The sequence below is a fragment of the Sulfuricella sp. genome (assembly GCA_041651995.1).
Classification (GTDB): domain Bacteria; phylum Pseudomonadota; class Gammaproteobacteria; order Burkholderiales; family Sulfuricellaceae; genus Sulfurimicrobium.
The window spans coordinates 571,619-967,705 of record JBAZID010000001.1 but is presented as its reverse complement, the minus strand read 5'-3'; the positions used below and the strand labels follow the sequence as shown (position 1 = coordinate 967,705).

General features: G+C 58.1%; 379 protein-coding genes, 2 tRNA genes, 1 other RNA gene, 1 pseudogene and 3 riboswitches (1 of these 386 running past the window's edge). Of the genes and pseudogenes, 219 read left to right on the top strand and 164 right to left on the bottom strand.

The genetic code is table 11. The annotated features are described in order from the left end of the window. Nucleotides 1-365: prohead protease (locus WC392_04675; protein MFA5241657.1), on the bottom strand; the 365-nt coding region annotated here is incomplete at its 3' end. Nucleotides 366-503: 138 nt separating this feature from the next. Here WC392_04675 and WC392_04670 point away from each other — a divergent pair. Continuing rightward, nucleotides 504-577: transfer RNA gene (locus tag WC392_04670), tRNA-Gly, on the top strand. Between the two features lie 9 nt (nt 578-586). Here WC392_04670 and glmS read toward each other — a convergent pair. The 20 genes from glmS to rpmH form a co-directional block, all read right to left on the bottom strand. Then, nucleotides 587-2,416 carry a glutamine--fructose-6-phosphate transaminase (isomerizing) gene (gene glmS / locus WC392_04665; GenBank protein ID MFA5241656.1) on the bottom strand — a complete coding sequence of 610 codons (1,830 nt, stop codon included), beginning with the start codon at nt 2,414-2,416 and terminating at the stop codon, nt 587-589. A gap of 3 nt (nt 2,417-2,419) precedes the next feature. Further along, complete coding sequence (glmU, locus tag WC392_04660) at nt 2,420-3,793, bottom strand: bifunctional UDP-N-acetylglucosamine diphosphorylase/glucosamine-1-phosphate N-acetyltransferase GlmU (protein MFA5241655.1); 1,374 nt, start codon at nt 3,791-3,793, stop codon at nt 2,420-2,422. Nucleotides 3,794-3,874: 81 nt separating this feature from the next. Next, on the bottom strand, nt 3,875-4,303 hold the full coding sequence (locus WC392_04655) for a F0F1 ATP synthase subunit epsilon (GenBank protein ID MFA5241654.1): 429 nt from the start codon (nt 4,301-4,303) through the stop codon (nt 3,875-3,877). A gap of 12 nt (nt 4,304-4,315) precedes the next feature. Further along, a complete protein-coding gene (atpD, locus tag WC392_04650) occupies nt 4,316-5,695 on the bottom strand; it encodes a F0F1 ATP synthase subunit beta (protein MFA5241653.1) in 1,380 nt (459 codons plus the stop codon). Nucleotides 5,696-5,748: 53 nt separating this feature from the next. Continuing rightward, nucleotides 5,749-6,612, bottom strand: coding sequence for a F0F1 ATP synthase subunit gamma (gene atpG / locus WC392_04645; protein ID MFA5241652.1), 864 nt, complete (start codon nt 6,610-6,612; stop codon nt 5,749-5,751). A gap of 32 nt (nt 6,613-6,644) precedes the next feature. Beyond that, nucleotides 6,645-8,186, bottom strand: a complete 1,542-nt coding sequence (gene atpA, locus WC392_04640) for a F0F1 ATP synthase subunit alpha (protein ID MFA5241651.1) — start codon at nt 8,184-8,186, stop codon at nt 6,645-6,647. 11 nt (nt 8,187-8,197) lie between these two features. Beyond that, on the bottom strand, nt 8,198-8,731 hold the full coding sequence (locus WC392_04635; GenBank protein MFA5241650.1) for a F0F1 ATP synthase subunit delta: 534 nt from the start codon (nt 8,729-8,731) through the stop codon (nt 8,198-8,200). 11 nt (nt 8,732-8,742) lie between these two features. Continuing rightward, entirely contained in the window at nt 8,743-9,213 is a 471-nt protein-coding gene (locus WC392_04630) for a F0F1 ATP synthase subunit B (GenBank protein ID MFA5241649.1), read from the bottom strand. Nucleotides 9,214-9,249: 36 nt separating this feature from the next. Beyond that, nucleotides 9,250-9,483 carry a F0F1 ATP synthase subunit C gene (gene atpE, locus WC392_04625; GenBank protein MFA5241648.1) on the bottom strand — a complete coding sequence of 78 codons (234 nt, stop codon included), beginning with the start codon at nt 9,481-9,483 and terminating at the stop codon, nt 9,250-9,252. Between the two features lie 47 nt (nt 9,484-9,530). After that, nucleotides 9,531-10,394, bottom strand: a complete 864-nt coding sequence (gene atpB / locus WC392_04620; GenBank protein ID MFA5241647.1) for a F0F1 ATP synthase subunit A — start codon at nt 10,392-10,394, stop codon at nt 9,531-9,533. Next, complete coding sequence (locus tag WC392_04615; protein ID MFA5241646.1) at nt 10,395-10,742, bottom strand: ATP synthase subunit I; 348 nt, start codon at nt 10,740-10,742, stop codon at nt 10,395-10,397. It lies immediately after the preceding gene. Nucleotides 10,743-10,876: 134 nt separating this feature from the next. Beyond that, nucleotides 10,877-11,710, bottom strand: coding sequence for a ParB/RepB/Spo0J family partition protein (locus WC392_04610; GenBank protein MFA5241645.1), 834 nt, complete (start codon nt 11,708-11,710; stop codon nt 10,877-10,879). Nucleotides 11,711-11,712: 2 nt separating this feature from the next. After that, nucleotides 11,713-12,519: an AAA family ATPase gene (locus tag WC392_04605; protein MFA5241644.1), complete on the bottom strand. Its 807-nt coding sequence runs from the start codon at nt 12,517-12,519 to the stop codon at nt 11,713-11,715. A gap of 2 nt (nt 12,520-12,521) precedes the next feature. Beyond that, nucleotides 12,522-13,142, bottom strand: a complete 621-nt coding sequence (gene rsmG / locus WC392_04600) for a 16S rRNA (guanine(527)-N(7))-methyltransferase RsmG (protein MFA5241643.1) — start codon at nt 13,140-13,142, stop codon at nt 12,522-12,524. Further along, nucleotides 13,139-15,034 (bottom strand): tRNA uridine-5-carboxymethylaminomethyl(34) synthesis enzyme MnmG, encoded by a 1,896-nt coding sequence (gene mnmG, locus WC392_04595; GenBank protein MFA5241642.1) that lies wholly within the window; start codon nt 15,032-15,034, stop codon nt 13,139-13,141. The genes rsmG and mnmG overlap by 4 nt, the downstream gene beginning before the upstream one ends. A 109-nt stretch (nt 15,035-15,143) precedes the next feature. Continuing rightward, complete coding sequence (gene mnmE, locus WC392_04590) at nt 15,144-16,484, bottom strand: tRNA uridine-5-carboxymethylaminomethyl(34) synthesis GTPase MnmE (protein ID MFA5241641.1); 1,341 nt, start codon at nt 16,482-16,484, stop codon at nt 15,144-15,146. Continuing rightward, nucleotides 16,471-18,123 carry a membrane protein insertase YidC gene (gene yidC / locus WC392_04585; protein MFA5241640.1) on the bottom strand — a complete coding sequence of 551 codons (1,653 nt, stop codon included), beginning with the start codon at nt 18,121-18,123 and terminating at the stop codon, nt 16,471-16,473. The genes mnmE and yidC overlap by 14 nt, the downstream gene beginning before the upstream one ends. Before the next feature lie 7 nt (nt 18,124-18,130). After that, the gene (yidD, locus tag WC392_04580; protein MFA5241639.1) at nt 18,131-18,340 is read right to left on the bottom strand and encodes a membrane protein insertion efficiency factor YidD; all 210 of its coding nucleotides are present in this window, start codon (nt 18,338-18,340) and stop codon (nt 18,131-18,133) included. Continuing rightward, entirely contained in the window at nt 18,337-18,735 is a 399-nt protein-coding gene (gene rnpA, locus WC392_04575) for a ribonuclease P protein component (protein ID MFA5241638.1), read from the bottom strand. Before rnpA ends, yidD begins: the two co-directional genes overlap by 4 nt. After that, the gene (gene rpmH / locus WC392_04570; protein MFA5241637.1) at nt 18,732-18,866 is read right to left on the bottom strand and encodes a 50S ribosomal protein L34; all 135 of its coding nucleotides are present in this window, start codon (nt 18,864-18,866) and stop codon (nt 18,732-18,734) included. Before rpmH ends, rnpA begins: the two co-directional genes overlap by 4 nt. Nucleotides 18,867-19,059: 193 nt before the next feature. Here rpmH and dnaA point away from each other — a divergent pair, with 193 nt between their 5' ends. The 3 genes from dnaA (at nt 19,060) to gyrB (ending at nt 24,138) form a co-directional block, all read left to right on the top strand. Next, a complete protein-coding gene (gene dnaA / locus WC392_04565) occupies nt 19,060-20,397 on the top strand; it encodes a chromosomal replication initiator protein DnaA (protein ID MFA5241636.1) in 1,338 nt (445 codons plus the stop codon). Nucleotides 20,398-20,586: 189 nt separating this feature from the next. Continuing rightward, nucleotides 20,587-21,693 (top strand): DNA polymerase III subunit beta, encoded by a 1,107-nt coding sequence (gene dnaN, locus WC392_04560; protein MFA5241635.1) that lies wholly within the window; start codon nt 20,587-20,589, stop codon nt 21,691-21,693. Between the two features lie 54 nt (nt 21,694-21,747). Next, nucleotides 21,748-24,138: a DNA topoisomerase (ATP-hydrolyzing) subunit B gene (gene gyrB, locus WC392_04555; protein ID MFA5241634.1), complete on the top strand. Its 2,391-nt coding sequence runs from the start codon at nt 21,748-21,750 to the stop codon at nt 24,136-24,138. Between the two features lie 60 nt (nt 24,139-24,198). Here gyrB and topA read toward each other — a convergent pair whose 3' ends face one another. From topA to WC392_04535, 4 genes are read right to left on the bottom strand one after another with little or no spacing between them, the layout of a single operon-like run. After that, nucleotides 24,199-26,475, bottom strand: a complete 2,277-nt coding sequence (topA, locus tag WC392_04550) for a type I DNA topoisomerase (GenBank protein ID MFA5241633.1) — start codon at nt 26,473-26,475, stop codon at nt 24,199-24,201. A 54-nt stretch (nt 26,476-26,529) separates the two neighbouring features. Next, nucleotides 26,530-26,988: a DUF494 domain-containing protein gene (locus tag WC392_04545; GenBank protein ID MFA5241632.1), complete on the bottom strand. Its 459-nt coding sequence runs from the start codon at nt 26,986-26,988 to the stop codon at nt 26,530-26,532. An 11-nt stretch (nt 26,989-26,999) separates the two neighbouring features. Then, complete coding sequence (gene dprA, locus WC392_04540; protein ID MFA5241631.1) at nt 27,000-28,109, bottom strand: DNA-processing protein DprA; 1,110 nt, start codon at nt 28,107-28,109, stop codon at nt 27,000-27,002. After that, nucleotides 28,106-29,392 carry a LysM peptidoglycan-binding domain-containing protein gene (locus WC392_04535; protein ID MFA5241630.1) on the bottom strand — a complete coding sequence of 429 codons (1,287 nt, stop codon included), beginning with the start codon at nt 29,390-29,392 and terminating at the stop codon, nt 28,106-28,108. The genes dprA and WC392_04535 overlap by 4 nt, the downstream gene beginning before the upstream one ends. A gap of 134 nt (nt 29,393-29,526) precedes the next feature. On the opposite strand from WC392_04535, the gene def reads away from it, so the two are divergent. From def to WC392_04490, 9 genes are all read left to right on the top strand, one after another. Further along, complete coding sequence (gene def / locus WC392_04530; protein ID MFA5241629.1) at nt 29,527-30,030, top strand: peptide deformylase; 504 nt, start codon at nt 29,527-29,529, stop codon at nt 30,028-30,030. Continuing rightward, nucleotides 30,030-30,956 carry a methionyl-tRNA formyltransferase gene (fmt, locus tag WC392_04525; GenBank protein MFA5241628.1) on the top strand — a complete coding sequence of 309 codons (927 nt, stop codon included), beginning with the start codon at nt 30,030-30,032 and terminating at the stop codon, nt 30,954-30,956. The genes def and fmt overlap by 1 nt, the downstream gene beginning before the upstream one ends. A gap of 59 nt (nt 30,957-31,015) precedes the next feature. Continuing rightward, complete coding sequence (locus WC392_04520) at nt 31,016-31,138, top strand: hypothetical protein (GenBank protein MFA5241627.1); 123 nt, start codon at nt 31,016-31,018, stop codon at nt 31,136-31,138. Further along, entirely contained in the window at nt 31,131-32,402 is a 1,272-nt protein-coding gene (gene rsmB, locus WC392_04515; protein MFA5241626.1) for a 16S rRNA (cytosine(967)-C(5))-methyltransferase RsmB, read from the top strand. Before WC392_04520 ends, rsmB begins: the two co-directional genes overlap by 8 nt. A gap of 34 nt (nt 32,403-32,436) precedes the next feature. After that, nucleotides 32,437-32,943 (top strand): DUF4390 domain-containing protein, encoded by a 507-nt coding sequence (locus tag WC392_04510; protein ID MFA5241625.1) that lies wholly within the window; start codon nt 32,437-32,439, stop codon nt 32,941-32,943. Between the two features lie 7 nt (nt 32,944-32,950). Continuing rightward, a complete protein-coding gene (locus WC392_04505) occupies nt 32,951-35,080 on the top strand; it encodes an ATP-binding protein (GenBank protein MFA5241624.1) in 2,130 nt (709 codons plus the stop codon). After that, nucleotides 35,080-36,342, top strand: coding sequence for a sigma-54 dependent transcriptional regulator (locus WC392_04500; protein MFA5241623.1), 1,263 nt, complete (start codon nt 35,080-35,082; stop codon nt 36,340-36,342). The genes WC392_04505 and WC392_04500 overlap by 1 nt, the downstream gene beginning before the upstream one ends. A gap of 70 nt (nt 36,343-36,412) precedes the next feature. Continuing rightward, the gene (gene trkA / locus WC392_04495; protein MFA5241622.1) at nt 36,413-37,798 is read left to right on the top strand and encodes a Trk system potassium transporter TrkA; all 1,386 of its coding nucleotides are present in this window, start codon (nt 36,413-36,415) and stop codon (nt 37,796-37,798) included. Then, entirely contained in the window at nt 37,798-39,255 is a 1,458-nt protein-coding gene (locus WC392_04490) for a potassium transporter TrkG (GenBank protein ID MFA5241621.1), read from the top strand. Before trkA ends, WC392_04490 begins: the two co-directional genes overlap by 1 nt. A gap of 5 nt (nt 39,256-39,260) precedes the next feature. On the opposite strand, the gene polA is transcribed toward WC392_04490, so the two are convergent. Continuing rightward, nucleotides 39,261-41,948 carry a DNA polymerase I gene (gene polA, locus WC392_04485; GenBank protein ID MFA5241620.1) on the bottom strand — a complete coding sequence of 896 codons (2,688 nt, stop codon included), beginning with the start codon at nt 41,946-41,948 and terminating at the stop codon, nt 39,261-39,263. Nucleotides 41,949-41,968: 20 nt separating this feature from the next. Here polA and WC392_04480 point away from each other — a divergent pair, with 20 nt between their 5' ends. The 4 genes from WC392_04480 (at nt 41,969) to WC392_04465 (ending at nt 44,893) form a co-directional block, all read left to right on the top strand. Beyond that, complete coding sequence (locus WC392_04480; GenBank protein MFA5241619.1) at nt 41,969-42,697, top strand: TIGR00730 family Rossman fold protein; 729 nt, start codon at nt 41,969-41,971, stop codon at nt 42,695-42,697. Nucleotides 42,698-42,786: 89 nt separating this feature from the next. Continuing rightward, the gene (locus WC392_04475) at nt 42,787-43,125 is read left to right on the top strand and encodes a DUF2782 domain-containing protein (protein ID MFA5241618.1); all 339 of its coding nucleotides are present in this window, start codon (nt 42,787-42,789) and stop codon (nt 43,123-43,125) included. Nucleotides 43,126-43,154: 29 nt separating this feature from the next. Beyond that, on the top strand, nt 43,155-44,108 hold the full coding sequence (locus tag WC392_04470; GenBank protein MFA5241617.1) for a homoserine kinase: 954 nt from the start codon (nt 43,155-43,157) through the stop codon (nt 44,106-44,108). A 2-nt stretch (nt 44,109-44,110) separates the two neighbouring features. After that, nucleotides 44,111-44,893 (top strand): BPSS1780 family membrane protein, encoded by a 783-nt coding sequence (locus WC392_04465; protein ID MFA5241616.1) that lies wholly within the window; start codon nt 44,111-44,113, stop codon nt 44,891-44,893. Nucleotides 44,894-44,960: 67 nt separating this feature from the next. Here WC392_04465 and uvrD read toward each other — a convergent pair whose 3' ends face one another. Continuing rightward, the gene (gene uvrD / locus WC392_04460; GenBank protein ID MFA5241615.1) at nt 44,961-47,114 is read right to left on the bottom strand and encodes a DNA helicase II; all 2,154 of its coding nucleotides are present in this window, start codon (nt 47,112-47,114) and stop codon (nt 44,961-44,963) included. A 70-nt stretch (nt 47,115-47,184) separates the two neighbouring features. After that, nucleotides 47,185-48,075 (bottom strand): phosphoribulokinase, encoded by an 891-nt coding sequence (locus tag WC392_04455; protein ID MFA5241614.1) that lies wholly within the window; start codon nt 48,073-48,075, stop codon nt 47,185-47,187. 142 nt (nt 48,076-48,217) lie between these two features. On the opposite strand from WC392_04455, the gene leuS reads away from it, so the two are divergent. From leuS to rng, 9 genes are all read left to right on the top strand, one after another. Beyond that, nucleotides 48,218-50,956: a leucine--tRNA ligase gene (leuS, locus tag WC392_04450; GenBank protein ID MFA5241613.1), complete on the top strand. Its 2,739-nt coding sequence runs from the start codon at nt 48,218-48,220 to the stop codon at nt 50,954-50,956. 3 nt (nt 50,957-50,959) lie between these two features. Then, nucleotides 50,960-51,436, top strand: a complete 477-nt coding sequence (gene lptE / locus WC392_04445; GenBank protein MFA5241612.1) for an LPS assembly lipoprotein LptE — start codon at nt 50,960-50,962, stop codon at nt 51,434-51,436. A 13-nt stretch (nt 51,437-51,449) separates the two neighbouring features. After that, on the top strand, nt 51,450-52,454 hold the full coding sequence (holA, locus tag WC392_04440; GenBank protein ID MFA5241611.1) for a DNA polymerase III subunit delta: 1,005 nt from the start codon (nt 51,450-51,452) through the stop codon (nt 52,452-52,454). A 128-nt stretch (nt 52,455-52,582) separates the two neighbouring features. Beyond that, nucleotides 52,583-53,839: a glutamate-5-semialdehyde dehydrogenase gene (locus WC392_04435; GenBank protein MFA5241610.1), complete on the top strand. Its 1,257-nt coding sequence runs from the start codon at nt 52,583-52,585 to the stop codon at nt 53,837-53,839. Nucleotides 53,840-53,864: 25 nt separating this feature from the next. After that, nucleotides 53,865-54,530: a nicotinate-nucleotide adenylyltransferase gene (gene nadD, locus WC392_04430; protein MFA5241609.1), complete on the top strand. Its 666-nt coding sequence runs from the start codon at nt 53,865-53,867 to the stop codon at nt 54,528-54,530. 7 nt (nt 54,531-54,537) lie between these two features. Continuing rightward, nucleotides 54,538-54,888: a ribosome silencing factor gene (gene rsfS, locus WC392_04425; GenBank protein MFA5241608.1), complete on the top strand. Its 351-nt coding sequence runs from the start codon at nt 54,538-54,540 to the stop codon at nt 54,886-54,888. 77 nt (nt 54,889-54,965) lie between these two features. After that, the gene (gene rlmH, locus WC392_04420) at nt 54,966-55,436 is read left to right on the top strand and encodes a 23S rRNA (pseudouridine(1915)-N(3))-methyltransferase RlmH (protein MFA5241607.1); all 471 of its coding nucleotides are present in this window, start codon (nt 54,966-54,968) and stop codon (nt 55,434-55,436) included. A 1-nt stretch (nt 55,437) separates the two neighbouring features. Then, complete coding sequence (locus tag WC392_04415) at nt 55,438-56,055, top strand: Maf family protein (GenBank protein ID MFA5241606.1); 618 nt, start codon at nt 55,438-55,440, stop codon at nt 56,053-56,055. Further along, entirely contained in the window at nt 56,052-57,500 is a 1,449-nt protein-coding gene (gene rng, locus WC392_04410; protein MFA5241605.1) for a ribonuclease G, read from the top strand. Before WC392_04415 ends, rng begins: the two co-directional genes overlap by 4 nt. Before the next feature lie 54 nt (nt 57,501-57,554). Here the strand turns inward: rng and WC392_04405 are convergent, their stop codons facing one another. The 3 genes from WC392_04405 to proC are packed head-to-tail and all read right to left on the bottom strand — an operon-like array spanning nt 57,555 to nt 59,250. Next, complete coding sequence (locus WC392_04405; GenBank protein MFA5241604.1) at nt 57,555-57,857, bottom strand: DUF167 family protein; 303 nt, start codon at nt 57,855-57,857, stop codon at nt 57,555-57,557. Then, nucleotides 57,857-58,435, bottom strand: a complete 579-nt coding sequence (locus tag WC392_04400; protein ID MFA5241603.1) for a YggT family protein — start codon at nt 58,433-58,435, stop codon at nt 57,857-57,859. The genes WC392_04405 and WC392_04400 overlap by 1 nt, the downstream gene beginning before the upstream one ends. A 2-nt stretch (nt 58,436-58,437) precedes the next feature. Next, the gene (proC, locus tag WC392_04395; protein MFA5241602.1) at nt 58,438-59,250 is read right to left on the bottom strand and encodes a pyrroline-5-carboxylate reductase; all 813 of its coding nucleotides are present in this window, start codon (nt 59,248-59,250) and stop codon (nt 58,438-58,440) included. Between the two features lie 194 nt (nt 59,251-59,444). On the opposite strand from proC, the gene pbpG reads away from it, so the two are divergent. The 9 genes from pbpG (at nt 59,445) to WC392_04350 (ending at nt 67,123) form a co-directional block, all read left to right on the top strand. Continuing rightward, nucleotides 59,445-60,371 (top strand): D-alanyl-D-alanine endopeptidase, encoded by a 927-nt coding sequence (gene pbpG / locus WC392_04390; GenBank protein MFA5241601.1) that lies wholly within the window; start codon nt 59,445-59,447, stop codon nt 60,369-60,371. Nucleotides 60,372-60,433: 62 nt separating this feature from the next. After that, nucleotides 60,434-61,702, top strand: coding sequence for an MFS transporter (locus WC392_04385; protein ID MFA5241600.1), 1,269 nt, complete (start codon nt 60,434-60,436; stop codon nt 61,700-61,702). A gap of 56 nt (nt 61,703-61,758) precedes the next feature. Then, a complete protein-coding gene (gene mscL, locus WC392_04380; GenBank protein MFA5241599.1) occupies nt 61,759-62,163 on the top strand; it encodes a large-conductance mechanosensitive channel protein MscL in 405 nt (134 codons plus the stop codon). 86 nt (nt 62,164-62,249) lie between these two features. After that, complete coding sequence (locus WC392_04375) at nt 62,250-62,660, top strand: DUF1924 domain-containing protein (protein MFA5241598.1); 411 nt, start codon at nt 62,250-62,252, stop codon at nt 62,658-62,660. 9 nt (nt 62,661-62,669) lie between these two features. Next, complete coding sequence (locus tag WC392_04370; GenBank protein ID MFA5241597.1) at nt 62,670-63,158, top strand: diheme cytochrome c; 489 nt, start codon at nt 62,670-62,672, stop codon at nt 63,156-63,158. A 9-nt stretch (nt 63,159-63,167) separates the two neighbouring features. Then, entirely contained in the window at nt 63,168-64,040 is an 873-nt protein-coding gene (locus WC392_04365) for a cytochrome b/b6 domain-containing protein (GenBank protein ID MFA5241596.1), read from the top strand. A 50-nt stretch (nt 64,041-64,090) separates the two neighbouring features. Continuing rightward, the gene (locus tag WC392_04360) at nt 64,091-64,750 is read left to right on the top strand and encodes a response regulator (protein ID MFA5241595.1); all 660 of its coding nucleotides are present in this window, start codon (nt 64,091-64,093) and stop codon (nt 64,748-64,750) included. Next, entirely contained in the window at nt 64,747-66,105 is a 1,359-nt protein-coding gene (locus tag WC392_04355) for an ATP-binding protein (protein ID MFA5241594.1), read from the top strand. Before WC392_04360 ends, WC392_04355 begins: the two co-directional genes overlap by 4 nt. 280 nt (nt 66,106-66,385) lie before the next feature. Next, the gene (locus WC392_04350; GenBank protein MFA5241593.1) at nt 66,386-67,123 is read left to right on the top strand and encodes a hypothetical protein; all 738 of its coding nucleotides are present in this window, start codon (nt 66,386-66,388) and stop codon (nt 67,121-67,123) included. 24 nt (nt 67,124-67,147) lie between these two features. Here WC392_04350 and WC392_04345 read toward each other — a convergent pair whose 3' ends face one another. The 3 genes from WC392_04345 to WC392_04335 form a co-directional block, all read right to left on the bottom strand. Continuing rightward, nucleotides 67,148-67,735, bottom strand: coding sequence for a protein-methionine-sulfoxide reductase heme-binding subunit MsrQ (locus WC392_04345; protein ID MFA5241592.1), 588 nt, complete (start codon nt 67,733-67,735; stop codon nt 67,148-67,150). Nucleotides 67,736-67,824: 89 nt separating this feature from the next. After that, on the bottom strand, nt 67,825-68,769 hold the full coding sequence (msrP, locus tag WC392_04340) for a protein-methionine-sulfoxide reductase catalytic subunit MsrP (GenBank protein ID MFA5241591.1): 945 nt from the start codon (nt 68,767-68,769) through the stop codon (nt 67,825-67,827). 356 nt (nt 68,770-69,125) lie between these two features. Beyond that, nucleotides 69,126-72,746: an EAL domain-containing protein gene (locus WC392_04335; protein MFA5241590.1), complete on the bottom strand. Its 3,621-nt coding sequence runs from the start codon at nt 72,744-72,746 to the stop codon at nt 69,126-69,128. A gap of 116 nt (nt 72,747-72,862) precedes the next feature. Between WC392_04335 and WC392_04330 the strand changes: the two genes are divergently transcribed. The 3 genes from WC392_04330 (at nt 72,863) to WC392_04320 (ending at nt 77,490) form a co-directional block, all read left to right on the top strand. Then, a complete protein-coding gene (locus WC392_04330; GenBank protein ID MFA5241589.1) occupies nt 72,863-74,470 on the top strand; it encodes an ABC-F family ATPase in 1,608 nt (535 codons plus the stop codon). Further along, the gene (locus WC392_04325; GenBank protein ID MFA5241588.1) at nt 74,470-75,225 is read left to right on the top strand and encodes a hypothetical protein; all 756 of its coding nucleotides are present in this window, start codon (nt 74,470-74,472) and stop codon (nt 75,223-75,225) included. The genes WC392_04330 and WC392_04325 overlap by 1 nt, the downstream gene beginning before the upstream one ends. 408 nt (nt 75,226-75,633) lie before the next feature. Then, complete coding sequence (locus tag WC392_04320) at nt 75,634-77,490, top strand: Ser-Thr-rich GPI-anchored membrane family protein (protein ID MFA5241587.1); 1,857 nt, start codon at nt 75,634-75,636, stop codon at nt 77,488-77,490. 97 nt (nt 77,491-77,587) lie between these two features. On the opposite strand, the gene WC392_04315 is transcribed toward WC392_04320, so the two are convergent. From WC392_04315 to WC392_04300, 4 genes are read right to left on the bottom strand one after another with little or no spacing between them, the layout of a single operon-like run. Continuing rightward, nucleotides 77,588-78,262 carry a hypothetical protein gene (locus tag WC392_04315; protein MFA5241586.1) on the bottom strand — a complete coding sequence of 225 codons (675 nt, stop codon included), beginning with the start codon at nt 78,260-78,262 and terminating at the stop codon, nt 77,588-77,590. Nucleotides 78,263-78,270: 8 nt separating this feature from the next. Beyond that, the gene (locus WC392_04310; GenBank protein ID MFA5241585.1) at nt 78,271-78,588 is read right to left on the bottom strand and encodes a DUF2322 family protein; all 318 of its coding nucleotides are present in this window, start codon (nt 78,586-78,588) and stop codon (nt 78,271-78,273) included. A gap of 2 nt (nt 78,589-78,590) precedes the next feature. Continuing rightward, complete coding sequence (gene coq7 / locus WC392_04305) at nt 78,591-79,217, bottom strand: 2-polyprenyl-3-methyl-6-methoxy-1,4-benzoquinone monooxygenase (protein MFA5241584.1); 627 nt, start codon at nt 79,215-79,217, stop codon at nt 78,591-78,593. Then, complete coding sequence (locus tag WC392_04300) at nt 79,210-80,478, bottom strand: (Fe-S)-binding protein (GenBank protein MFA5241583.1); 1,269 nt, start codon at nt 80,476-80,478, stop codon at nt 79,210-79,212. The genes coq7 and WC392_04300 overlap by 8 nt, the downstream gene beginning before the upstream one ends. 169 nt (nt 80,479-80,647) lie before the next feature. On the opposite strand from WC392_04300, the gene WC392_04295 reads away from it, so the two are divergent. Together WC392_04295 and WC392_04290 are read left to right on the top strand one after the other, a co-directional pair. Further along, a complete protein-coding gene (locus WC392_04295) occupies nt 80,648-82,144 on the top strand; it encodes a 2Fe-2S iron-sulfur cluster-binding protein (GenBank protein MFA5241582.1) in 1,497 nt (498 codons plus the stop codon). 43 nt (nt 82,145-82,187) lie between these two features. After that, nucleotides 82,188-82,430 (top strand): CDGSH iron-sulfur domain-containing protein, encoded by a 243-nt coding sequence (locus tag WC392_04290; GenBank protein MFA5241581.1) that lies wholly within the window; start codon nt 82,188-82,190, stop codon nt 82,428-82,430. 23 nt (nt 82,431-82,453) lie between these two features. Here the strand turns inward: WC392_04290 and WC392_04285 are convergent, their stop codons facing one another. The 15 genes from WC392_04285 to cutA form a co-directional block, all read right to left on the bottom strand. After that, entirely contained in the window at nt 82,454-82,831 is a 378-nt protein-coding gene (locus WC392_04285) for an SPOR domain-containing protein (protein ID MFA5241580.1), read from the bottom strand. 128 nt (nt 82,832-82,959) lie between these two features. Beyond that, entirely contained in the window at nt 82,960-83,109 is a 150-nt protein-coding gene (locus WC392_04280; protein ID MFA5241579.1) for a hypothetical protein, read from the bottom strand. A 126-nt stretch (nt 83,110-83,235) separates the two neighbouring features. Next, nucleotides 83,236-84,681, bottom strand: a complete 1,446-nt coding sequence (gene gcvPB / locus WC392_04275) for an aminomethyl-transferring glycine dehydrogenase subunit GcvPB (protein MFA5241578.1) — start codon at nt 84,679-84,681, stop codon at nt 83,236-83,238. Nucleotides 84,682-84,805: 124 nt separating this feature from the next. After that, nucleotides 84,806-85,309 carry a thiol peroxidase gene (gene tpx, locus WC392_04270; GenBank protein MFA5241577.1) on the bottom strand — a complete coding sequence of 168 codons (504 nt, stop codon included), beginning with the start codon at nt 85,307-85,309 and terminating at the stop codon, nt 84,806-84,808. Between the two features lie 16 nt (nt 85,310-85,325). Continuing rightward, nucleotides 85,326-86,720, bottom strand: coding sequence for an aminomethyl-transferring glycine dehydrogenase subunit GcvPA (gene gcvPA, locus WC392_04265; protein MFA5241576.1), 1,395 nt, complete (start codon nt 86,718-86,720; stop codon nt 85,326-85,328). Between the two features lie 89 nt (nt 86,721-86,809). Beyond that, nucleotides 86,810-87,199, bottom strand: coding sequence for a glycine cleavage system protein GcvH (gene gcvH / locus WC392_04260; GenBank protein MFA5241575.1), 390 nt, complete (start codon nt 87,197-87,199; stop codon nt 86,810-86,812). A 36-nt stretch (nt 87,200-87,235) separates the two neighbouring features. Then, the gene (gene gcvT / locus WC392_04255) at nt 87,236-88,318 is read right to left on the bottom strand and encodes a glycine cleavage system aminomethyltransferase GcvT (GenBank protein MFA5241574.1); all 1,083 of its coding nucleotides are present in this window, start codon (nt 88,316-88,318) and stop codon (nt 87,236-87,238) included. 14 nt (nt 88,319-88,332) lie between these two features. Next, nucleotides 88,333-89,469, bottom strand: a complete 1,137-nt coding sequence (locus WC392_04250) for a DUF3426 domain-containing protein (GenBank protein ID MFA5241573.1) — start codon at nt 89,467-89,469, stop codon at nt 88,333-88,335. After that, nucleotides 89,466-90,359, bottom strand: coding sequence for a 50S ribosomal protein L11 methyltransferase (gene prmA, locus WC392_04245; GenBank protein ID MFA5241572.1), 894 nt, complete (start codon nt 90,357-90,359; stop codon nt 89,466-89,468). The genes WC392_04250 and prmA overlap by 4 nt, the downstream gene beginning before the upstream one ends. Nucleotides 90,360-90,388: 29 nt before the next feature. Next, nucleotides 90,389-91,741 carry an acetyl-CoA carboxylase biotin carboxylase subunit gene (accC, locus tag WC392_04240; protein ID MFA5241571.1) on the bottom strand — a complete coding sequence of 451 codons (1,353 nt, stop codon included), beginning with the start codon at nt 91,739-91,741 and terminating at the stop codon, nt 90,389-90,391. 79 nt (nt 91,742-91,820) lie between these two features. Continuing rightward, nucleotides 91,821-92,267, bottom strand: a complete 447-nt coding sequence (gene accB / locus WC392_04235; protein MFA5241570.1) for an acetyl-CoA carboxylase biotin carboxyl carrier protein — start codon at nt 92,265-92,267, stop codon at nt 91,821-91,823. Between the two features lie 14 nt (nt 92,268-92,281). Continuing rightward, on the bottom strand, nt 92,282-92,728 hold the full coding sequence (gene aroQ / locus WC392_04230; GenBank protein MFA5241569.1) for a type II 3-dehydroquinate dehydratase: 447 nt from the start codon (nt 92,726-92,728) through the stop codon (nt 92,282-92,284). 129 nt (nt 92,729-92,857) lie between these two features. Beyond that, a complete protein-coding gene (locus WC392_04225) occupies nt 92,858-93,388 on the bottom strand; it encodes a TlpA disulfide reductase family protein (protein ID MFA5241568.1) in 531 nt (176 codons plus the stop codon). Then, nucleotides 93,385-95,631, bottom strand: a complete 2,247-nt coding sequence (gene dsbD / locus WC392_04220) for a protein-disulfide reductase DsbD (GenBank protein MFA5241567.1) — start codon at nt 95,629-95,631, stop codon at nt 93,385-93,387. Before dsbD ends, WC392_04225 begins: the two co-directional genes overlap by 4 nt. Then, a complete protein-coding gene (gene cutA / locus WC392_04215) occupies nt 95,632-95,964 on the bottom strand; it encodes a divalent-cation tolerance protein CutA (protein MFA5241566.1) in 333 nt (110 codons plus the stop codon). 6 nt (nt 95,965-95,970) lie between these two features. On the opposite strand from cutA, the gene WC392_04210 reads away from it, so the two are divergent. From WC392_04210 to WC392_04200, 3 genes are read left to right on the top strand one after another with little or no spacing between them, the layout of a single operon-like run. Then, nucleotides 95,971-96,375, top strand: coding sequence for an FxsA family protein (locus WC392_04210; GenBank protein MFA5241565.1), 405 nt, complete (start codon nt 95,971-95,973; stop codon nt 96,373-96,375). Between the two features lie 49 nt (nt 96,376-96,424). Beyond that, the gene (locus WC392_04205; protein ID MFA5241564.1) at nt 96,425-97,393 is read left to right on the top strand and encodes a PDC sensor domain-containing protein; all 969 of its coding nucleotides are present in this window, start codon (nt 96,425-96,427) and stop codon (nt 97,391-97,393) included. Continuing rightward, nucleotides 97,393-97,761, top strand: a complete 369-nt coding sequence (locus tag WC392_04200) for a hypothetical protein (protein MFA5241563.1) — start codon at nt 97,393-97,395, stop codon at nt 97,759-97,761. Before WC392_04205 ends, WC392_04200 begins: the two co-directional genes overlap by 1 nt. Before the next feature lie 28 nt (nt 97,762-97,789). Here WC392_04200 and WC392_04195 read toward each other — a convergent pair whose 3' ends face one another. The 5 genes from WC392_04195 to WC392_04175 all read right to left on the bottom strand — a co-directional run bounded on the left by WC392_04195 (nt 97,790) and on the right by WC392_04175 (nt 100,843). Further along, a complete protein-coding gene (locus WC392_04195) occupies nt 97,790-98,182 on the bottom strand; it encodes a YbaN family protein (GenBank protein MFA5241562.1) in 393 nt (130 codons plus the stop codon). Continuing rightward, complete coding sequence (locus WC392_04190) at nt 98,179-98,301, bottom strand: hypothetical protein (GenBank protein ID MFA5241561.1); 123 nt, start codon at nt 98,299-98,301, stop codon at nt 98,179-98,181. The genes WC392_04195 and WC392_04190 overlap by 4 nt, the downstream gene beginning before the upstream one ends. Before the next feature lie 292 nt (nt 98,302-98,593). Further along, nucleotides 98,594-98,998 (bottom strand): rhodanese-like domain-containing protein, encoded by a 405-nt coding sequence (locus WC392_04185; GenBank protein ID MFA5241560.1) that lies wholly within the window; start codon nt 98,996-98,998, stop codon nt 98,594-98,596. Nucleotides 98,999-99,113: 115 nt separating this feature from the next. Beyond that, the gene (locus tag WC392_04180; GenBank protein MFA5241559.1) at nt 99,114-100,079 is read right to left on the bottom strand and encodes a TerC family protein; all 966 of its coding nucleotides are present in this window, start codon (nt 100,077-100,079) and stop codon (nt 99,114-99,116) included. Nucleotides 100,080-100,297: 218 nt separating this feature from the next. Next, a complete protein-coding gene (locus WC392_04175; protein ID MFA5241558.1) occupies nt 100,298-100,843 on the bottom strand; it encodes a phosphohydrolase in 546 nt (181 codons plus the stop codon). Nucleotides 100,844-100,928: 85 nt separating this feature from the next. Here WC392_04175 and WC392_04170 point away from each other — a divergent pair, with 85 nt between their 5' ends. The 4 genes from WC392_04170 to WC392_04155 all read left to right on the top strand — a co-directional run bounded on the left by WC392_04170 (nt 100,929) and on the right by WC392_04155 (nt 104,287). Then, the gene (locus WC392_04170) at nt 100,929-101,903 is read left to right on the top strand and encodes a YafY family protein (protein ID MFA5241557.1); all 975 of its coding nucleotides are present in this window, start codon (nt 100,929-100,931) and stop codon (nt 101,901-101,903) included. A gap of 85 nt (nt 101,904-101,988) precedes the next feature. Further along, entirely contained in the window at nt 101,989-102,252 is a 264-nt protein-coding gene (locus WC392_04165; GenBank protein ID MFA5241556.1) for a hypothetical protein, read from the top strand. A 146-nt stretch (nt 102,253-102,398) separates the two neighbouring features. Then, entirely contained in the window at nt 102,399-103,832 is a 1,434-nt protein-coding gene (locus WC392_04160) for an exonuclease domain-containing protein (protein ID MFA5241555.1), read from the top strand. Between the two features lie 116 nt (nt 103,833-103,948). Further along, complete coding sequence (locus WC392_04155; GenBank protein MFA5241554.1) at nt 103,949-104,287, top strand: hypothetical protein; 339 nt, start codon at nt 103,949-103,951, stop codon at nt 104,285-104,287. 14 nt (nt 104,288-104,301) lie between these two features. On the opposite strand, the gene WC392_04150 is transcribed toward WC392_04155, so the two are convergent. After that, nucleotides 104,302-104,475, bottom strand: coding sequence for a hypothetical protein (locus WC392_04150; GenBank protein MFA5241553.1), 174 nt, complete (start codon nt 104,473-104,475; stop codon nt 104,302-104,304). A 402-nt stretch (nt 104,476-104,877) separates the two neighbouring features. Next, nucleotides 104,878-106,230: a TrpB-like pyridoxal phosphate-dependent enzyme gene (locus tag WC392_04145; GenBank protein MFA5241552.1), complete on the bottom strand. Its 1,353-nt coding sequence runs from the start codon at nt 106,228-106,230 to the stop codon at nt 104,878-104,880. Between the two features lie 124 nt (nt 106,231-106,354). On the opposite strand from WC392_04145, the gene WC392_04140 reads away from it, so the two are divergent. The 6 genes from WC392_04140 (at nt 106,355) to WC392_04115 (ending at nt 111,317) form a co-directional block, all read left to right on the top strand. After that, nucleotides 106,355-107,359 (top strand): class 1 fructose-bisphosphatase, encoded by a 1,005-nt coding sequence (locus WC392_04140; GenBank protein MFA5241551.1) that lies wholly within the window; start codon nt 106,355-106,357, stop codon nt 107,357-107,359. Between the two features lie 126 nt (nt 107,360-107,485). After that, a complete protein-coding gene (locus WC392_04135; GenBank protein MFA5241550.1) occupies nt 107,486-108,046 on the top strand; it encodes a YqgE/AlgH family protein in 561 nt (186 codons plus the stop codon). Nucleotides 108,047-108,092: 46 nt separating this feature from the next. Then, nucleotides 108,093-108,563, top strand: coding sequence for a Holliday junction resolvase RuvX (gene ruvX / locus WC392_04130; protein MFA5241549.1), 471 nt, complete (start codon nt 108,093-108,095; stop codon nt 108,561-108,563). Next, nucleotides 108,550-109,050 (top strand): bifunctional pyr operon transcriptional regulator/uracil phosphoribosyltransferase PyrR, encoded by a 501-nt coding sequence (pyrR, locus tag WC392_04125; GenBank protein MFA5241548.1) that lies wholly within the window; start codon nt 108,550-108,552, stop codon nt 109,048-109,050. The genes ruvX and pyrR overlap by 14 nt, the downstream gene beginning before the upstream one ends. A 12-nt stretch (nt 109,051-109,062) precedes the next feature. Then, nucleotides 109,063-110,028 carry an aspartate carbamoyltransferase catalytic subunit gene (locus tag WC392_04120; GenBank protein MFA5241547.1) on the top strand — a complete coding sequence of 322 codons (966 nt, stop codon included), beginning with the start codon at nt 109,063-109,065 and terminating at the stop codon, nt 110,026-110,028. Continuing rightward, nucleotides 110,025-111,317, top strand: a complete 1,293-nt coding sequence (locus WC392_04115) for a dihydroorotase (GenBank protein MFA5241546.1) — start codon at nt 110,025-110,027, stop codon at nt 111,315-111,317. The genes WC392_04120 and WC392_04115 overlap by 4 nt, the downstream gene beginning before the upstream one ends. Before the next feature lie 63 nt (nt 111,318-111,380). On the opposite strand, the gene WC392_04110 is transcribed toward WC392_04115, so the two are convergent. After that, nucleotides 111,381-112,460 (bottom strand): alkene reductase, encoded by a 1,080-nt coding sequence (locus tag WC392_04110; GenBank protein MFA5241545.1) that lies wholly within the window; start codon nt 112,458-112,460, stop codon nt 111,381-111,383. A 248-nt stretch (nt 112,461-112,708) separates the two neighbouring features. Next, the gene (locus WC392_04105; GenBank protein ID MFA5241544.1) at nt 112,709-113,566 is read right to left on the bottom strand and encodes a pirin family protein; all 858 of its coding nucleotides are present in this window, start codon (nt 113,564-113,566) and stop codon (nt 112,709-112,711) included. A 205-nt stretch (nt 113,567-113,771) separates the two neighbouring features. Here WC392_04105 and argB point away from each other — a divergent pair, with 205 nt between their 5' ends. Genes argB through slmA form a run of 3 tightly spaced genes read left to right on the top strand, consistent with a single transcriptional unit; the run spans nt 113,772 to nt 115,904 of the window. Further along, the gene (gene argB, locus WC392_04100; protein ID MFA5241543.1) at nt 113,772-114,662 is read left to right on the top strand and encodes an acetylglutamate kinase; all 891 of its coding nucleotides are present in this window, start codon (nt 113,772-113,774) and stop codon (nt 114,660-114,662) included. After that, entirely contained in the window at nt 114,659-115,339 is a 681-nt protein-coding gene (locus WC392_04095; GenBank protein MFA5241542.1) for a pyrimidine 5'-nucleotidase, read from the top strand. Before argB ends, WC392_04095 begins: the two co-directional genes overlap by 4 nt. Beyond that, nucleotides 115,329-115,904, top strand: coding sequence for a nucleoid occlusion factor SlmA (gene slmA, locus WC392_04090; GenBank protein MFA5241541.1), 576 nt, complete (start codon nt 115,329-115,331; stop codon nt 115,902-115,904). Before WC392_04095 ends, slmA begins: the two co-directional genes overlap by 11 nt. Nucleotides 115,905-116,052: 148 nt before the next feature. Here slmA and moeB read toward each other — a convergent pair whose 3' ends face one another. The 4 genes from moeB to gpmI all read right to left on the bottom strand — a co-directional run bounded on the left by moeB (nt 116,053) and on the right by gpmI (nt 121,105). Beyond that, on the bottom strand, nt 116,053-116,802 hold the full coding sequence (gene moeB, locus WC392_04085; GenBank protein MFA5241540.1) for a molybdopterin-synthase adenylyltransferase MoeB: 750 nt from the start codon (nt 116,800-116,802) through the stop codon (nt 116,053-116,055). Nucleotides 116,803-116,925: 123 nt separating this feature from the next. After that, the gene (locus WC392_04080) at nt 116,926-118,338 is read right to left on the bottom strand and encodes a S41 family peptidase (protein MFA5241539.1); all 1,413 of its coding nucleotides are present in this window, start codon (nt 118,336-118,338) and stop codon (nt 116,926-116,928) included. Between the two features lie 50 nt (nt 118,339-118,388). Further along, complete coding sequence (locus WC392_04075) at nt 118,389-119,582, bottom strand: peptidoglycan DD-metalloendopeptidase family protein (GenBank protein ID MFA5241538.1); 1,194 nt, start codon at nt 119,580-119,582, stop codon at nt 118,389-118,391. Further along, nucleotides 119,579-121,105, bottom strand: coding sequence for a 2,3-bisphosphoglycerate-independent phosphoglycerate mutase (gene gpmI, locus WC392_04070; GenBank protein MFA5241537.1), 1,527 nt, complete (start codon nt 121,103-121,105; stop codon nt 119,579-119,581). Before gpmI ends, WC392_04075 begins: the two co-directional genes overlap by 4 nt. A 122-nt stretch (nt 121,106-121,227) precedes the next feature. On the opposite strand from gpmI, the gene WC392_04065 reads away from it, so the two are divergent. The 9 genes from WC392_04065 (at nt 121,228) to WC392_04025 (ending at nt 129,340) form a co-directional block, all read left to right on the top strand. Further along, nucleotides 121,228-121,548, top strand: a complete 321-nt coding sequence (locus WC392_04065) for a metalloregulator ArsR/SmtB family transcription factor (protein MFA5241536.1) — start codon at nt 121,228-121,230, stop codon at nt 121,546-121,548. Nucleotides 121,549-121,652: 104 nt separating this feature from the next. Then, nucleotides 121,653-122,690 (top strand): efflux RND transporter periplasmic adaptor subunit, encoded by a 1,038-nt coding sequence (locus tag WC392_04060; GenBank protein MFA5241535.1) that lies wholly within the window; start codon nt 121,653-121,655, stop codon nt 122,688-122,690. Nucleotides 122,691-122,737: 47 nt separating this feature from the next. Beyond that, on the top strand, nt 122,738-125,959 hold the full coding sequence (locus tag WC392_04055; GenBank protein ID MFA5241534.1) for an efflux RND transporter permease subunit: 3,222 nt from the start codon (nt 122,738-122,740) through the stop codon (nt 125,957-125,959). 102 nt (nt 125,960-126,061) lie between these two features. Further along, nucleotides 126,062-126,475 carry a rhodanese-like domain-containing protein gene (locus WC392_04050; GenBank protein MFA5241533.1) on the top strand — a complete coding sequence of 138 codons (414 nt, stop codon included), beginning with the start codon at nt 126,062-126,064 and terminating at the stop codon, nt 126,473-126,475. Nucleotides 126,476-126,550: 75 nt separating this feature from the next. Next, a complete protein-coding gene (gene grxC, locus WC392_04045; GenBank protein MFA5241532.1) occupies nt 126,551-126,808 on the top strand; it encodes a glutaredoxin 3 in 258 nt (85 codons plus the stop codon). Nucleotides 126,809-126,910: 102 nt separating this feature from the next. Then, complete coding sequence (gene trxC / locus WC392_04040; GenBank protein MFA5241531.1) at nt 126,911-127,342, top strand: thioredoxin TrxC; 432 nt, start codon at nt 126,911-126,913, stop codon at nt 127,340-127,342. A 79-nt stretch (nt 127,343-127,421) separates the two neighbouring features. Beyond that, nucleotides 127,422-127,889 (top strand): protein-export chaperone SecB, encoded by a 468-nt coding sequence (gene secB, locus WC392_04035; GenBank protein ID MFA5241530.1) that lies wholly within the window; start codon nt 127,422-127,424, stop codon nt 127,887-127,889. Between the two features lie 15 nt (nt 127,890-127,904). Beyond that, nucleotides 127,905-128,351: an SH3 domain-containing protein gene (locus WC392_04030; GenBank protein MFA5241529.1), complete on the top strand. Its 447-nt coding sequence runs from the start codon at nt 127,905-127,907 to the stop codon at nt 128,349-128,351. Further along, nucleotides 128,348-129,340: an NAD(P)H-dependent glycerol-3-phosphate dehydrogenase gene (locus WC392_04025; GenBank protein ID MFA5241528.1), complete on the top strand. Its 993-nt coding sequence runs from the start codon at nt 128,348-128,350 to the stop codon at nt 129,338-129,340. The genes WC392_04030 and WC392_04025 overlap by 4 nt, the downstream gene beginning before the upstream one ends. An 82-nt stretch (nt 129,341-129,422) precedes the next feature. On the opposite strand, the gene trmL is transcribed toward WC392_04025, so the two are convergent. Continuing rightward, nucleotides 129,423-129,887, bottom strand: coding sequence for a tRNA (uridine(34)/cytosine(34)/5-carboxymethylaminomethyluridine(34)-2'-O)-methyltransferase TrmL (gene trmL, locus WC392_04020; GenBank protein ID MFA5241527.1), 465 nt, complete (start codon nt 129,885-129,887; stop codon nt 129,423-129,425). 92 nt (nt 129,888-129,979) lie between these two features. On the opposite strand from trmL, the gene WC392_04015 reads away from it, so the two are divergent. The 17 genes from WC392_04015 to WC392_03935 all read left to right on the top strand — a co-directional run bounded on the left by WC392_04015 (nt 129,980) and on the right by WC392_03935 (nt 147,364). After that, on the top strand, nt 129,980-131,683 hold the full coding sequence (locus WC392_04015) for a GspE/PulE family protein (GenBank protein MFA5241526.1): 1,704 nt from the start codon (nt 129,980-129,982) through the stop codon (nt 131,681-131,683). Between the two features lie 10 nt (nt 131,684-131,693). Further along, nucleotides 131,694-132,104, top strand: a complete 411-nt coding sequence (locus WC392_04010; protein MFA5241525.1) for a GxxExxY protein — start codon at nt 131,694-131,696, stop codon at nt 132,102-132,104. Between the two features lie 50 nt (nt 132,105-132,154). Continuing rightward, nucleotides 132,155-133,384 (top strand): type II secretion system F family protein, encoded by a 1,230-nt coding sequence (locus WC392_04005; GenBank protein MFA5241524.1) that lies wholly within the window; start codon nt 132,155-132,157, stop codon nt 133,382-133,384. A 57-nt stretch (nt 133,385-133,441) separates the two neighbouring features. Then, nucleotides 133,442-133,957: a type II secretion system protein gene (locus tag WC392_04000; GenBank protein MFA5241523.1), complete on the top strand. Its 516-nt coding sequence runs from the start codon at nt 133,442-133,444 to the stop codon at nt 133,955-133,957. A 76-nt stretch (nt 133,958-134,033) separates the two neighbouring features. Next, a complete protein-coding gene (locus WC392_03995; protein MFA5241522.1) occupies nt 134,034-134,498 on the top strand; it encodes a type II secretion system protein in 465 nt (154 codons plus the stop codon). 138 nt (nt 134,499-134,636) lie between these two features. Then, entirely contained in the window at nt 134,637-138,524 is a 3,888-nt protein-coding gene (locus tag WC392_03990) for a LamG domain-containing protein (protein MFA5241521.1), read from the top strand. Continuing rightward, complete coding sequence (locus WC392_03985; protein ID MFA5241520.1) at nt 138,524-139,000, top strand: type II secretion system protein; 477 nt, start codon at nt 138,524-138,526, stop codon at nt 138,998-139,000. Before WC392_03990 ends, WC392_03985 begins: the two co-directional genes overlap by 1 nt. A 10-nt stretch (nt 139,001-139,010) precedes the next feature. Further along, nucleotides 139,011-139,439, top strand: coding sequence for a hypothetical protein (locus WC392_03980; GenBank protein MFA5241519.1), 429 nt, complete (start codon nt 139,011-139,013; stop codon nt 139,437-139,439). Further along, a complete protein-coding gene (locus WC392_03975; protein MFA5241518.1) occupies nt 139,436-140,284 on the top strand; it encodes a prepilin-type N-terminal cleavage/methylation domain-containing protein in 849 nt (282 codons plus the stop codon). The genes WC392_03980 and WC392_03975 overlap by 4 nt, the downstream gene beginning before the upstream one ends. Then, nucleotides 140,281-140,745 carry a hypothetical protein gene (locus WC392_03970; protein MFA5241517.1) on the top strand — a complete coding sequence of 155 codons (465 nt, stop codon included), beginning with the start codon at nt 140,281-140,283 and terminating at the stop codon, nt 140,743-140,745. The genes WC392_03975 and WC392_03970 overlap by 4 nt, the downstream gene beginning before the upstream one ends. 218 nt (nt 140,746-140,963) lie before the next feature. Continuing rightward, a complete protein-coding gene (gene pilM / locus WC392_03965) occupies nt 140,964-141,860 on the top strand; it encodes a pilus assembly protein PilM (GenBank protein ID MFA5241516.1) in 897 nt (298 codons plus the stop codon). Continuing rightward, nucleotides 141,857-142,495 carry a fimbrial assembly protein gene (locus tag WC392_03960; GenBank protein MFA5241515.1) on the top strand — a complete coding sequence of 213 codons (639 nt, stop codon included), beginning with the start codon at nt 141,857-141,859 and terminating at the stop codon, nt 142,493-142,495. Before pilM ends, WC392_03960 begins: the two co-directional genes overlap by 4 nt. Continuing rightward, nucleotides 142,492-143,172 carry a type II secretion system protein GspM gene (gene gspM / locus WC392_03955; protein MFA5241514.1) on the top strand — a complete coding sequence of 227 codons (681 nt, stop codon included), beginning with the start codon at nt 142,492-142,494 and terminating at the stop codon, nt 143,170-143,172. Before WC392_03960 ends, gspM begins: the two co-directional genes overlap by 4 nt. Then, the gene (locus tag WC392_03950) at nt 143,157-143,567 is read left to right on the top strand and encodes a hypothetical protein (protein ID MFA5241513.1); all 411 of its coding nucleotides are present in this window, start codon (nt 143,157-143,159) and stop codon (nt 143,565-143,567) included. The genes gspM and WC392_03950 overlap by 16 nt, the downstream gene beginning before the upstream one ends. Next, complete coding sequence (gene mshL / locus WC392_03945; protein MFA5241512.1) at nt 143,567-145,405, top strand: pilus (MSHA type) biogenesis protein MshL; 1,839 nt, start codon at nt 143,567-143,569, stop codon at nt 145,403-145,405. Before WC392_03950 ends, mshL begins: the two co-directional genes overlap by 1 nt. A gap of 21 nt (nt 145,406-145,426) precedes the next feature. Further along, complete coding sequence (locus tag WC392_03940) at nt 145,427-146,284, top strand: AAA family ATPase (protein ID MFA5241511.1); 858 nt, start codon at nt 145,427-145,429, stop codon at nt 146,282-146,284. A gap of 9 nt (nt 146,285-146,293) precedes the next feature. Continuing rightward, on the top strand, nt 146,294-147,364 hold the full coding sequence (locus WC392_03935; protein ID MFA5241510.1) for a tetratricopeptide repeat protein: 1,071 nt from the start codon (nt 146,294-146,296) through the stop codon (nt 147,362-147,364). Between the two features lie 172 nt (nt 147,365-147,536). Here the strand turns inward: WC392_03935 and WC392_03930 are convergent, their stop codons facing one another. Beyond that, nucleotides 147,537-148,202, bottom strand: coding sequence for a ComF family protein (locus tag WC392_03930; protein ID MFA5241509.1), 666 nt, complete (start codon nt 148,200-148,202; stop codon nt 147,537-147,539). Between the two features lie 100 nt (nt 148,203-148,302). Here WC392_03930 and WC392_03925 point away from each other — a divergent pair, with 100 nt between their 5' ends. The 16 genes from WC392_03925 to ccoS all read left to right on the top strand — a co-directional run bounded on the left by WC392_03925 (nt 148,303) and on the right by ccoS (nt 163,172). Then, a complete protein-coding gene (locus WC392_03925) occupies nt 148,303-148,692 on the top strand; it encodes a hypothetical protein (protein MFA5241508.1) in 390 nt (129 codons plus the stop codon). After that, nucleotides 148,685-149,656: a biotin synthase BioB gene (gene bioB, locus WC392_03920; GenBank protein MFA5241507.1), complete on the top strand. Its 972-nt coding sequence runs from the start codon at nt 148,685-148,687 to the stop codon at nt 149,654-149,656. The genes WC392_03925 and bioB overlap by 8 nt, the downstream gene beginning before the upstream one ends. A 114-nt stretch (nt 149,657-149,770) precedes the next feature. Further along, nucleotides 149,771-150,940: an 8-amino-7-oxononanoate synthase gene (gene bioF, locus WC392_03915; GenBank protein MFA5241506.1), complete on the top strand. Its 1,170-nt coding sequence runs from the start codon at nt 149,771-149,773 to the stop codon at nt 150,938-150,940. Continuing rightward, a complete protein-coding gene (gene bioH / locus WC392_03910) occupies nt 150,937-151,698 on the top strand; it encodes a pimeloyl-ACP methyl ester esterase BioH (protein ID MFA5241505.1) in 762 nt (253 codons plus the stop codon). The genes bioF and bioH overlap by 4 nt, the downstream gene beginning before the upstream one ends. Beyond that, nucleotides 151,695-152,579, top strand: coding sequence for a malonyl-ACP O-methyltransferase BioC (bioC, locus tag WC392_03905; protein MFA5241504.1), 885 nt, complete (start codon nt 151,695-151,697; stop codon nt 152,577-152,579). Before bioH ends, bioC begins: the two co-directional genes overlap by 4 nt. After that, the gene (bioD, locus tag WC392_03900; protein MFA5241503.1) at nt 152,576-153,268 is read left to right on the top strand and encodes a dethiobiotin synthase; all 693 of its coding nucleotides are present in this window, start codon (nt 152,576-152,578) and stop codon (nt 153,266-153,268) included. The genes bioC and bioD overlap by 4 nt, the downstream gene beginning before the upstream one ends. A gap of 69 nt (nt 153,269-153,337) precedes the next feature. Beyond that, the gene (locus WC392_03895) at nt 153,338-153,793 is read left to right on the top strand and encodes an Rrf2 family transcriptional regulator (protein MFA5241502.1); all 456 of its coding nucleotides are present in this window, start codon (nt 153,338-153,340) and stop codon (nt 153,791-153,793) included. A gap of 6 nt (nt 153,794-153,799) precedes the next feature. Then, entirely contained in the window at nt 153,800-154,564 is a 765-nt protein-coding gene (gene fnr, locus WC392_03890) for a fumarate/nitrate reduction transcriptional regulator Fnr (protein MFA5241501.1), read from the top strand. A gap of 305 nt (nt 154,565-154,869) precedes the next feature. After that, nucleotides 154,870-156,318, top strand: a complete 1,449-nt coding sequence (ccoN, locus tag WC392_03885) for a cytochrome-c oxidase, cbb3-type subunit I (protein ID MFA5241500.1) — start codon at nt 154,870-154,872, stop codon at nt 156,316-156,318. 68 nt (nt 156,319-156,386) lie between these two features. Beyond that, entirely contained in the window at nt 156,387-157,130 is a 744-nt protein-coding gene (gene ccoO, locus WC392_03880) for a cytochrome-c oxidase, cbb3-type subunit II (GenBank protein MFA5241499.1), read from the top strand. 13 nt (nt 157,131-157,143) lie between these two features. Continuing rightward, complete coding sequence (locus WC392_03875) at nt 157,144-157,329, top strand: CcoQ/FixQ family Cbb3-type cytochrome c oxidase assembly chaperone (GenBank protein MFA5241498.1); 186 nt, start codon at nt 157,144-157,146, stop codon at nt 157,327-157,329. Beyond that, nucleotides 157,329-158,246 carry a cytochrome-c oxidase, cbb3-type subunit III gene (gene ccoP / locus WC392_03870; protein ID MFA5241497.1) on the top strand — a complete coding sequence of 306 codons (918 nt, stop codon included), beginning with the start codon at nt 157,329-157,331 and terminating at the stop codon, nt 158,244-158,246. The genes WC392_03875 and ccoP overlap by 1 nt, the downstream gene beginning before the upstream one ends. Nucleotides 158,247-158,318: 72 nt before the next feature. After that, nucleotides 158,319-159,746, top strand: a complete 1,428-nt coding sequence (gene ccoG, locus WC392_03865) for a cytochrome c oxidase accessory protein CcoG (protein ID MFA5241496.1) — start codon at nt 158,319-158,321, stop codon at nt 159,744-159,746. A 21-nt stretch (nt 159,747-159,767) separates the two neighbouring features. After that, nucleotides 159,768-160,559, top strand: coding sequence for a FixH family protein (locus WC392_03860; GenBank protein MFA5241495.1), 792 nt, complete (start codon nt 159,768-159,770; stop codon nt 160,557-160,559). Further along, nucleotides 160,556-162,973: a heavy metal translocating P-type ATPase gene (locus tag WC392_03855; protein MFA5241494.1), complete on the top strand. Its 2,418-nt coding sequence runs from the start codon at nt 160,556-160,558 to the stop codon at nt 162,971-162,973. The genes WC392_03860 and WC392_03855 overlap by 4 nt, the downstream gene beginning before the upstream one ends. A 13-nt stretch (nt 162,974-162,986) precedes the next feature. After that, a complete protein-coding gene (ccoS, locus tag WC392_03850; protein ID MFA5241493.1) occupies nt 162,987-163,172 on the top strand; it encodes a cbb3-type cytochrome oxidase assembly protein CcoS in 186 nt (61 codons plus the stop codon). A 219-nt stretch (nt 163,173-163,391) separates the two neighbouring features. On the opposite strand, the gene rpoH is transcribed toward ccoS, so the two are convergent. From rpoH to WC392_03780, 14 genes and pseudogenes are all read right to left on the bottom strand, one after another. Beyond that, the gene (rpoH, locus tag WC392_03845; GenBank protein ID MFA5241492.1) at nt 163,392-164,243 is read right to left on the bottom strand and encodes an RNA polymerase sigma factor RpoH; all 852 of its coding nucleotides are present in this window, start codon (nt 164,241-164,243) and stop codon (nt 163,392-163,394) included. Between the two features lie 160 nt (nt 164,244-164,403). Further along, complete coding sequence (locus WC392_03840) at nt 164,404-164,718, bottom strand: CcdB family protein (protein MFA5241491.1); 315 nt, start codon at nt 164,716-164,718, stop codon at nt 164,404-164,406. After that, entirely contained in the window at nt 164,718-164,966 is a 249-nt protein-coding gene (locus WC392_03835) for a type II toxin-antitoxin system CcdA family antitoxin (protein ID MFA5241490.1), read from the bottom strand. Before WC392_03835 ends, WC392_03840 begins: the two co-directional genes overlap by 1 nt. 131 nt (nt 164,967-165,097) lie before the next feature. Next, the gene (locus tag WC392_03830) at nt 165,098-166,180 is read right to left on the bottom strand and encodes a porin (protein ID MFA5241489.1); all 1,083 of its coding nucleotides are present in this window, start codon (nt 166,178-166,180) and stop codon (nt 165,098-165,100) included. Between the two features lie 438 nt (nt 166,181-166,618). After that, entirely contained in the window at nt 166,619-166,984 is a 366-nt protein-coding gene (locus tag WC392_03825; protein ID MFA5241488.1) for a type II toxin-antitoxin system VapC family toxin, read from the bottom strand. After that, entirely contained in the window at nt 166,978-167,190 is a 213-nt protein-coding gene (locus WC392_03820; protein MFA5241487.1) for a ribbon-helix-helix domain-containing protein, read from the bottom strand. Before WC392_03820 ends, WC392_03825 begins: the two co-directional genes overlap by 7 nt. Before the next feature lie 147 nt (nt 167,191-167,337). After that, nucleotides 167,338-167,622: a type II toxin-antitoxin system RelE/ParE family toxin gene (locus WC392_03815; GenBank protein MFA5241486.1), complete on the bottom strand. Its 285-nt coding sequence runs from the start codon at nt 167,620-167,622 to the stop codon at nt 167,338-167,340. Then, complete coding sequence (locus WC392_03810; protein ID MFA5241485.1) at nt 167,610-167,900, bottom strand: CopG family ribbon-helix-helix protein; 291 nt, start codon at nt 167,898-167,900, stop codon at nt 167,610-167,612. Before WC392_03810 ends, WC392_03815 begins: the two co-directional genes overlap by 13 nt. A 101-nt stretch (nt 167,901-168,001) precedes the next feature. Next, on the bottom strand, nt 168,002-168,874 hold the full coding sequence (gene metF / locus WC392_03805; GenBank protein MFA5241484.1) for a methylenetetrahydrofolate reductase [NAD(P)H]: 873 nt from the start codon (nt 168,872-168,874) through the stop codon (nt 168,002-168,004). Next, nucleotides 168,867-169,232 carry a four helix bundle protein gene (locus WC392_03800; protein ID MFA5241483.1) on the bottom strand — a complete coding sequence of 122 codons (366 nt, stop codon included), beginning with the start codon at nt 169,230-169,232 and terminating at the stop codon, nt 168,867-168,869. Before WC392_03800 ends, metF begins: the two co-directional genes overlap by 8 nt. A 106-nt stretch (nt 169,233-169,338) precedes the next feature. Further along, nucleotides 169,339-170,750, bottom strand: a pseudogene (gene ahcY, locus WC392_03795) (adenosylhomocysteinase). A gap of 7 nt (nt 170,751-170,757) precedes the next feature. Next, nucleotides 170,758-170,833, bottom strand: a riboswitch (S-adenosyl-L-homocysteine riboswitch). 126 nt (nt 170,834-170,959) lie between these two features. Beyond that, nucleotides 170,960-172,123: a methionine adenosyltransferase gene (metK, locus tag WC392_03790; GenBank protein MFA5241482.1), complete on the bottom strand. Its 1,164-nt coding sequence runs from the start codon at nt 172,121-172,123 to the stop codon at nt 170,960-170,962. Between the two features lie 45 nt (nt 172,124-172,168). Beyond that, a riboswitch (SAM riboswitch) is annotated at nt 172,169-172,240 on the bottom strand. Nucleotides 172,241-172,244: 4 nt separating this feature from the next. Beyond that, the gene (locus WC392_03785; GenBank protein ID MFA5241481.1) at nt 172,245-172,931 is read right to left on the bottom strand and encodes a TonB family protein; all 687 of its coding nucleotides are present in this window, start codon (nt 172,929-172,931) and stop codon (nt 172,245-172,247) included. A 150-nt stretch (nt 172,932-173,081) separates the two neighbouring features. After that, a complete protein-coding gene (locus tag WC392_03780; GenBank protein MFA5241480.1) occupies nt 173,082-173,609 on the bottom strand; it encodes a gamma carbonic anhydrase family protein in 528 nt (175 codons plus the stop codon). A 70-nt stretch (nt 173,610-173,679) separates the two neighbouring features. Between WC392_03780 and WC392_03775 the strand changes: the two genes are divergently transcribed. The 19 genes from WC392_03775 to hypD all read left to right on the top strand — a co-directional run bounded on the left by WC392_03775 (nt 173,680) and on the right by hypD (nt 192,744). Continuing rightward, nucleotides 173,680-175,779, top strand: a complete 2,100-nt coding sequence (locus WC392_03775) for a M3 family metallopeptidase (GenBank protein MFA5241479.1) — start codon at nt 173,680-173,682, stop codon at nt 175,777-175,779. 85 nt (nt 175,780-175,864) lie between these two features. Then, a complete protein-coding gene (locus WC392_03770) occupies nt 175,865-176,152 on the top strand; it encodes a PepSY domain-containing protein (protein MFA5241478.1) in 288 nt (95 codons plus the stop codon). Continuing rightward, nucleotides 176,152-176,823, top strand: coding sequence for a response regulator transcription factor (locus tag WC392_03765; protein MFA5241477.1), 672 nt, complete (start codon nt 176,152-176,154; stop codon nt 176,821-176,823). Before WC392_03770 ends, WC392_03765 begins: the two co-directional genes overlap by 1 nt. A gap of 165 nt (nt 176,824-176,988) precedes the next feature. Beyond that, nucleotides 176,989-178,356 (top strand): ATP-binding protein, encoded by a 1,368-nt coding sequence (locus tag WC392_03760; GenBank protein ID MFA5241476.1) that lies wholly within the window; start codon nt 176,989-176,991, stop codon nt 178,354-178,356. Nucleotides 178,357-178,804: 448 nt separating this feature from the next. Continuing rightward, nucleotides 178,805-179,311 (top strand): hydrogenase maturation protease, encoded by a 507-nt coding sequence (locus tag WC392_03755; protein MFA5241475.1) that lies wholly within the window; start codon nt 178,805-178,807, stop codon nt 179,309-179,311. Beyond that, the gene (locus WC392_03750; protein ID MFA5241474.1) at nt 179,298-180,407 is read left to right on the top strand and encodes a hydrogenase small subunit; all 1,110 of its coding nucleotides are present in this window, start codon (nt 179,298-179,300) and stop codon (nt 180,405-180,407) included. The genes WC392_03755 and WC392_03750 overlap by 14 nt, the downstream gene beginning before the upstream one ends. Continuing rightward, nucleotides 180,404-181,063 carry a hypothetical protein gene (locus WC392_03745; GenBank protein ID MFA5241473.1) on the top strand — a complete coding sequence of 220 codons (660 nt, stop codon included), beginning with the start codon at nt 180,404-180,406 and terminating at the stop codon, nt 181,061-181,063. Before WC392_03750 ends, WC392_03745 begins: the two co-directional genes overlap by 4 nt. Before the next feature lie 106 nt (nt 181,064-181,169). Beyond that, the gene (locus WC392_03740; GenBank protein ID MFA5241472.1) at nt 181,170-182,435 is read left to right on the top strand and encodes a (Fe-S)-binding protein; all 1,266 of its coding nucleotides are present in this window, start codon (nt 181,170-181,172) and stop codon (nt 182,433-182,435) included. Nucleotides 182,436-182,612: 177 nt separating this feature from the next. Next, a complete protein-coding gene (locus WC392_03735) occupies nt 182,613-184,382 on the top strand; it encodes a nickel-dependent hydrogenase large subunit (protein MFA5241471.1) in 1,770 nt (589 codons plus the stop codon). Nucleotides 184,383-184,552: 170 nt separating this feature from the next. Then, on the top strand, nt 184,553-185,692 hold the full coding sequence (locus WC392_03730) for a PIN domain-containing protein (GenBank protein ID MFA5241470.1): 1,140 nt from the start codon (nt 184,553-184,555) through the stop codon (nt 185,690-185,692). A 206-nt stretch (nt 185,693-185,898) separates the two neighbouring features. Further along, nucleotides 185,899-186,711 (top strand): nickel transporter, encoded by an 813-nt coding sequence (locus WC392_03725; GenBank protein ID MFA5241469.1) that lies wholly within the window; start codon nt 185,899-185,901, stop codon nt 186,709-186,711. Beyond that, the gene (gene hypA / locus WC392_03720) at nt 186,711-187,049 is read left to right on the top strand and encodes a hydrogenase maturation nickel metallochaperone HypA (GenBank protein MFA5241468.1); all 339 of its coding nucleotides are present in this window, start codon (nt 186,711-186,713) and stop codon (nt 187,047-187,049) included. Before WC392_03725 ends, hypA begins: the two co-directional genes overlap by 1 nt. Nucleotides 187,050-187,130: 81 nt before the next feature. Continuing rightward, entirely contained in the window at nt 187,131-187,922 is a 792-nt protein-coding gene (gene hypB / locus WC392_03715) for a hydrogenase nickel incorporation protein HypB (protein ID MFA5241467.1), read from the top strand. A gap of 42 nt (nt 187,923-187,964) precedes the next feature. Further along, nucleotides 187,965-188,297 (top strand): DUF4124 domain-containing protein, encoded by a 333-nt coding sequence (locus WC392_03710; protein MFA5241466.1) that lies wholly within the window; start codon nt 187,965-187,967, stop codon nt 188,295-188,297. Further along, a complete protein-coding gene (gene hypF / locus WC392_03705; GenBank protein ID MFA5241465.1) occupies nt 188,272-190,641 on the top strand; it encodes a carbamoyltransferase HypF in 2,370 nt (789 codons plus the stop codon). The genes WC392_03710 and hypF overlap by 26 nt, the downstream gene beginning before the upstream one ends. A 58-nt stretch (nt 190,642-190,699) precedes the next feature. Then, the gene (locus tag WC392_03700) at nt 190,700-190,951 is read left to right on the top strand and encodes a type II toxin-antitoxin system Phd/YefM family antitoxin (protein MFA5241464.1); all 252 of its coding nucleotides are present in this window, start codon (nt 190,700-190,702) and stop codon (nt 190,949-190,951) included. Then, on the top strand, nt 190,944-191,381 hold the full coding sequence (locus WC392_03695) for a putative toxin-antitoxin system toxin component, PIN family (protein ID MFA5241463.1): 438 nt from the start codon (nt 190,944-190,946) through the stop codon (nt 191,379-191,381). The genes WC392_03700 and WC392_03695 overlap by 8 nt, the downstream gene beginning before the upstream one ends. Then, nucleotides 191,381-191,638, top strand: a complete 258-nt coding sequence (locus WC392_03690) for a HypC/HybG/HupF family hydrogenase formation chaperone (protein ID MFA5241462.1) — start codon at nt 191,381-191,383, stop codon at nt 191,636-191,638. The genes WC392_03695 and WC392_03690 overlap by 1 nt, the downstream gene beginning before the upstream one ends. Beyond that, nucleotides 191,635-192,744: a hydrogenase formation protein HypD gene (gene hypD, locus WC392_03685; GenBank protein MFA5241461.1), complete on the top strand. Its 1,110-nt coding sequence runs from the start codon at nt 191,635-191,637 to the stop codon at nt 192,742-192,744. Before WC392_03690 ends, hypD begins: the two co-directional genes overlap by 4 nt. Nucleotides 192,745-192,893: 149 nt before the next feature. On the opposite strand, the gene WC392_03680 is transcribed toward hypD, so the two are convergent. After that, nucleotides 192,894-193,301, bottom strand: coding sequence for a hypothetical protein (locus WC392_03680; GenBank protein MFA5241460.1), 408 nt, complete (start codon nt 193,299-193,301; stop codon nt 192,894-192,896). Nucleotides 193,302-193,623: 322 nt separating this feature from the next. Between WC392_03680 and WC392_03675 the strand changes: the two genes are divergently transcribed. Together WC392_03675 and hypE are read left to right on the top strand one after the other, a co-directional pair. Next, nucleotides 193,624-194,811: an ATP-binding protein gene (locus WC392_03675; protein ID MFA5241459.1), complete on the top strand. Its 1,188-nt coding sequence runs from the start codon at nt 193,624-193,626 to the stop codon at nt 194,809-194,811. 45 nt (nt 194,812-194,856) lie between these two features. Then, nucleotides 194,857-195,906 (top strand): hydrogenase expression/formation protein HypE, encoded by a 1,050-nt coding sequence (gene hypE / locus WC392_03670; protein ID MFA5241458.1) that lies wholly within the window; start codon nt 194,857-194,859, stop codon nt 195,904-195,906. A gap of 31 nt (nt 195,907-195,937) precedes the next feature. Here the strand turns inward: hypE and ftsX are convergent, their stop codons facing one another. The 7 genes from ftsX to yihA all read right to left on the bottom strand — a co-directional run bounded on the left by ftsX (nt 195,938) and on the right by yihA (nt 201,521). Beyond that, nucleotides 195,938-196,840, bottom strand: a complete 903-nt coding sequence (gene ftsX, locus WC392_03665; protein MFA5241457.1) for a permease-like cell division protein FtsX — start codon at nt 196,838-196,840, stop codon at nt 195,938-195,940. Continuing rightward, the gene (gene ftsE, locus WC392_03660; protein ID MFA5241456.1) at nt 196,837-197,490 is read right to left on the bottom strand and encodes a cell division ATP-binding protein FtsE; all 654 of its coding nucleotides are present in this window, start codon (nt 197,488-197,490) and stop codon (nt 196,837-196,839) included. Before ftsE ends, ftsX begins: the two co-directional genes overlap by 4 nt. Then, nucleotides 197,487-198,962 carry an anthranilate synthase component I gene (trpE, locus tag WC392_03655; protein ID MFA5241455.1) on the bottom strand — a complete coding sequence of 492 codons (1,476 nt, stop codon included), beginning with the start codon at nt 198,960-198,962 and terminating at the stop codon, nt 197,487-197,489. The genes ftsE and trpE overlap by 4 nt, the downstream gene beginning before the upstream one ends. A 117-nt stretch (nt 198,963-199,079) precedes the next feature. Beyond that, a complete protein-coding gene (locus tag WC392_03650; protein ID MFA5241454.1) occupies nt 199,080-199,769 on the bottom strand; it encodes a phosphoglycolate phosphatase in 690 nt (229 codons plus the stop codon). Nucleotides 199,770-199,775: 6 nt separating this feature from the next. Beyond that, nucleotides 199,776-200,108 carry a hypothetical protein gene (locus tag WC392_03645; protein ID MFA5241453.1) on the bottom strand — a complete coding sequence of 111 codons (333 nt, stop codon included), beginning with the start codon at nt 200,106-200,108 and terminating at the stop codon, nt 199,776-199,778. 8 nt (nt 200,109-200,116) lie between these two features. After that, nucleotides 200,117-200,803: a ribulose-phosphate 3-epimerase gene (rpe, locus tag WC392_03640; GenBank protein ID MFA5241452.1), complete on the bottom strand. Its 687-nt coding sequence runs from the start codon at nt 200,801-200,803 to the stop codon at nt 200,117-200,119. A 106-nt stretch (nt 200,804-200,909) separates the two neighbouring features. After that, nucleotides 200,910-201,521 carry a ribosome biogenesis GTP-binding protein YihA/YsxC gene (gene yihA / locus WC392_03635; protein MFA5241451.1) on the bottom strand — a complete coding sequence of 204 codons (612 nt, stop codon included), beginning with the start codon at nt 201,519-201,521 and terminating at the stop codon, nt 200,910-200,912. 94 nt (nt 201,522-201,615) lie between these two features. Between yihA and WC392_03630 the strand changes: the two genes are divergently transcribed. From WC392_03630 to WC392_03610, 5 genes are all read left to right on the top strand, one after another. Then, nucleotides 201,616-202,236 carry a c-type cytochrome gene (locus WC392_03630; protein ID MFA5241450.1) on the top strand — a complete coding sequence of 207 codons (621 nt, stop codon included), beginning with the start codon at nt 201,616-201,618 and terminating at the stop codon, nt 202,234-202,236. Nucleotides 202,237-202,312: 76 nt separating this feature from the next. Further along, on the top strand, nt 202,313-204,358 hold the full coding sequence (locus WC392_03625) for a cytochrome c biogenesis protein ResB (GenBank protein MFA5241449.1): 2,046 nt from the start codon (nt 202,313-202,315) through the stop codon (nt 204,356-204,358). A gap of 3 nt (nt 204,359-204,361) precedes the next feature. After that, the gene (gene ccsB / locus WC392_03620) at nt 204,362-205,516 is read left to right on the top strand and encodes a c-type cytochrome biogenesis protein CcsB (protein ID MFA5241448.1); all 1,155 of its coding nucleotides are present in this window, start codon (nt 204,362-204,364) and stop codon (nt 205,514-205,516) included. Nucleotides 205,517-205,530: 14 nt separating this feature from the next. Further along, nucleotides 205,531-206,151 (top strand): c-type cytochrome, encoded by a 621-nt coding sequence (locus WC392_03615; GenBank protein MFA5241447.1) that lies wholly within the window; start codon nt 205,531-205,533, stop codon nt 206,149-206,151. 23 nt (nt 206,152-206,174) lie between these two features. Then, on the top strand, nt 206,175-206,888 hold the full coding sequence (locus WC392_03610; GenBank protein ID MFA5241446.1) for a c-type cytochrome: 714 nt from the start codon (nt 206,175-206,177) through the stop codon (nt 206,886-206,888). A gap of 18 nt (nt 206,889-206,906) precedes the next feature. Here the strand turns inward: WC392_03610 and WC392_03605 are convergent, their stop codons facing one another. From WC392_03605 to WC392_03575, 7 genes are all read right to left on the bottom strand, one after another. Continuing rightward, on the bottom strand, nt 206,907-208,025 hold the full coding sequence (locus WC392_03605) for a hypothetical protein (protein MFA5241445.1): 1,119 nt from the start codon (nt 208,023-208,025) through the stop codon (nt 206,907-206,909). After that, on the bottom strand, nt 208,025-209,278 hold the full coding sequence (locus tag WC392_03600) for a VWA-like domain-containing protein (GenBank protein ID MFA5241444.1): 1,254 nt from the start codon (nt 209,276-209,278) through the stop codon (nt 208,025-208,027). The genes WC392_03605 and WC392_03600 overlap by 1 nt, the downstream gene beginning before the upstream one ends. A gap of 117 nt (nt 209,279-209,395) precedes the next feature. After that, nucleotides 209,396-210,442, bottom strand: coding sequence for an AAA family ATPase (locus WC392_03595; GenBank protein ID MFA5241443.1), 1,047 nt, complete (start codon nt 210,440-210,442; stop codon nt 209,396-209,398). A gap of 12 nt (nt 210,443-210,454) precedes the next feature. Continuing rightward, the gene (hemL, locus tag WC392_03590; GenBank protein ID MFA5241442.1) at nt 210,455-211,738 is read right to left on the bottom strand and encodes a glutamate-1-semialdehyde 2,1-aminomutase; all 1,284 of its coding nucleotides are present in this window, start codon (nt 211,736-211,738) and stop codon (nt 210,455-210,457) included. 9 nt (nt 211,739-211,747) lie between these two features. Next, on the bottom strand, nt 211,748-212,392 hold the full coding sequence (thiE, locus tag WC392_03585; GenBank protein ID MFA5241441.1) for a thiamine phosphate synthase: 645 nt from the start codon (nt 212,390-212,392) through the stop codon (nt 211,748-211,750). Then, entirely contained in the window at nt 212,382-213,200 is an 819-nt protein-coding gene (gene thiD, locus WC392_03580) for a bifunctional hydroxymethylpyrimidine kinase/phosphomethylpyrimidine kinase (protein ID MFA5241440.1), read from the bottom strand. Before thiD ends, thiE begins: the two co-directional genes overlap by 11 nt. 63 nt (nt 213,201-213,263) lie before the next feature. After that, nucleotides 213,264-214,169, bottom strand: coding sequence for a PstS family phosphate ABC transporter substrate-binding protein (locus tag WC392_03575; protein MFA5241439.1), 906 nt, complete (start codon nt 214,167-214,169; stop codon nt 213,264-213,266). Between the two features lie 264 nt (nt 214,170-214,433). On the opposite strand from WC392_03575, the gene WC392_03570 reads away from it, so the two are divergent. The 5 genes from WC392_03570 to WC392_03550 all read left to right on the top strand — a co-directional run bounded on the left by WC392_03570 (nt 214,434) and on the right by WC392_03550 (nt 223,942). Further along, complete coding sequence (locus tag WC392_03570; GenBank protein MFA5241438.1) at nt 214,434-214,799, top strand: response regulator; 366 nt, start codon at nt 214,434-214,436, stop codon at nt 214,797-214,799. Between the two features lie 23 nt (nt 214,800-214,822). Continuing rightward, the gene (locus tag WC392_03565) at nt 214,823-215,188 is read left to right on the top strand and encodes a response regulator (GenBank protein ID MFA5241437.1); all 366 of its coding nucleotides are present in this window, start codon (nt 214,823-214,825) and stop codon (nt 215,186-215,188) included. Between the two features lie 22 nt (nt 215,189-215,210). Further along, complete coding sequence (locus WC392_03560; GenBank protein MFA5241436.1) at nt 215,211-215,732, top strand: chemotaxis protein CheW; 522 nt, start codon at nt 215,211-215,213, stop codon at nt 215,730-215,732. Nucleotides 215,733-215,768: 36 nt separating this feature from the next. Next, nucleotides 215,769-217,904, top strand: coding sequence for a methyl-accepting chemotaxis protein (locus WC392_03555; protein ID MFA5241435.1), 2,136 nt, complete (start codon nt 215,769-215,771; stop codon nt 217,902-217,904). Between the two features lie 173 nt (nt 217,905-218,077). Then, nucleotides 218,078-223,942 (top strand): Hpt domain-containing protein, encoded by a 5,865-nt coding sequence (locus WC392_03550; protein ID MFA5241434.1) that lies wholly within the window; start codon nt 218,078-218,080, stop codon nt 223,940-223,942. Nucleotides 223,943-223,984: 42 nt separating this feature from the next. On the opposite strand, the gene WC392_03545 is transcribed toward WC392_03550, so the two are convergent. Continuing rightward, nucleotides 223,985-224,809, bottom strand: coding sequence for an undecaprenyl-diphosphate phosphatase (locus WC392_03545; protein ID MFA5241433.1), 825 nt, complete (start codon nt 224,807-224,809; stop codon nt 223,985-223,987). 161 nt (nt 224,810-224,970) lie between these two features. On the opposite strand from WC392_03545, the gene WC392_03540 reads away from it, so the two are divergent. Beyond that, on the top strand, nt 224,971-226,383 hold the full coding sequence (locus tag WC392_03540; protein MFA5241432.1) for a Fic family protein: 1,413 nt from the start codon (nt 224,971-224,973) through the stop codon (nt 226,381-226,383). A gap of 386 nt (nt 226,384-226,769) precedes the next feature. On the opposite strand, the gene WC392_03535 is transcribed toward WC392_03540, so the two are convergent. Continuing rightward, a complete protein-coding gene (locus tag WC392_03535; protein ID MFA5241431.1) occupies nt 226,770-226,937 on the bottom strand; it encodes a hypothetical protein in 168 nt (55 codons plus the stop codon). 162 nt (nt 226,938-227,099) lie between these two features. Then, complete coding sequence (gene thiC, locus WC392_03530) at nt 227,100-228,971, bottom strand: phosphomethylpyrimidine synthase ThiC (protein MFA5241430.1); 1,872 nt, start codon at nt 228,969-228,971, stop codon at nt 227,100-227,102. A gap of 32 nt (nt 228,972-229,003) precedes the next feature. Continuing rightward, nucleotides 229,004-229,103, bottom strand: a riboswitch (TPP riboswitch). A gap of 60 nt (nt 229,104-229,163) precedes the next feature. Between thiC and WC392_03525 the strand changes: the two genes are divergently transcribed. The 3 genes from WC392_03525 to WC392_03515 are packed head-to-tail and all read left to right on the top strand — an operon-like array spanning nt 229,164 to nt 231,468. Then, on the top strand, nt 229,164-229,817 hold the full coding sequence (locus tag WC392_03525; protein ID MFA5241429.1) for a protein-L-isoaspartate O-methyltransferase: 654 nt from the start codon (nt 229,164-229,166) through the stop codon (nt 229,815-229,817). A 3-nt stretch (nt 229,818-229,820) separates the two neighbouring features. Next, entirely contained in the window at nt 229,821-230,144 is a 324-nt protein-coding gene (locus WC392_03520) for a rhodanese-like domain-containing protein (GenBank protein MFA5241428.1), read from the top strand. Between the two features lie 10 nt (nt 230,145-230,154). Next, nucleotides 230,155-231,468: a TolC family outer membrane protein gene (locus WC392_03515; GenBank protein ID MFA5241427.1), complete on the top strand. Its 1,314-nt coding sequence runs from the start codon at nt 230,155-230,157 to the stop codon at nt 231,466-231,468. Between the two features lie 170 nt (nt 231,469-231,638). Here the strand turns inward: WC392_03515 and waaA are convergent, their stop codons facing one another. Then, complete coding sequence (gene waaA, locus WC392_03510) at nt 231,639-232,934, bottom strand: lipid IV(A) 3-deoxy-D-manno-octulosonic acid transferase (GenBank protein MFA5241426.1); 1,296 nt, start codon at nt 232,932-232,934, stop codon at nt 231,639-231,641. After that, a complete protein-coding gene (waaC, locus tag WC392_03505) occupies nt 232,931-233,890 on the bottom strand; it encodes a lipopolysaccharide heptosyltransferase I (GenBank protein MFA5241425.1) in 960 nt (319 codons plus the stop codon). The genes waaA and waaC overlap by 4 nt, the downstream gene beginning before the upstream one ends. 44 nt (nt 233,891-233,934) lie before the next feature. Between waaC and WC392_03500 the strand changes: the two genes are divergently transcribed. After that, nucleotides 233,935-234,687 carry a glycosyltransferase family 2 protein gene (locus WC392_03500; protein MFA5241424.1) on the top strand — a complete coding sequence of 251 codons (753 nt, stop codon included), beginning with the start codon at nt 233,935-233,937 and terminating at the stop codon, nt 234,685-234,687. Beyond that, nucleotides 234,688-235,698 (top strand): NAD-dependent epimerase, encoded by a 1,011-nt coding sequence (locus WC392_03495; protein ID MFA5241423.1) that lies wholly within the window; start codon nt 234,688-234,690, stop codon nt 235,696-235,698. 54 nt (nt 235,699-235,752) lie between these two features. Here the strand turns inward: WC392_03495 and WC392_03490 are convergent, their stop codons facing one another. From WC392_03490 to WC392_03475, 4 genes are read right to left on the bottom strand one after another with little or no spacing between them, the layout of a single operon-like run. Further along, nucleotides 235,753-236,244 (bottom strand): DUF2938 family protein, encoded by a 492-nt coding sequence (locus WC392_03490; GenBank protein ID MFA5241422.1) that lies wholly within the window; start codon nt 236,242-236,244, stop codon nt 235,753-235,755. Nucleotides 236,245-236,277: 33 nt separating this feature from the next. Then, the gene (locus WC392_03485; GenBank protein ID MFA5241421.1) at nt 236,278-236,679 is read right to left on the bottom strand and encodes a GNAT family N-acetyltransferase; all 402 of its coding nucleotides are present in this window, start codon (nt 236,677-236,679) and stop codon (nt 236,278-236,280) included. 17 nt (nt 236,680-236,696) lie between these two features. Beyond that, nucleotides 236,697-237,176 carry a GNAT family N-acetyltransferase gene (locus tag WC392_03480; protein MFA5241420.1) on the bottom strand — a complete coding sequence of 160 codons (480 nt, stop codon included), beginning with the start codon at nt 237,174-237,176 and terminating at the stop codon, nt 236,697-236,699. Continuing rightward, the gene (locus WC392_03475) at nt 237,173-237,526 is read right to left on the bottom strand and encodes an antibiotic biosynthesis monooxygenase (protein MFA5241419.1); all 354 of its coding nucleotides are present in this window, start codon (nt 237,524-237,526) and stop codon (nt 237,173-237,175) included. The genes WC392_03480 and WC392_03475 overlap by 4 nt, the downstream gene beginning before the upstream one ends. A gap of 388 nt (nt 237,527-237,914) precedes the next feature. Here WC392_03475 and WC392_03470 point away from each other — a divergent pair, with 388 nt between their 5' ends. After that, nucleotides 237,915-238,949, top strand: coding sequence for a hypothetical protein (locus tag WC392_03470; GenBank protein ID MFA5241418.1), 1,035 nt, complete (start codon nt 237,915-237,917; stop codon nt 238,947-238,949). A gap of 16 nt (nt 238,950-238,965) precedes the next feature. Here the strand turns inward: WC392_03470 and WC392_03465 are convergent, their stop codons facing one another. Beyond that, nucleotides 238,966-241,962: an EAL domain-containing protein gene (locus WC392_03465; GenBank protein MFA5241417.1), complete on the bottom strand. Its 2,997-nt coding sequence runs from the start codon at nt 241,960-241,962 to the stop codon at nt 238,966-238,968. Between the two features lie 210 nt (nt 241,963-242,172). Here WC392_03465 and gshB point away from each other — a divergent pair, with 210 nt between their 5' ends. From gshB to metW, 7 genes are all read left to right on the top strand, one after another. After that, nucleotides 242,173-243,123, top strand: a complete 951-nt coding sequence (gene gshB / locus WC392_03460) for a glutathione synthase (GenBank protein MFA5241416.1) — start codon at nt 242,173-242,175, stop codon at nt 243,121-243,123. Continuing rightward, entirely contained in the window at nt 243,120-244,217 is a 1,098-nt protein-coding gene (locus WC392_03455; protein ID MFA5241415.1) for an FAD:protein FMN transferase, read from the top strand. The genes gshB and WC392_03455 overlap by 4 nt, the downstream gene beginning before the upstream one ends. 134 nt (nt 244,218-244,351) lie before the next feature. Then, entirely contained in the window at nt 244,352-244,759 is a 408-nt protein-coding gene (locus WC392_03450) for a PTS fructose transporter subunit IIA (protein MFA5241414.1), read from the top strand. Then, the gene (locus tag WC392_03445) at nt 244,746-245,015 is read left to right on the top strand and encodes an HPr family phosphocarrier protein (GenBank protein MFA5241413.1); all 270 of its coding nucleotides are present in this window, start codon (nt 244,746-244,748) and stop codon (nt 245,013-245,015) included. The genes WC392_03450 and WC392_03445 overlap by 14 nt, the downstream gene beginning before the upstream one ends. A gap of 53 nt (nt 245,016-245,068) precedes the next feature. Further along, nucleotides 245,069-246,796, top strand: a complete 1,728-nt coding sequence (ptsP, locus tag WC392_03440) for a phosphoenolpyruvate--protein phosphotransferase (protein ID MFA5241412.1) — start codon at nt 245,069-245,071, stop codon at nt 246,794-246,796. Between the two features lie 112 nt (nt 246,797-246,908). Beyond that, a complete protein-coding gene (locus WC392_03435; protein MFA5241411.1) occupies nt 246,909-248,033 on the top strand; it encodes a homoserine O-acetyltransferase in 1,125 nt (374 codons plus the stop codon). Nucleotides 248,034-248,035: 2 nt separating this feature from the next. Continuing rightward, nucleotides 248,036-248,629, top strand: coding sequence for a methionine biosynthesis protein MetW (gene metW, locus WC392_03430; GenBank protein ID MFA5241410.1), 594 nt, complete (start codon nt 248,036-248,038; stop codon nt 248,627-248,629). Between the two features lie 87 nt (nt 248,630-248,716). On the opposite strand, the gene WC392_03425 is transcribed toward metW, so the two are convergent. Further along, nucleotides 248,717-249,385, bottom strand: coding sequence for a sulfite exporter TauE/SafE family protein (locus tag WC392_03425; GenBank protein MFA5241409.1), 669 nt, complete (start codon nt 249,383-249,385; stop codon nt 248,717-248,719). A 222-nt stretch (nt 249,386-249,607) separates the two neighbouring features. Here WC392_03425 and WC392_03420 point away from each other — a divergent pair, with 222 nt between their 5' ends. Continuing rightward, entirely contained in the window at nt 249,608-250,846 is a 1,239-nt protein-coding gene (locus WC392_03420; GenBank protein ID MFA5241408.1) for an AmpG family muropeptide MFS transporter, read from the top strand. On the opposite strand, the gene WC392_03415 is transcribed toward WC392_03420, so the two are convergent. After that, nucleotides 250,828-251,607: an exodeoxyribonuclease III gene (locus tag WC392_03415; protein MFA5241407.1), complete on the bottom strand. Its 780-nt coding sequence runs from the start codon at nt 251,605-251,607 to the stop codon at nt 250,828-250,830. The genes WC392_03420 and WC392_03415 overlap by 19 nt on opposite strands. A gap of 26 nt (nt 251,608-251,633) precedes the next feature. Here WC392_03415 and pyrE point away from each other — a divergent pair, with 26 nt between their 5' ends. Continuing rightward, a complete protein-coding gene (gene pyrE, locus WC392_03410; GenBank protein ID MFA5241406.1) occupies nt 251,634-252,275 on the top strand; it encodes an orotate phosphoribosyltransferase in 642 nt (213 codons plus the stop codon). Between the two features lie 10 nt (nt 252,276-252,285). Further along, nucleotides 252,286-252,939 (top strand): hypothetical protein, encoded by a 654-nt coding sequence (locus WC392_03405; protein MFA5241405.1) that lies wholly within the window; start codon nt 252,286-252,288, stop codon nt 252,937-252,939. A gap of 270 nt (nt 252,940-253,209) precedes the next feature. Here the strand turns inward: WC392_03405 and gatB are convergent, their stop codons facing one another. The 3 genes from gatB to gatC all read right to left on the bottom strand — a co-directional run bounded on the left by gatB (nt 253,210) and on the right by gatC (nt 256,559). Beyond that, nucleotides 253,210-254,646: an Asp-tRNA(Asn)/Glu-tRNA(Gln) amidotransferase subunit GatB gene (gatB, locus tag WC392_03400; protein ID MFA5241404.1), complete on the bottom strand. Its 1,437-nt coding sequence runs from the start codon at nt 254,644-254,646 to the stop codon at nt 253,210-253,212. 63 nt (nt 254,647-254,709) lie between these two features. Further along, complete coding sequence (gatA, locus tag WC392_03395; GenBank protein ID MFA5241403.1) at nt 254,710-256,185, bottom strand: Asp-tRNA(Asn)/Glu-tRNA(Gln) amidotransferase subunit GatA; 1,476 nt, start codon at nt 256,183-256,185, stop codon at nt 254,710-254,712. A gap of 86 nt (nt 256,186-256,271) precedes the next feature. Next, the gene (gatC, locus tag WC392_03390) at nt 256,272-256,559 is read right to left on the bottom strand and encodes an Asp-tRNA(Asn)/Glu-tRNA(Gln) amidotransferase subunit GatC (protein MFA5241402.1); all 288 of its coding nucleotides are present in this window, start codon (nt 256,557-256,559) and stop codon (nt 256,272-256,274) included. Nucleotides 256,560-256,663: 104 nt separating this feature from the next. Between gatC and WC392_03385 the strand changes: the two genes are divergently transcribed. The 8 genes from WC392_03385 (at nt 256,664) to WC392_03350 (ending at nt 268,303) form a co-directional block, all read left to right on the top strand. Next, a complete protein-coding gene (locus WC392_03385) occupies nt 256,664-257,707 on the top strand; it encodes a rod shape-determining protein (protein ID MFA5241401.1) in 1,044 nt (347 codons plus the stop codon). A 109-nt stretch (nt 257,708-257,816) separates the two neighbouring features. Further along, complete coding sequence (mreC, locus tag WC392_03380; protein ID MFA5241400.1) at nt 257,817-258,695, top strand: rod shape-determining protein MreC; 879 nt, start codon at nt 257,817-257,819, stop codon at nt 258,693-258,695. Nucleotide 258,696: 1 nt separating this feature from the next. Continuing rightward, nucleotides 258,697-259,233 (top strand): rod shape-determining protein MreD, encoded by a 537-nt coding sequence (gene mreD, locus WC392_03375; protein ID MFA5241399.1) that lies wholly within the window; start codon nt 258,697-258,699, stop codon nt 259,231-259,233. A 46-nt stretch (nt 259,234-259,279) separates the two neighbouring features. Further along, complete coding sequence (gene mrdA, locus WC392_03370) at nt 259,280-261,184, top strand: penicillin-binding protein 2 (protein ID MFA5241398.1); 1,905 nt, start codon at nt 259,280-259,282, stop codon at nt 261,182-261,184. Beyond that, complete coding sequence (gene rodA / locus WC392_03365) at nt 261,177-262,271, top strand: rod shape-determining protein RodA (protein ID MFA5241397.1); 1,095 nt, start codon at nt 261,177-261,179, stop codon at nt 262,269-262,271. Before mrdA ends, rodA begins: the two co-directional genes overlap by 8 nt. A 10-nt stretch (nt 262,272-262,281) precedes the next feature. Further along, on the top strand, nt 262,282-262,701 hold the full coding sequence (locus WC392_03360; GenBank protein MFA5241396.1) for a YqaA family protein: 420 nt from the start codon (nt 262,282-262,284) through the stop codon (nt 262,699-262,701). Nucleotides 262,702-262,768: 67 nt separating this feature from the next. After that, entirely contained in the window at nt 262,769-266,581 is a 3,813-nt protein-coding gene (locus WC392_03355; protein ID MFA5241395.1) for an FAD/FMN-binding oxidoreductase, read from the top strand. A gap of 90 nt (nt 266,582-266,671) precedes the next feature. Then, nucleotides 266,672-268,303, top strand: coding sequence for a hypothetical protein (locus WC392_03350; protein ID MFA5241394.1), 1,632 nt, complete (start codon nt 266,672-266,674; stop codon nt 268,301-268,303). 70 nt (nt 268,304-268,373) lie between these two features. On the opposite strand, the gene phoR is transcribed toward WC392_03350, so the two are convergent. From phoR to WC392_03280, 14 genes are all read right to left on the bottom strand, one after another. Then, the gene (phoR, locus tag WC392_03345) at nt 268,374-269,696 is read right to left on the bottom strand and encodes a phosphate regulon sensor histidine kinase PhoR (GenBank protein MFA5241393.1); all 1,323 of its coding nucleotides are present in this window, start codon (nt 269,694-269,696) and stop codon (nt 268,374-268,376) included. A gap of 34 nt (nt 269,697-269,730) precedes the next feature. Next, the gene (gene phoB, locus WC392_03340) at nt 269,731-270,420 is read right to left on the bottom strand and encodes a phosphate regulon transcriptional regulator PhoB (protein MFA5241392.1); all 690 of its coding nucleotides are present in this window, start codon (nt 270,418-270,420) and stop codon (nt 269,731-269,733) included. 145 nt (nt 270,421-270,565) lie between these two features. Continuing rightward, nucleotides 270,566-271,141, bottom strand: a complete 576-nt coding sequence (locus tag WC392_03335) for a Sua5/YciO/YrdC/YwlC family protein (protein MFA5241391.1) — start codon at nt 271,139-271,141, stop codon at nt 270,566-270,568. Nucleotides 271,142-271,151: 10 nt separating this feature from the next. Beyond that, a complete protein-coding gene (purD, locus tag WC392_03330) occupies nt 271,152-272,429 on the bottom strand; it encodes a phosphoribosylamine--glycine ligase (GenBank protein MFA5241390.1) in 1,278 nt (425 codons plus the stop codon). A 74-nt stretch (nt 272,430-272,503) separates the two neighbouring features. Continuing rightward, entirely contained in the window at nt 272,504-274,075 is a 1,572-nt protein-coding gene (purH, locus tag WC392_03325; GenBank protein MFA5241389.1) for a bifunctional phosphoribosylaminoimidazolecarboxamide formyltransferase/IMP cyclohydrolase, read from the bottom strand. A gap of 91 nt (nt 274,076-274,166) precedes the next feature. Next, nucleotides 274,167-274,403 carry a Fis family transcriptional regulator gene (locus WC392_03320; GenBank protein MFA5241388.1) on the bottom strand — a complete coding sequence of 79 codons (237 nt, stop codon included), beginning with the start codon at nt 274,401-274,403 and terminating at the stop codon, nt 274,167-274,169. A gap of 28 nt (nt 274,404-274,431) precedes the next feature. Continuing rightward, nucleotides 274,432-275,445 (bottom strand): tRNA dihydrouridine synthase DusB, encoded by a 1,014-nt coding sequence (gene dusB, locus WC392_03315; protein ID MFA5241387.1) that lies wholly within the window; start codon nt 275,443-275,445, stop codon nt 274,432-274,434. A 153-nt stretch (nt 275,446-275,598) separates the two neighbouring features. After that, complete coding sequence (gene fba / locus WC392_03310) at nt 275,599-276,663, bottom strand: class II fructose-bisphosphate aldolase (protein ID MFA5241386.1); 1,065 nt, start codon at nt 276,661-276,663, stop codon at nt 275,599-275,601. A gap of 121 nt (nt 276,664-276,784) precedes the next feature. Further along, nucleotides 276,785-278,221 (bottom strand): pyruvate kinase, encoded by a 1,437-nt coding sequence (pyk, locus tag WC392_03305; GenBank protein MFA5241385.1) that lies wholly within the window; start codon nt 278,219-278,221, stop codon nt 276,785-276,787. Between the two features lie 75 nt (nt 278,222-278,296). Further along, nucleotides 278,297-279,496, bottom strand: coding sequence for a phosphoglycerate kinase (locus tag WC392_03300; protein ID MFA5241384.1), 1,200 nt, complete (start codon nt 279,494-279,496; stop codon nt 278,297-278,299). Between the two features lie 145 nt (nt 279,497-279,641). Beyond that, nucleotides 279,642-280,640 carry a type I glyceraldehyde-3-phosphate dehydrogenase gene (gene gap / locus WC392_03295; GenBank protein ID MFA5241383.1) on the bottom strand — a complete coding sequence of 333 codons (999 nt, stop codon included), beginning with the start codon at nt 280,638-280,640 and terminating at the stop codon, nt 279,642-279,644. A gap of 109 nt (nt 280,641-280,749) precedes the next feature. Then, entirely contained in the window at nt 280,750-282,735 is a 1,986-nt protein-coding gene (tkt, locus tag WC392_03290; protein MFA5241382.1) for a transketolase, read from the bottom strand. A 305-nt stretch (nt 282,736-283,040) separates the two neighbouring features. After that, nucleotides 283,041-283,823: an inositol monophosphatase family protein gene (locus tag WC392_03285; protein ID MFA5241381.1), complete on the bottom strand. Its 783-nt coding sequence runs from the start codon at nt 283,821-283,823 to the stop codon at nt 283,041-283,043. 85 nt (nt 283,824-283,908) lie between these two features. Continuing rightward, nucleotides 283,909-284,466, bottom strand: coding sequence for a thioredoxin family protein (locus tag WC392_03280; protein ID MFA5241380.1), 558 nt, complete (start codon nt 284,464-284,466; stop codon nt 283,909-283,911). 62 nt (nt 284,467-284,528) lie between these two features. Here WC392_03280 and WC392_03275 point away from each other — a divergent pair, with 62 nt between their 5' ends. The 7 genes from WC392_03275 (at nt 284,529) to trpC (ending at nt 291,301) form a co-directional block, all read left to right on the top strand. Then, complete coding sequence (locus tag WC392_03275; protein ID MFA5241379.1) at nt 284,529-285,260, top strand: 16S rRNA (uracil(1498)-N(3))-methyltransferase; 732 nt, start codon at nt 284,529-284,531, stop codon at nt 285,258-285,260. Nucleotides 285,261-285,339: 79 nt separating this feature from the next. Next, nucleotides 285,340-286,698 (top strand): amino-acid N-acetyltransferase, encoded by a 1,359-nt coding sequence (gene argA / locus WC392_03270; GenBank protein MFA5241378.1) that lies wholly within the window; start codon nt 285,340-285,342, stop codon nt 286,696-286,698. Nucleotides 286,699-286,737: 39 nt separating this feature from the next. Next, nucleotides 286,738-287,568 (top strand): Tim44-like domain-containing protein, encoded by an 831-nt coding sequence (locus tag WC392_03265; protein ID MFA5241377.1) that lies wholly within the window; start codon nt 286,738-286,740, stop codon nt 287,566-287,568. 54 nt (nt 287,569-287,622) lie between these two features. Beyond that, the gene (locus tag WC392_03260; protein ID MFA5241376.1) at nt 287,623-288,759 is read left to right on the top strand and encodes a glycosyltransferase family 4 protein; all 1,137 of its coding nucleotides are present in this window, start codon (nt 287,623-287,625) and stop codon (nt 288,757-288,759) included. A 149-nt stretch (nt 288,760-288,908) separates the two neighbouring features. After that, complete coding sequence (locus tag WC392_03255) at nt 288,909-289,481, top strand: aminodeoxychorismate/anthranilate synthase component II (GenBank protein ID MFA5241375.1); 573 nt, start codon at nt 288,909-288,911, stop codon at nt 289,479-289,481. Further along, on the top strand, nt 289,478-290,509 hold the full coding sequence (trpD, locus tag WC392_03250; protein MFA5241374.1) for an anthranilate phosphoribosyltransferase: 1,032 nt from the start codon (nt 289,478-289,480) through the stop codon (nt 290,507-290,509). Before WC392_03255 ends, trpD begins: the two co-directional genes overlap by 4 nt. Before the next feature lie 3 nt (nt 290,510-290,512). Beyond that, a complete protein-coding gene (gene trpC, locus WC392_03245; GenBank protein ID MFA5241373.1) occupies nt 290,513-291,301 on the top strand; it encodes an indole-3-glycerol phosphate synthase TrpC in 789 nt (262 codons plus the stop codon). On the opposite strand, the gene mtgA is transcribed toward trpC, so the two are convergent. After that, complete coding sequence (gene mtgA, locus WC392_03240) at nt 291,298-291,996, bottom strand: monofunctional biosynthetic peptidoglycan transglycosylase (GenBank protein MFA5241372.1); 699 nt, start codon at nt 291,994-291,996, stop codon at nt 291,298-291,300. The two genes, trpC and mtgA, sit on opposite strands and share 4 nt — an antisense overlap. After that, a complete protein-coding gene (aroE, locus tag WC392_03235) occupies nt 291,993-292,805 on the bottom strand; it encodes a shikimate dehydrogenase (protein ID MFA5241371.1) in 813 nt (270 codons plus the stop codon). The genes mtgA and aroE overlap by 4 nt, the downstream gene beginning before the upstream one ends. 160 nt (nt 292,806-292,965) lie before the next feature. Here aroE and WC392_03230 point away from each other — a divergent pair, with 160 nt between their 5' ends. The 3 genes from WC392_03230 to glnA all read left to right on the top strand — a co-directional run bounded on the left by WC392_03230 (nt 292,966) and on the right by glnA (nt 296,872). Then, on the top strand, nt 292,966-294,114 hold the full coding sequence (locus tag WC392_03230; protein MFA5241370.1) for a PhnD/SsuA/transferrin family substrate-binding protein: 1,149 nt from the start codon (nt 292,966-292,968) through the stop codon (nt 294,112-294,114). 26 nt (nt 294,115-294,140) lie between these two features. Continuing rightward, the gene (locus WC392_03225) at nt 294,141-295,295 is read left to right on the top strand and encodes a cation diffusion facilitator family transporter (GenBank protein ID MFA5241369.1); all 1,155 of its coding nucleotides are present in this window, start codon (nt 294,141-294,143) and stop codon (nt 295,293-295,295) included. A gap of 167 nt (nt 295,296-295,462) precedes the next feature. Beyond that, nucleotides 295,463-296,872 (top strand): glutamate--ammonia ligase, encoded by a 1,410-nt coding sequence (gene glnA, locus WC392_03220; GenBank protein ID MFA5241368.1) that lies wholly within the window; start codon nt 295,463-295,465, stop codon nt 296,870-296,872. Between the two features lie 53 nt (nt 296,873-296,925). Here the strand turns inward: glnA and rnpB are convergent. Further along, nucleotides 296,926-297,377: RNase P RNA component class A (gene rnpB / locus WC392_03215), an RNA gene on the bottom strand. A gap of 67 nt (nt 297,378-297,444) precedes the next feature. Between rnpB and WC392_03210 the strand changes: the two genes are divergently transcribed. After that, complete coding sequence (locus WC392_03210; protein ID MFA5241367.1) at nt 297,445-298,473, top strand: Sfum_1244 family protein; 1,029 nt, start codon at nt 297,445-297,447, stop codon at nt 298,471-298,473. Nucleotides 298,474-298,476: 3 nt separating this feature from the next. Here WC392_03210 and pyrC read toward each other — a convergent pair whose 3' ends face one another. Both pyrC and rsmI read right to left on the bottom strand, forming a co-directional pair. After that, nucleotides 298,477-299,520 (bottom strand): dihydroorotase, encoded by a 1,044-nt coding sequence (gene pyrC / locus WC392_03205; GenBank protein ID MFA5241366.1) that lies wholly within the window; start codon nt 299,518-299,520, stop codon nt 298,477-298,479. 184 nt (nt 299,521-299,704) lie between these two features. Continuing rightward, nucleotides 299,705-300,544, bottom strand: a complete 840-nt coding sequence (gene rsmI / locus WC392_03200; protein MFA5241365.1) for a 16S rRNA (cytidine(1402)-2'-O)-methyltransferase — start codon at nt 300,542-300,544, stop codon at nt 299,705-299,707. Between the two features lie 15 nt (nt 300,545-300,559). Here rsmI and WC392_03195 point away from each other — a divergent pair, with 15 nt between their 5' ends. The 7 genes from WC392_03195 to WC392_03165 all read left to right on the top strand — a co-directional run bounded on the left by WC392_03195 (nt 300,560) and on the right by WC392_03165 (nt 306,320). After that, nucleotides 300,560-301,762, top strand: a complete 1,203-nt coding sequence (locus WC392_03195; protein ID MFA5241364.1) for a penicillin-binding protein activator — start codon at nt 300,560-300,562, stop codon at nt 301,760-301,762. Then, nucleotides 301,762-302,094 (top strand): YraN family protein, encoded by a 333-nt coding sequence (locus WC392_03190; GenBank protein ID MFA5241363.1) that lies wholly within the window; start codon nt 301,762-301,764, stop codon nt 302,092-302,094. The genes WC392_03195 and WC392_03190 overlap by 1 nt, the downstream gene beginning before the upstream one ends. Before the next feature lie 40 nt (nt 302,095-302,134). After that, the gene (locus WC392_03185) at nt 302,135-302,725 is read left to right on the top strand and encodes a phosphoheptose isomerase (protein ID MFA5241362.1); all 591 of its coding nucleotides are present in this window, start codon (nt 302,135-302,137) and stop codon (nt 302,723-302,725) included. Next, nucleotides 302,726-303,292: a BON domain-containing protein gene (locus WC392_03180; GenBank protein MFA5241361.1), complete on the top strand. Its 567-nt coding sequence runs from the start codon at nt 302,726-302,728 to the stop codon at nt 303,290-303,292. A 2-nt stretch (nt 303,293-303,294) separates the two neighbouring features. Then, nucleotides 303,295-303,783, top strand: coding sequence for a D-glycero-beta-D-manno-heptose 1-phosphate adenylyltransferase (rfaE2, locus tag WC392_03175; GenBank protein MFA5241360.1), 489 nt, complete (start codon nt 303,295-303,297; stop codon nt 303,781-303,783). 155 nt (nt 303,784-303,938) lie between these two features. After that, nucleotides 303,939-305,381 carry an FAD-linked oxidase C-terminal domain-containing protein gene (locus WC392_03170; protein ID MFA5241359.1) on the top strand — a complete coding sequence of 481 codons (1,443 nt, stop codon included), beginning with the start codon at nt 303,939-303,941 and terminating at the stop codon, nt 305,379-305,381. Between the two features lie 33 nt (nt 305,382-305,414). Beyond that, on the top strand, nt 305,415-306,320 hold the full coding sequence (locus tag WC392_03165) for a D-hexose-6-phosphate mutarotase (protein ID MFA5241358.1): 906 nt from the start codon (nt 305,415-305,417) through the stop codon (nt 306,318-306,320). A 41-nt stretch (nt 306,321-306,361) separates the two neighbouring features. Here WC392_03165 and WC392_03160 read toward each other — a convergent pair whose 3' ends face one another. The 3 genes from WC392_03160 to ychF form a co-directional block, all read right to left on the bottom strand. After that, complete coding sequence (locus tag WC392_03160; GenBank protein ID MFA5241357.1) at nt 306,362-306,781, bottom strand: hypothetical protein; 420 nt, start codon at nt 306,779-306,781, stop codon at nt 306,362-306,364. A 160-nt stretch (nt 306,782-306,941) separates the two neighbouring features. Further along, entirely contained in the window at nt 306,942-307,259 is a 318-nt protein-coding gene (locus WC392_03155; GenBank protein MFA5241356.1) for a PsiF family protein, read from the bottom strand. 57 nt (nt 307,260-307,316) lie between these two features. Beyond that, the gene (gene ychF, locus WC392_03150) at nt 307,317-308,408 is read right to left on the bottom strand and encodes a redox-regulated ATPase YchF (GenBank protein ID MFA5241355.1); all 1,092 of its coding nucleotides are present in this window, start codon (nt 308,406-308,408) and stop codon (nt 307,317-307,319) included. Nucleotides 308,409-308,605: 197 nt separating this feature from the next. Here ychF and WC392_03145 point away from each other — a divergent pair, with 197 nt between their 5' ends. From WC392_03145 to WC392_03110, 8 genes are all read left to right on the top strand, one after another. Beyond that, nucleotides 308,606-308,776: a hypothetical protein gene (locus tag WC392_03145; protein MFA5241354.1), complete on the top strand. Its 171-nt coding sequence runs from the start codon at nt 308,606-308,608 to the stop codon at nt 308,774-308,776. After that, complete coding sequence (locus WC392_03140) at nt 308,763-309,572, top strand: ABC transporter permease (GenBank protein MFA5241353.1); 810 nt, start codon at nt 308,763-308,765, stop codon at nt 309,570-309,572. The genes WC392_03145 and WC392_03140 overlap by 14 nt, the downstream gene beginning before the upstream one ends. Nucleotides 309,573-310,022: 450 nt before the next feature. Next, entirely contained in the window at nt 310,023-310,415 is a 393-nt protein-coding gene (locus tag WC392_03135) for a nucleotidyltransferase domain-containing protein (GenBank protein ID MFA5241352.1), read from the top strand. Next, nucleotides 310,400-310,816, top strand: a complete 417-nt coding sequence (locus WC392_03130) for a DUF86 domain-containing protein (GenBank protein ID MFA5241351.1) — start codon at nt 310,400-310,402, stop codon at nt 310,814-310,816. The genes WC392_03135 and WC392_03130 overlap by 16 nt, the downstream gene beginning before the upstream one ends. 21 nt (nt 310,817-310,837) lie before the next feature. Next, entirely contained in the window at nt 310,838-312,112 is a 1,275-nt protein-coding gene (locus WC392_03125; protein ID MFA5241350.1) for an ABC transporter ATP-binding protein, read from the top strand. A gap of 50 nt (nt 312,113-312,162) precedes the next feature. Continuing rightward, on the top strand, nt 312,163-313,860 hold the full coding sequence (locus WC392_03120) for a methyltransferase domain-containing protein (GenBank protein MFA5241349.1): 1,698 nt from the start codon (nt 312,163-312,165) through the stop codon (nt 313,858-313,860). A 114-nt stretch (nt 313,861-313,974) separates the two neighbouring features. Then, the gene (locus WC392_03115) at nt 313,975-315,873 is read left to right on the top strand and encodes a glycosyltransferase family 2 protein (GenBank protein ID MFA5241348.1); all 1,899 of its coding nucleotides are present in this window, start codon (nt 313,975-313,977) and stop codon (nt 315,871-315,873) included. Then, nucleotides 315,870-316,814 (top strand): glycosyltransferase, encoded by a 945-nt coding sequence (locus WC392_03110; protein ID MFA5241347.1) that lies wholly within the window; start codon nt 315,870-315,872, stop codon nt 316,812-316,814. The genes WC392_03115 and WC392_03110 overlap by 4 nt, the downstream gene beginning before the upstream one ends. On the opposite strand, the gene WC392_03105 is transcribed toward WC392_03110, so the two are convergent. The 12 genes from WC392_03105 to hrcA form a co-directional block, all read right to left on the bottom strand. Then, nucleotides 316,807-317,865, bottom strand: a complete 1,059-nt coding sequence (locus WC392_03105) for a glycosyltransferase family 2 protein (protein MFA5241346.1) — start codon at nt 317,863-317,865, stop codon at nt 316,807-316,809. The two genes, WC392_03110 and WC392_03105, sit on opposite strands and share 8 nt — an antisense overlap. Further along, a complete protein-coding gene (locus WC392_03100) occupies nt 317,847-318,707 on the bottom strand; it encodes an NAD-dependent epimerase/dehydratase family protein (GenBank protein MFA5241345.1) in 861 nt (286 codons plus the stop codon). Before WC392_03100 ends, WC392_03105 begins: the two co-directional genes overlap by 19 nt. Next, complete coding sequence (locus tag WC392_03095; GenBank protein MFA5241344.1) at nt 318,704-319,819, bottom strand: glycosyltransferase family 4 protein; 1,116 nt, start codon at nt 319,817-319,819, stop codon at nt 318,704-318,706. The genes WC392_03100 and WC392_03095 overlap by 4 nt, the downstream gene beginning before the upstream one ends. Next, on the bottom strand, nt 319,812-320,690 hold the full coding sequence (locus tag WC392_03090; GenBank protein ID MFA5241343.1) for a glycosyltransferase family 2 protein: 879 nt from the start codon (nt 320,688-320,690) through the stop codon (nt 319,812-319,814). The genes WC392_03095 and WC392_03090 overlap by 8 nt, the downstream gene beginning before the upstream one ends. After that, nucleotides 320,687-322,417 (bottom strand): pilus assembly protein PilF, encoded by a 1,731-nt coding sequence (locus WC392_03085; protein MFA5241342.1) that lies wholly within the window; start codon nt 322,415-322,417, stop codon nt 320,687-320,689. Before WC392_03085 ends, WC392_03090 begins: the two co-directional genes overlap by 4 nt. Before the next feature lie 59 nt (nt 322,418-322,476). Continuing rightward, the gene (locus tag WC392_03080) at nt 322,477-322,905 is read right to left on the bottom strand and encodes a prepilin-type N-terminal cleavage/methylation domain-containing protein (GenBank protein MFA5241341.1); all 429 of its coding nucleotides are present in this window, start codon (nt 322,903-322,905) and stop codon (nt 322,477-322,479) included. A 386-nt stretch (nt 322,906-323,291) separates the two neighbouring features. Continuing rightward, entirely contained in the window at nt 323,292-324,428 is a 1,137-nt protein-coding gene (dnaJ, locus tag WC392_03075; GenBank protein ID MFA5241340.1) for a molecular chaperone DnaJ, read from the bottom strand. 116 nt (nt 324,429-324,544) lie between these two features. After that, nucleotides 324,545-326,455, bottom strand: coding sequence for a molecular chaperone DnaK (gene dnaK, locus WC392_03070; GenBank protein MFA5241339.1), 1,911 nt, complete (start codon nt 326,453-326,455; stop codon nt 324,545-324,547). A gap of 197 nt (nt 326,456-326,652) precedes the next feature. Continuing rightward, complete coding sequence (grpE, locus tag WC392_03065) at nt 326,653-327,174, bottom strand: nucleotide exchange factor GrpE (GenBank protein MFA5241338.1); 522 nt, start codon at nt 327,172-327,174, stop codon at nt 326,653-326,655. Nucleotides 327,175-327,272: 98 nt separating this feature from the next. After that, nucleotides 327,273-328,337, bottom strand: coding sequence for a hypothetical protein (locus tag WC392_03060; GenBank protein MFA5241337.1), 1,065 nt, complete (start codon nt 328,335-328,337; stop codon nt 327,273-327,275). A gap of 325 nt (nt 328,338-328,662) precedes the next feature. Continuing rightward, nucleotides 328,663-329,754 (bottom strand): ferrochelatase, encoded by a 1,092-nt coding sequence (hemH, locus tag WC392_03055; protein MFA5241336.1) that lies wholly within the window; start codon nt 329,752-329,754, stop codon nt 328,663-328,665. A 6-nt stretch (nt 329,755-329,760) separates the two neighbouring features. Next, nucleotides 329,761-330,777, bottom strand: coding sequence for a heat-inducible transcriptional repressor HrcA (gene hrcA / locus WC392_03050; protein ID MFA5241335.1), 1,017 nt, complete (start codon nt 330,775-330,777; stop codon nt 329,761-329,763). Between the two features lie 60 nt (nt 330,778-330,837). Between hrcA and WC392_03045 the strand changes: the two genes are divergently transcribed. Both WC392_03045 and recN read left to right on the top strand, forming a co-directional pair. Beyond that, the gene (locus WC392_03045) at nt 330,838-331,710 is read left to right on the top strand and encodes an NAD kinase (protein ID MFA5241334.1); all 873 of its coding nucleotides are present in this window, start codon (nt 330,838-330,840) and stop codon (nt 331,708-331,710) included. Further along, the gene (gene recN / locus WC392_03040; protein MFA5241333.1) at nt 331,711-333,369 is read left to right on the top strand and encodes a DNA repair protein RecN; all 1,659 of its coding nucleotides are present in this window, start codon (nt 331,711-331,713) and stop codon (nt 333,367-333,369) included. A gap of 24 nt (nt 333,370-333,393) precedes the next feature. On the opposite strand, the gene fur is transcribed toward recN, so the two are convergent. Next, nucleotides 333,394-333,819 (bottom strand): ferric iron uptake transcriptional regulator, encoded by a 426-nt coding sequence (gene fur / locus WC392_03035; GenBank protein MFA5241332.1) that lies wholly within the window; start codon nt 333,817-333,819, stop codon nt 333,394-333,396. Between the two features lie 102 nt (nt 333,820-333,921). Between fur and WC392_03030 the strand changes: the two genes are divergently transcribed. From WC392_03030 to WC392_03005, 6 genes are all read left to right on the top strand, one after another. Next, entirely contained in the window at nt 333,922-334,329 is a 408-nt protein-coding gene (locus WC392_03030) for an outer membrane protein assembly factor BamE (protein ID MFA5241331.1), read from the top strand. Further along, nucleotides 334,326-335,132 carry a 4-hydroxy-tetrahydrodipicolinate reductase gene (dapB, locus tag WC392_03025; protein ID MFA5241330.1) on the top strand — a complete coding sequence of 269 codons (807 nt, stop codon included), beginning with the start codon at nt 334,326-334,328 and terminating at the stop codon, nt 335,130-335,132. Before WC392_03030 ends, dapB begins: the two co-directional genes overlap by 4 nt. 124 nt (nt 335,133-335,256) lie before the next feature. Beyond that, complete coding sequence (gene carA, locus WC392_03020; protein ID MFA5241329.1) at nt 335,257-336,387, top strand: glutamine-hydrolyzing carbamoyl-phosphate synthase small subunit; 1,131 nt, start codon at nt 335,257-335,259, stop codon at nt 336,385-336,387. Nucleotides 336,388-336,465: 78 nt separating this feature from the next. Next, complete coding sequence (carB, locus tag WC392_03015) at nt 336,466-339,669, top strand: carbamoyl-phosphate synthase large subunit (protein ID MFA5241328.1); 3,204 nt, start codon at nt 336,466-336,468, stop codon at nt 339,667-339,669. A gap of 162 nt (nt 339,670-339,831) precedes the next feature. After that, a complete protein-coding gene (gene greA, locus WC392_03010; GenBank protein ID MFA5241327.1) occupies nt 339,832-340,308 on the top strand; it encodes a transcription elongation factor GreA in 477 nt (158 codons plus the stop codon). Continuing rightward, complete coding sequence (locus WC392_03005; protein ID MFA5241326.1) at nt 340,308-340,763, top strand: DUF4149 domain-containing protein; 456 nt, start codon at nt 340,308-340,310, stop codon at nt 340,761-340,763. Before greA ends, WC392_03005 begins: the two co-directional genes overlap by 1 nt. Here WC392_03005 and yhbY read toward each other — a convergent pair. After that, nucleotides 340,760-341,059: a ribosome assembly RNA-binding protein YhbY gene (yhbY, locus tag WC392_03000; protein MFA5241325.1), complete on the bottom strand. Its 300-nt coding sequence runs from the start codon at nt 341,057-341,059 to the stop codon at nt 340,760-340,762. The two genes, WC392_03005 and yhbY, sit on opposite strands and share 4 nt — an antisense overlap. 36 nt (nt 341,060-341,095) lie before the next feature. Between yhbY and rlmE the strand changes: the two genes are divergently transcribed. From rlmE to glmM, 4 genes are all read left to right on the top strand, one after another. Then, nucleotides 341,096-341,725: a 23S rRNA (uridine(2552)-2'-O)-methyltransferase RlmE gene (gene rlmE, locus WC392_02995; GenBank protein MFA5241324.1), complete on the top strand. Its 630-nt coding sequence runs from the start codon at nt 341,096-341,098 to the stop codon at nt 341,723-341,725. A gap of 67 nt (nt 341,726-341,792) precedes the next feature. After that, nucleotides 341,793-343,688, top strand: a complete 1,896-nt coding sequence (gene ftsH / locus WC392_02990; protein ID MFA5241323.1) for an ATP-dependent zinc metalloprotease FtsH — start codon at nt 341,793-341,795, stop codon at nt 343,686-343,688. 83 nt (nt 343,689-343,771) lie between these two features. After that, nucleotides 343,772-344,590: a dihydropteroate synthase gene (gene folP / locus WC392_02985; protein MFA5241322.1), complete on the top strand. Its 819-nt coding sequence runs from the start codon at nt 343,772-343,774 to the stop codon at nt 344,588-344,590. Nucleotide 344,591: 1 nt separating this feature from the next. Continuing rightward, complete coding sequence (gene glmM / locus WC392_02980; protein ID MFA5241321.1) at nt 344,592-345,941, top strand: phosphoglucosamine mutase; 1,350 nt, start codon at nt 344,592-344,594, stop codon at nt 345,939-345,941. Nucleotides 345,942-346,277: 336 nt separating this feature from the next. Here glmM and pstB read toward each other — a convergent pair whose 3' ends face one another. The 7 genes from pstB to WC392_02945 form a co-directional block, all read right to left on the bottom strand. Beyond that, complete coding sequence (gene pstB, locus WC392_02975; GenBank protein ID MFA5241320.1) at nt 346,278-347,051, bottom strand: phosphate ABC transporter ATP-binding protein PstB; 774 nt, start codon at nt 347,049-347,051, stop codon at nt 346,278-346,280. Nucleotides 347,052-347,065: 14 nt separating this feature from the next. After that, complete coding sequence (gene pstA, locus WC392_02970; GenBank protein ID MFA5241319.1) at nt 347,066-347,911, bottom strand: phosphate ABC transporter permease PstA; 846 nt, start codon at nt 347,909-347,911, stop codon at nt 347,066-347,068. A gap of 8 nt (nt 347,912-347,919) precedes the next feature. Further along, a complete protein-coding gene (gene pstC / locus WC392_02965; GenBank protein ID MFA5241318.1) occupies nt 347,920-348,882 on the bottom strand; it encodes a phosphate ABC transporter permease subunit PstC in 963 nt (320 codons plus the stop codon). Nucleotides 348,883-349,118: 236 nt separating this feature from the next. Further along, complete coding sequence (pstS, locus tag WC392_02960; protein ID MFA5241317.1) at nt 349,119-350,156, bottom strand: phosphate ABC transporter substrate-binding protein PstS; 1,038 nt, start codon at nt 350,154-350,156, stop codon at nt 349,119-349,121. 152 nt (nt 350,157-350,308) lie between these two features. Next, entirely contained in the window at nt 350,309-351,646 is a 1,338-nt protein-coding gene (gene tilS, locus WC392_02955; GenBank protein MFA5241316.1) for a tRNA lysidine(34) synthetase TilS, read from the bottom strand. After that, entirely contained in the window at nt 351,621-352,586 is a 966-nt protein-coding gene (locus WC392_02950; protein MFA5241315.1) for an acetyl-CoA carboxylase carboxyltransferase subunit alpha, read from the bottom strand. The genes tilS and WC392_02950 overlap by 26 nt, the downstream gene beginning before the upstream one ends. A 92-nt stretch (nt 352,587-352,678) precedes the next feature. Then, complete coding sequence (locus tag WC392_02945) at nt 352,679-353,920, bottom strand: aspartate kinase (GenBank protein MFA5241314.1); 1,242 nt, start codon at nt 353,918-353,920, stop codon at nt 352,679-352,681. 227 nt (nt 353,921-354,147) lie between these two features. Here WC392_02945 and WC392_02940 point away from each other — a divergent pair, with 227 nt between their 5' ends. Continuing rightward, nucleotides 354,148-354,453, top strand: a complete 306-nt coding sequence (locus WC392_02940; GenBank protein MFA5241313.1) for a helix-turn-helix domain-containing protein — start codon at nt 354,148-354,150, stop codon at nt 354,451-354,453. On the opposite strand, the gene WC392_02935 is transcribed toward WC392_02940, so the two are convergent. Beyond that, nucleotides 354,450-355,310, bottom strand: coding sequence for a radical SAM protein (locus WC392_02935; protein MFA5241312.1), 861 nt, complete (start codon nt 355,308-355,310; stop codon nt 354,450-354,452). The two genes, WC392_02940 and WC392_02935, sit on opposite strands and share 4 nt — an antisense overlap. 75 nt (nt 355,311-355,385) lie before the next feature. Between WC392_02935 and queD the strand changes: the two genes are divergently transcribed. The 5 genes from queD (at nt 355,386) to hemB (ending at nt 361,364) form a co-directional block, all read left to right on the top strand. Then, nucleotides 355,386-355,832, top strand: coding sequence for a 6-carboxytetrahydropterin synthase QueD (gene queD / locus WC392_02930; protein ID MFA5241311.1), 447 nt, complete (start codon nt 355,386-355,388; stop codon nt 355,830-355,832). A gap of 118 nt (nt 355,833-355,950) precedes the next feature. Next, nucleotides 355,951-357,912 (top strand): transglycosylase SLT domain-containing protein, encoded by a 1,962-nt coding sequence (locus WC392_02925; protein ID MFA5241310.1) that lies wholly within the window; start codon nt 355,951-355,953, stop codon nt 357,910-357,912. Between the two features lie 118 nt (nt 357,913-358,030). Further along, complete coding sequence (locus tag WC392_02920) at nt 358,031-359,059, top strand: complex I NDUFA9 subunit family protein (GenBank protein ID MFA5241309.1); 1,029 nt, start codon at nt 358,031-358,033, stop codon at nt 359,057-359,059. A gap of 6 nt (nt 359,060-359,065) precedes the next feature. Next, complete coding sequence (locus tag WC392_02915; GenBank protein ID MFA5241308.1) at nt 359,066-360,298, top strand: multifunctional CCA addition/repair protein; 1,233 nt, start codon at nt 359,066-359,068, stop codon at nt 360,296-360,298. 61 nt (nt 360,299-360,359) lie between these two features. Beyond that, entirely contained in the window at nt 360,360-361,364 is a 1,005-nt protein-coding gene (gene hemB, locus WC392_02910; protein MFA5241307.1) for a porphobilinogen synthase, read from the top strand. A 19-nt stretch (nt 361,365-361,383) separates the two neighbouring features. On the opposite strand, the gene WC392_02905 is transcribed toward hemB, so the two are convergent. The 3 genes from WC392_02905 to WC392_02895 form a co-directional block, all read right to left on the bottom strand. Next, entirely contained in the window at nt 361,384-362,136 is a 753-nt protein-coding gene (locus WC392_02905; GenBank protein MFA5241306.1) for a flagellar brake protein, read from the bottom strand. Between the two features lie 120 nt (nt 362,137-362,256). Then, nucleotides 362,257-362,847, bottom strand: coding sequence for a hypothetical protein (locus tag WC392_02900; GenBank protein ID MFA5241305.1), 591 nt, complete (start codon nt 362,845-362,847; stop codon nt 362,257-362,259). A gap of 79 nt (nt 362,848-362,926) precedes the next feature. Continuing rightward, entirely contained in the window at nt 362,927-365,260 is a 2,334-nt protein-coding gene (locus WC392_02895) for a penicillin-binding protein 1A (protein ID MFA5241304.1), read from the bottom strand. Between the two features lie 175 nt (nt 365,261-365,435). On the opposite strand from WC392_02895, the gene WC392_02890 reads away from it, so the two are divergent. From WC392_02890 to pilQ, 5 genes are read left to right on the top strand one after another with little or no spacing between them, the layout of a single operon-like run. Next, nucleotides 365,436-366,509 carry a pilus assembly protein PilM gene (locus WC392_02890; GenBank protein MFA5241303.1) on the top strand — a complete coding sequence of 358 codons (1,074 nt, stop codon included), beginning with the start codon at nt 365,436-365,438 and terminating at the stop codon, nt 366,507-366,509. Further along, nucleotides 366,506-367,114 (top strand): PilN domain-containing protein, encoded by a 609-nt coding sequence (locus tag WC392_02885; protein ID MFA5241302.1) that lies wholly within the window; start codon nt 366,506-366,508, stop codon nt 367,112-367,114. The genes WC392_02890 and WC392_02885 overlap by 4 nt, the downstream gene beginning before the upstream one ends. Beyond that, nucleotides 367,111-367,752, top strand: coding sequence for a type 4a pilus biogenesis protein PilO (locus WC392_02880; GenBank protein MFA5241301.1), 642 nt, complete (start codon nt 367,111-367,113; stop codon nt 367,750-367,752). The genes WC392_02885 and WC392_02880 overlap by 4 nt, the downstream gene beginning before the upstream one ends. 8 nt (nt 367,753-367,760) lie before the next feature. Further along, the gene (locus WC392_02875) at nt 367,761-368,285 is read left to right on the top strand and encodes a pilus assembly protein PilP (protein MFA5241300.1); all 525 of its coding nucleotides are present in this window, start codon (nt 367,761-367,763) and stop codon (nt 368,283-368,285) included. A gap of 8 nt (nt 368,286-368,293) precedes the next feature. After that, the gene (gene pilQ / locus WC392_02870) at nt 368,294-370,618 is read left to right on the top strand and encodes a type IV pilus secretin PilQ (GenBank protein MFA5241299.1); all 2,325 of its coding nucleotides are present in this window, start codon (nt 368,294-368,296) and stop codon (nt 370,616-370,618) included. 81 nt (nt 370,619-370,699) lie between these two features. Here pilQ and cysG read toward each other — a convergent pair whose 3' ends face one another. From cysG to WC392_02855, 3 genes are read right to left on the bottom strand one after another with little or no spacing between them, the layout of a single operon-like run. Continuing rightward, entirely contained in the window at nt 370,700-372,127 is a 1,428-nt protein-coding gene (gene cysG, locus WC392_02865) for a siroheme synthase CysG (protein ID MFA5241298.1), read from the bottom strand. A gap of 35 nt (nt 372,128-372,162) precedes the next feature. Next, nucleotides 372,163-372,831 (bottom strand): response regulator, encoded by a 669-nt coding sequence (locus tag WC392_02860; protein MFA5241297.1) that lies wholly within the window; start codon nt 372,829-372,831, stop codon nt 372,163-372,165. Further along, nucleotides 372,828-374,024 carry a histidine kinase gene (locus tag WC392_02855; protein ID MFA5241296.1) on the bottom strand — a complete coding sequence of 399 codons (1,197 nt, stop codon included), beginning with the start codon at nt 374,022-374,024 and terminating at the stop codon, nt 372,828-372,830. Before WC392_02855 ends, WC392_02860 begins: the two co-directional genes overlap by 4 nt. A 330-nt stretch (nt 374,025-374,354) precedes the next feature. Here WC392_02855 and WC392_02850 point away from each other — a divergent pair. After that, a tRNA-Phe gene (locus WC392_02850) sits at nt 374,355-374,430 on the top strand. Between the two features lie 490 nt (nt 374,431-374,920). Here the strand turns inward: WC392_02850 and WC392_02845 are convergent. Then, on the bottom strand, nt 374,921-375,208 hold the full coding sequence (locus tag WC392_02845) for a helix-turn-helix transcriptional regulator (protein ID MFA5241295.1): 288 nt from the start codon (nt 375,206-375,208) through the stop codon (nt 374,921-374,923). Nucleotides 375,209-375,368: 160 nt separating this feature from the next. Here WC392_02845 and WC392_02840 point away from each other — a divergent pair, with 160 nt between their 5' ends. The 15 genes from WC392_02840 to WC392_02770 all read left to right on the top strand — a co-directional run bounded on the left by WC392_02840 (nt 375,369) and on the right by WC392_02770 (nt 395,476). After that, nucleotides 375,369-376,493, top strand: a complete 1,125-nt coding sequence (locus WC392_02840) for a hypothetical protein (GenBank protein MFA5241294.1) — start codon at nt 375,369-375,371, stop codon at nt 376,491-376,493. 86 nt (nt 376,494-376,579) lie between these two features. Then, on the top strand, nt 376,580-376,987 hold the full coding sequence (locus WC392_02835; protein MFA5241293.1) for a hypothetical protein: 408 nt from the start codon (nt 376,580-376,582) through the stop codon (nt 376,985-376,987). An 872-nt stretch (nt 376,988-377,859) separates the two neighbouring features. Beyond that, complete coding sequence (locus tag WC392_02830) at nt 377,860-379,428, top strand: recombinase family protein (GenBank protein ID MFA5241292.1); 1,569 nt, start codon at nt 377,860-377,862, stop codon at nt 379,426-379,428. After that, complete coding sequence (locus tag WC392_02825; GenBank protein ID MFA5241291.1) at nt 379,425-380,327, top strand: plasmid partitioning protein RepB C-terminal domain-containing protein; 903 nt, start codon at nt 379,425-379,427, stop codon at nt 380,325-380,327. Before WC392_02830 ends, WC392_02825 begins: the two co-directional genes overlap by 4 nt. Next, entirely contained in the window at nt 380,324-381,202 is an 879-nt protein-coding gene (locus WC392_02820; GenBank protein ID MFA5241290.1) for a plasmid partitioning protein RepB C-terminal domain-containing protein, read from the top strand. The genes WC392_02825 and WC392_02820 overlap by 4 nt, the downstream gene beginning before the upstream one ends. Nucleotides 381,203-381,336: 134 nt before the next feature. Further along, nucleotides 381,337-382,833, top strand: a complete 1,497-nt coding sequence (locus WC392_02815) for a class I SAM-dependent DNA methyltransferase (GenBank protein MFA5241289.1) — start codon at nt 381,337-381,339, stop codon at nt 382,831-382,833. A gap of 23 nt (nt 382,834-382,856) precedes the next feature. Continuing rightward, nucleotides 382,857-384,338: a class I SAM-dependent DNA methyltransferase gene (locus WC392_02810; GenBank protein MFA5241288.1), complete on the top strand. Its 1,482-nt coding sequence runs from the start codon at nt 382,857-382,859 to the stop codon at nt 384,336-384,338. 67 nt (nt 384,339-384,405) lie between these two features. Beyond that, nucleotides 384,406-384,735: a type II toxin-antitoxin system RelE/ParE family toxin gene (locus WC392_02805; GenBank protein ID MFA5241287.1), complete on the top strand. Its 330-nt coding sequence runs from the start codon at nt 384,406-384,408 to the stop codon at nt 384,733-384,735. Next, nucleotides 384,728-385,837: an ImmA/IrrE family metallo-endopeptidase gene (locus WC392_02800; GenBank protein ID MFA5241286.1), complete on the top strand. Its 1,110-nt coding sequence runs from the start codon at nt 384,728-384,730 to the stop codon at nt 385,835-385,837. The genes WC392_02805 and WC392_02800 overlap by 8 nt, the downstream gene beginning before the upstream one ends. A gap of 1 nt (nt 385,838) precedes the next feature. Beyond that, nucleotides 385,839-386,114, top strand: coding sequence for a hypothetical protein (locus WC392_02795; protein ID MFA5241285.1), 276 nt, complete (start codon nt 385,839-385,841; stop codon nt 386,112-386,114). Further along, nucleotides 386,111-388,054, top strand: coding sequence for an AAA family ATPase (locus WC392_02790; protein ID MFA5241284.1), 1,944 nt, complete (start codon nt 386,111-386,113; stop codon nt 388,052-388,054). Before WC392_02795 ends, WC392_02790 begins: the two co-directional genes overlap by 4 nt. After that, a complete protein-coding gene (locus tag WC392_02785) occupies nt 388,051-389,721 on the top strand; it encodes an ATP-dependent helicase (GenBank protein MFA5241283.1) in 1,671 nt (556 codons plus the stop codon). Before WC392_02790 ends, WC392_02785 begins: the two co-directional genes overlap by 4 nt. Then, nucleotides 389,718-390,881, top strand: a complete 1,164-nt coding sequence (locus WC392_02780) for a restriction endonuclease subunit S (protein ID MFA5241282.1) — start codon at nt 389,718-389,720, stop codon at nt 390,879-390,881. Before WC392_02785 ends, WC392_02780 begins: the two co-directional genes overlap by 4 nt. Further along, complete coding sequence (locus tag WC392_02775) at nt 390,878-393,859, top strand: HsdR family type I site-specific deoxyribonuclease (GenBank protein MFA5241281.1); 2,982 nt, start codon at nt 390,878-390,880, stop codon at nt 393,857-393,859. The genes WC392_02780 and WC392_02775 overlap by 4 nt, the downstream gene beginning before the upstream one ends. Nucleotides 393,860-394,024: 165 nt before the next feature. Next, nucleotides 394,025-395,476, top strand: coding sequence for a hypothetical protein (locus tag WC392_02770; GenBank protein MFA5241280.1), 1,452 nt, complete (start codon nt 394,025-394,027; stop codon nt 395,474-395,476). 47 nt (nt 395,477-395,523) lie between these two features. On the opposite strand, the gene WC392_02765 is transcribed toward WC392_02770, so the two are convergent. Further along, nucleotides 395,524-396,087: the 3' portion of a recombinase family protein gene (locus WC392_02765; protein ID MFA5241279.1), read on the bottom strand. It continues 57 nt past the right edge of the window; 564 of the gene's 621 nt are visible here — the last part of the coding sequence; its start codon lies off the right edge, out of view; its stop codon occupies nt 395,524-395,526.

The following is a 396,087-nucleotide window of genomic DNA, read 5'->3' as shown; positions in this document are numbered from 1 at the left end:
TCGGCCGCGCTGAGTTGGTAGCAGAAGAGGTCGTAGCGGGCACGGTAGGTGCTGGTGACGGGGCGCTTCGATAGCAATGCGCCGAGCGGGAAGCATTCGCCTTCGTGCAGTTCGAGCCAGGCGCTGTCGTCCTGGGCCTGGACGACGCCTTGTTCGCCTTGTACGACGCCTTGTTTGATGATGTAGAAGGTGGGGGCTTCGCCCTGGTCGGGTGAGAGCACGACTTCGCCTTTGCCGTAGTAGCCGATCGATAGCCGCTCGGAAAGCCATTCCAGTTCCGAACACTCCATCCGGTCGAACGGGGCGAAGCGGCGCAGGTGGTCGGTTGTGGCAGTCAGGGTCAGGGGATTGCGGTCTTGAGCCATGGTTTATAGCGGTCCGGCGTAGTCAATCGTCTTTTCATCCGGCAAGGGGAAAGTGCTCCCGCCTGCCCGTTGCTGCATATTCGATCTGCTCCGGCTGTTGAGTAAAGGCAGGAAGCCACGTAGAATTCGGCTATGCCTGCGGGTGTAGCTCAATGGTAGAGCAGAAGCTTCCCAAGCTTACGACGAGGGTTCGATTCCCTTCACCCGCTCCACTTTCCTTCCTATTCCACCGTAACCGATTTCGCCAGATTGCGTGGCTTGTCTACGTCCGTCCCCTTGCATAGGGCCGCATGGTAGGCCAGGATTTGCATCGGTACGGTATGGATAATCGGGCTCAAGGGTCCGGCATGCGTAGGCAGGCGCAGCAGGCGCAAACCCTCCTGTGGCGTGAAGTTGCTTTCCAGATCGGCGAATACATAGAGTTCGCCGCCGCGCGCACGTACTTCCTGCAGGTTGGATTTGAGCTTCTCCAGCAGGCTGTCGTTCGGCGCCACCGCCACTACCGGCATATCCTTGTCGACCAGGGCTAGCGGGCCGTGTTTCAACTCGCCGGCGGGATAGGCTTCGGCATGTATGTAGGAGATTTCCTTGAGCTTCAGCGCGCCTTCCATGGCAATGGGATAATGCACTCCACGCCCCAGAAACAGCGCATGCTGTTTGTCCGCAAAATGCTCCGCCCACGCCGCGATTTCAGGTTCCAGATTAAGCACCTTCTGCACCAGCCCAGGAAGCTCGCGCAACTGCGTCGTCCAAGCTTTTTCCTGTATTTCGCTTATTTTTCCGCGCAGGCGGCCAAGCACCAAAGTCAGGAGAAACAAGGCAACCAATTGGGTAGTAAACGCCTTGGTTGAAGCCACACCAATTTCAGGTCCGGCACGAGTCAGAAAAACAAGGTCCGAGCTTCGCACCAGCGCGCTTTCCGGAACGTTGCATATTGCCAGCGAATGTTTGTGGCCAAGCGATTTTGCTTGCACCAGCGCATCTATGGTGTCGCGCGTTTCGCCGGACTGGGAGAGGGTGACAATCAGTGTGTCCGGGTCGGCCACGCTGGCGCGATAACGGTATTCGCTGGCAATTTCCGCACGGCATGGCAGGCCGGCCAGGGATTCGATCCAGTATTCCGCCACCTTGGCGGCATGATAGCTGGTACCACAGGCAAGTATGCGAACTCCGTTTACCGTCCCTAATATGGCTTCCGCATCCGGGCCAAAAACGCTTGGCAACACGTGCTCTGCCGTCATCGCAGCCTGCAAGGTGTTGGCAATGGCCCGCGGCTGCTCGTGGATTTCTTTTTGCATGAAGTGGCGATAGTTGCCGAGTTCGACCATATCAGCGGAGAGCTCCGAGATATGCACACTGCGTTCAACCAGCCTGCCGTCAGAATCACTTATCTTCACTTCGAGCAGACCGATGTCGGCGATGTCGCCTTCTTCAAGATAGATAACTTTCTGCGTTACGGGCAGCAAGGCGGACACATCTGATGCGATAAAGTTTTCCTCGATGCCCAGACCAATCAGCAAGGGACTACCGCGGCGTGCTGCCACGAGCTGATGCGGCGATTCTGTGCATACCACCCCGATGGCATATGCGCCATGCAGCTCGGATGTGGCGGTACGTACTGCATACAGAAGATCACGGCTGGCATGATAGTGATGGTGAATCAGATGGACGATAACTTCGGTGTCGGTTTGCGAGGTGAATATATAACCCAAAGCCTTCAATTTCTCGCGCAGGGCCTCGTGGTTCTCGATGATGCCATTGTGAACCACCGCCAGCGTGTCCTGGCTGACATGCGGGTGGGCATTGTCCTCTGTCGGCGCGCCATGCGTTGCCCAGCGCGTATGAGCGATACCGAGGTGGCCATGGGTTTGCTGCTGGCCAACCTGTGCCGTCAGCTCCGCCACGCGGCCTATACTGCGTACGCGTTGCAGGCCTTTGTTCAGGACCACCAGCCCTGCCGAATCATATCCCCGGTATTCGAGCCTGCGCAGTCCTTCCAGCAGAATGGGTACGACATTACGTTGCGCGACGGCACCGACGATTCCGCACATGACTTAGTCCTTGGCTTTCTTCAACGGGCGCTGCCACCCGCTGATAGAGATTTGTTTTGCGCGGGAAAGGGTTAATTCTCCCGCAGGAGTGTCCTTGGTAATAGTGGAGCCAGCGCCAATCGTTGCGCCCTTTCCCACTTTCACTGGTGCAACCAGTTGCGTATCTGAACCGATAAAAGCACCATCCTCAATGACCGTTCTATGCTTATTCGCACCATCGTAGTTGCAGGTAATCGTTCCCGCTCCCACGTTGACCCTGGAACCAACCGTGGCATCGCCAACATAACTGAGATGATTGATCTTGCTATTGAATCCGACTTGACTGTTTTTTACCTCTACAAAATTTCCAATATGCACTTCATCCGCCAACTGGGTTCCGGGCCGAATTCTCGCAAAGGGTCCGATGCGGCAACCCGCGCCCATTGACGCTTTCTCCAGCAGGCTGAATGGCTCGATGTTGCATTCGCGCCCTATATTGACATCACGCAGAACGCAGTTAGCGCCCACTTTCACGCCATCACCAAGTATTACGCTTCCCTCGAAGAGGCAATTGACATCAATAACGACATCCCGGCCACAGACAAGCTCACCACGAATGTCAATCCGTTGTGGGTCGAGCAGGGTGACGCCACTGTCGAGCAACCTGGCGGCATGCTCTTGCTGGTACATGCGCTCCAGTTGGGCCAGCTGACCCTTACTGTTCACACCCAGCACCTCCCTGTGGTGAGCGGGATGCGCCGTTACCACTTCGACGCCCGCGCTGGCGGCAAGAGAAATAACGTCTGTCAGGTAATACTCTCCCTGCGCATTGCTATTCTTCAGGGCCGCCAGCCAAGCGGGGAGAAACCGGTTCGGCAGCACCATGATCCCGGTATTGACCTCTGTAACCCTTCGTTCTTCCGGCGAGGCATCTTTCTCCTCGACGATGCGCTTGACCTTGCCGCCCTCGCGGATGATCCGGCCGTAGCCTTGAGGGTTTTCCATTTCAATGGTGAGCAACGATACTTTGTTGTCCTGTGCAACCCTGATCAGTGGCCGCAGGGTTTCACGGTTAATCAGCGGTACATCGCCGTATAACACCAGGGTAACGTGCTTCTCGCTCAGATGCGGCAGCACCTGCTGAACGGCATGCCCCGTCCCCAGTTGCGGCTCTTGCTTCACCATTTTAATGCTCGAATCAGCTATCGCCTGCGGTACGGCTTCGCCGCCATAACCGTAAACAACACAGATTAGCGCCGGGTCGAGTGCCTTTGCCGTGTCCAGCACGTGCTGCAATAATGCCTTCCCTGCGAGTTCATGCAGCACCTTGGGGCGCTCGGAAAGCATACGAGTCCCCTTGCCGGCAGCCAGAATAATGATATCGAGAGCTTGAGCCATGTCGTTACTGGAGATTAAAACCTGATTATAAATAGAAAAGGCAGCCAAAGCTGCCTTTTCAAAATAACTTCATAACCGTGCTTAGTGGCGTGAAATCTTCCTAAGCTGGTCAATTGCGCGGATCTGCGCTACGGCTTCCGCCAGTTCGGCTTCAGCCTTGGCGTAGTCCATTAACGCAGAACGATCCTTCAGCGCCTCTTCCGCCATGCGTTTGGCTTCGAGCGCCTTGGCTTCGTCCAGATCCTTACCACGCAAGGCGGTGTCCGCCAGAATGGTTACGACCTGTGGCTGAACTTCCAGAATTCCACCCGAAACAAAAAATAGCTCCTCTTCGTCACGGTCCGGTACTTTTACCCGGACCGTTCCCGGCTTCATCCGCGAAATCAGCGGAGCGTGGCGCGGGTAAATGCCGACCTCGCCGCCCTCTGCCGGAGCGGCAACGAACTCTGCCACACCGGAATAAATGGACTGCTCAGCGCTTACTACGTCTACGTGGATCGTCATTGCCATGGCTGGCGTCCTTTACTGGATGGTTTTCGCTTTTTCTACAGCTTCTTCGATGCCGCCCACCATGTAGAACGCTTGTTCCGGCAGGTGATCATATTCGCCGTTTACAATGCCTTTGAAGCCGGCAAGCGTGTCCTTGAGCGAAACGAATTTGCCCGGGCTGCCAGTGAAAACCTCGGCCACGAAGAAGGGCTGGGAAAGAAAGCGCTGGATTTTACGCGCACGGGCCACAGCCAGCTTGTCTTCCGGAGAAAGCTCATCCATACCCAGAATCGCAATAATATCGCGCAGTTCCTTGTAGCGCTGCAGCGTGGACTGAACAGCGCGCGCCACGGTGTAGTGCTCTTCACCCACGACAAGCGGGTCAAGCTGGCGAGAAGTAGAGTCCAGCGGATCGACCGCAGGGTAAATACCCAGCTCGGCCACTTGGCGTGACAGCACCACGGTTGCATCCAGGTGGGCAAAAGTGGTCGCTGGAGAGGGGTCGGTCAAATCGTCCGCAGGTACATATACGGCCTGGATGGAAGTAATGGAACCCTTCTTGGTGGAGGTGATGCGCTCCTGCAGACGGCCCATTTCTTCTGCCAGGGTTGGCTGGTAACCCACGGCGGAGGGCATACGGCCCAGCAGTGCCGAAACTTCGGTTCCGGCCAGGGTATAGCGGTAAATATTGTCAACGAACAGCAGCACGTCGCGGCCTTCGTCGCGGAAGTACTCGGCCATGGTCAAACCGGTCAGCGCCACGCGCAGACGGTTGCCCGGCGGCTCGTTCATCTGGCCGTAAACCAGGGAAACCTTGTCCAGCACGCCACCTTCCTTCATTTCGTGGTAGAAGTCGTTACCTTCACGGGTACGCTCACCCACACCGGCAAACACCGAGTAGCCGCTGTGCTCCACCGCGATGTTGCGGATCAATTCCATCATGTTCACGGTCTTGCCCACGCCGGCGCCACCGAACAAGCCAACTTTACCGCCCTTGGCGAACGGGCAGATCAGATCGATCACCTTGATGCCCGTTTCCAGTAGTTCATTGGAAGCGGCAAGTTCGTCGAAGGCCGGCGCATTGCGGTGAATGCCCCAGCTGGTTTCGTGACCAATTGGACCCATTTCGTCAATTGGGTTCCCCAGCACATCCATGATACGGCCCAAAGTCTTGATGCCGACAGGAACCGAAATTGCAGCACCGGTGCCCGTCACCAGCATGCCACGACTCAAACCGTCCGTGGTGCCCATCGCAATCGAGCGTACAACGCCGTCACCCAACTGCTGCTGAACTTCAAGGGTGAGTCCCGCCTCTTCCATTTTTAAGGCGTCATACACCTTGGGCATGGCATCGCGCGGAAACTGCACGTCGACTACCGGCCCAATAATTTGTACCACTTTACCTTGGCTCATTTTCTATCCTCGATACTATTGATTCTGTGATCCGCTTGATAATTCAAGATCGTTTAAACGGCAGCTGCGCCGGCAACGATTTCGGACAGCTCTTTGGTAATTGCCGCCTGACGGGTTTTGTTGTAGATCAGCTTGAGCTCGTCAATGACGTTGCCGGCATTGTCGGATGCGGCCTTCATCGCCACCATGCGTGAGCTCTGCTCGGATGCCATGTTTTCAGCTACGGCCTGATAAACCAGCGCTTCAATATAGCGGCTCATCAATTCGTCGATAACTGATTTAGCTTCCGGCTCGTAGATGTAATCCCAGTGCCCCTTCGCCGAGCCAAGATCTTCCCCGGACAATGGCAACAGCCTCTCCATCGTCGGTTCCTGTTTCATGGTATTGATGAAGCGGGTGTAGCACAGGTGCAGCTCGTCAATTTTGCCTTCCATGTAGGCGTCAAGCATGACCTTGATGGGACCGATCAACTTTTCCAGGTGAGGAGTATCACCCAGGCCAGTGACATGGGACAGCACGTTGCCGCCCATGCGCTGCAGAAAACCAAAACCCTTGCCACCCAGCGCACAGGAATCCACTTGTTTGCCCGCCGCTTCCCATTCTTTCATCTGTCCCAGCACCATTCGAATTACATTGGTATTGAGACCGCCGCACAAACCTTTATCGGATGTCACCATGATCACGCCGACACGTTTCACAACATCTCGCGTAATCAGGAAGGAATGCTTGTATTCAGTATGGGCATGGCTTAGGTGAGCAGCCACGTTGCGAATTTTTTCGCCGTAGGGCCGGGCAGCACGCATCCTCTCCTGCGCCTTGCGCATTTTGGATGCGGCCACCATTTCCATGGCGCGAGTAATTTTCTGTGTATTCTGGACACTTTTGATCTTGGTCCGAATCTCTTTTCCGCTCGCCATTATTGAGTCCTAAGTCTATGTTTCACGAGGCTTTAGTAAACCGAGCTGGCCTTGAACTCGTCAATTGCGCCCATCAGGGTTTTCTCGCTGTCGGCACTTACATCACGTTCGCTCTCGATGGTGTTCATCAGAGCGCCGTGCTTGCTCTTCATAAACGCCTGCAGGGCTGCTTCAAAAGCCAAAACTTTCTTCACGTCCACATCGTCCATGTAGCCCTTGTTCACGGCGTACAGGGTGATCGCCATTTCAGAGATCGACATCGGGGAGTACTGGTTTTGCTTCATTAATTCCGTTACCAGCTTGCCGCGCTCCAGCTGCTTGCGTGTTGCTTCGTCGAGGTCGGATGCGAATTGTGCAAATGCTGCCAGTTCACGATACTGCGCAAGCGCCAGACGGATACCACCGCCCAGTTTCTTGATTGCCTTGGTCTGCGCTGCGCCACCAACGCGGGACACAGATAAGCCGGCATTGATCGCAGGGCGGATACCAGCATTGAACAGATCGCTTTCCAGAAAGATCTGGCCGTCAGTAATCGAAATCACGTTGGTTGGAACAAAGGCAGACACGTCGCCCGCCTGGGTTTCGATCACGGGCAATGCGGTAAGAGAGCCGGTCTTGCCTTTGACAGCGCCGTTGGTAATCTTTTCAATATGGTCCGCATTAACACGCGCAGCGCGCTCAAGCAGACGAGAGTGCAGGTAGAACACATCGCCCGGATAAGCCTCACGGCCTGGCGGGCGGCGCAGCAGGAGAGAAATTTGACGGTAGGCCCAGGCCTGCTTGGTCAGATCATCGTAAACAATCAACGCATCCTCACCGCGATCACGGAAGTACTCGCCCATGGTGCAACCCGCGTAAGGAGCAATGTATTGCATGGCGGCCGGATCAGATGCCGTAGCGGCAACAATAATCGTATGGCCCATTGCCCCGTGCTCTTCCAGCTTGCGCACTACGTTGGCAACAGAAGAAGCCTTCTGGCCGATAGCGACATAAATACAAATTACGCCGGTACCTTTCTGATTGATGATGGCGTCCACGGCTACAGCGGTCTTGCCCGTCTGGCGATCGCCAATGATCAGCTCACGCTGACCACGGCCAATCGGCACCATTGCGTCAACCGACTTGAGGCCAGTTTGCAGCGGCTGCGATACTGACTGACGGGAAATCACACCCGGCGCCACTTTTTCGATCGGTGAGGTTTCGCTTGTTGCGATTGGACCCTTGCCATCAATCGGCTGGCCCAGTGAGTTCACCACACGACCGATGAGCGCCTCGCCAACGGGCACTTCCAGAATCTTGCCCGTGCACTTGACGGTATCGCCTTCGCTGATGTGCTCATATTCACCCAGAACCACGGCACCGACAGAATCGCGCTCAAGATTGAGCGCCAGGCCAAAGGTGTTCCCCGGGAATTCGAGCATTTCGCCCTGCATCACACCGGAAAGACCGTGAATACGTACGATACCGTCCGTTACAGAAACGACCGTACCCTGATTGCGCGCTTCTGCCGCAGTAGCAAAATTTTCGATCTTGCTCTTGATCAGATCGCTGATTTCTGATGGGTTTAACTGCATTCTTTTCTCTCCTAGCGCTTGAGCGCAAAGGTCATGTTATTGAGCTGGCCGCGCACGGATGCGTCGATCACCACGTCACCGGCATTAATTTTCACGCCGCCAATAAGTTCAGGGTCTACGCTTACCTGAACCGTCACTTTTCGTGAAAAGCGTTTTTCAAGCATGCCAACCATTTCTTTCACCTGCTCATCGGACAGCGGGAAGGCGCTGGCGATATCGGCTTCAATCTGGCCACTCTGCTCCGCCATCAACTTCTCGAACTCTTTAGTGATGACGGGCAACAGTGCAAGTCGACCGTTTTCGATCAACAAACAAATCAGATTTTTGCCTTCCTCGTTCAGCTCCTTGCCCATTACCGAAAGGAAAATCTGTTCCAGATTTGCCCTGGTGAACCTGGGGTTGGAAATGGCATCGCCCATCGTGGCATCGCTCACCACCGCGGATGCGGCCTCGAGCATGCGCGACCATTCAGCCTGTGCGGCTTTCTGGCTTGCCAGGCGATACAGAGCTTCAGCGTAGGGCCTTGCAATCGTAACGATTTCCATAGTTTTGCCGCCTAGATTTCGTTCTTGAGCGCGGTCAGCAACTCGGCGTGGGCCTTGGCATCAACTTCGCGGCGCAGGATTTTCTCGGCACCAGCAACGGCCAGCTCGGCCACCTGCTGCCGCAGAGATTCACGCGCACGATTGACCTCCTGGTCAATTTCCGCTTTCGCTCTAGCCACCAGACGATCGCCCTCTTCCCTGGCGGTATTTTTTGCTTCCTCAACAATCTGGGATGCGCGTTTTTCTGCCTGGGTAATCACTTCCGCTGCTTTTTGCTTGGCGTCATGCATGGACTCGGTCGCCCGGCGCGAAGCCAGCTCCAGTTCATGCTTGCCGCGTTCACCGGCGGCCAGGCCATCGGCGATCAACTTCTTGCGCTCGGTCAGCGCCTGCATGATGGGCGGCCAAACAAATTTCATGCAGAACCAGACGAACATGATGAACATGATCGTTTGTGCGAGAAGGGTTGCATTGATATTCATGCACGAACCTTTTTTGAGTTATTGATTACAGGCAGCTTAGCCGGCCACAGCAAAGAGGACGTACATGGCGATACCAACAGCAATCATCGGCACCGCATCTACCAGACCCATCACCACGAAGAACTGGGTACGCAACATAGGGATCAACTCAGGCTGGCGTGCAGCACCCTCAAGGAAGCGGCCGCCCAGAATACCAATACCCACAGCCGCACCCAGTGCGCCCAAGCCCATCATGATCGCGCCAGCGATAAAAAGCAGTGCATGTTCCATTTGTTTCTCCTGTTAATTTAAAAGTTAAGTTGCTAATTAAAAAATCTTTAATGATGTTCCTGATGCGCCATATCCATGTAAACGATGGTTAGCGTCATGAAAATGAAGGCCTGAAGCGTAACAATCAGAATGTGGAAAATCGCCCAGCCGAGAGAAAGGACAACCTGCGAACCAAACAGCAGCGAGCTGCCGAAAGTTGCGCCAGCCCAGGAAGCGCCCATCAGCGCGATCAGGATGAAGATCATTTCGCCCGCATACATGTTGCCGAACAAGCGCAGCGCCAGCGAAACCGGCTTGGCAATCAGGTTCACACCTTCGAGGAAAATGTTGGCAGGCAAACCGAATTTGCCGAAAGGCTGCAGCGTGAGTTCGCCGACAAAACCACCCAGGCCCTTCATCTTGATGCTGTAGTACACGACCAGCACAAAAACAGCGATGGACATGCCAAATGTGGCATTGGGATCGGTTGTGGGCACAACCTTAAGGAAAGGCAATCCGGCAGCGTGGGCAATTAATGGCAGATAATCAATGGGCATCAGATCCATCAGATTCATCAACAGTACCCAGGCGAAAATAGTGAGTGCGAGCGGAGCCACCATATCGTTTCTGGCAGTAAACGAACCACGCACGCTGTTGTCGACAAAATCGACAACCCACTCGACAAAATTCTGCAGCCCTGTCGGCACCCCGGCAGAGGCCTTCTGCGCCGCCCTGGCGAAGAAAAACAGGAAAATCGATCCCAGCAAAAAAGCGATAATCGTCGTGTCCAGATTGATCGCCCAGAAGCCCATTTCCTTGGCCTGTTCAGCACTATGCGCCAAACCCCAGCTTCCGTCCGGATGTTGTCCATAGGTCAGGTTTTGCAGGTGGTGTTTGATGTATTCTGCGGAGGTTTGTGTTTCGCCAGACATTTATTGTTTCTCTATTCCACTGATTATTGTTGAAACCACCAAGGCTAACTGCCCCAGGGCGAAGCCGGCCAGCAAGGGCAGCGGCATCAATTTCATCCATCCCAGCCCCACCGCCATAAGCAGAGAGACCATAAAAAATCGCTCCATACTGGAACGAACAAGCCCGGCCAACTCGCGGCGCGGATCCTGCGCCGCCTTAGTGGCGCTGCAACGCATACGCCATGCCAGCAACATCGTATTCGAGAGTGCCACAACACCGCCAAACCACGCTGCCCCGGCCGCAGCCTCCCCCAAATAAACGTATGCCAGGGATGCGCCAACCGCTGCTGCTGCAGCCTGATACATCATGATACGATTTGCGTACAAGATGCTTCAGCACCGCGAAAAATCAAGGAATTTTATTATACCCCCGTGAAATCGTCAAATCTTTCTTTATGCTTGAATAAGTTAAGGTTATACATTGGCGGCCTGGGCTGAATGGTTCAGAACCTGGCGATGATGCTGTCAAGCTGCTCCAGGTTGTCGTAGTCAATGACGAGGCGGCCCTTGCCCCCCTTGCGCGCAGACAGGGTCACACGCGCTCCAATCTTTTCTGCAAGCGTTTCCTGCAACTGCATCACGTCACGGTCTGGCTTGTATCTGTGCTCATCAACGGGCTTAAGCAGGCGCTTGGCCAAATTTTCCGCCTCTCGCACCGAAAGCCCCTTGTTGATGATTTCGTGAGCGGCATCGATCTGTTTGACCTGGGTTAGCCCTAACAGCGCCCGTGCGTGCCCCATGTCGAGCAAATTCTGCATCATCATTTCCTGCACGCGCGGGGCAAGATTCAGCAGGCGCAACAAATTGGTCACAGCACTGCGCGAACGGCTTACCGCTTCTGCTGCCGCCTGGTGAGTCAGATTGAATTCGTTGATCAGGCGCTGGATGCCCAGCGCCTCTTCCAGAGGATTAAGGTTTTCCCGCTGGATATTCTCTATCAGAGCCATTGCCAGCGCCGCCTCGTCCGGAATCTCGCGGATCAGTGCGGGAATCTCGCTCAAGCCCGCTAACTGGGAAGCGCGCCAGCGCCGCTCTCCGGCAATAATTTCATAACGTCCGCCCACGATGGGCCGCACCAATACCGGTTGTATCACGCCCTGCGCCCTGATTGAATCCGCCAGTTGCTGCAATGACTCGGGGTCCATGTGGGTGCGCGGCTGGTATTTTCCCGGCTGCAAAGCCGTTACTGCCAATTGTTGCAGGGTTTCCCCCTCCACACCGTCGTCACCCGCAAGTAACGCATCAAGCCCGCGGCCCAATCCTTTGAATTTAACCATCCCTAAATCACCCCTTTAAGTTTGCTGCCGCTCGCTTGTTCTACCGCCTTGTGCTTGCCAATCATTTCACCGGCCAGCGCCAGATATGCCTGGGCACCTTTTGAACCCCGATCGTGATACAGAACAGGCACGCCATAGCTGGGCGCTTCCGCCAAGCGAATGTTGCGCGGAATTATCGTACGGTAGACCTTATCTCCAAAATGTTGCAGAAGCTGGGCAGAAACCTGCTGCGCCAGAGTATTGCGCGGGTCAAACATGGTTCGCAGCAAGCCTTCGATTTCCAGTTGCGGGTTCAGATGTGCGCGCACACGCTTGATGGTTTTAACCAGATCGCTGAGGCCCTCGAGCGCGTAATATTCGCACTGCATCGGAATCATCACGGCACTCGCGGCACACAAGCCATTGACTGTCAGCAGATTAAGTGCTGGCGGACAATCGAGCAGGATGAAGTCATACTCGGAGACCACGCTTTCAAGGGCTTTCTTTAGCCGCCACTCCCGCGCGAGCTCCTGCACCAACTCCACTTCCGCGCCTGCCAGATTACGATTGGCAGGGATCAAGTCATATTTTCCGCTGGTCGACTGTACTCGCACCTCGGCCACACTATTCTGCTCTAGCAGTACATGATAAACCGTGCGCTCCAACCCATCCTTCTCAACCCCGCTGCCCATGGTGGCATTTCCCTGCGGATCGAGGTCCACCAACAATACCTTGCGTTTGGTTGCGGCAAGACTGGCAGCAAGATTGACGGTAGTCGTCGTTTTTCCCACTCCACCCTTTTGATTGGTTACTGCAATTATTCTGGCCATAGTCAAACCTTAAGGATTACCAAATGCCGCTGCGCATCGAGCCCAGGTACACTGAGCGGGACAACTTCATGCCGAAGAAACTGGGTTGGCAATTGAGCCAACTCATCGTGGGGATAGACGCCCTTCATCGCCAGTAATATTCCACCTGGGCGACACAAGCGAGCCGATAGCCGGACAAACTCGCCAAGCTCGGAAAAGGCGCGTGAAATTACCATGTCAAATGCAGGAGCTGGCTGATAGTCATCCACGCGCAGACACTCCACCTTTACATTTTTAAGCCCGAGCTCTATGCAGGCCTGACGCAGAAACGTGGTTTTTTTCTGATTGCTGTCGAGCAAAGTAATGTCCAGTTCCGGTCTTGCGATTGCCAGCACGATGCCGGGCACCCCCCCGCCCGTACCAACATCCAGCAGCCGTCCCGCACCGATATGTGGCAGCACCGCAAGGCTGTCGAGCAGATGCTGATAAAGCATGTTTTCCGGCTCGCGCACGGCGGTCAGGTTGTAGACCTTGTTCCACTTCTGTAATAAAGCAATGTAATCCAGCAACAGGCGCTGCTGCACATCGGTCAGCGCTAGCCCAAGCCGCGTGAGCCCATCGGAAAGATTTCCCGCCAAACTCATGTATTTTTACTCCCCGGCCGGCCTTGCGAGCGCTTGAGGTAGACAAGCAGGAGAGAAATGGCTGCCGGCGTGACGCCGGAAATACGCGCCGCCTGTCCCAGCGTTTCCGGCTTGTATTGCGCCAGCTTCTGCTTCACCTCGATGGAAAGGCCGTGTACCTTGTTGTAATCCATGTCAGGCAACAAACGCAGCGCTTCGTAATGATGGTGCCGCTCGATTTCTTCCTGCTGGCGTTCGATATAGCCTTGATATTTGGCCTGAATTTCTACCTGCGCAGCCACCTCTGGGTCGCTGACTCCCTCACCCGAACCAGGCAGGGTTAACAGGGATTGGTACGTGACCTGGGGGCGACGCAACAGATCCAGCAGCGAATACTCACGCTCCATCGCCTGTCCGAGCACGCGTTCCGCGCTAGCGATATCGACCACACGTGGGTTGACCCAGGTACTCTTGAGCCTTTCCTTTTCCTGCGCAACCGCTTCGCGTTTGGCCGTAAAGCTCCGCCAGCGCTCATCATCAACCACACCGAGTTCGCGCCCGATTTCAGTCAGGCGCAAATCGGCGTTGTCTTCCCTGAGCAGCAACCGGTATTCCGCGCGGCTGGTAAACATGCGGTAGGGCTCCGATACCCCGCGCGTAATCAGATCATCGACCATCACGCCAAGATAGGCCTGATCGCGGCCAGGGCTCCATGCCTCCTTTTCTGCAGCGAACAGGCCGGCATTGATGCCCGCCAGCAGGCCCTGCGCGGCCGCTTCCTCGTACCCGGTGGTCCCGTTTATCTGTCCGGCAAAAAACAATCCCTTGATAGCCTTGGTTTCGAGTGAGCTTTTAAGGCCGCGTGGATCGAAATAATCGTACTCGATCGCATATCCAGGCCGGGTAATGTGAGCATTCTCGAAGCCACGCATCGAACGCACCAGCGCATATTGCACATCAAATGGCAGGCTTGTGGATATACCGTTGGGATAGATTTCATGCGTGGAAAGGCCTTCCGGCTCGACAAAAATCTGGTGTGCGTCCTTGTCGGCAAAACGCGTGATCTTGTCCTCAATGGATGGGCAATAGCGCGGCCCCACGCCTTCGATTACACCTGTATATAGCGGCGAGCGGTCGAGGCCATTGCGAATGATGTCGTGCGTGCGTTCGTTGGTGTAACTGATCCAGCACGAAACCTGCTGCGGATGCCGGCTTGCCGACCCAAGGAATGAAAACAAGGGGGCCGGATCATCCCCCGGCTGCTCCGTCATCACCGAGTAATCCAGGGACCGTCCATCGATACGTGGCGGGGTACCTGTTTTAAGCCGTCCAACCGGTAATTTCAATTCACGCAGGCGATGTGCGAGGCTGATAGAGGGCGGATCGCCTGCGCGTCCAGCTTGATAGCTGGACTGGCCAACATGCACCAGCCCGGCGAGAAAGGTGCCTGCCGTTAGCACCACAGCACGAGCCTCGAAGCGCAAGCCAAGCTGCGTAACCACCCCGGTAATCTGATCGCCGGCAAGCGTAAAATCATCAACCGCCTGCTGGAACAGCCACAGGTTGGGCTGGTTTTCCAGGCGTCCCCTGATGGACTGCTTGTACAACAAACGATCGGCCTGAGCACGCGTTGCCCGCACCGCTGGCCCCTTGCTTGAATTCAAGATGCGAAACTGGATTCCGCCCTCGTCAGTGGCCGCCGCCATGGCGCCGCCCAGAGCATCGACTTCCTTCACCAGATGACCCTTGCCGATCCCGCCGATAGCCGGATTACATGACATTTGCCCAAGTGTTTCGATATTATGGCTAAGCAGCAGGGTTTTGCGTCCCATACGCGCCGCGGCGAGCGCGGCCTCAGTGCCGGCATGGCCGCCACCAACAACAATTACATCAAATTGCGTGGGAAAAATCATGGGGGTCTGGGTGCGGTTTGTGGAGCGGGAATGATACGATAAAACACGGCAGTGCGTCAGCCCACCGGCGTGGTTTCACGTGAAACAAATAATCTGCTTTTAAATACAGCTACTTACCAATACAGAAACGACTGAAGATTTCCCCCAGCAAATCATCCGCACCGAATTCTCCGGTAATGCTGTTTAATGCGTTCTGGGCCAGCTTGAGTTCTTCGGCAAAAAACTCGAGCTGTCGCCAGTTTTCCGCTGCTTTTTCCAGGCAGGCGCGTGCCAGCTCCAGGGCTCGCAAATGTCGCTCCCGCGCCATGAAGGCCCCCTCCCCGGTCTGTTCCCAGCCAGCCATTTGCAACAGGCTTTGGCGAAGCAAATCCAGTCCGTCGCCTCTTTTGGCGGAAACATAAATGCGGCGTACCCCGGCATCCTGCTCGATCCCGGCATCGCGCGGCAGCAGATCGATCTTGTTGAAGACTTGCACCACGGGCAGATTGCGCGGCAAACGCGCAAGGATCGCTTCATCCTGTGGCGTAATAGCTTCCCGGCTATCGATCAAGAGCAGGGCCAGGGTGGCTTTTCCCACTGCGGCCCAGGTTCGCGCGATGCCGATTTGTTCAACTTCACAGGTAGTTTCTCTCAAACCGGCGGTGTCGATGATATGAAAAGGGACCCCCTGGATTTCAATTTCTTCACGCACAGTGTCACGCGTGGTTCCCGCTACGGCAGTAACAATAGCAACCTCGTCTCCAGCAAGCTGGTTGAGCAGGCTGGATTTTCCAACATTGGGCTGGCCCACCAACACCACGTGCGCCCCTTCACGCAGCAAGCTGCCCTGCCTGGCTTTGGCTAGCAGGCACTGTAGTTGCCCCTGAACACTGGTTAGCTTTCCAAGCGCATCCGCAGCCTGAAGGAAGTCAATATCCTCATCGGGAAAGTCAATGCAGGCCTCAACCAGCATGCGCAACGCAATCAGGCGAGCCACAACCTCATGCACCGCATGTGAAAACTCCCCCTGAAGTGAACGCAACGCGCTTTTTGCAGCCTCTTCGCTGGCGGCGTCGATCAGATCGGCAACACTTTCAGCCTGAGCAAGATCGAGTTTATCGTTGAGGAATGCGCGTTTGGTGAATTCGCCTGGCTCGGCCAGGCGCGCGCCCAGCGTGATACAACGTTTCAGAACGCGCTGCATCACCGCGTTTCCGCCGTGGCCTTGCAGTTCTAGCACGTCCTCGCCAGTAAACGAGTTCGGCGCAGGAAAATATAACGCTATGCCTTGATCGATGCTCGACCCATCGTGATCAAGAAAGTTACCCAGCAAAGCAAATCGCGGCCGGGGAAGGTGCCCCAGCAAGGCCACGGCAAAAGCCTCGAGACTATCCCCGGATAGCCGGACAATGCCGATACCTCCACGCCCGGCGGCAGTCGCGACAGCGGCGATGGTATCAGTTTTTGCCATGCCCTTTCGCGGCATGCATCTGTTCCATGCTGCGGGTGATTTGCCATTGCTGGGCAATCGAGAGTACGTTATTTACAACCCAGTAAAGAACCAGGCCCGCGGGAAAGAAGAAAAAGAAGATGCTGAATGCGAATGGCATCACCATCATCACCTTGGCCTGAATCGGGTCGGGTGGCGTTGGGTTAAGCCTGGTCTGGATAATCATGGTGATACCCATAATAATGGGCAACACGTAATATGGGTCTGCCGCAGACAGATCCTGAATCCACAAGCCAAAAGGAGCGTGGCGTATTTCTACACTGGCGAGCAGCACCCAGTAGAGGGCGATGAAGACCGGGATTTGTACCAGCACCGGTAAACACCCCCCCAAAGGATTTACCTTCTCGGTCTTGTATAGATCCATCATTGCCTGGTGCATGCGCTGCCGGTCGTCGCCGTAGAGCTCTTTTAGCTTCTGGAGCTTGGGGCCCAATACCCGCATGTGAGCCATGGAACGATAGCTCTTTGCCGCCAGCGGATAAAACGCCAACTTGATCAACACAGTAAGCAGAATAATGGCGATGCCCCAATTGTTTACCATGCCATGAATTTTGGACAGCACCCAGAACAAGGGTGCAGCAATGATAGTCAGCCAGCCATAATCTACCGCCAAATCCAGGCCCGGGGCCAGTTTGCTCAGGTTTTCCTGCTCCTGAGGGCCCGCATAGAGTGGAACGGATATCTTTCCACTAGCGCCGGGAGCAATAGATCCAATGGGCAAAATGACGCCTGCCGCATAAAGGTTTCCACCCATTGCTTTGGTGTAAAACTCGCGAGCCAAGCCGTTCGAGGGCAACCAGGCCGAAACGAAATAGTGCTGTAGCATGGCTACCCAACCATCGTTACTCTGCTTCTGATGAGTTGTTTTACCTTTTTCAATATCCGAAAAACTTATTTTCTGAAATTTTTGCTGATCAGTATAAATTGCGGGGCCGGCATACGTGCTGATGAACATCGAGTCCCCCTTGGAGGCCGAATCATCCCGAACTAGCTGGTAATAGGCATGCGGGCTGATCGCACTTTCACCACCGTTTCTGATCTGATATTCCACATCGACTACATAACTATCACGATGGAAAGTAAATATTTTATCAACCTGGACCCCGGCGGAAGCGGGTGCGGTTAGTCTGACCTGCAAATCCTGAGCGCCGGATGCGAGAGTAAATTCAGTACCCTGTGCAGAAAACAAGGTCTTGTGCGACGGCAGAATATTGCCAATCAGTCCCGATTGCGCAATATATGTGCTTGATTTTTGGTCGCTGAAAAGGACCAAATCCTTGCTTTTGTCCTCGTCTCCCTTGTGTTTGCGCAAATCAAGGCGGCGAATATCCCCGCCGATCGTATCTATTTCAACATACAGCGCGTCCGTGCGGATCTTGATACGCTCACCGCGCGGCAAAATCTGTGGCATTTCTGGCGTTGCCGCTTGAAGCGAATCTGGTGTGCCAGCACCCACTACCGGGACGCTGTTCTGAGATGCGGTAACTGTTGCAGGTACCGTCTGGGCTGGCTGCGGGTTTTGTTCCTTCTGCCAGGCATCCCATAACATCAGGACCGAGAAGGAAAACACGACAAACATTATGAGTCTTTGAGTATCCATGGACTACCTAAGGTAAAGGATCATAGCCACCATCATGCCAGGGGTGACATCGGCCAACGCGTTTCGTGCTTAACCAGAATCCCTTGATGGCACCATATTTTTTCAGTGCTTGAACTGCATACTCGGAACAGGTGGGAGTAAATCGGCACGAGGGTCCAAGCATTGGGCTAATCAAGTACTGGTAGCTTTTTACCAGAAACAGCAGGATTCGGGTCATAAAGTATTCTGCTTTTCTGGCAGGGTAAATTTCTGACGTACCCTATCGAATTGGGTTTTCAGTTCCTGCTCGATCACGGCATACTCGGCAGGAGAAAAGCTCTTGCGTATGCGAATAACCATATCCAGGCCGTCAAGCCGGGGCTGTTGCAAACGAAACACTTCGCGCGACACGCGCTTGATATAGTTTCTCACAGTTGCATGACGGGCCGTTTTTTTGCTGACGATTACAGCCATGCGGGCAAATTCATATATTCCGGGTTTTGCCAGAACCTGAAAATGCTCGCTGGAAAAACGGCTGTTGAAACTAAAAACGGATGATATTTCATCCGTTTTTACTAATTGCTTGGCCTTTGAAAAGCCAAAACCTACCACTTCGTCTTGGGCCTGATTCAAACGGCCAGACGTACCCTGCCACTGGCGCGACGAGAGTTAATGATAGCGCGGCCTGCGGGTGTTTTCATCCGGGCGCGAAAACCGTGTGTGCGCTTGCGCTTGACCACGGAAGGCTGATATGTGCGTTTCATGATAATTCCTCTTGCTATAACACAGACTGTGAACCCGTAATTAGACTACCTTCATCTATATGCTGTCAACTTAAATTAATATCCCTGCCTGTGGATAAGTCACCACAATCGGGCTACAATGAACGGCTCAATTCACCTGTTCATTCTGCGTTTCATCTTTCAAGGTAATCGGTTGTACATCCTTAGGTAATCAATGGAAACTTTCTGGCAAGCTTGTTTGAGCCGTTTCGAACAAGAGCTTACCCCGCAACAATTCAATAATTGGATTAAACCCTTGCGTTTCGAAGGGGGTACAGACGCTTTGCGCATTGTGGCGCCCAATCGTTTTATCATGCAGTGGGTGCGTGACAAATTTCTCAGTCGTTTCGAGCAGATCGGGCAAGACCATTTTTCTCGCCCGGTTCAGTTGATTCTTTCCGTTGCCGAAAATTTGGAGCAGAAAGAAAGAAAGTTACCGCCAGCAAATCCAATCATCGCTCCCGTTCCGGTTGCCCGGCAAGGTAGAAACGAAAAAAACGGCCTGAACCCCTCTTTTACCTTCGCTAATTTTGTAACTGGCAAGGCCAACCAGTTGGCACGCGCAGCTGCACTACAAGTGGCCGACAATCCTGGTACTGCATATAATCCCCTGTTTGTTTATGGTGGCGTCGGTTTGGGTAAAACCCATCTCATTCAGGCTATTGGCAATTATGTCCTGGAACAAAACAGCAATGCCAAAATCAGCTATCTTCACGCTGAAAGGTACGTTTCGGATGTAGTAAGGGCATACCAACATAAGGCGTTTGATGATTTCAAACGCTATTACCACTCACTTGATCTTTTGTTGATCGACGATATTCAGTTTTTTAGTGGCAAAGCCCGTACACAGGAAGAATTTTTCTATGCTTTCAATGCCTTAATTGAAAGCAAGAAGCAAGTCATTATTACCTGTGATACTTACCCCAAACAAATATCCGGGATGGAAGATCGATTGATTTCTCGCTTTGGCTGGGGTCTGACGGTTGCTATTGAACCTCCAGAACTTGAAATGCGTGTCGCCATCCTGATAAAAAAGGCCGAGGCTGAAAATCTTGAACTGGAAAGCGATGTTGCTTTCTTCATTGCAAAACAAATCCGCTCCAATGTTCGTGAACTGGAAGGCGCATTAAAGAAAGTCATTGCTTATTCTCGTTTTACTGGGCACTCAATCAACCTGGATTTAGCCAAGGAAGCGCTAAAGGATTTACTGGCTGTACAGAACCGGCAGATATCTATTGAAAATATACAAAAGACTGTTGCCGATTACTACAAGATTAAAGTTGCAGAAATGTATTCAAAGAAACGTACCCGTAATGTAGCGCGTCCGCGACAAGTAGCCATGTCTCTAGCCAAGGAATTAACCCATTTGAGTTTTCCTGAAATTGGTGATGCGTTCGGTGGACGCGATCACACCACGGTTATGCACGCGTGCCGTAAAATCGAAGAATTGAAAGTCAGCGAACCTTCCATGACTCGCGACATCAGTGTTTTATTACAGGTATTAAGAAGTTGAACAAAATATGTATGAATTGGGGATAAAGCGGAAAATTGCCTAAGTTTAAAATTCATCCACAAATCATCCACAAGCCATGCAATGAATTATACAGACACTGACATGTAGATTATCTTATTGAAAATTATAGTATTTATTTAGTTATACAAAATTCACGCGCACATTATCTATTAGTATCAAGGTATATATATGTTATTAATGAAAATCAACAAGGAAGAGTTTCTCAGGCCATTGCAGTCCGTAGCGGGCATCGTTGAACGACGTCATACGCTTCCAATATTGTCTAATGTACTGATTCAAATTGGAAATCAGGATATTGCCTTTATCGCTACTGATCTGGAAATTCAAATTACTGCGATGCTCGAAAATAAGCACGAGAATAACGATTCTGCAATTACGGTTTCTGCAAAAAAATTACAGGATATCGTGAGGGCGCTTCCTGAAAATTCTGAAATATCGTTTACCAGCAAAGAAAGCCGGTTGCAATTAAGAGCGGGCAAAAGTCAGTTCAACCTGCAAACTTTACCTGCAGAAGATTTTCCTCACTTAGCCTTGTCGGACGAGTTTGTTTCAGAAATTTCAATATCCCAGTCCATGCTCAAGCAGTTGTTGAATCAGGTGCAATATGCCATGGCACAACAAGATATTCGTTATTACCTAAATGGCTTATTGATGGTATTGGAGCCCGGGTTTGTAAAAGTGGTTGCTACGGACGGGCACAGATTGAGTCTTGCCAGCATGAGTTTGGAAACAGTAAGCCAGACAGCAGAAGCGATTCTTCCGCGCAAGACTGTTACTGAGCTGATCAAATTGCTCGGTGATACGGAAGGTGAAGTAAAAATTAGTCTCGGAAAAAACCTGGTTACTTTCACATTCGGAAATATCAATCTGGTGTCGAAAATAATCGAAGGGAAATTTCCAGACTACAACAAGGTAATCCCTTCACATTATACAAATCATGTTGTACTGGATCGGTTGACGCTGCTTCATGCCATGCAGCGAGCATCTATTCTGTCCAACGAAAAGTTTCGTGGCGTGCGCATGGTGCTAACACAGAATAGTATGCGGGTGATTTGTAATAATACAGAGCAAGAAGAAGCAGAAGAAGAACTGGAAATCGACTATGTCAACGAGCCGTTGGATATTGGGTTTAACGTTACCTATTTGCTGGACGTGCTGAACAATATAAATACCACGGAAGTTGACTGTTCTTTTGGGGATGCAAACAGTAGTTGTCTGATTACGATTCCTGGTGATGACAGGTTCAAATATGTCGTCATGCCGATGCGTATTTAACATGATTCATGTACAAAACGAATTACTGTTTCACGTGAAACCCAAGGGAAAAGAATGAGCGAATATAATTCTGACAGCATCAAGATTCTTAAAGGCCTGGATGCTGTCCGCAAACGCCCGGGCATGTATATTGGCGATACCAGTGATGGTACCGGCCTGCACCACATGGTTTTTGAAGTTGTCGATAATGCCATTGACGAAGCGCTGGCAAATTATTGCGACGATATTCAGATCACTATTCATGCTGACAGTTCGATCAGTGTTGTGGACAATGGCAGGGGAATACCCACCAGCATCAAGGAAGATGATGATTTAAAACGCTCGGCAGCCGAAATTGTGATGACAGAATTACATGCCGGTGGAAAATTTGATGCTAATTCATACAAAGTATCGGGCGGTTTGCATGGCGTTGGCGTTTCAGTCGTCAATGCCTTATCGGAATGGCTGAAACTCAGAATATGGCGTGATGGAAAAGTGCATCAAATGGAATTCCGGCACGGTAATGCTGTATCTCCGTTGAAGCTGACCGGAGAGACAGAACGACGCGGGACGGAAGTTCATTTTATGGCTAGCTTGGAGACTTTTGGAAAAATAGAGTTTCACTACGAAATACTCGCCAAGCGTTTACGTGAATTATCATTTCTGAACAATGGTGTCAAAATCGAGCTATTCGACCAGAGAGATGGAAGAAGCGAAAATTTTGCCTTTAGCGGTGGAGCCAAAGGGTTTGTCGAATATATAAACCGAACGAAAACGGTGCTGCATCCCAAGGTTTTCCATGCGATAGGTGAAAAAGATGGCGTAACTGTTGAAGTTGCGATGCAATGGAATGACTCCTATGCCGAAACGGTCCAGTGTTTTACTAACAATATTCCGCAGCGCGATGGGGGATCTCATTTAACGGGTTTACGCTCGGCATTAACCCGGACACTGAATAATTATATTGAACAGAATGAAATCGCTAAAAAAGCGAAGGTAGATACTTCCGGTGACGATATGCGGGAAGGACTCACCTGTGTGCTTTCGGTGAAAGTGTTTGAGCCGAAATTTTCATCCCAGACCAAAGATAAACTCGTATCCAGTGAAGTATTGCCGGTAGTTCAGGAAATCGTATCGGCTAAACTGTCGGAATTCCTGCTAGAGAATCCTGCGGATGCGAAGATTATTACTGGAAAAATCGTCGAAGCAGCACGCGCACGTGAGGCAGCTCGAAAAGCTCGCGACATGACACGTCGAAAGGGTGTGCTGGATAGTATGGGTTTGCCGGGAAAGCTGGCTGATTGTCAGGAAAAAGATCCTTCACAATCGGAACTCTACCTGGTAGAGGGCGATTCTGCAGGCGGTTCGGCAAAGCAGGGCAGGGATCGTAAATTTCAGGCCATTCTTCCCCTCAAGGGAAAAATACTCAATGTAGAGAGGGCGCGTTTTGACCGCCTTATTTCATCCCAGGAAATTGCAACCCTGATTACGGCATTGGGAACCAGTATTGGCAAGGATGAGTACAATCCGGACAAGCTTCGTTACCACCGCATTATTATCATGACGGACGCTGATGTGGACGGGTCACATATACGGACGTTGCTGCTGACATTTTTTTACCGGCAGATGCCAGAACTTGTTGAACGCGGACATATTTATATCGCGCAGCCGCCGCTTTACAAAGTCAAGCATGGCAAACAGGAGCGCTATATAAAGGATGAACACGAATTAAAGCAATATCTGCTGCAAAAGGCGATGGAAGATGCAAAGCTGGTGACGGAAGCAGGTAAAGAGCCGCTGAGCAAAGAGGCTTTTGAAGAAATTTCCAAGGAATATTTGCTTGCAGAAGCAGTAATCGATCGTTTATCTAGAGTAATTGATCGTGAAATATTACAGGCACTGCTCAAGAATATTGTACTGGATCTTTCAACGCCGGAGTCCGCAGCTAAAAGCGCGCGCTTGTTGTCCGAGTTAATACCAGGCGCAGAATACCAAGTGACCAGCCAGTACGATGATCGTACGGAAAGTTACCGATTGGTTGTACAGAAACAAGTTCACGGCAATAGGCTCACTAGCCAGATAGACCAGAATTTTGTTGAAAGTGGGGACTATGTTCAGTTGAGAAAAACGGGTCAGGTCTTACACGATTTATTTGGCAAAGGCGCATTTGTTCAGCGAGGAGAACAAAAGCAAGCCGTTACAGAGTTCAAAGAGGCTCTTGACTGGCTTCTGAGCCAAGTCAAGCAGGGTATGTCGGTCCAGCGTTATAAAGGCTTGGGGGAAATGAACCCGGAGCAACTGTGGGAAACGACCATGGATCCAAATGTGCGGCGCTTGCTAAAAGTACAGATAGAAGATGCCATTGGAGCGGACGAGATTTTTACCACGTTAATGGGAGACCAGGTCGAGCCGCGTCGTGCATTTATTGAATCAAACGCACTGATCGCACGAAATATCGATATTTAGAGTGGTCGCAGGAATGGCAAATAATTAAGGCTCCGAAAGGAGCCTTAATTATTCAAGCGGTTATTCTGCAGCAGCGATCTGTTCAACAAAACCACATTCTTTTTGAGGGCACACTTTCTCTGTGCCTCTGCGTTTAGTGATTTTGATGGTCAGGATGGGCCAACCACATTTTGGGCAGGGCTCGTTGACAGGTGGATTCCAGGTGGCGTACTTACATTTCGGATAGCTGTTGCACGAATAGAACAGCTTGCCATAACGGCTCTTGCGCTCGATCAGCGCGCCTTCCTTGCATTCAGGGCAAGAGACACCTGTATCCTTGGGTTTTTCCAGAGGTTCTATAAACTTGCATTTTGGATAACTGGTGCAACCGATGAATTTGCCATAAGGTCCGGCCTTGATGACCAGTTCGCTGCTGCATTGCGGGCACACACGCCCTTCCACGATGACGGGCTGGGTGGATTCCCCGGCGTCACCGTCGATATTGCGGGTGTAATCACATTCCGGATAAGCCGAACAGCCGATGAATTTTCCGCGCTTCCCCAATCGCGCGGTTAATGGCTTGCCACATTTTGGGCAGGCTTCATCGAGTATTTCAACGCCAGGACGATCCACATCTTTTTTCTGTTCAAGTTGCTGGCTGAAGTCCTTCCAGAATGAGTCCAGCACAGGAATCCATTCACGTTTACCGGTGGAAATCAGGTCAAGCTCATCTTCCAGTTGTGCGGTGAAGTCGTAATTTACATAGCGAGTAAAGTGCTCGGTAAGAAACTTATTGACCACTCTGCCCACATCGGTTGGATAAAAACGTTTCTTGTCCAGCAATGCGTATTCCCTGGCCTGCAGGGTGCTGATAATACTGGCATAAGTCGAAGGACGGCCGATGCCATGTTCCTCTAGCGCCTTGACCAGGCTGGCTTCTGAATAACGCGGTGGAGGCTGGGTAAAGTGCTGCTCGCCGGAAATCTGGTCTATTGCAACCTGTTCCCCTTTCTCAAGGGGGGGCAATTTGCTTTCACTCTCTTCTTCACTATCGTCCTGGTCTTCCTGATAGACCGCAATGTAGCCGGGAAAAACCATGGTTTGCCCGGTGGCGCGGAACAGGTTTTCATCGCCGCCAACGGCCAGATCCAGACTGACTGTATCGAATTTTGCTGCACTCATCTGACAGGCAAGAGTACGTTTCCAGATCATTTCATAAAGTTTGATCTGCTCTGCACTGAGGTACTGTCGAACTTCCTGTGGAGAGCGCAGGATAGATGTAGGGCGAATCGCTTCGTGTGCTTCCTGGGCATTTTTGGATTTGTTTTTATAGCTTAGCGCGGTTTTTGGCAGATAGTCGGCGTCAAAATTACTGGAGATATAAGTGCGAATTTCTTCAATAGCCTCTTGTGCCAGGTTGACCGAGTCGGTACGCATATAGGTAATCAGGCCGGTGGTTTCTCCGCCGATATCGATGCCCTCATACAGTTGTTGCGCTACTTTCATGGCGCGGTCAGTGGTAAACCCGAGCTTGCGTACCGCTTCCTGTTGCAGTGTAGAGGTGGTAAAGGGGGCAGCAGCCACGCGTTGTTTGCGTTTCTTCTCGACCTGAGTGACGGTGGCTTTGTCTCCGCCCGCCTGTAGCAATCCCGCAACGATGGCTGCGTGTTGCGCATCGTTGTTGACGCTAAATTGAGTCAGTTTCTCGCCTTGGTACTGAAACAGTTTGGCGTTGAATTTTTGCCGGCCCTTGTGGCTGTCGAGATGAATACTCCAGTATTCCTGCGTCTGAAACTTCTCGATTTCAAGCTCGCGCTCGACAATCAGGCGCAATGCCGGGCTTTGTACCCTGCCTGCAGAGAGGCCACGACGAATCTTGCGCCAGAGCAGTGGGGAGAGATTGAAACCAACCAGATAGTCCAGTGCGCGCCGGGCTTGTTGCGCGTTGACCATGTTCATCTCGATTTCGCGCGGCTCAGCAACGGCAGCCTGCACAGCAGATTGCGTGATTTCATGGAATACCACGCGCTTCAAGGTTTTGTTCTTGAGCAGCTTCTTGGATTTCAGTATTTCTGCCAGATGCCAGGCAATTGCCTCCCCCTCGCGGTCCGGGTCGGTTGCGAGGTAGATGGTGTCGGCTTCCTTAACGGCTTTGGCAATGGCATCCACGTGCTTGCTGTTGCGTGCGATAAGCTCGTATTTCATGGTGAAGTCGTGAGCGGTATCCACGGCGCCCTGCTTGGGCACCAGATCGCGTACGTGCCCATATGAGGCTAGGATTTCAAAATCCTTGCCCAGATATTTCTTCAGGGTTTTGGCTTTGGATGGGGATTCAACAATCAGCAGGGAGGATGGCATAAACGATATTTGGTGGCGCCGAAGATGATTGGCGGCTGGAAAGGGTTGAGTGGATCAGTGCATTTGCGACGAACTATCGCCGAACAGCAAGTCTTCCATGAAGAGATAATCTTCGGCTTGGCCCTGGCTCCACAGAACAATCAAAACGGTCCATTTGACTTGCTCTATATTCACATCACGATCATTCAGCGCAAGAATGCGGTCTATCACCCATTCACGCTGAACCGGATTAATGATGTTGGAGACTTCAAGGAAAGACAGAAAACCACGGCTCTCGGTATCGATTTTTTCGATTTCCAGGTCCGCGTAAATACGTGTAGATGTACTGCTTACAAGGCTTTCTGGATAGGGTGCGTTGGAAAGCTTGTCCAGTCCGTTGAGCCAGTCGAATGCGAGATTGATTTCAGAGCTGTCGAAACCCGCAGCCGACAGTTCCTTCTCCAGCGTTCCCTGGTCAGGATGAAGGTTGGCTTCGAAATAATTTTCGAATAAATAAACGAGGATATCGAACATTATTAATTGGCTTAGCTTTTAAACTTTCCACTGCGCTGGTAAAGACCGCCCGGCAGGCTGGTTACATAACCAGCCAATTCCATGGTTAACAGAATGGCGCAAACGCTATCACTCGTCAAGCCGCTACAGCCGACCAGTGCGTCTATTCCGGTCGGGTCAAAGCCGAGGCACTGCATCAGCAGGGTTTCATTTTTGCTCAGGGATGCGGGAATGGGCATGCTGGTGGAAGCGGAAGCAACAACAGAGGGGTAACCGAGTTCATCCAGAATATCCTGCGCACTTTCAACCAGTTTGGCCCCCTGTTTTATCAGGTGGTGGCAGCCTTTTGCCAGAGGAGAATGAATGGAGCCAGGAATGGCAAAAACCTCCCGTCCCTGTTCTGCTGCCAGCCGTGCAGTGATCAAGGAACCGCTCCGGAGCGCGGCTTCGACCACCAGGCAGCCACGCGAAAGCCCGCTGATCAGGCGGTTGCGACGAGGGAAGTTCTGGGCTTTGGACGGTGTGCCTAGCGGAAACTCTGACACCAGCGCGCCTTTCTGTGCCAGTTCGTGCGCCAGCCCTCGGTGGCGGGCGGGATAAACGATATCCAGTCCTGTGCCGACTACAGCAATGCTGCTTGCCTGGCCCCGCATTCCACCACGGTGGGCTGCGCCATCAATGCCCAGAGCCATCCCGCTGACAATACACAAGCCGTGGTCGCTCAGAAGGTGAGCAAAATCTTCCGCATTGGTGAGCCCTTGCGGTGTGGCGTTGCGGCTTCCGACGATAGCCAGTGCCGGAAAGTTGAGATATTGGCGCTGGCCTTTGACGTAAAGCAGTGGTGGCGGGTCGGGAACTTCCAGCAAGGCTCTGGGGTAGTCCGTATCTGCCAGGGTGACGATGTGATTAAGCGGATCTTCAAGCCATTTCAGTGTCGGAGTGAGCGCTTCGAGATCGGGTCCGGCGCTGATGAGGCGGGCGACAGGCGCGCGTACGGCATTCTCCAGGGCGGCATAGCCGGCGGCGAAAATGTGTTCTGGCTCGCCAAAGGACTGCAGCAGACGCCGGTAGCTTTCCCCGCCCAGGCCATGAATCTGGCTCAGGGCGACCCACAGGCAAAGCTCATGTTGCTTGTCAATCAAGGATTTTTGACAACGTCCAGCAGATAAACCGGGCGATTGGCGCTCATGACCAGCGCGTATGAAACGCGGTCAAATACGCGGTAGACAAAAATCAAACCTGTGCGCGTATCAGGCAGGGAGATCTCGTCCTCAGCGCTGCCGGAGCGGCAGTGCAGCTTGTAAACTTCTTTGGGGTTAAAGAACTGGTCAAAGCTGATTTTTGCACCAGGTTTCAGGCAGCCAATATCGGAATAGACGATTTCCTTGCTTGGTGTCTCGGCAGCTGGCTCATTTGCGCAGGGCTCGAGTGTATCCTTGGGATCATAAAACTGGTCGTAGCTGATGGTTTTCCCTGGTTTCAAGCACTCTTTGTCCATGTAACGCCAAGCGTTTTTGCGTGTTTCGCCTGGCTTCCCTGCAACGGTGCGTCCCTTGCTATACAAGGCAAGTACATGTCCAGCTTCCATGCCGTCCTTGTGGCCCTTGTTTATCAACACCGTGCCATATTTGCCGGCATCCGAAATGGCGCCATAGGCGGAGATAATCTGGCCATTGACCACCTGCTCCGGGGCGTGCGGGACGTATTTGAGCTCACCGTTGTTGATGCTGGGTACCAGGCGGTCATCGCGGCGGACTTCCTGCACCGAGCGCGTGATCTGAAGTTCCATCAAATTATCTTTGCTGCCATTAAGGGCCCTGGCTTCACCAACATACTCGCCTTCATACCCCATCGGTTGTTTGCTGACTGGGTCATGGAGCAATTTGCCCTGGCGGAAAATGCTCCAGTCCTTGATGCCGCGGTCCTTGGCATTGGCGGCGTAGACGCGATCCCCGAGACCCATGATGACCCGGTCTTCATCTGTGCCAACGATGTAAGGCACATTATCCAGATCACCTTCCTCGATAATCAATGGCTTGGTCAGGAAAGGGCCGATGGCAGAGAGAGGAATTGACTGCACGCCCTGGGCATCAAGCGCTTCGGCGCGGGCTTGAGGGCTCAGCTTGACGATTCGTTCGCCCTTGACCAATCGCAATCTTGGCGATCCACCCTGCATGTCGAGCACTACCACATCACCGGGGTATATCAGATGAGGGTTTTTTATCTGTTCACGATTCATTTGCCACACTTGTGGCCAACGCCATGGGTCTTTGAGGAATTTTGAGGATATCCCCCACAGAGTATCGCCTTTCACCACCACATGCTGTTGGGGTGGGTTGTCCTGCAACTTGATATCGTCCGCTCCTGCCAAGGAGGAAATCAAGCCGGAAAAGGAAAGCACAGCTATAATGATCGGCTTACGCATAGGGGCGCCTCGCTCTGGTGAAGAACTTTTCTGCTTTGCTATATTCAGAAGTTCTGTGTATCGGCCAACCCGTCTGGCCGGACTTAGGTTTTAAATTAAATTCTGCATGTAATTAATTAAATAGGCAAGCAATTATGGCCCTTTTATCGATCCTGCATTACCCTGATCAACGGCTGCATACGGTCGCCTCCCCGGTCAAGGAAGTTAATGCGGAAATCCGTAAATTGATCGACGATATGGCGCAGACCATGTACGCCGCGCCGGGAATTGGCCTGGCCGCTACCCAGGTGAATGTGCACAAGCGGGTCATTGTGGTCGACATTTCCGAATCCCATGACAAGCTAATGGTGCTCATCAATCCAAGGATTATTGCGCTTGACGGTGCTGGCGAGCGCGAGGAGGGATGTTTGTCCGTTCCTGGCATTTACGAAAAAGTTACCCGTGCCGAGCGTATCACGGTAGAGGCGCTTGATCGTAACGGGAAGTCATTCACGCTTCATGCCGATGGGCTGCTGGCGGTATGCATTCAACATGAAATTGACCACCTCGAGGGGAAAGTTTTTGTTGAACACCTTTCTCGCCTGAAACAGACACGGATCAAGATAAAGCTGCAGAAGCTGCAGCGCGAGACCATGTAATGAAGCTGATTTTTGCCGGTACACCGGAGTTTGCCGCGCAAGCCTTGCAAGCATTGTTACGTGCCGGCCATGAAATCGCGCTGGTGTTGACGCAACCGGACCGGCCAGCCGGGCGGGGAATGAGTTTGGCCATGAGCCCCGTCAAGCAGTTGGCGCTGGCCAATGGCTTGCTTGTGTTGCAGCCAACCAGCCTGAAACAGCCAGAAACCCAGGTTCAACTCTCGAATGTGCAGGCCGATGCCATGATCGTTGCGGCTTATGGATTGATCCTGCCGCGCGAAGTACTGGCCATTCCGCGCCTGGGTTGCCTTAATATCCACGCCTCGTTGCTGCCCCGCTGGCGTGGAGCCGCGCCTATTCAACGGGCGATTCTCGCAGGCGATAACGAGACCGGTATTTCCATCATGCAGATGGATGCCGGACTGGATACCGGACCGGTGTTACTGCGTTTCCCCGTCGCCATCGAGGGGATGGAAACGGCCCAGACCCTGCATGACAAGCTGGCCAAGCTGGGCGCGGAAAGCATTGTGTCGGCCCTGCGGCAGGCACAGCACGGGTCTTTGCCGAGCCAGGCCCAGGATGACAGTCTGGCCACTTACGCCGCCAAGCTCAGCAAGGCCGAGGCGCGGCTGAACTGGACGCTCCCGGCACGAGAGCTGGAGCGCGCCGTGCGTGCCTACAACCCCTTCCCGGTCGCCCAGGGCTCTTTTAAGGGCGAAGTCTGGCGTATCTGGCGCTCGGCCATGCAAAATGAAGCCGGGCAGCCGGGCGAGGTATTGCGAGCCGACCGGGACGGTTTGCTGGTGGCCTGCGGCAAGGGCGCCCTGCTGTTGCAGGAGATGCAAAAGGCGGGCGGAAAGCGCCTGCCCGCAGCCCAGTTTCTGCAAGGCAACCCGGTGGCGGCGGGCGATCGTTTCGATATTTGAATTTATCTTGGTATTGCCCCATTTTGTAATGGGTTAATCTTTAATATGAAGGACTGGCAATGCTGGGGAACTGGCTCAAGACAACGACCCTGATGGCTGCCGTCGTGGCCCTGCTCGATATCCATCCCTCGACTAAAAAGAGGGGCGCGCATTTGATGTCCATGGTGCGCGGCGTTGCGTGACGTTCAGCCACTGGCGAGCACGGCCATTGCCCAGGTATTTGCCGGGCGCAACCTGAATCAGGTGCTGCAGGCGACATTCGAGCGAAACGCCAAGATGACGCCCCAGCAACGTGCCATGCTCCAGGATTTGAGCTATGGAACACTGCGCCATTATGGCCCGTTGCAGGCCATCCTCGCCAGGCTGCTGCAAAAACCGCTGCAAGACGAAAGCATCCGCTGCCTGCTGCTGGTGGCGCTTTACCAGCTGGCTTACACCCAGATCCAACCGCACGCTGCGGTGGATCATGCAGTAAAGACCACCCAGGTGCTGCGCAAGACTTCCGCCAAAGGCCTGGTGAATGCGGTCCTGCGCAACTTCCTTCGACAGCGTGAGCGCTTACTGTCAGATGCGGCCTCCAGTGACGAAGGGCGCTTTTCCCACCCCCAGTGGTGGATCGACAAGCTGCGCCGCGAGTATCCGCAGGCGTGGGAGCAAATCCTGGCGGCCGGCAATCAGCATCCTCCCATGATTTTGCGGGTGAACCGTCGCAAGGGCAGCGTGGAGGCCTATTTGCAGCAACTCGCCGAGGCCGGGATTGCTGCCCGTGCGGTGGGGGCGTCCGGCATCCTGCTGGAGCGGCCGCAGGCGGTCGACAAGTTGCCCGGCTTCAGCCAGGGGCTGGTCTCGGTTCAGGATGGAGGCGCGCAGCTTGCGGCAAGCTTGCTGGATGTTAAAGATGGCATGCGGGTGCTGGATGCCTGCGCGGCGCCCGGCGGCAAGACAGCGCACCTGCTTGAGCTGGCTGATGTGGAGCTGGTCGCGCTGGATCACGATACCCGGCGTTTACAGAAGGTGGAGCAGAATCTGGTCCGTCTGGGCTTGCATGCCAAATGCGTGGCAGGCGATGCATCGCAGCCATCTCAGTGGTGGAATGGTCAGACATTCCAGCGCATTCTGGCGGATGTGCCATGCAGCGCTTCCGGCGTGGTGCGGCGTCACCCCGACATCAAATGGCTGCGTCGCGAGGGCGATATCGCACAGTTTGCCGGGCAACAGGCGCTTATCTTGGATGCCTTGTGGCATTGCCTGGAGCAAGGTGGTAAATTGCTGTACGTTACCTGTTCCGTATTTGCCGAAGAAAATCAGCAGCAGATCCAGGCTTTTATGGCACGCCACACCGACGTCCGGCGTCTCTCCTTGCCGGATAGAGTGGAGCAGGATCTGCAACTATTACCCGATCGTGAACATGATGGCTTTTATTACGCCCTTCTCGCCAAAATCTAGCATTCTTCGCTTGCTTGTCATGCTGCTGTTTTGCATGGCGGCCAGCGTCCGTGCGGAAACCGGAATTATGGTCAAGACGGCGGAACTGGACATGGTGGATGAGGTTTATCAGCTCAGGGCGGATGTTGAGCTGAACTTCAGCCAGGCGGTCGAGGATGCCCTGAACAAAGGGGTCCCGCTTAATTTTGTGGTCGAGTTCGAGCTTAACCGCCCGCGCTGGTACTGGCTGGATGAAACGATTTCCAGCGTCCAGCGCCAATTGCGCATCAGCTATCATGCCCTGACAAAACAGTACCGCTTGCAGCAGCAGGAGCAGCAAAGGAGCTTTGCATCCCTGGCTGAACTCAAGAGTGAACTGGGGCATATTCAGGAGTGGCGAGTGGTGGAGCGAGCCCAGCTCAGAAAGCGCTACAGCTACGAAGCGCGGATGCGCATGAAGCTGGATGCGTCCCAATTGCCCAAACCGCTGCAGGTAAATGCGCTGGCATCCAAGGACTGGAGCCTGGAGTCAGAATGGTTTCAGTGGACGTTAACGCCTTGAATTATAGATGAAATATGTAGTTTTTCTGGCGGTTGCACTAGGCACGGTTCTGCTGTTTCTTCTCTCCCGCGCCAGTAGCAACACCGCCGCTTTTTCCCAGAATTTCACCCTGCTGCTGGTGCTCAACCTCGGCGTTGCGCTGGCATTGATGGGCCTGGTGGGCTACCAGCTATGGGTGTTGTGGAAAAAGCTCAAGCAGCGCGTATTCGGTACCAAGCTGACGCTGCGCCTGTTGTGGATGTTCGCCCTCATGGCGCTTCTGCCGGGGGCGCTGGTGTATGGCGTATCGGTACAGTTCCTCAACAAGAGTATCGAATCCTGGTTCGACGTGCGCGTGGACAACGCGCTCGAGAGCGGCCTGAGTCTGGGTCAGAGCGCTCTCGATAATCTGCTTCAGGATCTGGTGAAGAAAGGCGAGGTGATGGCGCTGGCGCTGGCGGACAATCCGGTCAGTGAGCATCTGACCCAGCTCAATCGCCTGCGCGAACAGGTCGGGGTGCAGGAAGCCACGCTGTTCAGCTCGCGCGGCAAGGTGCTGACCGTTTCGAGTAGCGAAAACGCCAGTTTCCTGCCGGACATGCCAAGCGCTTCCGTCATGCGTCAGGTGCGCCAGCAGCAGCCTTTCAGCGTGATTGAACCGATTGCCGGAAAGGGTTTGTATTTGCGCGTGGTGGTACCCGTCAATGTGCTCACCCTGAGCGAGGATATGCGGATTCTGCAGCTCTTGCAGCCGGTGCCCAAAAGGCTGGCCAGCGATGCAGAGGCAGTGCAGGCGGTCTACCGCGACTATCAGGAGCTTTCTTTTTCCCGCCTTGGCCTGAAGCGCATTTACGGCATGACCCTGACGCTGACCCTGCTGCTGGCGCTGCTTTCCGCGATCGCGCTGGCGTTTGTGCTGTCGCAAAAACTATCTGCGCCGCTGGGTTTGCTGGCGGAAAGCACGCGCGCCATTGCCAAGGGCGATTTTACCCAGATCAACCCGGTGCAAAGCCGGGATGAACTCGGCGCCTTGACCCTGTCGTTCAACCGCATGACGCGCCAGCTGGCGGATGCGAGCGCGGCGGTGGAGAAAAAACAGCAGCAGCTGGAAGCCGCCAAGGTCTATCTGGAAAGCATCCTGGCGCACCTCTCTTCCGGGGTGCTGACCTTCGATGAAAAATTGCACCTGCGCGGCGCCAATCCGCGCTCAGGCGAGATTCTGGGAACAGATTTGAGCGTCATGCGTGGCCTGCCGCTACTCTCCTGGGGCAGCCGCGACATCGTCTTGCAGCCGCTGGCGCATGTGGTCGTGCAGCAGTTCGAAGCATCCGACCACAAGGAATGGCGGCAGCAGATCGAGTTTGCCGGAAGCGCCGGCAAGCAGGTCCTGCTGGTGCGCGGCACCCGCCTGCCCGGCCCGGTGGACAATGGTTATGTGGTGGTTTTCGACGACATCACTCACCTGCTGCAGGCCCAGCGGGATGCGGCATGGGGCGAGGTGGCGCGGCGTCTGGCGCATGAGATCAAGAACCCCCTGACGCCGATCCAGCTTTCCGCCGAGCGCCTGGAGCACAAGCTGGCAGACAAGCTGAATGCAAGTGATGCCGAAATACTGTCCCGTTCCACCCATACCATCGTGAACCAGGTGGCGGCGCTGAAAAGCATGGTGGATGCATTTGCCGAATACGCGCGCTCACCCCAGCTCAACCTGGCGCGACTGGATTTGAATCAGCTGGTGCGGGAAGTGCTCACGCTGTATGAATCCTCGGGCGTGCATGTTGATGTCGCACTGGCGCCGGATCTGCCCGTGGTGAACGGGGATGCCGCCCTGCTGCGTCAGGTCATGCATAATCTGATGCGCAATGCCGAGGATGCTCTGGCCGATCTGCCTCAGGCCGAGATCAGGGTGCGCACCGAACGGGTGGATGGATCCTCGGTGCGCTGGTCGATTGAGGATAATGGCAAAGGGTTTCCGGAGGCGCTGATGGGCCGCCTGTTTGAGCCCTATGTGACCACCAAGCCGAAAGGAACCGGGCTGGGCCTGGCGATCGTGAAAAAAATCGTGGATGAACATCAGGGCCGGATACTGGTACAGAATATTGAGCCGCACGGGGCGCGGGTATGCATCCAGCTACCGTGCGCAGGAGAAATGAGCTAATGAACACCAATCAGATACTGGTGGTGGATGACGAAGCGGGAATTCGCGAATTGTTGCGTGAAATTCTGGAAGATGAAGGTTATCAGGTCAAGCTGGCGGAAAATGCCACGGCAGCGCGCGAGATTCGTGCGCAAGGCCGCCCCGAGCTGGTGTTGCTCGATATCTGGATGCCGGACAGCGATGGAATTACCCTCCTCAAGGAGTGGGCAAGCGCGGGCCTGCTGACCATGCCGGTCGTGATGATGTCGGGCCACGGGACGATAGATACCGCAGTCGAGGCCACGCGCATCGGCGCATTTGATTTTCTTGAAAAACCGATTGCCTTGCAGAAGCTGCTGTCCACCGTGAAGCGTGCCCTGAAGCGTGGCGAGGCCGAGGTTCACAGCGGCCTGGGTTTGTCCCGCCTGGGCAAGAGCGCCGTGGTGCGGGAGTTTGAGCAAAGGCTTGAACAGGTGGTGAACCTCAGCACCCCCCTTCTGCTTCTGACCGAAAGGGGCGGCGGTGCAGAGTTGTGCGCGCGCTTCCTGCACCGGCCCAATACGCCGTTCGTGGCCCCGGAAAGTACGGCATGGCTGACGGGAGAGCCGCTGGATGTATTGGCGCAGGCCCGCGATGGCGTGTTGTTCGTGGCAGAAATAGCCACGCTCAACAAGCAGGAGCAAAAGGGCCTGCAGTTTGTGCTGAGCAAGCTGGAAAAAAGCAATGTGCGACTGGTGTGCGCCGCGAGTGATACCTTGCCCGCCATGGTGGAGCAAGGGGGGTTTGATGCCGGGCTGTATCAGGATCTGAGCGGGCTGACGCTGAGCATGCCGGCACTGCGCGACCATCGCGAGGATATACCCGATCTGGCCAACCGCATCCTGGAAAAATATGTGGAGTCGAAAGAAGCGCCACCGCGCCATTTCAGCGTTGCCGCTCTGAATACCCTGCGCAACGACAACTGGCCAGGTAACCTGGCGCAACTCAATAATGTGGTGAAAACCCTGGCGCTGACCAGCCTGAATGAGGAAATCTCGCATCAGGATGTGAGCCGGGTGCTGGCCCAGTCCGGCCCCGCCGAAATTGCGGAGGAGCCGCTTGGCTTGCCGCTGGATATGCCTTTGCGCGAGGTGCGCGATATTTTCGAGCGCGCCTATTTCGAGCACCATATTGCCAAGGCAGGGGGCAACATGAGCCGGGTGGCAGAAAATGTCGGCCTCGAACGCACCCACTTGTATCGCAAGCTGAAACAGCTGGGAATGAAGTTTTCCCGCAAGGAATAGCAAGCCGCTGGCTGTCGGGGGGTTAAAGGTATAAAATCGCCCCTTCCCCTTCTTTCCCTTCTTTTCAGGTATTCCACCAGTGAAAATCGTGATTCTTGGCGCCGGCCAGGTGGGTGCTTCCGTAGCAGAAAATCTGGTGCGGGAGTCCAACGATATTACGGTCGTGGACATCGATGCGGCCAAGCTGCAGAATCTGCAGGATCGCTTCGATCTGCGCACCGTGCATGGCTTTGGCTCTCATCCATCGGTATTGCGCCAGGCCGGAATCGAAGATGCCGACATGCTGCTGGCGGTAACGCAGAGCGATGAAACCAATCTGGTGGCATGCAAGCTGGCTGCCACGCTGTTCAACACGCCCACCAAAATCGCGCGGATTCGTTGCACCGATTACCTCCAGCAGAAAGACAGCATTTGCTCGGCGGATAACTTTTCCGTGGATTACATCATCAGCCCGGAAGAAGTGCTGAAGGATTACATTTACAAACTGATCGAATATCCGGAAGCGCTTCAGGTGCTGGACTTTGCCGGGGGAAAGGTGCGCCTGGCCGCGGTCAATGCCGTCCACGGCGGACCCCTGGTGGGCCACGAGCTGCAGTCCCTGCGCCAGCACATGCCGCACATCGATACGCGGGTGGCAGCGATTTTCCGCAAAGACCGCCCCATTATTCCGGAAGGTAAAACGGTTATCGAGGCGGAAGACGAGGTGTTCTTCGTCGCGGCGGCTGAAAACATTCGCGTGGTCATGCGCGAAATGCGCCAGCTCGACAAGGCGGCAAAGCGGGTGATGATTGCCGGTGGCGGCAATATCGGGCGCCGCCTGGCAAAAAGCCTGGAGCAGCGTTACCAGGTCAAGCTGATTGATCACAACAAGAAAAATTGCGAGCGTCTCGCCGCCGAGCTCAACAGTTCCCTGGTTCTGTTCGGTGACGCGACTGATCCTGATCTGCTTCAAGCCGAAAATATCGAGGACATGGATGTTTTCTGCGCGCTCACCAACGACGACGAGAATAACATCATGTCCGCCCTGCTCGCCAAGCGCATGGGCGCGCGCAAGGTGATCGCCCTGATCAACCGCAGCGCTTACGTGGATCTGGTGGAAAGCGGCCGCATCGACATTGCCATTTCTCCTGCCCAGGCCACCATTGGCAGCCTGCTGGCACATGTGCGGCGCGGCGACATGGCGGTGGTGCATTCCCTGCGCCGTGGCGCGGCTGAGGCGCTGGAGGCGATTGCCCATGGCGATGCCAGGACCTCAAAGGTGGTGGGACGGCGCGTGGAGCAGATCAAGCTGCCGCGCGGGGCCACCATCGGCGCCATCGTGCGCGGCGAGCAGGTCATTATCGCGCACCACGACACGATGATCGAGAGCGAGGATCATGTCATCCTGTTCGTGGTCAACAAGCAGATGATTTCCAAGGTCGAGAAGCTGTTCCAGGTCGATATCGGGTTCTTCTGATGAGCCGGTTTTTCCCAATTTTGCACGTGCTGGGCATGGTCACCATGTTGTTCAGTCTGACCATGCTGGCGCCGCTGGCGCTTTCCTGGTGGCTTCAGGACGGCGCCTTGACCGCCTATGATGAAGCCATGGTCACGACCTTTGGTGCCGGTTTGCTGACCTGGTGGTCAACTCGCCACGCCAAGCGCGAGCTTAAAATACGCGACGGGTTCCTTCTGGTGGTGTTGATCTGGTCTTCTCTGGCGGCCTTTGCCACCATTCCCCTGATGATTTATTTGCCCGGCTTGAGCTTTACTGACGCCTATTTCGAAACGATTTCCGGTCTTACCACCACTGGGGCGACGGTATTGTCCGACCTTGACAAGCTGCCGCCCTCGATTAATTTCTGGCGCACCGAGCTGGTCTGGCTGGGCGGCATGGGCCTGATCGTGCTGGCGGTGGCGGTGCTCCCGCTCCTCGGCATCGGTGGCCGCCAGCTCTACAAGGCGGAAACGCCGGGGCCGATGAAGGACAGTCAGCTGACGCCGCGCATTACCGAAACCGCCAAGGGTCTGTGGCTGGTTTACGCGGGCATTACCGTGGCCTGCATGCTGTCATTTCGCTGGGCCGGAATGGACTGGTTCGATGCGGTCATTCACTCTTTTTCAACCATGGGGCTGGGCGGGTTTTCCTCCCACGACGCCAGTTTTGGCTATTTCGATTCACCGCGGATCGAAGCGGTCACCATCGTGTTCATGCTCATTGCCGGTATCAATTTCGCCACGCATTTCATGGCCTGGCGCGGCCGGAGTTTCACTTCCTATCGCCACGACCCCGAGGCCGGAATGTTCCTGGGCGTGACCTTGCTTAGCGCGGCGGGCCTTGCCGCCTATTTGCAGGGGATGGGGGTGTATGCGGATTTCCTGACGGCGCTGCGTTTTGCGGCCTTCAATACCGTGTCGATCGCGACCACAACCGGCTTCGCTAATACGGATTTCAATTTGTGGCCAATTTTTGCGCCTTTGTGGATGCTGTTTCTGAGCAGTTTCGCTTCCAGTTCCGGGTCCACGGGCGGCGGGATCAAAATGATCCGCGCCCAGATCCTGTACAAGCAGGTGTACCGGGAAATGAAAAAATTGCTGCATCCAAATGGAGTCATGCCCACCAAGCTGGGCGGCATGGTGGTGCCAAACAAGATCATCTACGCGGTGCTCGCATTCTTGTTTATTTATATCGTGAGCATCGTTTCCCTGACGCTGCTGATGACGGCCTCGGGCCTGGACATGATCACCGCCTTTTCCGCCGTCGTGGCCACGATCAACAATACCGGCCCGGGATTGAATCAGGTGGGGCCGGCGACGACCTATGCGGTGCTGACCGACTTCCAGACCTGGGTGTGTACTTTCACCATGCTGCTGGGCCGGCTGGAGCTGTTCACCCTGCTGATTGTTTTCACCCCGGCTTTCTGGCGCAAATAATCCTATTAGTGCGCCTGCTCCCAGTTGGCGCCCTCACCCACTTCCGCGACCAGCGGCACGGCAAGATTCGCAACATTGCACATCAAGCCGGGCAACGCCTGCCGTACCGCGGCCAGTTCGTCTTGCGGCACTTCCAGCACCAGTTCGTCGTGCACCTGCATCACCAGCAGGGTTTTCATCCGGTTGTCCTGTAGCCATTGGTGTACCGCAATCATCGCCAGCTTGATCAGGTCGGCGGCCGTGCCCTGCATCGGCGCGTTGATGGCGGCGCGCTCGGCGGCCTGTTTGCGTGGCCCGTTGCCACCCTTGATGTCCGGCAGCCACAGGCGGCGGCCAAAAACGGTTTCCACGTAGCCCTGCTGCCGGGCCATGTCGCGGGTACGGGCCATGTAGTCGGCCACGCCGGGGTAACGGGCGAAATAACGGTCCATGTAGGCTTGAGCGGCGCCGCGTTCGATCCCTAGCTGGCTCGCCAGGCCGAAAGCCGACATGCCGTAGATCAGGCCGAAGTTGATCACCTTGGCGTAGCGGCGCTGCTCGGGGGTGACTTCAATCGGGGTGCAGGCGAAAATCTCTGCCGCCGTGGCGCGGTGAATATCCTCCCCCGCCGCGAAAGCGCGCAGCAGGCTTTTATCGCCCGAAAGATGCGCCATGATGCGCAGCTCGATTTGCGAGTAGTCGGCCGAGATGATGCGGCTGCCCGGCGGCGCGATGAAGGCTTCGCGTATGCGCCGCCCTTCTTCGCTGCGCACCGGGATGTTCTGCAGGTTGGGGTCGGTCGAGGAGAGCCGTCCGGTGACCGCGACCGCCTGGTTATAGCTGGTGTGCACGCGTCCAGTTGCGGGGTCCACCATGCGCGGCAGTTTATCGGTATAGGTCGATTTGAGCTTGGCCAGGCCGCGGTATTCCAGCAGCAGTTTCGGTAGCGGGTAATCCTCCGCCAGTTGCTGCAACACATCTTCGTCAGTGGAGGGCGTGCCGCCCGGGGTTTTTTTCCTGACCGGCAGTCCGAGCTGGCCGAACAGGATTTCCTGAATCTGTTTGGGCGAGTTGAGGTTAAACGGTTGCCCGGCAAGCTGGTGGGCGCCCTGCTCCAGGGCCAGCAGCTTTTCTCCCAGCGTCCGGCTTTGCCTGGCCAGCAGGTTGCTGTCGATCAGCACGCCATTGCGTTCCACGTGAAACAAAATCTGCGAAACCGGCACTTCGATTGCCCGATACACATATTCCAGCCCGGCATCCGGGCTGATCTGTGGGTACAGGCTGTGGTGCAATTGCAGGGTGATGTCCGCGTCTTCCGCCGCATAACGGGTGGCGGTATCGAGATCGACTTCATCAAAACCGATCTGTTTGGCGCCCTTGCCAGCGACTTCGGCATAAGTCAGGGTTTTCACCCCGAGGTGGCGCGATGCCAGCGAATCCATATCGTGCGGTTTGTGGCTTTCCACCACGTAGGATTGCAGCAGGGTGTCATGAAAGATGCCCTGCAGGGCAATGCCATGATTGGCAAAAACATGGCTGTCGTACTTGAGATTTTGCCCCACCTTGGCTCTGGATGGATTCTCCAGCCATGGTTTGAGGCGTTGCAGGGTGCGCTCGAAATCGAGCTGCCGGGGCACCCCGGCATAATGATGCGACAAAGGCAGATACGCCGCCTCGTGTGGCGTGATGGCAAAAGAGATGCCCACCAGCCGTGCGCGCATCGGGTCAAGGCTGGTGGTTTCGGTGTCCACGCTGACCAGTTCGGCCTGCTCCAGCCGGGCCAGCCATTGTTCCAGTTGTGCTTCGCTCAGAATGCAATCGTAGCGCGTTTCGGCCGGTGGTTTGCTGTCGGCTGAGAGCTGAGAGCTGACAGCTGACAGCTCTTTCAGCCAGGTCTTGAATTCGAGACGTTCATACAGTTCCGCCAGGCGGGCGCTGTCCTGCGGGCTGGCGGACAGCTCTTCCAGCTTGAGCGGCAAGGGTACGTCGCAGCGGATGGTGAGTAGTTCGCGTGCCCTGGGCAGCCAGTCCAGCGTATTGCGCAGATTCTCGCCCACCACGCCGCCGATCTCCCCGGCATGGGCCACCAGCTTATCCAGAGTTTGGTACTGCGTCAGCCACTTCACCGCCGTTTTGGGTCCGACCTTTTCCACGCCGGGAACGTTGTCAGAACTGTCGCCGATCAGGGTCAGGTAATCCACGATGCGCTCCGGCGGCACGCCGAACTTCGCCATTACACCGGCTTCGTCCAGCGCTTCGTTGGACATGGTGTTGATCAGGCTGACCTGGTTGTTCACCAGCTGTGCGATATCCTTGTCCCCGGTGGAAATCACCACGCGCATTCCGGCCTGTGCGCCCATCCGTGCCAGCGTACCGATCACGTCATCCGCCTCGACCCCCTCCACCGCCAGCAGCGGCCAGCCCATGGCGCGGATGCTGTCATGCAGCGGTTCGATCTGGGCCGCGAGATCGGGCGGCATGGAGGGCCGGTGGGCCTTGTATTCGGGGTAAAGCTCGTCGCGGAAAGTCTTGCCTTTTGCGTCGAACACGCAGGCGCTATAATCGGCCTGGTAATCCTGATGCAGACGGCGCAGCATGTTGAGAACGCCGTAAATCGCCCCGGTCGGTTCGTTATGCCGGTTGCGCAGGTCGGGCAAGGCATGGAATGCGCGATAAAGGTAGGATGAGGCGTCAACCAGCAGCAGTGTTTTCATAGGCGAGAAAGACCATCAACATGAATGCAGAAGAAAAACTACCCAAGCCACTGGATCCGGACATCTTGTCGCAGGCTTATTCGGCACGGGAGTCGTGGCGAGTGTTCGAGATTATGGCAGAGTTTGTCGAATCCACCGAACGTCTGAGCTCGATCCGGCCGGCAGTCAGTATCTTCGGCAGCGCACGCACTCCGCCAGACCATCCCTATTACCAGCTCGCCGAGCAGATTGCCCGGAAATTGTCGGATGCCGGTTTTTCCGTCATTTCGGGCGGCGGCCCTGGCATCATGGAAGCCGCCAACAAGGGGGCCTTCTTTGGAACTTCCCCCAGTGTCGGCCTCAATATCCAGCTTCCTCACGAGCAGCATACCAACCCCTATCAGGATATCAGCCAGACTTTTCGCCATTTCTTTGCGCGCAAGGTGATGTTCGTCAAGTTTGCCACGGCTTATGTGGTGATGCCCGGCGGGTTCGGCACCCTGGATGAACTGATGGAGGCGCTAACCCTGGTGCAGACCGGGAAAACCCGCCGCATTCCCATCATCCTGGTGTGCGAAGCCTACTGGCGCGACCTGGTCAGCTGGTTCGGCAAGACGCTGGTGGCGGAAAAAACGATCAATCCGGAGGATCTCGACCTGATCCAGATCATCGATGATCCCGATGCCATCGTGGCGGCGATTTTCAAGCACTACGAGACCAGTGGTTTCGAGCCGACCGTGGCGGAGCAGGAGATTCAGCTCCGCTTGTAACAATTATTAGGCTTCGATTCATCAAGGCGCTTATCGCTTGCGGCGGCAAGCGCTATAATCCGCCTTCAACCTTTCCTCCAGGAATTGCTATGCGCCGTTTCCTTCCCCTGTTGTTGCTGTGTGCCCTTCCTGCGCTTGCAGATACTGCCGCGCCGCCTGCCGGGCTGCAGCCGCTACCCGAGCCGCCTGCGCCTCCTCCCGGATATGAGCCTGACCTGGCCCTCGAGCCGCAGGTGACCATCACCAGGCGTGGCGAAGACAAAATCGAGGAGTTTCGCATGCATGGCAAGCTTTACATGATGAAAGTGACGCCGCTGCATGGCGTCCCTTATTACCTGATAGATGAAAAAGGCACGGGTAATTTTGTACGTCAGGGTGAAGTGAGTCCCAGCATTCTGGTGCCCATGTGGCTGCTTAAATCGTTCTAGCCTAAAGCAGCCACGGGGCTGATTTCCTCATGTCCGTTTTTACCACTGTTACCTTGGAGCAGCTCGAGCACTGGCTGCATGGCTATGCCCTCGGCACCCTGCAGGATCTGCAGGGTATTTCGGCCGGCATCGAAAACACCAATTATTTCGTAACCACCAGCCATGGCCGCTATGTGCTGACCTTGTTCGAGAAGCTGGCTGCCGATGAGCTGCCGTATTTCATCAACCTGATGGCGCACCTTGCCACGCATGGCATTCCCTGCCCCGCGCCGGTAGCCAACCTGGACAATGGCTACCTGGGCCAGCTCAATGGCAAGCCGGCGTGCATCGTCAGCTGCCTGGAAGGAAAATCGCTGCTCGAGCCGAGTGCGCAACATTGCGCGGAAGTCGGTGAAATGCTTGCCGCGATGCACCTGGCAGGTAAATCCTATCCCGCGCAAATGGCCAATCCACGCGGTCCGCGCTGGTGGAATGCAACCGCGCCCCAGGTGATGCCTTTTCTGGCGCCCGAAGATGCCGCGCTGCTGACAGAAGAGTTGCGCTTCCAGTCGCTCTATCGCTTCGAAGATCTGCCGCGTGGCGTGATCCATGCCGACCTGTTCCGCGACAACGTGCTATTCAAGGGCGATGCCATTGGCGGCCTGATCGATTTTTACTTTGCCTGCAATGACGTCTGGCTTTATGACCTGGCCATTACTGTCAACGATTGGTGCGTGGAAGCAAACGGCGAATTTGATAGTGCGCGCATGATGGTCATGTTGCAGGCCTACCACTCAACCCGTCCGCTGACCGCGGTTGAGCGCGGCGCCTGGCCGGCAATGTTGCGTGGAGGCGCGCTGCGCTTCTGGCTTTCGCGTTTGTATGACTTTCATTTCCCGCGCCCCGGTGAATTGACCCAGGCCAAGGACCCCGCGCATTTTCGCCGCATTCTGCAGCAGCATGTGGCGAACCACGATCAGTTGCAGGCGGCCTGGGTTAAATAGATATGGCGATCAATGCTTCAAATCCCGTCAATGCGCCAGAACCGCGCGGCGTCGCCGCAATACAGGGCTGGCGCTGGATCACGGCCGGTTTCCAGTTGTATGCCAAGAGCCCGCTGATCTGGATTGTGTTTTTCATGATCTATATGGTGGTCGAACTGGTGCTGGCCTTTGCCATCCCAGTGGTTGGCGCAATCGGGTCGGCGCTGCTGGACCCTATCCTGATCGCCGGGTTCATGGCGGGGTGCCGTGCGCTGGAGCTGGATGAAGAAATGGAAATCAGCCACCTGTTGGCAGGTTTTCGTTCCAGTGCGGGGCAGCTGGCAGCGGTAGGCGGGTATTATCTGGCGGGAAAAATGTTGCTGGTCATGGTTGCCATGGGTCTGGCCGGAATCGCGATCGGCCCCATGCCGGAAGTGGATTTTGCCAGCCTGGAGAGTATGGACCCCGCGCAACTGGAGCTGGTTGTGCGCCATTTCATGCTCGTGGGCGCGCTGCTCATGAGCTTGCTGATCCCCTTGCTCATGGCGTTCTGGTTTGCTCCCGCCCTGGTGCTGTTTGATCGCATGACGGCTACGCAAGCCATGAAGACGAGTTTTACCGCCTGCCTGCGCAATATCTGGCCTTTTTCGCTTTTCGGCGTGGCCGGTAGCCTGCTCTTCCTGCTGGGCGCGCTACCCTTTGGTCTGGGCCTCCTCGCTGTTATCCCGGTACTGTTCGGCACTTCCGTTTATGCGGCCTACCGGGATATCTTCGTGGCCGCAGGCCAGATACAGGACGAAGCGTGAACCCCCTCTCTCCTGGCGCTCTCCCGCCTGCGGGGGAGAGGGGCGCAGACTCGCCGCGCGAGTTTTGTCAGACTGCCTCCAGCTTGGCGAATTCCAAAGCCAGCCACTTCACGCCGGAGTGGCTGAAGCTCACCTGAACCCGTGCGTCCGCGCCGCGCCCCTCGCTGTTGATAATAATACCCGGCCCGAACTTGGGGTGCGAGACGGCCTGCCCCACGTGCCACGCTGATCCGGGCTCGCTCCGGTCTTTGCCCTGGCTGGCCTGCATCATGGGTTCGGTGGTTTTGGCGCCGGCACGGTTCAGGCGTATCAGCAACGCCGGGGGCAATTCATCGAGAAAGCGCGATGCGATGCCATAGCGCAACTGGCCATGCAGCATGCGGCTGCTGGCCAGGCTGAGATACAGGCGCCGCCGTGCGCGGGTGATCGCGACATACATCAGGCGCCGCTCTTCTTCCAGTCCATCCCGTTCCTGGGCCGCATTCTGGTGCGGGAAAAGGCCTTCTTCCAGTCCGCTGATAAATACGGCATGAAATTCCAGCCCCTTGGCGGCATGCACGGTCATCAGCTGGAATGCCTCCTGCCCCGCCGCCGCCTGGTGCTCTCCGGCTTCCAGCGAGGCATGGGTCAGGAAAGCCGCAAGCGGATTTGGCGAGCTCTCGCCGTTTTCCGCGCTATGCTCCAGGACAAATCCGGCGGCAGCGTTGATCAGTTCGTTCAGGTTTTCCAGCCGCTCGGCGCCTTCCTTTTCCGCCTTGTAGTGGGCGATCAGGCCGCTATGTTCCAGCACGTGCTCGATCTGCTCGGGCAGGGGCAGGCTGCCGCAAGCTGCGCGCAGGGAGTCGATCAAGGTGATGAATGCGGTGATGCTGTTGCCCGCCTTGCCGCCGAGCCGCCCGAGCTGTGCGGTGCGCCACAGGCTGGTATTTTCCTGCCGTGCGATTTCCTGCAATTGTTCCAGGCTGCGCGCCCCGATGCCCCGGGTGGGGAAGTTGATCACCCGCAGCAATGCGCCATCGTCGTCCGGGTTGGCGAGCAGGCGCAGGTAGGCCAGGGCATGCTTGATTTCCTGACGATCGAAGAAGCGCAGGCCGCCGTAGACGCGATAGGGGACGCCGGCATTGAACAGCGCATGTTCCAGTACCCGCGACTGGGCATTGGAGCGGTATAGCAGGGCCATGTTCGAGAGTTCCACCCCTTCGCGCTGCAGCGCCCGGACTTCATCCACGATGAAGGCGGCTTCCTCGAAATCGCTGTTGGCCTCGAACAGGCGGATCGGCTCGCCCGAGCCCTCCGCTGTCCACAGATTCTTGCCCAGACGGCTCTGGTTGTGATGAATGAGCGCATTGGCCGCATCCAGAATATTGCCGTGGGAACGGTAATTCTGTTCCAGGCGAATGATCTGCCGTACCTGGAAATCGCGCTCAAAATCCGCCATGTTGCCCACCCGCGCGCCGCGGAAGGCATAAATCGACTGGTCGTCATCGCCCACCGCGAAAACGGCGGCCTGCTCTCCGGCCAGCAGCTTGAGCCACAGGTATTGCAGCTGGTTGGTGTCCTGGAATTCGTCCACCAGGATGTGGCGGAAGCGCTCCTGATAATGGCGCCGCAAATGTGCTTCGCGCTGCAACAGCTCATAACAGCGCAGCAGCAGCTCGGCGAAATCCACCACCCCTTCGCGCTGGCACTGTTCGTCGTAGGCGCCGTAGATTTCCTGCTGCTTGCGCGTGTAGGGGTCGAAGGCTTCGATCATGTGGGCGCGCAGGCCCTGTTCCTTGGCGCCGTTGATGAAGTGCTGCAGCTGTTTGGGCGGGTATTTCTCGTCGTCGATATTGAGCGCTTTCAGGAGCCGCTTGATCGCACCCAGCTGGTCCGCCGAATCGAGAATCTGGAACAGGGCGGGTAATCCGGCTTCTCGATGGTGGGCCCGCAGCATGCGGTTGGCGAGGCCGTGGAAAGTGCCGATCCACATGCCCCGGGTGTTGATCGGCAGCAGCGTCGAAAGGCGCGTGAGCATCTCCTTCGCCGCCTTGTTGGTGAAGGTGACGGCGAAAATGTTGCTGGGGCCGGCCTGGCCGGACTGGATCAGGTAGGCGATGCGGGTGGTCAGCACCCGGGTTTTGCCGCTGCCGGCGCCCGCCAGAATCAGGGCGGATTCATGCGGCAGGGTGACAGCGGCAAGCTGTTCCGGGTTCAGTCCGTGGAGCAGAGGAGAGGTCATTAATAACGAGCCCTTAACCAATGAAAAAGGCCGGCATAAACCGGCCTTTTGGTTTTCAGAACAAGCCGGATCAGGCTTTCTTCTTGTTCTCGATCAGGTTGTGAATCATCGGTGCCAGAATAACTTCCATGGCAAAACCCATCTTGCCGCCGGGAACCACGATGGTGTTGCGGCGCGACATGAAGGAGTCGTGGATCATGTTGAGGTAATAAGGGAAATCAATGCCCTTGGGGTCACTGAAACGGATCACCACGAAGCTTTCGTCAGGCGTCGGAATGTCGCGGGCGATGAACGGGTTGGAGGTGTCCACCGTCGGCACGCGCTGGAAGTTGACGTGGGTCTGGGAGAACTGCGGCGTGATGTAGTTCACGTAGTCAGGCATGCGGCGCAGGATGGTATGCACGGTGGCTTCGGCAGAGTAGCCGCGCTCCTTGCCGTCGCGATGAATTTTCTGGATCCACTCCAGGTTGACGATGGGCACCACGCCCACCCCCAGGTCGACATGTTTCGAAGCATCGATATCGCCGTCCTTGACCAGGCCATGCAGGCCTTCGTAGAACAGCAGGTCGCTGCCGGACGGGATGCCTTCCCAGGGCGTAAACTCGCCCGCCTTCAGGTTGGTGCCGAGGCGCGCGTTCAGATCCGCTGCTTCAGCGTCGGAGTGAATGTAGTAGCGCTTCTGGCCGGTGCCGGTTTCACCGTAGGTTTTGAAGGTATCTGCGATTTTCGCAAAGTGGTTCGCTTCCGGGCCAAAGTGGCTGAAGAAATTGTTGCCGGCTTCTTCCGCTTTTTTCGAGGCTTCCTTGAATTCCACCCGGCCGAGGGAGTGCATGCTGTCGCCTTCGATTACCGCAGCGGTGATGTTCTCGCGATCGAAAATGTGCTGGAAAGCGACTTTGACGGTGGTAGTGCCGGCGCCGGAAGAGCCTGTAACAGCGACGACTGGGTGTTTCATTGACATGGTTGGGATCCCCGAAAATAAATGACACGAATGTTTCAGTATAATCGCGAAGGGGCTGTTTTGTCACTAGCTGGCGGGGGCATGGGGCACCTGGTTTCAGCGTATAATCATCGACTTTTCTATCTAAATTAATTCAAGAATCATGGAAAACCTCTATAACCCTGGCGCGGTGGAAAATCAGGCGCAACAGCACTGGAACTCGATTCAGGCGTTCCGCGCGAAAGAAGTTCCGGGCAAGCCCAAGTATTACTGTCTGTCCATGTTTCCTTACCCCTCGGGCAAGCTGCACATGGGGCACGTGCGCAATTACACTATTGGCGACGTGCTTTCCCGCTTTCACCGTTTTCAGGGCTATAACGTGCTGCAACCGATGGGATGGGATGCTTTCGGCCTGCCTGCCGAAAATGCAGCCATCGCCAATAATGTGGCGCCTGCCGCCTGGACCTATTCCAACATCGACTACATGCGTGGTCAGCTCCAGTCGCTTGGGCTGGCCATCGACTGGTCGCGCGAACTGGCCACCTGCAAGCCGGACTATTATCGCTGGGAGCAGTGGCTGTTCACCCGGCTGTTCGAGAAAGGGCTGATCTACAAAAAACTGGCCACGGTGAACTGGGATCCGGTGGACCATACCGTGCTCGCCAATGAGCAGGTAATCGACGGCCGCGGCTGGCGTTCAGGCGCGCTGGTGGAAAAACGCGAAATTCCGATGTATTTCATGAAGATCACCGCTTATGCGGATGAACTTCTGAGCGAGCTGGACAACTTGCCGGGCTGGCCCGAGCAGGTACGCACCATGCAGAAGAACTGGATCGGCAAGAGTTTTGGCGCCGAAGTGCATTTTCCCTATGCCGAAGGTGAAGGCGCCCTGAGCGTCTATACCACTCGTCCGGACACCCTCATGGGGGCAACTTACGTGGCGGTGGCGGCCGAGCATCCGCTGGCCACGGATGCCGCCATGGGAAATCTCGATCTCACCCACTTTATCGAGGAATGCAAACAGGGCAGTGTTGCGGAGGCTGACCTTGCGACAATGGACAAGAAAGGCATGCCCACCGGCCGTTTTGTCATACACCCGCTGAGCGGCGAGAAATTGCCGGTGTGGGTGGCCAACTATGTGCTGATGGGTTATGGCGAGGGCGCGGTCATGGCCGTGCCGGCGCATGACGAACGGGATTTTGCGTTTGCCATGAAGTATGACCTGCCGGTCAAGCACGTGATTGCAAGCAGCGAATTACTGGCAAAGTGGGAAAAATTACTTCACCTGCTCGAAGCTCAGGGCGTCAGCATCAATCAACTGGCGATCAATCACCTGGGGATGCTGCATTACCTGAGCGAGATTCTGGCGGATCTGACAGCGTCCACGGCAGACATAACCGAGGCGGTCAACGCGTTTGCCATGCAGATGGAGCGGGAGTCGCCTTATGTGGAACACGGGGCGCTGGTCTGTTCGGGAAAATATAACGGCCTGGCATTTCAGGCCGCCTTCGATGCCATCACCGATGACCTCCAGGCCAAGGGCCTGGGCGGAAAGCGCACCCAGTTCCGCCTGCGCGACTGGGGTATTTCGCGCCAGCGCTACTGGGGCTGCCCGATCCCTATCATCCATTGCCCTTCCTGCGGCGACGTGCCGGTGCCGGAAAAAGACCTGCCGGTGGTATTGCCGGAGGATGTGAAGATCGGAATCGGTTCGCCGATCAAGAAAATGCCGGAGTTTTACCAGACTACCTGCCCGAAGTGTGGTGGTTCTGCCGAGCGCGAGACCGACACCATGGACACTTTTGTCGAATCGTCCTGGTACTACGCCCGCTACGCCAATCCGGACAACGACCAGGCCATGGTTGATGAACGGGCCAAATACTGGTTGCCGGTGGATCAGTACATCGGCGGCATCGAGCATGCCATCCTGCACCTGCTGTATGCGCGTTTTTTCAACAAGCTGATGCGCGATGTCGGCCTGGTGGAATGCAATGAACCGTTCACCAAGCTGCTGACCCAGGGCATGGTGGTGGCGCCGACCTTCTTCCGCGAGATTGGAGAAGGCAAGAAGCAGTACCTCAATCCTGCCGAGGTAGACCTGCAACTGGATGACAAGGGCCGCCCGGTCAGCGCCACCCTGAAAGCCGACGGCCAGCCGGTGGTGATTGGCGGCACGGAAAAGATGTCCAAATCCAAGAACAACGGCATCGACCCGCAGGCCCTGATCGATATTTATGGTGCGGATACCGCGCGCCTGTTCATGATGTTCGCCGCGCCGCCGGATCAGCAGCTGGAATGGTCGGATGCCGGAGTGGAAGGCGCTTTCCGCTTCCTCAAGCGGGTATGGAAGGCGGTTGCAGAGCACGTTCAGCAGGGTGTGGCATCGACCGGCAGTGCTGATTTGAGCCCCGATCTTAAATCGCTGCGCCTCCAGCTCCACAGCACCATACAGAAAGTGAGCGATGACTACGCCCGGCGGCAGCAGTTCAACACGGCTATTGCGGCCGTGATGGAGCTGATGAATGCGCTCGGCAAGAGCAATGACCACAGCCCGGCCGGGCGAGCGGTGATGCAGGAAGCGCTTGAAGCGGTGGTGCTGCTGCTCGCCCCTATCGTGCCGCACATCAGTCATGCCCTCTGGACAGAGTTGAAGCCTGGGAGCGATATTCTGGACGCCCCATGGCCCAAGGTGGATGAAAGTGCGCTGGTGCAGGATGAAATCGAGCTGATGCTGCAGGTCAATGGCAAGTTGCGCGGCAGCATGACCGTGGCAAAATCGGCCAGCAAGGACGAAATAGAGAAGTTAGCGCTTGCCAACCCGGGTGTGCTCAAATTCATTGAAGGTCAGGCGATAAAGAAAGTGGTTGTCGTGCCGGGCCGCCTGATTAACGTGGTAGTTTAACCCATGAAAAAACTTCTGCTCCTGTCCCTGGTGTTGATGTTGGGCGCATGCGGCTTTCACTTGCGCGGGCCGGCCCAGCTCCCGTTCGAGACTATTTATGTGCAAGGCGGCAGCAACCAGTTGGGGCCGGACCTGCAGCGCTACCTGCGTCATGGCACGAATGTGCACGTAGCGCAAACGCCGGGCGAGGCCCAGGCCATATTGGTCATTCTGGGCGAGAGCCGCGAGAAACGCATTCTGTCCCTTACGGGTGGCGGCCGGGTGGGCGAATTTGATCTCTACTACCGCTTGTCCTTCCGCCTGCATGACGGCAAGGGCACTGATCTGATGCCGGCCCAGCAGCTGGAGCTGAAGCGTGTTTTGTCTTTCAGCGATGCCCAGGTGCTGGCCAAAGAACAGGAAGAGGCCCTGTTGTACCGCGAAATGCAGAGTGACGCAGTGCAGCAGATCATCAGACGCCTCAGTGTGCTGAAAAAGTAACGGACCCTGGCCGATGCGGATTAAGCCGGAACAGCTGGATCAGCATTTACAGAAAGGGTTGCAGCCGCTGTACCTGCTTTTTGGCGACGAAGCATTGCTGATCCAGGAAGCGGCCGGCGCAATCCGCAGCCGAGCGCGTCAGGAGGGTTGTGCCGAGCGGGAAGTGTTCACCGTGGAGCGCGGTTTCAACTGGCAGAACCTGCTTACCAGCGGCAATACCCTGTCGCTGTTCTCATCGCGCCGCCTGGTGGAAGTGCGCATTCCTTCCGGCAAGCCGGGCAATGACGGCAGCCAGGCGCTGCAGGAATATTGTGCCCGCCTGCCGCCGGATACCGTGACCCTGGTAATCTGCCCCAAGCTCGACAAGGCCGCCCAGGCGGGAAAATGGTTCAAGTCCATGGAGCAGGCCGGCGTGGTGCTGCCCTTCTTCCCGGTCGAGCGCGCCCAGCTGCCGGCCTGGATCGGGGCGCGCCTGGCGCGCCAGAACCAGCGCGCCGAGCCGCTGGTGCTGCAGTTCCTTGCCGACCAGGTGGAGGGCAACCTGCTGGCGGCTTTTCAGGAAGTACAGAAGCTGGCGTTGCTGTTTCCCGCCGGCTTGCTGTCCCTGGAGCAGGTCCGGGGTGCGGTGGCGGACGTGGCGCGCTTCGATGTGTTCAAGCTGGGCGACGCCCTGCTGGCTGGCGATGCTGCACGCGTGTGCCGCATTCTTGAGGTGTTGCGCGGGGAAGGTGAAGACCCGGTGCTGATCCTGTGGGCGCTGACGCGCGAGATCCGCACCCTGGCCAAGCTGCGCGGCGGCATGCGCCGTGGCGGCAGCCTGCCGCAGCTGATGCGCGATGCCTGGATCTGGGAGACGCGCCAGCGCCTGGTGGAACAGGCGCTGAAACGCACCCCGGAAGCGCGCCTGCTGCAGGGCCTGAAACAGGCGGCAGGCATTGACCGCATGATCAAGGGCCTGGCCAGGGGCGACGTGTGGGATGAACTGTTGCAGCTCGGCCTGACCATGGCCAAGGTATAAAAGCGGTCAACCACGGAGGGCACGGAGTACACGGAGAAAGTCCGTGGGGCAGAATAATCAGCCAACTCCGTGCTCTCCGTGTGCTCCGTGGTTTAATGCAGTTATCGGGATAGAAAGAGGACAAGGATATGGACGTCAAGGCATACATGCACACTCTCGGCCAGCAGGCGCGCGCGGCTTCCCGCGCCATGGCCAAAGCCGATACCAACGCCAAGAACAAGGCGCTCAGCGTGATGGCAAACGCGATTCTGCGCGATAGCGCGAAGCTGGTGGAAGCCAATGCCCGGGATCTGCAAGCGGCAAAGGCCGCCGGGCTGGATGCCGCCATGCTCGACCGCCTGACGCTGACGGAAAAAGGCGTGGCGGGCATGGCCGAAGGCCTGCTGCAGATCGCCGCCCTGCCTGATCCGGTGGGCGAGATCAGCGGCCTCAACTATCGTCCTTCCGGCATCCAGGTCGGCAAGATGCGCGTGCCGCTGGGGGTGATCGGCATCATCTACGAAGCGCGCCCTAACGTCACGGCGGACGCCGCCGGGCTGTGCCTGAAATCCGGCAACGCCTCGATCCTGCGCGGCGGCTCGGAAGCGATCCATTCCAACCAGGCCATCGCCGCCTGCGTGCGCGAAGGCCTGGCCGCCGCAGGCCTGCCGGAAACGGCGGTGCAGGTGATCGAGACCACCGACCGCGCGGCGGTGGGTGAGCTCATCACCATGCGCGAATTCGTCGACGTGATCGTGCCGCGCGGCGGCAAGGGGCTGATCGAGCGTCTCATCGCCGAGGCGCGCATCCCGGTGATCAAGCATCTGCACGGCGTGTGTCACGTCTACATCGACGACAAGGCCGATCTGGACAAGGCGGTCAAAATTGCCGATAACGCCAAGACCAGCCGCTATGGCACCTGCAACACCATGGAAACCCTGCTGGTGGCGGAAGGCGTGGCCGGGGAAGTGCTGCCGCCGCTGTGCCGGATTTACCAGGACAAGGGCGTGGAGCTGCGTGGCTGTCCCGCTTCCCGCGCCATTATTCCGGCGATGAAGGAAGCGACCGAGGAGGACTGGCACACCGAATACCTGGCGCCTATCCTCTCGGTGCGGGTGGTGGCCGATCTGGATGCGGCAATCGAGCATATCAACACCTACAGCTCGCAGCATACCGAGTCCATCGTGACGGAAGATTACAGCCGGGCACGGCGCTTCCTGCGCGAAGTGGATTCCAGCTCGGTGATGGTGAATGCTTCCACCCGTTTTGCCGACGGCTTCGAATACGGCCTCGGCGCGGAAATCGGCATTTCCACCGACAAGATTCACGCACGCGGCCCGGTGGGGCTGGAAGGGCTGACGTCGCAGAAATTCATCGTGCTGGGCGACGGGCATGTCAGGGGATGAAGCCGTGAGGGGTGAGGAGTGAGGGGTGAGGAGTAACAGCGGGGGCGTTTTACCGCTCGGCGTTCTTGGCGGCACCTTCGATCCGATCCATTTCGGTCACCTGCGCCTCGCCGAGGAGCTGGCGCAGCAGCTGGACTTATCCGGGGTGCGTTTCATTCCGGCGGGCAGGCCGTGGCATCGTGGGGCGCCCGGCGCCACGCCCGGGCAGCGGCTGGAGATGGTTCGTCTGGCCATAGAAGGCAACCCGCACTTCGAGCTTGATGAGCGCGAGGTCAGCAGGAATTCACCCGGCTACATGGTGGAAACGCTCACGGAATTGCGCCAGGAAATGGGAAGCGAACAGCCCTTGTGCCTGCTACTCGGGGCCGATGCTTTTCTCGGTCTGCCAGCCTGGCATCGCTGGCGCGAGCTATTTGCTCTGGCGCATGTGGTGGTCGCGCAACGCCCCGGTTTTGCGCTGCTGCAGGAGCAGATGGACAGCCAGCTGCGCGAGGAACTTGAGCGGCGCATGAGCGCAGATCCTGCCGATTTGCAGGATCTGCCGGGTGGCCGGGTCATGAGTTGGCCGATTACGCCCCTGGCTATTGCGGCCACCGCCATTCGTGCCGGAATCATGGCCGGACGCAGCCCGCGCTATTTGCTCCCGGAAAGTGTTCTCGATTATATTCAGACGCATCAACTCTACCGTTAAGGAAAATATGGAACCGGAAGCAATGAAACAAGCCGTCATTTCGGCGCTGGAAGACATCAAGGCAAAAGATATCGCTGTACTCAAAGTTTCTCATCTGACCAGCATGACGGACTACATGATTGTCGCCACCGGTGATTCCAACCGCCAGACGCGAGCACTGGCCGGTCACGTGCAGGAAAAGCTCAAGGAGCTGGGTGCGGTGGTGCTGGGCGTGGAAGGCGAGGACAGCGGTGAGTGGGTGTTGGTGGACCTGGGTCAGGTCGTGGTTCACATCATGCAACCCAGCACGCGCGAACACTACAGCCTTGAGCAGTTGTGGGGCGAAGGACGGCGCCATGGTCCGAAAACCGCTGTTTAACGTGAAACAACGCACCGGATCATGAAACAGCGCTTCGCCACGATCCCTGGGTTGACCGTCCTGTACCGCGAAGCCGCATGAAATTATGGATACTCGCTGTCGGCAACAAAATGCCGGGCTGGGTCAGCGAGGCGTTTGCCGAGTACGCCAAGCGCATGCCGCGGGAAGCGCGCATCGAACTGCTGGAAATCAAGCCGGAGAAGCGTGGGGGTGGAAAAACAGCCGGGCAGATGCAGGAATCCGAAATGGAGCGGATTCAGGCAGTGCTGCCAGCGGGGGCGATACATGTCATGCTGGACGAGCGCGGCATGGAAATGAGCACGCTGGAACTGGCAGCCGGCATGAGGTCGTGGCTTCAGGAGGGTCGTGACGTGGCTTTTGTTATCGGCGGCGCCGACGGCCTGCACCCTGCCTTGCGCCAGCGTGCGGGAAAATTGTGGTCGCTGTCGCGCCTCACCCTGCCGCATGGCATGGTGAGGGTGTTGCTGGCAGAGCAGTTGTATCGGGCCATGTCGGTGATTCAGGGGCATCCTTACCATAGGGAATAACATGGCTTTTCCTTACCAGACCATCTACCTGGCGTCGGCCAGTCCGCGCCGGCGGGAGTTGCTGAAGCAGATCGGGGTTCGCTTCGAGGTGTTGCTGCTGCGCACGCACCCTTCCCGCTCCGATGTCGATGAAACGCCGCATGCGGGGGAGGATCCGCGCGACTACGTGTTGCGCCTGGCGCGAGCCAAGGCGGAAGCGGGCAATATGGCCTGTCGGGCCCGTTGCCTGCCGGCTTATCCGGTACTGGCGGCGGACACTACTGTGGTCGTGGATGGTGCCATCATCGGAAAACCGGCGGACCGCGCGGAAGCGGAGGCTGTGCTGGCACGGCTGGCGGGCCGCAGCCATGAGGTGCTGACGGCTGTGGCAATGGCTTTCGATGACCGGATCGAAGTGAAACTGAGCGCATCGAGCGTCGAATTTGCGCCGCTCGATGCGGCTGCAATCAAACGCTATGTGGCCAGTGGAGAATCCCAGGACAAGGCTGGCGCCTACGCCATCCAGGGCAGGGCTGCCGCTTTTGTCGCCCGGCTAGAGGGCAGCTATTCCGGCGTGATGGGCTTGCCCCTGTGTGAAACATCTCAACTATTACGGAAATTTGGCATCGAGATTTTATGAGCGAAGAAATCCTGATCAACGTGACGCCCCAGGAAACCCGGGTGGCGGTTTTGCAGCAGGCGGTAGTGCAGGAATTGCACATCGAGCGCGCCAGCGCGCGCGGCCTGGTGGGGAATATTTACCTCGGGCGGGTATGCCGGGTTTTGCCCGGGATGCAGTCCGCCTTTGTTGAAGTCGGGCTGGATCGTGCGGCTTTCCTCCATGTGGCGGATATCTGGGTGTCCCCGGGCGAAGAGCCGAGACCGATCGAGCGCCTGCTGTATGAGGGACAGAGCATCATGGTGCAGGTTTTCAAGGACCCGATCGGCACCAAGGGCGCACGCCTTTCTACCCAGATTGGCCTGGCTGGACGTTTTCTGGTGTATTTGCCGCAGGAAACGCATATCGGCATTTCCCAGCGTATCGAGGACGAGGCGGAGCGCGAGCATCTGCGCGAAAAGCTGCAACACCTTCTGCCCGAGGCGGATCATGGCGGCTTCATAATCCGCACCATGGCCGAAACGGCGACCGACAAGGAGCTGCTCGATGATGTCGAGTACTTGCGCAAGGTGTGGAGCGACATTCAGGTCAGTGCCAAGGGCGCCGCGGTCAAGACCAGGCTCTATCATGATCTGGACCTGCCGTTGCGCGTCCTGCGCGATTTTGTCAACGATGAAACAGACCGCATCGTGGTGGATTCACGTGAAACATTTATCCGTCTGCAGAGTTTTGCGCAGGAATACACCTCGGGCGTGAGTGAAAAGCTCTCGCACTATCAGGGCGAGCGCCCGTTGTTCGATTTGCGCGGAGTGGAGGATGAAATCGAAAAAGCGCTGGCGCGGCGCGTGGATCTCAAATCAGGCGGCTACCTTATTCTCGACCAGACCGAGGCGCTGACCACGGTGGACGTGAATACCGGCGGTTTTGTCGGCGGGCGCAATTTCGACGACACCATTTTCAAGACCAACCTCGAGGCCGCGCAGACCATCGCGCGCCAGTTGCGGCTGCGCAATCTGGGCGGAATCATCATTGTCGACTTCATCGACATGGACAACGAGGAACACCAGGCGGCGGTGCTGGCCGAATTCAAGAAAGCGCTCTCGAAAGATCGCGCACGCATCACCATCAATGGTTTTTCCGCTCTTGGCCTGGTTGAAATGACGCGCAAGCGCAACCGCGAAAGTCTGGCGCATGTCCTGTGCCAGCCATGTCCCATTTGCCAGGGGCGGGGCGAGCTCAAGACGGCCCAGACGGTGTGCTATGAAATCCTGCGCGAACTGCTGCGCGAGGCGCGCCAGTTCGATGCGCGCGAGTACCGCATCCTGGCTTCGCAGCAGGTCATCGACATGTTTCTCGACGAAGAATCGCAGAGCCTGGCCCAGTTGGGGGACTTTATCGGCAAGCCGATTTCCCTGCTGGTGGAGAGCCAGTACTCACAGGAGCAGTACGACGTGATTTTGATGTGATTGCTGTTGCAGAGCATGAGCCCTTTCCATCTGGCCTGTTCCCGGCACAAGCCATCATTTTCCCGCAGGCGGGTTTAACAACTCATCCGGCATGCATCGGGAGCCATGAATTTCCACGACTTTTCGACGTCCTGTGCTGCCCTGTTTTAATCTTATCTGGCTGGATGGCACATCAAATGCCTTTTTGAGGAAATCCAGCAATCTGGTGTTGGCCTGTCCCTCGACAGGCGGCGCCGCAACCCTGATTTTTAGCGCACCGTCATGAATGCCGGCCGCTTCCGTGCGTTTCGCGCCGGGTTGTACGTGCAGGGTCAGAATGATGCAGTCACCGTCGATGCGGTACCAGGGCGTGAGCATTACACGATCGAGAGCAAACGCAAGGCGAGCTGTTCCAGCCAGGCGATGGGCAGAATCAGGAGCAATTGCCCAAAAAGAATCAGCACCAGAGGCGATAGATCGACTCCGCCCAGGGTCGGGATGACTTTTTGCAGCGGGCGTAGAAATGGTTGCACCAGGCTGCCGGCAAGACCGTTCAACCAGTGATAGGGCTGTACCCAGCTAAGAATGGCGCTGAGAATGACGGTCCAGATCAGCAGGTTGATCCACAGACTCAGCAGCTTCACCAAGGCTAGAAAAGCGAGCCCGCCAAATGCTGCGGGAATGCCCGCGGCTTGGCCTGCGAGCAGAAATGTCGCCGTGACCAGAACCATTTGTGTTGCCCATGCCGCCAGCAGAGATGCCCAGTCCAACCCCCCAAGGCCGGGAATGATGCGGCGCAGGGGTTTGACTGCAAAATCAGTCGCTGCCAGCAGGAATTGCCCAATGGGGTTGCGAAATGGTGTGCGCATGAGCTGCATCTGGAAGCGTAGCAAAAATGCCGCTGCAACCAGCGACAGCAGGGTGTCGAGTAAAAATAGCAGGGCCTGATTCAGCATGATTATTCTTTCCCCAGTGCGTCACCCAGCTCGCGCGAGCGGGCGGCTGCGGCATGGATGGCCTGAATGATGGCGGCTTTTACGGCCGCTTCTTCCATGGAGGCCAGGGCGCGCTCGGTTGTGCCGCCCCTGGACGTAACGCGCGCGCGCAGGGTGGCGGTATCCTCTTCGCTCTGGCTGGCGAGGCTGGCTGCGCCGAGAAAGGTTTGCAGAGTCAGGGTGCGTGCCTGCTGGGGAGAAAACCCCAGCTCTGTGGCGGCAGTCTGCATGGCTTCCATGAAATAGAATACATAGGCCGGGCCGCTGCCGGAAACGGCGGTGACGCCATCCATCTGGGCCTCTTCGCTTAACCAGAGGGTTGCGCCCACCGCCCGCAGCACAATTTCGGCCTGCTCCCGCTGTGGCTGTGCGACTTCCGGCAAGGCATAGAGACCGCTCATGCCGGCAGAAACCATGGCTGGAGTGTTGGGCATGCTGCGTACCAGCTGGCGGTAGCCGCCCAGCCAGCGGCTGAGGTCCCCGGAACGCACGCCAGCAGCAATCGATATGACCAGTTGCCGATGCAGCAAGGGCGCCAGGGTGGCGGCAACTTCGCGCAGCTGCTGCGGCTTCACTGCGAGAACAATAATCTCGCTGGCCACTGATTCCGCGTCCACACTGGCAAAGGTCTGAACGGGGTAGCGCGCCTGCAGGGCCTCACGGGTTTCATGAGAAACGTCGGCCACACGGATCTGTGCCGCATCAAAGCCCTGTGCGACAAGACCGCCGATCAGGGCGGAAGCCATGTTGCCGCCGCCAATGAAGCTGATATTCATGGTTGTTGGTCCCGATGCTTTAAGATGAGAGAATTATAAAGCCATCCATGCTTTGCGCCGTAAATCTTCCGAGGCAAGGCCGGGGTGTGCGGCCGTGCCGGACGCAGAGGTTTACAGGCCATTCATATGGGATTAAAGTAATGCTAAATCCTGACGTTAGAGAACATAGTTAAGAACAACCCAAAGGATCAGTCATGAAAGCGAAATGGTTCATAGCCTGTTTGCTGCTTTCTTCCTCGATCGCAGTGGCGGCGCCGGCACATAAAAAAACAAGTTACAACAAGACCGGCAAGGCAAAAGCAGTCAAGGTAAGCAAAACGATCAAGCCCGCGAGAATGCATGCGGCGGCTGAAGATGGCCGCTTGCATCTGGGGTCCGCGGTTGCCATGATTGTTGATCAAAAAAGTGGCGAGACGCTTTTTTCGCGCAATGCCGCCAATCAGGCTCCGATTGCCTCCATCACCAAGCTTATGACCGCGATGGTGGTGCTGGATGCCGGCCTCAGCATGGATGAGGCGATCACCATCAGTGAAACGGATGTGGATTCGCTGCGTAACTCAGGATCCCGTCTGCGGGTGGGTACGACCCTGACGCGGCAGGAAACACTGCATCTTGCGTTGATGTCTTCTGAAAATCGTGCCGCGGCCGCGCTGGCGCGGACCTTTCCGGGCGGTTCAGCGCAGTTTGTCGCCGCCATGAACCGCAAGGCGGTGGAGCTGGACATGCGCCAGACCCATTTCGTCGATTCAACGGGGCTGCATAGCGAAAACGTGTCCACCGCGGAAGATCTGGTGAAAATGGTCAAGGCCGGCTATCACTACGAGTCCATTCGTCAGATGACTACTTCCGAGGCTTACGACGTGGTGAATGACAGCGGCCGCCGCATCCCGTACAAGAATACCAATGCGCTGGTGAAGAGCCCTGCCTGGGATATCGGCCTGTCCAAAACCGGTTTCATCAATGAGGCAGGCCGCTGCCTGGTGATGCAGGCTCAGATCGCCAGCCGGCCGGTAATCATCGTGCTGCTGGATTCCGCAGGTAAATTTACCCGTATTGCGGATGCCAATCGCATCAAGAAATGGCTGGAGTCCAGCCGTCCCATCCTCGCCCGTCTTGGCTAATTTCTTGTTAGATCAGGGGTTCTGACGCCTCTACCGTGTTGACTTTGTTGCAGCGGCGCGCAATGCGCCGCTTTCGCTGGATCGCTTTTTCGCTGCTGATTCTGGCGTATATGCTCTCCTTTTTCCATCGCATGGCGCCCGCCGCGATTGCCGGCGAACTCCAGCTTGCCTTCAATGCCAGTGGCGCCGCTCTGGGAACGCTGGCGGCAAGCTATTTCTATATTTACACCCTGATGCAGATCCCTACCGGCGTGCTGGTGGATACCCTGGGCGTGCGCAAAATCGCCACACTGGGCGGGCTGGCGGGCGGAGCGGGATCCATTCTGTTCGCTTATGCGGATACGCTTGGCGAGGCGTCGCTGGGGCGCTTGCTGGTAGGGCTTGGGGTTTCCGTGATGTTTATTTCCATCATGAAGCTGAATGCCGTGTGGTTTCACGACCGGCATTTCGGCACGGTCGGTGGCTTGACCATCCTGCTGGGCAATCTCGGCTCGGTGCTGGCCGCCGCGCCGCTGGTCTGGGCGCTCAATTTCACTTCCTGGCGCAGCATTTTTGCTGCTTTGGGGGTGTTTTCCATCGTGCTGGGGTTGCTGACCTGGTTCCTGGTGCGCAACCATCCGGGGGAAGCGGGCTTTCCCTCCATGCGTGAACTGGATGGTGAATTGCCTCATGCGCCTCATGCCGGTCACTGGTACGACGGGCTGGTGAAGGTCGTCAGGAATCGGGCGACCTGGCCCGGCTTCTGGCCGAATTTCGGCATTGGCGGCACCTTGTTCACTTTTGCCGGCTTGTGGGCCGTGCCTTTTCTGCATGATGTTTATGGCATGTCGCGTGCGCTTGCGGCCGGGCATACCTCCCTGTTGCTTGCGGGTTTCGCAATGGGCGCGCTGCTCACGGGTATGGTTTCGGATCGTATTGGCCGCCGCCGCCCGGTCATGGTGGCGGGCATTTTGCTGTACCTGTTGTGCTGGCTGCCTTGGCTGGCCTTGCTGCAGATGCCGTTGGCCGCCAGCCTGGGGCTGTTTTTCATCATGGGAATGGGAGCGTCCGGCTTCACTCTGGCGTGGGCCGTGACCAAGGAGGTCAATTCCCCGTCCTTGTCCGGCATGGCCACCAGCGTGGTGAATACCGGCAGTTTCCTTGGCGCCGGGTTGCTCCAGCCTCTGGTTGGATGGGTAATGGATCTGGGCTGGGATGGCGGGATGTCGGAAGGTGTGCGCGTCTACGCGGGAGAAAACTACCAGCTTGGATTATTGCTGCTGTTTATCTGCGCTTTGAGCGGGCTGGCCGGGGCGCTCAGATCCAGAGAGACTTTTTGCCGCTATGGCTGACCCATCTGCTTGTGCGGTGAGTTAATATGGTTTTGTCTATAACAGGAGAATATCTTATGAGCATGATCAAGGAATTCAAGGAATTTGCTGTCAAGGGCAACGTGGTGGACATGGCTGTCGGTATCATCATCGGCGCGGCTTTTGGAAAAATCGTTTCGTCTTTTGTCGGTGACGTGATCATGCCGCCTATCGGGGTGCTGCTGGGCGGGGTGGATTTTTCCAATCTGGCCTTTACCCTTAAGGAAGCGGTGGGCAGTGCGCCCGCAGTCGTCATCAGCTATGGAAAATTCCTTCAGACCGTGATTGATTTCACGATTATTGCCTTTGCCGTATTCATGGGAATCAAGGCGATTAATACGCTCAAAAAACAGGAGGAAGCCGCGCCTTCCGCCCCTGCCGCGCCACCCCCTCAGGAAGTGCTGCTGGCTGAAATCCGCGACTTGCTCCGGGATCGCAAGTAAGACATTCACTAACCCGCCCTGGGTTAAGTTTCCCTTAAGAATCGGGCATTACAGTTCTCCTCACGTTGTTCACAAGGAGAACTGTAATGACCCGATTCACTTTTCTGATTGCCGGACTTTTCGCCTGCAGCGCGGTTCAGGCCGCCCCCGAGGATCTTCTCCAGAGCTATGCCGTTCAGGCAAAACAGGAAAACTCCCAGTTCCAGGCTTTTTCAGCCGCTCGCGGCGAACAGCTTTACCACGCCAAACGTGCCCACAGCAGCGGCAAATCGCTGAGCTGCGCCAGCTGCCATACCGGCAATCCAAAATCAGCGGGGCGCCATGAAAAAACCGGCAAGGAAATCCTGCCGCTTGCGCCCGTGACCAACCGCGATCGCCTTGCTGATGGCGCCAAGGTAGAGAAATGGTTCAAGCGCAACTGCCAGGATGTGCTGGAGCGCGCCTGCTCCGCCCAGGAAAAGGGCGATTTTGTGTCCTATCTGCTTTCGATCAAATAGGAGATGAAAATGAAAAGCTCACTGCTGGTATTTACCCTGTTGCTTGGCGGAGCCGCCTGGGCGGATGGCAATACGAACCTCGCGCCTGCCGTCAGCAATACGAAATGGAAGACAGAATGCAGCGATTGTCACATGGCCTACCCCCCTGCCCTGTTGCCGGAACGCTCGTGGCGCAAGATGATGGCCGGGCTGGGAAGCCACTTCGGCCAGGACGCCAGTCTGGATGCGGCCACGGCAAAGGAGATCACTTCTTTTCTGGCCGGCAATAGCGCGGAACGGGCCGGAGGAAAACGGGCAAAAAAGGTGCTGGGCTCCCTCGGCCCCAATGAGGCACCGCAACGCATTAGCGAAACCGCCTGGTTTGTTCGTGAGCACGACGAGGTGGCGCCGCAAGTCTGGAAGCGCGCCAAAATCGGCAGCCCGGCAAATTGTAATGCCTGCCATCAGGGCGCCGGGCAAGGCAACTATTCCGAAAACCAGATCCGGATTCCACGTTAAGGGGGCCATATGAAAATCCTTGTCTGGGATATTCCCACCCGCCTCTTTCACTGGCTGTTTGCCGGTGCGTTCGCGGCCGCCTGGCTGACTTCGGATTCGGATAGCTGGCTCAATGTGCATGTCTTTGCCGGTTACCTGATGCTGGGCTTGCTGGGGTTTCGTCTGATCTGGGGTTTCGCGGGAGGGCGTTATGCCCGTTTCACTTCTTTCCTATACAACTGGAAGGAAGGCCTCACTTATGTGATGCAGGTAGTGACGGGCACAGCCAGGCGTCATATTGGGCACAACCCGGCTGGAAGCTGGGCGGTTTACCTGTTGCTGGTGCTCGGCTTGCTGGCTGGCTTGAGCGGCATGATCACGCTGGGCGGACAGGAGGGGCAAGGCCCGCTTGCGCCCTGGGTGCCCTACTGGGCCGGCGAGGCTTTCAAGGAAGTGCACGAGGCTGTGGCAAGCATCATGCTCGGCGTGGTCGTCCTGCACCTCGCCGGTGTGGCGCTGGAGAGCTGGCGCCAGCGCGAAAACCTGCCGCGCGCGATGGTCACCGGCTGCAAGGAAGGAACGCCCGATGCCGCCACCTCGTCGCGCCGTATTCTCAGCGCACTGCTGTTACTGGCGGCCATAGGCGCAGGCTCGGTGTGGTATTTCTCCGGCACGCCCATTACGGGCGGAGAACATGACGCGGGCTACAAAATCAGCCGCTCGATTGATCCACGTGAAACACCGCTGCGCATTACCGAAACCCCTTACTGGCAAGGCAAGCATCACGACCTTGGTGCGCAGGTGTGGAAGCAGTCGCAGATTGGTTCTCGCGCCAATTGCGTAGCCTGCCACCGGGATGCGGAGCTGAACGTGTTCGCCCCGGCAATACTGCCTCGTGCATAGCCATATCTGATCGGTTAGACTGGCCGCCATGCTGACAACATTACAAAATCATGCGCCTGCTGCTGGTTGAAGATGACCCGCTGCTCGGAGACGGCGTCCGTGTCGGCCTGCAGCAATCCGGGTTCGTCGTGGACTGGGTGAAGGACGGCCAGGCGGCCAAGCTGGCACTGCAAGCCGGGGCCTATGCGCTGGTGGTGCTGGACCTTGGCCTGCCGCGCCTGTCCGGAACGGATTTGCTGAAATGGCTGCGCGGCTCTGGCAACGACACGCCGGTGCTCATTCTCACCGCCAGGGATACGGTGGCGGACCGGGTCAACGGCCTTGATTCTGGAGCCGATGATTACCTGATCAAGCCCTTCGATCTGGATGAGCTGGGGGCCAGAATCCGCGCCCTGTTGCGGCGTGCCGGCGGACGTGCCGCACCCCTGATCGTGCATGGCCAGCTGGAGATTGATCCGGCAACTCGTCAGGTAATGCTAGCGGGTAAACCGGTCGAACTTTCGCCCAGGGAGTACGCCATCCTGCTGGCGCTGCTGGAAGGCGCGGGCCGCTCCCTGTCGCGCGAGCAACTGGAGCAGAGCCTGTATGGCTGGGGCGACGAAGTGGAAAGCAACGCGGTTGAGGTGCATATCCACCATCTGCGCAAGAAACTCGGCGCGGAGCTGATCCGCACCCTGCGCGGGGTGGGTTACCTGGTGGACAAGGCATGAACTCCCTGCGCACCAAACTGCTGGTTTCGCTCCTGGCCATCATCTCGGTAGCCTGGCTGGCCACGGCGGGCTTCATTTATTACGACGCCCACCACGAGATCGACGAGCTGTTCGATGCCCAGCTTGCCCAGTCGGCCCATGTGCTGCTGGCCCAGGCCGGGCATGATCTCAAGGATGCGCGCGAGGACGAGGACGATGATGGCATCGCAACGGAAATTGCCGGTGCAGGCCACAAGTATGAACGCAAGATCGCCTTCCAGATCCACGATGAGCATGGGCGCCTGCTGCTGCGCTCCGCCAGTGCGCCGGTTGAGCCTTTGGCAAGACGGGAAAATGGCTATGCCGAAGTCACCATCGCAGGCAAGTCCTGGCGGGTTTATACCCTGAAGGACGCCGGGAATGAAATCCTGGTGCAAGTGGGCGAGCGCCATGAGGTACGCAATGAACTGGCCGCCTCCGTGGCCCTGCGCCTGCTGCTGCCCCTGGGCGTTACCCTGCCGGTACTGGCCCTGCTGATCTGGCTGGCCGTCGGCCGGGGTTTGAGTCCCTTGCGCCGCATCAGCTGCGAAGTCGAGCAACGCGATCCCTCCAATCTGGCGCCACTGGAGGGGCATGGCGTCCCCGTCGAAATTGCCCCCCTGCTGCACGCGCTCAATACCCTGCTTGGCCGGCTGGATCAGGCGCTGGAAAGCGAGCGGCGTTTCACCGCCGATGCCGCGCACGAACTGCGCACCCCGCTTGCCGCCCTCAAAATCCAGGCCCAGGTCGCCCGCCGCGCCGAGAGCGAGGCGCAACGCGTTACAGCCCTGGACAACCTGATTGTGGGGGTGGACCGCGCGACGCATCTGATCGGGCAATTGCTGACCCTGGCGCGGCTGGAGCCGACAGCAGGCAGCACGGTAATGATGGCGAGTTGCGATGTGGCGGCCATTGCCCGCCAGGTGCTGGCCGGTCTGGCCCCGGCTGCGCTGGAAAAGCAAATCGAACTGGAACTGGCCAGCCCCGCTGCGGCCACGATCAGGGGCAATGCCGACATGCTCGCCATCCTGCTGCGCAACCTGGTGGATAACGCCATACGCTATACGCCCGGGCATGGGCGGGTCAGCGTGTCCCTGCTGGTGGAACAAGGCCGGGTGCGGCTGGAAGTCACGGATAGCGGGCCGGGCATCCCGGAACAGGAAAGGCAGCGGGTGTTTGACCGCTTCTACCGCATTCTCGGCAGCGATGCCGCTGGCAGCGGCCTGGGACTGTCCATCGTCAAGCGCATCGCCGATGTTCACGCGGCCTCACTCGCTCTGGCTGACGGCGAGCATGGTGCCGGCCTCAGGGTGAGCGTGGCGTTCCCGCTGAACTGAACCCGGCAAGCGCAGTTGGCCGCAAGGGATGCCGCGTGAAGGGATTCAGGTGAAATGGCGGCGGGCATTTCAAGGGGAGCGTTACAAATCCACGCAATAACCAGAAATACACTGTTAAGCCAGCCTTAAGACTGGAAGAGTAGGGTGTGTCATAGGTTGAACAAAAGGTCATGGCTTCAATGACCGCGCTCACGCCGCTTCTTTGGATTCAGCAAGGCATTGCGCTCCGGGTGGCGGTTTATCTGGACATCGTCTTCTAGGTGCGAAGAGGGGGAATATCATGAAATCTGCTGTCATGGATATCATTGCAATCGTGGCGCTATTGACCACAGGTAGTGTATTGGCAACCGGCATGCCCCCCATTGCAGTGAGATACGGTTGCGTCGCTTGTCACGCGATTGACAAAAGAGTCATAGGCCCTGCCTGGATGGAAGTATCCAGGGCCTATAACAGTCATAGCAAGACAAGCATGGGCATCCCCATTTCTGAAATTCTCCGGAAGAAAAAGGCCGAGGAATATCTGAGGCTGAAGATAGCCAGCGGGGGCGCGGGTATCTGGGGAATGTCGATAATGCCACCCCCTGATCCGCTCAAGGTTACGCCAGCTGACATCGATGCACTGGCGACAGGCATCATGGGGCTATCCAATGGCCGCACGCCGAAAGAAAGGTTTGCTGGCTTGTCAAAGCTTCACGGTTGCAATGAGTGCCACGCCCTGGATCGCAAGAAAGATAACATCGGCCCGAGCTGGATGGATATCTCCCGATTTTACAATAACAGCATCGTCAGCCCTTATGACGGCCTGAAAGCTTCTGATGTGCTTAAAAGCCGGTCGGCAGAGGAATGGTTGTTGTTCAAGATATCCCACGGTGGCCGAGGAAATTGGGGCAGCAAGTTTATGCCCGCATTGGAATATAGATATTTGACCATTTTAGGCGGCGTCCGGACTGATCCGGACCATGGATATCCGGAATTAATAGAAATAACCCGGTTTGTTATTGGCCTGGCAAAGAAATGATTCAACCAGAGCCTGGACTCCATTTCAGGGTTCAGGTTTTGGGGCTTTAGTGCTGAATCGCCTGAACCACAGCCGGTAGCCCAGCAGCAGCGCCAGCACGGCGGCGTAGATCGTCGGCTGGGTGACATCCTTCTTCACCAGCCACCAGTAATGCACCACGCCCCCGACTGCTATGAGATACACCAGCCGGTGCAGGCGCTGCCAGTTCCTGCCGCCGAGGCGGCGCATCATGGCCTGGGTGGAAGTGAGCGCCAGGGGAATCAGCAGGAGGAAGCTGGCGAAGCCGACGGTGATGAAGGGGCGCTTGAAAATATCCTGGTAGATGGCGCCCAGGTCGAAGAACTGGTCGAGCCAGAGATAGGTGGTGAAGTGCAGGCTGGCATAGAAAAAGGCAAACAGGCCGAGCATGCGGCGTAGCCGGATTGGCCATTGCCAGCCGGAGAGACGGCGCAATGGGGTGATGGCCAGCGTGATGAGCAGGAAGGTCAGGGTCCAGGTGCCGCTGGAGCGGGTGATGAATTCGATCGGGTTGGCGCCCAGCCCGTCATCGAAGCCCAGCCACAGCAGCCGCGCCAGCGGGATGAGGCAGGCGAAGAACAGCAAAATCTTCACCCTCTCTCCAACTCTCTCCCGCGAACGGGAGAGAGGGCTATCGTTCCCTCTCCCGCTTTGTGGGAGAGGCTTAGGGAGAGGGGGCTGCATCAGAAAAACTTCTTCAGATCCATGCCGGCGTAAAGCTGCGCCACCTGGTCGCCGTAGCCATTGAACGGCAGCGTGGGACGCTTGAGGAACTCGCCGATGCGGCGTTCCCTGGCCTGGCTCCAGCGCGGGTGGTCCACGGCGGGATTGACGTTGGAAAAGAAGCCGTACTCGCTGGGCGCGGCGCGCATCCAGGCGCTTGTTGGCGGTTTCTCGACGAGGCGGATCCTGACGATGGATTTCGCGCTCTTGAAGCCGTATTTCCACGGCACCACCAGGCGCAGCGGGGCGCCGTTCTGCTGCGGCAGCACCTCGCCGTAAAGCCCGAAGGCGAGCAGCGTGAGCGGATGCATGGCTTCGTCCAGGCGCAATCCCTCGACATAGGGCCAGTCCAGCACGCCGGAACGCTGCCCCGGCATCTGCCTGGGGTCATGCAGCGAGACCAGTTCGACATATTTTGCATTGCCGCCAGGTTCGGCGCGGCGGATGATTTCGCCGAGTGAAAAGCCTGTCCACGGGATCACCATGGACCAGCCCTCGACGCAGCGCAGGCGGTAGATGCGCTCTTCCAGTGGCGCCAGGCGCAGCAGGTCCTCGATGCCGTAGGTTTTTGGATACCTGACCTCGCCCTCGACCGTTACCGTCCACGGGCGGGTGATCAGGGTCCTGGTAGCCTGTGCCGGGTCAGCCTTGCCGGTGCCGAATTCGTAGAAGTTGTTGTAAGTGGTCACTTCCTTGTACGGCGTTGCTGGTTCGCTGGTGCTGAGCGGGCTTTTCCTTGCACCCGGCAGCTTTTCCGCAGCGAAGGCCGGAGTTGCGAACAGGCCGGGGACTGCGGCAGCCGTCAGCGCGGCGGGCAAGGCTTGCAGGAACTGGCGGCGGGAGTGGTACACCTCGCGATCGGTGATTTCCGATGGGCGAATGTCGCTGGGGCGTTTGATGAGCATATCGGCTCCCGGTTGATGATGGTGCCATGGCAGGCAGGAGCGCCGTCTGGTTTCCCTCCGGCAATGAATACTCGAAAGACTGCAAAAGCACGCCCAAAGTTCACTTGGCTCATGCTTGCGGCGATTGATCCGGCCCGTAAATACTCTGGGATGTAGGAGGCCCGCCCCGGGCCGATTCAGGATCCAATCGCGGCCAACTCCTATCCCCATCCTGACCTTCCCCTTGAAGGGGAAGGGACGATCGCCCTCTCTCCCTTTGGGAGAGAGTTGGAGAGAGGGTCGGCGCCGCTCCTACCCGTGAGTTTGATGGCTGGAATAATAAGCGGCCGTCTCAACAAGCCGATGCACAACGGTTTTCAGTGGGGGGCCGGCCGGTTCTGCATGGTTTCATGGCGGCGGAAGGCCTCGGCGACTTGGGCGCGCAAGGTATCGTCTTCCCACGGCTTGGTGAGAAACTTGTAGACGGCGCCACGGTTTATCGCATCGCTTACGCTGCTCAGGTCTGCATAACCGGAAAGCACCATGCGCAGCGTATCCGGGTACAGTTCGCAAACCCGGCTGAGGAACTCGGTTCCACTCATTTCGGGCATGCGCTGGTCCGAGATGATGACGCTTACCGGGTGCTTTGCGAGGATATCAAAGGCTGCCGCCGGGCTGGTGGCTGTCAGAATGTTGTAGCCTTCGTGGCGCAGCAGGCGTTGCAGGGATGAAAGGATATTGGGCTCGTCATCCACCAGCAGCAAGGTGAGCGCCGCGCCATCCTGCTGGCTGGGGAGATTGAGCTGGCAGCCATCGCGCAACAACTGCTCCATTTGTTCCGATGCCACGGGTCGGCTGAAATAATAGCCTTGAATGGCGTCGCAGCTGTGGGTGCGCAGAAAATCCAGCTGGCTTTCCTTCTCCACCCCTTCCGCGATGACATCGAGTTTCATGCCGTGCGCCAGCGCGATGATGGCTATCGAGATGGCGGCATCGTCGGGATCGGAAATGATGTCGCGCACGAAAGACTGGTCCAGCTTGAGCTTGTTGATGGGGAAGCGCTTGAGATAGCTGAGGCTGGAATAGCCGGTACCGAAATCGTCGATGGATAGTCTGACGCCCATGTCGCGCAATGCGCCCAGCGTTTGCTCCGTGCTTTCGGCATGCTGCATGGCCACGCTTTCAGTGATTTCCAGTTCCAGGAACTCGGGAGGCAGGCCGGTTTCCGCCAGGACTTTTTTCACCAGTTGCGGGATGTTCTCGCGGAACTGCCGGCCAGAAATATTGACCGCCACGCGTATTGGCGGCAGGCCCGCGTCATGCCAGGCCCGGGTTTGCTTGCAGGCGGTATGCAGCACCCAGGCGCCAATGGGAATGATCAGGCCGGTGTCCTCTGCCAGAGGGATGAAGTGGGCGGGCGAAATCATGCCCAGCTCGGCGTGCTGCCAGCGCAGCAGCGCCTCCATGCCGATCATCTGGCCGGTCAGCAGGCTGACCTGGGGCTGATAGTGGAGGGTGAATTCATCGCGCTCCAGCGCCGTGCGCATGCTGTTTTCCAGCATCAGGCGCTGTAAAACGCGGCTGTTGATCTCGGCGGTGTAATACTGGACGCTGTTGCGGCCCTGATCCTTGGCCCGGTACATGGCGGCATCCGCATTCTTCAGCAGGGTGGTGGCGTCCTCTCCGTCACGCGGGAACAGGCTGACGCCGATACTGCACGTGACCGTCAGTTTGTGGTTCTCGACCATGGCCGGCTCGGCAATGGCGGCTAGAATCTTGTGCGTAACGCGTGAAATATCTTCTTCCTGCGAAATATCGGCGAGGATCACGGCAAAATCGTCACCACCCATTCTTGCCACGGTATCGCCACCGCGCACAGATTCATTGATGCGCTGCGCCACGATCTGTAGCAACTGGTCGCCCACGTTGTGTCCCAGGCTGTCGTTGATGACCTTGAAATTATCGAGATCAATGAGCAGCAGGGCGATTTGACTGTTGGCCCGGCGGGCAAAAATGATGCCCTGGGTGAGCCGGTCCTGGGCCAGGTTGCGGTTGGGCAGCCGGGTCAGGGTGTCGTGGGCGGACTGGTAGGCCAGTTGTTCCTCATATTGCTTGCGCTCGGTTACGTCGTTCTGGATGCCGATGTAGTGGGTGACCTGCCCTGCTTCGTTGCGCACCGGAGAAATGAAAAGTTCGTTCCAGAACAGGCTGCCATCCTTGCGGTAGTTGCGCAGCAAGGCCTTGCCGTCGCGCTTCTCCCTGACCGCGCGGCGAATGTGTTCCAGTTCCGGCTGGTCGGTATCCTGGTTTTGCAGGAAGCGGCCATTTTTCCCCAGCGCTTCCTCGGCGCTGTAGCCGGTAATGCGCTCGAACGCGGGGTTGACATACACATAGGGGAAATCCTTGTGGGTAGCGTCGATGATGGTGATGGCATTGACGCTCGATTCGAGTGCCCGTTTCCACAAGCGCAGTTTTTCCTCTGCTTCCTTGCGGCTGGTAATGTCCTGTTTGATGCCGACGAAGTGGGTGATCACCCCCTTTTCGTCCTTGACGGGGGAAATCGTCGAGGACTCCCAGAATAGCGCGCCATTCTTCTTGCGGTTGAGCACTTCCCCGCGCCACACCTTGCCGGCAAGAATGGTCTGCCACATTTCCTGATAGGTCTCTAGCGGCGTATCGCCCGATTGCCAGACATTAGGGTTGTTGCCGATGACTTCCTCGGGAGAGTAGCCGGTCAGGGCGTAAAAATAGGGATTGACGTATTCGATCACGCCATCGCGGTCGGTGATGACGATGGTGTTGGCACTTTGTTCCAGCGCCTGAGTGAGCTTGCGCCGCTCGGTTTCGCGTGCCTTGCGCCCGCTCAGGTCATGCATGATTGAGGAGAGAAAGGCGACCTGACCGTCTGCCGTGCGGTGGGACAAGATCACCTGGGCAACCGGGATTTCCCTGCCGTCACGGCTCAGCAGGGCGGTTTCACCCTCCCAGTGCCCTTCCCGTATCGCGGTGGGTATGCCTTCCTGCTCGGTTACCCTGAGGGCCCATTCGGGAACAAAGGTGGCGATCGGCGTGCCCGCGATATCTTCGTTGGCGCCGATACCGAGGATTTTGCGCGCCGCCCGGTTGGCGGACAGCATCTTGCCTTCCGGCGTGGCGGTGCCGACGATATCCGGCATGGCTTCGATAATTTCAGCCATGCGGGAAATCTCGCTGATATAGCTGTCCATCTGCTCCGCACCCTGGTTGAAGCCGCGCATGAGTTCACCGATTTCATCGTAACGATGATTTTGCATTCGCACGCTGCGATCCCCCGCGGCAAAGCGCTTCACCATGTCGGTCACCGCGATCAGCGGCGTCACGATGCGCCAGCGCGCATAGGCCACGAGGGTGACGAGAAATGCCAGGTTGAGCGCCACCACGCCGGCGATCAGCCAGTCGATATGGCTATGCGCCTGCTGCGCTGCTGCCGTCAGCGTGCTCACAACCTGGTCGGTGCGCTCCAGAATGGCATCGGTTTCCTGGGTGAGCCGGGGCAGGTCCCCCGCTTCAAGGATCGTGGTGGAGTCGGACAGGGATTTTTCCAGCGTCTGCCGGAAGATGCGCCAGCTTTTGTGTACTTCCCCGATTTCGGCAGAGAGTGCGCCGCTTTCCCGCAGCAGCAGGAAAGAAAGCTTGGCGCTCTCCTGTTCGATCTGCGCGAGCGTGTTTTCAAAACGCTGAATCAGGGGCGGAATCGTCTCGCTTGGGCGTTTCTGAAGAGCGGATTCGGCAGTATAAAAGGCCAGCCTCTGGCTCAGGTAGCGCAGCCTGCCGCTTTCGTTGACCAGCCGGGAGACATCGGCAACACCGTTGTAAAGCGTTTCCACCACAACCAGGCTGGTTGCGGTAAGCAGGAAAAAAGCCAGAAAAATCACCGCCAGTTTTTGCCCGACCGAGAGCCGCACCAGCGGGGCGGGGGCTGTCTCTATGGCGTCTGGTAGATTGTTTTTTTGTGGCATGGTGGTGTGCTTGTGCCGGAAAATTTCGATGCTGCACTGGCAGCGTCCGGAACCCTCCCGACTAATTATTGTGAAATTGGTATAATAAGCACATTTTTCCAAAAACGGGCCATAAATTGATTTCCACCGCCAACATCACCATGCAGTTCGGGGCCAAGCCCCTGTTCGAGAACGTTTCCGTCAAGTTCGGCGAGGGCAACCGCTATGGCCTGATCGGTGCCAACGGCTGCGGCAAATCCACTTTCATGAAAATTCTCGGCGGCGATCTGGAGCCTTCCGGGGGCAATGTTTCCATCGACCAGGGCGAGCGTCTGGGCAAGCTGCGCCAGGATCAGTTCGCCTATGAAAACAAGGTGGTGCTGGATGTGGTGATGATGGGCAATGCCGAGCTGTGGGCCGTGAAAGAGGAAAAAGACGGCATCTACGCCAATCTGGAAGCCACCGAAGACGACTACATGCGCGCCGCCGAGCTGGAAGTCCTTTTCGGCGAACTGGACGGCTATACCGCCGAATCCCGTGCCGGCGAACTGCTGCTCGGCGTGGGTATTCCGGTGGAGCAGCACAGCGGGCTGATGAAGGAAGTGGCGCCCGGCTTCAAGCTGCGCGTGCTGCTGGCGCAGGCGCTGTTTTCCGATCCGGACATCCTGCTGCTGGACGAGCCCACCAACAACCTCGACATCAACACCATCCGCTGGCTGGAGGACGTTATCAACGCCCGTTCCAGCACCATGATCATCATTTCCCACGATCGCCACTTCCTCAACAGCGTGTGCACCCACATGGCCGATCTGGATTACAGCACCATCCGCATCTACCCCGGCAACTACGATGAATACATGATCGCCGCGACCCAGGCGCGCCAGCGGATGCTGACGGACAATGCCAAGAAAAAGGAACAGATTGCCGAGCTGAATGCTTTCGTCGCCCGCTTTTCCGCCAACGCTTCCAAGGCGCGCCAGGCCACCAGCCGCGCCCGGCAGGCGGACAAGATCAAGGACAGCGTGGTCGATGTCAAACCCTCCAGCCGCCAGAGCCCCTACATCCGCTTTGAAACCGACGACAGGGAAAAGCTGCACCGCAAGGCGGTGGAATTGCTGGAAGTTGCCAAAGGCTACGACAAGGTGCTGTTCCACAGTTTCAGCTTGCTGCTCGACGCCGGTCAGCGCCTCGCCATCATCGGCCCCAACGGCGCGGGCAAAACCACCCTGCTGAAAACCCTGGTAGGCGAGATCGAGCCGGATCAGGGCGAGGTTAAATGGGCCGACAAGGCCAAGATCGGCTATTTCGCCCAGGATCACCATGCCGAGTTCGAGCATGACATGACCCTGTTCGAATGGATGGAGCGGCACGGGCGCAAAAGCGACGACGACCAGATCATCCGCGCCACGCTGGGACGTCTGCTGTTCACCGGTGACGATTCCAAAAAGTCGGTGCGCGTGCTGTCGGGCGGCGAGAAAGGCCGCATGCTGTACGGCAAGCTGCTGCTTGAGCGCCCCAACGTGCTGGTGATGGACGAGCCCACCAACCACATGGACATGGAATCCATCGAGGCGCTCAACATGGCGCTGGAACAGTACAAGGGCACGCTGATTTTCGTCAGCCACGACCGCCAGTTTGTATCTTCCCTCGCCACGCAGATCATCGAACTGGATGGCAACGGCGGCTTCCGTCACCATATCGGCAATTACGAGGATTACCTCATGGGCCAGGGCATCGCATCCTGATGGAAAAACCCGTCATCATCATTGGCCTGGGCCAGCTCGGACGTGTCTTTGCGGGCGGTTTTCTGCGTGCGGGCTTTACGGTTATGCCGGTGAACCGCGACGACGACATGGACATTGCCGCAGCGCGGCATCCCGAGCCAGCCCTGGTGCTGGTGGCGGTCGGGGAGGCGGATCTGCACACGGTTCTGGCCGCCCTGCCCCCGCAATGGAAAACCCGTATCGGCCTGATCCAGAACGAATTGTTGCCGCGCGACTGGGAGCAGCATGGCATCGCCAGCCCCACCGTGATCCCGGTGTGGTTCGAGAAGAAAAAAGGCAGCGATGCCAAGCCGCTGATCCCTTCGCCGGTATTTGGCCCTGCGACCGAAGTTGTGCTGGCTGCCTTGCGGGCGATCGATATCCCCTGCCGTGAAATTCCCTCCGCGCAGGATCTGGCTTACGAACTGGTGCGCAAGAATATCTATATTCTCACCACCAATATCGCCGGCCTCCGAACCGGCGGCAATGTGGGCGATCTATGGCAGCAACAGCGCGATTTTGCCCGCAGCGTGGCGCAGGAAGTAGTGCAGGTCCAGGACTGGCTGACCGGGCAGAAGAATGATGCGGAGCGCCTGATCGAAGGCATGGCGGAGGCCATCTTAGCCGACCCGGCGCACCTGTGCACCGGTCGCAGCGCGCCTGCCCGCCTGGAGCGGGCCTTGCAGCATGCGGATGAAGCGAAGCTGGCGGTGCCTGTCCTGCGCGAGATCCAGTAATCCACCTGTTCACGCCTTCCTTGGTAAATGCTGTAGTTATGTTCATCGCTACAACATTTATTTTGTCTGCATAATGTCTTCAAACAAGAAGATTCGGGCCTTCACAGGCATTCCGGTCACCTTCCCTTCTTTGCTCTGAATAATCCTGGAAACCTCAGTTGACCGCTAATCGGGATATTTAAGCTTGTGATCCTGAATAGCTTCACCCAATATTTTTCGTTCACCCGTTTGTTGACCCCGCGACAGACCAAATCGCACACTTTGGCCTGTCCAACTGAGGCTATCAAGGATAATTCTTGGTCTTGATCCCGATTTCAGGAAGGCGGATACTTTTAAATATTATGGTTGGTTGTTCCTTCACGGAACAAAGGGGAGAAGATGAAATGCACTGGATGCAACACAGTTTGGATGGTGATTGGCGCACTGGGCCTCGTGCTCACAAATCCGGCGTATGCCACCGACACCAACGGCGAGGATACGCAGAAAAGTGAAACACCAACCCGCTCTCTCAAACGCCCCTTGCTCTTAAGCCCCAGGCCGGCCACGGAAGATACCAAACTCTCTGCTCCAGCCAGCGTAGCACCCAGGGCGACAACACCCGCCGAACGCACCTTCCCCCGCACCGTATCGACCGCAACAACGCTGACGGTGCTCAGTCCCAATGGCGGCGAATCATTCTTGCCCGGCGATCGCGTGCAGGTGCAATGGCAGGGTAGCGGCATTTCCGGCCCCGGCGCGATCCAGCTGCTTCAAAATGGGCGCAAGGTGGCCGACATAGCCGCGTCGGTGAACCTGTCCGAGGGCAAGAGGAGTTGGCGCGTACCGGAAGACATCAAGCCCGGCAGCTATACCGTGCAGATCCAGAGCCGCGACAGAAAATACTCGGATGACAGTGATCAGCCGTTCAGCATTGGCGCCATCACTGGCGGCGTGAACCTGTCCGCCAGGCCGGAACGCGGCCAGCGTCCTGCGGCAACGACTGGAGGCGACACTGGCGCTGCGGCCACACCCGAGACCGGCAGCGGACAGGCAGCGTCATCCACTGACACGACACCGGCCACGCCCGCGCTTAGCCTCGTCAGCCCGGCCACAAACACCGGCTGGTGCACCAACCAGGCACACGAATTCCGCTGGAGTTCCACCCTGCCCGCCGATAGCACCGTCAGCATCGATCTCATGCGCTCCGACGGTACTAGCGTGTGGAAAAGCATCGCCAGCAATATTCCGGACAGCGGCAGCCACACCTGGGCCGGTCTCACCGATGCACAGTTTTCCTCCGGCTCCATCAGCCTGCGCCCGCGCATCCGGAACGCGGACAACAGCGTGGTCAAGCTCGGCGAGCTCATGCATTTCGGCAAGCCGCTGATGATCAACGCCCCGCAAAGCAATCACACCTGGCGCAAGCGCTCGCAGTACACCATCCGCTGGACGCAGATTTGCGCTCTCCCCACCCCGGCTACCATCGAACTGCTCAACGCCAGCCAGCAGCCTGTACTCACCATCGCGGAAGGACTGTCCGCCGAAGGCCACCACATGCCGCGCGGCCATGAATGGACCGTGCCAGACGATCTCGCACCGGGCACCTACTACATTCGCGTACGCACCACCGATAACCAGCTGAGTCGCACCACCTCATTCACAATCGCCAATCCGGTCAGTTTCCCGGTCAGCCCCAGCCTCACCTTCACCAGCCCCGCCGTGAATGCCGGCTGGTGCACCAACCTGCCGCATGAATTTCGCTGGAACACCGCCCTGCCGGCCGATGCCCGCATCAAGATCGACCTGATGGAAGCCAACGGTGAACAGGTCTGGCGCAGCATCGCAGCAGACATCCCCAACAGCGGCACCTATAGCTGGTCTGGCTATACTGACGCCCAGTTCAATTTTGGCATGGGCACATTCCGCCCGCGCATCGCCACCCTCGACAACAGCGTGATCACCGTGGGCGAGCGCTTCCACATTGGCAAGCACCTGTTTCTGGATGCACCGAAAAGCAATTACACCTGGCGCCACGGCTCATCCTACGACATCCTCTGGACCCAGCTGTGCAGCCTGCCCGCAGCCGTCGCTCTCGAACTGCTTGACGCCGGCAAGCAACCCGTCGCCACCATCGCCAGCGGCCTGACAAACGCTGGTTCATCAGGCCGCCAGGTGTATAAGTGGACCGTGCCCGCCAACCTGACGCCCGGCACTTATTACATCCGGGTACGCACCGCCGACGGGCAATACTCGCAGGAGAGCTCTTTCGTCATCAGCGCGCCGTAACCGTTCGGACGGCCGCACAGAGCGTTGAATTGCCAGACACCGGCAGAGTTTGCAGCACGCCCCGGGAAGAACCTGCCAGTGCTGCTTCACAGCAGATTTAATGCGTGGTCTGCTGGCTCAGGAGAGGCTCCCGCAGGCGCGCAAAGTGGCGCGGCGCGACGTACTGCAACAGTTCCTTGCCCTTGCTGTCCAGGGTGAGGGCAAGTCCCTTCTCCGGGTAAAGCAGGTGCTCCACCTGTTCGGAAGCGCGGATGCGTTCGCCCGGCCGACCGAAGCGGGCAAGGGCCGTTTCTTCATCGAGATTGGCTGTGGGGATGAAGGTGATGCTTGCGACCGGGACGTTGTAAGCAAGGGCCAGGTCCTCCTGGCTGAGGGTGAATTTTCGCGCGTTGTTTTCTGTGATTTTGCTTTTTACTGCATGCTCGCGCATGCGCTCCACGGTTTCCTTGCCCAATTCGCCGACCAGAATCATTTTGCCGGTGAGTACGCCCGTGGTGACCCTGCTGTAGTACGCTTCCAGCGTGCCAGTTTCGCCCCGCTGGGCGATCACGGCGACTTCCATGTCGGGTCCGAAATATTTGCGCGCATCGTCAAGCGTGCTGCGCGAGAGTGTCAGGCCGAAAACCTGTGAATTACCGTCCGGTAATGTTTCGATTTGCCACGGCAAGCCGGAAACCGGTTGCGCTTGATGTTCCTGGTTCCCCGGGCGTAACAGCATGGCCGCCATGACGACGGCGGCCAGCAGAAGCGGAATCAGGATGGATTTTTTCACCTGCGTGGCTATACGCGGGTGAGATGTGCTGAATAGGAGATTCCGTTGGCGATGATTTCGAACAGGCGGTCAATGTTGGGATGCTTGCCGGGGTTGTGGCGCGCGTCGCCGGTATGCTCCGCGTAAAGCGCCAGGCCGTCATGCGCCGCATCCGGATTGATGCTGCCCCATTTTTCCGCAAGGTGGCGATACACCCGGAGGGAGCCCTGGCTGCCGGGTTTGTTTTCGATCACGGCAACGGAATTGCCGGCTGCATCGAACAGCTCCAGTTTGGAAAACTCGGCTACGTCGGCCAGTTGCGCCAGGTTTTCTGCGAAATTTCCCATGCTCATACCCAGTAAGCCGTTGTAGTCATTATTTTGGAAGACAGCTTCATGGCGGTTTTAACCGGCAATGGCAGTTCCGCGCCGCCATGTTCCAGCGCAGTGGTGGCGTGCTGGATTTCGTCGCTTTTCATTTGCTCCAGAATGGCGCGGCTTTTTTCGTCCTGCTGCGGCAGGCGGCCAAGATGGCTATCCAGATGCTGCTCGACCTGGCGCTCGGTTTCGGCCAGGAAGCCCAGATTCCACTTGTCTCCAAGCGATCCGGCCAGCGCGCCCAGCGCGAGCGAGCCGGTGTACCACAGCGGGTTGAGCAGGCTGGTGTGCCCGCCCAGTTCGGCGATGCGCGTTTCGGTCCAGTTGAGATGCTCGGTTTCTTCCCACGCGGCCTGTTCCAGCGCGGTTTTCACCTCCGGGTTGCGGGCCGTCAGCGCCTGCCCCTGATACAGGGCCTGGGCGCAGACTTCACCGCTGTGGTTGATGCGCATGAGCGATGCGGCAAGGCGCTTTTCTTCCGCGCTCAGCTCCGCATCGGGAAAGCCTTTTCCCGGCAGCGGGCGCAGGGTTGGCGCATGGGCAAACAGGGTGCGCAAGCCCTTGTCGAATTCAGTGATGACTTTATCCAGATCAAGCATTTTCATATCCCATTTGACGTGCCACCAGGCGTACCGGGTGCAGCACTTCGATTGCCATACCCTCGGCACGGAGTCCGGCCGCCAGGTGCATGGCGCAGCCGGGGTTGGACGTGGCGATGATTCGTGCGCCGCCGGTTTTGATAGCCTCGATTTTATCACGCAACAGCAAGTCTGCCATTGCCGCCTGGGTCAGCGCATAGCTCCCGGCCGCGCCGCAGCACTGGTCGTTCCCGGCCAGCGGGATGATGCGGGCGCCTGGAATGTGCAGCAGCAGCTGGTAAGCGGCGTCCTGGTCGTGCAGGACGTTGCGGCTGGAGCAGGGCTCATGCACTGCGATGCTTTGTTGCAGTGGTGCCAATTCAACCTGCTCCCAACCCCGAGCCTGGCTGAGGAAGGTGCTGATATCGAGCAGGGGCGCCGTCAGGGGCGGATCCTGCTCGGCCAGGGTGGCGCCGCAGCCGGATGCTGCGTGCAGAATGGCCTGCAAGCCCGGCGTGCTGAAAGCCTGCCGGTTTTCGCATGACAGCGCCTGTGCCGCACCGGTCGCGCCATTGTGCTGGTGCAGGGCGCCACAGCAGGTCTGCGCGCGCGGGACTTCGACGCTGTAACCCAGCCGGTTGAGGATAAAAATTGCCGCGCTCAAGGTGGGCGCATCGGTCATCTGGGCGACACAGCCGAGAAACAGGCCGACGGTGCCGCGCGGCGTGCCGTTTGCGGCATGCATGCCATGCAGGGAATGGCCTTTTTGCAGGACGGGCAGTTGTGCCTCGGCCCGTGCCAGGCCGAATGCCGCCAGCGCGCCGGATTTGCGCGCCAGCCGCTGGAGGCCGGACCTTTGGTAGCTTTGCAGCAGCCAGCCCGCGCTTCGCAGCCAGCGCGGATGGCGTAGCGTATTGAACAGCATGCGCCGCAAACGCAGTTGCCCTGCCGGGCGTTGCCGTTGCGGCTCCAGCCATGTCCGCATGCCGTCCGCCAGCCAGCCGTAGCGCACCCTTGAGGGGCAGGCATTTTCACAGGCACGGCAAGTCAGGCACAGGTCCAGGTGGTGCAATACTTCTGGCGAAAGCGGCAGGCGTTGTTCCAGCAGTGCAGCCATCATGAAGATCCGGCCGCGCGGCGAGTCTGCTTCGTTGAGTGTTTTGCGATAAGTCGGGCAATGTGGAACGCAAAGGCCGCACGCAACGCAGCGGCCTGCTTCCTCGCTCAGCCTGGTGGCCGGATGTTCGCCGGGTACGGGCGGCTGGTCAGGATCGTGCGTCATTGGGGATTGCCTGGATGGGGCGTGGGTCAGCAGGCGAGGTTAAGTTTGGAGGGGGCAAAAGTCAATCGTCACCGTGGATGCACAGCCTCTTTTGCGAAAGAAAATTGAGAATGCCTGGCATTTGTATCAAGATGGACGGCAAGATTTACCTTCCTGAAGGAGTCTTCACATGGTTCATCTTCTTTCCCTGTCGCGCGCGGCGCGCCTGGTTGGCGTCACGCGCGGCGCATTGCAGAAAAAAATCCAGAATGGCGAGATGCCGTCTTTTGATGGCACCGTGAAGGTGGAGGATCTGCTGGCGGTCTACCCGGACGCGCAGCTGGAGAACAATGTCGAGTTCGAGCGGGTGCGCCTCATCAAGGAAAAATCGTTCGGTAAAAGGGTATTTGAGCGCGCGTTGCCGGATGCGGAAGTGCTCGCCGCCCGCGTGACAGAATTGAGCACGGAGCTGGCCAACAGCCAGACGCAAGTCCGGCAGTTCAATATTCTGCTGGATCGTTTAAGGAACAAACTGGGTGAAATCGAGGGCCAATCCCAATCCGGGATGAAAGACGCGCTGGCTGATTTCAAAACCTGGCTCCAGAAAGAAGCCGCCGCCGCCATGGAGCCTGGTTATCCCAATCCGCTGGCGGTAAGGGACAGCATCCTGCGGGTGATGTCTGCCCATGTGCGGGTGCTGCCGAGCGGCCACGACTTTTTTATCGATGGGCCGGACAGCATCCTGGAGGCTGCCCTGCGTGCGGGCATTCCGCTCAATTACGGTTGTAGCGGAGGAAATTGCGGTCTGTGCAAGGCTAAAGTGGTGTCGGGCCAGATCAAGAAAATCCGCCATCACGATTACGTGATCCCCGAGGCGCAAAAAAGCCAGGGATATGTGCTGCTGTGTTCCAACACGGCAGTGACGGATGTGGAAATCGAAGCGCCGGTGGCCGGCAGCGTGCAGGATATTCCGTTTCAGCAACTATCCGCCAAGGTCAAGGCCATCGAACTGCTGTCGCACAACATGGCCCTGCTGCACTTGCAGACGCCGCGCACCAGCCGCCTGCGCTTCCTGGCGGGACAATATGCCACCTTGCAGCTGGGCAAGTCACTTTCGGCCGATCTGCCGATTGCCAGCTGTCCCTGCGATGAGCGCAATCTGCACTTTCATGTGCGGCGCATGCCGGGCAACCTGTTTTCCGACTATGTGTTCAACCAGCTCGAAAGCGGCGAAATGGTGGACGTGGAAGGGCCGCAGGGCGAATTCATCCTGCAGGAAAAATCACCCCGGCCCCTGTATTTCATCGCCTTTGATACCGGTTTTGCCCCGCTCAAGAGCCTGATCGAACACGCCCTGTCGCTGGATGCGGCCGTAGCCATGCACCTCTACTGGATCGGCTCGGACGCCGGCAGCATCTACATGCCGAACATGGGACGCGCCTGGGCGGATGCGCTGGATGATTTCACTTTTTCTTCCCGGATTGCCGGCTATGACCTGCGCGCCGTGAGCGGCAAACGCGAGGAAAACCTGCGTGCCATGCTGCAAGAGATCGTCGAGGGCGCTCCGGATTTACAGGCAGGTGACGTTTATCTCGCGGGCCCTGAATTGGCGGTGGAGATCGCGGAAGAGTTTTTCCTCGGGCTGGGCTTGCCCAAGAGCCGGGTGTTTTCCGGTTTAGTAAAGTAATTTAGTAGGGTAATATGCGGGCTTCTATCCCAAGGAGAATTGAATGAATAAACCCGTCTGTGCCCAGCGCGCACCCTATGCCATGGAACTCGAAGCCGGTGACTACTGGTGGTGTTCGTGCGGCAAGTCCCAAACCCAGCCATTCTGCGATGGCGCCCACAAGGGCAGCGAGTTTTCGCCGCAGAAATTTTCCCTGGGCGAGAAAACCAAGGTCTGGCTATGTGGCTGCAAGGCCAGTGCCAAGGGACCATTCTGCGACGGCGCGCACAAAACCCTGGAGGGTTAGCGTGAAACTCGCGAAGTGAGCCGTTAGGGCGAACAGGGCACGGCTTTCAGTTCCGTGCCTGGAAAATCCTGCTTCAGCTTGACCAGATCGGCTTCGAGGTTTGAGCCGCTGGCCTGGATGAGCATGCTGGAGTGGCCGCCATCCAGGGTGCGGGGGCCAGACTTGGCGGATTTCACGTTGTGCTTTGTGCGGAGTTCGGCGAGGTATTTGTCCGCGGCTTCCTGAGTGGAATACACGCCCAGGGAAATGGCATGGCGCCATTTGTTGTTGTCCTGCATCACCAGGCTGTCCTCGATGCCCAGCCCTTTCAGTTCTTCCTGCTTTTTCTGGGCTTCCGGCCTGGACTTGAACGGTGGAATATAGACCCAGTACTTACTGGCTTTTTCCGGCGTGCCGCGCAGGGTAATGGCCCCCTCCCCCAGTTGCAGTGGCTTGAGCGCGTCCTGCGCGCGGGCCAGTTCCTGTTGCGAGAAAATGCCCCATTCCAGGCAGATCTGGGGCGGGGCAGCGGGTTGCGCTTGCGTTGGCGCTATTCCGTTTCCTGCAGCAAGCGGATTTTTTCGGCGTAATAGGGTGCGTGACTGGCCATTGGGTCACTATCCGGTCTCCCCTCTGGCAGTTGCATCACGGCGAAAAATGCGATGTTGGCAATGAGCAATAGCGCGAACAACCAGCGCATGAACACCATCATCCTGGAAGTCCCGCAGCCAGACAGGCATTGCTGAACGCAACGGCAAAATCAGATTGCTTCGCTACGCTCGCAATGACGGTTGAGGCATCGTTCAGTAGATTTGCCATCTTTCGGCTATGGCTGCCACACCAGATCCAGCTCCCGCGCCGCCTTGACGTCATCCAGGCGGCGTACCGGCATGGAATAAGGCGCGCCCTTGACCTGTTCGGGCTGGCTGTAGGCCTCGTCGCGGATTTCCTTGAGCGCTGCGATGAAGGCGTCCAGGGTCTGTCTGGATTCGGTTTCGGTCGGCTCGATCAGCAGGCATTCCTGCACCAGCATCGGGAAATAGGTGGTGGGGGCGTGGAAGCCCTTGTCCAGCAGACGTTTCGCCACGTCCATGGCGGTCACGCCGGTTTCGTCCTTGAGTTTTTTCAGCGTGACGATGAATTCGTGGCTGGCACGGCGTTTGGCGAAAGCCACGTCGAATCCGGCTCGGGCCAGCTCCACCATCAGGTAATTGGCGTTGAGGGTGGCAAATTCCGCAACCCGGTGCATGCCTTGTGCCCCCAGCATGCACGCGTAGACGTAGGCGCGCAGCAGGATTCCGGCGTTGCCCATGAAGGCGGAAAGGCGGCCGATGCTCTGTGGCCGGTCCTGTTCCGCCAGCCAGCGGTAACGCCCATTTTCATTGGCCACGAAGGGGATGGGAAGAAAGGGTTCGAGGCGCGGGCTGACGCCGACCGGGCCGGCACCGGGGCCACCGCCGCCATGGGGGGTGGAAAAGGTTTTGTGCAGGTTGAGATGGATCACGTCGAAGCCCATGTCGCCCGGCTTGACCCGGCCCAGGATGGCGTTGAGGTTGGCGCCGTCGTAATACAGCAGCCCGCCGGCGTCATGCACGATGCGCTGGATGTCCTGGATGCTTTTTTCAAATACGCCCAGGGTGGAGGGGTTGGTCAGCATCAGCCCCGCGGTTTGCGGTCCGACGGCGGCTTTCAGCGCGCTCAGATCGACGTTGCCGTCGCCATCGGTGGGGATCTCGCGTACCGTATAGCCGCACATCACCGCTGTGGCTGGGTTGGTGCCGTGGGCGCCGTCCGGTACCAGGATTTCGCTGCGCGCAGTGTCGCCGCGCGCGTCATGGTAGGCGCGGATCATCGCCACGCCGGCAAATTCACCCTGAGCACCGGCCATCGGGGTGAGCGAGACGGCCGCCATGCCGGTCACTTCCTTGAGCATTTCCTGCAGGTCGAACATCGAGGCCAGGAAGCCCTGCCCGGTGTTCTCCGAACTCATGGGGTGGCGCGCCAGCAGTTGCGGCAGCATCGCGAGATGGTTGCAGGCGCGCGGGTTGTATTTCATGGTGCAGGAGCCGAGCGGGTAGAAATGGGTGTCGATGGAGAAATTCTTTTGCGACAGCCGGGTGTAATGGCGCACCGCGTCCATTTCGGAAACCTCCGGCAGCAGCGGAGGCGCCTTGCGCCGCAAATGGCCGGGAATATCGGTGCAGGCGGCCAGGGAGGAAGGCGCCTGGGCGGCGTTGCGGCGTTTGGGTTGGGACAGTTCGAAGATCAGCATGTCAGTTTTCAATCAAGGCATTTAACCACGGAGGGCACGGAGGACACGGAGAAAACCAGGAACATGGCGGATGGACCGTCCTTGCCTCCGTGTTCTCCGTGCCCTCCGTGGTAAAAAAGTTTTATTACCGGCTCAAAGCCGCGATGGCCGCATCGTAATCCGGCTCCTGGGTGATTTCCGGTACCAGTTCGGCATGGATTACCCGGTCGTTTTCGTCGAGGATGAACACGGCGCGGGCCATCAGGCCGGACAGTGGCGGATCGGTGATCATCACGCCGTAATCCTTGTGGAAATCGCGCCCGCGCATGGTGGAGAGCATGATTACGTTGTCCAGCCCTTCCGCGCCGCAGAAACGGCTCTGGGCAAACGGCAGGTCGGCGGAAATCACCAGCACCACGGTGTTGCTCATCTCGCTGGCGCGCTGGTTGAAAACGCGGGTGGAGGTGGCGCATACCGGCGTGTCGATGCTGGGAACGACCGACAGTACCTTGCGCTTGCCGGCAAATTCGCTGAGGGAAACGTCCTTCAGGTTTTTGTCCACCAGCATGAAGCTGTGGGCAGTTTCGCCGATTTGCGGGAAGTGCCCGCCAACGTTGAGTGGTTCGCCTTCGAGCGTTACGGTTGCCATGTCGATCTCCTCTGATTTACCACTTGCTGGTGGCGGTAGGTACAAGCTTGGTGCAGGTGGGGCCGGAACCGCGCCTGGATACGATGCGTTCCAGTTGCTCGGCGTAATTTTGCAGATCGGCCGCTGTCCGGGTCTCGGTGGCGCAGACCAGGATCGCCTGACCCAGTTCCGGGTAGTAAGGCATCAGGTCGAAGCCGCCCACGATGCCCTGGGCTTCCATGGCGCGCAGCACGTCGCCGGCCGGGATGGGCAGGCGCAATACGATTTCGTGAAAAAACGGCTGTGTGAAAGCGCGCTTCACGCCATTGATCCTGCTCAGGCTTTCGGCCAGCGTCACGGTGTTGGCGTGGCAGGCCGCGGCAACGCGCTCCAGGCCGTCCGGTCCGAGCAGCGTCATGTGGATGGTGGCGGCGGTGGCCATCAGGCCCTGGTTGGAGCAGATATTCGAGGTCGCCTTGGCGCGGCGGATATGCTGCTCGCGTGCTTGCAGGGTCAGCGCGAAGCCGGGCTTGCCGTCCAGATCGACGGTACGGCCAATGATGCGGCCGGGCATCTGGCGCACCAGCGCCTGCTTGCAGCACATGAAACCGAAATAGGGGCCGCCGCTGGAAAGCGGCGAACCCAGCGGCTGGCCTTCGCCGACCGCGATGTCCGCGCCCTTGCTGCCCCACTGCCCGGGCGGGGTGAGCAGCGCCAGCGCCAGCGGATTGACCAGGCCGATGACCAGGGCGCCCTGGGCGTGCGCCCAGTCGGTCAGCGCGTCAACTTCTTCCAGGCAGCCGAAGAAGTTGGGCTGCGGAATGACCAGCGCGGCAAAGTCCTTCTCCTCCGGCAGCGCGGTGATGCCGAGCGCGGGGTCGTAATCCAGTTCGACCAGCTCGATTTTCTGGTGTCTGACGATGCTGTTCACCACCCGGCGATAGAGCGGATGCACGCTTTTCGGCATCAGGATGCGGCGCGAGGTCTTGTGCGCGCGCACTGCCATCAGCGCCGCCTCGGCCAGGCCGGAGGCGCCGTCGTAGAGGCTGGCGTTGGCCACGTCCATCCCGGTCAGGGAAGCCATCATGGTCTGGAATTCGTACAGCAGCTGCAGCGTGCCCTGGCTGGCCTCGGCCTGGTAGGGCGTGTAGGCGGAATAGAACTCGCCGCGCGTGGCGATCTGCCAGACCGCTGCCGGAATGTGATGTTCGTAGGCGCCGGCACCGACGAAGTTGAGGAAGCGGCCATCCGTCTCCGCGCGCTCGGTCATCAGGCGGGAAATGTCCATTTCCCCCATGCCGGGCGCGATGCCGGTCAGCTGGCCGCTGCGCAGTCCGGCAGGAATTTCGTCGAACAGATCGTCAATGGAAGACACGCCGATACGCGCCAGCATGGCCTGGATGTCTTCTTCGGTATGAGGGATGAAGGGCATGAATTTTCCGGGTGAGGGGTTAGGAGTGAGGGGTGAGGAGTAAAAGCGAAAAAAATCGCATTATCCGCCGCTCTTCACGCCTTGCTGAATTAGTGCGCTTCGCTGTCCACCAGCGCCTGGTAGGCTGCTGCGTCGAGCAGGGTGCCGAGGGCGGCCGCGTTGTCGGGCTTGATTTTGAACAGCCAGGCCGCGTAGGCATCCTGGTTGATGCTTTCCGGCGCATTTTCCACGTCGCCATTGGCGGCAACGACTTCGCCCGCGATCGGCGCATAGACGTCGGAAGCGGCCTTGACCGATTCGACCACGGCACATTCTTCGCCCTGGGTCAGCTTGCGGCCAGTTACGGGATTTTCCACGAACACCATGTCGCCCAGCAGTTCCTGGGCGTGGTGGGTGATGCCAACAGTCACGCTGCCGTCGGCCTCAAGCCGCGCCCATTCGTGGGATTTGGTGTATTTCAGATCAGCCGGGATAGTCATTTGGGGTCCTTGAAGATTCAATATTATTGTGCGGAATTATGCCACTAAACGCTTGCCGTTGCGCACGAAGGGATAGCGCACGACCTGTGCGCTCAGCAGTTTGCCGCGGATTTCCACCTGCACGGTTTCTCCCGTTGCGGTGGCCGCGGGCAGACGGGCCAGGGCGATGGACTGGTTGAGGGTGGGGGAAAAACCGCCGCTGGTGATTTCTCCTTCGCCCTGGGCTGTGATCACTTTCTGGTGGCCGCGCAGCACGCCCTTGTCGAGCAGCAGCAGGCCCATCAGCTGGCGCGCCACGGCCTGGCTGGTGAGTGCCTGCTTGCCGATAAAGTCGCGCGGGCTGGCGAGATCGACTGTCCAGGTCAGGCCGGATTCGAGCGGGGAAACGCTTTCGTCCATGTCCTGGCCGTAGAGATTCATGCCTGCTTCCAGACGCAGGGTGTCGCGCGCGCCCAGGCCGATGGGCGCCACGCCCTGTTCCCGCAATGCCTGCCACAGGAAGGGTGCGGCCTTGGCCGGCACCATGATTTCGAAGCCGTCCTCGCCGGTGTAGCCGGTGCGGGCGATGAACATGGTGCCCATTTCCGCGGCCTGGAAGAGTTTGAGGTGCTCGCTGATTTCCTGTGATCCCGGCATGGCCGCCCACAATCTGGCGCGCGCATTGGGACCCTGCACTGCGATCATGGCCAGGTCGCGGCGCGGAGTGAGTGTTAACTGGGGTGCCAGTTTTGCGCGCTGTGCTTCCATCCACGCCAGGTCTTTCTCCGCCGTGCCGGCGTTGACCACGATGCGGAACCAGTCTTCGCGCATGAAATAAATGATCAGGTCGTCGATCACCCCGCCCTTCTCGTCGAGCATGCAGGAATACAGGGCCTTGCCCGGCAGCGTGAGCTTGTCCACGTTGTTGGCCATCATCTGGCGCAGAAAGCCGCGCGCGCCCTCCCCTGCCAGATCCACGATCTGCATGTGGGAAACGTCGAACATGCCAGCATCGCCACGCACCTTGTGATGCTCTTCGAGTTGTGAGCCGTAATGGAGCGGCATGTCCCAGCCGCCGAAATCCACCATCTTGGCGCCAGCGGCCCGGTGCGCGGCGTTGAGTGGGGTCTGTTTAAGCATTGCATTCTCCATGATTATGGCTGGGGCGGATAAAACAGGTACAGGCGGTAGCCCTCGGCCTTGAGCTCGCCAATATCCATCAGTAGTTTGACCGCAACTTCCCCGCCGGTGGGTATGCCCTGCGAGATGGCGGTCATATTTCTCAAATATTCCGTGGGGGGAAACAGCTTGCGCGCGACCATTTCATCCCTGGTGTTGGTCAGGGTCAGTTCCAGCGTAGGGTAAGCCTGAACATGGGCTGCGCGGTTGCGCAGTATGCTGGTCAGCACCACGATATTGGCGCGGGCCGGGTCGGCATGGAGTTCGGACGACTCAATGCCGATCAGATCAGGATTGCGCGGCAGGCTGACGCGGCACTGCAGGTGGTCACAGGCCTGTTCAAGCAGGGGGCGAGTCAGCGGGTAGTGTGCGGCAATGGTGTCGCGGAAGGAATAAATACCCTGGGCAAACAATCCTGCCAGCAATAGCAGGCTAGCCAGGGCCCACGGCCAGGCACGCCTGGGCTTGGGGGGCGGGGCATATTTTGGGCTTGCCGGGGAAACCTTGGCTTGAATGACGGTGAGCGGCGGCTGGATGCGGACCACGCGGGATTCGGCTTCAACCCTGCTTTCTGGCTCTGGCTCTGGCTCGAAGCCAGGTGATAGCAGTTTGTCGAGCGCCTCGAAGGCCTGTTCAGTTACAGGGTCAATGGCGCCTGATTCCTCCCCGGAAGGGGCCTCGGGGAAAAATTCTGCCGGCTGGACGGCGTCTGCCGGGGTTTCGGGCCGGGTGATCTCGAACTCGAACAAAGCCTCTTCGGCTTCTGGCGGGATTTCTGGATGGATGATTTCAGGGTCGAATAGCGGTTCACCGGCGTCGGCGGCTTCAGGCGGCGGGATTTCTTGTTGCAGGGCTTCCCGTTCGGGTGTGACGGGCGTGTACCCGGCTGGAAAGGTTTCCTGGGCCTGTTCCGCCAGGCCGGGTGGCTGGGCTGGAACCGGAGCAGGAACAACTTCCTCCGGCAATGGAGGCGATTCCTCGATCAGGCTTTCAAGGGCGTTGAAAACATGGGCGCAGCGGCCACAACGTACGTTCCCGTTACGTATCTGCAACTGCTCTTCCGTCACGCGGAAGCGGGTCTGGCACTGCGGGCAGGCGGTAATGCTGCTCATGCTTTGCGCGTACCGGCCAGGCAGACCCAGCCTTCCGCTTCATCGGCAATATCAATGTCGAACCAGCTGCGGTAGACCGCCAGCACATCGGCTGCCTGGTGGGCGAGAATGCCCGAGAGCACAATGCGGCCACCCGGGCGTGCTGCATTGGCCAGCATCGGGGCGAGCATTTTCAGCGGGTTGGTGAGGATGTTGGCGATCACGATGTCAACGCTGACCTGCGGCGCATCATTGGGCAGATAGAAGTCCGCCTTGACCTGGTTCTGTCCGGCATTGAACTGGCTGGCCTGAATCGCCTGGGGGTCGATGTCCACCCCGGTGACCTGGCCGGCGCCAAATTTCAGCGCGGCAATGGCGAGGATGCCGGATCCGCAGCCATAATCGAGTACGCTTTCGCCGCCGTGAAGGTTGCGGTCCAGCCATTGCAGGCACAGGCGGGTGGTGGGATGACTGCCAGTGCCGAACGCCAGGCCGGGATCCAGGATCAGGTTGATGGCGGATGGATCGGGGGATTCATGCCAGGTCGGCACGATCCACAGGCGTTGAGAAATCGGAATCGGTGCGAATTGCGCCTGGGTCTGACGCACCCAGTCCTGCTCTGCCACGGCCTCCACCTCGAATGCCGGCGCGGTTGGCAGCCCCGCTGCGCTGGCGGCCTCGGTCATGATGGCGGTCAGGTCGGCATCTGCTTCGAACAGGGCGTTGATCAGCGCGTCCTGCCACACGCCTGCGGGCGGCTCACCTGGTTCGCCAAAAATTTCCTGTTCTTCAGGCGTGCCGGCGTGCGCGTCCTCGATGGAAACCGAGAGCGCGCCCAGTTCCATCAGTGCATCGCCGAGGATTTCGGCCGTGTGGGCGTTTGCCGCGATTTTCAGCGCTTGCCAGGCCATGGTGCCCCCCGCTCTCCGTCTGTAGGTGGTTAAGCTTTTTTCTTGTCCGCGAGCATCTGTTCCAGGTAGTGGATGCTGGCTCCACCCTGCAGGAAAGCGGCGTCGTGCATCAGGTCGCGGTGCAGCGCAAGATTGGTCTTGACGCCATCCACCACCATTTCCGAAAGGGCCGTGCGCATGCGTGCAATGGCCTGCTCGCGCGTGTCGCCGTAAGCGATCAGCTTGCCGATCATGGAATCGTAATGGGGCGGCACGAAGTAGTTGTGATAGATGTGCGAGTCCACCCGGATACCCGGCCCGCCGGGCACATGGTATTGGGTGATGCGGCCGGGTGAGGGCACGAAGGTGTAAGGGTCCTCGGCGTTGACGCGGCACTCGATGGCGTGGCCCTTGAAGTGGATTTCCTTCTGCTTGTAGCGCAATTTCTCACCGGCTGCGATGCGCAGCTGTTCCTGCACGATATCCACGCCGGTGATCATTTCGGTAACCGGATGCTCGACCTGTACCCGCGTATTCATCTCGATGAAGAAAAATTCGCCGTCTTCGTACAGGAATTCGAAGGTGCCGGCGCCGCGGTAGCCGATTTTGCGGCAAGCCTCGGCACAGCGTTCGCCAATCTTGTCGCGCAGCTTGGGGTCCAGTCCCGGCGCGGGGGCTTCTTCCAGCACCTTCTGGTGGCGGCGCTGCATGGAGCAGTCGCGCTCGCCGAGGTGAATGGCGTTGCCGTGCTCGTCTGCCAGCACCTGAATTTCGATGTGACGCGGGTGCTGGAGAAACTTCTCCATGTAGATCATGGGGTTGCCAAAAAAGCTCTGGGCTTCCTGCCTGGTCAGGCTGGCTGCATTGAGCAACGCGGCTTCGGTATGCACCACGCGCATGCCGCGCCCGCCGCCACCGCCGGCAGCCTTGAGAATGACGGGATAGCCGGTTTGCTTGGCAATCCGGATGATTTCATCATCATCGTCGGGCAGGGCGCCGTCGGAACCGGGCACGCAGGGCACGCCCGATGCCTTCATGGCGTCCTTGGCGCAGACCTTGTCGCCCATCAGGCGGATGGTCTCGGGGCGCGGTCCGATGAAGATGAAGCCGCTATTCTGTACCCGCTCCGCAAAATCGGCGTTTTCCGAGAGGAAACCGTAGCCGGGGTGGATGGCGGTGGAGTCGGTGACTTCCGCCGCGCTGATCACCGCCGGGATATTGAGGTAGCTGAGCGTGGAGGATGCCGGGCCGATGCACACCGATTCGTCGGCGAGCCTGACGTATTTGGCTTCGGAGTCGGCTTCGGAGTGAACTGCCACGGTCTTGATGCCCAGTTCCCGGCAGGCGCGCTGGATACGCAGGGCGATTTCGCCGCGATTGGCTATTAGGACTTTGTCTATCATGTTATAAAAACCTTAATAGCCACAGAGGACACAGAGAAAACCCTATACAGGCAACCCGGTGATCTCTGCGGCAAATAAATTAGCCGATGATGAACAGGGGTTCGCCGTATTCGACGGGCTGGCCGTTCTCGATCAGGATGGCCTTGATGACGCCGCTCTGATCGGCTTCGATCTCGTTGAGCAGTTTCATTGCTTCGATGATGCACAGGGTGTCGCCGGCGGCAACGTTCTGGCCGACTTCCACGAAGGACTTGGCATCGGGGGAAGATGCACGGTAGAAAGTGCCCACCATGGGCGATTTCACGATGTGGCCTTCCGGTTGGGCTGGTTCGGCAGCGGCGGCGGGCAGGTCGGCCTGCTGCGCCGGTGCCGCCATCATTTGCTGTGGCGCTGCGTAATGCATCATTTGCGGCGCCTGGCCGTAACGGCTGATGCGAACTTTTTCTTCGCCCTCGGTGATTTCGAGTTCGGCAATGCCGGAATCTTCGACCAGATCAATCAGTTTTTTCAGTTTGCGCAAATCCATGATGAGCCCTTGTTTTAAGTTTGTGTTAGTGCGAAATCCAGCGCCAGTTCATAACCCTTTGCCCCGAGGCCGCTGATGATGCCCACAGCGAGGCCGGAGAAATAGGAGTGATGGCGGAAGGCTTCGCGGGCGAAAACGTTGGAGAGATGTATTTCCACGAAGGGAATGTCCACGCCCGCCAGAGCATCGCGCAGCGCAACGCTGGTATGGGTGAACGCGGCAGGATTGATGAGGATGAAATGGACCTCGTCCCGCCCTGCCTGATGAATACGGCCAATCAGTTCGGCTTCGCTGTTGCTTTGAAATGCTTCCAGGCTGGCGCCGGATTGCCGGGCCTGCTGCACGAGGCGCTGATTGATGTCTTCCAGCGTGTCGTGTCCATAATGTTGTGGTTCACGGCTACCCAGAAGATTGAGGTTGGGGCCATGCAGTACCAGAATTTTGCTGTTTTTAGCGGGCATCCGGCCACCTGTTCGGTGAGTTTTGATAAAACGCAAGTTTGCCGCAAATTAGGGTGATTTGTCCAGTTTTTGCTGTAAATTAACGGCAGAAACAAGCTGAAAGGCCGGGCGTAAACGGGGAAAAATGTGCTAGATCAAGCCCTTTAGCGTGGCTTCCAGTTGCTCGCGCTTCAGTTCGCCGGTCACCGTGGACACGATGTCACCATTTTTGCTGAAAATCGCGGTAAAAGGCAGTCCGCCAAGGCGATTTCCGGCCAGTTTGCCCAGTTCCGCCGCGTCGTTTTCCCCCAGCAGGATGGGATAGTTGATGCCCATTTCATCGCTGAATGCCTGGACCTTGTCCTTCTGGTCCAGCGCCAGGCCGACGAAAACCACCCCCTGCGCGCGGTATTCTTCCTGCAGGCGGATAAAATCGGGAATTTCGGCGCGGCACGGCGGGCACCACGGCGCCCAGAAATTGAGCACCAGGATTTTTCCCTGCCACTGCTTCAGCGGCTGGGGCTGGCCCTCCAGGTCGGGAAAGGAGGCGGCGAAAATCTTTGCCGTGTCGGTTCGAACCGCCGCCATGGCCGTTTTGTCAGCCTGCTCCGAACAAGCTGTCAGGCCGGAGAGCAGGAGGATGCCCAGCAACAAGGCGGATAAGGGCTTGAAGAGGCTCATTTGAGAATCTGCTCCATGCTGGCGAGAAATTTGTCCGGGTTTTCATAGCCGATCACGCGGCCTTTTTCCTTGCCGCCCGGGGCGAGGAAAATAATTCCCGGCGGCCCGAACAGGCCGAATTTTTTCAGCAGCGCCTTGTCGTCCTCGCTGTTTGCCGTGACGTCGGCCTGCAGCAGGATCATGTCACCGAAGCGTGCCTGCACCCGCGCATCGCTGAAGGTGAAGCGCTCCAGTTCCTTGCATGACACGCACCAGTCGGCGTAAAAATCCAGCATGACGGTTTTGCCCTGCGTTTGCTGCAGGCGCTGTTCCAGTCCGGCCACATTCTTGATTTTTTCGAACGGCGTGTGAGCGGCTTCGGCGGCACTGGCCGTTCCCGCCCCGCGCAGCCCGGATAAGGGCTGAAGTACGTCGCGCCCGCCTGAAAGCGCGCCAACGAGCAGGGCGACGCCCGCGATCAGCGTCACCACGCCCACGCCTTTCCAGAATTTGGCCCAGCCTTTGGCAGGATGCGGCAGGGGGTCCAGGGCGCGCAGATAGATCGCCGATACAATCAGCAGGGCAGCCCACAACAGCATGTTTGCAAGCGCGGGAATAACCGGCGAAATCAGCCAGATGGCCACGCCCAGCAAGAGTACGCCGAAGAAGGCCTTGACCGCCTCCATCCATCCCCCCGCGCGCGGCAACAACGCTCCGGCGGAAAGCCCGATCGCCAGCAGCGGCGCCCCCATCCCCAGCGCCATGGCGAACAGCGCCCAGCCGCCCAGCCATACGTCGCGGGTGAGGCCGATATAAGCCAGCGCACCGGCCAGCGGAGCGGCGACGCAAGGGCCGACGATGACTGCCGAAAGTGCGCCCATGGCGAATACGCCGGCCATGTTGCCGCCTTTCATCTTGTTGCTGGCGTCGTTGAAGCGGCTCTGGATAAAATTGGGCATCTGCAACTCGTAGAAGCCGAACATGGAAAAGGCCAGCGCCACGAAAACCAGGGCGAACGTGCCCAGCACCCAGGGGTTTTGCAGTGCGCTGGTCAGCAGCGTGCCCGACAGGCCTGCGGCAACACCTGCGGCGGCGTAGGTGATGGCCATGCCCAGCACATACGCGAGGGAGAGCGCGAAGGCGCGCGGCCGGGTGAGGTGTTGCCCCTGCCCGACAATGATCCCGGAAAGAATGGGGATCATGGGGAAGACGCAGGGGGTGAGGGCCAGCAACAGGCCGAAGCCAAAAAAGCTGGCGATTACCAGCCAGAAGCTGCCGCCCTTGAGGAGTGCCGCGACCTTGGACGAATCCGATGCGCCCCTTGTTTCTGCACCGGCGGCGGCAGATTCCGAAGCGGCTTGCTGCGCCGGCGCGGGTTCGATTTTTTGCACATCAGCCGGCGTGGAGGCAGGCAGGTCGAGCGTAAAAGTCTTGTTCTGGGGCGGGTAGCACACGCCTTTTTCGCTGCATCCCTGGTAAGTGGCCTGCAAGGAAAGCTTTTCGGCCGTGCCCTGGAGATGGATCAGTGCCTGGAACGAGTGGTGATAGACCTCGGTGGGGCCAAAATTCGGGTCAGCCTTGGTTTCGCTCCTGGGCAACTCGATATTGGCGATGCTGATACCGCTTGCATCCTTCAAGGTGAACTTGATCTTGTCGCGATACAGATAATAGCTTTCGGCCAGCGTGAAGTCGGCCACCAGCGTGTTTGCGTTCCTGGCCGTGAGCGCCAGCTTGAATGCCTGATCAGGCTCAAGAAATTCATCCTGCGCGCTGCCCTTGACCAGCGCGGTGAGTGCCGCCAGCCCGCTGGGAGCCTTGGGGGCGGCTTCTGCCGCGGCTGCCGGCAGCGTGAGCTGCGCCGTCTGGGTGGTCGGCGGATAGCACACGCCGGCATCGGCGCAACCCTGCGAAACGGCTTTCAGGGTGAAGCTTTGCGCCGAGGCGGAAGTCCGGGTGAGCGGCAGCTTGATTATCAGGTCCTGGCGGTAGGTTTCCACCTTGCCAAAATATTCGTCCTGCTTGGTTTTGCCTGCAGGGAACTGGCCTGTACCCAAAGTCACGCCAGCCGCATCGACGCTGAACTTGAATTTTTCGCGATAGAGGTAATATCCGTTGGCAATCTGGTAACGCACTTCGATGTTGTTGGCGTCCAGCACCCTGGCGGAGAACCTGAATGCCTGTTCGGGCTCCAGCAGTTCGCCTTCTTCGGCGTGTGCGCCCAGGATATGCAGCATCAGCAACAGGCTGATAATAAAACGCATCATTTAGTGTTGCTCCTCGTTGTTACTGGTTTCCGCCCTTATCCAGGCAAGATATTCGGGCAATCCTGCGTGAACTGGGACTGCGATGATTTCTGGAAGTTCATAGGGGTGCTGCTGCCGGATGGCGGCTTCCACCTTGCTGTAATGAATCGCCAGTGTTTTAATCAGGAGCGGGATTTCCTGTGTGGTCTCGACCTGGCCCTGCCAACGGTAAACCGAGGTGCAGGGCGCCAGTATATTGACACAGGCGGCCAGATGCCGGGAAATCAAAATTTTTGCTAAACGCTGTGCGCTATCCTGATCCGGCAGGTTGGTAATAACTAGTAAAGGTTCCATAAGCTCATGCAACTGCTGATAATTTTTTTCATTTTACTCGGTTTCCCGGCGCTCGAGATTATTGTCCTGTTCCGCGTGGCCGATTCGATTGGCTGGTGGCTGCTGCCCTGGCTGATCCTGAGCGCGGCCGCAGGCTGGACCCTGATCCAGGAAGAACGGCTGGCCATGTTCGGGCGCCTGTTTTCATCGCTTCAGTCCGGCCAGCCGCTGGGTTTTGCGATGCTGGACAGCCTGCGCACCCTGTTTGCCGGGATCCTGCTGATATTCCCCGGCGTGATCAGCGATGGCCTTGCCGTCATTCTGCTGCTGTTACCGCGAGCCAGAAAACCTGGCCCGCCTCCCCGCGATTCTGGCGAAGACGTCATTATCGAAGGAGAGTGGCAGCGTGAAGATGACCCGCGTTTGAAATGATTGTGCGACCCGGTTTTGATCGGGCGTAAATAGACAAAGACCCCCAGCCATGAATGCCCCCAAGAAATCTTTGCAAAGAAGTGTTACCCAGCAGCGTGAAGCGCTGATGGACCTGTTGCAGGAGCCCCTGGGCCTGTTGGCGAAAGCCTGTTGCCCGGTGTGGGGTGAACGTGAAAAACTCAATGCCCTGCTGGGCGATGCGCTGAAAGCATTGCCTTACTGCAAGCATCTTTATGCGCTCGACACCCGTTCGATCCAGATCAGCGACAACGTCAGTCACCATGGCTTGTCGGGCGGTTTTGGCCGGGACCGTTCGAAGCGGCCCTATCTGAAGGATATCGCCCCCGCTTCGGGCCTGATTCTTTCCGATGCCTATATCAGCCTGCGCGAACGGCGCCCCTCGCTGACCGCCATTCAGGTTGTGCATGACAGGGAGGGCAAATTACTCGGGTTCATTGGCGCCTATTTCGGCCTGCGGGATCTGCCGCTGACCCGCGAACTTTATGAGGAACCTCGCTACTGGCGCCAGATCAAGGGAGATCCCTCGATTCGCGGCACGGTTTTTCACCAGACCCGCACGGAAAGCGAGATGGACCGGCATATCGATACCGTGCTGGGGGTGATGGCAGAGTTGATGCTCTACCACGGCGTGTTTCATGTGATCCTGCATTTTTCCAGCAGCCGCGCCATCATCTGGCTGGTTGAAGACCCCTACCGCTACCGCTTGCTGGATATCGACGAATTGATTGACCCGGATACCTGTCTTGCCTATCCCCGCCACCCCTATCCGGCGGATGCACTGGTTCCTGCCGGAAAAATCCGGGAAGTGCTGGATACCTTTCGCGGCTTGCGCTTGCTGGATGAAATGTTTTACCTGCGTTCCGGCACCCTGAATATTTTCAATGGCATCGTTGGCCTGACATTTTCCTGCGACGGCTCGCACTACATTCCCTATGACGAATTCCTGAAAATGGACAATGCTTTCTGGGTTGGAGCCGAATCTCCCGAGGTGAACTGATGAAATCGAAACAATGGTTGATCGCGTTTTTGTTGTTGCCGGCTTTCGACGCCTTTGCTGCGGCTCAGGTGGAAGAGCGTGCGCTGAAAGTGGATGCAGTCGAAGCGGCGCAGCAGAAGGCCGATTTTACAAAAAAGCGGGCGCTTGCCGCAGAGCAGCAGTTGCAGGCAGCGGAACGGGAACTGGCCGAAGCCGAACGCGCCAGCCAGGAGGTGCAGCAGCGTGCCAGCGAAACAGAGCGGCGTGTGGCGGAAGCGAGGGAAAGCCTGGGCCGGGCTCAGGCGGAGCGAAACGCTGCAAGAGAAGCTTCGGATCGCACCGTGGAAGAATCAGCCAGGGTATGGTCGCAACGCAACCGGAGGCAATGAGCGGGTTCAAGCCGTGCCGTATCAATAGCTACCCCCGGCGCACCGGGACGCGCCAGAGGAAAAAAGCCAATACGGTCCCGATTGCCGCCAGCATGGCGCGGTGCCAGGGCGTCTCCATCAGCAGGATCGAGGCGCCGAACGACAGCCCCATCAATAGAAAAGCCCAGGGTTTGACGCCGGGCGGCATGCTTCGGTGCTCATGCCACTCACGAATGATCGGGCCGGCTATGCGGTGCGCCAGCATTTTCTCGTGCAGGTATTCGGAGCCGCGCGCAAAACAGGCCGCTGCCAGCAGCACGAATGGCGTGGTTGGCAGCATCGGCAGAAAAATTCCGGCCACGGCCAGCAGCAATGCCACCATGCCCAGAGCGAGAAAAACGGCCCGGATCAGGCGGGAATCGTGAAGGCGTGAAGCGCTCATGCCTTTCCGGACCACGGCACGGCCACGGCCCAGCCGATACGCTCGTCACGGCGGTGCCGCATTTCTTCCCCGCGCGCCGGTAAATCTGTGCTGGCAAGAATGTGGATCGGCGAGGTCATGGAGTATTTTCCTCCGGGCGGAGCAAGGCGGTCAATTGTTCAGAGGGGCGCCGCATCACGCATCGGGTGAGATCCAGGCAAGTGGCAGTCCGATCAATGAACCTAAAAACCTCAGTTCGACAACCACGGAGGGCACGGAGAACACAGAGAAAGGCAGTTTGAGGAAATTTATGACCTCACCCAACGGGTGATTGCCAAATATCATGCTATCTATTGTTTTTACTCCGTGTTCTCCGTGGTTAACCGCTTTTTCCAGGATGAATTGGATTGAGAGAGGTCGTTGATGGCAGCATCAGTTCCTGACGACAGGATTGCCCTCGCTGATCCAGCGGGTGATGCCGTCGCGCACGTTGTAAATCCGCGTATAGCCCATTCCCGCCAGTTCACGCGCCAGGGTGCCGGTGCGGTTGCCGGTGCGGCAGATCAGGATCACCGGATCGTTTTTGCCTACCTCGGCGGCCAGGCGCGGCAGCAATTCCGGATTCATTCGTCCGCCTGCGTCGACGAAAGTCAGCTTGCGGCTGCCTTCGACCACGCCGGTCTGGCTCCATTCCTCCGCCCTGCGGACGTCGTACAGGGGCGTACCCTGGGCAAGGAGCGTTTTCAACTGGCTGTTATCGACGCTGGTGTAGGGCGGCTCGGCGCAAGCCCCGAGAGCGAGCGCAAGAAAAACAATGGCGATCAGGCGGGCGGTCATGGCGTAATTTCATTCATCTCGGATAATCCATTGGAATACGCGTTCATGCAGGAGCGGCACCCGCTCCTACAGAGGTGTTTTGGCTCTAATGAGTGTCTCGGTTCATAAGTGGATTTCAATGTGAGGGCTTGTTGCGCGTGGCAATCAGGCTGGCGATCACGCTTGCCCCGATCAGCACGGCAACAATGGCCAGCGAGGCCGCTACCGGTACGTGATACCAGGGCGCGATCAGCATTTTGCTGCCGATAAAGGTCAGCACCATGGCCAGGCCGTATTTCAGCAGATGGAAACGGTCCGCCACGTCGGCAAGCAGGAAATACAGCGCCCGCAAGCCCATGATGGCAAAGATGTTGGAGGTGAAAACGATGAAGGGGTCGGTGGTGATGGCGAAGATGGCCGGGATGGAGTCCACCGCGAATACCACGTCGGAGGTTTCGATCAGGATCAGAACCAGGAACAGCGGCGTGAAGTAGCGCACGCCATTTTTCATCACGGTGAATTCTTCGCCATGATGGCCGTCCGAGATGCGCAGGTGCCGGCGCGCGAATTTCAGCACCGGGTTCTGGTTCATGTCGGGCTCTTTCTCCGCCATGGCCAGCATGCGTATGCCGGTGACGACCAGGAAGAAGCCGAAGAGGTACAGCATCCAGCTGAATTCCCGTACCAGCCAGGCGCCGGCCAGAATCATGGCGGCGCGCAGGACGATAGCGCCCAGAACGCCATAAATGAGCACGCGGCGCTGGTATTCGGCTGAGACATGGAAGGCCGAGAAGATCAGCAGGAAGACGAACACGTTGTCCACGGACAGAGACTTCTCGATCAGATAGCCGGTCAGGAATTCCAGCGCCTTGCGGTCGGCGACTTCCTGACCAACGGTGCCGCTCAGGTACCACCACATCCCGGCGTTGAACAGGAGCGCGAGGCTGACCCAGACCAGCGACCATGCGGCGGCCTCCCTGACGCTGACCTTGTGCGCCTTCCTGCCGCCGAACACGAACAGGTCAAGCGCCAGCATGACCAGCACAAATACGATGAAGGCGGCCCACATCCAGGGTTCACCGATGGAAATCGAGTTGTTCATTTGTCTATCCAGTCAATCAGGGGTGTTGTTGCCTTCGAAGCCTGGGGCGGCGGTTTGCATGCCCGGCACTCTAATACGGCATGGCTGAAAGACAGGGCATCCTACAGGTGTTCCGGGGTAATAAAAATTCGAAATATAGTTACGACATGTTCGAAATTGCCGATATGAAAACCCTTCTCCGTGGCGCTTGGCCGGTGCGGTGAAATGCCTTTTCAAGTTCACCGGCTGTTTGAGGCGGGTATCTGGCTCAATATTTCAAATTGCTGCAGAAATGCCTGTTTAGCCTCCTCCGGGGGCATGGGCCGGATGATTTCATGGCAGGGTTTCACGCCCTCCAGATAGGACCACGGTTCCGCGGAATACGGCATCAAATCGCGCTTCTCTGTTGCCAGTGAAATCAGGTCGGCCCGCTTGATGGCCGGATTGTGGCTCAGATTGACGCCAAAGCGCTGCCCGATAATCTGTGTCACGCTGTCCTCGATTTGAGAAAAAGACGGCAGCAGCACCTTGAGCGGCTTGACCATGTCTCCAAGATAGGCTTCAGCGGCATCGTGCAGCAAGGCGGCAAATTTCAGCTCGTCCGGCACCAGCGAGGCCACGATCAGGCTGTGCTGTGCGACGGAGTAAAATGCGCTGGTCTGACCGTTGAAGCGGCATTGATAGGACAGCCCATGCGCGATGTCTTCGATTGCCACATCGACGATGCGCGGTTCCAGCGGATAAAAACGGTTGCCCAGATAGGTCGAAACATACAGTGTGCTCATTGGGCCTCCATGGCGGTTGATCTGTTCATTCTGGTTCCAGTGTGGCACGCTGTGGGCTCAATATGTGAGCCATGAATGGAAAGATATGGACCGTACCGAAAGATTTTACCGGATTGATCAGTTGATGAATGAATACAAGGTCGTGCCCTTGAATACATTCCTCGACGAACTTGGCATTTCCCGCGCCACTTTCAAGCGCGACCTTGAATATTTGCGCGATCGGCTCCATGCGCCCATTGAATGGGACCGCGATGCAGGCGGTTACCGCTTCGGCAAGGGCGATACCCTGGCCCCCAGGTACGAATTGCCCGGCCTGTGGTTCAATGCTTCGGAAATCCATGCCTTGCTGACCATGCAGCAGTTGCTGGCCAATCTGCAGCCCGGCCTGCTCGGGCCGCATATCCAGCCGCTCCAGTCGCGGCTCAACCAGCTGCTGGATAGCGGCGACCACTCGGCGGAGGAAGTCCAGCAGCGCATCAAGATCCTGCATGCCGCAGCGCGCCAGGTGGCTTCGGAAAATTTCGAGCTGATCAGCCATGCGCTGCTCAAGCGTCAGCGCCTGCAAATTACCCATTACAGCCGCAGCAACGACCAGCAGACCGAGCGTGAAATTTCGCCGCAACGGCTGGTGTATTACCGCGACAACTGGTACCTCGATGCCTGGTGCCATCTGCGCAAGGGTCTCAGGAGTTTTTCCGTGGAAACCATCAGGAAGGCGGTGATCCTCGACCGCCCGGCCAGGGCTGTGCCGAACAGGCAGTTGAATGAAACCCTGGGCAGCGGCTACGGCATCTTTTCCGGCAAGGCTGTGCATAAGGCTGCGCTCAGATTCACGCCGGAGCGGGCGCGCTGGGTGGCCCAGGAGCAGTGGCATCCGAAGCAGAAGGGGCGGCTGGAAAAAAACGGCGCCTATGTGCTGGAAATCCCTTACAGCGACGACCGCGAACTGGTGATGGATATCCTCAAGTATGGGCCCGATGTCGAGGTGCTGGCCCCCGATGCGCTGCGCGAGCGGGTGAAGAAACTGCTCAAGGCCGCTTATTCCCTGTACGGCAAGTAAATTCCGTGCAGGCTCATTCTATGAGCCAATTGGCTTGCATAGTGGCATCACGATGATCCATCCGGATCGAATCAAGGAGATCGTGATGAAACTTGGGAAAATCAGCAGCCATGCCCGCGTGAAGATGCGGCAGCGCGGCATCAGCGAAGCGGCGCTGCAGGATATGCTGGAGCGCGGCCGTGTGGAACAGGACCATCTGGGCGGCATGATTGTGTATTTCGATCATGAAGAGTGCGTTCGCCCTCACCCGGAGCGCCTCGCGCAGCGCAGCGATTCCTATGCCGTGATGGATCGCCATGGCGAAATCATAACGGTAGGCAGCCATTTCAGCAGGATACGCGGGCACTGAACCGTCAGTTGTTCCATCTGGTCCGGGTCTTGCGGCAGGAGGGTGACTGGCGGGCTTGTTATAATGGTGTTTTGTCTCAGGAAAATTGCCGTGAATATTCCTCCTGACTTCTTCATGGACGGCGCTGCTCTGGCGCGCTTCAGGCCATGACGAATCCCCCGCAGCAGCCCCTGGTGTTTGTCGATCTGGAAACGACTGGCGCCAACACCAGCGGGGACCGCATCACCGAGATCGGGATTGTGGAAATTTCGGAACACGGTGTCAGCGAGTGGTCCACCCTGGTGAATCCGCAAGCCCCGATTCCACCCTTCATCCAGCATCTGACCGGCATCAGCAATGAGATGGTGTCCACTGCCCCGTCTTTTGCGGAAATTGCCGGGACTTTGCTGGCGCGCCTCAGGGGGCGGCTTTTTATCGCCCACAATGTGCGTTTCGATTACGGCTTTTTGCGCAGCGAATTCAAACGCGCGGGAATGGACTTCAGGGCTGACGTACTGTGTACGGTCAAGCTTTCGCGCAAGCTTTTTCCGCAACACCACAAGCACAATCTGGATGCGCTGGTCGAGCGCCATCAGTTGCCGGTGACTTCGCGCCATCGCGCGCTGGCCGATGCGCAGGCGATTCACGCCTTCTGGAGAAAAATTCATGCGGATTTGCCGCCCGAAGCCATTCACAATGCCTTGCAAGAACTGCTGAAACCGGTCTGCCTGCCGCCGGGGCTGGATGCCGCGACGGCGGAAGACCTGCCGGAAGCCCATGGCGTGTACCTGTTCTACGGCGAGAATGATGCGCCGCTTTATATCGGCAAAAGCAGCAATGTCCGCCGCAGCGCACTGGCGCATTTTGCCGCGGACCGCAAACATCAGCGAGACGTGTTGCTTGCAGAGCAGATACGTCGTATCGGCTGGATTGAAACAGCGGGCGAACTGGGGGCGCAGTTGACGGAATTGCGCCTGCTCAAGGTTCTCCAGCCGGTACATAATCCACGCAGGAAGGACGGCAATGAACTGTGTGCCTGGAAGCTGGAGCCGGCAGAAAATGGCGGAATGAGCGTAAGGCTGGTGTATGCCCGGGAGCTGGATTTTGGCGCCGAGCCCGGACTTTACGGACTGTTTCCCACGAAAAGAAAAGCCATCGATGCCCTGCGCGAAATCGCTGCCGCGCATCGCTTGTGTCTGGTCCAGTTAGGGCTCGAACATTCACTTCAGGGCAAATGTTCGGCCTATTCGCTCTCGCAATGCAAAGGGCTGTGCATTGGCAAGGAGGCGCCCGGCCAGCATGACATTCGCCTCATGGGGGCGCTGGCCCGCATGAAACTTGAGCCGTGGCCGTTCCCGGGGGCGGTGGGGATTCGTGAGACAGCGAACTGGGGAGGCATGACGGAGATTCACCTGATCGACCGCTGGGCCTATCTCGGACCGCTCAAGCCGTCACAGGCCTTCCCGCATGTGCCGGGGGTGCGCCCGGCATTTGATATCGATGTTTACAAGATTCTTGTCCGCTACCTGAAACAAGCCAAAATCGACATCATTCCCATGCCGGGCGAGGCAAGCCAGCCAGAAAGGCGCGATTCAGAGTGAATTATTGTCTGGATTTCGACTCAAACCTGCATGAAAATATTTTTCCTGGTTTCCTTCGCCGGCCATGGCGGTAGCGGCTGGCCTGTTGTGATGGCTGGTTTGACAGGAATTATCTGATGCGCAATACACCCAGTATTACGCCTCTGCCGGCTACATTCGTGGATGAGGTAGAGGTTAAACCCGTTAACTACCTGCGTGCGGCCCGGATTGTCGGCGAGCGTAGCCTGACCGCACTGGTGTTTCCCCGTCACCGCCCGGTCAAACAGGCAGAAAAGGCCATTCCTGAAGCACCTGTTCCGGCGGAGGAGCGGCGTCGCGGAAGCGAGCGTCGCGCCTTCTCGCGCCGCATCCGGCATGCTGGCGCGAGCCGGTATGACACACGGGCACCGGAGGAGCGCCGGAGCAGCAATCGCCGCCATGGCGATATCACCACCAGAATCGAGGAAAAGGCCTGAACCAGTGTGCCCGGTCAGCGCATCAGGGGACGGGCCAGATTCTGGCCGTGCAGCTTCTTCATCTGATTGATTTGCGCCTCCATTTTGCGTAACGTCGCCTTTCGCATGTGAGTCTTTCCCTCAGCCACTGCCTTGTGACAGATGCGACGGATTGCCAGCATCAGTTCCAGTTGATTGTGCCTGTCCATGCCGATTTCCTTTTTTCTGTGTCGATGGGGCCACGAAAAGAGTTCGTGATGTTCACATCATTCGGCATGTCAAGCTCATGGGGTGAGCCACCAGAAAATGGCGGGGACCAGAATGGGGTTCCCGGGCCCGCAAGGATGCGGTTTGCGCGGCTGGCAGGGCCAGAGGAGAAGCGACGGCAGCCGGTCTGCCGCCATTGATGCCAATTTGAGGCCGTTCGGTGCGTATCTGACGAAAAAACCCCCCAGCTAAAGGGGAAAAGCCGGGGGGGGGAGAGGCCTTAATAAGGATTAAGGCACCCGCTCAGGGAGGAGAAGCGGGAGACGAACTGAATCGTCTGCATGTTCAGAGTGAGCAGGCTGAAAATTAGTTCCCGCTTATACTGAAATTTCCCTTGTCTCCCTTCACCCCACCTTGGGCAGGCGATCCAGGGCGGCCTTGATGGCTTCCTCGGGGTAGGCGTAATCCTCCAGCTTGCCGCTGAAGTAGCTGTCGTAGGCGCCCATGTCGAAGTGGCCGTGGCCGGACAGGTTGAAGAACAGCGTCTTGGCCTCGCCCGATTCCTTGCAGCGCAGCGCTTCGTCGATGCAGGCGGCGATGGCATGGTTGGATTCCGGGGCAGGGATGATGCCCTCGGCGCGGGCGAAGGTCACGCCGGCCTGGAAGGTGGCGAGCTGGGGCACGGCTACCGCCTCGATCAGCTTTTCGTGGTAGAGCTGCGACACCAGCGCCGAATCGCCGTGGTAGCGCAGGCCGCCGGCGTGGATGCCGGGCGGCATGAAGTCGTGGCCAAGGGTGTACATCAGCATCATCGGGGTGAGCTTGGCGGTGTCGCCGAAATCGTAGGCATAGTGGCCGCGCGTCAGGGTCGGGCAGGAATCGGGTTCCACCGCCACCAGGCGCACATTCTTGCCCGCTGCCTTGTCGGCGAAGAAAGGGAAGGCCGCGCCGCCGAAGTTGGAGCCGCCGCCGCAGGGGGCGAAGATCATGTCCGGGTAATCGCCTGCTTTTTCGAATTGCTTTTTGGCTTCCAGGCCGATCACGGTCTGGTGCAGCAGCACGTGGTTGAGCACCGAACCCAGGGCGTAATTGGTGTCGGCGCGCGATGCCGCGTCTTCCACCGCCTCTGAAATCGCCAGACCGAGCGAACCCTGGTTGTCCGGATCTTCCGCCAGTGCCGCGCGGCCGGAATGGGTTTCCATGCTCGGGCTGGCGAATACTTCCGCGCCCCAGGTCTGCATCATGGAACGGCGGTAGGGTTTCTGCCCGTAGCTCACCTTGACCATGTAGACCCGCACCTCCAGCCCGAACATCTGGCCGGCCAGCGCCATCGAGCAGCCCCACTGCCCGGCGCCGGTTTCGGTGGCGATGCGCTTGATGCCGGCTTCCTTGTTGTAATAGGCCTGGGCGATGGCGGTGTTGGGCTTGTGCGAGCCCGCCGGGGATACGCCTTCGTATTTGTAGTAAATCCTGGCCGGGGTGCCGAGCGCGGCTTCCAGGCGGTGGGCACGGAACATCGGCGACGGGCGCCACAACTGATAAATCTCGCGTACTTTTTCGGGAATCTCGATCCAGCGCTGGGCCGACATCTCCTGCTCGATCAGGCTCATGGGGAAGATGGCGGTCAGGGCTTCGGGACCAATCGGCTTGCCATCCGGGCCGAGCGGCGGGGCCGGCGGGTTGGGCATGTCGGCAACGACGTTGTACCAGTGGGTGGGGATTTCGGCTTCGTCCAGCAGGATCTTGGTGCGTTGCATGTTGCGGCCCCTTTTGCTTGAGATAGGGTGCCCATCATATCCCCTTTGATTTTTTGCAGCCAAGCCTTTGGATCATCAGCTATAATCCAACGCTCATTATATTTCTTTATGTCAGGATAAAAACATGCACAAAGGCACCACTATTACCCAGTTCATTATCGAGGAACAGCGCCATATACAGGGTGCGAGCGGCGATTTCACCTCGCTCCTGAACGATATCATTACCGCAATCAAGGTGATTTCCAATACCGTGAACAAAGGCGCACTGATTGGTGTGATGGGTTCGGCCGGGTCGGAAAACGTGCAGGGCGAAACACAGAAGGAACTGGACGTCATCACCAACGAGATCTTCATCAAATCCAATGAGTGGGCTGGCCACCTGTGCGCCATGGCATCGGAGGAGATGGACGACATTTATCCCATCCCGGCGCAATATCCGCGCGGAAAATACCTGCTGGTATTCGATCCGCTCGACGGTTCCAGCAACGTCGACGTGAACATTTCCGTCGGCACCATTTTTTCCATCCTGCGTTGTCAGGGCGAGAGCGACTCGCCTTCCGCCAGGGATTTCCTGCAACCCGGCACCCAGCAGGTCTGCGCCGGCTATGCCCTGTACGGCTCCTCCACCATGCTGGTGCTGACCAGCGGCCATGGCGTGAACGGCTTCACCCTGGACCGCGATATCGGCGAATTCATCCTCACCCACGCCAATATGACCATTCCCGCGGACACAAGGGAATTCGCCATCAATGCATCCAACCAGCGTTTCTGGGAACCGCCGGTGCAGCGTTACGTGCAAGAGGCCCTGGCCGGCAAGACCGGTCCGCGCGGCAAGGACTTCAACATGCGCTGGGTGGCATCGATGGTGGCGGAAGTGCATCGTATCCTGATGCGCGGCGGCATTTTCATGTACCCCAAGGACACCAAGGATCCCGCCAAGGCCGGCAAGCTGCGCCTGTTGTACGAAGCCAACCCGATGTCCTTCATCGTGGAGCAGGCCGGCGGCGCGTCCAGCACGGGTCGCGAGCGCATTCTCGACGTTCAGCCTGATGGTTTGCACCAGCGCGTGCCGGTGATCCTCGGTTCGAAGAACGAGGTGGAAACCGTAATCTCCTACCACCAGGCCTGAAGTTCGCCCCGGCCTTGAATCAGGCCGGGCAAGCACCTGGCAGTTTGTAATGCCGCTTGCCTGTTGCAGGGCTGGCGGCATTTTTCATGGGGCATGGAGTCAGGCGAATATGCCATAATAACGCCTATGCAAAGCGTCGACCTCACCCATCATTTCCTCATCGCCATGCCTGCGATGACCGACCCTTATTTCGCCAAGACCCTGACCTATATCTGCGAGCACAACGAGCGCGGTGCGCTGGGTGTCGTGCTCAACCGCAAGATCGACCTCGATTTCAAGGCCCTGTTCGAACAGATCAACATCCCGCTTGAGGCGGCGGAACTGGCCGGGATGCCGATTCACTACGGCGGGCCGGTGCAGATGGACCGCGGCTTCGTGCTGCATCAGCCGGAAGGGCGCTGGCAGTCAAGTCTGTCCATAGCAGAGGGCATTGCGCTGACCACCTCGAAGGATATTCTGGAAGCCGTGGGACGCGGCGAAGGGCCGGATAAACTTTTCGTGACACTGGGCTATGCGGGCTGGGATGCGGGCCAGCTTGAGCACGAACTGGGGCAAAACGCATGGCTGACCGTGCCGGCAACGCCACAACTCATTTTTGATGAACCGACCGAATCGCGTCTGGCTGCTGCGATGAATTTGCTGGGCGTGGATTTTGCCTGTCTGGCGGATGAAGCGGGCCATGCGTGATGCCGTTAGGGGTGAGGGGTTAGGCGTGAGGCGTGAGGCGAGTCCGGTGATTGCGATTTTTACCCCTCACCCCTCACCCCTCACCCCTCACCAAACAACCGTGCTGGGCTTCGATTTCGGCCTCAAGCGCATCGGCGTGGCGGTGGGGGATGTGATGATAGGCGTGGCCCATCCACTGGAAACCCTGCACGGCGAGAGCAACGAGCAGAAATTTGGCGGGATTGCGGCGCTGATTCAGGAGTGGCAGCCGGGGGTGCTGGTAGTCGGGTTGCCATTTCATCTTGATGGCAGCGAGCATGACATGACCCTGCGCTGCCGCAAGTTCTCACGGCAACTTGAAGGGCGCTTCGGCCTGCCGGTGGCGCTGGTGGACGAGCGCCTGACTTCCGAAAGCGCCAGCCAGGATCTGCGCGAGATGGGTATTACCGGCCGGCGGCAGAAGGAAATGCTGGATCAGGTCGCCGCGCAGCAAATCTTGCAGTCTTATCTGGATGAAAAAAAACATGCAACTACCTGATGCCGAGAAACTGGTACAAACCATGGCGCAGCAGCTTGAGCCCTATCTGGGCGCAAATAGCGTGCTGGTGGGCATGCACACCGGTGGCGTCTGGCTGGCGGAAAAAATCCATACCTTGCTGAGCCGGGAAGTGCCGCTGGGCACGCTCGATGTATCCTTCTATCGCGATGATTTCAGCCAGTCCGGCCTGCACGCGGAAGTGGCGCCCTCGGATATTCCATTTGATGTCACGGGGCGCGACATCATCCTGGTGGATGACGTGCTCTACACCGGCCGCAGCGTGCGTGCCGCGATGAATGAGCTGTTCGATTATGGCCGTCCGGCAAGTATCATCCTGGCTGTGCTGGTGGACCGGGGCGGGCGCGAATTGCCGATCGCGGCCCAGGTGACAGCAGCAGTGCTGGAACTGGCGCCAAACCAGAATATCCAGTTGAATCGTGATTCGCAGGGGCTGCTTGCGCTCAGCCTGCGCCAAACAACCGTCTGACGGAGTCGTTCCATGGCTTTTCTGAGTCGTAATCCACAGCTTAACCAGCATGGCGAATTGCAGCATCTGCTCACGATCGAGGGTCTGAATGCGGGAATGCTGCGGCATATTCTCGATACCGCCGAATCCTTTGTCAGCGTATCGGAGCGGGAAGTAAAGAAAATCCCTCTGCTGCGCGGAAAATCGATTTTCAACCTGTTTTTCGAACCCAGCACGCGCACCCGCACCACCTTCGAAATTGCCGCCAAGCGGCTGTCCGCCGACGTGATCAATCTCAACATCAATGCCTCGTCCCAATCCAAGGGCGAAACCGTACTGGATACCGTGGACAATCTTGCAGCGATGCAGGCCGACATGTTCATCGTGCGCCATGGCCAGTCTGGCGCGGCGCACTTCATTGCCGGCCATGTTTCACCCCACATTCATGTCGTCAATGCGGGCGATGGCCGCCATGCTCACCCTACCCAGGGCTTGCTGGACATGTACACCATCCGTCACTTCAAGCGGGAGTTCCATAACCTGCGCGTAGCCATCGTGGGCGACGTGCTGCACTCGCGTGTGGCGCGTTCCCAGATCCATGCGCTCACCACCCTGGGCGTGCCGGAAGTGCGGGTCATCGCACCCAAGACGTTGTTGCCGGCCCAGGTAGAGCGCATGGGCGTGCAGGTCTATCACGATATGGCCCAGGGCCTGAAGGATGTGGACGTGGTTATCATGCTGCGGCTACAGAACGAGCGCATGCGCGGCGCCCTGTTGCCCTCGGCGCAGGAATATTTCAAATCCTACGGCCTGACCCAGGACAAGCTGGCGCTGGCCCGGCCCGACGCCATCGTGATGCATCCCGGCCCGATGAACCGCGGGGTGGAAATCGATTCCGACGTGGCCGACGGCAGGCAGTCGGTGATCCTGCCCCAGGTGACCTTCGGCATCGCGGTGCGCATGGCGGTGATGAGCATTCTGGCGGGGAGCAAACAATGAAGATTCATATTCGCGGCGGCCGCCTGATCGACCCCAAAAGCGGCATCGATGCGCAACGGGATGTTTTCATCGCTGCCGGCAAGGTGGTGGCCATCGGCGACGCCCCTCATGATTTTCACGCCAACCGGGTAATTGAAGCCGGCGGACTGGTGATCTGCCCGGGGCTGATCGACCTTTCCGCGCGCCTGCGCGAACCCGGCTTCGAGTACATGGCTACCCTGGAATCGGAAATGCATGCCGCTGTGGCCGGTGGGGTGACCAGCCTGGTGTGCCCGCCCGATACCGACCCGCCGCTGGATGAGCCGGGGCTGGTGGAAATGCTCCGGCATCGCGCCAGGAACCTGCATCAGGCGCGCGTGTTCCCCCTTGGAGCATTGACACAGAAACTCGAAGGCCAGCGCCTCACGGAAATGGCGGAGCTACACGATGCCGGCTGCATCGCCTTCTCGCAGGCGGATGCGCCCCTGACCGATTCCAATGTGTTGCTGCGCGCCATGCAGTATGCCTCGACTTTCGGCTTTACCGTGTGGCTGCGCCCGCAGGATTCCTTCCTCGCCCGCGATGGCGTGGCGCACGACGGCGAAGTGGCCTCCCGCCTGGGCCTGGCGGGGATTCCCGCCTGCGCCGAAAGTATCGCGATTGCCAGAATCCTGCTGCTGATGAAGGAAACCGGCGCCAAGGTGCACCTGTGCCGTCTTTCCACCCGCGATGGCGTGGACATGGTGCGCGAAGCCAAGCGCCAGGGCCTGCCGCTGACTTGCGACATCGGGGTGCACCATGCGCACCTTTCGGAAATGGACATCGGCTATTTCGATTCCAACTGCCATGTGATCCCGCCCTTCCGCAGCCTGCGCGACCGGGATGCGCTGCGCGCAGGCCTGAAGGACGGCACGATTGACGCCATCTGCTCCGATCACGCGCCGGTGGATGACGATGCCAAGCTGCTGCCCTTCGCCGAATCCGAGGCGGGCGTCACCGGGCTGGAGCTGCTGCTGCCGCTGACGCTGAAGTGGGCAAGGGATATGGGGGTTGAGCTGCCCCAGGCGATTGCCCGGCTCACGACCGAGCCGGCAAGGGTTCTTGCGCTCAACAAGGGGGTGCTGGCGCCGGGACTCAATGCCGACCTGTGCATCTTTGACCCCGAGGAGTGCTGGAAAGTGGTGCCGCGCGCGCTCAGAAGCCAGGGCAAGAACACGCCATTCCAGAATGTGGAACTGGCGGGGCGGGTAAAATACACCCTGGTCGAGGGGGCTGTGGTTTATGAGGCAGGAGAAGCCAAGGCATCTTGAGTTCCTGGCCGAAACAAGAAAAGGCGGCCTCGGCCGCCTTTTCTGTTTTCAGGCACAAGGTAACTATCCAGCCAGGAAGGGATAGTCGGTATAGCCCTTTTCTTCCCCCGTATAAAGCTTTTCATAATCCGGCGCGTTGAGCGGGGCGCCGCGGCGGAAGCGTTCGACCAGGTCCGGGTTGGCCAGCAGCAGCCGGCCGAAGGCGATGGCGTCGGCGCTGCCGGTAGTGATTGCCTCCTGGGCACTGGCGAAGTCGTAGCCATTGTTAAGAATGAGCTTGCCGCTGTAGATCGCGCGCAGGCGCTCGTAGTCGAAGGGCAGCCATTGCTCCTTCGGTGCGCCGCCCATGCCCTGCAGCAGGTCGAGGAATGCCAGGCTGTAGCGGTTGAGCTGGCCGGTGACGTATTCGAAAGTTTCCTGCGGCTGCTCATCGTGCAGATCGTTGAACGGCGTCACCGGCGACAGGCGCACCCCCACCCGCTCGCTGCCGATGGCGGCGCACACCCCATCCAGCACCTCCAGCAGCAGGCGGGCGCGATTTTCCTTGCTGCCGCCATAGGCGTCGGTGCGCTGGTTGCTTGAAGAGCGCAGGAACTGGTCAAGCAGGTAGCCATTGCCCGCATGCACTTCAACGCCGTCGAAACCCGCTTCCACGGCATTCCTGGCGGCCTGCACATAGTTCGCGATCAGGCCCGGAATCTCGCTGGTTTCGAGCGCGCGCGGCGTCACGAAATCCTTCATTTCCTGGCCGGTAAAGACCTGGCCTGCCGGGCGCAGCGCCGAGGGCGCCACCGGCAGCACGCCATTGGGCTGCAAATCGGGATGCGAGATGCGGCCCACATGCCAGAGCTGGATCACGATCCTGCCGCCCGCGGCATGAACGGACTGGGTGACTTTTTTCCAGCCGGCAATCTGCTCCGCCGTGTAAATCCCGGGCGTGCGCGGGTAGCCATGGCCCTCGGGGCAAACCGGGGTGGCTTCCGTGATGATCAGGCCCGCCGAGGCGCGCTGGCGGTAATACTCGGCCATGAGATCGGTCGGTACGTTGCCCGTGCCGGCCCGGCAACGCGTCAGCGGGGACATCACGACGCGGTTGGCCAGCTCGATGGCGCCGAGGCGAAGGGGGGAAAACAGGTCAGTCATGGGGTGTCTCCATCAGTCAGTGTGTTGTAGTGAATTGCTGGCGATTTAACCTAGAAAAAGTAGTTAACCACGGAGAACACGGAGTAAAAACAATAGATAGCATGATATTTGGCATTCACCTGTTGGATGAGGTCATAAATTTCCGCAAACAGCCTTTGCGAGTTGGGCGACAAATCGCCCATCCCTGCCTACCCCGCTTCTCTGTGTTCTCCGTGAACTCCGTGGTTATCGAACTGAGGTTTTTAGGTTTAAACCAGTTCGTCATTCTCGTAATCCCGCATCGCCTGTCCGATTTCTTCCCTGGTGTTCATCACGAAAGGGCCCCACTGCACAATCGGTTCCCCCAGGGGGCTTGCGGCAAGCAGGAGAAACCCGGCCCCCTCGGCGCCCGCCCGGACTTCGATGCGCTCGCCGCTGGATAGCACGCCGGCTTCATGTGCATGCAGGGGTAGTGCAGCGTCAGCCGCGCCAACCATCAGCGCGCCCTGGTAGGGATAAATGAATGCGCTGTGCGTGGCCGCCACGGGATGGGAGAAAGTGCCGTCAGCAGGCAGGCGGATATCGAGGAACAGCGGCGCGGTGGAGAGTCCCTGGACCGGCCCGTGGATCGTCTGACCATCCGTTTCCAGCGTCCCGGCGATAACCTTGGCCAGCCCCCCTCCCGCAAGCTCTATGCGGGGAATTTCGCCGGGCTGGATGTCGCGGTAGGCCGCTGGCTTCATTTTCTCCGCCGCCGGCAGGTTGATCCATAGCTGGAAGCCGTGCAGGCGCCCTTTCTCCTGCTGCGGAATCTCGGAATGAATGATGCCCCGCCCGGCGGTCATCCACTGCACGCCGCCGCTCCTGAGATCGCCGCGATTGCCGAGGTGATCCTGATGCAGCATATGGCCTTCAAGCAGATAGGTGACGGTTTCAAAGCCGCGATGGGGGTGAGCGGGGAAACCGGCAAGGTAGTCGTCGGGAATGTCGGACGATATCTCGTCCAGCATCAGGAACGGGTCAACGCGCTGAAACGGAGATTGCCCCAGGCTACGCTGAAGTTTTACGCCGGCCCCGTCGGATGCGGGGATCGAGCGGATAATGCGCTGCAGGCTACGCGTGCTCATGTTGCCTCCTTTGTGGTTGCCGGAGCGTCTAAAACAGTTCGACATGAATTTGCGCCCGCTTGTTCCGTTTGCGCTCACTTCAGCCCTCATGCCCGATAAATGGAGACCTGTTCTGTTTTTTACAAGGTCGCGGTGCTTGCAGGAGAGGGCCGGCGTGAGGGAAAATGGCAGCCTTCAGAACGTCAACTCTTGCAAAGGCTCATCCATGTCTCTTTCCCCCGCTTCCGCCAAGGAAAAAGCCAATATTCTTTCCGAGGCGCTGCCCTATATCCGCCGCTTCCAGGACAAGACCATCGTTATCAAGTACGGCGGCAATGCCATGACCGAGGAGCACTTGAAGCACGGCTTCGCCAAGGACGTGGTGCTGCTCAAGCTGGTCGGCCTCAATCCGGTGGTGGTCCACGGCGGCGGGCCGCAGATCAACGACCTCCTGAAGCGTGTCGGCAAGCAGGGCGAATTTGTACAGGGCATGCGGGTGACCGATGAAGAAACCATGGATATCGTCGAGATGGTGCTCGGCGGCCAGGTCAACAAGGAAATCGTCAACCTCATCAACCAGTACGGCGGCAAGGCGGTGGGCCTGACCGGCACCGACGGCGGCATGATCCGGGCCAAGAAGCTGCTGGTCAAGGCCAAGGGCGACGGCGAGGAGCTGATCGACATCGGCCTGGTGGGCGAAGTCAGCCACATCGACCCGGCGCTGGTGAACCTGCTGGACAGCCAGGATTTCATCCCGGTGATCGCCCCGATCGGCGTCGGGGATATGGGTGAGGCTTTCAACATCAACGCCGACCTGGTGGCCGGCAAGCTGGCCGAAACGCTCGGGGCCGAAAAGCTCATTCTCATGACCAACACCACCGGCGTGCTGGACAAGGGCGGCAAGCTGCTCACCGGCCTGACGGCGGCCCAGGTGGACGCGCTGATCGAGGATGGCACGATCTCCGGCGGCATGATCCCGAAGATTTCCATGGCGCTGGAAGCGGTGAAAAATGGCGTCAAGACCAGCCACATCATCGACGGGCGGGTGGAGCATGCGCTGCTGCTGGAAATCCTCACCGACGAAGGGGTGGGCACGCTGATCCGCTCCAACGCATGAGAATGACGGGGGGCGGGCTGACCTGGGTGTTCGATCTGGACAATACCCTGCATAACGCCTCGCCACATATCTTCCCGCATCTCAACCGCGCCATGACGCAGTACCTGCAGGATCATCTGGCGTTGGACGAGGCGGAAGCCGATCGCTTGCGCGACCATTACTGGCAACGCTATGGGGCAACCCTGCAAGGACTGGTGCGGCACCATGGCACCAGGCCGGACCACTTCCTCTGGCATACCCACCAGTTTCCCGCGCTGGAGCGCATGGTGCTGCGCAAACGCGGGCTGAGGGCTGCCCTGCAGCGCTTGCGCGGAAAGCGGATCGTCTATACCAATGCGCCCGCCTTTTATGCCGAAGCCGTGCTGCGTCTGTTGCGCATCGACGATCTGTTTGCCGGGGTGTTTTCCATCGAGGGCGCGGACTATCACCCCAAACCGGATCCGCAGGGTTTTTACCGCCTGTTTCGCACCTGGCGCCTGTCGCCGCAACGCTGCGTGATGGTAGAGGATTCGCTGGGCAATCTCAGGACCGCGAAACGGCTTGGCATGAAAACCGTGCTGGTCGGATCGGCTTCCAGAAGGGTGGCGGGCGTGGATATCAGTTTGCGCTCCGTTCTTGAACTGCCACGGGCACAGAAAAAGTTAGGAAAACCACAGGGAGAACACCATGGCGACTAAACCGGGCGAGCGCAAGCTCCAGATCTTGCAGGTATTGGCGGAAATGCTGCAACAGCCGCAGGGGGAAAAGATCACCACCGCCGCGCTGGCGGCCAGGCTCGATGTTTCAGAGGCGGCGCTGTATCGCCACTTTGCCAGCAAGGCGCAGATGTTTGAAGGGCTGATCGAATTCATCGAACAGAGTCTGTTCGGCATCATCAACAAGGTCACCAGCGAGGAGCAGAATGGAGCGAAGCAGTTGGAAACCATGCTTTCCCTGCTGCTCGGCTTTGCGCAGAAAAATCCCGGCATGACGCGAGTGCTGACCGGAGATGCGCTGGTGAACGAGAACGAACGCCTGCAGGCGCGCATCAATCAGGTTCATGACCGGCTTGAAGCCAGTCTCAAACAGTCGTTGCGCATCGCTGCAAGCCAGGGCGGACTGGGTGTGGCGGCTGATCCGGCCGCCCACGCCAACCTGATCATGAGCTTTATCGTCGGCCGCTGGCAGCAGTTTGCCAAGAGCGGCTTCAAGCGCGAGCCGATGGAGTTCCTCGAAACCCAGAAAAAGATACTGCTGGGTTAAATCAAAAAAACCGGATAACTACGGAGAACACGGAGTAAAAACAATAGACTGCACATGCGTTTTGTATTCGACTGTTAAACGATAAGCCGCCATCCCAGCTTATCCCCATTCTCCGTGTCCTCCGTGCTCTCCGTGGTTTCAAGTAGTTTCAGACTGAGCCACACACTGCGCAGGCGGCGTCTTTTTTCAGCCGGATCTGGCGCCATTCCATAGAGAGGCCGTCGAGCAGTTGCAGGCGCCCCAGCAGCGGCTGGCCGATGCCGGTCAGCAGCTTGAGCGCTTCCGCCGCCTGCGCTGCGCCAATGATGCCCACCAGCGGGGCGAATACGCCCATCACGGCGCAGCGCTCGCCTTCCTCCTGCGCGCTTTCCGGAAACAGGCAGTGGTAGCAGGGGCTGTCCGGGCGGCGCAGGTCGAATACCGTGAGCTGGCCGTCGAAACGGATGGCCGCGCCGGAGACCAGCGGCTTCTTGTGTTTGACGCAGGCGCGGTTGACGGCGTGGCGGGTGGCGAAGTTGTCGCAGGCATCCACCACCACGTCGGACTGGGAGACCAGATGCGCCAGTTCCTCGCCCTCGACGCGCTGCGGTATGGCCGTCACCCGGATTTCGGGATTGATCGCCGCCAGGGTGCGTTGCGCCGAAAGTGCCTTGTTGCTGCCGAGGGAGTGGGTGAAGTGGGCGATCTGGCGCTGGAGATTGGTGAGATCCACGCTGTCGCCATCGCAGATGGTGATATGTCCCACGCCGGCAGCGGCCAGATACAGCGCGATGGGTGAACCCAATCCTCCTGCGCCGATGATCAGGGCATGGGAGGCAAGCAGTTTTTCCTGTCCCTCGACGCCGATCTGGGGCAGCAGGATGTGGCGGCTATAGCGCAGGAGCTGGTTGTCGTCCATATGGTGTTCCTAACCGCTCCCCTGTCCCCCTTAACCCCTCCTTGTCAGGGAGAACTGTGCGCCCCCCTCCCCTGACAAGGGGAGGGCCGGGGAGGGGTTAGGAGGCCGGGGAGGGGTTGAAGATTAGCGGTTTTTCAGGATATTCAGGCCTTTGAGCAGGTTTACGGCCTGGTTCAGCTGGTAGTCATTTTTCGAGACCACTTCGCGTTCCGTATCCTTGCTATCGCTCTTCTCTTCAGCCTTGGGCAGGGTTGCCTTTTTCGGAACATTCGGCTTGGCTGGAGCATGTTCGCTCTTGCCTTCCTGGCCGTTGGCCAGATGGCGTTCGAGATCCGCTTCACGCAGATTGAATGCGGCATCCTTGTCCACCCCGTTTACCGTGGCTTCTTCCGCCACGATGTCGGGGGTGATGCCCTTGGCCTGGATGGAGCGGCCATTGGGGGTGTAGTAACGCGCGGTCGTGAGTTTGATCGCAGTGCCGTTGCCCAGCGGCAGCACGGTTTGCACCGAACCCTTGCCAAAGGACTGGGTGCCGATGATGATGGCGCGCTTGTGATCCTGCAGGGCGCCGGCAACGATTTCCGAAGCGGAAGCCGAGCCGCCGTTGATCAGCACTACCATCGGGACGTCTTTCACTCCGGCCGGCAGGTTTTTGAGGTAATCGCCTTCCTTGGCGCCGCGCAGATAATTTTCCTTGCTGGCGGTGAGCTTCATCTTGGCATCTTCGGTGCGGCCCTCGGTATAGACCACCAGCGCGTTTTCCGGCAGGAAGGCCGCGGAGACCCCAACTGCGCCATTCAGCAGGCCGCCGGGATCGTTGCGCAGGTCGAGAATGAGTCCCTTGAGGGATTCCTTGTTCTGTTTGTAGAGTTCATCCAGCGCCTTGGCCAGATTCTCTCCGGTGTGTTCCTGGAACTGGGTGACGCGCACATAACCATAACCCGTCTCGAGCAGCTTGAATTTCACACTCTTGATCTTGATGATGGCGCGGGTGAGGGTGAAGGTCAGCGGCTTGTTTTCGCCCTTGCGCATCACGGTCAGGATGATCTGGGTGCTGGGTTTTCCGCGCATGCGCTTGACTGCGTCGTTGAGCGTCATGCCCTTGACCGGGGTGTCGTCCAGCTTGATGATCAGGTCGCCGCTCTTGAGTCCGGCATGATAGGCCGGCGTGTCTTCGATCGGCGAAACCACCTTGACGAAGCCGTCTTCCATGCCGACTTCGATACCCAGGCCGCCGAATTCGCCCTGGGTGCCGACCTGGAGATCCTTGAAGGCGTCCAGGTCGAGGTAGGCAGAATGAGGATCGAGGCCGGAAAGCATGCCATTGATGGCTTCGGTGATGAGTTTCTTGTCCTCAACCGGCTCCACATAATCGGATTTGATCTTGCCGAATATTTCGGCAAAGGCGCGCAATTCCTCAACGGGTAGCGGCGTTGCCTGAGGTTTGTCAGCCACGGCGGAATAATTCAGGCTGAGCATCACACCGAGCAGGGCGCCCATGGCGACGAGTCCGAATTTTTGCAGTTTGCCGCGCATGCTTTTCTCCATTTGCATCTGATTTCCTGGTGTAGTGTTCAACACTACACTTAGCTGATTTTGCACCATTCCAGAGGGTTAAAAGGTCTGCTCTGGTGGCGAATTTCGAAGTATAAACCGGTTTCCGGGTTGCCGCCGCTGTTTCCCGTGCTGGCGATCACGTCGCCGGCACGGATGTCTTCACCTGTCCGTTTGAACAGGGATTCATTGTTACCATACAGGCTCATGTAGCCGCTGCCATGGTCGACGATAAGCAGGTTGCCGAAGCCGCGCAGCCAGTCCGAGAACACTACCCGGCCGCTGGCAATGGCATGCACTTCCTGCGCCGCGGCGGTGCGAATGAACAGGCCGCGCCAGGGCGAGCCGCTATCCTGTCGTGGAGTGCCAAAGCGCCCCGTGAGTTCCCCTCGCACCGGCAGCAGCAGTTTTCCCTTCAACTGCGGAAATGATGTTCCGGCATAAGAAGCGTCCGGCACGGCCGAGTTGCGGGCAGCGGAGGAAGGGCGCTCTGTTTTCCTGCTTGTTGCCCGCTGTTGTTTGGCCAGGCGTTCAATGAGCTGGGTCAGTTTCTTCTCGTTAAGTTGCAGTCGCGACAGCTCGCTGCGTTGTTGCCCGATCTGCTTCGCAAGCTGGGTGACCAGCTTTTTTTTCATTTCCTGCTGCGCGAGCAGTTTTCCCCGCTGCTTGTCCTGTTCGCTCCGGATTTGTAAAAGTTCGGCCTGTTTGGTTTCGGTTTCGTGAGTCAGGCGGTGCAATTTTTCGAGGTTGCCGCGCAATTTTTCGAGCAGTTCGTTGCGGGCGCGGGCAAGATAAGTGTAATAGCGAAGTTGGCGCGCGGCCTGGCCGGGGTTCTCCTGATTGAGCAGGATCTTGAGCTGGTCCTGCTGGCCGGAGCGGTATTGCTGGTAAAGAAGGCGGCCCAGCATCGTCTGTTCGGCGCCGATGCGTTTGTCCAGAGCGGTTTTTTCCTGCTCGAGCGATTTCAGGGTGGACTGGGTGGCTTGCTGCTGCCGGGCCAGGTCGCGTAGCGCGCTGTTGATTTCGCTGATGGCCTGTTCCGAAGTTTTAAGTTCATCCGCGGCATCGGCTTTCGCATCTTCCTTGCTATCGAGCGCCTTTTGCAGCGACTCGATGCGCCCGCGAAGTTCCTGCAACTCGGGTTTGGGTGCGGCAGAAGTGTGTGTGCCCAGGCAGGCCAGTGCCAGAATGCCGGCTCTGATGGTTTTCCTGAGGCCAGGAATCACTCGAACGTGACTAATGGATGCCCCCGCATCTCCCGTGGCTGGGGCAGGCCCATCATTTTCAGCAACGTCGGGGCGACATCTTCCAGTGCGCCAGTGTCCGCGATTTGCGCCGGCCGGCCAATGTAGACGAATGGCACCAGATTGAGCGTATGGGCAGTGTGGAAATCCTGCGTGCCTTCATCGAACATCTTTTCGGCATTGCCATGGTCGGCGGTGATCAGCACCTCGCCGCCGGTTTCCAGCATTGCCGGGACAATCTTTCCGATACAGTTGTCGATGGTTTCGATCGCCTTGATCGCGGCCTGCAGATTGCCGGTGTGGCCGACCATGTCGGGGTTGGCAAAGTTGCAGATAATCGCATCGTACTGGCGGCTCTGAATGGCCTCGACCAGTTTCTCCGTTACCTCATAAGCGCTCATTTCCGGCTTGAGGTCGTAGGTGGGCACATCCGGTGAGGGCACCAGAATGCGGTTTTCTCCCGGGTAGCTGGTTTCTTCTCCGCCATTGAAAAAGAACGTGACGTGAGCGTATTTTTCGGTTTCGGCGATACGCAACTGGCGCAGACCCTGGCCCGAGAGATATTCGCCCAGGCCGTTCTTGATGCGTTCCTGGGGAAATGCCACTGCAACATCAAAATCCGCGCTGTAGGCGGTCAGGGTGCAATAGGCGCTAAGCTTGGGCACATACTCGCGCTCAAAAGCATCGAAACCCGGATCGATCAGGGTGCGGGTCAGCTCACGGGCGCGGTCGGAACGGAAGTTCATGAACACCACGCCGTCGCCATCCTTCATTTTTACCGGCTCGCCAATTACCGTGGCTTTGACGAATTCGTCATTTTCGTCGCGTGCGTAGGCGTTGTGCAGGCCCTCGATTGCGGTGCTGGCGTGAAATTCGGCAATGCCCTGGGTGAGCAGGTCGTATGCGGTCTTGACGCGCACCCAGCGGTGATCGCGGTCCATGGCGTAGTAGCGGCCCACGATGGTGGCGATCCTGCCGCTACCGAGCTGGCCGATTTTGTCCTGGAGATGTTGCAGGTAGGTTTCCGCGCTCCTGGGCGGTGTGTCGCGGCCATCCAGAAAGGCGTGGACGTAAATTTCCCTGATTCCGGCGCGGACACCCATTTCCAGCATGGCCTGGATGTGGATTTCGTGGCTATGCACGCCACCATCCGAGAGCAACCCGAAAATATGCAGTGCACCGTCGTTCTTTTTGATTGCGTCAACCGTGGCGGTAAGTTCGTGATTGGTAAAAAACGAGCCGCTCTTGATCGCCATGTTGATGCGCGAAATTTCCTGATAGACCACCCGGCCGGCGCCCAGGTTGAGATGGCCCACCTCGGAATTGCCCATCTGGCCCGCCGGCAGACCCACGGCAGCCTCGGAGGCATGAATCCGGGTATGAGGATAGGCGGCCCAGAATTTGTCCCAGTTGGGTTTGTTTGCCAGTGCAACGGCATTGTCCGGCCCGGCCTCACGGCAGCCGAAGCCATCAAGGATCATCAGTAAAACGGGAGTAACCTTCATAACGGATATAGACTTTATTTATCGATCGTTAATACAATTCATGTATCATTTTATTATGTTTTAATAATGTACGCATTAAACTTGTTCTAAAATTTCCTGCGAAGTGAAGCGATGATATTTTCATGTTGAATTTTGATCACGTCGGACTGATAGATAAAGACGAGCATATCGAGCAGGCTTCACGGGCGATGAAGGCAATGTCCCACCCGTTGCGGCTGAAGATTCTGTGCGTGCTGGGCGACCGTGAAATCAGTGTGCAGGAGATCGTCGACAGTGTTGGCACCTCGCAAAGCAATATTTCCCAGCATCTGGCCATTTTGCGCGACAAGGGCGTGCTGCGCACGCGCAAGGATGCCAACCGCGTTTACTACCGGGTTGGAGATACGCGCACCCTCAAGCTGATCAGCATGATGCGGGATGTTTTCTGCGGCTTTACCAAGTAGCCCCCTGCCCTGCCGGGCCTATGCGCCATAAGGCTTTTGTCGGCTTGTAATCTGTTCTGCCTGTCATTATCTTGTAGCCATTGCCTACACGCGGAGTCTGTGCTGTGCTGAAACCCTCTCTTGCGCTTCTTGGGGCGCTTTTCCTTGTTCCTTCTGCCGGAGCCGCCCTGCCTTTTGCCACGGCGCCGGTCCAGTATCGTGAAGTTGACCAGATTTACGCCGCCGAAGCCGTCGTGGAAGCCGTCAATCAGGCCACATTGGCTGCCCAGGTGTCAGGCCGTGTGGTTGAGGTGGCCTTCGATGCCGGCGATGCGGTCAGGAAAGGCCAGGTGCTGGTGCGCATTGACGAGAGCGAAGTGCGCCAGGCGGTAGCAGGCAGCGAAGCTCAGGTGGCCCAGGCCCAGGCCAATCTCCAGAATGTCCGTCTCGCGTATGAACGCAGCAAGCAATTGCTGGCGCAGAAATTTGTCAGCCAGGCGGCTGTGGACAAATCCCTGGCCGATTACAGGTCCGCGGAAGCGCAGTTGAAGGTGGCTTTGGCGGGAGCCGGGCAGGCCTCGGCGACGCGAGGGTTCGCAACCATCGTTGCGCCCTACGACGGAATCGTGGCCTCGCGCCAGGTGGAACTGGGCGAAATGGCCAGCCCCGGCAAAGCGCTTGTGACCATTTTTTCTCCTAAAGGCTTGCGCGTGGTGGCGAGCATCCCACAGTACAAACTGGCGCAGGTGCGCCAGTCATCCCGCGCACAGGTGGAGTTTCCAGAACTGAAACAGCAGGTGGCGGGCACCCGTGTCACGATACTGCCAGTGGCGGACGCACGCACCCATACCACGCGCGCCCGGGTGGATCTGCCCGCTGATTTGAAAGGCGTCTATCCGGGCATGTTCGCCCGCGCGCATTTCTCCATCGGGCGGGCGCAGAAGCTGCTGATCCCGGCGCCGGCGGTGGTACGCCGCAGCGAAGTCACCGCGGTTTACGTGGTGGACAAGGAGGGCCGGATCCTTTTCCGCCAGGTTCGACTCGGCGAGCCGGTTGGGCAGGGCGAAGTGGAAATCCTCTCCGGCCTGGTGCCGGGCGAGCAGGTCGCGCTGGAGCCGGTCAAGGCAGGAATGGCCTTGAAAGCGGGGAGGAGTAAGGAGTGAGGAGTGAGGAGAAAGGCGTGTCGGCACCCGGCGCCTCACCCGAAAAAATGGGCATTTCCGGACGGACCGCCAGGTTTTTTCTGACCTCGCAGATGACGCCGCTGATTGCGCTCATCGCCTTCCTGCTCGGCCTGTTCGCGGTGCTGGTCACGCCGCGCGAGGAAGAGCCGCAGATCAATGTCACCATGGCCAATGTATTCATCCCCTTCCCCGGCGCTTCGGCCAAAGATGTGGAGAACCTGGTCGCGACACCGGCCGAGCAGGTGTTGTCGCAGATTTCCGGCGTCGAGCATATCTATTCCGTCTCGCGCCCCGGCATGGCCATTCTTACCGTGCAGTACAAGGTGGGGGAGGACCGCATTCAGGCCCTGGTGCGCCTGTACGACACGGTGCAATCCAAGCGCGACTGGATTTCTCCCAACCTGGGTGTGCTTGAACCCGTGGTCAAGCCGGTGGGGATTGATGACGTTCCCATCGTTGCCCTGACCCTGTGGACGGCCGATCCGGAGCGCGGCGAATATGAACTGGAGCAGATTGCGCATGCAGCCGAGATCGAGCTGAAGCGCGTCAAGGGAACGCGCGAGGTAAATACCACCGGCGGGCCCCGGCATGTGGTACGGGTACTGATGGATGTGGAGCGCATGAAGTCGCACCAGGTTTCAGCCCAGGATATCCGCGATGCGTTGCAGCTGAGCAACGCCTCTCAGCCCTCCGGCAAACTGGTGGACAATAACCAGGAAATTCTGGTGCAAACCGGTACTTTCCTTTCCTCCGCGGCAGACGTGCAGCAACTGGTGGTGGGCGTGCAGGACGGGCGCCCGGTATTCATGAGCGATGTGGCCCAGGTGGTCGATGGGCCGGATCAGCCGGGGCGTTATGTCTGGCTCGGCACCGGGCCGGCGGCCAAGCATCAGGGCATTGGCCAGCAAGGGGAGTTTCCAGCGGTGACGCTGGCAATTTCCAAGAAGCCGGGCGAGAACGCCGTGGAGGTGGCTAACCGGCTTATCCAGCGCATCGAGCAGCTGCACGGCAGCGTGATCCCGGACGGGGTGACCGCCACGGTGACGCGCAACTACGGGGCGACCGCCAACGACAAGGCGATGAAGTTGATCGGCAAGCTGATTTTTGCCACCGCATTCGTGGTGCTGCTGGTGTTATTCGCGCTGGGCAAACGGGAAGCACTGATCGTCGGCGTGGCGGTCATGCTGACCCTGGCCGCGACCCTGTTCGCCTCCTGGGCGTGGGGCTTCACCCTCAACCGGGTCTCGCTGTTCGCGCTGATTTTCTCCATCGGGATCCTGGTGGATGACGCCATCGTGGTGGTGGAAAACATCCATCGCCGGCGCGAGCTGGAGCCGCACAAGTCCCTGGCCCAGGTCATTCCGGAAGCCGTGGACGAGGTGGGCGGCCCCACCATCCTGGCGACCTTTACCGTGATCGCCGCTTTGTTGCCCATGGCTTTCGTTTCCGGCCTGATGGGGCCCTACATGAGCCCGATCCCCATCAATGCCAGCATCGGCATGGTGATCTCGCTGGCCATCGCTTTCATCATTACTCCCTGGCTCGCGCTCAAGCTGCTGAGCCACAAGCACGATGCGCCCAGCCATGGCGAGCTGGGCGCGGAATCGCGCTTGCAGAGCTTCTTTCAGCGTTGGCTGACCCCCTTCCTGCGCAGAGAACAGGGCGGCAAAAATCGCACCAAATTATGGCTGGTGGTGCTGGGCATGATCGTCGTGGCCTTGCTGCTGGCGGTGGTGAAGCTGGTGGTGCTGAAAATGCTGCCTTTCGACAACAAATCGGAATTCCAGGTGGTGGTGGACATGCCGGTGGGCACGCCGCTGGAGCAGACCGCGCGCGCCATGCGTGAAATTGGCCAGTATCTGGCTACCGTGCCGGAAGTCACCGATTACGAGGCCTATGCCGGCACGACGGCACCGATCAATTTCAATGGCCTGGTGCGCCAGTATTATTTGCGCGCCAGCCCGGAAATGGGCGACATCCAGGTCAACCTGACGGACAAGCATCTACGCGAGCGCAAGAGCCATGAAATCGCCCAGGCGGTACGGCTGCCGATCGAAAAAATTGCCGGAAAATACCAGGCCAATGTAAAGGTGGTCGAGGTGCCGCCGGGTCCGCCGGTGATGTCGCCGATCGTGGCGGAAATTTATGGGCCGGATTATGAAGGCCAGATGGAAGTGGCGAAGACGGTGGGAATGGCCTTCGCCCGGACGCCGGATATCGTCGCCATTGACGACAGCATCGAGGAAGTGTCGCGCAAGCTGGTATTGCACGTGCTGCAGGGCAAGGCGGCGCTGATGGGCGTGGCGCAGAAAGACATCGTGGCGGTCATGAAAATGGGCCTGACCGGGGAGGATGTCACCCCGGTGCACACCGGTGAAACCAAATATGAAATCCCGGTACGCGTGACCCTTGCGCCGGAACGCCTGAACAACCTGGATGAATTGCTCAAATTGACGGTCCGTGCTCGCGATGGCACCCTGGTCCCGCTATCCGAGCTGGTTGAAGTATCCTCCGGCATCGCGGAGAAAACCATTTACCACAAGGACCTGCTGCCGGTGGTTTATGTTTTCGGCGATATGGCCGGCAAGCTCGACAGCCCGCTCTACGGCATGTTCGACATCCGCACCCTGACCAATGGGGTGAAGCTGGCCCAGAGCGGTACCCTGGGCGACTATTTCATCAGCCAGCCGGATGACCCCTATGCGGAATATGCCTTGAAGTGGGATGGCGAATGGCAGGTCACCTATGAAACCTTCCGCGACATGGGCATCGCTTACGCAGTGGGTCTGGTCCTGATCTATCTGCTGGTGGTGGCGCAGTTCAGGTCCTACCTGGTGCCGCTCATCATCATGGCGCCGATTCCGCTCACCATCATCGGCGTGATGCCCGGCCATGCCCTGCTCGGCTCGCAGTTCACCGCGACCTCGATGATCGGCATGATCGCCCTGGCCGGAATTATCGTGCGCAACTCCATTCTGCTGGTGGATTTCATCAACATGCAGGTGGCCGAAGGCATGGCATTCCAGGAGGCGGTCATCAACTCCGCCGCCACGCGCGCCAAGCCGATCGTGCTGACGGGGCTGGCGGCCATGCTGGGCGCGCTGTTCATTCTCGACGACCCGATTTTCAACGGGCTGGCAATTTCCTTGATTTTTGGTATCTTCGTCTCCACCTTGCTGACGCTGGTGGTGATCCCGGTGCTGTATTATGCGGCGATGTACCGCAAGCTGGAAAACCAAACCCATTGAACCACGGAGGGCACGGAGATCACGGAGGAAAAACTGATTTTCTCAGTGTGCTCCGTGTGCTCCGTGGTTAAGCGATTTTCATATTTTTAGGAGTTTCAGGCAGTGCAATTCATTCAGAACAATCTGGGCCTGGTGGCCCTGGTCATTATCAGCGGCATGATGCTGTTCTGGCCCATGATCAACCGGCGCATTTCCGGCATCAAGGAAGTCGGCGCGATGGAAGCGACCCAGCTCATCAACCATCACGATGCATTGATTCTCGATGTGCGGGAAGATCGGGAGTTTGCCAGCGGGCACGCGCCGAATTCCAAACACATCCCGCTGGGTCAGCTTTCGGGGCGCATTCAGGAACTGGAAAAATTCAAAAACAAGCCAATCATCGCCATCTGCCGCAGCGGGGCGCGTTCCGGCCATGGTTGCCGCATGCTGCGCAAAAACGGTTTCGAGCAGGTTTATAATCTGAGTGGCGGCATTTCGGCCTGGCAGCAGGCCAATATGCCGGTTGAACGGAAATAGCTTGTTCCCTCTCTCCTGGCCCTCTCCCGGAGGGGGGCGGTCTCGCGACGCGAGTTTTTATTACAAGGAAAAGAAATGCCCAACATAACCATGTACAGCACCGGTACGTGCCCCTATTGCACCATGGCGGAGAAGCTGTTGCAAAAGAAAGGCGTGACAGAAATCAACAAGATCCGCATCGATCTTGAGGAAGGCCGCAAGGCGGAAATGATGGAAAGAACCGGGCGGCGCACCGTTCCACAGATCTTTATCGGCGATTTCCATGTCGGCGGTTTTGACGACCTTTCCGCGCTTGATGCGGAAGGCAAGCTGGACCCGCTGCTGGCGAAGTAACCACAAAAGCGGTTAACCACGGAGAACACGGAGGGCACGAAGAAAAGCAATGCCAGATGTCCTCCGTGTTCTCCGTGGTTATAAATTGTTTTTCAAGCTTCAATGGAGTACCAGATGAACCTCGTCTGCCCTGCTTGCCAGGCAATCAACCGCGTGCCGGAAGAGCGCCTGGGCCAGAATCCGAAATGCGGCAAGTGCGCGGCGCCGCTGCTGGATGGCAAGCCGCTTGAATTGACCGCTGCGAACTTTGGCCGCTTCGTGGCCAAGAGTGAAATGCCGCTGGTGGTGGATTTCTGGGCGCCGTGGTGCGGACCTTGCAAGATGATGGCCCCGGTATTCAGCCAGGTTGCCGCCGAGTTCAAGGCGCGTTTCCGTTTCGTCAAGGTCAACACCGAAGCGGAACAGGCACTGGCACAACAGTTCGCCATCCGCAGCATTCCCACCCTGGCGGTGTTCAGGAATGGGGCCGAGGTGGACCGGGTTGCTGGCGCGATGGATGCGGGCAAGCTAAAAAACTGGTTGCTGCGCCACTAAAACAGGCCCGGCGGGCCCCCGCTGGGCGCTGCTTCGCGTTACAATTCCCAATTTTTCAGAGGTTTTCCCCATGAGCGACATGAGTGAAGCGCAGGAAAAGGTAGTTTTTAGCATCGAAAAAATCTATGTCAAGGATCTTTCGCTTGAAATCCCCAATGCGCCCCAGATTTTCCTGGAGCAGGGAACACCGGCAATCAATGTCGAATTCCATACCAAGGCAGAACAATTGGGCGAGGATGTCTATGAAGCCGTGCTCACGGTTACCGTGACCTCGAAGCTGGAAGAGGGTGACAAGACCGTATTTCTGGTGGAAGCCGCACAGGCTGGCATTTTCCGCATCAGCAACGTGCCACAGGAAGATATCGAGCCGCTGCTGGGCATTGCCTGCCCCAATATTATTTACCCCTACGTTCGCGAAGCGGTTTCCGACATGGTGACGCGCGCAGGTTTTCCGCCTGTCGTACTGCAACCAATGAATTTCGAATCGATTTACCACCAGCAAAAGCAAATGCAGGCGAGTCAGAATCAAGCTGCAACCACGCATTAAAACGGGAGCAATGAAATGAACCGCTGGCACAGGACGGGATTGTTACTGCTGGCGGTTTTTTTCTCTTCCGCCGCCTGGGCGCTTGAGTATCGCTCCGTTCTCAGTGACCGGGCAGTGATGTACGACTCCCCTTCCCTGCATGGCAAGAAACTCTATCTTGCCAGCCGTTACTATCCTGTCGAAGTGATCGTCAGCCTGGAGCATTTTGCCAAGGTGCGCGATGCCGCCGGAGATCTGGCGTGGATTGAAAAAAAACTTCTCGGCAGCAAGCGCATGCTGCTGGTTATTGTGCCGCTGGCTGATATCCGCCAGGCCGCGAATGAACAAGCCGGGCTGGTTTTTCAGGCAGAGCGCAATGTTGTTCTGGAATTGCTCGACCATACCGGCGCCGGATGGCTCAAGGTGAAACATCCTGACGGTATGACCGGTTTTGTGCGGATTTCGCAGGTGTGGGGCTCATGAAGATCGCGGTGCTCGGCGCAGGCGCATGGGGTACCGCGTTGGCGGTCAGCCTGGCGGGGCGTCACGAGGTGGCCCTGTGGGCGCGCAGCGCTGCGCAGGTGGCGGAGATGGGCTCATCCCGTTACAACCCGCGCTATCTGCCTGATGTCATGCTTCCCCCTTCATTGTGTTTCGAATCGGATCTTGCCGTGCCGCTCAAGCGCGCCGAGATGGTGCTTGCTGTCGTCCCCAGCAGCGGATTACGGGCTTTATTGCGCGAGGTTGATATGCTGGCGCCGGGCGTTCCCGTGGTCTGGGCCTGCAAGGGATTCGAGGCCGGAAGCTGCAAGCTTCCGCATCAGGTGGCGGAGGATGAACTCAAGCCGGATACGCCGCGCGGCGTGCTGTCCGGACCGAGCTTTGCGCGTGAAGTGGCGCTGGGCTTGCCTACTGCCCTGACACTGGCCTCGCTGGACGAGTCGTTTGCACGCCAGGCGGCCCTGGCTTTGCATAGCCACCATTTGCGCGTCTATGCCAGCCAGGACATCAAGGGCGTGGAACTTGGCGGCGCGGTCAAGAACGTGCTGGCGATCGCTGCCGGTATTTCCGATGGCATGAAGTTCGGCCACAATGCCCGCGCAGCACTGATTACGCGTGGCCTGGCGGAAATCACCCGGCTCGGCCTGGTGCTCGGCGGGCGCCAGGAAACCTTCATGGGGCTGGCCGGCATGGGCGACCTGATCCTGACCTGCACCGGGGACCTGTCGCGCAATCGCCAGGTCGGCCTGCAACTGGCAGAGGGGAAGCCGCTGGCAGACATTCTTGGCGGCCTCGGCCACGTCGCTGAAGGTGTCAACACCGCACAGGAAGTGCTGAACCTGGCGCAGCAGCACGCTGTGGAAATGCCTATTACCGGGGCGGTATACCAGGTGCTATACCAGGGGCTGGCGCCGCGCACAGCGGTGGAGAGCCTGCTCAACCGGGTGCCCAACTCGGAGTTTCGGCACTAACCCCTCCCAGCCTCCCCTTGTGCGAGCATCCGCTACGCGGATTGCCTGCTTGACCCATTTCAGGGGGGTTGAAGTGCCAGGGTTAAACTCCGCCTTCAAACCCATTTTGCCGCCATGCTTCATAAATCATCACGGCTGCCGCGTTGGATAAATTCAGGCTGCGGCTTTCCGGCTGCATCGGCAAGCGGATGCGCCGCTCAGACGTGAAGCTCTCCAGGATTCCTGGCGGCAGCCCCCGGCTTTCCGGCCCGAAAATGAAAACGTCGCCTGCCTGAAAATTCACATCGGCGTGGCGCGTCGCGCCCTTGGTCGTGATCGCAAACAGCCGCCGCCCGGCAAAATGTGCCAGGCAGGCGTCCCAGTCAGGATGCACCTTGAGCGTGGCATATTCGTGATAATCCAGTCCGGCACGTTGCAATTGCCTGTCCTCAAGAGTGAAACCGAGCGGCTCCACCAGATGCAGGGCGGTACCGGTGTTGGCGCAAAGGCGGATGATATTGCCGGTGTTGGGCGGGATCTCCGGCTCGAAAAGTACGATCTCAAACAATTTCTTGTATCCTGGCTGGAAAAACGTTAATTTAACACTATCAATGAGATGTGTTTAACTTATGACAAATAACATGAGAAATTGGGGCGACGATGGCCAAACCTGAAAAAATCCGGCTTGGCGAGGTGTTGATCCAGCAAAATCTGCTCACGGAAGATCAGCTGAAACAGGCGCTGGCCGAGCAGAAAAGCAGCGGGCGCAAACTGGGCCGGATTTTCATCGAAAATGGCTTTGTCACCGAGGAGGGGATTGCCGAGGCGATTGCGCGCCAGCTGCAAATTCCTTTCATCAATCTCAAGTTCTACAATATCAACCCCGAGCTGGTCAACAAGTTGCCGGAAACCCAGGCGCGCCGTTTCCGGGCGCTGGTACTGGAAGACCGGGCGGGGGCGCTGTTGCTTGGCATGGCCGACCCTTCCGACCTCTTCGCCTACGATGAACTGGCGCGTCTCCTCAAGCGCGATATTGATCTCGCCGCGGTGGCGGAAAGCCAGCTACTGCAGACCATTGACCGTGTTTACCGCCGCACCGGCCAGATCAGCGGCCTGGCTCAGGCGCTGGAAGAAGAGCTGGGCGATAGCGTGGTGGATTTCGGCGGTATCGGCACAACCGCCAATCTGGAAGAGGCGCCGGTCGTCAAACTCCTCCAAACCATGTTCGAGGATGCCACCCAGGTGCGTGCTTCCGACGTTCATATCGAACCGCAGGAATCAAAACTACAGATCCGCTTCCGCATCGATGGCGTGCTGCACCTGCAAACCGAGGCCGACAACAAGATTGCCGCCGCCCTGGTGCTGCGCCTCAAACTGATGTCCGGACTCGACATTTCCGAGAAACGCCTGCCGCAGGACGGGCGTTTCAATATCAAGGTGCGGGGACAGTCGATCGACGTGCGTATTTCCTCCATGCCCACCCAGCATGGCGAATCGGTGGTAATGCGTCTGCTCAATCAGAGTGGCGGCATTCTGACGCTCGACAAACTGGGCATGCCGCCGGAAATGCTGGAGAAATTCCGCAAGATACTTCATCGCCCCAACGGCATGGTGCTGGTGACGGGGCCGACCGGTTCCGGCAAGACCACCACCCTGTACTCCGCCCTGGCGGAACTGAACTCGATCGAATCCAAGATACTCACCGTGGAAGACCCGGTGGAATACCGCCTGCCCGGCATCAACCAGGTGCAGGTGAATGAAAAAATCGATCTTTCCTTCGCCCGCGTGCTGCGCTCCACCCTGCGCCAGGACCCGGACATCATCCTGGTGGGCGAGATCCGCGACCAGGAAACCGCGCAGATCGGCCTCCGGGCCGCCATGACCGGTCACATGGTGCTTTCTACCCTGCACACCAATGACGCCATCAGCACCCCGATCCGCTTGATCGACATGGGCGTGCCGCGCTTCATGGTGGCAACCTCGCTGCAAGTGGTGTTGGCTCAGCGCCTGGTGCGCGTGATTTGCGAACGCTGTGCCGAGACTTATACGCTCAAACCCTACGAGCATGAGTGGATGCGCCTCGAACTCAAGGACGCGGTGGATCAGCACCAGTATCAGTATGGACGCGGCTGCACCAATTGCAACGGCACCGGCTACCAGGGCCGCATGGGTATCTACGAAATGCTGGAAATGAGCTTCGAAATGGTCGAAGCCGCCAACCACCACGACCCGGCCCATTTCATGAAAATGGCGCGCCAGCAAATGGCAGGCAAAACCCTGCGCAGCCAGGCCGTGGGGGAAGTGCTCAAGGGACGGACGACGGTGGGCGAGGCGATGCGGATCAGTAATCAGTTTGATGAGTGAATAGAACCTGATGAACCACGGAGAACACGGAGCGCACGGAGAACTGCGTGACTGCGAAGAAAACCTGATCGAGCATGTATTGAGTGCGGCTATTAGTGTTCATCGTGAATTGGGTCCGGGGTTGCTGGAATCGGTCTATGAATTGGCATTAATGGTGGAGCTTGCCAGCCTGGACATTGAGGCGAAGCGACAAGTGGAAATCCCTGTAAGTTACAAGGGGGTAAACCTTGGTGCCGGTTTTAGAGCTGACATCATTGTTGCTGAACAACTTGTTCTTGAAATCAAAGCAGTGGATGAGCTCAGCACTGTACACACCGCACAAATAATGAGTTATTTGAAATTGCTTGGGTACAAAAGAGGTCTTTTGCTGAACTTCAACAAGAAGTTATTGAAAGAAGGGATTCGCCGTGTCTCAATCTAGTTTTTACTCCGTGTTCTCCGTGCACTCCGTGGTTAAAAAGGTTTTTTGACTTGCCATTCTTTTCCTACAAGGCCCGCAACGCCCGCGGCGATCTGATTGAGGGCATACAGGAAGGCCCCGACAGCGCGGCGGTAGCAGACATGCTGTTCAATAGCGGCGCTACGCCGGTGGACATCAGCCCTTCAGCCAAGGGTCCGGCTGAGCAGGGAGAAAGCCTGCTGGAGCGTATGCAGCGGCAGAAAATCACCGCCGTCGATGTGATGCTGTATTCGCGCCAGATGTATACCCTTCTCAAGGCCGGCGTGCCCATCATGCGTGCTCTGGCCGGGCTGCAGGAATCGGCGCATAACAAAAGCATGAAAAAAGTGCTGCAGGATATGCGCGAGAGCCTGGACAGCGGGCGCGAGCTCTCGGCCGCCATGCGGCGCCATCCCGAAGTATTCAGCCTTTTTTACGTCAGCATGGTGCGGGTCGGCGAGGCAACCGGCATGCTGGAGGAAATTTTTCTGCGCCTGTTTTACTACCTGGAATTCGAGAAATCGACCAAGGACAAGATCAAGGCGGCAATGCGTTACCCATCTTTTGTCATCATCGCGATGGTGGCGGCAATGGCAATCATCAACCTTTTCGTGATCCCCGCGTTTTCCAAGGTTTACAAAGGGTTCGGCGCCGAATTGCCGCTAATGACCAAAATCCTGATTGCCAGTTCGGATTTTACCGTGCAGTACTGGCCGCTCATGCTGTTGGCGCTGGCGGGAGCGTTTTACGGCTTTCGCCTTTATGTGGGCTCGCCTTCAGGGCGTTATCAGTGGGACAGGATCAAGCTGCGCCTGCCGGTGGTCGGCAGCATCATCGAAAAAGCCACGCTCTCCCGCTTTGCCCGCAGTTATTCCCTCACCAGCCGTAGCGGCGTGCCCATCGTGCAGGGGCTGAGCGTAGTGGCGCAGGTGGTGGACAACGATTTCATCGCCAGAAAGATCGATAACATTCGCGAAGGCGTGGAGCGGGGCGACAGCATTTTGCGCACGGCAGTGGCGTCCGGTGTATTTACCCCGGTGGTGCTGCAAATGATTGCAGTCGGCGAGGAAACCGGCGAACTGGACGAACTGATGCAGGAAGTCGCGGAAATGTACGAACGCGAGGTGGATTACGAAGTGGATAATTTATCCGCCAAGATTGAGCCGATCCTGATTGTGGGCCTGGGTATTCTGGTGCTGATTCTTGCCCTGGGTGTATTCCTGCCCATCTGGGATCTCGGCAAGGCGGCTTTTCATAAGTGAACAAGCTCGTTCCGGCGTATGGCTAGATCAAGAGGGCGCGCGCAAGCAAATGGCGTCGTGAGCGGACGGGGGTTTACCTTGTTCGAACTGCTGGTGGCCATTGCAATAATTGGTACGCTGGGCGCGGTGCTGCTGGACCGGGTTTTGCGCTACCAGGAGTATGCCGAAAAAACCGCCATGGAACAGACGGCCGGAATACTCCGTAGCGCACTGCACCTTCAACTGGCGGAATACCTGGTACGCGGAAAATGGCAGGATGTGGAGAAAATGGTTCTGTCCAACCCCATGGACTGGCTGGCGGAGAAGCCGGAAAATTATCTGGGCGAGTATTTGTACCCCAAGCCGGGAGAAATTCCGCCCGGGAACTGGTACTTCGACCTCGAAAATCGCACCCTGATATACTTGCTGCGCAGTGATCGTCACTTTGTGGCGGATAGCAAGGGGAAGAAATGGGTACGTTACCGGGTCAGCCCTGTATATGGGGATAACGGTAAAGAAAGTGGTCAAGCGGCCGATAAAAAAGAAATCAACGGCATACGCCTGACCCTGGTGGAAACCTACCAGTGGTTTTAGGTTTTCTGGCACGAAGTGGCTGAAGAGCCATGGTGTTTTTATTGAACTGGATTAACAAGCAAAAGGAGTTGTGAAGATGCGTAATAAACAAGCAGGTTTTACCCTGATCGAACTGGTGATGGTAATCGTGATTCTCGGCATTCTTGCCGCTACCGCGTTGCCGAAGTTCGTCAATCTGGGCGCGGATGCAAGAGTGGCCGTGATGAAAGGCGTCGAAGGGTCGCTGCGGGCGGCCAATGTGATGGTCTACGCAAAGGCGGCAACGGCAAACCAGCTGGGCGCCACGGGCACGGTGACCATCAACGGGGTGACCATAGATACGGTGTATGGTTTTGCGGCAGCAACCGGCACCAGCACCACCGCCGGCACCGGCCTGTTGCGGGTAATGGATTTGAGCCCGGTTGCGGATTTCAATATCGCTACCACTAACGTCATCGGACATGCCGGCGCCCAGGCCACCACCAACTGCCGGGTAAGCTATGTGGCAGCCACGGCCACCGCTGCGCCGACTTATACGCTCAACGTAACCAACTGCAACTGATTTCCCGAGCAGGTTCGGAGCGTGACAAGCCACGGTTTGCCGCTTCCGCCGACTGTCATGAAATCGCGCCCCCGCTTTTCCTTTGAGCCGATTCTCTTTTCATTCACAGGGATGCGCGGGTGGTTTGCGGCGTGGCTCTTGCTCTTCTGCATGCTTCCGGCGGGGAGCAGTTTTGCCGCCACCTTGCTCGGCCAGTACCGCATGGAAGAAGCCAGCTGGAATGGCACGGCGGGCGAGGTGAAGGACTCGGCGGGCCATGCTGGCGGGCCATTCAATGGCACGGCCAGCGGCAGTCCGCTTCCCGCGCCGGCCAATACCTTGCCCGCCCGGGCAGGCAGCCCCGGCACCTGTGGCAACGGCGCTTTCTTTGGCGGCAGCGGGACTGTCAAGGTTACTGGCCTGCCAGTGAATACCTCCGCAGGGGCCAAAACCAGCGTGGCTTTCTGGATGTACTGGGACGGCACCAACAGCGTCATGCCCATCGGCTGGAACCGGCATGACCTGTGGCTGGTGAGCGGACATTTTGGTTTCAACACCGCCAGCAGCGATGTGTATGGCATCAGTTCGGCGGGGCTGGCCAATGGCTGGCATCACGTGGCCGCCGTGTTTACCAATGGCGGCGTGACCAGCAACCAGCTTTTCATCGACGGCGTGGCGCAGACGCTCACCCAGCGGCAATCGACGCCAAACAATGCTAATGCGGTTGTTTCCAGCACGCTTACCCTTAGCGGCTGGGGGTGGGACAGCGGTTACAAGTTTTCCAGCCGCATCGACGAAGTAAAAGTTTACGACGGCGCGTTGACTTCTGCCGAGGTGAGCTCGCTGTACAGCGAAACCCACCCCTGCGCGCCAATACTCATCGCCGAGTGGCGCATGGACGAGAGCAGTTGGGGCGGGGCGGCGGGTGAAGTGGAGGATAGTGTCGGCACCTACCCGGCCACGGCGGTCAATGGCGCAAGCACCTCTTCGGTTCCGCCCGTCCCGATTGCCGGCAATCCGGGCACCTGCGGTTATGGCGTATTCGACGGCAGCAACGACTATGTGGCGTTGCCGGCAAGCTTCCCCAGCTTTACCTCGAATTTCTCCGTTACAGCCTGGATCCGCACCACGGACAGAAACAAAGGCGGGCAGCGCATTCTGATCGACGATGAAAAGAATACCGGGGGCTATGGATTTTCACTAGGGGATGGCGGAGCGGGCAGGCTGCGTTTTTTTGCCCGTGGTTCGTCGCCCATCATTCTGGATACGCCGGCGGTTATCAATAACAACACCTGGTATTTCGTCGCGGCCATCGCCGACATTTCCGCTGGCAAGCGCTGGATGTACGTCTATGACACCTCGGGTACCCAGCTTTCCGCGGTCAGCACGAACTTTACCGGCTGGAGCACTGATACTGGAACCGCGTCGATCGGGGGGGAAACCAACGCCTCGACAGAGGCGAGCGCGGCATTCCGCTTCAAGGGCAATATCGACGATGTGCGGGTTCATACCGGCGCATTATCGGCTGCGGAAATTGCTGCACTTGCCGCTAAAACCCATGCCTGCCCTGTCCCGGCGACCCTGCTCGCGGAATACCGCCTGGAGGAATCCTCATGGAACGGCACGGCGGGCGAAGTCAAGGACAGTAGCGGCAACAGCCGCCATGGAACGGCCATTGGCGTCCCACGTCCTTCACCGGCCACCCTCAGCCCGGCACGACCCGGCAACCCGGGCACCTGCGGCTACGGCGGCATGCCTGGCACCAGCTCCAATGGCGGCGCTTTCAGCTTTCCCAGCCTGCCGGTAAGCCTGGCGCCCGGTGCCAAAACCAGCGTGGCCTTCTGGATGTACTGGGATGGCGTCAACGGGGTCATGCCCATCGGCTGGAATGTGCACGACCTGTGGCTGGTGAGCGGAAATTTTGGCTTCAACACCGGCAATAGCGATGTGTATGGCATCAGCTCGGCAGGGCTGGCCAACGGCTGGCATCACGTGGTCGCCGTCTTCACCAACGGCAGCGTGCCCAGCAACAAGCTTTATATCGATGGCGCGGCGAAGGCGCTCAGCCAGCGCCAATCGACACCCAACAATGCCAATGCCTACGTGAATCCGACCCTGCGCGCCGGTGGCTGGCAAGCCAGCACCGGCTACCGCTTCAGCGGGCGGCTGGACGAAATCCGGGTTTATAACGGCGAACTGAAGCCAAGCGAGGTCAGTGCCATCTATCTGGCTACTCACGCCTGCGGCGGCGTGGTCAAGCCCTCGGGTTTCAACTGCGTGCTGAGCGGGGCGGACGCCTTGAGCGGACGGCTCTATACCAAACTGGCGGGAGCACCTTTCAGCTTCGACGTAGTAGCGCTCAAGGACACCAATAGCGATGGCGTCGCAGATGGGGTGGAAACCACATACGCCTCCGATGCCGACAAAACCGTCACGGTGGAGTTGGTGGATGGGTCGGGGGCCACGGCCTGCGCTTCCCGCGCTGCAATCAGCCCGGCGGTGAGCCAGACGCTGATTTTTACCAAGGCCAATCAGCCGGCGGAGCAAGGCCGCAAGAGCACTGCGCTCATGACAGTATCCCAGGCTTACCCGGACCTGCGCTGCCGGGTGACGGACGCCAACCAGGCGCCGAGTATTGTGGCCTGCTCCACTGACGATTTTGCGCTGCGGCCATCGGCGGTGACGCTCAATGTCTCGCCGGCAATGGCTACGCCACCCTCGGCCAGCGCCACTCCGGCAATCAAGGCCGGAGCAAACTTTACCCTTGCGGCAACAACCAGCCCTGCAGCAGGCTATGCCGGTGCGCTGATATTGGATGCGAGTAAATTAACGGCACAGATCACCAGCCAGGACGCTACCGTGCAAAGCGGCGGCACCGTTGGAACGCTCACGCCGGTGTCATTGACCGCCAACGCATCGGCCAGCAACAATGCCAGCTATACCGAGGCGGGTTACCTGTATCTTGCCCCCGGCACTTTCCGGGACGACAGCTATACCAGTGTTGACCAGCCTTCGGGATGCGCGGCCACCAACAGCTGTGACTGCGTGACCGCCACCGCCAGCAATGCCAACCTTGCCGATGCATTGGTTTCTGGTAAATATGGTTGCTCGATCGGCAACAAGACCAACAATTCGCTTGGCCGCTTCATCCCCGATCATTTCGATGTGAGCTACAACACGCCCTTGTTTGCACCGGGCTGTGGCGCAACGTTTACCTATATGGGGCAGCCCTTCAGTTACGCCGTATCGCCCATCGTCACCGTGACGGCAAGGAATGCCGGCAATAACCTGACCTCAAACTATAGTGGCAGCTTCTGGAAAATCACCAATGCCTCGCTGACTGGCAAGGCGTACACCACATTGTCAGGTACGCTGGATACCAGCGGCATCACCGGCACCGATCCGCTTGTCGTAAGGAATAATGACGGGACGGGGACGCTGACTTTCGGTTCCGGCACCGGGCTGAGCTTTACGCGACCCGCTGCGCCAACCGCGCCGTTCAACGCCGAAATCTCTCTCGCGATCAATGTGATTGACGAGGATGCCGTGTCCTATCCGGGTAATCCGGCGCGTTTCGGCCTGGCCACGGCAGGCAACGGCATCGCGTTTTCCACTGGCAAAACACAGCGCTTCGGCCGCCTGCGCCTGTCGAATGTGTACGGCTCCGTTTCCCCGCTCCAGATGCCGGTCGAGGCGCAATACTGGAGCGGAAATTCCTGGGTGAAGAACAGCGGAGACAGCTGCACGGTGCTCGCTGGCGGCAACCTTCTGCTCACGCCTTCGGGCTGGACGGCGGCGCCTGGCGCGCTTCTGGGCGGCAGTGGCGTCATTACGCTTACGCCCACCGCTCCAGGCAGCACCAAGGTTTGCGCCGATCTCGGCCCCGATAATGGGGTGGTTTGCCCGGCAACGAGCGCCAACCTGCCCTGGCTGCAATCGAAGTGGCCCGGTGGAACGGGTTACAACAACGACCCTTCCGCCACGGCAACCTTCGGCATCTTCAGCCCGGAAGGCCGCAAGGGTGTCTATAACCGCGAGCTTTATTGATGTTGCCCCGGCAGGCACGCGGCTTTACGCTGATTGAACTGGTTGCGGCGATGATACTCATCGGTATTCTGGCCGCCGTTGTTCTGCCGCGCATGGATTCGAGCCAGATGTTTCGCGAGATCGCTTTCAGCGACCAGACGGCGGCTGCCCTGCGTTACGCGCAGAAAACGGCGGTCTCGCACCGGCGGCTGGTGTGCGTGACGGTCGCCAGCGACCAGATTTCGCTGGGCATTGCGTCGAGTCATCCCGCATCGGCTTGTGGCAACCCGTTGGCCGGCCCGGACGGCCAGCAACCCGCGGCAATTTCTCCTTCAGATAACATCGCGCTCGTGGCTGTGCCTGCCGGGCCGCTATATTTTCAGCCTTCAGGGGCGGTGACCAGCGATGGCGCCGGCGCGACGGCGGCGGATTTCACCTTGACGGTGACCAACCAGACACCCATCCGGGTCTACGGGGCAACGGGCGATGTGGAATAGATCGCGCGGGATGACGCTGATCGAACTCGTGCTCACGATCGTGGTGATCGGCGTGGGGCTGGCAGGCATGCTGGCGGCCTTCAGTCAGGCAGTGCGCGGTTCCGCTGATCCAATGGTGAGAAAACAGATGCTGGTGATCGCCGAGGAAATGATGGAGGAGATTGTTTTCAAGCCCTACGCGCCGGTTGCCAATGCCGCGCCTGCCGCATGTGCACGGAATACCTATAACGATATCGTCGACTATAACGGTTATTCAACGGCGAATATCTGCGACATCGACGGCAATGCCATTCCATCGCTGACCGGTTATGGCATTTCCTCGGTGGTAATTAGCGATACGACGCTCAGCGGGGTTGCCGCAAAAAGGATTGTTGTGACGGTGACCAGCAGCGGGGAAACCCTTTCGCTCACCTCATATCGCACGGACTGGGCGTCATGACGAGAACGCGCGGTTTTACGCTTGTTGAGCTGGTGATCGTGATCGTGATCATGGGCATCATCGCGGCAGCGATCGCGTCAATCTTCAAGCCGGCGGTAGACAGCTATTTCGACAGCCGCCGGCGCGCGACACTTTCCGATATGGCCGATACGGCGGTGAAGCGCATTGGCCGCGAGGTGCGCCGTGCCGTCCCGAATTCCGTCCGTATCCCGAATGACCAGTGTTTCGAGTTTGTGCCGGGCACGGCGGGCGGACTGCATCGACGTGCCGTCGATATCGTCAACGCCGATTCAGATCCTCTCGACACGACCGGGCCTGATGCCAGTTTCGATGTTTTGTCGCCGCTTTCGGCTGCGCCTGTGAGCGGCGATTTTATCGTCATCGGCAACCAGAATACCAATGATGTCTATAGTGGCGCGACGCGCGGCACGGTGAGCGGATGGCAAAGCCCGCCCGCTCCCGGCGGCGTGCTGGTGGGGGAAGGAAGGGTCACGCTGACTCCCGCGACGCAGTTTCCCGCCGGCTATGACGGCGGGCGGTTCTTCGTTGTCGACCAGAACGAACGTAGCGTGTTTTATATCTGCCGGGGTACGGGCGTGTCAGGCGGCAACGGCACGGGAGAGCTGGTTCGTCTGGTACAGGGATTCAACGCGACCTATCCGGCATCGTGTCCGGCTGGTGGAGGCACACGTCTCGCAAGCCGTGTGGCGGCCTGTGAATTCATCTATGACCCTAACCAGGGCGCCACGCAGCAATCCGGTTTTGTCTGGCTGCGGATCGAATTGCTGGAAGCGGGCGAGCGGGTCTCGCTCGCCTACGGCGCGCATGTGAGCAACGTGCCATGAAAACCCGTCAGAGCGGACTGGGCCTTGTTGCCGCGATCATGGTCCTGGTGATCCTCGCGTCACTTGCCGCGGCGATCACCAGCTTCTCCACCGGCCAGCAAATGGCTTCGGCACAGGACGTACAGGCAGCCCGTACCTGGCATAGGGCTTTTTCAGGCACGGAATGGGGGCTTTTCCGTGCCTTGAAAAATGCGACTTGCGATACGCAGACCTGGGTTAGCCCGGATGATCCTGCGTCCAGGGTTACCGTCATCTGCTCACAACATACTTACAACGATGGCGAGAGCGTGCCTGGCACGGCGCGCCAGGTGCGTGTTTTCCGCATCGTCGCCACCGCCTGTAACGGCGGCGCGGCGAGTTGTCCGGACGATGCCGCGGTAACGAATCCGGCTTATGTCGAACGCCAGCGGGTAGCGATTGCTTACTGCGAATGGGATGGCATCGCCTGTTCCGGGCCGTGATGTTCGTGGCATCCGCTTGGCCGGGCTTGCCGATACCCCGTCCAGGCGCTTTCCGGCCAATTTGCAGCACCAGGCGGAGCGCTAATTTATTAAGGATGCATGGCGTAAATATACAATTGACAACAACGACTTATTGATTTAACTTCGAGCCAATTATTAAAATTCGTGGATTTATGTCTTTTTTGACCAGAAAAAAACAGGAACCAGGCTGGATGGCCATGCAGTCCTCCCCCGCGGGAGTGTGCCTGGTTCATGTGCGCCGGGTAACGGGAGACAGGCCACTGGTGACGCTTTGCGCCATTTCACCGGAGAGCGGGGTGAACGTGGCCGTGCTGGAGCGGCTGGTAAAGGAGCATCAGCTTAACCGCTACAATGCGAGTTTCCTGCTGAATTTTGGCGAATACCAGTTGTTGGTGGTGGAAGCGCCCGGCGTTCCCGCCGCCGAGCTCAAAACGGCGGTGCGCTGGCGCATCAAGGATATGCTGGATTTTCCCGTGGATGATGCAACCGTGGATGTGATCGATATCCCCGCCGGCAAGAATGCACAGCCGCGCAATCGTTCGCTGTATGCCGTGGCAGCGCGTAATGAGGTGATCAGGCAGCGCATGGAAGATTTTGATGCCGCCAAATTGCCCGTGAGCGTGATTGATATCCCCGAACTGGCGCAGCGTAATATTGCCAGCCTGCTGGAGGATCAGGGACGCGGCATCGCCTTGTTGTCCTTCGACGAAAGCGGCGGACTGCTGACTTTCTCGTTTGAAGGCGAGCTGTATTCGTCGCGCCATATTGACGTTTCGCTGTCGCAGCTTAACCAGCCGGATAGTGAACAGCGGCAACGCCAGTTCGACCGCATTACGCTGGAACTGCAACGTTCGATGGACAGCTTCGAGCGCCAGTTCAGTTTTATCACCATCAACAAGCTGGTGTTGGCGCCCTTGCCTCCGGAGGTCAATCTGGAAGCCTATCTGGCAAGCAATCTGTATCTTCCTGTCTCTACCTTGAATCTGGACGAGATATTTGATTTCTCCACGGTTTCAGGTGTGGGGCCGCATCTGCGCTTGCAGTGCTTTCAGGCCCTGGGTGCTGCATTGCGCACGGAAGGCGTAGCGCAGTGAGCCAGCAGATCAATCTCCTCAATCCCGCCTTTCGCAGACAGCGCGAATGGTTTACTTCGCGCATGCTTGTTCAGGCACTTGCGGCGCTGGTGCTGATCATGGCGGGCGTGTATGGCTATCAATACCGGCAGGTGGCGCTTCTGAACGCGCACATCAAAAATGGCATCACCACGCTGGAGCAGGATCAGGCCCGGCTGGCCAAGGTGGCTGCCGAGCATGCGCCGCGCCATAAAAATGCGGCGCTGGAAATGCGGGTGGTGGAAATGGAACAGCAACTCAAAGGTGAAGAGGCCGTTCTGGCCGTGCTGCAAAGCGGCAGCTTGGGCAACACCGAGGGCTATTCCGGCTATATGCGCGCTTTTGCGCGCCAGACCGTGAATGGACTGTGGCTGACGGAATTCGGCATCAAGGGCGCAGGCAAGGAAATGCGCCTGGGGGGGCGGACATTGCGTCCGGAACTGGTGCCGGCTTATATCCAGCGGCTGAACCAGGAAGCGGCGACCCAGGGCCGCGCCTTTGCCGCGCTGGAAATACAACAGCCGAAGGTGGAGGCTGACTCTGGCGATAAGCAGCCGAAAGTGCCAAATTACCTGGAATTCAGGCTACATTCCAGCATCGGCGAGGAGGTGAAGTGAAGCAATACTGGGAACGCTATGCCGCGCTGCTTGATGCCCGTAATCCGCGTGAACGCGCCCTGATTTTTTTCATGGTGCTGGCGGTGGTGTGGAGCCTGCTCAGTGTCATGTTGCTGGACCCGCTGGTGGCAAATAGGAAGCGCCTGAATCAGGAGGCAAGTCAGCAGCAGGTACAAGTGCAGGAATTGCAGGCCCGGATCGAGACTGTTCTGAGCGTTGGGCGGATAGACCCCGATGCGGCTACCCGTGTCAGGATGGCGGGGCTGAAGCAGAAGCTGGAGCAGAGCCGGGTTGCGCTGCAAAACGTGCAGCAGAGCCTGGTGCCGCCGGAAAAGATGGCGCGTCTGCTGGAGGATGTGCTGACGCAAAACCGGCATTTGAAGCTCGTATCGCTCAAGACTTTGCCAGTCAGTGATGTGTTGGAGATGCTCCCTGATGCGGTGGCGCCTCAAGCCAGGGAGAAAAAACCAGCCGGCCCGGTGATTTTCAAGCACGGAGTGGAAATCACGGTGGCTGGCAGTTATGCCGAACTGACGCAATATCTCGAAACAATGGAAAAACTGCCATGGCGGATGATCTGGGGGAAGGCTGAAATGCGGGTGGAAGAATACCCCCTCGTCACCCTGTCAATTACGCTGTATACGCTGAGTATGGATAAAACATGGTTAAGCGTGTGAGAACAATGTTTGTTGCGCTTGCGCTGGGCGTGTCAACTCAGGTTTTGGCGGTCGAGGCACTGCCCGATCCAACCCGCCCCCCGCTGGAGGCGAGCGTGGAAGCCTCCGGCATGGCAGTTGTTAGCACTGGCCCGGTGCTGCAGTCCGTGATGATTCGTCCGGGCCGCCGGGCGGCCGTGATCAGCGGCCAGCTGCTGGCTGAGGGTGAGCGTTTTGGCGACAGCAAACTGATCAGGGTAAGCGAGGGAGAGGTGACCCTTGCCGGACCGGGAGGCCGACAGACACTTAAGCTTTTTCCCGGAGTGGAAAAACAGTTTGTCCGTCCCCCGCGGGAAAAAACGCGGAAACGTGGTAACAACCAGTCAAAACGTAACTCTGAGCAAAAGGCATCGTAATGCGGACAGTATATTTCGGGCTTCTGATTCTGGCCTTGTCGGGCTGCGCCTCCCAGGCAAGGCAAGGCGCTACATTTGATCAAATCAATGCCGAGCTGGCCAAGGCGAGCCAGGATAGAGCCAAAGTGGTTCAGAACGACGCTTTGGGGGCGGCTCTGCTGCCGCCGCTCAGGGTCGAGATGCCCCACGCAGGCGGCAAGCCACTGGAGCAGCGGTTTGATCTGGTGGTCAATAACGCGCCAGCCAGCCAGGTGTTCATGGGAATTGTGCACGGCACGCGTTACAGCATGCTGGTCCATCCGGACGTGACGGGTTCCATCTCGGTCAATCTGAAGGACGTGACGGTATTCGAGGCGCTCGACGCCGTACGCGAAATCTATGGTTACGAATACAAGGTGGATGGATCGCGCGTTTACATTCAGCCGCTGGCCATGCAGACCCGTCTATACAAGGTGAATTACCTGGTCGGGCAGCGGATGGGCGGCTCGGATACGCGAGTGCATTCAGGTTCCATTACGGGCGCGCCAGCGGCCTCGGGGACTTCGTCAACGGGCGCAACCTCCACTTCCAGCGGTGGCTCATCTTCATCACGCGACAGCAGCACTATTTATACCTCGACGCGTAATGATTTCTGGGGAGATATCGAAGATTCGGTACGTACCGTGATTGGCTGCAAGATGCCGGCCCGCACGACCAGCGGGGGTGCCGCGGCAGGGAGAACTGAAACGGTCTCCAGCCGTGGCGTGGAAGGCTGTGACGGTGGCCGCAGCGTAGTCATCAACCCTCAATCCGGAGTGGTGCTGGTGCGTGCGATGCCATCCGAGTTACGCGATGTGTCGACATTCCTGAATACCTCGCAGCTGTCAGTTGAGCGTCAGGTGATTATTGAAGCCAAGATTCTTGAAGTGGAGTTGAGCGATGGTTTCCAGGCCGGGGTGAACTGGGCGGCTTTCAGAACCGGTTCGAATGCCCGCCTTTCCAGCGGGACCCTCTCGCCGGGGACGGTCTTGCAGACCGATGGTTCCCTGGCGACAGGGGCGAGTGCGATTGATACGGTTGCGGGAACCTATACGAGCCCCATCCTGAGCGCGCTTCCCGGCGTGAACATGGTCACCAACCCCAGCAATATCAGCGGCCTGTTCGGCCTGGCATTCCAGACCAGCAATTTTGCCGCCCTGATCCAGTTCCTCGAAACCCAGGGCAATGTGCAGGTGCTTTCCAGTCCGCGCATCGCCACCCTGAATAATCAGAAAGCAGTGCTTAAAGTGGGCACGGATGAGTTTTTTGTGACCAATGTGACAACCACCACCACAACGGGCACATCCACTACCACCACGCCTTCGGTGACCTTGCAGCCTTTTTTCTCCGGCATCGCGCTGGATGTGACGCCGCAGATCGATGAAAGCAGCAACATTACCCTGCATATCCACCCTTCGGTCAGCAAGGTGACCACGGTCAACAAGGTGGTTGATCTGGGATCGGCCGGCTCGATCATCCTGCCGCTGGCCTCCAGTAATATTTCCGAGACCGACAGCATCGTGCGTGCCCGGGATGGCCAGATTGTCGCCATTGGCGGCCTGATGAAACTGACAACCAGTGATGACCGCTCGCAAATGCCGGGCGCAGGTGATATTCCTGTACTGGGTAACCTGTTCCGTAATACCAGCCGCGCGACAGTCAAGCGGGAGCTGGTGATTCTGCTCAAGCCAACGGTCATCCAGAGCGATGCCAGCTGGCAGCAGGATATTCTCGACAGCCAGCGCCGTGTCCAGGGCATGAGCCGAACCACTGCTGGCGACCTGACGGGAACAGCCGCTTCCGGGGGAGCCGGAAAGTGATCGTGCCACGCCGCGTCTGACATGTATCAGGCGCATTTTGGCTTTGCTGAGCCCCCCTTTGGCATCACCCCCGATACCAGTTTCTTTTTCGCCTTCACCCGCTATCAGGAAGCGCTCAACACCCTGCTGGTGGCGGTCCATGGCGGCGAAGGCTTCATCAAGATCACCGGCGAGGTAGGGACGGGGAAGACCCTGTTGTGCCGCAAATTTCTGGCCAGCATGGGCAACGATTTCGTCACTGCCTACATCCCCAATCCTTATCTGGAACCCCGCGCCCTGCTGATGGCGGTGGCGGAAGATCTCCATATCACGGTGGATTTGATGGCGGATCAGCACCACCTTCTCAAGGCGCTGACTTTAGGCTTGATGAATTTTGCACGCGAAGGCAAGCGAGTGGTGCTGTGTCTGGACGAAGCCCAGGCGATGCCGCTGGAAACGCTGGAAGCCCTGCGCCTGCTTACCAATCTCGAAACCGAAAAACGCAAGTTGCTGCAGATCGTACTGTTCGGCCAGCCGGAGCTGGACGACAAGCTGGAGCAGGATTCAATACGCCAGCTCAAGCAGCGAATCAGCTTTCACTATCGTCTGGGTGAACTCGGGCGCGCCGAGCTGGAAGCTTATGTCAAGCACAGGCTTGCCATTGCCGGGTATGCGGGAGAAACCCTCTTCACACGCAGCGCGATGCGCCATCTCTTTCGCGCCAGTGGCGGTGTGCCCAGGCTGGTCAATATTCTTGCCCACAAGGCATTGCTGCTGACGTATGGGCAGGGCAGGATGCAGGTTGAGGCTCGGCATGTCCGCGCTGCTGTAGCGGATACGCCAGCAGCTCGCCGCCTGGGTTGGTGGTGGCTCATGCCCGGGCGGACAGGGCGGAAATAAGGAAAACGGATGAGTCTGATCAATCAAATGTTGCAGGATCTCGAACAGCGCAAGGCGGATGGCGCTGCAACAGCCGCCCAGGTACGCGCGGTAGGCCGCCCCGCAAGATCCTCGTTTGCGCCTTGGGGCTGGTTGCTTTTCATGCTGCTTGCGGCGGCAGGGGGTGCTTACTGGATTTTCGGCATGCCGGCTGATAAAAGCATCCAGCCAGCCCCTTTGCCGGCGCTGGAGAGCGTGCCGGAAATAGCCACTCCGCAGCCGGTGCCGCAGCCGGACTATGCGCCATCGGTATTGCAAGCAACTTCCGAGCTGAGTCTCTTGCCCTCCACCGCGCCAGCCGAGCCGGAAACAAGAGCCGCTGCCTCCGCCGTGGCCCCCCCGGCCAAAGCGGAAGTCTTGCCTGCCCCTGTAGTGGAAAAGCCGCAGCCGGTCGTGGCTGAAATAAAAAAACCGGCCCTTACCGTGGAGCCGTCCCAGGCTGCCGGCATCAACAAGGAAGTTCGCCAGCCCAATCCACAACAGCGCGCTGAAAATGCCTATCGGCAGGCGTACGCCGCCTTGCAGCATGGCCGCATGGGCGAAGCGGAAGAAAGCTTGCGGCAAGCGTTGCAATTCGAGCCGCGTCATGCCGCCGCGAGGCAGGCGCTGGCGGCATTGCTAGTGGAGTCGCGCCGCCTGGAGCGCGCTGAGCAGGTGTTGCAGCAGGGGCTGGAACTGCAGCCGGGAAATACCGGATATGCCATGACCCTGGCGCGGATTCAGGTGGAACGGGGCGATGTGGCCGCAGCCCTGGCAACCTTGCAGCGTAACCCTCCGGCCAGCGAAAACGCGGAATACCATGGTTTCCTGGCCGCACTGTTGCAGCGCAGCGAACGCCACAAGGATGCCATCGATCATTACCTTGCCGCACTGCATTCCAATCCCGATGCCGGCCCGTGGCTGCTGGGGCTGGGTATTTCGCTGCAAGCGGACGGCCAGCCCGCCAAGGCCGTGGAGATCTTCCGCCGCGCCCGCCAGAGCGGTTCGTTGTCGCCGGAGTTGCAGGCGTTTGCAGAGCAGAGGCTGAGGGCTTTGCAGTGAATGGTGAGCGGTAAGCAGTAAGCAGTAAAACCGGGTTCGGCGTGTTTTAATTTTCCGCTCACCGCTCACCGCTCACCGCTCACCGCTCACCGCTCACCGCTCACCGCTCACCGCTCACCGCTCACCGCTCACCGCTCACCGCTCACCGCTCACCGCTCACCGCTCACCGCCTTTAGGGCAGCGTCCGCGCCACCACCCAGGCACTGATTTCCACCGCGCCCTGTTTTTGCAGGGTGAGGGCCAGTTCATGCAGGCTGGTGCCCGTGGTCATGACGTCGTCCAGTATCGCCACATGCTTTCCGCTCAAGTCTTCAGAGCAGGAAAAAGCGCCGCGCACGCTTTTTGCCCTTTCCTTCCATGGCAGGCCCACTTGAGGCGGTGTGGCGCGGATGCGTCCGGCGCCCTGGGCGAGGAGTGGAAGATCAAGCTGCCCGGCCACGACCTTCGCCAGCTCCAGCGCCTGATTGAAGCCTCGTTCGCGCAGGCGGGATGGATGCAGCGGCATCGGGATCAGCACATCAGGGCGGGGGGCGGATTGGACGCGTTTAGCCAGCTCGGCGCCCAGCATGGGTGCAAGGGCGAGCTGATGCCGGTATTTCAGTTCCTGTACCAGTTCATCCAGTGGAAATTCGTAACGCAGCGCTGCAATCGCTCGATCAAACGCGGGCGGCTTATTCAGGCAGTGGCCGCAGGTCATGCCATCCATGCTGGGCAGGGCGCAGCGCGGACAGAGCGGGCCTCGATGCCAGGGCAGGCTGGCGTGGCAGGCCGGGCAGAGCATTTCATCGCTGCCCGCGGCACCGCACAGCAGACAGCGATGAGGCAGGATGAGCTGCATAATATTTGTGCAGCTGTTCAGAATGGATGATCTATAATTTGACAAGTCTGCTGTAATCTCTGATTATGCGGGCCATTTTATCATTCGCGCAGACTTCGGCATGGACCAGAAAAAGATCATCAGTGCTGCCCAGCAGCGCATTTCAGCCCGGATATTCAACCTCGCCAGCATGATCGCGATACTGTTCCCGCCCCTGCTGATGATCTGGATCGGCGCCTCGATTTTTGCCTACGCTTCGGTAGCCCATCATCCCAATCCCAAGGTGGTTCACTATAACCGTTTTGCCGGCTATCGCTTTTACGGTGTGACGGGGGCCATGGTGGTATTGGGTCAGCCGATTTATGGCTTATTCAATAATTGGCATGGCCTGCTGGCAGTCTGGGCGGTTCTCGCACTGGTTGTTCTTCCCTGGGGCATTCGTGATCTGTTGAGGGTGCAGCGGGAAAACTGGCAAGACATGGACATCATCGAGGTAAACACACATGAATAATGCAGCAGAGCTGAAGCACCTGGCCAAGTCGCCCTGGACCGTGGCGGAAATCGAGAGCCTGTTCGCGCTGCCGTTCAGCGACCTGGTATTCAAGGCGCAAACGGTACACCGCGAACACTTCGACCCCAATGAAGTCCAGGTGAGCACGCTGCTTTCCATCAAGACCGGCGGCTGTTCCGAGGATTGCGGCTACTGTTCGCAATCGGCGCACCACGAAACGCCGGTCGAGCGCGAGCCGCTGATGAAGCTGGACGAGGTGATTGCCGCAGCCGCCAAGGCCAAGGAAACGGGGGCCACGCGCTTCTGCATGGGCGCCGCCTGGCGCGGGCCGAAACAGAAGGACATGGAGCCGGTGCTGGAAATGGTGCGCGCGGTCAAGGCCATGGGGCTGGAAACCTGCGTCACCCTGGGCATGCTCAAGGAAGAGCAGGCGCAACAGCTCAGGGATGCCGGGCTCGACTACTACAACCACAATCTCGACACCGCGCCGGAATTCTACGGCCAGGTGATTACCACCCACACCTACCAGGACCGCCTCGATACCCTGGGCCGGGTGCGCAAGGCCGGCATCAAGGTTTGCAGCGGCGGCATCATCGGCATGGGCGAGTCGCGCACCCAGCGCGCGGCCCTGATCGCCCAGCTGGCGAACCTGGACCCGGTGCCGGAGTCGGTGCCGATCAACATGCTGGTGCAGGTTGAAGGCACCCCGCTGAAAAAGGCGGAAAGCCTGGACCCGCTCGAATTCGTGCGCACCGTCGCGGTGGCGCGCATCACCATGCCGGAGAGCCTGGTGCGGCTTTCTGCCGGGCGCGGCGAGATGGCGGACAGCGTGCAGGCGCTGTGCTTCCTGGCCGGCGCCAATTCGATTTTCTACGGCGAAAAGCTGCTCACCACCGGCAACCCGGACACCGATTCCGACCAGGCGCTGTTCAACAAGCTGGGCATCCGCGCCATGGCGGCGTGAGAGGGCGATATTTACCGCAAAGGACGCGAAGGTACGCAAGGGAAAGCGAATGTCCTACTTCGCGTACCTTTGCGTCCTTTGCGGTGAGAAAGACATTACCCAATCTGAACGAACATGCTTTTTTCATATCTTGCCGCTGAGCTGAAACAAAGAGAAGCAGATGGCCTGCTGCGCCGCCGCCGCATGCTGGAAAGCCCGCAGGGCGCCCGGGTGCGGGTGGATGGGGCGGATCTTCTGTCCTTCTGCAGCAACGATTATCTTGGCCTTGCCAACCACCCGGCGCTGATCGAGGCCGCCTGCCGTGGAGCGCAGCAGTTTGGCGTGGGCGCCGGCGCATCCCACCTGGTGACCGGGCACACACTCGCACATCATCAACTGGAGCTGGAGCTGGCGGCATTTGCCGGCTTGCCCGCGGCTCTGCTGTTTTCCACTGGCTACATGGCCAATCTTGGCGTCATTACCGCGCTCATGGGGCGCAATGACGTGGTTTTTGCCGACAAGCTGAACCATGCTTCCCTGAACGACGCGGCGCAGCTTTCCCGCGCCCGCTTCAAGCGTTACGCGCATCTCGACCTGGCCATGCTGGAAAGCCAGCTGGCCGCATCGAGCGCGCGCCGCAAGCTGGTGGTGAGCGACGCGGTATTCAGCATGGACGGCGATCTGGCGCCGCTGCCGGAACTGCTGGCCCTGTGCGAAAAATACGATGCCTGGCTGCTGCTCGACGACGCCCACGGCTTCGGCGTGCTGGGAAAAACCGGACGCGGCATTCTCGAACATTTCGCTTCACCTTTCACCGTTCACACTTCACGCCTCATCTACATGGCCACGCTGGGCAAAGCAGCCGGGGTGTCCGGGGCGTTCGTCGCGGGCGCGCGGGAGCTGATCGACGGGCTGGTGCAGAACGCGCGCGCCTACATCTACACCACCGCCACGCCGCCCATGCTGTCCGTGGCCCTGCGGGAAAGCCTGCGCATCATCGCAGATGAAGACTGGCGGCGCGAGCGGCTGGCACAGCTGATCGCCCAGCTGCGCAATGGACTGAAACCGAAGCGCTGGCAGCTCATGCCGTCGGAAACACCGATCCAGCCCCTGCTGATCGGCTCCAGCATGGAAGCCATGGCAGTGAGCCAGGCCTTGCAGGAAAAAGGCATTCTGGTACCGGCGATTCGCCCCCCGACCGTGCCGCAAGATACCGCGCGGCTGCGCATTTCGCTTTCCGCCGCGCACAGCCGGGAAGATGTCGGACTGCTGCTCGATGCCCTGCATCAACTGGAGCAGCAATGAGCCTGCATGTTGAGATTACGGGCGCGGGGCCGGATCTTGCCCTGATCCACGGCTGGGGCATGCATGGCGGCATCTGGGACAGCGTGTGCGCCGATCTGGCGAAGAATTTCCGGGTGCATGCGCTGGATCTGCCGGGCTACGGCGGCAGTGCAACATGCCAGCCTTACAATCTGGCTGCCCTGGCGCAGGCGGTGGCCGAGTCCCTGCCGTCCGGAATCCATGTCATCGGCTGGTCGCTGGGCGGGTTGGTGGCGCAACGTTGGGCGCTGGATCAGCCGCAGCAAGTTCAACGCCTGATGCTGGTGGGATCCTCGCCCTGTTTTGTGCAGCGCGGTGACTGGGGCAATGGCATTGATCCGCTCATTTTGCAAACCTTCGCCAACGATCTGGATCAGGACTACGCCGGCACGCTGCTGCGTTTCCTGTCCTTGCAGGCACGCAACGGCGAGGGGTTGCGCACGGTCATGAAATACCTGCGCGTCAATCTTTTTTCCAAGGGACGGCCCAGTGCCGAGGTGCTGAAAGCGGGGCTGAACGTGCTGCTCGATACGGACCTGCGCAATGAAGCGGGTAATTTCAAAATGCCGCTGGCGATTTTGCATGGTGAGCGCGACACACTTGCCCCGGTGGCGGCCGCGCAGTGGATGGGAACCCGGGTCGAAGGGGCACGGCTGGACGTGATTCCGGGCTGTGCGCATGCGCCTTTCCTGTCTCACCCTGAAGTTTTTATGCGGGTGGCAAAGGAGTTTTTTCAGTGACGGATGCTTTTCTGATAGACAAGAGCCAGGTGCGCCGTTCCTTCGAACGGGCGGCGGCAAGCTATGACCAGGCCGCGGTCTTGCAGCGCGCGGTGGCCGACCGCATGGCGGAGCGCCTGCAATTTATCAAGCATCATCCACTGGCCATTCTCGATGCGGGCTGCGGGACCGGCTACGCACGCCCCTTGCTGCAGGGACATTATGCCGATGCACGGCTGATTTCCCTGGATCTTGCTCTCGGCATGCTGCGCGTGGCTCGCGGCGTGCGGCCTTGGTGGCAAAAAATGTTGCCCGCAAAATCCGCTTCCACTTACATCTGCGGCGATCTTGAAGCCCTGCCGCTGCAATCGGGCAGCGTGGATATGTTGTGGTCAAGTCTGGCGCTGCAGTGGTGCAATGATCTGGATGCGGCCTTCGGCGGCATGCGCCGCGTGCTGGCGCCAAACGGCTTGCTGATGTTCAGTACCTTCGGCCCGGACACGCTTGGGGAACTGCGCAATGCATTCAGCCAGGCCGACGGTTACAGCCATGTCAGCCGCTTCCAGGATATGCACGATATCGGCGATGCCCTGATGCGGGCAGGGTTTGCCGATCCGGTCATGGATATGGAGCACTTCACCCTGACCTACGATACGGCATCCGGGCTGATGCGCGATCTCAAGGCGCTGGGCGCGCATAACGCAACCCAGGGACGGCGCCAGGGGCTGGCGGGCAAAAGCGCGTGGAAGCGCATGGAAGCCGAATACGAAAAGCTGCGTCAGGATGGCAAGCTCCCCGCCACCTATGAAGTGATCTACGGCCATGCCTGGGCGCCGAACCAGTTGCCCGACGGGCGGCAGGTGGTTCAGATGCCGTCGCCGCGCCAGCGGGGAAGACGATGAAGCCTGACGCTTCGGCCAAGGGCATTTTTGTAACCGGAACGGATACCGATGTTGGCAAGACCCTGATTTCCTGCGCCTTTCTGCATGCCTTTCGCCTCGCCGGAAAGACTGCGCTAGGCATGAAGCCGGTCGCCGCCGGCTGCGAAATTCAGCCTCAAGGTTTGGTGTGCGGTGACGTAACGGCACTGTGCCGGGCCTCTGGCGTGCAGGCGCCCGTTGAATGGGTCAACCCCTACGCCTTTGAGCCCCCCGTGGCGCCTCATATTGCAGCTGAAGAGGCTGGCGTCACCATTGATCTGGAACGTATCCGCGAGGCATTTATGATGCTGGCCGAATACGCCGGGATAGTCGTTGTCGAAGGTGTTGGCGGTTTCAGGGTGCCCTTGAGTTCGCACCAGGACGGTGCTGATCTGGCTCGTAAACTGGGCTTACCCGTGGTGCTGGTTGTTGGCATGCGACTGGGATGCCTGAATCATGCCCTGCTCACGGTGGATGCCATTCGCGCACAGGGCCTGACGTTCGCCGGCTGGGTGGCTAATCGCATTGATCCGGAAATGGCGTGTTTCGAGGCGAATCTGGAGGCTTTGCGGCAGCGTCTTGGGGCGCCGCTGTTGGGCGTGGTGGAGCACTGGGCTGCGCCGGACCCTGCCAGAATCGCGCAAAGCCTGCTTTTGCCCGAAATTGGGTAGTAGTTTCCCGCGAATTCAGGATGGCGCCATCCTTTACAAATTTATGGATTGCGGCATAATAAAGCGGCCATGATACTCTCCCGAACCAGTCAATATGCCATACAGGCGCTGATTTACATCGCTACCCAACCGCGTGGCGAGCCTGTGCTCAATCGTGAAATTGCCGCCCACCTGGGTGTCCCCTCCGCCTATCTGGCAAAAATCATGCAAAACCTGTGCAAGGGCAATCTGCTCTATTCCTTTCGCGGCCGGCTGGGTGGATTTTGCCTGCGCGAGGAAGCAGAAAAAACCGACTTGATGCAGGTGCTGGTGCTGACAGAGGGCAAGGGCTTTACCGATGATTGCGTCCTGGGCCTGAAGGTGTGCAGCGACGAAACCGCGTGTCCCATGCATGTGCGCTGGAAGCCAATCAAGGAAAAGGTTGTCAGCATGTTGCACGAGCAGACCCTGGAAAAGCTGGCTATTGCCGTGCAAAGTGGTAAATATCGGATTACCGACCTCCCCCACGCAGTGCTTGGCACCTAGCTTGCCATGCTCGCTTTCAGCTCCCCCCTCAAGCGAGTCAAGATTAGCAAGGCTGCGGAACAGTCAAGCACCCCTGTCGCCTGTACGGATTGCGGGATCTACAACCTTTGCTTTGCCGTGGGCGGGGATACAGACCTCAGCGTTCTTAATACGCTGGTGAAAAGCCGTCGCACCTACAAGCGCGGCGACCCCATTTTTTCTGTAGGCGAGCCTTTTCGAGCGGTATTCGCAATTCGCAGCGGGTCTGTGAAAACTTCCGTGTTGACCGATGATGGACGTATCCAGGTAACCGGTTTTCATATTTCCGGAGAGTTGATAGGCCTTAACTCTCTGGTTGCCAATCGCTATAACAGTGAGGCGCGCGCTTTGGAGGCCACCAGCGTATGTGAGGTTCCGTTCGAGCGCTATGAAGAACTGGTGGCGCAAGTGCCGGGGCTTCAGCAACAGATGCTCAGAATCATGAGCCAGGAAATTAATCATCACCAGGAAATGATGTTGCTGCTGGGGAAAAAAAGAGCTGAAGAGCGGCTTGCCAGCTTCCTTGTCAATCTGTCCCTTCGGCTCAAATACCATGGCCAGCCAGCAGAAGAGCTTAAGCTCAGCATGTCGCGTAGCGATATCGGAAACTACCTGGGTTTGGCGGAAGAGACTGTGTGCCGCGTAATTACACGTTTTGAGGAAGAATCCTTGATAGCCACCCAGCGGCGCATCGTGCGTCTAATCCAGCCGGACCGGCTGCAGAAATCTCAAGAGGCGGCCCCGCCGTCTTGAAGTAAGGCCTCAGACTGCGCCTTCAGGGCGCATCTTTTGTGCGACATGCCAAAAATAACCCAACAAAGTTGACATTGGTCAGTGTTTTCTTGGGCGTTTCCCGCTATATTGACGGGCGATGTACGTCCAGTATGCAATGTGATTGGCGTGTCAGTTCTACGGTTGCACTTACTAAGAGATGTCGAGGCCAGGCGAGACATAACGCTTGGCCTTTGTCTTGCCTGCCGGGCGGTTTGCCGGACTGGAAGGTCGACGCGCCACACTGGTGATGTTGTGGCTCGCTTCAAAAACAAAAGGAGAAGGTTATGGCGGCAGTTGGCGTCGCGGGTACCGAGCAATATAACTTCGATATTGTCCGGAAATTTACGATCATGGCCTTGGTCTGGGGTGCGGTTGGCATGCTCGTGGGTGTGTATATCGCCTCCGAGCTGGCGTGGCCTTTCCTGAATTTCGACCTGCCCTATATCACGTTTGGCCGTTTGCGCCCGGTGCATACCGGCGCCGTGATTTTTGGCTTCGGTGGCAGCGCTCTGTTCGCCACTTCCTACTATGTGGTGCAGCGTACTTGTCAGGCACGCCTGTTCGGCGATGGCATGGCGAGCTTCACGTTCTGGGGATGGCAGGCCGTCATCGTGCTGGCCGCGCTGAGCTACGTGATGGGTTACAGCCAGGGTCGCGAATACGCGGAGATGGAATGGCCGATCGATCTGCTGATCGAAGTGGTGTGGGTGACTTATCTGATCGTCTTCGTGGGTACCCTCATGAAGCGCAAGCAGCCGCACATCTACGTGGCCAACTGGTTCTATCTGTCCTTCATCCTGGCGACTGCCCTGCTGCATACCTTCAACAACCTGTCGGTACCGGTAAGCCTGTTCACCCTCAAGTCCTACAGCCTGTTCGCCGGCACCCAGGATGCAATGACCCAGTGGTGGTACGGCCATAACGCGGTAGGCTTCTTCCTCACCGCGGCCTTCCTCGGCATGATGTACTACTTCGTGCCCAAACAGGCCGGCCGCCCGATCTATTCCTACCGCCTGTCCATCGTGCACTTCTGGGCGCTGTCTTTCCTCTACATGTGGGTGGGCGCGCACCACCTGCACTGGACTGCGCTGCCGGACTGGACTTCCACCCTGGCCGCAACCTTCTCCATCATGCTGTTGCTGCCCTCATGGGGCGGCATGATCAACGGCATCATGACCTTGTCCGGCGCCTGGGACAAGCTGCGTACCGACCCCATCATGCGCTTCATGATCGTGGCGCTGTCGTTCTACGGCATGTCCACCTTTGAAGGTCCGATGATGTCGCTGAAGGACGTGAATGCGCTCTCCCATTACACCGACTGGACCGTGGGCCACGTGCACTCCGGTGCGCTGGGCTGGGTGGCGATGATTTCCTTTGGCTCGCTTTACCACCTCATCCCCAAGCTATGGGATACCAGGATGTACAGCGAAAAGCTGATCAATATTCATTTCTGGCTGGCGACCATCGGCACCCTGCTGTACATCACCGCGATGTGGATCTCGGGCATCATGCAGGGTCTGATGTGGCGCGCTTTCGATGACTTCGGCAACCTGCAGTACTCCTTTGCCGAGTCCGTGGCGGCAATGCATCCTTTCTACGCGATGCGTGCGATTGGCGGCATGTTCTTCCTGACCGGCATGTTGCTGATGGTGTTCAATACTTATATGACCATTCGTCAGAGCAAAGGCCAAGTCGCGGAAGTGGACGTGAACCCTGCCAGGGCGGCTGCATAAGTTAGCATCGGGAGCAGGCGGACGGCACTGCCGGCCGCCTGGAGCAATGGAATTAAGTGAGAAATAATATGTTCAATTTCAAACACGAATGGATTGAAAAAAACGTCGGCCTCATGCTGATCGCGACCATGATCGCCATCAGTATCGGCGGACTGGTCGAAATCGCACCGCTGTTCTTCATCAAGGAGACAGTGGAAAAAGTGGACGGAGTGCGCCCCTACACGCCTCTGGAGTCTCGTGGACGTGACATTTATGTGCGCGAGGGCTGCTACCTGTGCCACTCGCAGATGATTCGCCCGTTCCGTGACGAAGCACTGCGTTATGGACACTACTCGCTGGCGGCGGAATCCAAGTATGACCACCCGTTCCAGTGGGGCTCCAAGCGCACCGGACCGGATCTGGCGCGCGTGGGCAAGAAATATTCCAACGACTGGCATGTGCAACACCTGATCGATCCGAAATCCATGGTGCCGCCTTCCGTGATGCCGCGCTACCCGTGGCTGATGACTACCGCGCTGGATTATTCCGATATGGCTGAACGGCTCAAGGCGCTGCGCCAGGTTGGCGTGCCATACTCACTGACGCAGGGCGAGTACGATAGAAACGTCAAGGACTTTGGCGCCGATGTGGCTCAAACGCTGCATATCCCGGATGCCCAGAAGAACTTGATTGCCCAGGCTCAGGCGGGCAATTTTGACGGGGACCGCGGCAATGTCAGCGAGATGGATGCGTTGGTGGCCTACTTGCAGGTGCTGGGCACCATGGTGGATTTCAGCAAGTACGATAACGACGAATTCGTCAAATTCCGTTAATTAAGGTGGTTAGATGGAATGGTTGCAGTGGTTTTCCAGGGATGAAAATACCAAGCCGCTCGCGCTGGTAATATTTTTTGTCACTTTCTGCCTGGTTCTGATTTATGTGTTTGGCAGCAAGAAGCGCGGCGAGCGCCTGGAATCTCACAAGGACATACCATTCCTCGATGAGGATTCGGATACAAAGGAAGCGAAATAATGAGTCAGCAAAAACCGCAAACCGTACAAACTACCGGCCACGTATGGGATGACAACCTGCAGGAGTACAGCAATCCGCTGCCTTCCTGGTGGTTGATGGGGTTCTATGCCACGGTAGTCATCTCCATCATCTACTGGATGATTTATCCCGCATGGCCAATCGGCAAGCAGTTCACCACCGGGTTCGGCTCGGTCACCTACGTCAACAACAAGGGTGAGGAGAAAACCTCGCACTGGAATACCCGCGCACAGTTGATGAAGGATATGAACGAAGCCGAACAGATGCAGAAGCCCTATTTTGACAAGGTGACTGCCACTCCCTTCGAGCAAATCGTCAAGGATCCCGAACTGACCAGCTTTGTCAATTCGGCTGGTAAGGCGATTTTCTCAGACAATTGCGCGCCGTGCCATCAGGCGGGCGGGCAGGGGAAAATGGGTTTCTTTCCCAATCTGACCGACGACGACTGGCTCTATGGCGGCTCGCATGAAAAGATTCAGGAAACCATTGCCAAGGGCCGCAACGGCTACATGCCGGCCTTCAAGGAAGTGCTGAACAACGAGCAGCTGGATAATCTGGCGCATTATGTCGCTTCGCTCTCGGGTGAGAAGGCGGACGCCGCCAAGGTGAAGGCCGGTGATGCACTGTTCCACGGCGATGCCGCAGCTTGCTATTACTGCCACGACAACAACGGCAAGGGGCGTCAGGCCATCGGCTCCGCAAATCTGACCGACAAGATATGGCTGTGGGCGGATGTTCAGGCTCAGGAAAATGCCGGGAAGAAAGTTGAGGTAATACGGCAGGTGATTGCCAACGGGCTGAACCGCGGCGTCATGCCGGGCTGGGAGGCGCGTCTCAAACCCGAGCAGATCAAGCTGCTGACTGCCTACGTGCATGGCCTGGGTGGCGGAGCCAAGTAATTAATATTAGGAAATCCTGATATAATATTGGGCCCGCCTAGAGCGGGCCCTTGTCTTTTCAGGAAAACGGACATGGCAGATCACGAACCCTCCACGCTTTATCAGAAACGCATCCCCATTTTTCCCCGTTCGGTCAAAGGAAAGTTTCGTACTTTCAAATGGTTGACCCTGGCGGTTGCGTATGGCGTCTATTTTCTGTTGCCCTGGCTGCCCTGGCAGCGTGGTCACGAGGCACCGTCGCAAAGCGTGTTGTTCGATCTGCCGGGGCGCAAATTCTATCTGTTCGACCTGGTTGTTTACCCTCAGGATATTTTCTGGCTTTCCCTGCTGTTGTTTATCGCCGGAGCGCTGCTGTTTTTCGTGACCGGCCTGATCGGGCGCGCCTTCTGCGGTTATTTCTGCTTCCAGACCCTGTGGACGGACGCATTCATGGCGATCGAAAAATTCATCCAGGGTGAGCGGCCTGCGCGCCAGCGCCTTTACAAACAGCCGTGGAATGGCGAGAAAATCCTCAAAATATCGTTCACCCACGCGCTGTGGCTGCTGCTGGCGTTCTGGACCGCGCTGACCTTTGTGCTGTATTACGGTTATGCGCCCGACCTGTTCGTGCGTTTCATGACCGGGAAGGCGCCGAGCGTGGCCTACTTCACGGTTCTGGTGCTGACTCTCACCACCTATATTGCCGCCGGATGGGCGCGCGAGCAGGTGTGTCTCTATATGTGCCCTTATTCGCGCTTTCAGGGGGTGATGTACGATCCGGAAACCCTTGCGGTTGCCTATGACAGCCATCGCGGGGAAGGCGGGACGGGCCGGGCGGTTCCACGCGCCGGGCTGAGAACGCGGGAAGAGCGCAACGCCAGCGGCCATGGCGATTGCATCGATTGCAAGCTGTGCATCCAGGTTTGCCCGACCGGGATCGACATACGCAAGGGCTTGCAATATCAGTGTATCGCCTGCGGCTTGTGTATTGATGCATGCAACAACATGATGGATTCCATGGGCTATCCGAGGGGGTTGATTCGCTATGATTCAGAGGCGAACCTTGAATTGGCGGCGCCTGCCCAGCCAAAATTACACTGGAAACGTCTCAAAATCATAGGCTGGGGGGCCGCTCTGTTATTCATGACGGCTGCGCTGATCAGCAGCATAGGCAATCGCAGCAGTATAGACGCGGCTGTGCAGCAGGTGCGCCAGCCGCTATTCGTGATGCTTTCGGATGGAAATATACGTAACCGCTACCAGGTTCGCATCACCAACAAGTCGGTTGAGGATGAGGTGTACGCAATCAGTGTGAAAGGCGTGCCAGAACAGGCGCTGGACGTGGGTAATTTCAGTGAAGTGAATGTGCATGCCGGAAAGAGCCTGATCATTCAGGCTGGCGTCTCCCTGCCGCCGAAGGTGGCGGAATATACGCATAATTTCGAGTTTATTGTTACCCCCAAAGGCAACCCAGAGAATGCTTTGCACCTTGAAACACGATTCGATTTCAAACACGAATAAAACCATTAACGAGATCTAAAAATGTTTCAGACTCTCTTTGGCGGCGCATTACTGATCATTGTCCTGTATTACGTGCTGCGCGCATTTGGCGTCAGCAACTACTGGCGAGGCGTAATCGGCGGAACCGTGTCTGTAACCGCCTATCTCGCGCTGAGCATCAGGCAGTGGCCGGGGGGAGATGTGGTTTCCATGCACATGGCTGTGTTTCTTGCCACTGCAACAGTTCTCACGCTGATAGGCGGCCGTAAGCCGGGCGCTGCAAAAAAACTGCACTGGGGTCCAAAGCTGATTATCGGGTTCTTTCTGTTGCTGTTCGTTATAGATGGCGGATTGTTGCTGATTTCAGGCCAGGGCGTGCCACCCTCGGTGGCCAAATGGCTGCTGCCCGAGCCCGAAAAGAAATCGGCAAACCCGCCCCATACCGCTTTTTCCGGCGTGGTGCAGCATGACGAGGAAGCCGCCAAGACGATCAATCAATTCATGAAGGCTGCGGAAAAACAGCGCAAGCTGGGCTGGGAAATCACCATTGCCGGCCTTGACGAGATTGCCCGGGGACGCCCGCTTGCCGTTTCGGTGATCGCGCATGAAGCCGGGAAACAGCCGCTACGCGGCGCCACTGTCAAACTTGCCATTGTCCGGCCTGGACTGGCGCAACCGGAACAACTGGCCGATCTGCTTGAGACGGCCCCTGGTGTTTATCGTGGAGAATTGACGCTGAATTTGCCGGGGATGTGGGTGGCAGCGGTTCAGTTGCAACGTGACGATGACCGCTTTGAGCTGCAACGGCATATTGAAGTCTCCGCGGCACAATGAGCGGTGACGGCACATGTTTTCACTGCGGCCTGCCTCTGCCGCAAGGTGTTGATTACCCGCTAGAAATTGAAGGTCAGATGCGGGCGTTATGCTGCCGGGGGTGTCAGGCGGTAGCTCAGGCCATTGTCGAAAACGGGCTGCAGGAATATTACCGCCATCGTACGGCCATGCCATCGACCGGGCATGAACTGATCCCCGCCGAGCTGAGCAAACTTGCGCTCTACGATCACCCCGAAATCCAGAAAAGCTTTGTTATCGAGGACGCGCCCCACATCAAGCAGGCATCGCTGATTCTCGAGGGCATCACTTGCGCCGCCTGTGTCTGGCTCAACGAGCGGCATCTCCAGCAACTGCCCGGGGTCAAGGCGGTTCAGGTGAATTATGCCAACCATCGTGCCCGTATCAGCTGGGATGAACGGGAAATCCAGCTCTCCCGGATTCTCAAGGAAATCCAGCTTCTGGGCTACAACGCCCATCCCTACAATGCCCTGCAGCAGGAAGAGCTGCGGCGCAAGGGGCGCAGCCGGGATATACGGCGCATCGCGGTTACCGGGCTTTCGGCGGCACAGGTCATGATGCTGGCTGTTGCGTTGTATGCCGGTGCTTCGCTGGGCATGGATGTGGACACCGCCAATCTGCTGCGTTACGTCAGTCTGGTGCTCACGCTGCCAGTATTCCTCTATACCGCGGTGCCCTTTTATGTCAGCGCCTGGCGGGCAATGAAATCCGGCCACCTCAACATGGATGTTCCGGTGAGCATTGCGATCATCACCGCCTTTGCCGGAAGCGTGTGGGTCACCCTGCAAGGCGAAGGTCTGGTGTATTACGATGCCATAACCATGTTCGCCCTGTTTCTGCTTTCAACCCGTTTCCTTGAGCGCAATGCACGGGAGAAATCTGTTGAAGCCACCGAAAATTTGCTCAAGCTGGTTCCTGCCATGTCCCTGCGCCTCCGCGCTGGCAAGCAAGAGGCGGTGGCCGTGCTCGACCTGGTGGAGGGCGACATTATCCTGGCCAAACCGGGTGAGGCGATTGCCGCGGATGGCGAAGTGGCCGCCGGCATCAGCAGCGTGGACGAGGCTCTGTTGACCGGCGAAAGCCGTGCCGTTCCCAAGGGAATGGGTGACCCGGTCATCGCTGGCAGCATCAATCTCGATGGACCGCTCGAAATACGCGTGACCGGGACCGGAGAAAACACGGTTCTGGCCGGAATTGTGCGGCTCCTCGACCGGGCAGTAGCGGAAAAGCCGCGTCTGGCTCAGCTTGCGGATCAGGTGGCCGGGCGTTTTACCTATGTGCTTCTGGCTCTGACGCTGGTTGTCGCGCTTGCCTGGTGGTGGCACGATCCTGACCGGATTCTGGAGATCGTGCTGGCAGTCCTGGTGGTTACCTGTCCCTGCGCACTCTCCATTGCAGCTCCGGCTGCTTTTGCGGCGGCTGGTTCGCATCTGCTCAAACAGGGGATCCTGCTCACCCGCGGCCATGCGCTGGAGACCCTGGCCAAGGTGACGCATGTCGTATTTGATAAAACCGGCACGCTGACTTTCGGCAAACCCAAACTGCTTCGGGTGCTGCCATTCGGCAGGCTGGATACGCACGCCTGTTTGCGCATGGCTGCCAGCCTGGAGCAGGCCTCGGAACATCCCCTGGCCCAGAGTTTCCTCGAACAGTTAAGCAGGAATGAATTGCACCCGGTCACGGAAGCGCAGAATTTTCCCGGGAAGGGCGTTGCAGGGCTGATAAGCGGGCATCGTTATACCTTGGGCAACCGACTGCTGTCCGGCTTGACCCAGGCACAACAGGAGCCCGCCATGGATGTGGCGGCCGGAGCGACGGTGGTATGGCTTTGTGATGAAGTCGAGCTGCTTGCAGCCTTCGAGCTTTCGGACGAATTGCGGCCGGATGCCATCACCTTGATAGAAACACTGAAAACCCAGGGTTTGGGTGTGTCCATACTGAGCGGCGACTCGAATGCAGCCGTGCAGCATTTTGCAGCCAGGCTGGGGATCACGGAATATCGCGGCGCGCAGCGCCCCGAGGACAAACTGGCAGCCCTCAAGGCGTTACAGGCCGGAGGCGGGGTGGTGGCGATGGTGGGCGATGGGGTCAACGATGCGCCGGTATTGGCTGGGGCGGATGTTTCCCTGGCCATGGGTGGCGGCACACAGGTCGCCCGTGCCAGCAGCGATATTGTGCTGCTGTCTGAAAAACTGCCCGACATCTGGCGTGCACTGCAGGCGGGCCAGGCGACTTTGACGGTAATGCGGCAGAATTTCATCTGGGCGGCAGGATACAATTTTCTGGCCTTGCCATTTGCCGCAATGGGTTATATTCCTCCCTGGCTGGCGGCGCTTGGCATGTCGGTCAGTTCGCTGGTTGTGGTGCTGAATGCGCTGCGCCTGCGGCAAGTATGAGAGAATAAATCACATGAATTCTATCCTGATATTCCTGCTGGGCCTGGCTGGATTTATGGTCATCATTGCCGGCATTGGTATTTTCTGGGCTATCCGGAGCGGGCAGTTCGAAGATATGGAAGGTCCCGCGCAGCGCATCCTGATGGACGATGACGACCCCAGGATTCCACGCAGGGCATTGAAAAAAGACGATAAATGAATTAAAATTGCCAAAAATCAACCGGAGAATGCGCAATGGCAAACCTGTTTAGCAAAGAAAATCTGCCGATGACTGTGGTCATCGCCCTGATCGTCTGGTCCTGGATCAGTTTCCTGTCCGTAATTCTGGCCTGACCCGGAAAACACCTAAACAAAAACGGCGCCGTGAAAATACGGCGCCGTTTTTGTTTGGGCGGCTGCAACCGCAGCCAGGGCTGGATCAGTTTTCTCCGATCAGCACTTTCATCTTTTGCATCGCTTTCTGCTCGATCTGGCGAATGCGCTCGGCAGACACCCCGTATTCCGCTGCCAGATCATGCAGGGTCAAGCCGCCATCTTCCCGCAGCCAGCGGGCTTCAATAATACGGCGACTGCGATCATCGAGACTGGATAGCGCGGCACTCAGGCCTTCACTATGGCGCCGTGCTGTATCGTCCTGCTCAAGCTGAACGGCAGGCTCCGCGTTGGGGTCAACCAGGTAGGAAATCGGGCTGAAACTATCATCCTCATCAGAATTGTTGCCTTCCAGGTTGATATCCTTACCGGTAAGGCGGGTCTCCATCTCGACCACTTCCTCCGGTTTGACGCCTAACTGGCGTGCCATGGTCTGCACTTCATCATGGTTCAGCGTGCCCAGATTCTGTTTCAGGCTGCGCAGATTGAAGAACAGTTTTCGCTGTGCCTTGGTGGTGGCAATCTTGACCAGACGCCAGTTGCGCAGGATGAATTCGTGGATTTCAGCCTTGATCCAGTGCACGGCAAAAGAAACCAGGCGCACGCCACGGTCTGGATCAAAACGTTTGACGGCCTTCATCAGGCCAATATTGCCTTCCTGAATCAGGTCCGCCTGCGGCAGGCCATAGCCGAGATAGCCGCGAGCGATGCTCACAACCACGCGCAAGTGCGACATCACCAGCATGCGCGCAGCTTCCACATCGTTGTCATGCTTCAGGCGCATGGCATAGTCATGCTCCTCTTCAGGCGTCAGCAGGGGCACGGCCCTGATGGATTGAATATAGCTTTCCAGGCTGGCCGCTGAGTTGGGAACGGGAATGGCAAGAGCATTGGTCATAAATTGATCTCTCCTTAACACTGATATCTTAGCACTCGACGAATGAGAGTGATAGTACAGTAAAAAGTTCAAGTATTAAAGCAGTTGTTTTACGGTAGGTCGGACTAAAGCTCAACAAGTTCATGCTTTAATCCCTGTTGACGCGCCGCAATGCCAGAGATCAAAACCCGCTAAACAGAAAATCCAGCGCGGCAATAATCTCATCCCGTCTATGCGCCAAGGACAATACTCTATCGCCAAGCAGGCGAGAAGGCACGCCAGCCAGTTCGGCCGTCGACATCACAAGCGCGACGCCTTCGATTTCGACAGGCGGATTCAGGAATTTTGCCGCCTTGCCCATCTCGCTCGTCAGCACCAATGGGATAACGATCCGGGTGGCAAGAGGCTCCAGCATGTCGGACTGGACGTCCAGCAGAAAAGGGATCATGGCGCGAGATGCCGGATTGGAGTTTCGGTAAACATCGAACTGCGCCATCAGAAAGTCCGCAATCCGTCACTAAAAACGCCATTGTGTTCAATACGCTGATTATAAGCATCAATTGCTTCGTGATTTTCCGCCAGCCAATTCTTCTGGAAAGACTCTCGGAGATGCTCGGCAAGACGCTGTTCCAGCAATTGTGACAAATTGATATTGAGCGCCTTGGCCTGCAACAGCAATGACTCGTTGATGCTCAGATTGGCGGGTCTCTTTTTTGCGCTGAGATCGTACAAATTCATACGCATGAATAAATCCTTAATGGTGTTCGATGCGTATATATTATGCGCATCAAGCATGCAAGGCAACGCCCAAAAAAACGGGCGCCGAGGCGCCCGTTTTAAGCTTCAGACTTCAGACCGGACTAGCCGGCCGGAAATTAGAATGCGTGCTTCAGACCCAGTGAGAGGCCAGCGGAGTTGTCGCCGTTGGCAAAAGTTGCTGGCTGGTCACCATGACCGCCACCGAATGCGCTAAAGGCCTTGGTGTTGTCATCGTTGTTGGTGCGAGCATAGGCTACATAGGTAGTCGTACGCTTGGACAGGGCATAATCCGCACCCACAACAATCATGTTGGCGCCAGTCTCGGAAGCATCGTTCACATCGCCAGCCTTGTAGTATTGACCTTTGATGGTGGTAGCGCCGATCTTGTACGCAGCACCCAGACCCCAAGTGGTACGGTCAGCGCCATCTACAGCACCCAGATTGTCCGCTTTCTGATACAGGGCGGTCATCTTGGCATCGCCGAAGCTGTAGCCACCAACCAGACGCCATTGCTTGGGATCAGCATCGGTGCCGGCAACATTGTGCCTTTCATAGCCAAGACCAACCATCACAGGACCGTTTTCGTACATACCCAGAGCGCTGGTGGCTTTGGTAGAACCTTCTTCAGTGAAGTTGGAATCGTTGTTGGTAACGTAAGCGATCGCGCCGTGGAAACCACCCATGGTTGGGGAAATGTAGGCAATCACGTTGTCTGGACGCAGGTCGCCGATACCGCCGACAGTAATCAGGTTACGCGAATCACCGATCTGGTCGCCGAACAGGTCTGCCTTACGGCCTACGATTTTCAACGGGGTGTCATGACGACCTACGATGGCTGTACCAAAGTTGCCAGACAGACCGAGAAAGCTGTTGCGGTTAGCCCAGGAGTTGCTGATAGGGGTGAGGGTGGTGGTGCCGGTTACGGTGCCAGTAGCTGAGGAGGTGTTGCTGGTGTCGCCCATACCGAATTGGGTTTCCAGTTGCCAAATGGCTTTCAGGCCATTGCCCAGATCTTCATTGCCTTTGAAACCAAGGTAGGAAGAGTTGCTGGAAACGTTGGTTTCACGGTTATTGCCATCGTCCAAGCTGTCAACGGACATGTGCAAGGAGCCATAAATCGTTACGTTGCCGGAATCGGCCATTGCAGCAGCAGGAGCCAAAGCGGCAGCGATTGCCAGTGCCAGAAGTTTCTTGTTCATATGATCTCTCCATTAAGAGTTGAGTTTTAGAGTTGCTTAGTAGCCCGGTTACCCGGTTTACTTAACCTCTCTGTTGAGAAGTTGGGCCCATTCTTGCAAATAGTCAAAGCTGCTGGCAAGGCAAATTTGGGATTTGCGCAACATCCGGAGGTATTGTGTGGTTTTTGTGCAACACTCTTTGGGTGAGGGGTGAGGGGTGAGGGGTGAGGGGTCATGAAAGATCGTATATGAGGGGCGAGGGGGCTTACTACATAAAGTAGGTCGGGCTTCAGCCCGAAATTTCGGGCTGAAGCCCGACCTACGATTTAATGGATCATTTGGCTTGAACCCGGATTATCCATTAGGGCCAAAATATAGTTGTAGGAGCGGCGCCCTCGCCGCGATTCGCGCCGGGGGCGGCGCTCCTAATCTACGAGCATCCCAATGAACAATCTGGGTTTAAATTTGATATGGAATACGCACACCCGGCTCGTCATGCGAAAAATCCTTCGTGTTCCGCGTGACCAGTATGCGTCCATTTACCTGGGCCGTCGCCCAAACGACTGCGTCAGGCAGTTTAATTTTATGTTTTTTTCTGAGCACGACAGCGACACCGCTCACGCGGTCTTCAATGGGCAGATTGACGAATCCATTCAGGAAGTTCCGCACAACCCCCTCGGTTTCGGGGGTTGCACCTACCATGACCTCCATCCAGGTAACCAGGCTGATAGCCCGGTCAGCGTATCTGCCAAGCTCGGTTTTTGCCTGCTCGATGCCATTCAGATAGTCGATCAATATATTGGTGTCAAACAGGACTTTTACCATTCGGACCGAGCCTGTTCCTGGTAGGCCACCCCATCCACCTGGCGGTTTTTCCAAAGACCGAACACATCAGCGGATTCGGTTTTTTTATTTTCAAGATAAGCGGAAATGGCGCGTCTGATTATTTCGGCACGAGAAACTTTCTCTGCCGCGCAAATATCCGCCAAATCATGAACTTGTTTTTCTGGAATATCGACCAGTGTACGCATTGCATCCTCCTTGATGCCTGATATATGCACTATATATCAAAACCGGCCTTTGCAGGGCTCCTGTGCTCGGCTGACCTGGCTAGGTGTCAGCCTGACATGTCGGCATGAATGCCGACCTACGGTTGAAGTTGCCAGCGTTTCGGGCGGTTAAACTTCCTTCTGATGCCGCAGTGCCAGTACGGTTACAAGTTCAGCTTCGTAGCGATACAGCACGATATAGCCGCTGTCACCAAAGTCGATCAGCAATTCCCTGTACTCTGGATCCATGCCTTCGGCTGGCCTGCCGATCTGTGGATGTTGCTCAAGCATTTGTATGGCTTTTGCGATGACAGCGGCGGAGCGTTTTGCCGCCGCTGGATTCTTGGGCCGCAAGAACTCACGTAATCGTTCCAAATCACGCAGCGCGGCTGGCGCAAATCTTACTTGTGGCATAGGGGCGCAGGCTTCTCGTTTTCTTCGCCCCACGTATCCAGCCATGCGATGACTTCATCCCCTGTCACATGCAGGCCAGTTTCCTGATATTCCTGCCAGGCGTTGATGGCGTCCTGCTGGAACGCCTCGCGCTTTTCCTCGCGTTCAACGTACTGCTGGATGGCCTCACGCATCAGCCAGTGCGGGGTGCGATGGCGGGCATCGGCCAAGCGTTTCACGCGCTCCTTGGTTTCAGGGTCAATCTTGATTGTTACGGGACTAATGGTTGCTGTGCTCATGGCAGCCTCCAAGCGGTATTGATAGGTAATACCTTAGCACAAAGAAAATGCATTGTGTTGCTGCGCAACGCTTGGTGGGTTAGCAACCCACCCTACATTATCTACAAACCCAGCCGCTGCCACACGGTGGTGATCAGTCCCGCCTGGTTGAGCGTGTAGAAGTGCAGCCCCGGCGCGCCGCCTTGCAGCAGGCGGTCGCACATGGCGGTCACCACGTCCAGCCCGCAAGCGCGGATCGAGGCGGTATCGTCGCCGTAGCCTTGCATCTTGAGGCGCAGCCAGCGCGGGATCTCTGCGCCGCAGGCGTCGGAAAAGCGCGCCAGTTGCGAGAAATTGCTGATCGGCATGATGCCCGGCACGATGGGAATGTCGATGCCCATGGCGTCGCATTCGTCGCGGAAGTTGAAGTAGGCGTCGGCGTTGTAGAAGTACTGGGTGATCGCCGCGTTGGCGCCGGCATCGACCTTGCGCTTGAAATTGGCGAGATCGGCCTGCGCCGTCGGTGCCTGGGGGTGAAACTCCGGGTAGGCGGCTACCTCGATGTGGAAATAGTCGCCGGTTTCCGCGCGGATGAAGGCCACCAGCTCGTTGGCGTAGCGGAATTCGCCCACATCCTGCGTGCCGGATGGCAAGTCACCACGCAGCGCGACGATGTGCCGGATGCCGTGGCTTTTGTACTCGTTGAGGATGGCGAGGATGTTTTCCCGCGTGGAGCCGATGCAGGACAGATGCGGCGCGGCCTTGTGACCTTCCTGCTGAATTTCGATCACGGTTTCCAGCGTGCGGTCGCGCGTCGAGCCGCCCGCGCCAAAAGTCACCGAGAAGAATTCCGGGTTGAGCTGGGCGAGCTGCTGCCGCGTGGCGCGCAGCTTTTCCATGCCCTCGGAGGTCTTGGGGGGGAAGAATTCGAAGCTCAGGATGGGTGAGGGGTTAGGGGTGAGGGGTGAGGAGGGGTCGGTGGGTAGTTTAGTCATTATTTACTCGCTTCCGCTGGTGGCTGATCAGGCCGCTGATAAGGGCAAACAGCCGATCCAGTTTGTCTGATGGCAATTGTGACGCGTCCAGGTAGCCAAGTTCTCGCGCGATGATCAACTGGGTTTCCAGTTCACTCAAGGAACCTCTGGCAATGCCAAGGAAATGAATAAATTCCTTGGCGGTCAATCTGGCACAGCCTTCGGCAATATTGGATGGAACAGATACCGCGCAGCGACGAATCTGGCTCGTCAATGCATAGATTTCGTATGGGGGAAATGAGGTCGTCAGGGAATAAACGTCCTTCACTAGATCAATGGCGACCTGCCATGCATCGAGATCGTGATGTTTACGCTTCATCCCTCACTCCCGGTGAGGGGTTAGAAGGTGAGGGGTGAGGCGGAAAGTCAAAACCCCCTCCGATCACGCTTTTCCCCCTCACCCCTAACCCCTCACGCCTCACGATTTAGTAGCGATAATGATTCGGCTTGTACGGTCCATTCTTCGGTACACCGATATACCCAGCCTGCTCTTCTGACAACTCCGTCAGATTCACGCCGATTTTCTTCAGGTGCAGGCGCGCCACTTTTTCGTCCAGATGCTTGGGCAGCACGTACACGCCAACCGGGTATTTGTCCGGGTTGTTGAACAGGTCGATCTGCGCCATCACCTGGTTGGTGAAGGAAGCGGACATGACGAAGCTGGGGTGGCCGGTGGCGCAGCCCAGGTTCACCAGGCGGCCTTCGGCTAGCACGATGAGCTTCTTGCCGTCGGGGAATACCACGTGATCCACCTGGGGCTTGATGTTGTCCCACTCGTATTTGCGCAGGGACGCGATGTCGATCTCGGAATCGAAGTGGCCGATGTTGCACACGATAGCTTCGTTCTTCATCTTGGCCATGTGGTCGTGGTTGATGACGCTGAGGTTGCCGGTCGCAGTCACGAAGATGTCGCCCTGATCGGCCACTTCATCCATGCGCACCACGCGGTAGCCTTCCATGGCGGCCTGCAGGGCGCAGATCGGGTCGATTTCGGTGACCCACACGGTGGCGCCCATGCCGCGGAAGGCCTGCGCGCAGCCCTTGCCCACGTCGCCGTAGCCGAGCACGATGCAGATCTTGCCGGCGACCATCACGTCGGTGGCGCGCTTGATCCCGTCAGCAGGGATTCGCGGCAGCCGTACAGGTTGTCGAACTTGGACTTGGTGACGGAATCGTTGACGTTGATTGCGGGGAAAGCCAGGCGGCCTTCGGCGTGCATCTGGTAGAGGCGATGCACACCGGTGGTGGTTTCCTCGGTCACGCCGCGAATCGCGGCCAGACGGGCGGAGTACCAGCCGGGGTGGGTCTTGAGGCGCTTGCTGATCGCGGCGTAGAGGGCGGTTTCTTCTTCATTGGTGGGCTTGGCGATCACCGAGGCATCTTTCTCGGCGCGTGTACCGAGATGCAGCAGCAGGGTGGCATCGCCGCCATCGTCGAGAATCATGTTGGGCATGCCGCCATCGTGCCACTCGAAAATACGGTGGGTGAAATCCCAGTATTCGTCCAGGTTCTCGCCCTTGTAGGCAAACACCGGAATGTTATCCGCTGCAATCGCCGCCGCCGCCTGGTCCTGCGTCGAATAGATGTTGCACGACGCCCAGCGCACTTCGGCGCCCAGCGCGGTCAGGGTTTCGATCAGCACGGCGGTCTGGATGGTCATGTGCAGGGAACCGGCGATGCGCGCGCCCTTCAAGGGCTGCGTCGCGCCGAATTCCGCGCGCACCGCCATCAGGCCGGGCATCTCGATTTCCGCGATGGAAATTTCCTTGCGCCCCCAGGCGGCGAGGGTCATGTCGGCGACAACGTAGTCGGTAAAAGTGCTCATCAATTTCTCCATTCAAGTTTCTGAATGGGCGCAGTTGTTACGGTAATCCCGCACCGAGCCTGGCCCCGTTCGGGGTCGCAGCGCCCCTCGGAGGGGGTGTTTAATATGAAAAACTTACGTTCTGAACCACGGAGAACACGGAGTGCACGGAGAAAGGCAGCCCCCTTGTCGGGGGGTTACTCCGTGTTCTCCGTGCCCTCTGTGGTTAATCGCTTTTGATCTTACAATCCCGCATCCGCGCGCAACGCGTCTGCTTTATCTGTGTTTTCCCAGCTGAATTCCGGTTCGTCGCGGCCGAAGTGGCCGTAGGCGGCGGTCTTGGCGTAGATCGGGCGCAGCAGGTCGAGCGCGAGGACGATGCCCTTGGGGCGCAGGTCGAAATGTTGTTTGATCAGTTCGACGATCTTCGCGTCGCTGATCTTGCCGGTGCCGAAGGTATTCACCATCATGGAAACCGGCCTGGCGACGCCGATGGCGTAGGCTATCTGGACTTCACATTTTTTTGCCAGCCCGGCGGCGACGATGTTCTTCGCCACGTAGCGGCCGGCATAGGCGGCGGAACGGTCCACCTTGGACGGGTCCTTGCCGGAGAACGCGCCGCCGCCGTGGTGCGCCGCGCCGCCGTAGGTGTCGACGATGATCTTGCGCCCGGTCAGGCCGCTGTCGCCCATCGGGCCGCCGATGACGAAGCGCCCGGTGGGGTTGATGAAGTACTTGGTGTCGTGCGTCAGCATGTGGTCGGGAATCACCGGCTTGATGATTTCGTCGATCACGGCCTCGGTCAGTATCTGGTATTCAATGTCTTCGGAATGCTGGGTGGAAAGCACCACGGTATCGACGCTCACCGGCTTGCCATCCACATAACGGAAGGTCACCTGCGATTTGGCGTCCGGGCGCAGCCATGGCAGGCGGCCATCCTTGCGCACTTCGGCCTGGCGCTGCATGAGGCGGTGGGCGTAGTAGATCGGCGCGGGCATGAGCTGCGGGGTTTCGTCGCAGGCGTAGCCGAACATCAGGCCCTGGTCGCCGGCGCCCTGGTCCGGGTCGAGTCCCTGGCCTTCGTTCACGCCCTGGGCGATGTCGGGAGACTGCTTGTCGATCGCGGTCAGCACCGAGCAGCTGCGATAGTCAAAACCACCGGCGGATTCGTCGTAGCCGATGCGCTTGATGGTGTCGCGCGCCACCTGGGCATAGTCCACCACGGCGGAGGTGGTGATCTCGCCCGCCAGCACCACCAGGCCGGTATTCACCAGCGTTTCGCAGGCCACGCGGGCATAAGGATCCTGGGACAGGATGGCGTCGAGCACGCCGTCGGAAATTTGATCCGCGACCTTGTCGGGATGGCCTTCGGAAACCGATTCCGAAGTAAACAGATATTCGTTCATAAAACCCTCAAAAAGCAAAAAACCCCGTTTAGCGGCGGCTAGAACGGGGTTTTGTCCTCGCTTTAGCCGTATTTTTAACGCGCCCGCAAGCTGAATCAAATCGGCGCAAGTCGGCTTTATCTCATTTTTGTTTTGCCTTGTCAACCGGGGCCAGCTCGTAAGTGACCTTGATCCGCATCTTGCTTTTTACCACCCGGCCATTGCGCTGAGCAGGTGAAAAACGCGCATTGCGGAACGCGTCCAGGGCAGATTGCTCGAATATGCCGGGTGGGCTGGCCTCCTCCACCGAAAGCTCCTGAACCTTGCCGCTTTCGTCCAGCAGCAACTCCAGCACCACGCTACCGGCCACCTGGGCACTGGCTGCCCCATCCGGATAAAAAGGCTGGATAAGCTGCAAGGCCGTGGGATGCACATCCACTTCCAGAGCCGGGTAATACCTTGGATCCTCGATCAGGGGCACTTCGATGCTGGGCAGGCTGGTGCTCGTTTCCGGCGCGGCGACACTGGCGAGCGGCGGGGCGGCTGTTGCCGGCTCGGGAACCGGTGGCTCGGGCGATGGCAAGGGGGGCTCTTGCGCCTCGGCCAGCAGCGATTCCGGTTCGGGAGGCTGTGCCTCCACTACTGCCGCTGTGACGGCGGGCGCCTCCACCAGACGCGCCTGAATGACCCGGCTGACGTGGCTGGAGGAAGGCGCCGCGCGGATTTGCAGGCCGAAAACCAGCGCAAAATGAAAAATCAGCGAAGCGGCCAGGGTCAGCGCGAGTTTTTCCGCAGTGGCCGTGTCCGAATGCGGTGGGTTGGGCGCCATGCTTAATCCAACCGCCTCCCGCTAACGTCCTGCAACCCCCCTCGATCCCCCCTTGTCAGGGGGGAGGCGATTTGGCTCCTCCCCTGACAAGGGGAGGCTGGGAGGGGTTGCAGGAAGGAAAAAGCGAAGGCTCGCCGCATGAGTTTCACGTTAATAACCCTGCTGCAGCCGCACATAATGCGCCGCCGAATAGCTGAAATAGGCCAGCTCTTCCGCCGTCAGGGGGCGCACTGCACGCACCGGGCTGCCGAGATAGAGATGGCCGCCCTTCAGGCGCTTGCCCTCCGGCACCAGGCTGCCCGCGCCAAGCAGGACATGCGGTTCCAGCACGGCATGGTCCATGACGATGGCGCCCATGCCGATCAGGCATTCGTCGCCGATCTCGCAACCATGCAGGATGACGCGATGGCCCACGGTGACCCGCTCGCCGATCAGCAGCGGCGCGCCTTCCGGCCGGGCCGCGCTTTTATGGCTGACATGCAGCACGCTCAAATCCTGGATATTGCTTTCCGCGCCGATGCGGATGCGGTTGACGTCGCCGCGAATCACCGCGCCGCACCACACCGAGGCGCGCGCGCCCAGCTCGACATCGCCGATGATGTGAGCGCTGGCGTGGACAAACACCCCTTCCGCGAGGCGCGGGGCGATGCCCTGAAAAGCTGCGATATTCGGTTTCATGCTTGAACTCTGCCCGTGGAGACCCAGATAGTATAATCAATTCGCCACTTTTCACGGACCTTGACACACCATGACCAACCCCCTGCTCGATTTCTCCGGCCTGCCGCGTTTTCCCGACATCACTCCGGCGCACGTCACGCCAGCGGTGGAACAACTGATCGCCGACAACCGCGCGCTGGTGGAGAAGCTGGTGAAGGACACCGCCGCGCCCAGCTGGGAAACCTTCGTGCGCCCGCTGGAAGACGCCAACGAGCGGCTTTCGCGCGCCTGGGGGCAGGTTTCCCACCTCAACGCGGTGACCAACAGCCCGGAGCTGCGCGAGGTTTACAACGCCAACCTGCCCACCCTCACCGCCTTTTATGCCGACCTGTCGCAGAACCGGGGCCTGTTCGACAAGTTCAAGGCGCTCAAGGCATCTGCCGGATTTGAACTGCTGAGCGCGGCGCAGAAAAAAATCGTGGAAAACGAGCTGCGCGATTTCGTCCTCGGCGGCGCCGATTTGCCGGAAGACCAGCAAGCCCGCTTCAAGGCCATCCAGGAAGAACTCTCCACTCTCTCCGCGCGCTTCGAGGAAAACCTGCTCGACACCACCAATGCCTTCGCCCTGTTCGTGGAGAACGAAAACGAACTGGCGGGCATTCCCGCCGATGCCCTGCAGGTGGCACGCGAAGCGGCCGAAGCGGATGGCAAGGCGGGCTGGAAATTCACCCTGCACATGCCCTCCTACCTGCCGCTCATGCAATACGGCGAGAACCGTGGCTTGCGCGAGCAGATGTACACCGCCTACGTCACCCGCGCTTCCGAATTCGGCAAGCCCGAGCTGGACAACACCGGGCTGATTACGCAGATCCTCAAGCTGCGGCGTGAAGCCGCAAATTTGCTGGGTTTCAGCAGTTATTCCGAGGAATCCCTGGCCACCAAGATGGCGGAAACGCCGCAACAGGTGCTGGATTTCCTCAATGAGCTGGGAAAACGCGCCAAGCCTTACGCTGAACGCGATCTGGCCGAGCTGCGCCAGTTCGCCCGCGAGGAACTGGCGCTGACGCAACTGGAAGCCTGGGACATCGCCTACTCCAGCGAAAAGCTGCGCGTCAGGCGCTACGCCTTTTCCGACCAGGAAGTGAAGCAGTATTTCCCGGAAAACCAGGTGCTGCCGGGCATGTTCAAGGTGGTGGAGACGATTTACGGCCTTGCCATCCATCCCTCCAGCGCCCCGGCATGGCATGAGGACGTGAAATTCTTCGACATCCGCGACCAGCAGGGCAAGCTCATCGGCCAGTTCTACCTCGATCTCTACGCGCGCCAGAACAAGCGCGGCGGCGCCTGGATGGACGATGCCATCACGCGGCGGCGCACGGAGTCCGGCATCCAGGTGCCGGTGACCTACCTCAACTGCAATTTTTCCGCCCCGGTCGGCGGCAAGCCAGCTTTATTCACCCACGACGAGGTCATCACCCTGTTCCACGAGTTCGGCCACGGCCTGCACCATGTGCTGACCAAGGTGGAAGACCTCGGCGTGTCCGGCATCAACGGCGTGGAATGGGATGCGGTGGAGCTGCCCAGCCAGTTCATGGAGAATTTCTGCTGGGAATGGGACGTGCTCAAGCACATGGCGAAGCACGTGGATACGGGCGAAGTTCTGCCGCGCGGGCTGTTCGACAAGATGCTCGCCGCCAAGAACTTCCAGGGCGGCATGCAGACCGTGCGCCAGCTCGAGTTCGCCCTGTTCGACATGCACCTGCACCATGACTTCGACCCGGAACCCTCCCTCTCTCCTAACTCTCTCCCGCCAGAGGGAGAGAGGGACGCGGGTTCGCTTCGCGAATCTCATACTAAGGCAAAAACACCGCTGCAACTGCTGGACCGCATCCGCAGCCAGATTGCGGTCATCATCCCGCCTGCATTCAACCGCTTCCCCAACAATTTCTCGCATATTTTCGCCGGGGGCTACGGCGCCGGCTATTACAGCTACAAGTGGGCGGAAGTGCTGTCGGCCGATGCTTACAGCCTGTTCGAGGAAAACGGCGTACTGAGCGAAGAAGCCGGCCACCGCTTCTGGAGCGAGATTCTCGGCATGGGCGGCAGCCGCAGCGCGCTGGAATCCTTCGTCGCCTTCCGCGGCCGGGAACCCTCGATGGATGCGCTGCTGCGCCACAACGGGATGAATTAGTCCGGTTCAGTTTTCATTCAGCCCGCCACAGGTAGAATGTGTCCTTCTCCGTGAATTTGCCGCTTTCAGGCTCAAGGAACATCCCATGAAACGCCTGGCCCTGCTCTGTGCACTCATCCTGCCCGCTGTCGCGGCGGCGGAGCTGTGGCAAGCGCCTGCACACCGCCTTCAGGCTGAAGGCGGGCGCCCCGCGCAAGCCCGCATCACCATGGGCGACGCCATGAACAAGGTGCAGCAGGCTTTCGGCGGGCGCGTCATTCAGGCCCAACCCGCCAGCGTGAACGGGCGCGAGGGCTACCGCATCAAGGTGCTGACCTCGCGTGGCGAGGTGCGTGTGGTCTACGTCGATGGCGAAACCGGTGCAATTCAGTAATGCGAATCCTGATCATCGAGGATGAACCCAGGCTGCGCGCCCAGCTGTGCAACGGCCTGGAAAGCCAGAACTACCGTGTTGACGCCAGCGGCGACGGCCAGGACGGGCTTTATCTCGCCACGGAATATCCTTTTGACGCCGCCATTGTGGACCTGGGCCTGCCCGGCCTGTCCGGCATCGAAATCATCAAGGCGCTGCGTCAGCAGGGAAAAACCCTGCCCATTCTGATTCTCACGGCACGAGACCGGTGGCAGGACAAGGTTGAAGGCCTTGAAGCCGGCGGGGACGATTACCTTGCCAAACCGTTCCAGATGGAAGAGCTGCTGGCAAGGCTGAAAGCCCTGCTGCGACGGGCTGCGGGCAGTGCTGGCCAGACCCTGCGCGGCGGCCCCATCAGTCTGGATCCTGTTGCACAAAAGGTGCTTGTCGCCAGCCAGGAAGTTGACCTGACGGCCTTTGAATACCGCCTGCTGGAATACCTGATGCAACAGCGCGGCAAGGTTATCGCCAAGAGCGAACTGGCCGACTATCTCTACCCCCACGACGAGGACCGCGACAGCAACGTGCTGGAAGTTCTGCTCGGGCGTCTGCGGCGCAAGCTCGACCCGGACGGAACCCTGCAACCGATCGAAACCCTGCGCGGCAGGGGTTACCGCTTTGCGCTGCAATGACTCTGAAAAAAGCAAGCAACCACGGAGAGCACGGAGAGCACTGAGACAAGCAATGGATACACGTCGTTTTACATTCACCCGATGGGGTGGCCATAAAATACCCAAGACCGCCTTACTCCGTGCCCTCCGTGTTCTCCGTGGTTCCAAACTAAGGTTTTCAGCTTAATGTCCCTCAACGCCCGCATCATTCTTGCCGCTTCCATCGTGCTGGCGATTTTTCTCGCGCTTACCGGCATCGCCCTGGACCAGGCGTTCCGCGAAAGCGCGCGGGCGGCCAGGGAAGAGCGGTTGCAGGGGCAGCTTTATATGTTGATCGCGGAAGCGGAGGTGGATGCGGCCGGCCGTCTGGTCATGCCGCCGCAGCTGCAGGAGCCGCGCCTTGGTCAGCCCGTCTCGGGCCTTTACGCCAGCATTGCCGATGGCCGTGGCAAATCGCGCTGGCGCTCGCCCTCGGCGCTGAATGTCGAGCTTCCGGCCGAAGCCTCGCTGGCGGCAGGCAAAAGCGCCTTTTCCCAAAGCCCGGGCATCTCCGGCACGGATTATTTCGTTTACCGCATGGGCGTAAGCTGGAGCGAAGGAAAGCGGAAATATGCCTTTACCTTCAGCGTGGCCGAAGACCTTTCTCCCTTCCATGCCCAGCTTGCCCGCTATCGCCGCAGCCTGTGGGGATGGCTGGGCGGGATGGCCGCATTGCTGCTGCTGGCGCAAGCCGTGTTGCTGCGTTGGGGGCTGCGGCCGCTGCGCGATGTGGCGCAGGAAATTCGCGCTATCGAGGCAGGAGAAAAGGAGCAGCTCACCGGCACTTATCCCGCCGAGCTGAGCGCGCTGACCGGGAACCTGAACGGCCTGCTGCTGCGCGAGCGCGGCCAGTTGCGGCGCTATCGCGACGCGCTGGGGGATCTCGCCCATAGCCTGAAAACGCCGCTGGCCGTCATGCGCGGAGCGCTTTCAGAACAGGCGCGCGGAGCGCTATCGGAGCAGCCGCGTGAACCGGCCAGTATTCTCGCCGCCACGGTGGCCGAAGAAACCGGGAAAATGCAGCATATCGTCGATTACCAGTTGCAGCGCGCGGCCACCGCCGGACCGGCATCGCCGCTGGCCGCCCCGCTGCCGCTCGGGCCGGTGGCAGAGAAAATCATCATCTCGTTGAACAAGGTTTATCACGACAAGAAGGTCAGCGCGCAACTCCACATCGAACCCGCCCTGAATTTTCGCGGCGACCGGGGGGACTTGCTGGAACTGCTCGGCAACCTCCTCGACAATGCCTACAAATGGTGCAACTCCAGAGTGGAAATGAGTGCCGGAGCCGAAGCCGGCCATCTGACGCTGGCGGTGGAAGATGACGGGCCGGGCATCCCGGCGCAGGAGGCCGAGCGCATCCTGCAGCGTGGCGTGCGCGCCGACCAGTCCACGCCCGGGCAGGGCATCGGCCTGGCAGTGGCGGCCAGCATCGTGCAGGCCTATGGCGGAGAAATCCGCATCGGCAAGAGTTTGCTCGGCGGCGCAAGGGTGGCAATCCGGATACCGGGATAAATTCCGGTCTGCATCCCTGAAGTTCAACATGGCTGACTCCCGGCCGCACATTCCCGTGGCAGGAATTCGATATCCAGCACCCCCAGCGCCTGGCTCGATTGACAGCCATCATCCTAGAAACCTCAGTTCGATAACCACGGAGGGCACGGAGAACACGGAGAAGCGGGGTAGGCAGGGATGGGCGACTTGTCGCCCAACTCGCAAAGGCGGTTTGCGGTCATATATGGCCTCACCCAAGGGGTGAATGCCAAACATCATGCAATCTATGGTTTTTACTCCGTGTTCTCCGTGAACTCCGTGGTTAACTGCTTTTTATAGGATCATTGATCTTTTTCCCCTCTGGTGCTAGCTTGAAGCGGTATATCTGGCGAAGGAGGGGTGCCATGCCAAACCGTTGCTGCACTTGTGCCATAAGGCGCCATCCTGCCCGTTTCACGCGAGCTGAATCGTGACTTCCCTTCCCCTCCCTTTGCGCATCATGGTGCTCGGCATCGGCAATACCCTGCTGCAGGACGAGGGCGCCGGGGTGCATGCCATGCGGCAGTTGCAAAATGAATTTGCTGCTTGCCCGGATGTCCAATTCGTTGATGGCGGCACCCTGAGTTTCAGCCTCGCGGGGCCGATTGGCGAGGCCGAGTGCCTGCTTGTCATCGATGCCGCCGAACTGGGGGAAAAGCCCGGAACAGTGAGGGTGTTTTGCGATAGCGAGATGGATCGTTTCCTCGGCGCCAACCGCAAGCGCAGCGTGCATGAAGTCGGGCTGCTGGATCTGCTGGCGGTCTCCCTCTTGACCGGCAGCCTGCCGGCACAAAGGGCACTGGTCGGCATCCAGCCCGGCGTGGTTGACTGGGGGGAAACGCCCTCCGCCGCGGTGCTGGCAGCCTTGCCGGCAGCCTGCGCCCAGGCGCGCGAGCGTATCCTGGCCTGGCAAAAAGGAGGTGATGATGAGCGATAAACTTTCCCTGCCCGTGATCTTGCAGGCGCACGGCATCTCGCGGCGCAAATTTCTCACCTTCTGCGGCAGCCTGGCCACCCTCATGGCGCTGCCCGAGAGCATGGTTCCCGCCATTGCCGCCGCGCTGGAAAAAGCGCAGCGCCCCTCGGTGATCTGGCTCTCGTTCCAGGAATGCACCGGCTGTACCGAATCCCTCACCCGCTCGCACTCTCCCACCCTGGAAAGCCTGATCCTCAACGCCATCTCGCTGGACTATCACCACACCCTGCAGGCGGCTTCTGGCGAGGCGGCCGAGGCGGCGCGCCTGGCGGCGATGCGGCAGTTTTACGGCAAATACCTGCTGGTGGTGGATGGCTCGATTCCGACCGGGGACGGCGGGGTGTATTCCACCATCGCCGGTATCAGCAATCTCGACATGTTGCAGGAAACCGCCAAGGGCGCGGCGGCGATCGTGGCGGTCGGCACCTGCGCGGCTTTCGGCGGCCTCCCGCATGCCCATCCCAATCCCACCGGCGCGGTGGCGGTGTCGGACATCATCAGGGACAAGCCGATCATCAACATTTCCGGCTGCCCGCCGATTCCGGTGGTGATTACCGGCGTGCTGGCGCATTACCTGACTTTCGGCGCCATCCCCGAACTGGATGCGCTGGGGCGGCCCAAGGCGTTCTACGGCGAATCCATCCATGACCGCTGCTATCGCCGCCCCTTCTACGACCAGGGCAAGTTCGCCAAAACCTTCGATGACGAGGGCGCGCGCAACGGCTGGTGCCTGTTCGAGCTGGGCTGCAAGGGGCCGACCACCTTCAACGCCTGCGCCACCACCAAGTGGAACCAGGGCACCAGCTTCCCCATCGAATCCGGCCATGGTTGCCTGGGGTGCTCGGAGCCCAATTTCTGGGATGCCGGCAGTTTTTACCAGGCACTTTCCACGCCGCTCACGCCCGTTGGACGAGCCGCCGCTGTTGCCGCGGCAGCAGGCATCGTGGGCGGCGCCGCCATCGCCATGCACAACCGCCACACCAAGGCCGCAGCGGAATCGGGGCACCAGACCGTGACGGTGAAGGATCTGGAGAAACCGCCGGGAGAAGAAAAATGAACGACATGGATTTGCTGCTTTGGGCCCGCGGCCCGGGCCTGCAGATCGCGCTCGCGATCTTCATCGCCGGGATGCTGCTCAAGCTGTTCGAAATCTTCAGCCTGGGGCGCAAACAGGATCTGTCCGTGCCGCGCCCCGGCAACGCCGCTGCAGGCTGGAAAACCATCGTCAGCCGTTCCCTGCCCAACCGGGCCCTGCTGAAGCGCACCTTCCCGACCTACCTCATGGGCTACACCTTCCACATCGGTTTTTTCATCGCCCTGCTGTTCGCTGCGCCCCACATCCAGCTGTTCCGCAACACCGTGGGCCTGGGCTGGCCAGCGCTGCCGAACCCGCTGGTGGACGGCGCATCCCTCCTCGCCATCGTGGCGCTGCTGCTGATGCTGGCCTACCGCCTGCTCCACCCGGTCAAGCGTTTCCTTTCCACTTTCGACGACTATGCTTCCTGGGCGCTCACGCTGGCGCCGCTCTTGAGCGGCTACCTGGCTTTCCATCACCTGCTGCTGCCCTACACCCTGATGCTGGCGCTGCACATCCTGAGCGTGGAACTGCTGCTGGTGTTCATGCCCTTCACCAAACTCTTCCATACCGTATCGCTGTTCATTGCCCGCTGGTACAACGGCGATGCGCTGGGACATAAGGGGGCGAGATTATGAGCAAGGAGCAGGGCCCGCGCGGAGCATGGGTGCGACTGGCCGCGAATAATATCGGTTGCCGACACTGCGATGTGAGGCATGCCACCTATCGTTCGGAGGCAACATTATGAGCGCATCTCTGGAACGCGGCCTCAACGCCTTTCGCGAGGTGATGGACGCCCCCATCGCCAGCTTCTTCAACAGCTGCGTGCACTGCGGGCTGTGCGCCGACGCCTGCCTGTTTTATACCGAGACCGGCGATCCGAAATACACCCCGATCCACAAGCTGGAGCCCCTGCGCAAGCTGTGGAAAAGCGAATACACCCTGTCCGGCAGGCTGGCTTCCCTGGTGGGGCTGGGTGCAAGCATCAGCGACGCGGAACTGGAAGAATGGAGCCCGCTGGTGTACGACAGCTGCACCCTGTGCGGCCGCTGCACCCTGATCTGCCCGGTCGGCAACGACATCACCTACATGATCCGCAAGATGCGCGAAGGCATGGCCGCGGCCGGGCACGCGCCGGACGGCCTGACCGATGCAACCCGCAAATCCATCGAACTGGGTAGCCCGATGGGCATCAAGCTCAAGGCTTTCCTGGCCCAGGTACGCGGACAGGAGGAGGAAACCGGCATCGCGATACCAGTGGACCAGGCCGGGGCGGACTACCTGGTGACCATGTCCTCCATGGAAATCCTGGGCTACCCCGAATATCTCGGTTCCCTGGCGCGCATCTTCAAGCAGGCGGGCATCAGCTGGACCGTCTCCAGCGAAGCCTTCGAAGCCACCAACAGCGGCATCCAGATCGGCGTTTCCGACATCGCGCGCGAAATCGTGCTGCGCATCGTCACCGCCGCGGAAAAGCTCGGGGTGAAATACGTCATCAGCCCGGAATGCGGCCACGCCTACACCGCCCTGCGCTGGGAAGGCCCCAACCTCATCGGCCGGCCATACAGGTTTGAAGTGGTGCATGTGCTGGAACTGCTCGACCAGCTGCAGCGGGAAGGCCGGCTGAAAACGGAAGGCAAGCTCGATGCCGCGCTCACCTTCCACGACCCGTGCCAGATCGTGCGCCGCAGCGGAATCGTGGCCGAGCCGCGCAAACTGCTCGGCCTGGTGGCCAGCGATTTCCGCGAAATGGAAGATGCGGGGATGGTTAACTGGTGCTGCGGCGGCGGGGGCGGCGTGGCGGCGATCCCGCGCGCCGAGGAACTGCGCTACACCGTGTTCAAAATCAAGAAACGCCAGATCGAGGGCACCGGCGCCAACACCCTGGTCACCACCTGCGCCAATTGCCGCAACGTGATCGAGGAAGGCCTGGAACACTACAAGATGGACACCAAAGTGCTCGGCCTGACCGAGCTGGTGGCCGAATATCTGAAAAAGGATGGACCTTGAAACCCCACCTGAACCACGGAGCACACGGAGAGCACGGAGAGCACGGAGTCATATCAAAGTGCGATGCAGGCTTCATGCATCACCTGCCGGATGATGCCAATGATATTCCAATATCTTGATTTTCTCCGTGCTCTCCGTGTGCTCCGTGGTTAACAGCTTTTTACAGGACAAACCGGCATGAACCAGCGCATCGTCGTCGACCCCGTCACCCGCATCGAGGGCCATCTGCGCATCGAGGCGGAAACCAACGATCAGGGCGAAATCACCCGCGCCTCAAGCGCCGGCACCATGGTGCGCGGCATCGAGATCATCCTCAGGGGGCGCGACCCGCGCGATGCCTGGGCCTTCGCGCAGCGCATCTGCGGCGTGTGCACGCTGGTGCACGGCATCGCCTCGGTGCGGGCGGTGGAAAACGCGCTCGATTACAAGATTCCGCCCAACGCCCAGCTGATCCGCAACCTGATGATCGCGGCCCAGTACGTGCACGACCACGTGATGCACTTCTATCACCTCCACGCGCTCGACTGGGTGGACGTGGTTTCCGCGCTCAAGGCCGACCCGAAGCGCACTTCCGAACTGGCGCAGAGCATTTCAAAATACGCCAAGTCCTCACCCGGCTATTTCGCCGACACCCAGAAGAAGCTCAAGGTCTTCGTCGAATCCGGCCAGCTCGGTATTTTCAGCAACGGCTACTGGGGCCACCCGGCCTACAAGCTGCCGCCGGAAGCCAACCTGATGGCGGTCGCGCACTATTTCGAAGCCCTGCTGTGGCAGCGCGACGTGGCGCAACTGCACACCATTTTCGGCGGCAAGAACCCCCATCCCAACTTCGTGGTGGGCGGCGTGCCCTGCGCCATCAGCATCCACCCCGGCCATCAGGGCCACGGCAAGGGGCCGCACTATCGCGGTGGCGCCGGCGCGACCGCGCTCAACATGGTGGGGCTGGAAAAGGTCAAGAACCTCATCGTCCAGATGCGCGATTTCGTCGATCAGGTGTATGTGCCGGACACGCTGGCCATCGCCGGGTTCTACAAGGACTGGGCAAGCCAGGGCGAAGGCATCGGCAATTTCATGACCTACGGCGATTTCCCGGAAAAAGGCATGGACGATCCGGCCAGCTTCCTGATCCCATCCGGCGTGATTCTCGACCGCGACCTGAGCAAAATCCACCCGGTGGATCTCAATGCCGGCGACCAGATCCAGGAATTCGTCGCCCACTCCTGGTACGACTACAGCGCCGGCAAGGACCAGGGCCTGCATCCCTATGAGGGTGAAACCACGCTCAACTACAGCGGGCCCAAACCGCCCTACCAGCACCTCGACACCGACGCTTCCTACTCCTGGCTCAAATCGCCTCGCTGGAACGGCAAGGCGGTCGAGGTCGGCCCGCTGGCGCGGGTGCTGATGCTGTACGCCAAGGGCCATGAACAGACGAAAGAACTGGTCGGCATGACGCTGAACCAGCTCGATCTGCCGGTCGGTGCGCTGTACTCCACCCTCGGCCGCACCGCCGCGCGCACGCTGGAAACCAAGGTCATCGCCGATGCCATGCAGGGCTGGTACGACCAGCTGCTGGCCAACATCAAGGCCGGGGACGTGCGCACCTTCAACGAAACCCTGTGGGAGCCATCCTCCTGGCCGAAAGAGGCAAAAGGCGTGGGCTACACCGAAGCGCCGCGCGGCGCGCTGGCGCACTGGATCGTGATCAAGGACCAGATCATCGACAACTACCAGGCGGTGGTGCCCTCCACCTGGAATGCCGGGCCGCGCGATGCCGCGGGCCAGGACGGCCCCTACGAAGCGGCGCTCAAGGGACATAAACTGCACGACGCGAAGCAGCCGATCGAGATCCTGCGCACCATCCACAGCTTCGACCCGTGCATCGCCTGCGCCGTGCATGTGGTCGATCCGGCAGGTGAAGAACTGGTGCAGGTCAGGGTAATATAAAACAGGATTTGAATCGTGTGACGTATGGGCAGTAATAAAGGTCAGACAGAATCAGCCTGTTGATGAAAAATATTATTCATTTATCACAAACATTTTATCCATCACTTTGATGCAATATTTTGCGTCAATTAGGATGGCTACTTACCGTTAGCCCTTCTTCGAGCCGCACTATGATCGACGTAGTTATTGACACAAGCATCTACCGAGCAGATCCGAAGAGAGAGAAGGCCGCATTTCGGATCTTGACTAAGCTGGCTACGAATGGCTTTGTTCGAGTGCATATCCCTCATGTAGTTGAGAGGGAGTTCTCGACACAGCAACTCACATCGCTCGAGAGTACTCTTGCGGAAGCCAGAAAATTCATTTCGTCTGCTCGAAAGAGAGTATCCGAACCACTAATTCAAGAAGTTAACGGAATTGAAAAGCTTATCGAAGCATTTCGGGCCAACGCAGAAGCGGAGGTAGCGAGTTCATTATCAAAGTGGGCCAAAGATATCAACGCGGAGATTCACGCCACTCAACCGCATCATGGGGAACTGGTGCTGAATGCCTACTTTAGTGGTGATGCACCATTTTCGCAGCCAAAAGAACGTAAAGACTTTCCCGATGCATTCATCTACGAGTCAATACAGGATTTGGCAAAGCTGAAGGGTAGTGTTCACGTGGTTTCGGCAGACGAGAATCTTCGAAATGCCTGCTCAAAGATAAAGGGAGTAACGGCGTACGATGCGCTTGAGGAATTTCTGAAATCTGAACCGTGCATCGACGCAGCTCACCACCTCGAACACCTCGAAAAGCTCAATCAATTCCGAGTGAACATCGGGTCCTACGCGTCGGCTTTTCTAAAGCATGTCAATCAGCTCCTTCTAGACTACCTACCGTATAAACAGTTCGAAGACCCGCATTTCAAGAGCGACGACAATTCAGGCGCCGTAGAGATGATGAACGAATCAGAGGATATAGAGCTCGATGAAAGCAAAATCGAAATCTTAGGAGTAGACACTCTGCTCGTTCCGTTCTCATGCCGTCTTGGTGCATTGGTCTATTACTCGATATTTGCCGCTGACTACTGGGCAATGGCCGACAATGAATCGTTAGGAATTAGCGTTCATTACAATGAAAACTCTAGCGATCACTACCTCGAAGCGAACGAGGACGTGACGTTAGAAATCAATGGTGTGTTTTCTGTCTCCTTCGAATTTGATGTAGGCGAAGCGATCAACGATCCGGAGACTGACTTTGCGTCATACCTTGAAGACGCTGACGTTACTCTCGAAGATGTAAAGTCGATTCAGGTAGTCGAGGAATAACAGGGCTAACCCATCATTCCACCGGACCAGTGCGAAATGCCACGCAGGCCGGTGAATTCAGACGTTGGGCTTTATTAAATAAAAGGGATTTGTTATGTCCAGCAGTTAACCGCAAAGGAATTCAGTCGCCTGGGTGAACTGCGCAACATAATGTGCTCTGCCCCGTGAGCCCCGTGGTTAACTGATTTTTCTGGGATAATAAATTTATGGAACAGCTTCCCGCCAATTTTTCCGCCCTGCTGGCGCTGGTTTTCGCGCTCGGCATGCGGCACGGCTTCGATCCCGACCACCTTGCCACCATCGACGGCCTGACTCGCTTCAACGCGGCCGCGCAGCGGCGCATCAGCCGCTGGTGCGGCTTCCTGTTTTCGCTCGGGCATGGCGTCATCGTCATGGCGGTGGCCATCGGCGTCGGCGTGCTGGCGCAGGCCTGGCAGGTTCCGCTCTGGCTGGAAGATGCGGGCGCCTGGATTTCGATTATTTTCCTCACCCTGCTGGGTTTTCTGAACCTGTCGGCAGTACTCAAAACCGCCCCGGATCAGGTGGTGCGCCCGATCGGGCTGAAGGGCCGCCTGTTCGCGCGCCTGCAGCATGCCAGCCACCCCGCGCTGATCGCCCTGGTCGGCGCCCTGTTTGCCCTGTCTTTCGACACCATGAGCCAGGCCGCGCTGTTTTCCGTTACCGCCGCCGGCCTGGGCGGATGGGAGTATTCTCTGTTGATGGGCGGAACCTTCATGGCCGGCATGATGGTGACCGACGGCATCAACGGCCTGTGGATTTCGCGCCTCATCCAGCGCAGCAGCCAGATGGCCTGCCTGGCCTCGCGCATCATGAGCCTGTCGATCGCCTCCCTGAGCCTGCTGGTGGCGGCTTTCGGCGCCGCGAAATATTTTTCGCCCGCGGTCGAGGCCTGGAGCGAGGGGCGTGAAATGGTGCTGGGATTTGTCGTCATTGGTGTGGTGGCGGGCAGCTTCCTGCTTGCGCTGCGCCTGTCCCGGCCCTTGCCGGCTGATGCCTGATGCATGAAATGTCGCTCGCCGAGAGCGTGCTGGAAATCATCGAGAACAGCGCCGCACAACACGGCTGCACGAAAATCCACAGCGTATGGCTGGAAATCGGCCAACTCGCCGGGGTTGAAGTGGAAGCCATGCGCTTCTGCTTCGATGCCGTGACACGCGGCAGCATCGCCGAGGGCGCGCAGCTGGAAATCATCGAAACTCCGGGGATGGGACGCTGTCTGAACTGCGGCAAATCGATCCATCTGAACGAGCGTTATGATCTTTGTCCCGAGTGCGAAATGCCGGTGGAAGTCACCGGCGGCACGGAAATGCGGGTCAAGGAACTGGAAATGACATAAACCCGGATTATCCATTGGAGCGCGCATTCATGCCGCGGCATTTTGGCTCTAATGAACCATCCCGGACAAACGGAGAACACGATGTGTACAAGCTGCGGTTGCGGTGGCGGTGAACTGAAAATCGGCGGCAAGCCACACCGCCACGATCAGGGCGAGTTGCGTTTCCGCCGCCCCAATCATGAGCATGGCCATGAGCACAGCCACGAACATAGCCATGGCGAATCCTTGCGCCGGGTACGGGTCGAGCAGGACATCCTGGCCAAGAACAACGCCTATGCTGCCCAGAATCGCGGCTATTTTGCCAGCCACGGCATTTTTGCCCTCAATCTGGTTTCCAGCCCCGGCTCCGGCAAGACCACCCTGCTGACCCGCACCATCGAGGGCTTAAACGGCAAGGTGCCGGTAGCGGTGATCGAAGGCGACCAGCAGACCAGCTTCGATGCCGAGCGCATCCGCGCCACCGGCGTGCCCGCCATCCAGATCAACACCGGCAAGGGCTGCCACCTCGACGCCCACATGGTGGAGCATGCGCTGCAAGAGCTGAAACCGGCCGCCCACAGCCTGCTGTTCATCGAGAATGTCGGCAACCTGGTATGCCCCGCCAGCTTCGACCTGGGCGAAGCGCACAAGGTGGTGATCCTGTCCGTCACCGAAGGCGAGGACAAGCCGCTCAAATACCCCGACATGTTCGCCGCCGCCGGCCTGATGCTGCTCAACAAGGTCGATCTGTTGCCCTATCTATCCTTCGATGTGCAAAAATGCGTCGAATACGCGCGGCGGGTCAACCCCCGCATCCGCGTGATCCTCACCTCCGCCACCAGCGGGGAGGGCATGGATGAGTGGCTGGGTTGGCTGCGAGCTCGCGGGGCGTAATAATGCCAGGAATTGATAGCGTTCAGAGGAGAGGAAGAAGAGATGAAAGCATTGCTCTTGATCGGCATGATAGCCGTGGTTGTTCCGGCTCAGGCCGATGTCTACAGATGCCAGGATGCGGGCGGCAAAACCGTGTACCAGGAAACACCCTGCGAGAAGGCAAACCTGACGACAGTAAAAAAACTTGCCAAGCCGGTGGGCGAACCCTCCCAGGAAGCCATAGAAAAAGCCCAGGCGGAATCCAGGACCCTCATTCAGAGCTATAACGAACGCAAGAAGGCCGAGCAGGAAGCGGCAAAAAAAGAAAAAGAACCGCAGAAAACCGATCCGCAGAAAACGGCCCAGCCGGTTGAGCGCGGGGCTGGTGCAGAATAGCGGCCATCCCGCACAACCGGTCGCCACAAGCATCCGCGTGCGCGGCCAGGTCCAGGGCGTCGGCTTCCGCCCCTTTGTCTATCGCCTCGCGTGCGAACTCGGTTTGGCCGGCTGGGTGCGCAATGATGGTGATGGGGTGGAAATCGCCGTTCAGGGTGAAAGAACCGCCATCAGCGGCCTGCTCCGCCGCCTGAAATCGGACGCTCCGCCCCTGGCCCGCGTCACGGCTGTAGAAGCAACAGAAAACGCCGCATTTTCTCCCCTTCAGGGTTTTTCCATACAGGAGAGCCAGGCCGGCCCGGCCCGTACTGGCATTGCACCCGACACCGCCACCTGCCCTGCCTGTCTGGCCGAACTGTTCGACCCGGCCGGCCGCCGCTACCGCTACCCCTTCATCAACTGCACCGGCTGCGGCCCGCGCTACACCATCACGCGCCACCTGCCTTACGACCGCCCGTACACCAGCATGGCCGGTTTCCCGCTGTGCCCGGCATGCAACCAGGAATACCGCGACCCCGAAACGCGCCGCTTCCACGCGGAGCCCAACGCCTGTCCGGTATGCGGCCCGCGGCTTTCCATGCGCGACGCCGCTGGGCGGATCATCGGCACACAGGACGTCATCGCAGCAAGCGTGTCTTTGCTCAAGGCAGGGAAAATCCTTGCCCTCAAGGGGCTGGGCGGCTTCCACCTCGTCTGCGACGCGCGCAATGCCGAGTCTGTAGCCACACTGCGCAAACGCAAGCAGCGCGAAGAAAAACCCTTCGCCGTGATGGCGGCCAATCCCCTTTCCCTGAAATCACTGGTGCAAATGAGCGAAGCAGAAACCGGGTTGCTGCAAACCAGCGAACGGCCTATCGCGCTGCTGCGCAAGCAGCCGGGCTGCGACGATGCTTTGCCGGATATCGCACCAGGCATTGCCTGGCTGGGGGCGATGCTGCCCTACACGCCGCTCCACTATCTGCTGTTCCACGAAGCGGCAGGAAAACCATCCGGCACAGCCTGGCTGGAACAACCGCAGGAGCTGCTGCTGGTCATGACCAGCGCCAACCCCTGTGGCGAACCCTTGGTAATCGATAACGATGAAGCATTGGCGCGTTTGGAGGGCATTGCTGACGCCTTCGTGCTGCATGACCGCGATATCGTGGCACGCTGCGACGACAGCGTGGTAAGAAACGCCACCGCCGTCACACTTCACACTTCACCCTTCACGCTTCACTCCCCGTTCCAATTCATCCGCCGCGCCCGCGGCTACACCCCGCGCGCCATCCTCCTGCCCCGCTCCGGCCCCTCGGTGCTGGCCTGTGGCGGCTGGTTCAAGAACACGATATGTCTGACGCGCGGCAACGAGGCCTTCGTTTCCCAGCATCTGGGCGACCTCGACAACGCCTCGACCTGCGAGGCGCTGGAGGAAACCGTGGCGCACCTGATGAACGTACTGGAAATCCAGCCCGAAATCGTCGCCCATGATCTGCATCCGGATTTTCACAGTAGCCGGTTTGCGGTGGAATTCGCCACCGAACGCGGCATACCGGCTGTCGTGGTGCAGCATCACCATGCCCACATCGCCGCCGTTCTGGCCGAGCATGGCATCGACGAACCCGCATTGGGGCTGGCGCTGGATGGAGTTGGCCTGGGCACGGATGGCACTGCCTGGGGGGGCGAGTTGCTGCGGCTTGAAGGCGGACGTTTTGAGCGCCTCGGCCATCTGGCACAGCTGCAACTTCCGGGCGGCGACCGCGCCGCGCGCGAGCCTTGGCGCATGGCGGCCAGCGCGCTCCACCAATTGGGCCGGGGAGAAGAAATCAGCCGGCGCTTCGCCATGCCTGCCGCCGCTATGCTATGCCAGATGCTGGACAAGGGCGTCAATACGCCCTCCACGTCGAGCTGCGGACGCCTGTTCGATGCGGCAGCAGGTTTGCTGGGGATCAGGGACACGGCCAGCTTCGAGGGGCAGGCGGCCATGCTGCTGGAAGGGCTGGCGGAAACGCATGGTGCGGTGGCGCCCATGCACAACGGCTATTCGCTCGCAGCAGACAGCCAGCTGGATTTTCTCCCCCTGCTCGGCGCGCTGGCCGGCAACCCCGGCGCGGCCTACGGTGCGGCGCTGTTTCATGCTACCTTGGCAAACGGGCTGGCGGCATGGGTGTTGCAGGCCACACAGCGAAGCGGCATTACCATCGTGGCATTGGGTGGCGGCTGCTTCCTCAACGCCATCCTCAGCCGGAATTTGCGCGACGCGCTGTCAGAAGCAGGGTTGCGCGTTCTGGAAGCGCACAAGGTGCCGCCCAACGATGGCGGCCTGAGCCTGGGGCAGGCGTGGGTAGCAATGCAGAACAAGCATTGATTGTCCATTTTGTCTATTTTATACTTTATCGATCCCATCTCCCGCAAGGAACCACGACATGCGCACCATCTCTGCCACCGAAGCCAAACAGGGGCTTGCCAGCGTTCTGGACGCGGCCCTGCGCGAGCCAGTCGTGATTCAGCGCCAAAAACGCAATGTTGCCGTCGTTCTGTCCATGCAGGATTACGAACGCCTGACGCGCCTTAACGTGCGTGAATTCCAGCGCTTTTGCGACCGCGTGGGCAATGATGCACAGGCCAGGGGGTTAACGGAAGAAGGCTTGAACCAGTTACTCGCAAACGATGACTGAATTCCGCCTGGTCGTTGATACCAATGCCTGGATCAGCCGCCTGCTGCTTCCCGGAAGTACAGCCGCACTGGCGGTGGACCGGGCGCTGACGCTGGGGCGGGTACTGGTTTCCGAGGCGACGCTGGACGAACTGGCAGAAGTGCTGGCCCGCCCCAAATTCGACCGTTACGTGAGCCGGGCCGACCGGCGGGAGTTCATCCACCACCTGGCCGGAATCGTCGAAATCGTCCCCATCCTGAGCCGCATTCAGGCCTGCCGTGATCCAAAGGACGACTGTTTCCTGGAACTGGCGATCAACGGCCAGGCCAGCCATATCATCAGCGGGGACAAGGATCTTCTGGTGCTCGACCCGTTCATGCAGGTGCGCATCCTGGCCCCGGGGGATTTTCTGGCCGCAACGGATCAGGACATGGACTTGAGGAACAAATAATGTGTCTGGCAATCCCCGCCCTGGTGGCGGAAATTCTTGAAAACGACATGGCTGTCGTGGATGTGGGCGGCGTGCGCAAAACCATCTCCCTGGCGCTGGTGGACGGCGTGGCCGCCGGAGATTATGTAATCGTCCATGTGGGCTACGCCCTCAACCGCCTCGACCCGGAGGAGGCCGCCAAGACCCTGGCCCTGTTCGCCGAAATCAGCGCGGTACTGGACTCCTCACCCCTCACTCCTCACCCCTCACCAGAATGAAATACATCGACGAATTCCGCGACGGCGATCTGGCGCGCAAGCTGGCGGCGGACATCACGCGCGAGGTACAGCCGGAGCGCCGTTACGGCCTGATGGAGTTCTGCGGCGGGCATACCCACGCGGTCTACCGTTATGGTGTGCAAAACCTGCTGCCGCCCAACGTGAACCTGATTCACGGGCCGGGCTGCCCGGTGTGCGTGCTTCCCATTGGCCGGCTGGATTACGCCATCCAGTTGGCCCGCACCCCCGGCGTGATCCTCTGCACCTACGGTGACATGCTGCGCGTGCCGGGCTCGGGCGGCGTGAGCCTGCTCAAGGCCAAGGCGGGAGGCGCGGATATCCGCATGATCTACTCCAGTGCCGATGCGCTGAAAATCGCCCGGGAGCATCCAGCCCGTGAGGTGGTGTTTTTCGCCATCGGTTTCGAGACCACCACCCCGCCCACGGCCGTGGCCATTCTGCAAGCCGAAGCACAGGGGCTGCAAAACTTTTCCGTGATTTCCAGCCACGTCCTCACCCCGGCGGCGATCTCGGCCATCATGGGGAGCGGAGAAGCCAGGGTGGACGGCGTGATCGGGCCCGCACACGTTTCCACCGTAATCGGCAGCCGGCCCTATGAACCCTTCGCCACGCAATATCACCTGCCGGTGGTGATTGCCGGATTCGAACCGCTCGACGTGATGCAGGCGATCCTGATGCTGGTGCGGCAGTTGAACACGGGCCGCGCCGAGGTGGAAAACGAATTCACCCGCGCCGTGTCGCGCGAGGGAAATCTCAAGGCACAGCGGCTGGTGGCCGAGGTGTTCGAAGTGCGCGATGAGTTTGAATGGCGCGGCCTGGGCGTGGTGCCGCACAGCGGCCTCGCCATCCGGCCACGCTTTGCAGCTTTCGACGCCGAAAAACGTTTCAAGCTGACTTACCACCCGGTGGCCGACAATCCGGCCTGCGAATGCAGCGCCATCATCCGCGGGGTGAAAAAGCCGCTGGACTGCAAACTGTTCGGCAGCGTCTGCACACCGGAAAACCCGGTTGGCTCGTGCATGGTTTCATCGGAAGGGGCCTGCGCCGCCCATTACAGTTATGGACGGTATCGGGATGGGCAATAACAGGATTGATGAATCGCCTCGCCTGGTTGCCGCTGAAGTGACATAACCGGTCAGATGATTCACCTAGAATGACAGGCCGCAATATCGAAACAGCCGGTCATTTTAATCAAAAATTACTGGGGGGTTTCAGCGTAGTAGTTAGTCGGCAATTAGTGCTGAATGATCTCGACACCGGTGATTCTGCCCTGATTGTTAAAGTAAATGTGCAAATCATCGTAGTCCCAACCTAAGCCACTGCACATGCCGAGGATGTAACGATATTCACCTTCCGCTGTAAAATCTGGTTTACCTAGAAAACCCTCGACGAACTGTTTGGTCTCCCCTCGGCCAAGAAGGCGGTCGCGTATGTCAATTGCCATTCCTCCACGGTAGCAAGTTATGTCTTGTGCATCTGAAATGGGCGCATGCCACTTGGCCTGATCAAACTTCTCAGTCGAGAACACGCCGACGGAAGACCACCAAATGAAGGCGCCTAGCATTACAGCAACGAAAAACAGGAGCGCAGCAAAGATAATTGCAACGGCTTTGATGATTCGCCGGATTGTCGTCACTGGCATTTGGTTCGGCCCAATTTAATAATATACGCCCCCGATCAGTACTATTGATAATAATGAAGCGTGTAATTCCTTATTAATAAGTTGATTCTTAAGTGATTTTATTGGTTTTAGTATCCACGTGTGTCATATTACTGCAAATCAATGGCGACAGCGTAAAAGCAACAAATCGGATGGCTATAATTGAGCGTATTGCGGACCTTAGATAAGGCGATGAAGGCGCTTAAGGCTTGGTGCCAGGAGATGGCCCTATGCATATCTAACAATATCTATGCATGTCTATCTGTTTTTAGATAGAATCACGTAGAACTTGCTAGAGGCACCCATGGACCCGATCAACAACCCGTTTTCTCCCGGTGCGGGCGCGCCGCCGCCCGAGCTGGTTGGGCGTGACCCGCTGCTCGAACAGGCGCGCATCCTTCTGGGGCGCGTGAAGCAGAAGCGCCCGGAAAAGAGTCTGCTGCTGACAGGGTTGCGCGGCGTGGGCAAGACCGTGCTGCTGAACGAAATCGAGCGCATGGCGAAGGCCGCCGGTTATCAAACGATCCTGCTGGAAGCGCATGAGGAAAAGCCGCTGGGCGAACTCATCTATCCGGCGCTGCGCAGCCTGCTTTTCGAACTGGACCGGGCGGCCGGGGCGGGCAACAAGGTGAAACGCGGGCTGGCGGTGCTGCGCAGTTTTATCGGCGGCATCAAGTTGACGGTGGGTGATGTGGCGGTGGGGCTGGACATCGAGCCGGCCAAAGGCACGGCCGATAGCGGCGATCTGGAAATCGACCTGCCGAACCTGTTCGTGGCCATCGCCGAGGCGGCGGAAGAGCGCCACACCGCCGTTGCCATTCTGGTGGACGAAATCCAGTACCTGAGCCAGAAGGAGCTGGGCGCCCTGATCATGGCCATGCACAGGATGCAGCAGAAACAATTGCCCCTGGTGCTGCTCGCTGCCGGTTTGCCGGTTCTCCCCGGCATGGCGGGGGAGTCGAAGTCATATGCCGAGCGGCTATTCAATTTCCCGGACATCGGGGCCCTGTCGGAAGAGGATGCGGCCAAGGCGCTGCGCGACCCTGCTCACGAGGCCGGTATCGAGTTTCAGGATGATGCGCTAAGGGAAGTGTTTCGCCTGACGCACGGCTACCCCTATTTTCTGCAGGAGTGGGGATACCAGGCATGGAATATGGCAGCGGCGAGCCCCATCACCTTGCAGATCGTAAGGGATGCGACCGCGGAGGTGGTTCGGCGGCTGGACAGGAATTTCTTCCGGGTGCGTTTTGACCGGCTGACGCCCGGAGAAAAAAACTTCCTCCGCGCAATGGCGCACCTCGGCCCCGGCAGCCAGCGCACGGGGGACATTGCCGCGGCGCTGGGCACCTCCGTGAAGGGCATTGGTCCGGTGCGCTCCAAACTCATCAGGAAGGGAATGATTTACAGCCCGGCGCACGGCGACATGGCTTTTACCGTGCCGCTGTTTGACGAATTCATGGTCCGCGCGATTCCTCAATTCACGCCCGGCTGAAGGTCAATCGCGATATTTAATGGCCCTCTCTATCAAGGTAATCAAATGACCAAAATTCGCAGACGCTACATTCGTTCGCTGGACCTCGAACATGGCCGGGTGGACATGACGCACGGCAGCGGCGGCCGCGCCATGGCGCAAATGGTGGAAGAGCTCTTTCTCGCTGCTTTCGATAACGAATTTTTGCGCCAGCTCAACGACCAGGCCAGCTTCAGCGTTCCGGCTGGCCGCATGGTGATGGCCACGGACAGCCACGTGGTGACGCCGCTGTTTTTCCCCGGCGGCGATATCGGCTCCCTGGCCGTGCATGGCACCCTCAACGATGTCGCCATGTCGGGCGCAAAACCGCTTTATCTCTCCGCCGGCTTCATCCTGGAAGAAGGCTTCCCCCTCGCCGACTTGAAGCGCATCGTCGACTCCATGGCGGCGGCGGCCCGGGAGGCGGGCGTGCCTATCGTCACCGGCGACACCAAGGTGGTCGAGCGAGGTAAAGCGGATGGCGTATTCATCAACACCACCGGGATCGGCGTCGTGCCGGAGGGCATCCGCATCAGCGGCGAACTGGCGCAGCCGGGCGACCAGATTCTGCTGAGCGGTTTCATGGGCGACCATGGCGTGGCGGTCATGTCGCAGCGCGAAAATCTTGCCTTCAGCTCGGCCATCCTCTCCGATACGGCTTCCCTGCATGATCTGGTGGCGGCCATGGTGGCAGCCGTGCCCACGATTCATTGCCTGCGCGACCCGACCCGTGGCGGGGTCGCCACCACGCTCAACGAACTGGCACGGCAATCCGGCGTGGGCATGCTCATCCGGGAAAGCGCCCTGCCGGTGCGCGAAGCGGTCAGCGCAACCTGCGAATATCTCGGCCTGGACCCGCTTTATGTGGCCAACGAAGGCAAGCTGGTGGCTATCTGCAGTGCGCAGGATGCGCCATTACTGCTGGCAACCATGAAAAACCACCCCCTGGGCCGCGATGCCGCCATCATCGGCGAGGTGGTTGCGGACAGCCACAATTTTGTGCAGATGGAAACCTCTTTCGGCGGCAAGCGCATCGTGGACTGGCTAAGCGGGGATCAATTGCCGCGGATTTGTTGACCCAGGCTTCATCGCCCCGCTCACGCGGCTGCTAGTGGCGGGTAAGGTGAAAGTGGCGCAGAAAGTGGCTGACTGCAATATAGGCGCCGGCCCAGCCCAGGACGGCGGAAAAACCCAGCAGCACGACCGCATCTCCCGTGGCCAGCCCCTCCAGCCTGAAGGCCGAGCCATAGAGACTGCCAAGCCTGATTACGCTGACATTCAATATCTGGGTGCTGATGGCGATGATGGCCCACGCGGCCAGGCCGCCCAGCAGTCCCTGAAATGCGCCGTGGTAGAGAAAAGGCAGCCGGATGAAACGGTCGGTGGCGCCGATCAGCTTGCTGACCTCGATTTCTTCCTGCCGGGTAAGGATCTGCAAGCGGATAATGTTGCCCATGCCGGCAATCAGACCGAAAGCCAGCAACACGGCAAGCATGAAGGTTAGCTGCCGGCCCAGATCCAGCATGGCGTTCAGGCGCTTGACCCAGGCCGAGTCGAGTTCCGCGCTTTCCACGCCCGGCCATTTCGAAATTTCGCTGCGCAGCTTGTCCAGTTGAGCCGCATCATTTTCCAGGGCGGTAATGATATAAGCGTCAGGCAGGGGGTTGTTTGGCAGACCGGCGGTGAGGTCGCCCAGACCGTTGCTGGCAGTGAGCTCCTTGAGCGCGTGGTCGCGAGCGACAAAACGGAATGTCTTGATCGCAGCGTTACCCTTGAGTTGCTGTTCGATCTGGCGCTGCACCTCTTTACCGGCATCAAGTTTGAGAAACAGGCTGATTTGCGGCTGGGTTTCCAGCGTATCGCCAGCCTGGCCGAGGTTGGAGAGCAGCAGATAGAGCCCGGCCGGCAGGCTGAGGGCGATACCGATAACGCTGACCGTCACCAGGGTGGCAAGCGGCGTGCCGGCCAGCCGCCGCAAGGTGCCCATCAGGGTGCGCCAGTGGCGGTTCATGCTGCCAGGGTTCCGTGTTGCAGGTGCAGGGTGCGTTCGCCAAAACGTTCTATCAGGCGCTCGTCGTGGGTGACAATCAGCACGGTGACGCCAACCTGATTGAATGATTTGAACATTTCCAGAATATCGCCGGCATAAGCGCTGTCGAGGTTGCCGGTGGGCTCGTCCGCCAGCAGGATGGACGGGCGGTGGACAATGGCGCGGGCGATGCACAGGCGCTGCTGTTCACCGCCGGAAAGGGCGATGGGCATGGTTTTTTCGCGCTCCAGCAGCCCGACCTTGTCGAGCGCGGCGCGTGTGCGCTTGGCGGCCTCATTGCGATCAAAACCCGTAATCTCGAGCGGCAGCATGACATTGTCGAATACGCTGCGGTCATAAAGCAGCTTGTGGTCCTGAAAAATCAGGCCGAAGTTGCGCCGCAGGAACGGCACTGCGGCGCGACGAAGCTGGCTCAGATTCTGCCCGTTGATGATGATGCTGCCGCTGCTGGGAGGCTCGATGGCGGCAATCAGGTTGAGCAGCGTGCTTTTTCCCGCGCCGGAATGGCCGGTGACAAACACCATCTCGCCTTTTTCGATGGAGAAGCTGATGTTTTTCAGCGCCTCATAGCCGCCGGGGTAGCGTTTGCTGACCTGGCTCAGGCTGATCATCTTTCTTCCGTGCCCAGCCCGCCCAGCGCCAGTTCGGCGGCGCGCAGCACGGCGCGCGCCTTGTTGCGGGTTTCTTCCCATTCGCTCTGCGGGACGGAATCGGCCACCACGCCCGCGCCGGCCTGTACGAATAAAGTGCCATCCTTGATCACGGCGGTGCGAATCGCAATCGCCAGATCCATGTCGCCGTTATAGCCGAGATAGCCTACCGCGCCACCGTAAATGCCACGCTTGGTCGGTTCCAGTTCGTCGATGATTTCCATGGCGCGCACTTTCGGGGCGCCGGACAGCGTGCCTGCCGGGAAGGTTGCACGCAGCACATCCAGTGCCGAGACACCCGGCTTGCGCCGTCCTTCAACGTTGGAAACGATGTGCATCACATGCGAATAACGCTCGATCACCATTTTCTCGGACACCTGCACCGTGCCCGTTTCCGCAACGCGGCCCACATCGTTGCGTCCGAGGTCCATCAGCATCAGGTGCTCGGCCAGCTCCTTGGGATCACTAAGCAGGTCGGCCGCCAGGGCTTCGTCCTCCTCGCGCGTTTTGCCGCGCGGACGGGTGCCCGCGATCGGCCGGACGGTAACGGTATCGGATTCGAGTTGAACCAGAATCTCCGGCGAGGCGCCGACCACATGATGGTCGCCCATGTCGTAGTAGAACATGTAGGGGGAGGGGTTCAGCGTCCGCAGCGCCCGGTACAGGGAAAGCGGGGAGGCGGCATAGGGCTGGCTCATGCGCTGGGACAGCACCACCTGCATGATGTCGCCGTCGAAAATATAACGCTTGGCCTTTTCCACGGCGGCCTTGAAAGCTTCCTCGCCAAATTCCGATGTCGCCTGTTGCGGACCGGAAACCGCTGCCTCCGGAATTTCCACCGCCCTGCGCAGCATGCCGCGCAGCTCTGCAAGCCGCTGCTGTGCCAGGGCAAAGGCATTGGGCTGGCCGGGATCGGCGTAAACGATGAGATAGATCTTGCCGGAAAGATTATCCATCACCGCCAGCTCGTCAGACAGCAGCAGCAGGATGTCCGGCGCGCCAATGACGTCAGGCTTGACCACGGCGGCGAGCTTTTTTTCGACATAGCGAATGGTGTCGTAGCCGAAGTAGCCCGCCAGTCCGCCGGAAAAGCGCGGCTGGCCTGGACGCTCGGCCACTTTGAGGCGGGCCATGTAAGACTCGATGAATTGCAGCGGGTCAGAGCTTGCCGTACTTTCAAGAACAGCCTGGCCGCTTTCAACCGTGACCTGCTTTCCGCGTACCACGATGCGGGTTTTGGCGGGCAGGCCGATGAATGAATAGCGGCCGAAGCGCTCGCCGCCCACCACCGACTCAAGCAGGTAGGAATAGGGCTGGTTGGCGAGCTTCAGGTAAAGCGAAAGTGGCGTGTCGAGGTCGGCCAGCGTTTCCAGCGTGAGCGGGATGCGGTTGTAGCCTTCTGCGGCAAGACGGTTGAATTCCTGTTCGGTCATGATGTGGATTCCGTAAGTTTTACTGAAAAGGGGAATAGCTGGCGCTGCTTATTGCCAGGCACGCCATCGCCAGGAAAGCCCCGCGCTTTTCAGTTCAACTCGCCGATTATTCATGAATCAGATTTTCACCATCAGTTTTGTGGCTTCCAGCAGGCTGGGCACCACGGCATCAAGGTCCAGTTCTTCCACGCTGCGGCCACGGTTGTAGCCATAGGGCACGCAGAATACGTGACTGCCTGCCGCACGTGCAGCCTGGGTATCGTTGAGAGAGTCGCCGATCAGCAGCAGTTCGGACGGCTCGATCCCGAAATGTTTGCAGGCATGCTGCAGTGGCAGCGGATCCGGTTTGCGTTTGGGCAGCGAATCGCCGGAAAGGATCAGTTCGAAATAATCAAACAGGCCGGTGTCTTTCAGCAACGGCACGGTGAATTTTTCTGCCTTGTTGGTGATGCAGGCGAGGCGGTATCCCGCCGCTTTCATTGCTTCCAGGCCCTCGACCACACCCGGGAAAGGCCGGCTTTCGCGGCTGACCACCTCGGCATAGTGTTTTTCATAAATCGGCAAGGCCCTGGCGAACAGGGCCGCATCAGGCTCCGCATCCATCTCGCTGGTGAGCACTCGCTTCACCAGGCGGGAAACGCCGTTGCCGATGTATCCCGTGACAGTCGCCAGCGCCACCGGCGGCAGGGCAAGCTCCGCCGCCATGCGCGTAGCTGCCTCGGCCAGATCGGGCGCGGTGTGGAGCAGGGTGCCGTCGAGATCGATGACGACCGCCTTGAGGCGGATGGGAAAATTCGGTTTTGTCATGTATTTTTAGTGTTTCTCAGGTTGTTCTGCCGCAGGCTCGGCGGCCTGATCGCCCTCGGGCTTGGCTTCGCCCTCGGCTGCCGCCTCTTCGGCTGGTTTTTCCGTGCCGTGGGGGACTTCCTTCTTTTCCGTGTCGGCACGCTTCCAGCCAGTGAGAATGGAGGTGGGCGTATAGATGCTGTTTTCCTTCATGCAGTCTTCGGGCAGCTTGTCCGACAGGCGGCAGGCGAAGCCGATGGATTCGCCGTCCTTGCCTTTGTCGCCACCGCTCAGCATCTCGCAGCCAGCCAGCGGCAACGCCGCGGCCAGCAGCAAGAGTGGAACCGTGCGCCTGAACATGGTGGCGATTAAACCTTGGCCAGTTCGGCACGCATCGCGGCAATGATGGAGTCAAAGCGGTGTGGGTCGCTGTCCTTGGCGGCACCGAATACGGCAGAACCGGCGACAAAGGTGTCCACCCCGGCGCGGGCCACTTCCAGAATGTTGCCGGGACCCACGCCGCCGTCAATTTCCAGGCTGATGTCCAGGCCGCGCGCATCGATCATCTGACGGACCTTGCGGGCCTTGTCGAGCACATAGGGAATGAATTTCTGGCCGCCAAAACCGGGGTTGACCGACATCAGCAGCACCATGTCGAGCTTGTCCAGGGTGTATTCCAGCACATCCAGCGGCGTGGCCGGATTGAATACCAGACCGGCCTTGCAGCCATTTTCCTTGATCAGGCCGATGGTGCGGTCGACATGCTCTGAAGCTTCTGGATGGAAAGTGATGTAGGTGGCGCCAGCCTTGGCGAAGTCAGGGATGATGCGGTCCACCGGCTTGACCATCAGGTGCACGTCGATCGGCGCGGTCACACCGTGCTTGCGCAGGGCTTCGCATACCAGCGGTCCGATGGTCAGGTTGGGCACGTAATGGTTGTCCATCACGTCGAAGTGAACGATGTCCGCGCCGGAGGCGAGCACGTTGTCCACGTCCTGGCCGAGATTGGCAAAGTTGGCCGAGAGGATGCTGGGCGCGATACGATATTGAGGCATGATGATTCCTTAAAAAGGCGGGGAAATTTGCATTTTAACCCTAATTTGCCTTACGGGCGCAAGGGTGGCGCGATACGCACGAGTCCCAAACTCCGGATTCGGGACTTTACGTCAGGGCATCCTCGGCAGGCATCAGCCACTTGCCAATTACCCGCTCCGCCTCTTCCATACCCTGATGCTTGGGGCTGGAAAACAACTGAACGGTCGCGCCCGGGTAAATTTCCTGCAAATCCTTCTCCACCGCGCGCAACGTGGCGGTCGCCAGCTGGCGGGTCAATTTGTCCGATTTGGTCAGCAGCACATGGACCGGCTTTCCGGTAGGCTGGAACCACTCCAGCATCTGCCGGTCCAGGTCTGTCAAGGGGCGGCGCGCATCCATGATGAGCACCAGACCACACAACGAAGACCGGGTTTGCAAATAGGCGCTCAGCACCGAACGCCAGTGCAGGCGTATTTTTTCAGGCACCTTGGCGTAACCATAACCCGGCAGGTCCACCAGGTAGCGGTCCTCCCCCAGGCTGAAGAAATTGATCAGCTGGGTGCGGCCAGGTGTTTTGCTGACGAAAGCAAGCCGGTTCCGGTTGGACAGGGTGTTGATTGCACTCGATTTGCCCGAATTGGAGCGGCCGGCAAAAGCCACCTCGCGCCCGAACGGCGGGGGCAGATCGCGCAAATCATTGGCGGAAATATGGAACTGTGCGTGCTGAAGTAAAGCCATGGAAAAATTTTCTATCAAAGTGGCATGATAGCTTACTCTTGGTATAGAATTGTCAACTTTTATAGCTCAAAAGAACTGTCTAAGGAGTCGGAGAATGAAACAAACCATGGCGATGATGGCGATTGCGGGTGTAATGGCCGCATCTTCAGCGCTGGCGGAAACTGCCGCCAAGGGCGATCCTGCCAAGGCTCAACAGATCGCGACGACGGTTTGCGTTGCCTGTCACAATGCTGACGGCAATAGCACTGCACCTGCCAACCCAAAACTGGCCGGCCAGCATCCCGAATACCTCACCAAGCAACTGACCGACTTCAAATCCGGTGAGCGCAAAAGCGCCATCATGGCTGGCATGGTCGCCGCCCTGTCGCCGGAAGACATGAAAAACCTGGGCGCCTACTTCGGCCAGAATAAGGTCACTCCCGGCAGTGCCCAGAACAAGGATCTGATCGCCCTGGGCCAGAAAATCTACAAGGGTGGCAACCAGGCCAGCGGCGTACCCGCCTGCGCTTCCTGCCACGGCCCGAACGGTGCCGGCATTCCGGTTCAGTTCCCCTCGCTCCACGGCCAGCATGGCGAATACACTTTGGCCGAGCTGAAGAAATTCCGTAGCGGCGAGCGCGCCAACGATGCCGCAAAAATGATGCGCGTCATCGTCTCCAAGATGACGGATCAGGAAATGGCTGCCGTGGCGGAATACATCTCCGGCCTGAACTAAAGCAATCAACGGGCAACCGTAAACAGATAAGGGTGGCGCAAGTCACCCTTTTTTTGTCCGCACCAGTTTTCATATCGTGACCCAACCAAACCCATCACACCGCAATCTGGCTCATGGCCTGTATGAATTGCTGAGCTCGATGCGCTTTGCCATCAGCCTGCTCACCGTGCTGGCAATTGCTTCGGTCATCGGCACCGTGCTCAAGCAAAACGAGCCATACCCGAACTACATCATGCAGTTTGGCCAATTCTGGTTCCAGACTTTCGAAATGCTGGGTTTGTATGATGTTTATCACGCCAGCTGGTTCCTCCTCATCCTGGCGTTCCTGATTCTTTCCACCAGCCTGTGCCTTTATCGCAACACGCCGCTGATGCTGCGCGAGATGCGTTCTTTCCGCGAACACGCCACGGAAACATCGCTGCGGGCCTTTGCCCATCAGGCCGAATATGCCACAGCCCTGCCTGCGGCCACATTAACCCACCGGCTCGGCAACTATCTTCAGGGCCAGGGCTTCCGCGCCAAACTGGGCGCACCGAACGAGGGCGGGGATGTCTTGATTGCCGCAAAGGCCGGCAGCTACCACCGTATCGGCTACATACTCACGCACGCTGCCATTGTGGTGATTTGCCTGGGTGGTCTGATAGACGGCAATCTCCCCCTCAAGGCCCAGCAGTTGCTGGGCTGGAAAAAAATCGAAACCCGGGACATTCCACAGAACGAGGTCCCGGCTGCCAGCCGCCTGTCGCCTGCCAACCTGTCTTTTCGCGGTGGTGTGACCATTCCTGAAGGTGCGGGCGCGGATGTTGTCTTCATCCATATTGCCGACGGCTATCTGGTACAGGACCTGCCTTTCGACATCAAGCTGAATAAATTCCGGGTGGAACATTACCCCACCGGCCAGCCCAAATCCTTCGAGAGCGATATCACGCTGATCGACAAAACCACCCGGGAGAGCATTTCCCGCACCATCAGCGTCAACCATCCGCTGATTTACCAGGGGATTGCAATTTATCAGGCCAGCTTCGGCGATGGCGGCACGCGCCTGAAGATGAAGGGCTGGAGCCTGTTCAGTCCGAACCACCAGGCTTTCGACCTGAAGGGCGTGGTCAAGGAGTCCAGCCAGCTTTCCAACAACGACGCCACTTACACCATCGAATTTAGCGAATTCCGCAAATTCAATATCGAAAACTTTAATCATGAGGAGGGCGGTGCGGACGCCTGGGACAACCTGAACAAGTTCTTCCGGACCGGCAGCGCCAAGCGCGCGCAAAATGATTTGCGCAACGTCGGCCCCAGCTTCCAGTACAAGATCCGCGATGCCCAGGGCCAGGCGCAGGAGTATTTCAACTACATGCTGCCGATCCAGCTTGAAAATCGCTGGTACCTGCTCTCGGGCATGCGGATGGCGCCTAACGAGCCGTTCCGCTACATTCGTTTCCCGCTGGACGGGCAAAGCAAGATCGATGGCTTCATGCGCCTGCGCGCAGTGCTGCTGGACAAACAGGCCCACCCCGGAATCGCGCGCCACTTCGCCGAATTTGCCTTGCAGGGCGAGGCCATAGACCCAAAAGTGCTGGCCAAACTGGCGGACAGCACAACCAGGGTGCTCAATGTGTTTGCCAGTGGCGGATTTGAAGCCATGGCCAAATTCATCGAGCAAAGCGTGCCCGCTGCCGAACAGGAGAAAGCGGCCCAGACCTATGTCAAGATTCTCGAAAGCGCAACGCTCTCGGCCTGGCATGCCGCCCAGATCCGCGCAGGCCAGCCCGTCGCCATGGATGATGAAACCCGGCATTTCGTGCGTGACAGCCTCAGCACTGTCAGCGATCTGTTCGCCTACGGCGCACCGGTCTATCTCCAGCTCGCGGAATTCGAGGAGGTCATGGCGAGTGGTCTGCAATTGACCCGCTCCCCCGGCCAGAATATTGTCTACGGCGGGTGTGTTTTGCTGGTGCTGGGCGTATTCTTCATGTTCTATATCAGGGAACGCCGTATCTGGCTGCTGGTCCAACCACGACTTGGAACGGTGTTGTTCGCGACGTCCAGCAACCGCAAGACGATGGACTTCGAGCAGGAATTCAGCCGCCACAAGACGCATCTGGCTGCGCTGCTAAAGGAATGACGCATGGAATTGACGGACAAGACACTCGACTATCACGCCCGGCCCTCGCTACTCAGATCCCTGTCGTGGTTTGACTGGCTATATGCATTGGTGCTGGCGGGTGGCAGCATTTACGCCTTCCAGCTCTATGGCGACTACATGGATGCCTACGAAAAAGGCATCCTGTTCCTTACCGCCGCGGGCTTGGTCTGGCAGGGCTGGTTCTGGAAACCTTTCCGCGTCCTGCTACTGCTGGTGGCCGCCCTGAGCCTGTTTGGCATCAGCCAGTATCACGGCCAGCTGGAACGCGCGGAGCAGGCCTTCTTCCTCAAATTCTTCTTCGGCAGCCAGACCGCCATCATGTGGATGAGCGCCTTGTTCGTACTCGCCACCGCCAGCTACTGGTTCGCCCTGCTGACCCGTTCCGGCTTTACCGCCAGGGTTGCCAGCGCCATCACCTGGAGTGCGGTGGTGATGGGTTTTGTCGGCCTGATGACGCGCTGGTACGAGTCCTACCTGATCAGTCCGGATGTCGGCCACATCCCGCTCAGCAACTTGTACGAAGTTTTCATCCTGTTTTCCCTCCTCACCGCGCTGATGTATCTCTATTACGAACTGCGCTACCAGAACCGCCAGCTGGGCAGCTTCGTGCTGCCGGTCATCAGCACTGCCGTGGGATTTCTGCTGTGGTACACCTTCGATCGCCAGGCACATGAGATCCAGCCGCTGGTCCCGGCGCTGCAATCCTACTGGATGAAAATCCACGTCCCGGCCAACTTCATCGGCTATGGCGCTTTTGCGCTGGCCGCGAGCGTTGGTTTCGCCTATCTGCTGGCCGGAAAGGGCATCCTGGCAAGCCGCCTGCCCGCCCTCGATCTGCTTGACGACCTGATGTACAAATCAGTCGCCATCGGCTTTGCCTTCTTCACCATCGCCACCATTCTCGGCGCCATGTGGGCAGCGGAAGCATGGGGTGGTTACTGGTCATGGGACCCCAAGGAAACCTGGGCACTGATCGTATGGCTGAATTACGCCGCCTGGCTCCATCTGCGTCTGGTCAAGGGCCTGCGCGGCCCGCTGCTGGCGTGGTGGGCTGTTATCGGGCTATTTGTGACGGCCTTCGCTTTTCTCGGCGTCAACATGTTCCTGTCCGGGCTGCATTCATACGGCACGCTATAGACCAAGGAAATATCATGAACCGCTTTCTCTGCGCCATCCTGTTCATTTTTTCTGCCGGCTCTGCCGGCGCCGCGCTCCCCGTCAAGGGAGATGCAAACAAGGGCAAAGCCATCTCCGCCCGGGCATGCATTGCCTGCCACGGCCCGGATGGCAACGGCATTTCTCCACCCAATCCGGACTATCCAAAACTCGCCGCAAAACAGCCGGAATACCTGCTCAAGCAGCTCAAGGACTTCAAGGCGGGCAAGCGCAAGAACGACATCATGTCCGCCATGGTGGCCAGCCTCAGCCCGGATGACATGTCTAATCTGGCGGTCTTTTTCGCAGAGCAGAAAAACAAGCCCGGCATCGTGAACAACCCGGATCTGCTTGAGTCCGGCAAGAAATTCTTCGCCAACGGAAACCCCGATCTGGGCGTGCCGGCCTGTGCCGGCTGCCACCAGCCGGACGGAAGCGGCACCAGTGCTTACCCGCATCTGGCGGGCCAGCATGCTGCTTACGTCTACCAGCAGTTAAAACGCTTCGCCAGCAGTGAGCGTGATAATGACCGCGGCCTGGTAATGCAGTCTCTGGCACTGCGGATGACCGAACAGGAAATGAAAGCGGTGGCCGAATACGTCGCCAGCCTGAAGTAATCACTGATGGAAGGATTTGCACCATGAAAAAAGCATTTCTGACAAGCCTGACCCTGACCCTGAGCCTGGCCGTCCTGTCGTCCGCCCATGCGGCTCCTCCCCAGCAGCCCAAGGCACCCGGGATAGAATCGCCCGATTATGTCTGGGAAGCACAGTCGGGAGAGGAAGCGATTCTCTTGAAAATGAAGGGCAACGCGGAACGCGGAAAAATCGCCTATCAGGGCTGCCAGGGCTGCCACAAACCCGACGCCTCCGGCCTGCCGGACGGCGCTTACCCGCAACTGGCTGGACAACACATCACGGTGCTGATCAAGCAGATTTCCGATGTGCGCGAAGGGCGGCGCGATAATCCGAAAATGTTCCCCTTTGCCGGAAAGCATGTAATGGACACGCAGGAAGTAGCCGATATTGCCGCCTTCCTCAACAGACTGCCCTTGCCCGGCAACAATGGCAAAGGCCCCGGAAGCGACCTGGCGCGCGGCAAGGCGCTGTACCAGAAAGATTGCGTTACCTGTCACGGTGAGCGCGGCGAGGGCAATGCCGAGAAATTCTACCCCGTCACCAAAGGCCAGCACTACCGTTACCTGGTCCGCCAGATAACGGCCATCCGCGACGGCAATCGCCGCAATGCCAATCCCAAAATGGTCAAGGTGGTAAAACGCTATTCCACCAGTGACATCAGTGCAGTGGCCGATTATATCTCCCGCATTGGCCCCGGCGAAAAGACGGCAAAATAGCCGGGGCGTGTTAACTCGCTAGGGTGCAGCCCGCAGCACGGCAATCTGTTCCAGCACCGGCTCGCTCACCGGCTCGAGCTTGCGCCGCATCAGGGAGCCGATGGCGGTGGTGCGCGACAGAATCGGCGCCACGCTGAACTCGCCTATCTCGGCAAGGGTCATCAAGGCTCGCAGCGCTGGCAGACATTGGGGTGCAGCGGCAAGGACGGCAGCCAGTTCACTGTCTGGAGAATCCAGTCGCTGCTGCGCCATCGCTATCGCGCTCTCAAGATTCAGTTCCTCACCCACCTCATGCCGCAATACGCCAAAATAAGCCCCCATGACATGAAACATGGCACGCGCCACATCCTGATCCGCAGGGCGCCGCAACACATCATCGCAGGCAGCCAGGAAAGTCTGGCCAGACGCTGACAGCACGCGCATCAACTGTCGTGCATAACGGTTTCCGTTCTGCGCCAGAGGGTCCAGCAGGGCAGTCAGCTCTTCCTGATCGGCCCTTGCCGTGCCTTGCCCCGGCAAGGTATCCGGCATGGCAGCAAGAAAGCCGACATAGTAGGCATTGTCGCTTTTTGCCCGATTCCACAGGCGCGACTGAGTTTGTTCATCAAGCAGCCCAGGCTGAAGCACAATGCGGATGGTGTCGATCACCACGTGGGGGCTGGTCTCAAACGGCAAATGCTCCACCAGATAGTTTGCCAGCACCGGCCCCATGCTTCCCCGCGAAACCACTTCCCGCTCCAGCATGCGCCGCGCATTGTCCCCGCTCTGCGAACACCACCATGCCCGGCGTGCCAGCTCGTCAGAGAGCCTGGGTGAATAAGCGACAGAAACGACCGCCTCCTCATCCCCAAGAAGCAGCAATTTGTCGATATTGTCGCCAGAGTTCTGCCCCATGCGCGTCCAGCGCTGGATGAACAGGGGATAACCGCCGGGTGAGCCCAGCGCATGACCTGACAGCATTTCACGCACCAGGCGCAAGTACTGCTCCTTGCGTCCGGTCGGATGCAGCGCAACACGCGCCTCACCCCGTTCGGTCAGGGCATAAAGGGTGAAAGTGTTTTCATCGATGCGCACCGCCTGCAATTCATGCGTCAGCAGGACATTGAGGCGCAGGGCATCTTCGCTGGAAAATTCCATTAGTTGAGCTGTATCCTTTGCCCCCACGGCACCGGCGCCCGGCCCTTGACCAGCCAGAGGGTGGGGAAATTCGGCTCCTGTTTGGGAAAATCGCCTTCGGCGTCGGTAAAATACAGCAGCAAATCAGGCTGCCTGCCGTAGCGGGAAAGCCATTCGAATACCGGCACAAAGCTGGTGCCGCCGCCGCCCTTGATGTGCGCCGGCAATCTCAATTCCTCCCACGGCTCGAACTCCCATGGCGCGCCTTCCGCCACGGCAGTATCACAGGCCAGCAGCGTAACCCTGGCGCGCATCTGGCCCTTCAGCGCATTCACTTCGGAAAGGAACTGGGAGAGTTCCTGCTCGCCCACCGAGCCGCTGGTATCCAGCGCCACCACCAGATCCACCTGACCGCTGCGCAGGGAGGGGAAGATCACCTGCCCCTCTCTTCTTGAGGGCCGCATATAGCTGTAATCATCCCGCGCCGCCTGGGTCATATAGCGCGCCAGCAGCATGCGCCACGGCAACTGCGGTTGCAGCAGATGATCCACCATGCGAGCCAGGGCGCCGCCCATCTTGCCCGCGGCCATCGCCTGCTGGGCGGCGGCAGCCATGCGCTGCTGCCACTGACGGCCCAGTTCGTCGCGCTCCCTGGCGTTCAGGGGCGGTGGTTGCGCCGCGCCACCCTGCCCATCCTGCTGGTCCTGCTGCTGACCGCCCCCGCTGCCATCGCTATCATCCTTCTGCTGCCTGCCGCTGCCTCCGCCGCCATCCTGTTGCGGCTCCTGATCGTTCTCGCCCTCCTGCCCCCCCTCCGACTCTTCATTGTCGTAGAGGTGCTGGTCCATGGTCTGGTCGGAATTGTTGTCACCGATGCAGGGGTAGATTTCCTCCGCCGTCATGCCTTCATAGGCGTCCAGCAACAACACGCCCGGCGGCGGCTTGAGGCCGTCCGCCACCAGCAGGGGATTGATGGCATGGTCGCAGGCCACGTCCCAGCGGTGCTTGACGCGATGCTGGCGGCGAGCAAAGTGGGACAAGGCGCAATGCAGCGCCTCATGCGCCAGCACGAACTGGGTTTCTTCCAGCGTCAGCGCGGCAATGTATTCCGGGTTGTAATAGAACTTGCGCGCGTCCGTGGCCGAGGTGGGACACCATTTGGCATTCGCTGCCACCATGGGCAGACGCAGGGCCAGCGCGCCCAGAAACGGCTTGTCGAGAATCAGCCGGGTGCGGGCGGCGGCGAGCTTGGTTTCGATCGAGGTATCAAACATGGCGTATAAAGGCAAAGGCTTTTACCACGGAGTTCACGGAGAACACGGAGTAAAAGCAGGTTGGTCTTTCTCCGTGTCCTCCGTGTTCTCCGTGGTTACAAACCGGCATCCCAAGATTTACATTTCGTACAGCATGATGTCGGCCACCGCATTCGCCCATTGCGAGAACTGCGGCACCTTGAAGAGCTGCTGGCCGATGGCGCGATGCATGTCCGATACCAGCATGATGCCCATTTCGCGCAGCGGGAAACGGGTGGCGTAATCGAGGATATGGCCATGCACGGCTGCCGCTTCGGGGCTGTTTTTGGCGCGAATGGCGCGGCCGACCAGTGCGGACGCGACGGCATATTGCAGATCGACTTCATGCGGCACCTCGGCGGCCTCGCCGCGCACGATGGCGTCGATATCCGGCATCTTGCCGAGATTATCCACGAAGGCATGCAGTTCCAGCCCGGCAGCCGGGCCGACACAGGCCTGCAGCGAGCCGAGCAGCAATTCCGGCATGTCGCCGAACTTCTGCAGCGCGCGGTGGGCAAATTCCCAGGAACGGGGCGAGGGAAAGGCCACCGGGTTGTGCGCCGGATCAAAATCGAACAGCAGTTCGGGGCGGAAGCGCAGGAAAGCGATCAGGCGCTCGTCGATGCCGCTGTGGTAGGCCCACGCCACCCAGTCGTCGAGATGGGCTTCCACCTCGAAGTGGGAAAAACGGTTGGCCAGCGGTGCCGGCATGGTGTAGGTCACGCCGCGATCGCCCTGGCGGTTGCCGGCGGCGAAAATGGCCCAGCCATCGGGCACGCGGTAATTGCCCAGACGGCGGTCGAGAATGAGCTGATAGGCCGCCGCCGAAACGCTGGGCGGCGCGGAAGTGATTTCATCGAGAAACAGCACCCCCGCCGGGCCATGGCGCACGGCATCCGGCAGCATGGCCGGCACCGCCCATTCCACATGGTCGCCGATGCGGAACGGAATGCCGCGCAAATCGGAGGGCTCCATCTGCGACAGGCGGATATCCACCACTGGCGCATGGTGGCGTGCCGCCACCTGGGCAATGATCTGCGACTTGCCCACGCCCGGCGGCCCCCACAGCATGACCGGCGTATGGTGGCCTTCAGCGGCGCTGGTAAATTCGCGATCCAGAATCGTCATCAATTGCGCGGGACGCATGAAATCTCCTGCTTATTTCAATTTGGCAAAAACGCGCCGCGCCGCCTCCAGTGTTGCCTCGATTTCCGCGTCGCCATGGGCGGCGGACACGAATCCGGCCTCAAACGCGGAAGGTGCCAGGTACACGCCCTCGTCGAGCATGGCGTGGAAGAAGCGGTTGAAGGCTTCCTTGTCGCACTGCATCACTTCGGCATAACTGGTCGGCGGCGTGGCGCTGAAATACAGACCGAACATGCCGCCCACCGACTGGGCGCAGAAAGCCACGCCGGCTTCCTGCGCCACGGCCGTCAGGCCATCGGTGAGCTTCTTGGTCATGCGGGTCAGGTTTTCATAAAATCCGGGCGCTTGCAGCAATTTCAAGGTGGCGAGTCCGGCTGCCACCGCCACCGGGTTGCCGGAAAGCGTGCCCGCCTGATAAACCGGCCCGACTGGCGCCAGTTTCTCCATGATTTCGCGCCGTCCGCCGAAAGCACCCACCGGCATGCCGCCGCCGATCACCTTGCCCAGCGTGGTGAGGTCCGGCTTGATGCCGAACAGCCCCTGCGCGCTATGCAGGCCGACGCGGAAGCCGGTCATCACTTCGTCGAAAATCAGTACGCTGCCATACTGGCTGCACAGATCGCGCATCGCCTTGAGGAATTCGGGTTTGGGTGTGATCAGGTTCATGTTGCCCGCCACCGGTTCGACAATCAACGCGGCGATTTCGCTGCCGATCTGCTGAAAAGTCTGCGTCAGGCCTGCCACGTCGTTGTAATCCAGCACAATGGTCTGCGCCGCCACTTCCTCCGGCACGCCGGCCGAGCTGGGGTTGCCGAAGGTCAGCGCACCGGAGCCGGCCTTGACCAGCAGGAAGTCGGCATGGCCGTGGTAACAACCCTCGAACTTGATGATCTTGCTGCGCCCGGTAAAGCCGCGTGCCAGCCGGATCGCGCTCATGGTGGCTTCGGTGCCGGAACTCACCAGCCGCACTTGCTCCATCGAAGGCACCAGCTGGCACAACAATTCCGCGATTTCCAGCTCTTGCGCCGTGGGTGCGCCAAAGCTCAGGCCCCTGGCCGCCGCATCCTGCACCGCGCGCACCACATCGGGCTGGGCATGGCCCAGAATCGCCGGTCCCCAGGAGCCTACATAATCGATATAAGCCTTGTCGTCCTCGTCCCATAAGCGCGGCCCCAGGCCGCGCTTGAAAAATACCGGCGTGCCGCCGACCGAACGAAATGCGCGTACCGGGGAGTTTACGCCGCCTGGAATACGCTGCTGGGATTGCACGAAAAGCTCTGTATTGCGCGAAGTCATGTCGGGTTCCTAGTGCAGCCTCTGCCCGGTCATCGGTGCATGGCTGAAAAGTTGAGAATATTGTTGTGCTGCGAGCTGAATATCGGGCGCATCGAACAAGCCGGAAATCACTGCTATCGCGTCTGCGCCGGCGGCAATCAGCGAAGCTGCGTTGCCTATGGCAATTCCGCCAATGGCGACAACCGGCACAAGCAGATGCGCTTTCGCTTCGTTCAGCAGGGACAGCGGCGCCGCCACCGCCCCCGGCTTGGTGATGGAGGAAAAAAAACTGCCGAAAGCAACATAGCTGGCCCCTTCCTCCTCCGCCCGCATGGCAAGCTCCAGGCTATTATAGCAAGATACGCCGATCACTTTCTCCGCGCCAAGCACGATGCGCGCTTGCCGCAGGGAGCCGTCGTCCCGCCCCAGATGCACGCCATCGGCGCCGGTCAGGTCAGCCAGGCGCAGGCTGTCATTGATGATCAGCGGGACTTCAAATGAATGGCACAGTTCCAGCAGCTCACTCGCCTGTTCATGCAGCAGCGCCACATCCTCGCTCTTGCTGCGGTACTGCACCACTCGCACGCCACCACTCAGGGCTGAACGAACCTGAGACAGCAGGCGTGCCGTATCGGGCTGTTCCGGCGTGATCGCATACAGGCCGCTAATCAGCATCACTTTCCTCTTCGCGCGCCCAGAACAGCCGGTCCGGAATGTATTGGCCCATACCCGGCCTGAATCCAGCCTGCAGGGTTTGCCAGGTGTATTCCTGGGCTTCGCGCACCGCATCGGCCACATCCAGGCCATGTGCGATCGAAGCGGCAAGCGCCGAAGCCAGGGTGCAGCCCGATCCGTGATAGCTGCCGGGCAGGCGCTGCCAGGCATCGGAGCGCAATACGCCTTGCTGACCATAAAGCGTATTCACCACCTGCGGGGTGTTTTCATGCGTGCCGGTAACCAGCACATACTCGCACCCCAGCTCGATCAAACGCCGGGCGCAATCGGATAAATCCAGTTCCTCATCGCCGTCATCCTGTCCGAGACGAAGCGCCTCCAGGCTGTTGGGAGTGATAATGGTGGCCTGGGGAATCAGCATGTCGAGCATGGCTTCCAGCATTTCCTCCGAGGCCAGTTCATCGCCCCGCCCGGAGGCCAGAATCGGGTCGAGTATCAGTGGCACATCCGGATAGTCGGCAACAATCTCCGCGATCGCAGCGATATTTTCCACGCTGCCCAGCATGCCAATCTTGAATACCGCCACCGGCATGTCTTCCAGTACGGCACGCGCTTGCGCCGCCACCAGTTCAGCATCCAGCGCAAGGATGTCTTCCACTCCCACGGTATCCTGTACCGTGATGGCCGTCACCACCGAAATGGGATAGCAGCCCATGCTCGACAAAGTCAGCAGATCCGCCTGCAATCCCGCCCCACTGCTGGGGTCGGAGGCGGCAAAAGTAAGCACGATAGGAGGCGTATCAGACATGATAATGAAGATTCCGTAACAGCAGGCCCACCGGAGCGGGCCTCGCCACGGTGGATTGCAGGGTTATTTGAGTTTGCTCAACTGGCGCTGGATCAGTTCATCCGAGAGCGGGAGATATCCTGCTGCAACGACGGCCGCCTGACCATCGCGCGACAGGCCGGTCCTGAGAAAATCAGCGATCTCGGCCGGAACCGGTTTGCCACTGGACTTGTTGACATACAAATACATGAAATGCTGCAACTTGTAGCTCCGGTTATAAATATTGTCCGGGGTCAGCGCGACATAATCTCCCGCACCTTTCTTCAAGGGCACGATTTTCAGTTTTGTGCCCGGCTGATAGCGACCGTAACCCAGCGCATTCCTGGTTTCCGCCACTTTGGCCAGGAGTTCGTCGTGTTTGAGTTCTTCAACCTCGGTTGCGAAATCATCGCGACACAATACCGATTTGTTGAAAAAATCGCGGACAGCGGATTTCTTGTCATGGCCCAGCCGCACGATAGTCTGTTTGTCCCACGGCGAAGGGAGGCCAAGCTGGCCCCACTGCCTGATATCCTCGCTCCAGCCACAGCCATGGCCGGCAGAATAAATGGCATCCACCTGCTTGACATCCAGCCCCTTGATCGGGTTGTCAGGGTGCGCGTAAAGCGCAACCGCTTCGATCGCCACCGCAATACCGATCGGATAATGTCCGTGGACACGGATGAAAGCTTCGGTTTCATCGTTGGTCATTTCGCGATTCATCGCGGCCAGATCCGCCTTGCCGGAAATCAGCGCCTTTGGGGCCACGCTGGTGCCCGGGCTGGAAATATTGATTTCAGCGGCAGGCGACCTGGCCTGGTATGCCTGCGTCCACTGCTTGAGAAAAGGCTCGAGCGTGCTGGAGCCAACAATCGTGACGCTGGCCATGGAGAATGGCGCCACCGCAGTCGATCCGAGCAGAACGGTAAGGGTCAGAAACTTGCGCAACATACCTATCTATCCTGTTATTTAAACGAAAAACAACGTCGCGGCATCATAGCATAGTTGCCGGAAACGGAAATTGTTGCTGCCAGCCACGCTGTATGCCAGCGGCGTCAGAAAAACTCGGTTTTAATCAAATCATGCCCGCAACGGGGTTTACCTGCCGATGTTTTTCTATACAATGGCATGCAGCTATTGTTTTAGACAAGTTCGAAAGCACGCATTCTAGGGGGATCAGTGAGCGAGGAAAACAATCTGGCCGGCACCAAGGTCATGGTCATTGATGATAGCAATACCATTCGCCGCAGCGCAGAAATCTTCCTGCTGAAGGCAAGCTGCGAAGTCATTCTGGCGGAAGACGGCTTTGACGCCATGGCAAAAATCACCGACCATGAGCCCGACATCAGCTTCGTGGACATCATGATGCCACGCCTGGATGGCTATCAAACCACCATGCTGATCAAGAAAAACCCCCGTTTCAAACACACCCCGGTCATCATGCTCTCCAGCAAGGATGGGCTGTTCGACCGCGCCCGTGGCAGAATGGTGGGATCGGACGAATATCTCACCAAGCCCTTCACCAAGGATAGCCTGCTGGAAACCGTCCGCAAACACACCACATCGCGCAACGCTGCATGATTTTTGCAACGAAGAGGTAAACCATGACCATCAAAAAAATTCTGCTGGTAGACGACTCGCCCACCGAGCGGCACTTCCTTAGCAGCCTGCTGACCAAACAGGGCTACCAGGTGGCGCTCGCTGAAAGTGGCGAAGAGGCGCTGGATAAAGCCAAGCAGGAAAAACCCGATCTCATCATCATGGACGTGGTCATGCCCGGCCTCAACGGCTTCCAGGCAACCCGCGCCATCACCAAGGATGACGAGACCAAGCATATCCCGGTCATCATGTGCACCACCAAAGGCCAGGAAACGGACAAGGTATGGGCCATGCGCCAGGGCGCGAAAGATTACGTCACCAAGCCGGTGAACCAGGACGAACTGCTGAGCAAGATTTCCGCGCTCGGCTAATCACAAGGAAAACCGTCTAAACATGGCACGCAAAAAAATCAGTTTGCGCGAATACCAGCAAGGCGTGGTAGCCAAATTGCAGGCCATTGCCCAGGGGGGCGAGACAGGAGCGGCTTCCAAGCTTGGTCTGCAGGTGGGGGATCAATACTGGCTTGTGGACCTGGCCGATGTGGGTGAAGCAATTCCGCCACCAGAACTCGCGCAGGTGCCGCATTCGCAACCCTGGTTTTCCGGCGTTGCAAATATCCGTGGCAACCTTTACAGCGTAGTGGATTTTTCTGCCTTCTGCGGTGGCGAGCCGGTTTCCGGCGGCCCCGACAAACGCCTGATCCTGGCCAATGCAAAATTCCTGGTGAACTCCGGATTGCTGGTCAGCCGCGTGCTGGGCCTGCGCCACGCCGACCAGCTGCAACCCAGGGAAATCAGCAACGGTGCGGCACCCTGGGTAAGCGCCGAATTTTCCGATACCGCCGGACGGCTCTGGCAAGAACTGAACATCCAGGCCCTGGTCAACGATCAGGGCTTCCTGCAGGCAGGACGATAGCGGCAACCTAAAAAAACAAGGGATGGAGAAAAGGCAATGGCTTTCAAAGTGGAAAACCTGATGTTCTGGAAAAGCAAGAACAAAACCAAAAGCGCCGGCGAAACGCCGATGCATACGACCATGATCCTGCAAGGTCTGCGCAACCTCTCCGCCAAGGCGCCCGGAAGCGTCCCGATCATCGGCCACCTGCCGATCGAAAAACAGTATCTCATCACGGTTTCAGCGCTCGCCATCTTTCTTGTCCTGGCGGTAACCACCCTGGTTTACAACACCATTCAGGTAGGCCGCAATGCCGACTACGTTGCCATTTCAACTGAAATGCAGATGCTCTCGCAGCAGATTGCCAAAAGCGCGCAACAGGCAACTCAGGGCAATACGGCGGCATTCAAGCAACTGGGTGAAAGTGAACAGCTGTTCGAGAAAAACCTGAAAAAGCTGATCAACGGTGGCGACGGCCTGCCCGCTTCGCCTTCTTCCATCCAGCCGATGCTGAAAGAGCTCGACGAAAAATGGGAGCCAACGGAAAAATCGATTTACCTGATTCTGCCGCAGGAAAAGAAACTGGTGGAACTGAACCATAGCGTGGCGGCAATCAACGCCAACAATATCCAGCTGCTTGAACTGGCCGAACAAGTGACTGCGCTCCTGACCCAGTCCGCCGCGCCATTACGGGAAATTTCGATCGCATCGCAGATGGTAATGCTGACCCAGCGCCTGGCAAAAAACGCCAACACCCTGCTCTCGTCCGACGTGATCGACCCGGAAGTCGCCTTCCTGCTAGGCAAGGATGCCAACACTTTCCAGGAAATGCTTGATGGTCTTATCAACGGTAGTGAAGACCTGCGCCTGACAGCAGTCCGTGACCCGGACACCCGCGACAAGCTGGACGAACTCGGCGAAGCATTCAAGGAATTTTCCGGTCACTCCAACAAGATTTTGCAAAGCATGCAGGAACTGGTGAACTCCAAGCAGGCCGGCCGGAACATTTTTGTGGGCAGCGACCAGTTGCTCGACGGCGCGCGCAAACTTGCCACCAGTTATGAAAAACTGGCCGGCGGGACGGGCCTGCTGATCCTGTCCTTCGTTTATGGCTTGCTCGCCGTCGGCGCTCTGGTCCTGCTGGGCACAATTAACGTCAATGATGCGAAAAAACGCGCTTTGTCGAGCGAGCGCGAGAACAAGGCCAACCAGGAAGCCATTTTGCGGCTACTGAATGAAATGGGCGACCTGGCGGAAGGCGATCTGACAGTGCGCGCCAAGGTGACCGAGGACATTACCGGCGCCATTGCGGACTCGATCAACTACACCATTGACGAGCTGCGCGGACTGGTCACCGAGATCAACAAGACCAGCGAGCAGGTGACTCGCGCATCGCAGGAAGCGCAGGGCATTTCCAGCGGACTGCTCGAAGCCGCGGAAAAACAGTCTCAGGAAATCGAGGACACTTCTTCGCAGGTGCTGCAAATGGCGCAGTCGATTAACGAGGTGTCTGCCAACGCAGCCGAATCCGCCCGCGTAGCGCAACAATCACTGGATGCAGCAGAAAAAGGCACCACCGCCGTGCGCAACTCCATTACCGGCATGCATGAAATTCGCGAACATATCCAGGACACCTCGAAGCGTATCAAACGATTGGGTGAAAGCTCGCAGGAAATTTCCGAGATTGTGGACCTGATTTCCGACATTACCGAACAGACCAACATTCTGGCGCTCAACGCCGCCATCCAGGCGGCCTCGGCCGGCGAAGCGGGGCGTGGCTTCACGGTGGTGGCGGAAGAGGTGCAGCGTCTTGCGGAACGCTCCGGTGAAGCGACCAAGCAGATTTCGGCGATTGTGAAGACCATTCAGACCGATACCCAGGACGCCGTGTCGGCGATGGAGAAGAGTACTCAGGGTGTGGTGGAAGGGACAAAGCTATCGGACGCCGCCGGTCAGGCGCTCAACGAAATCGGTCAGGTGTCGCGCAACCTGGCGGAACTGATCGAAACCATTTCCCGCGCCACCCAGAATCAGGCCGAGGCAGCAGGCGTGGTGGCCAACAACATGCAGGAAATCCAGAGCGTCACCCTCCAGACCACGGAAGGCACCAAGAAGACCGCTGTTTCCGTCGGCGAACTGGCGACTCTGGCGACCGATCTGCGCGGATCAGTGGCAGGTTTCAAGCTTTCCTGAGCAAGCCACAAAGGCGCTTTAATCCTGGAAAAAAGCAGTTAACCACGGAGTTCACGGAGAACACGGAGCAAAAACAATGGATTGCTCGCCTCTTGGCATACACCCTAAAGGACCCAAGATGGCCTTTCTCTGTGACCTCCGTGCTCTCCGTGGTTTCGAACTAAGGTTGATAAATGAGTATTGAATTCGATACCGGCCCGCTTACCTGGGTCAAGGGTGAAATTGACCAGGCACTGCGTCAGGCAAGCGAAAAACTGGCCCAGTTTTCCACCGATGCCTCTGACAGCACCCCGCTACGCCAGAGCCAGACACATTTGCACCAGGTCAGCGGTGCCATCCAGATGGTCGGACTGGAAGGCGTGGCACGCATCAGCGAAGCCATAGAAAAACTGGTCGCGGCACTGGAAAAGCGCGAAGTTGCCATTTCCGGCGCCAATATCGGCCTGATCAATCAGGGACTGGAAGCACTTTCACAGTACCTGGAAGATCTGCTCAACGGCCAGCCGGATCAGCCTTTGCGCCTGTTTCCGCTCTATCAGGCGCTGCTCGGAGCGCGTGGCGTGGAAAAGATCAGCGCAAGCGATCTGTTTTTCCCCGATCTGTCCATCCGCGCACCGAAATCTTCCGCCAGTCAATCTGACGAGCAGGAACTACCTGACGCCCTCAAGAAAATTCGCACCCGCTACCAACGCGGCCTGCTCGGCTTTTTGCGCAATCCGGATGATCCGGCTGGACTTCAGGCCATGCACGAAGCCCTGGCCGACATCGAACAAACCCAGAGCCTGCCGGCTCACCGGACCTTCTGGTGGAGTGCGCTCGGCCTGACTGAAAGTCTCCTCAACAAGGGCCTGGAAAACAGCATCGGCATCAAGCAACTGTGCGGCGGCATTGATCAGCAAATCCGCCGTCTTGCAGAAGGCTCGCCCAAGGTGGCGGAACGTCTTCTGCGCGAAGTGCTCTATTGCGTCGCGCGCAGCGAACCGGTCAGCGAACGCGTGCGCGAAATCCAGAACCTGTTCGAACTCGATACATATGTCCCGCGCACAAGCAACGAGCAACAGCAGGCCGAAGCCGAACAGCAACGCCTGCAACCCCTGTTGCGTGAACTGCGCGAAATTCTCGCGCCGGCCAAGGATGCCTGGCTAAAATTTACCACCGGCAGTGCCGACAGCCTGACAAATTTGCGCACCCAATCAAGCCGCCTGGTGGAAAAAGCCGCGGCCCTCGATAACCCCCCTCTCGACCGGCTGTTGCAACAGATCAATGCAGACGCTGACGCGCTTGCCGCGGCGCCTGACAAAATGAACGAGCTGGTGGCCATGGAAATGGCCACCAGTTTGCTGCTGGTGGAAAACGTCCTGGAAAATTACCTCGGCGCGACGGAGGAATTCAGCCGTCAGTCCGAAGCCCAGACCCGGCGCTTGCAGGCCAGCCTGGAGGGCACGCTGGGTGAAGTGGAGTTTTCGGATATTCCGCTGCTTGACGAAATCTCGCGCCGCGCACAGGAAAAACTGCTGCTGGCCCAGGTCGGCCAGGAAATCCAGTCCAACCTGCAGCACATCGAACAAGTGCTTGACAGCTTCTTCCGTGACACCTCCCGGCGTGATGATCTGCCTGGCCTGAAACCTTTCCTGAAACAGGTTTATGGCGCGCTGAAAATCCTGGAGCTGGAGCCCGCGGTCAAATTGCTGGATGAATGCGAAAGCCTGATCGAAGGCTTCTCCCAGCCCGGTTACGAACCCCAGCAGGAACAGCTGGAACAGGTTGCGGAAGGCCTCAGCAGCCTTGGCTTTTACGTTGAGTCCGTCCAGCGCGGCCGCACCGACGCGATACAGATCATCGACGAAACAATGGCCCGCCTCAAACCCGAGGCAGCCCCCGCCGCAACGGCCACAGAACCGGAACAGGAAGCGACAGACAGCCTGGTCACATCTCACCCCGATCACCCTTCGGATGAGATCGATAGCGATGAAAATACATCTGTCGAATCCGGGCTGGATGAGCAGAAGCGCCATGTCCAGGCCCTGCTTCAGCAGTGGCAGCAAAACCCCGGAGACGGGCAGGCCAGGGATGCTCTGCACCAGCAGCTCACCAGCCTGCAGCAGGATGCGGACCTGGTCGCGGACAGCGAGCTCAAATCCCTGTCCAGCGAAGCCAAACGCCTGCTGGAAGAATCGGCCACGCCCACTGCCGAACTGGCAAGCGCTGCCGCTGCGCTGGTTGCGCCCAAGGTGGCCGCCGCCGCTCCATCAGCCGAAACCGCGCGCCTGGCCCAGGAAACGGACGAAACGATCGATGCCGAAATGCTCGAGATTTTCCTCGAGGAAGCCGATGAAGTGCTCGCCTCGGTGAACGAGAACCTGTCTGCCTGCCACGCGCACCCCGGCAATAAAGATGCCCTGACCACGCTGCGCCGCAGCTTCCACACGCTCAAAGGCAGCGGCCGCATGGTCGGGCTTTGGGATCTGGGCGAGGTTGCCTGGGGTGTGGAACAGCTCATGAACAAATGGCTGCAGGATGAGAAACATGCCACGCCTGAACTGCTTGCCGTGCTCGGGCAGGCCTACGAACACTTCAGCGGCTGGGTTTCCGCTCTGAAGGCCAATGGCGCGGTCAAGATACAGGCAGATGATCTGCTGGCACAGGCCGAGCAACTGAGAACGGGCGCGGCGCCCGTGCCTGCTGCAAATATCGCCGAGCCTGCTCCGGAGATTGCACCTGAGCCGGCTGAGGAAGCGCCGATTGCTCCCGAGCTCGCAGAAACATTCCTGGAAGACATCTCCGCGCCGCCCGCTGACGCCGGGCAGGAAATCATCATCAGCCTGGCACCAGAACCCGAGGAATACGAAACCGCCGCACCATCCATTCCTGATGAGCTTTGCACAGAGCCTCCACTTTCCGAGGCAAGCGCTTTCGAATTGCCCGCAGATGAGCCCCTGCCTCTTGTGGAGCAAGACGCAGAACAGGCGGCTACTGCCGAAGAAAGCGAGGAGGTGATTGCGCCGGAGCTGCCCGAAATCGCGCTTGAACTGGCTCAGGAAGCGCCGGAAATCATCGAACCCGGCGCCGAAGAGGCGCCATGCGACACGCTGGCAGAGGACATTTCTCCTGAGGCGGGCAATGCAGAAATTGAACCCGAGCCGATTATCGCCGCCGCAGACGCAGCTGAAACCCCGCTTGCAACTGCCGCAGAAGCGCCTGAGCAAGCGGCTGCAAGCGAAGTGGCCACGGAAGAAGAAAGTGAAGTCGTTATCGGCCCGGTCAGTCTGCCTCTCGCCCTTTACACGATTTTCATCAACGAGTCGGGGCAGCATCTCGCCACCCTGCAACACCATTTCGGTGTTCTCATGCAGCAGCCCGAAGCCCCGGTTCAGCATGACTTCATGCGCGCCGCGCACACTTTATGTGGAATTTCACGCACCGTGGGTTTCCCCGTCATTGCTGACCTCGGCTTCCCGCTGGAGTTGTGGCTGCTCGAGCTGCTGCAACATCCCGCGCCGCTGACGGGCAAACAGCTCAAGCTTATGGGGGACACCATCACCGCGCTGGGCAAAATGATCGAGGCCATTCGCGGCAAAATGGGTCCCAAGCCCGCGAAGCAATTGATCCGCTCCCTGCAGTCCGCGTTGAAGAACACCCAGGCCGCGCATGTGCCCACGGTACCAGCCGCGGCAGTGATTGAGCCGGCCACGGTCGTGGCGGCACCAGAACCCGCGCTGGAAGTTGCACCACACAGCGCTCCACCGGTCCGGCATGAGCCAGCACCCCAGGCAGGCGAAAAACACGGAATGGAACGGCGTGCCATCCGCGACGATATCGATGCGGAACTACTGCCCATCTTCCTTGAAGAAGCCGAGGATCTGTTCCCGCTCGTCGGCGCAGAGCTTCGCGCATGGCGCACCAATACCTCGGACGACCAGGCTTCAAACAGTCTGCAACGGGCGCTGCATACTATCAAGGGCAGTGCCCGCATGGCAGGCGCCATGCGTCTCGGCGAACTGACTCACAACATGGAGGCGCAGGTCCTCGCCGCCGTCGAGTCCGGCCATTTGCCGCCTGATCTTTTCGCCACGCTGGAAAACGAATTCGATCGCATGGGCGATGTGCTGGATCGTCTGCGTCAGGGAACATCGGAGGAAGCCGTCGCGGCGCCACACCCTGCCGCTGCTGGACAAGCGGCCACGGTAGTCGCCGCCCTGGCTGCGGAGCCTGAAGCTGCGGTCAAGGCTATGCTGCGGGTACGTGCAGATGTGGTCGACCGCCTGGTGAACGAGGCGGGCGAAGTCAGTATTGCGCGTTCCCGCATCGAGGGGGAAATGCAGAGTTTCAAGCGTTCCCTGTTTGACCTCACCGAAAGTATCAACCGTCTGCGTAGCCAGTTGCGCGAAATCGAGATCCAGGCCGAAAGCCAGATGCAATCGCAACTCTCCCACGCGAAGGAAAGTGACGCCGACTTCGACCCACTGGAATTTGACCGGTTTACCCGCTTGCAGGAAGTCACGCGCATGATGGCGGAGAGCGTCAACGACGTCGCCAGCGTGCAGCACAACCTGCTCAAGAACCTGGATGAAACCGAAGCCGCTCTACTGGCACAGTCGCGCATGACCAAGGAATTGCAGCAGGAACTGCTGCGTACCCGCATGGTGCCTCTTGCCAGCATTTCGGAACGACTCTACCGCATCGTGCGCCAAACCTCGAAAGAGCTGGGCAAGCGCGCCAATCTGGACATCGTTGGCGAACAGGTGGAACTGGACCGCAGTGTGCTGGAGAAGATGACGGCACCGTTCGAACATCTGCTGCGCAATGCCCTTGACCACGGACTTGAAAGCGGCGGCAAACGTCTCGCGGCGGGCAAAGCGGAAACCGGAAACATCGAACTTCAGGCGCGCCAGGAAGGCAACGAGATCCTGATTACCCTGAGCGACGACGGGCACGGCATCGACCTGAACAGAATTCGTGCCAAGGCGGTGGAGCAGGGACTGCTGGCCGCGGATGCTGAAGCCACGCCGACCCAATTGACGGAGCTTATTTTCGCCCAGGGCTTCTCCACCGCCAGCGAAATCACCCAGGTTTCCGGACGCGGCATCGGCATGGATGTGGTGCGCAACGAAATCACTACGCTGGGCGGACGTGTCGAAGCAGCCTCGGAAGCCGGCAAGGGCACCACTTTCAGCATTTACCTGCCGCTTACCCTGGCAGTCACCCAGGCGGTGCTGGTGCGTAGCGGGAACACGGTCTACGCACTGCCTTCAACCATGGTGGACCAGGTACAGGAACTGAAAGCCGACGGGCTTGCAGAGGCTTACCAGAAACAGGAAATTCTGTGGCAGGGCAATCACTACCCGTTGTATTACTTCCCGCGCCTGCTGGATGATCTGGAATCCGTCCCGGCCATACAGCGCTATACCCTCATCATGCTGCTCCACAGCGGCGTACAGAGGGTGGCCGTGCATGTGGACGAACTGATTGGCAACCGCGAAATCGTGGTCAAGAATATCGGGCCTCAACTGGCTCGCATACCGGGCATAGCCGGCGCCACGGTGCTCGGTAACGGCAAGGTGGTGCTGATTCTGAACCCGGTGCAACTCGCCCAGCGTCATGATATCCCGGCCCTGGTAGCCCAGCAGCCCGCGGCGCCAGTCGCCGAGCAACTCGTCGCTGCTGCACCGGTTGTCATGATCGTGGATGACTCGCTCACCGTACGCAAGATCACCAGCAAGCTGCTGACCCGCGAGGGGTATCAGGTCGTCACCGCAAAGGACGGCGTGGATGCGCTCCAGGCGCTCGAGGACGTCACGCCCCAGGTGATGCTGGTCGATATCGAAATGCCGCGCATGGATGGCTTCGAACTGACCAAGAACATACGTGGCAATGCCAAAACCGCGCATATCCCGATCATCATGATCACCTCGCGCACGGCGGAAAAGCACCGTAACTACGCGCAGGAACTGGGCGTCAACGTTTACCTGGGCAAGCCGTACCAGGAAGAAGAACTGCTGGGGTATATTTCAGGCTTCGTCAAAGGCAGCCTGCACTGACCGCTCCTCGTTCCCGAGGGGAAATGGCCATGTAGCCAGAAGCTACATGGCCGACCAGTTCACCGCGCCGGAATAGGCCGTTACCAGCACCACCAGACCCAGCACGATGCGGTACCACGCAAAGACCACAAAGGTGTGGTTGGAGATGAAACGGATAAAACTCTTGACCGCCCACATGGCAGCGAAGAAAGCCGCCACGAAGCCCGTTGCGAATACCGGCAGGTCATCCATCCGGAGCAGCGCCCAGTTTTTGTAGAGATCGTAGGCCGTGGCCGCAAACATGGTCGGGATGGCGAGAAAGAAGGAAAATTCCGCCGCCGTCTTGCGTGACAAGCCGAACACCAGCCCCCCCATGATGGTCGCACCCGAGCGCGAAGTGCCCGGAATCATCGCCAGCGCCTGCGCAAAGCCCACCTTGAGCGCATCCGGCCAGCGCATCTCGTCGACCGACTGGATGCGCGGATGATAAGCGCGTTTTTCCACGTAAAGGATAATGATCCCGCCCACCACCAGCGCGGTGGCGACGGTCAGCGGATTGAACAGCAGCGCCTTGATGGTGGAATGAAACATCAGCCCCAGCACCGCCGCCGGGAGAAAACCGATCACCAGCAGACTGGCGAAGCGTTGCTCCGAAGGCTTGTCGATCAGCCCGCCCAGCATAGTACCCAGCCGCCGGCGATAGTCCCAGCACACCGCCAGAATCGCGCCGAGCTGGATGACGATCTTGAACACCTTGCTGCTTTCATCCGTATAGCCCAGCAGGTCGCCAACAATGATCAGATGGCCGGTGCTTGAAATGGGCAGGAATTCGGTCAGGCCCTCGATAATGCCGAGGATCAGGGCTTTGAGCAGGAGAATGGAGTCCAAGATACGGGCTTTCGGATGTAAAGCCGCATTATAGCGCGCAATCAGACACTTTTCATTTAAGGGCGACAGTATGTACTTGACGCACGACACATTGCGCGACGAAAATGTTGTCGTGCTTTGTCGTTCTTGCGCGACAGCACAGCCCTATAGAGGATGAACCGATGCCGCGCACCACACCGACCGAAGAACTCAAGCTGATCGAATCCATCGTCGCAACCCATTCCAATGGCTTGGGCATATCAGCCATTGAGGCAGAAATTGGGCGCTGTCAGGGCGCCAAGCCCAACCGTCGCACATTGCAGCGCCGCTTGCACAAGCTCGTTAATGAGCGCCGACTGACCACAGAGGGTGAAAGCGTTGCCTTGATCTATAAGCTGATGCCGGGCACCGTGGTTCAAGCCATGAGCGTGGCGACGGCGACGGCGACGGCCGTCATGACAGCAGAGGCAGAACTGTATGTGCCAGTTTCTTTTGAGGGTGCCGCCATTCGCGACCAGGTCAGGCTCCCGCTGATGCACCGCCGGCCGGTCGGATACCAGGGTGAATTCCTGGAGGCTTACCAACCTGGGACAACGTTTTACCTGCCTGAGTCACTTCGGCGTCAGCTTCATGAAATGGGGCGCACCCCTGTGGGTGAGCGGCCGGCGGGCACCTATGCCCGCGAAATCCTGGGGCGGCTGCTGGTTGATTTGTCCTGGGCATCATCAAAGCTGGAAGGCAACACTTACAGCCGGCTCGATACCCAGAACCTGATTGAGTTCGGGCAAATCGCCCAAGGGAAGGATGCCATCGAGACACAGATGATCCTGAACCACAAGGCGGCCATTGAGATGCTGATCGAGGATGCCGATGAGGTGGGCTTCGATGCCTTCACCATCAAGAACCTGCATGCCGTGTTGTCCCAGGACTTGATGCGCGACCCCGAAACCAGTGGCCGGCTGCGTCGGCGGCCAGTCGATATTTCCGGAACCGTGTTTCTTCCCCTGGCCATGCCGCAGGTGATCGAGGACTGCTTTGCGCTGCTGCTGGAAAAAAGCGCTGCCATACCGGATCCCTTCGAGCAGGCATTCTTCCTGATGGTGCAGTTGCCCTACCTGCAACCTTTCGAAGATGTGAACAAACGGGTCTCACGCATCGGCGCCAACATCCCGCTGATCAAGCACAACCTGTGTCCACTGTCCTTCATCGATGTACCAGAACGCGCTTACATCGAGGGCACGCTGGGCGTGTACGAACTCAACCAGGTTGAGCTGTTGCGCGATGTGTTTGTCTGGGCTTATGAGCGGTCGTGCCAGCGTTACCTGGCCATCACTCAGACGATGGTCGAACCCGACCCGCTCAAGATCAAGTACCGTGAATCTTTGATTCAGGCCGTTCAAGTCGTCATCAAAGGATTGCGGCAGCCCAGTCCGGCCATGATGGCCGAACTTGCTACTGAGTTTGCTGCAGAGACAGACCGGGCTGCATTCGCCGAGATGCTCGCGGCAGCCTTCCGCCAGTTGCACGAAGGCAGTATCGCCCGGTATCGGCTGCGTCGCTCAGAGTACCTGGCCTGGCAGCAGGCGCAAGCTTAACTGGTGCGGCCTCGTGGCCGGCCTGGGCGGCGGATCGTTTCCGCCGCAATGCGCAAAATCGTGCCTGACCTGTTACTCGCGTCTATCCCCACGTACGGTGACGAGATAGAGATCATTGGGAAATTCTATGCATATGGGGCGGGGCATGATGGGGGATTGTAGCGGGGGCTACGCTACACATCTAGACCACGGTGGTGCAGCCCGCCGGATAATTCTATGTGTAGAGGTCTTGCCATGGCGGGAGTATGTGCGGTTGGATGTTATTTTGAAAGACCTGACCCCGCATATGACCCCGCGCATATGACCCCGCATATTGCGTATTGCGTGGTGCAGGTTGGCAACCGGCGCGAGATTTACCGATAGAAAAAAAGAAGCATGACGTGTCGTCACTGATTGGTCTTGCCAGATGACACAAGGAGCATTACTACGGATTTTCTCGTCCCGCGTGAGCAGCACGCCACTTGCCGGCGCCCTTGCTCCGGCACCAGCAGCACGCACTTGCCCTGGTGCTCGATTTCAACTGGCTCGCCGGTGGCGAGTACACGGTCGATCACGTTGAACCCGGATTCTGCGTTTGAGCCGTTTCTCCCGTAGGAGGCCCGCCTCGGGCCGATAAGCCATCGCGGCGGGGGCGCCGCTCCTACAGTTACCCCGGATTTCCATTAGGCGGTCACCCTCGATGACCGTTTTGATCATGAAACGCACATCGGCACGGATCAAGCCTTGTGGTAAACCTCGGCGCCCGCCTTGACGAACTCCACCGATTTCTCTTCCATTCCCTTGCGCAGCGCCTCGTTCTCCGAAACGCCCTGGCTTGCGGCGTAATCGCGCACATCCTGGGTGATTTTCATCGAACAGAAATGCGGGCCGCACATGGAACAGAAATGCGCCACTTTCGATGAATCCTTGGGCAGGGTTTCGTCGTGGAACGAGCGCGCGCGGTCGGGGTCGAGGCCGAGGTTGAACTGGTCTTCCCAGCGGAATTCGAAGCGTGCCTTGGACAGGGCGTTGTCGCGGATTTGCGCGCCGGGGTGGCCCTTGGCCAGGTCGGCGGCGTGGGCGGCGATCTTGTAGGTGATGATGCCTTCCTTGACGTCATCCTTGTCGGGCAGGCCGAGGTGTTCCTTGGGTGTGACGTAACACAGCATGGCGCAGCCGTACCAGCCGATCATCGCGGCGCCGATGCCCGAGGTGATGTGGTCGTAGCCGGGCGCGATGTCGGTGGTGAGGGGGCCGAGGGTGTAGAACGGCGCTTCGCCGCAGCATTCCAGCTGCTTGTCCATGTTGACCTTGATCATGTGCATGGGCACGTGGCCGGGGCCTTCGATCATGGTCTGGACATCGTGCTTCCAGGCGATCTGGGTGAGCTCGCCCAGGGTTTCCAGCTCGCCGAACTGGGCTGCGTCGTTGGCGTCGTAGATCGAGCCGGGCCTGAGGCCGTCGCCCAGACTGAAGGCCACGTCGTAGGCCTTCATGATTTCGCAGATATCCTCGAAATGGGTGTAGAGGAAGTTTTCCTTGTGGTGCGCCAGGCACCACTTGGCCATGATGGAGCCGCCGCGCGACACGATACCGGTCATGCGGTTGGCGGTCAGCGGCACATAGCGCAGCAGCACGCCGGAATGGATGGTGAAATAATCCACGCCCTGTTCCGCCTGCTCGATCAGCGTATCGCGGAAGATTTCCCAGGTCAGATCCTCGGCCTTGCCGTTGACCTTTTCCAGGGCCTGGTAAATCGGCACGGTACCAATCGGCACCGGGCTGTTGCGCAAAATCCATTCGCGCGTTTCGTGGATGTTCTTGCCGGTCGATAGATCCATGATGGTATCCGCGCCCCAGCGGATGCCCCAGGTCATTTTCTCGACTTCATCGTTGATGGAGGAGGCGAGGGCGGAGTTGCCGATGTTGCCGTTGATCTTGACCAGGAAGTTGCGCCCGATGATCATCGGCTCCAGTTCCGGGTGGTTGATGTTGGCAGGGATGATGGCGCGGCCGCGCGCCACTTCGTCGCGCACGAATTCGGGCGTGATAATGGCAGGGATCGCAGCACCGAAACTGTCGCCGGGATGCTGGGTAGTGAAGATTTCCGCCAGGTTGTCGCGGCGCTGGTTTTCGCGAATGGCGATGTATTCCATTTCCGGCGTGATGATGCCCTTGCGCGCGTAGTGCATCTGCGTCACGTTCATGCCGGCTTTCGCCTTGCGCGGCTGGCGCTGGAGATTGAAGCGCAGTTCTGCCAGTTTGGAGTCACCCAGCCTCGGGCGGCCAACCTCGGAGGTCAGCCCGGCCAGTGATTCGGTATCGCCGCGTTCCTCGATCCAGGCACCACGCACCGAAGCCAGACCGGCACGGATATCGATTTTTACCGCCGGATCGGTGTATGGCCCCGAGGTGTCGTAAACATAAACCGGCGGATTTTTTTCCGCGCCAAAATTGGCGGGAGTTTCGGACTGGCTGATTTCGCGCATCGGCACGCGGATATCCGGGCGCGAGCCCGCCACATAGGTCTTGCGCGAATTAGGCAAGGGTTGGACCGCCGCCTCATCAACATGGGCGGACTGGCTCAAAAATTCGGGACTGGCATTCATTACAAGGAAACTCCTCGGAGGCACGCAAGGAGCTGGGGCAGGCAACGCTTCCCTGCGACGGCATTATCCGCATCAGGTTCAAAGGGTTTTTCTCACCCGGCACGACACGCGCCAGGACCCCCAGCTAAGATGTGTGAAACTACTGGAATTGTGGAATAATTGCAAGCAACGGCGTTATCTCACGGAGTGGCTATGAATATCGAACAAGCGCGTTTCAACATGGTGGAACAGCAGATCCGCACATGGAATGTTCTGGATCAGCAGGTGCTGGATATGTTATTGGATATGCGGCGCGAGGAATTTGTCCCTGCCGCCTATCGTGATCAGGCTTTTGTCGACATGGAAATCCCTCTCGGCCACGACGAAGTCATGCTGACACCCAAGCTGGAAGCCCGCATTATCCAGGAACTGGCCATCAAAAAAACCGACAGGGTGCTGGAGGTCGGCACCGGCAGCGGCTACATGACGGCCATGCTGGCACGCGGGGCCGAACACGTCTACAGCGTCGAGATCGTGCCGGAATTCAAGTCGCAGGCGGAAGAAAAACTCCGCGCACACGGCGTTCACAATGTCACCCTGGAACTCGGCGATGCGTCTCATGGCTGGAACCGCCACGGCACCTATGATGTTATCGTGCTGACCGGTTCGGTGCCGGTTCTGCCGGAGGCCTTCCTCGCCAGCCTGAACAAGGGTGGCCGGATGTTCGCGGTGCTGGGGGATGCGCCGGTGATGGAGGGAACGCTGGTTACCTGTCTTGGCGAAGGCGCCTGCCGCACTGCAAATCTGTTCGAAACCTGCATTCCCCCCCTGCGCAACGCCCTGCAGCCCCAGCGTTTTGTATTTTAAGCATTGAAGCAGCTTCATCCTCTCGAACTGATAACCTGGCTCGAACACCCGTCACGCAAACAGCCTATTCTGGTGGACGTGCGTGAAACTTGGGAATACCAGTACTGTCACATTGAAGGTTCGCTGCTGCTGCCACTGCAACAGATTCCGCAACGCCTCACGGAACTGGACCCGGAAGCCGAAGTCGTGGTGATCTGCCATCACGGTGTGCGCAGTTACCGGGCTGGCCTGTTTCTCGAACAGGCCGGCTTTGCCAATGTGTACAACTTGCAGGGTGGAGTGGAAGCCTGGGCAAGGGACGCCGATCCGGCCATGCGTAAATATTAGGAAATTCGTGATGAAACGACTCACCCTGGCATTACTGATTACCGCCACCTTCGCTCCTGGCGTCGAGGCGGCCAACCTGATGGACATCTATCGCGATGCGCTCGCCAACGATGCGGCGCTCGCTTCCGCTCGTGCCGCCTACCAGGCGGGGCAGGAAAAATTGCCACAGGCGCGCGCGCTGCTGTTGCCCTCCCTGGATCTGGGCGCCAGCACCATCTGGAACAAGGAAGAAATCCTGACGCGCAGTACCGGAACCACGACTGACTACAACTACAATTCCAACGGCGCAAAACTCACCCTGATGCAACCCATTTACCGGCGGCAAAACTGGGCCATCTACGAGCTGGGCAAACTGCAAAGCGCTGTGGCGGAAATTCAGTACGTAGCAGCACAGCAGGGACTGATCCTCAATGTCGCCCAGGCTTATTTCGACGTCCTGCTGGCGCAAGATAATGTCGCGCTGGCTGGAACCCAGAATAAAGCCATTCAGGAGCAGCTGGAGCAGGCAAAAATGAGCTTTGAAGTCGGCACCGCGACCATCACCGATACCCATGAAGCGCAGGCCCGCTTCGATCTGGCCAGCGCCAGCGAAATCGCCGCCCTCAACGAGCTTGAAATCCGCCAGAGAGCGCTTGAAAAAATCATCGGCAAGTTACCCGGCCCGCTTGCCACGCTCGCGGCAGAGCTGTCGCTGCAAGCACCCGAGCCCAATGACATCAGCAAATGGGTGGGAGCTGCGGAACAGGATAATTTACTGGTTCAGGCAAAGCGCGTCAGCGCGGAAATCGCCAATCAGGAAGTGGAGCGCAACCGTGCCGGCCACCACCCGACACTCGATCTGGTGGCTACTTATGGTGATAGCGGCCTGAGCGGCGGACGTTTCGGCGCCTACGATACCCGAGCCACCACCATCGGCCTGCAACTCGCTCTTCCGCTGTATCAGGGCGGCGCAACCAGCTCAAGAGTACGTGAAGCAGTAGCCAATCAGGAAAAGGCGCGCCAGGATCTGACCCTTGAAGTGCGCCAGTCAGCGCTCTCCACCCGCGAAGCGTATCTGGGCGTAACCAGCGGCGCCGCGCAGGTCAGGGCGCTGGAACAGGCGCTGGTGTCGAGCCAGAGCGCGCTCGATTCCACCCGGCTGGGGCTGGAAGTCGGCGTGCGTACCAATGTCGATGTACTCAACGCCCAGCAACAACTTTTCAGCGCCAAGCGCGACCTGTACAAGGCGCGCTATGCCTACCTTGTCAGCCGCCTGAAGCTGAAATCAGCAGCAGGCACGCTGGCGGAAGACGATCTCCAGCAAGTCAATCAGTGGCTGAAATGATCGTTGTCATTGCGAGCGCAGCGAAGCAATCCGGGTTGTGTGTTTAACCCAGATAGTTCATTGGGATGCTCGTACATGTTGGAGCGCCGCCCCGGCGCGAATCGCGGCGAGGGCGCCGCGCCTACTGTGTTTTGGCCCTGACGGATAATCCGGGATTAAAAGAAGCGCGATTACTTCGCTGCGCTCGCAATGACTTCCAGCATGGCCATCACTTTTTCTGTCGCCCCCCGATGCTGGCGGCTGAAATTCAGCCCGGCCTGACCCATGCGGCGGCGCCGTTCCGGATTCTGTAACAGATCCTGTAATTCCCGCACCAACCCTTCTTCATCGGCCACCCGAACGGCCGCGCCCGCTTCCACCGCCCGATCCGCCGCCTCGGCGAAATTCCAGGTGTGTGGCCCAAGAATAACCGGCTTGCCTACCGCACAGGCCTCGATCAGGTTTTGTCCGCCATAAGGCAGCAAGCTGCCGCCAATGAATGCGACATCACAGGCGGCATAGTAGGCAAACATTTCACCCATGCTGTCGCCCAGCAATACCTCTACTGCCGGCTCAATGGGTTGTTCCAGGCTGCGGCGCCGGTATGGGATTCTCAATTTCTCCAGCAACTGGGCAAGTTCCCCGAAACGCTGTGGATGACGCGGAACGATTACCGTAAGCAAACCGGCTATCCCTGCGTTTCGCACGGCAGACAGGATTTTCTCTTCTTCCCCTTCGCGCGTACTCGCGGCCAGGAAAATCATCCGTTCCGGCCCGAAGCGCTGCAACAGCGTATGGCCAAGATCAAGCAATTCAGGGGCGGGGGTAATATCGAACTTGAGGTTACCCATCACGCTCACATTTCGGGCACCCAATGCCTCCAGGCGCCGCACGTCGCCTTCCGTCTGCGCGGCAATTTCGCTCATTTGCCGCAGACTGGCTGAGGTCAGCCCGCCAAATCTCGCATAGCGGCGCGCCGATTTTTCCGACAGGCGGGCATTCACCAGGCACAGCGGAATATTTGCCCCGTGGCAAGCCCGAATCAGATTGGGCCAGATTTCCGTTTCCAGCAGCAGCCCCAGCTCAGGCTTGAAATGATCAAGAAAATGCCGCACCGCAAACGGGTAGTCATAAGGCAGATAGCAGCGCAGCACATCCGGTCCGAACAGCTGTTCCCCGGTCTCGCGTCCGGTGGGCGTCATATGGGTAAGAAGAATCTGGTGTTCCGGATAGCGTGCCCGCAGCGCCTTCACCAGCGGCGCGGCGGCGCGCGTTTCGCCCACTGATACCGCATGCAGCCAGATCACCGGGCGCAAGGGGGGGGGCTGGGGGTAGCGGCCAAAACGCTCACCCCAGTGACGCAGATATTCCGGCTGGCGCCGTGCGCGCCAGACAAGATGGAACGCCACATAGGGCAGAAGCAGAAACAGGGCTGCGGTGTAGATCCAGCCTGTCACCCCGGTTTCCTGAGTTGACCCCTTGCTCATCCCGGCATGACCTTTTCCAGTGCCGCGATGACTGCATCCAGCCGCGGCACTTGTCCCGCGCAACCAAGATTGAGGGCTGGGCCGCTGGCATAGACGCCCGTCAGGCCGGGGTCGGAGGCGCAATACAAAGCCACCACCGGCACCTTGAGCGCCGCGGCCAGATGAGTCAGCCCGGTATCCACGCCCACCACGGCCTGTGCAGCGCCCAATAGCGCGGCTGCCTGCGTCAGGCCAAGGCGTGGCGGCACCACGGCATCAGCCATTTGCTTTGCCAGGCGCTCGCTGCGCGCCTGTTCGTGTGGCGCTCCCCAGGGAAGGACGCAGCACAGCTTCTGGCTGTTGAGGCGGGCAGCCAGCGCAACCCAGTCCGCCTCGGGCCATTCCTTGTCGGCGCGGCTGGTGGCATGCAGCAACACCGCATAAGGCCCGCCGGGCAGCCACGGCAGTGTCAGCGATGGCGCCGTGACGCCATAATCCACGTTCCCGCCGGGCACGTAACCCAGCGCACGCCCCATCAGCAGGCGGTTGCGCTCCACCGCATGAAGGTCGCATGCCACCCGGATAACCCTGTCGTAAACCAGCGCGGCCAAGGGTTCGCGCGCGCTGGAACGATCGAATCCGCAGCGCGGCCCATGGGCCAGGCGCGCGATGGCGGCGCTCTTGATCAGCCCCTGGCTATCGAGGATCAAATCATAGTCCGTTGCCTGAATGGCGCGGCGAAAAGCAGCCATTTCATGCCAGCTTGCCATGCCGAGTAAATTCCGGCGCCAGCGCCGCACCGCCACCGGGATGACTCTTCGCACGCCCGGATGTAGGGCCGGCAGCTCGGCAAAATTCTCCTCCACCACCCAGTCCACTTTCGCATCGGGATAATGCTCGAAAATGTCGGTCACGGAGGGCAGCGCGTGAATGACATCACCCATGGAAGAAGTCTTTACCAGCAATATTTTCAACATTCTGCTATTTTAGCCTACCCAGCCAGCAGGCATAATAATGTTCCATGCAAACCCAGCCTTTTTCCGTTGCGCTCATCACCCTCAACGCCGCACCTCAACTTGAGGCCTGCCTGCAGAGCGTCAAATTTGCGGACGAAATCGTGGTGGTGGACAGCGGCAGTCGCGATAATACCGAGGCAATTGCGTTAAAATACGGCGCACGGTTCATTTCCCAGGACTGGCTGGGATTCGGGCTGCAAAAGCAGTTCGCGGTGGCGCAGGCAAGCAACGACTGGGTGCTGTGCCTCGATGCGGACGAACAGGTGAGCGAAGACTTGCGTGCCAGTATTACCGCTGCACTGGGCCACCCCGAGCATCATGCATACCGGATGCCACGCAGCAACCGCTTCATGGGACGTTATTTGCGTCACGGCGAAGGCTACCCGGACTGGAGCCTGCGCCTGTTCGACCGCCGCCATGCACGCTGGAGCGACGATGCGGTGCATGAAAAAGTGCTGACCGGCAGCGAGGTTGGCACGCTGCGCGGCGACCTGCTGCACGATTCAGCCGAGGACCTGGGCACCTATCTGGACAAGCAGAACCGCTACACCTCGCTACAGGCCGCAGCTTTGTATCAGGCCGGACGGCGCGCGCATCTGGCGCAGCTTGTTTTCAGCCCGGTAGTGCGCTTCGTGAGATTCTATTTTTTTCGCCTCGGCATGCTGGATGGCATTGCGGGACTGGTGCACATCGTCATCGGCTGCGGCAACAGTTTTATGAAATATGCAAAGCTCATGGCTTTGCAAAAAGGAGAATAAATGAAAGTTCTGATTACCGGCGTAGCCGGATTTATCGGCATGCACACCGCACAGCGCCTGCTTGCCAAGGGCGTGGAAGTGGTCGGCATCGACAACCTCAACGATTATTATGATGTCCAGCTTAAGGAAGACCGGCTCAAGCAGCTCACTGGCCTGGAGGGCTTCCGCTTCATCCGCATGGACATGGCTGATCGGCAGGCGACCGAAACCCTGTTTGCCACGGAAAAATTCAACCGCGTGGTGAATCTTGCCGCCCAGCCCGGCGTGCGCTACTCATTGCAGAATCCCCATGCCTATATCCAATCCAATATAGTCGGATTCCTCAACATCCTGGAAGGCTGCCGCCACAACCAGGTCGAACATCTCGCATACGCCAGCAGTTCCAGTGTTTACGGCGCCAACACCCACATGCCTTTTTCGGTGCATGACAACGTGGATCACCCGGTGAGCCTTTACGCCGCCACCAAGAAATCCAACGAACTGATGGCGCACACCTACAGCCACCTCTACGGCTTGCCCACTACCGGCCTGCGCTTCTTCACAGTTTATGGTCCATGGGGCCGCCCCGACATGTCGCCCTCGCTCTTCACCTCGGCGATTCGCGCCGGACGCCCCATTGACGTGTTCAACCAGGGAAAAATGCAACGCGATTTCACCTATATCGACGACATCGTCGAAGGCGTGGTACGGGTTCTCGATACAACCGCCACAGCCAATCCGGCCTTTGATCGAAGCCAGCCGGATGCCGCCACCAGCAACGTTCCGTTCCGCGTGTACAACATCGGCAACCACGAGCCGGTGGAGTTGATGACTTTCATCGGCACCATCGAGGATGCAGTAGGACAGACCGCGGTTAAAAACATGTTGCCGATGCAGGATGGCGACGTGGAAGCAACCTATGCCAACATCGATGATTTGCGCCAGGCAGTGGGGTTTTCGCCATCAACACCGCTTAAAGAAGGGATAGAGAAGTTTGTGGCGTGGCACCGGGAATACTACAAAAACCTGTAGTAATGGCAGGGCGCTGCCGTAGCGGCGCCCTTTCTTGGTCGCATCGGGAGCCTGTTAAATACGCAAGCCCAGCGCAACAACAGCACCGACACCAAGCCCGTAGGGGATATGGGAAAGCGTACTTGCAAGCAAGGCATTTGAACCTTGCGGTCCGCGTCGTCCGAAAAACCCCCAGCCAAATGAGGGCAAGAGTACAAACCAGGGCAACACTGATGTAGCCAAGCCGAAAAGCATCCCTGCTAGCAAATAACTTTCTGGCAGTGGAATTTCCGTGGCACGGAAAAATAGAGGATAAGTAAGCGCCACACCTCCTCCGCCAATCAGAAAATGAAATGCCCAGCCCGTTATTATTTCTTGCGGATGCGGCCTGGAATCGAGGATATTTTTGTGGATGAATTGCCCTCGCAACAAGCCCAGGAACCAACGGCCAACCAGGGCAATATTTACGCCGCTGGCAATGCCGGCCTTGGCTGCATAAGTTTCGGTGGCGTCCATGAGCACGGCACCAAATATGCCGCCGATAAACGCCCAAACCAATATTTCCATTGCTTACCTTATATGGCCAAACGTGAAAAGCATTTACCGGGTGCGTTTGATAATGAACCCGTTTTCAACTTTTTCGAAACCGAGCTTGGGATAGTACGCCATCGCGTCCGGGGCCGATAATAGTACAAGCGCCACCTCTTCTCCTATAGCGGACCTGACACGGGCAACAAGTTCGCGCCCGATGCCATGCTTTTGAAAGGCCTTGTCCACTGCGAGATCGGACAGGTAGCAGCAATAACTAAAGTCCGTTAAGGCGCGACATACCCCAACCAGCTTGCCTTCATGCCAGGCAGAGATAGTCAGGTTCGCATTGGCAAACATGCGCTCGATCCGATCCAGATCCCTGGTAGGGCGGCGTATGCCGGAAGCATCAAAAACCGCAGCCACATCCATGGCATCAAGCGGTAAATTGAGATGATATTCAATTGCGGACATAAGGGCCTAACAGTTGATCAGCTTTCATTTCGCAACAATCGCAGGTGAATAAGTGCAACCCGGTTTCCTTTCTTGTCTTGCCTTTCCTCGATGGCATAAGGCCAAAATCCCAGTTTGGGGTACAGCAGCAAACCGGCAACATTTTGATTGAAACACGACACGGTTACCTCGGTGGCCTGATGCTTTGAGAAAGCCAGGCTGATCATCTGCTCGATGAGATAGCGCCCTACGCCGCGCCCTCGCTCCGCCGGGGACACGATGACATTTCCAATTGAGCAACGACCGCCCGCTTCCCATTGGTAGAAATTGGCGAAAGCGATAACTTCGCCCCCATGCTCCACTACCGTTGAGTCAGCTCGCCGTCCAATTGCGTTTTGCAGCTGTGTTGGGGTCAACGGAAATGTCGCCTGGGGGAACAAGAAAAACAATTCATCCTCATTTTGCGGAAAACCGCAAATAACCTGGATGTCTTTTCCGCAAACGGGGCGATGAATCATACTGAATGCTGGGCCGACGGCTTGGCATAAGCCCGCTCAACCCTTGAAACTCTGATTTCATAATGTTCATACCACTCTCGCAGACCCATTTCTTGAGCTGCGAGGTGCTCGACATTGGCTTTCCAGCTTGAGATTGCCTCGGCGGAAGACCAGTACGAAACCGTGATCCCAAAACCATCGGCGCCCCGAACACTTTCGACACCGAGAAAGCCCGATTGGAGGGCTGCAAGTTCCTCCATTCTTTTGGCCATCTTGGTGTAGCCGTTATCACCGGCGGTTCGCTGCGAAGAAAAGATCACGGCGTAATAAGGCGGCTCAAGTGCCAGGGCGAATGCGGATAAGGCGCTCATTGCCAAAACCTAACAAGCCAAAATGGCTTCCGCACTCTCGAAGTGCGGTGAAGTTGTCGCGAACTGCCTCAAAAATATCGGGATGGAACAGGTTGACTGCATCAAAACCGCCAGAAGTTGAATGTCATGAGCATTATCGCCAAAGGCGAACCATCTAGCCAAGATTATTTTTGCAGTGCACAGTGTGAATGGAAGCGGCAAGGACGAAACGTTCAAGTCTCTTGCTTTTGATCACCAACGGTCAAGTACCGGGGCGGCCAAAACGCTACTATAGGCCCGTCACTCTTGAGCGCTCTGTTGGCATGATGTTTGGGGAAGGCGCAGGCATGAGCCAACGGGGTCTTTGCATTTTGGGGGGAATCCATATGCGTAATGTCAGCGAAAAAAAATGGGCCTGATCCGACGCGTTTTACGGCGCTATCTGAAACAGAAACACCTTCAGTCGCACCAGGCTGAAATCGACGCGGCCATCGAGCAGCTGTTTTATGAAATCAATCCGCGCATGCGATTTCTCACCGATTGTCAGGAGACGCTCAGCAGGCCGGTATGGAATGCGCTGAAGCATATCCAGCACGTCATCGACAGCATTGCCGGGCCGGTCGATGCGGCAACGCGGCAGTGGAGCTCGACGCCGGTGTTGCGGGCCATGTTCGCAAATGGCCTGGAGATGGGAAAAACTTTCAACCGCGACCCCTCCCTGCGTAACTGCATTTCCACCGCGCAGCCCGGAAATATTGACAGCTGCCATGTCATGATTGCCTCCACCATGCAGGTTCGCAAGGTGCTGGGTATCGCGATGAGGGGCGACATGATGCAGCGGGAGGTTCCCCAGACACAGATCAGCTTCACCGATCACCGGATTGTTGCATCCGCCGGCAGCGAAAGCGGCTTGCGCGAAAAGCTGAAAGCCTTTGCCCTGGAGTTTGTGGCGCACAGGGTGCTGGCCAACATCGAGGCGGAACGCTCCGAATGCGGGGAGCTGGAGCAGGAATTGGCCCTGTTGCGCGCCCGCATGCGAATGAAGCTGCGTCAGGACAGCGGCAAGGCCTGCCTGTGTGACCACGTCGAATACAGCGACGGCGAGATGGCCGAAATCTGCACATTGATCAGGGAAAAAGAAGCCCTGCTGGGCCAGACGGCTATCCACCAGCCGACCTTGAAGTATTTTATGGATCAGCTGCTGCTGGTGCTGAACAACGTGGAAAAATTACTTCAGATTCACGGAATTTCGCTGCATCTCGACAACATGAATATCTTGCTTGAAACGCCGGATGAAGGCGCCGTCAAGGCGGTTGAATTGACAGAAATCCTGCGTGAAGGCCACCCCGCCAGAATCATGCTGATTGCCTGTGTGCCACGTAACGAAGTGCTGATCCACGATGATATGGCGGCAAGAATCGACGAGGCGCTCAAGCAGCTTTGAGTCGCCATTTTCTGCGCTATTTCCCGGCAAGCCACTCTGCCACGCCTTCGACGGGAAGAGGGCGCGAGAAATAATAACCCTGTATCTTGTGACACCCCAGTTCCTGTAACTGTTCAAGCTGCTCACTGGTTTCCACACCCTCCGCAATCACGTCCATGCCAAAACTGCGGGCAATGGCGATGATGGCGCTGACCATGCCGACATGCTTGCTTCCTTTCCCCAGCATGCAAACGAAGGAACGGTCAATTTTCAGTGCATCGAACGGGAAGCTGTGGAGATAACTCAAGGAAGAATAGCCGGTACCAAAATCATCCAGATAAAGTTGAATGCCGCGGGCCCTGAGTTCAACGAGAACCTGGTTGCTGGTTTCCGGATTGTCCAGCAGGGCGCTTTCAGTAATTTCCAGATGCAAGCGATGCGGTTCCAGGCCGCTTTGCTGCAGGGTTTGAAAAATTTCTTCGCTGATGTTGCTTTGCAAAAACTGCTTGGCCGAAAGATTGACGCTGACGAACAAGTCGTCCCTGTGCGGGAACCGGGTGTGCCAGGCCTGCGCTTCGCGGCAGGCTTCCTGCAGCACCCAGCGGCCAATGCTGCCAATCAGGCCGCTTTCTTCTGCGACCGGGATGAATTCCGCCGGTGAAATCATCCCGCGCTCTGAATGCGGCCAGCGTACCAATGCTTCGAAACCGATGGTCTCGCCGCTGGTGGCGGAAACGATGGGCTGGTAGTGCACGCGCAGTTCATGGCGCTCAACGGCCCGCCGTAACTCGGTTTCCATGGTAACCAGGGCAACCACATGGGCATGCATCTGCTCATCGAAAATGGAGGTCTTGGCAGTGCCCTGCGACTTGGCCCGGTACATGGCCGTATCCGCATCGCGCAGCAGGTCCTCTGGCGTTTTATACGCCGGGTTGCCCAGCGTGATGCCTATGCTGGTGGAGATGAATGCCTCGTGACCGGAAAATTCGAACGGCTGGAACATCGAGGAATGGATGCGCTCCGCTACCTGGGAGGCATCCAGGATATCGACAATGTCGTCGAGCAGGATGGCAAATTCATCTCCTCCCAGGCGCGCCACCGTGTCGCCGGGGCGAACGCATTGCTGCAGGCGCTCCGCAACAGACACCAGAATCTGGTCGCCGCTGGTATGCCCGAGACTGTCGTTAATGTTTTTGAAACGGTCAAGATCGAGAAACAGCACGGCATAGCGAAACTCGTCGTGCCTGACCGCCCGCTTGAGGCAGCGATCGAGGCGCTCCAGCAGCAAGGCCCGGTTCGGCATCCCGGTCAGGGCATCGTAATAGGCGGAATGTTGCAATTGTTCTTCAGCGTGATGGCGCTGAATCATGCCGCCCAGAACATGGGCAACCGCCGAGAGAAAGTGAAGCTCCGCTTCGTTTTTCTGGTGCCCCTCCACCAGGTACAGATTCAGCACGCCAAGCAGTTTTTCCCCTGACAGAATGGGAAGGCAGTAATGGCCATGGGCTTGCATTCCGGGGAAAGAACGCGTGTGGCGGTCATCCACTTCAGAGGCGAATATCGGGGCTTTCTCTTTTGCGGCCAAACCGCACATGCATTCGCCAAACGGGACACTGGCGCACTGTTGCAGAATGGGCTCGGCGATGCCTTGCTGAGCCGCCAGCAGCAAAGTGGCGCCATCCTCGGCAACAAGGAAAATCGCACCGGCATCGCGCAATGCCAGCCAGGGTGTTGCCAGGATGGAACTCAGGGCGTTCCCCAGCCTCTCATTGAAAGGGATCGGCCGGATGGAAATTTCCAGCACGGCTGCCAGCGCTTGTTGGAGGTGAAAATCGCGCTGGATTTTTTCCTCGTTGCGCTTGCTTTCACTGATGTCGCGCAGGAAGGCGCTGAAAGCAGGTTGGCCGTCAGTGACAATCAAGGCGATTGCCAGTTCAAGCGGGAATTTCTCGCCGTTCCTGCGCAAGCCGGTGACTTCAATGCGCTGGTTGATGATGCGTCCCTGGCCGGATTCCAGCAGCAGCTTGATGCCCCTCCGATGGGCTTCGCGCTCGCCGGGCGGAATGATTTTACCGGAGAGAGGCTCCCCCATGACTTCCTCTGCGCTCCAGCCAAAAATGGTTTCCGCCTGCTGGTTCCAGCCAGTAATCCGCTCCTCCCGATCAATGGTGATAATGGCGTCGAGCGAAGTGGAAAGGATGGAACGGGAACGGTCCTCACTTTCCTTCAGGGCAAAATAAACCGACTCTCTTTCGCTGATGCGCCGGCCAAGCTGGCGCGCTCCAAAGCCGATGCCGGAGAGGCCCAGTAGCCAGAGAATGCCGTGTCCCAGGCCCAATGAAACTATACGTTCCTTTTCCACCGCATCGAGCGGCGCCAGAGGCACCGATACACTGACACCACCAGCCTGTTCTCCTGCCCGGTAGCCCTGTTGCTTGTGGCAATCCAGGCAGGCTTCGACCATGACCATCGGACGGATCAGGCGCAGGTAAGGGGCCCCGTCGATCGGCGAAATCTCGGTAATCTCTTCCGTACCGCCAGCGAGGATCTTCAGCGCTTCTGCTTCCCACGGGTCGGGCTGATTGAGAGGGTTGAGCGGACGCAAGCTGCTGATGTGGCTGATGGCGCCGTAACTCTGTTGCGCCATTTCGTTGAACTGGCGCACCATCAGGGCAGGGTTGATCAGCGTCAGGACGCGCCCCGACGGGGTCACGATATCCCGCTCCGGAAGATAGGCAACAAATGGATCGGGCTGGGTTTCCCGGTCGACTGGGACATACACGCCGCCATGTTTTGTGGCCCACTGCCGGAATGTCAGGTCCTTGAAGAAATTGGCGCGCAACTCACTGTGCGCCTGTTCCAGCAAAAGGGAATGAGTCTGGCGATAGTTCCAGTACAGGGACGCCGCGATAGCGATGGTCCAGACAAGAACCAGCGCAAATGGCCAGCGCTTCAGATGGATCTTCGGCAGCCTGGCTCCGGAAGCTTCGCTTGGATGATTGGGTTTTCGGTGTTTACTGTCAGATTGAGGCATAGACCTGTGTGAACTCTGTGTTCTCTGTAGCCAGCGGATTTTTGTCAGGATAAACCCAAATACCGCGCCGTGTCGCTAAAGGCCCTACTTATGATCAGGTGATTATTGCAGCAACTGACATTTATCACAACCCGCGCCAAGCATCGCTACCCGTTTGCTGCAAAAAGGTTATGATATTCAGCCGCTCAACCAGCCTGCTGGATAGGTAAATTGAAACTCGCGATCATTCTTGACCCTCTTGAGTCCCTTAAAACCTGCAAGGACTCCACTTACGCCATGATGCGCGAGGCCCATGCGCGCGGCCATGCGCTTTATGTCATGGAACAGCACGAGCTGATCCTGAGCGAAGGCAAGGTCAAGGCGCATGCGCGCCGGCTCGAACTGGTGGACGAAGACCTGAAGTGGTTTTCCCTGCAAGAAGCGGCCTGGCACGAACTGACGGATTTCGATGTCACCCTGATGCGCAAGGATCCGCCTTTCGACATGGAGTACATCTACAGCACCTACCTGCTGGAGCTGGCCGAGGCACAGGGCGCGCGCATTCTCAACCGGCCCGAGGCAGTGCGCGATTTCAACGAGAAGCTTTCCACGGCGAAGTTTCCCCAGTTCATGCCGCCCACCCTGGTGACGCGACAGGAAGACCTGATCCGCGGCTTCATCGACCAGCACGGCGACATCATCCTGAAGCCGCTCGACGCCATGGGTGGCAGCAGCATTTTCCGCATCCGGCAGCACGATCCCAATCTGAATGTGATCATCGAAACCATGACGCAACTCGGCACCCGCACGGTCATGGCGCAGCGTTTCATTCCCGAAATTGCACAGGGCGACAAGCGCATCCTGCTGATCAACGGTGAGCCGGTGCCTTACGCCCTGGCGCGCATCCCCCAGGGCGGCGAAACGCGCGGCAACCTGGCCGCCGGGGGCAAGGGCGTGGCCCAGCCTTTGAGTGAAAACGACTGGAAAATCGCCGACACGCTGGGCCCGAAACTGCGCGAACAGGGGCTGTTCCTGGTCGGCCTCGACGTGATCGGCGACTACCTCACCGAAATCAACGTCACCAGCCCGACCGGCTTCCAGGAAATTACCGCGCAGAGCGGCTTCAATGTGGCGGGGATGTTCGTGGATGCGCTGGAAAAGACTGTGAGGGGTGAGGCGTGAGGAGTGAGGCGCGGAAAGGGAGGGGCGCCGGCTTTTTCCTCACCCCTCACCCCTCACCCCTCACCCTTCTTCTGCTGGTCTTCCTGTTGACGATCAGTCTGTCCGGCTGCGGCAAGGAACCCCTTTACCAGCAACAAAGCTATGTCTTCGGCACCCTGGTGGAAATAAGTATTTATGGCGAGGATGAGGCGCGCGCCAAACAGCTCACCGGCCAGGTGCTGGCCGATTTCGACCAGATGCACGAATTTCTCCATCCATGGAAGCCAGGCTCTCTGAGCCGGATGAACGAGATTTTTGCCAATGCGCCCGCGAAAGCGGCCATTCCGCCCGGCCTGATCCCCATCATCCAGGATGCCACCCGGCTTTCCGGGCAATCTGGCGGGTTGTTCAATCCAGCCATCGGCAACCTGGTCCGGCTGTGGGGTTTTCATGGGGATGAATTCAGGCCGGTGCAGCCTGATCCCGCTGAAATCGAAAAATGGCTGCAGGCCAGCCCTGAAATGAAGGACATCGTGATCGAAGGCATCGAATTCCACAGCAAAAATCCCGCCGTGCGCGTGGACCTGGGCGGTTACGCCAAGGGCTACGCGCTTGACGTGGCGGCGGATTACCTGCGCTCACAGGGCGTGAAAAATGCCCTGATCAACATCGGCGGCAATATCATCGCCCTCGGCCAGCACGGCAAAAAGCCGTGGCGGGTGGGCATCCAGCATCCGCGCAAATCCGGCGCCATCGCCACGCTGGAACTGCGCAATGGCGAGGCGGTCGGCACTTCCGGCGACTACCAGCGCTATTTCGAACTCGACGGCAAGCGCTACTGTCACATCATCGACCCGCGCAATGGCCAGCCGGCCCAGGGTACCCAGGCAGTCACCGTGCTGATCCCGCCCGGCAAAAAAGCGGGCGTGCTGTCGGATGTCGCCTCCAAACCGGCTTTCATCGCCGGCAAACAGGGCTGGCGCGACGAGCTGAAGAAAATGAAGGTGGATCAGGCCATGTTGATCGACGATCAGGGCGAGATTTACCTGACACCCGCGATGAAAAAACGCATCACATTTTTCGACACAGGATTGAAACTCCACGAATCGCCCTGACGGCCATTGCCGCCTCCCTCACCCCTGCCCTCTCCCGGCGGGAGAGGGGGGCAGAGTGTCGCTATGCGACTTCTGTTTTAACGGAGTAAAATGCCGCTTTTTTCCGAAGTGATGGCGCAAGCCAAGGAATTTCGATGATTGGTATTCTTATTGTTGCCCACGGCGCCCTGGGCGAAAGTCTGATTCACTGCGCCAGCCATGTCATGGGCAGCCGGCCGCTGCACTTGCAGCAACTCGGTGTCACCATCCACGATGACCCGGTGGCAATACTGCCCCAGGCCATGGAAATGCTGCACCAGCTCGATCAGGGTGATGGCGTGCTGATCCTGTCCGACATCTACGGTGCCACCCCTACCAACATCACCTGCCGCCTGCTGGAAGCGGGCCGGGTGGAAGGTATTGCGGGGGTCAACCTGCCGATGCTGGTACGGGCGCTCACCTATCGTGACGAACCGCTTGCCACCGTGGTGGAAAAAGCGCTTTCCGGCGGTCACGACGGCATCATCCACACCACCATGGACGCCTGCCATGTTGCAACGTGACATCGAAATCAGCAACAAGCTGGGGCTGCATGCGCGCGCCTCGGCCAAGATTACCCAGACAGCCAGCCAGCACAAGAGCCAGGTCTGGCTCAGCCGCAACGGCAAGCGCATCAACGCCAAAAGCATCATGGGCGTGATGATGCTGGCTGCGGCCAAGGGCACGACCATCGGCATTGAAATCGAGGGCGAGGATGAGGAGCAGGCGATGCAGGCGCTGATCCACCTGATCAACGACAAATTCGGAGAAGGCGAATGACAGTGAGCGGTCAGCTATCAGCTGTCAGCTATCAGCTGTCGGTGGGGGGCTTGATGAGTTTTACCATGCATGGCGTCGCCGTTTCAGGTGGCATCGCCATTGGTCATGCCCATCTTGTTTCGCATGTCGGCCTGGACGTCCCTCAGTATGGCATTCTCAAGGCACAGATCCCCGAAGAAGTCGCGCGTTTTGATGCGGCGATCCAGAGCACGCTGCAGGAACTGAAGGAGCTGCGCAATGACATTCCAGCCAATGCGCCAGCGGAATTCGATGCGTTTCTCGATCTGCACATCCTGATCCTGAGCGACCCGACACTCTCGACCGCCCCCAAGGAAAGCATCGAAACACAGCGCGTCAACGCCGAATGGGCGCTGAAGCAGCAGATGGACACCTTGCTGGCGCAGTTCGATCAGATCGAGGACGACTACCTGCGGGAGCGCAAGGCGGATGTGGTGCAGGTAGTGGAAAGGGTGCTGAAATCCCTGCTCGGCCACGCCACCCTGCATACCCCGGGCCTCGCCAGTACCGATCAGACCGGCATTCTGGTGGCGCACGACCTTTCCCCTTCCGACATGATGCTGTTCAAGCAGCACCAGTTCGCCGCCTTTGTCACCGATGTTGGCGGCACCACTTCCCACACCGCGATTCTCGCCCGCAGCCTCAATATCCCGTCCATCGTGGCTCTGCACCATGCACGCAGCCTGATTCGCGAGCGCGAACTGATCATTGTCGACGGCAGCCAGGGTATCGTTATCGTCAACCCGGACAAGACCGTACTGGCCGAATACAAGCTGCGCCAGAGCCAGTGGGAACTGGAAAAACAGAAACTCAAACGCCTCAAATCGACCCGCGCCACGACCCTGGATGGCACGGAAGTGGAACTCCACGCCAACATCGAGTTGCCGGACGACATCGGCGACGTGAAAGCCAATGGCGCAACGGGAATCGGCCTGTTCCGCAGCGAATTCCTGTTTCTCAACCGGCGCGGCCTGCCGGATGAAGAAGAGCAGTTCCTGGCCTACCGTCGCGTGGCGGAAGAAATGCATGGCCTGCCGGTTACCATCCGCACCCTCGATCTGGGCGCGGACAAAAAATTATTCGGCGCAGAAAACGTCAGCGCCAACCCGGCGCTGGGGTTGCGCGCAATTCGCCTGTGCCTGGCCGAACCGCAACTGTTCCACACCCAGTTGCGTGCCATTCTGCGCGCCTCGCATTACGGCAGAATCAAGATGCTGATCCCCATGCTGTCGTCTCTGGCCGAGCTTAACCAGACCTTTCATCTGATTGCCCATGCCAAACAGAGCCTGATGGAGGAGAATATTCCCTTCGACGACAACCTCCCCGTCGGCGGCATGATCGAAATTCCCGCCGCGGCGCTGGCGGCCCACGTTTTTGCCAAGCACCTGGATTTTCTCTCCATCGGCACCAACGACCTGATCCAGTACACCCTGGCCATCGACCGTACCGACGACAGCGTGGCGCATCTATACGACCCGCTTCATCCCGCAGTGCTGCAACTGGTGTCTTATACCATCAAGTGCGCCGACAAGGCCGGCATCCCGGTTTCGGTGTGCGGCGAGATGGCGGGCGATGTCAGGATGAGCCGCCTGCTGCTGGGCCTCGGCCTGCGCCAGTTCTCCATGCATCCGGCACATTTGCTCAGAGTGAAACAGCAGATTCTGCGCACCAATGTGCCTGAGCTGTCCTCACAAGTGAATCGCATGCTCAAAACCGAAGAACCGGAAAGAATGCACGCGTATCTGGCGCGCTTGAATGCGTGAAATAGCTATCAGCTGTCAGCCTTCAGCTATCAGCCAAACCGGTTCAGCTGATAGCTGACCGCTGATGGCTAAATTTGCAGCTCCCGCAAAAATTCACGATAATCGCCCGGATATGTCCAAACTCATCGTCACGCCACAAACCGCACGTTTCGAGTCGCCGCTGACGCTCAAAAGCGGCGCCACCCTGCCGTCCTACGAGCTGGTGTATGAGACCTACGGCACGCTCAATGCCGGCAAGTCCAACGCCATCCTGGTCTGTCATGCCCTTTCCGGCAACCATCACGTGGCGGGCGTCCACTCCGAACACGACAAGCGCCCCGGCTGGTGGGACAACATGATCGGGCCCGGCAAACCGATCGATACCGGGCGCTTTTTCGTCATCGGACTGAACAATCTGGGCGGCTGCCACGGCTCCACCGGGCCATCCAGCATCAACCCCCAGACCGGCAAGCCCTTCGGCGCCAGTTTCCCGGTGGTGACGGTCGAGGACTGGGTGGAGACCCAGGCCAGACTGGCCGACCGGCTCGGCATCCACCAGTTCGCCGCCATCGTCGGCGGTAGCCTGGGCGGCATGCAGGTGCTGCAATGGAGCATCAACCACCCCGACCGCCTGCGCCACGCCCTGGTGATTGCTGCCGCACCGCGGCTCACGGCGCAGAATATCGCTTTCAACGACGTGGCCAGACAGGCCATCCTGACCGATCCGGATTTTCACGGCGGCGATTTCTACGCCCACGGCGTAGTACCGCGCCGTGGCTTGCGCATCGCCCGCATGCTGGGCCACATCACCTACCTGTCGGACGATGCGATGGGTGAAAAATTCGGCCGCATATTGCGCACCGGCGCCTACAACTTCGGCTATGAGGTCGAATTCGAGATCGAGTCCTACCTGCGCTACCAGGGCGACAAATTCGCCGACAGCTTCGACGCCAACACCTACCTGCTGATGACCAAGGCGCTGGATTACTTCGACCCCACCCACCATCATCAGCACGGTTCCCTGAGCGAAACCATGCAGGCTGCGCGTGCGAAATTCCTGGTGATTTCCTTCTCCACCGACTGGCGCTTCAGCCCGTCGCGCTCGCGCGAGATCGTCAAGGCCCTGCTGGACAACAATCTGGACGTGAGCTACGCGGAAATCACCGCCGCCCACGGCCACGATGCCTTCCTCATGGAAGACCCGCAATACCATAATCTGGTGCGGGCCTACATGGAACGAATAGTGGAGGAGGCATGAACATGACCAACACCACGGTACGTCATGATTTCGAAACCATCGCGGCCTGGGTAGCGCCCGGCTCGCGCGTGCTCGACCTGGGTTGTGGCGACGGCACCCTGCTGAAATATCTCACGGACAGCCGCCAGGCGCGCGGCTACGGCGTGGAAATCGCGGATGCCAACATCCTCGCCTGCGTGAAAAAAGGCCTTAACGTCATCCAGAACGACCTTGACGCGGGACTATCCGGCTTCGAAGCGGATTCTTTTGATTTCGTGATCCTGTCGCAAACCCTGCAGGCCATGCGTCACATCGAACAGGTCATTGCGGAAATGCTGCGCGTCGGCAAGCAGGCCATCGTTGCCTTCCCCAACTTCGGCTACTGGCGCCACCGCATGCAAGTGCTGCAAGGCCACATGCCGGTTTCGCCCAATCTTCCCTACCAGTGGTTCGACACGCCCAACATCCACCTCTGCACCGTCAAGGATTTCGAGGCCTTCTGCGCCCAGCGCGGCATTCGTATTCTGGAACGGGTCGTGATGGAAGGGGAGAGGGAAATCGGTTTTCTGCCGAATATCCGTGGCAGCGTGGCGGCTTACCGGATCGAGCGCGGCTAACTGTCATTGCGAGCGTAGCGAAGCAATCTGTTTTTGTTGGCCCGAAGGTGAAACAAGATTGCTTCGCTACGCTCGCAATGACGAACCCTAAGCCAGCGCCAGGCGCATCAGTCCCCACGCCCCATACCCCGCCACCAGCAAACCCGCCGCCCGGCGCACCCAGATGTTCTTCGTCAGGGTCTGCAACTGCTGGGCGAACAGGCCCATGGCAATCAGGTTGGGCAGGGTGCCGAGGCCGAAAGCCAGCATGCTGGCCGCGCCTGAAATGGCATTTCCGCTCGCCAGCGCAGTGATCAGCACGCTGTAGACCAGGCCGCACGGCAGCCAGCCCCACAGCGTCCCGAGCAGGAAAGCCTGCGCCGGGTTGCGCACCGGCAGCAGGGATTTCGACAAGGGCTGGATGCGCCGCCACAACAGCCCGCCAAGGCGCTCGATCTGCGTCACCGCCTGCCACAGCCCCGCCAGATAGAGCCCCAGCGCAACCAGCATGAGGTTCGCCAACCCATACAAGACCTGCTGCACCGGCCACATTCCTTCCAGCAGCAAGGTGCTCGCCCCCACTGCACCGGCCAAGCCGCCCGCAACGGCATAGCTGAGGATGCGTCCGGCGTTGTAGGCGAAATGGTAACTGAAGCGCGTGCCCTGTCCCGGCAGCTGCATGGAAATGGCGGCGACGATGCCGCCGCACATGCCGACGCAATGCGTGCCGCCCAGCAAGCCGACGAGAAATAGCGCAAAAAGGCTTTGTTCCGACATGGCGGGCATTGTGACACAGCGCCCTGTTTCCGGTAAGGTGGCGAACTTGCCAGGCTGAAAAGCCGTTAACCACGGAGTTCACGGAGAACACGGAGCAAAAACCATAGATTGCATGATGTTTGGCATTCGCCCGTCGGGTGAGGCCCATAAATGACCGCAAACTGCCTTTCTCCGTGTTCTCCGTGCCCTCCGTGGTTATCGAACTGAGGTTTTTAGGAAAAAATGTTTCGCGAAGCCATACTCAACCGCCGCATGCTGATCTGCATTTTCACCGGCTTCAGCTCCGGCCTGCCGCTGTATATCCTGATCAGCCTGCTGCCCGCCTGGCTGCGTTCAGAAGGCGTCGATCTCAAGGCCATCGGCCTGTTTGCCCTGATCCAGCTGCCTTTCACCTGGAAATTCATCTGGTCGCCGCTCATGGACCGTTTCGCCTGGCCGGTGCTGGGGCGGCGGCGCGGCTGGATCCTGCTGACTCAGGCGGCGCTGCTCTTTTCGCTGCCGGCATTCGGCTGGTTCAATCCCACGCTCGATATCTGGGCTATCGCTTATCTGGCTGCTGCCGTGGCGTTTTTCTCCGCCTCGCAGGACGTGGTGCTGGATGCCTACCGGCGCGAAATTCTGCTCGACGCCGAACTGGGCCTGGGCAACGCCATCCACGTCAATGCCTACCGCATCGCCAGCCTGATCCCCGGCTCCCTGTCGCTGATTCTGGCCGACCACCTGCCGTGGAACAGCGTATTCCTGATCACCGCCCTGTTCATGCTGCCCGGTATCGCCATGACCTTGCTGGTAAGCGAACCCGAACGCATCAAGGGCGCGCCACGCACGTTGAGGGAAGCGGTGGTGGAGCCATTCCACGAATTCATCACCCGCTCGGGCTGGCGGCAGGCGCTGCTGATCCTCGCATTTATTTTCTTCTACAAGCTCGGTGACAGCATGGCCACCGCGCTGGCGACGCCGTTTTACCTCGACATGGGCTTCAGCAAGACGGAAATCGGCCTGGTCGCCAAGCATGCCGGGTTGTGGCCCGCCATCATCGGCGGCCTGCTGGGCGGGATATGGATGATCAAACTCGGCATCAACCGCGCGCTGTGGCTGTTCGGCGTGGTGCAGGCGGTGTCCATCCTGGGTTTCGCCCTGCTGGCGCGGAATGGCCACGATCTGGTATTGCTGGCGGGCGTGATCGGCTTCGAGGCACTGGGCGTGGGACTGGGCACGACGGCCTTCGTCGCCTTCATCGCGCGCGCCACCCACCCGCTCTACACCGCCACCCAGTTCGCCCTGTTTACCAGCCTGGCAGCCGTCCCGCGCACGGTGTTCAATTCGGCGACCGGCTATCTGGTGGAGCAACTCGGCTGGGCCAGTTTTTTTCTGCTCTGCACGTTGCTGGCACTGCCGGGGATGCTGTTACTGGTAAAAGTCGCGCCGTGGAATGAGGAAGGTCACAGCGTCCCGTCGTAATCAATCACCAGCGGCGCGTGGTCGGAAAAACGCTGCTCCTTGTAGACCGCCGCCCGCGTTGCCTTTTCAGCCACGCCCGGCGTGGCGATCTGGTAGTCGATGCGCCAGCCCACGTTCTTGGCCCAGGCCTGGCCGCGATTCGACCACCAGGTGTAGGCTTCCCCGGTGGCCTCGGGGTGCAGGCGGCGGTACACGTCCACCCAGCCCACCTGATCGAATACGTGAGTGAGCCAGGCCCGTTCCTCGGGCAGGAAACCGCTGTTTTTCTGGTTGCCTTTCCAGTTCTTGAGGTCGATTTCCTGGTGCGCGATGTTCCAGTCGCCGCACAGAATGATCCCGCGCCCGCTCGCCTTGAGCTCGCGCAAATGCGGCAGGAAGCTGTCGAGAAAATAGAATTTCACCTGCTGGCGTTCCTCGGAGCTGGAGCCGGAGGGGAGGTAGAGCGAGATCACCGACAGATTGCCGAAATCCGCCTGCAGGTAGCGCCCCTCGGCGTCGATGCCGGCGATGCCGAGGCCTTCGATTACCCTGTCCGGCCTGCTTCTCGAATAGATGCCGACGCCGCTGTAGCCCTTCTTTTCGGCATAGTGGAAACAGCCGTTGAAGCCCTCGGGATTCAGCATTTCCGGCTTCATGTCGGCGGCCTGGGCCTTGAGTTCCTGGACGCAGACCACATCCGCGTCCTGCTTTGCCATCCAGTCGAAAAACCCCTTGCTGCTGGCGGAGCGAATGCCATTAAGATTTGCAGATATAATGCGCAAGATTAACCCTTTACTTTGATTAAGCCATGACCGATTTCAGACAGGATTTCATCGACTTCGCCATTCAGCGCAAGGTGCTGTGCTTCGGCGAATTCAAGACCAAGGCAGGGCGGCTTTCCCCCTATTTCTTCAATGCCGGGCTGTTCAACGATGGCGTGGCCCTGCAGAAACTCGGGCAATTTTACGCCAAAGCGATTCTCGCTGCCGGGCTGGATTTCGACATGCTGTTCGGCCCGGCCTACAAGGGCATTCCCCTGGCGGCGGCAGTGGCCATCGCCCTGGCCGGACAGGGGCGCAACGTGCCCTACTGCTTCAACCGCAAGGAAGCCAAGGACCACGGCGAGGGCGGCACGCTGATCGGCGCCCCCTTGCAGGGCCGCGTGCTGATCGTCGATGATGTGATTTCCGCCGGCATCTCGGTGCGCGAGTCGGTGGACCTGATCCGCGCTCACGGCGCCCGTCCCTGCGGCGTGGCCATCGCGCTGGATCGCATGGAGCGCGGCACGGGAACACTTTCCGCGGTGCAGGAAGTCAGCCAAAGCTATGACATACCCGTTATCAGTATTGCCGATCTCGACAGCCTGACCGGCTATTTGCAACACCATCCCGAGATGGCGCAGCATCAGGGCGCGGTGGCTGCATACCGCAATCAATATGGCGTGAAATAAGGAAACCCAAGTGAAGACTTTGATCATTCTCATCGCCGCGGCGCTCAGCGCCAGCGCGGCACAAGCCGCGCCCATGAAAAAATGCGTGGACGACAAGGGCCGCACCTACTATGGTGACTCCATCCCCCCCGAAGTTGAAGCCAAATGCCGCTCTTCGAGCGAGATCTCGTCCAGGGGCATGGAAAGAAAGAAAACGACCTATCTGACGGATGAAGAAAGACAGGCCCAGGCTGACGAGGCCGCGAAGAAGCAGGATGAGGGGCAAAAATCCATCGAGCAGAAGCGTCGTGACCAGGCGCTGCTGCTCAGCTATTCCAACGAAAAGGAAATCGATCTGGCGCGCGACCGTAATCTTGTCGCCACCCAGGCGCAGATTGACGGCACCCAGCTGCGCATCAAGTCAGTGCAGGGCCGCCAGGAAGGGCTGCGCAAGCAAAACGACAGCTATGTGAAAAGCAAAAAGTCCATCCCCGCCGACCTGAAGGCGGAAATTGACGCGGCAGAAAGGGAAGTCAAGAAACTTCAGGACAGCATGGCCAAATCCCGGCAGGAGCTTGAAGTCATCAATAAGCGCTTCGAGGATGACAAAAAACGCTTTCGCGAACTGAGAGGGCTGCCGCCCGCGGCATCGCAAACACAGGCGCCAGCCAGTACCGTCAAATAGGGCGGCGCGAAACGGAAAGGGGGCCACTGGCCCCCTTTTTTATCCTGGAAACCTCAGTTCGATAACCACGGAGGGCACGGAGAACACGGAGAAGCGGGGTAGGCAGGGATGGGCGACTTGTCGCCCAACTCGCAAAGGCAGTTTGCGGTCATTTATGGGTCTCACCCGACGGGTGAATGCCAAACATCATGCAATCCATGGTTTTTACTCCGTGTTCTCCGTGAACTCCGTGGTTAACCGCTTTTTATAGGATTATTCCGGAACTCGAATTCAGCCGGCCAGTTTCTGCTTCAGTAGCTCATTCAGCTGCGCCGGATTGGCCTTGCCCTTGCTGGCCTTCATCGCCTGGCCGACGAAAAAGCCGAACAGCTTGTCCTTGCCCGAGCGGTACTCGGCCACCTGGCCCGGATTGGCATGGATGATCTCGTCGATGATCTTCTCGATCGCGCCGCTGTCGGAAACCTGTTTCAGCCCTTTGGCCTCGATGACGGCATCCGCCTCGCCCTCGCCGTTCCACATCGCGGCAAACACTTCCTTGGCGATTTTCCCGGAAATGGTGCTGTCCTGGATGCGCTGCAGCAGACCGGCCAGCTGGTTGCTTGAAATGGGGCTGGCGTCGATATCCTTGCCTTCCTTGTTGAGTGCGGCGGAAAGGTCGCCCATGATCCAGTTGGCCGCCAGCTTGGATTCGCCCCCAAAGGCTTTGGCTGTCGCCTCGAAGTAGTCGGCCAGTTCGCGTGATGAGGTCATCACTCCGGCATCATAGGTGGGCAGGCTGTATTCGCTCATGAAGCGTTCGCGTTTGGCCTGCGGCAGCTCCGGCAGGATGCCGCGCACATCTTCGATATAGGCATCGCTGATCACCAGCGGCAGCAGATCGGGATCGGGGAAATAGCGATAGTCGTTGGCCTCTTCCTTGGAGCGCATGGAGCGGGTCTCGTCGCGGTCCGGGTCGTAGAGGCGGGTTTCCTGCACCACCCGGCCGCCGTCCTCGATCAGCTCGATCTGGCGCCGGACTTCGTAATCGATGGCCTTTTCCAGGAACTTGAAGGAGTTGAGGTTCTTGATTTCGCAGCGCGTGCCCAGCGTCTCCGTGCCCTTGAGGCGCACCGAGACGTTGGCGTCGCAGCGGAACGAGCCTTCCTGCATGTTGCCGTCGCAGATGCCGATCCAGCGCACCAGGGAATGCAGCGTCTTGGCGTAGGCCACCGCTTCCGCGCTGCTGCGCATGTCGGGCTCGGTGACGATCTCGATCAGCGGCGTACCGGCACGGTTGAGGTCGATGCCGGTCATGCCGTGGAAATCCTCGTGCAGCGACTTGCCGGCGTCTTCCTCCATGTGGGCGCGGGTAATGCGGATGTCTTTTTCGTAATCGCCTACCTGGATGCGCAGTGTCCCGCCTTCGGCCACAATGGGCAGTTCGAGCTGGGTGGTCTGGTAGCCCTTGGGCAGATCCGGGTAGAAATAATTCTTGCGCTCAAAAACCGACTTGCGGTTGATGCGCGCGCCGACGGCCAGGCCAAATTTGACCGCTTTTTCCGCTGCCACACGATTGAATACCGGCAACACCCCCGGCAGCGCCAGATCCACGGCACACGCCTGGGTATTGGGCTCGGCGCCATAGGCGGTGGCCGCGCCGGAAAAAATCTTGGTGACGGTATTCAACTGGGCATGCGTTTCCAGCCCGATTACGACTTCCCATTGCATGATTAAAACCTCGTTAGGGGTAAGGAGTGAGGGGTGAGGAGGAAAAACCGGATAGTCATACGCCTAACCCCTCTCCCCTAACCCCTCACCAAGCGGCGGCAGCCGCTTGTGCCAGTCCGTCGCCAACTGATACTGATGCGCCACATTCAGCATTTTCGCCTCGGCAAAATAATTGCCCACAATCTGCAAGCCCACCGGCAGGCCGCCGTCTCCGAAGCCGCAGGGGACGGACATGCCGGGCAGGCCGGCCAGGTTCACGGCGATGGTGTATATATCCGACAAATACATGGAAACCGGGTCGTCGCTCTTTTCGCCCAGCTTGAATGCGGTGGTCGGCGCGGTCGGCCCCATGATCACGTCGCACTGCCGGAAGGCCGCCTCGAAATCCTGCGCGATCAGGCGGCGCAGTTTCTGCGCCTGGATGTAATAGGCATCGTAATAACCGGCGGAAAGCACATAGGTGCCGATCATGATGCGCCGCTTGACCTCGGCGCCGAAGCCCTGGGCGCGGCTTTTCTGGTACATGTCGGTGAGGTCGCCGTAGTCCGGCGCACGGTAGCCGTAACGCACGCCGTCGTAGCGCGCCAGGTTGGAGGAAGCCTCGGCCGGGGCCAGCACGTAATACACCGGAATGGAAAGACGGGTATTGGGCAGGCTGATTTCGACCGTTTCGGCACCCAGCTTGCGGTATTCGTCCAGCGCCGCTTCCACCGCCCTGGCCACGTCCGCAGCCAGGCCCTCGGCGAAATATTCCTTGGGCAGGCCGATTCTCAGGCCCTTGAGGGGTTGCGTCAGATCGCGGGTGTAGTCTTCCTTTTCCCGTTCCAGGCTGGTGGAATCGCGGCTATCGAAGCCGGCCATGACATTCATCATCAGGGCGCAGTCCTCGGCGCTCCGGGCCATGGGGCCGGCCTGGTCGAGCGAGGAGGCGAAGGCGATCATGCCGTAGCGCGACACCGTGCCATAGGTCGGCTTGAGGCCGGTGATGCCGTTCAGCGCCGCGGGCTGGCGGATGGAACCGCCGGTGTCGGTGCCGGTCGCCGCCGGGCACAGGCGCGCCGCCACCGCCGCCGCGGAGCCGCCGGAACTGCCGCCGGGCACCCGGCTCGCGTCCCACGGATTTTTCACCTTGCCGAAGAAGGATGTTTCGTTGCTCGAACCCATGGCAAATTCGTCCATGTTGGTCTTGCCCAGGTTCACCGCGCCGGCGCGATTGAACTGCTCGATCACATGGGCGTCGTAAGGCGCGGAAAAATTGGCCAGCATTTTCGAGCCGCAGGTGGAAAGCCAGTCCCGGGCGCAGAAAATATCCTTCTGCGCAAACGGGATGCCGGTCAACAAATCAGCCTTGCCCGCCGCGATGCGCTCATCCGCGGCGCGCGCCTGGGCCAGGCTTTTATCCGCATCCACGGTAATGAAGGCATTGAGCGCGGGATTCAGCTCATCGATGCGCTTCAGGAAGGTTTGCGTCAGCTCGACACTGGAGATCTTTTTATCGGCCAGCAGGCCGGAGAGTTCTTTAAGACTTGTATTCAACATTTTGCTGGTGAGGGGTGAGGGGTGAGGGGTGAGGGGACATCGGTCCCTCTTCCACGCCTCACCCCTCACCCCTAACTCCTCACGAATTATTCAATAACCTTGGGAACCAGATACAGCCCCGCTTCCACCTGTGGCGCGACCGCCTGGTAGGCATCACGGCGATTGGCTTCGCTCACCACATCCTCGCGCAGGCGCAGCACCACGTCCTGGGCATGGGCCATGGGCTCGATGCCGCGGGTATCCACTGCCTGCATTTCCTCCACCAGCCCAAAAATACTGGCAAGCTGTGCAAGATATGCCTGCGCCTCGCCCTCGCTGACCTCGATTCGGGCCAGGTGAGCAATGCGTTTTACATCGTCCAGCGTCAATGACATAAAATTCACTCCGGTGAAACTTAATTTAACCAACTTAATAGGTTATCATAATTCATTTTACCGAAGCACCTCTAAAGACCTCCCGAGACACGAGACACATTGTTATGTTTGGATTCCTACGCGGCTATTTTTCCACTGATCTGGCAATTGACCTGGGTACTGCCAACACCCTGATTTACGTACGCGGCAAAGGCATCGTGCTGGACGAACCTTCCGTAGTCGCCATCCGCCAGGAAGGCGGCCCGAGCGGCAAAAAAACCATCCAGGCCGTTGGCGCCGAAGCCAAGCTGATGATCGGTCGCACCCCCGGCTCCATTACCGCCATTCGCCCGATGAAGGATGGCGTGATTGCGGACTTCACCATCACCGAACAGATGCTGAAGTACTTCATCAAGAAAATCCATGATTCGCGCATGCTCTCGCCCAGCCCGCGCATCATCATCTGCGTGCCCTGCGGCTCGACCCAGGTTGAACGCCGCGCCATCCGCGAATCCGCAATCGGCGCCGGCGCACGCCAGGTGTACCTGATCGAGGAACCGATGGCTGCCGCAATCGGCGCCGACCTGCCCGTGGCCGAAGCCACCGGCTCCATGGTGGTGGACATCGGCGGCGGCACCACCGAAGTGGGCGTCATTTCCCTCGGCGGCGTGGTTTACGCATCCTCCGTGCGCGTCGGCGGCGACAAGTTCGACGAATCCATCATCAACTACATCCGCCGCAACTACGGCATGCTGATCGGCGATGCCACCGCCGAGATGATCAAGAAACAGATTGGCTCCGCCTTCCCGGCATCGGAAGTGCGTGAGATGGAAGTCAAGGGCCGCAATCTGGCGGAAGGCATTCCGCGCAGCTTCACCATTTCCAGCAATGAAGTGCTTGAAGCGCTGACCGACCCGCTCAATCAGATCGTCAGCGCAGTCAAGCAGGCGCTGGAGCAGACCCCCCCCGAGCTGGGCGCGGATATTGCCGACAAGGGCATGGTACTGACCGGCGGCGGCGCGCTGCTGCGTGACCTCGACCGTCTGCTGATGGAAGAAACCGGCTTGCCGGTGGTGGTTGCAGAAGACCCGCTGACCTGCGTGGTGCGCGGATCCGGACGTGCGCTGGAAGAAATGGACAAGCTCGGCACCGTGTTCACGAATGATTGAGTTGGTAGCCTGGGTTAAGCGCAGCGCAACCCGGGAAGGGCAGATGTCGGGTTACGCGGCTGGCCGCCGCTAACCCAACCTACTTACTGACTGCTGACAGCTTTTCGCCATGGATCACCAACCCTTTTTCAAGCGTGGCCCCAGCCCTGTCGTAAGGCTGGCATTTTTCGGCCTGCTTGCCATTCTTCTGATGGCTACCGACGCATATTTCAACCAGTTGGCCCTGTTGCGCCAGGGGGTTGGCCTGGCGCTTCATCCGCTACAGCAGATCGCCAACAGCCCGCTTACCCTGTCGCGCCGCGCCAGCGAGTTTTTCGTCACGCAAAGCCAGCTGGCGGACGAAAACACCCGCCTGCGGCAGCAGCAACTTGTCAATGCCATGCAATTGCAGCGCAACCAGTCGTTGCTGGCCGAAAACGCCCACCTGCGCAGCCTGCTTTCGACCCGCGAGAGCCTGACCCATCGAGCCACCACGGCTGAGGTGATGAGTGCCGGGCGCGACCCGTTCAGCCGCAGAATCATTACCGACAAGGGCAGCTCTGCCGGGGTTCAGGCTGGCCAGGCGGTGATCGACGCCAGGGGGCTGGTCGGCCAGGTTACCCGCGTCCAGATGCTGAGCAGCGAAATCACCCTGGTCACCGACAAGGGCCAGGCCGTTCCGGTGGAAGTGGTGCGCAACGGGGTGCGAGCCATCGCCTTTGGTCATGGCCAGGACAACGCGCTGGAACTGGCCTTCATGCCGGTCAACATGGACATCCAGAATGGTGACCAGCTCGTCACTTCCGGAATTGACGGCACCTATCCGCGCGGCGTGCCGGTCGCGGTGGTGAGCCAGATCGAGCGCAATGCGGGTTACCCCTTCGCCAAAATCACCTGCACGCCGAGCGCCGGCATGGACCGCTACCGCAGCCTGCTGATCATTTCCGCGGGCGAATTGCCGCCGGCCACTGCGCCCGAAGCAGAAAAAAACGGCAAGGAGGCAAAATAACATGACCGGTGCGCCCACCCTGGCACGTCCGCCCAGTGGCCAGTTCATTGCCATGACGCTGTTTGCCGCGCTGATGCTGGATATTTTGCCATGGCAGGGGATTGCCCTGTTGCTGCGCCCGGATTTTGTGCTCCTGTTGCTGCTCTACTGGGCCGTGCATCAGCCGCTGCGCATTGGCATGGCCGCAGCCTGGGGGCTCGGCCTGGTGATGGACGTCGCCGATGGCGCGTTGCTAGGCCAGTATGCGTTGGCCTATACCCTTGCCATCTTTCTCACCCTCGCCCTGCACCGGCGCATCCAGGCTTTCAACCTGTGGCCGCAGGCATTGCATGTCTTTCTGTTATTGCTGGTCAGCCAGGTGCTGGTCCTGTTGACGCATCTGCTCTCCGGCGCGGCCTTTATCGGCTGGGGGTATTTTCTCGCCAGCATCACGGGTGCGCTGCTCTGGCCCCTAGTCAGCCTGTTGATCCATCTGGCGATGAAGCACAGACACCTGCCCGATGTGACCTATACCAGCTCGCGCGGCAGCGAAAAGTAAGGGCTTGTCAATGATTATCGAGCCCTGATCGCCCATGTTGTTTGGCATGAAATCCGGTACGGAACTCAGGGATAACCAGCGCGAGCTTTACCGCTTCCGGGTGCGGCTGGCCCTGGCCGCGGGCTTCGTGCTGCTTGCCTTCACCCTGCTGGCGACGCGATTGTTTTACCTGCAGGTGATGCAGCACGAGCACTTTCACACCCTGGCGGAGAACAACCGCATTTCCATCGTCCCGATCGTCCCCAACCGTGGGCTGATTCTCGATCGGAATGGCGTCCCGCTGGCGCATAATTACTCTGCCTATACCCTTGAGATCACGCCAAGCAAGGTGGATGGCCTGGAAAAAACCATCAATGAACTGGCAGGCATTCTCGAAATCACGCCACGCGACCGGCGGCGCTTCAAAAAGCTGCTGGAAGAAAGCAAAAACTTCGAGAGCCTGCCCATCCGCTCGCGTCTGAGCGAAGTGGAAGTGGCAAAATTCGCAGTCAACCGTTATCGCTTTCCCGGCGTGGAAATCAAGGCCCGCCTGTTCCGCCACTACCCCCACCTGGATCTGTTCTCACACGTGGTCGGCCATATTGGCCGCATCAGCGACCGGGATATGGAAAAGCTGGAAGAAAACGACCTCCTTGCCAATTACCGTGGCACCGACCACATTGGCAAGCAGGGCCTGGAGCAGAGTTACGAAAAGCATCTGCATGGCACCACCGGCTTCGAACAGGTCGAGACCGATGCCGGTGGCCGTGCCGTGCGGACACTGGCACGCACCCCGCCCATTTCCGGCAATACGCTCTATCTATCCATTGACAGCAAATTGCAGGCGCTGGCCATCAAGGCCTTCGGCAAATACCGTGGCGCGCTGGTGGCAATCGAGCCGAAAAGCGGCGAAATCCTGGCCTTTGTCAGCCAGCCCGGCTTCGACCCTAATTTGTTCGTTGACGGCATCGATACCGCCAACTGGGAAGCCTACAATAATTCGCTCGACAAGCCCCTCAACAATCGCGCCCTGCGCGGCCAATATCCGCCCGGCTCGACATTCAAGCCATTCATGGCCCTGGCGGCACTGGAACTCAACAAGCGCAGCCCTTCCTACACCATCTCCGACCCCGGCTATTACATGCTGCCCGGCAGCAGCCACCATTACCGCGACTGGAAACCCGGTGGCCACGGTACGGTGGACCTGCACAAATCCATTGTTATTTCGTGCGATACCTACTACTACGGCCTGGCAGTGGATATGGGCATCGACAACATCACCAGCTTCATGAGCCATTTCGGTTTCGGCAGGAAAACCGGCATCGATATTGAAGGCGAACAAGTCGGTGTTCTGCCATCCCAGGCCTGGAAAATGAAGCGTTTCAAGCAAAAATGGTACACCGGAGATACGGTCAGCGTCGGCATTGGCCAGGGCTACAACCTGTCCACGCCGCTGCAACTGGCGGTCGCCACCGCCGCCCTGGCAAACAACGGCCAGCTGATGCGCCCGCACATGGTGAGAAGCATCCTGGACAGCAAAACCGGTCAGACCACCATCCTGGCGCCGGAAACAACGGATTCAATGCCGCTCAGGAAAGAAAATCTGGATCGCGTGATCGCAGCCATGGTGGATGTCACCCGCCCTGGCGGCACGGCCGCACAGGCCAGCGCGGGTGCGGAATACATGATTGCCGGCAAGACCGGAACTGCCCAGGTGGTCGGCATGAAACAGGGGCAAAAATACGTGGAAAGCCAGGTCTCCGAACGCCACCGCGACCATGCGCTGTTCATCGCTTTCGCACCCGCCGACAACCCCCGCATCGCCCTCGCCATCCTGGTGGAAAACGGCGGCCACGGCGGCAGCATAGCCGCGCCCATCGCACGCAAGGTGATGGATTACTACCTGCTCGGCAAGCTGCCCAAGGATGAAACTGTCACGGATACCGCCGAACCGGGAGCTGAGCATGATTAGACGCATCCTGAACCGCCTGGTCGCACATCTTGATACCTATTTGCTGCTGGCCCTCGGGCTGCTTGTCCTGCTCGGCCTGGTCGTGCTGTACAGCGCGACGGGAGAGGACTGGCAACGCGTCAACAGCCAGCTGGTCAATTTCGCGGTGGCGCTGTGCGTCATGTGGGTGGTGGCCAACATTCCGCCGCAGCACCTGGCCCGGCTCGGCTGGCCAGTCTATGCCGCCGGCCTGTTGCTCCTGCTCGGCGTGGCGCTGTTTGGCGACATCAGCCACGGCGCGCGGCGCTGGCTGCACATCGGGGTGACGCGCATCCAGCCGTCGGAAATCATGAAAATCGCGGTGCCGTTGATGCTGGCCTGGTATTTTGACCGTCACGCCGCCTCGCTGCGTTTCAAGGATTTCATCGTTGCCGCCATCCTGCTGCTGATCCCGGTGGCCTTCATCGCCAAGCAGCCCGACCTCGGCACGGCGCTGCTGGTGAGTGCCGCCGGTTTTTACGTGCTGTTCCTCGGCGGCCTTTCCTGGCGCGTCATGATCGGCCTGGCCATCACCGGCCTGGCCAGCATGCCGCTGCTATGGTCCATGTTGCACGATTACCAGCGCCAGCGCGTGCTGACCCTGCTCGACCCCGCCCAGGACCCGCTTGGCGCCGGTTACCACATCATTCAATCCACCATCGCCATGGGCTCCGGCGGGCTTCCGGGCAAAGGCTGGCTGCACGGCACCCAGACCCATCTGGAATTCCTTCCGGAAAGGCACACCGACTTCATCCTCGCGGTTCTCGGGGAAGAATTCGGCCTGATCGGCAACCTCGCCCTGCTCGTGATCTATCTGCTCATTATCGGGCGCGGCATGGTGATCGCCGCCAATGCCCCAACCCTGTTCGGCCGCCTTTTTGCCGGCAGCATCGTGCTCACTTTCTTCACCTACGCTTTCGTCAATGTCGGCATGGTGAGCGGGATTCTGCCGGTGGTCGGCGTGCCGCTGCCACTGGTGAGTTTTGGCGGAACTTCCATTGTCACGCTGCTGTTCGGCATGGGGGCGCTGATGAGTATTCAGACCCATCGCAAGCTGATTCAGACCTGAACGGCCGCGCATGGAACAATTTATTGCCCGCCTGCTGGGAGATGAGGCCGGCCTGTGGACGCTCTTCCTGTCCAGCTTCCTCGGCGCCACGGTTTTGCCGGGGGGCTCCGAAGCCGTTCTGTTCGCACTGCTCAAACTGCACCCGCAGTTGCTCTGGCCGGCCTTGTTGACTGCCACCATTGGCAATACGCTCGGCGCCATGACCTCATACCTGCTGGGGCGGCTGTTTCCGCGAGACCAGCATCATCGCAGCGTTGCCTGGCTGCGGCGTCATGGCAGCCCGGTATTGCTGCTGGCCTGGGCGCCATTGATTGGCGATGCCCTGTGCGTGGCCGCCGGCTGGCTGCGCATCAATCCCTGGCACGCTGCCCTGTTCATGCTGCTGGGCAAGGGCGCGCGTTATGGGGTGGTAACCCTGCTGGCAACATAGGCAAATAGGCCGCCTCATCCGCTGCTGCTTGGGTTAAAATTGATTTTTTGCCATGCTCCAAAATCCCATGACCGCCCGCCTGCGCGAAATCCCCTACAACTACACTTCTTTTTCCGACCGCGAAATCGTCATTCGCTTTCTCGGAGAAGACATGTGGCAGGTGCTGGAAGCCCTGCGCGCAAAACGCAAGACCGGCCGTTCGGCACGTATGCTGTTCGAAGTGCTGGGCGACCTGTGGGTGGTCAACCGCAACCCTTACCTGCAGGACGACCTGCTCGCCAACAAGAAGCGCCAGACAGCGCTGGTCGGCGCATTGCGCCACCGTCTGAAAGCCATTGAAGAACGCCGTCAGGACAACGTCAAGGTATTGCAGTTGCTGCAAGCGGCGCACCGCGCGGTCAACGAATTCGAGCTCGGCTTCGAGCGTACCCGCAAGCTGCGCAAGAAGGTGCTGGCCAGGCTCCTGCCCCACACCCGCCGCGACAACATCCAGTTCGATGGCCTGGCGCGCGTTTCTCACGTCACCGATGCCACCGACTGGCGCGTGGAATACCCCTTCGTGGTGATCAACCCCGATACCGAGCGCGAGATCGCGCCGCTGGTGGAGGCCTGCATTGCCTGCGGCCTGACCCTGATTCCGCGCGGCGGCGGCACCGGCTACACCGGCGGCGCCATTCCGCTCGACCCTCTGACTGCGGTGATCAACACCGAGAAACTGGACGCGCTGGGCCCGGTGGAGCTGGCCCCGCTGCCCGGCGTGGCCGATCCGGTCACCACCATCCTGTGCGGCGCCGGCGTGGTGACACGGCGCGTCATGGAAGCGGCGGAAGCGGCGGGGCAGGTATTCGCGGTGGACCCGACTTCGGCCGACGCCTCGTGCATCGGCGGCAACGTAGCCATGAACGCGGGCGGCAAGAAGGCCGTGCTGTGGGGCACGGCGCTCGACAACCTGGCCTGGTGGCGCATGGTGACGCCCGATGCCAACTGGCTGGAAGTGGAACGCCTCGACCATAACCTGGGCAAGATCCACGATGCCGAATCGGTCCGCTTCCGCATCAGCCGCTTCGCACCCGATGGCAAAACCCTGCTGGGTGAGCCGGAAATCCTTTGCGTCTCCGGGCAATGCTTCCGCAAGGCAGGGCTGGGCAAGGATGTCACCGACAAATTCCTGTGCGGCCTGCCGGGCATCCAGAAGGAAGGCTGCGACGGCATCATCACCTCGGCCAGATTCATCCTGCATCGCATGCCGGCACACACCCGCACCGTGTGCATGGAATTTTTCTGCCAGGTACGCGATGCGGTGCCCGCCATCGTGGAAATCAAGAATTACATCGACGCCCATCCCAAGGCCTTGCTGGCGGGGCTGGAGCACCTCGACGAACGCTACCTCAAGGCGGTCGGCTACGCCACCAAGGCAAACCGTGCCAAACGTCCCAAAATGGTGCTGCTGGCCGACATCGTCTCGGATGACGAGGCCGCCTGCGGCGCGGCCGCGTCGGAAATCGTCAGGCTGGCCAACGGCCGCAACGGCGAGGGCTTCATTGCCGTAAGCCCGGCCGCGCGCAAGAAATTCTGGCTCGACCGCGCCCGCACGGCCGCCATCGCTGCCCATACCAATGCCTTCAAGATCAACGAGGATGTGGTGATCCCCCTGCCGCGCATGGGCGATTACTGCGATGGCATCGAACGCATCAATATCGAGCTTTCCACCCACAACAAGCTGCAACTGGCCGAAGCGTTGCAACATTTTCTCAAGGGTCATCTGCCGCTGTTCCAGGACGAGGACACCATCGCCGATCCGGAACTGACCGAAGACCGGCGCTTGCGTGCACTCAACATGCTGGAGGAAGTGCGCAAACGCTGGCAGGAAATGCTGAACAATCTCGATGCGCCGATCGAGGGTTTCAAATTCCAGCCGCCGGAAACCGAATACAAGCATCGCACCGTGTTCGAACTGCTGCAGGACCATACCCTGCGCGTTTCCTGGAAGCGCGAGATCCGGCGTGAATTGCAGACCATTTTCACCGGGCGTGAATACCAGCCGGTTCTCGAACAGTGCGACATCATTCATGGCCAGATCCTGAAAAGCCGGGTGTTCGTGGCACTGCACATGCACGCCGGCGATGGCAACGTACACACCAACATTCCAGTCAACTCCGACAACTATGACATGCTCAAGGCCGCCAACCAGGCGGTGGCCCGCATCATGCGCCTGGCGCAATCACTGGGCGGCGTGATTTCTGGCGAACACGGCATCGGGCTGACAAAAATGGAATTTCTCGAAGCCGCGACGATCGAGAAATTCGCCAGTTACAAGCAACAGGTGGATCCGCACGGTCACTTCAACCGCGGCAAGCTTCTGTCCGGCGCCGACCTGCGCAATGCTTACACTCCCAGCTTCAGCCTGCTGGAGACCGAGTCGCTGATCATGGAACAGAGCGCCATCGGCGAAATTGCCGATTCGATCAAGGACTGCCTGCGCTGCGGCAAGTGCAAACCGGTTTGCAGCACCCACGTGCCACGTGCCAACCTCTTGTATAGCCCGCGCAACAAGATCCTCGCCACTTCGCTGCTGATCGAGGCTTTTCTCTATGAGGAACAGACCCGGCGGGGCATTTCACTACAGCATTTCGACGAATTCAACGATGTCGCCGACCACTGCACGGTCTGCCACAAGTGCCTCAATCCCTGTCCGGTGGACATCGACTTCGGCGATGTCTCCATCGCCATGCGTAACTTCCTGCGGATGCAGCACAAGAAAAAATTCAATCCTGGCACCTTTGCCTCGATGCTTTTCCTCAATGCCACGGATCCGGCCACCATCAAGGCCATTCGCAAAGTCATGATAGCCTGGGGCTACCAGGCGCAGCGTCTGGGTTATGCCGTGGGCAAACATTTTGGCCTGATCAAATCACAGACCCAGCATCCGCCAGCCACGCTCGGCAAGCCCCCCCTCACGGCCCAGGTCATCCACTTCATCAACAAGCCGATGCCGGGCGGGCTGCCCAAAAAAACCTCTCGCGCCCTGCTGGGGCTGGAAGACGCCAGCATGGTGCCAGTCATCCGCAATCCCGCCAGGCTGTCGGAGGATTCCGATGCCGTGTTCTACTTCCCCGGCTGCGGTTCGGAACGCCTGTTCAGCCAGGTAGGCCTCGCCACCCAGGCCATGTTGTTCGAGATCGGCGCCGTGACGGTTTTGCCGCCGGGCTACCTGTGCTGTGGTTATCCTCAGACCTCCTCCGGCAACGAGGAAAAAGGGCAGGAAATCACCACCGCCAACCGGGTGCTGTTCCATCGCGTCGCCAATACGCTGAACTACCTCGACATCAAGACCGTGATCGTCTCCTGCGGCACCTGCATGGATCAGCTGCTGAAATACCAGTTCGGCAAGATTTTCCCCGGCTGCCGCCTGCTGGACATCCACGAGTACCTGATGGAGAAAGGCGTCAAGCTGGAAGGCGTTGCAGGCCAGCGCTACCTCTACCATGACCCCTGCCATACGCCGATGAAAACCCACTCCCCGATTGCCGTGGCAAGCAAACTGATGGGCAGTGAGGTCAAATTGAATGATCGTTGTTGCGGCGAGGCCGGCACGCTGGCGGTGGCACGTGCCGACATCTCGACCCAGCTCCGCTTCCGCAAGGAAGAGGAGCTGCACAAGGATGTGGCGCTACTGCATGCGGCAGCGCCAGACGCAAAAATGAAAATACTGACATCCTGCCCGTCTTGCCTGCAAGGCCTGACCCGCTATAATGATGACACAGGCATCGAGGCCGACTATATCGTGGTGGAACTGGCTCGCCACCTGCTGGGCGAGAACTGGCAGGCTGATTACATCGGCAAGGCTTCAACAGGCGGGATAGAGCGGGTCTTGCTGTGAAAGAGGCAGTTGACAGTGAGCAGTAAGCCGTAAGCCGTAAGCGGTGAGCAGTGAACTGTCAGCTCACTGCTCTTACCTGAAGGAACCTTCATGATTAACTTCAATTTCGACCTCCCGGCCATCCAGGCCAATGCGCCCCATCCGGAATTCAGCGATGCAAGTGCTTGCAGAAAATGGCTGAAAACCCTGCCGCTTACCAATATCCAGGCGCTTCATGAAGAACTCCGGCAACAGCTGGAATTGCTCGGCCACTTTCCCCTGTCGGCCCTTGAACGCCTGAAGATCCTGGAGCAGTTGCGTGAGACGGTGGCTTATCTGGCAAGCGAGCTGGGTAAAAAATATTACAACAGGTCCGTGCCCTTCTCTTCACTGGAACAGGCCGCCTGGAACAACATACAAACACTGTGGCTCGATTTTTGCAGGAATTACCTGCAGTGCCTGCAAGCAGCGCATAACAACGACACCGAAGTGATTCCTTTTACCGCCCTGATCACACAGCGCGCCATGAGTTGCATCACCTCACAGATACTGGGTTTCGGCCATGCCTACCGGCTCGTGCCGGCATCCATGTGGCGCCAGATGCATCTTTTGTACCGCCATGCCGAAGCATGCGGGGTGGCTGCTAAACGCATCAAGGACGCCCTGAACCACGAAGATGGCACCAACTCGTGCGAGGCATCTTACGCCAAGGCGCTGCTACTGGAACAGGCCGGCCTGCAGCAGCTGACATCACGCCAGATTCTCCAGCTCGACCGCTGGCTCGACCGCTGGTCTGCCCGCGCCAGCGTGGTCAAGGATCAGCCTCCGACCCCGGCACTGCCCCTGGTGAGCGTGGATCTGGACGGAGAGAGCGGCCCAGTGATTTTTAGCGGAAAAATAGCAGGCGAGCAGCGTTTTGTGGATACCGAACGGCTCGCCCTGTCCATCAGGAAACGTATCAAGTTCCTGAAAGGTGGCGGCAACCCGGCTGAAATTGGCCTGGGTGACGAGTGCGTTCAGCCGGCTTGCGAAACGCTGCTTGCCGCACTTTACAAACGCTGGTGCGAAGTGCCGCCGGCACGCGTTTCGCCACGCAACAGCAGCGGGAACAGCGTGCAATTGTGTTTTACCTTCCCCGCCATATATTTTTTCCTCGGCAATGCCTCGCCTTTCAAGCAGCCGGGAGAAACCCTCGATGTCGCGCCTGAAATCATGGAAGACATGCGCATGTTCGGCCGTGTCACCCAGCGCACCGAGAAACTGCTCTTTTCACGCCTGGGATTTACCCTGGAAAACTGGGACGCCCTCGACCAGAGTGACGCCGGTTTCCGCCTCACGCGCGGCAGCGCGGGCGAACGCGTCAGCCAGAATCAGCTGGTTGCGCTGCGCAGCAGTGACAGTGCGCCTTTCAGTCTGGCCGTGGTGCGCTGGCTGGTTGTGGACAATGATGCGGGCGGCCTGAGCGTCGGCACCCGCGTGCTGCCGGGTTTACCCATGCCAATGGCTGCCAGACAGGTAAGCTTGAACCCAGCCGACATGGGGCTTTTTTCCCCGGCATTTCAGCTTTCCGCTGTGCCTGAACTTCATGAACCCGGCAGTCTGGTGCTGCCCATTGGCTGGTACCAGCCAGGCAAGCGCGTGCAGATTTACACCAGCATGACCGAAACAGTGAAACTCACCGCGCTGCTGGAAAAAGGCGCCAATTTCGAGCGCGTCTCCTTCACCATCGAACCGATGCTTTAATTGGGTGAGGCGGGAGAGGTGAGGGGTGAGGCGTAAAACCGGGTTCGGTGCATGCTTTTGATTTTCCCCCTCACCCCTCACCCCTCACCCCTTCCGACTGACCAACAACCCGACCGGCCGGGAAACAGGCGCAGAAAGTGCTCCCCTTGCCGGATATGCTCTCGACTTCCAGGTGCCCCTGGTGGCGAGTCAGGATGTGTTTGACGATCGACAGCCCCAGGCCGGTGCCCCCCGTTTCCCGTGAACGCCCGCGATCCACGCGGTAAAAACGCTCGGTGAGGCGGCTGATAAATTGGGGTTCGATGCCGATCCCGCTATCCTGCACGCAGAATCGCGCTTCCTGGCTGTTCATGCTCCAGCGCAGGGTGATTTCCCCTCCATCCGGGGTGTAGCGCACCGCATTGCTGACAAGATTACTGAAAGCACTGCGCAGTTCACGCTCGTTTCCGGTCAGTTTTGCTTCTGTATCGATTTCCAGATTGAGTCTGTGATGCCCGGCACTCAGGGAGATGGCCTCCTTGTACAAGGTCTCGATCAGGTTTCTGATATCGACCATTTCCTCGGTGATTTTTTCCTGATTGCTTTCGAGGCGTGACAAGGTCAGCAGATCATCCACCAGCCCCTGCATGCGGCGGGTCTGGTCCAGCATCAGTTGAAAGTGGCGGCGGCTCTGCTCCATGTTGATCTGCACGGCCTCGGCAAATCCTTCAAGAAAACCGCCAACCACAGTCAGTGGCGTACGCAATTCATGCGACACATTGGCAATGAAGTCACGCCGCATGGTTTCCACTCGCTCCAGCTGGGTCACATCGCGGCTGAGCAGCAGTTTTTGCCGGTCGCCAAAGGGAATAAGCTGGATGGAGAGGGTGAGATCGGGATTGCGCGCCGATTTCATCACCAGGGGTTCCGCATAATTATTCGCCACCAGATATTCGGTGAACGGTGTCTGGCGAACCAGATAGCCGAGACGCTGGCCCTGGTCGCGCTGGTTGCTGATGTCAAACTGCTTTTCCGCAGCCGGGTTGCACCATTCGATCTGGCCCACTTGATTGACCATGATAATGCCATCCGGCATGGCTTCTGCCGCACGCTGGAAGCGTTCGAGAACCGCACTCAGTTCATGCTGATGGGTCGAACGCATGCGGCCCGACTGGTAAAGTACGCTGAATACCTCATCCCACACGCCGGAAGCTTCCGGCACTTCCGCGCCCGGCGGTGCCTGCAACCAGCGAATCAGGGCGCCGAGGCCCAGGGCATTGCGTAGCCACAACAGCGAGATGACTCCGCCGAACAGCAGCAGCGCGCTCACCAGCCCGAATAGTGGCCACATGATCAAGGCCACAAGCGCCGCGGCAACAGGCGGCCAGAGCAGACGTCCCCACAGGCCGGACATTCAGCCACCCTCCGGATTCAGCATCTGTCCAGACTCACTCATGTTCCGAGAAACGGTAGCCCGAACCACGCACGGTCTGAATCAGATGCTCGTGGCCGGTGTCTTCGAGAGCCCGCCGCAGACGCCGGATATGCACATCCACAGTGCGGTCCTCCACAAATACCTGGTTGCCCCATACCTGATCCAGCAACTGGCTGCGTGAATGCACGCGCTCGGTGTGGGTCATGAGGAAGTGCAGCAGGCGGAATTCGGTGGGCCCCAGTTCCACCGGCTTGCCGGCCGCGGTCACGCGATGGCTGGTGGGGTCCAGGCGCAGCCCCCCGGTTTCCACCGGATCATCGGTCATTTGCGGCGCCCGGCGGCGCAGCACCGCCTTGATCCGCGCCATCAGCTCACGCGGCGAAAAGGGCTTGGTGATGTAATCATCGGCGCCGGTGTCGAAACCCGCGATCTTGTCCTGTTCCTCGCCCCGTGCTGTAAGCATGATAATGGGAATGGTCTTGGTATAGGTATCCGCCTTGAGGCGGCGCGCAAACTCGATTCCGCTGACGCCGGGCAGCATCCAGTCGAGCAGGATCAGGTCGGGTAGCGTTTCGCGCAGCATGCCAAATGCCTGTTCCGCACTCGTTGCATTGAGGGTATGGTGTCCCGCCTGTTGCAGGTTGAAGGAGAGTAGTTCCTGAATTGCCGGTTCGTCTTCCACCACGAGAATGTTTGCAGCCATGCCTGTATCCTTAAAGATTGAGCTGCGGCGATAATATGACGGGAATATTACAGCATGGTGACAGTGGTGCGAAACGGTGGCGCCGATTTTCGTTTTCTTTACGCTGGAACGCTTTTGAACCGCGGGTGAATCGAGTTTTTGCGGTTTATACCCTGACCGCATTCCCGGTCAGCAAGTCCCGGATGGTGGAGGGGCGCTTGCGCCGGCCGATCCGGCCAGGGAGCGTGAGAACCGAGTCGCCGAACAGGCGCACGCATTCCTTGTAACTGCGTGCCGGGCGCTTGCCGCTGCGGTTGGCGCTGGTCGAAACCAGTGCCATGCCGAGCACCCGGCACAGGTGAGCAGCCAGGGAATGTGCGGTGACACGCACGGCGATGCTGCGGTGCCCGCCGCGCAGCCAGACGGGTGTGCGGCGGGCTGCCGGGAGCAGCCACGTCACCGGGCCGGGCCAGCTGGGCGCAATTTGCTGCCACTGTGCGTCATCAAGGGGGGCGACATAAGTTTGAAGCTGGCTGAAATCCGCGCCGATCAGAATCAGTCCCTTGCGCTGGGGGCGTCCCTTGAGGCGCAAAATCTTCATCACCGCGCGCCGGTTGCGCGGGTCACAACCCAGTCCATAACAGGATTCGGTGGGATAGGCGATCACGCCGCCCTGCCTGAGGTGGGCGCGAAGTTTGCGTACACGGGCGGCGGTCAGTACCGCCGTGGCAGCGGAAGGCATGGGCAACCCTTCAGCGGGTCTTCTTGTCCACGGCGCGGTAACCGATATCACGGCGCATCTGGCAGCCGTCGAAGTGAATCTGATCGGCAACCTGGTAAGCGCGTGTCTGGGCCATGCGTACGCTGTCACCCAGCGCGGTTGCACACAGCACGCGTCCGCCGCTGACAACCACATTTTTGTCCACAAGAGCCGTTCCCGCGTGGAATACATGCGCATCGGCTTCGGGCGCCGGCAATCCGGTAATGACATCGCCCTTGCGTGGGCTGTCAGGGTAGCCTGCGGCAGCCAGCACCACGCCCAGCGCCACGCGCCGGTCCCATTCGGCTTCGGCCTTGTCGAGCGTGCCATTGACGGCGTGCTCCGCCAGCGTCACCAGATCGCTCTTGAGTCGCATCATGATCGGCTGGGTTTCCGGGTCACCCATGCGGCAGTTGAATTCCAGGGTCTTGACCTGCCCCTGTGCATTTATCATCAAACCGGCATACAGAAAGCCGGTATAGGGAATACCGTCCCTGGCCATGCCGCTGACGGTGGGCAAAATGATCTCGCGCATCACCCGGGCATGAATTTCCGGCGTCACTACTGGGGCGGGAGAATAAGCGCCCATACCACCCGTGTTGGGGCCCTGATCGCCATCCTGCAGCCGTTTGTGGTCCTGGCTGGTAGCCAGTGCCAGCACATGTTCGCCATCCACCATGACGATGAAGCTGGCCTCTTCGCCAACGAGGAATTCTTCGATCACCACGCGTGAACCAGCCGAGCCGAGTTTGTTTCCTTCCAGCATCATGTCGACGGCCGCGTGCGCTTCTTCGAGAGTGGTTGCGACAACCACGCCCTTGCCCGCAGCCAGTCCATCTGCCTTGACCACGATAGGCGCACCCTGCTGCTCCAGGTAGGCGTGCGCCTGTGCGGCATCGCTGAAGGTGGCATAGGCCGCGGTGGGAATGCCGTGGCGCGCCATGAAGGCCTTGGCGTAATCCTTCGAGCTTTCAAGCTGGGCGGCCTGTTTTGTCGGGCCAAAAATTTTCAGGCCAGCAGCGCGAAAAGCATCCACGACCCCTTCGGCCAGCGGTGCTTCCGGCCCGACCACGGTGAGCGCTATTTTTTCTGTTTGTGCGAAAGCCACCAGATCCGCCACGGCGGTGATCGCAACATTATCCAGATCCGGCTCCAGCGCTGTACCGGCATTGCCGGGGGCGACGAATACCTTGTGAATACGCGGCGACTGCGCCAGTTTCCAGGCCAGCGCATGCTCGCGCCCGCCGCCGCCTATGACCAGAACTTTCATTTTTTAGCGCTCAGTTTAGAGCTGTCAGCTATCAGCTATCAGCAAAAACTGACGGCTGACGGCTGATAGCTGATTTAATGTCTGAAATGCCGCATGCCGGTGAATACCATCGCCATGCCATGTTCGTTGGCGGCCGCAATCACTTCCTCGTCGCGCATCGACCCGCCGGGCTGGATTACCGCTGCAATGCCCACCTGGGCGGCCTGATCGATACCATCGCGGAAGGGGAAAAAGGCATCGGATGCCATTACCGAGCCGCGCACTTCAAGACCCGCATGTTCAGCCTTGATGGCCGCGATGCGTGCCGAATTGATGCGGCTCATCTGGCCGGCGCCAACGCCTATGGTCATTTTGCCCTTGCCATACACAATCGCATTGGATTTGACGTATTTGGCCACTTGCCAGGCGAAAAGCAGATCCGCCATTTCCTCTGGACTGGGCTGGCGCTGGCTGACGACACGCAGTTCATTGTGCAGCAGGAGGTCGGCTTCCTGTACCAGCAGACCGCCGGTGACGCGCTTGTAATCAAGGCGTTTTGCCGGTTGCGCCGCCCATTGACCGCATTCGAGGAGGCGCACGTTTTTCTTGGCGGCGACCACTTCCACCGCAGCGGCAGACACGCTGGGGGCGATGATGACCTCAACAAACTGGCGTTCGACGATAACGCGGGCGGTTTCGGCATCGAGCTCGCCATTGAAGGCGATGATGCCGCCGAAGGCGGATTCCGGATCGGTCTGGTAGGCGCGTTCATAGGCGTCCAGCAGGGAGCTGCCATAAGCCACGCCACACGGATTGGCGTGCTTCACGATCACGCAGGCAGGCGCTTCGCTGAATTGCTTGACGCATTCCAGCGCGGCGTCCGCATCGGCGATATTGTTGTAGGACAATTCCTTGCCCTGCAACTGACGCGAACTGGCAATGGAGGCGTCACCGCTTTCGCTCAGGGCTTTATAAAAAGCGCCCTGCTGGTGGGGATTTTCGCCATAGCGGCAGTCCTGCGCCTTGCTGAATTGCAGGTTGAATTTTTGCGGAAACAACAGGCGCTGCCCCTGGCCATCGAGTGCGGTGAGGTAGTTGCTGATCATGCCGTCGTATTCGGCGGTATGGGAGAAGGCCTTCTTCGCCAGGTCAAAGCGTACATCCTGACCAATGGCGCCCTGTGCGGCGGTCATTTCCTTCACCACCGCGGCGTAATCAGCGGGGTCGGTCACCACGGCGACATGCGCATAGTTCTTGGCTGCCGCGCGTACCATGGTGGGGCCGCCGATATCAATATTCTCGATGGCATCATCGAGAGTGCAATCCGCCTTTGCAATGGTTGAAGCAAAAGGATACAGATTGACCACCACCAGATCGATCGGCGGGATGCCAGCGGCCTCCATTGCCGCGACATGCGCGGGCAGGTCGCGGCGCCCCAGAATGCCGCCATGCACCTTGGGATGCAGGGTCTTGACCCGCCCATCGAGCATTTCCGGAAAGCCGGTGTAATCGCCGACTTCAATCACCGGGAGGCCAGCCTGCTGCAGCAGGCTGGCTGTCCCGCCAGTTGAAAGAATTTCCACGCCGAATTGCTGCAGGGTTCGGGCAAATTCCACCAGCCCGGTTTTATCCGAAACACTTATGAGGGCACGTCTGATCGTTGTCATTATCACTACCTAGTTTACTAAAAGGGCGCTGCCCGGGATTCAAGTCAACCACGTTCCGGCATGCCAGACACCGTTGTGGCGAATGGATTACTTATTTGATGCCATGCAGCTGCATTTTCTTGCGTAGCGTATTGCGGTTGATGCCGAGCATTTCGGCTGCGCGCGTCTGGTTGCCTTCCGCCTGATGCAGAATCACTTCCAGCAATGGCTTCTCGACGCACCCAACCACCATCTCATAGACCGCACAGGGAGTTTCTCCATCGAGATCGGCAAAATACTGTGTCATGGCTTTGCGAACACAGATTGCAATTTCATTATCGTTAATCATGCTGCTTTGCCTTTTTGTAGCGAACAGATCAGGCCGCAGCCAGATTTTCGCCGTGGTAGGTCAGGTAGGTTGAATGTGTGCTCAGTTCCGTGAAGAAATGCTCCACGGCGGCCAACTGTTCGGCCACGCTCTGCAACTGGTTCATGGCATGCCGGAAATGCGCCGAACCCGTCAGGCCCCTGGTGTACCAGGAAATATGCTTGCGCGCCATGCGCAGGCCGGTGTAATCGCCATAAAACTGATACAGGTCATGCAGATGGCCGGTCAGAACACGGTGAATTTCAGCCACCTCCGGCGGGGGGAGATGCCCGCCGGTCTGCAAAAAATACTCGATCTCGCGAAAAATCCACGGCCTGCCCATCGCCGCGCGACCGATCATAATGGCATCGGCACCGGTATGTTCGAGGACATGGCGGGCTTTTTCCGGCGTTGTGATGTCGCCATTGGCGATCACCGGGATACGGATATGCGTCTTGACGGCGGCAATGGTGTCGTATTCCGCTTCACCACTGTAACCGCAGGCGCGCGTGCGGCCATGAATGGCCAGCGCCTGAATGCCTGAATCTTCGGCAATTCTGGCGATGTTGATCGCATTGCGGTTATCCATATTCCAGCCGGTGCGTATTTTCAGCGTCACCGGGATATTCACCGCTTGCACCACGCTACCGAGGATGCGCGCCACCAGCGCTTCATCCTGCAACAGTGCCGAGCCAGCCATGACATTGCAGATTTTTTTTGCCGGGCAGCCCATGTTGATGTCGATGATCTGGGCACCCTGATCGGCGTTATATCTTGCCGCTTCAGCCAGCATGGCCGGGTCTGCTCCGGCGATCTGCACCGAGACCGGCTCGACCTCGCCCTCATGATTCGCGCGCCGCCTGGTTTTTTCGCTGCCATAAAGCAGGGAATTGCTGGTCACCATCTCGGATACCGCCATGCCCGCACCCATCAGCTTGCACAGCTGGCGGAAAGGGCGGTCCGTCACGCCTGCCATTGGGGCGACAATAAGATTGTTCCTGAGCTGGTGCGGCCCGATTTTCATGGTGTCATGCAGTTTTTGGAAGGCGGTAATTTTATACCGTTTTGTCCTGCTTAAAAAGGCGGCAAAGCGTCCGGACAACAAAAAAGGCGGACCTGAATCCGCCTTTTCTGCATCCTGCCGTCTCCCTTGCAAAACGGGAGACCGCCGAGGGCCTTACTTGACGACTGCTTTCAGTTCGCCCTTGCTGTACATGGTCGCAACCCTGTCGAGCATGATCGGCTTGATCTTGTCGGCATTGCCGGCGGAGCCGAAGGCTTCGAAACGTGCCTTGCAGATTTCCTTCATCGCCTTGGTTGCCACGGCGTAGAACTTGCGCGGATCGAAATCCTTGGTGTTCTCGGCCAGGTACTTGCGGATCGCGCCGGTGGAAGCCATGCGCAGGTCGGTGTCGATGTTCACCTTGCGCACGCCGTGCTTGATGCCTTCAACGATTTCCTCGACCGGCACGCCGTAGGTCTGGGGCATGGTGCCGCCGAATTCGTTGATGATCTTGAGCCATTCCTGCGGTACCGAGGAGGAGCCGTGCATCACCAGGTGGGTGTTGGGAATGCGGGCATGGATTTCCTTGATGCGGGAAATCGCCAGCACGTCGCCAGTGGGCGGACGGGTGAATTTGTACGCGCCATGCGAGGTGCCGATGGCGATGGCCAGTGCATCCACGCCGGTAGCCTTGACGAATTCCGCCGCTTCGTTGGGGTCGGTCAGCAGTTGGTCCAGGGTCAGCACGCCTTCTGCGCCATGACCGTCTTCCTTCTCGCCGTGGCCGGATTCCAGGGAACCCAGGCAACCCAGCTCGCCTTCAACGGAAACACCGACCGCGTGGGACATTTCCACGACCTTGCGCGTCACTTCCACGTTGTACTCGAAGCTGGAAGGGGTCTTGCCGTCTTCCATCAGGGAACCGTCCATCATCACGCTGGAGAAACCGGAGCGGATTGCGTTGATACATACGGCAGGGGAAGCGCCGTGATCCTGGTGCATCACCACCGGAATGTGCGGGTAAGCTTCGATCGCGGCGTCAATCAGGTGACGCAGGAAAGCTTCACCGGCGTATTTGCGCGCGCCTGCGGAGCCCTGCATGATCACCGGGCTGTTGCATTCATCGGCAGCCTGCATGATCGCCTGCACCTGCTCCAGGTTGTTGACGTTGAACGCCGGCAGGCCGTAGCCATTTTCAGCAGCGTGGTCCAGCAGTTGACGCATAGATACTAATGCCATGTTTTATCTCCTTGATTAACTATATGTTGGTGAGGCGTTAGGGGGAGGGGTGAGGCGTAAAAACACAACCGCGCCACTTTGACTTCCCGCCTCACCCCTCTCGCCTCACCCCTTACGAAACTTATGCCTTGCGATGCTCGCCAACGGTAACGATTTTCATGGTATTGGTGCCACCGGACTTGCCGATGGGCTCGCCGATGGTCAACAAAATCGTGTCGCCATCGCGCACTGCGCCACGACGTCGCAGTTCATCTTCCGCTTCACGCAACAGCAGTTCCGGATCATGGGTGAACATCTTGAAATTGATCGGGTGAACGCCGCGGAACAAGGTCACTTTTCTACGGGTTTCCACCTGCGGTGTCAAGGCGTAGATCGGCACGGAGGTGGCAATACGCGACATCCACAGCGTGGTGGAGCCTGACTGGGTCAGGGCAGCAATGGCTTTGACCTGCAAATGATTTGCAGTGTAGATCGCAGCCATGGCAATGGATTCATCTATCGGGCCAACCGTTTCGCGCTTCAGGCGCAGACTGGCGGGCGAGATCTCGATTTCCTTTTCCGCTTCCACGCACACCCGATCCATCGCCTGAACGGCTTCCACCGGGTACTGGCCTGCGGCAGTTTCAGCCGAAAGCATGACCGCATCGGTACCGTCGATCACCGCATTGGCCACGTCGGAGACTTCCGCGCGCGTAGGAATCGGGCTGGTGATCATGGATTCCATCATCTGGGTCGCAGTAATCGCCAGCTTGTTCTTTTCCCGCGCCATGCGAATCATTTTCTTCTGCAATGCAGGCACGGCCGCATCACCGACTTCCACGCCCAGATCGCCGCGTGCCACCATGATGGCATCGGAAGCATCGAGAATTTCTTCCAGTGCCGGAATGGCTTCAGCGCGTTCAATCTTTGCCACCAGCAGGCTATTGCCGCCAGCCGCGTGCATTAATTCGCGTGCCAGCTCCATATCGGCCGCATTCCGGGGAAAGGAAACAGCAAGGTAATCCGCCTTGAGTGCCGCCGCGGTCTTGATGTCTTCCTTGTCCTTGCTGGTCAGCGCAGCCGCGGAAAGTCCGCCGCCCTGACGGTTGATGCCCTTGTTGTTGGACAGCACGCCACCCTGCCGCACCTGGCACACGATCTCGTTGCCACGCACTTCTTCCACCCACATCACGATACGGCCATCGTCCAGCAACAGGGTGGATCCACGATTGACGTCCTTGGGCAGATCCTTGTAATCCAGGCCGACACGCTCCTGATTTCCCAAGGGGCAGTCAGCGTCGAGGATGAAAGCATCGCCATTGGCGAGGGTGATTTTACCGTTCTCGAATTTTCCGATACGAATCTTCGGTCCCTGCAAGTCAACCAGTACCCCAATCGCCCGGCCTCGTGCACGGGCCAGGGAGCGAACCATTTCAGCGCGTTCGATATGATCCTCTGGGGTGCCGTGAGAAAAGTTCAGCCTGACGACATCCACGCCTGCTTCAATCAACCGGTCCAGCACCTTGGGGTCATTTGATGACGGGCCAAGGGTCGCTACAATTTTTGTTCTGCGTATCATTGATGGTGAGGAGTGAAGGGTGAGGGGTGAGGGGCAAAAACCCCTCTACGCTCCTCACTCCTCACTCCTATCTCCTCACTTGGCTTGGGCGCGTTTTTCGAGGATATCGACAGCAGGCAGCTTCTTGCCTTCGAGAAACTCGAGGAAGGCGCCGCCTGCGGTGGAAATATAGGAGATCTTGTCAAAGATATCGTATTTCTGGATTGCGGCAATCGTGTCGCCGCCGCCAGCCAGGGTGAAGGCCTTGGTGTTTGCGATGGCCATGGCGATCGCCTTGGTGCCCTCACCGAACTGGTCGAACTCGAATACGCCGACCGGACCATTCCACACTACGGTGCCAGCCTTCATGATGATGTCGACGATTTCCTGAGCGGATTTCGGACCGATGTCGAAAATCATTTCATCATCGGCCACTTCACCTGCATCCTTCAAAATTGCAGGGGTATTTTCGTTACCTGCCACAAAAGGTGCTTCCTTGCCGATCACCACGTCCACGGCAACCGGAATGGTGGCGCCGCGCGCGGTCATTTTCTTCATCAGAGCCTGTGCGGTGGGGATCAGGTCCGTTTCGCACAGTGACTTGCCCACATTCTTGCCGGTGGCAGCCAAAAAGGTATTGGCGATGCCGCCGCCAACCACCATCTGATCCACTTTCTCGGAAAGGGATTCAAGCACGGTCAGCTTGGTGGAAACCTTGGAGCCGCCGACGATGGCAACCATCGGGCGGGCTGGGCTGAGCAGCGCTTTGGTCAGCGCATCCAGCTCTTCGGTCAACAGCATGCCGGCGCAGGCCACGGGGGCGAACTGGGCCACGCCGTAGGTAGAAGCCTCTGCGCGGTGGGCTGTACCGAAAGCGTCCATTACGAACACGTCGCACAGGGCGGCGTATTTCCTGGCGGTATCTTCGACGTTTTTCTTTTCACCCTTGTTGATACGGCAGTTTTCCAGCAGCACGACTTCGCCTTCGGCAACGTCGAAACCACCATCCACCCAGTCGCGAATCACGCGTACCGGCTTGCCCAGCTTGGCGGACATCACGTCAGCCACGGGTTTGAGAGAGTTCTCTTCGCTCCACTCTCCTTCAGTCGGGCGGCCCAGGTGGGAAGTCACCATTACTTTGGCACCGGCCTTCATGGCATGCTCGATGGTCGGCATGGAAGCCGTGATGCGCGCATCGGAAGTCACTTTGCCTTCCTTGACGGGTACATTGAGGTCGGCACGGATAAAGACGCGCTTGCCCTTGAGGTCGAGGTCGGTCATGCGGATTACGGACATGGTTTAGCTCCTGTAGAAATTAAGGTGTAAGGGATAGGTGGGCCTATGCCTTACACCTCACTGTGTTCGTGAGGGGTGAGGGGAAAGGCGTGAGGGGAAAAAGCGGAGGGCCCGCCTCACGCCTCACCCCTATCGCCTCACCGGCTTACTTGGCGACGTGTTGTACCAGACGCATCATGTTGCAGGTGTAACCATACTCGTTGTCGTACCAGGCCACGACCTTGACGAAGGTGCTGTCGAGGGCGATGCCGGCTTCGGCGTCGAAGGTGGAGGGGGCGCTGTTGCCGACGAAGTCGGTAGAAACCACTTTCTCGGTGGTGTAGCCCAGCACGCCCTTCATCGCACCTTCAGAAGCCGCTTTCATGGCCTTGCAGATGTCGTCGTAGGAAGCAGCCTTGTTCAGTTCCACGGTCAGGTCGACCACGGACACGTCGGAGGTGGGGACGCGGAAGGCCATGCCGGTCAGCAGGCCCTTCAGTTCCGGCAGCACCACACCCACTGCCTTGGCGGCACCAGTGGACGACGGGATGATGTTTTCCAGAATGCCACGACCACCGCGCCAATCTTTCATGGACGGACCGTCAACGGTTTTCTGGGTGGCGGTAGCAGCATGCACCGTGGTCATCAGGCCGCGCTTGATGCCCCAGTTGTCGTTCAGCACCTTGGCGACCGGAGCCAGGCAGTTGGTGGTGCAGGAAGCGGCGGAAACGATAGCCTCGCCAGCGTATTTGGTGTGATTCACGCCGTACACGAACATCGGGGTGGCATCCTTGGCTGGAGCGGACTGAACCACCTTCTTTGCGCCAGCCTTGATGTGGGCTTCGCAGGATTCGGTGGTCAGGAAGAAACCGGTGCAATCGATCACGATGTCCGCACCCACTTCGTTCCACTTCAGGTTGGCGGGGTCGCGCTCAGCCGTCAGGCGGATTTTCTTGCCGTCAACAACCATGGCGCCGCCGTCTACGGAAATCTCTCCATTAAAACGGCCATGTACCGAGTCATACTTCAGCATATAGGCCAGGTAGTCGGGCTCGAGCAGGTCGTTGATGGCGACAATCTCGATGTCTTTGAAGTCTTTTGCCACAGCGCGGAACACCATGCGGCCGATACGGCCAAATCCGTTGATACCGACTTTGATAGTCATAAGTTATTACTCCTCAGGATGATTAGAAAAAATCATGAACCACGGAGAGCACGGAGGCCACGGAGAAAAGCCTGCAATGCATTCTCCGTGTACTCCGTGTGCTCCGTGGTTAAATAATGCCTTTAACGGTATTGACCACGTTCTCGACCGTGAAGCCGAAGTGCTTGAACAGTTCCGGAGCCGGAGCGGATTCACCGAAGCTGTGCATGCCCACCACGGCGCCGCGCAGGCCAACATACTTGTACCAGCCTTCGGTCACGCCGGCTTCGATGGCCACCTTGTGAACGGTAGGCAGCAGCACGCTGTCCTTGTATGCCTGATCCTGGCGATCAAACACGTTGGTGCACGGCATGGAAACCACGCGCGTTGCCACGCCCTGCTCGTCCAGCACTTTCTTGGCGTCCATGGCCAGTTGCACTTCGGAGCCTGTGGCGATCAGCACCACTTTCGGGTTGGCCGCATCGGCAAGCACGTAGCCGCCCTTGGCGATGTTGGCGATGGTGGCATCGTCGCGTTTCTGGAAGTTGAGGTTCTGGCGGCTGAAAATCAGGCAGCTCGGGCCGGTTTTCTTTTCCACGCCGGCCACCCAGGACACGGCGGATTCCACCGTATCGCACGGACGCCATACGTCCATGTTGGGGATCATGCGCAGGGTCGCGATCTGCTCCACCGGCTGGTGGGTCGGGCCGTCTTCACCCAGACCGATGGAGTCGTGGGTGAAGACATAAATCACGCGCTGCTTCATCAGGGCCGACATGCGCAGGGCGTTGCGGGCATATTCCGAAAACATCAGGAAGGTGCCGCCGAACGGCAGGATACCGCCGTGCAGGGCCATGCCGTTCATGATGTGCGACATGCCAAATTCGCGTACGCCGTAGCTGATGTAGTTACCGGGCTTCTTGCCGTGCACATGGTGAGCGCCGGTCCAATTGGTCAGGTTGGAACCCGTCAGGTCGGCGGAACCGCCGACGAATTCCGGCAACGCCGGCACCAGGCCGTTGATACAGTTCTGAGAGGCCTTGCGGGTGGCGATGGTTTCAGCCTTTTCATTGGTGGCCTTGATGAATCCGGCAGCATGTTTTTTCCACTCGGCAGACAGATCACCTACCATGCGACGCTTGAATTCAGCGGCTTCCTTGGGGAAGACCGCAGCGTATTCGGCAAACTTGTTGTTCCACAGCGCTTCCAGGCCCTGGCCCTTGGTGCGGCAATCCCAGCCTTCGTACACATCCTTGGGAATTTCGAAAGGACCGTGGTTCCAGCCGATATTGGCGCGAGTAGCGGCAATTTCAGCATCGCCCAAAGCAGCGCCGTGCACGTCGTGGGTGCCTTCCTTGTTGGGGGAGCCTTTACCGATCACGGTCTTGCAGCAGATCAGGGAGGGCTTGTCGGTCACCGCCTTGGCGGCCTGCACGGCAGCCTCGATAGCGGCCGGATCATGGCCGTCCACACCTGGAACCACGTGCCAGCCGTAAGCCTCAAAACGCTTGGCAGTGTCGTCGGTGTACCAGCCTTCGATATGGCCGTCGATGGAGATGCCGTTGTCGTCCCAGAATGCGGTCAGCTTGCCCAGGCCCCAGGTGCCGGCCAGCGCGCAGGCCTCGTGGGAGATGCCTTCCATCAAGCAGCCATCGCCAAGGAACACATAAGTGTTGTGGTTGACGATTTCATGGCCGGGCTTGTTGAATTCGGCAGCCAGCAGTTTTTCCGCCATCGCCATGCCCACGGCGTTGGTGATGCCCTGGCCGAGCGGGCCGGTGGTGGTTTCCACGCCGGGGGTGTAACCATATTCGGGGTGACCCGGGGTCTTGGAGTGCATCTTGCGGAACTTCTTCAGCTCTTCGATCGGCAGGTCATAGCCGGTCAGGTGCAGCAGGGAGTAGATCAGCATCGAACCGTGGCCGTTGGACAGCACGAAACGATCGCGGTCGAACCACTTGGGGTTGGCCGGGTTGTGGCGCAGGTGGTGATTCCACACTACTTCGGAGATTTCCGCCATGCCCATGGGCGCGCCCGGGTGGCCGGAGTTGGCTGCTTGCACCGCATCCATGGAAAGAGCGCGGATAGCGTTGGCGAGGTCTTTACGAGTTGCCATTTGTTTGATCCTTCATTTGTTTAAATTCTTTATGGTTTTACCGGGCTTTTAACAAGCCCGAAGCACAAAACCACCGCGTCGCAATGGTTTTATTGCGAAAAAACTTTGTGAAAGGTTTCGATTATTACTCACGTGCAATTTTTGGGCAAGTATGGCCAGAATTGCCCAGGATTGCCGCTTCACCCGTCATCCAAAGCAGAAACGGCACAGAAACAGGAGCTTTCACTCCGTTTTAACATTACCCGAAGCAGGGGATTGCCTCAAAGAGAGTAGTTAAAATTATTTTATGCAAGGCGAACAAACGCTTATTTTGCGGCCACAATCCAGGCATGCCAGGCCTGAAACAAATCCATATTGCGCGCCGCCACCACTGAGCGCTGCCACACGTCATCCGTCCAGAAATCAGCCTGATTGAGCGTACTGACGACACCGCCTGATTCTTCCAGAATAAGCGAACCCGCGGCGTAGTCCCACAGTTTCTGCCCGCCATGCAGATAGACGTCGAAACGACCCGCCGCGGTATAGCACCAGTCCAGCGTGCTGGCGCCGAAATTTCGTTGTGAACTGTAGGGCGGCGCACTGGCGAGCTGTTGCGCCAGCTTTGCGGAGATACGCTTGAAATCCACGCCGGCCATGCAGTGGCACATGTCGGGAATATATTCCTTGATCGGCAATTGTATGCCGTTAAGGAAAGCGCCTTTTCCCGTCTCGGCATAAAAAATCTCGTCCGCCACCGGATCGTATACCACACCCAGCACGCTGCGCCCCTGCCGCATCAGTGCCACGGACACGGCGAAATAGGGCAGGCCGTTGACGAAGTTGGAAGTGCCATCGATAGGGTCGATGCACCACAGGCCTGCATCTCCCGCCTGCCACAATTCCTTTTGCAGCTCGAACGGCATTTCCTCGCCCAGCACCGGGTGATCGGCAATCTTCGCGAGAGCGGCCGTCAGCGCGTTCTGCGACGCGATATCGGCCTCGGTAAACATGCTGCCATCGCTCTTGCGCTGGCGCGCCACCTTGAGGTAACGCGGCATGATTTCTGTTTGGGCGACGGCTTTGACGGCTTCGATGACTTGGTTGAGCATATTTTGAGCTTTCATCATGTAGGGTGGGTTAGGCCGCAGGCCGTAACCCGCCGTCGATTGGCGGGTTACGCTACGCTAACCCACCCTACATTGTTTTCCACTTGATCGAACACCCCATGCTGGGAATCTGTTCCGCCGGACCCCGGCCGGTGCGGGCCACCTGCAGCATGGCATCGAACAGATCGCGCGGGGCATCGGGAGGCGCAGCTTCCTTGCGCGAGGCATCGAGCCGGCCGCGGTACTGCAGCTCCAGTTCAGCGTTGAAACCGAAGAAATCCGGGGTGCACACCGCGCCGTAGGCCTTGGCCACCTGCTGGGTTTCGTCCAGCAGATAGGGGAAGGGATAGGCAAATTCGGCCGCCACTTTTTTCATGTTGTCGAAGGAGTCCTCGGTGTATTCCGCCGGGTCATTGGACATGATCGCCACGCTGTTGACACCGTGCAGCTTTAGCTCGGCACAATCGCGCACCAGACGATCGCGCACCGCCTTGACGTAAGGACAGTGATTGCAGATGAACATCACCAGCAGGCCGTTCGGGCCGCGCGCTTCAGCCAGGGAATAGCGTTTTCCGTCCACGCCGGGCAGATCGAAATCCGGTGCTTTCCAGCCGAAATCGCACAGCGGGGTTTGCAGACTGACCATGCCTCCATCCTCATTCAATGAATTTTGGCTAATATAGCATGCCTTCACTGACGAGAATTGCCATGCCCATCTCCCGTTTTTACTGTCCGCAGCGCCTTGGCCCGGGCCAGACACTCGACCTGCCCCCGGATGCCGCGCATCACGCCGCAAAGGTCCTGCGCCTGGAGGCCGGCCACGAAATCACGCTGTTCAACGGCGAAGGGGGAGAATATGCAGCCGCCATCACGCATATCAGTAAAAACAGCGTCACCGTCAAAACCACGGCGTTTCATGAACGCGAAAACGAGTCTCCCCTGGCGGTCACCCTGGCCCAGGCCATTTCCGGCGGCGACAAGATGGACTACACCCTGCAAAAGGCGGTGGAGCTGGGTATCACCCACATCCAGCCGCTGGCCAGCGAACGCTGCGTGGTGAAGCTGTCCGGCGAGCGCGCGGAGAAGCGGGTGCGGCACTGGCAGCAGGTGGTGATTTCGGCCTGCGAACAATGCGGCCGCAACCGCGTACCCTTCGTTGCCCCCATTCAGCCCCTGATCCATTGGCTGGGCGAATTGCCGCCCGAGACACAGCACCTGATGCTGGCACCCGGCGCACAGCACAGCCTGAGCGAATTGCCCGCGCCAAACACGCCCATCACGCTGCTGATCGGGCCGGAGGGCGGCCTTTCGCCAGCCGAAATCCGCGCCGCGGAAAGCCGCGGCTTCACGCCAGTACGCCTCGGCCCGCGCGTGCTGCGCACCGAAACCGCAGCGCTCACGGCACTGGCCGCAATGCAAACCCTGTGGGGGGATTTCTGAGTCTGGCACAAGGTTATGCTTGCACCGGCAGGCAAAGTGCTTAAAATCAGCGCATCGACAACTTTCATACCGTGCACAGATGCCCTCGAAAATCAGCAAACTCAAGGAAGGTTTCATCAAACCCGAAGTTTTCGTGGATGTCTTTGTGCAGTGGTTCCGCACCGCTACACCCTATATCCACAAATTCCGCGGCAAGACTTTCGTCATCGCCTTCGGTGGCGAGGTCGTGAGCGAGGGCCAGTTTGTCGCGCTGGCGCATGACCTCAACCTGCTCAACAGCCTCGGCGTGCGGCTGGTACTGGTGCACGGCGCGCGGCCGCAGATCGAGGAGGAACTGACCGAGCGCGGCGCCAAAATCCGTTACGTCAACGGCCTGCGCGTCACCGACGAAGCCGCATTGAAGTGCGTCAAGGAGGCTGCGGGCACGGTGCGCGTCGACATTGAGGCGCTGCTTTCCATGGGGCTGGCGAATTCACCCATGGCCGGGGCCGACATCCGTGTCGGCAGCGGCAATTTCGTCACCGCCAAGCCGATGGGCGTGCGCAACGGCGTCGACCTGATGCACACCGGCGAAGTGCGCAAGATCGACGCCACCGGCATCCGCCGCCGCCTCGACCAGAACGACATGGTGTTGCTCTCACCGCTGGGTTATTCGCCCACCGGCGAGGTCTTCAACCTGTCGCTGGAAGATGTTGCCACCGCCACCGCCATCGCGCTGGATGCCGACAAGCTGATCTTCCTCATGAACACCAGCGGCGTCACCGACGAGGACGGCGAACTGCTGCGCGGCCTCACCATCCAGGAAGCGGAAGCCGCCCTGGCGCGGCCCAAGGAACTGATGGAGGATGTCGATTTCTACCTTCCCTGCGCCATTCGCGCCTGCCGCAATGGCGTGGCGCGGGTGCACCTGATCAGCCGCCACGCGGACGGCGCCCTGCTGCAGGAACTGTTCACCCACGAAGGCATCGGCACCATGGTGGCCGAGGACATGCTGGAAACACTGCGCCCCGCCACCATCGATGACGTGGGCGGCCTGCTGGCCCTGATCGAGCCGCTGGAGGCCGAAGGCACGCTGGTCAGGCGCTCGCGCGAACGGCTGGAAATGGAGATCGGCCGCTTCACGGTGCTGGAATATGACGGCCTGATCATCGGCTGCGCCGCCCTTTACCCTTTCCCCGAGGAGCAGGCGGCCGAGCTGGCCTGCATGGCGGTCAGCAAGGACTACCGGGGCGCGGGACGGGGCGAGGCGCTGTTCGAATACATGCAGGTTCAGGCACTGGGAAAAGGCTTTCGCAAGCTCTTCGTGCTCACCACCCGTACCGCCCACTGGTTCGTGGAACGCGGCTTCACCGAGTCTGGCGTGGAAACCCTGCCCAAGGCCAAACAGGGTCTGTACAATTACCAGCGCCGCTCCAAGGTATTCGTGAAAACCCTGTAGAATGGCGCCACTTTATCTCCCTTACCTGAAGAGACAACGATGAAAAAATTTCTTACCCTGTTCCTGGTAGCGATTTTCAGCCTCGGCCTGCTCACCGGCGAAGCCAGCGCCAAACGGCTTGGCGGTAGCAAGAGTTTCGGCAAGCAGCGCGAAAGCGTTTCCCAGCAGACCACGCCCAAGGCACCGGCTGCCGCGCCTGCCACCGCCCCAACCGGCGGCAACAAATGGCTCGGCCCGCTGGCCGGCCTGGCCGCTGGCGGCCTGCTGGCCTCGCTGTTCATGGGCGGCGCCTTTGACGGCATCAAGATGATGGACATTCTGATGATGCTGGCCATCGCCGCCGCCGTGTTCTTCATTTTCCGCACCCTGCGCCGCAGCAGCGCGCCGCAGCCCATCCCGGCGACAGCAGGTGGCGCGCAGTACAGCAGCCACAACGAACGCCAGGCTATACAATCTCTGGCCGGTGGCAGCGCGCCCGCAGCCGCCAGCACCCGCCCGGCATGGTTCGAGGACGAGCCCTTCCTGCGCCAGGCCAAGGCCAACTTCCTGCGCCTGCAGGACGCCAACGACAAGGGCGACATCAACGACATCCGCGAATTCACCACGCCGGAAATTTTTGCCGAAATCAGCCTGCAGATCCAGGAACGCGGCACCAAGCCGCAGCACACCGAAGTCGTGACACTCAACGCCGAGATGGCCGACGTCGTCACCGAAGGCGATCAAGTCATCGCCAGCGTGCGCTTCTCCGGCCTGATCCGCGAGGAAGAAGACGCCAGCGCCGAAGCCTTCAACGAAATCTGGCACATCCAGAAATCCACCAGCCAGTCCAACGGCAGCTGGTTCATTGCGGGCATTCAGCAGGTCAACTAAACGCGACAGGGCTGGGCAAGCGCAACGCCTCAGCTCTGTTCCAAACCCTCCCGTATGAAAATCGCCCTGATCCGCCAGCGCTATACCCCGTTTGGCGGCGCCGAGCGCTTTGTCGCCAATGCCGTGCAGGCCCTGCGCGCAGAAGGCGCCTCCCTCACCGTGGTCACGCGCCAATGGGAAAGCGGCGGCGAGGGCGAATCCCTGATCTGCAACCCGCCCTACCTCGGCAGCCTGTGGCGCGACTGGAGCTTCGCGCGCTGCGTTTGCGACACCCTGCAAAAACACGCTTTCGATCTGGTGCAATCACATGAACGCATTGCCTGCTGCGACGTTTATCGCGCGGGAGATGGCGTGCATCGTGAATGGCTGCAGCAGCGCCGGCGTGTGCTGGGCCCGCTCGGCAAACTGGGGGTTGCCGTGAACCCTTATCATCGCTACACCCTCGCGGCAGAAAAGAAATTATTCCGGAGTCCAGCGCTCAAGGCGGTAATCTGTAATTCCCTCATGGTAAAAGAGGAAATCCACCGCCATTTCGGCTTGGCGGAGGAAAAAATTCATGTGATTTATAGCGGCGTGGATCTGGAGGCTTTCCACCCTGGGCTGAAAGTGCAGCATCGGCGCAATGTCCGCACTCAATACAACATCCCGGAAGAGGCGGTTCTATTTCTCTTTGTCGGCTCCGGTTTCGAGCGCAAGGGTTTGCACACGCTGCTCCAGGCCATGGCGCAGCTTCCCGCCGCCAGCCACCTGATGGTCGTCGGCAAGGATAAACATTTGCAGCGCTACCGGAGTCAGGCAAAAAGCCTCGGCCTCGCGGGCAGGGTGCACTTTGCACTCGGACAGACAGACCCCAAGCCCTTTTACGGCGCATCCGACGCGTTCGCCTTGCCCACCTTGTACGACCCTTTTCCCAATACGGCCCTGGAAGCATTCGCCTGTGGCCTGCCTGTCATCACCAGCACCAAGAGCGGCGCGTCAGAATTGGTCCGGGAGGGGGAAAATGGGTTCGTCTGCGATGCCCTGGACCAGAAGGGCCTGGCATCTGCCTTGATCCGGCTCTCGGATCAGGCGTTCCGGCTACGGGCCGCTGCGGCAGCGCGAGAAACCGTCGCCCGCCTCACGCAGGAAAACATGGCCCAGCAGCTGCTGGGTTTGTACCGCAACCTGTTGATCCGGCATGTTGAAGTTTGATCCAGGCCCTGCATGCAAATGTATCAATCCAGAAGGGCATGTCTCATTATCGAACTTGAGTGCTTTCAGCGTGCGGGCGATAATGCGGTTTTTCCCGGTGCCGGGTAGTTGCCGGCATCGCATAGAAGAATCAACAGGATAGGTACAATATGCTTCTGATGCTGGACAACTACGATTCTTTCACCTACAACCTGGTGCAGTATTTCGGCGAGCTGGGCGAGGACGTGCGGGTGTACCGCAACGATGAAATTACCGTGGAACAGGTGGCAGCGCTCAAGCCCAACCATATCGTGATTTCTCCCGGCCCCTGTTCGCCCACCGAGGCGGGCATTTCTGTTCCGCTGATCCGGGAATTCGCCGGCAAGGTGCCACTGCTGGGCGTGTGTCTCGGGCACCAGAGCATCGGCCAGGCATTCGGCGGCAAGATCATTCATGCCAAACAGCTCATGCATGGCAAGACTTCGCTGATCCACCACAAGGACGTGGGCGTGTTCCAAGGCCTGCCCAACCCCTTCACCGCCACGCGCTACCACTCGCTGGTGATCGAGCGCGAAACCATTCCGGACTGCCTGGAAATCACCGCCTGGACCGACGACGGCGAGATCATGGGGGTGCGCCACAAGACCTTGCAGGTGGAAGGCGTGCAGTTCCATCCCGAATCCATCCTGACCGAGCATGGCCACCAGCTGCTGGCCAACTTCCTCAAGGAGAAGCGCGCATGATCACGCCAAAGGAGGCGCTCGTCCGGCTGATCGAGCAGCGCGAGATTTTCCACGACGAAATGCTGTCCCTGATGCGCCAGATCATGAGCGGGGAAGTAACCCAGGCGCAGATCGCCGCCATCCTGATGGGCCTGCGGGTGAAGAAGGAAACCGTCGGGGAGATTTCCGCCGCCGCGCAGGTGATGCGCGAGTTCGCCACCAAGGTGCCGGTTACAAACACCGATCATCTGGTCGATACCTGCGGCACCGGCGGCGATGCGGCGCACACCTTCAACATCTCCACCACTGCCGCCTTCGTTGCTGCCGCGGCCGGGGCGCGCGTGGCCAAGCACGGCGGGCGCTCGGTGTCCTCCACCTGCGGCTCGGCCGACGTGCTGGAAGCGCTGGGCGTCAACCTCAACCTCACCCCGGAACAGGCCGGCCAATGCATCGACGAAATCGGTATCGGCTTCATGTTCGCGCCCAACTTCCACGGCGCCATGAAGTACGCCGCGCCGGTGCGGCGCGAACTTGGGGTGCGGACGATTTTCAACGTGCTGGGCCCGCTCACCAACCCGGCCGGAGCAAGCAACCAGGTCATGGGCGTATTCCATCCCGATCTGGTCGGCATCCAGGCCCGCGTGCTGCAGCGCCTCGGCAGCCGCCACGTTATGGTGGTGCATGGCAGCGATGGCCTGGATGAAATCACCCTCTCGGGAGAAACTCTGATTGGCGAGCTGAAGGACGGAGAAATCAGCGAATACACCCTGAACCCGCGCGAGTTCGGCTTCGAAACCTGCGACCTGGCATCCCTGAAAGTGTGGGATGCTGCTCAGGCCAAAGACATGCTGCTCGGCGTGCTCGACAACCTGCCCGGCCCGGCGCGCGACATCGTGCTGCTCAATGCCGGTGCAGCCATCTATGTCGCGGGTTGCGCGGAAACCCTGGCAGAAGGTATCGAGGAGGCCCGTAAAGCGATCGAAAGTGGCGCGGCGCGCAACAAGCTGCATCAGCTGGTGGAAATCTCCAACCGCTTCAAGGGAGCCTGATCCATGTCCGATATCCTGAATAAAATCATTGAAGTAAAACAGGCTGAAGTGGCCCGCGCGGTGGAAAAGAAGCCATATTCCACCATCCGTGCCGAAGCCGAGGCGATGCCGCCGGCGCGCGACTTTGTCGCTGCGATGCGCGGCAAGATTGCGGCGGGAAAGTCCGCCGTGATTGCCGAGATCAAGAAAGCCAGCCCATCCAGGGGCATCATCCGGGAAGCGTTCGATCCGGCGGAAATCGCCCGCAGCTATGAAAAACACGGCGCAGCGTGCCTGTCAGTGCTGACTGACTCGCAGTTCTTCAAGGGAAGCAAGAACGACCTGATCGAAGCGCGCAACGCCTGCACATTGCCGGTGCTGCGCAAGGACTTCATGATCGACCCCTACCAGATCTGCCGCGCCCGCACCATTGGCGCCGACTGCATCCTGCTCATCGTGGCGGCGCTGGATCTGCCGCGCATGCAGGAGCTGGAAGCGGTGGCGCATGAACTCGGCATGGCGGTGCTGGTGGAATCCCACGATGCGACGGAACTGGAGCTGGCGCTGCAACTCAAGACCCCGCTGATCGGCATCAACAACCGCAACCTGCGCACTTTCGAGACCCGGCTGGAAACCACGCTGGAGTTGCTGCCGCGCATCCCGCAGGAGCGCATCGTGATCACCGAAAGCGGCATTCTCATGCCGGAAGACGTGCAGCGCATGCGCCAGAACAGCGTCAACGCCTTCCTGGTCGGCGAGGCCTTCATGCGTGCCGAGGATCCGGGAGTGGAGCTGGCGCGGCTGTTTGCTTAGGGCACTTCCGCCGCCGGCATGCGCGCCATGATAATCGCGGTTTTACGCATCAACCCGCGGGCACTGCGGTGCTTGTCGTAATAACGCGGATTGGGCACCATGGCCGCGAGTTTGGCGGCCTGCTCCGGGCCAAGGTTGGCGGCGCTGGTCTTGTAGTAGTAGCGCGCGGCGGCTTCCGCGCCGAACACGCCGTTGCCCCACTCGATCACGTTGAGATAGATCTCGAAAATCCGCCGCTTCGGCATCATCTGCTCCAGCATCAGCGTGATCAGCGCTTCCTCGCCCTTGCGCCAGAACGCCTTGCGGGAGGAAAGAAACAGATTCTTCGCCAGTTGCTGGCTGATGGTGGAGCCACCGGCGACGATCCTGCCTTTTTTCATATTCTTTTCGTAGGCTTTCTGGATGCCTTCCCAGTCAAAGCCTTCGTGATCGACGAATTTGGCATCCTCGGAGGCGATCAGGGCGCGCTTGAGGTGGGGGGAGATGCGGTTGTAGGGCACCCATTTATGGCGCAGCTCGGCGTCCGGGTTTTTTTCCTGCATTTGCGCCAGACGGGTGTCCATGAAGGCGCTGGTGGAGGGGTTGTGGTCCACCCACCACCAGATATGCGCGAAAATCCACGCCTGGTACAGCACCACGACCGCAAGCAGAATCAGTACGCCGCGCCACAGCCAGCGCCACAGTGCTTTCATCATGACTTGAGCAGCGCCATTACGGGCCGGGTTTCCGGCCGCACGCCGCGCCACAGGAAGAACGATTCCGCCGCCTGCTCAACCAGCATGCCGAGCCCATCCGCGAGTTGGGCTGCTCCGTTGTTTTGCGCGAATTGCAGGAAGGGGGTCAGGCCCTTGCCGTACATCATGTCGTAAGCCAGGCTGCCGGGTGAAAAAACACCCGCCGGGAGGGGGGGGAGTTCATCCGACAGACTGCTGGAAGTGGCGTTGATGATGAGGTCGAAATGGCAGCCCGCCAGGCTATTGTATTCGCCGCTGGAGATGTCGCCGTGGTCCAGGAACAACTGCGCCAGTTCGTGCGCTTTGGCGGGGGTGCGATTGGCAATGGCAAGCAGTGCCGGGTTCTCTTTCAGCAGCGGCAGAATCACACCGCGCGCTGCGCCGCCGGCGCCCATGAGGAGGATGCGCCTGCCCTGGATCTTGAAGCCCAGGTTGCAGGTGATGTCCCGTACCAGCCCTGCGCCATCGGTGTTGTCGCCCACAATTTCGCCGTCCTCGAATTTGAGCGTGTTGACTGCCTGCGCCAGTTGGGCGCGTTCCGTCAGGCGGGTGGCCAGCTCCCAGGCTTCCTGCTTGAAAGGGACCGTTACGTTGAGTCCTTTTCCGCCTTCCGCCCGGAATGCGTTTACCGTGGCGGCAAAGCCATCACGCGGGGCGAGCAGGGCGGCGTAGCTCAGATCCTGCCCGGTTTGCAGTGCGAATTCAGCGTGAATCAAGGGAGATTTGCTGTGGGCAATGGGATTTCCCACCACTGCATAATGGTCGGTCATGATGTTCTCTGGATTCGATTTTCTGGGTGCGAATTCTACCCCAGGCTTTAGTTTTCGCATTAAGCCTTTATCAAGTAAGCTATATACTACAAAAAATAGTGTTTCAAAAAAGGGGGCTTCAATGTTACGGGCAATATCTTTTTTCTTGTTTTTGGCGGCAATGATGAGTGGCGTTTCGGCTTGGTCGGCGGAAGGCTTGAAGCTGGCTGCGGTGCCATCGGATAGCGAGCGTTTCTCGGATATCGAGGTTTTGAATAAATACCAGGCCCTGGCCAAGTATTTGAGTTCGCAATTAAACGTGCCGGTTGATTTCGTTCCAGTGGCAAATCCGTTTGCCGCGGCCAAACGCGCCAGCCGGGGCGATTACGACATGATCATCGCACCTGCCCATACCATTGCCAGCGTGTTGAAAGCCGGGTTCAACCCGCTATGCAAGGAAGGCGGCGCGGTGGAAACCACTTTTGTCGCAGGCCAGAATTCGAAGTGGGGCGGCATCAAGGATGCGGGCGGAGCGAAACTGGGTCTGCCTCCTTTCGAATCGCTTCAGGCCAGCCTGGCGCGAGGGGAATTGAATTCCAAAGCGGTGGAGACGAAGAAGCATTTCAAGGAGGCGCGTTATTTCCGCAGTCAGGAAGCTCAGCTTTTCGCTCTTGAAATCAACAGCATGGACCTTGTCGCCGTGGACTCTGCCTTGGCGGAGAAATGGCTGAAATCGCATCCGGGCAAAATCATTCAGCGCACTGCCGAAGCGCCAAAAATGGCTTTTGCGGTCAATACCAAGCGGATTAACCCGGTTCAGGAGAAGGCCATCGAGAGCGCCCTGTTGAAATACGCCGAAGTTGAAACCCAGGCCCGGAAAAAAATGGCCTTCTCGCCGGCCAAGCGTGAGGAGTTTGCCTCGATCGCCTCCATGCTCAACACGACACCCAAGGAATTGGCCGGCGCCTACGTGATCGAGGCCAAGCAGGCCAGTGACCTGATTGCAAAAGGGGCGATCGTGATTGACGCGCGTAACGATGCCGAATATGTGGAGGGCCATATCAAGGGTGCTTTGCTGATTCCTTACAATGAAGTGAGCGCGAAAGAAGTCGGGTTCGATGCCGCGGAAGATAAATTCGATCTGGCCAAGCTGCCCCAGGACAAAAATGCCGCCATGCTGCTTTATTGCGACGGCACGCCTTGCTGGAAGAGCTACAAGGCCTCCGTGCTGGCAATCAGGGGCGGCTACAAGAATATTTACTGGTTCCGTGGCGGCTACCCGGAATGGAAAGCTGCCGGTTACCCGCTTGACACGGGGAAAACCAAATAGAACCGCTTGATTCCGACGGAGCCGTTGTGGAAGAACAAAGTTTAAAACCCGGCTCGCCCAGGGGCGCGGGGCACCACTACCACGAAGCGAAAAAAGTAACGTTTGTCAGTGTCGGCGTGAATGTTGTGCTGACTCTGTTGCAAATCGTAGTCGGCATCATCGGTAAATCACAGGCCCTGGTGGCGGACGGCCTGCATTCCCTGTCCGATCTGCTGTGCGATTTCCTGGTGTTGTTCGCCAACCGCCACGGCTCGAAAGATGCGGACAAGGATCATCCTTACGGCCATGCCCGCATCGAGACGGCGACCACTTTTGTGCTGGGGGTCATCCTGATGGGGACGGGTGCAGCCTTGCTGTGGGGCGCGGCACAGCGCCTGGAGGACCCGGCCGCGCTGCAGACGGTGCATGTCATGACGCTGTGGATTGCCGTGCTCACCCTGGTGGGCAAGGAGAGCTTGTTCCGCTACATGCTGCATGTGGCGCGCAAGCTGCGTTCTCGCATGCTTGAGGCGAATGCCTGGCATGCGCGCTCGGACGCGGCTTCATCGGTGATCGTGGTGGTGGGGATTGCCGGCAATCTGGCCGGCGTGACTTCACTCGACCTGCTTGCCGCGGCGCTGGTGGCCGCGATGATTTTCCGCATGGGCTGGAAGCAGGCCTACCAGGCTCTGATGGAATTGATCGATACCAGCCTGGACGAAAAGGATGTGGCGGCGATTCGGGAAACCCTGCTGGCGACCCCGGGCGTGCGCGATCTGCATGAGCTGCGCACGCGGCGCATGGGCGACCGGGCACTGGTGGACGCGCATGTGCTGGTGGATCCGAAGATCAGTGTTTCCGAAGGGCATTACGTGGCGGAAACGGCGCGCGCCCGGGTGGTCAAGACCCATGATGCGCTCGATGTGATGATTCATATCGATCCCGAGGATGACTCGGCAGTAAAGCGCAGCCTGCATTTGCCCCCGCGCGAGGTGCTGCTGGCCTATCTGGAGCAGCAGTTGGCCATGCCTCTGCCACTGTCCAGCCGTATAGCCCTCCATTATCTGGATGGGAAGGTTGAGGCTGACATTTTTCTCGTGGATGCGGCGCATGACGATTCCCTGGCCAGGGCCGTAGCCGCGCTACCAGGGGATGACCCGTATTTCGGCGAAATTCACTTGTTTTACGAGATCGCACCATAATGGTGCATACATTTGGGTGGATGCTTTATTGTGGTGCAGCAATTTTTCTGCATCTCCTCTAACTGGTTATGGCAAAATAGCTTTTTTTGCTTTAGCGCGTGGCATGTTTCATGCTAAAGCGTGGTCTCAAAGAATTTTTTACCCGTTATTTCGTTTAGGAGAAAAGTATGGCGGTTGCTGATGTTTTAAAAATGATCAAGGATAACGAAGTCAAATTCGTTGATCTGCGTTTTACCGACACGCGCGGCAAAGAGCAGCACGTTTCCATTCCTTCTCACGTGGTGGATGAGGGCTGGTTCGAAGATGGCCATGCTTTCGACGGTTCCTCCATTGCGGGCTGGAAGGGCATTCAGGCTTCCGACATGCTGCTGATGCCGGATCCGGAAACCGCCAACATGGACCCGTTTTTCGATGAGTCCACCCTGATCCTCAGCTGCGACGTGGTTGAGCCCTCCGATGGCAAAGGTTATGACCGCTGCCCACGCTCCATCGCCAAGCGCGCTGAAGCCTATCTGAAATCCTCCGGCATTGGCGACACCGCCTATTTTGGCCCGGAACCAGAATTTTTCATTTTTGATTCCGTGACCTGGCATGCCGACATGTCCGGCGCTGCAGTTTCGATCGATTCCGAAGAAGCGGCATGGTCCTCCAAAACGCGCCTCGAAGGCGGCAACATGGGCCACCGTCCTGGAGTCAAGGGTGGTTACTTCCCGGTTCCTCCTGTCGATTCATTCCAGGACATCCGTTCCGCCATGTGTCTGGCACTGGAAGAAATGGGCGTGCCGGTTGAAGTGCATCACCATGAAGTGGCAACTGCTGGCCAGTGCGAAATCGGCACCAAATTCAGTACCCTGGTGAAGCGCGCCGACTGGACCCAGATCCTGAAATACGTAGTGCACAACGTTTCCCACGCCTACGGCAAGACCGCGACCTTCATGCCCAAGCCTATCGTGGGCGACAACGGCTCCGGCATGCACGTGCACCAGTCGATCTGGAAAGACGGCAAAAACCTGTTTGCCGGCAACGGTTACGGTGGCCTGTCCGAACTCGCGCTCTATTACATCGGCGGTATCATCAAGCACGCTCGTGCGCTGAACGCAATCACCAACCCCGGCACCAACTCCTACAAGCGCCTGGTACCTGGCTTCGAAGCACCGGTGATGCTGGCCTACTCCGCCAAGAACCGTTCTGCTTCAATCCGCATCCCGCACGTTGCCAGCGACAAGGGCCGCCGCATCGAGACCCGTTTCCCGGATCCTTCCGCCAACCCGTACCTGTGCTTTTCCGCCCTGATGATGGCCGGTCTAGACGGCATCCAGAACAAGATTCACCCAGGCGATGCCATGGACAAAAATCTGTACGATCTGCCGCCGGAAGAAGAAAAACTGGTCCCGACCGTGTGCTCCTCGCTCGAGCAGGCGCTGGACTACCTGGACAACGATCGCGAGTTCCTGACCCGTGGCGGTGTGTTCTCCAATGACTGGATCGATGCTTACATCACACTGAAAATGGAAGATGTCACCCGCTTCCGCATGACCACGCATCCGGTCGAGTTCGACATGTACTACAGCCTTTAATCCGGCTGCTGAAAAAAAAAGGGCGCTTCGGCGCCCTTTTTTATTTTGGAGTGAGGTGAAGCTGGCCGATAAGCCGGGTTCTGTCGTGGACAGTCATTCCTCTAGGCGCTGAATTGCTCCAGCGCTCAAGCAGCCTACCCGGGGGCAACGCGAGCAGCGCCAGTGCCCCCCTATTTGGCCTTGCTCCGGATGGGGTTTAACCTGCCATTCCTGTTGCCAGGAACGCGGTGAGCTCTTACCTGACGGAGGCTTTCGCCTCCACCCGCCCTCCTTGCGGAGTGCGCGCCTTTTAGCGCCGGCATAACCTGCAAGCAGGTTAGCCTTTACTGAAAGGCGCTAGCGCGCCTTTTCAACCTTGCCTGATCCCTTGCGGGCCATCGGCGGTATGTTTTCTGTGCCACTTTCCATCGCCTCACGGCGTCCGGCCGTTAGCCGGCATCCTGCTCTGTGGAGCCCGGACTTTCCTCTGCATGGAAAACCATACAGCGACTGCCTAGCCAGCTTCGGGTTGGATTCTAGCATGATTCGTGATATAAATCCCGAGTAAGTTAGTCAACAATAGAGGACTTCCCATGAATCCGACTCTTTTGCGCACTACCGTCCAGCTCAACTGCCATATAAGCGACGCGCAGCATGCGCGCAATTACACCCTGTGCACCTATTTGCTGAAAATGCGTGAATTTTACCGCTGGGAGCAGGGCTACCCGTTCAAGGCTTCTCTTCCCAGGGATGAACTGGGGGACTGGATTACGAACAGGGAAATGTTGTGGGAGCAGCTGGAGGAAACCGGATTTGAGCCGCTCAACTTGGGCCAGGAAGAAATCGATCCGTTCGAAACCACGGCCATCAACCGCGAACTGACTCCGCAGGGACTGGTTTACAGCGGTGGCTATGGAGGGCATGCCGCAGCGCATTTTTTCCTGGCCGAACTGTTGCGTGAGGAAGAGCGCCATGGTCTCCATGTGCTCATCGCCGGGCGCGAGCATGCGCGCGACATGACCGCGCCCCCCGCCATGTTGCTGGACGGCACCCTGTTTATCCGGCGCGAATCCATGCGGCGCATGCTGTGGGAAAAAATCGAGGAATGGCAATGGAAGCAGAAGCCGGGCGCAATGGCGCGGGCGATGGCCTGTTACGATTTCGGCGCTGATTTTGATCTGGCGCTGGAACGGATGACCGACAACGAAGTGGAAGCGGCACTGTTGCATGAAGTCGGCGAGTGGCGTGCGGAGCAGCACCTGGGCGAAGAGTGGGGGAGTTTGCTGCTTTCCGTTTCCGGCACGTGCGGCGAACTTGTGGCGCGGGCGGTACGTGACCATCTGGCCGACAGTATTTCCACCTTGCCTGCTTTGCTGGAGCAGAATCATGAAGCCAGCCTGCATTTCTACTTCGCGAACCTCGGGGGCATGCGGCGCGCATTATTTCCCGAGCTGGGTGCAGCCTACCAGCGCTGGATCGAAGGCGATGGTTTGCAAACCCTGCGCCTCATGGCGCAGCAAGGCGCAGATCGCTGGCTGGAAACGGCCCGGCAACTGCTCGAAATACACCGGAACCGTCCAGAAAAATGTGCCGGGGAAATCGGTCGCATGTATGAGAAGTAGCGCTCAGACGAGCTTCCATCCCACGGATTCACCCGCCCGCAGCGGGGTCAGCGTTTCGTTTCCGAATGGCAGCTCTGCGGGCACTTGCCAGCTTTCCTTGCGCAGCGTGACCGTGCCGGCATTACGCGGCAAGCGGTAGAAATCCGGACCATGAAAACTGGCAAAGCCCTCCAGTTTGTCCAGCGCATTGGCCGCTTCAAAAATTTCCGCATAAAGTTCAAGTGCCGCGTGGGCAGTATAGATACCGGCGCAGCCGCAGGCGGATTCCTTGGCGTTTCTGGCATGGGGGGCGCTGTCGGTGCCGAGAAAGAATTTCGGATTGCCGCTGGTGGCAGCGCCAATCAGAGCCCAGCGGTGTTCTTCGCGCTTCAGTACCGGCAAGCAGTACATGTGCGGTCGCATGCCGCCGGCAAACATGGCGTTGCGGCTGTAGAGCAGGTGATGCGCCGTGATGGTGGCGGCCACGTTGGCGGGCGCGGCCTTGACAAACTCCACCGCCTGACGCGTGGTGATGTGCTCGAATATCACTCTCAGGCGCGGGTAGCGATCCAGCAGCGGCACCAGCACCTTGCCGATGAATACCTGTTCACGGTCAAACACGTCCACCAGGGGATGCGTGTCCTCGCCATGTACCAGCAGCGGCAGGTCATGCTCCTGCATTGCTTCCAGCGCGAGGTGGCACTTGGAGATATCGGTAACGCCGGAATCTGAATTGGTGGTCGCCCCGGCGGGGTAGAGCTTCACCCCATGCACCATGCCGCTGGCCTTGGCGCGGGCGATTTCATCCGGTGCAGTGTTGTCGGTGAGGTACAGCGTCATCAGCGGCTGAAAATCGGAACCGGCAGGCAGGGCATCGAGAATGCGCTGGCGGTAGGCCAGGGCCAGTCCGGTGGTGGTGACGGGGGGGCGCAGGTTGGGCATGATGATGGCGCGGGCAAAGTACCGGGCTGTGTCGGCCACCACGGCATGCAGGTGCTCGCCGTCACGCAGATGCAGGTGCCAGTCGTCGGGGCGGGTCAGGGTCAGGGTGTCCATGATGTGATCCATTTAAAACCTGTGCTTATCCTTGAAAAATCAGTTAACCACGGAGTTCACGGAGAGCACGGAGCAGAAATATAAAAATATCACGATATTCGATATTTCACTCCTTGGGCGAGTCAAAAAAGACCGTGAACCGCTTCTCTCTGTGTTCTCCGTGCCCTCCGTGGTTATCGGGTTAAGGTTATTGGATTCATTTTAACTGTAGCGCGAGGTCATACAGGGCATTTTTCTTCTCGCCGCTGATCTCGGCTGCCAGCTTGACCGCCTGCTTGAGCGGCAACTCTGCCAGCAGCAGTTGCAGTGTGCGCTGCGCTTCGGCGCTGATGCCTTCTTCCTCCGCGATTGCGGCTCCTGATACCAGCAGCACGAATTCGCCACGCTGGCGGTTGGGGTCGCCAGCCAGCCAGGCGGGCGCATCAGCCAGCTTGCAAGTATGGATGCTCTCGAACAGCTTGGTAAGCTCGCGCGCAAAAGTGATGTCCCGTTCGCCGCCCAATGTCTTGAGAATATCCTCGACGGTTTCCACGATGCGGTGAGGCGCCTCATAGAAGGCCAGGATATAGGGCAGTTCGATGAGCGCTTCCAGTTCCTTGCGCCGGGCGCTGGCCTTGGCGGGCAGAAAGCCATAAAAGAGAAAACGGGCATCTTCCCTGCCCGCCGCGGAGAGCGCGCAAATGGCTGCGTTCGGGCCCGGCAGCGGGATCACCGGCAGGCCGGCAGCGCGCACTGCCTGCACCAGGATCGCGCCCGGATCACTGATGCCTGGCGTTCCGGCATCGGAAACCAGCGCCACGGTTTTTCCTTCTTGCAGTGCGGCGATGATTTTCGGCGCGGCGACCCGTTCATTGTGTTCGTGCAGCGCCACCAGTTTGGCCGAAATCCCGTAATGGCCAAGCAAATGCGAGGTATTGCGCGTATCCTCGGCGGCAACGATGTCGGCGGTTTTCAGCACATCCAGGGCGCGCAGCGTGATGTCCCGCAAATTTCCAATCGGCGTGGCAACCACATATAATGTGCCTCTGTCATTTATAAGACCCTGCTCTGGATGCAACGCTTCCTCACTTTTCTGTTGATGTTCTTCGCCGTATCGTTTGTGGCTCATGCGGATGTCCCCGGAAGGCCGTTAAGAGCAGAAACGCTGCCGTCGGCCAATGCCGCAACCGCGCCAACGCCTCAGGCCGAGGTCGCGCTGACGCCGCTGGCCAGAATTGAACCGCCCGCAGCGAACAGCGTGGATTTGCCAGCCCGGCAGCTTGATGCCGCATCGCTGGCAGCGGCCAGCCATGCGCATGTTGCCTTGCTGCTGCCGCTCAAGTCCAGCGCCTTTGGCCGTGCCGCCGAAGTGGTCAGGCAGGGCTTCATGGCCGGCGCTTCGATCCAGCCAGGTGCGCTGCCGGTCACAGTCTACCCCAGCAGCGATGAGACTGATGACATTGTGTCCACATACCGGCAGGCAACGCAAGCCGGTGCAAGCATTGTGGTCGGCCCCCTGACCCGGAATGGCGTTTCGGCCCTTGCTGCCAGTACCCCGGTGAACGTGCCCACGCTGGCGCTCAACCTGCCGGAACAAAGCATTGAATTTCCGCCCCAGTTGTATGTATTCGGCCTCGCGGCTGATCTTGAAGCCCGCCAGATGGCGCGTGCCGCGTTTGGCGAAGGCAGAAGGAGCGCCACCGTGATCACCGCTGGCGACATGCTGTCAAAGCGCATCCAGCAAGCTTTTAGCGAAGAGTGGGCAGCGCTCGGCGGGGCGGCGGCCAGGCACCTGGCCTTTACCGGCTCCAATCCGTCCGAAATCCGCGATGCGCTTCGCAGGCAGGCGTCAAATGTAATTTTTCTTGCCATGAACAGCCGCGATGCGCGCCTCCTGAACCCTTTTCTGAAAAGCGACCTGCCCACCTATGCCACCTCGCAGATTTATGCCGGCAGCGGCAGCCTGCAGAAGTATCATGACCTGAATGGCGTGCAGTTCGTCGATATGCCCTGGCTGTTGCAGCCGGATCATCCCGCGGTCATGGTTTACCCGCGCGCGCCGTCCCCCCTCGCTGCCGACATGGAGCGACTTTACGCCCTCGGCATTGATGCCTGGCGCCTGGCTTTGCTGCTACAGACATCACCGCCCGGCATGCCGTTCAGCCTGGATGGCGTAACCGGCTACCTCACGCTGGATGTCCGCTCGCACCAGGTCAATCGCGATGGCGTGCGTGCCGAATTCAGCAACGGGGAAGCCGTTTTGCTGGCGCCTTGATGGACGCCGGCAAGCAGGCGGAAGATCACGCCGCCGCATTTCTGCAAAGCCGGGGATTGCGCCTGGTGGCAAGGAATTACCGTTGCCGCATGGGTGAAATCGATCTGATCATGGAACATGGCGGCACGCTGGTGTTCGTGGAGGTACGCCTGCGGCGCAGCGACAATTTCGGTGGCGCGGCGGCGAGCATCACCGGGCACAAGCAACGCAAACTGATCCATGCGGCGCAGCACTATTTGCAGCAGCAGACCAGGCAACCACCTTGCCGCTTCGATGCATTATTGCTGGACGGCCTCAAGATTGAATGGATTAAAGATGCGTTTAGCGCATAAAATCCGGTTACTTGCACTTTGAACCCAGAGTTTTGAATTTATGGATCTAATTTCCCGCATTGGCCACCATTTCACCGACAGCGCCCACATCAAGCTGCAGGCGCTGGATCTCCTGGCGCCACCGATTTCCGTCGCCGCGGAGCGGGTGGTGCAATGCCTGCTGGCCGAGGGCAAGGTACTGAGTTGCGGCAATGGCGGCTCGGCCGGCGATGCCCAGCATTTTGCCTCGGAAATGCTCAACCGTTTCGAGATGGAGCGGCCAGGCCTGGCCGCCATGGCGCTCACCACCGACAGCTCGACCATCACCTCGATTGCCAACGACTACTCCTATGACCTGATCTTTTCCAAGCAGGTGCGCGCCCTGGGGCAGCCGCAGGACCTGCTGCTGGCGATTTCCACCAGCGGCAATTCGCGCAATGTGATCGAGGCCATCCAGGCTGCCCATGAGCGGGAAATGGGCGTGATCGCGCTAACCGGCAAGGGCGGCGGACAAATGGCTGAACTTTTGCGCCCCGAAGACATCCATCTGTGTGTACCCTCGGATAGCACCGCCCGCATCCAGGAAGTACATCTGCTGGTCATCCACTGCCTGTGCGATGCCATTGACTGTCTATTACTTGGAGTTGAATAAATGCGCCGCTTATTGCCTGTACTATTGCTTGCCGTCATCCCCGCCCTGCAGGGCTGTTTTCCCGTCGTGGCCACGGGTGTGGGCGCCGGGGCACTGATGGCGGGTGACCGCCGCACCTCCGGCACCTACATCGAGGATCAGGGCATTGCGCTCAAGGCATCCGGCCGCATCGAGGATAAATTCAAATATGCCGTGCACGCCAACGTGACCAGCTTCAACCGCCATGTCCTGCTGACTGGCGAGGCGCCTAGCGAAGAGGTAAGGCAGGAGGTAGGGCAGATGGTGATGGGCGTGCCGAACGTGATCGACGTGACCAACGAAATCGCGATCGGGAATGTGTCGCCTTTCTCCTCGCGCAGCAACGACACCTACATCACTTCCAAGGTCAAGGGGCGCATGATTGACGCCAACCGCTTTGCGCCTTACCACGTCAAGGTCATCACCGAGAACGGCGTGGTTTACCTGATGGGCCTGGTGACGCGCAAGGAAGCCGAGGACGCGGCGGAAATCACGCGCACCACCACGGATGTGCGCAAGGTCGTCAAAATATTCGAATACCTCGACTGATCTTGACTTCCCTCGCCCCCGATTTCGAGCGCAAAATCTGCACGCCGGCCGAGCTCAAGGCTCGTGCCGCCGCGCTGCCGCACCCGCTGGTGTTCACCAATGGCTGTTTCGATATCCTGCACCGCGGCCATGTCACTTACCTGTCCCAGGCGCGGGCGCTGGGTGCCAGCCTGATTGTCGGGGTCAATACCGATGCCTCGGTCAAACGCCTGGGCAAGGGCGACGACCGCCCGGTGAACAGCCAGAACGACCGCATGGCCGTGCTGGCCGCGCTGGACAGCGTCAGCCTGGTCACCTGGTTCGATGAGGACACCCCACTCAACCTGATTCTCGCCTGCCAGCCGGAGATTCTGGTCAAGGGCGGCGACTGGACGGTGGAAAATATTGTTGGAGCAAGGGAGGTGCTGGACTGGGGCGGGCAGGTGCATTCCATACCCTTCCTGTTCGAGCGCTCGACCACCTCCACCATCGCCAAGATCCGTAAATTATAAAAACGATTAACCACGGAGTTCACGGAGAACACGGAGTAAAGGCAATGAATCGTATGTCGTGTGGCATTCACCCATTGGATGAGATTCTAAAAACCCCAAGATGGTCTTTCTCCGTGTCCTCCGTGAACTCCGTGGTTTACTTCGTTTATTGATCCATGTTAAACCCCGAATTCCTGACCCGCCTCGGCGCCATCGTTGGCGCGGAGAACCTGCTCACCGATGCCGCCTCCTGCCTGGTCTATGGCTACGACAACAGCCGCAAGATCTTTCCGCCCGAGGCAGTGGCGTTTGCGGCCACTACCGCAGCCGTGCAGGCAATCATCCTGCTGTGCAATGAATTCAAGGTGCCGCTTACGCCACGCGGGCGCGGCACCGGCACGGCGGGCGCCAGCATTCCGGAGCAGGGCGGCGTTGCCCTGTCGTTGGAGCGCATGCGGCGCATCGTGGCGGTGGACCCGGCCAACCGTGTGCTGGTGTGCGAGCCCGGGGTGTTGAACCAGGAAGTGCAGGATGCGGCGCGCCCGCACGGTTTTTTCTGGCCGCCGGACCCTTCCAGCGCGCCTTATTGCAGCATCGGCGGCAATCTTGCCACCTGCGCTGGCGGTCCGCATGCCGTCAAGTACGGCGTGACGCGCGATCATGTGCTGGGTCTGACCGCAGTCACCGGCAAGGGCGAGATCATCAGGGCCGGCTGCTACACCACCAAGGGCGTGGTGGGCTACGACCTGACCCGGCTCCTGATCGGCTCCGAAGGCACCCTGGCCATCATCACCGAGGCCACGCTCAAGCTCACTCCCCTGCCCGCCGCGGTGGGCGGTCTGACCGCGCATTACCGCGACATTGCTAGCTGTGCGCAGGCGATTGCCGCCATCATGGCGCAGCCCGCCCTGCCCAGCGCGCTGGAGTTTCTCGACCAGGCCTCGCTCCAGCTGATTCGCGCTCGCCATCCCGGCCTGCTGCCGGAAGAAACACGGGCGCTGCTGATGATCGAGGTGGACGGCTCGGCCAGTGAAGTGCAGGCAAGTGCCGAGGCCATTCGCGCTACTTGCGCCAACGACGGGCTGATCCGGGCCGAACTCGCGCCCGATCTCAAGGCCTTGTGGGCGGCGCGCAAGGCGCTTTCCCCCCTGCTGCGCGACATTGCGCCAAAAAAGATCAACGAGGACGTGGTGGTGCCGGTGTCCCGGCTGCCCGAATTGCTGCAGGGGCTGGCTGAACTGAGCGCGAGATATGGCATTGCCAACGCCAACTTCGGCCATGCCGGCAACGGCAACATGCACGTCAATCTGCTGGTAAACCCCGATGACCCGGATCAAATGCAGCGCGCCGACGCCTGCCTGGATGAAATCTTCACCCTGGTGCTGCGGCTGGATGGTACGCTCTCGGGCGAGCATGGCGTGGGGCGCGAGAAACGGCCTTTCGTGGCACGCGAGATCGACCCCGCGACGCTGCAGCTGATGCGTGACATCAAGCAGGTTTTTGACCCGAATAATATTCTTAACCCCGGCAAGCTGTTCCCCCAACCCCCCTTAATCCCCCCTTATCAGGGGGGAGGCGCCCCCTCCTCCCCTGACAAGGGGAGGCCGGGAGGGGTTTGAGGGCCAGCTACGCTAAACCTTCAGGAGCCAATCATGAGCATTTCCGATCTTAACCAAACCTTCGCCATTCCCGGCCACGTCACTTTCAAGGAAGGTCCCGGCGGTCTGACGGTGGCGGAAGTCGCCAATGCGCTTGCCGAATCCACCATTGCGCTGCAGGGCGCCCATGTCATGACCTTCACGCCGCGCGGCCAGGAACCGGTGGTGTGGCTGTCGAAGTTCGCCAAGTTCGCCCCGGGCAAATCCATCCGCGGCGGCGTGCCGATCTGCTGGCCGTGGTTCGGGCCGCATGCCACGGACGCCACGCTGCCGGGTCATGGCTTTGCGCGCACCGTGATGTGGGACGTGCTGGAAACCCGGGCCACGCCGGAGGGCGCGACCTTCCTGCGCTTCGGCCTGGTTGAAACCGACGCGACGCGCGCCCAGTGGCCGCATGCCTCCACCGTCCAGCTTGAAGTGACCGTGGGTGCTGCATTGCGCGTCGAACTGGTGACGCGCAACACCGGCAAGGAGCCGTTCGTGCTGGGCGAGGCGCTGCACACCTACTTCCACATCAGCGATGTGGCGAAAATGAAAATCACCGGCCTCGAAGGCTGCGATTATCTCGACAAGGTCGGCGGCACGGCGCGCAAGACCCAGCAGGGCGCGATCGTGATCGAGAGCGAAGTCGATCGCGTGTATCTCAATACCAGCGCGGATTGCCTGATCGAAGACAGCGGCCTCAAGCGCCGTATCCGTGTTGCCGGACAGAATGCCCGCTCCGCTGTGGTGTGGAATCCGTGGGTCGAAAAGGCTGACAAGATGGGCGATTTCGGCCCCGAAGGCCATCGCGGCATGGTATGCGTGGAAACCGCCAACGCGGTCGAGAACCTGGTGACCGTGAAGCCCGGCGAGGAACACCGCCTGGTGGCGGTTTATAGCACCGAAGCCATGGCCTGAGGGAACGGCACGTCACCTCAAGTGACGTGCCGTTTCAGTACTTACCAGTCGCCGCGATCGTGGCGATGCTGGTGGCGCCGTTCATGGCCGTAGCCGTGGCGATGCGGCTTCTGGTCGTAATAAACCACACGCTCTCCATAACCATAGCGAGGCGGAGGGGCGTAGTCATAACGCTCATATACCCGCACTGGCGCTGGCTGGTAGTAAACCGGTGCGGGACGATAATGCACCGTCTCCACGCGGCGGTAACCATTGTCGCGAGTGGCAATGGCCACACCGGTCGCGCCGCCCAGCAGTCCACCGATAATGGCGGCATCGCGCCCGCCGATGGCCGATCCGATCACGGCGCCGGTGGCGCCTCCAATTGCACCGCCCACTGCGGCATCGCCATCCCAGCCCGAGGCCTGCGCCTGAGCGGCCAGGGCCAGTGTCAATACGCCAATCAACGCGATCTTTTTCATGACTTGTCTCCTTTGTTTGTCAAGGTAGGCAAATTGTAGAGCAGCGAAGCTTAACGCCAGCTTAACGAAAATTAATCGGGCAAACAAATGGGGCCAGCGCTTATCCCACGCTGGCCCCATCCTGGTCGAATCAACAGGGCGATTATTTCCGCCCGGGTGATCAGTTTTTCAAACAATTGCTCATGAATTTCTTGCGCTCATCGTTCTTGAGCGCCTTGTCGCCCGCTTCCTTGTTGCACCGTGTCATCTTGCCTTGCTGGGTGGTCTTGGCGCCAGCTTCATCCGGTTTCTTGTCGACGGCTGTTTCGGGCTTCTTGGCGCTCAGGCAGTCCTTCATGAATGCCTTGCGCGCATCTCCCTTGAGGTCCTGGGTTTTGGCGTTCGCATTGCATTCCTTCATCTTTTCCTGTTGCGGGCCTGCAAATGCCAGTGGGCTGGACAGCATCAGGGCGATGGCGGCAATAATCAGTTTTTTCATCTAAGTTCTCCTGTTTCATGCGTTAAAAATAGGAAAGCTAATCCTAGCGCAATCAGGCTAAACATTAAACAGGAAATTCATGACATCGCCATCATGCACCACGTATTCCTTGCCCTCCGAACGCATCTTGCCAGCTTCCTTGGCGCCCTGTTCGCCCTTGCAGGCAACGAAATCCTCATAGGCGATGGTCTGTGCGCGGATGAAGCCACGTTCGAAGTCGGTGTGAATCACGCCGGCTGCCTGCGGGGCGGTGTCACCGATATGGATGGTCCAGGCGCGCACTTCCTTGACGCCGGCGGTGAAGTAGGTCTGCAGCCCGAGCAGCTTGTAAGCGGCGCGGATGACGCGGTTCAGGCCGGGCTCTTCCAGACCCATGTCGTCGAGGAACTCCTTCTTGTCGGCCTCGTCGAGGTCGGCGATCTCACCCTCGATGGCGGCGCAGATCGCGACGACAGGAGCACCTTCTTTTGCCGCGTGCTGTTCCACTTTTTCCAGAAAAGGGTTGTTGCTGAAGCCGCCCTCATCCACGTTGGCGATGTACATGGTGGGCTTCATGGTCATCAGACACAGCGGCTTGAGCAAGGCCTCTTCGTCTTTGTCCGGATTGATGCTGCGGGCAGGCTGGCCCTGGTCCAGCGTAGCGCGTATTTTTTCCAGCAGCGCCATCATGCGCACTGCATCCTTGTCACCGGATTTGGCCAGCTTGCTGGTGCGTAGCACCGCTTTTTCCACTGTTTCCAGGTCAGCCAGGGCAAGCTCGGTGTTGATCACTTCGATATCGGAAATTGGATCGACCTTGCCGGCCACATGCACCACGTCCACATTTTCGAAGCAGCGCACCACGTGGGCGATGGCATCGGTCTCACGGATATTGGCGAGAAACTTGTTGCCCAGTCCTTCGCCTTTTGAGGCGCCCGCCACCAGGCCGGCGATATCGACGAATTCCATGATCGCATGCTGCACTTTCTGCGGGTTGACGATTTCCGCCAGTTTTTCCATCCGCGAATCAGGGATTTCCACAATACCGACATTCGGCTCGATGGTGCAGAAGGGATAGTTTTCCGCCGCGATACCGGCGCTGGTGATGGCGTTGAACAGGGTGGACTTGCCGACATTGGGCAAACCGACGATACCGCACTTGAGGCTCATGAAAATCCTTTAAATATCAATGTCCAGCGAATCCTGGGTGGATATCGTGGAAATCCCGCCTTTTTACGGGAGCGTGGGCCGGGACGTCATTATAGCGCCCCTGGTAATTTGCTCCAAAGGCCACTTGGCTGAATGATGGGTATCGCTACGCTTAATCCGTCTTGCGTGCGGCATGCTGTATATCATCCGCGCGGGTGATGCTGATTTTCTGGTGTATGGCGGAACAAATCGGTTATGCTTTGATCCCGTTTTTTCTGGATTCTTCCTGCATGATGATGGCGGTAATCAACGGAGTGAATGTGCTGGGTCTCTCTTTCAAGGAAGAAGCGCCGGATCTTCTGAAAAAGTGTGAGCATGGCAATGGGTAATTTCAACCCTTTCAGGATTGTCGCCGGACTTTACTCTAATCGTTATCTTCTGGGTCAGCTGGTTAAACGCGATGTATTGTTGCGCTACCGCGGGGCGATGTTCGGCGTGCTATGGATTTTTCTCAGCCCGTTGCTGATGCTGGGGATTTTCGCCTTCGTGTTCGGTCATATTTTTCAGGCGCGCTGGCCCCAGCAGCAGGAGGGGCTGCCCTTCTGGCTGGTCCTTTATAGCGGCCTGATCGTGTTCAATATCTTTGCCGAAGCCGTATCCCGCTCGCCTTCGGCGGTGCGCAGTTACCCCAGTTATGTAAAAAAAATCATCTTCCCTGTGGATATTCTGCCCCTAGTTCCCCTTGGCGCAGGGCTGGTGCATGGCGCATTCAATTTCCTCATTCTGCTGGCGGCATTGGCCTGGACAGGGAATCTGCACGGGCAGGCACTGCTTTTTCCCCTCCTTCTTATTCCCGTCCTGCTACTGGCCTTGGGCTTTTCCTGGTTTCTCGCCGCCTGGGGCGTGTTCATCAAGGACATGACCCAGATCGTGCCGCTGTTCGTGCAAATGCTGATGTTTTTGTCGCCCGTGTTCTACCCGGTGAGCGCCGTGCCAGAAGTCCTGCGTCCCATCTATTTGCACAATCCGCTCGGGGCAGTGATAGAAGCGGGGCGGGCCGCTGCCTTGGGAACGTCTATTCCGTGGACTCCATGGATCACTGCGTTGGTCGTCGGTTTGGTGGCCTCTATTCTTGGTTATGCCTTCTTTCAGCACAGTCGTGATGAATTTGCCGATGCGCTGTGAGTGAGACTGAGTGCAAGTCACGGCATCAAATCATGAGGAAAGGGTGACATCTGCCAGCAAGAAATGCGAAACTGCTCCTACGCTAGGGGAGAGGCGGATGGTGCTTCCGATCTGGATCAGATGGCCGTGGAATATGATCTGCCGGACAAGGGGGGTGAATACCTCCGCTTCAAGGAAGACATTGGCCGTGTGGGTGTTGGTGTCGTCTCTTGTTACTGTCCGAACAGGAATTTGAACGTCGCAGCCAAGTGCCGGGAACCACCGCCTACTGGGCGAAATAAAGAAGGAAAAGTACTTTAATGGCGCCGCAGCGTGAAGAAGCAGGGCACTTCCTGCGCTTAGCTTCGTTTTTGTCCATATCATTCACCAGAAAAAAATGCGAAACTGCCCAGCAGTGAAATACTGCACAAATAGCCACTTTGGCAAAAAATACATGGCTAATTAAGATAAATGAAAACTATCGAAACCATGATCCAGGCAACCCTCGCTCCGCACCCGGAAATTCGCCTGGCCATCCTTTTTGGCTCGCTAGCCCTGGATCAAGGTCGTTACGATAGCGATGTCGATCTGGCTGTTGATACGGGGCAGCCCCTTGAAATTAAAAAAAAGATGGCACTGATGGAGGAGCTCGCAGAGCATATTGGCCGCCCCGTTGACCTGATTGATCTTCAGACCATTGGTGAACCCCTGCTTGGGCAGATTCTCAAGCACGGCAAACGCCTCTTGGGTGAAGATCACATCTATGCGGAACTCATCAAGCGTCATGTGTTCGATGAAGCGGACTTCATGCCCTACCATCGTCGCATTCTCAAGGAAAGACGTAACGCATGGATAACGAACTGATAGAGCAAAAACTGGAATCCCTGCGCCGCTGCCTCCAGCGCATCCAGGGGAGATGTCCGTCATCCGCCGAAACACTTGCCAGCGACCCTGATCTGCAAGACATCGTAGTGCTCAATCTGACACGAGCCTTACAACTCTGCGTAGACATCGGAACGCATCTTATCTCAGGCATGGATACTCCACCCCCCTCCACCATGGGCCAAACCTTCGACTTACTTGCCGAGATTGGAGTCATTAACGCCGAACTTGCTATCCGCATGAAAAAGGCCGTGGGTTTTCGTAACATTGCCGTCCACAATTATGAGGCAATCAACTGGCAAATCGTTCACGCCATTGCAACCAGCCACCTCAATGATTTCAAGGGTTTTGCTCAAGCTGTTGCCCGGAAAATTGAGCTTTGAGTATCAAGCCACAAGCATTACATGAATGATATCGCCATCTCGGTCAAAAACCTCACCAAGACCTACCGCATCTTCGGCCACCCCGGCGACCGCATCAAGCAGGCGCTGACTTTTGGCCGGATTCGCTTCCACCGGGGATTCACGGCCTTGCAGGACATTTCCTTTGAAATCAAGAAAGGTGAAACCGTTGGTATCATCGGGCGCAATGGCTCGGGAAAAAGTACGCTGCTGCAACTGATCTGCGGCATTCTCAAGCCAACGTCAGGAACCGTCCAGGTCAACGGACGCATCTCCGCACTGCTGGAGCTTGGTGCCGGCTTCAACGTGGAGTTCACCGGACGGGAGAACGTTTATTTCCAGGGGGCGCTGATGGGTTTCACGACAGCGCAGATGGACGAACGCTTCGACGACATTGCCGACTTTGCCGACATCGGCGAATTCATCGATCAGCCGGTGCGGATTTACTCGAGCGGAATGTTCGTGAGGTTGGCTTTCGCGGTTGCAATCAGTATGGAGCCTGACATTCTCGTGGTCGATGAGGCATTGGCAGTGGGGGATGCGCGATTTCAGGGGCGATGTTTCGAGCGAATTGCGGAAATCCGTAAGCAAGGTGGAATCATTCTGCTTGTCACTCACTCACTCGAACAAGTCGCCCACTTCTGTGATCGTGCGCTATTGCTTGATCATGGGAAATTGCTGGCTGATGGAGAAGCAGCCGTGACCTTGACGCGTTACCTCGAAATGCTGGGCGGCGACCAGAAGAAGGGTGCGGGGGGCCGCGGTCAGGGCGGCATGTTGGTCAAGGGCGATGCCTTTCGAACTCACCCCGCCTATAATTCGAATGAGAATCGATGGGGAGATTGTGCCGCTACCATTGAAGAAATCACTATCACACAAGACGGCAATGATAATCCTCAATCATTCGTGCCTGGACGTACCATTGAATTAAAGCTGAAGGTGGTTTTTCATGCTGCCGTTCAGCAGCCGATCTATGGCATGACCATCAAGTCGTCCCTCGGCGTGCTTGTCTTGAATACAAACTCCAGATGTCTGTTAGGTCCGCATAGCACACCAGATCAATTTCCTGGCGATGCCGTATGTGTTTGTTTTTCGTTTACGCCATTTCTCGATTGTGGTGATTTCTTGCTGTCTTTTGGTGTCGCAAGCGAAACGGAATCCGGGGCAATGGCCCATGACCGGCGCTATGATGCAATTTCGATAAACGTAGCTTATCCGCAATTACCGACTGGAGATGTCGCAATGACTCCCCGGTTCAATTTGGTAGCTTTGAGATGAAGCCTCTATATATCTGCGAATCGATTACTGGCATATGGACTCGCGAGGGAGTGGAATCTTTCGATTACTCGGATGGCGACGAGGTGGAGTCCGGATTGCTTGGCATCATGGAAAAAGCGACCGATGTATCGATCACCTCCGCAGAGCTTGCGAACGCTATTCGCGACTGGCCGACCGAATACCATCTTTCCGGCGCGCGTCACAATCTCCTGCGGCCTTTTGCTATCGGCCCAGGACACAAGGTGCTGGAACTTGGTTGCGGTTGCGGCGCTATGACGCGCTATTTTGGGGAGAGCGGCGCTACAGTCATTGCGGTCGAAGGTAGCAGGCGCCGTGCGCAAATTGCCGCGGCACGTTGCCGCGATTTGCCGAATGTTACGATTTATTGCGACAACTTGATCGATTTCATCTCCGAGGACAAATTTGATTTCGTAACTCTGATCGGAGTGCTCGAATATGCCCCGAAGTTTGTCCGCGAAAGTGACCCCGTTCTTGCCGTCCTGAAATGTGCCCGTTCTTTCCTGAGAGATGCAGGAACATTGATTCTCGCCATAGAAAACCAACTTGGACTCAAGTACTTCAACGGGTGTAACGAGGATCATGTCGGTGTTCCCTTTTTCGGGATCAATGATCTTTACGGGAGTCACGATCCTGTAACCTTCGGCCGGCGCGCGCTTACAGAAAAGATGGAGAGAGCCGGATTCCCGCTGCAAGAGTTCTTTTACCCCTTCCCCGACTACAAGCTTCCGGGCGCGATCCTGAATGAGGCCGCCTTTCTTGATTCCCGGCTCAATGTCGCCGATCTGCTGATTCACAATACCGGCCGGACCTACCCCGAAACCCATCGCCGTGTCTTTGCAGAAGACCTTGCTTGGCGGGTTGTTGCCGAGAATCACTTGGTGGCGGACATGGCCAATTCCTTCTTGGTTCTGGCTCGGCAGTCTGGCGCACAGCCGAAGAGCCCGAAATGGCTTGCCAAGATGTATAACCGTGGGCGCAGGAAATCTAGTTATCAGGTCGAAACGAGCATAGAGGAAAACGAGGCCGGACGTCTCGTGGTGCGAAAGGGTTTAATTTATCCAGGTATGCAGAAGGATACTGGCTGGCTTCGTCATGTTGTGAAGGATGGCGACTATATTGCCGGAGAACTGCTGATTGGTCGAATACGCAAGGCAATGGCACGGGAAGCCGTCATTGATGAGATTGCTACAGTTTTCACACCGTGGGTTAGGTTCTTATTAGACAGAGCAACGGTGGACGGGAGCGGGGAGATCGTTATGTCTGGAGATTATGTTGACTGCATCCCGTCAAACATGATTGTAAATACGGCGGGGAAACTCGAGTTCTTCGATTCAGAGTGGCATGCGTGCGATAATATACCGTTTGTTTGGGTTTTGACTCGTGGTATTTCTGATGCTTTAGCAGGGGCTATGTTTAATGAAAGTGTAAGAAATAAGAGTCTGCGAAACTTTATATATAAGGTTGCGGAGGTATCAAGAATCGAGGTCCGCGATGCAGATATCGATGATGCGATCCGGCGCGAAGACGCTTTGTTGTCAACCTGTCTGGATGGTCACGACAAAGAAAATGGTCTCCGCAAGATCATGGATGTGCAGTTGCCAGTGGTCAACTGGGGTATTGATCATGCCGAACGGGAACTGGCAAGAGTAAAAGGCACGGTATCGTGGCGGGTTACTAAACCCTTGCGCTTTCTGGCGAACCTGCCGCGCCTGATTCGTGGTAGGTGAAAGCTGGTATTTCTGCCTGATCCTAGCCGTATATTGGATGGTGAAAACAGCTTTCGTTTTTGAAAAAACTTTTGATCGCCGGTGACCTAGTGCACGGACGGTGAAAGAGTCGGTGTGGAATTATTGCGTAAAATCCGGTATCTCTTCTCGGCTTTGTTCTACCAGCTGGTTCAGCAACCGGATATGCTCGAAACGGCATGCAAAATGGGGCGCTTATGGCGTCAAGTCGGCTGGCGCGGACTCAAACAGCACCTACTCCAGTTTGCCAGTGCGACGGTGATTTATGCTCGCTGGGTAAAAAACTTCGACACACTGACCTGGGAAGACCGCGAACTTATCAGAAGCCATGTCGCTCGCTTCCGCCATGCCCCGCTGATTTCCATTCTGCTGCCGGTGTACAACACTCCGGAGATTTGGCTTCGCGAAGCAATCGGGTCGGTAAAAAAACAGATATATCCCCACTGGGAACTGTGCATCGCAGACGATGCCTCTACCTTGCCCTATGTCCGCCCTCTGCTGGAGGCGTATGCCCGCGAGGATGCGCGCATCAAACTTGCATTCCGAGCGGAGAATGGCCACATCTCGGCTGCTTCCAACAGTGCTCTTGAGTTGGCGACAGGTGATTATGTCGCACTGCTCGATCACGATGACGAACTGGCCGAGCACGCCCTTTATATGGTGGCTGTATCGCTGGAGGAAAATCCCGTACTCGACCTGATCTACAGCGATGAGGACAAGATCGACCATAATGGACGTCGCTTCCGGCCTTATTTTAAATCTGACTGGAACCCCGACCTGCTTCTCAGCCAAAACTATGTCAGCCATTTTGGGGTTTATCGAACGGCAAAGGTGCGGGAAGTTGGTGGTTTCCGCATTGGCTTCGAGGGCTGCCAGGACTGGGATCTGGCGCTGCGGGTGTCGGAAGCCACTATCGCCGAGCACATTCACCATATCCCTCATGTCCTCTACCATTGGCGCACGGTACGTGGATCAACTTCGATCGGACACGAGGCCAAACCCTATGTAGCCAAAGTGGCGCTGCGGGTTATTGCCGAACATCTTATGCGCTGTGAAACGCCGGGGGAAGTTATGCCTGCCTGGGGAAGCTATGTGCGGATCCGCCGTCCTCTGCCGCAGCCTGCCCCGAAGGTTTCCCTCATCATTCCTACCCGGAATGGCCTGCATCTTCTAAAGCGATGCGTGGAAAGCATCTTCGCCCAAACCGCCTATCCCGATTTCGAGATGTTGTTGGTGGACAATCAGTCCGACGACCCTGCCACCCTGGCCTATCTGAATGAGTTGTCGCATCGCCCCGGTATCAAGGTACTAAGCTATGACGCTCCCTTCAACTTCTCTGCCATCACCAATTTCGCAGTACGAGAGGCGACAGGGGAGTTGTTATGCCTGCTCAACAACGATACCGAGTCGATCTCTCCAGACTGGCTCGCTGAAATGGCAAGCCATGCAGTGCGCCCCGAGGTCGGAGCCGTCGGAGCCATGCTCTATTACCCGGACGACACCATTCAGCATGCAGGTGTAATCGTTGGTCTCGGGGGCGTTGCCGGCCACTGGCATCTGGGCGCGAAACGCGGCATGACCGGATATTCCGGCCGTGCGGCCCTGACGCAGGATCTTTCCGCCGTCACGGCTGCCTGCATGGTGATGCGCCGCTCGGTCTTCAACGAGGTGGGCGGAATGGATGAAGAGCACCTGCCGGTGGCCTACAACGATATCGATTTGTGCCTGCGCATCCGTGAAAAGGGTTACCGCATCGTATGGTCACCCTATGCCGAGCTGTACCACCATGAGTCGGCCAGCCGAGGCAAGGACGACACTCCGGAAAAGAGAGCACGTTTCCAGCGTGAATCGGATTGGATGCAAGAGCGTTGGGCTGCCTGGTTGAAAAACGATCCAGCTTATAACCCCAACCTGACTCTGCATGTTTCGTGGCCTTACCTGGCTCGTGCACCACGACAGGAAAAACCTTGGCGCATTGCCGGGGAAAAGCCGTGAGCCCACGCCTATCGGTAGCTCTGTGCAGCTTCGAAGGCGCTCAGTTTCTGCAGCAGCAGCTCGACAGCCTGCTAATCCAAACCCGGGTTCCAGACGAGTTGGTGGTGTGCGACGATGGTTCGACCGACGGCACGGTGGAGATTTTGGAAGAATTTGCTCGGTTGAGTCCTTTCCCCGTACGCATCGTGCGCAATCCGCAGCGCTTGGGTGTGGCGAAGAACTTCGAGTTGGCGATCTCCTTGTGCACTGGGGATGTCATTGCTCTGGCGGATCAGGATGATGTCTGGCACTTAGCTAAACTGGAGCGCCTTGCCCGCGCCTTGAGTGAGGCCGACTTGGCGTTCAGCGATGCCGAAGTAGTCGGCGAGGCGCTGAAGCCGCTGGGCTACACCATGTGGCAGCGGGTGGGTTTCGATGAGGAAGAACAGGCGCGCATGTCGGCGGGTGACGCGCTCGGCGTGCTGCTCAAGCATGGCGTGATAACAGGGGCAGCCACGGCCTTCCGCGTCGGCCTGCGGCCGCTGCTACTGCCTATTCCTTCAAACTGGCCGCACGACGCCTGGATTGCCGCGGTTGCGGCATCTACCGGCAAGCTTGCCCCAGTCAAGGAAACACTGGTGCAATATCGGCAGCATCAGGCAAATATGGTCGGCGGGATGAAAAAATCGCTGCTGCGCCAAATAATCGAAGCGCTGGAAGTGGATCGGGCAAATTATTACTGCGAGGAAATTCTTCGCTGGCAAGCGTTACGCGACAGGCTTTCCGGTACCCCGGACTGTAGCCGTTTGGAAGCGAAGCTTGCCCACCTGAAACGCCGTGCCGGATTACCCGCCAATCGGCTTTTCCGGCTTCACCCCATCGCCGCAGAAATGGCGCGCGGCGGCTACGCCCGCTACGCCCGAAACTGGGGCAGCATCGCTCTCGACCTCCTGGTCAGGTGACATTCGGCAGGCCGTGCCGTACCAGCATTTTGAGTTTATGCGGCACCGGGCTAAACACTTTGAACAAGCTTATCCGGCCGGCATTCCTGCCGGCCTGGATGTTTCCGCGTAACCGATGGAGGCGCTTTCGTTCCCGCCATAGAGCGCAAAGACAGGGCCAATAGATTTCGCGCCAGAAACGCGATTCGCCTTTCACCAAGGTAAGCACCGCCCCTTCCATGATAAGCAGCAACAAATGCAGGGGAAAAAAAATCTGGAACAGCGGCGAAGGATAGAGCAGCGTCATTACAAAGCTCTTATTGCGTTCTGACAGCGCGCGCCGCCGGAAAGTTGAAGAAAGGTGGTTATCTGTTACCCGGTTGCCACCAAAACTTTTCCCCTGCCAATGCCGATAACCTGAAATAGGCAGCGCCCGAACCGCATAGCCTGCCAAGCGGGCGCGGCAGCACAGGTACATATCTTCGGCGATGGAGCCGAACCATTCCGGGAAACCACCCAGCTCATCCCACAGGGTTTTTGGGATCCAGAGGCAGGCGCCGATCACCATGCCCACTTCATTTCGTTTCGGATTCAAGTTGGGTACGGGATTCAGGAATGGATCGAACAGGCAGCCGATGTCCACCAGATCGCCGCTGGCGGCGTCGAACTGGGGAAGCCCCAGGATGGCCGGCTGATCTAGCCGTTCAGCTTCGGATAGGAGGGTTCTCAGTGCGTCAGGGTAAAGTGCCGCATCGTTGTTGAGCAGTAGAAGATATTTGCCTTTGGCCTCCGCTGCCATGCGGTTGTTGGCGACGCAGAAGCCGGCATTGTTCTCGCTTGTGATCAACTGGACATTGGGGTAGCGGTCGCGGATATAGGAGGCCGAACCGTCGCTAGAAGCATCGTCGTGGACTAGTATTTCCACCGAAATATCTCCTTCCTGCTCCAGCACAGAGTGCAGGCAGTCGTCGATTATCTCCATGCCGTTGTAATTGGCGATGCACACGGATATCAGCGGTTTTGGGTTATTACCGCTGGGGTGCGATACGTGGCTCATAGGCGCTTTAGCCATTCAAATGTACGATTTACTCCTTCTTTAAAGCAGGTTTGTGGTTTCCATGAAAGTCGTGCCTCGATACGGGAATTGTCCAGCACGATGGCGCGAACATCGATTCCTCGTGCCGGGTAATGGGCGATTTTTAGTTCGATTCCCGTGACCTGTTCGACGAAGTGCAGCACCTGGTTGATGCTGTAGCCAATGCCGCTGCCAAGGTTGTAGGTGCCTGAATCCTGCGGAAGTGCGACAAAGCGCATGCATGCTTCGACAACATCGTCGATATAGATGAAATCCCGGATGTTTCCACCGTCGCCCCAGATTTCCAGCGGGACATCATCGCGAACACATTCCAGCATGGTGCGCACCAACCCAAAGCCGCTTTTAATTGTCTGGCCTGGCCCGTAGGTATTCGAGGGGCGAAGGATAGTGACCGCATGGCCTTGGGTTCGGAAAGTTTGGCAGAAAGCTTCCTGCGATACCTTGCCTGCACCGTGGTTGGAAAGCGGTGCGAGCGGGGCGTCTTCTGTAACGGGCCATCGCTCCGGATTACCGTAAACGGTGCCACCGGAGGAAAAGAAAATCAGATGGGTGTCCAGCTGAGTTTGCATCAATTCCAGCAGGCGCAGGGTCAATGCGAGGTTGCCCTGTTCAAGGCTTGGATGGGTGGCAGAAGAACCTGGCGTGGTGCTTGATGCCAAGTGGATCACAGTTCCGCATTTAGGCAGCAGCTTTTCCAGCTGTTCGGTATCATGGCGCCCAAGAATGTGTGTGGTTCTTTTTTCCTGTTCCAGGCGCCGTGCCAATGCCCGGCCGATGAAGCCGGTACCACCAAGCAGTAACACATCATCCTGGTTCATGATTTACGCTCCAGCAACTGATGATAGGCGGAGATGTAGCGTTCGGCACAGTCGTCCCAAGTGCCAATACTTGTCTTGGTCCAGGCGCGGGCGGCCGCCCCTATATTTTGGTTATGACCCGGGGTCTCCAGAAATACCAAAGCTGCGCGGAATTCGTCGGCCGAGTCGACAAGCCATCCGGTCTGGCGATGCTCGATAAGGTTACGGTGGGCGGCGAGGCCGGAAGCGATCACCGGCAGGCCGGCGGCCATCGCCTCCAGCATCACCTGGGGACGGCCTTCGTCGTGGCGGCTCAGGGTGATGAGCCCGGCTGCCTTGGGAAACCATCTCTCCAGTAGTTCGGCCGGGTGGGTCGGGCCGTGGTAGATAACCCAGGGCGGCAGCGCCATTTTTTCCTGCATCGGCCCGAACAGGTGCAATTGCCGCTCCTGCCCAAACAGGCCTTCGCCCCAGGCGAAAAGATCACCGATCTTGTTCTTGGTCAGGCGGGTGACCGTGAGCCAATGGCGCACATCATCTGGTAGCTTGCGCTGCATCTCAAACCAGGATGCATCCACGCCGAAGGGAATGGCACGGATTTCAGCGAGATCGCCAAACGCGCTTTTCAGCGCGGGGCACATCCATTCGGCATTGGGTGCAAGAATGACGCGCCGTTGACTAAAAACGGCACGTAGCAGCATTTTCATGCCGGGCAGACGCAGCAGACCGAAATCGCTGCCGAGTACGCTGATGACGGCGGGGGTGTCGGTGCCCCACATCGGTAAGGCGTTTTGCAGCCAGTTGATATGTACCACATCGACGGGGGTGCGCCGGTAGGCGCTGTAAAGGCGTTTCAGCAGGCCAATCACAGTGGCGGCAGCGCTCGGTTTTATCTGACGCAACAGGTGGGCGATTCCTCCATCCCGCGAGAGTTGTTGCAGCCAGGCAGTTTCCTCTGCTGTTGTTGTGCTTGTGACCTGAGGGGGCAACTCTCCAGGGGGCGACCACAGGGACAGCTTGATGCCATCGTGCCGAGCCAATCCCGCAATCAGGTTGGCAATGAAGCGTCCACGCCAGTCTTCCTGGGTCTCCGGGTAGGACGTGCTGGTCATCAGGACGTTCAAGCTATTCATCCCTGTAATCAGTTGCGTCGATGTCCTTGTAGTGCAATGCGGAAATTTGCTCCGAGACGATACCAATGAGAAAGGTGAGTATCGCCGAGATGAATAGAAGCGCGCTCATGTTGGTGAAGCGCCCAGTATTTAGATACGTATAAAGGTAGTAACACAAGCCGGTCCAGAAGAAGGCTGTGCTGATTGGGATAAACAGTTTCTGAGGAGAATAAAGAGTGCCGATTTTGATAATGATCAGGAGAAAGCGCACCCCGTCCCGGATCGGGCGGATATGACTTTTACCCGTGCTGCGCCGGGGTGTGTGGATAGGCAGGTAAGCCACACTGAATCCGGCCCGGAAGAAACTCATGGTAATGGTGGTTGGATAGGAAAACCCGTTAGGCAGCAGGTAAAGGAATTGCCGGAATTTTTTTGCCTTGACCACCCTGAATCCGGAAGTCAGGTCCTCGACTGGTTGCTGAACCATCCAGGTGGCAAAACGGCTGAAAAGATCGTTTGCAACGGCCCGGTGGGCGCCGGCTTGCGATCCGGATTGACGTGCGCCCACCACCATGTCGTAACCCTCGGAGAATTTTTCCAGCAGGCGTGGTATATCTTCCGGCTTGTGCTGACCATCAGCGTCCATGAAAATCAGTACGTTCCCATTTGCGGCGCGCGCCCCGGATTTGATCGCTGCCCCATTACCTTTGGGGTAAGGGTGGCTGATAACACGCACTTGGAATTTTGCGCACACGGCCAGTGTTTCATCATCCGAACCGTCATTGACGACGATGATTTCTGTTTCTGCGGGCAGGTTCGCAGACAGGCCTGGCAATAGTTGGCGCAAACCGTCAGCCTCATTGCGGGAAGGGAGGATAATGCTGAATTTCATTTTTTTGGTCGGATTTCTGGCGGCAAGTTATCAAACTCCAGGATAATTTGGTTTCTGTGGTCTCCGGTAAGTAGTGGATTTGACATCGTGGCACGGTAAAGGCGATCAACGATTTCTGCATTGACTACAACATGACCGCTGGCAATGTCTCTAACCACACCTATAAGGGTATTCTTGTTTGGCGGGCCGAACGGAACTGTCGCAAGGCGCTGTTCCAATGTTTCGATAAAAATTTCATCCACTGGTAACTTTCTTCCCGCATTCAGCACCAAAATATTGATTAACCCTGCAATGTTTGACGGCGCATTATCTGCAGCTTGCTGAAAATGGAATAAAGCCTTGTTGTAAAGGTCGATCTCATCCTCACGCGAAGTTGGTGGCAGATTTTTGTAAAGCGTCGCCAAGTCGATCTGCGCCCGCACCGAGCGCGGATGCCGCTCCACTTCCAGCAAGCGCATCATGAATGTATCTCCCCATTGCTGGGCGCGGGTAGCGGTAAGCCCGGCAAACAGGATAAGCAGCAGCAAAAATGTTGCCCGGCGCACACGCGCACTGGGCAAATGCAGCCGGGGATTTAATGCGTAATAGGCCAATGGTAGCAGGATGCCTAACATAGGCAAATAGTTGCGGTGCTCGAAGGCCAGTTCCAGCGGAATGATTGTGGACTCCATTGCGTGGCCGACGAAAAAAAACATAATCCCGAAGGTAACCAGGGGTTGCTTATTGCGCATTGCGAAGGCGCCCGCCGCGAGCAAGAGCAACCCGGCCATGGCGGGCAACGTGGTCCAGGGTGAAAGCAGGCCCCGCGAAATCAGGATGTCGTCATGTTGCAACCCCATCTCACCCATGTTCGGCAACACGATCATATGCAGATAAAACCACAATACGCGCGCTTCGGTCATCAAGCGCTCGGCCAGCGAAAAATCGCGCCACACATAGCCGCCCAGAATTAGTTCTGGGGCTTTCAGCGCATAAAGCAGACCCAACAGCAACGGAACCACGACCGACAGGCCGACAATCACCACCAACATGCGGTGGGAACTCCGGTCGGGCGCGCTCCAGCGCAGCAGGGTCGCTTCGGTAACCAAGATCAGCAAGGGCAGCAAGGCCCCACTCTCCTTGCACAGCGCGGCAAGTGGCGTAAAAACGAACAGGGCTGCAGCAATCGCAAAAAACCCTGACCTGTTGCCGTTCAGCAGAATTTGTCTGCCGTACAAATACAGCACCAACCCAGCCAGCGTGAATAATGCCGCCAGGCTGGTCATGCGCTGCACTACGTAAAGTACACCGGTCAGGTTGAACGGGTGCAGCAGCCAAATCGCGGCGACTGCGAGCCCAATCCATGATGCGGCATTGTCTGCCGCCTCCCCGCGAATGCGCAGATATAAACCGAGCAGCAATCTTGCCAGTATAAATACCAGTATCCCGTTAACCAGATGGATTGCCAGATTGACTGCCTTGAAATAATAAGGATTCATGCCGAAAAAGTAATAATTGACGGCAAAACTGGCCATGCTGATGGGGCGGCTTAATGGGCTGGTGCCGCCCGAAGATGCGGCCTGCCAGAGGGTAGAAACCCCCAGGTTGTCAATTTGCAGAAAAGGATTGATGCGGATGTTGATTCCGTCGTCAAAAATGAAATGCCCCGTCAGACCCGGCAGATAGCAGGCCACGGTAATGGCAATAATGCAAAACAACAGGGCGAGTTTAATGGGGGGATTGCGCATAGTTGAAAAAAAGGGGGCTTGCGCCCCCTTTCTTTATGTCGGATTAAATCAGGTAAAGATTAGGACTTCGGCCAGTATTTCGCAACAATACCGCCAGTGCCAGAAACGGCCCACGATGTTCCATTGGCAGAGCAGTTAGGCGTCCAAATAATGGTGCCAGAGGGCACGCCATTGGCCCCGGTTGAGGTGGCTGTAACCACGCCAGCGCTACTAGTGGCGACACCTGATACATATTTTGCGTTGGCTGGTGCGCTGATCTGCAAGGCGGACAGGGAGGCGCCAGTGATAGTCCCGATAGTGCCATTATTTTCACTGCAGTAAACGCCAACACCCAACACTGCGGGGGAGGCAACGCTGGTCAGTTCCGAAAGCTTGGACTTGACGGTGTAGTCCTGATAAGCCGGAATCGCTACTGCGGCCAGAATGCCGATAATCGCAACCACGATCATCAGTTCGATCAATGTAAAACCTTGTTGTACACGTTTCATGGTTCTTCTCCTCGAGAGTTGTTTAGGTAAACAAAACACAGAAGTGTTTGCAGGGTGTGAAGCATGATGCGTGCCAGCTTTGGTTTTTTGTGGAAATCCCCGCAAAAAACATAAAATCTTGCTTCCATCTGCGTTCTGTTTTTGGAATGACGCTCGCATTCTGTCAGGATGTGACGTTTTGCGTCACATGGGGGCCGAGAAGGGGGCAGACTCGATTCCCGTTGGGAGTTTTGCTTTGTACGGTTTTACACCAGAATATTAATCCGGTCTTTAATGATTGAACTGCAGGCCGAACTCTCTCGCCGGAAAGAGATGCGAAGCATCCATATCCGGCGGGGAAACCCTTAACGGGTGAGTCCGATTTATCGGGCTAAAGCCCGACCTGCTTATGGCCCAAAGAACGCCTTGACCTTGTCCATCCACGACTTGGCGCGCGGGTTGTGGCGGTCGCCGTCGGCCTGGTTGAGGGCTTCCAGCTCGCGCAGCAATTCCTTTTGCCTCTCGGTCAGGCTCACCGGGGTTTCCACGATGACGTGGCACATCAGGTCGCCGTGGTGCTGGCTGCGCACGCCCTTGATGCCCTTGCCGCGCAGGCGGAAGACCTTGCCGCTCTGGGTTTCGGCGGGAATCTTGATCTTGGCGTGGCCGTCCAGGGTGGGGATGTCGATTTCCCCGCCCAGCGCGGCAACGGTGAAGCTGATCGGCATTTCGCAGTGCAGGTCGTCGTGGTCGCGCTGGAACACGCCGTGTGGCTTGATCTGGATGACGACGTAGAGGTCGCCCGGCGGGCCGCCATTGACGCCATCCTCGCCCTCGCCGGAGAGGCGGATGCGGTCGCCCTCGTCCACGCCGGATGGAATCTTGACCACCAGCGTCTTGTGCTGCTTGACGCGGCCGGAGCCCTGGCAGGTGCCGCAGGGGCTTTGCACCATCTTGCCGCTGCCGTGGCAGCGCGGGCAGGTCTGCTGGATGGAGAAGAAGCCCTGCTGCATGCGCACCTGCCCGTGGCCGCCACAGGTGGTGCAGGTCACCGGCTGGGTGCCGGGCTTGGCGCCGGAACCGTTGCAGGTGTCGCATTTTTCCATGGTGGGGATGCGGATCTTGGTTTCCGCGCCCCGCGCTGCGTCTTCCAGCGAGATTTCGAGGTTGTAGCGCAGGTCCGCGCCGCGATAGACATTGGAACGTCCGCCGCGTCCGCCGCCACCACCACCGCCAAAGATGTCGCCGAAGATGTCGCCGAAGGCATCGGCAAAACCACCCATGCCCGCGCCGCCTGCGCCGCCCATGCCGGCCTGCGGGTCAACCCCGGCGTGGCCGTACTGGTCGTAAGCGCCGCGCTTGCCGCTGTCCGAGAGAATCTCGTAGGCTTCCTTGGCTTCCTTGAAGTGTTCTTCCGCCTTGGGATTGTCCGGATTGCGGTCCGGATGGTGCTTCATCGCCAGTTTGCGGTAGGCTTTCTTGAGTTCATCATCCGAGGCGTCGCGGTTGACGCCGAGGATTTCGTAATAGTCGCGTTTGCTCATTTATGGTGAGGGGTGAGGTGAGAGGGGTGAGGTGTGAGAGGCCGGGGATGAGGCACGCATGGTGTCTTTCCCCTTCACCCCTCACCCCTCACCCCTCACCTCTAGCCCCTGACTCCTCACTTTTTTTCGTCTTTGACTTCTTCGAACTCGGCATCCACCACGTTGTCGTCTTCGGCCTTGTGCTCGCCGCCTGCGGCCTGGCCTTGCGGCTGTTCGGCATACATCTTTTCGGCCAGCTTGTGCGAGGCCTCGGCGAGGGCCTTGGTCTTGGCTTCGATGTCGTCCTTGTCGTTACCTTTGAGGGCTTCTTCAGCCGCAGCCAGGGCGGTTTCGATCGCGGTTTTTTCGTCGGCGCTAATCTTGTCGCCGTATTCGCCCAGGGATTTCTTCACCGAGTGAATCATGGAATCGCACTGGTTGCGGGTGTTGACCAGTTCCACGGTCTTGCGGTCGTCCTCGGCGTGTGCCACGGCGTCCTGCTCCATGCGGCGGATTTCCTCGTCGGAAAGTCCGGAGCTGGCCTGGATCTTGATCTTGTTCTCCTTGCCGGTGGCCTTGTCCTTGGCGGACACGTGCAGGATGCCGTTGGCGTCGATGTCGAAAGTGACCTCGATCTGCGGCATGCCGCGCGGTGCCGGTGGAATGTCGGAGAGGTTGAACTGGCCCAGGCTCTTGTTGCCCGAAGCCACGTCGCGCTCGCCCTGCAGCACGTGAATGGTCACGGCGTTCTGGTTGTCGTCCGCGGTGGAGAACACCTGCGAGGCCTTGGTCGGGATGGTGGTGTTTTTCTGGATCAGCTTGGTCATCACGCCGCCCATGGTCTCGATGCCCAGCGACAGCGGGGTCACGTCGAGCAGCAGCACGTCCTTGACCTCGCCCTGCAGCACGCCGCCCTGGATGGATGCGCCGACGGCCACGGCTTCGTCCGGGTTGACGTCCTTGCGCGGTTCCTTGCCGAAGAATTCCTGCACTTTCTCCTGCACCTTGGGCATGCGGCTCTGGCCGCCGACCAGGATGATGTCCTCGATGTCGGTGATCTTCACACCGGCATCCTTGATGGCTTGCTTGCAGGGAGCGATGGTGCGTTCGATCAGGTCTTCCACCAGGCTTTCGAACTTGGCGCGGGTGATCTTGACCACCAGGTGCTTCGGTCCGGTCGCATCGGCAGTGATATAGGGCAGATTGACATCGGTCTGCTGGCTGGAAGAAAGCTCGATCTTGGCCTTTTCCGCAGCTTCCTTCAGGCGCTGTTTGGCGAGCAGGTCGTTGCGCAGGTCGATGCCGTTCTCTTTCTTGAACTCGTCGGCCAGGTAGTCGATCACGCGGTTGTCGAAATCTTCGCCGCCGAGGAAGGTGTCGCCGTTGGTGGATAGCACTTCGAACTGGTGCTCGCCGTCGATCTCGGCGATCTCGATGATGGAAATGTCGAAAGTGCCGCCGCCCAGGTCATACACCGCGATCTTGCGGTCGCCTTCCTTCTTGTCCATGCCGAAAGCCAGCGCGGCCGCGGTCGGTTCGTTGATGATGCGCTTCACTTCCAGGCCGGCGATGCGGCCGGCATCCTTGGTGGCCTGGCGCTGGCTGTCGTTGAAATAGGCCGGTACGGTGATGACCGCTTCGGTGACTTCCTCGCCCAGGTAATCCTCGGCGGTTTTCTTCATCTTGCGCAGCACTTGCGCGGAAACTTCCGGTGGGGCCATTTTCTTGCCGCGCACTTCCACCCAGGCGTCGCCGTTGTCCGCCTTGACGATGGAGTAAGGCATCAGTCCGATGTCTTTCTGCACTTCTTTTTCATCAAAGCGGCGGCCGATCAGGCGCTTCACTGCGTACAGGGTGTTCTTCGGGTTGGTGACAGCCTGGCGCTTGGCGGGTGCGCCGGCCAGGATCTCGCCGTCCTCGGCGTAGGCGACGATTGAGGGCGTGGTGCGCGTGCCTTCGGAGTTTTCGATTACCTTGGGCTGGCCGCCTTCCATGACGGATACGCAGGAGTTGGTGGTGCCCAGGTCAATACCGATGATTTTTCCCATGATTATTCCTTAATTTAATTAAGCAAATTCAAAATTCATTGTGGTTTACGCTTGGTCATTGCGAGAAGCGAAGCGGCGAAACAATCTGTACTTCAAAAGGCGAGATTGCTTCACTTTGCTCGCAATGACGGCGGGCTTGAAAAACCCTTGCTGCTAAAGTGGGGTTGAGTGCGCGGCTTTCAAGCGGTGCCAGCGGCTTACGCTGCGCGGGCTTTTGCGACCATCACCAGCGCCGGACGCAGGATGCGGTCGTGCAGCAAGTGGCCTTTCTGCAATACCGTGACCACGGTATTGGGCTCGGCATCGCTGTCCACCATGCTGATGGCCTGGTGCTTGTGCGGATCGAATTTCTCGCCGGCGGGATTGATTTCAGTGATGTTGAATTTCTCGAATGCAGCGACCAGCTGCTTGAGCGTGAGTTCGACGCCGCTCTTGAAGCTCTCGACCGTGGCTGTTTCGACATTCAGCGCGGCTTCGAGGCTGTCTTTTACCGCCAGCAGTTCGTTGGAGAAGTTTTCCACCGCATATTTGTGCGCATTGGCGACATCGCTCTGCGCTCGCTTGCGGATATTCTCGGCATCGGCCTTGGCGCGCAACCAGGCATCGTGATGTTCCTGTGCCGTCAGCTCGGCCTGCTTGAGCAGCTCTTCCATGCTGGGCATGGTTTCGATCCTGCCTTCCTCGGCCTGTTGTTCCAGTGTGGGTTGTTCGTCTTGCATGAATCGCCTCCTGATTAACTGGAGGCAACATGGGCGCTGTTTTTCCCATTTCAAGCGCATGGTTTTGAAAATTTGTGCGGTATTGGCGCGGCCCGCCTTCAGACGGCCAGATCAATCTGCTGCAGGGTGCCGGCGCCGCCGCTCTCGCCGAGATAGATGCCGGTGGAGCGAATCTGGCCTTCAAGCTGGTTGCTGGCATCCTTGATACTGAACTCGGTCGAAACGTTGCCCAGGTACAGCGCGCCCACGCCGGCTGCTTTCAGGGTGGCGAGCTGGTCGTTGCCCTGGGCATTCTTGCTCCATATCCTGAGCTGCGAAAATACGGCATCGTTTTCATCAATCCACAGGTTGCCGTCCTGGTCGTAAGCGGCCAGCTCGCTGAAGCCGTTGCCGCTGGCCGGGCCGAACAGCTCGCTGCCATTGTTGATCTTGCCGTCCTGGTTTATGTCGAGGGCGAGGAAGCCGCTGCCGGGGGCGACGAAGGAAATCTGCTCGCTGCTGCCATTGGCATCGAGATCGAAGCTGAATTTGGCGGCGGTCAGCTGGGCGGCGCTGCCGCTGAAGTTGATCACCAGCGGGTCCTTGGCTTGGCGCGCCGCATCGCCAAGGCGAACGCTGATATCGCTTTGCTCCAGGTGCTCGCGGCTCATGGAGAGTTGCAGGCTGAATGAAATTTCCCGCCCGTCGGCGGTGGTAACCGTGCCCTGGGCCTGAAAACTGGTTTGCTCGGCTTCGTAACGGGTTTCATGGCGTTCGTATTCGACGCCGAAACCGGCTGATTGCGGTGCGGCTGCCTGTTGTTCGGCGGCCCTGGGGGGCTGTGCCGGTCCCGGCGCCGCCGTGTCGGCGGGTTGCAGGTCCTTCATGGAGAGGATGCGGATTTTTCTGCCGGTCATGACTTCCACCATGCTGATGAGCAATTGCATGCGCGGGTCGTTGTCCACGGCTTCCTGGGCATCCGAAACGGGATCGGATTTCTGTGCCGCCTTGCCCTGATCCGAGATGGAAACATGGTCCATGGCGGGGCGGTTGAGCGGCCTGCCGCGCCCCTCGAAATCCGGGCGTTCAGCTCCAATCCAGGCGCGCAGCGATTCGCGTACCGAGTGTTTTTCCACGCTGGCGTGCTGGCTGCTTAAAGTGATGTCCGAACTGGCGATTTTCATGATCAATCCCGTGAAGAAAAATGCAAGTTTCCTGCTATTTCTTGGGATTGTTGGATGGGGAAACTTGCCCTGTTTTTAACGGCAAGGAAGGGCGAAACTTGAGGAGTTATCCTATAAAAAGCGGTTAACCACGGAGTTCACGGAGAACACGGAGAACACGGAGTAAAAACCATAGATTGCATGATGTTTGGCATTCACCCCTTGGGTGAGGCCATAAATGACCGCAAACCGCCTTTCTCTGTGTTCTCCGTGCCCTCCGTGGTTATCGAACTGGGGTTTCTAGGGTTATTGATCCGGCTTACAGTTGAAATAAATTCTGGCCGGGCTAATCCTTTGCGCCCATGGCGATCGCCCGCGCCCTGCTTTCCAGCGCGGCGGCGGGGCCGGGTGTCTCCTGCAGCCAGCCTTGCAGGTGGTTGAGAGTGATGTCGCACAGGGCGCGGATCCAGTCGTCGCGCTCGTTGAGGCAGGGAATGTAGTGGAATTCCTGGCCGCCGGCATTGAGGAAATCCGCCTTGCATTCCATGGCGATTTCTTCCAGGGTTTCCAGGCAGTCGGCGGCAAAGCCGGGGCAGATCACGTCCACCCGCCTGACGCCTTTTTTGCCCAGCATTTGCAGGGTGGGGGCGGTATAGGGTTGGATCCATTCGGCGCGGCCGAAGCGTGACTGGAAGGTGATCTGGAATTTGTCGGGCGCGAGGCCCAGCGCTTCCGCCAGCAGGCGCCCGGTTTTGTGGCATTCGCAGTGGTAGGGGTCGCCCTTGTCCAGGGTGTATCTGGGCACGCCGTGAAAGCTCATGATCAGCTGGTCCGGGCGGCCATGCTGCTGCCAGTGTTCGCGCACGCTGTTGGCCAGCGCGGCGATATAGCCGGGGTGGTCGTGGTAGTGCCGCACGGTGCGCAGTTCCGGCATGTTGCGGCTTTGCAGCAGGTGCTGGAACACCGCGTCCAGCGCGGATGCGGTGCTGCTCGCCGCATATTGCGGATACAGCGGCAGGGCGAGGATGCGCTCGCAGCCCTGCTCCCGGAGCGATGCAATGGCTGACGGCACGGACGGGTTGCCGTAGCGCATGGCGAATTCGATCGCCAGCGGTGCCTTGGTGCGTTCGCCCAGATAACCTTGCAGCATCTTCGCCTGTTTGCGGGTGTGGGCGAACAGCGGGGACCCTTCCTTGGTCCAGATCTGGGCGTATTTCTGCGCCGATTTGCCGGGACGGGTGTTGAGAATGATGCCGTTGAGAATCAGCCACCACAGCACGCGCGGAATCTCGACCACGCGCGGATCGCTGAGAAACTGTTTGAGGTAGGGCCGCAGCGCCTGCCGGGTAGGCGCTGCCGGGGTGCCGAGGTTGATCAGCAGGACGCCGGTCTTGCTGGGCGTGCCATGGGCGTGCGGCGGTTCTGGAAGATAGGGCATTTTTTCTCAGTGGTAGGAAAGCGCGCTGCCCAGCAGCTTGGCGGTGACGTCCACGATCGGAATAACCCGTTCGTAAGCCATGCGGGTCGGCCCGATGACGCCCAGAGTGCCGACCACCTGTCCGTCCACTTCATACGGGGCGGTAACGACGCTGCATTCATCGAGCGGGACGTGGCCGGATTCGCCGCCGATGAATATTTGCACGCCCTGCGCGCCCTGGCTGACATCCAGTAGCTGGATCAGGGTGGTTTTCTGCTCGAAGGCATCGAACAGCTTGCGCAGCGAGGTCATGTTGGATGAAAGGTCGTCCACATGCAGCAGGTTTTTTTCGCCAGACAGAACATAGCCTTCGCTGGGCTGTAACGCCTGGCTGCTGGCATCAAGGGCCGCGGACATGAGCGTGGTCATGTTGAGGTGCAGGTGTTTCAACTCTTCCCGCATGCGGGTGCGCGCATCTTCCAGCGTGCTGCCGGCGTAATTCTGGTTGAAAAAATTGGCAGCCTGGGAGAGTTCTGACGGGGAATAGGATTTGTCGGTCGCAAGGATGCGGTTTTGCACGTTATCGTCGGTAGTGACGATGATAAGCAGGATGCGCTTTTCCGACAGCGGCAGGAATTCCAGGTGGCGAAAGGCCGGCGAGTGGCGTTTTGGCGTCATTACAATGCCCGCGAACCGGGTCAGATCCGACAACAGGCGGGAGGCGGAGGCGATAAGCTGCTGCTTGCCGGCCGGGTGGAGCTGGTTTTCCAGCTGGTGCAGCTGCACTGCATCCAGAGGCTGGATTTTGAGCAGGGTGTCGACAAAGAAGCGGTACCCGCGCGGTGTCGGGATTCTTCCGGCTGATGTGTGCGGGCTGATGATGAAGCCCATTTCTTCCAGGTCCGCCATGGCATTGCGGATGGTGGCAGCGGAGAGGTCGAGGCCGGAATGTTTGGATAAGGTGCGCGAGCCAACCGGCTGTCCTTCAGCGATATAGCGTTCGACCAGGGTTTTGAGCAGTAATTGTGAACGTTCATTAAGCATCGCCCCATTTTACTGATTTGCATCTCTTGCGGGCAATAACTTGCGGTTATAATTCCGGCCATGAATACACCCTTCCAGACCGTCGCCCTGATTGGTAAATACAATAGCGCAGAGCTCGGCGAGCCGTTGCTGCGTCTGGCGTCTTTTCTCAAGCAGCGCAATCTGGAGGTGTTGCTGGCGCAACAGACCGCGGAACGCATCGGGCCGGTTCCGTATGCCGCGGTGAGCATGGCGGAGATCGGTGCGCGCGCCGATCTGGCCGTGGTCCTTGGGGGCGATGGCACGATGCTGAATATTGCGCGTGAGCTGATCGAATTCGACGTGCCTCTGGTGGGCGTGAACCAGGGGCGGCTGGGTTTTCTGACAGATGTTTCCATTGAACATATGCTGGAGACCATGGAGGAGATTCTTGCGGGCGAATACACCGCCGAGGAGCGTTTTCTGCTTCACACCGCCGTGCGCCGCCAGGGCCAGATTGTTTTCCAGGCCTATGCTTTCAATGATGTGGCGGTGAGCAAGGGCGTGTCCGGGCGCCTGATCGAGCTTGAGGTATTCATCGATGGACAGTTTGTCTATAGCCAGCGCTCCGATGGCCTGGTCGTGGCTACGCCAACCGGATCCACAGCTTATGCCTTGTCCGCCGGGGGGCCCATTCTGCATCCCACGCTGGAAGCGATGGTGCTGGTGCCGATCTGCCCGCATACCCTGAGCAACCGGCCGATTGCAGTCAATAGCCACAGCGTGGTGGAGATTCTCGTGCTGCACGCGGTTGATGCCAGTGCTCACTTCGATGGCCAGAGCCACATGGACCTGCTGCAGAATGACTGGGTGGTGGCGCGCCGCTCCGAGAACAACATCCGCCTGATTCATCCGCTGGGACACAGTTATTACGATACATTGCGCCAGAAGCTGCGCTGGGGCGAGAAGCTTTAAATGCTGCTTTCCTTGAGTATCCGCGATTTTGTCATCGTTGACCGGCTGGAGCTGGAGTTTGAATCCGGTTTTACCGTGCTGACTGGTGAAACCGGCGCCGGAAAATCCATTCTGATCGACGCACTGGCCCTGGTGCTGGGCGAACGGGCCGATGCCGGGGTGGTGCGCGCCGGTTGCCAGCGGGCAGAAATATCGGCTGAATTCGATAGCGCTGAAATTCCGGCGCTTGAGACCTGGCTGGACGAAAATGGATTGCTGAATGAACCCGGCGTTTGCCTGATGCGACGAACGATTGATGCGAGTGGGCGCTCACGTTCATTCATTAATGGTGGCGCCGTCACGCTGCAACAGTTGCGTGAAGCGGGAGAGTATCTGGTCGATATTCATGGCCAGCACGCGCATCAGTCCCTGCTCAAACCTGCGGCGCAGCGTGAACTGCTCGATGGCTATGCCGGGCTTGAGGAGTTGGTTCATGAGGTGGCCCAGGATTACCGCAACTGGCAGGTCCTGCATGGGCGATGCCTGGCATGGGAACAGGATTCCGCGGCGGCTGCTGCTGAACTGGAGCGGCTTGAGTGGCAGGTGCGCGAGTTGCGGGCGCTTGACCTGGGGCCGGAGGAATGGCCTGAATTGCAGGCGGAGCATGCCCGTCTGGCACACGCCGCGAGCCTGCTGGAAAATGCTCAATTTGCCGTGGAACTGCTCGCCGAAAGCGATCAGGCCCTGCTTTCCCAGCTCAGTGGCCTGATCGGGCGGATTGGCAAGGTGGTGGCATTTGATTCCGCCCTGGGCGAGCCTTTGGCCATTCTTGATTCGGCTGCCGCGCAGATGCAGGAGGCGGCATACAGCCTGCGCCATTATGTGCAGCGCCTGGATCTGGACCCGGATCGCCTGCGCCAGATCGAGCAGCGGCTGGAACAGGTGCATGACATGGCGCGCAAATACCGGGTAGCGGCGGAAGCCTTGCCGGCCTTGTTGCAGGAGCGCAGCACACGGCTGGACGGGTTGCAGCAGCTGGGCTCGGCGGAAGCCTTGCGGCTCCAGGAAGCGGAGGCGAGGGCGGCCTACCTGGCCAGAGCCGGAAAATTGAGCGTGGCCCGGAAGTTCGCGGCGCAGGAGTTGGGTGCCCGGGTGAGTGAGGCGATGCAGCAACTGGCGATGGCGGGCGGCCGTTTCGAAGTGGCGCTCCAGCTGCTGGCTGAGGGCAATGCGCATGGCCTGGAGCAGGTCGAGTTTCTGGTGAGTTCGCATTCCAGCCTGGCGCCAAAGCATCTGGCCAAGGTGGCTTCCGGCGGCGAGTTGTCACGCATCAGCCTGGCGATCCAGGTGGTGACCAGTAAAGTGGCGGCGGTGCCCACCCTGATATTTGACGAGGTGGATGTGGGTATCGGCGGCGGCGTGGCGGAAGTGGTGGGAAAAATGCTGCAAGGATTGGGAGGCGAGCGTCAGGTGCTATGTATCACCCATCTGCCCCAGGTGGCGGCTTTGGGCCGCCAGCACTGGCAGGTGAGCAAAGCTACACTGGACGGTCAGGTGGTGAGCCGGATTGCGGTTCTTGATCGGGTGCAGCGGATTGAGGAAGTGGCGCGCATGCTGGGTGGCGTGACCATTACGGATACTACCCGGCAGCATGCCGCGGAGATGCTTGGGACGCAGTAGGAATCTGCTGAAATGGCGCCAGAACTACGCCTTGTTCGGACAGTTATCCTTGATACAGTCGGCGTAGAGGTAAAGCGAGTGCTCCTGAATGCGGAAACCGCGTTCTTTGGCGACCTGCTCCTGGCGGCGTTCGATTTCCGGGTCGTAAAATTCCTCCACCATGCCGCATTGCAAGCACACCAGATGATCGTGGTGGTGGCCCTGATTGAGTTCGAATACGGCTTTCCCGCCCTCGAAGTGGTGGCGCACCAGCAGTCCCGCCGCCTCGAATTGGGTCAGAACGCGGTAAACCGTCGCCAGGCCCACATCCACATCTTCCGCAAGCAAAATACGATATACGTCTTCCGCCGTCAGGTGGCGCACTTCGCTGGTCTCAAACAGGTTGAGTATCTTCAGCCGCGGCAGCGTGGCCTTGAGGCCGGCGTTCTTCAGGTCGTTGGGTTGGCTCATGCTGTATGCTCGAAGCGTCAAATTGGGCTATCATAATATAAGAAATTCATTAAACAAATCCGGCGCAGGGCCGGGATTTTTTATAAACAGCTGCCAACTTTCATGAACAACAAAAGCCCATCCATGCGCCTATCCATTATTGTTCTGGCTTTGCTTCTGCCAGCCTGTTCCTATATTCCCATGGCTCCATCGGTTTACAAGATCGACATCCAGCAGGGTAACGTGGTGACACAGGACATGCTGTCCCGCCTCAAGCCCGGCATGACCCGGTCCCAGGTGCGTTTTGTTCTGGGAACGCCGCTGGTGACCGATATTTTTCATCCCAACCGCTGGGATTATGTCTATCGCTACCAGAAAGCCGGGAATTTGACGGAGCAGAGCCGTGTCACGGCGGTATTCGAAAACGATTTGCTGTTGCGTATCGAGGGTGACGTTGTGCCGGCCGGAAGTGCCAAGCCTGCTGCCGGGGCGGTGCCCGTTGAAACTCAGCCAGCGCCAAAAGCGGAATAAACATGCTGAATATTGCGATTGCGGGCAGTTCGGGAAGAATGGGGCGTGCGCTGCTGGAAGCGCTGGCGCAAATGTCGGATATGCGTGTCCACGCGGCGCTGGAGCGTGCGGGCAGTCCGTACCTGGGCAAGGACTCGGGAGAATTGATCGGTTCGCCCAATGGCGTGCTGATTCGCGAGGATGCAGCCGCCGCGCTGCGAGGCTGCGATGTGCTGGTCGACTTCACCCGCCCCGAGGCGACGTTGCAGCACATGGAGCTGTGCCGCAAGCAGGGCGTAAAGATGGTGATCGGCACGACCGGCTTCACGCCCGAGCAAAAGGAAAGGATTTTTGCAGTCAGTCACGACTGCGGCATTGTTTTCGCCCCGAACATGAGCGTGGGCGTCAACCTGCTGTTCAAATTGCTGGATACGGCAGCCCGGGTGCTGAACGAAGGTTACGATATTGAAGTGCTCGAGGCGCATCACCGCCATAAGGTGGATGCGCCTTCTGGCACTGCCCTGCGCCTGGGTGAAGTGGTGGCGGAGGCGCTGGGCCGGGATCTGGCCGAGTGCGCGGTGTATGGCCGCGAAGGGGTGACCGGCGAGCGTTCACCCTCCACCATCGGCTTTGCCACCGTGCGCGGCGGCGATATCGTGGGTGATCACACCGTGCTGTTCGCCGGCATCGGTGAGCGCGTGGAAATTACCCACAAGGCCAGCAGCCGCGCCACTTTTGCGCTCGGTGCCCTGCGTGCCGCGCGCTTCCTTGCCGGGCGGGGTGCCGGGCTGTATGACATGCAGGATGTGCTCGGTCTGCGTTGAATCAAGCCCGGTTTTACGGTATAATTTCACGCAGTTAGTGCAGGCGGGATGGGCGGAAAGCTCGTCCCGCTTTGCATGTCCGGGCCCGGTATCGGGCCACTCGATACAGATTCGGAGAGTTCTTGTGCCGCAACACCAGTCAGCCATACTCGTGCTCGCAGATGGAACAGTGTTTCGCGGTATTTCCATTGGCGCGACAGGCCATGCCGTGGGTGAGGTGGTGTTCAACACCGCGCTTACCGGGTACCAGGAAATCCTTAGCGACCCCTCCTACTGCCGTCAGATCGTTACCCTCACTTATCCCCACATCGGCAACACCGGCGCCAATCCTGAAGATGCCGAATCCACAGGGATTCATGCCGCCGGGCTGGTGATTCGTGACCTGCCCTTGTTGTCCAGCAGCTGGCGCGAAACGGAAACCCTGCCGCAATACCTCAAGCGCCACAATGTGGTGGCGATCGCCAATGTCGATACCCGCAAGCTGACGCGCATCCTGCGCGACAAAGGCGCCCAGAGCGGCTGCCTGATGGCGGGCGAGGTGGACGAGGTCCGTGCGCTGGAGCTGGCGCGCGGTTTTTCCGGCCTGGCCGGTCTGGACCTGGCCAAGGTGGTGAGCCGCACCAGCAGCGAAGTCTGGCTGGAGGGCGAGTGGAAGCTGGAGGGCGGCTTCGGCCGACAGGCGGCGCCCAAATTCCATGTCGTGGCCTACGATTACGGCGTCAAGCGCAATATCCTGCGCATGCTTGCCGAGCGCGGCTGCAAGGTTACCGTGCTGCCGGCGCAAACGCCGGTGGAAGAAGTATTCAAGCTCAATCCGGATGGCGTGTTCCTGTCCAACGGCCCGGGGGATCCCGAGCCGTGCGATTACGCCATCAGCGCGATCCAGCAGGTGCTGGAGAAGAAGATTCCCACCTTCGGCATCTGCCTCGGCCATCAGTTGCTGGCGCTGGCTTCGGGCGCCAAAACCATGAAAATGAAGTTCGGTCACCATGGCGCCAACCATCCGGTGCAGGATCTGGATAGTGGCCGGGTGATGATCACCAGCCAGAACCACGGTTTTGCGGTCGATCCGGCCACGCTGCCCACCAACCTGCGCGTGACGCACAAATCCCTGTTTGACGGCAGCAATCAAGGGTTGAGCCGCACCGACGTGCCGGCGTTCAGCTTCCAGGGCCACCCGGAAGCAAGCCCGGGGCCGCACGACGTGGCGTATTTGTTCGACCGCTTCATCTCCATGATGCAACAGAAAAAGTGAGGAGTGAGGGGTGAGGAGTGAGGAGTAGGGCGCGGACTTTCGCCTCACTCCTCACTCCTCACCCCTCACCTAAAAGAAATGCCAAAACGTACCGACATAAAATCCATCCTTATCATCGGCGCCGGCCCGATCGTCATCGGCCAGGCCTGTGAATTCGATTATTCCGGCGCCCAGGCATGCAAGGCCCTGCGCGAGGAGGGGTACCGCGTCATTCTGGTGAACTCCAATCCGGCCACCATCATGACCGACCCTGGCATGGCGGATGCCACCTACATCGAGCCGATTACCTGGCAGGTGGTGGAAAAGATTATCGAAAAAGAGCGCCCCGATGTGTTGCTGCCGACCATGGGCGGGCAGACGGCCTTGAATTGCGCGCTGGATCTGGCCAGGCACGGGGTGCTGGAAAAGTATTCGGTGGAAATGATCGGTGCGACGCGCGAGGCGATCGACAAGGCCGAGGACCGGGAAAAATTCAAGAAGGCGATGGAGAAGATCGGCCTCGCCTGCCCGCGCGCCGCGATTGCCCACAGCCTGGAAGAAGCCTTCCAGGTGCAGGCCATGGTGGGCTACCCCACCATTATCCGTCCGTCCTTTACCATGGGCGGCTCCGGCGGCGGCATTGCCTACAACAAGGAAGAGTTTGTCGCCATCTGCGAGCGCGGCCTGGAGGCATCGCCCACGCGCGAATTGCTGATCGAGGAATCGGTGATCGGCTGGAAAGAATACGAAATGGAGGTGGTGCGGGACAAGAAGGACAACTGCATCATCATCTGCTCGATCGAGAACTTTGACGCCATGGGCGTGCACACCGGTGACTCCATCACCGTTGCTCCGGCCCAGACCCTGACCGACCGCGAATACCAGATCATGCGCAACGCTAGTTTGGCGGTGCTGCGTGAAATCGGTGTGGAAACCGGCGGTTCCAACGTGCAGTTCGGCATCAATCCAAAGAATGGGCAGATGGTGGTGATCGAGATGAACCCGCGCGTGTCGCGTTCCTCGGCGCTGGCATCCAAGGCCACCGGCTTCCCCATTGCCAAGGTGGCGGCCAAGCTGGCGATCGGCTACACCCTGGACGAGCTGCAGAACGACATCACCGGCGGCGCCACTCCAGCCTCTTTCGAGCCGAGCATCGATTACGTGGTGACCAAGATCCCGCGTTTCGCCTTCGAAAAATTTCCCCAGGCTAATGACCGCCTGACTACCCAGATGAAATCGGTGGGTGAAGTCATGGCGATGGGGCGCACGTTCCAGGAGTCGCTGCAGAAAGCCCTGCGCGGCCTCGAAACCGGCAACGACGGTCTGGATGAAAAGACCACGGATATCGATGTGCTGGAAACCGAGCTGGGCGAGCCTGGCCCGGAACGCATCTGGTACATCGCGGACGCCATGCGCTGCGGCATGTCCCAGGAACAAATTTACCAGCTGACCCATGTTGACCCCTGGTTCCTGGCGCAAATGAAGGACCTGGTCGAGCAGGAGCAGGCGCTATCCGGGCGCAGGCTGGCCGATCTCTCGCGCGACGAGATGCGGCGCCTCAAACGCAGCGGATTTGCGGATCGCCGGCTGGCCAAACTGCTGGGCGTGACCCAGCACGAAGTGCGCAGTGCGCGCCATGCCATGGGCGTGCGTCCGGTGTACAAGCGCGTGGATACCTGCGCCGCCGAATTCGCCACGCATACCGCCTACATGTATTCGAGCTACGAGGAAGAGTGCGAGTCCGCGCCCACCGGCAAGAAAAAGATCATGGTGCTGGGCGGCGGACCCAACCGCATCGGCCAGGGTATTGAATTCGACTACTGCTGCGTGCATGCGGCATTCGCATTGCGCGAAGACGGTTACGAGACCATCATGGTCAACTGCAACCCGGAAACCGTTTCCACCGACTACGATACTTCCGACCGCCTGTATTTCGAGCCGCTGACGCTGGAAGACGTGCTGGAAATCGTCCATGTCGAAAAGCCTTACGGCGTGATCGTGCAGTACGGCGGCCAGACGCCGCTCAAGCTGGCGCGCGACCTGGAAGCCAACGGGGTGCCCATCATCGGCACCACGCCGGACATGATCGATGCCGCCGAAGATCGCGAACGTTTCCAGAAGCTGCTGCAAGACCTCAAGCTCAAGCAGCCGCCCAACCGCACAGCGCGGGCGCCTGAGGCGGCCATCCAGGCGGCGGAAGAAATCGGCTACCCCCTGGTGGTGCGCCCTTCCTACGTGCTGGGCGGCCGTGCCATGGAAATTGTGCACCAGCAGTCCGATCTCGAACGCTACATGCGCGAGGCGGTCAAGGTTTCCAATGACTCTCCGGTATTGCTTGACCGATTCCTCAATGACGCCACCGAGGTGGACGTGGATGCCATCTGCGACGGCACCGACGTTCTGATTGGCGGCATCATGGAGCACATCGAGGAAGCTGGCGTGCATTCCGGCGACTCGGCCTGTTCCCTGCCGCCCTACAGCCTGTCGCAAAAGCTGCAGGATGAGTTGCGGCGCCAGACTGTCGCCATGGCCAAGGGTCTGAACGTGATCGGGCTGATGAACGTGCAGTTTGCCATTCAGGGCGAGACGGTCTTCGTACTGGAAGTCAATCCGCGCGCTTCGCGTACCGTTCCTTTCGTATCCAAGGCCACCGGCGTGCCGCTGGCCATGGTCGCTGCGCGCTGCATGGTGGGCCAGAGTCTGAAGCAGCAGGGCGTGACACGCGAAGTGATTCCTCCTTTCTACTCGGTGAAGGAGGCGGTATTCCCCTTCATCAAGTTCCCCGGGGTGGATCCCATACTCGGCCCTGAAATGAAATCCACCGGCGAGGTCATGGGCGTGGGCAATACTTTTGCCGAAGCCTTCCTCAAGTCGCAAATGGCCGCAAGCGTGAAGCTCCCATCTGGCGGCAAGGCGCTGATTAGCGTGAGGAATTCGGACAAGGAGCGAGTGCTGGATATCGCCCGCAATCTGTCTGAACTTGGTTTTGGTCTCTATGCCACGCGCGGCACGGCGGCGGCAATCCAGGCGGCAGGCATCCCGGTCACGGCGGTGAACAAGGTGCATGAGGGACGCCCGCATATTGTCGACCTGATCAAGAACGGCGAGATCAGCCTGATCATCAATACCGTGGAAGACAAGCGTGCGGTGCAGGATTCCTACGCCATCCGTCATGCCACCCTGCAGCAGCGGATTACTTATTACACCACCTTGTCCGGAGCGCGTGCGGCGTGCATCGGCATGCAGCACATGAAGGAATTGCAGGTATACGGCCTGCAGGAGTTGCACCAGCGTCTACGTTGAACCGGCTGGGAGCTTGAATTGTGCGGATTGGGGCAACCCAATCCGCATTGTTATTTACCCCCCCTTGAATCCCCCTTGTCAGGGGGAGCCCGTTCCCTCCTCCCCTGACAGGGGAGGCCGGGAGGGGTTAGCGGGTGGATTTGTATTAAGGAATATAGAGTAATGAGTAAAGTGCCACTGACTGTGGTCGGAGCTGAATTGTTGCGCGCCGAACTACAAAACCTGAAAAACGTCGAACGGCCCAGTGTGATTGCTGCCATTGCAGAAGCCCGCTCCCATGGCGACCTGTCGGAAAATGCCGAGTACGATGCGGCCAAGGAGCGCCAGAGCTTCGTCGAAGGGCGCATCGCCGAAGTCGAGGGAAAGCTCTCCAATGCCCAGATCATCGACCCGAAGCTGCTCGATGCGGAAGGCCGCTGCGTATTTGGCGCGACGGTAGAGCTGGAAGACATGGAAAGCGGTGACAAGACGATCTATCAGATCGTGGGTGACGACGAGGCCGATATCAAGCAGGGCAAGATTTCCATCAGCTCTCCCATTGCCCGTGCGCTGATCGGAAAGCCGGCTGGCGACATGGCGGAAGTCCAGGCGCCGGGCGGCATTCGCGAATATGAAATTCTGGATGTGAAGTACATTTGATGAATCGTCTTGCTGACAAGCTGGCACTGATTGCGGTCACGCTATGGGTAGGCGCCCTGTGGGCGATTGGTTACCTTGCCGCGCCAGTGCTGTTTTCGGCCCTGGGCGACAAAAGCATGGCCGGCATGCTGGCAGGGAAGATGTTTACCCTCGTCGCCTATATCGGCATGGTGTGCGGGTTTTATCTGGTGATTCATCGCATCGCAGCTTATGGCGGCAGCGCAATGAAACAGGGATTTTTCTGGGCTGCGCTGGTAATGCTGTTATTGGCAATCGCCAGCCACTTCGGCATTCAGCCGATTCTTGAAGGTCTCAAGAGTCAGGCTTTGCCAAAGGAAGTCATGGAGAGCATGTTTCGCGACCGGTTTGCGCGCTGGCATGGCGTCTCCAGTATTGTATACATGATACAAAGCCTGCTTGGGCTGGTGCTGGTGCTGGCGCCGCGCCGGAGCTAGCTTTTGGGCAGGGCCAGTTTGGGCTTTTTCGCGGCTTTGTAAATGACCAGTGTTTTGCCGATATGCTGTGCTGGAGCCGCTTCCAGCGCGGTGCAAATTTCCATCAGCATTTTTTCGCGCTGTTCGCGATCACCGCTGGCGACCTTGATTTTGATCAGTTCATGACTGTTCAGGCTGCGCTCGATTTCTTTCATTACCGCTTCGCTCAACCCGGCATCGCCGATCAACACCACGGGGTTGAGCGAGTGGGCCTGAGCGCGCAAAAAACGGCGCTGACCGGGAGTTAGGTTCAACATGCTTTTAATGTTCCAAAAAATGCGACAGTTTACCCTATGAAACGAAGCCGAACCAGCAAGGCCTGGATGCGCGAGCATGTCAATGACCCTTACGTGCTGCTGGCCAGCAAGGAAGGTTACCGCTCGCGAGCCGTATACAAGTTGATGGAGATAGATGAGCGCGACCATCTGCTCAAGCCTGGCCTGACCGTGGTCGATCTGGGGGCTGCGCCCGGCGGCTGGACCCAGGTGGCGGCGAAGAAGATTGGACCATCTGGTGTGCTGGTCGCATTTGATATTTTGCCCATGGATCCCGTGCACGGGGCGCTCTTCATACAGGGCGATTTCCGTGAGGACGCTGCGTTAACCCAACTCGACGATGCTTTGCGGGGTAGGCCGGTGGATCTTGTGATTTCCGACATGGCCCCCAATATCAGCGGTGTTGGCATCGTGGATCAGGCGCGCAGCATGCATCTTGCCGAGTTGGCCCTGGAGTTTTCGCGCCAGCACCTGAAACCAGAGGGGAGTTTTCTGGTCAAAGTTTTTCAGGGTGAGGGATTTGAAGACTTTGTGCGTGAAATGCGCACCTGCTTTTCCCAGGTTCTGGTGCGCAAGCCCAAAGCCTCCAGGGGGCGCAGTACCGAGGTCTACATGCTGGGTAAAGGCTTGCGCGAGCAAGAGAAATAAATCTTACCGGCATACAGGCAAAGCGTTTAAAATTGAACGAAATTATGCATTTTTCCAAGGAATTAGCTTGAACAATCTGATGAAAAATATAGCTATCTGGCTGGTGATCGCCCTGGTGCTGATGACTGTTTTCAACCAGTTCGGTACGCGGCAGACAGCGCAGAGCCAGATAGAATATTCCCAGTTTATCGATGAAGTAAAAAGCGGGAAAATTGCCAAGGTGACCATTGAAGGTCATGTCCTTAAAAGCGTGACCACCGATGGCAAGCGCTTCACGACTTATGCGCCTTCCGATCCGTGGCTGGTTTCCGACATGCTCAAGAGCGGCGTGGTGGTGGAGGCCAAGCCGGAGGAAGAGTCTTCTTTTCTGATGAATATCTTTATTTCCTGGTTCCCCATGCTGCTCCTGATTGGCGTATGGGTGTTCTTCATGCGCCAGATGCAGGGCGGCGGCAAGGGCGGCGCATTTTCCTTCGGCAAGAGCAAGGCTCGTCTCCTGGATGAGGCGACCAATACCGTGACGTTTGCCGATGTGGCGGGGTGCGATGAGGCCAAGGAAGAAGTCTCTGAACTGGTCGAGTTCCTGCGCGACCCGAGCAAATTCCAGAAACTGGGCGGCAGAATCCCGCGCGGAGTGCTGATGGTGGGCAATCCCGGTACGGGTAAAACCCTGCTGGCGAAGGCGATAGCTGGTGAAGCAAAAGTGCCGTTCTTCAGTATTTCCGGTTCCGATTTCGTTGAAATGTTCGTGGGCGTTGGTGCAGCACGTGTGCGCGACATGTTCGAACAGGCCAAGAAAAATGCACCCTGCATCATCTTTATTGACGAGATTGATGCCGTTGGCCGTCAGCGCGGCGCTGGCCTGGGCGGCGGCAATGACGAACGCGAACAGACCCTGAACCAGTTGCTGGTGGAAATGGATGGCTTCGAGGGCACTTCGGGCGTGATCGTGGTCGCCGCGACCAACCGGCCTGATGTGCTGGACCCGGCGTTGCTGCGTCCAGGCCGTTTTGACCGTCAGGTAGTGGTGCCTTTGCCGGACATCCGTGGTCGCGAACAGATTCTCATGGTTCACATGCGCAAGGTGCCGATTGCGCCCGATGTGAAGGCAGATATCCTTGCTCGCGGCACACCAGGCATGTCTGGCGCGGATCTGGCCAATCTGGTGAATGAAGCGGCCTTGTTTGCTGCTCGCTTCAACAAGCGTCTGGTAGACATGGATGATTTCGAGAAGGCCAAGGACAAGATCATCATGGGCGCCGAGCGCCGTTCCATCGTGATGCCGGAAGAAGAGCGCAGGAATACGGCTTACCACGAGTCCGGCCATGCCGTGGTGGCGCGCCTGCTACCGAAGACCGACCCAGTACACAAGGTCACCATTATTCCGCGTGGACGCGCTCTGGGCGTGACCATGCAGTTGCCGGTCGAGGATCGCTACAGCCTGAATAGTGAGGGTATCCTGCAGAACATTGCCGTGCTGTTTGGCGGGCGCATTGCCGAGGAAGTGTTCATGGGGCAGATGACCACCGGCGCCAGCAACGATTTCGAACGCGCTACTGAAATGGCGCGGCGCATGGTGACCCAGTGGGGTATGAGCGATGCCTTGGGGCCGATGGTCTATGGCGAGAATGAAGGCGAGGTGTTCCTTGGCCGTTCGGTAACCACGCACAAGAATGTCTCCGAAGCCACCATGCAGCAGGTGGACAAGGAAATCCGCCGCATCATCGATCAGCAGTACGCCCTGGCGCGCAAGCTGATCGAGGACAACCGCGACAAGATCGAGGCGATGACAAAAGCCCTGCTGGAATGGGAAACCATCGATGCCGAGCAGATCGGCGATATCATGGAAGGCAAGGAACCACGCCCGCCCAAGCCAAGTCAGGGCAGTGCGACTCCACCACCCCAGGACCATACGCCCAGCGCACCGGCAACCAGTACCCATGCGCCGGCACAGGAAGCCTGATAAGAGTGAGGGGTGAGGAGTAAGGGGTGAGGGGTAAAACCTCCACTGAATTTCCTCCTCACTCCTCACTCCTCACTCCTCACATGTTTTACTGCGGCCGCTTCACCCTTTCCCTGGATCGCCCTCTCATCATGGGCATCGTCAATGTCACGCCTGACTCCTTTTCGGACGGCGGCCAATTCCATTCCTCCGCACGTGCTATCCAGCACGCCAGGCTGCTCGTGGAACAGGGTGCTGACCTGCTCGATATCGGCGGTGAATCGACCCGCCCGGGTGCGCAGGCGGTTGGCATCGAGGAAGAACTGGAGCGTGTCCTGCCCGTGCTCGAAGGCTTGAGCGATTGTGGTGTGCCGCTCTCGGTGGATACCCTTAAGCCTGAAGTCATGCGTGCGGCGATTCGGGCCGGTGCCGACATGATCAATGACGTTAATGCACTGCGCGCCGAAGGTGCCCTGCAGGCAGTGGCGGAATCCGGCGTCGCGGTATGCCTGATGCACATGCAGGGTCAACCCGGAACCATGCAGCACAGCCCCCTGTATCAGGATGTGGTGGCTGAGGTGAAGACCTTTCTGGGCGAGCGTATTGCCGCTGCGGAACGGGCCGGCATCCAGCGTAATCGCATGCTGATCGATCCGGGTTTCGGCTTTGGCAAGACCCTGGAACATAATGTTTGCATGTTGAAGCGGCTGGATGCTTTCACCAGCCTGGGCGTACCGCTGCTGGCCGGGCTATCGCGCAAATCGATGCTGGGTTTGTTGACCGGCTTGCCGGTAGAAGAAAGAATGGTGCCCAGTGTTGCCGCAGCCATGATTGCGGCCATGAAAGGCGCAAATATTTTGCGGGTGCATGATGTGAAAGAAACCAGACAAGCGCTGCGGATCGTCAGCGCATTGGGAGAGTGAGATGAGCAGGAAATATTTCGGCACGGATGGGATACGAGGCAAGGTAGGTGAGACAACCATAACACCAGATTTCGTCATGCGCCTGGGTTATGCGGCAGGGCGTGTTCTGGCGCAGGCAGGGCAGGGAGAGCGCACCAGCGTGCTGATCGGAAAGGACACGCGTATTTCCGGCTACATGCTGGAGTCGGCGCTGGAAGCCGGCCTGTCTGCCGCCGGCGTGGACGTGCTTTTGCTCGGCCCCATGCCAACGCCCGGCGTGGCCTATCTCACCCGCGCCCTGCGCGCCCAGGCCGGGGTGGTGATTTCGGCATCGCATAATCCGTTCGAGGATAACGGCATCAAATTCTTTTCCGCCAGCGGCAACAAGCTGTCGGACGCAATCGAGCTGGCAATCGAGGCCGAGCTCGAACAACCGATGCGCACCATGCCTTCGGCCCAGCTGGGCAAGGTGAAGCGGGTGAACGATGCTGCCGGGCGCTACATCGAATTCTGCAAGAGCTCCTTTCCCAATGAACTGGATCTGCGCGGTATGAAGATCGTGGTGGATTGCGCCCATGGTGCAACCTACCACGTTGCGCCCCTGGTTTTTCATGAACTTGGCGCAGAGGTGATCGCGGTGGGAAACCAGCCGGATGGCCTGAATATCAACCAGGATTGCGGCTCCACCAAGCCAGAGGCATTGCGTTCCGCGGTTCTGGAATATGGCGCTGATATTGGCATTGCGCTGGATGGTGATGGCGACCGGGTCATGATGGCGGATCGTTCCGGCAAACTGTTCGACGGCGATCAACTGGTCTATGCAATCGCAAAATTTCGCCAGGAGCAGGGGTTCCTCAAAGGCGGAGTGGTCGGCACATTGATGACCAATCTGGCCATGGAGCACGCCCTGGCAAGGCTGGACATCCCGTTTGCACGTGCCAAAGTGGGTGATCGCTATGTGCTGGAGCTCATGCAGGAGCGAGGCTGGTTCCTGGGCGGCGAGAACTCCGGACACATCCTGTGTCTTGATCGTCATACCACCGGGGATGGCATCATTTCGGCCTTGCAGGTATTGGAGGCGCTCAAGCTGAGCGGCAAGAGCCTGTCCGAATTCACGCAAGAGCTGGTGCTATATCCGCAGATTCTGATCAACGTGCGGGTTGAAAAAGATTTCGATTTCAAATCCTGCATTCCGCTCCAGGAAGTGCTGGCACAGGCCGAGCAGGCCCTGGATGGAGAAGGACGGGTGCTGTTGCGGCCATCTGGCACCGAGCCCCTGTTGCGGGTGATGGTGGAAGGCCGGGATGAGGAAAAAGTTCGCCACTGGGCGGAAACCCTGTCCGCAGCGGTACGCAAATCCGCTGGCTCATGACTCGCTTAAGTCTGGAACTGCGCCGCCGTTAGCTCAAAATGGCTTGCCAGGTCCTTGAGGCTGTAAACGGCGCCCGGCTGGTTGGTGATCGGGCGTGAATTGCTTTCTGCCATGGTCGAAATTCATTCCACTTTGCGTGCAATGCCCTGGCTGGCGCCATGAAGTTCGCGGCTCGTTTTGCAGCGGCATTAATCTCTGATAATGCGTTCGTGGCCTGATTGGTCAGTGCCACGCCTTCGCTCGCTTCACGCAGCTTGGCAATTCTGCGGCAGTAAATACAAAAACGCCCGCTCCAGTTATGGACGCGGGCGCGCAGGGTAATGAAAAGGGCGGGGGTCAGCCAAACTTGCCCGTAATGTAGTCCTCGGTGGCCTTCTGCTTGGGCGTGGTGAAGATGGTGTCCGTATCACCAAACTCGATCAGTTCGCCAAGGTACATGTAGGCGGTGTAGTCGGATACGCGCGCAGCCTGTTGCATGTTGTGCGTCACGATAACGATGGTGTAGTCCTCCTTGAGCTCGAAGATCAGTTCTTCGATGCGCGCGGTGGAGATCGGGTCGAGTGCCGATGCGGGTTCATCGAGCAGCACCACTTCCGGTTTGACCGCGATGCCGCGCGCGATGCACAGGCGCTGCTGCTGGCCGCCCGAGAGACTGGTGCCGCCCTGGCTCAGCTTGTCCTTTACTTCATCCCATAATGCGGCCTTGCGCAACGCCCATTCGACCCGCTCCGCCAGGTCGCGGCGGCTGAGGCTTTCATACAGTTTCACACCAAATGCGACATTGTCGAAAATCGACATCGGGAAGGGCGTCGGCTTCTGGAATACCATGCCCATTTTGGCCCGCAGGATGTTGAGATCCTGCTTTTTGTCGAGAATGTTCGCGCCATCCATCATGATTTCACCCTTGGCCTCCTGGCCGGGGTAGAGCTGGTACATGCGGTTGAAGACGCGCAGCAGGGTGGATTTTCCGCAGCCGGAAGGGCCGATGAAGGCGGTGACTTTCTTCTCCGGAATATCCAGATTGATGGATTTCAGCGCTTGATATTTGCCGTAGTAAAAATTCAGGTCGCGGACGGTGATTTTGGGAGCGATCGAGTGCGGATGGTTCATGCTCATCTCAGTTTTTAATTAAACGATGTTTTTTTGCGGAACAGCACGCGCGCCACGATATTCAGGCCCAGCACGCCCATCGTGATCAGCAGCGCCCCGGCCCAGGCCAGCTTCTGCCAGTCTTCGTATGGGCTCATGGCGAACTGGAATATGACCACGGGCAAATTGGACATGGGCTTGTTCATGTCGGCGCTCCAGAACTGGTTGTTGAGTGCCGTGAACAGCAGCGGGGCGGTTTCTCCGCTGATGCGCGCAACCGCCAGCAATACGCCGGTCAACATGCCGGTCTTGGAGGCGCGCCAGGTTACCAGCGTCACCACTTTCCATTGCGGCGCGCCCAGGGCGGCAGCCGCTTCGCGCAGACTGTCCGGTATCAGGCGCAACATATCCTCGGTGGTGCGCACCACGACCGGGATGACGATCAGCGAAAGGGCCAGCGTCCCGGCCCAGCCGGAAAAATGGCCGACATTGGCGACATAAACCGCATAGATAAAGAGGCCGATCACGATCGATGGCGCGGACAGCAGGATATCGTTGATGAAACGGGTGGTGGGGGCGAGCCAGCCGCGTTGTCCGAATTCGGCCAGATAGGTGCCGGCCATAATGCCGATCGGGGTGCCGATCAGGGTGGCGAGGGTGGCCATCACCACGCTGCCGGCAATGGCGTTGAGCAGGCCGCCGGTCCCGCCCGGAGGAGGGGTCATCTGGGTGAATATGGCAATGCCGATGCCGCCCAGGCCTTTCTGGAACAGGGTAAACAAAATCCAGGTCAGCCAGAACAGGCCAAATGCCATAGCCAGCATGGAGGCTGAGAGATTAAAGGCATTGATGATGCGACGGCGGGTATAAATGGAGACCATGATGTGTCCTAAGTGACCTTGCCTTCGCGTTTCTTGAGCTGGATCAGCAGAATCTTGGCGCAAGCCAGCACGATGAAGGTGATGAAGAACAGGATCAGGCCGAGTTCGATCAGGGCCGCGGTATAGAGTTCGCCCTCTGCTTCGGTGAATTCATTGGCCAGTGCCGAGGCGATACTGTTGCCGGGCATGAAAAGAGAGGCATGCAGCTGGTGTGCGTTGCCGATAACGAAAGTGACCGCCATGGTTTCGCCCAGCGCGCGGCCAAGGCCAAGCATGATGCCGCCGACCACGCCGATCTTGGTGTAGGGCAGCACGACGTTCCACACGACTTCCCAGGTGGTGGCGCCGAGGCCATAGGCCGATTCCTTGAGCATGGGCGGCACGATCTCGAACACGTCGCGCATGACGGCGGCGATGAAGGGGATCACCATGATGGCCAGGATGATGCCGGCGGTCAGCACGCCGATGCCCATGAATGGGCCATCGAACAGCAGGTTGATCAGCGGGATGTCGCCAAAAATACCACGCAGCCAGGGCTGAACGTATTCAGCGAACAGCGGGGCGAACACGAACAGGCCCCACATGCCGTAAATGATGCTGGGAATCCCGGCCAGCAGTTCGATTGCCGTGCCGAGAGGGCGTCGTAGCCAGGGAGGGGACATTTCCGTAAGAAACAGGGCGATACCGAAGCTGATCGGGATGCCGATCGACAGCGCAATAATCGAGGTTACCAGCGTACCGATGATCGGCACCAGGGCGCCGAACTTTTCCGTGACGGGATTCCACTCGGAACTGAACAGGAAACCGAAACCGAAGGCCTTGATCGCCGGCATGCTGCCGATTACCAGAGAGCCAATGATGGCGGCGAGAATTGAGAAGACCAAAAAGGCAAACAACCACGTGGTGTTGCGAAAAATCAGGTCAAACAGATGCTGTCTTTTCAGTGTCGCTGCGGAGTATATATTTGACATCGTTTGGCTTTGTCAGGCTTGAAAAATGCGCTGCTTTGGTTTTTCTGAACGAACGATTATAGCTAATTTAAGGTTCCGCGCTAAGTGCGGCAATTTGCCGCGCTTAAAAACATGGCTCTGAAGCATTTCCAGCATTGCTGCAAACACAAGCTGGAAATGGTTCAGGGTCATAATGCACGTGTCAGGCCGGGCAGTACCGCATTGCCCGGCCTTCTTCTTGCTGGTGTCTTGGCTTGTTAGTACACTGCTTTGCCGTCCGCGGCCTTGATATTGGCTTTCCAGGAACCCTGGATCAGCTTTACCACGCTGTCAGGCATCGGAATGTAGTCCAGTTCCAGCGCCATATTGTCGCCCTTGCTGTAGGCCCACTCAAAGAACTTCAGCACATTGGCGGCCTGTGCAGGATTGTCCTGGGACTTGTGCATCAGGATGAAGGTGGCGCCGGTGATGGGCCAGCTGTTCTTGCCCGGCTCGTTGGTGAGGATTTCGTAGAAGCCGGGAGCCTTGTCCCACTGGGCGTTGGCGGCGGCAGCCTTGAAGTTGTCCTCGGTGGGCATGACGTATACGCCATCCTTGTTTTGCAGTTGGGCGTAGTTCATTTTGTTCTGCTTGGCGTAAGCCGCTTCTACGTAGCCGATCGACCCCTTGATCTGCTTGACGAAGTTTGCCACGCCTTCATTGCCCTTGCCGCCGGTACCAACAGGCCAGGCCACGGAAGCATCCGCACCCACTTTGTCTTTCCACTCCGGGCTGACCTTGCTCAGGTAGTCAGCAAACAGGAAGGTCGTGCCGGAACCGTCGGAGCGATGCACCACGGTGATGTCGCTGTCAGGCAGGGCAACACCCTTGTTCAGATTGGCGATAGCCGGATCGTTCCATTTCTTGACCTTGCCGAGGAAAATATCGGCCAGCACTGCGCCAGTCAGTTTGACCTGGCCTTCCTTGATGCCGTCCACATTGATGACCGGCACCACGCCACCCATCACGGTCGGGAACTGGGTTAGGCCGGCTTTTTCCAGCTCTTCCGGTTTGAGGGGTTTGTCAGAGGCGCCGAAATCCACGGTCTTGGCCTTGATCTGCTTGATGCCGCCACCGGAGCCGATGGACTGGTAATTCATGCCGATGCCGGTTTCTTTCTTGTAGGCGTCAGCCCATTTGGCGTAAATCGGGTAGGGGAAAGTCGCGCCGGCGCCGGTGATATCGGCGGCGAAGACGGAGGTGCTCATGGAGAGCACTGCAGCAGCGATCAGGGTACGGCCAAATTGCAGTTTCATGAATGACTCCTGTTAGTTTAATGTTGGCAGAATCAGAAAGTGCACGCAGTTTATGGCGGAAATGTTACAGAATTATGAAATTGCTTTTGCGTCCATTGGCTTCACCGGTTTAAAACCGCTTTTCGCAAATAGGCTGGCGGAAGGTTCGATATTTACACGTTGTCCGCAGTTTGCCATTCAAGCATGATGCCCGCTTCGTCAGGGTGTGCCTGAAAGGGGCAGGCTATTCCTATGCCCAGTCCGGCGACCAGGCTTTCGCCGCTGAAGAGTAATGGCAAAGTCTGGCGTTTCCAGGGCGGAATGCCCGCTTCCTGAAAGAGGTTTTTCAGGCTCCGCTGCGGTCGTTTGCAGTCGGGTTGCAGGCGTTCGCCGCCTTGACGCAGGCGCAGGGTGACGGGGCCCTGTTCCAGCCGTGCCCGGCTGATTCCCTGGCCCTGGACGGGCCAGAATTTCAAGGTGCCCCGCAGCGCACTCAGTTCGATTTCGCTTTCGCCTTGCCAGACGTAACTCAGGCCTTGGCCGGGTTGTTGTAATGCCGGAATCACCCAGGCCCGGTTGAGAAAGCGGCGCAGTTCAAAGGACCCGAGCTGGATTTTTATCCTGGCATCCGGTTTTGCGCTCAGTAACTGATTCAGCATGTCTTCCAGGCGTATTGCGCTGGGCGCGGCAATGTTGTGCAGTTTAAGGAAGTGGCGCAGCAGATTTTTTGCGCGCGGCCAGGAAAGGTGCGCGAGCGCTGGCACGAAAAGTTTTTTTTCATGTATTGCAGCGCGCGCATCATGGGCAGCCAGTTCTTCCAGCAACAGGGCGCTTTCTGAAAAATTGCGGCTGGCGCGCAGGAGCGTTTCGCGATAGGCCGGGAAGCGGTCCGCCAGTACCGGCAGCACACGGTGGCGCAGGAAGTTGCGGTCGAAACGGGTGTCCAGATTGCTTTCGTCTTCCACCCAATTCAAGCCTCGGTGGCGGGCATATAGCTCAAGCTGGGCACGGGATATTTTCAGGAGTGGCCGAAGCAGCCGGTTATTCTGTTCGGCCATGGCGCTGGCACCCTCCACGCCGCAGCCGCGCAGGAGTTGCAACAGCAGGGTTTCCGCCTGGTCATCAAGATGGTGGGCCAGCACAATGAAATCAGTAGCGGCGTGGTTTAACGCTTCGTGACGTACGGCGCGGGCAGCCGCTTCCAGGCTGTCGCCGGGCTGGAATGGAACTTGCACCACGGCAATGTCCAGCGGAACCGCATAAGCCTCGCAAAGCATGGAACAAAAGGCCGCCCAGTCTCCGGCCTGGGGGCTGAGCTGGTGGTTGACGTGAGTGGCAGAAAGCCGGAATTGCAGGGGCTGTCGCAGTTGCGCCAGGAGGTCAAGCAGCACCACGGAGTCCAGGCCGCCAGAAAGGCCCAGGGTGAGATGCTGGCCGGGATGAACCCGCGGGCTTAAAGCTTGTGCAACTTGAGTGGCGAGATCATCAGGCAGTTTCTTTGAACTTGCCATAGCTCATCAGTCGCTGATAACGGGCTTTCAGCAATTCGTCCAGAGAAGGGTTTGCCTGAATCTGGTTCATGCTTTCCTGCAGCGCTTTCTTGAGGGTCTGCATCATGGCTTCCGGGTCACGGTGGGCGCCGCCGATGGGTTCGCTGACAATTTTGTCGATCAGTCCCAGTGATTTGAGGCGGTTGGCGGTGATGCCCAGGGTTTCGGCCGCCTCGGGGGCCTTGTCCGCGTTCTTCCACAGGATCGATGCGCAGCCTTCAGGGGAAATCACAGAGTAGCTTGAAAATTGCAGCATCAGGGTGACATCGCCGACCCCGATCGCCAGGGCGCCACCGGAGCCGCCTTCGCCGATGATGGTGCAGATGATTGGGGTGCGCAGTTCTGACATGACGTAGAGGTTGCGTGCGATGGCTTCGGACTGCCCGCGTTCTTCGGCGCCAATGCCTGGGTAGGCGCCGGGCGTGTCGATAAAGGTCATTACCGGAATGCCGAATTTTTCAGCCATGCGCATCAGGCGTAGTGCCTTGCGGTAGCCTTCCGGGCGGGGCATGCCGAAGTTGCGGTAAATCTTTTCCTTGGTGTCGCGGCCTTTCTGGTGGCCGATTACCATGACTGACTGGCCGTCAAAGCGCGCCAGTCCGCCGACAATGGCAGGATCATCGGAATAGGCACGGTCGCCATGCAGTTCTTCAAAGTCGGTAAAAATATTCTGCAGGTAATCCAGCGTGTAGGGGCGCTGTGCGTGACGCGCCACCTGAGAAACCTGCCAGGCGCCAAGCTTGCTGTAGATGTCCTTGGAGAGCGTCTGGCTTTTCTTGCTCAGGCGAGAGATTTCTTCCGAAATATCCAGATCCGAATCGTCGTGGACATTTTGCAGTTCTTCGATCTTTGATTCTAGCTCGGCGATCGGCTGCTCAAAATCAAGAAAAATGGTTTTCATGGGCTGGAGGATGTCTGGTTAACGAAATTCATAATACAGAGGTGACGAGCAAAAAAGAAGGGGCGCAAGGCCCCTCTTTGGGGAGGCTTGTCTTACGCCAGGAGCGGGGAGCCGCTCTGTTCAAGGTTGAACGCCTTGTGCAGGATGCGTACGGCCAGTTCCAGGTATTTCTCGTCGATTACTACCGAAATCTTGATTTCGGAAGTGGAGATCATCTGGATGTTGATGCCTTCCTCGGCCAAAGTGCGGAACATGGCGCTGGCAATGCCGACGTGCGAGCGCATGCCGACACCGACTACCGATACCTTGGCAATTTTGTCGTCGCCGCTGATTTCGCGCGCACCGATATGAGTCTGAACATTCCGGAGAATTTCAATAGCCTTGGCGTATTCGTTGCGGTGAACGGTAAAGGTGAAGTCGGTGCTGCCATCAGCGCCGACATTCTGGATGATCATGTCCACATCGATATTGGCTTCGGCCACCGGGCCCAGGATCTGATAGGCGATGCCGGGCTTGTCAGGTGCGCCCAGCACGGTAATTTTGGCTTCGTCGCGGTTAAAGGCGATGCCCGAAATAATCGCTTTTTCCATCTTGTCGTCATCCTCAAATGTGATCAGCGTGCCGTCTCCGCCTTCTTCAAAGCTGGATAGCACGCGCAGTTTTACTTTGTATTTTCCGGCGAACTCAACCGAGCGAATCTGCAATACCTTGGAGCCCAGGCTGGCCAGCTCCAGCATCTCTTCAAAAGTGATGGTTTCGAGGCGGCGCGCTTCCGGCACGATGCGCGGATCGGTGGTGTATACGCCGTCCACATCGGTGTAGATCTGACATTCGTCCGCCTTGAGCGCGGCTGCCAGCGCAACGCCCGTGGTGTCTGATCCGCCGCGGCCCAGCGTGGTGATGTTGCCGTTCTCGTCCACGCCCTGGAAGCCGGCGACCACCACTACGTGCCCTTCGTTCAGGTCGTTGCGGATGCTGTTCTCGTCGATGGAGAGAATGCGCGCCTTGGTGTGAGCGTTATCGGTCACGATGCGGACCTGCGCGCCGGTATAGCTTTTGGCCTTGAGGCCGATTTCCTTGAGCGACATGGCGAGAAGAGCAATGGTGACTTGCTCGCCGGTCGAAATCATGACGTCCAGCTCACGCGGGTCGGGGTGGATCTGAACCGATTTGGCCAGTGCAATGAGGCGGTTGGTTTCGCCGCTCATGGCGGAAACTACTACCACGACCTGGTGTCCCATATTCTGGAAGCGGGCGACGCGACGGGCGACGTTTTTGATCCTCTCAGGGTCGCCAACCGAGGTGCCACCGTATTTTTGTACAATCAGTGCCATTTTAAAGCTCTGCAAAAATTGGTGATTTTAGCCTATTTGCTTAAGGAAAACGAGGGGGTTGATGCCTTGTCAGGAAGGGGGTAGTGGTAGATATGTACCACCCATATAACGAAAAATTTTATTCTGTCTATAGGGGAAACCATTATTCTGTGGTAATATTTTCATGTCATTTTCGGCTTGATCCGAAGAACTCATTTAAATCATTTGCTTAATAGGGGTGTGAAGCCATGAAACTTTTTGACAAGGTTGCCAATCCACGCGAGATTCGTCGCAAACTGGGTATGAATCAGCAGGAGTTCTGGACCAAGATTGGTGTGACACAGAGTGGCGGGTCACGCTATGAGAGCGGCCGGGATATGCCCAAGCCGGTGCGCGAGTTGCTGCGCCTGGTGCATATGGAGCATGTCGATCTGACCAAGGTCAAGCGCGAAGATTTCGAGATTGTGGAATATATGAAGCAGTCTCATGCCGATCTTTATAAAAGCATGAAGAAAGCTGTGCGTTCTACCCACAAGGCTGGAGAAGCACATTAAGCGCTGCTTTTTGTCTCCAGCCCCAGCGCCCTGATATCTGCGGCCAAGGCGTCGATCCAGTTTTGGGTCAGGGGCGTCAGCCGAGGCGCGTCAGCCTGCATGGAAGGGCGTGCCAGGCCGTACAGCAACACCCCTCGCAACGGGATGCCGAGATCCATGGCGTGTGACAGAAATCCCAGATAGGCTTCGCGTTCGCTTGCCTCCGGCGGTTGGCCGTCGAGGGCAAAAACCGCAGTCTGAATCCAGGTGGGGCACAGACTGGCCGCGGTACGCAGGTTGGCCATGACTGTTTCAGGTTTCTGGCGGCTATGATTAATGCGCAATCGCCCTTCTGGAGTGGCGCTATCCAGTTTGAACCAGATTTCCCCATTCAGGCTTTCCATTCGCTTGAGACCTCTGCGCACGTTTGGCCGGTGCACAAGGCTGCCATTTGTGATCAAGATCAGTTTGATGTGGCCGGTGAGGCTGAATTCACCCATGATTTTCGCTACCAGTTCGATCACCTGTTCGAACTCCGTAGCGCTGGTCGGTTCGCCATTGCCGGAAAGCGCGATGTCTTTCAGGCGCCGCGCTTCGGGGGCTAAATGCCCGGCCATGAAGTTGCCGTGCAGCAACTCCTTCAGAAACTCACGCAGTTCCTTCTCCAGCAGGGGCAGATCAACGGGCGGCGCGCTGCCACGCTGCAGATCCGGCACCTGGCAATAAATGCAGCGCCAGTTGCAGGCGTTGTTGGGGTTCAGGTTGATGCCCAGGGATATTCCACCAGATCGACGCGAGATAACCGGATATACATAGGTCAGTCCGGCGCTGTCGCGGCTGTGGTCGTGTGTGCTGAGAGGTGTCGGGCGCTGAGTCATGAGACGATTGAACCACTGAACGCCGCCTCGGGCAAGAATGCTATAATCAACGACCTTTTCGGAGCGCGCTATTTCATGCTGATTACCCGCAGACTGGAGTTCGATGCCGGCCATCGCATCCCCAACCACAACAGCCAGTGCCGGCATCTTCATGGTCATCGTTATGCGATCGAGATTACCCTGTCGGGTCAGATTATTGATATCGAGGGCCTGTCCGAAAAGGGAATGGTGATGGATTTCTCCGAAGTAAAAGCCATCGCTCAAGAGGTCGTGGTCAAGCAGTGGGATCATGCCTTTCTGGCTTACCAGGGGGACATCGAGGTCGTGGATTTTCTTGCAGGCTTGCCTGGACACAAGACGGTGATCCTGGACGTGGTACCTACAGCGGAAAATCTTGCCGAGACTGCGTTTCGCATGCTTGACGAGGCCTACGTTGATCGCTACGCCAACCACCTTCGCCTGGAACAGGTGCGCTTGTACGAAACCCCAAACAACTGGGCGGATGCGCGGCGTCAGGCTTGAATTTTTGCCCTGGGTCTGCCCCGCGCGTTATAGCGGTCATGGCATCCGTGCTATTCTCAAGATCAGTCAAGACACCCTTTGCGTCTATCGCGCAGCCGCACCAGGATGCAAGTATTTCATGATGCTAAAATCGATATTTCTGTTTTTCTCCCTGTGCCTGTTTTCTTTGACGAATGCGGCAGCCAGCAGCGCTGATGATGAATTTCTCGCGGGACGCGATGCATTTCGAAAGGGGGATGCCGCGCGCCTGAATCTGGCAGCAAAACGTCTTGGGAATCATCCCCTGGCACCTTATCTGAATTATTACCAGCTTCTGATGCGTCTCAAGCTTGCCAGTGCGGCAGAGGTGCGGGGCTTTATTGCGGCCGATGCGGATTCATACCTAGCAGGCAGGTTGCGTGCCGACTGGCTGAAAATTCTGGGGAAGCAGCAGAATTGGGCGCTATTCCTGGAAGAGTATCCCTTGCTGAATGCCAACAATGATGCAGAGCTTTCCTGTTTTGCCTTGCAGGCCAGGTTGCAGCGCGGAGATGCGGATGTATTTCAGGAGGGCCGAAAACAATGGTTGAGCGGGACGGAAACTGCCGCCTCGTGCCGGCCGGTGTTTGAGGCCATGATGGCCGCAGAAGAGTTGAGGGGGGAGGATGTCTGGGCTCGCATCCGGCTTGCGCTGGAGCTGGGGAACATCAGCGTGGCACGGCAGTCGGCAGAGGATTTGCCCGTGGCGCAAAAACCTGGTTTCGGTGCAGTGGAAAAGGTAGCTGATAATCCACAATGGTTTCTGGATGCGGTGGGCGCCACTCCTCAAGGCCGTGCCGAGCGGGAACTGACGATGTTTGCCATTTATCGTCTGGCACGCAGCCAGCCAATGGCTGCGCTGCCTTACTGGAACCGGCTGCAGCCTCAGTTCAGCCCGGAGGAGCAGCGTTATGTTTGGGGGCAGATGGCTTTTCATGCTGCGCGCCGGCATGAGCCTGTCGCAATGCAGTGGTTCCGTGAAGCGGGTGATACGCCCATGAACGAGCTCCAGCTGACATGGCGCGTTCGTGCGGCCTTGCGGGCGCAGGACTGGCCGCAGGTGTTGTCCGGGATTGCGGCGATGCCCGAGGCTATGCAGAACCAGGGCGCCTGGCGTTACTGGAAGGCTCGCGGGCTCAAGACTGGCGGCAAGACGGGCGATGCCAATGCGATTCTGGCGCCCCTGTCGCTCGAGCATAATTTTTATGGTCAGATGGCGCTTGAGGAGCTGGGTGCGGTCGTCAGCAATCCGCATCCCACCTATGAAACCAGTGAGGAGGATATCCGCGAAGTCAGGGCGATTCCAGGCATCCAGCGTGCGCTGGCTCTCTACCGGCTCGACCAGAGAACCGAGGCAAATCGTGAATGGATGTGGTCGAGCCGAAATTTCGGTGATGCGCAACTACTGGCAGCCGCAGAACTGGCAAAGCGCAACAATTGGCTTGATCGTGCCATCAATACCGCCGACAAAACCCGGAGTCTGCATGATTTCAGTCTGCGCTATCCGGCGCCTCACCGCGAATTGATGCAGGTTTATGCCCAGGAACACGGGCTGGATGAGGCATGGGTGTATGGCCTGATCCGGCAGGAAAGCCGTTTCGTGCAGCAGGCGCGCTCCAGCGTGGGCGCTTCCGGCCTGATGCAACTGATGCCGGCAACGGCCAAATGGATTGCCGGCCGGATGGGCATGAAGCATTTTCGCCAGAGCCTGGTCAACCAGATCGATACCAATATTTCCTTTGGTACCTATTATCTGAGGTATGTACTCGATACCAATGATGGCCAGCCGGTGCTTGCCACGGCATCCTACAACGCAGGGCCAACGCGCGCACGGCGCTGGAAGGATGAGAAAGCCCTGGAGGGCGCAATTTACGCTGAATCCATCCCATTCTCGGAAACCCGTGGATATGTCCAGAAGGTCATGAGCAATGCCAGTTATTATGCGAATCGCTTTGAGCGCCAGGTCGTAACCCTGAGGCAGCGCCTGGGGACGATTGCGGGGAAGGGCGCTAATAACGAATGCCAGAATCCGGATGAGCGGAGCCCTTCCTGCGATCCGTGACGGACAATGGGTATCAGGCTAGAATCCTTATTATAAAAACCCGGTTTGGACATGATGACATTTCGAATGGCGATCAGAACCGGGGTGGGCATTTTCTCAAGAAAGCGGTAATAACGTTATGAATATCAAGAAGATCTGTATCCTGGGCGGTGGTGGTTTTGTTGGCACCCATCTGGTGAACAAGCTGGAAATGGCGGGGTATGCGGTTCGCGTTCTGACCAGCAAGCGCGATCATGCCAAGAATATTTCTGTCCTGCCCACGGTGGAAGTGGTCGAAACCAACATTTTTGACCCATCTGAATTAAATCGCCATTTTTCCGGCATGGATGCCGTGATTAATCTGGTGGGTATGCTGCATGAGAATAAAACCAGCCGGGTGGGCAAACCCATGGCACGGCGCGGGGGTTTCCAGGAAGTGCATGTGGAGCTGCCACGCAAGATTGTTGACGCTTGCGCGGCTTCGGGAATCAAGCGGCTGTTGCATATGAGCGCACTCAATGCCGATCCCAATGGGCCGAGCGCCTATCTTCGATCCAAGGGCTTGGGCGAGGCTATTGTGCGTGATGCCGGCATGCGGCTCAACGAAAATGAAAACTGGTACCTCAACGGGCCAAAATCTGCGAATGGCCATGGATTGGCTGTGACCGTGTTCCGGCCTTCCGTCATTTTCGGGCGCGAGGACAGCTTTATCAATATGTTTGCCGGCTTGCTGAAAATTGCACCGGTGCTGCCGCTGGCCAGCCCGGACGTGAAGTTTCAGCCGGTGCATGTCGATGACGTAGCTCAGGCTTTTGTGGCGAGCATCAATAACCAGGCCACTTTTGGGCGCGCCTATGATTTGTGTGGCCCCAAGGTTTACACTTTGCGCGAACTGGTCGATCTGGTTGCAAAACTGACTGGCCGTAACCGCAAGATCATCAATCTTTGCCCGCAATTGTCTTATCTGATGGCATTGCTGATGGAATGGATGCCGGGCCCCAGGCTGATGACGCGCGACAACTATTACTCGATGCAGGTTGATGCCGTTTGCACCTGCGAATTTCCGAAGATTTTTGATATCAAGCCCAGTGCTTTGGAAGCCGTGGCGCCGGATTATCTTTCCCAATCGCATTGCTATCAGGGCTTTCGCTCTGCGGCAGGCCGCTGATTCGCAATGCAGGTCTACCAGGTCGGCGGTGCGGTGCGCGACGAACTGCTTGGCCTGCCGGTGCAGGACCGGGATTATGTAGTGGTGGGCGCCACCCCCGAGGAGATGGCGAAGCTGGGATTCAGGCCGGTGGGCAAGGATTTTCCGGTTTTTCTTCACCCCCGGACCCATGAGGAATATGCCCTTGCCCGTACCGAGCGCAAGACGGCCAGGGGTTACAAGGGTTTCCAGGTGCATGCCGAGCCGGAAGTGACCCTGGAGCAGGATCTTGCCCGGCGCGATCTAACCATCAATGCCATTGCCCGGGATGACGCGGGCGGCATCATTGACCCCTATCATGGCGTGAGTGATATCCGGGCGGGTATTCTGCGTCACGTCAGCCAGGCCTTTGTCGAAGATCCCGTGCGGATTTTGCGCGTGGCACGCTTCGCGGCGCGTTTCTGGCAATTCTCCATTGCACCTGAAACACTTGAATTGATGCGGGAAATGGTCAGGAATGGTGAGGTAGATGCACTGGTTCCCGAACGGGTGTGGCAGGAACTCGCCAAGGGCCTGATGGAACGCCAGCCGTCGCGCATGTTCCATGTGCTGCGTGAATGCGGAGCCCTGGCGCGCATCCTGCCCGAACTCGACTGCTTGTTCGGGGTGCCCCAGCCAGCCCAGTATCATCCGGAAATCGATACCGGCATCCATGTCATGATGGTGCTTGACTGTACGGCTTCCCGCGCATATCCGCTGGAGGTTCGCTTTGCCGCACTGACGCATGATCTTGGCAAGGGCACGACGCCTCGGGCAGAATGGCCGCGCCATATTGCACATGAGCAGCGCGGCTCCGCACTGATCAAGCCGCTGTGCGAACGCCTGAGAGTGCCCAATGCGTGCCGTGACCTGGCGCTGGTGACGGCACGCTTTCACGGCATGGTTCATCGTGCCGAGGAGTTGCGGGCTGAAACGCTGTTGAAACTCCTTCATGACACCGATGCGCTACGCCAGCCTCAGCGTTTCGAACTTTTTCTGCAGGCATGCGAGGCTGATTTCTGTGGCCGGGCAGGCTTCGAACAACAGGATTTCCTGCCGGCGGATGTGCTGCGCCGCGGGCTTGGCGTTGTTTCCGCAGTGGATGCCGGGGCGGTGGCAAAGCAATGCGCGGACCCGGACCAGATTCGGGACCATGTGTATCAGGCGCGTCTGACAGCACTCAGGCAATGGCGGCAGAAGTCTCACCCGAATCGAGCATAAACTCGTTAAAATAGAAATGCTTTCGACTGAATTTACCCCCTAATCCGGAATTTTCCTGATCATGCAAACTCTAGGCCAATCCCCCTCCAAGCGCATGCGCCGTATGCGGCGTGATGATTTCTCCCGCCGCCTGATGCGCGAAAACCAACTCAGCAGTGCTGATCTGATTTATCCGGTTTTCGTGCTGGATGGAAGTGACCGAATTGAAGCAGTGGCCTCAATGCCGGGAGTTGAGCGCAAGACGCTGGACCACCTGTTGCGCCAGGCCGAGCAGTGCCTGGAACTGGGCGTGCCGGCGCTGGCAATCTTCCCCGTTATTGATGCCGGGCTGAAAAGCCTTGACGCGGCGGAAGCCTATAACCCGGACGGCCTCGTGCCGCGTGTGGTAGGGGCTTTGAAACAGCGCTTCCCGGAATTGGGCGTGATTACCGATATCGCGCTGGACCCGTACACCAGCCACGGCCAGGATGGCTTGATTGATGCGGACGGCTATGTCCTGAACGATGAAACAGTGGCGGTTCTGGCACGTCAGGCGCTGGTTCATGCCGCCGCCGGCGCGGATGTGGTTGCGCCCTCGGACATGATGGACGGCCGCATTGGTGCAGTACGGGCGGCGCTGGACGCGGAGCAATTCATCCATACCCGCATTCTGGCCTACTCGGCCAAATATGCCTCCAGTTTTTACGGGCCGTTTCGCGATGCGGTGGGCTCGTCCGCCAACCTGGGCGGCGGCAACAAATACACTTACCAGATGGACCCGGCCAACAGCGATGAGGCCTTGTGGGAGGTGGGGCTGGATCTGGCTGAAGGGGCGGACATGGTGATGGTCAAGCCGGGCATGCCTTATCTGGACATCGTGCGGCGCTTGAAGGATGAGTTCAAGGCGCCTACCTTCGTCTATCAGGTCAGTGGTGAATATGCCATGCTCAAGGCTGCCGCCCAGAATGGCTGGCTGAATGAGAGGGCCTGCGTGCTGGAATCGTTGCTGGCGTTCAAGCGCGCCGGGGCGGATGGAATTCTGACTTATTTTGCCCTGGATGCGGCGCGCTGGCTGAAAGAGGGCTGAACTGCATTAGCGCTAGGAACTATGGCGAAAGAATGGAACGGCGTTCGCGGTCCAGTTTGATGATGTAACGCTGGATCATGGCTTGCTGGCTTGAGTGAAGGTTAATAAACATGCAGCCGGCCCGGTGAATTTTTGAGCCGTTCTTCATCGTGATTTCCTGTTCATTGCGAATCTCGATGTTTGTGGTGACAGTTCCCATGTCTGGCAAAATGATACGGCAGGCGTTGAAGTTGTCGCCTATTTCAAGCTGCAGGTGTTCCCTGTAATGTGTAATCGCAATGCCTCCGAGGCTGATGTCGGCAATGATGGCATCAATCATGCCCTTGCCCTGCTTGGGCATTGAGCATTTGAGAGGGTTGATTACCGGCGTGGCAAGGCGGTAATACTCGCGCCGTTGCAGTTTCAGGAGTTCGCCGGGAAGAGTCGCCCTGAAGGCGAGGCGGCCAAGATACTCGATCTGCTGCATGCGGCCAGTCACGAATTGCACCTTTACCTTATCCTGTGTGGTGACCAGGATAATCTTGTCGCTTTCCAGTATCCGTTTGTTGATCAGTTCATTGGCGCCATAGTCGAAGATCACCGCACCATTGTCTGAATCGACATCGATAATGGAGGTCAGGAGAAAATCCTGCCCCTGATTGAAATATGCGGTGACAAGTTCATTCTTGTGCTGGAGCGCACGCAGGATGTAGATAATCTCCATCCTGGAATGAATCATGTAGTTGCTGACATCAGGGACAGCTTCGGTTTTCAGGGGGGGCTGGTTTGCCATCCGATTATCTGTGTGCTTGATTTTTGGTTCAGACCGGATCTTGAACCCATTTGTTTGAAATTCACTGTAACGCCATCATTTTGCCTGATAATGTTGATGCTTTCCAGCGAAGGCTCGTGATTAGAGTTCTGGATCAGTATCCACTATCAGGAGTGCTTCCACTTGCTTGATTTTTGCCCGCTCCAGAGGCTTGCCTTCTGCCGGGTCGTTCGCTGACCTGCGCAAATCCTCGCTTGCGAAAACTGCCAGTCTGATCTCACCCGTTTCGCCCTGAAGTGTAAAGGATGGAACCGAGACGGCGTCATCGTTCAGCCTGAAGCGTTTTTCTCCCGTTTCGTAGGGCATGTTGCGGTTGAGCAAAAATAGCTCGACTTCCTTGGCATTGTCGGTGAAGAGATGGAGGTTGATATCTGAATGGCGTGTGGCGGTGCCTGACAGTACTGAACCGGTCAAGTAAGGATTGAAGCGTTCCAGCAGGTGCATGGTACTCAGCGCCTCGGTTCGCAATCGCTTCAATCGGAGTGCCTGCTCATCTTTCTGATACAAGCCCTGGTGCAAGCGCAGGGCTTGCTGCACTTCGGCATTGGAGGGAAGGCTGTGGGTGTCCGCTGCTCCTAGCTGGCGTGCCGCCTTGCGCTTGGCCAGGGCGTAGTCCTGAATGCCGTCCTCCGCGATCATGCGGGCCGCGGCTTGTGCGATTAATTCGCGCATTTGACGGTGCTGTTGGTTGTGGTTCTTGAGCATGCTGTGGGTGGTTGTTGTTGTTGTTGTTCGCACGATGCACGGGCGGTTAGAACAGTTGATCCTTGATTTCTTCGGTACTCTTGCCACCCATGATGTTGCCTGATTCGTCGCCCCATGTATCCCACATGCTCTGAGCAGGGGGAGGGAATTCCTGATAGAAAAATTCAGGCATGCCGGTATCGTCAATCTGGCCGTTTTGCGGGTTGATCTTGATGATGCTGATACCTTCCGGTACGGGGTGCTCGCTCTCCGGAACGTTCTTTAATGCTTTCCCCATGTAACTGACCCAGATTGGCAAGGCTGCATGTCCACCTGTTTCGTTGCCGCCAAGTGAACGCGGGCGATCAAACCCGATCCAGGCAACCGCAACCTGTTTGGAATTGAAACCGCAAAACCAGGCATCAATCTGATCATTGGTTGTGCCGGTTTTGCCTGCCAGGTCATGGCGACCCAGTTGCATGGCCTTGGTGGCAGTGCCCTGGCGAACCACGTCCTGCATCAGGCTGGTCATGATAAAGGCGTTGCGTGGGTCAATCACGCGCTCTGCCGATTCTCCCGCGCGCGTGGGCTTGCTCTGGGCGAGTATTTTTCCACGGGAATCAACGATTCGGTCAATGAAATAGGGCTGGATGCGATAACCTCCATTTGCAAAAATGGAATAACCCGCCACCATCTGCAGCGGTGTGACAGAACCGGCACCCAGAGCCATGGTGAGATAAGGGGGGTGCTGAGCAGCATCAAAACCAAAGCGGGTGATGTAATCCTGGGCATATTCTGGCGTGATGGATTGCAGGATGCGGATGGAAACCAGATTTTTGGATTTGGTCAGGGCGGTGCGCAGCCTGATGGGGCCAGCATAAGCACCATCGAAATTTTTGGGCTCCCACGGCTCGCCAGCACTTCCGCCTGGCAGGGAAAGCGGGGCGTCGTTGATTATCGTGGCCGGGGTAAAGCCCTTTTCCAGCGCGGCAGAATAGATGAAGGGCTTAAAGCTTGATCCTGGCTGGCGCCACGCCTGGGTAACATGATTGAACTTGTTGCGAGTGAAGTCAAAACCGCCCGCCATGGACAATATGGCGCCATCTTGAGGGTCAACCGAGACCAGAGCGGCTTCCACCTGGGGTAGTTGTGTAATCTGCCACTGTCTTTTGCTGTCACGAATGACCCTGATGATTGATCCACGGCGAATACGTTGTTTGTTTTCCGCATTGGCTACCAGATGTTTTTGTGCGAAGCGCAAGCCATCCCCGCTGATTTCGATTTTTTCCGCTTCCTTGTTGTAGGCCAGAATTTTTTTGGGACTTGCATCAATCACAATGGCAGGTTCCAGACCGGAAACGACGTCCAGGTCTTCAAGCGCCTTCTCTGCGACTTCTCCTGTGGAAGCCCCATTTTTTTGTATATCCATGAAGCCTTCATGGCCACGGTAGCCATGACGCCGGTCATAATCCAGGACGCCTTGACGCAATGCTTGGTTGGCGGCTTCCTGATCAGCACGGCGCAGAGTGGTATAGACTTTTAGCCCGCTGCTGTAGATTTGATCCTGGTAGCGTTCAAACAGGTTCTGGCGAACCAGCTCGGCGATGTGATCGGCGCTGACTTCAGCGGTTTGCGCATCGTGTTTTATGCGCAGAGGTTGTTGCAGCGCGGCCTGAAATTCGCTGTCCTTGATAAAGTGCAAGTGATGCATACGCTTCAGAACATATTGCTGACGAATTTTGGCGCGCTTGGGGTTAATCACCGGGTTGTAGCGTGAAGGTGCTTTGGGGAGGCCGGCGAGCATGGCCGATTCGGCTACACTCAGTTGGGCAAGGGGTTTCCCAAAATAAAGCTGAGACGCTGCGGCGAAACCATATGAGCGCTGTCCAAGGTAAATCTGGTTGATATAGAGTTCCAGAATCTGGTCTTTGGTGAGGTTGTGTTCGATTTTCATTGCCAGCATCACTTCGCTCAGTTTGCGAGTCAGAGTCTTTTCGCTGGAGAGGAAAAAATTACGCGCAACCTGCATGGTGATTGTGCTTGCGCCTTCGCGCGCACCGCCAGCGGTAAGGTTGGCTATGGCGGCGCGCACCACGCCCATGTAGTCAATTCCGCCGTGCTGGTAAAATCGATCATCCTCGGCGGCAAGAATCGCCTGGCGCATCGTGTTGGGAACGTCCTGGATTTTTATCAGTGCACGCCGCTCCTCCCCGAATTCGCCAATCAGCGCTCCATCAGCGGTATAAATTCGGAGCGGTATTTTGGGGCGGTAGTCGGTCAGAATTTCCAGGGAAGGTAACTGGGGGTAAATCAAACTGACAATCAGCGCGGCCAAAGCTGCCACTAACAGGCCACTTGCGAGCACTACAAAAAGTGCGTAGCGCCACCAACGGAGGATCATAATTGAAATGTTCTATAATATTGGGCATAAAGTAAGTATATTGATTATAGATGTTAATCCTTAGAAAAAGAAAACTCGCACAAAATTTGTTTACACTGTCTAAAGTTGCTGATAGCATTTAATGTAAATTATACGTATCGGTTTATAACTGGGCCATGCGGAAGGGGAAATTTACTTGCGATTCGATTTTCTGGAAGCCAAGTCGCCGCCACTCATTGGGGTAGACATCAGTTCCTCTTCGGTCAAGATGGTCGAGCTTGCGGAAGCGGGGAAGGATCTTTACCGCGTTGAGCGTTATGCAATCGAGTTGCTGCCGAAGGATTCGGTCGTGGATGGCAATATCGTTAACCTGGAGGTGGTTGGCGAAACAGTCAGGCGTGCATGGAAGAAGATGGGAACGCGTATCAAGCACGTTGCCCTGGCTCTCCCTTCGGCAGCCGTCATCACCAAAAAGATTGTGGTTCAGGCTGGATTGCGTGATCAGGAACTTGAGTTTCAGGTCGAAACAGAAGCAAACCAGTACATTCCTTTTGCGTTGGATGAGGTGAATCTGGATTTCCAGATTATCGGTCCAAACCCAAATAATCCAGAGGAGGTCGAGCTCCTGATCGCGGCATCACGCAAGGAAAAGGTGGATGATCGGGTTGCGACTGCAGAGGCGGCTGGACTCAAGCCGCTTGTGATGGATATTGAGTCCTATGCTACTCAGTTGGCATATGACATGATTGCACGGCAACTTCCAGGGGGTGGCCGAGGACAAACCGTTGCCATTGTTGATATAGGCGCGGCCATGACGCACATTAACGTCTTGCACGACAATCAGTCCGTGTATTTACGTGAGCAGAGCTTTGGCGGAAATCACCTGACTCAAGAAATTCAGCGCCGCTACAGTTTGTCGGCGGAAGAGGCGGATATTGCCAAGCGCCAAGGTGGTTTGCCCGATACCTACGAACCGGAAACGCTTCAGCCATTCATGGATACGCTGGCTCTGGAAGTGGCGCGGGCGTTGCAGTTTTTCTTTTCTTCTACCCAGTTCAATCGGGTGGATCACATTCTCCTTGCGGGTGGTTGTGCCATGATTCAGGGCTTGGATGAGATCGTGGCAAGTCGTACCCAAGTCAGTACCATGATTGCTAACCCTTTCGCAAATATGGCGCTGTCTTCCCGCATTAAACCCAAACAACTGACTGCCGACGCACCAGCCTTGATGATCGCGTGCGGATTGGCTTTGCGGAGATTTGATTCATGACAGTCCGCATCAATCTTCTTCCGCATCGCGAACAAAAACGAGCCGCTCGTCAGCAGCAATTTATTGTACTTGCTGCTCTTACCTTGGGGCTTGGTGCTGTTATAGCGGTGGCAGGGCACTCCTATTTTGGCGCAAAGATATCCAACCAGGAGGGGCGCAATGCATTCCTGAATGCTGAAATTGCCAAACTGGACAAGGAGATCGAAGAAATCAAGGTGCTCAAGGAAAAAACGACAGCACTCCTGGAGCGCAAGAAAGTCGTTGAAACCCTTCAGGCAAATCGTTCTCAGGTGGTGCATCTTCTTGATCAGTTGGTTCGGCAGTTGCCCGATGGCGTCTATTTGAAATCTATCGAGCAGAAAGATAATGTTGTCAACTTGGTCGGCTACGCACAGTCCAACGCGCGAGTCGCTTCGTTAATGCGCAATCTGGATTCATCGGAATGGCTTGAAGATCCGCGTTTGATAGAGACTAAGGCCGTCATGCTGAATAGTTTGCGGGTCAGTGAATTTTCTCTGAACATCAAGCTTATGCCGCCCAAGCCAGCAGAAGGTGTTGACGAGCAAAAAACTTCGCCTTCAAACAACAAGGATAAGAAGGCATGAACCTTGATGAACTGAAAACCCTGAATATTAAAGATGTTGGCGGCTGGCCTGTTCTACCTAAAGTGGCTGCGCTGGCGGTGCTTTTGGTTGCGGTCGTATTTGCGAGTTATTGGTTTGACTGGAGCGGACAATTGGAGCAATTGGAAACAGTTCGCCAGGAAGAATCAAAACTGCGCGAAACTTTCCTGGCTAAAAAGAAACAGGCCATTAATCTGGATACCTACCGTCAACAACTCAAAGAGATCGACCAGGCTTTTGGAGCGCTTTTGAAGCAGCTGCCAAATAAATCCGAAATGGATGCTTTGCTGGTGGATATCAACCAAGCGGGTTTGGGTCGGGGGCTTGAGTTTGAGTTGTTTAAACCTGCTGCGAGTGAATCTGTCACAGAATTTTATGCAGAGTTACCGGTTACGATCAAGGTGACGGGCGCCTACCACGACCTGGGAAATTTTGCCAGCGATATTGCCCAGATGCCGAGAATTGTGACGCTGAATGATGTCAAAATAAACGTGGCTAAAGATGGTAGGTTGGCGATGGATGGCGTTGCTAAAACTTATCGTTATCTGGATGAAGAAGAAGTAAGTGCACAGAAGAAAACGGCAGTTGACGCCAAGAAAAAGGCGGGGGGGGCGAAGTGATGAGATGGATGGTCATAGCCGCCTTATTGGTGGGAATAGTTGGTTGCGGAGATCAGCATGATGATCTTGACCAATTTGTGCGTGAGGGTGGTCAGGGTATGAGAGGCAAGGTTGACCCCTTGCCAGAGGTCAAGCCCTATGAGCCCTTTGCTTACACGGTTTTTGAACTTCCAGAGCCATTCAAACCACGGAAGTTGAAGGCTTCAACTAACGTCGGGGGTGGTGGCGGGCTTCAGCCTGATTTAAATCGCCGGAAGGAGCCCCTCGAATCCTATGAGTTGGAAAAACTCAAGATGGTGGGTACATTGCAACAGAATAAATTGATGTATGCCTTGATTAAAGCCCCAGACAATAGCCTTCATCGCGTAAAAAACGGAAATCATTTGGGCGTAAATTTTGGCAAGGTCACCAGTGTGACCGAATCGGAAGTTCAAGTGACTGAAGTTATTGAGGATAGCTCGGGCGAATGGAGCGAAAAGCAAAGCAGTGTCACCCTGGTCGAGGAATCGGCTACAGGTCAACAGAAGAACTAGAGGGCGCCATGACGACAGCGAAATTAATGATTAAACCCATGATCCGTATGGCCTGCGCTGTACTTTTCTCAGTCACGGCTATGGTTGCTGGTGCCGACAATGAGGCAAGAGAGGCGACAAATGCGCAAAATAACATTAAAGATATTTCCTACTCGGCATTGCAGGGTGGCAAGGTTGAAGTCAAGGTAACTCTAAAGCAGCCTTTGTCTTCTCCTCCGGCGGGTTTCACAACTAACAACCCTCCGCGTATCGCACTCGATTTTCCCGGAACAACCAATGCTTTGGGCAAAAACTCTATAGAAGTGGGCGAAGGTACGCTTCGCACCATGAATATTGTTCAAGCCGGCAATCGGACACGCTTGGTCCTGAATCTGGCAAAGCCAGTAGGTTATGAAACTCGCATGGATGGTAATTCTCTGATCGTCTCGCTGCATGGAACTGCAACCTCGGTATCAACAACCAATGAAACAACTCGTTTTGCTGAGGCGGGTGCGGGTGTGGGTGTGCAAAAACACACTGTCAATGAGATTGATTTCCGCCGTGGGAATAATGGTGAAGGTCGCGTTGTAGTTGGCCTTTCAGATTCGACGACTGGAATAGATATTCGCAAGCAAGGGAATAGTCTGATTGTTGATTTCCTGGATTCCGCTGTACCAAAAAGCCAAGAACGCAAACTGGATGTTGCTGATTTTGGAACCCCAGTTCGCATGTTGTCCACCTCGAGCCAGGGCAAGAATGTGCGGATGGTAATTGAGCCACAAGGCCAATGGGAATATTCCGCGTATCAGGCAGACAGGCAGTTTATTGTGGATGTTAAAAAAATTGTCGAAGATCCAAATAAAATGGTTCCTGGAAGCAAGCAAGGCTACGGAGGGGAAAAACTCTCGCTGAATTTCCAGAACGTGGAAGTGCGTACGGTACTGCAAGTCATCGCGGATTTTACCAATCTGAATATTATCACCAGCGATTCAGTTTCTGGTTCCCTGACATTACGTCTGAAAGATGTTCCATGGGATCAGGCTTTGGACATCATTCTTAACGCCAAGGGTCTCGACAAGCGCAAAAACGGCAATGTTGTCTGGATAGCGCCGCGTGACGAACTGGCGGTCAAGGAAAAAGCTGAACTGGAAGCAAAACTGCAAATAACGGAGCTTGAACCTCTTCAAACGGAGTATTACGCGCTTAACTATTTAAGGGCGGACCGAGCCAAGCAAATGCTTAATGGAGAAAGCAGCACTCTGATGGATAGCGCTGGAGATGCGACTTGCGCTCCTGCAGCAACGGGGCTGAAAAGCGTAACTCCGAGTGCCGGAGGTGGAGGTGGTAGCGGTGGTGGTGGTTCCAGCGGCGCCCAAAGAATATTATCGAAACGGGGAAGCGCCTCGTTTGATTTGAAGACCAACATGCTGATTGTTAATGATATTCCCGGCAAGCACGAGGAAATTCGCCGCTTGATGACCGTGATCGACGTGCCGGCCAAGCAAGTCATGATTGAAGCGCGCGTGGTGCTGGCCAATGATACTTTCGGCAAGCAACTGGGTGTTCGCCTCGGTGGTCAGTTGGGCAAAACAGTTGGAGACTATCGAGTTGGGATGTCGCAGAATCTTAGTAATTCCACGATTATTGCAAATAACTATCCATCAAGCTGGGTAAGCGGATCAATAACCGGTGCTGTTAGCTCGACGGGCGCAGTTACGGAGACTTATACGCCTTCATCAATTCTTGGTGGTACAGGCAATTCGAACGTCAACCTGGGTGTTTCAAACCCGGCTGGTGCACTTGCATTTACCCTGATGAATCTGGGTACGGGTAACCTGATCAGCCTGGAGTTGTCCGCTCTGGAAGCGGATGGCCGTGGAAACGTAATTTCCAACCCTCGGGTCATGACCTCCAACCAGCGGCCTGCGGCAATCGTACAGGGCGTTCAGATACCAGTGGTAACCCCGGGGTCGGCAAACAGTCCGGCCACCACGACATTCAAGGATGTGTTGCTGTGCTTGCTGGTGAACCCGCAAGTGCTGAACAATGATTCCATCCTGCTGGATGTGGAGGTCACCAAGGACACCCCGGGAGAATATACACCTGATGGGAACAACAGGGCGGTCAACATTAGCAGGGTGAAGACGCAAGTTCTGGTAAATAACGGCGAAACGGCTGTGCTGGGTGGCATATTTACACAGGCTACCCAGAATGACGTACAGAAAGTGCCACTGTTTGGCGACCTTCCTGTCGTTGGAAACTTGTTCCGGCATACAACAAAAAGCGAAGACAAGCGAGAGCTCATGATCTTCATCACGCCTCGCATAATGAAAGAAAGCCTTAATATTCAGTAAGGGTTTAGGGAGGTCTCAAGTAAAAACCCTCGCAAAACAGCGAGGGTTTTTTTATGTTCAACAAAATATGGGAATTTATAGCTAGCTGTTGCGCGTTAACGCAAAATTGCCCTCGGCCTCTTGGTCCGGCGAGAACCATGCCAGCTTGCTTTGCAAGCCGACCACCTTGCCCACAATAATCAGGGTTGGCGGCTTGAGTTGTGCATCTGTGGCCAACTGAGGAAGTGAATTCAGAGTACCCGTAACAACTTTCTGGCTCGGCGTGGTTCCTTGCTGAACTATGGCTGCGGGAGTGTCAGGGGAGAGTCCATGCGCAACCAGTTGCTTGCATAGAACCGGGAGTCCAAGTAATCCCATGTATATCACAACAGTCTGATTCGGTCTGGCCAGCATTTCCCAGTCCAGATTCATGGTCCCATCCTTGAGATGTCCGGTCACGAATACACATGCCTGAGCATAATTACGATGAGTTAGAGGTATGCCGGCATAAGAAGAAACGCCTGATGCAGCCGTGATGCCTGGCACCACCTGAAACGGGATGTGATTCGCAGTCAGGGTTTCGATTTCCTCGCCGCCTCGTCCAAAGATGAAGGGGTCGCCTCCCTTAAGACGGAGTACTCGCTTGCCTTCCTTGGCCAGTTTGACCAGCAATTCATTTATTTCTTCCTGCCGCATGGCGTGGTTGGCTCGCTGCTTTCCTACGAATATGCGATCGGCATCGCGACGAGTCATTTCCAGCACCGGAGGCGTGACCAGGTTGTCATAAACGACAACATCAGCCTGCTGCATCAGGCGCAAGGCGCGGAATGTCAGTAGATCAGGATTGCCGGGGCCACCGCCAACAAGATAGACCTCTCCCTGTGGTTGTGTGTCACTTGAGCTGGACTCGACTGCTTTTGACAGTGCGGCGCTGGCTTGTTCCTCGCGGCCAGCAAAAACCATTTCCGCAATGGGTCCTTGAAAAATATTTTCCCAGAATATCCTTCTTTGGCTGGGTTCCGTGAAGTGCTCTTTAACTTTCCCGCGGAATTTCTCTGCCAGCGTAGCGAGGCGGCCATAGGTTCCTGGAATCAGTGTTTCAAGGCGGGCACGAAGCAAGCGCGCCAGTACAGGAGAGGAGCCGCCGGTAGAAACGGCAACTATTACTGGTGAACGGTCAATGACAGACGGCATGATGAAAGAGCAGTAATCCGGGTCATCTACGACATTGACTGGCAGGCGATGGGCCTTGGCAACTTCTGAAACCTGCTTGTTGACTTCTCTGTCATCGGTAGCCGCAATCACTACAATGGCTTCTTGCAGATGCGCAGGAGCGAAACGTGACTGGACGTAATGAATCTCACCGCTTTCGGACTGCCGCTTCAGGGTGGGGCACAGTTCAGGGGCTACTACTGTAACCTTCCCCCCAGCATTTAACAGCATTGAAACCTTACGGGCAGCCACGTCACCTCCGCCTATGACGGCGCAGGTTTTGCCTTTGATGTCTAAAAAAACAGGTAGAAATTCCATAAAAAATCCGTTAAAAAATCGGTAAAAGCGGCCGCCTAATTTGCAGAAATAAGTGGCGCGTTGGAAAGTTTGTGTTCAACCGCAAAGATTGCTGCTTCGACTCGCGAAGTCAAGTTGAGCTTGGAAAGAATGTGGCGAACGTGAAGTTTTACCGTATCGTGGCTGATGTCCAATTGCCGGGCAATGACTTTGTTGCTTTCGCCCAGGGCAAGGTGAGAGAGAATCTCGCGTTCGCGCTGGGTCAGTAGATCGAGCAGGGATGAGGGCTGGGTGGCGGGCTGGTTATTCTGCAACAGGCCTACCAGCTTCATTGTCATGGATGGCGCAACTACGGTCTCTCCCCTTGCGGCTCTAACTATGGCATCTACAACATCATCCGGTTCCATGTCCTTGAGAAGATACCCCCGTGCGCCGGCGCGCAATGCGTTGGCAAGATCGTCCTCGGCGTTACTGACTGTCAAAACAAGGGTGGGGATAGTATTGCCATCCTGCTGAAGCTGACGCAGAAGACTTAACCCATCTTCAGGTTGCATGTGAAGATCCGTAACCATGACATCCGGCTTGAGTTCCATAAGTAACTTGCGGGCATCCACGGCGCTTCCCGCAACACCCGCTACGCTGATCAGTTCGTTGCGCTCCAGAAGTTCGGCAAGCCCCTTCCGGAATAAGGTGTGGTCATCTACCAGAAGCACGCGCAGCGTCATTGCGGGCTTTCCTTCCTGATGGCTGGAAAGGTTAGCAATACTCGAGTGCCCCGATCCTGAAGTTTCTCGACGGTTACGTTGCCTCTCAAGCGCTGTGCACGCTCGCGCATGATGCTCATGCCAAAATGCATGTCCTTGTCTGGATCCCTTTTGTTCGAGACGCCAATCCCGTCATCTTCGATGCAGACCCAATACTGATTGTTGCCGTCAAGCCCAAGCGTAAGACTGACGTCCTGTGCCTGTGAATGCTTTTGAATATTTGCAAGCGCTTCCTGAACAATATGAAAAACTTGAACCTCTTGGTCTGGCGAGAGGTTGAGATCGGGCGTCATGTTGGAAAAATTGATAAAAATCCCGGTTTTCTTGAAGAAGCCATTTACCATATCCTGCAATGCATGCAGTAAACCTCGCGGATCCATGCGATTGCGAAAATGGGTGAGTAATTCGCGTAACCCGGAATAAGCAGTATCCACGGCCTCACTGACATCATCCAGATATTTGGCGGAACTTTCAGAGTCCGACTGGGCCATGGAGTCTTGCAGCAGGGCAAGTCTCATTTTCATGTAAGCCAGTGTTTGGGCGAGCGAATCATGCAATTCATTCGCCAGCATCTGACGTTCATTCATCAGGGTAATACGCATATTCTCGCGGGTAAGACGGGCATTTTCCAGCGCCATGCCCAGATGCTCGCTGATCGAATCGAATAGTAATGCAACGTCTTCCGGCACTGGAGTATCGCTGGCCATGAATAGGTTATAGACGCCAAGAACTTTCCCCTGGTGACGTAATGGAACTGCAATGATATGTTTGCAGCGTGAGCCGAAATAACTGTGAGAGGTTCGCTCGGAGCAGAAGTGTACATTGGCGCTATGACGGTGAGACCGCTTCCGTGTGGCCTCCCCGCACAAGCCGCATTCCAGTTCGACAAACTGTTCATGCTCCACCAATTCTGCGGGTAATCCGATTGAGCCTACCAGGCGCAAATGTGAGCCATCTGCTGTCAATATCCGGACGGCACCGGCATCCGCGCCAGCGAGTTTAACCATGGTGCCAAGAAATCGCTCAAGTAATCCTTCAAGATTATTTTCTGTAGAAAGGCTGGTGGCGATCTCGGATAGCACTCGCAAGGCTGGAATCTTGTAACTTCCAATTGCGGGTTCCAGATTGGAGGGTGGGAACGGGGCGGTATTCATCACCTGATTTATGGGTAAAAGTTGAATGATGTAGTAGGTTATTTTAACCTGATTGCGATTTGAAACAAATTGCTTACCTGAATCACATGTTCCATGGGGTTGGAGTGCTGCGGAGTCTGGATAATATGGAAGTCTTCGAGACCATCCGCAACGATCCTTCAATTGTACCTTAAATCTGTGCTTCTTCAGAATGACAGATATCCCGCATGGCGGAGCGAATAAAATCTTCAGGTGTAGAATGGCGTGGCGATTAAACTTGACTTGCCATGTTGTTTTGAGATTAAATTACGGCCTTCGCGTGGCCTCGTGCTTTTGAGGTCACTAGGCGATGGCCAAGTAGCTCAGTCGGTAGAGCAGAGGATTGAAAATCCTTGTGTCGGTGGTTCGATTCCGCCCTTGGCCACCAGGATTTAAAAAAATGCCCTGCCAAGCGCAGGGCATTTTTTTGTCGTGAACATTGGAAATGGCCGGGATGTATCGCCATACTGGCTGAAAGCAGCATGTATGGCTTAAATTCGGCGAGAGCCGTTGAGTGGCGGAAGGTGTGAGATTCGAACTCACGGAAGCCTTACGACTTCGCCGGTTTTCAAGTTCTGCGAGTTTAATAACAAAAACAAACAGATATGTAATTCTTTCTCCGCAATAGTCCTCAAATAAAGTACATGGAATGCCTATTCAGCCTTGCGTTGTAATTAAGATGCGGAGAAGTTTTCCCATTCATTTTTGTTGAAATGATGGCACTTCGTTGAGTGGAAAAACACCATGCCATGCTTTTTCATTACACCAAATCTGGTTGACTTCAGCTTGCTCGGAAATCGTCGTCAATACCCTGCGCGTCACTTTTGCGAGTGACCCATACCGATTGCCGAGAGAAGTTAAATTCCGGGGGGGAAAGTTTACGATTGCTTCCGTTCACTCGCTTCCTTCGGCTGACCTGCACGAGACGGAGTGCTGCTGTCTTCCAGAAGAATTGAGATATCCACGCCCAACGCCATGGCAAGTCGCTCCAGTCCGTCAATGGAAATGTTTGTGACGCAGCGTTCGAGTTGCGATACATACGTTCGGTGAAAGTCCGCAAGCTCCGCCATTCCCTCCTGGCTTAGACCACGTTCCATTCTCAACCGGCGAATATTTTCGGCGATGCGTCGGCGAGCATCTTTGCTTGTCTGATTTTCCGTACCCATAGTACGGAGAAGAGTGACTCTCTACGGTATTTGTATCTACAGCTCATGACTCTACTGTTTATAAATCTCTATGTTTTTGTATAATGGCAATCCCATTTGAATATTCTTTCGTCATCTCGCAGGCACTGGAGAGGCACATATAAATTACTCTGGGAGAATCATGAAACAGCAACGCTTCGCGCTGGCGCTAGCATTGTCTTTCGCAGCGCTACCGGTCCTCGCGCAAAACTTTATCACCGAAATATCGGGATCTACCTACCGCGAAAAGACCGTCTATGCGGTCTATGATCTGCGTGGATCGAATCTCAATGTCGAGGCCATCGAGACGGCGGTTCTGGACGCTATCAAGCTGTATGCCCGCAACGCCCGTGCGCAGCAGGGCATCCCACCTTCTTCTTATCCGGCATACCCTGCACAGATGACTATGGGACAGAGTCAGAGCGGCGGACCAAAGCCGGATTGCGCTGGCGAAATATTTTCCATCGAGGGCGTCGATTCATCGATGGCGAAGTACGGTGAAACCACCTATCACCGCGCTTGCCTGTTTCCTTATGCTAATGGCTACCGGCTCAATTACTTTGCGATCTTCGGCATGCAGTCCGGTGTCGGAAACCCTAACCCGAACGTCCTTGCCGCCATGCTCGGGCGGACGATGGCTGGTGCGGTCGGACTTGGAAATGGGAATAGCAGTAACTTCATCAACAAGATACTTGACAGGATAGAGGGTAACCTCAAGAGGAACGGGTACGAAGCCAAGCTCGTGCAACTGCATCCCAAGGCGATGGAAGGCCGAGTCGTTATGCAGGATGATCTGTCTCCGCCCCCGATTGCGGCTACGCCGTCTCCTGCTTTGCAGCAACAGCCCATTTCTGGAAATTCGACGCCATCAAGGGGTGCACCTGTGACTGCCGGAATCGGTGGCGCCCAACAGAATTTGCCGCCGGAACTGGTCCAACTGCGCGAAGTTATGATGAGGCAATCGGAAGCCGCCCGCAGGCAGATGGGTATTGCCGACCAGCCCGTAATTGGCGGGCAGAGCGGCGTTCGAGGATTGACGCCTACGGATGCACGCAAGGAACTGACGGCGATGGGGCTTCAGTATTTCAGCCAGGAGCAGTTCGTTGCAGCTATCCAGCGCGGCGACACCTTGGCGGTCGAACTGTTCGTGGCCGGCACTGGCGTGGACATCAATGCCGGCGAACCGGGCAAAACGCCGCTTGCAGTAGCAGACAGCGCTGGGCGGCAGGAGATTGCGGCATTGTTGAGAGGCCGAGGGGCGAGATGAATACTAGCCTAATGAACACTGCGACACACTTCCGATCAATCGCAAGCCTGAATGCGCGGCCCTAATAAGAAGCAAGAGAGGAAATCATGAAGAAAACTGTTATGTGTACCTTGCGCGGCATGGCACTTGCGTTAGGATTTATTTCCGCCCACGCTATCGCAGTCACTGATGCTGTCGTAGCTGCTTCTGAAACAACGGCAGCCAAGAAATTCTTAGAAGAATTTTATAACGCTGCGTCCATAGCGAAAGCCTGCAAATATAGAGAAGACGCCATATATTTGTACTACTCTACAGAATATGCTCGGTTGATTCGCCATGAGGCCATAGTTCCAACGCTTGATCCGGAAGTCAACGTCGAAGTTGGGATTGCCATGGCAACTGCAAAAACCTACGCCACTCAACGCACTGAAGGTAGAAAATTCACAGCAGAACAGTGTGGAAACGTGAGAAAAGCGATCGACGAAAGGGTGCCCAGAGGTTACGACAGGCCATAATCACCCCACCACACTTTCTCGCGGCAGAAAGCCACGTTGGCCAGAGCGTGAATATTCATATGCAATCACACTCGCCCATATTCATGCAGCTGCAAAACTCCTTGGTCAGCTAATAAGCGTTTCCATCGTCGCTAAGTCAAACTTGATCAAATGAACTAGTCAGCTAGTCTCTGATTAGAAAGTGATCTTGGGTCGCTCGATCCAAACGCCTCAGTTCCATACCGATTTTTCGTATGGAGCGCGCCATGTCAAAGCAGTGTGCAGCCTGCGGCCGATTCTTTCGGCCATGTCCTCAAGTTCCCAATCAAATCTACTGCTCGGCACACGAATGCCAGCGTCAGCGCCGTCGGCGCTGGCAGCGTGAGAAGTTGCTAACAGACCCTGACTATCGAGACAATCAATCCCGCTCTAACAAGAATTGGGCTACCGAAAATCCTGGCTATTGGCGAAAATACCGGGATGAAAACCCCGATTATGTAGATAGCAATCGAAAAAAGCAGCAGACACGCAATCAGAAGCGGCAAGTGGCTCCAATTGCAAAGATGGACGTGTCAGCGCCAGCATTCCTTCCACCATCAGGGCGATACCGGCTAACGCCCGTGTTGGACGATGGGATTGTAAAGATGGATGCGTGGATCGTTGAAATCAACGTACTGTCGTCGATTTGCGGCGATTCGCCGGGTGATTGCAAAGAGAGGACGTGATCGGCAAGGCGGGGCATGCCTGTTAAATTCGCAGGTGCGCGCTCTCGGTATGCCGCGCATTGGATCCCGACACCTCGTCTGTGCATGGCACACTCACAACTGCCTGTCACGATACGAAGCCCGACTCCCGAGAGCAAGAAATCCACTCATCAGGGGGGTGATCTGGGCATGCCAGAAGAACAACAAACGAGCGATGGAGGCCAGGTCCAGGTATCCCTCTTCCGCGCCGCCGAGTATGTGCGGATGTCCACCGAGCACCAGCAGTACTCGACCGAGAATCAGGGCGACAAGATTCGCGAGTATGCGGCCCGACGTGGGATCGAGATCGTCAAGACCTACGCCGACGCGGGCAAGAGCGGACTGCGCATCGATGGGCGGCAGGCCTTACAACAGCTGATCAAGGATGTCGAGACATGTACGGCGGACTTCCAGATCATCCTGGTCTACGATGTCAGCCGCTGGGGGCGCTTCCAAGACGCTGATGAGAGCGCCTACTACGAGTACATTTGCCGCCGCGCCGGCATTCAGGTCGCCTACTGTGCCGAGCAGTTCGAGAATGACGGCTCACCGGTCTCCACCATCGTCAAAGGCGTCAAACGAGCGATGGCCGGCGAGTACAGCCGGGAATTGTCCACCAAGGTGTTCGCTGGGCAGTGCCGGTTGATTGAGCTGGGATTCCGCCAGGGCGGCCCGGCTGGCTACGGCCTGCGCCGAACTCTGGTCGACCAGCATGGTTCGATCAAGAGTGAGCTCACACGAGGCGAGCACAAGAGCCTGCAGACTGACCGCGTCATCCTGATGCCTGGCCCCGAGGATGAAATCCAAATCGTCGATCTGATCTACCGCTGGTTCATCGACGAGGGACTGGTGGAATCGGCTATTGCAGCGCGCCTTAATGGCATGAAAGTGCGCACCGACCTCGACCGGGAATGGACGCGCGCCACTGTTCACGAGGTGCTGACCAACGAGAAGTACATCGGAAACAACGTCTACAACCGCATCTCGTTCAAGCTCAAGAAGACCCGGGTAGTGAACGCCCCGGACATGTGGATCAAGAAGGAAGGTGCATTCGAGCCCATCGTCCAGCCCGATCTGTTCTTCACCGCGCAGGGCATGATCCGGGCGCGCGCCCGGCGCTACACCGATGAGGAGTTGATTGAGCGCCTGCGCAATCTCTATGAGAACAAGGGGATTCTCTCTGGCCTGATCATCGACGAAACGGAGAGCATGCCGTCAGCTTCAGTCTACGTTCATCGCTTCGGTAGCCTGATTCGCGCCTATCAAATTGTGGGTTTTACCCCCGACCGCGACTACCGCTATCTGGAGGTCAATCGATTTCTGCGCCAGCTTCACCCCGAGATCGTCACCCAGACCGAGGCCCGGATTGCCGCCATTGGTGGCGTAGTCGTTCGCGATCCGGCCACCGACATCCTGCGCGTCAATGACGAGTTCAGCGTGTCGCTGGTGCTCGCCCGCTGCCAGACCCATGACAGCGGCAGCCATCGATGGAAAGTGAGATTCGACGCCAGCCTATGCCCAGACATCACGGTTGCTGTGCGTCTTGATCATGCCAATCGTGTGGCCCTGGACTACTACCTCCTCCCCCGGCTGGATTTTGGACAACCCAGAATCAGTCTCGCCGACCAGAACGCAATTGAGTTCGACTGCTATCGATTTGACACTCTGGACTACCTCTATGGAATGTCCGCACGCTCGCGACTCAGGAGGGCCGCATGACACCTCAGCATCGCTATAGCGAAGTACGGATGATTCCTGTCGACCGGATCGACATCCTGAATCCCCGCGACCGAAACAAACGAGTCTTCGAGGAGATCGTCGACAACATAAAAACCATTGGCCTAAAAAAGCCTATTACTGTTACCCCTCGCACCGGGAATGATATGGCCGAGCGCTATTTGCTGGTTTGCGGCGAGGGTCGTCTCAACGCTTTCCGGTCCTTGGGTGAGGCCGCTATTCCGGCACTGGTGGTCACAGTCAGTGACGAAGACGCATTTATCATGAGTTTGGCTGAGAACATTGCCCGTCGCCAATGCCGTCCGCTGGAAATTTTGGCGGGCATCAAGCAACTGCGTGACAAAGGCTACAGTACAAAAGACATTGCCACCAAGACTGGGCTTACAGCTCAGTACGTTGTAGGCATCCTGACTTTGCTCCAGCAGGGCGAAGAACGTTTGCTGATCGCCGTCGAGAAGGGGCGCATACCGCTCAATGCCGCTTTGACCATTGTCGGAGCCGGTGACGATGACAAGGCTATACAGGTGGCGATGCAGGATGCTTATGAATCCGGCAAGTTGCGCGGCAGGCAATTAATGGAGGTGCGCAGGATTATTGAGCGTCGGCAGACCTTGGGCCGCTCAGTTGCGCGGGCCACTCCACGCAAAATGGCCGATATTTCAACCTCCAGCCTCGTCCGCACTTACCAGCGAGAAGTCGAGCGGCAGAAAATCACAGTAAAAAAAGCCGAATTCACCCAGCAGCGCTTGCTGTTCGTCGTCAGTGCGTTGCGCCAGCTTTTCGCGGACGAGAACTTTATCAACCTGCTACGCGCAGAGGGGCTGGATACTTTGCCGGAATATCTCGCCAATCGAGTTTGGTCCGGTGGGAGCACAGCATGACCAACGTTTCGCTCGGTTTCGTCCCGGATACAATGTCGGTGCAGTTGGATCAGATTCTTCCATCGCGCAAAACGCCGGCCGGCCTCATCACATCGGTCAAATTCAAACAGATTCGTTCCTCAATTGAGGATGTCGGACTGATCGAGCCTCTGTCCGTTACGGCGGCGAATATGAGCTCCAGCCAATACCTGCTGTTAGATGGGCATGTGCGCCTGATCGCGCTCATGGATTTGGGCTACGAGGAAGCTCCATGCCTGATTGCCACCGATGATGAGTCTTACACTTACAACAGTCGCATCAACCGGCTTTCGACCATCCAGGAGCATTTCATGATTCGTCGCGCCATTGAACAGGGCGTGTCAAAAGAACGCCTGGCCAGGGCACTCAGTGTCGATATCAGCCAAATCATCAAAAAGATAAATTTACTGGAGGGAATTTGCCCCGAAGCGACTGATCTTCTGAAGGATAGACAGTTTTCGGCTGATATTTCTCGCGTAATAAGAAAAATGAAGCCAACCAGGCAAGTCGAATGTGTGGAACTGATGGTTTCCGCCAACAATATTACTGTTGCCTATGCTGAGGCACTGCTGGTGGCCACACCTGCTGAGATGCTGATTGATGGAAAGAAACCGCAGAAGCTGACTGGCGTCACACAAGAGCAAATGTCACGCATGGAGCGAGAAATGGCGAACTTGCAAGGGCAATACAAACTGGTTGAGCAGACCTATGCGGAGGACGTACTCAATCTGGTGCTGGCAAGGGGTTACTTGGCCAAGTTGCTGGACAACCAGTCTGTCGCTCGATTTATCAAACAAAGACGGCCGGAAGTATTGGAGCATTTTGCAGTCATTGTCGAAGCGACTTCTCTCGATTAATCGATCTGAACATATACGTCAGTCTCGGCACTGATGGAGTCTGCGATATAGGCCATTTTCATAAAATTGGCCTATATTCTGCATCTAAATGGGAGATAATCCCATCCGAATACTTGAGATCGATAGGCCCGTTTTTGTCTTCACAAACAGTTACTCTAAGCCAGCTAGAATCCCACCTCTGGGAGTCCGCCAACATCCTGCGTGGCCCGGTGGACGCGGCTGATTTCAAGACCTACATTTTTCCACTGCTGTTCTTCAAACGTATTTGCGATGTATGGGACGACGAATACGCCGAGATCGTTGCAGACACAGGCGATGCCGAACTTGCCTTGTTCCCTGAATCCCACCGCTTTCAGATTCCTGACGACTGCCACTGGAATGACGTGCGTGCCGTGGCCACAAATGTGGGCAACGCACTGCAACGTGCCATGCGCGAGATTGAAAAGGCCAACCCTGATACCCTCTATGGTGTATTCGGCGATGCCCAGTGGACCAACAAGGATCGTCTATCTGATCCGCTCCTGAAAGACCTCATTGAGCACTTCTCCAGGCTGCCGCTGGGCAACCACAACGTCACCTCGGACTTGCTTGGCGACGCCTACGAATACCTCATCAAGAAATTCGCCGACGCCACCAACAAGAAGGCCGGTGAGTTCTATACCCCGCGCAGCGTGGTTCGGCTGATGATCGAGATGCTCGATCCCCGGGAGGGCGAGACCATCTACGACCCGGCCTGCGGTACCGGCGGCATGCTGCTCGCTGCCGTCCAGCACGTGAAGGAACTGCACGGTGACGTGAAGCGCCTGTGGGGCAAGCTCTACGGCCAGGAAAAAAACCTCACCACCTCGTCCATCGCCCGCATGAACCTTTTCCTGCACGGCATCGAGGACTTCCAGATCGTGCGAGGCGACACCCTGCGTAACCCGGCCTTCTTCGATGGCGACCGCCTCGCCAACTTCGACTGCGTCATCGCCAATCCGCCATTCTCACTGGAAAAATGGGGCGAGGAACAATGGATCAATGACCCATTCGGCCGTAACTTCGCTGGCCTGCCGCCTTCCAGTAGCGGGGATTTCGCCTGGGTGCAGCACATGGTCAAATCGATGGCCGAGGTTAAAGGGCGCATGGCCGTTGTGCTGCCGCAGGGCGCGCTATTCCGCAAAGGCGCTGAAGGCAGCATTCGCCAGAAGCTGCTGGAGATGGATCTGGTAGAAGCCGTCATCGGTTTGGCACCGAACCTTTTTTACGGCACCGGCCTCGCTGCGTGCATTCTGGTGCTGCGGAAGAAGAAGCCGGCCCAACGATGCAAAAAGGTCGTGATCGCTGATGCTTCGCGCCTGTTCCGGCGTGGACGGGCACAGAATTACCTGGAGCCTGAGCACGCGCTGGAAATCCAGCGCTGGTTCGAAAATTTTGAGGACGTGCAGGACGCCGTGCGCATCGTCAGTCTCGACGACATCAAGGCCGAGGACTGGACTCTCAATATTTCCCGCTACGTGCTGCCGCCATTGCAGGAGGACATTCCGCCCCTGCCGGAAGCCATTGCCGCATTCAAGGATGCACTCACCCGCTGCCGCGAAGCCGAGGATCGCCTCGCTAAAGTAATGACCGAGGGAGGCTGGCTGCAATGAGCGCCCGGATCACCCAACAAGAATTGGAAAGTTATCTCTGGGGCGCCGCTGTCCTGCTGCGCGGCCTCATCGACGCTGGTGACTACAAGCAGTTCATCTTCCCGCTGCTGTTCTTCAAGCGCATCTCGGATATCTGGGAAGAGGAATACCAAGCCGCGTTGGCCGATTCAGGTAGCGATCTCTCCTATGCAGAGTTTGCCGAAAACCACCGCTTCCAAATCCCCGAAGGCGCGCACTGGAAGGATGTACGCCAGTCACCGAAAAATGTCGGCATGGCCATCCAGACGGCCCTACGCCAACTGGAGGCTGCCAACCCTGACCTGCTTGCCGGCATCTTCGGCGATGCGCCCTGGACCAACCGCGAGCGCCTGCCCGACGAAACCCTCAAGAATCTGATCGAGCACTTCTCGACCCAGACGCTTTCGGTTGCCAATGTGCCCGAGGACGAACTCGGCAACGCCTACGAATTCCTCATCAAGAAGTTCGCCGACGACTCCGGCCACACCGCCGCCGAGTTCTACACCAACCGCACCGTCGTCCACTTGATGACACAACTGCTCACGCCCCAAGCCGGCGAGTCGATCTACGACCCCACTTGCGGCACCGGCGGCATGTTGATTTCGGCACTGGCCGAGGTCAAGCGTAGCGGCGGCGAATACCGCACCCTCAAGCTCTACGGCCAGGAGCGCAATCTCATCACCTCCGGCATCGCGCGGATGAACTTGTTCCTGCATGGCGTCGAGGACTTTCAGATCATCCGGGGCGACACCCTGGCCGATCCCAAGCATATCGAAGGCGACCGCCTGCGCAAGTTCGACGTGATCCTGGCCAATCCGCCTTATTCCATCAAGCAATGGGATCGCACGGCGTGGGAGAAGGACAAGTGGGGCCGCAATTTCCTCGGCACCCCACCCCAGGGCCGAGCCGACTATGCCTTTCAGCAGCACATCCTGGCCAGCCTCAGTGACAAGGGCCGCTGCGCCGTTCTCTGGCCGCACGGCGTGCTATTCCGTAACGAAGAACAAACCATGCGCGCCAAGATGGTCGAGCTGGACTGGGTAGAGGCCGTGATCGGCCTCGGACCGAACCTGTTCTACAATTCACCTATGGAATCCTGCATTGTCGTCTGCAACCGCCGCAAACCAGCTGCTCGCAAGGGCAAGGTGTTGTTCATCGATGCCTTGAGCGAGGTGACGCGGGAACGGGCGCAAAGCTTTCTCACACCCAAGCACCAGGATCGCATCCTGCAAGTTTTCCAGGCCTTTACTGCCGAGGCAGGCTTCTCCGAGGTGGCGACCGCGAAGCAAATTGTTGCCAACGGCGCGAATCTGTCGATTCCGCTGTATGTGAAACGGAACACCACGACAACCAATGCCGATGGAACCGCACACGCGACACTGTGTGCAACCTGGGCGCAGTGGCAAACGGATGGCAGGGCATTCTGGCAACAGATGGATAGCCTGGTGGAAACGCTGGATGGATTAGTTACCGACCGGCCTCAATAGAAAATGCGGTGGGCGCAATTAAATTATTTACCTAGTAGGTAAATTTATATAGAATGGCGAGGTTCACTTGGAGATTCACTTCAAGGACAAAAAGATTCGAGAGTTATGTGAGAAGCGAGCTGTCGCCGAGAAAAAACTCGGTGCAGTTTGTGCGCGCAAATTAAGGACACGGCTGGATGACTTGGATGCGGCAGGCCGGGTAACTGATTTAACTGCGGGCAATCCCCATCCACTTAAAGGAGATCGTTCGGGCCAGTTTGCTCTCGATTTAGCAGGTGGTTGGCGGCTTGTGTTCGCTCCCGACCATGATCCTTGTCCCGTTCGCGATGATCTGTCCATTGACTGGTCACAGGTCACAATCATCTGCATCGAATTTATTGGAGACTACCATGAATGATTTGGCAGCCCCATTCGCACCTGACTGGGTTTCACCACCGGGTGACACCCTTCTCGACATCATCGAAGAACGTGACTGGACCCAGGCCGAGTTGGCGCAACGATTAGGCTATACCACCAAGCATGTTAACCAGCTCATCAAGGGCAAGGTTCCGCTCACTGAAGATGCCGCCATTCGACTGGAACGTGTAGTGGGTAGCACCGTTGGCTTCTGGCTGGCACGCGAAGCAAAATATCGTGAGCGCTGCGCTCGCCTCGAAGCAGCAGAGAAATTTACTGGTTGGATAGACTGGCTCGACCAGTTGCCAATTAAAGAATTGATGCATGCAGGTGCCATCGAGAAACGCCGTGTAGATGCAAAATCTAAACCTGGCCTGGTGGAATCGTGCCTGCGCTTTTTTGGCGTTGCCTCTCCTGAAGAGTGGCAGAGCCATTATGGTCAAATGCAGGCTGCATTTCGCCGTAGCAGAGAGGAGCAAAGCGATGTCGGCGCTATCTCTGCCTGGTTGCGTATGGGCGAGCAAGAAGCCGAAAAGCAAGATGGTCCGAAATATGACCGAGCTCGCTTTGAGGCGGCCCTCACTGAGATCCGCGCACTGACCAATCTTGATCCAGAAGAATTCCAGCCCCATTTGCACACCCTGTTCCGTCAGGCAGGCGTGGCTTTCGTTCTGGTTCCGGGCATCCCCAAAGCACATGTTAGTGGGGTTGCGCGGTGGCTCAATCCTCATCGTCCGTTAATCCAGCTCTCCCTGTATGGCAAAACCAACGACAAGTTCTGGTTTACCCTGTTTCACGAAGCAGCTCACGTCTTGCTGCATGCAAAAGAGAAAAAATCGGTTTATCTGGATGACCCGACTAAAGCGGGAGCGGATTCTGTGGAAGAGCGTGAAGCCAATGACTGGGCTGGAAATTTCTTAATCCCTGATCGCTTTGTACCTCAATTGATAGGTCTGCGCACTAAGGCAGCCGTATGTGATTTCGCAGGAAAAATTGGCATTCACCCTGGCATCGTGGTTGGCCGCCTCCAACATGATGGACTGATTGACCCATCTTGGATGAATGATTTGCGTGTGAGTTTTCGTTTTATAGCAGCCGAGTAGCATGCCTAAGGCTAATTGGCGCAAGGTCAAATTCGGAGAGGTAGTGCGCCTTTCCAAGACGCGCTGCCAAGATACGCTGACCGAGGGCTACGCGCGCTTTGTCGGGCTGGAACACCTGGAGCCTGGCGATCTTCGGATTCGTAGCTGGGGCAATGTGGCAGATGGGGTGACTTTCACCAGCATGTTTAAACCGGGGCAAGCGCTGGTATTTTCGCGGCACATCAATTCACTGATCGTAATGATGGCCTGTCTTGCAGCGGTACGGAGCGCCCGATGAAGCTTCAAAGTATCCGCTTATCAAACTTCCAGTGCTTTGGCCCTGAGCCAACTGAGCTGAGCCTTGAAGGCCTGACCTTTCTGATTGGGCCAAATGGCTCCGGCAAGACTGCCGCTATGCAGGCGCTGTGTCGCTTGTTTGCTTTTGACCCAACGTTGAGACGCATCCAAAAGGCTGATTTCCACGTTCCTCATGATGAGGTGGAGATACCGGACGAGCGAGACCTCTGGATCGAAGCCGATTTTCTGTTTCCAGAGCTGCTGGATGATGCCGGAGAGCACCCTACGATTCCCGCTCATTTTGGTCACATGCGTCTGGATGATGCGGAGGGCATTCCACGTGTTCGCTTTCGTCTCGATGCAAGCATGGGAGTGGCTGGAGATATCGAAGACACGCTTCGATATGTACTGGACTTAAATGAGGATGGTTCGCCCCTGACCATAGCGCCTGTTCCGCGTGCCGAGCGCAATAACATCCAGATTCACTACCTACCAGCAAGACGTGACCCAGCGGAGCACATCGCTTTCAGTACGAATGCCTTACTCGGCCGTTTGTTGCGGGCAGTGAATTGGGATGCTGAGCGGGAATCAATTAAGAGTTTGACCGACCAGATCAGCGAAAGCTTGGCTGGAAACGTATCAGTCGACTCACTCAGTAACAAACTGACCAGTGCCTGGAAGGGATTGCACAAAGGCAGCTATTTTGCTGACCCGTCGATCACCTTCATGGCAAGCGAAATCGAAGCGCTGCTGCGTCATCTGTCAGTATCGTTCTCGCCAGGCCACGACGAGAAATTGGTAGATTTCTCGCGGCTGAGTGATGGTCAGAAATCCATGCTCTATCTGTCATTGGTTCTTTCTTCCCAAGCCATAGGGCGTTCGGTACTCAGCGGAGAAGATGACACCTTCGACCCAGACAAACTTAAACCTGCCGTATTCACGCTTGTTGCGGTGGAAGAACCCGAGAACAGCCTTTCTCCACATTATCTGGGCCGCATTGTTTCTGCCTTAGCGAATTTAGTTGGCAAGGCTGATGCACAGGCGCTTATAGCCACCCATGCCCCGTCCATGCTGCGCCGTGTATCGCCAGAAAGCATTCGCTACTTGCGCCTGACGGAGACACGTCAAACACGGGTAACAGGGGTTGAAATGCCGCCAGCTGCACATGAGGCCCACAAGTTTGTTCGTGAGGCGGTACAGGCGTTTCCAGAGTTGTACTTCTCGCGATTGGTGGTACTTGGCGAGGGTGACAGCGAAGAAATAGTGCTCCCACGCATATTGAAAGCAAAAGGCGTCCCAGTCGATGAATCCGCCATCTCGGTCGTCCCGCTCGGTGGTAGGCACGTCAATCATTTCTGGCGTTTGCTTAGCGCGCTCAACATCCCATTCATTACGCTCCTGGATCTGGATCTGGCGAGACACCAAGGGGGATGGGGAAGAGTCCGTTATGTTGCCAACCAGCTTAAAACCTACTCACCTGGAATCATGTTTCCTTCGGTCGGCAAGATAGATGAGATCCCTGAGTGGAATAGCGCTGAATGGAAGTTACTCGAGGTCGAGTCAGATGCCAAATACGTCAACTACCTCAAAGAACTTGAGAGCCTAGGAGTCTTCTTTTCCTCTCCTTTGGATTTGGACTTTGCGATGGTTAAGTGTTTTCCTGTGGCGTACGAGCTTGATGAAGCCGATCGAGTTCTGCCAGAAGACAGCAAAATCAAAGCTGTTCTTGGTGACAGCTATCACGGTGTCGACCAATATTTAGAAGACGAGCAGAAGCTCTTCATCACCTACCAAAAACGTTTCAAGCTCGCCAGCAAACCGGCTGCCCACATCAACGCTCTCTCCAAACTGACGGACGAAGAATTGCTGGCAAACATGCCGCCTTCACTTGGCCGTCTCGCCGATGCTGTAATCACCAAGCTTGCGGAGTTGCCTGAATGATCAGGCAGGAAGACTGGCTGCCCGCCGATGGCCTAACGCTGGAGCCCAATGCACTACGAGCCGCCACTGAGGGCGAACGCTGCCTTGCCCTGACCGCTGGCCCAGGCGCAGGAAAGACTGAAATGCTCGCGCAACGTGCAGACTTCCTGTTGCGAACAGCCACCTGCCGCTATCCCAATCGCATCCTCGCCATTTCGTTCAAGGTCGATGCCAGTCGAAACCTGAAGGAACGGGTACGGCGAAGATGTGGCGCTGACCTTGCTGCCCGATTCGACAGCTACACCTTCCACGCTTTTGCAAAGCGCATCATCGACCGCTTTCGTCCGGTACTCACCGGGCATGACGCACTTGATCCAGACTACAAAATCGGCGATCGGAAGGTCACGCGTAGACAAATTGAATTCAGCGATCTCGTTCCCCTGGCGATTCAAATTCTCGAAACATCGCAGGTGGCCCGCAACGCAATCCGCAAGACGTATAGCGATGTCTTTTTGGATGAGTTTCAGGACTGCACCGACAAGCAATACGAACTGGTCAAGCTGGCGTTTCAAGGGACGTCGATTCGCTTGACTGCCGTGGGGGATATCAAACAGATAATCATGGTCTGGGCTGGCGCGCTGGAGGGGGTCTTCTCGACCTTCGCCGCCGACTTCAATGCGGTCCCCCTGAATCTGTACCTCAACTTTCGCTCGAAGGCGCGACTCCTGCGTATGCAGAACGAGATTATTCGGGTTCTGGACCCCGCCGCCATGATGCCGGACGAGCAGATCGTCGGCGAAGAAGGAGAAATTTATGCTAGGGGTTTCGATACCAGCCAACAAGAGGCCGAGTACCTGGCCGACCTGATTGTAAGCTGGACGCGTGATGAGTGCATACCGCATTCAGAAATTGCCGTACTGGTATCAAAGCAACTCGATCTATATGCTGATCTGCTAATGGCCGAGCTTGGAAAGCGAGGCATACCCTACCGTAACGAGCAACAACTCCAGGATATCTCGATTGAACCGGTAGCAAGACTAATTGTTGATTACCTGTTGTCGCTATACGGCTCGCGAGAACCCGCAGCGTGGCTACGTCTGATGGATCAATTGATCCCGTTTGCCGACGATGCGGAGCAAGCCGATATGCGGCATGACTGGCAACGCTTCATCAAATCTGAATGCAAGGAAGCTGCAATACTCGATCTGATTGACGACAGGTGGCCAAACGGATGGATATTTGTTGAGAATTTCCTGAAGAAAGTGGGCATTAGCAACCTGACGGCATTGTCTCCAGATTACGAGCCCAAAGCTCGGCTTAAAGAAGTGATTCAGGAGACAAAGATACGGATCGAAGATCAACTCAAGGTCGAGCCTGATTTGTTAAAAGCCTTGGCCAGATTTTCAGATGACCGGGCAGTTCGCATTCTGACCATCCACAAGAGCAAGGGTTTGGAGTTCGACTCGGTGATTATCTTGGCCGTGGAGAATGAGATATTCTTTGGGAATCAAGACGAAAATCGTTGTGCTTTCTTCGTCGGCATATCACGAGCGAAGCGCCGCCTCGTACTGACATTCGCAAATCAGCGGCCTAGGCCGGCCGGGTGGACAAGGCGATGGAATGTCACTCGACATTCTCAAGACGAGTATCTTGGATATGCCGCGCCGTTTTTGAGCAATGAACCATGAATGATCCAAAGTTAAAACCCGGCTGGCGCAAGGTGAAGTTCGGCGACGTAGTGCGGCTATCCAAGTCGCGCTGTGCGGATCCATTGTCTGAGGGCTACGAGCGGTTTGTCGGCTTGGAACATCTGGAGCCCGGCGATCTGCGGATTCGCAGTTGGGGCAACGTGGCGGACGGGGTGACTTTCACTAGCGTGTTCAAGCCGGGGCAGGTGCTATTCGGCAAACGCCGCGCTTATCAGCGCAAGGTAGCGGTGGCTGATTTTTCAGGGGTATGTTCGGGTGATATATACGTGCTGGAGAGTTCGGACGCAAACGTTTTGCTGCCAGAGTTGTTGCCGTTCATTTGTCAGACCGATGCGTTTTTCGATCATGCAGTAGGCACATCGGCGGGCAGCCTGAGTCCGCGCACCAACTGGACGAGTCTGGCGGGTTTTGAGTTTTCACTTGCTCCACTATCAGAGCAAACAAGAATTGTTGAACTTCTGAAGGCCATTGAATACGCCAGTGCTGCGCATCAGAGCATTGGGGCATCAGCAGATCGGCTGATCCGTGCCTTGCTGAGTGATGTACTCAATCGCGAATGGCCAATTGTCGAACTTGGCTCGGTAGTGCATGGGACCCAATATGGTCTCTCAATCAACGCCGGATCGGACGGGCGATATCCGATGCTACGGATGATGAACCTCGAAGAGGGCCTCTGCGTTGAGAACGACATCAAATATGTAGATCTCAATGACAAGGATTTCGAATCTTATCGTCTTGTCCGTGGGGATGTGCTCTTCAATCGAACCAATAGCTACGAATTGGTCGGCAGGACTGGAGTGTACGAGCTCGAAGGCGATCACGTCTTCGCATCTTACTTGGTTCGAATCAAGACACTTCCTGAGAAACTCGAGCCACAGTTTCTCACGCTTTACTTGAACTCTGATTTCGGACGTCGACAAGTTCTTGCATATGCGACGAAGGCCGTGAGTCAGGCAAACGTCAACGCTAGCAATTTGCTTCGTGTTCAGTTACCGCTGCCGCCGCTGGATGAGCAACAACGGTTGCTGAACGAGATAGAGAAAGCAAAGTCGGCAGAAAAGGCTGCGCTTGCTCGGCGCTCCTCTTCTGAGGGAATGAAGAAACTACTGCTCGCAGAAATTGCAGGGAGGGATAAGTGAGTTCTTTCAATGAATCCAACACCGTCGAAGCTTACCTCCACGACCTGCTCTCCGGCCCGGCTAAGCCTGTCGCGGTCAACGTCGCTCAGGAGCCGGAAAGCAATTACGGCCGCGCCCATAAAGGCCTCGGCTGGCGCCGTGTCGCCAGCGCCGACATTCCCCGACAGCCTCAGGAAGTGTTGGTCGAGCGCTGGGTCCGCGAGGCGCTGATTCGCCTCAACCCCGAAATCACCGCCCAGCCAGACCGAGCCGACGAGGTGCTCTACAAACTGCGCGCCGTCATTCTCTCAGTGCGCTCCGACGGTCTGATTCGCGCCAACGAGGAAATGACCGCCTGGCTGCGCGGCGAGCGTTCCATGCCTTTCGGCCAGAACAACGAACATGTGCCGGTGCGGTTGATTGACTTCGACAACCTTGATCAGAACCAGTACGTCGTCACTCAGCAATTCGTCTACCGCGCTGGCAGCGCCGAGCGCCGGGCTGATCTGGTATTGCTGGTCAATGGCCTACCGCTGGTGCTGATCGAGGCCAAGACGCCGACGCGCTCGGCGGTGAGTTGGGTCGATGGCGCGGTTCAGGTGCATGACGACTATGAGAAGTACGTGCCGGAACTGTTCGTCTGCAACGTGTTCTCGGTGGCCACCGAGGGCAAGGAATACCACTACGGTTCGCTCGGACTGCCGGTCAAGGACTGGGGGCCGTGGAATCTGGATGCGGATGGCGGCGACTCGCAGCGGCATCCTTTGCATGGTCTGAAGCTCGCCGCCGAAAGCATGTTGCGGCCCCATGTAGTGCTGGACATTCTCTTCAGTTTCACCCTGTTCGCCACCGACAAGAAGCAGCGCCGCATCAAGATCATCTGCCGTTACCAGCAATATGAAGCCGCGAACAAGATCGTCGAGCGAGTATTGGCCGGCTACCCGAAGAAGGGCCTGATCTGGCACTTCCAGGGTTCCGGCAAGTCGCTGCTGATGGTCTTCGCAGCGCAGAAGCTGCGCCTGCATCCCCGATTGAAAAATCCGACGGTGCTGATCGTGGTGGATCGCATCGACCTCGACACCCAGATCACCGGCACTTTCACTGGGGCCGATATCCCTAATCTGGAGAAGGCCGAGACACGCGACAAGCTGCAACAACTGCTGGCGCAGGACGTGCGCAAGATCATCATCACCACGATCTTCAAATTCGGCGAGGCCGATGGCGCACTCAACGAGCGCAGCAACATCATCGCCCTGGTGGACGAGGCGCACCGCACCCAGGAAGGCGACCTTGGCCGCAAGATGCGTGATGCGCTGCCGAATGCCTTCCTCTTCGGCCTGACTGGCACGCCAATCAATCGCTTCGACAAGAATACCTTCTACGCCTTCGGCGCCGACGAGGATACCAAGGGCTACATGAGCCGCTATGGCTTTGAGGAGTCAATCCGCGACGGGGCGACGCTGAAGCTGCACTTCGAGCCGCGCCTGGTGGATTTGCATATCGACAAGGCCGCCATTGACGCGGCGTTCAAGGAGATGACTGGCGGCCTCTCCGACCTGGACAAGGATAACCTCGGCAAGACCGCTGCCAAGATGGCTGTGCTGGTAAAGACGCCGGAGCGTATCCGGTACGTGTGTGAGGACATCGTCCGGCACTTCCAGAGCAAGGTGGAGCCGAATGGATTCAAGGGGCAGATCGTCACCTTTGATCGGGAATCATGCCTGCTCTACAAGACCGAACTGGACAAGCTTCTGCCGCCCGAGGCAAGCGATATCGTGATGACGGTGAATGCGAACGAGCCCCAATATAAGGCATTCTCGCGTAGCCGGGATGAAGACGAACGGCTGCTCGACCGCTTCCGCGACCCCAACGATCCGCTGAAACTGCTGATCGTCACGTCCAAGCTGCTCACCGGCTTCGACGCACCGATCTTGCAGGCCATGTATCTCGACAAGCCACTGCGCGACCACACGCTGTTGCAGGCCATCTGCCGTGTGAACCGAACCTACTCCGAACAGAAAACCCACGGTCTGATCGTAGACTACCTCGGTATCTTCGACGATGTGGCCAAGGCGCTGGAGTTTGATGATAAATCCATACTCTCTGTAGTCAGCAACATCCAGGAACTCATGGACCGGTTGCCGGAGGCGATGCAGAAATGCCTGGCTTTTTTCGCTGGTGTGGATCGCACGGTTGAGGGCTACGAAGGTCTGATCGCCGCCCAGCAATGCCTGCCCAACAACACGGTGCGCGATAACTTCGCTGGTGAATACAGCGTGCTCGGTAAGCTTTGGGAGGCGATTTCGCCCGATCCAATTCTCGGTCAGTACGAGAAGGACTACAAGTGGCTGTCGCAGGTGTATCAGTCGGTGCAGCCCTCCAGCGGCCACGGCAAGTTGATCTGGCATTCCCTCGGCGCGAAGACCATTGAGCTGATTCACCAGAACGTGCATGTCGATGCTGTGCGCGATGATCTTGATACGCTAGTGCTGGATGCCGATTTGCTTGAGGCGGTGCTATCCAACCCCGACCCGAGCAAGGCTAAGGAAATCGAGATCAAGGTGGCGCGGCGGCTGCGCAAGCATCTTGGCAACCCGAAATTCAAGGCGCTATCGGAACGGCTGGATGCTCTGCGGGATCGCTTCGAGTCTGGCGTATTGAATAGCGTGGAATTCCTCAAGCAACTACTCCAGATCGCCAAGGAAGTGTTGCAGGCCGAGAAGGAAATCCCTCCCGAGGAGGACGAGGATCGCGGCAAGGCAGCGCTGACCGAACTGTTCAACGAGGTAAAAACTGCCGAGACGCCAATCATGGTTGAGCGCGTGGTGGCGGATATCGACGAAATCGTGCGTTTGGTTCGCTTCCCCGGCTGGCAGGACACCCTGGCCGGTGAGCGCGAAATCAAGAAGGCGCTGCGCAAGGCGCTCTTCAAATATAAGCTGCACGCCGACGAGGAGCTGTTCGAGAAGGCTTACAGCTATATCCGGCAGTATTACTGAGCGAGCACTGATGCGGACCCTAGCGAGCTGCACACTGAGCTGATTTTAATGAACCGGCCAAGTATGACCCACAGCGCTGCCATACATATCGACTCATCTCGGAAAAGAATAATCTCGCAGTCGAGACGCGATCTGGAGTTCATCTGCAAGCAGATTCTTAGATTCTTGAAAATGCCGCACAAGCAGCTATTTGCGCATTATCGGAAGAATCGTCACGACGCTTTTTGCACTATCCCACACCCAGATGGAAAAGGGCAACTTCAATGCGGTTCACTTGCGTGGGAAAAGTTTGGCAAGCTTGCAGGACGCGTTATTGAATTCGAACCAACGCTGGTACAGCGAGCCAGCGAAGAGCGCGTAATGCAAGAAGTTATTGATGCTTTTGTGCAGCGAGTGCTGAGAGATCATCAAGAAATTGACCAAAAAACAGCAGAACAAATTCTGGTTGATGCCGCAGAAAAATCAACGCAATCACTCCAAATCACGGAACACTACCTCCCTTGCATACTGTTTCTCCATGGGAAACCTGATGAGTTCAGTATTGGTCCAATTACTTTCGTCAGAAGGAAGAAATTTTTTCAGGACAAAAAGCAAGTTCACCGAAGAAGCGTAGAAGCGGAGATTGCCTCTCATATAGAGCACGTAGATAAGCGTGTTGAACAAGGCTTTCCGCGCGAGCGGGCGGCCACAGTTGAACAGTCAAAATATCTAGTGAGAGGGCTTCATGCACGCGCAATTAAAACGTATCGTGGCTACCCTTGGATAGCTGAAGTGCGGATTATCAATTGCGACCATGAAGTTTCAGAAAAGCTTGCAGCAAAGGCTATAGAGACCGCACTTAATGTTATTCGTATCCTAATTGGGGCGGATCGTACCAGGCGACTGAGGTTGGCATGGTCGCGAGGAGATGCTTTACGGACAGCCGGTTTGTGGGCCGATGCACGGGGCGTGATTCATGCCCAAATCGGGTCGAGCAGTATCGGGCCAGTTGGGTTTGAGAACTGGTACGAAGCGTTGACTCAAGGAGGTGGGCATGAGCTACAAGTATTGGGATCAGCGCTAGCGCCACTTGTGGACCCTCATGAAATTACTCACTTACATGAGCGGTTCATTGATGCGATCAATTGGTTTGGAGATGCCGCTACTGACACAGAATCCACGGCTAGCGTGGTTAAGTATGTTTCTGCAATAGAGCGGCTACTTTTTGGGAAGTTTGACAGGGGTCACAAGACTGAATTCGCGAGCCGCATAAAAATATTATGTAATTTATTTGGTTATGAAGATGACGTGCAGGTATATGAAGACGCACTGCAAGTCTACAACGCACGCTCGGCACTGCTGCATGGAGATTTGTCCCCGAGAGATAAAAAGTCGCCAGAAATAGCCTTTCTGGCTGAAGAGCTGAGTCGACGTTGTATCTTATGTGCTGCCCAGCTATATCCAATGATGTTAATGGCATACGATAATCCGGGGCCTGACCGACTGGAATATGTTTTCAAAAAGATTGGGAAGGAAGGGCTTGATTGGCTTGCAAAGGAGGCTAATTATACAAAGGCCCCCCGATCTGCAGCCTCGGGTGAGGCTGCTGTTAACTGTGGTAGGTCCGATTTAACCTGACAGCCACACCCATTAAGCTTGGGGAGCATCAGATTGGGGCACGGCTACTACAGATGAGTACCTGGGTCGAACAGCCGATTTCGCCCCAGCCATGCCCGAAGGGTTGGCCGACTAACCCCAACCAGCTTGGCGATTGCAGTGCCGTTGATCCCCAGTTTCAAGTAGCGCTCAATCTCTACTCGCTTGACGTCAAGCTTGTAATTTTTGGCTATGGCGCCCTGTGGCCGGCCGAGTCGCTTACCAGAAGCCCTCCGCTTTGCCAGAGCCTCTTTTGTCCGCATAGATATGAAGTCACGCTCAATCTCGGCAGCGAGGCCAAGAATCGTCGCAGTAATCTTGGCCTGCATGGAATTGTCGAATCGCAGTCCATTCTTGACGACGATAAGTGAAATTTTCCGTTCAGCTGCAAGCTGGAGAATCTCCAGGACTTGCAGCGTCGAGCGTGCTAGGCGGCTGACCTCGGAAACGAGGATCACATCACCCTTGTCTGCAGTGGACAACAACTCTCCAATTTTCCGCGTCCGCCAGTCCACTCGGCCAGATGCCGTGTCTTCGAGGACAGCATCTGGATCAATTCCTTGCGCGTCGCAGTACTCAAAAATTCCATGCTT

What these genes read in the sequence shown, in the direction of transcription:
- atpA (MFA5241651.1), bottom strand. Translation starts at nt 8,186, where the DNA reads ATGCAGTTAAACCCATCAGAAATCAGCGATCTGATCAAGAGCAAGATC.
- WC392_03970 (MFA5241517.1), top strand. Translation starts at nt 140,281, where the DNA reads ATGAAAACCCGTCAGAGCGGACTGGGCCTTGTTGCCGCGATCATGGTC.
- WC392_04145 (MFA5241552.1), bottom strand. Translation starts at nt 106,230, where the DNA reads ATGCAACGCACCAAGATCCTGCTGGACGAAGCCGAAATCCCCACCCAC.
- ccoO (MFA5241499.1), top strand. Translation starts at nt 156,387, where the DNA reads ATGTTCAATTTCAAACACGAATGGATTGAAAAAAACGTCGGCCTCATG.
- aroE (MFA5241371.1), bottom strand. Translation starts at nt 292,805, where the DNA reads ATGACCGACCATTATGCAGTGGTGGGAAATCCCATTGCCCACAGCAAA.
- WC392_04505 (MFA5241624.1), top strand. Translation starts at nt 32,951, where the DNA reads ATGAAATATGTAGTTTTTCTGGCGGTTGCACTAGGCACGGTTCTGCTG.
- WC392_03985 (MFA5241520.1), top strand. Translation starts at nt 138,524, where the DNA reads ATGTTGCCCCGGCAGGCACGCGGCTTTACGCTGATTGAACTGGTTGCG.
- fmt (MFA5241628.1), top strand. Translation starts at nt 30,030, where the DNA reads ATGAAGCTGATTTTTGCCGGTACACCGGAGTTTGCCGCGCAAGCCTTG.
- WC392_03565 (MFA5241437.1), top strand. Translation starts at nt 214,823, where the DNA reads ATGACCATCAAAAAAATTCTGCTGGTAGACGACTCGCCCACCGAGCGG.
- WC392_03360 (MFA5241396.1), top strand. Translation starts at nt 262,282, where the DNA reads ATGGAACAATTTATTGCCCGCCTGCTGGGAGATGAGGCCGGCCTGTGG.
- WC392_03155 (MFA5241356.1), bottom strand. Translation starts at nt 307,259, where the DNA reads ATGAAAAAACTGATTATTGCCGCCATCGCCCTGATGCTGTCCAGCCCA.
- WC392_03335 (MFA5241391.1), bottom strand. Translation starts at nt 271,141, where the DNA reads ATGCCTTCCGCTGCCACGGCGGTACTGACCGCCGCCCGTGTACGCAAA.
- dsbD (MFA5241567.1), bottom strand. Translation starts at nt 95,631, where the DNA reads ATGATGCGTTTTATTATCAGCCTGTTGCTGATGCTGCATATCCTGGGC.
- WC392_04630 (MFA5241649.1), bottom strand. Translation starts at nt 9,213, where the DNA reads ATGAATATCAATGCAACCCTTCTCGCACAAACGATCATGTTCATCATG.
- mscL (MFA5241599.1), top strand. Translation starts at nt 61,759, where the DNA reads ATGAGCATGATCAAGGAATTCAAGGAATTTGCTGTCAAGGGCAACGTG.
- atpD (MFA5241653.1), bottom strand. Translation starts at nt 5,695, where the DNA reads ATGAGCCAAGGTAAAGTGGTACAAATTATTGGGCCGGTAGTCGACGTG.
- purD (MFA5241390.1), bottom strand. Translation starts at nt 272,429, where the DNA reads ATGAAAGTTCTGGTCATAGGCGGCGGCGGGCGCGAGCATGCGCTGGCC.
- rlmH (MFA5241607.1), top strand. Translation starts at nt 54,966, where the DNA reads ATGAAATTATGGATACTCGCTGTCGGCAACAAAATGCCGGGCTGGGTC.
- hemB (MFA5241307.1), top strand. Translation starts at nt 360,360, where the DNA reads ATGCAAACTCTAGGCCAATCCCCCTCCAAGCGCATGCGCCGTATGCGG.
- phoB (MFA5241392.1), bottom strand. Translation starts at nt 270,420, where the DNA reads ATGGCTGCAAACATTCTCGTGGTGGAAGACGAACCGGCAATTCAGGAA.
- gap (MFA5241383.1), bottom strand. Translation starts at nt 280,640, where the DNA reads ATGACTATCAAAGTCGGTATCAACGGATTTGGCCGTATCGGCCGCATG.
- WC392_04500 (MFA5241623.1), top strand. Translation starts at nt 35,080, where the DNA reads ATGAACACCAATCAGATACTGGTGGTGGATGACGAAGCGGGAATTCGC.
- moeB (MFA5241540.1), bottom strand. Translation starts at nt 116,802, where the DNA reads ATGGACGACAACCAGCTCCTGCGCTATAGCCGCCACATCCTGCTGCCC.
- WC392_03940 (MFA5241511.1), top strand. Translation starts at nt 145,427, where the DNA reads ATGTATCAGGCGCATTTTGGCTTTGCTGAGCCCCCCTTTGGCATCACC.
- WC392_02840 (MFA5241294.1), top strand. Translation starts at nt 375,369, where the DNA reads ATGAAACAGCAACGCTTCGCGCTGGCGCTAGCATTGTCTTTCGCAGCG.
- mshL (MFA5241512.1), top strand. Translation starts at nt 143,567, where the DNA reads ATGCGGACAGTATATTTCGGGCTTCTGATTCTGGCCTTGTCGGGCTGC.
- WC392_03695 (MFA5241463.1), top strand. Translation starts at nt 190,944, where the DNA reads ATGACTGAATTCCGCCTGGTCGTTGATACCAATGCCTGGATCAGCCGC.
- WC392_03030 (MFA5241331.1), top strand. Translation starts at nt 333,922, where the DNA reads ATGAACAACAAAAGCCCATCCATGCGCCTATCCATTATTGTTCTGGCT.
- def (MFA5241629.1), top strand. Translation starts at nt 29,527, where the DNA reads ATGGCCCTTTTATCGATCCTGCATTACCCTGATCAACGGCTGCATACG.
- glnA (MFA5241368.1), top strand. Translation starts at nt 295,463, where the DNA reads ATGGCGGTTGCTGATGTTTTAAAAATGATCAAGGATAACGAAGTCAAA.
- WC392_03445 (MFA5241413.1), top strand. Translation starts at nt 244,746, where the DNA reads ATGTTGCAACGTGACATCGAAATCAGCAACAAGCTGGGGCTGCATGCG.
- mtgA (MFA5241372.1), bottom strand. Translation starts at nt 291,996, where the DNA reads ATGATGAAAGCACTGTGGCGCTGGCTGTGGCGCGGCGTACTGATTCTG.
- bioH (MFA5241505.1), top strand. Translation starts at nt 150,937, where the DNA reads ATGAGCCTGCATGTTGAGATTACGGGCGCGGGGCCGGATCTTGCCCTG.
- tpx (MFA5241577.1), bottom strand. Translation starts at nt 85,309, where the DNA reads ATGGCAACCGTAACGCTCGAAGGCGAACCACTCAACGTTGGCGGGCAC.
- WC392_04365 (MFA5241596.1), top strand. Translation starts at nt 63,168, where the DNA reads ATGAAAATCCTTGTCTGGGATATTCCCACCCGCCTCTTTCACTGGCTG.
- WC392_04160 (MFA5241555.1), top strand. Translation starts at nt 102,399, where the DNA reads ATGACGAATCCCCCGCAGCAGCCCCTGGTGTTTGTCGATCTGGAAACG.
- WC392_03260 (MFA5241376.1), top strand. Translation starts at nt 287,623, where the DNA reads ATGAAAATCGCCCTGATCCGCCAGCGCTATACCCCGTTTGGCGGCGCC.
- ftsE (MFA5241456.1), bottom strand. Translation starts at nt 197,490, where the DNA reads ATGATCAGCCTGAGCCAGGTCAGCAAACGCTACCCCGGCGGCTATGAG.
- holA (MFA5241611.1), top strand. Translation starts at nt 51,450, where the DNA reads ATGCGGATTAAGCCGGAACAGCTGGATCAGCATTTACAGAAAGGGTTG.
- pstC (MFA5241318.1), bottom strand. Translation starts at nt 348,882, where the DNA reads ATGTCAAATATATACTCCGCAGCGACACTGAAAAGACAGCATCTGTTT.
- metK (MFA5241482.1), bottom strand. Translation starts at nt 172,123, where the DNA reads ATGAACGAATATCTGTTTACTTCGGAATCGGTTTCCGAAGGCCATCCC.
- carB (MFA5241328.1), top strand. Translation starts at nt 336,466, where the DNA reads ATGCCAAAACGTACCGACATAAAATCCATCCTTATCATCGGCGCCGGC.
- pyrC (MFA5241366.1), bottom strand. Translation starts at nt 299,520, where the DNA reads ATGGATCACATCATGGACACCCTGACCCTGACCCGCCCCGACGACTGG.
- WC392_02935 (MFA5241312.1), bottom strand. Translation starts at nt 355,310, where the DNA reads ATGACTCAGCGCCCGACACCTCTCAGCACACACGACCACAGCCGCGAC.
- trpC (MFA5241373.1), top strand. Translation starts at nt 290,513, where the DNA reads ATGTCCGATATCCTGAATAAAATCATTGAAGTAAAACAGGCTGAAGTG.
- recN (MFA5241333.1), top strand. Translation starts at nt 331,711, where the DNA reads ATGCTGCTTTCCTTGAGTATCCGCGATTTTGTCATCGTTGACCGGCTG.
- mreD (MFA5241399.1), top strand. Translation starts at nt 258,697, where the DNA reads ATGACCGGTGCGCCCACCCTGGCACGTCCGCCCAGTGGCCAGTTCATT.
- WC392_03570 (MFA5241438.1), top strand. Translation starts at nt 214,434, where the DNA reads ATGGTCATTGATGATAGCAATACCATTCGCCGCAGCGCAGAAATCTTC.
- WC392_03680 (MFA5241460.1), bottom strand. Translation starts at nt 193,301, where the DNA reads ATGCCAGTGACGACAATCCGGCGAATCATCAAAGCCGTTGCAATTATC.
- WC392_03105 (MFA5241346.1), bottom strand. Translation starts at nt 317,865, where the DNA reads ATGGCTAAAGCGCCTATGAGCCACGTATCGCACCCCAGCGGTAATAAC.
- WC392_02780 (MFA5241282.1), top strand. Translation starts at nt 389,718, where the DNA reads ATGAATGATCCAAAGTTAAAACCCGGCTGGCGCAAGGTGAAGTTCGGC.
- WC392_03610 (MFA5241446.1), top strand. Translation starts at nt 206,175, where the DNA reads ATGAAAAAAGCATTTCTGACAAGCCTGACCCTGACCCTGAGCCTGGCC.
- WC392_03475 (MFA5241419.1), bottom strand. Translation starts at nt 237,526, where the DNA reads ATGAGCGCCTTATCCGCATTCGCCCTGGCACTTGAGCCGCCTTATTAC.
- phoR (MFA5241393.1), bottom strand. Translation starts at nt 269,696, where the DNA reads ATGTCCGGCCTGTGGGGACGTCTGCTCTGGCCGCCTGTTGCCGCGGCG.
- mnmG (MFA5241642.1), bottom strand. Translation starts at nt 15,034, where the DNA reads ATGATTTTTCCCACGCAATTTGATGTAATTGTTGTTGGTGGCGGCCAT.
- WC392_03195 (MFA5241364.1), top strand. Translation starts at nt 300,560, where the DNA reads ATGCAACGCTTCCTCACTTTTCTGTTGATGTTCTTCGCCGTATCGTTT.
- WC392_04545 (MFA5241632.1), bottom strand. Translation starts at nt 26,988, where the DNA reads ATGTTCGATATCCTCGTTTATTTATTCGAAAATTATTTCGAAGCCAAC.
- ptsP (MFA5241412.1), top strand. Translation starts at nt 245,069, where the DNA reads ATGAGTTTTACCATGCATGGCGTCGCCGTTTCAGGTGGCATCGCCATT.
- metF (MFA5241484.1), bottom strand. Translation starts at nt 168,874, where the DNA reads ATGACTAAACTACCCACCGACCCCTCCTCACCCCTCACCCCTAACCCC.
- WC392_03810 (MFA5241485.1), bottom strand. Translation starts at nt 167,900, where the DNA reads ATGAGCACAGCAACCATTAGTCCCGTAACAATCAAGATTGACCCTGAA.
- WC392_03450 (MFA5241414.1), top strand. Translation starts at nt 244,352, where the DNA reads ATGATTGGTATTCTTATTGTTGCCCACGGCGCCCTGGGCGAAAGTCTG.
- WC392_03005 (MFA5241326.1), top strand. Translation starts at nt 340,308, where the DNA reads ATGAATCGTCTTGCTGACAAGCTGGCACTGATTGCGGTCACGCTATGG.
- uvrD (MFA5241615.1), bottom strand. Translation starts at nt 47,114, where the DNA reads ATGACCTCTCCTCTGCTCCACGGACTGAACCCGGAACAGCTTGCCGCT.
- mreC (MFA5241400.1), top strand. Translation starts at nt 257,817, where the DNA reads ATGGATCACCAACCCTTTTTCAAGCGTGGCCCCAGCCCTGTCGTAAGG.
- WC392_04325 (MFA5241588.1), top strand. Translation starts at nt 74,470, where the DNA reads ATGGAAAAACCCGTCATCATCATTGGCCTGGGCCAGCTCGGACGTGTC.
- WC392_04605 (MFA5241644.1), bottom strand. Translation starts at nt 12,519, where the DNA reads ATGGCCAGAATAATTGCAGTAACCAATCAAAAGGGTGGAGTGGGAAAA.
- ychF (MFA5241355.1), bottom strand. Translation starts at nt 308,408, where the DNA reads ATGAGCCTCAAGTGCGGTATCGTCGGTTTGCCCAATGTCGGCAAGTCC.
- WC392_04065 (MFA5241536.1), top strand. Translation starts at nt 121,228, where the DNA reads ATGTTGAATTTTGATCACGTCGGACTGATAGATAAAGACGAGCATATC.
- ftsX (MFA5241457.1), bottom strand. Translation starts at nt 196,840, where the DNA reads ATGAACCGCCACTGGCGCACCCTGATGGGCACCTTGCGGCGGCTGGCC.
- WC392_03100 (MFA5241345.1), bottom strand. Translation starts at nt 318,707, where the DNA reads ATGAACCAGGATGATGTGTTACTGCTTGGTGGTACCGGCTTCATCGGC.
- WC392_04295 (MFA5241582.1), top strand. Translation starts at nt 80,648, where the DNA reads ATGGTTCATCTTCTTTCCCTGTCGCGCGCGGCGCGCCTGGTTGGCGTC.
- WC392_03745 (MFA5241473.1), top strand. Translation starts at nt 180,404, where the DNA reads ATGAACGACATGGATTTGCTGCTTTGGGCCCGCGGCCCGGGCCTGCAG.
- WC392_02785 (MFA5241283.1), top strand. Translation starts at nt 388,051, where the DNA reads ATGATCAGGCAGGAAGACTGGCTGCCCGCCGATGGCCTAACGCTGGAG.
- WC392_03650 (MFA5241454.1), bottom strand. Translation starts at nt 199,769, where the DNA reads ATGACAAAACCGAATTTTCCCATCCGCCTCAAGGCGGTCGTCATCGAT.
- WC392_04635 (MFA5241650.1), bottom strand. Translation starts at nt 8,731, where the DNA reads ATGGAAATCGTTACGATTGCAAGGCCCTACGCTGAAGCTCTGTATCGC.
- WC392_03125 (MFA5241350.1), top strand. Translation starts at nt 310,838, where the DNA reads ATGAATGATATCGCCATCTCGGTCAAAAACCTCACCAAGACCTACCGC.
- WC392_04405 (MFA5241604.1), bottom strand. Translation starts at nt 57,857, where the DNA reads ATGCTCACGCCCTGGTACCGCATCGACGGTGACTGCATCATTCTGACC.
- gpmI (MFA5241537.1), bottom strand. Translation starts at nt 121,105, where the DNA reads ATGAAGGTTACTCCCGTTTTACTGATGATCCTTGATGGCTTCGGCTGC.
- WC392_03130 (MFA5241351.1), top strand. Translation starts at nt 310,400, where the DNA reads ATGGATAACGAACTGATAGAGCAAAAACTGGAATCCCTGCGCCGCTGC.
- WC392_03750 (MFA5241474.1), top strand. Translation starts at nt 179,298, where the DNA reads ATGATGAGCGATAAACTTTCCCTGCCCGTGATCTTGCAGGCGCACGGC.
- atpB (MFA5241647.1), bottom strand. Translation starts at nt 10,394, where the DNA reads ATGTCTGGCGAAACACAAACCTCCGCAGAATACATCAAACACCACCTG.
- WC392_03275 (MFA5241379.1), top strand. Translation starts at nt 284,529, where the DNA reads ATGCCCATCTCCCGTTTTTACTGTCCGCAGCGCCTTGGCCCGGGCCAG.
- waaA (MFA5241426.1), bottom strand. Translation starts at nt 232,934, where the DNA reads ATGAGCAAGGGGTCAACTCAGGAAACCGGGGTGACAGGCTGGATCTAC.
- WC392_03495 (MFA5241423.1), top strand. Translation starts at nt 234,688, where the DNA reads ATGAAAGTTCTGATTACCGGCGTAGCCGGATTTATCGGCATGCACACC.
- WC392_04205 (MFA5241564.1), top strand. Translation starts at nt 96,425, where the DNA reads ATGAATGCCCCCAAGAAATCTTTGCAAAGAAGTGTTACCCAGCAGCGT.
- WC392_04190 (MFA5241561.1), bottom strand. Translation starts at nt 98,301, where the DNA reads ATGACCTCGCCGATCCACATTCTTGCCAGCACAGATTTACCGGCGCGC.
- thiE (MFA5241441.1), bottom strand. Translation starts at nt 212,392, where the DNA reads ATGCTGATTAGCGGCCTGTATGCGATCACGCCGGAACAGCCCGATACG.
- WC392_03515 (MFA5241427.1), top strand. Translation starts at nt 230,155, where the DNA reads ATGAAACGACTCACCCTGGCATTACTGATTACCGCCACCTTCGCTCCT.
- gcvH (MFA5241575.1), bottom strand. Translation starts at nt 87,199, where the DNA reads ATGACTATCCCGGCTGATCTGAAATACACCAAATCCCACGAATGGGCG.
- WC392_03230 (MFA5241370.1), top strand. Translation starts at nt 292,966, where the DNA reads ATGATGAGTGGCGTTTCGGCTTGGTCGGCGGAAGGCTTGAAGCTGGCT.
- yhbY (MFA5241325.1), bottom strand. Translation starts at nt 341,059, where the DNA reads ATGTTGAACCTAACTCCCGGTCAGCGCCGTTTTTTGCGCGCTCAGGCC.
- WC392_04465 (MFA5241616.1), top strand. Translation starts at nt 44,111, where the DNA reads ATGGCGATCAATGCTTCAAATCCCGTCAATGCGCCAGAACCGCGCGGC.
- hypB (MFA5241467.1), top strand. Translation starts at nt 187,131, where the DNA reads ATGTGTACAAGCTGCGGTTGCGGTGGCGGTGAACTGAAAATCGGCGGC.
- WC392_03500 (MFA5241424.1), top strand. Translation starts at nt 233,935, where the DNA reads ATGCAAACCCAGCCTTTTTCCGTTGCGCTCATCACCCTCAACGCCGCA.
- WC392_04180 (MFA5241559.1), bottom strand. Translation starts at nt 100,079, where the DNA reads ATGAACAACTCGATTTCCATCGGTGAACCCTGGATGTGGGCCGCCTTC.
- WC392_03170 (MFA5241359.1), top strand. Translation starts at nt 303,939, where the DNA reads ATGTTAAACCCCGAATTCCTGACCCGCCTCGGCGCCATCGTTGGCGCG.
- WC392_03540 (MFA5241432.1), top strand. Translation starts at nt 224,971, where the DNA reads ATGCCGCGCACCACACCGACCGAAGAACTCAAGCTGATCGAATCCATC.
- WC392_04320 (MFA5241587.1), top strand. Translation starts at nt 75,634, where the DNA reads ATGGTGATTGGCGCACTGGGCCTCGTGCTCACAAATCCGGCGTATGCC.
- WC392_03765 (MFA5241477.1), top strand. Translation starts at nt 176,152, where the DNA reads ATGCGAATCCTGATCATCGAGGATGAACCCAGGCTGCGCGCCCAGCTG.
- ccoG (MFA5241496.1), top strand. Translation starts at nt 158,319, where the DNA reads ATGGCAGATCACGAACCCTCCACGCTTTATCAGAAACGCATCCCCATT.
- hypD (MFA5241461.1), top strand. Translation starts at nt 191,635, where the DNA reads ATGAAATACATCGACGAATTCCGCGACGGCGATCTGGCGCGCAAGCTG.
- WC392_03145 (MFA5241354.1), top strand. Translation starts at nt 308,606, where the DNA reads ATGCTGATTTTCTGGTGTATGGCGGAACAAATCGGTTATGCTTTGATC.
- WC392_03190 (MFA5241363.1), top strand. Translation starts at nt 301,762, where the DNA reads ATGGACGCCGGCAAGCAGGCGGAAGATCACGCCGCCGCATTTCTGCAA.
- pstS (MFA5241317.1), bottom strand. Translation starts at nt 350,156, where the DNA reads ATGAAACTGCAATTTGGCCGTACCCTGATCGCTGCTGCAGTGCTCTCC.
- WC392_03785 (MFA5241481.1), bottom strand. Translation starts at nt 172,931, where the DNA reads ATGGCGCCCAACCCACCGCATTCGGACACGGCCACTGCGGAAAAACTC.
- WC392_04310 (MFA5241585.1), bottom strand. Translation starts at nt 78,588, where the DNA reads ATGGGAAATTTCGCAGAAAACCTGGCGCAACTGGCCGACGTAGCCGAG.
- WC392_03135 (MFA5241352.1), top strand. Translation starts at nt 310,023, where the DNA reads ATGAAAACTATCGAAACCATGATCCAGGCAACCCTCGCTCCGCACCCG.
- WC392_03485 (MFA5241421.1), bottom strand. Translation starts at nt 236,679, where the DNA reads ATGTCCGCAATTGAATATCATCTCAATTTACCGCTTGATGCCATGGAT.
- tilS (MFA5241316.1), bottom strand. Translation starts at nt 351,646, where the DNA reads ATGGCAAGTTCAAAGAAACTGCCTGATGATCTCGCCACTCAAGTTGCA.
- WC392_03825 (MFA5241488.1), bottom strand. Translation starts at nt 166,984, where the DNA reads ATGGTAAAAGTCCTGTTTGACACCAATATATTGATCGACTATCTGAAT.
- WC392_03480 (MFA5241420.1), bottom strand. Translation starts at nt 237,176, where the DNA reads ATGATTCATCGCCCCGTTTGCGGAAAAGACATCCAGGTTATTTGCGGT.
- glmU (MFA5241655.1), bottom strand. Translation starts at nt 3,793, where the DNA reads ATGGCTCAAGCTCTCGATATCATTATTCTGGCTGCCGGCAAGGGGACT.
- WC392_04025 (MFA5241528.1), top strand. Translation starts at nt 128,348, where the DNA reads ATGAAGATCGCGGTGCTCGGCGCAGGCGCATGGGGTACCGCGTTGGCG.
- WC392_04335 (MFA5241590.1), bottom strand. Translation starts at nt 72,746, where the DNA reads ATGCCACAAAAAAACAATCTACCAGACGCCATAGAGACAGCCCCCGCC.
- purH (MFA5241389.1), bottom strand. Translation starts at nt 274,075, where the DNA reads ATGACAACGATCAGACGTGCCCTCATAAGTGTTTCGGATAAAACCGGG.
- WC392_02790 (MFA5241284.1), top strand. Translation starts at nt 386,111, where the DNA reads ATGAAGCTTCAAAGTATCCGCTTATCAAACTTCCAGTGCTTTGGCCCT.
- WC392_04435 (MFA5241610.1), top strand. Translation starts at nt 52,583, where the DNA reads ATGGACGTCAAGGCATACATGCACACTCTCGGCCAGCAGGCGCGCGCG.
- WC392_04055 (MFA5241534.1), top strand. Translation starts at nt 122,738, where the DNA reads ATGGGCATTTCCGGACGGACCGCCAGGTTTTTTCTGACCTCGCAGATG.
- WC392_04655 (MFA5241654.1), bottom strand. Translation starts at nt 4,303, where the DNA reads ATGGCAATGACGATCCACGTAGACGTAGTAAGCGCTGAGCAGTCCATT.
- accB (MFA5241570.1), bottom strand. Translation starts at nt 92,267, where the DNA reads ATGGATTTGCGCAAACTGAAAAAACTGATTGATCTGGTCGAAGATTCC.
- WC392_03300 (MFA5241384.1), bottom strand. Translation starts at nt 279,496, where the DNA reads ATGTCCGTAATCCGCATGACCGACCTCGACCTCAAGGGCAAGCGCGTC.
- dusB (MFA5241387.1), bottom strand. Translation starts at nt 275,445, where the DNA reads ATGAAAATCGGGCCGCACCAGCTCAGGAACAATCTTATTGTCGCCCCA.
- cutA (MFA5241566.1), bottom strand. Translation starts at nt 95,964, where the DNA reads ATGGAACCTTTACTAGTTATTACCAACCTGCCGGATCAGGATAGCGCA.
- rng (MFA5241605.1), top strand. Translation starts at nt 56,052, where the DNA reads ATGAGCGAAGAAATCCTGATCAACGTGACGCCCCAGGAAACCCGGGTG.
- slmA (MFA5241541.1), top strand. Translation starts at nt 115,329, where the DNA reads ATGGCGACTAAACCGGGCGAGCGCAAGCTCCAGATCTTGCAGGTATTG.
- WC392_03600 (MFA5241444.1), bottom strand. Translation starts at nt 209,278, where the DNA reads ATGTTTGATACCTCGATCGAAACCAAGCTCGCCGCCGCCCGCACCCGG.
- proC (MFA5241602.1), bottom strand. Translation starts at nt 59,250, where the DNA reads ATGAATATCAGCTTCATTGGCGGCGGCAACATGGCTTCCGCCCTGATC.
- WC392_02800 (MFA5241286.1), top strand. Translation starts at nt 384,728, where the DNA reads ATGAATGATTTGGCAGCCCCATTCGCACCTGACTGGGTTTCACCACCG.
- dnaN (MFA5241635.1), top strand. Translation starts at nt 20,587, where the DNA reads ATGTTATTAATGAAAATCAACAAGGAAGAGTTTCTCAGGCCATTGCAG.
- WC392_03285 (MFA5241381.1), bottom strand. Translation starts at nt 283,823, where the DNA reads ATGCTCAACCAAGTCATCGAAGCCGTCAAAGCCGTCGCCCAAACAGAA.
- WC392_03555 (MFA5241435.1), top strand. Translation starts at nt 215,769, where the DNA reads ATGGCTTTCAAAGTGGAAAACCTGATGTTCTGGAAAAGCAAGAACAAA.
- hypE (MFA5241458.1), top strand. Translation starts at nt 194,857, where the DNA reads ATGACCAAAATTCGCAGACGCTACATTCGTTCGCTGGACCTCGAACAT.
- glmS (MFA5241656.1), bottom strand. Translation starts at nt 2,416, where the DNA reads ATGTGCGGAATCGTCGGTGCCGTCGCGCAACGTAATGTCGTACCCATT.
- WC392_03775 (MFA5241479.1), top strand. Translation starts at nt 173,680, where the DNA reads ATGACCAACCCCCTGCTCGATTTCTCCGGCCTGCCGCGTTTTCCCGAC.
- glmM (MFA5241321.1), top strand. Translation starts at nt 344,592, where the DNA reads ATGAGCAGGAAATATTTCGGCACGGATGGGATACGAGGCAAGGTAGGT.
- WC392_03735 (MFA5241471.1), top strand. Translation starts at nt 182,613, where the DNA reads ATGAACCAGCGCATCGTCGTCGACCCCGTCACCCGCATCGAGGGCCAT.
- WC392_03740 (MFA5241472.1), top strand. Translation starts at nt 181,170, where the DNA reads ATGAGCGCATCTCTGGAACGCGGCCTCAACGCCTTTCGCGAGGTGATG.
- WC392_04490 (MFA5241621.1), top strand. Translation starts at nt 37,798, where the DNA reads ATGAGCCGGTTTTTCCCAATTTTGCACGTGCTGGGCATGGTCACCATG.
- WC392_03675 (MFA5241459.1), top strand. Translation starts at nt 193,624, where the DNA reads ATGGACCCGATCAACAACCCGTTTTCTCCCGGTGCGGGCGCGCCGCCG.
- WC392_03350 (MFA5241394.1), top strand. Translation starts at nt 266,672, where the DNA reads ATGATTAACTTCAATTTCGACCTCCCGGCCATCCAGGCCAATGCGCCC.
- WC392_03645 (MFA5241453.1), bottom strand. Translation starts at nt 200,108, where the DNA reads ATGTTCAGGCGCACGGTTCCACTCTTGCTGCTGGCCGCGGCGTTGCCG.
- WC392_03095 (MFA5241344.1), bottom strand. Translation starts at nt 319,819, where the DNA reads ATGAATAGCTTGAACGTCCTGATGACCAGCACGTCCTACCCGGAGACC.
- WC392_03815 (MFA5241486.1), bottom strand. Translation starts at nt 167,622, where the DNA reads ATGCCACAAGTAAGATTTGCGCCAGCCGCGCTGCGTGATTTGGAACGA.
- pyrR (MFA5241548.1), top strand. Translation starts at nt 108,550, where the DNA reads ATGCAACTACCTGATGCCGAGAAACTGGTACAAACCATGGCGCAGCAG.
- rpoH (MFA5241492.1), bottom strand. Translation starts at nt 164,243, where the DNA reads ATGACCAATGCTCTTGCCATTCCCGTTCCCAACTCAGCGGCCAGCCTG.
- WC392_04375 (MFA5241598.1), top strand. Translation starts at nt 62,250, where the DNA reads ATGACCCGATTCACTTTTCTGATTGCCGGACTTTTCGCCTGCAGCGCG.
- trpE (MFA5241455.1), bottom strand. Translation starts at nt 198,962, where the DNA reads ATGACCGAACAGGAATTCAACCGTCTTGCCGCAGAAGGCTACAACCGC.
- WC392_04225 (MFA5241568.1), bottom strand. Translation starts at nt 93,388, where the DNA reads ATGAGCCTCTTCAAGCCCTTATCCGCCTTGTTGCTGGGCATCCTCCTG.
- rpmH (MFA5241637.1), bottom strand. Translation starts at nt 18,866, where the DNA reads ATGAAACGCACATATCAGCCTTCCGTGGTCAAGCGCAAGCGCACACAC.
- accC (MFA5241571.1), bottom strand. Translation starts at nt 91,741, where the DNA reads ATGATAGACAAAGTCCTAATAGCCAATCGCGGCGAAATCGCCCTGCGT.
- WC392_04360 (MFA5241595.1), top strand. Translation starts at nt 64,091, where the DNA reads ATGCGCCTGCTGCTGGTTGAAGATGACCCGCTGCTCGGAGACGGCGTC.
- WC392_02845 (MFA5241295.1), bottom strand. Translation starts at nt 375,208, where the DNA reads ATGGGTACGGAAAATCAGACAAGCAAAGATGCTCGCCGACGCATCGCC.
- WC392_03090 (MFA5241343.1), bottom strand. Translation starts at nt 320,690, where the DNA reads ATGAAATTCAGCATTATCCTCCCTTCCCGCAATGAGGCTGACGGTTTG.
- mrdA (MFA5241398.1), top strand. Translation starts at nt 259,280, where the DNA reads ATGAAATCCGGTACGGAACTCAGGGATAACCAGCGCGAGCTTTACCGC.
- pyrE (MFA5241406.1), top strand. Translation starts at nt 251,634, where the DNA reads ATGACCGATTTCAGACAGGATTTCATCGACTTCGCCATTCAGCGCAAG.
- WC392_04200 (MFA5241563.1), top strand. Translation starts at nt 97,393, where the DNA reads ATGAAATCGAAACAATGGTTGATCGCGTTTTTGTTGTTGCCGGCTTTC.
- WC392_03895 (MFA5241502.1), top strand. Translation starts at nt 153,338, where the DNA reads ATGATACTCTCCCGAACCAGTCAATATGCCATACAGGCGCTGATTTAC.
- WC392_04610 (MFA5241645.1), bottom strand. Translation starts at nt 11,710, where the DNA reads ATGGTTAAATTCAAAGGATTGGGCCGCGGGCTTGATGCGTTACTTGCG.
- WC392_03320 (MFA5241388.1), bottom strand. Translation starts at nt 274,403, where the DNA reads ATGATTAACGATAATGAAATTGCAATCTGTGTTCGCAAAGCCATGACA.
- WC392_03470 (MFA5241418.1), top strand. Translation starts at nt 237,915, where the DNA reads ATGGGCCTGATCCGACGCGTTTTACGGCGCTATCTGAAACAGAAACAC.
- WC392_03355 (MFA5241395.1), top strand. Translation starts at nt 262,769, where the DNA reads ATGACCGCCCGCCTGCGCGAAATCCCCTACAACTACACTTCTTTTTCC.
- hypA (MFA5241468.1), top strand. Translation starts at nt 186,711, where the DNA reads ATGCATGAAATGTCGCTCGCCGAGAGCGTGCTGGAAATCATCGAGAAC.
- WC392_03730 (MFA5241470.1), top strand. Translation starts at nt 184,553, where the DNA reads ATGATCGACGTAGTTATTGACACAAGCATCTACCGAGCAGATCCGAAG.
- WC392_02915 (MFA5241308.1), top strand. Translation starts at nt 359,066, where the DNA reads ATGCAGGTCTACCAGGTCGGCGGTGCGGTGCGCGACGAACTGCTTGGC.
- rlmE (MFA5241324.1), top strand. Translation starts at nt 341,096, where the DNA reads ATGAAACGAAGCCGAACCAGCAAGGCCTGGATGCGCGAGCATGTCAAT.
- WC392_02825 (MFA5241291.1), top strand. Translation starts at nt 379,425, where the DNA reads ATGACACCTCAGCATCGCTATAGCGAAGTACGGATGATTCCTGTCGAC.
- WC392_04355 (MFA5241594.1), top strand. Translation starts at nt 64,747, where the DNA reads ATGAACTCCCTGCGCACCAAACTGCTGGTTTCGCTCCTGGCCATCATC.
- WC392_03605 (MFA5241445.1), bottom strand. Translation starts at nt 208,025, where the DNA reads ATGGAATTTTCCAGCGAAGATGCCCTGCGCCTCAATGTCCTGCTGACG.
- WC392_04030 (MFA5241529.1), top strand. Translation starts at nt 127,905, where the DNA reads ATGAACCGCTGGCACAGGACGGGATTGTTACTGCTGGCGGTTTTTTTC.
- WC392_02855 (MFA5241296.1), bottom strand. Translation starts at nt 374,024, where the DNA reads ATGAATACCGCCCCGTTCCCACCCTCCAATCTGGAACCCGCAATTGGA.
- WC392_03280 (MFA5241380.1), bottom strand. Translation starts at nt 284,466, where the DNA reads ATGGTCAGTCTGCAAACCCCGCTGTGCGATTTCGGCTGGAAAGCACCG.
- WC392_03180 (MFA5241361.1), top strand. Translation starts at nt 302,726, where the DNA reads ATGCGCCGCTTATTGCCTGTACTATTGCTTGCCGTCATCCCCGCCCTG.
- WC392_03980 (MFA5241519.1), top strand. Translation starts at nt 139,011, where the DNA reads ATGACGCTGATCGAACTCGTGCTCACGATCGTGGTGATCGGCGTGGGG.
- atpE (MFA5241648.1), bottom strand. Translation starts at nt 9,483, where the DNA reads ATGGAACATGCACTGCTTTTTATCGCTGGCGCGATCATGATGGGCTTG.
- WC392_03385 (MFA5241401.1), top strand. Translation starts at nt 256,664, where the DNA reads ATGTTTGGATTCCTACGCGGCTATTTTTCCACTGATCTGGCAATTGAC.
- WC392_02835 (MFA5241293.1), top strand. Translation starts at nt 376,580, where the DNA reads ATGAAGAAAACTGTTATGTGTACCTTGCGCGGCATGGCACTTGCGTTA.
- WC392_03595 (MFA5241443.1), bottom strand. Translation starts at nt 210,442, where the DNA reads ATGCGTCCCGCGCAATTGATGACGATTCTGGATCGCGAATTTACCAGC.
- WC392_02950 (MFA5241315.1), bottom strand. Translation starts at nt 352,586, where the DNA reads ATGAAAACCATTTTTCTTGATTTTGAGCAGCCGATCGCCGAGCTAGAA.
- WC392_03690 (MFA5241462.1), top strand. Translation starts at nt 191,381, where the DNA reads ATGTGTCTGGCAATCCCCGCCCTGGTGGCGGAAATTCTTGAAAACGAC.
- WC392_02885 (MFA5241302.1), top strand. Translation starts at nt 366,506, where the DNA reads ATGACAGTCCGCATCAATCTTCTTCCGCATCGCGAACAAAAACGAGCC.
- WC392_02860 (MFA5241297.1), bottom strand. Translation starts at nt 372,831, where the DNA reads ATGACGCTGCGCGTGCTTCTGGTAGATGACCACACCTTATTCCGGAAG.
- rsfS (MFA5241608.1), top strand. Translation starts at nt 54,538, where the DNA reads ATGGAACCGGAAGCAATGAAACAAGCCGTCATTTCGGCGCTGGAAGAC.
- WC392_04195 (MFA5241562.1), bottom strand. Translation starts at nt 98,182, where the DNA reads ATGAGCGCTTCACGCCTTCACGATTCCCGCCTGATCCGGGCCGTTTTT.
- WC392_03525 (MFA5241429.1), top strand. Translation starts at nt 229,164, where the DNA reads ATGAATATCGAACAAGCGCGTTTCAACATGGTGGAACAGCAGATCCGC.
- WC392_04150 (MFA5241553.1), bottom strand. Translation starts at nt 104,475, where the DNA reads ATGGACAGGCACAATCAACTGGAACTGATGCTGGCAATCCGTCGCATC.
- leuS (MFA5241613.1), top strand. Translation starts at nt 48,218, where the DNA reads ATGGAAAACCTCTATAACCCTGGCGCGGTGGAAAATCAGGCGCAACAG.
- WC392_04455 (MFA5241614.1), bottom strand. Translation starts at nt 48,075, where the DNA reads ATGTCAATGAAACACCCAGTCGTCGCTGTTACAGGCTCTTCCGGCGCC.
- hemL (MFA5241442.1), bottom strand. Translation starts at nt 211,738, where the DNA reads ATGACTTCGCGCAATACAGAGCTTTTCGTGCAATCCCAGCAGCGTATT.
- WC392_03800 (MFA5241483.1), bottom strand. Translation starts at nt 169,232, where the DNA reads ATGAAGCGTAAACATCACGATCTCGATGCATGGCAGGTCGCCATTGAT.
- gyrB (MFA5241634.1), top strand. Translation starts at nt 21,748, where the DNA reads ATGAGCGAATATAATTCTGACAGCATCAAGATTCTTAAAGGCCTGGAT.
- pstB (MFA5241320.1), bottom strand. Translation starts at nt 347,051, where the DNA reads ATGAACCATCCGCACTCGATCGCTCCCAAAATCACCGTCCGCGACCTG.
- WC392_02820 (MFA5241290.1), top strand. Translation starts at nt 380,324, where the DNA reads ATGACCAACGTTTCGCTCGGTTTCGTCCCGGATACAATGTCGGTGCAG.
- gcvPA (MFA5241576.1), bottom strand. Translation starts at nt 86,720, where the DNA reads ATGCCCTTCATCCCTCATACCGAAGAAGACATCCAGGCCATGCTGGCG.
- WC392_04135 (MFA5241550.1), top strand. Translation starts at nt 107,486, where the DNA reads ATGCAAAGCGTCGACCTCACCCATCATTTCCTCATCGCCATGCCTGCG.
- WC392_03435 (MFA5241411.1), top strand. Translation starts at nt 246,909, where the DNA reads ATGTCCAAACTCATCGTCACGCCACAAACCGCACGTTTCGAGTCGCCG.
- ccoP (MFA5241497.1), top strand. Translation starts at nt 157,329, where the DNA reads ATGAGTCAGCAAAAACCGCAAACCGTACAAACTACCGGCCACGTATGG.
- WC392_04510 (MFA5241625.1), top strand. Translation starts at nt 32,437, where the DNA reads ATGGCGGCCAGCGTCCGTGCGGAAACCGGAATTATGGTCAAGACGGCG.
- WC392_03425 (MFA5241409.1), bottom strand. Translation starts at nt 249,385, where the DNA reads ATGTCGGAACAAAGCCTTTTTGCGCTATTTCTCGTCGGCTTGCTGGGC.
- WC392_03930 (MFA5241509.1), bottom strand. Translation starts at nt 148,202, where the DNA reads ATGCAGCTCATCCTGCCTCATCGCTGTCTGCTGTGCGGTGCCGCGGGC.
- fur (MFA5241332.1), bottom strand. Translation starts at nt 333,819, where the DNA reads ATGAGCCAACCCAACGACCTGAAGAACGCCGGCCTCAAGGCCACGCTG.
- rpe (MFA5241452.1), bottom strand. Translation starts at nt 200,803, where the DNA reads ATGCCTCAATATCGTATCGCGCCCAGCATCCTCTCGGCCAACTTTGCC.
- polA (MFA5241620.1), bottom strand. Translation starts at nt 41,948, where the DNA reads ATGAAAACACTGCTGCTGGTTGACGCCTCATCCTACCTTTATCGCGCA.
- WC392_03255 (MFA5241375.1), top strand. Translation starts at nt 288,909, where the DNA reads ATGCTTCTGATGCTGGACAACTACGATTCTTTCACCTACAACCTGGTG.
- thiD (MFA5241440.1), bottom strand. Translation starts at nt 213,200, where the DNA reads ATGTCTGATACGCCTCCTATCGTGCTTACTTTTGCCGCCTCCGACCCC.
- WC392_03185 (MFA5241362.1), top strand. Translation starts at nt 302,135, where the DNA reads ATGGATCTAATTTCCCGCATTGGCCACCATTTCACCGACAGCGCCCAC.
- WC392_04400 (MFA5241603.1), bottom strand. Translation starts at nt 58,435, where the DNA reads ATGCTGAATCAGGCCCTGCTATTTTTACTCGACACCCTGCTGTCGCTG.
- yidC (MFA5241640.1), bottom strand. Translation starts at nt 18,123, where the DNA reads ATGGATACTCAAAGACTCATAATGTTTGTCGTGTTTTCCTTCTCGGTC.
- pstA (MFA5241319.1), bottom strand. Translation starts at nt 347,911, where the DNA reads ATGGTCTCCATTTATACCCGCCGTCGCATCATCAATGCCTTTAATCTC.
- WC392_02925 (MFA5241310.1), top strand. Translation starts at nt 355,951, where the DNA reads ATGATGCTAAAATCGATATTTCTGTTTTTCTCCCTGTGCCTGTTTTCT.
- WC392_04475 (MFA5241618.1), top strand. Translation starts at nt 42,787, where the DNA reads ATGCGCCGTTTCCTTCCCCTGTTGTTGCTGTGTGCCCTTCCTGCGCTT.
- WC392_02830 (MFA5241292.1), top strand. Translation starts at nt 377,860, where the DNA reads ATGCCAGAAGAACAACAAACGAGCGATGGAGGCCAGGTCCAGGTATCC.
- folP (MFA5241322.1), top strand. Translation starts at nt 343,772, where the DNA reads ATGTTTTACTGCGGCCGCTTCACCCTTTCCCTGGATCGCCCTCTCATC.
- lptE (MFA5241612.1), top strand. Translation starts at nt 50,960, where the DNA reads ATGAAAAAACTTCTGCTCCTGTCCCTGGTGTTGATGTTGGGCGCATGC.
- WC392_03085 (MFA5241342.1), bottom strand. Translation starts at nt 322,417, where the DNA reads ATGCGCAATCCCCCCATTAAACTCGCCCTGTTGTTTTGCATTATTGCC.
- WC392_03700 (MFA5241464.1), top strand. Translation starts at nt 190,700, where the DNA reads ATGCGCACCATCTCTGCCACCGAAGCCAAACAGGGGCTTGCCAGCGTT.
- gatC (MFA5241402.1), bottom strand. Translation starts at nt 256,559, where the DNA reads ATGTCATTGACGCTGGACGATGTAAAACGCATTGCTCACCTGGCCCGA.
- WC392_02900 (MFA5241305.1), bottom strand. Translation starts at nt 362,847, where the DNA reads ATGCGCGAATTAATCGCACAAGCCGCGGCCCGCATGATCGCGGAGGAC.
- WC392_03630 (MFA5241450.1), top strand. Translation starts at nt 201,616, where the DNA reads ATGAAACAAACCATGGCGATGATGGCGATTGCGGGTGTAATGGCCGCA.
- hrcA (MFA5241335.1), bottom strand. Translation starts at nt 330,777, where the DNA reads ATGCTTAATGAACGTTCACAATTACTGCTCAAAACCCTGGTCGAACGC.
- secB (MFA5241530.1), top strand. Translation starts at nt 127,422, where the DNA reads ATGAGTGAAGCGCAGGAAAAGGTAGTTTTTAGCATCGAAAAAATCTAT.
- WC392_03265 (MFA5241377.1), top strand. Translation starts at nt 286,738, where the DNA reads ATGAAAAAATTTCTTACCCTGTTCCTGGTAGCGATTTTCAGCCTCGGC.
- WC392_02895 (MFA5241304.1), bottom strand. Translation starts at nt 365,260, where the DNA reads ATGATCCTCCGTTGGTGGCGCTACGCACTTTTTGTAGTGCTCGCAAGT.
- WC392_04080 (MFA5241539.1), bottom strand. Translation starts at nt 118,338, where the DNA reads ATGCGCGGCAAACTGCAAAAATTCGGACTCGTCGCCATGGGCGCCCTG.
- WC392_04170 (MFA5241557.1), top strand. Translation starts at nt 100,929, where the DNA reads ATGGACCGTACCGAAAGATTTTACCGGATTGATCAGTTGATGAATGAA.
- gatB (MFA5241404.1), bottom strand. Translation starts at nt 254,646, where the DNA reads ATGCAATGGGAAGTCGTAATCGGGCTGGAAACGCATGCCCAGTTGAAT.
- WC392_03615 (MFA5241447.1), top strand. Translation starts at nt 205,531, where the DNA reads ATGAACCGCTTTCTCTGCGCCATCCTGTTCATTTTTTCTGCCGGCTCT.
- tkt (MFA5241382.1), bottom strand. Translation starts at nt 282,735, where the DNA reads ATGGCAACTCGTAAAGACCTCGCCAACGCTATCCGCGCTCTTTCCATG.
- WC392_03830 (MFA5241489.1), bottom strand. Translation starts at nt 166,180, where the DNA reads ATGAACAAGAAACTTCTGGCACTGGCAATCGCTGCCGCTTTGGCTCCT.
- prmA (MFA5241572.1), bottom strand. Translation starts at nt 90,359, where the DNA reads ATGGCCTGGCAAGCGCTGAAAATCGCGGCAAACGCCCACACGGCCGAA.
- queD (MFA5241311.1), top strand. Translation starts at nt 355,386, where the DNA reads ATGCTGATTACCCGCAGACTGGAGTTCGATGCCGGCCATCGCATCCCC.
- WC392_04165 (MFA5241556.1), top strand. Translation starts at nt 101,989, where the DNA reads ATGAAACTTGGGAAAATCAGCAGCCATGCCCGCGTGAAGATGCGGCAG.
- WC392_03465 (MFA5241417.1), bottom strand. Translation starts at nt 241,962, where the DNA reads ATGCCTCAATCTGACAGTAAACACCGAAAACCCAATCATCCAAGCGAA.
- WC392_03760 (MFA5241476.1), top strand. Translation starts at nt 176,989, where the DNA reads ATGTCCCTCAACGCCCGCATCATTCTTGCCGCTTCCATCGTGCTGGCG.
- greA (MFA5241327.1), top strand. Translation starts at nt 339,832, where the DNA reads ATGAGTAAAGTGCCACTGACTGTGGTCGGAGCTGAATTGTTGCGCGCC.
- WC392_04110 (MFA5241545.1), bottom strand. Translation starts at nt 112,460, where the DNA reads ATGACTGACCTGTTTTCCCCCCTTCGCCTCGGCGCCATCGAGCTGGCC.
- WC392_04415 (MFA5241606.1), top strand. Translation starts at nt 55,438, where the DNA reads ATGGCTTTTCCTTACCAGACCATCTACCTGGCGTCGGCCAGTCCGCGC.
- WC392_04350 (MFA5241593.1), top strand. Translation starts at nt 66,386, where the DNA reads ATGAAATCTGCTGTCATGGATATCATTGCAATCGTGGCGCTATTGACC.
- WC392_02945 (MFA5241314.1), bottom strand. Translation starts at nt 353,920, where the DNA reads ATGGCACTGATTGTACAAAAATACGGTGGCACCTCGGTTGGCGACCCT.
- atpG (MFA5241652.1), bottom strand. Translation starts at nt 6,612, where the DNA reads ATGGCGAGCGGAAAAGAGATTCGGACCAAGATCAAAAGTGTCCAGAAT.
- WC392_04280 (MFA5241579.1), bottom strand. Translation starts at nt 83,109, where the DNA reads ATGCGCTGGTTGTTCGCGCTATTGCTCATTGCCAACATCGCATTTTTC.
- dnaA (MFA5241636.1), top strand. Translation starts at nt 19,060, where the DNA reads ATGGAAACTTTCTGGCAAGCTTGTTTGAGCCGTTTCGAACAAGAGCTT.
- WC392_04300 (MFA5241583.1), bottom strand. Translation starts at nt 80,478, where the DNA reads ATGACGCACGATCCTGACCAGCCGCCCGTACCCGGCGAACATCCGGCC.
- WC392_03820 (MFA5241487.1), bottom strand. Translation starts at nt 167,190, where the DNA reads ATGCGTACACTGGTCGATATTCCAGAAAAACAAGTTCATGATTTGGCG.
- WC392_03950 (MFA5241513.1), top strand. Translation starts at nt 143,157, where the DNA reads ATGGTTAAGCGTGTGAGAACAATGTTTGTTGCGCTTGCGCTGGGCGTG.
- WC392_04155 (MFA5241554.1), top strand. Translation starts at nt 103,949, where the DNA reads ATGCGCAATACACCCAGTATTACGCCTCTGCCGGCTACATTCGTGGAT.
- waaC (MFA5241425.1), bottom strand. Translation starts at nt 233,890, where the DNA reads ATGTTGAAAATATTGCTGGTAAAGACTTCTTCCATGGGTGATGTCATT.
- pilM (MFA5241516.1), top strand. Translation starts at nt 140,964, where the DNA reads ATGCAGTCCTCCCCCGCGGGAGTGTGCCTGGTTCATGTGCGCCGGGTA.
- ccoN (MFA5241500.1), top strand. Translation starts at nt 154,870, where the DNA reads ATGGCGGCAGTTGGCGTCGCGGGTACCGAGCAATATAACTTCGATATT.
- WC392_03835 (MFA5241490.1), bottom strand. Translation starts at nt 164,966, where the DNA reads ATGCGTATGAATTTGTACGATCTCAGCGCAAAAAAGAGACCCGCCAAT.
- argB (MFA5241543.1), top strand. Translation starts at nt 113,772, where the DNA reads ATGTCTCTTTCCCCCGCTTCCGCCAAGGAAAAAGCCAATATTCTTTCC.
- WC392_04615 (MFA5241646.1), bottom strand. Translation starts at nt 10,742, where the DNA reads ATGATGTATCAGGCTGCAGCAGCAGCGGTTGGCGCATCCCTGGCATAC.
- pyk (MFA5241385.1), bottom strand. Translation starts at nt 278,221, where the DNA reads ATGATACGCAGAACAAAAATTGTAGCGACCCTTGGCCCGTCATCAAAT.
- WC392_03855 (MFA5241494.1), top strand. Translation starts at nt 160,556, where the DNA reads ATGAGCGGTGACGGCACATGTTTTCACTGCGGCCTGCCTCTGCCGCAA.
- argA (MFA5241378.1), top strand. Translation starts at nt 285,340, where the DNA reads ATGCCCTCGAAAATCAGCAAACTCAAGGAAGGTTTCATCAAACCCGAA.
- WC392_03080 (MFA5241341.1), bottom strand. Translation starts at nt 322,905, where the DNA reads ATGAAACGTGTACAACAAGGTTTTACATTGATCGAACTGATGATCGTG.
- bioB (MFA5241507.1), top strand. Translation starts at nt 148,685, where the DNA reads ATGAATAATGCAGCAGAGCTGAAGCACCTGGCCAAGTCGCCCTGGACC.
- trxC (MFA5241531.1), top strand. Translation starts at nt 126,911, where the DNA reads ATGGAGTACCAGATGAACCTCGTCTGCCCTGCTTGCCAGGCAATCAAC.
- WC392_04535 (MFA5241630.1), bottom strand. Translation starts at nt 29,392, where the DNA reads ATGCGTAAGCCGATCATTATAGCTGTGCTTTCCTTTTCCGGCTTGATT.
- WC392_03575 (MFA5241439.1), bottom strand. Translation starts at nt 214,169, where the DNA reads ATGTTGCGCAAGTTTCTGACCCTTACCGTTCTGCTCGGATCGACTGCG.
- msrP (MFA5241591.1), bottom strand. Translation starts at nt 68,769, where the DNA reads ATGCTCATCAAACGCCCCAGCGACATTCGCCCATCGGAAATCACCGAT.
- WC392_04520 (MFA5241627.1), top strand. Translation starts at nt 31,016, where the DNA reads ATGCTGGGGAACTGGCTCAAGACAACGACCCTGATGGCTGCCGTCGTG.
- WC392_04010 (MFA5241525.1), top strand. Translation starts at nt 131,694, where the DNA reads ATGAACCACGGAGAACACGGAGCGCACGGAGAACTGCGTGACTGCGAA.
- WC392_04140 (MFA5241551.1), top strand. Translation starts at nt 106,355, where the DNA reads ATGCACAAAGGCACCACTATTACCCAGTTCATTATCGAGGAACAGCGC.
- WC392_02905 (MFA5241306.1), bottom strand. Translation starts at nt 362,136, where the DNA reads ATGGCAAACCAGCCCCCCCTGAAAACCGAAGCTGTCCCTGATGTCAGC.
- topA (MFA5241633.1), bottom strand. Translation starts at nt 26,475, where the DNA reads ATGCCATCCTCCCTGCTGATTGTTGAATCCCCATCCAAAGCCAAAACC.
- WC392_04385 (MFA5241600.1), top strand. Translation starts at nt 60,434, where the DNA reads ATGCGCCGCTTTCGCTGGATCGCTTTTTCGCTGCTGATTCTGGCGTAT.
- WC392_04105 (MFA5241544.1), bottom strand. Translation starts at nt 113,566, where the DNA reads ATGAGCACGCGTAGCCTGCAGCGCATTATCCGCTCGATCCCCGCATCC.
- WC392_03160 (MFA5241357.1), bottom strand. Translation starts at nt 306,781, where the DNA reads ATGAAAAAGATCGCGTTGATTGGCGTATTGACACTGGCCCTGGCCGCT.
- WC392_03490 (MFA5241422.1), bottom strand. Translation starts at nt 236,244, where the DNA reads ATGGAAATATTGGTTTGGGCGTTTATCGGCGGCATATTTGGTGCCGTG.
- ccoS (MFA5241493.1), top strand. Translation starts at nt 162,987, where the DNA reads ATGAATTCTATCCTGATATTCCTGCTGGGCCTGGCTGGATTTATGGTC.
- WC392_04115 (MFA5241546.1), top strand. Translation starts at nt 110,025, where the DNA reads ATGAAGATTCATATTCGCGGCGGCCGCCTGATCGACCCCAAAAGCGGC.
- ccsB (MFA5241448.1), top strand. Translation starts at nt 204,362, where the DNA reads ATGGAATTGACGGACAAGACACTCGACTATCACGCCCGGCCCTCGCTA.
- WC392_03975 (MFA5241518.1), top strand. Translation starts at nt 139,436, where the DNA reads ATGACGAGAACGCGCGGTTTTACGCTTGTTGAGCTGGTGATCGTGATC.
- WC392_04470 (MFA5241617.1), top strand. Translation starts at nt 43,155, where the DNA reads ATGTCCGTTTTTACCACTGTTACCTTGGAGCAGCTCGAGCACTGGCTG.
- pilQ (MFA5241299.1), top strand. Translation starts at nt 368,294, where the DNA reads ATGACGACAGCGAAATTAATGATTAAACCCATGATCCGTATGGCCTGC.
- WC392_04120 (MFA5241547.1), top strand. Translation starts at nt 109,063, where the DNA reads ATGGCTTTTCTGAGTCGTAATCCACAGCTTAACCAGCATGGCGAATTG.
- WC392_03550 (MFA5241434.1), top strand. Translation starts at nt 218,078, where the DNA reads ATGAGTATTGAATTCGATACCGGCCCGCTTACCTGGGTCAAGGGTGAA.
- bioF (MFA5241506.1), top strand. Translation starts at nt 149,771, where the DNA reads ATGCTTTTTTCATATCTTGCCGCTGAGCTGAAACAAAGAGAAGCAGAT.
- mnmE (MFA5241641.1), bottom strand. Translation starts at nt 16,484, where the DNA reads ATGGCAAAAACTGATACCATCGCCGCTGTCGCGACTGCCGCCGGGCGT.
- rsmG (MFA5241643.1), bottom strand. Translation starts at nt 13,142, where the DNA reads ATGAGTTTGGCGGGAAATCTTTCCGATGGGCTCACGCGGCTTGGGCTA.
- WC392_03840 (MFA5241491.1), bottom strand. Translation starts at nt 164,718, where the DNA reads ATGGCGCAGTTCGATGTTTACCGAAACTCCAATCCGGCATCTCGCGCC.
- coq7 (MFA5241584.1), bottom strand. Translation starts at nt 79,217, where the DNA reads ATGCTTGATCTGGATAAAGTCATCACTGAATTCGACAAGGGCTTGCGC.
- dnaJ (MFA5241340.1), bottom strand. Translation starts at nt 324,428, where the DNA reads ATGAGCAAACGCGACTATTACGAAATCCTCGGCGTCAACCGCGACGCC.
- trpD (MFA5241374.1), top strand. Translation starts at nt 289,478, where the DNA reads ATGATCACGCCAAAGGAGGCGCTCGTCCGGCTGATCGAGCAGCGCGAG.
- WC392_03045 (MFA5241334.1), top strand. Translation starts at nt 330,838, where the DNA reads ATGAATACACCCTTCCAGACCGTCGCCCTGATTGGTAAATACAATAGC.
- bioD (MFA5241503.1), top strand. Translation starts at nt 152,576, where the DNA reads ATGAAGCCTGACGCTTCGGCCAAGGGCATTTTTGTAACCGGAACGGAT.
- WC392_04210 (MFA5241565.1), top strand. Translation starts at nt 95,971, where the DNA reads ATGCAACTGCTGATAATTTTTTTCATTTTACTCGGTTTCCCGGCGCTC.
- WC392_03420 (MFA5241408.1), top strand. Translation starts at nt 249,608, where the DNA reads ATGTTTCGCGAAGCCATACTCAACCGCCGCATGCTGATCTGCATTTTC.
- thiC (MFA5241430.1), bottom strand. Translation starts at nt 228,971, where the DNA reads ATGAATGCCAGTCCCGAATTTTTGAGCCAGTCCGCCCATGTTGATGAG.
- hemH (MFA5241336.1), bottom strand. Translation starts at nt 329,754, where the DNA reads ATGCCCTATCTTCCAGAACCGCCGCACGCCCATGGCACGCCCAGCAAG.
- WC392_03725 (MFA5241469.1), top strand. Translation starts at nt 185,899, where the DNA reads ATGGAACAGCTTCCCGCCAATTTTTCCGCCCTGCTGGCGCTGGTTTTC.
- WC392_03770 (MFA5241478.1), top strand. Translation starts at nt 175,865, where the DNA reads ATGAAACGCCTGGCCCTGCTCTGTGCACTCATCCTGCCCGCTGTCGCG.
- WC392_02940 (MFA5241313.1), top strand. Translation starts at nt 354,148, where the DNA reads ATGAAACTTTTTGACAAGGTTGCCAATCCACGCGAGATTCGTCGCAAA.
- WC392_04480 (MFA5241619.1), top strand. Translation starts at nt 41,969, where the DNA reads ATGAATGCAGAAGAAAAACTACCCAAGCCACTGGATCCGGACATCTTG.
- WC392_04185 (MFA5241560.1), bottom strand. Translation starts at nt 98,998, where the DNA reads ATGACCGCCCGCCTGATCGCCATTGTTTTTCTTGCGCTCGCTCTCGGG.
- WC392_03875 (MFA5241498.1), top strand. Translation starts at nt 157,144, where the DNA reads ATGGAATGGTTGCAGTGGTTTTCCAGGGATGAAAATACCAAGCCGCTC.
- gcvT (MFA5241574.1), bottom strand. Translation starts at nt 88,318, where the DNA reads ATGCTTAAACAGACCCCACTCAACGCCGCGCACCGGGCCGCTGGCGCC.
- WC392_03925 (MFA5241508.1), top strand. Translation starts at nt 148,303, where the DNA reads ATGGACCAGAAAAAGATCATCAGTGCTGCCCAGCAGCGCATTTCAGCC.
- WC392_02795 (MFA5241285.1), top strand. Translation starts at nt 385,839, where the DNA reads ATGCCTAAGGCTAATTGGCGCAAGGTCAAATTCGGAGAGGTAGTGCGC.
- WC392_03710 (MFA5241466.1), top strand. Translation starts at nt 187,965, where the DNA reads ATGAAAGCATTGCTCTTGATCGGCATGATAGCCGTGGTTGTTCCGGCT.
- rodA (MFA5241397.1), top strand. Translation starts at nt 261,177, where the DNA reads ATGATTAGACGCATCCTGAACCGCCTGGTCGCACATCTTGATACCTAT.
- pbpG (MFA5241601.1), top strand. Translation starts at nt 59,445, where the DNA reads ATGAAAGCGAAATGGTTCATAGCCTGTTTGCTGCTTTCTTCCTCGATC.
- yihA (MFA5241451.1), bottom strand. Translation starts at nt 201,521, where the DNA reads ATGGCTTTACTTCAGCACGCACAGTTCCATATTTCCGCCAATGATTTG.
- WC392_04095 (MFA5241542.1), top strand. Translation starts at nt 114,659, where the DNA reads ATGAGAATGACGGGGGGCGGGCTGACCTGGGTGTTCGATCTGGACAAT.
- cysG (MFA5241298.1), bottom strand. Translation starts at nt 372,127, where the DNA reads ATGGAATTTCTACCTGTTTTTTTAGACATCAAAGGCAAAACCTGCGCC.
- WC392_03165 (MFA5241358.1), top strand. Translation starts at nt 305,415, where the DNA reads ATGAGCATTTCCGATCTTAACCAAACCTTCGCCATTCCCGGCCACGTC.
- WC392_03060 (MFA5241337.1), bottom strand. Translation starts at nt 328,337, where the DNA reads ATGAAAATCGCCAGTTCGGACATCACTTTAAGCAGCCAGCACGCCAGC.
- grpE (MFA5241338.1), bottom strand. Translation starts at nt 327,174, where the DNA reads ATGCAAGACGAACAACCCACACTGGAACAACAGGCCGAGGAAGGCAGG.
- WC392_03140 (MFA5241353.1), top strand. Translation starts at nt 308,763, where the DNA reads ATGGCAATGGGTAATTTCAACCCTTTCAGGATTGTCGCCGGACTTTAC.
- gatA (MFA5241403.1), bottom strand. Translation starts at nt 256,185, where the DNA reads ATGTTGAATACAAGTCTTAAAGAACTCTCCGGCCTGCTGGCCGATAAA.
- yidD (MFA5241639.1), bottom strand. Translation starts at nt 18,340, where the DNA reads ATGACCCGAATCCTGCTGTTTCTGGTAAAAAGCTACCAGTACTTGATT.
- WC392_03935 (MFA5241510.1), top strand. Translation starts at nt 146,294, where the DNA reads ATGAGTCTGATCAATCAAATGTTGCAGGATCTCGAACAGCGCAAGGCG.
- WC392_03780 (MFA5241480.1), bottom strand. Translation starts at nt 173,609, where the DNA reads ATGAAACCGAATATCGCAGCTTTTCAGGGCATCGCCCCGCGCCTCGCG.
- fba (MFA5241386.1), bottom strand. Translation starts at nt 276,663, where the DNA reads ATGGCATTAGTATCTATGCGTCAACTGCTGGACCACGCTGCTGAAAAT.
- WC392_04290 (MFA5241581.1), top strand. Translation starts at nt 82,188, where the DNA reads ATGAATAAACCCGTCTGTGCCCAGCGCGCACCCTATGCCATGGAACTC.
- fnr (MFA5241501.1), top strand. Translation starts at nt 153,800, where the DNA reads ATGCTCGCTTTCAGCTCCCCCCTCAAGCGAGTCAAGATTAGCAAGGCT.
- aroQ (MFA5241569.1), bottom strand. Translation starts at nt 92,728, where the DNA reads ATGCCCGCTAAAAACAGCAAAATTCTGGTACTGCATGGCCCCAACCTC.
- WC392_03860 (MFA5241495.1), top strand. Translation starts at nt 159,768, where the DNA reads ATGTTTCAGACTCTCTTTGGCGGCGCATTACTGATCATTGTCCTGTAT.
- WC392_03210 (MFA5241367.1), top strand. Translation starts at nt 297,445, where the DNA reads ATGAATCCGACTCTTTTGCGCACTACCGTCCAGCTCAACTGCCATATA.
- gcvPB (MFA5241578.1), bottom strand. Translation starts at nt 84,681, where the DNA reads ATGCTGATCTTCGAACTGTCCCAACCCAAACGCCGCAACGCCGCCCAG.
- WC392_03995 (MFA5241522.1), top strand. Translation starts at nt 134,034, where the DNA reads ATGCGTAATAAACAAGCAGGTTTTACCCTGATCGAACTGGTGATGGTA.
- grxC (MFA5241532.1), top strand. Translation starts at nt 126,551, where the DNA reads ATGCCCAACATAACCATGTACAGCACCGGTACGTGCCCCTATTGCACC.
- WC392_04370 (MFA5241597.1), top strand. Translation starts at nt 62,670, where the DNA reads ATGAAAAGCTCACTGCTGGTATTTACCCTGTTGCTTGGCGGAGCCGCC.
- WC392_04250 (MFA5241573.1), bottom strand. Translation starts at nt 89,469, where the DNA reads ATGAGCAGCATTACCGCCTGCCCGCAGTGCCAGACCCGCTTCCGCGTG.
- metW (MFA5241410.1), top strand. Translation starts at nt 248,036, where the DNA reads ATGACCAACACCACGGTACGTCATGATTTCGAAACCATCGCGGCCTGG.
- WC392_04015 (MFA5241526.1), top strand. Translation starts at nt 129,980, where the DNA reads ATGGCCAAACCTGAAAAAATCCGGCTTGGCGAGGTGTTGATCCAGCAA.
- WC392_04175 (MFA5241558.1), bottom strand. Translation starts at nt 100,843, where the DNA reads ATGAGCACACTGTATGTTTCGACCTATCTGGGCAACCGTTTTTATCCG.
- WC392_02875 (MFA5241300.1), top strand. Translation starts at nt 367,761, where the DNA reads ATGGTCATAGCCGCCTTATTGGTGGGAATAGTTGGTTGCGGAGATCAG.
- WC392_02920 (MFA5241309.1), top strand. Translation starts at nt 358,031, where the DNA reads ATGAATATCAAGAAGATCTGTATCCTGGGCGGTGGTGGTTTTGTTGGC.
- WC392_03560 (MFA5241436.1), top strand. Translation starts at nt 215,211, where the DNA reads ATGGCACGCAAAAAAATCAGTTTGCGCGAATACCAGCAAGGCGTGGTA.
- dnaK (MFA5241339.1), bottom strand. Translation starts at nt 326,455, where the DNA reads ATGGGAAAAATCATCGGTATTGACCTGGGCACCACCAACTCCTGCGTA.
- WC392_02880 (MFA5241301.1), top strand. Translation starts at nt 367,111, where the DNA reads ATGAACCTTGATGAACTGAAAACCCTGAATATTAAAGATGTTGGCGGC.